This window comes from Ottowia beijingensis, from assembly GCF_013423955.1.
Classification (GTDB): Bacteria; Pseudomonadota; Gammaproteobacteria; order Burkholderiales; family Burkholderiaceae_C; genus Ottowia; species Ottowia beijingensis.
Genome location: NZ_JACCKX010000001.1, coordinates 1,420,070 through 1,872,518 on the forward strand (window position 1 = coordinate 1,420,070; position 452,449 = coordinate 1,872,518).

Here is a 452,449-nt window from a genome sequence, read left to right on the forward strand (position 1 = left end):
CGCAGCTGATCGGCCAGTTCGGCGTGGGCTTCTACTCCGGCTTCATCGTTGCCGACCGCATCACCGTCGAATCGCGCCGCGCTGGCCTGCCTGCCGAGCAGGGCGTGCGCTGGGTCAGCCAGGGCGCGGGCGACTTCGAGGTGGAGACCATCACCCGCCCCGAGCGCGGCACCAGCGTGATCCTGCACCTGCGTGACGACGCGCTGGAGTTTGCCGACGGCTGGAAGCTGAAGGAGCTGATCGGCAAGTACAGCGACCACATCGCGCTGCCCATCAAGATGGAAGGCGAGACCTGGGAAGACGGCAAGGAGGAAGGCCAGCCCGGCCAGATGGTGAAGACCGGCGCGTGGGACACCGTCAACCAGGCCACCGCGCTGTGGACGCGGCCCAAGAAGGACATCACCGACGAGCAGTACCAGGGCTTCTACGAGCAGATCGCGCACGACTGGCAGCCGCCGCTGGCCTGGAGCCACAACCGCGTGGAAGGCTCGACCGAGTACACGCAACTGCTGTACGTGCCCAGCCACGCGCCGTTCGACCTGTGGGACCGCGACCGCAAGGCGGGCATCAAGCTGTACGTGCGGCGCGTGTTCATCATGGACGACGCCGAGCAGCTGCTGCCGCGCTACCTGCGCTTCATCAAGGGCGTGGTCGATTCGGCCGACCTGCCGCTGAACGTGAGCCGCGAGCTGCTGCAGGAAAGCCGCGACGTGCGCGCCATCCGCGAAGGCAACACGCGTCGCGTGCTGGGCCTGCTGGAAGACATGGTCAAGGCCGAAACCGCCCCCGGCGCCAATGCCGCCGCAGCCGACGCCGCGCCGGCCGATGGCAAGGTGGACATCGGCAGCGGCGACAGCACGCCCGCACCCGAGCCGACCGAGCTGCCCGACGGCGGCGTGACCGATGTGGTCGACAAGAACGAGGCGCCCACCGCCGCCGACACCGCGGCGAAGTTTGCCGAGGAGCAGGCCAGGGACGCCGGCAAGTACGCCACCTTCTGGCGCGAGTTCGGCGCCGTGCTGAAGGAAGGCCTGGGCGAAGACCACGCCAACCGCGAGCGCATCGCCAAGCTGCTGCGCTATGCCTCCACCACCAGCGATGCCGCGACCGTGTCGCTGGCCGACTACAAGGCGCGCATGAAGGAAGGCCAGAAGGCCATCTACTACATCACCGCCGACACGCTGGCGGCAGCGAAGAACAGCCCGCAGCTCGAAGTCTTCAAGAAGAAAGGCATCGAGGTGCTGCTGATGACCGACCGCGTGGACGAGTGGTCGCTTTCGTACCTGCGCGAGTTCGATGGCACGCCACTGCAATCGGTGGCCAAGGGCGCCGTGGACCTGGGCGACCTGCAGGACGAAGCCGAGAAGAAGGCTGCCGAAGAAGCTGCCGAAAGCGTGAAGCCCCTGCTCGACAAGCTGAAAGAGGCGCTGAAGGAGCAGGTGGAAGACGTGCGCGTCACCACGCGCCTGGTCGATTCGCCCGCCTGCCTGGTGGTGAAGGACGCCGGCATGAGCATGCAGCTGGCCCGCATGCTGAAGCAGGCCGGCCAGCGCGTGCCCGACAGCAAGCCGGTGCTGGAGATCAACGCCGAGCACCCGCTGGTCAAAAAGCTCGACGGCCATGCGCACTTCGACGACCTGGCGCACATCCTGTTCGACCAGGCCCTGCTGGCCGAAGGCGGCCTGCCGGACGACCCGGCCGCCTACGTGCGGCGCGTGAACGCGCTGCTGGTGAGCCGGGCGGCGTAGGATGGCGGGCATGAAGCGTTCTGCTGCACCACAACCGTCGTCGCCCGGCCAGCGCGCCGTGCTGCTGCCGTTGCTGGCGGCGGCGGCCGTGCTGGGCGGCTGTGCTTCGGCCGGCATCGGCATCGGCGTGCCGATCCTGCCCGGCGTGTCGCTGGGCGTCGGGGTCGGCTCGGGCGGCAACGTCCAGGTCGGGGTCGGCGCGGGTGCCGGGCCGGTGGGCGTCGGCGTGGGCGTGAACCAGCACGGCCAGGTCAGCGCCGGCGCCGGCGTGGGCGCCAGTGCACCGGTGGGCGGCGGTGCGCGGGTCGGCGTGGGCGTGGGCACGGGCACGGTGATCCACGACCCGCGCCGCAGCGCGCCGGCTGCCGCGCCGGCGGCCCTCGCCCGGCCGCGGGCGAGCAGTCCTGACGCGGTGCGGCGGCCACGCCACCATCGCCCGCGCTGAAAAGGCGCTGAAGAGCGTCAAATCAAGCGATAACGATTTGGCGCTGTATTGCAGTTCAATAACAGAAGCTGCTCGCGCCCGGCAAATGGGCGCTGGAATGTCATTTGACCACCTAAAAATTTGGGAAGTCCCCCTTGCTTTCAACCTGCGCCCCCGTGCCGTTGGGCACACCAGACCGTGGTGGCCGATGGCGGATACTGCTTCGCGCTCCCAAAGACAGTTGCTCGCGCGCGATGCGATGACGAAATGACCTCGCTGCGCTTCGATGACGGCGGCTGCGCCGCCATGACGCCAGCCAAGTGCCAGGCACTCCGCGCATCACTGGTGTCATTTCGTCATCACGCCGCGCAGCGGCGCAGTCATGGCGTCATCCATCAAACACCAACGCTCATTGACGTTTTCCAACAGCATGCTTGACTATCAAGAAGTCTCAGACCGTGTTGTGGGAGCGGGCTTGCCCGCGATGAGGCGCCTCGTCGCCACGAACGCTTGATCGCGGGCAAGCCCGCTCCCACAGCGGATGAGGTCCTTGAGTCATCTGAGACTTCTTGATAGTCAGAAAAGCATGACAGCGCATGCTGCGCCAAAGAAAGCGCCCTCTCCCTCTGGGAGAGGGCTGGGGTGAGGGCCGGCAGCGTGTCATGTATGACGGAGTTGTCAATAGAAACGGTACGCCGCAAGGACTTGGCCTCCGCGCGGCATGACGACACGACCTCGGTGATGCGGGCCAGCGCCATTCCAGCGCACCCGCTGCCATCGCGGCGCCTGGAATGCATTCCGCCGCCGTCATCCCTGTTGTTCAACGCCCGGCAGCGTGTCCTGTCACCCGCGTCGGCTAGCATGGGCCGCCATCGTCTTCCGCCCCGCCCGCCGCGCCCATGCCCCCGAACCCGACCGCAGCCCCTGGGCTGTGTTTCTGATCTTTCTGCGCCTTGGCCTGACCTCGTTCGGCGGCCCCGTCGCCCACCTGGGCTACTTCCGCCACGAGTTCGTCGCCCGCCGCCGCTGGCTGAGCGAGCGCAGCTACGCCGACCTCGTCGCGCTGTGCCAGTTTCTGCCCGGCCCGGCCAGCAGCCAGGTGGGTATGGCGCTGGGCCTGTCGCGCGCCGGCTATGGTGGCGCGCTGGCCGCCTGGGCCGGCTTCACGCTGCCGTCGGCCGCGCTGCTGATCCTGTTCGCGCTGGGCCTGAGCAGCCAGGGCCAGCTGCTGCCCGCCGGCGCGCTGCACGGCCTCAAGGTGGTTGCCGTGGCCGTGGTGGCGCAGGCGCTGTGGGGCATGGGCCGCAGCCTGTGCCCCGACGTGCCGCGCATCACCTTCATGGCCGCCGCCGCCTGCGCCGCGCTGCTGCTGCCCGGCGCCTGGGTGCAGGTCGGCATCATCGGCGTGGCCGCGCTGGCCGGCATGGCGCTGCTGCGGCCCGCGCCCGCCGCGCCCGAGCAAGCCATGCCCACCGCCATCACGCGCCGCGCCGGCAGCGCCTGGCTGGCGCTGTTCTTCGCCCTGCTGATCGGCCTGCCGCTGCTGGCCGCCGCCGTGCCCAGCCAGCCGCTGGCCTTGCTGGACGCCTTCTACCGCGCCGGCGCCCTGGTGTTCGGCGGCGGCCACGTCGTGCTGCCCCTGCTGCAGGCCGAGGTGGTGCCGCCCGGCTGGGTCGGCCACGACAGCTTTCTGGCCGGCTACGGCGCCGCGCAGGCCGTGCCCGGCCCGCTGTTCACCTTCGCCGCCTTCCTGGGTGCCGCCATGACCACCGCGCCCAACGGCTGGGCCGGCGGCCTGCTGTGCCTGGCGGCCATCTTCCTGCCCTCGTTCCTGCTGGTGGCGGGCGCGCTACCGTTCTGGGAGCGCCTGCGGCAACACGCGCCTGCCCAGGCCGCCCTGGCCGGCGTCAACGCCGCGGTCGTCGGCCTGCTGCTCGCCGCGCTGTACGACCCGGTGTGGACCGCCGCCATCCACACCCCGAAAGACTTTGCCCTTGCCCTCACCGCCCTGGTCGCCCTGATGGCCTGGAAGCTGCCGCCCTGGGGGTGGTGCTGGCCACTGGCGTGGCGGGCTGGCTGCTGGGTTGAACCTGGAAACGGCTGGCGCCGACCCGCGAGCACGCGAAACCGTGCGCTGCGCCCTTGTCGGCGGGGGCGCCCCTTTCAGCTCAGCATGCCGCCATCGACGCGGAACTGCGAGCCCGTCACGAAGCTGGACTTCTCGCTGGCCAGGAACAGCACCATGTTGGCGATGTCCTCGCTCTCGGCATACCGGCCCAGGGGGATGGCGCTGGCGATGGCCTCCTGTGACGCCCCGGCGCCCTGCTCCAGCGAACGCATCATCTGCGTATTGACCGGCGACGGGTGCACCGAGTTGACCCGCACCTGATACGCCGCCGCTTCGTTGGCCACCACGCGGGTCATGCCGTGAATGGCGAACTTCGACGTGACGTAGGGCGACACCGGCATCGGCCCCGCCACCAAGCCGCCGATCGACGACGTATTGATCACGCTGCCGGACTTCTTCGCATACATCAGCGGCAGCACATGCTTCAGGCCCAGCCAGCAGCCCCGCACGTTGATGGCCATCACGCGGTCGAAGTCCTCGGTCTTCTGATCGACGATGGGCGCCACCTTGCCTTCGATGCCCGCATTGTTGAAGAACACATCGACGGTGCCGAAGGCCGCGACCGTTTCAGCCACGTAACGCTGGACATCTTCCTCCTTGGACACATCGGCGGTGACCGTGATCAAGCGGTCCGCCCCGGCGCCCAGCTCGGCCGCCGTCTGCGCCAGCGTCTCGCCCGAGATATCCACGATCGCCACCTTGCAGCCCTCGGCCAGAAACGCCTTCGCCGCCGCCGCACCCAGGCCGCGCGCCCCCGGTAATCAGAACCACCTTCTGTGCCAGATCGGGATAAGTCATGAAGCATCTCCTTGAGTTGAAACCTGTGGGGAACAAGTCTAGACGACGGTCATGACGGGCAACCGCAAGCTGGACAAGTCGCGTGCGACCGGACGAATCGACGGCATGCAAGCCCTTGCGATGGCGATAGGTGTTGCCGTCGCCGCTGGGGAAGAACAAGGCCATGCAGCGAGTGAATTTTGTTTTGTGTGAGCCGCCGCGTCTGGCACCGCTCGCACCGGGAAGGGCCGGCGCGTCTGCCATCAGCCCTTCCCACCTATTCCCTTGCCGGGAGGGGCCGCAAGGCAATGCCCCGGATGCGGATCAGACGGCCAGTACCGCACAGCCAGCAACCCCGTCAGCCGGTGGCGTGGCCTTTGTGTCTGCGGACACATCGTCCTTTCTCCCACGCGCGACCGGCACCTATTCATGAGGATGAACCATGCCGACACTTGAACAAGCCAAAGCCCATCTTCGCGTCGAGCACACCGATGAAGATGCGCTGATCCAATCCATGATTCAAGCTGCTACGTATTCCGTAGCGGATTACCTGGACATGGCGCACGAGGATATGGAACTGCTGGCGCCACCGGCACCAGTGGAAGCGGCCATTCTGTTGCGCGTGGCCGATCTGTACGAGAACCGCGAAGCCGTCACGGATCGCAGTCTGTACGACAACCCGACTTTCGCCCGCCTGCTGGCGCCGTACCGGAGCCTGTCGGTATGAGAGCCGGCACGCTCGATCAACGGGTGACGCTGGAACAGCGTGTGGAGGGCCAGGACGAGGCTGGCCAGCCCTTCGAGGATTGGATGCCGGTGTTTGATGCCTGGGCGGCTGTAGAGCCGCTACGGGGCCGGGAAGTGATTCGCGCTGACGCTGTGGCGAACATCACGGACGTGCTGGTGAAGCTGCGGTATCGACCGGGCGTGCTGGCATCCATGCGGATTAAGCACGGCAGCGACACCTACAGCATTGCCACCGTCATCAACACCAAGAGCGCCAACCGGGAAGTTGAGCTGCTGTGCAAGCGGGTGGCGTGATCCCCGCGCGCGCGTGGGAGGCCCGCCCAGACGCGAGAGGGCCATACCCAACAGCTGGGACAAGTTGTCCCACCTGTTGGTGCAGTAGGTGCGGGTAAAAATTACCCCACCGACCGGGTAATCCACCTTTTCCCGTGTTTCTTACCCCTTCAAGGGGCCGGCTGTCGCTGGCCGTGTGGGGACGGGTATGGACGAAAAAAAGCCCTAAGTGCTTGATTCACCTAGGGCTTAGTGTTTAAGATAGACGCTACTGGACTACCCAAAACAGTGTGATGGTGGTGTATTTTAACAGCAAATGGAACCGGGTATCTCCACGCATGCCGATACGTCCCCATAGAAGTGGGCATCAGCAGGCTGGATCGGGGACATATGCGTGAACCGCTGATGTTCGCATTGCGCTGAAACTGCATGTAAGGCCCGCCGAGGCCTTGGCTTCATGGCCGACGTCACGCCTGAATGCGTTGCCTTCAACCACTGACGGAGTCAACCATGCAGAAGATGATGATGAACGAAACCGAGCTGGCCGCGCGCTGGAACCTCAGTCCCAAGACCCTTCAACGCTGGCGCAGCGAAGGACGTGGCCCCAGATACATGAAGATGTCCAAGCGTGTCGTGTATCCCATCGACGAAGTCTTCGATTTCGAGTCCCGAGCTCTCCACTCGGCAACTTGGGCAAGAGCGACCGACGTCGTCTTTCCGGATGGATCGAAGCTGATGGATGCACGCGAGATTTCTTATGTGACGGCGTTGCCTCTGTACGTCTTCACGCAAAAACAGGTGCGTGAGGCGTTGGGCATCCCGCATCGTCGGGTTGAGAAACTCATCCGCTTCGACTACGAAGAAGTCATAGCATGGGCCAAACGCTGGTCGCAAGACGCGGAGGATCAGGGTATCCACGCAAAAATTGATCCGGGCGAGCAGCGCAGATCGTTGCAGCAGGCCTTGGCATCGCTGCCCGTCTGACCGCCGCATCCGCGCCACCGGCCTACTGGCCTGCCAGCTCGTAGCCGGTGCTGCGCCCGCCGCCGGGTGACTTCTTCAGCACGCCAAGTTCCAGCAGTTGCGTGATGTCGCGCAGCGCGGTGTCCGGCGAACACTTGGCGATGGTCGCCCACTTGCTGCTGGTGAGCTTGCCCTCGAAGCCGTCGAGCAGGCGGTTCAGCAGTTTCACCTGCCGTTCGTTCAGCGGCGTGCCTGCCCAGCGTTGCCAGAAGCGCGCCTTGACCAGCACGCCGTCCAGCGTGCCTTGCGCGCTCGTGACGGCGCGCCCGAGGGTGCCGAGGAACCACGACAACCAGCCCGTCACATCGAGTGTGCCTTTCTGCGTGCGCTCCAGCACGTCGTAATAGTCCTTGCGCTCGCGCTGGATTTGCGCCGACAGGCTGTAGAAGCGTTGCGGACTGCCATCGGCGCGGGCGAGAAACAGATCACCCACGGCGCGGGCGATGCGCCCGTTGCCGTCGTCGAACGGGTGCAGCGTCACGAACCACAAATGTGCGAGGCCTGCTTTCACGAGCGCAGGCTCGCCGGATTCTTCGTTCGCCCATGCGAGGAACTTCGCCGTCTCGGCGGGCAGCGCCTCGGCGGGCGGGGCCTGGAAGTGAACCTTGCGTCGCCCCACCGGGCCGGACACCACCTGCATCGGCCCGTCGGCATCATCACGCCACTGGCCGATGGCGATTCTGTTCATGCCGGAGTAGCCGGTCGGGAACAAAGCCGCGTGCCAACCAAACAGCCGTTCGGCGGTCAACGGGACAGCGGCATGGGAAGTGGCATCGAGCACCATCTCGACCACGCCTTCGACGTGCCGATCCACCGGCGCGACCGCGCCGATGTCCACACCCAGACGGCGGGCGATGGACGAGCGCACGGATTCGACGCTGAGCACTTCGCCTTCGATCTCACTGGTCTTGACTACGTCCTCGGTCAGTGCGGCGAGACTGGCCTGATCGCGCAGCGCCAACCCCACGTCGGCCAGACGGCCCAGCAGCAGGCCTTGGGCGCGACTGACCTCGGTCAACGACAGCGTCAGCGCGGACAGGTCGTAGCGCCAGCTCGGCCAGTCGTCGGCCTGCCAGATGTAGCGCCTTTCTCCGTAGTTCATGCGGAGATTAAACACCCAATTCTCCGCATCCGCAAGTCATTCACCGCGTCTAATGCGGTGAATGACGCCGCCAATCTCCGCATCGGGTGACCCAAAGAACGGCGGCGGCCTCGGCCTGAAACGCAAATGGCATAGAAGCCGGTCGACCTGTGCAACCACCCGGTGGCACGTGTCGAAGGCAGGCAATTCTCCAACCACCGGCTGGAGATTCGCCACTCGCCGAGTGACCGGTGAAAATTGTGTCGGCGCTGGCGACACAATTTCGAAGCAATCGGGTCAGCGACGACTTGATGTTCCATTTTATCTCCCAAATGTTATATTGAAAGAATGAACGGAACATCTGCCGATCATGCCCGCCGACACCCACACCCAGCGCGTCCTCGATCTGGCACGCCAGCAAGGGTTGCTGCGCGCCGTCGATCTGGACGCCATCGGTGCTCCACGGGTTGTCCTGACGCGCCTCACCGCCGCCGGTCTGCTGGATCGGGTTGGACGCGGCCTCTACCGCCCACCCAACCATCCAGTCTCGGAGCACGAAGGCCTCGCGGTGGTGGCAGCCAAGGTGCCGCAAGCCGTGTTCTGCCTGCTGACGGCACTGCAATTCCACGGGCTGACCACGCAACTGCCGCACCAGACCTGGATCGCCATGCCGCGCGGCAGCCACGCGCCCCGCATGGACTGGCCGCCGATCCGGATGGTGCAGATGACGGGCGACGCGCACACGGCGGGCATCGAGGAACACTCGTGCGACGGCGCGACGCTGCGGGTCTACAGCGCGGCCAAGACGGTCGTTGACTGCTTCAAGCACCGCAACAAGATCGGTCTGGATGTGGCGATGGAGGCGCTGAAGGATGTTTGGCGCGCGCGCAAGGCCTCGGCGGACGACCTGTGGCGCTACGCCCAGGTTTGCCGGGTCGCCAACGTGATGCGCCCCTATATGGAAGTGGTCGCCCACGAGTGATCGCGCAAATAGAAACGCCTCCACACGGGAGGCGTCGGGCCGAGGCTGCTCACCTCGGCGGGGCAAAGGAAAACGCCTCCGTGAAAAGAGGCGTTGGGCCGGAGATGCGATCTCCGGTGGGGCCATTGCGCGAATCCTACCCACACCCTGCATCTACGGCAAGGCGACGATCCACTTGATCGAGTGTGAGTAATCGCCCGGCTGCGATGATTCGGTCGCGGCTTCCATGCGGATTTTGCATGGAGATCCCGACGATGTCCCGACGCTGCGCCTGCTGTGGCAAGCCTTTGTCACCCCGCCCGCAAGTTCCCGACCAAGCCTACTGCTCCGCGCCCGACTGCCAGCGCGCCCGCAAGCGCCAGTGGCAGCGGGCCAAGCTCCAGTCCGATCCCGACTACCGGGATAACCAGCGCGCCGCGCAGCAGACGTGGTCGCAGCGCAACCCAGACTACTGGCGCAGCTACCGCGACGCCCAGCCCGACTACGCACAGCGCAACCGTGAGCAGCAGCGGTCGCGCGATCAGGCCCGAAACGACGATCTTGCAACGATGGACGTGTGCGACCTGCCGCCGGGCCTCTACCGCATCACACGCCACCCGGCGTTTCCGAGGAAAGCGGCGCTTCGTGGGTCGTCGAGATCACGCCGGTGGCCGTGACGTGTCCGCGCAAGATGGACGTGTCAAGAGAGGACGTGATCGACGCCTCGGCGATCTCCCCGTAACTTCGCCTCCAAACGGGTTCTCGAACATCCTGCATGGCAACGATTCCAACCGTCTGCGCGACCGTTCTCGTGATCTTCACGGAGCGGCAACGCAGCCAATGAGGAGCGGCAGACCCGCAACGTCAACCATCGAAGTGACTGGGTCTATGCAAGCGAACGAACCTTCTCCAAGCCCGACAGGCTCTGGCCCCACGTACCGCGCTGCGCAGTACGTGCGCATGTCCACCGAGCACCAGCAATACTCGACGGAGAACCAGGGCGACAAAATCCGCGAGTACGCCGCCCGGCGCAACATCGAGATCGTTCGCACCTACGCCGACGAGGGCAAGAGCGGACTGCGCATCGACGGCAGGCAGGCGCTCCAGCAACTGATCGCCGACGTGCAGGCGGGCAAAGCTGACTTCCAGATCATCCTCGTCTATGACGTCAGCCGCTGGGGCCGGTTTCAGGACGCGGATGAAAGTGCGTACTACGAATACATCTGTCGCCGCGCCGGGATTCAGGTCGCCTACTGCGCCGAGCAGTTCGAGAACGACGGCTCGCCCGTGTCCACCATCGTCAAGGGCGTCAAGCGCGCGATGGCGGGCGAATACAGCCGCGAGCTGTCGGCGAAGGTGTTTGCGGGCCAGTGCCGCCTGATCGAGTTGGGATTCCGCCAAGGCGGGCCAGCGGGCTACGGCCTGCGTCGCGTGCTGATCGACCAGTCCGGTTCGGTGAAAGGCGAGCTTTCGCGCGGCGAGCACAAGAGCCTGCAAACCGACCGCGTGATCTTGCAGCCAGGCCCGGATGCCGAGGTCGCCGTCGTGAACCAGATCTATCGCTGGTTCGTCGAGGACGCGCTGTTCGAGTCGGAGATCGCCGAACGGCTCAACGCCAAGGGCATCCAGACCGACCTCGGGCGCGACTGGACGCGGGCCACGGTGCGGGAAGTCCTCTCCAACGAAAAGTACATCGGCAACAACGTCTACAACCGGCGCTCCTTCAAGCTCAAGAAGGTGCGGGTCGTGAACCAGCCGGAGATGTGGATCAAGAAAGAAGGCGCGTTCGAGGGCATCGTGCCGCCCGACCTGTTTTACACCGCGCAGGGCATCCTGCGCGCACGGGCATATCGCTTCAGCAACGAGGAATTGATCGAGAAGCTGCGGCGGCTGTTCCAGCAGCACGGTTACCTCTCCGGCCTGATCATCGACGAAGCGGAAGGCATGCCGTCTTCGGCGGCCTACGCGCATCGCTTCGGAAGTCTCATTCGTGCTTACCAGACGGTCGGGTTCACGCCGGATCGGGACTACCAGTATCTGGAGGTCAACCAGTTTCTGCGCCGCCTGCACCCGGAGATCGTCGGCGAGACCGAGCGGATGATCGCCGAGGTCGGCGGCGCGGTCGTGCCCGATCCGGCGAGCGACCTGCTCACTGTCAACCGCGAATTCACCGTTTCGCTCGTGCTCTCGCGCTGCCAGTTGCAAGACAACGGACGCAGGCGGTGGAAAGTGCGCTTCGACACCAGCCTGACGCCGGACATCACCGTCGCCGTCCGGCTCGACGAAACGAACCAGGCACCGCTGGACTACTACCTGCTGCCGCATCTGGACTTCGGCCAGTCGGGCATCCATCTGGCCGATCACAACGGACTTGAATTCGAGAGCTACCGCTTCGACAGCCTGGACTATCTCTACAGCATGGCCGAGCGCAGCCGCTTGAGGAGAGTCGCATGACGAAGAAGCACCACGCCACTGACCTGCAAATGATCCCGGTCGATCAGATCGCCGTGCTCAACCCACGCGACCGCAATGGCCGTGTGTTTGAGGAGATCGTCGGCAACATCAAAAGCCTTGGCCTGAAAAAGCCCGTCACGGTCACGCAGCGTGACGATCTGGAGGACGGGAAACGCTTCCTGCTGATCTGCGGCGAAGGCAGGCTCAAGGCGTTCAAGTCGCTTGGCGAGAAGGAAATCCCGGCGCTGGTCCTTGCGGTCAACGATGAGGACGCCTTCATGATGAGCCTGACCGAAAACATCGCCCGCAGGAAATACAGCGCGCTGGAACTGCTGATGAGCATCCAGCAGTTGAGCGAACAGGGCTACGACAAGCGCGTCATCGCCCAGAAGACCGGCCTGAGCCTCGACTACATCAAGGGCATCCTGCTTCTTTTGAGGAAGGTGAGGAACGGCTGCTGGCTGCCGTGGAGTCCGGAAGGGTTCCGCTCAACGTCGCCATCACCATCGCGGGCGCAAGCGACGAAGAATCCGTCCAGACCGCCTTGCAGGATGCCTACGAAAGCGGCCAGTTGCGCGGTGGGCAGTTGATGCAGGTGCGGCGCGTGCTTCAGCGGCGCAGCACTCTCGGAAAGACGCTGAAACACCGGCCCGCACGCAAGGGAGCGGCCGTCACTACCTCCAGTCTGGTGCGCAACTACCAGAACGAGGTCGAGCGACAGAAACTGACCATCAAAAGGCTGAGTTTACGCAGCAGCGCATGTTGTTCGTGATCGAAGCGCTGCGCCAGTTGCTGGCCGACGAGCATTTTTCCAACCTGCTGCGTGCCGAAGGGCTGGACACCTTGCCCAAGCAGCTGGCGGAACGCGTCTGGGGCGGAGGCCACGCGGCATGAGCAAACCACCGCTGGGGTTCATTCCGGAGCCGATCACACTGGCGCTGGATCGGATTCTGCCGTCCCGAAAACCGCCGGAAGGTCTCCAGGCATCGCGGAAGTTCAAGCAGATCGTGGCCTCGATGGAAGCTGTCGGGCTGATCGAACCCTGAGCGTGGGCAAGGCCGACAAGAAAACCGGTCAGCACGTCCTGCTTGATGGCCACATGCGTTTGCTGGCGTTGCAGCAGCTCGGCTACACCGACGCGCCGTGCCTGATTGCCACTGACGATGAAAGCTACACCTATAACAACCGGATCAACCGCATCTCGTCCATTCAGGAGCACCACATGCTCCGGCGCGCGGTCGAGCGTGGCGTGACGCAAGATCGGCTGGCGAAGGCGCTGAACGTGGACATCAGCCAGATCCACAAGAAGGTCGGCCTGCTTGAAGGCATCTGCCCGGAGGCGGTCGAGATGCTCAAGGATCAGCATTTTTCGGCCAACCTCGGCTCGGTGCTTCGCAAGATGAAGCCCACACGGCAGGTCGAGTGCGTGGAACTGATGCTGACCGCAAACAACATGACCGTCGCCTATGCCGAAGCCTTGCTGGCGGCAACGCCGCCACATCTGCTGGTTAGCGAAAAGCGACCCCGGAAGCTCTCCGGCGTCACGGCGGAACAGATGGTAAAGATGGAGCGCGAAATGGGAAACATCCAAAACCAATTGAAGCTGGTCGAGAAGTCCTACGGTCAGGACGTGCTGCTCCTGACGCTGGCGCGTGGCTACCTTGGCAAGCTGATCGGCAACAAAGCCGTGTTCCGCTTCCTGTCACAACGCCAACCGGACGTGTTGGCCGAGTTCGAGAATATCGTCCAGACCGTGGCGCTGGACGGCAAATGACGAATGCGCCGGATCGTCGATGTCACCCCGGCATCTCATGCCACGTCACCGCTTGACGCCACCGATGACGACGACGGCGCAGCCGTGGCCGCTCACCGCAATGCCCCGGACGCTGATTCGACCTGCCTCTACGGCCTGATCGGCGATGTCGCCCGCGCGGGCAGCGACGGAACCGAGACCAATGCCGTCGCCATCGCCACCAACTTCATGGCCTACCTGTCCTGCGCGGTCGGGCGCGGTGTGTACCTGCCCATCGGCAATACCCGACACCACACGCGGCTGTTCTGCCTGCACATCGGGCGTTAGGGCCGTGGCCGCAAGGGCGACGCGGTGTCGCTGGTGCTGCGCATCGATCAGGCGCTGCGGGCGATGGATGACGCCTTCGCGCCGCAGATTCACCGTGGCGGCCTGTCCACACGCGAAGGGCTGGCGGCGCTGATCCACGACGGCTACCGGCAAGGTCGGCAGGACGTGCCCGCCATCGAGGACAAGCGCCTGTGGGTGGTCGAATCGGAGTTCGCCAACGTGCTGCATCAGGGGCGGCGCGATGGCAACACGCTGTCGGCGGCGCTGCGAGACTGTTGGGATGGCGTCGATCTCAAGCCCGCCACCAAGTCGAACCGGCTCTACGCCAGCGATCCGCACGTCTGCCTGAGCGGGGCGATCTCGCCGGGCGAGCTGACCAGCCTGATGAGCGCCCGCGAACTGACCAATGGCTTCGCCAACCGCTTCCTGATGATCTGGGCCGAACGCACGAGGATGCTGCCGTTCCCGAAGGAAACGCCGCAGGCCGTGGTCGAGCAGTTGGCGCGCAAGACGCTGGAGGTGCTAGCCTTCGTCGGCGCCGACCAGCACGACGAGCGCGACCACCTGCGGATGGAACTGTCGCCGCAGGCGCAGTGGCGCTACGCCCAGCTCTATCGGGGTGAGCTGAACGACGACCTCGGTGATGGCGTCATCGGCGCGCTGCTGGAACGCCGCGCCCCAATGCTGCTGCGGTTGGCCATGCTGATGGCGTTGACCGACCTGCAAACCCGCATCGACGCCCAGCACATCGACGCGGCGATGGCGTGGGTTCGGCACGCCACGGCGTCTGTGCGCTTCGTGTTCGTCAGCGCCGCCGAGGAAGCCAAGCTCGCGCAGGTGCTGGAACTGTCGAACCGCGTGCTGGCCTTCCTGCGCGAACGCGGGCAGGCGACGCGCAGCCAGATCAGCGCCGAGTGTTCCCGGGGCAAGGTACCCAAGGCGCGGCTCGACGCCAGTCTGCGGCACCTGCTGGCGGCCACGCCGCCGAAGATCACGGTGCAGTGGGGTGAGCGTGCCGATGGTGCGCCGGGCGCACCGCTGCGGGTGTACCGGCTGGCGACGGGGTAGTGCGGGGATTTTTCGCTGATTTCGCCGGGGCGGATCGGTCGCAAGTGCTTGTCACGGCACTAATTTCTCTGATTTCTCTAATTTCGCCGGAACCGTATGCAATTCATTCAGACCGGTGACACCGTCTTCGTATCGATCAGCGCCTGCAAGTGGTCGTGCAGCAACTTCGGGATTTGCCCACCCGTGAGAAGCACGCCCGCCTCCATGTTCTGCTCCATCGCATGGCCGGTCAGATTGGCGCTGGTGATGAAGCACACGCTGCCATCGGCGACTGCGACTTTGGCGTGAACCCGCCCGTCGGCGAACTGCGCCGCCCGTTCGCGCCAAGCGTAGAGCTTCGCCGTGGGAACCAGCGTCCGCATCCTGCCGATCACATCGAACGACATGCTGCCACCATGATCCTGCGAGGATTCGAGCAGCATCGAGATGCTCACGCCGCGCGTGCTCGCGTCGTTCAGCGCCTTCACGATGGTCGAGACGTCGTAGGCCACGAAGCTGGTGACGAACAAGGTCTGCTTGGCTGCGCCGATGACTTGCAGCAGCGCCTGCTCGGTACGGCGCGCGGAAACGAAGGGCGTCGTCGGCCCCGTCCACACGAGTTCGGTGGACTGGTGCTTCGACACGTTCTCGAACGCATGGCTGGCGGCGAGCAGCATCGACGCCAACTCGCCGGAACCGACCGAAGTAGCATGCCACGCATCGACGAGCCGTTCGACGACGGCTTTGGCCGTGGCCGTGCCGACGACATCAGACAGAGCGACGTTCGCCTTCGCGTCCTCGATCTTCCGAACCGCTCCTGCGAGCGCCCGAACCTTCTCCGGCGAAACGAGACAGACCACGGCTGTGACGGCTTCCAGCAGTCTTTCCATGTCATAGCCCCGCGAAGAACGCGGCATCCCCTCGATCGAGGGTCTGCACCAGCAACGAGCGATCGAGATAACGGTTACCCCGTTCACACGAAGTCTCGGCGACCAGGCTGCACGCATGGCAGGCCGCCGCGTGCAACGAGCGGTCTTTGCCCGGATCGTGCTCCGAGCACAGTGGGTCGGACGAACAGATCTTCGACCGGTTCAGCGCCTGCCGCAGCAGCCGACCGAGATTTTCCGGTTTGCCGAGATCGACGAGGCCACCCAGCGTCCCATCGGAGTCGGCAGCCGCCGTGTAGATGAGGATGCCCGCTTGCGGGTTCGCGCTCGACACGTCGGCGTAGATGCGTTCGCGGATGCTCGCCGCGTTGTAGCCGCATTCCAGCGCCAGCTCGCGGATGAGCAGGTGCGAGAGCGTGTGGAGCATAGCGTAGCGAATGCCAGGGTAGCCATCGTTCGGATCGAGGTGACGCGAATTGCGCCATCCTCCATGACCAGCCCTGAGCATCCCGTCCACGCGCTGGACGCCAGCCTGCGCCTCCCACGCCTGCAGTGCCGCTTCATCGAACTGGATGAAGATGCCCTCACCGTGAACCTGATTTGCGGGCACCCAATCCGGTTTGCGTCGCGAGAGGCCCGCCATCTGCGGGCGCTCGTTCGGATCGCTCGATTCTTCGGGCGCTTCCACGCGAGTGAAGCCCAACAAGGCGTTGACCTCGCGCAGCCTCTCCAGCAACAGCACCCTGGCGATCCGGCTCTCGAAGCCGGGCGGCGTGGCGACCTTCTTGCTCATGAAATGCGGATAGTCGGTGGGCGGATTTGCCGCGGTCAGCACTTCCCACTCCGGCCCCTTGATGTCAGCTTCGCCAACCGTCTCCTGGACGCCGCTGTTGCGATGCGCTTCGATGGCTGCCCAGATGTCCGATGCCGGGTACTTGTCGATGCCTGGCAAGGCTCCGGTCTTTTTAAGCGCCTTCACCGTCACCGCGACGGCGACCTCGGAATCCAGATCGTCGAAGAACTCCCATCCGTCCTGAATCAGTTGGCCGAGCGGGTCTTTGGCCTGCGGGATGGCGAGCGCCGAAAGGGTGATCGGGAACCAGCTGTTCGTCGAACCCAGCAGGACTGCCCGCGCCTCCTCATCACACTCCTCGTCGAAATGATCGAGGTGGGGATGTCTGCCTCGGCAGCTCGGCAGGTTTTCCTTTCCGGCTTTGCCGAAGGCGTGCGCCATGCTGCGCGATGCGCCGCAGGCATCGCACTTTACCCACAGGTTCTCGGTCTGCAACGAAGCCCCGCTCTCGAAGAAGCGCAGCGTGCCCTTGCACGAGCTGTTGCCACCGTGGACGAAGTAATGCCAAGGGAAATCATCGAGGTGGCCGTCGCGGCAAGCCAAGAGGAAACGCGCCGGAACGGCATCGGCATCCTTCGCAGGCTGATCGCCCTTGGAGCCACGACATCCCTTGTGGACGAAGCGGGTTCTCTCCGGACGGAAGCGGTTCTCCTTAATCTCGAACAGCCCCGCGTCAAAGGGAGACAGCAGGCCGCACTTCACGCAGCGCATCCAACGCGGAAACGGACGCACGGGCACCCCGATGTTCGCTTCCGCCGACCACGGATCGACGAGTTCGCTCTTCTGGAACGGCGGCACGCGCAGGTTCTCCACCTGCGCGCCGAGCACCTTGCGCACAGCGGCGAGCAGGCGCGGCTCGGCGATGGGCTGGCAGCGATCCTTCTCCCACTGGTCGATGCCCAGCGTCACCACCGACAGGCTCGGCAGGTCGATCAGCGCACCCGGCCCGTATGTCCAGAGCAATTGACTGGGGCGGACTTCCCCGACGGGTGTTTTATTGGTGGTCATGGTCAGTCCTCGTCCTTCGGCACTGGACGCGGCTTCCACCCGTGGTCGTCCGAGATGTGTCCCGTGTTCATGATCAGGCGCACGCCCGGCTCCACCTCACGCATCGACATCGGCACCGTCCAGTTGTCCCACGCATGGATGCCCGGCGACTTGACCAGCCCGACCATCGTCGCCGCCTGCGCGCCGCGCTTCTCGTAGGCCAGCGTGCGACCGGGCACGCTCACTTGCTTCGCCCACTCGTCCGCGCGCTCTTTCAGTTCACGCTCAGCCAGGCTCTTGATGGCGGTCGTCTCGCTGACGTTCCAAGCCCGCCGCACCAGCACGTCGATGGCATCGGTGATCTCGGGCTTGTCGGACTTGTCCAGCTCGCCCGCGCCCACGTTTGGGCTGAAGGTGTCGTTCTCCAAGCGCATCAGGGAGAGCAACGCACCGGTCAGGCCGCGATCCATCGCACGCGGCGAGAAAGGCGTCACCGACTGCGCCTCCACATGCTTGTAGAAGGTCGCGTGGTAGTGCTCGAAGGTCTCGTAGTGCGAGAGGTCGCGCGGACGCGCCCACGTGAGCACCGTGCAGACCAAGCCGGGGAAGGAACGCCCCACGCGACTGGTGGCCTGGATGTATTCCGCCGTGCCCTTGGGTTGGCCGTTCACCGCCATCAAGCCCAAGCGATTCACGTCAACGCCCACCGACAACATGTTGGTGGCCAGCACCACGTCGATCGCCCGAGTGTCGCCCTCGTTCCATTTCGTCACGAACTTCCCTGCAGCTGGATCGAACGCGGCCTTGAACTTGACCTCCAAATCGTCGAGGTACTTCGGGATGTCCTGACTGGAGACGCGCGAGGTCAGCTCGCGGATGTTGTTGACGCTGCGCTGCGCGAGCGCGGGCCGTTCGACCATGCTCATCTGCACGCGGTAGGAACGTGTCTGCACGTCGTCCTCGGCCAAGCGCCGCATCCCGCCCAGTTCGCGCAGCGAGTTGAAGTAGCCGACCGTCGTCATGTACGGGTCGGCGGGTTCGCCGAAGCGGTCGAACAGGGCTTGGGCGGCGGTGAGGAAGGCTGTGTAGACGCGAATCAGCATCGCAGGCCGCGAGCTGCCAGGCGAGCACACGCCGAGATAGCGCCGCCCGGGCCGCTCCTCGATCGGACGCTGCACGGAGAAGTAGTTATCCTCCACGTCCAAGCCGTGCGGCGGGAACACCGACACGCGCCGCATGAACACGTTGTTCACCTGTTCCTTGGCTTTGCGCACCGTTGCCGTGGACGCGACGATCTTCGGCTTGACCGTCTTGCCGTCGAGCGTCCAACCGGAAAGTTCATCGACGGCAGATTCGTACAAGCCGACCATCGTGCCGAGCGGGCCGCTGATGAGGTGAAACTCATCTTGGATGATCAAATCGGGCGGGCGGATCGGTGCGACATTCTTGACTTTGACCGCAGGCAGACCTTTCCCAGCGGTGTGATTCCCTGTGCAATCGCAGTCGGGCCACAACAGACCGTGGCGTTCGCACTCCTGATGCACACGACCGAACAGCGTGCGCACCTGACCGCACCACGCCATCATGGCGAACTTGTCCACGGTGGCGATCATCATCGTCGGCGGGCGGTGGTAGATCTCCTCGTCCACCGTCAGCACCGGGATGCCGGGATACGGTGAGCTACTCGATCTGCCGCGAGAAAACGTACAACTGCTCTTCTTGTCACCGCAGTAAACGATTGTTCTACCGCGCTCCTTATCGACCACGACGTCTTTCCCGGGGTCGATGCCGGAGCCGCACCAAGGGCAACTGGTGAGCTGGAGCGGAGAAGTACGTCCTGCCTTGTTTTTCCCCGAATCACGCAAGGCTTGAATGGCGTAATGGCTTTCCTCGGTCGTGCCTGGCGTCACCTTGTTGCCGACCCACAGACCGATGGTGAAAGGCTCCTTTCCGAGCGACTCGTCGCCTTGGACGATCGCATCGCGCCGAAGCTTCTCCATCGCGCAGATCAGCGCGGTGGCGCGCTGGAACTGCTGCAAGGTCAGCAAGCGCAGCGTGTAGCGCATGATCACGGCCAGGCCGCGCGAGCCATCGTAGCCGCCGAGCTTGCCTTGCAAACGGCGGATTGCCATCGTGAAAGCAGCCACGCCCAGATAGGCTTCGGTCTTGCCGCCGCCGGTGGGGAACCACAGCAGGTCTGCGTGGGCTTCCATCGGCTGCACGCGGTCGGGATGCGTCGGGTCGGCCAGTGATGGGATCGACAGCAGCAGGAACGCCAACTGGAACGGACGCCAACTCCGGTTCTTTTGTTGGTCGAACTGATCGACCGTCACGTCTCGTCCGCGCCGCACTTCCAGCGCGTACTGGCTGCGCACGCGCTGGATCGCCATCGCTTTGTTGGCGAAGCGGAAAGCGGCCAACGCCTTTTCGTCGTTCTTCAGCGTGTCGATGCCTTGCTGCAAGCGCGTCTGGATTTTCTGACACCGATCCAGCGCCTGCGTGGCCTGCGCGTCGTAGCCGACCACGTCCTCGCCGATGCGCTCGCGCTGCTCCTCGATCCACGCCGCGTAGTCCTTCGTCAGTACGTTCAGGGCATCGACCAACTCGGTGACACCAAGCGTAGCGAGCCGCTGCATGTCGAGCAGGCCACTCGCCAGCATCTCCTTCATAGCCGGACGGTCGGCGGGATAGAGGCCCGGCGTCTCCGTGACCTGCACTTCGTACTGCGGCAAGACGGTGGTGCGCACCTCGGTGGCCAACGTCACGTCGTCCGCCGTCTCGGCGTGGACGGCAACGCCATGTCCGACCGCGAACTCCACGCGGTTGCGGTAGATCATCTCCAGCGATTCACGCTCCGGGTCGTTCCCATCGGCGTCCAACACGGGGCGGCGACGGAAGATGGCGCGCTTGGATGCCTCGGCCTCCGCGCGCACGATCAGCTCCGGCTGGAACAGCCATGCCGTGTCGCGGTTGGTGTCGGGTTCTTCCTGTGCGTTGATCAGGAACAGCGTCACCAAGCGGTCGCCGTTGGCGTTCTTGGCGCGGATGGAGCCTTGAATCCGCACTGCCGGACGGCTCGCATCCGGTGCCTGATGGGGAATCACGCCTTCGGAGAGCGGCAGCACCAGCTTCCCGCCGCAGGGGATGCGCTGCCAGACCTTGGCTTTCTGGCCATTGGGTCGGGTCAGTTCGTGTTCGTCGTTTGGTACGCGCTCGTAGCTGCCCCAACGCGCTTCGACCTCGATGTGCTCGGCGTCGCCATCGACGCAGAAAGTCATGCCGAAGCTGCTAGGCACCAGCGATTGATTGCTGGCAGCGTCGATCTCGTCCGATCCATCCGATTCGGGTTCCACCCGCCCGGTCGCCGTCCCAAACTCGGCACCAGGTTCGTGCTGACCGGGCACGATGGGGTCGGTGGGTTCCTCGACATCCTCCTCGGCCAGCGGGCCTTCAAGCCCTTCGATACCGTCTCGAGCATTCTCGCGCGGTGCCAACTTGCCAACCAGATAGCGGTCGCGCACGCTCATGTCCACGATGTGCTCGTTCGGGCCACCCGCCGGGCCGAGCAGGTCGTCCACCACGGCCAGTTGCAGCAGTTCGCGGATGTAGGCCCGGTCCTCGATCGGCGGCACGCCGCCCACGGTCTGATGCAAAGCCGTGGATATCTGGCCAACAACGTGGTGTTCATCCAGATCTCCACCGACGTGAGCAGCGCGCTGAAGATTTTCGAGACCATCAACGAGCGCGGCGTGGGCCTGAAACCTTTGTGCCCTGGACGCTGGTGAAGCGGGGGCTGAAGAAGCAGGTCATCACGCCCTTGGACGCGCCGCAGGAATTTCTGTCCGAGGCCACCCGGGAGCGGGAAGCCCGGTCGGCCGCGCAGGACACCGCGTTGATGCGGGCGCTCGGACTGGCACACCACTGGCAACGCCTCTTGGACGAGCAGCGGGCGGCATCGGTGACCGAGATCGCCGAGGCCGAAGGCATGGACGTGACGCAGGGGCGCCGGGTCATGCGGCTGACGCTCCTGGCCCCAGAGGTTGTGGAACGGTTGGCGGGTTCGCCCGACGCTGTACTGGAGAAGGTGATGCGCCGTCCCTGGCCCAACGCCTGGGTCGACCAGATACGCGTGCTCGCGCCACCCGGGTGAGCGCGTCGCACCCAGCGCCAGCAACCGCCTACGGGCGGTTTTTGCGTCCGCGTCGTGCTCGGTCTCTACCACTACAGGAGTTGCCAACTACAACCGACCGCCTCTAAACCCGCGCCAACAAAGGAAGCGGCCTCGAGAACGCTCGCGAGACCACCAGAGAAAACGGAGAACAGAGAGGCGTATGCAGAGGCGAAAACGCCGACTTCGCGGGGTGGCGCTCGCCAGGCCATGCCCGGAACCGGCGCCAACACTGGGAAACGGGCGAAAAAACCAACCGAGAACGGTTGGTTTTTGAATTTTGGTGGTGGAGTGTAACAGAAAACCAAACCCACATATCAGCAGTCTCTCAGCCCCGGTCGGAAGCCTTGAGACCCTCGCGCGATTCCGGGGAAGGATTTCGCGCAACCGCACATGCCCATGATTGTAAGTTCGGAGAGGCCGATTGGCACTCGCAGTTGCCGCAACTGCCAGGGAATCTGGGGGCTGCAACTTGGCTTTCCTCTCGTTTGTCGCCGTAATGCCCGGCACGAACGACGAAAGGAAATGCCATGCAAACCGAACCCGCCTTCACCGAAACGGAGCTCGCACGTCGGTGGAACGTCAGCATCAAGACCCTGCAACGCTGGCGCAGCGAAGAACGCGGCCCGCCGTACATCAAGCTCTCAAAGGCCGTCCGCTATCCAGTCGATGAGATCGTCACCTATGAGCAGGCAATCCGCCAGGGCATGTCCAACGAAGCGCCGTTGCCATCCTTGTGCGACTCGCAGCCCGTTGTCGAATCTCCCGCGCCCGCCGCCCCCGAACCAAAGCGGTATTACTTGAGCGAGGCCTTCGCACTCATCGCGCAGTATGGCAGTCTTGAAGCGGCCGAGGCCGCGCTGACGGAGGCGCGCGATGAAGCCCAAGGTTGATGCCGATAGACAGGGTGTTGTGGCCAGCCCGGAAGAGCCAGTCATCACGTATCCGGTCCTCGATGAAAACCAGTTGTCCTTGAGGTGGAATCTCTCACCCAAGACGCTGCAAAAGTGGCGCTCGGAAGGAATCGGCCCGCCCGCCTGGCACCTCAACAGATCTGTCCGTTACCTTCTGATGGAGGTTGAAGCCTTCGAGCGCAAGGCTCGGGTCACTTGAAATCCCTACCGGACGCCCGTTGTCCGAATCCTCGCCCACGGCACGTGAAGACGCCATTGAGCAGATGATGCGGAAACGACCTGAACGCCGTGATCGGGTTTTCTACTCCGCCAAAGAGGTGGTCGACATCACTGGCTTGCCCGGTTACTGGATTCACCAGAATCAGGAACGCCTGCGGCTCGGCATTCCGTTCTACCGGATCGCAAACGGTGACGTCATTCGCTTCAGCATCGAGGAACTCTTCCTCTGGGAGATGCATCACCTGCGTCCATGCCGGTACCCGGTCGCCAGGGACACTGATGTCAAAGAACAAAGGGCGTACTCACCGACCATCTAAATGGAAGGCAGCGGGTTGGCCGCCACGCTGGCAGATCGAGGATTCAAGCTGCATGTTCCTATATTTCGTCCAATTATTGCATTGAACGAAAATATGGAACATACTCCACCCATGCTCTCCAGTACCCACAATCAACGCGTCCTCGATCTGGCCAGCCAGAAGGGGCTACTGCGCGCCAGCGACCTGGACGCCATCAGTGCGCCTCGGGTCGTTCTGACGCGCCTGACCGCTGCGGGTCTACTAGAGAAGGTGGGGCGTGGCCTGTACCGTCTGCCGGATGCACAGGTTTCGGAATTCGAGAGCCTTGGCACCATCGCCACCAAGGTACCTCAAGCGGTGTTCTGCCTGCTTACGGCGCTGCAGTTTCATGAGCTGACCACGCAGCTGCCGCGTCAGATCTGGATCGCCATGCCTCGGGGCAGCCACCCGCCCCGTGTCGACTACCCGCCCGTCAAGATGGTGCAGTTCACGGGTGATGCCTACTCGGCAGGGATTGAGGAAGTCGAACGCGACGGTGTCAGGCTCGAGTGTACGGCGTGGCCAAGACCGTGGCGGACTGCTTCAAGCACCGCAACAAGATCGGGCTGGATGTGGCGCTGGAGGCGCTGAAGGACGCTCGGGCGCGCAGCAAGGCCTCCGTCGACGACATCTGGCGTTTCGCCAAGATATGCCGCGTGGCCAATGTGATGCGACCCTACCTGGAGAGTGTCGGATGAGTGCGGCCACCCCAAATGTCGCGGCATCCGTCCGTGCGCGTCTGCTCAATGTCGCCAAGGCGCAAGGCGTCGATTTCAACCAGGTGCTGGTGCGCTTCGCCTTGGAGCGCATCCTCTATCGGCTGACCCAGTCGCCGCACGCGGACCGTTTTCTGCTCAAGGTGCGCTGCTATTCACGCTCTGGTACGACATGCCACACCGGGCCACACGCGACGCCGATCTGTTGGGTTTCGGTGCCAGTGATCTGGAGTCAGTGGCCCAAGTATTCCGGGACATCGCAGCTGTACCGGTCGACGACGGTATCGTGTTCGACCCAGCCTCGGTCACAGTCGAGGAGATCCGCAAGGAAGCTGGCTACGGCGGCGTTCGCGTGATGATTGCAGGCGATCTGGCCAGAGCACGTTGCAAGACCCAAATCGATGTCGGCTTCGGCGACGCCGTCACCCCGGCGCCTGTTGATTCGGTCTACCCAGTACTGCTGGAGGAAATGCCCGCGCCACGGCTGCGGGCCTACCCAACGTACACCGTCATCGCGGAAAAGCTCCACGCCATCGCATTGCTGGGTATGACCAACAGCCGCCTGAAGGACTACTTCGATCTGTCGGTGCTGTTGGAACGAGAAACTCTGGACACTGATCTGCTGGCCCAAGCGATCAAGGCCACATTCGAAAGACGCGGCATGGCGGTTCCTCACGCGCTGCCAGTCGGCCTGACGGACGAGTTTGCGCACGACGCTTCGCGCCAGGCGCTGTGGCTGGCATTTCTCAAGAAGAACGAACTTCCGCCAGAACCCTTGCCCGCCATCGTTGGCCGCTTGAGCGTGGCATTGGCACCCGCGTTGAACACCGTCGCTCGTTGAATATCCCTTCATAGGGCAGCAGCTTCGCGCACCTCGCCACGGTCAGTGGCGGTCTCCATACGGACTTTGCATGGAGACCACGATGACTACTCGACTTTGCGCGCACTGCGGCCACCCCTTCGAACCCCGCCCACAGGTTCCCGACCAAGCGTTCTGCTCCGACCCTGAATGCCAGCGGGCTCGCAAGCGCGACTGGCAGCGGGCAAAACTCCAATCCGATCCTGACTACCGCATCAACCAGCAGGCGGCCCAGCGCGCGTGGTCACAGCGCAATCACGACTATTGGCGCAATCACCGAGAAGCACAACAGGCCAGCGGCGATCAAGGGGATCAACCTACCGCCGCCCATCGGCAGCCAGTCATCGATCCGGTAAAGATGGACGTGTCAGCGCTGCCTTCCGGCATCTACCGGATCACAAGACGTCCGGAGTTTCCCAATGGAACACCGGGCTCTTGGGTGGTTGAAATCACGCTGCTGTGCGAAACCTGCGAATGCAAGATGGATGCGTCAAGAGATGACTAGATCGACACCCAGGAATCCAGCCTTAACTTCAAGCCCAAATGGGCTCTCGATCATCCTGGATGGCAACAATTTCAACCATGTGCATTCCGGCCGCGCAGTGCAGGTCACGGTTATGCCAATGAGGTGAAAGGCAGGCCCGAGCAAGTTCACACAACATAAAGTGATCGGGTCTATGCAGGCAGAAGAGTTCTCCATTCCGGGGCGGATCAGCCACCGACATTTCGGGCCGCCGAGTACGTGCGGATGTCGACCGAGCACCAGCAGTATTCGACGGAAAACCAAGCCGACAAGATCCGCGAGTACGCGGCTCGGCGCAACATCGAAATCGTTCGCACCTATGCCGACGAGGGTAAGAGCGGCTTGCGCATCGATGGGCGGCGGGCGCTGCAGCAGCTGATCAAGGACGTCGAGGCAGGCATCGCGGATTTCCAGATCATTCTGGTCTATGACGTCAGCCGCTGGGGCCGGTTTCAGGATGCCGATGAGAGCGCCTATTACGAATACATCTGCCGCCGCGCCGGAATCCAGGTCGCGTACTGCGCCGAGCAGTTCGAAAACGACGGCTCGCCTGTGTCGACCATCGTCAAGGGCGTCAAGCGTGCGATGGCAGGCGAATACAGCCGCGAGTTGTCGGCCAAGGTATTCGCCGGGCAGTGCCGCCTGATTGAGTTGGGTTTCCGCCAGGGTGGCCCGGCTGGCTACGGGCTGCGACGCGTTCTGATCGATCAGTCCGGCACGCTCAAAGGTGAATTGGCTCGCGGCGAGCACAAGAGCCTGCAAACCGACCGCGTCATTCTTCAGCCGGGACCGGATGATGAGGTCGCCGTGGTCAACCAGATCTACCGCTGGTTTGTCACCGACAACCTGACGGAGCTGGACATCGCCGAACGGCTGAACGCACAAGGAACGCGTACTGACCTTGGGCGGGATTGGACACGAGCGACCGTCCGCGAGGTGCTGTCCAACGAAAAATACATCGGCAACAACATCTACAACCGTCGGTCTTTCAAACTCAAGAAGCTCCGGGTGGTTAACAGCCCCGACATGTGGATCAAAAAGAAGGTGCGTTCGAGGGCATCGTGCCACCGGAGCTTTTCTACACGGCGCAGGGCATCTTGCGGGCAAGGGCACATCGCTACAGCGACGAGGAGTTGATCGAGAAGCTGCGCAATCTGTACCAGCGCCACGGTTACCTCTCCGGCCTGATCATCGATGAGGCAGATGGCATGCCGTCTGCGGCGGCCTATGCACATCGATTCGGCAGTTTGGTTCGCGCCTACCAAGCGGTGGGCTTCACCCCGGATCGCGACTATCAGTATCTGGAGGTGAATCAGTTTCTGCGCAGACTGCATCCAGAGATCGTCAGCCAGACCGAACGCATGATTGCCGAGGTCGGCGGCAGCGTCGAACGTGATCCGGCCACCGACCTTCTCACCGTGAATCGCGAATTCACTGTTTCGCTGGTGCTGGCGCGGTGCCAATTGCTCGACAACGGGCGACGGCGCTGGAAGGTGCGCTTCGACACCAGCCTCGCGCCCGACATCACGGTGGCAGTGCGGCTGGACGACAGCAACCAGGCTGCCTTGGATTACTACCTGCTTCCGCGACTGGACTTCGGTCAGGCACGCATCCATTTGGCCGACCACAACGGCATCGAGTTTGAGTGCTATCGCTTCGACAGTCTGGACTACCTCTACGGCATGGCGCGGCGCATCCGCATACGGAGGGCCGCATGAGTCAAGACAAAGAGCATCGGCATTCGGAGTTGCGGATGATTCCGCTCAACCGGATTGAGGTTCTCAACCCCGAGAGCGCAACAGCCGGGTCTTCGAGCAGATCGTCGGCAACATCCAGAACATTGGCCTGAAAAAGCCAATCATCGTGACGCCGCGTCCAGGGAGCAATGGCGAGCACTATCTCCTCATCTGCGGCGAGGGGCGGTTCAAAGCCTTCAAGACGCTCGGGCATCAAGAGATCCCGGCAATGGTGATTAACGTCGATGACGAATCGGCCTTCATCATGAGCCTCACCGAGAACATCGCCCGACGAAAATTCAGCCCGTTGGAATTGCTGTCCGGCATCGAGCAGCTGCGGGATCAGGGCTACGACAAGAAGTCCATTGCCCAAAAGACAGGCCTGAGTCCGGAGTACGTGCAGGGCATCCTGCAGTTGCTGCAGAACGGTGAACAGCGACTGCTGATGGCCGTCGGCAGCGGGCGCATCCCTCTCAACGCGGCGATCACCATCGCTGGCGCGGGCAGCGACGAGAAAGCCATTCAAGCCGCGTTGCAAGATGCCTACGAAACCGGAAAGCTGCGTGGCAGCCAGTTGATCCAAGCCCGTCGTGTGATCGAACGTCGCCGCACCCAAGGCAAATCCATCGGCGGCAGGATGACCTCGCGCAAGACCAATGAGGATGTCACCACGTCCAGCCTGGTGAGGAACTACCAGCGGGAAGTCGAGCGACAGAAGCTGCTGGTCAGGAAAGCAGAGACCGCTCAACGCAACTTACTGTTCATTGTCGGGGCCCTGCGCCAACTGCTGGCCGACGAGAATTTCACCACCCTGCTGCGCGCGGAGGGGCTGGACACACTGCCCCAGTATCTGGCGGAGCGGGTCTGGGCTCGAGGGAGTGGCGCATGAGCAAACCGCCCTTGGGCTTCGTGCCGGAGCCATTGGTTCTGCCCCTCTCGTCCATCCTGCCTTCGCGCAAGACGCCAGAAGGCTTGCTTGCCTCACGGAAATTCAAGCAGATCACCGCATCTATCGAGGCGGTCGGGCTGATCGAACCCCTGTCGGTGGGAAAGCCCAACCGCGAGGGGCAGCACATCTTGCTGGACGGGCACACACGACTGGTCGCGCTGAAACAACTGGGCTTCGACAAGGCTCCTGCCTGGTGGCCACGGATGACGAAAGCTACACCTACAACAACCGGATCAATCGCCTCTCCAGCATTCAGGAGCACCTCATGATCCGTCGCGCTGTCGAACGGGGTGTCACCCCAGAAAAGCTGGCGAAGGCCTTGGACGTGGACATCAGCCACATCATCAAGAAGCTAAACCTGCTGGAAGGAATCTGCCCGGAGGCCGCCGAGTTACTGCGCGACCAGACGTTTTCGGCAAATCTTGGTGCGGTCCTGCGCAAGCTCAAGCCGACGCGTCAGGTTGAGTGCGTCGAACTGATGGTCAGTGCCAACAACATCACGGTCGCCTATGCCCAGGCCTTGGTTGCTGCCACACCCAGCAACCTGCTCGTCGGTGAGACCAAGCCCAAGAAGATGACCGGCGTCAGCGCCGACCAGATGGCCAAGATGGAGAGGGAGATGGGCAACCTCCACGAGCAGTTCAAGCTCGCCGAGCAAACCTACGGGCAGGACATCCTCAACTTGGTGCTGGCCAAGGGCTATCTTGCCAAGTTGATGGCGAACGAAGCCATTTTGCGTCACCTGACCAGGAACCACCCCGACGTGCTGAACGAGTTCGACAGCATCGTTCGTATGGTGGCGCTGGACAAATAAGCGGCACGCAATCGGCGTAGTGAGCGAAATCCTTCCCACCGGAAGGTCGTGATGGCGTCCACGCAGGCGGCACACGGTTCTTTAACAATCTGGAAGCATCTGGGTCATCGCCCCCAAAACGGAGTTTCTGCTTCACTCCGTGATCAAGGGCGGTGACCGACAGGCTTGCCGCTGGCCTGCCCACGCGCATCGGGGCCTGCGCCTGGGCGAACAGCGGCACCTTTTTCAGTTTTTGGCGACCCAGTCTTCGTGGCGGAGCAATAGACCTAAACAGTGCTCGCTTGCTGAAGCAAATGAACCGTCTTGTCCCAGAAACAAGGCTTCGACGATTTTTGCTTACTATCGATCAAAACCCTGGGTACTTCCGCCAGATCCGCTGGTTCAGCTCTGCGTTGTCGCTGTACTCGCCGATTGCCCAATCCTTGAAGGCGTAGAGGTCTTCCGCCAATTCGGTGATGACGTCGCGCAGCTCCAGCGGCTCCAGCCACTCGGCAGGGATCGCCTTCACGCCGTGCATCGCGCCCAGCAGGTTGCCGACGATTGCTCCGGTCGAGTCGGAATCGCCATCGTGGTTCACCGCCAGGATCACGCCATGTTTGAAATTGCGGGCGACCAGCGCGCAATAGATGGAGATCGCCAGGGCCTCCTCGGCGATCCAGCCCTGGCCCAGCCGGGCTATTGCTTCTTCATGTGGCAAACCGGAATCGGCCAACTCCTCAGCCATTTCGATTGCCCGCAGCGTCTCCTCAAAGCCGGGCTCGGCTCGAAGCAGGAGTTTGGCGGCGGCCAATGCCTCGCGCAGCGACGCGCCATCGGTCAGTGCCAGGATCAGCACCGCCAGCACACCACCGGTCAGGGCTCCGGTCGGGTGGCCATGGGTCAGCGCAGCCAACTCGGTACCTAGCCGGAAGGCGTCTTGAGGGGATTCGTACTGACGCATACGCCAGGCGAACAGACCGACCGGCGCAACCCGCATGACGCCCCCGCAGCCCTTGCTGTCGTTGCGGGCCGGCTCCCCGAGGGAGTTCATCGCCCGCAGGGCCGATAGGCAGGTGTTGCCCGGTGCGCGACGGCTGTGCAGCTGACGCTGCTGAAACAGCCAGCCAGGCTCATCGGTGCCGAAGTCGATGTCGCATGTCGGGCGTTCGCCTTGGGTTTGCAGCCAGCGCAAATAGGCGTGCGCCGTTACCCCGGAATAGGTCGTGATGCCTTTGAAACAGCCGCGCACCCAGCCTCGGATTAACCCCTCGGCGGTGAACAAGGTCATCTGCGTGTCGTCGGTGATCGTCCCAATGCCACCATAAGCCGGTGCGTACTGGGTGATTCCCTTCGGGCCGAAGCGACGCAGAATCTCGGTCCGCTTCATGAACTCAACCGGTGCGCCCAGCGCATCGCCGACTGCACCACCTAGTAGGCAGCCCAGAAACCGCCCCTGGACCGTGCGCTTTTGCTGGCGCTTGCTGCGCCAGGCCGGAGGTGCCGGTGTCTCGAATTCTTCCGCCGCGCCCGCATCGGCAACAGGCTCCTCGTCCTCATTGCCGGACAGGGTGTAGTAGACGCCCAACTCTGCGACTACGCGGGTGGCGGGCCGGGCGACGAGGTCCAGCTGCTTACGCCACTCGGGCACATTGGGCCATCCCAACTGATGCCCAGGCCTTTCTCCCAGTAGGACAGATAGGCCTCGCCCCGGTCGGCGGCGTAGTAGTTGCCGTTGCCGGCGGAGCAGTCGAGCGCGTACTCCCAGTTGTTCTCGCGCATGCAGACTCCGTGCTCAGGGTGAGGCACTTGCCCCAGCCCGATCAGGTATTCCGCGCTCTTGGCGTCCAACGGGTGAAACACGGCCACCCGCAAGCGTCCGTCGTCCCGGGCGGTGATGGCAGCGATCAGAGCATCGCCACGTTGGATGGTGACCAGTTGGCCGCCGAGGTCCACGGGCCCGACCTCGAGCCACCAGTGGTCCCCGGCCGCTGAAATGACATCGCGGGCATCGTCGGGCGCCAACAGCTCGGCAAGCCGATCCATTGCGGGTTCGAGCTGCTGCCATTCGGCCTCCCCATCCCGGCTACGCTGTTGCAGGCCGAGCAGCATCGCGGCCAGCGGAAGATCCCCGTTGTCGAGCAAGGCCGACTTCAGATCGGCCGCTGGGATGGGGTACGGGATGTCCGGCAATCCGTACCGCGCCAGCGTCTCTGGCTTGAGGTGAAGCTCTGCGAAATTCTGCATGGCGCCCGTACCGATCCTTTTATCGCTGCGCCGCTTGTGGTTATCACAATACGACGCACACACAAATCAAAATAGAGTCATGGACAGATTCTAGGGCAGACAATATACTTTCCGCAATAACCCGCACAAGCATTCGCTAACCCGAACGAGCCAGCCAGGATGTCGAACGAACAGCTTGCAGATCTAACCCAGCCACAACGCGACCGGCTCGCGTTCGTGGAGTTGCGCGTGCGCTTCATCGGGGAGATACGTCGTCAGGACTTGGTCACGCGGTTTGGCATCCAGTCCGCCGCCGCATCCAGGGATCTGGCGCTGTACAAGGAGTTGGCCCCGGGCAACATCGACTACGACCCCAAGGGCAAGTCCTACGTCTTGGGGCCGGACTTCCGGCCCGTATTCGACTTTCCCCCAGAGCGGGTGCTGTCGTGGCTGACCCAGGGCTTTGGCGATGGTGAGCCGATGCGGCTCAAGGCGTGGGTAGCCAGCGAGAGCCCGTCACGGCTCACGCATCCGGATCTGGATGTGCTGGCGAGCGTGACCCGGGCGATCCACCAAGAGTGTCCGCTCGGCATCGAGTACCACTCCATCTCCAGTGGCCGCACCGAGCGGAGATCGTCCCGTTCGCGCTGATCGACAACGGCCTCCGTTGGCACGTTCGCGCCTTCGACCGCAAATCCCAAGAGTTCCGGGATTTCGTCATCACCCGGATCAAGCGCCCGGTGGTGCTCAAGGGGCAGCCAGTTGCAGCCCATGAGATGAGCGATCAAGACATCCAGTGGACGCGGATCGTCGAACTGGAGTTGGTGCCGCACCCGGATCAGCCCCGGCCGGAGATCACCGAAATGGATTACGGCATGCGCGACGGCGTGCTGCGGATGAAGCTGCGCGCTGCCACGGCTGGATACATCCTGCGCAAATGGAGTGTGGACTGCTCCCCGGATCACAGCTTGCGCGGATACGAATTTCGGCTCTGGTTGAGGGACCACCTAGCGCTTTACGGCGTCAAGAACGCAGTGTTAGCGCCGGGCTATGCAGCACCGGGGCGAGAGTTGGATGGAGGTCAGGGTTGATCTCCGCCTACCACGCCAAGTACTACGCCCACGAGCTGACGCGACGACACACCGCCGATGGGGTAGATCGTCTCTCCCAATCGCTGTTCGATGCCAGCGTAGATCTGAACCCGCATCAGATCGAGGCGGCGCTGTTCGCCCTTCGGAACCCATTGCAGGAAGGCGTACTGCTGGCTGACGAGGTGGGGCTGGGCAAGACCATCGAAGCCGCGCTGGTGGTTTGCCAATACTGGGCTGAGCGCCGCCGTCGGCTCTTGGTCATCTGCCCGGCTAGCCTGCGCAAGCAATGGGCGCAGGAGCTGCACGACAAGTTCGCCGTGCCCACCACCGTGGTGGATGCCGTTTCTCTGCGCAAGCAGTCCGCTGGCGACATGCTCGCCACCCTGCAACGGCAAGTCGGCAAGGCGGTCGTGATCATGTCCTACCAGTTCGCCGCCAAACTGGAGGCCGAGCTGCGCGCCGTGCCTTGGGATGTGGTGGTCATCGACGAAGCGCACAAGCTGCGCAACGCACACCGTGCCAGCAACCGTACCGGGCAGGCGCTCAAGCGCGCACTGCAAGGCCGCAAGAAGCTGCTGCTCACCGCCACGCCGCTGCAGAACTCGCTGATGGAGCTGTACGGCCTGTCGACGCTGATCGACGAGCACCTGTTCGGCGACGAAACTGTCTTCCGCAAGCAGTTCATGAACAGCGGGACGGGTCTTGACGAACTGCGTGAGCGTCTTGCCAGCTTCGCCAAACGCACACTGCGCCGTGACGTGCTGGAGTACATCAAGTACACCGAGCGCAAGGCGCTCACCCAGCCGTTCAACCCCACCGACGACGAGCAGGCGCTGTACGAGCGCATCTCGGCCTTTCTGCAAAAGGAAGACTCCTACGCCCTGCCCAAGCAGCAACGCCATCTCACAGCACTGATCTTGCGCAAGCTGCTGGCCTCCAGTTCGCACGCCGTCGCTGCCACGTTGGTCACCATCCGCGAGCGCCTGCGGGGCTTGCTCACAGCAGACAAAGCGGAAGACGATGGCAGCCAGCTGGTCGAACAGCTCATTGCCGAGGACGACCTGGAGCAGGACTACCTGGAAGAGGAAGCCAGCGAGGCAGAAGAGAACGACGAAGTCCCGACGCCTGAGCCAGCCGAAGAAGGTAAGCCGGGCGCCGCAAAAGATGCCCATGCCGTCCGCGCCGCCATCACCGCAGAGATCGCGGAGCTGACTGCGTTCGTCGATGCCGCCCAAGCCCTGAAAACCGACACCAAGGCACAGGCGTTACTCAAGGCGCTCAGCCTGGGCTTCGGCAAGATGGCCGAGCTACGTGCGCCACGCAAGGCCATCATCTTCACAGAGTCCAAGCGCACGCAGGAGTACCTGCACCGCTTCCTCTCAGCCAACGGCCACGCGGGCAAGTTGGTGTTGTTCAGTGGCACCAACACCCACGAGGAATCGACCGCCATCTACCAGCGCTGGCTGGAAGAGTACAAAGGCACGGATCGCGTCACCGGCTCGCCGCAGGTAGATCGCCGCACCGCCCTGATCGACCACTTCCGCAAGGAAGACGGCACCGGTGCGGAAATCATGATCGCCACCGAAGCGGCTGCCGAAGGCGTCAACCTGCAGTTCTGCGCGCTGATCATCAACTACGACCTGCCGTGGAACCCGCAGCGCGTCGAGCAGCGCATTGGCCGCTGCCACCGCTACGGTCAGCGTTTCGATGTGGTGGTCATCAACTTCCTCAACACCCGCAACCAGGCCGACCAGCGCGTTCTGGAACTGCTCACAGAGAAATTCAACCTGTTCTCTGGCGTGTTCGGGGCAAGCGATGAAGTGCTGGGTCGCATCGAGGGCGGCCTCGATTTCGAGAAACGCGTCCTCCAGATCTACGACACTTGTCGCCAGCCCGAGCAGATCGAAGCCGCCTTCAATGCCCTGCAGGCGGAGCTAGAAGAATCCATAGCCGACCGCATCAAAGACACCCAGTCCCAGCTGCTGGAGCATTTTGACGAAGACGTTCACGACCGGCTCAAGCTGCGATTGGACGAGGCCGAAGCACGCCTGGACAAGCTGGGGCGCTGGTTCTGGGGTGTCACCTGCTTTGCATTGGACGGCCGCGCGCGCTTCGACGAGCAGTCCTACGCGTTTTCTCTGAGCACGCCGCCAACTGGAATCGCCACAGGTCGCTATCAGCTCATTCGCGGTGCGGCGCAGCCGGACATGCTGGCGCACGCCTACCGCCTCAGCCACCCGCTGGGGGAATGGAGCATTGAAACGAGTCTTAATGCGGCCACGCCCGTCGCCACATTGAAGCTCGACTACGACAAACACGGCGCGCGCGTCTCCGTGATCGAAAAACTGCGCGGCAAGTCCGGCTGGCTGACGCTGGTCCGGCTGGAAATCACTGCCTTCGAGACCACCGAGGCGCTGCTGTTCTCCGGCCTCACTGACGATGGTCAGGTACTGGATCAGGAAACCTGCGAAAAGCTGATGGCCATTCCAGCAGCGGGCAAACCCACTCCTTTGAACACCGCCGTCCCCGAGGCCCTGCTGGCAACAGCCAGCGTGCGGTCGCCGCCACGATTGCCCAGGTACTGGAAGCCAACCAGCGCCTCTTCAATGAAGAACGCGACAAGCTGGAACGCTGGGCTGATGACAAGCTGCTGGCCGCAGAGGAAGCCCTGAAGAACACCAAGGCGCGCATCGCCCAATTGAAGCGCGACGCCCGCAAGGCCGCCACCTTGCAGGAGCAAGACGGCATTCAGCGCGAACTGTCTGAGCTGGAGCGCAAGCAGCGCCGCCTACGGCAGGAAATCTTTGCTGTGGAGGACGAAATCATCGCCAAGCGCGACGAATTGATTGCCTCGCTCCAGCAGCGCCTGCAAGAAAAACCAGCCACGAGACCCTGTTCAGCATCCGCTGGCAGGTCACCTGAAACGCAAATCCTTCAATGAATCAGAAATCCCGAGATCAGGGCAAACCATGACCAACAAACAGAATCCCAAATTCCAGGAGCTCGTCGCCAAGCTGCGCGAGATCTTCCAGATCGACCGCCCGGAACTGGACTTCGGCATCTACCGCATCCTCAACGCCCGCGCGGGCGAGATCAACGACTACCTGCAAAACCGGCTGGCCGAGAAGGTGCAAGCCGCACTTAGCCAAGGTGGCGCTGCACAGCAAGAGCAGGTGGCGCGCGAGCTAAAGGACAAGGAAGCGCAATACCAGGCAGACGGCATCGATCCGGCCACCGTCCCGAAAGTGCAAGAGCTGCGCCAAAAGCTGGCGCAGTACAGCACCGGTGCCAGCGAACACGAAAATGCCGTGTTCTCGCACCTGCTGACCTTTTTCTCGCGCTATTACCAAAATGGCGACTTCATCAGCCAGCGCCGCTACAAGGGCGACACCTACGCCATCCCCTACGCGGGCGAAGAGGTGATGCTGCACTGGGCCAACAAGGATCAGTACTACACCAAGAGCGGCGAGAACTTCAGCAATTACAGCTTCAAGCTCGAAGATGGCCGCACGGTGCATTTCCGCCTTGCCGCCGCCGACACCGCCAAAGACAACCGCAAGGACAACGACAAGGAGCGCCGCTTTGCCCTGGTGGCGGCCAAGACCGTGACCCGCGTGGATGAAAACGGCGACGAGTACGAGGAAGAGCTCGTGCCCGTGGAGGAAGTTGCGGGCAGTGACGGCAAACAGGAACTGATCATCCGCTTCGAGTATGCCGTCCAGCCCAAAGGCACCAAGCAGGAGGCGCTGGTCACCAAGGCTGTAGAGGCAGTGCTGGCGGACGCCGCCGTGAAGGCCCGCTGGCTGGCCCTGGGAAACCGCGCGCCAACGGAAAAGAACCCGCAGCGCACTCTGCTGGAAAAGCACCTCTCCGACTACACCACCAAAAACACGGCGGACTACTTCATCCACAAGGATCTGGGTGGTTTCCTCCGGCGCGAGCTGGACTTCTACATCAAGAACGAAGTCATGCACCTGGACGATGTGCAGAACGCGGGCGCGTTCGCGGACATCGAAAAGAACCTGCGAATGATCCAGTGCCTGCGCAGCATAGCGTTGGAGCTGATCTCTTTCTTGGCCCAGTTGGAAGATTTTCAGAAGAAGCTGTGGCTGAAAAAGAAGTTCGTTGTCTCCAGTCACTACTGCATCACGCTGGATCGGGTACCGGAAGCGCTGTGGCCGGAAGTGGTAGCGAACCCGCAGCAATGGGCGCGGTGGAAACAGCTGGGCGTTTGGGATGGCGACGCGCCGGGGACGCTGGAGGATTTGAAGGCTGCGCTGTATCGGATGGTAGATACGAGCCTGTATTGCGAGGATTTTAAGTTCAAGCTACTGCAATCAGTAGATGTGGATTCGGCAACTAACGGCGTCCTTGTACACAGCGATAATTTTCAGGGGCTAAGGTCCATCAGGAATCGCTACAAGGAGCAGATTAAGTGCATCTACATTGATCCACCATACAACACATCTGAGGCCACATTTTTCTACAAAAATCAGTACAAGCATTCATCATGGCTTGCCATGATGAATTCTCGGATCGAAAGCTCCCTAAGCTTGATGGCCGAGGATGCAATCCTTCAGATTACCATCGATGACGAGGAACTCTACAGGCTGAAGGGGCAAGTCGACTCTCTGCTTGGAGAGGAACGATACATTGGGACGGTAGTCATTCAGAGCAATCCAAGGGGGCGAGGTATTAATAGCTTCTTTGCCACCAGCCACGAATATGCACTCGCGTATGCAAATAACCCTGCTAAAGCAGAGATATGTGATGAGCTACTCAGCGAAGAGCATGAGGAGGATACAAGTTCTCGGACGAGAAATCGGAGTACCGCCTTTTGCCTTTCCGGAGAAGTGGCGGACTCTCCACCCCTGTTGATCGCCCCAATTCAGAATTTAGCCTCCTGTTAAACCCCAACACTCTAGCGATTATCGGGGTTGGTGGCGCGCGCACTAAGGACTACCCGTCTACTTATTGCACGAATTTGGCCCTATGGCTAAACGATGCAGGAGATGTCGTCGAGGAGGATTACTCAAACTATTTGAAGCGAACTGGCTGCGTTGAATTCCTGCCGTTGGATTCTGATGGTGAGCGAAGAGTATGGAGGTGGTCAGACAGAAAGAAGATTCTCGAACACGCGAGAGATGGTGAATTTGTCGTTAAAAGGAAAGGCAATGGCGAAATCACTGTCCAACTTAAAGATCGCATCAAGGAGGGTCGAAAGCCGAAGACGGTTTGGGTCGATTCAAAGTACGATGCGTCAAGTCACGGGACGAATCTTCTGGCCGACTTTTTGGCGGGCAGAAGCTTTTGGATACCCCAAATCAATTCATGCGACCGTAGCGTCTGTTTCTTCGGTTGTCAGGAAGTCACCAGACTCTATTGTTCTGGACTATTTCGCTGGTTCGGGAACAACCGGCCATGCAGTGGTCACGCTTAACCGGGCAGATGGCGGCTCTCGCAAATACGTATTGATCGAGCAAGGCGAGTATTTTGACCTGGTAACTAAGCCGAGGATGCAGAAGGTCGTGTACTCCGCTGAGTGGAAAGGCGGAAAGCCAACCGCTCCAGCAACAGGAATCTCACACTGCTTCAAGGTTATCAAACTCGAAAGCTACGAAGACACCCTGAACAACCTGCAACTGCGCCGCACCCCGGCGCAGGGTGATCTGCTGAACTCCCTGCCGCAACAGGCCCGCGACGACTACCTGCTCCACTACATGCTGGACGTGGAAAGCCGCGGTTCGCTGCTGTCGGTGGAAGACTTCAAGAAGCCGTTCGACTATCAGCTCAACATCGCCGTGGATTCGGCAGGTGCGTTCGAGCCGCGCAAGATCGATCTGGTCGAAACCTTCAACTACCTGATCGGCCTGCGCGTCAAGCACATTGATGCGCAGCCGCAACGCGGCTTCGTCACCGTCACCGGCACGCTGCCCAGCGGTGAAAGCTGCCTCGTGCTGTGGCGCGATTGCGATGTGCTGGACTACGAAGGCATCAGCAAGCTCTGCGACAAGCTGGCCATCAACCCGGCGGACAACGAGTTTGACGTGGTCTACATCAACGGCGACCACAACATTCCCACCGTGCTGACGCAGACGGCCGAGGAAGGCGGTGCCACCCGCGTGCTCAAGCTGCGCCAGATCGAGCCGGAATTTCTGGCGCGCATGTTTGATGTGGAGGATGTGTGATGGCTAATTTTGGAACCCCTAGCATTCAGCAACGAGAGCCAGAACCGGCACGCATCAAGTCCGTCACCATTGAGGGTTTCCGCAGCCTGCGCAGTATCCAGAATCTGGAGCTGCCGCAGCTCACGGTGCTGATTGGGGCCAACGGCGCAGGCAAGTCCACCCTGATCCGATTCTTCGAGATGCTGAGCTGGATGCTCAAGGCGAAGAACCTGCAGGAGTTCGTGCTGCGCCACGGCGGCGGCGATGACCAGTTTTTCATGGGTGCCCGGAAGACCTCGCGCATCCATGCCGAGTTGTGCCTTGAAACCGCATCGGGCTACAACGACTATCGGTTTGATCTGGCCCACATCTCGGCCGGCGATTCCGTGATGGTGATGAACGAAGCCTATCGGTATTCGGCGCATGACATCCCGACCAAGGCGAAGTGGACCGAGATTGAAGGGGTGGGAAAAGAGTCCAGCCTGTTGGAGAAGAAGAGCAAGACGGCCCAGACCATCGTCAACCTTTTGCGTCAGTGCTCCACCTATCAGTTTCACGACACATCCATCAACGCCGCCATTCACAACCGCTGGGATGTCACCGAGTCGTTCCGCCTACGCTCGGACGGCGGCAACCTCGCGGCTGTGCTGCTCGACTTGCGCAATGGCGACCGCAAACGCTACGAGCTGATCGTCAAGCAGATTGGCCGGGTGTTGCCGGCGTTCAAGGATTTTGTACTGGAAGAAGAAGCCGGCAAGGTGTTGCTGCGCTGGGTGGGGCGGCAAAGCGACAAGGTGTTCGGCTCTCATCTCACCTCGGACGGGTCGCTGCGCCTGTTCTGTCTGCTGACTTTGCTGAACCTGCCGCCCGAGCGCTTGCCGGACGTGCTGTTCTTCGATGAGCCCGAACTGGGGCTGCATCCGCACGCCATTACCCTGGTGGCCGAGATGTTCAAACGCTTGTCGAAGAAGCGGCAGATCTTCATCGCCACGCAGTCGCCCTACCTGGTGGATTGCTTCGAGCTGGAAAACATCATCGTGGCCAGCGCCAGCAATGGCGAGACCGTGTTGCGCAATCTGCCGCGCGAGCACTATCAGCGCTGGCTGGACGAGGAATACCAGCTGTCCGACATCTGGTTGCAGCAGGCCGCAGGTGGCGTGGCCTGGCTGGGTGAGCACCAGCCCGTCAAGCGGGAAGGTTCTCAGGATGCGGGGCAGGCCGAATGATCCGGCTCTGCATCATCTGCGAAGGCCCCACCGAGGTGGAGTTCGTCAACCGCTGCCTGGAGCCCTACCTGAGGCCCAGTGGCGTCAGCGCCTACGGCACCGTGTTGAGCGCCAGATCAGGGCGGCATCGGGGTGGGCGTGTCACCGTGGATCGGCTGGCCAAAAGATTTCACTGCACTACAGCGAGGCCGATCGCGTCTCCACGCTGGTTGATTTCTACGGTTTTCAGGACCGCGCAGCCCGCACCCGCGCCCAACTGGAGGCCGACATTGCCGCAGCTGCGCGGGACATCACCACGGGCTATGACCCGCGCTACGTGCTGCCCTATGTGCAGATGCACGAATTCGAGGGCCTGTTGTTCACCAACCCCACGCACTTTGAATGGGCAGAAGACGGCTGGAGCGAAGACGTGAAAGCGAAGTTGATGGCGGTGGCACAGGCGTTCCCGAATCCGGAAGACATCAACGACAGTCCCGAGACCGCACCATCCAAGCGGATTCTGAGCATCTTTCCCGAGGGCACGTATTCAAAGCCCGAGCATGGCCCGTTGATCGCTGAGGCCATCGGGATTGACGCGATGCGCCAGAAGTGTGCGCAGTTCGATGCCTGGGTTGCTCATCTACAGGCATGGGGTAATTGAAATGGCACGGCAAACCAAAAATCAGAAGAAACGCAGCTTCCATCAGGAGCTGGTGCTCAATCGCTGGGTGCTGGGCTTCTTTCTGGGCGGCACGCTGGCGGCGCTGAAGATGCGCTTGGGCGATGACCGCTTCGAGGGCATCGACGAGGATGGCCAGACCAAGTTCTTCCACGAACTGATCCGAGGCTTGTTCGATCCCAACAAGGTGCCCGAGGCCGATCTGCGGCGCTACGACTTGAACGTCGTCGCCCACTGGCAGGCCATCACCGCCCAGCGCAACAAACTGGAGGGCCATGAACTGCAGATGAAGTACTTCCAGTACCTCTCGCTGCTGTTCACCGAGCTGTATCTGGACTGGTACTTCAACCACCGTCAGGACTTGCTCGATGGCCTGAACGAGGAAATGACGCGCTACCGCGCCGAGACGGGCGCGGAACCGTTCCGCGATTTCGAAGCGGACGACCTGAACAAGATCGCCTTCTGGAATGCCACCGGCAGCGGCAAGACCCTGCTGCTGCACGTCAACATCCGCCAGTACCTGCACTACTTCCAGGCGGGGCGCAGCGATCACTTTCCCGACAAGATCATCCTGCTCACGCCTAACGAGGGGCTGTCACGCCAGCACTTGGAGGAGTTGCACCTGTCGGGCTTCGGTTTCTCGCAGTTCTTTAATAAGGCTCAGTCACCCGCGCGCGGCACCATCGAGATCATCGACATCAACAAGCTGGGCGATGAGATGGGCGACAAGACCGTCGCTGTGGATGCCTTCGAGGGCAACAACCTCGTGCTGGTGGACGAAGGCCACCGTGGTACGGGCACGGCGGCGGGCGCGTGGATGGCGCGGCGCGATGCGCTGGTGCGCGGTGGTTTTGCCTTCGAGTACTCGGCCACCTTCGGGCAGGCAGTGGCTAAGGGCATGACCGTGGCGGCGGCGGAAGAAGACATCCAGAAGAAGCGCGCCAAGATGCTGTTCAACACCACCAGTCTGCGCAGCCTGGACGACGGGCAGAAGGCACAACTTGCGCTGACCGCCGAGGACAAGCGCCGCGCGCGCATCACTGCGACGCGCGAGATTTACGCCAAGTGCATCCTGTTCGATTACTCATACAAGTTCTTCTATGAGGACGGCTACGGTAAAGAGTCGCTGATCCTCAACATGAGCGGCGAGGCCTACGAGCAGGCGGATAACGCGCGCAAGTATTTCACCGCCTGCCTGCTGGCCTACTACCAGCAGCTCTGGCTGTGGAGCACTCACCGCTCGGCGCTTGCCGACTTCAACATCGAAAAGCCGCTGTGGGTGTTCGTGGGCAACACGGTGTCAGGCGAGGAGTCGGACATCCTGGAAGTGGTGAACTTCCTCGCCGACTTCCTGAACAGCGAAGCGCAGATCAAGAGCTGGCTGACCGACCTGATTGCGGACAAGGCGCAGATTTTGGATGCCAAGGGCAACAACATCTTCAGCGGGCGCTTCACGCCCCTGATGGGCTTCGGCGGTCGCGTGGATGATCTGTACGCCGACATCCTGCTGCGCGTGTTCAATGCCTCGGCCCGCCAGAGATTGAAACTGGTCAACATCAAGAGCAGCAAGGGTGAGCTGGCGTTGCGCGTGGGCGATGCAGAGCCCTTCGGCCTCATCAACATCGGCGACGATGCGGGCTTCTTCGGGATGGCGGAGGACGTGGAGGCCTTCGATAGCGAACGCGACGACTTCGGCGGCGCGCTGTTCGGCACGCTGAACAACAAGGACAGCCGCCTCAACGTGCTGATCGGCTCGCGCAAATTCACGGAAGGCTGGAGCAGTTGGCGCGTGTCCACGATGGGCCTGCTGAACATGGGCCAGGGTGAAGGCTCGCAGATCATCCAGTTGTTCGGGCGCGGCGTGCGCCTCAAGGGCAAGGGTTTCTCGCTCAAGCGCACCTTGCCGCAAGACAGGCCCAAGGGCGTGCATCTGGACAAGCTGGAGGCGCTGAACATCTTCGGGGTGCGCGCCAGCTACATGGCGGCGTTCAAGGACTACCTGCGTGAAGAAGGCATCACGCCCAGCGATGAAGTGCTGGAGCTGGACTTCCCGACCCGTGCCAACCTGCCCAAGGGCAAGCTCAAGACCCTGACGCTGAAGGATGGCTACAAGGACAACCAGAAACTCGGGTTCAAGCGCACGCACTTCCCGTGGCTGTACGAAATTCCAGCTCAGTTCCAGGGCAAGATCAAGCCACCCCATGTGGTGCTCGACCTGTACCCGCGCGTCGAGGCGCTGTCCAGCAAGGACAAGGGCACAGCCTCCACGACGGAAGCCCGCAACAAGGGCAAGCTGAACCAGACACTGTTCCCGGCTTTCAACTGGGATCGGGTCTATCTGGCCTTGCAGGATTACAAGCTGCAGCGCAGCTGGAGCAACCTGCGGTTGGAACAGCAGAAGCTGATCGACTTCTGCGCGGGCGCGCAGGACTGGTACACGCTGTTCATTCCGGCGGCGGAACTGAATGTGACGACCTTCGCCGACATCCGCAAGCAGGAAGACATCCTGCTGCGACTGCTGACGGACTACACCGACCGCTTCTACAAGGCCCTGAAGTCCGGCTACGAAGGCCAGTTCTACGACATCACCCACATCGATGAAGACCACGGGTCGATGCTCAAGCTGTACCAGTTCGAGATCGAGAACAGCGACGACGGTCTGGAGTATCAGGCGAAGCTGGAAGTGCTGAAGAAGCTGGTGGCGGACGGCAAAATCGGCGAGGCTAGCAAATGGAATGCGCCACACATGGTGGCCATCAGCTTCGACCGGCACCTGTACTACCCGCTACTGGCGTTGGAGGACAAGGGTGCAGTGCCGCTGAAACTGCGTCCGCTGGCCTTTGACGCGCCCAGCGAATGGGAGTTTGTCCGCGATCTGGAGGCGTTCTACAACTCCAGCGAAGGCAAGGAAGCGATTGGCCCGCGCAGTCTGTACCTGTTGCGCAATGCGGATCGGGAAGAGAAAGGTCTGGGCTTCGCGTTGGCGGGCAACTTCTATCCTGACTTCCTGCTGTGGCTGGTGGACGATGCCAGCGGCAAGCAGTGGCTGACCTTTGTCGATCCAAAGGGGCTGCGCAATCTCGACCTGTCGCACCCCAAGCTGGGGCTGTACAAGGAAGTGAAGACTCTGGAAACGACGCTGGCGGGGCAGGCCAAGGCGAGCGAAGCGCCGCTGGTCTTGAATGCCTTTGTCCTCTCGCCAACGAAGTTCGCCGACCTGCTCAACGTGGGCGACTCGACAAAGAAAGCCGATCTGGAAAGCCGCAACGTGCTGTTCATGGAGGATGGTGCCAGCGCCTACTTGAAGAAGTTGTTCCGGGTGCTGGTCTGAGAGATCGCTAGTTCCCAGCTTTGTGCATTGAAAGATTTAGAGAAGACGAAAAATGGCCCGCATCGAAAATCACAAATACAGCATCGAGGAAGCCTTCAGGGAATGCTTCTACATCGTCCCGGACTACCAGCGCGAGTACGTCTGGACGGACAAGGAAGTGCATCAGCTGTTGGAGGACATCGGCGAACAGATCGATGTGGGCACCACGCGCGAATACTTCATTGGTACCGTGCTGGTGTCGCCGACCGACCAGAAGAACCATTACGAGGTGATCGACGGCCAGCAGCGCCTGACCACCTTCTTCCTGCTGCTGTGCGCGCTGAAGCATCTGTTTCAGGGCGAGCCGCAGCGGCAGATGATTTCCGGGCTGATCTCAACCAGCTATGTGGACAGTGACGGCGAGGTGCGCACCAACCTGAAGCTGGAGCCGCGCTACGAAAGCGCGGGCGAAGTGATGGCCAAGCTGGTAGAGCTGGACGCCGACCCGCAGGCCGTGCGCGCAGGCATTCAGGCAGCTGGGATCGCCAGCTTCGGCTCCCTGGAAAATCTGGTCAACGCCTACAGCACGCTATATCGCTACCTGAAGGACAACTACGACGATGCGCCCAAACTGAAGAAGTATTGGGGCTATCTGGCCAATAACGTGGTGTTCATCCAGATATCCACCGACGTCAGCAGCGCGCTGAAGATTTTCGAGACCATCAACGAGCGCGGCGTGGGCCTGAACCCGATGGACTTGCTCAAGAACCTGCTGTTCACGCAGGTCAAGCAAGCGCAGTTCACCCAGCTCAAGGACGAGTGGAAGAAGATCACCAAGCCGCTGGAGAAGGAGAAGGAAAAGCCGCTGCGCTTCCTGCGCTACTTCCTGATGGCCAACTACGTCATCAAGAACGAGCGCGGCGACTCAGTCGTGCGCGAGGACGAAATCTACGACTGGTTCGTCGCCAAGGACAACGCGGCGCTGTGCGATTACGCAGGCAAGCCCTTCGAGTTCGTGCGCAAAGTGATCCGCAACGTCGAGCACTACCTGGCCTTTGCCAACGGGCTTGGCAACGATGGCAAGCCGAGTCTGGCAATGGACAGCCTCAAGCGGCTGGCAGGCGGCGCGTTCAGTTTGCACTTCGTCCTGCTGCTGGCAGCGGCGAATTTCCCAAGCCGCTGTTCGACCATTTCGTGGCGCAGCTGGAGAGCTTCCTTTTCTATTACATCTTCACCAAGACACCGACCAAGGATCTGGAACGCAGCTTCTCTCAGTGGGCCGACGAGCTGCGCGTGATTGCCGAGACCAGCGATCCGGTGAAACAAAGGTGCAGCTCAACGCGTTCATTGCCGAGCGCTTTGAGAAGAACATGGCGGGCAAATCACAGGAGCTGGCCGACGCCCTCAAGCGCTTCACGCTGTACTCGATGCAGCAGTACCGCACGCGCTACCTGCTGGCGCGACTGACGCAGCACGTCGACATGGCCTTCAGCGGGCTGAAGGTGCCGGGCAGCCTAGAGCCGTTCACCAATCTGGAAATCGAGCACATCCTGCCCGACAACCCGAAGGCGGAGCTGCGTGCCACGTGGGCAGCAGAGAACCCGAATGCGGTCTACGACGACTACAAGAACCGGCTGGGCAACCTGACCTTGCTGGAGAAGCCCATCAACATCGTCGCGGGCAATGACTTCTACACGGCCAAGCAAGTCGAGTACGGCAAGAGCGGCAACTACTTGACGCGCAGTCTGGTGGCGCTGACCGAGGTCGGACAGAACACATCGATTTCCCGGATCAACGCCAAGCTGGAGGCTTTTCCTGCGTGGAATGCCGCGTCCATCGAGAAGCGCCACGCGCTGCTCATCGCGCTGGCGCAGGAAGTCTGGAAGACGACGCCAATTGACGTCTGATGATGGGGTCTATCGATATGAGTAATGCATCAGCACCTGCGCCGATGTGCGATGACTGCAAGGCCTTGATTGGCGCGTCGAGAAGCACGAAGCCTCATGCAAATCTCGAGTACAAGGACGGCAGAAAGGTCTCGTCGATGATGGGCGCTGCCGATGAGGCGTACTACCGCTGCAAAGTGTGCGGCCACGAATGGCTGCACGAGACCGGATCTTGCGGCATGGGTTGGGTTGCATAGCTGTGGCGGCTCGCATGGCGAGATCAACCCACAATGACGTCCCGTGAAGATTATGGACAGAATCGATATTGGCACCTGGGCAAACATCAGCGCTGAAGATTGGAGTTCCTCCTTCTGGGCAACGGCGCCAGTATCGCCATCCACAAGGAGTTCGCATACCCAACACTCCATGGCATCGCTGATGCAAAAGGACTGCTCGCCACCACTGCCCCAATATTCGCCAAGCTCGGGACAACCGATTTCGAGCATGTTCTGCTCGCGTGCTGGTATGCCGAGCACGTCAACGGGGCATTGGGGACGCCGTCGGCCGCCATCTCCGCAGCCTATGAGGAGGTCCGTACAGCACTGATCGAAGCTGTGCACAGTGTGCATCCGGTGCATGCCGATGTTGCCGCCGACCTGCAACTGGTCGGTGCGTTTGCGAGCGCGTTTCCCACTGTCGTCAGCCTGAACTACGACCTCACCTTGTACTGGGCCATGCTGCTGTTCAACGCGGCGAACGGGAGTTGGTTCAAGGACGCATTCCACGACGGGGAGTTCCAGACGGATTGGGAATATCTGCGGCGACCCTATGGGCACGCTGCAGGAGCAACATTGGTTTTCTACCCTCACGGCAGTCTTGCGGTTGCTCGTGACTACCTTGGTGATGAGACAAAGCTTTCTGTAGGCGCGGGAGGCGCAGGTGACTTGCTTGGCACCATAACCCGGATGTGGGCATCCGGGCACTATGTGCCCGTGTTTGTTAGCGAGGGAACCAGTCATCAGAAGGTCGCTGCGATTCGCCGAAGTCACTACCTGACGAACGTATATGAAGAGGTGCTGCCCGCCCTTGGAGAGAGCCTGGTCGTATATGGCTGGAGCTTTGACGAGCGAGACCAACACGTGCTCGACGCCATCGCATCGAGTCCGCCAAAGCGAATGGCCGTCTCGGTTTTCACTGGTCAGCCAGATGGAGATCAGCAGGCGTTCTGCCACCAAGTGCTTAAGGCTGCTGGCCGGTCCTTGCCTGACACAGAAGTGATGTTCTTCGATTCGCGAAGCCCTGGATGCTGGAACAATCCATGATGCGGTGCTGAACCCTACTGCTCGCTGGCAACCTTCATCTCCCTGACCCACGTTTGCAACGCCCTTAGCTGCTCGGCGTTCTCGTGGCAGGTCTGGTAGTTGGCGGCACCGGTTCCGGCGACGGCAGAGAGCGCAAGGCCTGCGGCGGCCGCATCAGCATCTCGGGCGGGCTCGGGCAGTTCACCGGCGGCGGCAGCGTCGTGCAGGCGCACAAAGCCACGGTTGATAGTGCAAGCAGCATCGGCTTGAACGGGCACATAGACGGGAACCTCCTTGATGATGGTGTCGCCCTTCTCGCGGACGACGCGGACGCGGTCGACGTACTGGGTGACGACCTTGACGGTGGCTTGCGCCTGCCGCTCGCGGATGGCTGCGGTCTGTAGGGCTTGTTGCTGGACGGCGGCATCCCATTGCGCTTGAACGTGGCTTGCGCCCTTGATCCAGCCGAAGCCGACCAGGGCGACGCCGAGCACCGCGAGGGCCAGCAGCCGGTACGGCCATGGAATCACACTCACGATGCCTCCCCGATGCACTGCCGGTACTCGGCCTCGCGCCGTGTGGCCAACCCGCCGCACAGGCGCGCATTGGCGGGCAGCGCGCAGTCCTTACCCTGGAAGAAGCGCCAGCGCAGCAGCTCGGCACAGGCCCCGGCGTAGTCCCCGGTGTTGAGTTTTCTGACCAGTGTGGATTGGCAGAACGCGCGGCTGCCGACGTTGTAGGAAAAGCTCACCAGCGCGTCGTACTCGTGCTGGGCCAGGGGCACAGTCACGCATTGCTTGAGCGCCCCTCGAATTGCTGTACGTCGGTAAGTGCCCGAGCCAGCGCCTTTGGCGGCGTGGTGGTGTCGCCCAGCTTCACCCCGGTGGTGGTGCCGAAACCAATGGTCGGCACATCGCCCTTGACCGGGATCACTGCGCGATCGGTGTAGCCCTCGTGCAGCACGATGCCGACCAGGGCGGCGGCGGACAGCGTCAGTCCGGCCACCGTCCTGCGCATCACGGGTGATGGTGTCCGGGTCATCGGTGCATCTCCGGCTGCGCCACGATGCGAGCAACGGTTGCGCCGATGCTGGCGGCAAAGGCCAGCAGCACAAACGCACCGCGCGGCAGTACATCCCCGAACAGCGGCACCACCACCTCCGCCGCTGTGAAGGCAGCGGCCAGCAGCGAGAAGCGGATACTCCAGGCACGTCGCAACACGCGCCGCCAGTCGTCCAAAAGGCAGATCTTCGGCTTGGCGGTCATTGCACGCCTCCCATCAGCTTCAACTTTATGGCGGCCCCCACCAGCAGCGCGGCCAGGATGCCGGTGGTCACGACCTTGATGGTGGTCTGCCACGCCGTGCGGCGGGCATCGCGCCACGCTTCCAGCAGATCGCGCAGTTCGCGGATGTCCTTCGCCGCACTGCCGTTCTCCAGCCCGAGATGGGCAAGGCAACGCTCGGCTCCGCGTTCGGCGGCACGGTCGAGCAGTTCGTCGAAGTCCTCGCGGCGCAACAGGAGCATGTTTTCCACGAGGGCGGCGGGTTGGTGTTCGGGTTCGGTCATTGCAGGTCTCCAGAAATGCGAAACCCGCCTGATGCACGTGGCACCAAGGCGGGTTCAGGGGTGATCAGGAAGATAGGTTTCAGATTTCGATGATTTCCAGCGTCAAGCTGGGTGCGCCGCCTTCGATGACGTCATCACGCACGAACACCTTCTGGCCGATGGCAGCGCTGCCGCGTGCGTGGATCAAGCCGCCGCCGGGCAAGGCGACGGTCACGACGCCGGAGCCGACGCCCACCACCGTGCCCGCCTGCAATGGCGGATCAGGGATAAGTTGGCGGAACTGCTCGTAGAGGTTATGCATGGCTCTGCACCCCAAGGTCTGCCAGACCTCCGGCATTCCTGCCTCGACTTGCGTCGAGCGCACGATGCCCAGCCTCGTCACGCTGCCGTCCTGGTACTCGACGAACGCACCCGGCTCGATGATTCCCGTCTCGGCCAGCACCGGCAGGCGCAGGGTCACCTCGATCTGTTGCCCGGTATCAGCTAGAACCGAGATGCCCCGCTGGCGCGCCGCAGCGGCTTCGGTGATCAGCGCATCGACCACCATCGGGGCCAGCACATCCCCGGCAGTCCCAGCCCGACTCACCTGCCCAAGCACACCGACATCCTGGCCGGACACGAACACGCGGTTGTAGGCGGGCCTCTCCGCCCAGCGCAGCGATTCGCGGGCCACCGCATCGACGGGCAGCACGAAATCTGGCGTGACGGTGTTCCACTCCCACGGCGCGACCGGATACCGGTGTCGCACACGGATGCTCTGGTTGGACGCGTGCGGGATCAGGTAACCTCCGGCCGCGCTGGCAATGGCAACCAGGGCTTCCATCCACGTGCCCTGCTGGGTGAACACCCCGGCAGGGACGTTCCAGTCGGTCAGGCCCCAATCGATGCTCCAGCCCAACGGGATGCCGTTGAGCGTGAGTACGTCGTCCATCAACTGCCGCGCCGTGCGCGCCTGCGGTTGCTGGAAGTTCATCACCGGCGCATAGGGCACGGCCAGTACGGCGTTGCGTCCTCTTCCGGAGATGCGGATGCTCGCGTCGCCGAACACACGCTCGCGGCTGATGCTCTCGGCCAACACGCGAAACGGCTTGCCGTTGACGCTGGCTACCAGTTCGACCGGGCCGCCGTTGCTTCCGGGGGCGACAAGAGCTTCTGCGGCGGCGGGCAGCAGCGCATCGAAGCCCCACGTCCAGGAGGCGGCATCGAGCGCCAGTGAAAGGCTGAACACCGGCACCGGCAGACCATCTGGCAGCCGATGCAAGGTCACGTTGTTGATCACGAAATACACCCTCCGAACGGGAACGACCACCGGCTCCCCATCGGGAGGTGGCGGGTCGATGTGGTTTTCACAAACGAACAGCAAGTGGCTGTCCGCAGGGGCCAATGCCGCGAACACCAGGTGGGCGCTCGGCGTGTAGCAAGGTTGTGGCGCGGGCGGCTCTGGGATCACCCAGATGCTGATCCCCGGCGGTGGCGGAGCGGCTTGCCTGTACCGGCCACGCCAACCCCTCGCTGATGGACTCGCGCTCTGAAAATCACTCCCTTGGCGCTGGGCGAGCTGCCGCGCGGTTTGCCAAGGGCTCACCCGTCCCGCGCGCTTGGTGCGGTCGCCGTCTTGATGACGAAACCCCGTCACATCGCGCAGGCGGGACGCGTTCTGAAACAAGCTCAGTCGAGCCAATTCGAGATACGTGCCATCCTGATGCGCGAACCACGTCAAGTCGTGGAAGCGCCGAGCCTGTTGCTGGCCGGTGCGATGCTGCGCAGGCAGCGAGGCCAAGACCGGGGGTAACTGATGGTCGACGCCTTGAGGCACGGCAATCATGCGCCGCCAGAACGTCTTCCAGCCTGCGGGCGTTGCAGCCGCATCCTGCTGGCCCTGCTTCGCGCCGTCCTCCGTCTGCTTAGCCACCTGCCAGAGGTGCGAAGTCCGACCCACCGTGGGACGCTGCGTGTGCGACGCGTACCTGACCTCTCCGGTGAACACCACGCCGGGCAGGCTTGCGCCAGCGCCAGCCCCCACGTTCAAGGGCACGCTCGGGCGCAAGACCAGTGACTGCACCGTCAGGCCCGGCAGTTGGGCCAACAACTCTGCCCGGGCCGGTGGGATGAACTTGATCGTGACGACCGGCAGCGGCAGCGTGGCCCGCACCGTCACATCGTCGCGCGGGGCGATGTAGTTGGCTCCGAACACCAAATTGGCGTCGGTGGCAGCGGGTTGATCGAAGAGCAGATCTACCAAGGGCGGACCGACCACCACGGTGACGGCGGGCGCGGGCAACGTGGCGACCAAGGTCACCTCGTTGGTCACGGCAGGCACGGCTTACCCCAGGATGGCCGACACCATCCGGGCGTCACCGCCCAGATAGAGTTGGGTAGCGGCCAGTTTCACATCGCCATCGCCGTCGGTACCGCTGCAATCCAGATCCAAAGCCGTGACTTCGTTGCCGTTGACCAGCCGCGCCCACGTGGCGACGCCGGTGCTGGTGATCAAGCCGTCCTCCTGTTGCGTCAGGGTGAGGAGTCCCCCGCAATCGTGCCTGCGGGCTTGGTGAGCCTGATCTCGACCAGCATCGCGCTCGCGGGCGTCGTCGCCGGGGTGGCGGGACGCGTACCGCCGTAAATGCGCAGGCGCGCCGGGTTGTTGCCTGCGTCGAGGAAGGCCAAGGTGCCTGCCAGCCGCGCCTCGTTGTGTTCGACAGTGATGGCAACGGTCACGGCATCATCTCCGGGCGTAGGTTGTCCGCGATCACGGCGCGGTACATCTGCTTGTGGTCGTAGCTCACCACGGTGTATCGCTGCGCCGGGTCCAGCAGTTCGAATCGGTAGTTACCTCCGATGCCTGACCAGGTCTCGGCGACCAGGACGCGGGTGTTCTCGCTGATGAGCTGCACCCTCCGCACCAGCGGTTGGTCGGGTTGTCCCTTCTCCTTGACCGTTCCGACGATGAATCCGTGGCCGCTGAAGTGGATGTTCTTGCGACCGTTCGGAATTGGATGGAACTGCCAGTCGTAGCCACCACCTCGGTTCCACAGATTGCTCGACGGGCTGTTGAGACGCGACAAGTCGACCTGGGCATTGACGCCGATGTTGGCGGCGGGATTGGGCGGCACCGAGGTCGAGCCCCGGCCAGGGGCAGGAGATCGTCGTCGGCGTTCACGCCCACCGTCGTCGGAAAAGCGGGCAAGCCAGACGGGGTGTCGCCTGCGATAGCGTGGACCCGTGCCGTGGCTCCGTACAAGAAGACGCCAGGAATCAGCTTGCCCCGGTAGGCGGCATCGCCAACCTGGAACATCAGCACGCCATCCGCTTTGAACTGGATCAACCGCGCCCAGGGCACGCCGTTGGCATCAAGGCACCGACGATGACCTCGCAGCGCAGGGTCAACCGCTGGCCGACGTTGAAGGTCGGAGCCACGTCGGCCAACCCAGCGATAGGCCTCGCCCCATCATTGACCCCGCCCGTCACCGCAGCCCCGTCACCGAAACCACTGTTCCAGCGGGAAACACTCCACCCCCGTCGAGGTGTGCGAACCGGTAGCCCTCGGAACCATTGCCGGTCGTCATCCACAGCCCGATGTGCTTGCGGGCGCTTGGGTCGGTCAGCAACTCGACGTCGGCCTCGAACCAGAAATCGCCGTGGGCGGTTTCATTGAAGCGCAGGATGGACTGGCTGTTGGGAGCCGAAATGTCGATGGATTGCTGCGCACTGTTGTGCGTCGCGGACATTCCGCCCAGGACTGCGGTGTAGCCGGTGGCAGGCGCAGTGGCGAAGGACTCGCTCAGCGGGTAGCTCATCGCTTACCTCCAAGGCCCGGTGATGTCGAATGCGATCTGCGCGCCTTCGGTTTCCGAGCTGTATTGCGTCCTGACCAACAGGAACCTTCTGCCTTCCTGACCGACGACGTTGTCGACGATGGTCTGGTCGCTGTACGGACGATCCTGGGGCATCCACAGCATTCCAGGCAGGATGCCGCGCATGTGGCCATCCTCCTGCCGCACGTAGGTGGGCAGCAGCCACAAGCTGTAGTCGGCTCCATTCGGGAACGGTGTCGGGCCCCGGCCGCAGATCTGCTGGCCGTTGTTCGTGTTCAGGGACGTGAGCCCAAACCGCACCGGGTTGCCGAGTTGGGTGTGGTTGCGCAGCAGCACCTTGCCCGTGAAGTCCAGGGACGAGACCAACCCGTAGCCGCTGAACTGGCCGGGATAGCTCCAGTAGTTGCTCATCCCCGAGTAGTTGTCATCGGCAGCCAGCACCGTGGCGTAGTTGTCACCCGGCTTGAAGCTGATGAGGTCCCCGAAGCAGTAGCTGTTGCGGCCATACCAGCCGTAGCCCGCCGCGTTGGTGCAGAAGAGGAAGAACAGGCGGTCGTCACCGATCAGCACCCAGTTGCGCCCACCGCCGCCGCTGTCGCCATTGCTCTCGTACTGGGGGCCGCGCGCGTGGAACCACTTGTACCAACCCCACTGGCTGGCGGTGACCTGCTTCCAGTTCTGCGTCGGGTTGTTCGGGTCATAGGGGCCTGCGCGCCGACGATGGTGTCGATGTCCGACAGGTCTTCGACGATGCCGACGTTGGCCCACTTGGCCCAACTCGTCGTGTAGTTGGGCGTCTTGAGGCTGTTGTCGATCAGCAGCAGGTTCTGCGGTGACTGCGGGTTCTTGCTGCGGTAGGCAGCCTTGTGAGTAGCCGAGAACGGCTTGTCCCACCCCAGCGGGGCGACCTTGGCCGAGAGACTCGTCACCGTCGTGGCAGGCGAGACGGGCGTGCCGGTCACCGCGTAGGTGAACGTGGTCATCGTCGCCGTCAGCACGCGGAACTGTCCGTTGTACTCGGGCTGCTCAGCGCCAGCGATCTCGACCACCTGAAATGGCCGATAGGCGTGGCCCGAGGAAATGGTCGCCGTGGCGATGCCGTCGGCAAAGGTCAACGTATCGATGGCCTTCAAGGCGAAGCCATTGATCAGGCACGCATCGAGCATCGTCACCAGATCGCCCCAGTTGTTGGCGATCTGGGGCGCGCCGGTCATGCCGCTGCTGAAGTATTTGACGGTCAGGTCGGTCATAGGAATTCCTGCGAGAAGGGTTCAAAGATCAGGGGCACCCACACCATCAGGGCGTGTCGACGTCCCCGCGAATCAGCAACGTGAAGTGGTCGTCGGGCACGGACTCCGGTCCCTGCTGGACGGTGCGCACCACCCAGACCGGGAACTGGCTGCCGATGGTGTTGAAGCGCAGCACGTTGCCGGTGGCCCAGCCGTTGCCCCAGCCGAGCGCGGGCAGACGGAAGTACGGCACGCCGGTCGCCGGGTTGTTGGGGGCGCAGTCGGCACTGGTATTGCCGGTGGCGATCACACCTACGTTCTCGCCGATGACCTCGAACGAGGTGCTGTTGGTCATCCGAACCACCCAGCGCTCGGTGAGCGCCCCGCGATTGGTGACCGTGATTGGGTACTGGGTGTGGTTGAAGGTGGCGGTGGCAGCGCTGCCGATCAGTTCATCCGACCAGCTGCCGTTCCAGGTGCTCTGGTCGAACACGAGGTTCACGCGGGCGAACAGGTCACCGGCCACCAGCGCACTGGAGACGAAACTGCCAGAGACCGGATCGCCGGCACTGGCCAGCGGATAGGCGTGCGTCAGCGGGCGCGTGAAGCTGATCTCGCCGTTGATCTGCACGTCGCGCACCACGGCCATGTCCTCGATGCGGTGCTCGATGGTCACTGGCTGGCTGTAGCCGGTCACGTCGGTGAACGTGACGGTGCCTGCTTCGAGATCGGTAACGTAGCCTGTGTGGATCACCACGCCGTTGTGGCCGACCACGCGCACGCGCGAAAGACGCACCCGCGCGCAGTCGATGGTCTGGCCGTTGCTGACCGAGGCAGTGATGCGACCGGTGTGGCCGACGACGGCGAAGCCTCCTGGACGGAAGATCGGCACCCGCCCATCGCTGGGCAGGCGCACCGGGTCGATGCCCAGCAGCGCCGCATCGAGGGTAGATAGCTGTAGGCCACGGCGCTGTAGCGCAGGCTGGAAGCCGCGACCGGCTCTGGCCGGAAGATCTTGCCGTCTGGCCGCACGTTCTCGGCGTCGAACCACGGCTCGCTCTCGTTGCCCGCCGCCGTGACCACGGTGCCAAACCGCACTCGCACAAGGCCAGTGTCGTAATCGACGCTGCCGATGACGCCAGACGCGGTGATCGTGCCGTCGATGCCTGCCGTCACGGTCTGGGTTCCACCCACGGCGCGGGCGAACTGAATGGAGAGCGATCCTGGGCGAAGTGGCGCAGCACCGGTGCGGAACACGTACTCACTGGAGATGTTCTCGCCCACAGTGGTCACGCAACTGGCGCGCGTGATGCTGTTGGTCGCGCCCGCCGACCACGAGGTGAGCGTCACCGCACCAGAGAGGTAGTTGATGCTGCCGCGCGTGACCCAGCCGCTGGGTGTGAATTCGCGCAGCGTGCCCTGACCGTTGTCACCCCAGGGCTGGCTGCCCGCGATGGACAGCAACACCGTGCCCGTCACCACCTGCGCGTTGACGCCGGGCACCAGCCGAAACGATGGGCTGAACGCGAACGTCTCGCTGTGGTTGCTGGTCGAGCCCGCGCTGTTGTAGCGCAGCTTGACGTAGCCGGACTCGTCGTTCGGGTACAGCGACGGCGCATCCACGTAGTTGATGCCGCCGTAGTTGAGGCGGAACATCTGGCCCACGCCCGACGCCCAGCCAAGGCGCTGCGCCCCGTAGACGGGACTTGGAATCTTGACCGTGACGTCGGGCTGGAACTGCACCGCCCCGGTGGCATAGTTGACGCTACCGATGACTTGGCCTGCGCGCAGCACATTGCCCGCACCATCGTCGCGGGCGTATTGCGTCGGATCGACCCCGTTCCACAGGCCTAGCCCCATCGCCTGAATCTGCTGCAGCGTGTAGACCCCGAGTACGGCGGTGTCCGTCAGGGTGTTCCACTCGATCTCCAATGAACCCGGCTCGATGGAGCCCAGGGTTGCAGTCACCGGCACCTTGCCCTGGCCATCGCGCGAGGGGTGCGCGAAGCTGTCCTCCTGCTTGGGGCCCGCAACGTAGTCCACGGTCAGCAGTGCGCCGACTGGCGGCAGGACATTCGGCGCGAAGCTCAAGAGGTTCTGCGCGACGTTCAGACTACCGGTGGCAGCACCACTGAGCTCGCCAGACGTGGTGGCGGACGCCGTGCGCGTGCCCGTGCCGCTCTCGTGTGGCCAGGTGATGGTGAGCGTGCCTGGCTGAACGCTTTTGCCTTCGGGCGGGGCAAGCTGCAAGGCCTGCGATGCCTTCAGAGCGGCGGTTGGCTGCTGCGTTTCCTGGGTCGGCACGTTCCACGTCAGGATCAGCGAGGAGCCCACGTCGGGCAGTGCCCCCAAGGTCACGACGAAGGCCCCAGTGTTCTTGTTGAAAGTACCCGCGCCGTAGCTGGCATCCAGCCCTTTGAGAGAGCCATTGCCGCCATCCGAAAGCACGTACCAACGGCCCTGCGCCATGTAGCTGATGGCAAGCGTGCCGGGTTGTGGCACCGGGTTCACGGTGCCGACGTAGGACTGGCTGCGCGATTCCGGCGTGACCGCGATCTCCGCGCTTTGCGGCGCGCGCTGCAGTTGTGCAGCAGGTGTGTAGGTGATGGCCTTGCTGTTGGACATCGAGCCGGAGTTCAGGCTCAGGATGCCGTTGGCGTAGTCGATGGTGCCCAGCGTGCCGCTGGCGGTCTTGAGTAGGCCCGCATCGTCGAAGATCGTGATGCCATCGGTGACGATGGACAGCGACCCCGGCAGGCAGCCACCCGGCAGGTTGAATTTGATGCTGGTGTTCCAGGCGTGGCTGGCCGTGTAGCTCACGGGTGCCGCGCCCGGCACCGGCAAGCCTGCTGCAGCGTAGGGTGGCACGAAGGAGATCGGCGTCTCGGTCTGGGCGCTGGGCACGAGCTGCGTGTAGATGGACGCGCCCTTGATGGTGAAGTCGCCCACATTGGCAGCCTGCGTCAGCGGCACGACGCCGACGTAGGTGCCCGCGTCGGCCACCACCGTGTCGCGCGTTTTCGTGCTGTTGGTCGCCCGCGTGAAGGTTCGGCTGGCGGGCGAGCCCGTGAAGTCGAAGCGCAGCGCGTCGCTGATGGCGACGGTGACGACCGCCGCCTTGTAGTCCTGGTCGGTGTTGTAGGTGAAGCTGCGCTCGACCACCGACACGGCGGTGGCGCGGATGTACTGCTCCTTCTGCGTGGGCAGTCCCTCGTTCTCGATCAGGACGAGGGTCTGGCCGACGTTGGGCACGGCATCGCTGAGGCGCTGGAAGAGCTGGATCACCCGCTGGCCCGCGATGTGGTTCTCGAACAGGTAGCCCGCCCACTCCGGCCCTTTGTTGAGGTAGGCCTCGATGCGGGTCTGCGCCTGCTCACGGGTGTCGAAGGTCTTGCGGGTGGAAAACAGCGTGACGCTGACGCGCACGTCCTGCGGCGGCTCAGCCACGATGACGTTGGCCCCGAAGTAGGTGTCGGTATCGTCCGTGGCCACCTGCACGAAGCTCTTGCGCAGGTTGACACGGCCTCCGGCGCGATCCAGCTCGGAGATGTCGGGGAAGATGGCGTTCGATACGCCATCGGCAATCACGAGGCCCGTGGGCGCGCCGCCGCCTTCGGGCACGTCCGCCATCACGGCGGACTTGAGCAGCTTCACGTCGCCAGATTGAATTGGCATCAGGCAATCTCCAGAAATCGAAGGGTCAGGCGGTAGAAGTCGTTGCCGGATCGCGCCGGGATGCCCAGCACGGGTTCGGCCTCGATGGCGACCTCCTGGTGACGGAAAGCGACCGTGAAGACCCGGCCATCGGCGAAAGTAAGTTCGAAGCGGCCTGTGCTGCCGCCCACCGGAATCGCCGCCCATGCGCGTAACTGCTCGACGGCGGCACGCGTCACCCAGGCCATATCGGGTGCTCCCACCAGGGTGATCGGCCGACCTGCCTGCCGGGCGGCCGACTGGATCAGCAAGGCCCCGGTGATCAGGTAGGACGCATTGGCGACCGCTGGCGACCACGCGTGCTCGTCGCTCCAGAGCAAGTCGTCCGGCAATGGCAGAGCCACCCCGCTGTCGAGGTTCTTCAGTTGCATCGGGAAACCCTCAGGCAGAGAAACAGGAGCGCACGGTCAAGCCGTGCGGGCGCGGGCGGCGTCCAGCAGTTGCAGCAGTCGCGCTTCGTCGCGCGCATCGACGGTGGCGTTGACCTTCTGTTGTCCCGAGGACAGTTCCACGCGCACGGTGCGGGTGGGCGTACCTTCGGGCAACGAGGGACGTGGCAGGCTGCGGCTTGCGGGCTGCACCAGACCACCCGAGGCAAAGCCCTGAATGCCCGCCAGCGCACGCCCGGCCAGTGCCTGCGCCGGAGCGCTCAGGTTGTTGATGGCTTCGAAGAAGCCAGCGCCGTAGCGGGCGACGGCCTGCCGGTTCACGACGAACTCGCCCGGGGTGAGCATCGCCGGGACGGTGTCGGATTTCGCCAAGCCACCGCGCCGGTAAAACTCGCCCTGGTTTTGCTCCATGTAGTCGATCAGCTCGCGCTCCAGGTCTTTACCCCAGAGCAGCGGCTGGGCCATCGCCTGCCGCCACGTCTGCTTGATGCGTTCGAGGTTCTGGCGCTCGTTGCCGGTCAGCGTCTTGCGGCCGATGAAGTCTTCCAGCGTGCGGCGATCCTGCTGCGCCTGCTTGCCGTAGTTGTCCATCGTCTTGCTGCGCATATCCAGACTGACCGATGCGCCGTAGTTCCACTGCAGCCAGCTCGTGTACTCGTTCATTCCCTGCAGGCCGAGGTCGATCATCTTGAGCGCCTCGAACGCTTCGCGGTTCTTCTTGGGCCTGCTCGGCTTGTCGTGGGGATCGGGCCTGTGGAGCCGGTACCGCCCAACGAGGCAACGCGCCCACCGACCGCGAAGTGGGCGACGCCATTGGCCAATCGCGAGAGCGCGCCACTGCCGTACTTCTGCACCGCCCCCTTGCGGATCACGAAGGCCCCGGCATCCAGGGTGCGCGGCACGGTGTCGTGGTGGCCGGAGCCGGGCACCGAGCCACCGCTCATCCGGGGAAAGGCCGGAGCCACCGCGCCGCCGTCGGCAAACCGTCGCACACCGCCAACCAGACCGCCTGTGGCATTGGTTTCCACTTTGGTCACGTAGATGGTGTGGGTGCTGGATGTGTTACGCCCATTGAGGCTGTCGATCTCCCCGCGAACCGCGCCGACGTTGCTGGCCACCTGATGCTGAGATTCGGTCTGGATGCGATCCAGCGCCTTGATCATCCCCTCAACGTTGGTGATCGCCGCCTGCGCCTTCTCGGTCGCCACCTTCAGCTCGAACTGCGCGTTCTGATCGGCGTAGGTCTTGAGCTTGTCCAGTGCTTCCTTGGCCTTGGAAACATCGGCATCGACCGGCAGCGTCTTGCCCTCCTTGAGCAACTGCTCGTATTCCTTGAGCTTTTTCTCCGCTTCCTGCAGGTCGGCCTGGATCTTGAGAAGGTACTCCTTCTCGGCGAGCGCCTTGTCCAGATCGGCGATGGCCTGGTCGAATCGCGTGGTGTCGGCGTCGAGCGTGACCTTCAGGCCGTCCTTGAGCTTGGCGGTGACCTGGTCGATCTGGGTTTGCGTCTGCTCCAGCGTCTGGCGAATCTGGTCACGCGCGCTGAGCGCTTCGCGTGCAGCGGTCTGGTGCGCCTTGGCCTCGGCATCCAGCGCCTGGTTGAGGATTTCCTCAGACTGGCGGATGCGGTCGATGGCGTCACGCACCCCTTGTTTTCCTTGCGCGGCCTGCACGTCGGCATCCTTGGCCTTCTGCGCCAGTTCCGCGCGCAACTGATCGGCTTGCCGCATCAAATCGGTGGCCTGCTGGTACTCCTGCCTGCGGTAGGCCTCGCGCGACTGCGCTTCGAGCTGCGTGACCTGCGACACCGCCTGCTCGGACTGCTTGCGCGCTTCCTCGCCGCGCTTGGCCTCGTTGGTCTGGCTGGTGGCCACCTGCGCGGCCATGTCCATCGCCTTCTGCGCGAGCTGGCGAGCAAGCTCCAACTCGCCGTTGGCCAGCGCGCGACGCGCCTGTTCCTGCATCTCGGCGATCTGGCGCTTGCGATCCTCGGTGGCCTCGTACTCCGTCATGCCCTGGCGGCGGATGTCGCGGATGCGCTCCTCCGTGGACATCGACAACTGGCGCTTGGCTTCCTCGATGCGCTGCACTTCCGCCAGATGCCGGTTGGCTTCGGCGTTGAGGGCGTCGATGTGTTGGCGGTACTCGGAGAGCGCCTGCGACAGGGTCTGACGCTTGGTGGCGAGGATGTCGTTCTCGACACGCTGCACGTTGGCCCGGCGCTCCTCCTCGGTCTGACCTTGCCGGGCGGCAGCGTCCTTGCGCGCCTGTGTTTCCTGATCGATCAGGCCGAGCGTCTCGGTCGTGGCCTGACGGCGCAGCGTGGTCTGCTGCGTCAGCGCCTCGGTGAGGAGCTGCGTGGACTTGGTGATCTTGGCGGTTTCGGACTGCTGGGTACGCTCCAGTTCCGCCTTCTCCTGGTCGTAGCGGTTCTTCACCGCTTGTACCTGCTGCGCGAGGCTCGCCTCGACGATGGCGGTCAGCCCCTTGTAGGCTTCGGCCATCTTGGCGGTGGCGTCGCCCACCACACCTTGGGCCTTGCCGACCGCCTGTTCGACCTCGCCCAGCCGGGACTTGAGCTTCTCCAGGGCGGCGTGCACGGCCTCGATGCCACGCCCGACCGCTTCCTGCGTGCCCTGGCGCACGGCTTCGAGTCGCTTGGCGATTTCCTCGGCAGCGGTCGCAGCGGTGTTCATCGCGCCTTTGGCTGCGTTCGCACCTTCGGTGGCGTCGGCGTACATCTCGGCGAAGATACGATTCATCTCCGCGAGCCGCTGTTCGTGGCGCTTGGTGGCTTCAGCGATGGTGTCGGACGTGAAGATGGCGGCGAACACCTCCCACTGGAAGCGCAGGTGCTCGATGCCCTTCATCAGCACCTCGACCATGAAAATGCCCGCCTTGCGGACGATCTCGAACTTTTCCGACAGCCACGTCCCGATCTCCCAGCCGATGATGGCCGCGCCCAGCACCCCGAACGCCACGCGAAGCTTGCCCACCGTAGCGATGGCATTGGACAACGATAGGTTGGCCGTTGCCCACGCGGCCGCCGTGGTGCTGGCCGCTGTCACCGCCGCCGCACCTGCCGTCTGCCACGCGATGATCAGCGCCGGAATTAGGCGGTAGACCAGCACCGCGAGGCCGACCTCGGCAATGCGGCCCAGCCACTTCATCACCGTGTCCAGGTTCTCCGACAACCACGTCAGGGCCTCGGCGAGCTTCTTGGTGAAGCCGGTCGATTCATCGAGCTTGCTGACCCACTGCCCGAAGGCGTTCGACAGACGCGTGAAGGCCTGGCCAACGGTCATCGGCAGTTGCGCATACTCGGCGGCCAGCTTGTCCTTCTGGCTCATCAGCGCGTTGACCACCACGTCGGCGGTGAGCCGCCCTTCTTCGGCGAGCTTCCTCAGCCGTCCGATGGGCACGTTCAGACCATCGGCGAGCGCCTTGGCCAGACGAGGGCTGTTCTCGACGACGGAGTTGAATTCCTCGCCGCGCAGCACGCCCGAGGCCAGCGCCTGCCCGAACTGCAGCAGGGAGGACTGCGCCTCGGTGGCCGATGCGCCCGAGATGCGCAGCGCCTGCGAGATGCTTTCGGTGAGCGAGAGTGCATCCTGCTGCTCGCCACCCAGCATCCGCACGGCCTGCTGGAGCTTGCCGTAGAGCGTGGCGGTTTCCTGGATCGGCACGCCGATGCGCTGCGCGATGGCGAACAACTCCTTCTGCGCGACCGTGTATTCGCGCTGGCCTGCGGTGGCGAGCTTCAGGCGCGCGGACATCATGTTCCAGGCGTCGGCGATCTGGACGATCTCCTGCACCTTGCCCGCCGCCCAGTTGAGGGTGAGGAAGGCCAGCAACTGCGTCTTGGCCTTGGCGACCTGATCGCCGAAGGCGTTCATCCCGGCCTTGACCTCGGCCATCCCAGCGGCGGCCTTGTCGCCAGCGGTCTTGGCGTTCGAGCCAAGCTCGCCGAGGCTGCGCTCGGCAGAGGTGATGGCGCGTTTGAGCCCCTCATCGGCCCCTTCGAGCGCAACGAGGATGGAAATTCGGTTCGCCATCTTCAGTCCACCAGCCACAATTGCTTCTCGATGCGGGCGGAGAGGCGCGGAATGCGCCCTGCGACGATGCGTTCGACGTTCAGACGCTTCTTGAGCTGCACGCGCGGCACCAGCACGGCAATGGGCACGTCCGCGCCGCGCTTGAGGCGCTTGACGCCCTCGGCCTTGCGGTAGCGGCGCTTGAAGCCCGACAGTGGCCGGTCGTGTTCCTTGATGTTCTCGGCCATCAGCACGATGTTCCCCTTGGCGTTCTTGATGAAATAGGCATTGCCACCGCGCATCAGCTCAGCGATCTGCGCCTTGAAGCGTTTGCGGCCCACGCGCCCGTGCAGCGGGATCAGCATCCGGCCACCAATGACGCCGCCACGCTCGTGGATGCCCGACCACGGGATGCGCGAGCCGACGTAGAGCGCGGGCAGCCGACTCCGATCCTTGTCGAGCACCTTGGCGGTGAAACCCTTGACGAAGGATTTCTTGACCACCGCCATCTGGCCTGCAACGTGGCTGCGCACGTCCTCTTTGAGTTCGGCGGCCTCACTGGCGATGCCGCGCGCGACCGCCTTCTGCACCTTCTCGCGGAACTCGCCGCCCCAGCGGCGCAACTGCGCCTGCGCGGCCTTGCTATCGATGCGAACCGAGATGCGCATGGTCTTGGAGCCTGTCGAGGGTCTGGTCGATGTGGCGGGCGTCACCGCGTGCGCCGATGGCGATCAGCGAGAGCAGCCGCGCATCGCGCGCCGCATCCTCCCGCGCGGTGGCGGCGGCGAAGCCGCGCACCTGCGCCAGGGTGTAGTCGAGGATGTCCGGCAGCCGGTGGCCGTGGGCGATCAGGAGTTGGACGGCGTCGAACCAGCCGTGGTCACTGCCACCGCCGCGCTCGTCTGCGCGATCAGCCCGTCGAGCCGAGGCATGACCGTCCGGGTAAAAAAATCGGCGTTGACCTCGATCACCTTGGCCGCCAGCAAGATGGCCTGGTCGGCATCGAGCGCGTCGACCCACGCGCGCGGTTTGCTGACGGCGATGGACACAGCCGTCAGCAGGTCGTCGCCGCGCTCGCCGAACAGTGCCAGCCAGTCGATGCCATCCCCGCCGATCTGCTGCATCACCGGCGTGATCGCGCGCAGGAAGGCGGGCATCTGGCCGACCTTGAGTGGCTTGATAGCCAACGGCTCCCCGTCGATGACCAGCTCCACCGCTTGCGGGATGAGGGTTTCCAGATCGCTCATGGCAGTCCCCATCACAGTTGCACGATGCGGCCGAACTGGCCAAGCACCGTGTCATAAGGCTTGGTGGTGTCGGCCAGGAGCGAGCCTTCCAGCTCGAACTTGTTGTACTCGTCCGAGATGAAGGAGATTTCCTTCAAGGGATCGAAGGCCACGCGGTACAGCTCGACCAGCACCTTGGCGTTGCCCTGCGCGGTGTTGATGCCTTCCAGGCGCAGGTAGCGCTCGGGCAGCGCCTGCGTGAAGATGCCGATCTCGGTGGCGACGCCGTAGCTGTAGGCGGCCTTGAACGGTGCGGTGAAGCCGGTGATATCCAGAAACTGGAGGGCACCGAAGTCGGTGTCGGCGGTGTAGTGCGTGCCTGCGGCCAGCGTCGCGGGCGTGCCCGCCGAGTCGGTCACCACCAGCGCCGACACCTTGGGATGGGCGAAGAAGTAGCGGTCGCCGACCACCGGAGCAGCGCCGCCGATGGTTTCGGCGGTCACAGTGCCTGTGCTGCCGGTGACGTGGTTGCCGTACAGCGCCAGCGCGAGGTTTTCCTTGGTGAACTCCTCGATGGTGAGATTCACGGTGGCCGACTTTTGCTTGACCATCCGGTGGTCGAGCGAGCGCTGGCCGGTCTGGCTCTCGTAATGCTCCAGCACGTCGGTCTTGAGCGAGAGCTTGAGCTCGGCGACGTTGCCGGGCGAGCGCACTTCGATGGGCAGGCCGGACTCGTCGCGCTTGCCGAGGAAGACGCGGCCCTGAAAACTGGCGTAGGTGCTCATGATTTGGATTCCTTACGTTGGGTGGTGATGGGTCTGATGGGCTCAATGGGTGTGCCGTCGCCTTGCGGCTGGGGCTCGGGTACGCGCTGGCGGTCGTGGCGGGCGATGCCGTTGGCGATGAGCCAGTCGGCAGTGCTGCCATCCACATCGAGCCGTTCGCCCGCCTTGTGGGCTTGGCCCGCGTGGGTGTGCGGTTGGGTCAGAACGATGGAAGTCATGGGGGTCATCCTTTGGCTGAAAGATCGGTGTCGAGCGTCCGGTAAGTGATCGCGTAGCGCGCCGGAATCGTGGCGGCCACCGCATCGGCGTCCTCAACGTCCCACTCGCATTCCTGCTCGCGGATGCCCAAGGCAAGGCCACCCAGATTCCGGTCGGCCAGCAGCGCGGCGTGGGCGGCGGTGAGCAGCCGGTCGGCTTCGGTTTCCGGAATGGCGGGAGGTACCGCGCGGGCCAGCGCGACGAGGCGCACCGTGAGCTCGCGTGTGACGCGGTCGTTGGCGCGCTCGGTGATCGATTCGGACTCGGGAAACACCACCAGCGCCGGGCATTGCTCCCGGCTGATGGCCACCGTGGGCGAGCGGTGTAGCGTGGCACCGAGCGATTCCACCGGCGTGCGGACAGCCGCCATCACCGCGAGCAGAATCTGTTCGCGGATCGAGTTGCCGGACACGGCACTACACCCGGGTGAGCTGTGCGCGCATCTCCGAGCCGTCGCCCACGGCCCGGGTGCTACGTACCTGATAGATCACGCCATCGATCTCGACCGCCTCGCGCGGAACCAGCCCCAGGAACACCGAGGCCGGATACGACATCTGATAGTCGGTGGTCGAGGCCAGGCCGTCGAACACGGTGTCGTCCGGAGCGGCGAAGCCAACCGGGTGGCGCTGCGCTGTCGTGCCGTCCGAAGGACGCCAGAGGCAGTCCTTCAAGAGCCCGGCATTGGCGGCCGATTCGTAGATCTGCTCGACGAGACTCATCACGCCACCGTCAACTTCACCAGCACACCCGGACGATGGCACATCGGCAGCGGGTTGGACTGCGTGTGCAGATCGGTGCCCCGGTCGAACTTGCGCGGCTCCTGCTTGGCGTACAGCGGCTGGCCGACCGTGTTGACGGTTTCGTTGAAATCCGCCGGTGCGAAGTAGGTGCCGAAGGTGTCGATGGTGCCCAGCGGGAAGGCATGAGCCTCGCCAGCGGCGATGAAACGGCGTACGGTTCCGCTGGCATCGGTGGCCTGACCCCGGTACTCCTCGAAGGTGATACCGCCGTAGGTAAAGCCGCGACGCACGTCGTTGATGAGGATTGCCCCGTTCTGCCAGTTCTCGAAGGCCTTCTCGACCTTGGCGTGGCCGGTGAGCGCGGCGAAGAACTCCGGCGAGCACAGGCAATGGACACCATTCATGAACTCGCCTTTGAGGTTCTCCTCGATGGTTGCCAGCACCGTGGTGCACTTGGCTTTCACATTGGTGCCCGCCGTGCCCAGCTCGAAGGCCACCGCCTGCTGGGTGATATCGAAGGCATCGAACAGGTCGTAGAGAACCGAGCCGTCCGCGTCGAGGATCACGCCCTTGAGCGCACCCATGCGCAGGTGCTCCAGCGTGATCGCATGCTTGTTGCGCATCGTCTCCAGATGGCGCGCGATCACGCCTGCCACCGTCTCGGTTTCGGTTTCCGAGCCGAAGGCACGGATGCCTTGGACTTCCTCCGGCAGCACCACGTCGTCGTGCGGGATGTGCGGCACCACGAAAGAGCGCAGCTTGCGTTTTCCACGCACGCCAACCGTGCCGGGTGAACCCGGTGGCAGCGTAGGCAGCAAGTTGAGCACGCCGTTCATTTCCTCGACGACGATCTGGCGCTGCCGTACCGGCTTGGACGGCATCAGGTTCAGTTCTTCCAGACGCCCGTAGCGGTTGGGCAGGATGTTGATGGCGGCGGTCAGCGCCGTCATCGAGAAGGCGGGATTGCTGAAGGGGTTGTTCATGGTCAGGCTCCTTGGCGAACGAGCACGCCCAGCGCCTTAAGCTGCGCAATGGCGGTGAGTTTTTCGGCGGTGGTGATGGCGTCGGGCCACGCGAGCGCATGGTGGGCGACGATGGCGTGACGCGCGACGACGAGACCGTCGTCACGGTCGATCAAGGTGGCGTCGCAGGCCTGCAGCAGCACGCCAGCGGCGACCTGCGTGCCGTCTTCTGCGGACGGATCGAGCTGTTTGAACTTGGCCGTTGCGGTGACGATGCCGACCACCGTGCCCAGCGGCAGGTTCTGGCCCGAAGCGACCGTGACGCGGTCGCGCGAGTAAAGGTTGGGGGCTTCGTACTTGAGCAGGTCGCCCAGGTTCAGAGGTTCGGCGAGAGCGGGCATCTCAGATCTCCTTCTTGGTGGATTGCGCTGCGATCTGCTTGGCGGCGTCGATCAGCGGATTGCTGGCCACAGGGCGCGCGGCATCGGGGGCGATGCGGCTGGTGATTTCGGGACTGGCTTCGGCCTGCGCCGCAAGCAGTTGGCTGCGCACCTTGGCGGGCGAGGACTGGGCTTCGAGGAAGCCCGCAATCAGGTCGGTTCGCCCGGCCAACGTGCAGGTCTGGGCGATTTCGACGGCGTCGGCCACGCTCAGCGCGGTGGCGGTGGAGGCGGCGGACGGTTGAGGAGGACTGCCAGCAGGATCAGCAAGAGGCCGATCAGGAGCAGCGGGGTCGGTTCGATCATTCATGGAAGACTCCATCTGGTGGTTGCGAAGAAAGCCCGCTTGGCTGGCCGGAGCCACCTGAGTCGGGAGTGGGGAAAGCGATTGCGTGAGTTGCGTGAGCGCGTCGTCGAGGCTGCCGACGGCATCGGCAAGACCGGTGGCAACGGCGTCCGGTCCGAAGAACAGGCCCGCTTCGGTGGCGCGCACGGCGTCCGCATCGAGGCCGCGATGTCGAGCGACCGTCTCGACGAACAGCTCGTAGATGCGATCCACCTCGGCCTTGAGAACCGCGTGCGCGGCGTCGGAGAGCGGCTCGTGCGGGTTGAGGTCGTTCTTGCGCTCGCCCGCGAACACGGCGGTGTAACGAACACCGTCCTTGGCGTCCTTGACGGATTGATCGATGTGCATGGCGATGACGCCAATCGAGCCGATACCGCCGGTGCGCGCGACGAACACGCGGGTGGCGGCGGACGCCAGCGCATAGGCCGCCGAGAACGCCATGTCGTTGGCCACGGCCCAGACGGGCTTCACTTGCGACGCCACGCGGATACGGTCGGCCAGATCGAACACGCCACCCGACTCGCCACCCGGCGAGTCGATGTCGAGCAGGATCGCAGCGACCTCGGGGCTGGTGAGCGCGGCGTCCAGTTGCGCGGCGATACCGGTGTAGCTGGCGAGACCCGATTCGGCCTCGAGGCCCGAGGTTCGGCGCACCAGCGTGCCGTGGATCGGGATGACGGCAACCTTGCCGATCGGAGGCCCAGGCGCGCGGGCCGCAGGCGTGTAACCCACGGGCGCGGCGAGGTCGGCGAGGCCGATGCGCGCACCGAGCACGGAGAGGATGATGTCGAGTTTCGGCCGATGAATCGCCAGCGGCACGCCGAACAGGCGCGCAGCCAGATGAGGTAGCAAAGTCATGGGAATCCTTCGGGAAAGCGGTCAGGCAGCGAATCAGGGAAGCGATTGGCTACCGGTGATGTCCGGCGCGTTGGCGCTGCGGTTGGGTTCCGAGCCGCCGCCTTCCTTCGACGTGTAGCGAGGATCTGAGTCGAAGATCAGGCCGAGGTCGTCGGCGCGCTGGTTGTCGGCGGCGATCTCACGGTCGACGTCTTCGGCGTCGTAGCCGTTGGCCGAGATGGCTTCCGAGCGGCTCATCAGGCCGGCGCGGATAGCCAGCAACATCGCTTTGAATTCCTTCTCCGGGTCAACCCACTGCCAGCCCTGGGGAATCCACTTCACCGCGAGGTACTGGCGGCGACGGGCTGGCCCACCACGCGCAAAGCCCGGGGCATCCAGGGCCCCGGCGAGCACCGCCTGCTTCATCCAGGCCGCCCAGACCGGGCGGCACATCTGATGCACCAGCACGCCGTGCTGCACCATCTCGCAGCGACGCCGGAACTCCAGCATCCCGGCGCGGATGGACGAGTAGTTCACGCCGGTCAGATCGCCGGTCAACTGCTCGTAGGTGATGCCAATGGCGGCGGCAACCGCGCGGAACTGGGTGCGCAGGAATTCGGAGTACGAACCGCCAACGTCGGCCGGATCGGAGAACTTGATGTCCTCTCCGGGCTCCAGAATCTGCAGCGTTCCCGGCTCCAGCCCGGCGAGCGCAATCCCGTCGGCGTCCGATGCGCCTTCGCCCATCAGGTTGTCCTCGGGGCTGGCGCGCGTGACGAAACCCGCGAACATCGCGGCGGTTTTCTTGCGCACCAGCTCGGCGTCGTCGTACTGGTCGAGCTCGTTGAGCTTGACCAGGGCCCGCGACAGCCACGGCTCACCCCTGATCTGGCCCGGGCGCAGCACGCGGAACAGATGGATGATCTCCTTGGCATCGATGCGCACCGTGTCCATCCCGCCCTGGCCCGACATCGGGGCCAGTCGGCCATCCTCCGGGTGTGATCGGTACAGGTGGTAGGCCACGCGCCGCCCCAGGCTGTCGAACTCGATGCCAGAGCGCACGACGTTGCCGGACGGCAGATCGGTGTTCAGGTTGATGGGCAGGTGTTCGGGCTCCAGCAACTGGAGCTGCAGAGGCACCGACAGGCCATCCTCCGGACGGCGTGGCCGCAGTCGGATCAGGCATTCGCCACCTTCGAGCATCGCCCGACACGCCAGGGCCTGCAGGCCATAGAAGTCGGTCTGTCCGGCCGCGTCGGCTTCCTCGACCCAATCGCGCCACAGTGCCTGCACCTCGGCCTTGAACCGTTCGTCGCCAGACAGGCTTTGCGGCTTGATGCCAGTGCCGACCGCATTGGCTACGAAGGCTTCGATACCGGCCTGCGCCCAGGCATTGCGCCGAACGAGGTCCCGGCTCTTACCGCGCAGTTCGGCGTTAGTCGCCAGCATCGCGGCGACCGCACCCGGATTGCCGGGCATCCAAGCCAGCGAGCGACGACCACGACCTGCGGCTTCGTGTACCGGCGAGGCACCGAACAACCGGCGCACCGTTTGGGAGAACCACGCCATCTCAGAACCCCTTGCGCGTGGTAATGCGGATCTGGCGGGGCGCACCGGGCAACAGCCCGGTCTCAGCCGCCTGCTGAAGCAGTCCCCGCCTGACTTCGCGGATGGCGGCCATCAATTCGTCGACAGAGCGGTACTCGACCGTCTTGTCGGCAAAGGTCACGCGCCGTTCGCCCTTGGCGAGCGCGGATTCCAAGGCCTGGAGCTGGGTTTCTGTATAGGCCATCAGCGGTACACCACGAGATTGATTTCGGAGGAGTCATCGAACGACGTTGCTGTCGTCGCGCAGGAGATGTCGACGTACTGAGCGGTCTTCAGGTCAGAGCTGGCGCGTAAAACGGCTACACGCTGCTGGCCGCTGTTGCTGCTGCTGCGCGCGAGCGCCGTCCAGCAGTAGTTGGCGTCCGGCATCGCCACGGCGAAATGCACGCGGTATCGGCCCGCCGCCGTGCGCACGACGCTGGCCACATTGCGCGCGCTGGCGATCACGACCTGGCCATTGACGTAGCCGAAGCTGACCCACACCCGGGCAAGGCCGGGATGTGTGGCGTCGATCTTGGACTTGACCTCGAAGCCGATGCGCGCCGCCAAGGCGGCGATGCTGGAGGCGAGGCTCATCAGGCCAGCACCCCGTCGAAGATCGCGACGAAGTCGGTGTCGGTGTTGCCGACATCGCTGGCCGCGACCGCACCGATGTTGGTGCAGGCCTGCAGTTGCTCGGCGACCGTCAGGGTCTGCGCCGCGTCGAAGCGCACACGCAGATTGACGGCGGCCAGGAGCGCGTCCAGACCCGTGCTGCCGTTCTGCAGGAGCTGCTGGATCTCGACCAAAGTGTCGTAAGCGGCGTCCGCGCCACCGAGGATGTCGGCCTTGAGCGCGTCGAGTAGCGACACGATCTTGTTCGACGAGTAGGTGGTGGAGGTGGCGATCTGGTTGTCGTCGATGGCGGTGGCGGCAAGCACCGCCGCCTTCAGCTCGTTGATCGCCGCGACCAGACTTGACTTGTCGGTGGTGGACAGGCTGGCGAGATTGCCTGCGGTCGCCCGGACGTCGTTGAACTCTTGGGCGACGCGGATGACCAGGCTCTCGATGCGGGTGGCAAGACTCATGTGTTCTCCTTGGTTTGAAGCCGCCGCCGTCAGCGAAGCCAACGGCTTCGGATGACTCGTCGACCGGAATTGCGGGTGCCAGAAGCAGCGAGGCCACCGCGTTGGGTGGCCTCGTTCAATTCGATGTCGTGGATGGGCGGTGGCTCATCCGGTGGGGGTGCTACCCCCAATTGCCGCTCCAGTTCGCGCCAGTGGCGTTCCTCGAAGCGATCAAGTCCCGCGCTGGATGCGGCCGCGCGGGCGTAGACATAGCAGTCCAGGGCCTCGTTGCGCTCGCGCATCTTTTGCCACTCGCGCACCGGGAAGCCGTTGCGGTCGCGGCGGGTGATCAATTGCTCCGCGCAGAGCTGCTGGATGAGCTCGGCGTCGATCTTCGGCAGATGGACGAACCCGGCAGGAAACACCGGGGTCAAGCCGTCCTCGCCGACGTCCGCGCTCTTGCGCAGGTTGTTGTAGAACTCCAGCTTGGCGATGCCGCCCGCCACCGTGAACACCTTGATGCCCCGGCGCAGCTTCTTGCCGCCCTGCGAGACATCGATGGCCGTGGGCGTGCCGATCAGGGCCGCGCCGCGCGGCACACCCTTGACCGCCATCACGCGCGCATCGTGGCAGGCACGCACGAAGGCGTAGGCTTCCTGCGTGGCAAAGCCGGTGTCCAGCGCGAAGCGCGCCAGTGGCATCGTCACGCCCGAGGCGTGTGTCCAGTTTTCGGCCAACATCCCGGCGAGGGCTTTCCACACCGCATCTCGGGCGGTATCGCCCATCAAGACCCGGTGCTCGATGAGCCAGGACTCCTTGCCGCGCCCGAAGGCCCAGATCGAGGCCTCGATGCGGTCCTTCTGGACGTCGGCCGCGCCCACCAGCAGCAGGCCGCCCAGCGGCACGCTGCCAATGCGGTAATCCTCGCGGCGCTCGACCAGCCGTTGCCAATCGGGCGCTTCGCCTTCCTCAACCCAGGTCTCGCCCAGCTCGGTGTTCTTGAAAGTCTTGATCGCGGCGGCCGATCCCGACTCCTTGTTGACGGCGGCTTCCCACGCGGCAGCGATGTCACGCCAGGAGCGCCAGCCCACCGGGCTGTACAGCGACGACAGGTGAAAGCCTGCCGTCTTGCCCTGTGCCATCGAACGCCATTCGCCACGCTCCAGCATCCACGTCTTGTGATGCTCGGAAATCGCGGTGTCGCACGATTCGCAGACGTAGGCGACGGTTTCCGGTTGCCCCTTGTCCCAGCGCAGTTGCTCGAAGCGCAACCATTGCGGGTGGTTGCAGTGCGGGCATGGCACGAAGTAGCGGCGCTGGTCGCTGGCCTCGTACTCGCGCTCGATTGCCGAGGCGCCAGAAATCGTCGGCGTCGACACGATGAAGATCTTGCGCCGGGCAAAGGTGCGTGTGCGCGCCTCGGCCAGCGAGATCGCATCGCCTTCACCCTCGACGTCCAGCGGATACCCGTCAACCTCGTCGAGGAACAGGTAGCGCACCGGCATAGAGCGCAAGCCTACCGCGCTGTTCGCCCCGGTCATCACCAGCACGCCGCCCCGGAACTCCTTGGCCAGAATGGTGTTGCCCGAGTCGCGCGAGCGCGCCGGGGCGATCAGTTCGGCCAAGGCGGACGATTCCTCGATCAGCGGGTCGATCCGCTGCTTGGAGTTGCGCTTGGCCATCTCCACCGTTGGCCAGACGGCCATCATCGGCCCCGGCGCATGGTGAATGACGTAGCCGATCCAGTTCGACCCCATTTCGGTCGCACCGAGCTGCGCTGCCTTCATGAACACCACACGCTCGACCGGCGAGGTCGGCGACAGGCAATCCATGATGGCCTTGAGGTACGGCGTGCGGCTGGTACGCCAGCGCCCCGGCTCCGCAGACGCCTTGCTGGAGAGCATCCGGTGGCGATCTGACCATTCCGATACCGTGAGCAGCGGGTCGGGAGTAAGCCCGTCGCGCCACGCCCGTTCGATCTCCTGCGCGCCTTCGTAGTCCATCGTCATCAATCCACGCGCGGGCGCAGCTCGCCCAGCTCAATCAGGTGCTCGCGCACGGCAGCCTCCAGGGCCACGTGCATCTGGTGCGCATCGACACCGAGCGTGGACGCCATCTGCCCCGAGATACGCGCGGGCCAGTTCAACCACGCGTCGCGCTCGATGCGCGCAAGTTTGAACACGTGGGCCACGGCCTGCGCCCGATCCACCAGCTCCTTCTTGCGGTGCGCCAGCTCCACCTTATTGAGCTGGGCTTTGAGCACTTCGTTGACGGTGCGTGCCTGTAGCAGCGATGTCCCGCCCGTCGACAACGGTGGGGTGCCGGGTTCGGGCACCTCACGCTCAGGCAGTACGCGCGCCTTCGCGGGGCTGACCTTCTCCGGCGCTGCCGCCTTGCGGGGTTGCAATGTGTTTTGTGCCCACTGCGCGTCGGCGGTATCCGGATCAATCGTGCCGTCTGGCCGCGGTGTGATCCGCCCGGTGTCGATGGCCTTCTTCACGGCCACGTGCGACACGCCACGGTGGCGCGCGTAGGCGCGAATGGAAAGTCCCATCGTCACCTTCAATCATTTGTTCGTCATGTCCGCAGATTGAGCTTGGCTTCCATCGGGAACAGCGCGTTCATCACGTCACGCCAACCAACCCCGAAAGGAAAACGCCATGAGCCAGATCGACACCATCCTCACCCTCATCGCCCAGAAGCATCTCGGCATCGAAACCCTGCAGACCCGCAACGCCGACAGCCTCGACTTCCACGACACGGCGGTGTGGTGCCTCAAGGACGCGTTGGAAGCGGCCTTCAAGGCGGGCGTCGAATTTGCCGCATCGAGCCCGAAGGCCGCGGAAGCGGAAATCGCCAAGGACTGACGGGAAAGCCGCCAAGCCAAGCAGAAAGCGCTTGGCTTCAGTCCCGGACAGCGCGTTCATCACATCGTCATCCACCACCCCCGAAGGAGCAGCCCATGACCACCACCAACCTGACCACGGCCCAGCACGCCATCCTGGCCAAGGCCATCAACACCAGCAGCGGCAAGATCGACTGGTTCCCCGACAACATCAAAGGCGGCGCGCGCAAGAAGGTGCTCGACGGGATGTTCAACCGTGCCCTGATCACCAACGACGGCACCGACTGGTTCGTCGCCGCCGAGGGCTACGACGCACTGGGCATGAAACGCCCGGACGTCACCCCGCCGATACCGGAAGTCGATGCCGAACTGGAGCACGCTGTGGCCACCGCCGAAGCGACGTGGACGCAAGCACCGGCGCAGGCCAAGCCGCGCACCCGCGACAACAGCAAGCAAGCCGAAGTGATCCGGATGCTGCAACGCCCCGAAGGCGCAACCATCGGCCAGATCTGCACCGCCACCGGCTGGCAGGCGCACACGGTGCGCGGCACCTTCGCCGGGGCTTTCAAGAAGAAGCTGGGCCTGACCATCGTGTCGGACAAACCGCAGGGCGGCGAGCGGGTGTACCGCATCGCCTGATCAGAAAGATCGAGAAAGAGGCCAAGCGGCGCTTGGCTTCTCAATCGAACAGCGCGTTACTACGGGTGTCGCAACGATCAACCCGAAGGAGCCAGAGATGAACACCACCACGCAGATCCCCGCCACCCAGAACGAAGCCTGGGGCTTTTGGGGCACGATGAACGAACACGCCAGCGCCGCATGGCCCTTGGCGATGACCGCCATCTCGGACGCCACCAGCCAGCCGCTCGAATCGGTTCGGGCCTTCCTCGACAGCCGCCACGGACGCCACTTTGCCGACGACGTCCAGAACGGGCGTTACGAGGGCAAGGCCCTGGCGGACGCGATCAACGCAGCCACCCAACGCTGGATGGGCTGGACGATTGGCCGCCAGACCAGCAAGCAATACGGCATCCCGCGCGGCCTGCCTTACCTGACGGGCTTCGTGATTCACTGCGAGATCGTCGACGAGTCGCTCGCCGCCTGATCAAGCAACGCGCCATCCGCCTCGCGAGTGGCCTGCTTCCCGGTGAGCTCTTCCCACCGACGCACGATCACATCCACGTACTTCGGATCGAGTTCGATCAGCCGCGCGACACGGCCTGACTTTTCCGCTGCGATCAGCGTCGTGCCAGAGCCACCGAAGGGATCGAGCACCACGTTGCCAGGGCGGCTCGAATTGCGGATCGCGCGCTCGACCAACTCCACCGGCTTCATCGTCGGGTGCAAGTCGTTCTTCTGCGGCTTCTTGATGTTCCAGACATCCCCCTGGTCGCGGTCACCACACCAGTGGCGTGTCGCCCCCTCGGGCCATCCGTAGAGGATCGGCTCGTATTGGCGCTGGTAGTCGGCGCGCCCCAGGGTGAAGGTGTTCTTGGCCCAGATGATGAAGGTCGACCACTTGCCACCGGCGGCGCGAAAGGCGGCCTGCAGCACATCCAGTTCGCTGGAGGACATCGCCACGTAGATACCGCCCCGGCAATGGGCCACGGCGGGCGTCAGTGCCGCCAACAGGAAATCGTAGAAGCCGTCACCCAGGTTGTCGTTCAGGATCGCGCGATCCTTGCCGCGCATCTTGTCCTTGGCGCTGTTGGCGTAGTTCACGTTGTACGGCGGGTCGGTGAAGACCATGTCCGCCACCGCGCCTTGCATCAGGTGGTCGTAGCTCTCGGCCACGGTCGAGTCGCCGCACAGCAGCCGGTGCTGGCCCATGATCCAGACATCGCCCGGACGCGAGATGGGTGTCTCGCTGACCTCGGGCACCGCATCCTCGTCCGTCTGACCCTCGTTGTCCGGCTCGTCGCCCGCGATCAGTTCAGCCAGCGCGTCGGCGTCGAAGCCGGTGATGTCTAGATCGAAGCCTTCGAGTTGTAATGCTTCCAGTTCGATCCTTAGCATCGCATCGTCCCAGCCTGCGTTCTCTGCGATGCGGTTGTCGGCAATGACCAGGGCCCGGCGCTGGGTCGGCGTCAGGTGATCGAGCACGACCACCGGTACCCGTTCCAGACCCAGCTTCTGGGCGGCAGCGAGACGACCGTGGCCAGCGACGATGATGCCGTCGCTGCCCGCCAGGATCGGATTGGTGAATCCGAACTCCGCGATGCTGGCGGCGATCTGCGCCACCTGCTCCTCGGAATGGGTGCGCGCGTTGCGGGCGTAGGGCAGCAACTTGGCGGTCGGCCACTGTTCGATCTTGTCGGCCAGCCAGTTCATGCCACCACCTCGGCATCCGGGGTGGTGGCGCGCTCAACGGCGACCTGCTCGAAGGACTGACCGGTGGCGATCAAGGTGACCGGTATGCCGGGGTGGTTCTGCTGGAACCGCTTGATGGCCACGTCCACGTACTGCGGGGCGATCTCCACGCTGCAGCAGATCCGACCGGTGCGCTCGGCGGCCAGCATCGTCGTGCCGCTGCCGCCGAAGGGCTCAAACACGATGTCGCCCGCGTCCGTGTAAGCCTCGATCACGAATTCCGGCAGCGCCACCGGGAACACGGCCGGGTGGTCAATGTCCTGGCCGATCTTGCCCTTGTGGCGCATCACGCGGATCACCGAGTCGGGGATACGGGTGTCTTGCGTCGGCAGCCCCTTGTGCGTCCAGCCGCCCACCTCGCCATCCTTGCCGCGCATCGCGGTGGACGACCCGTCGGCGCGCAGGTGGGATTCCTGGCCTGCGTGCTTGCAGGGGACGATCTTGTTCGGCTTACGGCTCTCCCGGTTGAAGTGAAAGACGAACTCGAAGCTCGGCGCGAAGCGGCCTGCCCAGTCGCCGGGCATCCCCGGCCCCTGATCCCAGACGTACCACGCAAAGCGCCGCCAGCCCTGCTGGCGCATCCAACCCAGCCAAGCGTCCCAGTACGGGATCACTTCGTTATCGCGGTGGATGAGGCCCAGGTTGACCAGCACCTGACCGTCGCCTGCCATCGGCAGGTGCGCGAACACGCCGCGCATCAGGCCGTCCCAGTCGGCGATGCCGCCAGAGGTGTAGTCGCGCTGGTTGCCGTAGGGCGGCGATGTGAAGCACAGCCGCGCGGCATCGCCTTGCATCAGCGCAGCGACCACGTCCCGGTCGGTGGCGTCACCACAGATCAGGCGGTGCGGGCCAATCGCCCAGACATCGCCGGGGCGGGATACCGCCATGACGGGTACTTCCGGCACGTCGTCGGCCGCGTCAGACTCGTCGGCTTCAGACTCTGATTCATCATCCGCGACGGCCACCGCGCCGGTGAGCAGTGCCTCGATCTCGGCTTCCTCGAAGCCGGTCAGAGCGAGGTCGTATCCCGCGTCGGACAACTCGGCCAGCTCCAAGGCCAGCATCTCTTCGTCCCAGCCTGCATCCAGTGCCAGTCGGTTGTCGGCAATCACCAGTGCCCGCTTTTGCGCGACGGTCAGGTGGGCCAGTTCGATCACCGGCACCTGATCCAGGCCGAGCTTGCGCGCAGCGGCCAAACGCCCGTGCCCGGCGATGATGCCGTTGTCGCCGTCGACCAGGATCGGATTCGTCCAGCCGTACTCGACGATGCTGGCCGCGATCTTGGCGATCTGGCTTTCGGCGTGCGTGCGCGGATTGCGGGCGTAAGGAATCAGCGCCTCGACCTTGCGGTACTCGACGTTGAGCGTGTTCAAAGTGGGAATCCCAAAGCAAAACCCGCTGAGCGTTGCCGCCGGGCGGGTTGGTTGAATGAAGATTCTGGTGGGGTGGTAACTGCGCCTGGGGGTGGTAACCGGAGCCGGTAACCTGGCCGACTGGTAACCTTGCCCGCGCCCTGACGCTAAAAAGCGTCGCGCTCGCGCCCCCGCATTGCGATTTCGGCAGGAAGGACCCCTTTTGCCTCGGGCCGCTCGCCGCGCCGTCGCCGCTGTCCAGAAGATAGCTGAAATACTACCCCGACCGGGCTGATTTGTTGCGGGGTCAAAAACCGCTCAATGCCGCCGATGCCCGCGCATTGCCGACCACCTGCGCCAAATCACGCCAAATCCCTACGCAGTGACGACGCCATTGAGCTGGTCGGTGACCGTCTGCAAGGCGCGCTGCCAGCGCCGCCATGCCGTCGTGCGGTCGCAGGCGAAGCGGATCGTGATGTCGCGCCAGCCGTAGCGCTTGGCCCGCATCCACACGAGGTGGCGCTGCTCGACCTCCAGCCACTGCACCCACTTCATCGTCTCCAGCATCCGCTCGATGGCGTCCGGGCTGGGCGGGTACGGTCGATAGACCGTCTCGTCGGCCGCGAAGGCTTCCCACTCCTTGCGCACGATGATCGGCCAGGTGTTGAAGTAGCCCTGCACGCGCACGGGCGGCAGGCGTCGTCCGGTGCTGGCCGCTTCCTCGAAGCGCGCGGCGACGTCTTCGATTGTCCAAGCAGCGCGACGATCAGCCATGACGTGCGCCTCCTGTCCGTAGAGGCGTTCGCCGATGCGCCGCACGAACTCGCGCTCGATGAAGTCGAGGCGTTCGTCGGCGGCGTTGACGACAAGGATGTGCTGGTCGCGCCAGCCGCGTTGCTTCATCGCCTCGAGGTCGGTGATCTCGGGTTGCACGCGGCCCAACGGGCAGCGATAGGTGGGCGTGGGAATCTTCATCTCAATCCTCCCGTTCCAGATCGTGCTGTGCGATGGCCCAGTGCAGCAGCGCCAGTGCGTCGGCTTCGTTGTCATCGCCGGGCGCGTGGCCGCGCGCGGTGACGGAGGCAGTCACCTCGTCTTTGCCCGCGTTGCCTTTGCCGGTGGCGTGCTTCTTGATCGTGCCGACCGGCACGCCCTGATACGGAATCTGGTGGTGCTCGCACCACGCGGTGAGCGTGGCGAGGAAGCCGCCGTAGGCGTGCGCCGCGTCGGTCGAAACGTGGCGGCGCACCTCCTCGAAGTGCAGCGTGTCGATGCCGTCGGCCACGGCCTTCAGTTCCGTGAGCCAACGCTTGAAGCGCAGGAAGCGCATGCCGCCGCCTTCGAAGCGTTGCGGACGGAAGCTCTCGCTGCCGCTGGTGATGCTGCCGTCGCTGCCGCGCAGCGCCAGCCCGTGATGGTGCCCAAGTCGAGGGCGAGGATGGTCGTGGTCATGTTTGCAGTCCTTGTTCGGTGCGGACTGACGGATCGGACGGATCACATCGAAACTCCCGTGAGGTGCGTGTGCGCGCACGCGCGCGTAGGAGTTACGACGTAGTCCGTCAAATCCGTCAGTCGGGTGTGTCGGCATGGCGGTCAGTTGTCGGCGTAAGGGGTGTAAGCGGCCGTGGGCGGATGTTTGAGGCCCACGCCACGGAAGCCGCGCAGGCCCGCTGTGTTGCGCCACTTCTCGACGCCACGGGTGATGAGCAGATCGGAGAACCGCTTCTGCGAGCCGATGAGCTCGCCAGCGGAATCGGCCCACTGCTTCCAGTCGTTGAACAGCTCGGCGGTCAGCGACTTCGCGTTGGCTTCGCGCACGCAGCGTTCGTCGAGCCAGCGGCCCAGCGCGTCCTCGGCCTCGAAATACTCCTCGGTCGCTTCGAGCACCTGCTGTGGCGGATCGAGCCGACCCAGACGCTGCCAGTCGAGACAGCCCTGAACCGCCCACGCCAAGATGCCGTCGCGCTCGGCCAAGAGCTTCTGCTGGAGATGCTTGTCGCGGCGCTCAGGCGGGACGGTGATCGTGAACGGGATCAGATGCAGCCGCCGCTTCATCGCTTCGTCGATGTTGCGGATGGCGGGCTTGTGGTTGCCCGCCACGACCAGCTTGAACTGCGGGAAGAACTCGAAGAAGTCCTGCCGCATGAAGCGCGCGGAGATCTTGTCGCCGCCGGTGAGGTTCTTGACCTTCGATTCCGCCCAGCGCCGCCCTTGTTCCGTCTCGATGGCGGACACGAAGCGCGCGCCGCGCAGGCCCGCCATGTCGGTCGGATGCCGGTCGGTGCGTGTCTCCATGAAGGTGTCCATCGGCGCGTTGGTCGCGTAGTCGCCGAGGATCGTGGCCAGCGTGTTGACGAACACCGACTTGCCGTTCGCGCCCGTGCCGTACAGGAAGAACAGCGCGTGCTCCTGCGTCGAGCCGGTGAGCGTGTAGCCCGCCATCCGTTGCATGTAGGCTTGCAGCTCGGCGTCGCCGCCGGTGATCTCCACCAGGAACTGCCGCCAGATTGGGCAGTCGCCACCCGGCGTGGCCGTAGTGATCTTGGTCATCCGGTCGGCGCGGTCGTGCGGACGCTGCCTGCCGGTCTTGAGATCAACCACGCCGCCGGGCGTGTTGAGCATCCACGGATCGGCATCCCATTCGGCGGTAGTTGCCGCGTGTCTGCGATCCGCGCGCGCCAGCCGTTCGACGCCGCCGACCGTGCCCGAGCTCGCCAGCTTGGCGGCGATCTTGGGGTTGTCGGCGTGGACGGCGGCATGACGGCAGACGCTGCGGATCAGGTCGGTGGCCGCCAGCGTGTCCTCGGTGCGCCAGCGGTGCCCGTCCCACACCAGCCAGCGGCCCCACGCGGCGACGTAGCGCCAGTCGCGGTGGTAGCGCCGCGTGAAGGCCAACGCCAGCGCATCCTCCGTGCCCCACACCGATTCGTCGCTGCTGACCACCGGCTCGGCGTCGTCGGCGACGTCGTGCATCTGGAGACGCGGGCCGTGGGTGAGGAAGGCCGCGACGTCGAAGCCCTCCATCACGGCGTCTGCCGCGTCCCAGCCGTCCGCCGCTTCCTCGGGCGGGTACAAGATGTGGCAGGTCTTCGCGCCCGCCGACAGGATGGCCTGAGCCGCTTGCGTCGCGTACTCCCAGCCCGGTTTGTCGCGGTCGGGCCAGACCAGCACGGCCTTGCCCGCCAGTGGCGACCAGTCGGTTTTCTCGACCGGGGCGTTCGCCCCGTGCATCGCCGTCGTCGCAACGACACCCGCCTCGATCAGCGCCTGCGCGCATTTCTCGCCTTCGACCAAGACCACCTGCGTGGCGCTGGTCATGCCCGGCTGGTTGTAGAGCGGGCGCGGATCGGGCGGAGCCATCTTGCGGCGGCGCGCGTCCCACGGGCGGAACTCCTTCTTGCGGCCGGGCGGGTCGTAGCGGTAGACGACCGCGATCAGCTTGCCGGAGGCATCGAGGTAGTCCCACTTCGCGGTGGCCGGGCCGAGGTCGTCGACGGGCGCGTCCTTCTTGCTCTTGCGTGCCGGTGCTGCCGGAGCGCGCCCGAGCAGTTCGGTCGCGGCATCGAGCACGCGCGGGAAATTGGCGTGGGCGTCGATGCCGAGGTGCGTGGCGATCAGCGTGAAGATGTCGCCGCCGTCGCCCGTGGCGCGATCCGTCCACAAGCCCGCCTTGTCGCCGGTGAGCACGATCTCCAGGCTGTCGCCCGGACTACCGAGGACGTCGCCGACGAGGAACTTGCCACCGCGCTTCTTGCCTGCCGGGAACAGCGCGGCCAGCACCGACTCCAGACGCGCGCGCAGTTCGGCGCGGATGGCTTCGCGTTCGGCATCGAGATCACGAGGAACGGGCGTCTGCGTGTCGTTGAAATCAAGCATCCGCAGCCTCCTCGCCGGGCAGCTGCTGCGCGACGATCCACGCTTCCAGTTCATTGGGCTTGAAGCGAACGAGCTTGCCGACGCGGTAGTGCGGGATGCGGCGTGCCTTGCGTTCCTTGGCTTGGGAGAGCCAGTACGACGGCAGGTTGAACATCAGCGCGGCCTGGCGCACGTCGATCAGTTGCTCGCCGAGCACCTGATTCAAGGGTGTGTTGTTCATGTCGGCGTCCTCCAGCAGCGGTCTTGCCACGCGCACATGCGGCATTCGAAATGGGTGGGATCGTTGAAACCGCGGGGCAGCAGTTCGCCGGCCTCGGTCGCGGTGATGACCTTGACCGCGCGGTCGGTCATGCGCTGTGCGAGCGCGGCGTCGAAGGGCACCAACTCGACGTAGATCTCCATCGAGTCGGCGTTGATCGCGGTGAACAGCGCCGGGTGTTCATGCAGTTGCAGGTGCGCCTGATACAGCGCGACCTGCGCCGCGTACACCGGCTTGGCGACCGCGAGGCCTTTCGCCTCCAGCTCGCGCCACGACTTCGCGCTTAAGGCTTTGTTCTCCCACAGCGCGGGGTAGCGGAAGCCCTCCGGCCCGCCGACGATCACGCCATCGACGTGTCCGCGCAGCCGACCGTGCGCGTCGGAGAAGCCGAACTGCCCACCGTCGGGCTTGCGCGTGCGCAGGTCGAAGCCCGCGTCGCGCAGCCACGCCACCATGCAGTCCTCCATGACGTGGCCACGCTCGAAGATGCGCAGCATCCGGCCTTCGGTGTCGCGCCCATGATCGACCGGAGCCTTGGCGTACTCGAACTGCAAGGCGCGCTCGCACGCCGCGCCCAGACGCGACGCGCCGAGGTAGTCGCGCGCGGGCTGCTGCGCGCGGACGCGTTGCATGCCGAGATCGACCAGTGCCGTGATCTGGCCGGACAGGCTGGACGAGGAATTGAAATCCATCATGGCTTCCTCCCTTTCGGCTCTTCCCAGGGAAGGTCGTCCTCCAGATCGGCCAAGGGATTGGCCATCGGGTCGCGCGTCGGAACCATGCCGCGCACGGGCGGGAACTTGGTTGCCTCGTGGTGCTCGACCATCGCTTCCGTGTAGCAGGTGACGATGGCGTCGATGACGCGCATCGCCTCGGCTTCCGCGTAGTCGCCCAGGGGCTTGCCGAAGCCGATCTCGTCCGCCGCCTCGCCGAAGGCCTTGAGGCATTTGCGCATCGCGGCCAGTTCGACATCAGAGGGATCGATCATGGAGACCTCCCCGATGCCGACGCGGCCTTCCTTCGCGCGCGTCCAGTTGCCGTAGAGCATGTGAAAGGCGTCCTGGCAGCGGCGCGAGCAGAACACCCAGTCGATCACGTAGCGGCGCGGATCGGCGGTCTTGAACCGGCCATCGGTGTGGCCGTAGCCGCGCGCCTGTCGTTTGCAGACCCAGCATTTCATCCACCCCCTCACTGCGCCCAAGCGGGCTTGCCGGTCACCGGCGCGCGCTGAGGCGCGGGCGTGGTAGCTGCATGGGGAGGCGTGGCTTGCGCCGGAGCGCCCGAGGTGCCGCCGCCGGTCTTGGCCTTGGGCGGCACGCCCATGAGCTTGGCGTACTCGGGGTGGTCGGGTTCGACCGCGAGCTTGACGACGTTGCGATCCAGACCCTTGGTGTCCTTCTCGACGTCCACGCGGGCGAGGAACTCGATGCCGTCCAGTTCGTGGAAGCCCTGGATGCGGCGCGCGGCGGCGGCTTGCGGGCTGTTGTCCTGCGGATGGACGTTGCGCGCGCTGTTGAGGACGGCGCGGATGAAGCTGCGCCCCATCTGGCCCCAGGTCGGGCCCTTCTTCGAGTGCAGGCCGATGTTCGACCACATCTTGCGTTTGGCATGCTCACCGCCAGTGACGACGAACTCGGCGGCGAGATAGATCGCGCCGGTCTCGAAGGATTCGGTGGCGTAGCCGCCGCCCCAGCCTTGTGCCGGATCGTCGTGACCACCGGGCTTGATGGTCATGCGCACCGGCACCAGCGTGCCCTTGGGGATGAGGTCGAAGCCCTGTTGCTGTTCGGCGTCGTTGAAGTCGTTCCAGTTGCTGGTCATGGCGATTACTCCTGAGATTCGTGGGGTGCGGGAATGGCGGAATGGGCTGCGGAACTGGCGGACATGGCTGCGCCCGCGCACTTGGCGATCAGCGCGCTCAGGTCCGGCGGTTCGAGCAGTTCGAGACGACCGCTGCGGTCTTTGCCGGGTAGCCGTAGGGATTGACGGTGTGGGTGACGAAGGCGCGGTAGGCGCTGCCGTCCTCGGCCTTGATCTCGGCCAGCGTCACGACCTCGTCGACGATGCCGGGCAGTTCGAGGCTGGTCTTGCTGCCCTCGATCTGCGGCACGAACACCTTGCGGTTGTAGTCGTCGAGCCGTTCGTCGAGGATGGCGACGAACACCACGTTCTTGCCGCGCGCGTGTTGCAGGTGGGTCAAGGCGCTGACCATCTCCTGACCGAGCAGGCCGTAAGCGCCGCGCATGTCGGGCTTGCCGGTTCGGTCGCTGACCGCCCCCGGTTGCGTCTTGCACCACGCGAAGCACTGGCGCGAGAGCTGCGTGATCGAGTCGAGGAAGAAGGTCTGGTAGCGGTCGAGCTGCGCCGGATCGCCGAACTTCTCGACGACGTGGTCGTAGTGCGCCTGCGAGAACGCGGCCTCCGGCGGCAGGGCCTTGTCCGGCCCGGCGAGGAACACGAAGAAGTCGCGCGACTCGGGCCACGAGGCCGGACGGATGGTGTCACCGGGCCAGTCGGCCACGGCCAGGTCGCCCGCCTCGATGTCGAGGAACAGCGTGGTCGCCGGGTCGAGGTCTTTGAGCCGGGTGGTCTTGCCGATGCCGGACTTGCCGAGCATCAGGAGCTTGACGCCCTTGCGCTCGGCCATGCGCTGCTGCGCGGAGATGATCGGGAGGCTCATCACGCCACCTCCTTCAACTGCTCGGCGACGGCGGGATTCCAGAGAATCTGGTAGCCGCTGTGGCCGTTGCGCGAGTACGGCATGGCCTCGGCCCATGCTTCACCGACCTCGGTCAGTTCCCATTCGTCGCGGTCGTTGCGGAACTGGAAGCCGTGTGATGCCAGCAACTGGTTCGTGGCCTTGGCCGAGCGGTTGAGCAGCTTGCCGAGCTGGGTGGCGTTGAGCGAGCAGATCGGCTCGTTGGCGGCAGCGCTCTTGGCTGGAAGGGCGCGGCGCAGCACCTCTGTGGTGAGGCCAGTGTTCTCCTGAATGCAGGTCAACGTCGCCGCCATCGCAATGCCGGTCTTCACGCCCGGCACCTTGGCGACCGCCTCTCCGATCAGCAGGATCGCGCTCACGCGGTCGTGGGTCGGCGCGGGCAAGGAAGCCAGCGCGCCGGGGGCGGAATACGCGCCGGTCTTGCGGATCGCGGGCAGCACCTCACTGGTCACCCAACGCTTGAAGCGTTTCGCGGCGTCCTTCGTGCTGCCGAGGATCAGGGCGTAGAGGCCTGATTCGTTGACGTGGTTGGCGCGCTGCGTGCGGCCGAGGTTGTCGATGACCTCCAATTTCTGGAGGTCATCGGCATCGACGTGCGACTTGATCGCCTGAGACGGGTTGCCCATCTCCAATGCGTCGCAGACGTCGCTGGCGTTGAACCACGGCAGGCCAGCATCGTCGACCTGCACGCGCACGGCGTGCGCCTCGAACTGGAAGGGAATGATCGCGCTCATGATCAGTCCTCCCACGCGACGTCGACGATGCGGTCGGCCCCGCGCGCGGCGCGCTTGCGCGCCTCGGTGTGGAGTTCCTCCAGTGCGGTGCGGCGGCGGCCGAGCGCCAGGGCTTCGGCGTTGGCGGTCTGGATGGCGAAGGCCAGTTCGTCCACCGTGGCCGCGTCGAGCGCCACGACGACGTCGTGGCCGTCGGCACCGCGATAGCGGATGTCATCGGGAAGGTGTTCGCCGTAGATGGACGGCAGCTGCTTGCGCAGCGAAGCGATGAGGTTGGTGCTCATGATCAGTGCTCCGAATCGAGGGAAAGGGTGAAAGACGGCTTGCCCGGCTCGACCGTGCGAGCAGCGGCGAACTCCTGCTGGAGCGTCGGCGGCCAGTTGGTGAAGCGCGATTCGGAAACCGCCAGCTTCACATCGATGAAGTGCTCGACCTTGTCGCCGGCGGCGACGATGTGGGCGGCGATGTCGCCGAGCTTCTTCTGATCCCAATTGACCTTCTTGGGCAGCTCGAACTTGATGTGCAGCGGGCCGTCGTCGAGGTGCACGGTGCCGAAGTCGCGGCCCGAATCGCGCAGTGCCGTGCGGGCCTGCTCGCCGTAGGCGGCATCGAGCGCCGCGTCGAACTTGGTGCGCGCCTTCTTGAGCCAGTCGAGGGCCTCGTCGAGGTTCTTGTCGATCTCGGCCTTCTGCGCGGCGGGCAGCGCCGCCAACTGGCTGACGGACATCGCGGCGATGTCGGCGGGAAAGAGGGTGATGTCGTTCATGGCATCGCTCCTCAGACCGCCGCGCGCTCGGACGTCGAGTCGTGCAGCGCCTGGCGCTCGAACTCGATGACCGCGTCCACGGGATAGCCGACGCGCTTGGACAACTTCAGGTAGCGCGGGCCGCGACCTTCGCTGCGCCAGCGTTGCAGGGTCTTGGGGCTGACGCCCCAGCGTTGCGCGAGCTCGTTTTCGTTGAGCACCCGGCGGTCGCCGGGCGAGAGGCTGTTGATCGCCTGATGCGGCGACCGGGGATGGTGCTTGCTGCTGTCTGCATGGAACGCTCCTGTTGCGTTGTTGAGGAACAGGTGTCATTCCAGACTTCGGGTGGCGAACCTTTAAGGGACGCAATGGCGAACCACGCGGGAACTTCGGGTTCGCCAAAGTTCTCGCCGATACGAAAACGGCGGGCACAAGGCCCGCCGTCATGGTCGAGGATCAGTCAAGGACGGCTGTGCGTCACTCCGCCTGCAAGGCGGCGATCAAGGGCAGCGCACCCGGCCGCGAATGGCATTGCAGCGCTGCACGAGCTCGGACAGCGCCGCTTCGATGCGCTGCAGGTCAGCCAGTCGTTCGCGAACGTCAACGAGTTTGCGCTGAGCCTGCGCACGCGCCTCGGCGCAGTGCGATCCGTCCTCGAGCTTGAGCAGTTCGGACACCTCGTCGAGACTGAAGCCCAGCCGCTGTGCCGACTTGATGAAGCGGACGCGGCCAAGCTCGTCGGCGCCGTAACGGCGGATACTTCCCTGCGGCCGATCTGGTTCGGGCAACAGCCCCTTGCGCTGGTAGAAGCGGATGGTTTCGACATTGACGCCAGCCGCGCGCGCCAGCGCGCCGATCGTCATCGCCTCGATCTCGGGCGTGCTGTTCATGGTCTTGACTCCGTACTTAAGTACGGAAGTAAGCTTACTCCATGAAACCAGACACCCCAACTGCGCAAGGCAGTACCGGAGGCGGCCGTGCGGCGCTCGCGGCCGGATTCGTCTCGGCCATCCTCGCATCGACCTGCTGCCTCGGGCCATTGGTGCTGATCACGCTGGGCTTCTCAGGGGCATGGATCAGCAACCTGACGGCCCTCGAACCCTACCGCCCGATCTTCATCGGCGCGGCCCTCGTCGCGTTGTTCCTCGCCGGGCGACGCCTCTGGACGAAAGCCCCGGCGTGCGAACCCGGACAGGCCTGCGCGGTGCCGTCGGTTCGGCGCGGCTACGAGCTGCTGTTCGGGATCGTGGTCGCCCTGGTGATCGTGGCGCTCGGCTTCCGCTGGTCGCGCCCTGGTTTTACTGAACGGAGGTTTTATGAAGAGATTGCTTGGTTTTCCGATGCTGACGCTCGCCCTGATCGTGAGCGTGCCAGTCATCGCCGCGACAAAGACCGTCACCCTGTCAGTGCCGGGCATGAACTGCGCCGCCTGCCCGATTACGGTCAAGAAGGCGCTCGGCAAGGTGCCGGGCGTGGCCAAGACGGACGTGAACCTCGACAAACGACAGGCGACCGTGACGTTCGACGACGCGCGGGCGAATGTAGAGGCGCTGACGCGGGCGACCCAGGATGCCGGCTACCCCTCGACGGTGGTCGGGAGCGTGAAGTGACTGCCGTCGTTCTGGAATCGACGTTGACTTGTCCGGAGTGCGGTCACACCAAGACCGAGACCATGCCTACCGATGCCTGCCAGTGGTTCTATGAGTGCGAGGCCTGCCACGCCATACTCAAGCCCAAGCCCGGGGACTGCTGCGTCTATTGCTCCTACGGCACTGTGCCGTGCCCACCAATCCAGGAGCGTGGCAGAGGTAGTTGTTGCGCCAGCTGAGCGCCAGTCTCAAGCTGAAGGAAAGCCCAGCAGCCGACGCTGCTCGCCCCAGTCGCGAGGCAGCAGGTCTTGGCGGCCACGCAGCGTGTGCAGATTCAGATGCCGGGGCTGGCGGCCCTCGAAAATCGCCTCGACGATGTCCGGTGCCAGCATGGTCATGCGCAGCACCTCGGCCGCCCAGCCTGGCTCCAGTTTCAGCGCGCGCGCCAGGTCGGCGGTCGTCGGATAGACGCCTTCGTCGATCAGCCGCTTCCAGTAGAACGCCTTGCCGAGCGTCTTGATCATCGGCACGTCGAAGCCACCCGTCACAGTGGCGGCATCGGGCGCGGGCGGGATCAGCAGCTTGCGGTTCTGGCGGCGCTTGATCGTCAGCGGTACCAGCGTGACGCGCTGGCCGTCGCTGACGTAGCTGCGGGCGTCGGCTCCGACCTCGATGCGGACGGTGCGCTTGCGCGGATTGGTCTCGGTGCTCATGCCAGTGCCTCGGCCTGTTCGCTGGATTCCTCGACCAACGGATGCGCGCCGATGTCGGCACCGAATCCGATCCAGCCGTCCTCGCGCCAGACGATGTCCAGCCCGTGCCCGTGCAGTTGCACCCGCTCGATCAGCAGCCGCGTGATGCGTTGCTGCTCGGCGGGGAACAGCTGCGCCCACACGTCGCCGATGCGCTGCATCGCCACCACCACCTGCGCTTCGTCGAGCGTGCTACCTGCGGGATGTTGCTGGCAGGCGCGCCAGACCGCGATCAGCATCTGCGGAGCCGACAGTGCCGCGTGGATTTGCGCCAGCACCGCGTTCTCAATTTCGGCGGCGGGCAGATGACCCACGTCGGACGCACCGGGCGACAGGCTCGCACCCGCATTGCGCCGCTTGTGCAGGTAGGGAACGTAGTAGCGGTACTGCCGCCCGTTCTTCTTTTGACGAAGGAGTGCAGCATGCGCTGCCCGTCGGGCGCGAACAGCAGGCCCGCCAGCAGCGCCGGATGCTTGGCGGCGTGCTCGCGCGGCGCTTGCTTGCGCCGTTCGATGAAGGCATGCGCCGCGTCCCACAAACCCTGTGGCACGATCGCTTCGTGCTGGGCGGGATACCAGGTGCCGTGGTTGCGGATTTCCCCCAGGTAGATGCGGTTGCGCAGCATCGAGAAGATGTACTGCTGGTCGATGGTGCGGCCCGAGCGTTCGCGCCCGGTCTGCGTCACCCAGGCCTTGGTTGTATGGCCTTCGATGTCCAGTTCGCGCACCAGCCGCGCCGCCGATCCATGCTCGGCGTAGCGCCGGAAGATGTCGCGCACCAGAGCCGCCTCGCGTTCGTTGACGACGAGCTTGCGCTCGACCACGTCGTAGCCCAAGGGCGGGATGCCACCCATCCACATGCCCTTGGCCTTGCTGGCGGCGATCTTGTCGCGGATGCGCTCGCCGGTCACTTCGCGCTCGAACTGCGCGAAGGACAGCAGGATGTTGAGCGTCAGCCGCCCCATCGAGGTCGTGGTGTTGAACTGCTGGGTGACCGAGACGAAGGACACGCCGTTGCGGTCGAACACCTCGACCAACTTGGCAAAGTCCGGCAGGCTGCGCGTGAGGCGGTCGATCTTGTAGACGACCACGGTGTCGATCTTCCCGGCCTCGATGTCGACCATCAGGCGGCGCAAGGCGGGACGATCCATGTTGCCGCCGGAGTAGCCGCCGTCGTCGTAGCCGTCGCCGACGGCGATCCAGCCTTCGTGCCGCTGACTGGCGATGAAGGCGAGGCCTGCGTCGCGCTGCGCTTCGAGACTGTTGTATTCCTGATCCAGTCCTTCGTCGGTGGATTTGCGGGTGTAGACGGCGCAACGCTTCTTCGGCGTGACCGTCGGCATCGGATTGGCGCGCGGCGAACTCATGCCGTCACCTTCTTCGAGGCGGGCGATTTGAGGCCGAAGAACACCGGGCCAGACCAGTGGCTGCCGGTGATGTGGCCCGCAATCGCGGACAGGCTCTTGAAGCGTTGCCCTTGGTATTCGAAGTCGTTCGAGCCGCGCACCAGGACGCGATGCTCGACGTCGTCGTAGATGCGCGTGAGGATGGTTCCGGGCAGCAGGCGCTGGCTGTCGCCGCGCAGTTGCTTGGGCAGGATGCCGGTTTGGCCGACGTCCTCGAGCTTCTTGCGCAGCGAGGGTTTCAAGCCGCCGAAGGCGCGCTCCTGAATCCGGTAGGCCAGTCGGCTCTCCAGCCAGCCGCGATGATGGTGGCCGGGCCGCTCGTCGAAATGCTCGTCCCACAGTGCCCAGAGATCGCCCATCGACAGATGGGGATTCCGGCGACCTGGGCGGCGACCGTGGTGGCGGGTGGTGGTGCGTGTGCCGTCATGGGCGAACTCCGTAGTGGTGATCGGGGTTCGCATTCACGCGCTGTTGGCCGGAGAAGCCAAGGCGAACGCGCTCGCTGTTTTCGAGGGTGTGGCTGGCCGGACGCACGCGCAGGCGCAGCAGTGCTGCGGCCAGCAGGTCGGCGATTTCCTGCTGCGGGTGCCGGGGATGGTCAGACGGCGGGGAAATGGAGATGGGTTCGAGTTCGGACATGGCAGGCGTTCCGATGGAAAACGCTGCTCATGCTAGAAACCGAGGGCACTTCGCGTAACGTGTTTTGGCGGACTTGCGCGGTCTCGCGCGAATGATGCGCTGATTGAAGCCACACCTGTGGAACGGGAGTTGGACGCAGCTGATGTCTGGAATCGTCAGAATAACAGCCTGGCTATGTCGCTGGCTGCATTCAGCCCACCTCGCCAATCACTACCACTCTTGGGCAACGTGTAGGTGTATCGGTCGTCGCCCTGGAAGACGAGCTTGAAGTGCTTGCCGTCTTCGGAGATGGAGAATCCCATGTCCTCCAGCTCGCGTCGCATTTTTCCGTCGATGGTGCTCATTCCCCGGAGCAGTTTCTTCAGCTGCTCTCGACGACCTTCGAGGGGTTGTCGTCCAGTTTGTTCGTTTCGAGGATCGACGTCAGCACATGTTGGCGACGACTGTCCTGAGGAACCCGGGTGACAGCATCTTCGATCACCTCGAGGAGTATGCCGAGAACTTCGTTCGCATAGACATCTCGCTCCCGGCCAAGCCTAAGAAGACCACCACTTGCAGATCCTGCCCGAGCCTCGTACTTCCTGAGTTCGTTGTGCAGCCGTTGAATCTCCCTTTCGGCATCTTCGAGGCGCTGGTTCTTGGCTTCGATCTCTTGGTCGAACGTCTTGACGTAATCGTCGATCGCCTTGGACCCGGAGGCCTTGAGCGACTGTATGGCTTGTCGAGACGCAGTTTCACGAACGTACGCCCAAGTACATCGGGTGATCGGACGCCGATTCAGTAATGCAGCTCGGATCTCATCTTTGATGGCGCCCGCCAGATGGCCAGGGGTCGGGTACTCTCCCCCAAGAAGAAGGCTCGACGTCCGCCACCTTCAGGCCAGTAGATGCCGATAGTGCCGCCGTAGACATTCTCGGAATCCACTTCGAGTTGCAGACGAACCGAAAACGGTCTGTTGGGCTCGACGACAACATGCGCCATCCCAGACAGGTCCGCTGCCAGACGATTGACGTCAAGGATGTGTCCGCCTTGAAACTGTGCACTGACGTAGACGATGGGCAGTCGGCAGCCGGCATCGCCGCGAATCAGCTTAGCGGCGAGGTCGATGTCAGCATTGGCGAGGACGTGTGCCCTATCGCGAATCGGTAGAGGACCATCTGCTGCTCCACCGAGGGATTCCAGCACAGTCCTCACCACGACTGGCTTCTTTGCCGGCGGTAGACGAGCCGCGGCGTGTTGAGATTCGCATTCGACTCGGACGCCTACCCAGGCGTCGGACGCCGTTCTTGAAAACACGACGGTGGTCAGCCATTCCAGATCGTCATCGTGTCTGCTGTAACGAATGCCCGCGAGATCGACGTCGGCCGAGCTGCTGACGAGCGACTGAACTCTCTCGTTGCCGTCCTGGAGGAAAGCTTCATCCTTCTGCAGCAGTTCCCGGAGCCTTTCAGCGGACAAGCTGGTGTGCGGAGATCCGGATATCCACGTCACCATCGCATTGAGGAAGTCCGCCGTGGTTCGGTCCGCGCTAACGGAAAACTCGGTAGCAAACAAGAGCATGGGAATCCCTCCAGAACGATTGCTAGGTGGCGGACTGTTGCCAATTGAGTGCGTCGAGGTTGTCGCCGTCCTGCCACGACCGATCCCATGATCGCGGCTCGGCGCTCTCAAGCAGGAGGAGCGTGAGGATGCGATCACGCGCGCCGTAGCTGTGCTTGAACTCGCGCAGCTTCATGTGCTGCGCCTCCTCCGGACACCAGATCGCGGCGGACATCTCCGTGCCATCCCATTCCTGCTCGACGCTGGCGTCGGCTGCCAGCGTACCCGGCAGCGGTTCCTGTGGATCGGCGTTGCGCCGGATGCGCGCCCGCGTCTTGACGGCGCTGCTGCTGCGCCATTCGTACTTCACGTAGCCGTTGTCCCAATAGACGAGGATCGCGCGCTGCGTAGTGAACTTGATGAAGCGAATACACAGCGCCTCGAACGAAACCTGAAACCGCTTGGCGATGGCGCTGAGGACGTGCAGGTCGATGCGCTGGTTCGAAATCCAGTCGCGCAGCAGATCGCCGGGCATCAGCAGGTTGCTGGCGAAGTCGTCAGCTTCACGCTCGATGGCGCGGATGGTGTCGACGCCGGAGTAGACGCTTTCCTTGTCGCAGTTGAAGCTTTGCTGCTGGCCGCGATGGAGGATGAAGTGGCCCAGCTCATGGGCGATGGTGAAGCGTCGGCGTTCAGAGCTGGCCTTGCCGTTGTAGAAGATGCCCCACTCGGCGGTGTCCTTCGGGTTGCGCACCAGCATGCCTTCGCAGCTGTCGATGTCGAGCACCATCGGCGCTTTGATCTCCCGAACGCCCGTGCCGTAGGGCGTGCTCGGCAGCATCTGCCGGACGATCTCCAAATCCATGGCGTCGGGCATGCCCGTGCTGTACCACGCCCGCAACCACTTCTGGACGGTATTGGCGGCAATGGAGCCAGTGAGGGTCTGCGCTGCGCTCAATCCTTAGTCCCCGCCGTGGCCCTTGTCGGGGAACATGATCTTGAGTGCCTGGCGGTAGCGATCCTTTTCCTCGTCCGTCATCCCGGCGTACTCACGGAAGAAAGCTACGTCCTCGGGACTGGCTTCGGGTGCCTGCTGCATGGGCGTACCCATCACATCCTCCATCGTCACGCCGAGCACCTGAGCGATCTTCTGAATCCGCTCGGCGGTGGGGCGCTGCCCCTCCTTCATTTCCAGTTCCCAGATGTAGGCCTTGGTGCAGCCGACCGCGTCGGCGACCTGTTGCAGGGTCAACTTCTTCGCCTCGCGCAAGCGCCGCAGGCGCGCTCCAAACGCCGAAGCCATGGCGATGCTCCTGTAGTGGCTAAACAGCCAGTGAATGAATTCAAGGCTGTCAGTATAGCCGCGAGATACATAAAAGGTCTAGATGTGCCCCATTGATTGACAAGCGGAAATCTGCGGTTCAGAATCGCGCTTGTATCTCGTTACTTTACTTACGCGAGATACGTGTTCAGTAACCCTGTCGCTGGCCCGTGCAGCCCGTACATCGGTCGCAGACCTCCGACGCCGATCCAGAAAGGACGAACAAGATGAAGAAGACCTTTGTCGACGTGATGCTCGAGCTGCCGGTGGACGCCACGCTGCGCGACTTCCTGACCTCGCATGGCCTGCCGGTGCCGGACGGGTTCGCGTGGGACGACACGCCGGAGACCAGCCAGTTCTTGGTCGAGGCGGTCAAGGTGTGGCCCGACACCGCCGCCCGCGACCAGATGATCGCCAACCTCATGGCCGCCGTCCAACTGGGCGACGCGGCGGGCAAGCAGGCGATGTTCGAGGCCGGAGTGGCGGACGGTGCCGCACTGGCGGGCCTGACCCTGTGCCGCAGCGACGTCCACCGTTCGTTCTGGCTTTACGTCAACCATCCTTCGCTGTTCGAGCGCGCCTACGACTTCAGCTTCTGGGAGCACCACGGGCCGCAGACCCAGCAATACGATCTGGGCCTGAAGCGCCAGCCGAACGGTTCGGACACGAACCTGACCGCACTGCGCCACGCCATATCGGCGTTCTACAAGCGCGAGATGCAGTGCGGCGACAGCAGCGTGGCGCACTTGGTCGAGCGTAGCCCCGGCGTGTTCCTGCTGACCGTCCACGTCAAGGACATGGCCATGCTGCGGCTGGAGTTCGAGGGTTCGACCCTCAAGCGCCGCGTCGGCAACCCCAATATCCACATGGTGCTGGAGTACGCCAAGTCCACCGGCGTGGTGCGCACGCTGGTGCGCGGCGGCCAGAAATACCAGCAGATGCTGGTCGAGGCCTTCGCCGAGCATGTGCTGGGCGTCAAGGCGAGCGCACACCGGCTCAAGTCGCCGACGCTGAATTTGTCGATGCTACGCACCGGCTTCGACGTGCCGGAGGCGTTCGAGGACGGCTTCTCGATGGTGCAACTGAAGGCGCTCACGCTCCTCAGCCCGGACGCCGCGCTGAAGATCGAATGCACCGCGATGCAGTCCAGCCAGCAACGCTCCGTGCATGAGCTGCTGAAGGAGAAACTGCCCGGCCCGCTGGAAGGCCAATGGGCGGTGACGGCGGCGCAGGTCAATCTCTACTATCCACCCGAGCCGGGCCGCACGCGTGCCAAGGTGGTCACCATCGAAGTGACTAGCAAGGGGCGTCTGAACCTGCACAAGTTCGACGCCAAGATGCAGGCGCAGCTGGAAGGGTATCTGGTCTCGGTGGGCATCTTGCAGAAGGGCCAGACCCTGAGCGCGCAGGAGCTTCCGCCGGAAGCGGACGCGATCAGTTCCTCGTCGGCGTTCGAGGACTGATCGATGCCGGCGCACGATGCCTGGGCCTTGGTCTGCCGCCTGTTCGCGGGCGGCACGCCCGTGCTGCGAACCACGCTGCCGTCCCGCGAGCTGGCTGCGCTGTCGGTCCTCGGCAAGGCCGTCAAGCCGACGGTCGTCGATCAGTCGTTCATCCTCTGTCCTCATTGTCAGCAGCATCGGGCGCAGGTCTGGGGCGATGGTCGCGGGGACGTATGTGCCGTTGCCCGGAGTGCGGGCCAGTCGCCGTCGAAGCGAACGATGGTGCGGCCGTGGCCTTGGACGAGGAATGGTTACGCCAGAAGCTGCGCCTCGCGCTCGACATCGAAAGCCGGGACGGCATCGATGATCTGGGCGACGGCGTGTGGCGGCTCGGCGATGCTCGACGCTCGCCCGTGCTGCTCGCCCGCGATCTGGCGCGGGTGCAGCAAGAACCCGCGCTGTTGGATCGAGTGCGAGTGGCGGGCGGCGACATCCGGGTGATTGCGCCGAGGCCACGCACGACGCGCGGATCGCCTTTCGGCGCGGGTGTGGAATGGCTGGCGCTGGAGGAACGCTTCACGTTCTACGGCGGCGGGATCGCGCTCGTCGGCACACCGTCACCGTCCGCGCAACCGATGGTCGCCGATCCGGCCATGCCGGTGAACGGGCCGTTCTCGGCGGACTTCAAGTGGGCGACACTGCCGGACGGCAACGGCACACCGATCCGGTTCACTGACGGTCAGGCCAAGGTGTTCGAGGCGCTGTGGTCGTTCAAGGGCGAGGCCACGACGGCGGAACGGATCATGCGGCGCGCAGGCTTGGACAGCGCGAAACCAAGCGATCTGTTCAAGATCAAGTCGAAGGACAAGGGCAAGCCGGAACCTGCGGCGCAGCACGCCGCCTACGTTGCCCTCGTGGTCACGCAGCAACGCGCAGGGTTGTACTCGATGCCCTGCGCGGCGGGCGCGTTGGCGTGATGGATTCCTGCTCCAAGTTCGCTGGACAACCGATGGCAATGGCACGCGCGCAAGTTGCGGGCACACAAGGCCGCGTGCGTGTGCCACGACGAAGAAGTTGGCGCAGGTTTCGAGAGAAGATAGGGCGGAACAGAGGCGAACCGATCGCGTCATGGCCCCTTGTCCGACGACTGGCGGCACACGCAGAATGGCCCGGAACCCCGCGTCGTCTGCGGACCCCGGAAATGGAAACGCCCAACCGAGAACGGTTGGGCGCTGAATAGTGGTGGCCTGGGGCGGAATCGAACCACCGACACGCGGATTTTCAATCCGCTGCTCTACCAACTGAGCTACCGGGCCGGAAGCCTTTTATTCTAGCACTGTTTGCGCCGCATCTCACGCCGTCGCTGTCGAGCCGCGGCGCCCGCGAGACAGATCGACACCGAGTTGCTTGAGCTTGCGGTACAGGTGGGTGCGCTCCAACCCGGTTTTTCAGCCACCCGGGTCATCGATCCACCTTCCTTCGCCAGGTGGAATTCGAAGTACGCCTTTTCAAACGCATCGCGCGCATCACGCAGGGGCTTGTCCAGATCGAACGTCTGCTGGCCATGCGGGCTGAGGTCGACAACCGCGGGCAATGTCTGGCCGCCCATCATGGCAGCCTCCACCGTGAGTTCGGCGGCGGGTATCGCGGCCACGCTGATTTCGACTGCGGCGTCTGTGGTCTTGCGCGCGGGCAGGTCGCGTGACAGGGCCTGGTCGACGGCCTTGAGCAGTTTCTGCAGCGTGATCGGCTTTTCAAGGAACGACTGTGCGCCGATACGCGTGGCCTCGACCGCCGTGTCGATGGTGGCGTGGCCACTCATCATGATCACCGGCATGGTCAGCAGGCCCGTGCCACGCCATTCCTTCAGCAGGGTCACGCCATCGGTGTCGGGCATCCAGATGTCGAGCAGGACCAGATCGGGACGATTGGCCTGGCGCGCCGTGCGCGCCTGCGCAGCGTTCTCTGCCAGTTCGACGGTGTGCCCCTCGTCATTGAGGATCTCCGAAAGAAGATCCCGGATGCCGAGTTCGTCGTCAACCACCAGGATGTTGGCCATATGCAGTGTTTGTTCTCTGTGTCGTTCTAGGCGGAAGCATCGGCCTCGCGCGAAGCCGGCTCGAATGATAACGATACTTGCGCCCCGAGGATTCGGCCATCGCTGATGCGATTGGATACATCGAGGCGCGCGCCGTGTTCCTCGGCGATCTTCTTGACCACTGCCAGGCCCAGGCCCGTGCCCTTGGCCTTGGTGGTCACGTAGGGTTCGAAGGCGCGCTTGAGGATAGCATCTGAAAAACCGTGGCCACTGTCGATCACGCTCAGGCGAACGCGCTGCGTGGCCTCGAGCCATTGTGTACGTACCACGACCTGGGCATCGCTCTCCTCGGCCTCGCCGTCCGATGGTTCACCGGATGCATCGATCGCGTTCTGCACCAGGTTGTGAATCACCTGCCGCAATTGCTGCGCATCGCCCAGGATCGGCGGGCAGGACTCATCGCACTCGAAGCGCAGGGGCACCCGCCATTCCTGGCCTGAATCGGCCGCACCGCCGTAAAGCTGCAGCACCTGGCCGACCAGGGCATTCAGGTCCACCGGCTTGAGTTCGGCACTGGGCAGCCGGGCGTAGTCGCGGAATTCGTTGACCAGGCGCTTCATCGCGTCGACCTGATCGACGATGGTGCGCACGGCCTTGGTGAGCAGGGCATGTTCAGGTTCGGCCAGCTTGTCGGCCAGCTTGCGCTCCAGCCGCTCGGCAGACAGCTGGATGGGCGTGAGCGGGTTCTTGATCTCGTGCGCCAGGCGGCGCGCCACCTCGCCCCAGGCCTGCGCGCGCTGGGCCGAGACGATCTCGGAGATGTCGTCGAACACCAACAGACGCAGCCCGCCCGGCAGCGCCGCGCCGCGGGCGATCAGGGTGACGGCGTCGGCGGCCACACCACCACCGGCATGGCCGTACAGCTCGAACGACTTCTGCCAGTTCTCCAGCCCGTGCTCCAGTCGTTGGCCTTCGAAGTCGGCAAACTGGGCATCGACGTCAGCGCCGAAGTCCTCGAGGCCAGGCAGGCTGCCCAGCGGGCGGCCGGTGCTGGCCGCCAGGGGGCACGCAGCACCCGCGTGGCACCGGGGTTGGCCGACTGGATGAAGCCCTGGCGGTCGAGCACGATGACGCCCGCCGTCAGGTTGTCGAGGATGGTCTGCAGGTGCGCGCGCGCGGCATCGACCTCACGCATGCTGGCGTCGACGGCGGCGCGGGCATCCGCCAGCTGTTGCGTCATGTCGGCGAACGAACGCGTCAGGCCGACCAGTTCGTCGCGACCTCGCAGGATGACCTTGGGCGTCAGGTCGCCGGCCGCCACCTGCCGCACGCCGTCCGCCAGCATCAGCAGCGGCGTGGCCAGTTGCTTGCCCAGCACCACCGCCAGCAGCACCGCCCCGAACACCGACAGGAACAGGCTGAGCGTGAGCGTGCCGATGTACATGCGGCGCAGGCCTTCGCGGCCCAGCGCCCGCTCCTGGTATTCGCGGTTGGCCTCCTGCACTGCCAGCGCATGGGTGACCAGCGCCGTGGGCAGCGGCTGCACGGCCTGCAGCAGGCGCTGCTCGCCCACCAGCCCTATCGAACGTCCGCTGACCAGCACCAGGGCGCGAATGCGTGCCGCAGGGGCGGCCTCGCCGGTCGTGACATCGTCCAGGCCTTCGATCTGCGTGGCCATGCCCTGCGCGCGCAGGTTGCGCAGCATCTGCGCGCTGGGGCGCTCCGGGGTCAGCTGAAACCGCGACTGCCCGGCGCTGGCGATCAGGCGCCCGGCCCCGCTCCACAGCGTCACGTCGCTGGCGCCCAGCTGCGTGCGCAGGTTCTCCAGCGGCAAGGCGGCCAGGGCTTCAGGCGTTTCTGCCACGGCGGCGGATGCGGCGCGCAACTGGTTGCCGAAATCCCGCGCCTGGGTGTCCAGCGAGGTGCGCGCCAGCGTCAGGCCGGATTCGAGCGCTCCCTCCACCTTGATGTCGAACCACGACTCGATGGAGCGCGACACGAACTGGTAGGACACGACGTAGATCAGCAGCCCCGGCAGCACGCCCACCAGGCCGAAGATGGCCGCCAGCTTGATCAGCAGCCGGCTTCCGAACTTGCCGCGGCGCAAGCGCATCACCAGGCGGTAGATGCCCCAGCCGATGACCAGCAGCAGCACGCCGGCCACTGCCACGTTGATGGCGAACAGGCGCGTGTAGTAGCGCTCGTACAGCAGGCGGTTGTTGGTGGCCTGGGCCAGCAGGAAGATCAGCAGCAGGCCGATGCCCACCAGCAGCGCGATGGCCACCGCCAGCGCCCAGCGCCCCAGCCGCTTGCGGCGCGAATCCTCGATACCCGGCACGACCAGCGGCGCCTCGGTCACCGGCCCAGCTCCTGCGTCAGGTCGATGCGCCGCTCGACCGACACCACCCAGTCCGGCTGCCCGACCGAGCCCAGTTGCAGCGTGCGCGGCAACTGGCTGCCATCGAGCCGGAAGCGGAAGCGCAGCATGTGGCGGCCACTGCCGCCCAGTTCACCCGGCTCGGCGATCTTCCAGCGGCCGATGCGCTGCACGGCGGCGATGACCTCCTCCAGCGAGTCGTAGTTCTGGGCCAGGCTGACGCCCAGGCCGGCGTTGACCAGCGGTTCGGACGAGGTGTTCAGGCGCCAGCGCCGCGTCAGCGGCTGGTAGGTCACGCGCATGTAGCGGTGTGCGGACGCCGCCTTCTGGTCGTACCAGTACCAGCGCTCGCGCATCACCTCGGCCTCGGCCACGAAATGCACCGCGATGCCCTTGTGCAAGGCGTCCTCGACCACGGGGACAGCCGGAAATCGACACGCGCGGTCAGGAACAGGCCATCGTCGGCCCGTTCGACCCGCAGGGCCGCCAGCTCGGCGTTCTCGGCACGCGCCACGCCGACCAGGCCCAGGCAGCAGGTCAGCAGCCAAACCAGCAGCCGGCGGCTAGGCAGGGCGCTTGTGCAGCAGCGCGTAATAAAAGCCATCGTCACGGGCCCCATTGTCGCCAAGCGCGCCCGCCCCTTCGGGCGCCCCAGGCAATAAATGGCCTGGGGAGGGCAGCAATCGGGCATCGCTGTGGTGCGCAAGGAACGCCTCGACCCGGTCACGCCCCTCCTGCACGAACACCGAGCAGGTGCAGTACAGCAGACGCCCGCCGGGCTGCAGCAGCGGCCACAGCGCCTGCAGCAGGCGGTCCTGCTGCGCCGCCAGCTGGGCGATGTCGGACTCGCGGCGCAGCCAGCGCACATCGGGGTGGCGACTGACGATGCCCGAGGCGCTGCAGGGCGCGTCGAGCAGGATGGCGTCGTAGCGCTCGCCACGCCACCAGCCGGGCAAGTCGGCCGCATCGGCCACGCGCACATCGGCCTGCAGGCCCAGGCGCTGCAGGTTGTCGCGGATGCGGGCGCTGCGCACGGCGTCGATCTCCAGCGCCGTGACCCGTGCATCGGCGCAGAGTTCGAGCAGGTGCGCGGTCTTGCCGCCGGGGGCGGCGCAGGCGTCCAGCACGGCAGGCGCAGCGCCCTGCCAGCCGTCCAGCAGCAAGGGCGCCGCGCGCTGTGCCGCGGCGGATTGCACCGAGGCGTGGCCTTCGGCGAAACCCGGAATGGCCTGCACCGGCAGCGGCTTGTGCAGGCGCACCGCAGCGCCGCCCAGCACATCGGCCTGCAGGCCGTGGCGCGCCAGATCGGCGCTGAACGCCTCGACGCTGGTGCGCTGCAGATTCACGCGCAAGTCCATCGGCGCCGGCTGCTGCGCCGCCGCCAGAATCGCCTGCCAGTGGCCCGGGTGATCGCGCTTCAGGCGCTCGACCCACCAGCGCGGGTGGTTCCAGCGCGCCACCGGGTCCTGCAGGGCCGTGGCCATCAGCGCCGCGCGTTCGCGCAGAAAGCGGCGCAGGCAGGCGTTGATGAAGGCGGATTGCACACGCAGTGCCGGCTGCCGGCGCGCGGCTTCGACCGTCTGGTTGACCAGGGTGAACGGCTCGTACAGCGCATCGGGCTCGGGCTGCGCCAGCGCCAGCGCGGTGCACAGCAGCGCATCGACGGCCGGCGGCGGTGCGCGCCGGGCCAGCGCGCGGCGCAGCACCTCGGCCGTGCCCAGCCAGCGCAGGGCATGGAACGACAGCGCCTGCACGCCGGGGCGCAACGCCGGCTCCACCTGCTCGAGCTGGGCCGACAGCGAGCGCCCTTCACGCACGCCCTGCACGGCTTGCGCCACCAGCTGCAGCTGTCGCCACAGCGGCGGCGCGGATTCGGCCCGGGGTTCATACGCTCAACGCCCCTCGGCCAGCCGCGTGACGGTGCCGGCGGGCCTGAAGCCGAACAGACGCGCCACCACGGCGGCGGGAAACTGCGCGATGGCCTGGTTGTAGGCCTGGGCCGCGTCGTTGAAGGCCGTGCGCAGCGGCAGCGACTGGTGCAGCAGCCGCATCCAGCGCGACTGCAGCCGTTCGGCCGAGGGCACGGCGTCGGGCGGCACGGCGTCGGCCAGCGCGCTGGCCCAGGCGGTGCGCAAGGCCTCGTGCGCCATCACCAGACTGGCCATGCCGGGCACGTCGATGGGTTGCGCCCGCGCCTGCGCCAGGGCGACGGCGAACTGCTCGCTGGCCGCGTGCAGCCGCGCCCAGGCCGCGGTGACCTCGTCCTGCAGCTCGCCCGGCGCCGTGACGGCGCCGCCGCGCATGGCCTCGGGCAGGCAGCCCTGCACCCAGACCAGCTGCCGCACCAGTTGCTCGTCGAGCACGGCGAACGCCTTGACCACCGCCGACCGCAGACGCACCAGGCGGTTGTAGGCGCCGATGGCCCAGAAGAACAGCAGCGCCAGCAGGGCCCAGAACCAGAGCGAGAAGCTGAACATGATGCCTCAAAATAATAGCTGCTTGCGCCTGCTATGCCTTGATTTCATATACAAATCATTATGAAATCGTTATATGAAGGGCGCAAGCAGCTACCAAAATAAAGCGCCCTGCCGCCTGCGGGTGCAAACGGCAGGGCGCTCCTGCGGCAGGGCCGGGCCGATCAATCCGCGGCGGCGTCCTCGCCGGTGGCGGTGACTTCGCCGGCCTCGCCTGCTTCCGTGGCCTCGGCCAGTTCGGCGGCTTCGGCTTCGGCGATGGCGCGGCGCTCGGCCTCGTCCATCTGGTCCTTCACCTTGCGCGCCTGGTGGTAGGCCAGGCCGGTGCCCGCCGGGATCAGGCGGCCGACGATGACGTTCTCCTTCAGGCCACGCAACTCGTCGCGCTTGCCCATGATGGCGGCTTCGGTCAGCACACGGGTCGTCTCCTGGAACGACGCGGCGCTGATGAAGCTGTCGGTGGACAGCGAGGCCTTGGTGATGCCCAGCAGCACGTTGGAGTAGGTGGCGGGAATCTTGCCCTCGGCCTGCAGCGCCTCGTTGGTGTTGAGGATCTCCGAGCGCTCGACCTGCTCGCCAGCGATGTAGGACGACTCGCCAGGGTTCTCGACCACGACGCGGCGCAGCATCTGGCGCACGATCACCTCGATGTGCTTGTCGTTGATCTTCACGCCTTGCAGGCGGTAGACGTCCTGCACCTCGTCGACGATGTAGCGCGCCAGCTCTTCCATGCCCAGCAGGCGCAGGATGTCCTGCGGGTCGGCCGGGCCGTCGACGATGTGCTCGCCCTTGTTCACCACCTGGCCTTCGTGCACCAGGATGTTCTTCTCCTTGGGGATCAGCTCTTCCCACACCTTGCCATCCGGGTCGGTGATCTGCAGGCGGATCTTGCCCTTGGTCTCCTTGCCGAACGACACGGTGCCGGTCTGCTCGGCCAGCGTGCCCTTGTCCTTGGGCGTGCGGGCCTCGAACAGCTCGGCCACGCGCGGCAGACCGCCCGTGATATCGCGCGTCTTCTGGCCTTCCACCGGAATGCGCGCCAGCACCTCGCCGGGGCCGACTTCCTGGCCGTCGCGCACCTGGATCAGCGCGCCCACCTGGAAGCCGATGGTCACCGAGTGGTCGGTGCCGGGAATCTTGACTTCCTTGCCTTCCAGGTCGATCAGCTTGACCTGCGGACGCACGATCTTGGCCGAGCCGCGGCGCTTCGGATCGATCACCACCAGCGTCGACAGGCCGGTGACCTCGTCCACCTGCTTGGCCACCGTCAGGCCCTCTTCGACGTTCTCGAACTTCACGGTACCCGCGTACTCGGTAATGATCGGGCGCGTCAGCGGGTCCCAGTTGGCCAGGATGGTGCCGGCCTTGATGGCCTGGTCGGCCTTCACCGTCAGCGTGGCGCCGTAGGGCACCTTGTGGCGCTCGCGCTCGCGGCCGTGTTCGTCGTGGATGGTGATCTCGCCGGAACGCGAAATCACCACCAGCTCGCCGCGGCTGTTGGTCACGTAGCGCATGGTCGGGTTGAAGCCGATCGAGCCGTTGGACTTGGCCTCGACACTGCTGGCCACCGCCGCGCGCGACGCCGCACCGCCGATGTGGAAGGTGCGCATGGTCAGCTGCGTGCCGGGTTCGCCGATCGACTGCGCGGCGATCACGCCCACGGCCTCGCCCATGTTCACCAGGCCGCCGCGGCCCAGATCGCGGCCGTAGCACTTGGCGCAGATGCCGAAGCGCGTGGCGCAGGTCAGCGCGGTGCGCACGCGCACCTCGTCGATGCCAGCGTTCTCCAGCTCGTCGATGGCGTCCTCGTCCAGCATCTGGCCGGCCTGCACCACCACTTCCTGGTTCTCGGGGTTGACCAGGTCCTCGGCCGCGGTGCGGCCCAGGATGCGCTCGCGCAGCGATTCGATGATCTCGCCACCCTCGACAATGGCGCGCATCACCGAGCCGTCGCTGGTGCCGCAATCGTCCTCGGTCACCACCAGGTCCTGCGTCACGTCGACCAGGCGGCGCGTCAGGTAGCCCGAGTTGGCGGTCTTCAGCGCCGTGTCGGCCAGGCCCTTGCGTGCGCCGTGCGTCGAGATGAAGTACTGCAGCACGTTCAGGCCTTCACGGAAGTTGGCCGTGATGGGCGTCTCGATGATCGAGCCGTCGGGCTTGGCCATCAGGCCGCGCATGCCGGCCAGCTGGCGAATCTGCGCCGCGGAACCGCGCGCGCCCGAGTCGGCCATCATGTAGATGGAGTTGAACGACTCCTGCTCGACTTCCTTGCCGTGGCGGTCGGTGGTCTTCTGCTTGGCCAGCTGGGCCATCATGACCTTCGACACCTCGTCGCCGGCCTTGCCCCAGATGTCCACCACCTTGTTGTAGCGCTCGCCGGCGGTGACCAGGCCCGAGACGTACTGCTGCTCGATCTCCTTCACTTCCTTCTCGGCGCGCTCGATGATGTGCGTCTTCTCCTGCGGCACCAGCATGTCCTCGATGGCGATCGAGATGCCGGCGCGCGTGGCCAGGCGGAAGCCGTTCTGCAGCAGCTTGTCGGCAAACACCACGGTTTCCTTCAGGCCGCACTTGCGGAAGGATGCGTTGATCAGGCGCGAGATTTCCTTCTTCTTCAGCGCCTTGTTCATCAGCGAGAACGGCAGGCCCTTGGGCAGGATTTCGCTCAGCAGCGCGCGGCCCACGGTCGTCTCGACCAGGCTGGTGGAGGGCACCAGTTCGCCGCTGGTCTTGTCCTTGGACCACTCGGTCATGCGCACGCTGATCTTGGCGGTGAGTTCGGCCACGCCCGCGTCCAGCGCGCGCTGCACCTCGCCCACGTCGGAGAACACCAGGCCCTCGCCCTTGCCGTTGATGCGGTCGCGCGTGGTGTAGTACAGACCCAGCACCACGTCCTGAGAAGGCACGATGGAGGGCTCGCCCGAGGCCGGGAACAGCACGTTGTTGGAGGCCAGCATCAGCGTGCGGGCTTCCATCTGCGCCTCGACCGACAGCGGCACGTGCACGGCCATCTGGTCGCCGTCGAAGTCGGCGTTGAAGGCCGCGCACACCAGCGGGTGCAGCTGGATCGCCTTGCCCTCGATCAGGATCGGCTCGAACGCCTGGATGCCCAGGCGGTGCAGCGTGGGCGCACGGTTCAGCAGCACCGGGTGCTCGGTGATGACTTCTTCCAGGATGTCCCACACCACCGGCGTGCCGGCTTCCACCTCCTTCTTGGCCGCCTTGATGGTGGTGGCGATGCCCATGGCCTCGAGGCGGGCGAAGATGAAGGGCTTGAACAGCTCCAGCGCCATCAGCTTGGGCAGGCCGCACTGGTGCAGCTTGAGCGTGGGGCCCACGGTGATGACCGAACGGCCCGAGTAGTCGACGCGCTTGCCCAGCAGGTTCTGGCGGAAGCGGCCGCTCTTGCCCTTGATCATGTCGGCCAGCGACTTCAGCGCGCGCTTGTTGGCGCCCGTCATGGCCTTGCCGCGGCGGCCGTTGTCCAGCAGGCTGTCCACGGCTTCCTGCAGCATGCGCTTTTCGTTGCGCGCGATGATCTCGGGCGCCTTCAGCTCCAGCAGGCGGCGCAGGCGGCTGTTGCGGTTGATGACGCGGCGGTACAGGTCGTTCAGGTCGCTCGTGGCGAAGCGGCCGCCGTCCAGCGGCACCAGCGGGCGCAGGTCGGGCGGCAGCACGGGCAGCACGTCCAGCACCATCCACTCGGGCTTGATGCCGGACTTCTTGAACGCCTCCAGCACCTTCAGGCGCTTGGCGTTCTTCTTGATCTTGACTTCGGAGCCCGTGAGGTCGCCGCGCAGCTTCTCGATCTCGATGTCGAGGTCGATGCCTTCCAGCAGCTCCTTGATGCCCTCGGCGCCCATGCGCGCGACGAACTCGTCGCCGTATTCCTTGCGCTTGGCGTCGTAGTCGTCCTCGCTCATGATGCTGAACTTCTTCAGCGGCGTCATGCCGGGGTCGGTGACGACGTAGGCCTCGAAGTACAGCACGCGCTCGATGTCGCGCAGCGTCATGTCGAGCACCATGCCCAGACGCGACGGCAGCGACTTCAGGAACCAGATGTGGGCGCAGGGCGCGGCCAGGTCGATGTGGCCCATGCGCTCGCGGCGCACCTTGGTCTGGGTGACTTCGACGCCGCACTTCTCGCAGATCACGCCGCGGTGCTTCAGGCGCTTGTACTTGCCGCACAGGCACTCGTAGTCCTTGATCGGGCCGAAGATCTTGGCGCAGAACAGGCCGTCGCGCTCGGGCTTGAAGGTGCGGTAGTTGATGGTTTCCGGCTTCTTGACTTCACCGAAGGACCACGAACGGATCTTCTCGGGCGAGGCGAGGCCGATGCGGATGGCGTCGAAGTGCTCATCCGGCGTGAATTGCTTGAACAGGTCGAGTAGCGATTTCATGTGACTCTTGCCCTTTTCATCTCAAAATTTGATAGCTGTTTGCGCTTTATATACAAGGATTTCAGATAGAAAACCATCTGAAATCCTTTACAGACGGGCGCAAACAGCTCACTTTTTCATTGCAGCCGTGGCGCCTCAGGAACGCTCGAGCTCGATGTCGAGGCCCAGCGAGCGGATTTCCTTGACCAGCACGTTGAACGACTCGGGCATGCCGGCGTCGATCGAGTGTTCGCCCTTGACGATGCTCTCGTACACCTTGGTGCGGCCCTGCACGTCGTCGGACTTCACGGTCAGCATCTCCTGCAGCGTGTACGAGGCGCCATAGGCCTCCAGCGCCCACACTTCCATCTCGCCGAAACGCTGGCCGCCGAACTGCGCCTTGCCGCCCAGCGGCTGCTGCGTGACCAGCGAGTACGGGCCGGTGGAACGCGCGTGCATCTTGTCGTCGACCAGGTGGTGCAGCTTAAGGAAGTGCATGTAGCCGATGGTCGTCGGGCGCTCGAAGGCGTCGCCGGTGCGGCCGTCGTACAGGTAGGCCTGCGTGCGCGTGGCCGTGAGGCCCTTGGCCTGGGCCACCTCTTCAGGGTAGGCCAGCCTGAGCATGTCGAGGATTTCCTGCTCGTCGGCACCGTCGAACACCGGCGTGGCGAACGGCATGCCGCCGGTCAGGTTGCCCGCCATTTCCAGCAGCTGCTCGTCGCTCAGCTTCGACAGCTCTTCGGTGCGGCCTGTGCTGTTGTAGAGCTCCTCCAGGTACTTGCGCACCTTGGCCACGCGCTGCTCGCCCTGCAGCATCTCGTTGATGCGCTGGCCGATGCCCTTGCCGGCCCAGCCCAGGTGCACCTCGAGCACCTGGCCCACGTTCATGCGCGAGGGCACGCCCAGCGGGTTGAGCACGATGTCGGCGGGCGTGCCGTCGGCCATGTAGGGCATGTCCTCGACCGGAACGATCTTGGACACCACGCCCTTGTTGCCGTGGCGGCCGGCCATCTTGTCGCCGGGCTGCAAGCGGCGCTTGACGGCCAGGTACACCTTGACCATCTTCAGCACGCCGGCGGGCAGCTCGTCGCCTTGCGTGAGCTTCTTGCGCTTTTCCTCGAAGGCCAGATCGAAGCTGTGGCGCTGCTGCTCGATGGAGGCCTTGATGCTCTCCAGCTGGGCGGCGACGTCGTCCTCGGCCGGGCGGATGTCGAACCAGTGGTATTTGTCGACCGAGGCCATGTAGGCCTTGTCGATCTTGGTGCCCTTGGCGATGCGGTTGGGGCCGCCGTTGGCGGCCTTGCCCACCAGCAGCTTCTCGATGCGGTCGAAGGCGTCGGCCTCGACGATGCGCAGCTGGTCGTTCAGGTCCAGGCGGTAGCGCTTCAGCTCGTCGTCGATGATCTGCTGCGCGCGCTTGTCGCGCTGGATGCCTTCGCGGGTGAACACCTGCACGTCGATCACCGTGCCCTGGGAGCCCTGGTCGACGCGCAGCGAGGTGTCCTTCACGTCGCTGGCCTTTTCGCCGAAGATGGCGCGCAGCAGCTTCTCCTCGGGCGTCAGCGTGGTCTCGCCCTTGGGCGTGACCTTGCCCACCAGCGTGTCGCCGGGCATCACCTCGGCACCCACGTAGATGATGCCGGACTCGTCCAGGCGGTTCAGCTGCTGCTCGCTCAGGTTCGGGATGTCGCGCGTGATCTCCTCGGCGCCCAGCTTGGTGTCGCGCGCCATCACCACCAGTTCCTCGATGTGGATGCTGGTGTAGCGGTCGTCGGCCACCACGCGTTCGCTGATCAGGATCGAGTCCTCGAAGTTGTAGCCGTTCCAGGGCATGAAGGCGATCAGCATGTTCTGGCCGATGGCGATCTCACCCAGGTCGGTCGAGGCGCCGTCGGCGATCACGTCGCCCTTGGCCAGCTTGTCGCCCTTCTTGACGATGGGGCGCTGGTGGATGTTGGTGTTCTGGTTGGAACGCTGGTACTTGATGAGGTTGTAGATGTCCACGCCCACTTCACCGGCCACGGCCTCGTCGTCGTTGACGCGGATCACGATGCGGGTGGCGTCGACGTAGTCGACCACGCCGCCACGGCGCGCCGTGACCACGGTGCCCGAGTCGATGGCGGCCACGCGCTCGATGCCGGTGCCGACCAGCGGCTTCTCGGGCCGCAGCACGGGCACGGCCTGGCGCGACATGTTGGCGCCCATCAGTGCGCGGTTGGCGTCGTCGTGCTCCAGGAAGGGCACCAGCGATGCCGCCACCGACACGATCTGCGCCGGCGACACGTCCATGTACTGGATGCGCTCGGCACCGACCAGGATGGATTCGCCGGCTTCACGCGCGGAGACCAGCTCACCCGTCAGGCGGCCTTCCTTGTCGAGCACGGCGTTGGCCTGCGCGATGACGTACTTGCCTTCCTCGATGGCCGACAGGTAGTCGATCTGGTCGGTCACCTTGCCATCCACCACGCGGCGGTACGGCGTCTCGATGAAGCCGTATTCGTTCAGGCGCGCGTACAGCGCCAGCGAGTTGATCAGGCCGATGTTCGGGCCTTCCGGCGTCTCGATCGGGCAGACGCGTCCGTAGTGCGTCACGTGCACGTCGCGCACCTCGAAGCCGGCACGCTCGCGCGTCAGGCCGCCCGGGCCCAGGGCCGAAACGCGGCGCTTGTGCGTAATCTCGGCCAGCGGGTTGGTCTGGTCCATGAACTGCGACAGCTGCGACGCGCCGAAGAACTCCTTGAGCGCCGCGGAAATCGGCTTGAGTTGATCAGGTCGTGCGGCATCAGCGGGTCCTGCTCGGCCTGGCCCAAGCGCTCCTTCACGGCCTTCTCGATGCGCGCCAGGCCGGTGCGGTACTGGTTCTCGGCCAGTTCGCCCACACAGCGCACGCGGCGGTTGCCCAAATGGTCGATGTCGTCCACCTCGCCACGGCCGTTGCGCAGCTCGACCAGGATCTTGACCACGGCGAGGATGTCCTCGTTGGTCAGCACCATCGGGCCGGTGGATTCATCGCGACCCACCTTGGCGTTGAACTTCATGCGGCCGACGCGCGACAGGTCGTAGGTGTCGGGGTTGTAGAACAGGCGCTGGAAGAGGGCCTGCACGGCGTCCTCGGTCGGCGGCTCGCCGGGGCGCATCATGCGGTAGATGGCCACGCGGGCGGCGAACTCGTCGGCGGTCTCGTCGGCGCGCAGCGTCTGCGAGATGTAGGCGCCCTGGTCGAGCTCGTTGGTGTAGATGGCCTGCAGCTCCTGCACGCCGGCCTCGCGCAGCTTCTTCAGCAGCGCGTCGGTCAGCTCGTCGTTGGCCTTGGCGATGATCTCGCCGGTGTCGGGATCGACCACGTTCTTGGCCACCACGCGGCCGACGAGGAAGTCCTCGGGCACGCTGATATGGGTGGTGCCCGACTGCTCCATCTCGCGCGTGTGACGCGCGGTGATGCGCTTGTCCTTGGCCACCACCACCTTGCCAGACTTGTCGGTGATGTCGAAACGCGCCACCTCGCCCTTCAGGCGATCGGCCACGAACTCCATCTGCGCGCCGCTGTCCATCAGGCGGAAGTTGTCGTTGACGAAGAAGTTCGCCAGGATCTGCTCGGGGTTCAGGCCGATGGCCTTGAGCAGGATGGTGACCGGCATCTTGCGGCGACGGTCGACGCGGAAGAACAGGATGTCCTTCGGGTCGAATTCGAAGTCCAGCCACGAGCCGCGGTAGGGAATGATGCGCGCCGAGAACAGCAGCTTGCCCGAGCTGTGGGTCTTGCCCTTGTCGTGCTCGAAGAACACGCCGGGCGAGCGGTGCAGCTGCGACACGATCACGCGCTCGGTGCCGTTGACGATGAACGAGCCCTTGTCGGTCATCAGGGGCACCTCGCCCATGTAGACCTCCTGCTCCTTCACTTCCTTGACCACCTTGGATTGCGGCGTGGAGGATTCGCGGTCGTAGATGATGAGCTGCACGCGCGCGCGCACGGCCGACGAGAAGGTCAGGCCGCGCGTCTGGCATTCGCGCACGTCGAACGCGGGCTTGGCCAGGTTGTACTCGACGAACTTCATCTCGACGAAGCCGTTGTGCGAGACGATGGGGAAGGCCGATTCGAACGCGGCCTGAAGGCCTTCATGCGTGCGTTTCTTGGGTGGCGTGTCAGCCTGCAGGAAGGCCGTGTAGGCATCTTTCTGCATCTGCAGCAGATAAGGCACCTGAAGCACGCTCTCGCGGGTGCCAAAGCTCTTGCGGATGCGCTTGCGTTCGGTAAAGGTATAGGCCATGAAATCTCCGGGCGTTGACTGAGGAAGTCCTGGACATCTGGCGACTAAGACATCAGGGCGCGGCGCGGCCTGATCAATGCTTGGTGACTGGCCACTACCAGCCGATGGCGGACGACCGCGCATTGCACGCGGCCCGAACCAAGTGGTCTTCTGCAGTCGGGATCAGAAGACACTTGAAAACCCCACTTTGGCGCGGGATTTTCAGGTGCGCTCTGAAAGCGCAAAAGGCTGGTTGACCAACCAGCCTGCAAATCGGTGGAACCTGCCGCGCGGAGCGAGGGAAAACGCGCCGCGCGGAGTGCTCCAGGCCGATTTACTTGAGCTCGGCCTTGGCGCCAGCTTCCACCAGCTTCTTCTGAGCGGCTTCGGCGTCGGCCTTGGGCATGGCTTCCTTGACGGTCTTCGGTGCGCCGTCCACCAGGTCCTTGGCTTCCTTCAGGCCCAGGCCGGTGATCTCGCGCACGGCCTTGATGACGCCCACCTTCTGGGCGCCGGCGTCCGTCAGCACCAGGTCGAATTCGGTCTTCTCTTCGGCTGCGGCCGCTGCGCCACCGCCGGCACCACCGGCTGCCGGGGCAGCCATGGCTGCGGCGCTCACGCCGAACTTCTCTTCGATGGCTTTCACCAGGTCGTTGAGCTCCATGACCGTCATGCTGTCCAGCGCGGTCAGAAATGCGTCTTTATCAAATGCCATGATCAATTCCTAGAAAACAGTATGGGTTACCAATCAGCCGCGCCCTGTTCAGGCAGCGGCCGCTTCGCCTTCGCCCTTCTTGGCCGCCAGCGCGCCCAGCACCACGGCGGTGCGGGAAACGGGCGACATGAGCAAGCCGCACAGCTGCGCCAGCAGCACTTCCTTGAGGGAATGCTGGCCAGCTGCTTCACGCCGTTCGCATCCAGGGCCTTGCCACCGTAGACGCCACCGCGGATGACCAGCTTGTCGTTGGTCTTCGCGAAATCGGCCACCACCTTGGCAGCGGCCACTGCGTCTTCGGAGAAGCCGTAGATCAGCGGACCGGTCATCTGGTCAGCTGCCACTTCAAACCCGCTGCCGGCGACAGCACGACGGGCCAGGGTGTTCTTCAACACACTCAGGGCCACGCCGTTGCTGCGCGCTTCGCTGCGCAGTTTGGTCATGTCAGCCACCGTGACGCCGCGGTACTCCGCCATCACGAGCGTTTGAGCTTTAGCGGCGAGGCCGGTCACTTCTTTGATGACCGCTTCTTTCTCACTGCGATTCAGACTCAAGGTCTACTCCTTCAAAATGCGCCGTTCGACTGAAGGCCGTATGGCCGTTCGCCTGGCGGCGCGCCTTCTTGCAGCGACCTACTGCTTTCAAGGAAAAATCCTTTGCAGCGGGTACGCCATCTGCGCTGGTAGCTCCGAAAATCAGAGCACATTAAACAGGGTTTGCACCCTGCACCAGCGGTCTTGGATGACCCGGATCGGCTTGCAGCCAGTCCGGCCCACCACGTCGGAAGCTGACCTTTCGGACAGCCTCCGAATTCTTTGCCTCAAGCGTTGATGCTCTGCGTGTCGACGCGAACGCCCACACCCATCGTGCTCGACACCGCCACCTTGCGCAGGTACACACCCTTGCTGGTGGCGGGCTTGGCCTTGTTCAGGGCCTCGATCAATGCGGCCAGGTTGCCCTGCAGCTTCTCGGTGTCGAACGAACGACGGCCGATGGTGCCGTGGATGATGCCGGCCTTGTCGACGCGGAACTGCACCTGACCGGCCTTGGCATTCTTCACCGCCGTGGCGACGTCGGGCGTCACGGTGCCGACCTTGGGGTTCGGCATCAGGCCGCGCGGCCCGAGGATCTGGCCCAGCGTACCGACCACGCGCATGGCGTCGGGGGCTGCGATCACCACGTCGAAGGGCATGTTGCCAGCCTTCACCTGCTCGGCCAGGTCGTCCATGCCGACCACGTCGGCACCGGCGGCCTTGGCTTCCTCGGCCTTCGGCCCTTGAGCGAACACGGCCACGCGCTTGGTCTTGCCGGTGCCGTTGGGCATCACGACAGCGCCACGCACGACCTGGTCGGATTTCTTGGCGTCGACGCCCAGTTGCACGGCCACGTCGATGGATTCATCGAACTTGGCAGTGGCATGCTCCTTCACCAGCGCCAGCGCATCGGCCAGCGGGTACAGCTTGGTCGAGTCGACCTTGCCTTCCTGGGCTTTCTGTTTCTTGGTCAGCTTGGCCATTTACACGCCCTCCACGGTGACGCCCATCGAACGGGCCGAGCCGGCGATCGTGCGCACGGCGGCGTCCAGATCGGCGGCGGTCATGTCCTTCATCTTGGTCTTGGCAATTTCCTCGAGCTGGGCCCGGGTGATCTTGCCGACCTTGTCGGTGTTCGGCTTGGCCGAACCCTTGTCGAGCTTGATGGCCTTCTTGATCAGCACGTTCGCCGGCGGCGTCTTGATGATGAAGGTGAAGCTCTTGTCCGCGAAGGCGGTGATCACCACCGGCAGCGGCAGACCGGGCTCGACGCCCTGGGTCTGGGCGTTGAACGCCTTGCAGAACTCCATGATGTTCAGACCGCGCTGGCCCAGGGCAGGGCCAATGGGCGGCGACGGGTTGGCTTTACCAGCCGGCACTTGCAGCTTGATGAAGCCGACGATCTTCTTCGCCATGCTTTACTCCTTGCGGGTACATGCGCCTGGGTTTCAATCCCAAGCTCCCCGGGGTTGTCGACTCTGGGTCAAAAAGGCCGCCAGCGCAGAGTCGGAGAGCGCCAACAGCTATAAAAACAATATCAGGCCTTCTCGATCTGGGCGAATTCCAGCTCGACCGGCGTGGCACGACCAAAGATCGTGACCGACACGCGCACCTTGCTCTTCTCGTAGTTGACTTCCTCGACGGTGCCGTTGAAGTCGGTGAACGGGCCTTCCTTGACGCGGACGTATTCGCCCACCTCGAACTCGACCTTGTGGCGCGGCTTCTCGGTGCCTTCCTGCATCTGGTTGACGATCTTCATGACCTCGTCTTCCGAGATGGGGGCCGGGCGGTTCTTGGCGCCACCGACGAAGCCGGTCACCTTGTTGGTGTGCTTCACCAGGTGCCAGGTGTCGTCGTCCATCACCATCTCGACCAGCACATAGCCGGGGAAGAACTTGCGCTCGGTGGTGCGCTTGACGCCGCTCTTGATCTCGACCACCTCTTCCGTCGGCACCATGATGCGGCCGAACTTGACTGCATGCCGGCGCGGTTGATGCGCTCGACGATATTGCGCTCCACCGCCTTCTCCATGCCCGAATAGGCATGGACGACGTACCACTTCAGGTCGGGGTTGCGCGCCTCGCCCGCCGCCATCTCATTTGCCGCGATGTCGCTCATCAACCCTCCAACCCAGAACCAGGTCGTACAGCACCCACTCGAGCGTCTTGTCGGTGAGCCACAGGAACAACGCCATCACGACCGCAAAGGCGAACACGAAAGCGGTGGTCTGCAGCGTTTCCTTGCGCGACGGCCAGACGACCTTCTTGACCTCGCGCCAGGCATCACGACCAAAGGCGACCAGGCGCTTGCCGTACTCGGAGGTGAAGAAAACCACCGCGGCCAGCACGAGACCGGCAATCAAACCACCCCACTGGACCAGCGGACCCTGGGCACCCAGCAGATAGAACGCCACCAGCGCCCCGATGACCAGCAGACCGACGATCGCCAGTCGCGCCTTGTCGGCACCGGAGCTCACGGTTTCAACTTGAGTGCTTGCCATGCTTGGGCAGTATTTCCAGAGATGGCGTGCAAAGACAGAACTTCAAACACGCATCGATTCAACACACAAGCCCGCCAAGGGTTTGGCGGGCTTCAAAGGCCACTGCAGAGCAGTGGCAGGGGCAGAGGGAATCGAACCCCCAACCTTCGGTTTTGGAGACCGACGCTCTGCCAGTTGAGCTATACCCCTAGACCTCGATTACTCGATGATCTTGGCCACCACGCCCGCGCCCACGGTGCGGCCGCCTTCACGAATGGCAAAGCGCAGGCCTTCTTCCATGGCGATCGGAGCGATCAGCTTGACGGTGATGCTCACGTTGTCGCCAGGCATGACCATTTCCTTGCCTTCGGGCAGTTCGATGGAGCCGGTCACGTCGGTGGTGCGGAAGTAGAACTGCGGACGGTAGTTGTTGAAGAACGGGGTGTGGCGGCCACCTTCGTCCTTGCTCAGCACGTAGACCTCACCGGTGAAGTGGGTGTGCGGCTTGATGGAGCCGGGCTTGCACAGCACCTGGCCGCGCTCGACTTCCTCGCGCTTGGTGCCGCGCAGCAGGATGCCGACGTTGTCGCCGGCCTGGCCCTGGTCGAGCAGCTTGCGGAACATTTCGACGCCGGTGCAGGTGGTTTTCTGCGTGGCCTTGATGCCGACGATTTCGATTTCCTCGCCGACCTTGATGATGCCGCGCTCGATGCGGCCGGTGACGACGGTGCCGCGGCCGGAGATGGAGAACACGTCTTCGACGGGCATGAGGAAGGCGCCGTCGATGGCGCGCTCGGGCGTGGGGATGTAGGTGTCGAGGGCTTCGGCCAGCTTCATGATGGCCTGCTCGCCCAGCTCGCCGGTGTCGCCTTCGAGGGCCAGCTTGGCCGAGCCCTTGATGATGGGGGTGTCGTCGCCGGGGAATTCGTACTTGGAGAGCAGCTCGCGCACTTCCATTTCGACGAGTTCGAGCAGTTCGGCGTCGTCGACCATGTCGGCCTTGTTCAGGAAGACGATGATGTAGGGCACGCCGACCTGGCGGCTCAGCAGGATGTGCTCGCGGGTCTGGGGCATGGGGCCGTCGGCGGCGGAGCACACCAGGATGGCGCCGTCCATCTGGGCAGCACCGGTGATCATGTTCTTGACGTAGTCGGCGTGGCCGGGGCAGTCGACGTGGGCGTAGTGGCGGTTGGCGGTTTCGTACTCGACGTGCGAGGTGTTGATGGTGATGCCGCGCGCTTTTTCTTCGGGGGCGTTGTCGATCTGGTCGTAGCTCTTGACTTCACCACCGAACTTCTTGCCCAGCACGGTGGCAATGGCCGCCGTCAGCGTGGTCTTGCCATGGTCAACGTGGCCAATCGTGCCCACGTTCACGTGCGGCTTGCTTCGCTCGAATTTCTCTTTTGCCATTTCTTCGACTCCGAAAAATTAACTCAACATCAACAAACGACAGCCAGGACGCGTGCGCCACAGCCTCTGGAATGGTGCCCTTGGTGGGAATCGGACCCACGACCTCTCCCTTACCAAGGGAGTGCTCTACCACTGAGCCACAAGGGCGAAAACCTGAACTCAAGCCCGACACACAAACCGACCGACTGGAGCGGGAGACGGGAATCGAACCCGCGTCATTAGCTTGGAAGGCTAAGGTTCTACCATTGAACTACTCCCGCAAAGACACGCCTCAAGGCGCGTTCATCTTGCGTGAGCCCATGCACCCAGCCCTCGCCGAGCAACCGCCCATCCTAACGCTCATCGTGTCAGCCGCGTGTGACAGCCTAGCCTGCTGGTGGAGAGGGCTGGATTCGAACCAGCGTAGGTGTAAACCGGCAGATTTACAGTCTGCTGCCATTAACCACTCGGCCACCTCTCCGGCAGGGAACCATGAATTATGCCACCAATTGACCGGCCCCGGCAAGTGGTGTAGGCCGGTCACGACGCTGCGCCGAGCCAGTCGATCGGCGGCTCGCCCCGTTGCAGCAGGAAGGCGTCCGCCTGACCGAAATGCCCGCAGCCGATGAAAGGCACCGGCGGACGCGACGCGGACAGCGGCGAAGGATGGTTGGCCGACAGCCACAGATGGCGCTCGGCTTCGTTGCCAGCAGGCCGCATGGCCTGCGCGTGGGCGCCCCACAGCATGAAAACAAGCGGCCGCTCACTTTCGACCAGGGCACGAAAGATGCTGGAGGTCAGCGCCTGCCAGCCCAGCCGGCTGTGGCTGCCGGCCTGGCCCGCGAGCACGGTCAGGCTGGCGTTCAGCAACAACACTCCCTGGCGCGCCCAGCGGTCGAGCAGACCCTCGGGCTGGGGGCGCGGCCGTATTCGCGCTGCAGTTGCTTGTAGATGTTGCGCAGACTGGGCGGCAGCCGCACGCCGGGCGCCACAGCGAAAGCCAGCCCGTTGGCCTGGCCCGGGCCGTGGTACGGGTCTTGCCCCAGGATGACCACGCGCACCGCCTCGGGCGGCGTCAGTCCCAGCGCACGCAGGGGCTGTGGCGGGAAGATGCTGGCGCCCTGGCCCAGCTGCGCCTTCAACTCCGCGCCCAGCCGACGCCCCTGTTGGCTATGCAGAAACTGGTGCACCAAGGGGCGCCACCCTGCGGCCACCTGATCAAGGTCGGGTGGCCAGCGTTGCAGCGTGGACTCAGGATCAGGCATCAAATCAGGCTTCAGCGCCCGTCCATCAAGCGCAAACAGCTATCTTTAATATAGCAATCAGACAAACAACTGCGCCAGCGCCTCGCCCGGCTCGTCGGCGCGCATGAAGGCCTCGCCGACCAGGAAGGCGTTCACGCCCGCATCGCGCATGCGGCGCACGTCGTCGCGCGTGTGGATGCCACTTTCGGTGACCAGCAGGCGGTCGGCCGGCACGTCCTTCAGCAGGCCCAGCGTGGTGTTCAGGCTGACCTCGAAGTTGCGCAGGTTGCGGTTGTTGATGCCGACCAGCGGTGTCTTCAGCTTCAGCGCGCGTTCCAGCTCGGCGCCGTCGTGCACCTCCACTAGCACGGCCATGTCCAGGCTGTGGGCGACTGCTTCCAGCTCCTGCATCTGGCCGTCACCCAGGCACGCAGCGATCAGCAGGATGCAGTCGGCGCCGATGGCGCGCGCCTCGTACACCTGGTACGGGTCGATCATGAAATCCTTGCGCAGCACCGGCAGCTCGCAGCTGGCGCGGGCCTGCTTGAGGTAGTCGACGCTGCCCTGGAAGAACTGCTTGTCAGTCAGCACCGACAGGCAGGCCGCGCTCACCTTGCCGCCGCTGTCCGTGTCGCCCACCGCGTAGCTCTGCGCGATGTCGGCCGGCACGAAGTCGGGGCGGATCACGCCCTTGCTGGGGCTGGCCTTCTTGATCTCGGCGATCACCGCCGACTGCCCCGCGTCGATCTTGCGGCGCAACGCGCCAATGAAATCGCGCGTCAGCACGCGGCTTTCGGCGTCCTCGCGCATGGCGGCCAGCGAGACCTTCTTCAGCCCCGCCGCCACTTCCTCGCGCTTGACGGCGACGATCTTGTCCAGGATATCACTCATCTTTTGATAGCTCCTCGCGCTGCTCCGGCGCCGGTTGCTTCAGAATTTTGACGAAAACCCGGTGCATGACAACCGCCGCCACCAGCGTGATCAGCGTCACGCCCAGGGCGATCCACACACCCTCGTCCTGCCACATCATGCCGCCTTGGCCAGCGATTGGGTGAACGCCAGCACCTGATCCAGCTTGGCCTGCGCGGCGCCGGTTTCGATGGCCTCGCGCGCGCGGTCGATGCCGGCCTTGATGGTGCTGGCCACGCCCGCCGCGTACAGCGTCACGCCGGCGTTCAGGATGACGATGTTCTTGGCCGGCCCGTCCTGGTTGGCCAGCACGCCCTTCAGCATGGTCAGCGACTGCTCGGGTGTCTCCACCTTGATGGCGCGGTTGCTCTGCATCGGCAGGCCAAAGTCCTCGGGGTGGATCTCGTACTCGCTGATCTCGCCGTTCTTCAGCTCGCCCACCATGGTGGCGGCACCCATGCTGCACTCGTCCATGCCGTCGCGGCCGTAGACGACCACCGCGTGGTCGGCGCCCAGCCGCTGCAGCGCACGCACCTGGATGCCCACCAGGTCGGGGTGGAACACGCCCATCACGATGTTGGGCGCGCCGGCCGGGTTGGTCAGCGGGCCCAGGATGTTGAAGAAGGTCTTGACACCCATCTCCTTGCGCACCGGCGCCACGTTCTTCATCGCCGGGTGGTGGTTGGGCGCGAACATGAAACCCACGCCCGTCTCGGCGATGCTGCGCGCGATCTGCTCCGGCGTCAGGTCGAGCGCGATGCCCAGCGCCTCGATCACGTCCGCGCTGCCGGATTTGGACGACACGCTGCGCCCGCCGTGCTTGGCCACGCGCGCGCCGGCCGCCGCGGCCACGAACATGCTGCAGGTGCTGATGTTGAAGGTGTGCGAGCCGTCGCCGCCCGTGCCCACCACGTCCACCAGGTGCTTGGTGTCGGCCACCTGCACCTTGGTCGACAGCTCGCGCATCACCTGCGCGGCGGCGGTGATCTCGCCAATGGTCTCCTTCTTCACGCGCAGCCCGGTGGTGATGGCCGCCACCATCAGCGGCGAGATTTCGCCCTGCATGATCATGCGCATCAGGTGCAGCATTTCGTCGTGGAAGATTTCGCGATGTTCGATGGTGCGCTGCAGCGCTTCTTGTGCGGTGATGGTCATGGTTGGAATCTTGAAAGTTGAGAAAGAAAGTCAGCGCGCGGTCGGCGCATCGGTCAGCGCCAGCCTGATGCCGAAGCCGATGAACAGCGTGCCGGCCAGACCGTCCAGCCAGCGCGTGGCCCGCTGCAACGCCCCGGCGCGCCGCGCCAGCCAGGCCGCCGCCAGCGCCCAGCCGATGCACACCAGCAGACTGTTGAAGGTGAACAGCAGCCCCAGCGCCAGAAACACCCCGCCCGTGTGCGCCGTGCCCGGCGCGATGAACTGCGGCACGAAAGCCAGGAAGAACAGCGCCACCTTGGGGTTGAGCACGTTGGTCAGAAAGCCACGGCGGAACACGATGGCCAGCGCGGATTCAGTATCAAATCGGCCTTCAGCGCCCGCCATATAAGCGCCAACAGCTATTTTTACAGGAGCATCCTGACCCATCGCCGAGCGCAGCATCTGCACGCCCACCCACACCAGATACACCGCGCCCAGCCACTTCAGCACGCCGAACGCCGTGCTGCTGGCCGCCAGCAGCGCCGACACGCCGAGCGCCGCGGCGGCCACGTGCACCAGGCAGCCCGCCGAAATACCCAGCGCCGCCGCCACGCCCGCCCGCGCCCCGGCGCGCACGGCGTTGGCGACGATGAACATCACGTCAGGACCCGGAGTCAGGTTGAGCAGCAGGCCGGCGGCGATGAAGACGAGCAGGTGCGAAGCGTCGGGCATGGGATTCAACCCCGCCGCTGGGGCTGGGTGCGGTGCAAAAGACGGTCAGTGAATCGCGCGGCGGCTGGATGCCATGGGTCGCCAGAATGCGACCCGCGGCACCACGGTGATAAGCACCGTGCGCGATCAGATGGTGCAGCATCTCGCCGCGCGAAATGCGCCCGGCCTCGCCATCCGTGAAACGGAATGAGAGCACTTCAGCCAACGCCGCTGGCGCCAAACCATCCACGTAGTGCACGTACCAATCGTCACTGACACGCGCCTTGGTTTTCAGCGCAAGCAAGTCGGGCGTCTCGTCGGTGTTGGTGGCCGCATAACCGTGCGGCTCGCCGACCAAATGACCCGCAAAGATGCGGTCCACCACGAACGTGTGGTTGAGGATACGGATGAAAAGCTGAAGGTCAGTAGCAGTCAAAGTGGACTGCGCCATCTCACCCAATGTCATCAGTTCATCGTTGGCCCAACGCTTGTACTCGAACAGCGATTTCAGCATGGCATGCTCTCCACGGCGGCGTTCAGCGCAGGAAATTCGCCAACATCGCATGCCCATGCTCCGTCAGGATGCTCTCCGGATGGAACTGCACGCCTTCGATGCGCACGTCGTGGGCGTAGCCGGTGTGGCGCACACCCTGGATTTCGCCGTCGTCGTCGCTGGTGGCGGTGATTTCCAGCTCTTTCGGGCAGGTGGCACGGTCGATGACGAGCGAGTGGTAGCGGTTGACGGTGAACTGCGCCGGCAGCCCGGCGAAGACGCCCTGCTGCGTGGTGCTGATGGTGCTGGTCTTGCCGTGCATCTGCACCTTGGCGCGCACGATGTCGCCGCCGAAGGCCGCACCAATGGCCTGGTGGCCCAGGCACACGCCGAGGATGGGCAGCTTGCCGGCGAAGTGCTGGATGGCCACTACCGACACGCCCGCCTCGGTGGGCGAGCACGGACCGGGGCTGATGCACAGGCGGTCGAATTCCCCGCGCTGGAACATCGCATTGAGCTGCTCCAGCGTCACCTCGTCGTTGCGCAGCACGGTGACCTGCGCGCCCAGTTCGCCGAAGTACTGCACGATGTTGAAAGTGAAGCTGTCGTAGTTGTCGATCATCAGGACTTTCATCATCATAACTCCTTGTTTTTATTGATGTTTTTCATTACACACCACCTCCATTACACACATCATTACACACATCGACGGTCGATTGCGATGGACGAAGCGCAGGTAGAGGTCGGCACTGGGTCACAATGAATTTTGAGAGAGGCCGTAGGGTGCGCCGACACGGTGTACTGAGGAAGCGCCTCCGCTCGCGTGGCTGGCTTGAGGGCCAAGACAAAACGGCCAAGCTTACGGCCCGCGGCGACGCGGCGCGCGGGGCCTGAGCTCGAAGATGGGGCTGGGGTGCTAAGGGCATCGGGCAATCTCCTCAAATCTTGGAGCCGCCGTGCCGGAGTAGCCTTCTTTGAAACCTTGCCTGCCGGTACGGCGGCAAGGTGCGGTCAAGACCGCAACGACATGCCGCTTCCTATTGGAAGCGCCACCACAGAGCGATGTTGGTCGAAGCGGTACGAGTCATGGACAGACCAAAGTGTTGAATTAAAACGCTGGAAACCAATCCGGTGACTTCCGAACGCACTTCCTGTATCAGCCGTTCTCATTTTACCACGGGCATGCTAGCCAAAGTCCACTCTTAGAGAACAGACAACTCATCCTTCGGTATGCAGAGAACTGCGAGCTATTCGCCCTCTGATGTGATCTCAACCGCAACAAGGGCAAGCTACTGAGCCAAAGTGGCTACTCAGCATCCCCGCTCCACGTTGCGGCCTCCAACCGCACCAGCAGCAACATGAAGCAACGGCTTGGTGAGCGTCAAATCTGCGGTTCGCTGTCACCACAAACTGCTCGTGCGTAATGCTATCTCGATATATCAGCATCCTAATCAGATATCGCCCCACTGGATTCTCCCTGCAAATCCAAGGTTCCAAGCAGCAGTTGACGCTGCTTGCGGCTTCTGAAACCACTGGGCTATCAGGCCATACCCAAACGGTTTTGCGTAGATCGCTGCAACCCATGACGCTGCCAGTGTGAGGCCACTGTTGAGCCATACCTGCCAAGGCCCAGTCATCTGGATAGCTCACATATTTTTGCACATCGAGCGCGCGACGGCTACCTGCAAGAGCTGGTGAGAAGGCTCAAACCCCACGACGAAGCGGGTCCCTGACCCCCGCTTCATGCACAGACAACAGGCCGACCATGCGGTTGGCACCAAAGGAGTCGGCCATGTAACTCTCCTGGAAGGGGATGGGAGCATGAACAACAATGCACCAAAATCAAAGGTGTTCTATCGCCCGATCGAAGCGTCCATCCGCTGGGCCGGGCTACTGCGATACAAACAGGTGATCCTGGCGTCGATCTCGTCGGCGCGGAACCTGCCACATTCGATGGACTGCCCGCGCTGGGGCGAACTGCGGCTGTACACCGAACGCATCTATGACGGCATCCTCAATGGGGAACTTCCCTTCGGACGGGACGGCATCACGACGCACGATACCGAACTGATCGACTCTCCCGATCTCACCGTCCGCCATGTCGATCTGAAGCGCTGGATGCGCCAGCACTATCCCGAACACCGACCAGGCTTTCTCTTTTCCCGTAGCGAGCGCATCGCCCATCCTTCCATTTCACTGGAAACCGGGCAAGCCATGCTGGTTGAGCAGTTCGCCCTGAAATCCGCCTTGGAGCAGTCCAAGCGCCAACTTCGCGAGCTGCAGGACACGCACGACGCGCTGCTCAAGCAGTCCTCGGTGATCCCCGCATGCGCGCAATGCTCGATCAGCGATCGGGCCGAGACCACCTACCTGAACATCATCGGGGGCATGCTGGAGTTGATACTCGGCCAGTCGCCCTCGGGCACGCCGTACTCCAGCTTCAAGACGCAGGAGGCCGTGGTCAGCGCATTGGTCGCCCATCACCACGGCGTCATGGGGATCGCGGAGCGGACATTGAACGGCAAGTTCGCCACAGCCAGGCGCCGGCTACATAGCGCCATCCTCTAAGGTTTTCCAGCTTGTTTAGGCAGCCGCGGAGATTGCATTGGCAATGTCTTTCCGCAGCCGCGTCTATTGAATAGAGGTCACGCCAACAAACGCCACTGAGCGTTCAGGAGTGACCGCCATGTCGCCAACACCTGCACTGCCGCCCAACGAGCGCCGCATCCTGCGCCTGGAAGAAGTCGAAGCGAAGTCCGGCTTCAAGCGTGCCCACCTCTACAACTTGATGCGCGCCGGCAAGTTCCCCAAGGCGCTGCGCCTGGGCGTGCGCGCCGTCGGCTGGGATTCCATCGAAATCGACCAGTGGATCGCCGAGCGCGTCAACAACCGGGCCTGACCCGTTCTCCCACGGACTTCCCATCCTCACCCGGAGAACGCCATGCAGGTTGTATCCATTGTCTCGACCAAAGGGGGCGTCGGTAAAACGACCACGGCCGCCAACCTGGGCGGGCTAGCCGCCGATGCGGGACTGCGCGTGCTGCTGCTCGATCTCGACGTGCAGCCCACCTTGTCCTCTTACTACGAGCTGGCCCACCGCGCGCCCGGCGGCATCTATGAATTGCTGGCCTTCAACGAGCGCGACCTCGGCCAGCTCGTGTCCCGCACGATCATCACAGGCCTGGACCTGGTGCTGTCCAACGACCATCGGGGCGAGCTGAACACCTTGCTGCTGCACGCGCCGGATGGGCGCCTGCGGTTGCGGCACCTGCTGCCGATGCTGGCTCCCCTTTATGACCTGGTGCTGATCGACACCCAGGCGCGCGCAGCGTGACCTTGGAGATGGCAGTACTGGCCTCCGACTTGGCGCTGTCGCCTGTCACCCCGGAAATCCTCGCCGCCCGCGAGCTGCGGCGCGGCACCATGCAGTTGCTGGAAGACATCGCGCCGTACCGGCACCTGGGCATCGAGCCGCCGCCGCTGCATCTGCTCATCAACCGGGTCCACCCGGTGTCGGCGAACGCCCGGCTGATCCAGCAAGCCCTGCGTGACCTGTTCCAGGACCACACCGGCATCCGCGTGCTGGCCGCCGACGTGCCGGCCATCGAAGCCTATCCACGCGCCGCGACGCGCGGCCTGCCCGTGCATCGCGTCGAGTACCGCCAGCCACCGGGCAGAGTCGCCCCCGCCGCGCTCGACACCATGCGCGGCCTCGCCGGCGAACTGTTCCCGCAATGGCAGCACCGACTGGCTCGCGTGTCCGGCCGCCCGCCATTTCCTCTTGATACCGGGAGGCCCCATGGCGAACGCACATGAACTGGCCCGAGGCCACAAGCGGCTGCGCGCCCTGATCGAGTTCGCCGTCGGCGAGGGCTGGCACGTCAAGCGCACGCCAGGCGGCCACCTCAAATTCACGAAGGCAGGCTGCGCCGCGATCTACACCAGTTCGACGGCCAGCGACCACCGGGCCGCCCTCAACGCCCGCGCGCAGATCCGCCGCGCCGAGCGCGAGGCCCGGTCCGAAGCGCAGGGAGGCCGCCATGGCTGAAATGACCTCCCAGCAGATGGCCGGCAAGCTGCTCGCGGCCGGGTTCGAGCGCAGCGGCCCGTCCACCTCGGCCTTGAGCGACCCGATCGCCGACACGCCCATGGTCGTGACCCTGGACCAGTTGCGCCCCTACGACCACGATCCCAGGAAGAAGCGCAACCCAGCCTACGAGGACATCAAGGCGTCCATCCGTGAGCGCGGCCTGGACGCAGCGCCGGCGATCACCCGGCGCCCGGGCGAGGACCACTACATCATCCGCAACGGCGGCAACACGCGCCTGGCGATCCTGCGCGAACTGTGGTCGGAGACCAAGGACGAGCGGTTCTTCCGCATATCGTGCCTGTTCCGCCCGTGGCCCAGCCGCGGCGAAGTCGTGATGCTGACCGGCCACCTGGCCGAGAACGAATTGCGCGGGGGCCTGACGTTCATCGAGCGCGCCCTCGGCGTCGAGAAAGTCCGCGAGTTCTACGAGCAGGAAAGCGGCGCCGCCCTCAGCCAGTCGGAGCTGGCGCGCCGGCTCGCTGCCGACGGCTTCCCAGTCCAGCAGTCGCACATCAGCCGCATGAACGACGCGGTGCGCTACCTCCTGCCGGCGATCCCGACCGTGCTCTATGGCGGGCTCGGCCGCCACCAAGTCGAACGCCTGTCGGTCACGCGCAAGGCCTGCATGCTCGCGTGGGAGCGCTACGCCAAGGGCCGCACGCTGGTGCAGGACTTCGACGACTTCTTTCAGGAGGTGCTGTCGCAGTTCGACACGCAGGCCGACGAGTTCGCCCCCAGCGCGTGCAGGACGAGTTGATCGGCCAGATGTCCGAACTGCTCGGCATCGACTACGACGTACTGGCGCTCGACCTCACCGAATCCGAAAGCCGCCATCGCGCCCTGATCAGCGACCCGACCCCACCATCGGCACCGCCCGCGCTGCCTGAGCCCGGCACCGTGGCACGCCCGCCCGCCGCGCCGGCCCCATCGGCCCCGACGCCGGCGACCACACCTGGGTCGCGCGAGCGCGAGGGCGGCTCGGGGACGGACGGCTCGCCCGCAGGAAGCCCCGTGGCGGCTCCTGGTGATCTGCTGCAGGGGCACATCGTTTCGCCTGCACCGACGACGGAGCGGCTGCAATCCATTCAGCGGATGGTCGCCGACGAGCTGGGGGATGCGCTGCCCGATTTTTCGGCCAACGTCTTGCAGTCCATTCCCGTCCAGGCGGGCGGTCTCTACCCGATTTCCGACGTCTGGCACATCGACGCGGGCCTGGACACGCCCGATCGCCTGCGCATCCACATCGCGCAGTTCGCACGCGAGATCGCGGGCGAGGCAGGCCTCGATCAGTGCATCGAGGACCGCGCGGACGGTGTGGGCTTCGCATGCCATCCCAACGCACAGCCCCCATCACCGCAGGGCCGCGTCGTGCTGGCATTGCTGGCGAGCCTGGCAGGCCAGAGCTTCACCGATGCCGATCTGGACGGCGGGCAGCTTGCCGCCGAACTGCCGGCGCTGCTGCACGGCCAAGGCGATGCGACCCGCCGCTTGAGCGACACCGCGCTGGTCAAGCTGTTCCGATTGCTGCGCCTGGCCCGGCGCCTGCTGGACCTGGAGTCCGGTGCCGCAGGCCCTGGGGCATGAAGGAAGGAGACCCGCATGGCCGCCCCGCACCCGCTCAATCAGGCCGTCATCGCCCAGGCGCTCTACGACCTGCGCAACGGCCAACTGCGCCGCTGCAAGGCGATGGGCTTCAGCGAGGCCGAGCTGGATGCGCTCAAGCATCCCGCCATGGTGAGCGTGCTGGCCAACGCCAATGTCTCGTGGTGTTCCGTGTCCGTGAACCGCGAGGTGCTCCGGCGTCTGCTCTCGCAGGCGCAGGACGTGGAGAAGGAAATCGCGACCGTCGATCGCATGTTGCGCCTGGGGGCCAGCACGGAGATGGTCAGCCGCTTCTATGGCCTGACCCATCAGGAAGTCGCCCTGCGCCGTGAGGTGCTGGGCCTGCCCAAGCGCAAGGGGCGTCACCCTGTCCTAGACGAGAAGCAGGACACGGAACTGTGGCGACAGTGGAAGGCAGTGACCAGCAGCAGGAACGTCGATCTCGAAGACGAAACCTCCATCCTCGATGCCGCCATGGACTTGGCCGAAGGCATGTTGCTGCCTCTGTCGGTGGTCTGGGCCTCAATCAAGAGCTGGGTCGATCAGGGGTTGGGTTGACCATGGCCGTGGACGACACCGCACCACGTCGTGGCCCCATCGCACTCGCAGACCTGTTCGACGCTGCGCTGAAAGACCTTGCGCCCAAGCCCAACGCCGACGCCCCCGTCCACACCCACGCCTGTCGCGATGCCCACGACCCCGACGTCTGGCGATGCCTTCCTGTTCAGCGGCAATCGGCACGAGACCGTACCGCGGCGCCTTTTCCTCGACCGTCGCCTGACGCCGTTGGAGCGCAACGCCTGGCAGGTCTTCCGGCTGATGCTCAACGACGATGGCGTGACGGCGTTCCCGACGTATGAACAGCTTCGGCCCTGGCTAGCGTCGATGCCCTGTGCCGGGCAAGCCTCGCACGAAACCGTGGCGCGTGCCCTGACGTTGTTGCGCCTCACCCGATGGTTGAGCCTGGTGCGGCGCCGCCGCGAGCCCAAGACCGGCCGCATCCTCGGCAACCTCTATGTCCTGCACGACGAGCCGCTGACCCCCTTTGAAGCGATGCAGCTCGACCCAGACTACCTGCAACTCGTCAGCCAGGCGCTCGGCCATTCGGCCAAAGCCGTGCAGATCGTGGGCCTGAACACACTCAAGGAAATCGCGGAAGACCCGCTGCTGTCCGGCCGCACACTGCCGTCACGGCTGCAGGTCCTGGCCGAACGTCTCGCCAGCCAAGGCATCACGGCGACCGAAAGTTATCCACAAGAGGATGCCACTCACGATTCCGAAGAAGGGGTTGCGAGCCCTCTTCGGAATCCTGATGACCCCACTTCGGACTCCGAAGCAGGGCCGAAACCCGCGCCAGACGCCTCTCTTCGGAATCCGAAGCAGGCCCGTACAGTACGTAGTCGTCGTATTAATGAAGTACGTACTACCGCGCAGGCGCGCGTGCTGGGCGACCTGCAATGGCCCAAACGCTTCGCGGAACTGAAGGCAGAGCAGCAGACAGGTGCGCGGGTGGCGTTGCAGCAGGTCGATGCCTCGCTGAGGCAGGCCGTGCTGGACGAATGGGCCACGCGATGCAGCAGCCACGGCATCCGCAATCCTGCGGGGTATCTGTTCGGCATCATCCAACGGGCCATCCATGGCGAGTTCAACGCCTGGGCCAAGAAAGACGCGCCATCTGCATACGCTCCGCCGAATGAGCGGCCACCACCAGCACCGCCACCATCCCAGCCGCAGGGCAAGCCGGTGCCGCCAGAAGTCGCCAAACAGCACATCGAGCGGCTGCGCAACCTGCTCGCCAGCAAGTGAGCGGGCCTGCAAGGCGGTGAAGTGGATGCCAGTGGCTTCCAGCAGAGCTATCCCCAGGGGGTAGTTCTACTGACGGCTACACGTCGAACCGCTGCACGTCAGGCCCCGATCGCCTGCGGCGGGATCGGCCTTGTCCGGGCTGAGCCGGGCGCGCAGCGTTCCTTGGCTCTCCATGGAACTATCCCCTGGGGATAGTTCCACTGACGGCTACGACGTCGAACCGCTGCACGCCAAGCCCCGATCGCTTGCCGCGAGATCGTCCTTGTCCGCGCTGATCCGGGCGTGCAGCGTTCCTTGGCGCTCCATGGAGCTATCCCCTGGGGATAGCTCGCGTCTCATGCACCCGCCGCGGCCTGAACCGGGGACGGGCGGGTTTCGGTTTGTTGACTGACTGCCTTCCGCTTCCTGCCGAAGCTGGCCGCTCTTTTCCAACAACGAGCGGACACCATGGCAACGACCAACGAACCTCTGCAACTGAATCTCGGCTCCTTGCGCAGCGCGATGTCGCTGACGCTGCACACTCACCACGCCTCGCGCATCTGGCACGGTCGCGCCGCCGGCGAGGGGCGACCCGGCATCGTCGGCCTGAACGGCTACATCGCCCAGATGAACAAGATGCGGCGCGGCTCGGAGCAGGACGACCCGTACAGCGACTTCTGGATGCTGCGCATCGAGGACAAGCTCGACCAGACGAAGGCCACGCTGCAATCGCTGCGCGAGCAGGTGGACCAGGCCCTGGCGAGCGTGCCGCCGGCACTCACCCTGGGCGAGAACCTCAACGTGCAGCCCGTCAAGCTGCCGCTGTTCGTCAATGCGCAGTTGGGCTTTGCCGCGGTGTATCTGCTGGCCGACTACGACGACATCGCCCGCAAGCTGATCCTCGCGCACCACACCGCGCTGATCGATCGCTCGACGCTCGAACGCTGGCTCAACGAAGGCGCCCATGCACTGCGCAGCCTGTTCTCGCTGGCCCAGCAGTACCGCTACTCGGGCTGCACCCGCGACGACTTCGCCGCGAAGAACGCCGCAGCCCGGGCGGCGCTGGAGAAGTTCGGCGAGTTGCCGCAGGACGTGCTGGAAGGCACGCGCCGCTCGAAGTTTGCGCCGCCCATCGTGCGCCGTGGCCTGCAGCAGCGCGGTGACGGTCCTGCCGCAGCCGCATCGCCCACCGACGAGGTTGCCACCACCGAGGCACCCGAGGCCGCCGCCGACGAGGACGCGCAGCCATGAGCGACCCGAACCGCGACACCCGCTACTTCCGCCCGCTGCAACAGACCGCCTTCATGCGGCTGGAACACGCAGGCTCTCTAAAAGGCCTTTTAAAGCCCTTTAAAGGTAAAGGGGACTTGGAGGCCTGGGCCAGCCAGTGCTTCGCCATGCGCGACGAGTTGATTGGCTTGGCGCAGCGACAGGTGCTGCCACAGGCCGTCGGGCATCCCTTCCACCTGCTCTCAATCGAGCTGGCCCAGCAGACCACTGGCGCAGGCACGGCGTTTCTTCGCTGGCGCAAGCACGACCGCTCGGCCATGGGCGTCGCCTTGTGGCAGGAGCTGATGGCGAGCACCAGCACGCCGGTCAACCTCCTGGCCGACCTGCACGCGATCGAGCTTCAGCGCATCACGCTGAACATGCAGATCAGCCTGTTGCACACCTTGGGCAGGCAGGCCCAGGAGTGCGCCAGCAAGGCCGCCGACGCGGAAGACGCCTACCTGCGCCGGCTCAAGTCCATGCCATCCGCCATGCGTGATCGGTGATCGCGCCAGGCACCCCAGCACGCGCCCGCCGCCGACCAGGTGCGGGTATTTCAACCACCACGGAGATTGCAACATGAGCACGCATTTTTCTGGCGAAGGCAACATCGGTTCGCCCCCGAGTACCGGGAGTTTCCCAACGGCAACGACGAACCGCGGCGCTTGCTGCGGCTGAACGTGTATTTCGACAACCCCGTCCCCACCAAGGGCGGCGACTTCGAGGATCGCGGCGGCTTCTGGGCGCCGGTGGAAATCTGGCACCGCGACGCCGCGCACTGGAAGGACCTGTACCAGAAAGGCATGCGCGTGCTGGTCGTCGGCCGCATGGAGCGCGAACCCTGGACGGACAACGAGGATCAGCCGCGCGAGACCTGGCAGATCAACGCGCGCAGCGTCGGCATCCTGCCGTTCCGCATCGAGTCGGTGACCCTCAGCCCCAGGCAGCAGGAGACCGCGCAGGACACGCAGCCGAATTCCCAGGCCGCCCAGGAACCGACCGCGCCGAAGGAGCCGAAGCGCAGGAAGTGATGCAGCATGGGGCGGCGGCAGTCGTCCGTCGCCCCACGCCCTCGCGAGCTATCCCCAGGGGATAGCTCCATCAACGTCCACCGGCGTCCGCGCGCTCCAAAAATCGTGGCTCCCGGCCCGCACACCCCCGGCCGCACGCCACTTCCGTCCCGGCCATTCCATCCCATGAAAGTGGTCGCCACCGCATGCGGCTTGTTTGCTGCTGCCCCTGGTGATGCTCGGCATCCTCGATTCCAGCAACTCAATGAACCACGGAATTCGGATGGACGGACATGCGGCTGTTCTTGTGCGAGAAGCCATCGCAAGGCAAAGACATTGGTCGAATCCTCGGCGCGACGCAGCGCGGTGAAGGCTGTCTCAGCGGCTCCGGCGTCACCGTCACCTGGTGCATCGGCCATCTCGTAGAAGCGGCAGCTCCCGAGGTCTATGACGCGGCGCTCAAGCGCTGGTCGCTGGAGCAGTTGCCCATCATTCCCCAGCAGTGGCGGGTCGAGGTCAAACCGAAGACCGCCACGCAATTCAAGGTCGTCAAAGCGCTTCTGGCGAAGGCGACTCATCTGGTCATCGCCACCGATGCCGACCGCGAGGGCGAGCTGATCGCCCGCGAGATCATCGACCTGTGCGGCTACCGCGGCCCCATCGAGCGGCTATGGCTGTCGGCGCTCAACGATGCGTCGATCCGCACCGCGCTCGGCAAGTTGCGGCCCTCATCCGACACGCTGCCGATGTACTACTCGGCGCTTGCGCGCTCACGCGCAGACTGGCTCGTGGGCATGAACCTCAGCCGGTTGTTCACGGTGCTCGGGCGTCAGGCCGGCTACGACGGCGTGCTGTCCGTCGGTCGCGTCCAGACGCCGACCTTGAAGCTCGTCGTGGACCGCGACCGCGAGATCGCGGCCTTCAAGTCGGTGCCGTTCTGGGCCATCGACGTGTCCCTGTCCGCAGGTGGACAGGCTTTCAGCGCGCAGTGGGTTCCGCCCGATGGCTGCACCGACGACGCCGGTCGCTGCCTGCAGCAGCCGATCGCCCAGCAGGCCGCGCAGCAGATCCGCGCTGCGGGCAGCGCCCAGGTCCTATTAGTCGAGACCGAGCGCGTGCGCGAAGGTCCGCCGCTGCTGTTCGACCTGGGAACGCTTCAGGAGGTTTGTTCCAAGCAGCTTGGGCTGGATGTTCAAGAGACCCTCGAAATCGCGCAGGCCTTGTACGAGACACACAAGGCCACAACGTACCCGCGTTCGGATTCCGGCTACCTGCCCGAAAGCATGTTCGCGGAAGTGCCGACTGTCCTTGACAGCCTGCTCAAGACCGATCCCTCGCTGCGCCCGATCATGGGCCAACTCGACCGCTACCAGCGCTCGCGCGCCTGGAACGACGGCAAAGTGACAGCCCACCACGGCATCATCCCGACGCTCGAACCCGCGAACCTCTCTGCGATGAGCGAGAAGGAGCTGGCCGTGTACCGGCTCATCCGGGCGCACTACCTGGCGCAGTTCCTCCCTCACCACGAGTTCGACCGCACTGTCGCCGAGCTGTCCTGCGGCCAACAGAAGTTGGCGGCCACCGGAAAGCAGATGGTCGCCCAGGGTTGGCGCCTGGTGCTGGCCGAACCGCAAGCGGATGAGGACGGTGAAGCCACGGCGCGCAGCCAGGTACTCCCCGCTGCGCGAGGGCATGGCGTGCCAGGTGGCCGAGGCCGAGATCAAGGCGCTCAAGACGATGCCGCCCAAGCCGTACACGCAGGGCGAACTGGTCAAGTCCATGAAGGGGGTCGCCAAGCTGGTGACGGACCCGCGCCTGAAGCAGAAGCTCAAGGATACGGTCGGCATCGGCACCGAGGCGACACGGGCCAACATCATCAGCGGGCTGATCACCCGCGGCTACATCGTGAAGAAGGGGCGCTCCATTCGCGCATCGGATGCGGCGTTCACCTTGATCGATGCCGTACCCGCGGCGATTGCCGACCCCGGAACCACCGCCGTGTGGGAGCAGGCGCTCGACATGATCGAGGCCGGACAACTCACACTGGATGTGTTCATCGGCAAGCAGGCCGCATGGATTTCGCAACTGATCGTGCAGTACGGCAGCACCTCGCTGTCCATCGAGGTTCCCCAGGGGCCTGCTTGTCCGCAGTGCGGCGCACCGACGCGCCAGCGCACCGGCAAGACCGGCCCCTTCTGGTCGTGCAGTCGCTACCCCGACTGCAAAGGCACGCTGCCGGTCGATCCCGGCACGTCCAAGCGCGGTGCCTCGCGCCCGCGCAGTAGCGGCCGCAAGGGCTCCTGACCGACCCCGCTCCCCGAGAGCCGTGCCCGCCATCGGCGGCGTGGCCCATGTCCCGCACGCCCTGCGGGACGCCCAGCGCGCAACGCCTTCTCTTGTCCGTGTGCGCGTCCCGCCCAGCCGTCCCCCAGCCGCGGGACCTGAAGGTATCTTCTCCACGAACCATGTCCGGGGTTTCCCGGCGCGTTCTGCTGATCAGCATTTTCCGCCTCTGCGAAGGGTCCCCGGTGGCTTGCCGGCCTGCGAGCCACCCGGAGACCCTTCGTGGTCAGCGGTATTCGATGCCGTGCCCAACGGCGAAAAACTGGGCTCCTTTTGTGCGCGGATGTGCGCCAGAAGATGCCGGCGCCAACCACGACATGCGCCGGGTGCGATTGCTGACAGCAGACGGTTCTAGCGACGACCGGGCCTGCAACAGCCCACGGGTGGTTCCGTCCTCCCGAGCCGAAGGCCACACGGCCTTCGGCGCCTTTCTCCTGCCGATCAACGTCCCGGCCCGGCCACACGGTCCAGGGCCACACGAACAGGAGACCCGACATGAACCCGCAACCTCGCACCTCACGCGGTGCGCCCCAGGCCGCGCCACTGCTGTACGGCAGCGTGTGCAGCGGCATCGAGGCCGCGAGCTCGCCTGGCAACCCCTCGGCCTCGAAGCCGTGTGGTTCGCCGAAATCGAGCCGTTCCCGAGCGCCGTGCTCGCCCACCGTTACCCCCACGTGCCCAACCTGGGCGACATGACCGCGATCGCCCGCCAGGTGCGCGCCGGCACCGTGCCGGCGCCCGACATCCTGGTCGGCGGCACGCCGTGCCAGTCGTTCAGCGTTGCAGGTAGCCGGCGCGGGCTGGATGACCCGCGCGGAGCCCTTTCCCTTGCCTATGTGGAGCTTGCCAATGCCATCGACCAAACCCGCCAACAAGACCGCCGCCCGGCGGCCACGCTCGTCTGGGAAAACGTCCCCGGCGTCCTCAACGACCGCAGCAATGCCTTCGGGCATTTCCTGGGGGCACTGGTCGGGGAAAGCCGTGCGCTCCAGCCGCCAGGGGATCGGTGGGCGCACGCTGGTTGTGTGTCTGGACCCCGCCGCCGCATCGCGTGGCGCGTGCTCGACGCTCAATATTTCGGTGTCGCCCAACGCCGCAAGCGCGTGTTTCTTGTGGCAAGTGGTGGAGATGACCTCGATCCCGCAGAAGTACTTTTTGAGCGCGCAGGCCTGCTCGGGGATTCTTGTGCGGGCCGCGCGCCGTGGCAAGAAGCTGCCCACGATGCTGGACCGGGTGCTGAAGCAGCAGGCGCATGCGCAGGACTTGCAGGATTCGCAGGGCTGAAGCAGCCCTACGGCAAGGTCACGACGACGTTCGGATTCAGCGGCGGCATTGGCCCCGTCGATGTGGCGGCGTGCCTGATGGCCGCTGGCCCCAAGCACGACATTCGCACCGAGACGTTCATGGTGCAGTCGGTCGTCGGCAGCATCGCCCACACCCTCGACACCGCCAACAACGGCAGGGGCAGCAGCGAGGATGGCACCGGCAAGGGTGTTCCGATCATCGCCTTTACTGCCCAGGGCAGCGGCGCCGATGCCACGTTCGACCTGACGCCGACGCTGCGCGCTGGCGGCCATCGCAACAGCCATGCGAACGCCGGTGTCGTGCCCGCCATCGCTTTCGCGCAGAACAACCGCGGTGAAGTGCGCTACGAATCCGGCCATGGACAGGTGGCTTGCACCGTGCTGTCCAACGGCAAGCCGGGCTACGGCGTGCCGATGGTAGCCTGCGTATCTCTGCGTGGCCGCGAGAACGGCCTTGCCGCCGAGTTGGGCGGCACCGTAGCGGGCGCACTTCGCACCAGCGGCGGCGGCGCGGACAAGCCCCATGTGCTGGCTCCCGACTTCGAGGCGCATTTCCGCTACGACTGGAACGGCCCTGGCCCCGGCGACTGGTCGCACTGGCGGGTGCGGCGGCTGATGCCCGTGGAGTGCGAGCGGCTGCAAGGCATGCCCGACGACTACACGCTGATCACCTACCGCGGCAAGCCCGCCGCCGACGCTCCACGCTACAAGGCGATCGGCAACTCCATGGCTGTACCGTGCATGGCATGGCTGGGCCAGCGCCTGGTGCAGTACCTGCACAAGACGGGCTCGACCGCTTCGGATTGATCGGCGACGCAGCCTGCGGGCCGCGCCATTCTCCCTCCTGCATTGCCGATGTATTGGCAGCAGCCCGCAGCCAGGGTGTCAAGGCTGCCGCGGGTTCCACCCGCGCCACCCGCCAGTTCGCCTCGGCATCTCACCGGCGAACGCTGCCCACCGGGGCACCGATGCCTCTTTCTCCAACCCACGGGATGGCCGCCACGTCCCGTCAGGGGCATGTCGCCACCCGGTCGATTTCAGGACTTCCCATGGACAACATCACCAAGCAAAACCGCATCACGCTGAAGAGCCTCAAGGTGGCAGATTTCGCCAGCGAAGAAACGATGTGCTTCAGCGCCACCGTCGTGTTCGACGGCACTCCCATCGCCGAGGCCCGCAACGACGGCCACGGCGGCTCGACGTTCCTGCGCGCGCTCAGCGGCAAGGCGGCGTTGCTGGCTCAGGCCGAAGCCTTCGCCAAGGGCCTGCCGCCTGCGCCGCTCAACCTCGGCCAGGAGGGCGAAGACCCTCACTACATCGACATGACGCTCGACTTCCTGGTCGATGAACTTGCCGACGCCATGCACGCGGAACGCAAGGTGCGAGCCGCGTTCAACCGCGACATCGGCAACAAGGTGCTGTTCATCAAGGACGGCAAATTGCTGTTCATCAAGGGCATCAAGCTCAAGGCCATTGCTGACCGCAAGGCGTACTTCGCTTCGCTGCGCGCTCGGCAGGCCCAGCCCATCGTCATCCTCGCCGAGCTTGCGCCCGAGCAGGCATTCGACCTGTGGAAGCAGCATGTCCTGGGCGACAAGCCCGACTGACCCAGCACCGACGCACTCTCCTGGCAGCCCCGCACTCGATGCGGGGTTTCTTTCTCTGCGCGCATCAATCGGGGGTGGGCCGGATGCCGTTTTCCAACTGACGCGACGCGGCCCGCGCACGAAGCTGCCCGCATGTTCGCTGATTCGTCAGCACATGCCAGCAGCCAGGGTTTCAAGCTGCCGCGGGTCTCTCCCGCGTTGCCCACCAGTCCGCATCGCATCAAGTCTGCGGACGCGCGTCCCCATGACGCTGATGCATTTTTCAACCGCGTGCGGAGCTGCCATCCCGTGAGGGACGAGGCCCCGCTTTTCCAAGGAGCCCGTCCATGTCCCAGCAAGCCTCTTTCGGCCAATTGGCCTCGACCTACTGCGGCAAGTTCCTGCCGCTCGAAGTCCTGCAAAGCGCCGCCGGTCACTACATCGGCACGCGCGATACCGAAGGGCCCGTTTCGCGGGAATCCCGCGAGTACTTCCGCAGCCATGCCGCGGCTCAACGTGCCCTCGAAAGAGGCGGCTGGTCCCAGCTCGCCATTCCCTGATCCAACTGGAGGAATCACGTCATGAACCAGCTACTGCCACGGGAAGTCGTCGATCAGATCATGCGGGAAGAACAGCATTTCGCGGCCGCGCCCCAAGCCTTCTTCGAGGCCTGGAAGCGCGGTGTCGAGATCGCTGGCCCCGAATGGTTCGGTGACGGCACCCGTGAAGGTCTGAACCAGGCCAAGAGCAAGTGGGATCTGCGTCCCAACATGCTGCGGCTCAACGATGCCCTCGGCGTCCTGAGCAGCGGCGAACGCATGTTCCTGTCCGCCATGGTCAGCTTCTACAACGCGCGCGAGGGCGGTGCCATGCTCAAGCGCTGCCACTTCAACGGACTGTCGGACTTCGACGGTCTCGACCTGCAACGCCGTAAGGTCCTCGCCGACCTGCTCGTGAACTACAACGGCTGGTGAGCCGGTCTCCGGCACACCACCACGTCTTCGTTCACTCCCCACGAGGGGCACGCGCCCACGAGGCCGTGCCCCTCATTTTGTTTCCCGTAGTCCAGCGCAGTGCTGACAACGCCATGGTCGGCGCTGCCTGACGCTTTTTCCATTTTTCAACCCACCGGGTCCAATTCCCGGTGGCGGGGATTGGCTCCATTATTCAATCTGGAGAGATCCCATGTCCCAGAATCCTAATCCCTTCCTTCGCGGCTACTGGAATCTGAAAATCGTCCGCACGCTGTGCATCAGCTACGACGATGGAAGCCCGCATGTCTGGCGCAACATCCACGCGAGCCAGCAATTCCTTTCCGACGAAGAACTGGTTTCATCGTCCTGCATCGTCACCAACGATTTCGCCGTGGTCAGCAACGGCCCTGAACCCTTGAGCGACGACGTGCTGGCCGAATGCGACGCCGGTGAAGGCGTCAGCGGCGAAGGCGTGATTGGTGCCGTGGTCTATGCCATCCATGGCGAGGACTTCGACGGTCGCCCAGTCCACGTCGGCGATGCCTATTCGGCCGAGGCTGCGCGGGAAGTGGTGCAGCGCCTGACTTTCGAGACCGGCTACTACAGCCGGTGCTGGGAGATCAGCCGCGAGCACATCACGGTCGATACCTGGCACTACCTCGCCGACCTGGCGGACATCGCCACGCCGGAGGCCATGCTGTTCATCGCCTTCCGTGTGCCGTACAGCCCGGCGATCGGCGTCAAGCTGATCTCCACGCCCTGGACGGACCAGAACCTGGAGCACGCCGAGGGCATCACCGCCGAGCAGCTTCGGCAGGAGCACCGGAACAAGGGCATGCCGGAGGACCTGGCAAACATCCTTGAACTGGCCGGCCAGGCCGATGTGCGCATTCTGATCCTCGACGCCGACGCACCCGCGCTGCTGGGCCTGCCGCTGGCCGAGTCCTAGCAGCCGCGCGACACGCCGGCCTTCCTCATTGTCCCCCATGCCAGCCCGTTTCCCCAGGAGCCGGGCTGGTCCATTTTCATAGGCGCAACCTCATGTTCCCCGACCTCATCTCGCCCGCAGCCGACTTCGAGCATCAGCTTGGAGCCTGCGTCAACGCCATGAGCCAGGACGACGCCATCGGCCAGATCCTGGTATTCGAGCGCACGCACGGCGCGCTGCACATGCGCCATATCGTCAGCGCCGACCTGATGGACACCGACATTGATGACTACGAAATGGTCGTCTTCGACGGTGGCAACACCAGCGGCGACACATGGAAGCATGTCTTCTTCCCTCGTCAGCGCGAGCACTACTTCGTGTACGAAGCCTGACCTGCCAGCCCCTCATCCGAGGGGCTGCTTGTTTTCAGGCTTTCGCCGCGAACTGCACGGCCACCATCTCGCCTGTGACGCACACCTCGCCGCCGGCGCTGAGTGTCAAATCGATGATGGCCTTGCGCCCCTCCAGCGAACGTAACGTGCCCTCGATGAGCAATTCGACGCCCAGCGGCGTGGGCCGCCGGTAGTCCACTTTCAGCGAGCCGGTGACAAAGCGGATCGGCGGGCCACCATCCCCCATGACGCGACCTTGCACCCGGTATGCGAAGGCCGCCGCGCTGGCGGTGCCGTGGCAGTCCAGCAGCGAGGCCAGCATGCCGCCATAGACGTTGCCCGGATAGCCGCCGCTGTACATCGTCGCCGGCGAGAAGCGCGCATGGGTGCGCTCGCCCTCGATGAAGCTCTTGAGATGGAGCCCCTGGGGTTGGCTGGCCCGCAGCCGTAGCAGTGCGCGAATTCGGCCGGGTAATGATCTTGGATGGCTTGCATGTCGATCCTTGATTGCACAACGGCGAGGCTCAAGCCTCCACGGCCAGCCCGGCCGCCTTCCACTCCGGGAAGCCGTCTTCGAGCCGTCGCACCTTGAAGCCCTTGGCGCGCAGCGCCGCCACGGCCTCGAAGGACATCACGCAGTACGGCCCACGGCAGTAGGCAATGATTTCGTGGCCCTTGGGCAAGTCCGCCAGGCGACGCTCCAGCTCGTCGGCCGGGATGTTGATGGCACCCGCCACGTGGCCCAGCGCGTATTCCGCTTCCGGGCGCACGTCCAGCACCGTCACCTGGCCGGCATTCAGGCGCTCGGCCAGTTCTTCGCGCGAAACGGCTTCCAGCGCGTCACGGTCATGGAAGAAGTCGCGCATCACGCCGCGTACCTCTGCGATGTTGCGCTCGCCCACGCGGCCCAGCGCCTTGAGCAGCGCCACCACCTCCACATCGCCCGCCAGGCGATAGAAGACCCGCTTGCCCTGGCGTTCGGCCTCCACCAGCCGCGCGCGCCGCAGCAGTTGCAGGTGGCGTGAGGCGTTGGCCATCGACAGGCCGACCAGTCCGGCCAGGTCTTCGACGCTGCGCGGCCCCTGCGCCATGCCTTCGAGCAGTTCGAGCCGATGCGCATGGCCCAGCGCTTGCGCCACGGCGGCCAGGTTCTCGAACACCACGTGCTTGGGGCTTTCGGATGAGGTTGACAACATGGATTTCACAATTACACAATCAACACATTGATTGAATGATGGCATGATTGCTGCCCAGCATCAAGCCATCCGGGACAAAAGCCATTTTCTCCGCTGGAGACTCCATGAAAACCCTCCTGATCATCAACGACCCGCCCTACGGCACCGAGCGCATGTACAACGCCTTGCGCTTGGCTTCCGCGCTGCTCAAGGACGCCGCCAACCACGTCAGCGTGTTCCTGATGGCCGATGCCGTCTCCGGCTGCAAGGCCGGTCAGAAGACCCCGACGGCTACTACAACGTTGAACGCATGCTGCGCCGCGTGACGAACAATGCCCAGGGCGAGGTGCTCCTGTGCGGCACCTGCCTGGATGCGCGCGGCATCAAGGACGAGGAAGTGATGCCCGGCGCACGCCGCAGCACGATGGATGAACTGGCCGCCGCCACCGTGGCCGCCGACAAGGTGCTGGTGTTCTGATGGCCGGCATCTACCTCGACTACAACGCCAGCACGCCCATCGCGCCGGAAGTGCAGGCGGCCATGCTGCCGCTGCTGGAGACGGCCTACGGGAACCCATCCAGCGGCCATTGGGCCAGTACCCCAGCCAAGGCGGCCCTGGAACATGCCCGCGCCCAGGTGGCGGGGCTGCTGGGCGCGTCGCCGGATGAGATCGTCTTCACCAGCGGCGGCAGCGAGGCCAACAACCTCGCGCTCAAGGGCAGCTTCTTCGCGCTGCGCGAGTGCGGCGAGCACATCATCACCGAGGCCACGGAGCATCCGGCGGTGTTGCAGCCACTGGCCTTTCTGGAGCGACTGGGGGCGAGCGTCACGCGGCTGCCGGTGGATGGCACGGGCCGGGTCGATCCCGAGGCGGTGCGCCGCGCCATCACACCGCGCACTGTGCTCGTCAGCGTCATGCACGCGAACAACGAGACGGGCACGCTGCAACCCATCAAGGTCATCGGCACCATCGCTCGCGAACACGGCATCCGCTTCCACACCGATGCGGCGCAGTCCGTCGGCAAGCTGCCGACGAAGGTGGACGACCTCGGCGTGGACCTGCTGAGCATCGCCGGGCACAAGCTCTACGCGCCTAAGGGTATAGGCGCGCTGTACGTGCGGCGCGGCACGGCGCTGGAGCCGCTGATCCACGGCGCCGGCCACGAGGCGGGCCGCCGCGCCGGCACCGAGAGCGTGCTGATGGCTGCGGCGCTGGGCGCGGCCTGCGAACTGGCGAGAACGAATCTCGATGTTGGTGAGCCGGAGCGCTTGCGCGCCTTGCGCGATCACTTCTGGCAAGCGCTGCAAGCGATCTTCGGTGAGCGCGTGGTGCTCAACGGCCACGCCGAGCACCGGCTGCCCAACACGCTGAACGTGAATTTCGCCGGCCGCATCGGCGCCGAGGTACTGGCCGATCTGGACGGCGTGGCCGCCTCCACCGGCTCGGCCTGCCATGCGGGCCGCGTGGAACTCTCGCCCGTGCTGGCCGCCATGGGCGTGCCCGAGCAGGTCGGCATGGGCGCAGTGCGCTTCAGCCTGGGGCGCGGCACCACGCAAGCAGAGATCGACGCCGTGGCCGAGCGCTTGCGCGCCATCGCGAGTCGATGAATAGAACAACAACGCGAAGAAACTCATGCTCAAGAACCCCATGCACCGCCAGGTGCTGATCCTGGCCTGCGCGCAGGCCCTGTTCCAGATCGTGTCGGTGATGGTGATGACCGTTGGCGGCCTGGCCGGCGGGCAGATCGCCGCATCGCCGCGCTGGGCCACGCTGCCCATCGCCACCATGTTCCTCGGCACGGCCACGATGATGTTTCCGGCCTCGATGTGGATGGCCCGCGCCGGCCGCCGGGCCGGGTTCCTGATCGGCACGACGCTGGGCGTGGCGGGGGCCTGGTGGGTGCCTGGGGCATCCATCAGGCTTCGCTGCCGCTGCTGTCCTTCGGCACCTTCCTGGTGGGCTGCTACCAGGCGTTCGCGCAGTTCTACCGTTTCGCGGCCAGCGAAGTGGCGGACGCGGCTTTCCGCCCACGCGCGATCTCGCTGGTGATGGCCGGCGGCGTGGTCGCAGCGCTGGCCGGGCCGTTGCTGGCAAGGCTGGGCGGGCCGCTGCTCTCGCCCGAGTACCTGGGTTCCTTCCTGATCCTGGCCGTGGTGTCGATGGTGGCGGCGGGCGTGCTGCTGAACCTGCACATCCCTGCGCCTGCCGCGTCTACCGGCCCGGTGGACAAGGGCCGATCCTGGCAGCAGATCGTCGCGCAGCCCGCCTATCTCGTGGCGCTGTTCGGCGCTGCCACGGGCTACGGCATCATGATCCTGGCGATGACGGCGACGCCCATCGCCATGCGGCTGCATCACCACGAACTGGGTGCGGCGGCCACGGTGATCCAGTTGCACGTGCTGGGCATGTTCCTGCCGTCGTTCTTCACCGGCTCGCTGATCGCGCGCTTCGGCGTGCTGCGCATCATGCTCACGGGCGTGGTGCTGTTCATCGCGCACATCCTGACGACGCTCACCGGCACGGGCTTCGGCTCCTTCGCCAGCGCGCTCGTGCTGCTGGGTGTGGGCTGGAACTTCATGTACATCGGCGGCACCACGCTGTTGACCGACACCTATACCACCGCCGAGAAGGGGCGTGCGCAGGCGATCAACGACATGACGATCTTCGCCGTGGGACTGACCTGCTCTTTCAGCGCGGGCGGGCTGCTGCAAGCCCTGGGCTGGCAGACCATGAACCTGGCGCTGATCCCGTGGCTGGCGCTGGCGGCGCTGTCGCTGCTGTGGCTGGGGATGCGTCAGCGGTCTAAAGCCGCGAAGGTGGGCGCATGAACCGGGAAACGACCGATGAAACCGCATACCGCTGCCTGTTCGAGCGCTTCGCATCTTTGGGCATCGGCGCGAAGGTGGTGCCATATCCCGAACACGCGACCGTCGAGGAAGGCAAGGCGCTGCGCGGCGCCATGGCCGGGACATTCACCAAGAACCTGCTGCTCAAGGACAAGAAGGGCCGGCACTTCCTGCTGGCGATCCATGAGGACCGGACGCTGGATCTGAAGGCGGCTTCCGCGCTGGTGGGCGGCAAGGGGCACCTGAGTTTCGTGGCCGGCGAGCGCATGCAGGCGCTGCTGGGCGTGCAGCCGGGCGCGCTGACGCCGCTGGGCCTGATGCAGGACGAGGAAGGCGTGGTGACGGTGGTGATCGATGCCTCGCTGATGGGCGATGCGCAATTGAACTTCCATCCGCTGCGGCAGACCGAGAGCGTCGGGCTGGCGCCGCAGGAACTGGTGGCCTTCATGCGCTCGTGCGGGCGCGAGCCGCTGGTGGTGGACTTCGACACTTCGCCACCGGCCGCGTAGCGCCTGCGGCGCGGGAGAACAGGAAATGCCATCCAGAGAGCATTGGGATCACGTCTATCGGACCAAGGAGCCGACCGGCGTGAGCTGGTTCCAGCCGCACGCCAGCCACTCACTGGTGCTGATCCGGGAAACCGGCGTGCCGCTCGATGTGCCGATCATCGACGTGGGCGGCGGTGCCTCGACGCTGGTGGACGACCTGCTGGACAAGGGCCATACCAGCCTCACCGTGCTGGATCTGTCGGGTGCCGCGCTGGCGGCATCCCAGGCGCGGCTGGGCGAGCGCGCCCAGGCGGTGGCCTGGATGGTCGGGGACATTACAAAGGTCGAGTTGCCCGCGCTGGCCTACGACCTGTGGCACGACCGGGCGGTATTCCACTTCCTGACGGCGCCGCAGGAGCGCCAAGCCTATGTGCGGACGATGCTGCATGCCCTGCGGCCGGGCGGCTTCGCCATCATCGCCACCTTCGCGGACGACGGGCCGCAGCAGTGCAGCGGCTTGCCGGTGACGCGCTACAGCCCGGACGAGCTGCATGCGCAGTTCGGCGATGCCTTCACGATGCTGCGGCAGGAGCGCCAGGCGCATCACACGCCCTTCGGGACAGTGCAGCAGTTCGTTTTCTGCCTGTTCCAGAAGACAGCATCATGAAATCCTGAGGAAGCAAATGGCATAGACCATAGGAAGAAACCGGGTGCGGTGTGGTGCCGTTTCATGCAGGCCGGCCGAGCACTCTAGGGCCATCCTTACCCCATGTTCGTCGGTGTTGCCGACACATGCCCAGGCAGCCGAGACCTTCGAGGCTGCAAGCACGGGAAGCCGTGCTGGTCGTTTCTTCCTACGGACGCACCGCGTCCATCTACCCACAAGGGACCTCTCCCTTGCGGGCGGGGAATCCCTTGTTCTTCCTCAAGGAGATTCCCATGGACCGTTCCCTCATCAAAACCATGATGCCTTCGCTTGTCGCAGGCCATGTGCCCCGCAACGTGCGGTCGATCAAGTACCGCTTTTTCGATGATCAGCCGCAATCCTCGACGCTGGGCTTTGCCATCGATCCCAAGCCCTTCGACGGCAAGGTGGTCGCGGCCAACGACGACGCCATCGTCGTCAAGCTCAAGCCCAGCGAGTTCGCGGTGCTCGATCCCAACCTGGTGACTACCGTTCCCAGCGAAGGCGCCAAGGTGCATGTCCAACCGTATGCCCGCCGCCGCTTCGACGGCCTGCGCGCGGACACCCCGGAAGTGATCACCGAGAAGACCGCGGACGGTGTTCCCTACACCATCACCAGGCACATCCTCGGCTCCGCGCCTGCCAAGCTGCCCATCCCCGAGCCGCAGTGCATGGAACTGGGGCAGCTCATCCAGCAGTTGGAGGAAATGCCGGCTCCCGACGGGTTCCGGCGCATCACCCACATGCTGGTCGATGCGGGCGCCCGCGACTTCACCTGGGTCGATCCGAAGCCGTCCAAGATCATCGAGACGCCCCCGGCAATCAGCTTCACGGTTTCGACCGCGAAGTTCGAGGGCCAGGTGACGATCCTCTACGACCGCGGCGGCGACACCTACGTGGTGGAGATGCGCCGCGACGGTGAACTGGTCGATCGGCACGACGAGGTGTATTTCGACATGCTCGGTGAAGTGTTGGAGCGGCTTATCGACGACGGACGCTGGCGTCTGATCGACGTGAGCGTCATCGACGCCAAGGCAACCAAGCGGCGCTACGGCTGATCGCAGCCTACCGGCGACTTGCCCCCATGGGCCTTCCATCTATTCGGGTGGAGGGCCTTTTTCTTCAGGAGATCAACCATGTCACTGCGATTCAAAGGCTCCGACCTGCGCCCCGTGCTGGCCGAGGCCGTTGCCAACCAATGCCGCGTCGTCCTCGCCAAGGACCAGGGCGTGTACTTCCTCGCCGAGCAGGAGAGCGCCGTCCCGATGGCCGCGTGAAGCTGCTGGCCTATGCCGTCGGCTGCAACCCGGATACCGACCCGTTTGACGACTGGTGGGAACTGGCGCGCGCCGAGCTGGGTGGCGACGACTTCGGCGAGTTCTTCGACCCGAAGGAAGACGTCTTCGCACGCATCCTGCACGGCACGGACGATCTGATGCTGTCTGCCACCACGACGCACCTGTCGCTGGAGGTGGTGCCATCGGTGTAGCGCAACGACTACCACCATCCTCACGGCCCCCTTCTTGGGGGCTTCCTTTCCGCACTGCGGCCTTCGCCGCGTGCGTGCTCGTCTCCGGCCGCCATGGCCCGCCGCGTCGGCTCGCCCGCCGACCTACCCACGGAGACGACCGCATGCACGACCCGTTCAAGATCACCCAACCGACCTGCATCAGCTTCTCGGGCGGGCGCACCAGCGCCTACATGCTCTGGCGCGTATTGCAGGCCAATGGCGGCCTGCCTGCCGACACCGTGGTCTGCTTCGCCAACACCGGCAAGGAGGTGGAAGCGACCCTGCGCTTTGTGCGCGACTGCGCCGGGCACTGGCAGGTGCCGATACGCTGGCTGGAATACCTGCCCAGGGAGCCAGGCTTCACGCTGGTGGACTTCGATCGGGCCAGCCGTCAGGGCGAGCCGTTCGAGGCGCTGATCCGCAAGCGTCAGTACCTGCCCAATCCCGTCGCGCGCGGCTGCACGACCAGCCTGAAGATTCGACCGATGCACCGCTACCTGCGGCATCTGGGCTGGACGGACTGGGACCAGATGATCGGCATCCGCGCCGACGAGCAGCGTCGCGTCGCCAAGATTCGCGCGCGCGGCCATTCCACCGAATCGACCCACGAGACCATGTGCATGCCCCTGGCGGACGCAGGCGTCACCGTGCGCGACGTGGGCGCGTTCTGGCAGGCGCAAGCGTTCGACCTCGACCTGCTGACGGTGAACGGGCGCACGCTCGAAGGCAACTGCGACCTGTGTTTCCTGAAGCCGCGCGGGCAGCGCCTGGCCCTCATCAAGGCTCGACCCGAGGCCGCGGTGTGGTGGATTCGCATGGAATCGCTGAACCTGGCGAGCAAGCCCAGCGGCGCCCGGTTTCGCGCCGATGGCCCGAGCTACGCCGACCTGGCACGCTTCGCCGCCGACCAGGGCGACCTGTTCGACGACGCCGAGGAACCGATCGCCTGCTTCTGCGGTGATTGACGGCCATGGCCGGGCCATCGACCTCGCCATCGCTGCGACTGCTGCCGGTATCCCTGCGCTGTGCCAATGCCTTCGTGCAGAAGCACCACCGCCACCACCGTCCGGTTCAGGGAGCGAAGTTCGCCCTGGCGGTCACGCTGTCCGCCACCGATGGCATCTGCGGCGTGGCCATCGTCGGCCGCCCGGTCGCCCGCCACCTGGATGACGGCTGGACGTTCGAAGTCACCCGGCTCTGCACCGATGGCGCACCGAACGCCTGCAGCAAGCTCTACGGCGCGGCCTGGAAGGCGGCCAAGGCCTTGGGCTACACGCGGCTGATCACCTACACCTTGCTCGATGAAGGTGGTGCCAGCCTGCGCGCCGCCGGCTGGCATTTGCTCGGAACGCGCGGCGGCGGTGCCTGGAGTCGCCCCAGCCGTCCTCGCGCTGACACCCCCGACCACCTGCGCGGCCCTAAGTGCTTGTGGCAAGCACCGGGCGGTGCGGACAAAGGGAAACGCCCGGATGCAGATTGATTGCTGCCGCGCGCGCGAGGCCCGGACATGCTGCCCCCATGCCTGCTGACGTTGTCAGCGACATGCCAGGCAACCATCGGTCTTCGAGGTTGCGACGCAGTTCCCACTGCGTGACCGAGCCAGCTCGCACCGCATCCGTCCGCGAGCGGCCACCAGTCTCTGGTGGCGGATGCTTTCGCCTTATCAACCCACCGCGGGGTTACGCACCTTTCCCCGCATGCGTGGGGCCGGTGTGTCTCCGCTTCATCCCAATGGAGATTCACCATGAGCACCACGTCCAACGAGAAATCGTATTTCGACCTCCACACCTCGGGCATCGGCTACATCCAGCGAGCCCGCGAGGTTCCCGTCCGGGGCGGCCGCCGCGCGCAGCCCTTTCTGGCATGCACCATCGCCGCACTGGTCGGTTCCGCCAAGGACCCCAGCTACCGCTACTTCGACGTCAAGGTCTCGGGTGCCGAGGCCAAGAAACTGGTCGAGCGCTACATCGGCGTTGACGATCCCAAGCAGCGGCCGCTGGTGCGCTTCCGCCTCGGCGACCTCTGGGGCGATGCGTACATCCGCGACAAGGGTGAGCACAAGGGCCAGGCCGCCGCGTCTCTGAAGGCGCGACTGCTGAAGGCCGAGCCACTTGACCGGGCCGAACTGGCTTCGATCAAGCAGCACGAGCTGATCACCCGCGGCATCGGCTACCTCAGCCGTCCGAAGGACGTCTCCCCAAGGATGGCGATCCGTTCCTGTCGTGCTGCGTCGCGGCACTGGCCGGGCCTGTCGGTGAACCGGAATATCGGTACTTCGACACCATCGTCGCCACCCCCGAAGCCGAGCACCTGGTTCGCCGGTGCGTGCAGGCCATCGAAGGGGACCGCAAGGTGCTGATCGCCTTCCGTCTGAACGACATGAAGATCGATCCGTACATCCGCACCAAGGGCGAGCGCGCCGGGGAACCGGGAGCGAGCCTGGAATCGACGCTGGTCCACATCGGTCTCATCAAGATCGACGGCACCCAGGTCTATCCGACGAGCCAGGCGCAAGCCGAGGCGCCGCAAGCCGAGGACGCACCCGCGCCCGAAGCCGAGGTTGCCGCCGACACCGCTGCCGACCAGCCTGTCGAGCCCGCCGAGCGCGAGCCCGCAGGTGAAGTCGAGGAGCAGGAGCCAGCATTGGCTGCTTCGTTCTGATCCGGCATGGCCCCTCACGGGGCCTTGCCTTTCCTATTCCCCAAGGAGAACCATCATGGCAGTCACATCGGCATCCGCAAGGTCAGTCCCGCCCATCGTCGTATCGGGTCAGCTTTCGATTCGCACAATCCACGGCCGCAATGGTCCGTTCTGCGTCGGCTACCTCGTCACTCCTATCGGAAACTTCGCGGTGAAGGACGCGGAGCTGGAGCAATACCCCGAAGGCAAGTACGACGGGGAGTTCGTGATCCGCTACATCTTTCCGAATCCGATCCCCATGCGGGGCGGTATCAAGTTCGAGATTCGTTGCAACTTGATGGAATGACGCTCTTCGGCGTTGACAAACTGAGCCGCGACGATATTCGCAGCTTTTCCACCCAGGACATCGATCCGCTCGATGAAGAACTGGGGGCGCAGCCTGCGGCAACGCCGGCCAAGCCCGCCAAGGCATCCAGACCCGCCAAGCCCGCATCCGTGCAGGCGTCCGCGGACCCGATGGTCGATACCACGCCTTTCGGCGTGGATGCGCCGACGCCCGCTGCGGCCGCTGCCCCCGGCAGCACCGAAGATGGCGACGCCGCACTGTTCGGGCTGCTCTGGCCGCTGGGTGAGTCCGTGAAACTGGATTCGACCATCGACCGCCGCACCTTGCGCGCGCAGATCGCCCGCCTGGGCAAACTGGGCTACACGCTGGACTTCAAGACGCAGGAGTGGAGCCGCCAGGCCGAACTGCAACCTGCGTGATCGCAGACGCCGCACCTGCGGTGTTCTTCATCCACCCGCCGGGGTTCCTTCCCCATGCGGGGAGGCTCCGGCTTTCTTCTGGAGGTCTCCATCATGTCCACCATCGCTTGCGATGCACCTCATTCCACGCTGGACGAAACCGCCTGGCGCGCTGTCTGCAAGACGGCCGCCGAGCGCGCCCAGCGTGGTTGCGGCCTGTCCTGGGATCATTGGGTCACGCTTTTCAGTTCGGAAATCGACGCGCAAGCCAGTCGATTGCCGCAGGACCAGCGCACTCAAGCGCTGGAAATCGCAGCCCGGGAATGGGACTACGCAACGCCTGCCGAAAGGCAGGAAACCCAGGACTGAAATGCGGAGCATGGCTATTGCTCTCACGGGATCGAGTTCGGCTACTGCCCGGCCGGTTGTGATCGCGACGATGACGACTGGGACTAAGGGCAAAGCATAGGTTCCTTCGCCGCACGCGCGGCATTCCATCACCCGCTGGGGGTTCTCCCCACGGGGAGGCCTCCGGCTCCATTCTTCAGGAGGCCTCTCATGGGCTGGTATTTTTCCCCCAATCGCGATCTGAACTGATCGCGGAACTGATCGCACCGCAAGAGACCGAGCGCGCCAGCGTCAAGGTCATTGCCCACGCGCTGCGCGGCAACGTCCTCTGGTCCGTCACGGAAGTGACGGCCAAGGTCGAAGGCGTGCATCGTCATCTGGCGCCGGGCCAATCCCTGCGCTACATCCGCTGCGATCTTCTCGAACGCAGCGGCGGTCAGTGGGGCTACAAGCCGCTGGACGAGTCCATGCACCCGTACCACTACTCGTGCCCGCTGTCCTATCTGGACCTCGCACCAGAACAGTCCGCCGACTGGCGTGCAGGCGTTCGCGCCTACCACGCGCGGCGGCGCACACCCATGGCACCTGCGGCACCCACCGCAGCGCTGATGGCCTGAGCCAGGAGGAACCGACATGGACCCGATCCTGGCTGCGCTCCCGCCCTTGCTGCTGAAGCTCGTTGAAGGGAGTTTGTCCAACGACGAAGTTTCTTCCGACGAGGAAATGCTGGAGTACTTCATCAGCAACGGCCTCACCGACGAACAGGCGCGGCAGGCACTGACCTACCGCGACCCGTACCTCAACAACATCTACCTGGAGGGCTTCACGCCAATCACTTCGGTAGATGAGGCGCTTCACTTCAACCCGCACACCCGGCAGTTCGAGCCGGACTGAGCGGTTTTCTTCCACCCCTGGGGCAGTACTTGCCCCAGCGGGCGGTGCTGTTCCCGTTCATCCGAGGACACCACCATGCCCGCAAACACTTCTTCCACGCTGTACCGCATCGACGAATGCCCGGACGTGATGGCCGACGCCTGCGTCGGCGATGACCAGGGCAACCTGATCTTCCTGTCCATCTGGGCGCGGGACACCGCCGTCCAGCAGTTCCTCGCTCGCCTGACCCTCGGGCGCGACGAGCAGGGACTGGACCAGTTCCACGTCATCACCGACCAGGGCGGCAGCGTCCCGGTATTCATCGGCAACGTCGATCGCCTGGAAAAGCGCATCACGCGCGCGTACCGGCGGACGCTGTTCGGCTCGCTGTCCAACGTGTGGCTGTTCGACCGGCGCTGCGTCAAGCCCGACAAGGCCAACGCCAGCGCATTGGCACTGCTGCCACGCGACAGCGCCCACAGGCTTGACCGCCTGTGGATGCTGGTGCGGGACACCTGCCCGTTGCCGCTGCTCGACCACTGGCGCGAAACCGTGCTGGAGCTGTTACAGACCCGCGAGATGCTGGCCCGCCTTCCGTTCGCCCTCGGGCCGCTGGAAGGCCATCGGCTCGCCATCGACGTGCCGGCGCTGACCCTGGCGCTGGGCTCCTTGATCCGCAGTGACGTGCTCACCGCCTATCCGTATCCGGCCAAGATTTGGACGCCGGAAGCGGTAGCGGCTTGACCCACCCGCGAGAGCACGCCAAGGCGTGCTTTCGCCCTTCATCCCCGCCAACCAGGAGACTTCCATGGCCCTCATGTTCCCGCGGCTCGCCCGCAATTTCGCCAAGAACGGTTACTACCCGACCGACGAACCCACGCTCGAAAGAGCCCTCAACGCACTGATGCCCAGCGACGGGCCGATGTGCATCCTCGATCCCTGCGCCGGCGAAGGCGTAGCGATCGCCGAAGCCGCCCACGCCCTCGGGCGCGAGCAGGCCAAGGCGTTCGCCGTTGAGTTCGACGCGGAGCGGGCACGCCATGCCCGTGGCCTGGTCGATCACTGCCTGCACGCGGACCTGATGGACACGATGGTCTCCAAGCAGTCGTTCGGACTGCTCTGGCTCAACCCGCCGTATGGCGACCTGTCCAAGGACGTCAACGGCAACATCGGCTATCAGGGCCAGGGTCGTGCCCGCCTCGAAAAACTGTTCTATCAGCGCAGCCTGTCGCTGTTGCAGTACGGCGGCGTGCTGGTCTTCATCGTCCCCGGCTACGTGCTCGACGCGGAGCTGGTCGGCTGGCTGACGCGCCACTACACCGACCTGCGGATCTACCGAGCGGTGGAAACGCAGTTCAAGCAGGTGGTGATCTTCGGTCGCAGGGTGCGTCAGCGCGAGCAGGCACCCGATGGCGTCAAGGCCGTGCGCAATCTGCTGCTGCAGGTTGGGCTTGGCGAAGTCGAAGCCGAGGAACTGCCGAGCGATTGGCCGTTCCTGCCGTACATCGTCCCCGCCAGTCCGGCCGAGCCGGAGCATTTCTTCCGCGTGACGATGGAGCCGGAGCAGTTCGCCGATGAGGTCGGTCGGCTGCAAGGCCTCTGGCCGTCGCTGGACACGCACCTGGGGGCCGCGCAGCAATCGCTGCGTCCACCGGCGCGTGCCTTGTCCCACTGGCATCTCGCCCTGGCTCTGGCCGCGGGCGCGATCTCGGGGTTGTGCGCTCCAAGACCGGGCGCGTGCTCGTCGTCAAAGGTGACACCCACAAGGACAAGACGCTCCAGCGGGAATTCACCGAACGCGAAGACGGCTCGATCGCCGAGACCCGCATCCTCACCGACAAGTTCGTACCCGTCATCCGCGCGTGGGACATGACGCCTGGCTCCGCGACACGGGGCGAGGTCCTGACCATCCGTTAGTCCACCGGACGCGCTGCCGTCCTGCTGTACCACCTCGAAGGAGAAACACCCATGTTCTCAAGCCTGTTCAAGCGGCCCGCGCCGCAGAAGCAACCGTTGTTCGCACCAGGTACGTTGCAGTTGAGCGAAAAGGTGCATTGGCTGGCCCGCAAAGGCCTGATCGACCCCTTGGCTCTTGTCCAGCGCCATGTGCGCGGTGACTGGGGCGAGACCGATGAGGCCACCCGTCAAGCCAACGATGTCGCAATCCGTGGGGACGATCCGATGATCTCCCACTTCAGGATCACGCCCGAACTGGTGTTGATCGTCAAAACCAGCGAGGACCACCAGACCACGGTGATCCAGCTTCCCGAAGAACGGGACATGATCTGACAGCACCATTGTCGTCTTCATCCACCTGCCGGAGCCACTTCACTCCGCCAGGGTGTCGTGGCTCAATGACTCATCAAGGAGGAGCCCATGGCATCACATCGCATTGAAACCTACTGCCACAGGCTGGCGTTTCCAATCGGTGCGCTCATCTTCAGCAGGGGCATCGATCGCCTGGTCCGAACGGGTCGCCTCGACCCGATCCCGTACTTCAGGCGCCACACCCGTGGCGACTGGGGCGACGTCAACATCCAGCAATGGCAGGCCAACAGCACTGCACTGCAATCCGGTGCATCGCTGGAATCCCGCTACGTGATCCATCCGGGGCTGGCCATCCGCATCGTCACCGATGCGCAGCGCAGCGCCACCGTCATCGTGCTGCCGTCCGAAGACTGAGCACGATTCACCAGCAGGCCGCCACGGCCGGCAACTTCGACCACCTCGGCCAAGCGCCGATTTCCTTCCCACTGCGGGGCATGCCATTGCCCCGCTGGGGTGGTGCATGCCCCATTTTTCATTGGAGCATCACCATGTCCCTCGATCTCGAAACCACTGCCGTTGAAGCCGCGCCCGTACAGGGCGAACTGCTCGATGCGGAATCTTCCCCTCTGACCCTGAGCCTTCAGGATTTCGTCGGCGAGTTCGGCGACGAACTGCTCGACGCCCTCAACAGCGCGAACCCGCCGGTCTATAACGGCCAGCCGCAGGCGCACCGGCAACTCGTCGTCGCCAGCCTCAAGCGCAAGCTGTTCCCGGCCCAGGCCGAAGTCGTCCACGCCGCCGCCGAGCTGCTGATCGACCGTGGCGAACGCGCCGCGATCGTCAATGGCGAAATGGGCTGCGGCAAGACGACCGTCGGCATCGCCACGGCCGCTGTGCTCAACGCCGAAGGCTACCGCCGCACCCTGGTTCTTTCGCCGCCGCACCTTGTTTACAAGTGGCGGCGCGAGATCCAGGAGACGGTGGCAGGCGCCAAGGTGTGGGTGCTCAACGGGCCGGACACGCTCGTCAAGCTCATCAAGCTGCGCGAGCAGTTGAATGTCCAGCCCACGGGCCAGGAGTTCTTTGTCTTGGGCCGGGTCAGGATGCGGATGGGGTTCCACTGGAAGCCCGTCTTCACCCAGCGGCGTACCCGTCACGGCAACGTGGCGGCGTGCCCGGACTGCGGCACGGTCATCACCGACCTCGACGGCGAGCCGGTCAACCCGGTCGCGCTCCAAGCCGAGGAATACCGCAGGAAGTGCAGCCATTGCGCCGCCCCCTGTGGACACTGATCCGCCCGCGCAGCCTGTCCGGCAGCGACCAGTCCTCGGCCGTGCTGAAAGCCTTGAAGCGCATCCCGACGATCGGGGAAGTCACTGCGCAGAAGCTGATGCAGAAGTTCGGCGACGGGTTCTTGGCGTCGATGCTGGGCGACAACATCCACGAGTTCATCAACTTGATGGATGGCAACGGCGAACTGGTCTTCTCTGACCGCCAGGCGCATCGCATGGAAAGAGCGATGGCGAACATGGAGTTCGGCTTTGGCGAAGGCGGCTACCAGCCGTCCGAGTTCATCAAGCGCTATCTGCCGCAAGGCACGTTCGACTTGTGCATCGCGGACGAGGCGCACGAGTACAAGAACGGTGGCAGTGCCCAGGGTCAGGCTATGGGCGTGCTGGCGGCGAAGGCTCGCAAGACCTTGCTGCTGACAGGCACGCTGATGGGCGGCTACGGGGACGACCTGTTCTACCTGCTGTTCCGAGCCCTGCCTGGGCGGATGATCGAAGACGGCTACCGCCCGACCACGAGCGGCAGCATGACCTCGGCGGCCATGGCGTTCATGAGGGACCACGGGGTCCTCAAGGACATCTACTCCGAAAGCACCGGCACGGCGCACAAGACGGCCAGGGGCACCAAGGTATCGGTGCGCACGGTCAAGGCTCCCGGCTTCGGGCCAAAGGGGTCTTGCGGTGCATCCTGCCGTTCACGATCTTCCTCAAGCTCAAGGACATCGGCGGCAACGTCCTGCCGCCGTATGACGAGGAGTTCCGCGAAGTCGCAATGGACACGGCGCAAGCCGCGGCCTACCGCGACCTGGCGGGTCGGCTGACCGCAGAGCTGAAACAGGCTCTGGCGCGACGCGATACGACGCTGCTGGGTGTGGTGCTCAACGTGCTGCTGGCCTGGCCGGACTGCTGCTTCCGGTCGGAAACCGTAGTGCATCCGCGCACGCGCAACACCTTGGCGTTCGTCCCGGCTCAGTTCAACGAGTTCGAGGTGACGCCGAAAGAGCGCGAGCTGATCGACATCTGCAAGGAAGAGAAGGCGCAGGGCCGCAAGGTTCTGGCCTACACGGTCTATACCGGCACGCGCGACACCACGTCGCGCTTGAAGGTATTGCTGGAGCAAGAAGGCTTTCGGGTGGCGGTGCTGCGCGCAAGCGTGGACGCCAGCCGCCGCGAGGACTGGATCGCCGAGCAACTGGACCGTGGCATCGACGTGCTCATCACCAACCCCGAGCTGGTCAAGACGGGCTTGGATCTGTTGGACTTCCCGACGATCGTTTTCATGCAGTCGGGCTACAACGTGTACTCGCTCCAGCAGGCGGCACGCCGCTCCTGGCGCATCGGACAGAAACAGCCGGTGCGCGTGATCTACCTGGGCTACGCCGGTTCCTCGCAGATGACCTGCCTGGAGCTGATGGCCAAGAAGATCATGGTCTCGCAGTCCACCTCGGGCGACGTGCCCGAATCGGGCCTCGATGTGCTCAACCAAGACGGTGATTCCGTCGAGGTCGCACTGGCCCGGCAACTTGTCGCCGCCTGATCCCCACGCCAACGCCGGCCTCGCGCCGCCGGCTTTCCATTGTTCCACCTTGCAGCCACGCCCACGGTCTCCGTGGACGTGGCTGCATCTTCACTGGCCCCTTCGGGGGCCTTTTTCTTTGGAGGAGGCTGCCGGGAAATCGGGCGCTGCCTGGTTCGCATTGTTTGCTGCCGCTCGTGGCCCGAGCGGCGATGGTGAGGGCTCGATGTTTCAGGACGACGCGCCATGTGCCCCTCTCCCCCTGGTTTCACCATCCCGAACGCCGCCTGCTGGCGGGTTTTCTCGGCCTGCTTTGGTCGGTGCTGGCTGGCGGCTGCGCCACGACGAGCGCGCCGGTCGCGCCCGACACCATCGAGGAAATCTCGGCCGCGCCCGTACCCGAGGCGCCCGATTACATCCCCGTCGTGCGCTACGGCCGCTACACCCTCGTGGAACTGGCACCGACGGCAGCGCAGCGCGACCTGCTGTTGCAGACCATCGACGTGTCGATGCCCGAGGATGCCCGCGCCACGGTCGGCGACGGGCTACGGCATGTGCTCAAGCGCAGCGGCTACGGCCTGTGCCAGACGGCGCACGCCGTGATCGAGCTGTACGCACTGCCACTGCCGGCGGTGCACCTGCACCTCGGTCCCATGACCCTGCGCGATGCGCTGCTCACCCTGGCTGGTCCGGCCTGGGAACTGCACGCGGATGACCGCGCGCGGCAAGTCTGCTTCGAGCGGCCCGGCGACAGCATGACCGCCGACAACGTACCCGCGCCGCCCGCCGCCGAGGTGGTGCAGACGTTCCCGCTGGCGCCCGCGGCATCGGGAGGCCAGCCATGAACGCCCCGCAGCCCGCCCATCGTTCAACGGCCGCCGTGGTGGTGCAGAGCCTGATGTGGCTCTGGCTGATCGGCCTGAGTGTCCTCGTCGCCCTCGGCTACCAGGCGATGAACGACCAGACCGACCAGGAGCGCCTCGATTCCCGCCTGCAACGCCTCGAAGCGCAGGCGACAGGCCTGGCCGAGAACATCGAGGCCATCCAGCAGCGTCCGGCTGTCGCCACGGCGGCAGACCTCAAAGACACCCACCAAATCCTGGAAGCACGCGCGGCCCAGGTCGAGAAATCGCTGAGCGCCTATGCCGCTGCCGACGATCTTCAGGCACTGCGCGCCGAAGTCGAGCAGGTCAAGGCGCGCCAGACCGCCGCACGCGCCGCAGTACCCGCCCAGCCGCGCGCACCGAGCAAGTCAGCCGCCAAGTCTGAACCCCCGCCGCTCCCGTTCCGCATCGTCGGTGCCGAACTGCGCGCCGGCGAGCGCAGCGTGTCCGTCGCGCCGAGCAGTGGCGACTTCACGCCCGACCAGCTTCAGGTGCTGCTACCCGGCGATGCCGTCGGCCCGTGGCGCTTGCAGGTCATCGAAGGCAACACCGCGGTGTTCCAGGCCGGCGACCAGACCCGCCGCGTGGCGATTCCTGACCGGAGCAGATCGCATGAAGCCATCGATCATCCTTTCCGCGCTCCTGCTGGCGTCCACCCAGGGGCCCGCGTGGGGGCAGCAGCCCGCCACGGCTCCCGCCCGCAATGCGCAGAGCCAGGAGCGCCCGCTGGCCGCTCGCGTTCTGGACGACCGGGTGGCGAGCGACTGGGGCCTGCAACCGCAGGAGTGGACGCGCTACCGCGAACTGATGGACGGGCCGCTGGGAATTTACTCGCCCAACCTGGACCCGTTGTCGGCCCTGGGCATCGAGGCGCGCACCGATGAAGAACGGCGCCGCTACGCCGAGCTGCAGGTGCAGGTCGAAGCGCGCCGCGTGGAGAAGCTGCTCGCCTACCAGAGGGCTTACGACGAGGCCTGGCAGCGTCTGAACCCCGGCATGCAGCGGGTGAACATGCCCGACGACAAGCCGGTCGCGGGAGCCACGCGCGGCTCCGGCCGCACGGCGGTGTTCGTCAAGGACGGCTGCGAAGCCTGCGGGCAGCTCGTACAGCGCCTGCAATCCTCGGGGACCGAGTTCGACCTGTACATGGTCGGCAGCCGCCAGGACGATGCGCGCATCCGCGACTGGGCCAAACGCGCGAACGTCGATCCGGCGCGCGTGCGCAGCGGCACCATCACGCTCAACCACGACGGCGGCCGCTGGCTGTCGCTGGGCCTGCCCGGCGACTTGCCCGCGGTCGTGCGCGAGGTGAACGGCCAATGGCAGCGCCAGCCATAGCCGCACTCCTGCGCGCACTGATGCTCGCCGCTGGCCTGTGCGCCTGCGTCGCCCAGGCCCAGGAGGTTCCGCCACCGGCCTACCAGCTCGCCGCACAGCGCGCAGGCATCCCCTCGACGGTGCTCTACGCCGTCGCCTTGCAGGAGAGCGGCATCCGGCGCAACGGGCGCATCGTACCGTGGCCGTGGTCGCTCAATGTCGCCGGCCAGTCGCGCCGCTATGCAACCCGCGCCGATGCCTGCGCGGGCTTGCAGCAGGTGATGCGCTCCACGCCGCACACGCGCATCGACGCCGGCCTGGGCCAGATCAACCTCGGCTACCACCAGCAGCGCTACGCCAGCGCGTGCGACCTGCTGGACCCGTACCGCAACCTCGCCATCGCTGCCGAGATCCTGCGCGAGCAGCACACCCCCGGCGAGGACTGGTTGCTGGCGATCGGCCGCTACCACCGTCCTGCGGGCGGCGAGCCTGCCGCCCGCTACCGGCGCAGCGTGTCGCGCCACCTCGCCCGGGTGCAGGGCGCACGCCCAACCGCCGCGGTTCTCGCCGCACGCCAGGAGACATCCCCATGACGACATCCCATCTGGCCTTGCGGGGCCTGCTCGTACTGCTGGCGGGCCTGCCGCTGGCCTCGCTTGCCGGCGAGCCGCTGATCGTGGTCGAAGACCGTGGCGGCGCGTCGGCGCTGCCGTACTACGAAGCCCTGAACCTCCAGCCGCGCGCCAACGCGCCGGCCCGGCCGCCGATCCCGACACCCCAGGTTCTCGCCACGCCGGCGGACGAGGCCGCGATGCTACCCGTGCGCAGCGCCAAGCTCACGCCCGGCACCGTCGCGCGGCGGGTCATCGAGGCACCGGGCCTGCGGCCTTTCGTGGTCGTCGGCGACGACGAGGCATCCCGGCCTGGCTGCGCAGCCAGGCGGCAGCGCTGCGCGAGCGCGGCGCGGTCGGCCTGGTGGTCAACGTCGAGACCGTGCAGGGCCTGGCGCTGCTGCGCGCCCTGGTGCCCGGTGTGCCGCTCGCGCCTGTGTCCGGCGACGACCTGGCCGAGCGTCTGGGCCTGCGGCACTACCCGGCGCTGATCACGGCCACCGGCATCGAGCAATGAAGCCATGTCGGGGAAACAGCCGGTCGAGGTACTGCTACGCCCAGCGGTGGAGCTATACACCGTTGCCGCATGCGCGGGCGCCGCGTTTCTGTCCCTGGTGGCCCCATGGTCGCTCGCGCTGAGCCCGTCCATGGGCGTCGGCAGCGCGCTGGCGTTCGGCGCCTACGGTGCCATCCGCTACCGCGATGCCCGCGTCATCCTGCGCTACCGGCGCAACATCCGCCGCCTGCCTCGATACGTGATGACCAGCAAGGACGTGCCGGTCAGCCAGCAGCGGCTGTTCGTCGGGCGCGGTTTCCTGTGGGAGCAGAAGCACACCCATAGGCTGATGCAGACGTACCGGCCGGAGTTCCGCCGCTACGTCGAGCCGACGCCCGCGTACCGGCTGGCGCGGCGTCTGGAAGAACGGCTGGAGTTCGCGCCGTTCCCGCTGTCCCGGCTGCCAGCGCTCACCGGCTGGGACGTGCCTTTCAACCCGGTGCGGCCGCTGCCGCCTGTGGGCGGTCTGCCGCGCCTGCACGGCATCGAGCCCGAGGAGGTGGATGTCAGCCTGCCGTTGGGCGAGCGCGTCGGGCATTCGCTAGTGCTGGGCACCACGCGCGTCGGCAAGACCCGGCTGGCCGAACTGTTCGTGACCCAGGACATCCGGCGCGTGAACGCTGCGGGCGAGCACGAGGTGGTGATCGTGATCGACCCCAAGGGCGATGCCGATCTCCTGAAGCGGATGTACGTAGAGGCCAAGCGCGCGGGCCGCGAAGGCGAGTTTACGTCTTTCATTTGGGCTGGCCGGACATTTCCGCGCGCTACAACGCCGTGGGCCGCTTTGGGCGCATCAGCGAGGTGGCCACCCGCGTCGCGGGGCAGCTTTCCGGCGAAGGCAACAGCGCGGCGTTCCGCGAGTTCGCCTGGCGCTTCGTCAACATCATTGCGCGCGCGTTGGTGGAGCTGGGGCAGCGCCCGGACTACATGCTGATCCAGCGGCACGTCATCAACATCGACGCGCTGTTCATCGAGTACGCCCAGCATTACTTCGCCAAGACCGAGCCCAAGGCCTGGGAGGTGATCGTCCAGATCGAGGCCAAGATCAACGAGAAGAACATCCCGCGCAACATGATCGGGCGCGAGAAGCGCGTGGTGGCGCTGGAGCAGTACCTCTCGCAGGCGCGCAACTACGACCCGGTGCTGGATGGCCTGCGCACGGCGGTTCGCTACGACAAGACGTACTTCGACAAGATCGTCGCATCGCTGCTGCCGCTGCTGGAGAAGCTCACCAGCGGCAAGATCGCCCAGCTCCTGGCTCCGAACTACTCCGACCTGGCCGACCCGCGCCCGATCTTCGACTGGATGCAGATCATCCGTAAGAGGGCCATCGTCTATGTGGGCCTGGATGCGCTCTCCGACGCCGAGGTCGCCGCAGCGGTCGGCAACTCGATTTTCAGCGATCTCGTGTCGGTCGCCGGGCATATCTACAAGCATGGGATCGACGATGGCCTGCCAAACACTTCGATGTCGGCATCGGCCAGTGCGCGCGTGCCGATCAATGTCCACGCCGACGAGTTCAACGAGTTGATGGGAGACGAGTTCATCCCGCTGATCAACAAGGGCGGCGGTGCCGGCCTGCAAGTCACTGCGTACACGCAGACCCTCTCGGACATCGAGGCCCGCATCGGCAACCGCGCCAAGGCCGGTCAGGTGATCGGAAATTTCAACAACCTGTTCATGCTGCGCGTGCGCGAGACCGCGACCGCCGAACTGCTGACCCGGCAATTGCCGAAGGTCGAGGTCTATACGACCACCATCGTCAGCGGCGCGACCGACAGCTCGGACATTCGCGGGGCGACGGATTTCACGTCGAACACTCAGGACCGCATCAGCATGTCCAGCGTGCCGATGATCGAGCCGTCTCACGTCGTCGGCCTGCCGAAAGGCCAGTGCTTCGCGTTGCTGCAGGGCGGCCAGCTTTGGAAAGTGCGCATGCCGCTGCCGGCGCCGGACCCGGACGAAGTGATGCCGGCAGACTTGCAGCAACTGGCCGGGTACATGCGCCAGAGCTACAGCGAAGCGACGCAGTGGTGGGAGTTCACCAGTTCCCCGCCTTGCAGGACACGGGCCTGCCCGACGACCTGCTGGATGACGCCGCTGCGGCCGAACCTCCCGCGGTGGCCATTGCCACCGACGAGGACACCGGCAACAAGGCCTCGCCATGAAGGACGCCGCCTCGACTGCACAACGGGAGCAGAACCAGCGCCAGGGCCTGATCGTCGGCACCATCACCTTGCCGTTCCGGCTGCTCGGGGTGCTGATCGGCTCGCTGCTGTTCTCGATCGTCGTGGAGTGCGTAGGCATGCACCTGTTCTGGAAGGACCAGGGCTGGCGGCACTCGCAGCAGATGTTGCAGTACGAACTGGGGCACCTGTCCAGCCACTTCACGCGTAGCGTCGTCGTGCAGGAGCCGGGGCGCACCGCGCACGAACTGGTGGATACCGGCTACGAATGGGTATTCGTTCGCTCCGGGCTGCTGGAGCGCATGAGCCAGACCGCCGAGCGCGCCCGCGCACCCAGCCACGGGCAGACGCGCAACTTCCGCTACTACATCAGCCAGGTCTATGTCTGGGCCGAGAACTACCTGATTGCCGCGGCCTTCACCACGCTCACGTTCCTGGTGCGCCTGCTGGCTCTGGTGCTCACGTTGCCGCTGATCTTCACCGCGGCGTTCGTCGGCCTGATCGACGGTCTTGTGCGCCGGGACGTGCGCCGGTTCGGCGCAGGCCGGGAATCCGGCTTCATCTACCACCGCGCGAAGGCGAGCCTGATGCCGCTGGCCGTGCTGCCGTGGGTCACGTACCTGGCCTTGCCGATCTCGGTGCATCCACTGCTGATCCTGCTGCCCAGCGCCGCCTTGCTGGGACTGGCCGTGAGCCTGACCGCAGGCAGCTTCAAGAAGTACCTCTAGGCCATCAATCCGGGCATGCGCGAGTTCCTATTGTTTGCGGCCTAAAGCCCCTCGCTGCCCACGATCAAGCCATTGCTGATCACACAGGAATGGCGCGATGTTGGCTCCGATCTGGCAGCGCGCCGCGCATCGCGGCGTGCCCATTTTTCTCGTGACGGCCCTGCTGCTGGGTCAGTCCCCGATGGCGTTGGCCGAGTCCCCGCACAGCGCCAGGAGCTGGTCGCCGCGCTGCGCCAGCTCGACGCCTTGGAGCGCACCGTCGCCGACAGCGCCGCGCATGCCCCCGTCCAGCCGGGCGAGCGCTACCACTTCGATTACCCGCGGCTGCTGGCTGACCTGGCGCGCGTGCGCGCCGGCATCCAAGCCCATCTCACACCGTCGCGTGCCCAGCCGCGCGATCCTCCGAACTGGCCGGCGACTACCGCACCGAGCGGTCCGCTCCGCCATCGCCGACGACGGCTGCGGAGGGCAAGCAATGAACGGTGCCCAGGTCTCGGCATTTCAAGCCAACAGCGGCATCGCGCCGTCGGCGATGGCGACCGTCCTGGTCGGCGCCGTGTTCGCGGTCCTGCTCGTCTGGGGCGTCTGGGCCATCCGAACGGCCTACGTGGGGTGGTCCGAGAGCCGCCTCAACCAGCGCCAGTTCCTCGGCGTCTGCATCCGCTTCGTCGCGATGTACCTCGTCCTGAGCTTCTTCCTCCTCTCCTGACCTGAAAGGCATGACCATGCAAAACCGCATCCTCCATTCCCGTCTTGCCCAGCGCGCCGCTGTGGCACTGGGCGCCGCCGCGCTGCCCGCGCTGTCGTTCGCGCAAGGCTTGCCGCAGTTGGAGAACCCAACCCGCGGCACCGGCAACGGCATCATGGAAACGATCAGGAACTACGGCTACGACATCATCATGCTCGTGGCCCTCCTGGTCGTGGCGTCGATGTTCATCGGCGTCTGCTACCACGCCTACGGGACCTACGCGGAAATCCACACCGGCCGCAAGACCTGGGGCCAGTTCGGCCTCACCGTCGCGATCGGTGCCGTGCTGCTGGTGATCGGCATCTGGCTGCTCACCGAAGCCACCGGCATCCTGTAAGGCGAGGCCGGTATGTCCGACCAGCAGCACATCCGTGCGGACGGGACGGTCACGTTCCTTCCGCATCGGCTCAACCGCCACCCCGTGGTCGTGCGCGGCCTCACCGCCGACGAACTGTGGATCTGCTGCGGCCTGTCCGGCGCCGCCGGCCTGCTGGTCGGTGCGCCGCTGTCCTGGGTGTTCCGCACGATCGCCATCGCGCCGACGTTCGTCGTCCTGGGCGTGGCCCTGGGCGTCTTCATCGGCGGCGGCATCCTGCGCCGGCTCAAGCGCGGGCGTCCCGACACCTGGCTGTACCGGCAACTGCAATGGCGCATCGCCACGCGCCATCCGCTGATGGCGGGCTGGGTAGGCGGGCACGTGCTGATCTCGCGCTCCGGCTTCTGGTCCACCCGAAGGTCCGTTGCAAGGGGGCACGATGAGCCGCTTCAAGAACGAGATCATCCACCTGCAGGCGCACATCAAGACGCTTCGCCTGGGCGCTGGCGCGCTGGTCATCGTCGCCCTGGTCATGGGCGGTGGCTGGTGGAGCGCGCCGCGCGACCTGACCATCCACGTCCCGCCCGACCTGCGCTCCGGCAGTACCCGGAAGTGGTGGGAAGTGCCGCCCGAATCGGTCTATGCGTTCACGTTCTACGTGTTCCAGACCCTCAACCGCTGGCCGACGAACGGCGAAGAGGACTACGCGCGCAACCTCCACACGCTCTCGCCGTACCTCACCCCGTCCTGCCAAGCCTTCCTGCGCGCGGACTACGACTACCGCCGCAGCACGGGCGAACTGCGCCAGCGCGTGCGCGGGATTTATGAAATCCCCGGCCGCGGCTACGGCGACGACCCCACGGCGCGCGTGCGCGTGGTTTCCGACCGCGACTGGGTGGTGACGCTCGACATCACCGCCGACGAGTACTACGGCGCCGAGCAGGTCAAGCGCGCGCTCGTGCGCTACCCGGTGAAAGTCACGCGGGTGGACGTCGATCCCGCCCGCAATCCGTTCGGCCTGGCGCTGGACTGCTACGACGGTGCGCCCCAGCGCATCAGCGCCCCGGAGCCGACGCGCCCGGCGCCTGACGGCCTGTCTCCGCAAGCGCCCCAAGGAGGAAACACCCCATGAAGCATCCTGTACTCGTGCTGCTGGGGCTGCTGGCCGCGGCCGCGGCACCCGTCTCCCATGCTGTGGAGATTCTGCGCTGGGAGCGCATGCCGCTGGCGGTGCCGCTGAAGGTCGGCCAGGAGCGCATCGTGTTCATCGATCGGAACGTCCGCGTGGGCGTGCCTGCGGGCGTGGGCGAACGCCTGCGCGTGCAGAGCGCGGGTGGTGCGGTGTACCTGCGCGCCAGCGAGCCGATCGAGCCCACGCGGCTGCAATTGCAGGACGCCGACACGGGCGCGCTGATCCTGCTCGACATCGCGGCCGAGCCGCCCAAGGACGGCGAAGCCGAGCTGGAGCCGGTGCGCATCGTCGAGGGCAGCAGCACCCCGGCACGCTATGGTGATCAGGCAGGCGGTGCCAATGAGGCCCCAGCACGCGCCCAGGATGAGACAGGTACGCGGGCAGCGCGGCGCGAGACGCCGGTTTCGGTCGTCCTGACGCGCTTCGCCGCGCAGAACCTCTACGCGCCCCTGCGCACCGTGGAGCCGCTGCCCGGCGTCATGCGGGTGAACCTGCGCCGCGACCTCGACCTGGGCACGCTGATGCCGACGCTGCCCGTGCGCGCGGTCGCGCTTGCGTCATGGCGTCTGGAAGACCAGTGGGTCACCGCCGTGCGCCTGACCAACAGCAGCAGCGGCTGGGTCACGCTCGACCCGCGCGTGCTGCAAGGCGATTTCCTCACCGCCACCTTCCAGCACGAAGCGCTCGGCCCCCGCGGGACGCCCGAGGACACGACCGTCCTGTACCTGGTGACGCGCGGACGCGGCCTCGCGCAATCGCTGCTGCCGGCGATCCACCGCTTCGACCCGGCCGTGCATCTGCCGCAGCCGGAAGCGGAAGCCGACGACGGCAAGGAGGCCCGCCATGCGCAGTAACGGCTTGCTCAAGTGGCTGATGATCCCGGTCGCCTTGCTGGTGCTGTTCGTTGCCATCCGGCTGTTCTCCGGCGGAAGCACGTCGGCACCGCCCGCCGCGGATGCCGGCTCCAAGCTTACGCCCGAGGAAATGAAGGCGTTGGGCATCGAAGGCGATACCCCGCGCGACACCGTTGCAACCCTGGTGGCCCAGGTGAAGCAGTTGCGCACCGAGCTTCAGACCGCGCTGACCGACAACAAGTCGCAGCGCGAGGAAAACCAGCGGCTGCGCCAGCGCGAAAACTCCATCGACCAGCGCATCAATTCGGCCCTCGAATCCGAGCGCTCCAACCTGCGCCGCGACCAGGAACAGGCGGCCAGCGCGCGCCAGCAGACCGAGGGGCTGCTCGCCGACCTGCAGCGGCGCCTGGACAGCATCGGCGGGCGCGGCGGCGGCCATGCTGATCTGCCGGTGGGCCTGGGGCTGCGTGATGGCGACGAGGCCGGCATGGAAGGCGGCATGCGATGGGTCGAACCGGACGACGCGAAGAAGGCCGAGGGCCGCAATGGCAGTCGTGGCACGGGCAACGGCATGAGCTTCCCGACGAGCTTCGGCCCCGCGCAAAGCACGCTGGAAACCACCGCGGAAACCGTGGCGAACGCCGGCGCACGTGCGGCAGGCGTCAAGAGGGCCAAGCCGGTCTATACCGTGCCGACCAACTCGACGCTGATGGGGTCGGTCGCGATGACGGCGCTGATCGGTCGTGTGCCGATCGACGGGACGGTGAACGATCCGTACCCCTTCAAAGTGTTGGTCGGGCCGGACAACCTCACGGCCAACGGGATTGATATTCCCGACGTGGCCGGTGCGGTGTTCAGCGGAACCGCATCGGGTGACTGGACGCTCTCGTGCGTGCGCGGCCAAGTGCGCAGCATCACCTTCGTCTTCAACGACGGCACGATCCGCACCATCCCCGAAGACCGTGAAGGCAACCAGCAGAACAACCAGCAACGCGACGGCCTGGGCTGGATCATCGATCCGCACGGCATCCCCTGCGTCAGCGGCGAGCGGCGCAGCAACGCCCAGCAATACCTCGGCTCGCAGGCCCTGATCACGGCGGCCGGTGCCGGCGTCGCCTCGCTCATCGAGAGCGACAGCGGCCGCATGTCCTACGTCGGCTCGGACGGCGCCATCGGCACCGTGGGGATCAGCGGCCAGGAAGCGGTCGGCCAGATCCTCGCGGGCGGCGTGCGGGACATGTCGGCCTGGGTCAACAAGCTCTACGGCCAGGCCTTCGCCGCCGTCTATGTGCAGCCCGGCGCCAAGGTCGCCGTCCACCTCGAAAAGCCGCTCGCCATCGATCACGACCCCGAAGGCCGGCGCGTCGATCACCGTGCAGGAGAAAGCCATGCGCTCGAACTCGATTAAAGGCCTCGCGCTGGCAGCGGCCGTCGCCGTGCTCGGCGGCTGCGCCACCAGCAAGGAAGAGCTGCTGACCCATAGCGACCGCACCATGATGGACATCTGGCAGCAGGAAACGGGCGGCGGCGGCAGTGGCACCGGCCAGGTCGCCCGCCGGCAGTTGCTCGACGCGCGCCAGCGCCTGCGCCGGCCGCTGACCGACGCCGATGTGCAGGCCGCACCGGCCGAGCAGATGCGCTACACGCGCACCGCGCGCAACGAGGTCTATCGCCAGTTCCAGCGCCTGCCCAACCCCGATCTCGTCATGTACGTGTACCCGCACCTGGCGGGCACGGACCCCGTGCCGGTTCCGGGCTACACGACGGTCTTCCCGCTGTACCAGCGCGTGCAGTACGCCATGCCCGGTGAACGGCTGGAGGACTATTGATGCGCTGGAAACTTCCCTGGCCGAAGCTGGCCGCATCCGGCACCGGCGACGAAGAGAAGCCGGACGGCTGTCAGCGCCACGTCGAGGCCTTGCGCCAGGCCGGCGTCCCTGAACCCGGCGCAGCGGTCCAGGACCGCAGGCCGGCGACGGTAGCCGACGAGCAGGCGCTGTACGACGTCGCGCCGTCGTTCGCGGAACTGCTGCCTTGGGTGGAGTTCTTGCCGCAGTCGAAGTCCATGCTGCTCGAAGACGGGCAATCCGTGGCGGCCTTCTACGAGTTGGTGCCGCTAGGCACCGAGGGGCGGGAACCCGGCTGGCTGGCACATGCCCGCGATGCGCTCGAAAACGCGCTGCAAGACAGTTTCGATGAACTGGACGAGAACCCTGGGTGCTCCAGCTCTACGCCCAGGACGAACCCAGCTTCGACCAGTACATGGAGAACCTGCGCAACTACGTGCAGCCGCGCGCCCGCGGCACCGCATTCACGGAGTTCTACCTTCGATTCTTCAGCCACCACCTGCGCGCGGTCGCCAAGCCGGGCGGCCTGTTCGAGGACACGGTGGTCACGCGGCTGCGCTGGCGCGGCCAGACGCGGCGGGTGCGCATGGTGATCTATCGCCGTGCCACCGGGCAGGCAAGCCGCCGCGGCCAGACGCCCGAGCAGATGCTGAACATCGTCTGCGACCGCCTGTGCGGCGGGCTGGCGAACGCAGGCATCCAGGCACGGCGCATGGTCGCAGCCGACGTCCACGACTGGCTGCTGCGCTGGTTCAATCCGCGCCCCGCGATGCTCGGGCCGAGTGCAGAGGACCGGGAGCGCTTCTACGCGCTGGCGCGCTACCCCGACGAGACCGAGGACGGCGAGATCGAACTGGCGAGCGGTCGGGATTTCAGCCAGCGGTTGTTCTTCGGCCAGCCACGCTCCGACGTGGAGCGTGGCACCTGGTACTTCGATGGCATGCCGCACCGCGTGCTGATCACCGACCGGCTGCGCATGCCGCCCGGCACCGGACACCTGACCGGCGAGACCCGCAAAGGGGATGCCATCAACACGCTGTTCGACCAGATGCCGGAAGACACCTTGCTTTGTCTCACGATGGTCGCCACGCCGCAGGATGTCCTGGAAGCGGACTTGAACCACCTGGCGAAGAAGGCCGTGGGCGAGACGCTGGCGTCAGAGCAGACGCTCAAGGACGTGCAGGAAGCCCGCTCCTGATCGGCAGCGCACACAAGCTCTACCGGGGACGCTGGCGTTCTACCTGCGCGGGCGCGACGAAGCGGAGCTGGACCGGCGCGGCCTGGACCTGGCGAACGTCATGCTCAACGCCGGCTTGCAGCCGGTGCGCGAGGACGACGAGGTGGCACCGCTCAACAGCTACCTGCGCTGGCTGCCGTGCTGCTACAACCCCGGTCAGGACCGGCGTAGGTGGTACACCCAACTGATGTTCGCGCAGCACATCGCGAACGTGTCGCCGGTGTGGGGCCGCGCCCAAGGCACGGGGCACCCCGGCATCACGATGTTCAATCGCGGTGGCGGCCCGATTACGTTTGACCCCTTGAACAGGTTGGATCGGCAGATGAATGCCCACCTGTTTCTGTTCGGCCCTACGGGCTCGGGAAAGTCCGCGACGCTCAACAACCTCTTGAATCAGGTCACGGCCATCTATCGGCCGCGGCTGTTCATCGTGGAGGCCGGCAACAGTTTCGGCCTGTTCAGCGATTTCGCCAAGCGGCTGGGCCTGACCGTGAACCGGGTCAAACTGGCCCCTGGCTCGGGCATCAGCCTGGCACCGTTCGCCGATGCGCGCCGGCTGATCGAAACGCCGAGCGACGTGCAGACGCTCGATGCCGACGCGCTGGACGAGGACCTTCCCCGGATGCCTCGGCCATGGAGGCGGACGAGCAGCGCGACGTGCTGGGCGAATTGGAGATCACGGCGCGGCTGATGATCACCGGCGGCGAGGACAAGGAAGAAGCTCGGATGACGCGGGCCGACCGCTCGCTGGTCCGCCAGTGCATCCTCGACGCCGCCGAGCACTGCGTGGCCGAGAAACGCACGGTGCTCACGCGCGATGTGCGCAACGCGCTGCGCACCCGCGGCCAGGACCCGACGCTGCCCGAGATGCGGCGTGTGCGGCTGCTGGAGATGGCGGACGCGATGGACATGTTCTGCCAAGGCACGGACGGCGAGATGTTCGACCGTGACGGCACGCCGTGGCCCGAGGCGGACATCACCCTGGTGGACCTCGCAACCTACGCCCGCGAGGGCTACAACGCCCAGCTCTCCATCGCCTACATCAGCCTGATCAGCACGGTGAACAACATCGCCGAGCGCGATCAGTACCTGGGACGCCCGATCATCAACGTCACCGACGAAGGGCACATCATCACGAAGAACCCGCTGCTCGCGCCCTATGTCGTGAAAATTACAAAAATGTGGAGAAAGTTGGGGGCCTGGTTCTGGCTCGCAACGCAGAATATCGACGACTTGCCACGCGCTGCAGAGCCCATGCTCAACATGATCGAGTGGTGGATCTGTCTCAGCATGCCGCCCGATGAAGTCGAGAAGATCGCGCGGTTCCGCGAACTCTCGCCCGCGCAGAAGGCGCTGATGCTTTCGGCCCGCAAAGAGGCGGGGAAATTCACCGAAGGCGTCATCCTCTCCAAGAGCATGGAAGTGCTGTTCCGCGCCGTGCCACCGAGCCTGTACCTCGCGCTCGCGCAGACAGAACCAGAGGAGAAGGCCGAGCGCTACCAACTCATGCAGCAGTACGGCTGCACCGAACTGGAAGCGGCTTTCAAGGTGGCCGAGAAGATCGACCAGGCGCGCGGCATCGAGTCGCCGGCCCTGGAACTGTCGTAAGCCGGAGAACGCCATGGAACCGAAACGTCCTTCCATCCCGATGCAGGTCCAGGCGTTCCGCGGCCGCACTCGGCGGCCTCGCTGGCCCTGGGTCTTGGCTGCTGCGCTGGTCGCGCTGCTGCTGATCTGGCTGGTGTTCCGGTCGCCCGGCGAATCCCCGCCGCAGCCGCCCGCGTCGGCCAGCATGACGCAGCCTTCCGGGCCGCCCTGGCAGATGGGCAACCCGGAGGGCCGCTTCACGCTGACGCTCTATGCCGACCTGGAGTGCCCGTTCTGCCGGGAGTACTTCCCGCAGCTCAAGCGCTGGGTCGGCAACAACACCGACGTCGCACTGCAATGGCACCACCAGCCGCTGGCTGCGCACGAGCCGGCCGCGTCGGCCGAGGCACGTCTGGCCGAGTGCGCCGCTGAAGCTGGCGGGCATGCTGCGTTCTGGCAAGCCGTCGAATGGGTCTATGCCCATACGCGCAGCGACGGCCAAGGATTGCCCGACGGGCTTCAGTACCCCGAATCCACGCCAGCCATCGAGCAGTGCATGGCAAGCGAACGTCCCGGCGCCGCCATTCGCGTCCAGTCCTCAGAAGCCACCAAGAGCGGCGTGACCGCCACACCGTCGCTGCGGCTGCTCGATCGCCAGACGGGCCAGGCCATCCTGCTGCAGGGGCCTATCGAGGGCGATGCCTTGCTGTCGGCCATGGACATGCTGGCGGCTGGGGACATGGCCAGCGACGCGGCGGCTTCACCCGCCACCGCCACATCCGAAATGCCTGCCGACGTTGTCGGCGACATGCCCAGGTAGCCCTCGGTCTTGGAGGCTACGGCACGGCTTGCCGCGCTGACCGCTACCCGTTCGCTTTCGCATCCTGGCCGCGAACAATCACCGCCGCGCGGTGATGGATGCACCTTGTTCCGCTGTTTCCATCCCCAGGAGGGCTTGCCCTCCCAGGGGGCGCCCTCCGCTCACTTTCTGGAGGTCCGCCATGTCTCTCGTCGCCAACGACTCCTGCGTGGAGCCACGTTTTTCCCCGCGTCCCAATCCGATGACTGGATCATCCGGCAAGCCATCGCGTTGCTGGAGCAGCGGGTCTTCAAGAAGGGGCCATCCCTGGAGAGGCCTGCGGCCGTCAAGGACTACCTGCGCCTGAAACTGGCCGCCGAGCCCAACGAAATCTTCGCCATCGTTTTTCTCAACAGCATGCACGAGGTGCTGGCCTACGAGCCGATGTTCAAGGGCACGGTCCATTCGACCACGGTGCATGCGCGCCCAATCGTGCAGCGCGCCCTGGAACTTAACGCCGCTGCGGTCATTTTTTCGCACCAGCACCCTTCGGGCTGCACGGAGCCGTCAAGCGCGGACCGCGCGATGACCCAGACGCTGAAGACCGCGCTGGCGCTGATCGATGTGAGGGTGCTGGATCACCTCATCGTCGGCCAGGGCACGCCGTACTCGTTCGCGGAATCCGGCCTGCTGTAGCGATGGCATCGGCTTGCTAATCCACGCGGAGGCTTCGGCCTCCGCTTTTTCATGGGCGCGAGACAAGCAGGTATGCGGGCAGTGCGCGATGCGCATTGTTTGTTGGGGCCGCGTCGGCTTCGCGATTGACTACTGCTCTGATCAACTTCAAGGGCACGCGACATGCCAGCATCTATTTCCAGGTTCGCGCCGGGCTGGCGAACCCTCGGCCTGGCCGTGGCGCTGCCGGCAGCCCTGGCCGTTTTCAGCCCGGCCACCTTCGCCGCCGACGTGGTGGTCGTCACCGACAGCCGCCACCCGGTCAAGACCATGGGCGGCGAGCGGCTGATCGAGCTGGACGAAGCTCACAGGATTGAAGCGGAGCTTTCAGCGGAACTGCCCACCGATCCCGAACAAGCGACGGCCATCGTCAAGCGCCGGCTCTCAAGCGGCGGCGCCGACCTCCAGCGCCGCATCGCCTCCGCATATCAGGGCGTCACCGACGCATGGAGCCTGGGCGTCACCAGCCTCCCAGCAGTCGTGGTGGACCAGCGTTACGTGGCCTATGGCGAGCCGGACGTGGCTCGCGCCATTGCGCGCATCGAGCAGCACCGGAGGACCCAGCCGTGACCCGAGCATTCGACCTGATGCGCCGCCTGCACGCTAGCGTGGCGTCCGTGCTGCTGCTCAGTGCCACCGGCAGCTACGCCCTCAACACCGCCACCATCGTCGGCTCGGTGGCTTCGCCCGATTGCCTCGAATACCGCGTCGTCGGCATCTGCTACTGGCTCTACTGCACCTGGACGGGCTGCACGGTGCGCACGTCCACCAAGGTTCGCCACTACGTTCCCGATGCAGTCGTCTCCAGCTACAGCAACACCGGCGAGAACCCCTGGGTCGAAGTCCGGGCAATGAGCACGCCCAACCCGTCCGCCCAGGCAGGCGGCGATGGAACCACGAACGAGGATCACGAAAACAACCTCGCGAAGTTCAAGAACGCCGACGTGATCGGCCACCCTGGCGTCGAGGTTTTCAACCAATTCATCTCGTCCTCGGGCTATTTCTGCGAGGGCGCGGGCACGGCATTCATGCCGTACTTGCTCAGCACCTTGGACACGCTGGCCTGGCGCTACAACGTGCCCGAGATGGCCTATCCGGAAGCGCTGATTCCGGGCCGGCGCGAGGTCGGTGCGCGCGCCACGATGAACCTCTGGGGCAACGTGTATCCCCGCGGCGGTTTCTTGCACCAGAGCGACGACCTTAAGGCTGGCGCAGTAGTCGCACAACGCGCTGGCGATGTCGTCACGCGCCGCGGGCAGATCCACGTCTATCAGCCGCTGCTCGCCAGCTCCCGCGACGGCTACTGGCCTGCCGGCGCGCTGATGGAGGGCGACGCCTCGACCGGCAAGTGGCAGGAACTCACGCCCGTCCTGTCCTCGTCCTGCACGGTTTTCCCTCGCAGCGGCTTCCTGACCCAGGCCCAACAGGGCGACTACGCCTGGGCGCTGTGGCGGCCCTATGCGTGCTGCGAACGCAGGGGCCAGGTGTTCCTCGGCAGCGTCGATTTCTATTGAGGGTACGGCGATGAAGCGTCCTGAACTGACGAACCTCTCCACCAAGACGGGTCGCCTTCTGCGTCCGGCGATCCTGGCCGGCGCGCTCGCGCTGGGCTGCGGCCTGGCGTGGGCACAGACGGGATTCCAGACCAGCGGCCCGGTGATCGGCGATGAGGTCATGTACTCCATCGGTGGCGGCAGCGCGGTGTCCATGGGCCGTGCGGCCGGCATGCGCTCGATCGGGGTCGGCGTGGGCTGGAACAGCAACCTCATTTGCGGTGACATGAGCATCCAGACCACGCTGCGCAACCAGCTCAACGGCATCACGAACGGCTTTCAGCAGATCATGAGCAACGTGATCCAGAGCGCCACGAGTGCCGTGGCGTCCCTGCCTGCGCTGATCATCCAGCGCGCTGATCCTGGCCTGTACAACCTGCTCACCAACGGCGTGCTGCAGGCGCGGCTGGATTTCGACCGTTCCAAGCTGACGTGCCGCGCGATGGCGGAAAAGATGGCCGAGACGGCGGGGGCCAGCTTGGCTGGAGCCAGATGGCGGAAGGCATGGCGCTGCGTGACGCGATGGGGAGCAACGACGCCGTGTCGGCCGTCGAGCAGGCCGAGACGCGCCGGGGCAACGACGGCGTGCCCTGGGTAGGCGGCAACAATGCCGGCGGCGCAGGCCAGACCGCCATCCGCGTGGTCGGCGACGTCACCCGGGCGGGCTACAACCTGGTCAATGGCCGCGGCGTGACCGACACGTCCTCCATTGCGCCCGTCAGTTGCGCCAGCCTGTCCTGCCAGACCTGGACCTCGCCACAGCAAGCAACCGAATGGGCCACGCGGGTCCTCGGGGAACAGGTGCAGCGCACGTGCGATTCCTGCACCAAGACCGAGACCGTACCCGGCGTTGGGCTGACGCCGCTGATCCAAGAGGAATACGAGGCGAAGCTGGAAGCCTTGCAGGAACTGGTCTCGGGGGCGCGCAACACGACGTTCGAGAACCTGCGCGCTGCCGGCAGCACCTCGCTGCCGATCACGCGCGGCGTCATCGAGGCACTGCGTGACGAGCCGGACCAGGACCTGCTGGCGCGGCGCCTTGCCTCCGAAGTTGCGCTGTCGTCCGTGTTGGAGAAGGCATTGCTGCTTCAGCGGACTTTGTTGACCGGCAAGAAGGAGCCCAACGTGGCGGCGAACCAGTTGGCGGTCGAGACCGTGAACCACGAGAGCGACACGCTCGACCAGGACATCCGCAACCTCAAGACCGAATTGGAACTGCGCCGCGAACTGGCGAACAACTCGCCCATGGCCATCATCCAGCGCCACAGCACGCGGGCGGCTGGCTCGCGCGGCATCTACGAAGGCGATCCGGTGCCCGACCGCCTCGATCGGTTGCAGAAGGGCAATCCCGGGGCAGGCCATGAACACGACCTGGCTGCACCCGCGCTGGCTGTTCAGCCGGCGCGCGGCAAAGGCGCTGCTGTGGGCGGTGGCGCTCGTCGCCGCTGCCGTGGGCGCAAACATCGTGGGCATCTACCTGCTGGGCAGCGTTGCCGGCTGGGAGCAGTGGCTGGCGGCAGCTTCAGGCTACTTCCTGGTGTGGCGGCTGTGCCTGTATGGGGCAACGGCCTATGGATGGGTGTGGATGCGCCGCCGGCTGCTGGCGCGCGAAGACGACGAGCAGGCGCGGCGGCGCCTGATGCGCAGCGAGATCGCTGGCGTCGTTGCCATCGTGGCGCTGGAAGCCAGCCTGTTGATGCGGGGCTGAGGGGAGATTCAGGCCATGACTCTTTTCACGACCGACTACCTGGAGTACTACCTGACCCTCGTGTCCTGGATCATCAACAACGGCATCTGGGCGGTGCTGGTGTCCAGCGGGGTGTCCGCGCTGCCCTTCGTGGCGATCATCGTGCAGGAGTGGCTGAAGGCCCGTGCGGAAGGCGCCGACGAAGGCAACAAGGGCGTGCTCTCGGCTGCGCGCATCGAGAACCGGGTGTTCGTCGCCATCGTCGTCGTGATGTTCGCCGGCATCCCGTTCATCGACGTGGACCTCAACACCATCCAGTACGACAGCTCGCGCTCCGCCCAGTGCCAGGTCAGCGTGCCTCAACCCACGGATACAGGCTGGTCGCAGTCTTTCAGCACGCTCAACAACCAGAGCGCCAAGGTGCCGGTCTGGTGGGGTTTCATGCACGCGCTATCACGTGCCGTCACGGGCGCCTCGGTGGCGGCCATCCCGTGCGGAACAGACCTTCGGCAGATGAGGATGGAGATCGATGCCACGCGCATCGACGATCCGGTACTGGCTCAGGAGGTGGCGGATTTCACGCACAACTGCTACGGGCCGGCGCGCGCCAAACTTTTCATGCAGCGCCCGGATCTCGATGAGGCGCAGATGCACGATGTCACCTGGATCGGCTCGCGCTTCTTCACGGACACCGCTGGCTACTACGACAGCTATCGGTCCGCCACACCGCGCGACAACTGGCCCTACGACAGTACCCGCGACGCCGGGCTGGCGCAGGTCGCCAGTGGCGGCGGCTATCCGACCTGCAGGCAATGGTGGGCCGATGGCAGCAACGGCCTGCGGGCGCGGTTGCTGGGCCAGGTGGACCCGAGCCTGCTCACGCGGCTGGCGGGCTGGGCGGGTTTTTGAGCCGTGCCCAAGTGGACGATTCGGTGATCCGCGCGATCGCGTCACCGCGGCAGCAGAAGCTGAACCAGGGCAGCGTCTATACGGACTACGGCGGCCAGATCGACAAGACCTTGCCGAACATCATCACGCGCGCTGCCGGCGACGTGGGGATGGCCGTCGGGGGTATCGCGGCGTTCCCGGCAATGGACGTGGTGCGCCAAGCGCTGCCGATGGTGCTTGCGCTCCTCAAGATGGCGCTCGTGATCTGCATCCCATTGGTGCTAGCCCGGATATTTCACGCATGTAGCCAACGGCGTGCGCAGCGGGGCATCGCGGCGCGGATTTGAGCGAGCAAGGCCACGATGTTGGCCGCAGCCATGGGTGTGATGGTCGGCATGCGCAATGCCGTCGCACTGACCCCCACCCCGGCTTGGGTTGCGGGCCGTTTTTGTGTCATCGCGCCGGCCAGGCGCTGCTGGTGTGTTCAGGGTGAGCGCAGCTGGCTCATGGCGTGCGCGAAGGTCTGCGCACTGGGCCAGTTGGAGGCCAGGTACAGGCGGATGCGCCGCGTGTTGCGCGTCACCACTGCCGCCACCTTGAGCAGCTTGATGCGCAGCGTGTCGATCTGCGCCGTGGCCAGCTCTGTGCCCTGCAACGCCAACGCGCGCAGCCTCTCTACCAGCACGTAGCCCAGCGCGGCCAGCAGCATGCGCAGTTGGTTGGAGCGCAGCACATGGCAGCTCGTGCGCGTGGCGAACAGCCCTACCTGCGCTTCCTTGATCCGGTTCTCCGCCTCGCCGCGCTGGCAGTACACGCCGTCGTACAGCGCCTGGGGATCACCGGCAAGGTTTGTCACGATGAAGCGCGGGTTGCAGCCTTGCGCGCCCCATTCAAGCCGCGTGATCACGCGCCGCTCGTGCGGCCAGCTCTGTGCGGCGTAGTCGAATTCATCGACCATGCGCTGTTTGGCCCCGCTGCGCTCGTATTCGTCTTTCATTGAGAGTTCGGCAAACGCCACGCGCGCCTGCAGCCGTGCATTGCGCGCCAGACCCACGATGTAGTGCACGCCGGCGCGCTCGCACCAGTTCAGGATGCGTTGGCGGCAGAACCCGGAGTCGGCCCGAAACACGATGCGCACCTGCGGCCAACTCTGGCGCAGTCTGCGCACCAGCAGCTTGAGGATGGCCCCAGCGTGCTGCGCCGCATCGATGTTGCTGGGCCTCAAGTAGGCGCACAGCAGTTGCTGGCCGCAGAACACGTACAGGGGCAGGTAGCAGTAGCTGTCGTAGTAACCATGGAAGAAGCGTGCCTCCTGCTGGCCGTGCAACGGGTTGTCGGTGGCATCAAAGTCCAGCACCAACTCTTCGGGCGCGCTCTCGAAGCTGGCGATGAACTGATTGACCAACACCTCGTGCAGCCGCCACGCCGTGGCACGGTCGGCCCATTTCTCCAGTCGGCAAAGCGTGGGCGCGCTGGCAATCTCGTGGTCCACGCCAACAGCCGTCTGCACAGCCACGTCACAGCGCAGAGCACCGTGGTCGTTGAGGTCTTCCCAGCCCAGCGCCAGGCCGTACACCCGCTGGCGCAACATGTCGCGCACGTCGTGCGTGATCAGTAGCGGATTGCGCGGATCGGCGATGCAGCGCGCCGCCGCATCCATCAAGCCCAGCTTGCGATCGACCTGGCCAAGCAGCATCACGCCACCATCGCTGGTCATGCTGCCGCCGTCAAAACACCCCTGCACCACGCGCCGGCCCAACCGGCCAAAGTCCATGCTCCCAACGTCAATTTCTTCGGTACAGTTTGGCTTCGGCATTGCCCGCTCGTTGATCAAGATTCGACACCTGGATTTTCGGGCACACAAGGGCAATGCCGTACTCGTTTGTGGCTCTACTACGGTGAAATATCCGGGCTAGTCGTAGGCACCTATGACCTGAAGACGGTCGTCACCGTGAGCGTCGTGCAGTTCGCGCTGTTCTTCGTGGATTTCTGGTTCCAGTTGGCCCGCTGGATCGACAGCACCATCCTCGATGCGCTCTATGGATGGGGCTGGGGCTGGAACCGGCCGCACAGCAATTTCGATCCACTGGTGGGGCTGAACAATGCCTTTGGCGACATGCTGCTGAACTTCGTCATGGGGACGATGTTCATCGTGCTACCCACGTTCTGGATCATGGCGCTGGCTTGGGCAGGTATCCGCGCCGGCAACGTCCTGCAAGGCCTCGCCGGCGCGACGGGAGATGCCAAGGCTGCTGGCGGGAGGGGTGGCGGCATCGCGATCAATGCCGTGTCGAAGAAGTAGGCGCAGCTAGGCGTCCTCGACGTGCGGATCAATGCGAAAACCGTCGTAGGTGTACAGGCCGAATCCTGCAGGTCCATTGCGCCATTCTGGCTCGGGCAAGTCTTCGTCCAGCCCAGCATTGCGCGCCACCCAGGCGGCCACCATCGCAAACACCAGCAGCAGCGCCAGCCAAGCCGTGCTGTACAGCAGCACACCGAGCACGACCAACTTGATCGCCCACAGCAGCGCAGCGGCACCGGCCAGCGGCACTCCCTTGGAGGCCAGCCAGTTCGACGCCCGCCGTTCGCCGCGCGCATAGGCACGCCATCCACGGCCAAAGGCGCGGCCGAGGCGTTCTGCGGTGCTGGTGCGGGTCGTCGTGTTCATGGTCGTCTCCTGCTGTTGAGGAATGCCTATTCCAGTTTGCTCCAATTCATTCGGTTTGAGGCTTCAATGCGCTTTCTTGCTGCTTCAGGACGCTTCGTCCTCCGGCTCCACCGGGCCGGGATCGGGTTCCACGCCGATGCGGTAGGTGGCAACGAACTGCGGCCAGTCCACATGGTCAACCAGCTCGATGTCCTCGACAACGCTGACCTTGGCTCCCGCACGCTCGAACAGGGCAATGCTCTTGGCGGGATAGTTGTTGCGCGACGGGTAGAGCACCCCGTCGAACAGGGGCTGGCCGTCGTTTCCGCGCATCGCATGCACCTGGGCGGACACCTGCTGCGTGTGCGTGTAGTCGCGGCTGGCCAACTGCTCCAGGTTCAGACCGAAGTAGCCCGCCATGACGCCCGGCGCCGTGAGGTCGGCCAGGAGCACATCGTCCAGCACGCCTACTGCGCGCACCATCCGGACCTGGACTTCCTTCAGGGCGATGGAGCGCTTCGTGTCTTCAAGCCACTGGTGCTTGTGAAACACCGACTCCATCAGCGCCGTGGGCAGGTCGCGCCCCAGGTAGAGCACGCCATAGGCCCCCGCCGGGTCATCGTAGCGATTCGTGCTGCTGCGGCCAAAGTACAGCGGACTGCCCCGATAGACGACGCGGCTCACATGCTGGAGCAGTTCACCGGCATCGATCAGGAACGAAGGCAGCTCGTGGCTCATGGCGATCTCGCTTCAATGCACCTGGACGCCCAGCACGTTGAACACGGCCTCGGCCACGTCATCGATCGTGCCATGCGTCACCGCATCCACCGGCGAGCGACCGCCCAAGCCTTCGAGTGGTTCGGACAGCGCGCGGTAGATCGTCCAGTGGTCGATGCCCTCGACCTCCTGAAGCACGGCTTGGGTCAACTGCTGCTTCACCGGGTCGAGCTGCCAGTCGGGCAGCTTCTGGCCGCGCGGCCCCACGTTCAGCGCCAGCAGACGACGGGCCAGGATGTCCTTGTAGATTTGCTGCCGCGACTTGTCCGCCAGCTTGGCGAACTCGGCAGGCGGCAGGTTGTCCGGCTGGTTGAAGGCTTCCAGCAGCACGGCGCGGCCTCTCTGGACGTCGGTTTCAGTCGGTGCCCAGCGCGTGTCGGCGCGCAGCGCGGCCGCCTTGCGCTGCAAGGCCTGCGCCACCGTTTCACCTTCCAGGTTGGCGGGCAGCTTCACCGCCTCCACGCGCTCGTGGATGAACGCCTGCAACTCGGCCGCGAACGCCGGGGCATCCCGGATTTCGACGGTATCCGCGAATCGGCGCACATCCTCCACCGTGACGCGCGGCAGACGATCGGCAATGAATTCGATGGCAGTGGGCATGGTCATTTCCCAGGTAGGTTTGAGACAGGATTCACTCTAGTCGCCTTTGTCTCTCTTGTCAACTTTGTCGCCTTATTGGAAGCCTACCTGGCGGGGCAGCGTCTTGGGAGCATGGGCCCGGGCCAGCGCCAGGTCGCCGTCCAATCCATTCGTGCGGGTTCCACATTGACGCTGGAGCCGTAGCCCAGGCCCCGCTATACCGAAACGGTTAAAGGCCAAAGGGTCGAAACGGCAAGGGAATGGGGTGCAAGGGGAAAGGCCCTACCTCGAAAAGGCCAAAAGGCCTCCCGCCCGGCCCGCCATCAGGACACCGACATGCTCTCCCTGTTCCAGCGAAAACGACCCCCGGTCGCTGCCGCGCCGTCGCCAGTACCCGACACCGACCTCCCGAAAGGGTGGGTGCGACCGGAGTCGGCCGCATCGCTGCTGGCCACCCCGCGCCGGCAGAAGCTGCTGGAACACATCTGGCAGCGCACGTCGCTCTCGCGCCGGCAGTTCGCCACCCTCTACCGCGCCCCGCTGGAGCGCTACGCCGAGCTGGTCCAGGCTTTCCCGGCCTCCGAAGCGCACCACCACGCCTACCCGGGCGGCATGCTCGACCATGGCCTCGAAATCGTCGCCTACAGCCTGAAACTGCGGCAGTCCCATCTGCTGCCCATCGGCGCCAGCCCCGAAGACCAGGCGGCGCAGGCCGAAGCCTGGACTGCGGCCGTCGCCTATGCCGCGCTGCTCCATGACATCGGCAAGGTGGCGGTCGATCTGCACGTCGAACTGGCCGACGGCAGCACCTGGCACCCGTGGCACGGGCCGCTGCGTCAGCCGTACCGCTTCCGCTACAACCCCGACCGCGAGTACCGGCTCCATAGCGCCGCGACAGGCTTGCTCTACCGGCAACTGCTCGACCGCGATCTGCTGGACTGGCTCAGCGGCTATCCGTCCCTGTGGGCGCCGCTGCTCTACGTCCTGGCCGGGCAGTACGAGCACGCCGGGGTGCTGGGCGAGCTGGTCGTGCAGGCCGACCGCGCCTCCGTCGCCCAGGAGCTGGGCGGCGACCCCGCGCGCGCCATGGCCGCGCCCAAGCACTCGCTCCAACGCAAGCTGGTCAACGGGCTGCGCTACCTGCTCAAGGAAGAGCTGAAACTGAACCAGCCCGAAGCCTCCGATGGCTGGCTCACCGAGGACGCGCTGTGGCTGGTGAGCAAGACGGTATCGGACAAGCTGCGCGCGCACCTGCTGTCCCAGGGGGTCGATGGCATCCCCGCGAACAACACCGCGGTGTTCAACGTGCTCCAGGACCACGGCATGTTGCAGCCGACGTCCGATGGCAAGGCGATCTGGCGCGCGACCGTGACCAGTTCGACCGGCTGGTCCCACTCGTTCACCCTGTTGCGGCTGGCACCTGCGCTGATTTGGGAGCCTGGCGAGCGGCCGACGCCGTTCGCCGGGACGGTGGCGATCGACACGACACCAGCAGACAAAGATGCCGATGCTTCAGTGCCAGCACCAGCGATCGCGGCGGTGCCGCCCGCCGAAGATCAGCAGCCCGCTCCCTGGGAGGAAGCCAGCGGCGCCGCTGCCGTGGCTCATCCGCCTGCCGCCCAAGCCGTGCCCGACGTCATGGAAGACATGCTGGCGATGGTGGGAATGGGTGATTTGCCCGCCGCCCGGCAGGATGCAGAAGCCGTCTCGGTCGAAGCGCCTGCCGTAGGCCCCGAAACGCCTGCGCCGCCCCTGGCGAACCCCTGCTTCCGTCACCAGCGCCCGCGTCCACTGCCGCGCAGCCATCCGGTGAGCACTTCATGGCATGGCTGCAACAAGGTGTCGCTTCGCGGCGGCTCATCATCAACGACGCCAAGGCGCTCGTACACACCGTGGGCGACACCGCCTACCTCGTCAGCCCCGGCGTCTTCCAGCGATATGCGCAGGAGCACCCGCAAGTGGGCACGCTGGCGAAACAGGAAAGCCAGCAGGATTGGCAGTGGGTGCAAAAGCGCTTCGAACGGCTGCAATACCACCGCAAGCATCCCAACGGCCTGAACATCTGGAGCTGCGAGGTCACTGGTCCCAGGAAGTCTCGCGGCCTCCACGGTTACCTGCTGGGCAATGCCCGGTTGCTGTTTGCCGAGACGCCGCCAAACAATCCCTATTTGCTACTGGCGCAAGAGAAGTAACAAGGCTTCAAGCACCTATTCAGGTTTGACGTTGGCCGCCTTAACCATTTCGCCGACGAAGGCCGTGTCCTGCTTGATCACCGCGGCGAATTCCCGCGGAGACCCCGCCATCACAGTCATACCCTTGGAATTCACCTGCTGCTCGGCAAAGGCCGAACTGCGTAAGATCGACGCGATTTCAGCGTTCAGCTTGTTGACAATCTCCGGTGGCGTCCCCTTTGGCGCGAACAAGCCGTACCAGATGAACGACTTCAGGTACGGGAAGCCTTGCTCCGCCGTCGTCTTTACGTTCGGGAACTGAGGCAGTCGTTTGTCCCCGGCCACCGCCAGCGGACGCACGCGACCACTTTTGATCATCTCACCGGCAACGCCTGGACTCGCGACACTCAAGTCGACCTCCCGAGAGGCCACACCCATCATGACCGGAGCGATACCCTTGTAGGGCACATGCAACAGGTCAACACCTTCACGCTTGTTGAGGTAGCCAAACACCAACTGTGGCTGCGTGCCGTTCCCGTATGAGCCGAAGGAGAAATGCTGCCGCCCCTTCTTCGCCGCAGCCACCATCTCCTGGAGATCCGTGAAGGGTACGTTCGGATGCGCGAAGACGAGGTTGTCGCCCTTGACCATCTGGATCACTGGTTCAAATCCGCCATCCGGGTCATAGGGAAGCGCCTTGAACAGGTGCCGGTTCGACGTGAATGTCGGATCTGTCGTTGCCAGCAACGTATATCCGTCCGCCGGCGAGCGGGCAGCGAGCTCTGCGCCGATGAAGGTCGAGGCGCCCGGCTTGTTCTCGACGACAAAGGGTTGCCCCCATTTCTGGGAGAGCTCGTTACCGAGCGCCCGTACCAGCACGTCAATGCCGCCTCCGGCGAAAGGCACGATGACGCGCACGGGCTTGCTCGGGTAGGGAACCGCCTGCGCACCAGCCACACCCATGGCGACCAGTGCCACCACGCCGAGCATGATCTTGAGAGGGGAGGACATCTTGTTCACATTTGTCTCCTTGCTGCTTCTCAGTACGGACGCGGCGCGACCTCGTCCGCCTCGACAACCGACAACGTCATCTCACCCACCTGCTCGATCGCGATCGTCACCTTGTCGCCAGCAACGATCGGACCCACACCAGTTCTTCGATGGCGTCGCAGTGGGTAGACAGGTGCAGCAAGCGCCGCTTGTGCAGTGCACGTATCGCTTGGCGGATGTACAGCGTGTGAGGCGATTGATGCCACGGTGGGGCCGCACGCACGGTGCCCAGGTACAGGCCGTGGGCGGTTGAGACGCTGGCGTAGCGGGCGTCGTCTTCATCCTCAATGTGGAGCCAGAGGTTCTTGCCGATGAGGTCGGTGCGCAGGCACAGCCATTCGGCCGAATACCGGGCGTTGGCAAAGTTGAAATGGGGGCGCCGTCCGGTCGCAACACCGCCGAGCAGGGTGCACAACTTGCGAACGCCCACCATTCTGCGGACTGCACCGGGGTCGGCCAGGCGCAGGGGTGTCGCTCCTTTGCGGTCAACCATTCCAGCTGGTCGAGTGGACTGCGGTGCCCAGGCCGCTGTGGGGTGTCGCGTTGTAGTTGGCGATGATGGTGTCGAGCAACTCAGCGGCGTATTCGAGTTGGAACTGAGTTGCTTTGGCTGCCGCATCCGGGTCGGCGCGCCGGACATCTTTGGGTGAGCCACCCGTGGTTGGCGACAGCCGGTGGAATCCACCGTCGGCCAGTCGCCGAAAAAATGACTCGATAGACGGGCGGTCGTCCAGGCTGCGCCGGCTGGCGAACGCTGTGGTGTCTTGTGGTTTCAGAACCCGGGCGCCGACCACATCGTGCATGGTGCGTATTCCACGCGATGGCGGACACGATTCCATGCTGATGGCGGACAGTGTTCCAGCGTGATGGCGGACAGTGTTCCACGCTGAAGGCGGACAGCATTCCAAACTGATGGCGGACACCTGCGGGGTGTTCTGAGTGACCCGAACGCGGCATACGCTGCCCGGTTTTTTGACCGGAACCAGCGATGCCCACACCCAGGGTCACCATGAGCAAACTACGACACACACTGCAACTGCTGCACCGCGGGGCCTTGAGCACCCGTCAAATCGGTGCCGCCCTCGGCATCTCCAAATCCACTGTCAGCGAGATAGCCAGCTACGCGCGCGTGGCCGGCGTGGACTGGGCACTGGCCCAGAGCCTGAACGACGACGAACTCCAGGCCCGGCTCTACAAGCCACCCGTGGCGCGCGAGTCCCGGCACCTTGAACCCGACCACGCCCACATCCACCGCGAACTGCGCCGACCTGGCGTGACGCTGCAGTTGCTTTGGGAGGAATACCAGCAACAGCACAGCGGGCAGGCGTACAAGTACAGCGCCTTCTGCGAGAAGTACAAGGCCTGGGCCCGGCGCCTGCAGCGCTCCATGCGCCAGACCCACACGGGCGGTGACAAGCTCTTTGTGGACTACGCCGGCCAGACCGTTCCCGTGGTGGATGCCGACACTGGCGAGATACGCCAGGCCCAGGTCTTCGTGGCCGTGCTGGGCGCATCGAACTACACCTACGCCTGCGCCACCGCCAGCCAGAAGGCCACCGACTGGGTGGCCAGCATCATTAGCGCGCTGGAGTTCATCGGCGGCGTGCCCCGCCTGCTGGTGCCTGACCAGCCGCGCGCCCTCATGGCCCGACCCGACCGTTACGAGCCCACCGCGCACCGCCTGCTCGAAGAGCTCTGTGCGCACTACAGCCTGGCCGTGATGCCCGCGCGCCCGGCCAAGCCACGCGACAAACCCAAGGTGGAGGTCGCTGTGCAGGTGGTCGAGCGCTGGATTCTGGCCAGGCTGCGCCACCAGACCTTCTTCAGCCTGGCCGAGCTCAACCGGGCGATTGCCGCCTTGCTGGTGGACTTGAACCAGCGCGCGTTCAAGAAGCTGCCGGGCAACCGCACCAGCGCCTTCGCCGAACTCGACCGGCCAGCCCTGCGCCCCCTGCCGCCGGTGCGCATGCCCATCGCGCGCTTCAAACCCGCCCGCGTCAACATCGATTACCACGTTGAGCTCGATGGCCACTACTACTCGGTGCCCCACGCCCTGGTGGGTGAGCCGGTGGAGTTGCGCATCACGGCCGGCACGCTCGAAGTCCTGCACGGCAGCAAACGCGTGGCCGCCCACGCCCTCAATCCCCGACGGGGTGCACACACCACCACGCCCGAGCACATGCCGGCCTCGCACCGGGCGCACCTGCAGTGGACGCCGGCCAAGCTCATCGCCTGGGGTGAGCGCGTGGGCGCGGCCACCGCCGCCGTGGTGCGCTGGCAGATGGAGCACCGCCAGCATCCCGAGCAGGGTTACCGCTCCTGTCTGGGCCTCATGCGCCTGGGCCGTGAGTACGGGGCTGACCGGCTGGAGGCCGCCTGTGCGCGGGCGCAGTCGATTCGCTCACCGTCCTACAAGAGCATCGCCTCCATCCTGGGCTGCGGCCTGGACCAGCGGCCGCTGGATGCGCCGATGGCCGCACAGGCGAGCCTGCCGCTGCACGAGAACGTGCGCGGGCCGGGCTACTACCACTGAACTCCAACGTGCAAGCAAACCTAACAAGGAAGAACCATGCTCAACGAACAGACCTTGAACCAACTGCGCGCCCTGCGCCTGGACGGCATGGTGGCCGCCCTCAGCGACGCGGCCACCCACATCACGGCCAGCGAGCTGCCCTTTGAACAACGCCTGGCGCTGCTGGTGCAGCGCGAGGTGGACTGGCGTGACAGCAAGCGCCTGGAGCGCCTGTTGAAGGCGGCCCGCCTGAAGGTCTCCAGTGCCTGCCTGGAGGACATCGACTGGCGCGCCAGCCGGGGCCTGAGCCGAGAGGTCATCACCAGCCTGGCCGGCGGGGACTGGCTGCGCCATGGCCACAACGTGCTGCTCACCGGCGCCACCGGGTGCGGCAAGACGTGGCTCGCCTGCGCACTGGGGCAGCAGGCCGCGCGCCTGGGCTTCTCGGTGCTCTACACCCGCGCGCCACGGCTGCTGCAGGAGCTGCACGTGGCCCACGGCGATGGCAGCCTGGGCAAACGGCTGGCGCAACTGGCGCGGCTGGACCTGCTCATCCTGGACGACTTCGGCATCGCGCCGATTGCCGCGCACGAGCGAAACGACCTGCTGGAATTGCTGGACGACCGGGTGGGCACGCGCTCGACGCTCATCACCAGCCAGTTGCCGGTGACGGCCTGGCACGCCTGGCTGGACGAGCCCACGCTGGCCGACGCCATCCTGGACCGCATCGTGCACGGCTCGCACAAGATAGCCCTCAAGGGCGAGTCGATGCGCAAGCTCACCAAGGCCGTCTGAGCCGGCCGCGCCGACCGCCATTCCACGCTGATGGCGGACACTTCGGCTACGATTTGAGCGTCACTCAGGACACCCGCGCAACGTGTCCGCCATCGCCTGGAACGCTGTCCGCGATGGGAATGGAATCACTGTCCGCCATCAGTGGAATGCGCAGCCAGGGATATCAACGAGGTGCTGAGCATGGATTTCGTCTCGGACAGCCTGTCCAGTGGACGGCGCATCAAGTGTCTGACGGTGGTGGATGACTTCAGCAAGGAGTCCGTGGACATCACGGTGGACTACGGCATCTCGGGCCAGTACGTCACGCGCGTGCTCGACCAAGTGGCCAGGTTCCGTGGCTATCCGGCAGCCGTGCGAACGGACAATGGCCCGGAGTTCACCAGTCGGGCGTTCCTGGCCTGGACGCACAAGAATGGGATTCGGCACATCCTGATTGAGCCGGGCAAGCCCATGCAGAACGGCTATATCGAGAGCTTCAACGGCAAGTTCAGAGATGAATGCCTCAACGAGCAGTGGTTTGAATCGTTGTCACAGGCCCGGGAGTGCATTGCGCATTGGCGGCGGGATTACAACGAGGTCAGGCCGCACAGCAGTTTGGGGCGCATCCCTCCGGCACGATTCGCACAGCAGCACCGCCAGCGCGCGGGCGGTGCTGCTGACAGTGAGCAGAAACAAAACTTCGATTAACCTTCACCCCGGACTTCTCCAATCCGTTGGTACGGTCAATGGGGGCAGGTCAAACGGATAGTCTATTTCCGGTGCGGCTTCAGCCTGCCTCGGCATCAGCATGAAGATTGCGTTCCATCGCAGCCATCAACTCGGTGCCGCTCATTTTGAGCGCAACGGCAACCTTCAGTATGACGGTCAGCGAGGGCAAATGCTTCCCTCGCTCGATCTTGCTCATGTGCGAACGCTCGATTCCGGCCTGCGCGGCCAGTTCCTCTTGAGCAACACCCTGATCCATACGAAAGGCGCGCACAGCCTTGCCGAAAGCCAGGGCTGGCTCGGCTTCATATCTGGTTGTGCCCGGGGGCGGCCTCGTTGAACACTACGCTTCTGCATCAGCAGAAGCGTCGAGCAGTCACGATAATTTAACCACGTTAAATTTAACTCACGAGTATCATATTGGATTGCCTTGTTTATCAATTCTCTTCTTGGGGGCTGTTATGCACGAGGCCACCAGTCGGTCCACCCTTAAACTTGCCGTAGCACCGGGCGTACCGTCATCACACCTTTCGGCGCTTCTCGCGCGACAACGCGCGGAAGAACCAGATGTCGCGCTCGCGTTTTTCGAGGTTACAGGCGACGTTCTGCTTCAGGGACTTCTTGAGGGCCGCTTCGACATTGGGGTGTCACTTCAGGATGCCAGCGACCCAGCCCTCAAATCGCAACCCCTATGGATTGAGGACATGGCCGTGGCCATAGCACCACGGTTCCACTTACTCGACCAGGCGAAGCTCACCATCGCAGATCTCCAGGATCACACGATCTATCGGTGGCAGGCGGAAGCTTGTCCCCTGCTAGATGAGAGCTTGATTTCGCTCATGCCTGTGGACCGGGAGAACGTCCAGCGGGTGCCTTCGTTCGAGATGATGGCGCTATGGGTTGCTGCCGGCTACGGCGTTGGGCTATCCGCGCAATCGCGCATAGACCATGCTCATGGCTGGGGTTCACTATGCGGCCGCTCGCAGACGGCCCCTTTAAGGTCGTGACATACCTGCAACGGCCTTACGCACAAGTTGACTCGGTTATCGAGCGATTCGAGCAGAGAGCACTGCAAGTTGCCGGGACAGGCTCCGCGTGGTGAATCCCTCTATGGCCGGAGTCACTTGGCGACACCCGGTCGCGCTGAGTAGTAGAGGTCACTCGCGCTCGATGACCCGGAGCAGTGCGGTTCTACGCTTCGACATGGGACCAAATGCCTTCGTGACATCTTCAACACTCTTCCCAGCCTGCAAAGCATCGAGGATGTCAGCCCAGTCCTGCATGATCACCTTGCGCGATTCCACGAACTTCGTGTGGTCGTAGGGGGCACGCGAGGAATCCTTGTTCTTCTTGGAATGTGCAAGTTGGAGATCAACTCGCTTTTCAGGATAGCCCAGCAGCCCAAGAATCGTCGTAGCAGTGGAACGAAATCCATGGGACGAAAAACGTCCTCCATAACCCATGCGCTTGAGTGCTTGATTGAGCGTCGTCGCCGACATCACCTGCCCCGGCTTCCTGTAGCTCGGGAACAATACCTTTCCGCCACCGGTGAGCGCATAGAGTTCCTAAGCGCAGCCACTGCCTGCCGCGATAACGGAACCAGATGAGGGCGCCGCATCTTCATGCGCTCGGCGGGAATTGACCAAATGGCATTGTTCAGATCGAACTCTTCCCACGACGCTTTGCGAAGTTCGACCGTGCGCACATAGGTCAATGCCATCAATTTGAGGGCAAGCACCGTCGTTCGATACCCTCCTTCGTTGTCCACCCGATTCAGAAAGTCCGGGATCTCTGCCCATGTCAGCGGAGGGTTATGACGGACTTGAGGACGCTTGACCAGCCCCTTGAGCAAGGAGGCGGGATCGAATTCGCAGACACCTTGGGCAGCCGCATAGCTGAAGATCTGACCACACCACTGGCGGATGAGAATCGCCACAGTCTTCGCTCCCCGAGCAGCCACATCCTTGATGATAGGTCGCAGATGGGGAGCCCTGATGGAGCTGATCGGCAACTTCCCGATCCGTGGGAAGACGTCCTTTTCAAGGTAGCTGGTGACCTGGTTGGTGTAGTACTCGCTCCAGTGGGCGTTGGCTGCGATCCATTCCCGAGCAACAACTTCGAACGTGCGTTCGTATGTGTCGGCCTGGAGGGCCATGGCCGCCTTTTTCTCCACGATGGGATCAAGCCCCTTCCTGACCAGCGTCTTCGCTCGATCACGTTCAGCACGAGCCGCCTCCAACGTGATCTTTGGGTACACCCCGATTGAGTACACCTGCTCAGCACCACCCAGCCGGTAGCGGTACCACCAGAGCTTGGAGCCATTAGGTTGAACGCGCAAAAAGAGGCTGCCGCCGTCCCGTAGTTGGTACACCCTCGGCCTCGGCTGCGCCGTTTCCACTTTGCGCGCCGAGAGAAGATTGAGTGCTGTGAGTGCCATGTGTATAACGCCTCCAAATTGGCCCGTTACACACTCCATTACACACATGAGCACTGGATTTGTCCAGCTTTCAGAATCGCTCGATGGACGATCAACCCTTTAAAAACAAGGACTTAGAGTTTCTCCGTGGAGGTTGATGGAAGCCAGTGGACCTCAATCGTAGTTATCGATCATCAGCACGTTCATGCCTGGCTCCTCAATACCGGACTTCCATACGCAGAGGACGCAAAGGTTTCGCAGAGGACGCAAAAGAAATGCCAAAGAAATTTCATAGCTTGTTCACCAGGCGTTGAATGCCCTTGACGACCGGAAAGGCATGGAAATTGATGAGGAGGCCGAGCTTGAGGCCCGACAGACGCAGATAGGTCAGCAGTTGGGCGCGGTGCGCTTCCATCAAGCTGTCCAGTGCCTTCAGTTCCACAATCACCGCTTCTTCGACGATGAAATCCGCCCGGTAGGCCAGCCCGACATCCAACCCCTTGTAGCGCGCGGCAACGGGCACCTCGCGTTGAAAACGCAAACCACGCTGCGCCAGTTCGATCGACAACGCCCCCGCATAGGCGCTTTCCAGCAACCCCACACCCAGCACACGCTGCACCTCTACCGCGGCGCCGATCACCTCATGCGAAAAATCATTCTCGATTCTTGGCTGTTCCTTCTGCGTCCTCTGCGAAACCTCTGCGTCCTCTGCGTATGGCTGTTGGCTGTTCGGCAAGGGCATCATCACTCCAGCCCCTCCTCCACCAGCTCGCTCGCCCGCAGCAGCGCGCGCGCCTTGTGCTCCGTCTCTTTCCATTCCATCTCGGGCACGCTGTCGGCCACCACGCCGGCCGCCGCCTGCACGTGCAGGGTCTGATCCTTGACGATGGCGGTGCGGATGGCGATGGCCAGGTCCATGTCGCCGGCGTAGCTGATGTAGCCGCAGGCGCCGCCGTAGATGCCGCGCTTGACGGGCTCGAGCTGGTCGATCAGCTCCATGGCGTGCACCTTGGGCGCGCCGCTCAGCGTGCCGGCAGGGAAGGTGGCCTTCAGCACGTCCATGTTGGTCATGCCTTCGTTCAGGATGCCCTCGACGTTGCTGACGATGTGCATCACGTGGCTGTAGCGCTCCACCGCGAAGGCTTCGGTGACCTTCACGCTGCCGGTTTTGGCGATGCGGCCGATGTCGTTGCGCGCCAGGTCGATCAGCATCACGTGCTCGGCACGCTCCTTGGGGTCGGCCACCAGTTCTTCCTCGGTGGCCTTGTCCAACTCGGGCGTGGCGCCACGCGGGCGGGTGCCGGCCAGCGGGCGGATGGTGACCTTCTTGCCCTCGGCGGTGTGCTCCTGCCGCACCAGGATCTCGGGGCTGGCGCTGACCACGTGGAAGTCGCCGAAGTCGTAATAGATCATGTACGGCGACGGATTCAGCGAGCGCACCGCCCGGTACAGGCTGAGCGGCGACTCGGTGTAGCGCTTGCTGATGCGCTGGCCCACCTGCACCTGCATGAAGTCGCCGGCGGCGATCAGTTCCTTGGCGCGCTCCACCGCGGCCAGGTAGTCGGCCTTGGCGAAGCTGCGCTCTGCGGGATAGTTGGTGCTCGGCTTCACCTGTGGCGCGGCCACCGAATAGCGCAGCTGCTCGCGCAGCACTTTCAGACGCTTCTTGGCGTTGCTGTACGACTCGGGCTGGGCCGGGTCGGCGTAGACGATCAGATACAGCTTGCCCGACAGGTTGTCGATGACGGCCAGCTCCTCGCAGTGCATCAGCAGGATGTCGGGCGTGCCCAGGGTGTCGGGCGGGCAACTGGCTGACAGCTTCTTCTCGATGTGGCGCACCACGTCGTAGCCGAAGTAGCCCGCGAGCCCGCCGCAAAAGCGCGGCAGGCCGGGGCGCAGCGCGACCTTGAAGCGCTTTTGGTAGGCATCGACGAAGTCCAGCGGGTTGCCTGGCGCCGTCTCGACGACCTGGCCGTCGGTCACCACCTCGGTGCGCGCAGCCGCGCCGAAGCCGCTGGCCCTTAGAAAAGTGCGCGCCGGCAGGCCGATGAAGCTGTAGCGGCCGAAGCGCTCGCCGCCGATGACCGATTCGAGCAGAAAACTATAGCGCCCACCGCCCGCCCCGCCTGCGCCGGCGGCCAGTTTCATGTAAAGCGACAGCGGCGTTTCGAGATCCGCGAAGGCCTCGCTCATCAGCGGGATGCGGTTGTAGCCCTGGCTGGCCAGGCTCTTGAATTCAAGTTCGGTGATCACAGGGTCGAGCCTCCATGCTCGCTGGCGGGGCATGGGGCCCGGCCGTTTCGTCTTCCTTCATTGCGGCACCGGAAGGTGTGGCGCCGCGCCCAGCGCCCATTGCGGGCGCGAATCACAAAGTCAGCGTGCAGGCTTGCGCCAGGGCCACGCCCCTGGACGGCGGCGCCCAGTGGTGATATGACGTTGCGGGAAGAGAACATGCGGCCTAGTGTAGCAAACAGGTTTTGCGCATGTCAGCCTGAACGCCGACCAGGCCGGTGGGCATTGTCTTGCTTACAACAGGCCCGCCGCCGTGCCCAATGGGCCATCGGGCGCGCCCGTGCGCCACCCGCTCCCCTCCCTGCTTCAACCCCGCCGGCCGCCAGGCCGGGCAACAGAGACTGCCATGCTGATCCGGATTGGTTACGACATCGAACTGGCCTTGAGCGCCCCCACCACCGTGCTCGCGGCGCTGCACGTGCACCCTTCGCGCGCCGGCGACCTGCAGGCCCCCGAGCAATTCGCCGTCGAGCCGGCGCTGCCGCTCCTCAACTACCAGGACGGCTTCGACAACACCATCACGCGCGTCGACGTGCCCGCTGGCGTGGGCAGCGTGCGCTTCACCAACCACGCCGTGGTGGCCGACAGCGGCCTGCCCGACCCGGTGCATGCCGACGCGCGCCAGCACCCGCTGCACGAGCTGCCGCTGGAGGTGTTCCGCTTTCTGCTGCCCAGCCGCTACTGCGAGGTCGACAGCGAACTGATGCCCTTCGCCTGGAACCGGTTCGGCCAGTTGCCCGAAGGCTGGGCGCGCGTGCAGGCCATCTGCGACTTCGCGCACCGGCACATCCGCTTCGACTACATGCAGGCACGCGCCAACCGCACCGCGCTGCAGGCCTGGCAGGAGGGCGTGGGCGTGTGCCGCGACTATGCGCACCTGTCGGTCACGCTGTGCCGCTGCCTGAACATTCCGGCGCGTTACGTCACGGGCTACCTGGGCGACATCGGCATGCCGCCGCCCTATGCGGCGATGGATTTCGCCGCCTGGATGGAGGTCTACCTTGGCGGCCAGTGGCACACCTTCGACGCGCGCAACAACACGCCGCGCATCGGCCGCGTGCTGATGGCGCGCGGGCGCGACGCCGCCGACGTGCCGATCACCATGGTGTTCGGCTGGAGCCAGCTGAACCGCTTCGAGGTGATCACCGACGAAGTGGCGCCGGCTGCACCCCAGCCGGCGCCCTGACCGCCGCCGCCGGGCACGGGTATTCACCGATGGCATGCCGGTAACAAAATGTCATCATGAAACGAACGGTCGTTCTTTTCAAAGGTGATGGCGATGCACATGCAGCAAGCGGGTGTCCGGTTTCTTCCCCACCTGGTCATGGCCTGGATGCTGGCGGGCGCCCTGCTCGCCGCCGTGCCGCGCGGCGCGCAGGCGGCCGAGGTGGAAGGGGTCAAGCTGGCCGAGCAGATCAGCGTGGCGGGCCAGCCGCTGGTGCTGAACGGGGCGGGCACGCGCTACCGCGCCGTGTTCAAGGTCTATGTCGCCGGGCTGTACCTGCCGCGCAAGACGCATTCGGTGGACGAGATCCTGAAGGTCGGCGCCGAGCCACGCCGCCTGCAGCTGACGATGCTGCGCGACATCGACGCCGCCGAGTTCGGCAAGATGTTCTACCGCGGCATGGAAGACAACATGGACAGGAACGCGTTCGCCAAGCTGGTGCCGGGCGTGATGCGCATGAGCCAGGTGTTCACCGACTTCAAGCGCAACAAGGCGGGCGACGTGATCGACATCGACTGGGTGCCGGGCACGGGCATGACGATCCATGTCAACGGCAAGTCGGCCGGCGAGCCGTTCAAGGAGCCCGAGTTCTTCGCCGCGCTGATGCGCATCTGGCTGGGCACCAAGCCGCCCGACTGGAAGCTGAAGGACGCGCTGCTGGGCAAGGCCGAGGGCGCCGCGTCCTGAGCCGCGGGCGTCAGCCCGCGTCCGGCTCGGCCAGGTAGAACAGCTCCTGCCCCACCTCGGCCTCGGGGTGCGGAAACAGCACGCAGCCGTCGTAGGGCGCGGCCACGGGTGTGCCGTCGGCGCGGTGGGCGATGACGTCGCCGGCCTGCACGGCGTCGAAGCTGTGCCAGTCCTGCGCCAGGCGGTCGGCGGGTGATTCGCGCAGCACCACGTCCTTGAGCCGCGCGGCCGGGCCGGCAAAGCGCGGTGGCGCGGGCACGTGCGCCAGCTCCAGGTGCGCCAGCGCGCCGTGGATGGCGCGCGTGGCCACGTCGATGGCCTCCGGGTCTTCGTGCTGACCGCATTCGATGGTGACGGCGTAGCCGCCCTGGCTGCGCATGTATTCGTTGGTGCCGATGCCTTCGTCGTCGGGCAGTTCGCCGCGCAGCCCGGCGGCGCGGTCGTACACCTCCAGCCAGCCTTCGACCACCTGCTGCGCGCCCAGGGCACGGGCCAGCGCCATCTCTTCGGCGGCGCGGGCAAAGGGCTCGCGCGCGCCGCTGTTGTTGCGCGGGCCGACCATGGCGAAGGGGTCGCCCGGCGTGTGGAAGGAATGCAGATCCAGCAGCACCTCGTGCTGCGCCAGCAGCGGCGCCAGCTGGCGGGTGATGCGGTCTTCGTAGTCCTGCGGCTCGGGCTGCGGCAGAAAGCGGCGGTTCAGGTTGCGCTCGCCCTCGCGCGTGGCCTGCGCGAAGGCCAGCGGGTTGGCCACCGGCACCAGGGTGAGGCGGCCGCGCAGCAGGCGCAGGCGGCCATGCGTCAGGTCGTCGATGGCGCGCACGATGGCGTGGGCACCGCACACCTCGTTGCCGTGCACCGCACCCAGCACCACCAGCGATGGCCCCGGCGCCAGCGCCGCCCAGGTGTGCCAGTGCAGCACCTCGGGGTCGGCCACGGCGCGCCGCAGCAGTTCGTGATCCACACTCACCCGCCTCATCCTTCCTTTCGGGGCTGATTCTGCCGCTGCGCCGTCAGCCCTGCGGCGACCGCGGTCATGGTGTCGGCAAAGCCGTCGGCGTCGACGCCGCGCACCGGCTCGCCGTGGTTGTAGCCGTAGGTCATCAGCACCACGGGGCAGCCGGCGGCGCGCGCGGCCTGCGCGTCGTTCTGCGAATCACCCACCATCAGCGTGTGCGCCGGCGCGGTGCCCAGCGCCTTGCAGGCTTCGAGCAGCGGCAGCGGGTCGGGCTTCTTGCGGGCAAAGCTGTCGCCGCCGAAGACGTGGACGAAGAAGCCGTCCAGCCCTTTGGCGGCCAGCAGCGGTTTGGCGAACGACAAGGGCTTGTTGGTCAGGCACACCAGCGGCAGGCCCAGCTCGCGCAGCGCTTGCAGGCCCGCCACCACGCCGGGGTAGACGCTGCTGAACTGGCCGTTAATGGCCAGGTAGTGCTGCTGGTAGCTGCGCCAGGCCTGTTCGTAGCGCGCCTCGGGTTGCGTGGCCGGGCAGCTGGCGCCGATGGCGCCGCCGCTCAGGTCGGCCAGGCGCATCTGCTCGGCCAGCACGCTGCGGATCAGGTGCTCGGAGCCCTTGCCGACCGCGCGCTCGATGAAGTCGCGCGCCACCGGCGGCAGTTGCAGCTCGGCCAGCATGCGGCCCAACGCGACTTCGAAATCGCCCAGGGTGTCGACCTGGGTGCCGTCGAGGTCGATGATGCAGGCATCGATGACTTGTGTTAGCTTGCGAACCGTCATTAATAAGAGGAGACTGATGTGTTTGATCGCTTGAAGACCTTGCGCGCCAGCGCACTGCGCGGTGTGCTGATCCTGGGCCTGGCCTGTGCGACCACCGTCGCCTGGGCGCAGGACAAGGTGGTGTACCACATCAACAACGCCGAGGCGCAGGCCACGGCCGGGCTGCGCAACATCCGCAACCACCTCGATGTGGCGCCCAAGACGCAGATCGTGGTGGTGACGCACGCCGAAGGCATCGATTTTCTGCGCGAGGGCGCCAAGGACAAGAAAAACGCCGACATCGACTACAACGCGCTGGTGAACGCGCTGAAGTCGCGCGGCGTGCGGTTCGAGATCTGCGAGATCACGATTACCGGTGCAGGGCTGAAGAAGGACCAGTTCACCATGGATGCCGACTTCGTGCCCTCGGGCGTGGCGCGCATCACCGAGCTGCAGACGCGCGAAGGGTTTGCCTACATCAAGCCCTGAGGGGCGGCGACGGGCCCCGCCTGGAGGAGGGGGACCTTACAGATTTTTCAGAGCATCAAAAGGCCTTCAGCGCCCGTCCGCCGGGCGCCAGCAGCTTCTTTTTTGAACTACCAGATGGCGCCAAATGGCTATCGCCTGATTCGGGCGCCTCAGCCCGCCAGCGCGCGCCGCATGTCGGCAATGACGGCCGCGTAGTCGGGCTGGCCAAAGATGGCGCTGCCGGCGACGAAGGTGTCGGCCCCGGCGTCGGCCACCTGGCGGATGTTGGCGGCCTTGATGCCGCCGTCCACTTCCAGCCGGATGTCGCGGCCTGAGGCGTCGATGCGCTGGCGCGCCGCTTCCACCTTGCGCAGCGCGCTGTCGATGAACGACTGCCCGCCGAAGCCGGGGTTCACGCTCATGATCAGGATCAGGTCGATGTCGTCGATCAGCCAGTCCAGCACATCCAGCGGCGCGGCGGGGTTGAACACCAGCCCGGCCTGGCAGCCGGCGGCCTTGATGGCCTGCACGCTGCGGTGCGGGTGCGGCGTGGCGTCGGGGTGAAAGCTGATCAGGTCGGCCCCTGCCTGCGCGAAGGCCTGCGCCAGCGCGTCCACCGGCTGCACCATCATGTGCACGTCCATCGGCACCGGCGTGCCATCGGCGCGCACGGCGTGCGGCTTGATGGCCTGGCAGATCATGGGGCCAAAGGTGAGGTTGGGCACGTAATGGTTGTCCATCACGTCGAAGTGGATCCAGTCGGCGCCGGCGGCGATGACGTTTTCACTTCCTCGCCCAGCCGCGCGAAGTCGGCCGAGAGGATGGACGGGGCGATGCGGTAGGTGGTGCTCATGGGCGGCGATTTTCACCCACGGACGCCGGCGTTTCGCGCCGTTACCATCGTCGCATGCCGAAATACCAGTTCAGGGTCGAGGTCGAGCCCCAGTTTCTGCCGCACGAATCGGAGCCGGCGCGCGAGCTGTATGGCTTTGCCTACACCATCACCGTGCACAACACGGGCGAGGTGCCGGCGCAGCTGATCTCGCGCCACTGGGTCATCAACGACGCGCGCGGCCACACCGAGGAGGTCAAGGGCCTGGGCGTGGTGGGCCAGCAGCCGCTGCTGGCACCGGGCGAATCCTTCCAGTACACCAGCGGCTGCCGCCTGCGCACGCCCAGCGGCACCATGCACGGCAGCTACTTCTGCGTGGCGGCCGATGGCGAGCGCTTCGAGGTCGAGATCCCGATGTTCGTGCTGGATGCCGGCGACGGCGGCGTGGGCAGCACCCGCGTGCTGCACTGAACACCCCCGCCCGGCATGGGAACCACTCAGCTCGACCTGATCGGCCTGCTGCGCGCGCTCGACCCGGAGGCGCCGCTGGCCGAACGGCACCTGTGGCTGATCCGGCTGCTCGGCTGGATTCGCGGCGACACCGACAACCCCGACGTGGCGGTGGCGCGCGTGCGCATGCTGATCGACGCCGCCGAGTTGCGCCCCGACTTCCTCAAGCTGTGGCACCACTGGTGGGAGGAGTTCCTGACCGACATGGACGCCACGCCGCTGCTGGCCCACCTGGGGTTTGCGCCGCAGGGCTCCTTCTCCAGCGAGCTGGGGCACCGGCTGCGCCGCAAGCTGCTGCCGATGTCGCCCGACACCACCGACCTGAGCGAGCTGTTCGGCCTGCTGTTTCCGAGCGAGCTGGACGCCCGTTGGCTGCGCGCACTGGACGAACGCACGCTGCGGCGCCTGCGCACCACGCTGTTTCGCGCCGACGCGCGCCTGGGCGCGGGCGACCAGCGGCCCAGCGTCGGCGATTACGCGCTGCGCACGCTGCTGGACGCGCTGGCCTCGGCCATCAGCCAGATCAGCGCCGTCGGGCAGTCTGCCGACGTGCGCGCGCGCCTGTCGCCCGAGGTGAAGGCCCGGCGCCCGTTTCTCGACCTGCCCATCGTCTTCGAGACGCTGCGCGAGGCGGTGGTGGCGCACGGCCGCCAGAGCGCGCCGGCGCTGGTGGCCGTGGGCCAGCTGCGCGAGCAGCTCGACGCCTGCCGCGCCGGCGCCGCCACGGTGTACACGCACCTGCAGGAGCACGGCATCTCGGTGCACATCGAGTTCCAGTTGCGACAGATGCGCCAGCGCATCATCCGCGTGAAGGCGCTGCTGCTGTGCCTGGAGACCGACGCGCCGGCGCAGGCCACGGCGCAGCTGCTGTCGCACCTGGTGCGCGTGAACCACGACAGCCGCAGCCTGCGCGCGCTGCTGAGCACCAGCACCGAGCTGCTGGCCGCCAAGGTGACCGAGCGCAACGCCGAAACCGGCGAGCACTACATCACCCGCAGCGCCGGCGACTATTGGCGCCTGCTGGGCGCGGCGGCCGGCGGCGGCACGCTGCTGGCGTTCACCACCTGGATCAAGCTGGCCATCGGCGCCATCGGCCTGTCGGCGTTCTGGGGCGGCTGGTGGTCGGGCATCAACTACGCGGTGTCCTTCGTCATCATCATGCTGATGGGCTGGACGGTGGCCACCAAGCAGCCGGCCATGACGGCGCCGGCCATGGCCGCGCGGCTGAAGGACATGAAGGCGCCCGACGCGGTGGAGAACTTCGTCGACGAGGTGGTGTACCTGCTGCGCTCGCAGGCCGTGGCCATCCTGGGCAACGTGGGCCTGGTGATGCCGGTGGTGTTCGCGCTGGCGATGGCGCTGGCCTGGCTGGGCTGGGGCCAGGCCATGGACCCGTACCACGCCCAGTACATCCTGGCGCAGCACCACGCGCTGGGCCCCACGGTGCTGTACGCGGCGGCCACCGGCGGGCTGCTGTTCCTGTCCAGCCTGATCGCCGGCTGGGCCGAGAACTGGTTCGTGTTCCACCGGCTCGACTCGGTCATCGCCTTCCACCCGCGCGTCACCGAACGGCTGGGCGCCGAGCGGGCGCGCCGCTGGGGCCTGTACTGGCGCAACCACGTGTCGAGCTGGACGGCCAACATCTCGCTCGGCCTGATGCTGGGGCTGGTGCCGCCCATCGTCAGCTTCTTCGGCATTCCGATGGAGGTGCGCCACGTCACCCTGGTGGCGGGCCAGATCGCCGCCGCCATCCACGAGCTGGGCGCCGGCGTGCTGCGGCAGCCGGCCCTGTGGTGGGCCGTGGGCGGCATCGCCGTCACCGGCCTCACCAACCTGGCGGCCAGCTTCACCCTGGCCTTCAGGCTGGCGCTGACGGCGCAGAACGTGCCGGCCGTGGACCGCCGCCGCGTCTACGCCGCCATGGGCCGGCGCCTGCTGCGCCAGCCGCATTCGTTCCTGCTGCCGGTGCGGGTGCGCCACACCGCGCCGCCCGCGCCCGCCGCCGAGCCGCCCGCCGATGCGGGTTAGCATGGCGAACCGCGACCTGACCGGAGAACCTGCCGCTTGACCGACTCCTGGATCGCCCCTGGGCCGACCGACTGCCCTTCACCCCCGGCTCGCTGGCGCTCGAATGGGCGCTGCTGCTGGCGCTTGCAGCGCTGGTGGGCCACCTGGTGCAGCGCTACACGCACCTGCCCAAGATCATCGGCTACGCCGTCATCGGCGCCCTGGCCGGCGGTCTGGGCTTTGCCGGCGCGGCCTGGCCGCTGTCGGGCGTGGGCATGTTCCTGCTCGAGCTGGGCATTGCCGTGATGCTGTTCGAGGCCGGCGCGCGCCTGCCGCTGCGCTGGTTCCGCCACAACCCGATGGTGCTGGTGCAGAGCCTGGCCGAATCGCTGCTGACCTATGCCGCCGCCTACATGGCGCTGCGCGCGCTGGGGCTGGAGGTACCCGTGGTGCGCGCGCTGGCGGTGATCGCCATGGCCGCCTCGCCGGCGGTGCTGATGCGCGTGGTCAGCGACCTGCGCGGCAACGGCCCCGTGACCGACCGCGCCATCGCGCTGGCCACGCTGAACACGCTGTACGCGCTGACGCTGGGCACCGCCATGCTGCGCACCATCGACCGCGGCGACGGCACGCTGGTCGCCTCCATGGTGTCGTCGGTGGCGGTGCTGGGCGTGTCGCTGCTGTTCGGCGCCGTGCTGGCGGCGCTGCTGTTCGCGGCCTTCCGCCTGCTGCACCCGACCAGCCAGGACACGGCCATCGTCATGCTGGCGCTGATCGCCGCCTGCGCCGTCATCGCGCCGTCGTTCGGCGGCTCGGCACCGCTTGCGGTGCTGCTGGGCGGCATCCTGCTCAAGCAGTTCCACCCGCGGCCCTGGGTGTGGCCGCGCCAGCTGGGCACGGCGGCGTCGATGCTCACCATCCTGATGTTCGTGCTGGTGTCCAGCATGGCGGTGCAGGCCGACTGGAGCGCGGGCATCACCTGGGCGGCGCTGGTGCTGATCGGCGTGCGCCTGCTGGCCAAGGTGGGCAGCCTGCTGCTGACCAGCGCCGGCAGCGGCATGGCGCTGAAGCAGGCGTTCTGGGTCGGCATCGCCATGGTGCCCATGTCGTCGGTGGCGCTGCTGCTGACCTCGCAGTTCGTGGCCGCCTCGCACAGCGTGGGCGCGCAGGTGGCGGCCATCGCGCTGCCGACCATCCTGATCACCGAACTGCTGGGCGCGGCGCTGGTCAGCATCGCCCTGGCGCGCACCGGCGAATCGGTGCGCCCGTGGCGCCAGAGCGGCTCGCGCACCGCCGCCGACGCGGAGGTGCGCCCATGACGCTGGAAGCCTTCGGCCAGTCCGACCCGCTGACCATCGGCGTGGAGCTGGAGCTGCAACTGGTCAACACCAACAACTACGACCTGACGCACTACGCCGACGACATGCTGCGCCTGATGGCGCAGCGCCAGCTGCCCGGCAGCGTGGTGCCGGAGATGACGGCCGGCATGATCGAGATATCGACCGGCGTGTGCCGCACCTCCGGCGAGGCGCTGGCGCAGCTGGGCCAGATCCGCGACGCGCTGGTGCAGTGCGCCGACAAGCTGAACATCGCCGTGGTGGGCGGTGGCACGCACCCGTTCCAGCAGTGGCACCAGCAGCGCATCTACGACAAGCCGCGCTTTCACGAGCTGTCGACCCTGTACGGCTACCTCACCAAGCAGTTCACCATCTTCGGCCAGCACGTGCACGTGGGTTGCCCGGACGCCGACACCGCGCTCTACACGCTGCACTGCATGAGCCGCTACATCCCGCACTTCATCGCGCTGGCGGCCAGCAGCCCCTACGTGCAGGGGCAGGACACGGCGTTCGACTCGGCGCGACTCAATTCGGTGTTCGCCTTTCCGCTGTCGGGCCGCGCGCCCTGCGTGCTGACCTGGGACGAGTTCGGCCACTACTTCGACAAGATGACGCGCACCGGCGTGGTCAAGTCGATGAAGGACTTCTACTGGGACATCCGCCCCAAGCCCGAATACGGCACCATCGAGGTGCGCGTGTTCGACACCCCGCTGACGGTGGAGCGCGCCGCCGCGCTGGCCGGCTACGTGCAGTGCCTGGCCGCGTGGTTCCAGCACGAGCGGCCCTTCACCCCGTGCGAGGACGACTACCTCGTCTACAGCTACAACCGCTTCCAGGCCTGCCGCTTCGGGCTGGATGCCGTGTATGTCGACCCGGCCAGCGGCGAGCATCTGCCGCTGCGCGAGCACCTGCTGGCCACCATGCAGCGGCTGGCGCCGTTTGCCGAACAGTGCCAGGCCGGCGATGCCCTGGCGCTGCTGCGCCAGGAAGTGCAGGACAACCGCAACGACGCCCGCTGGCTGCGCGAGCGCCAGGCCAGGGAGCAGTTGCTGGGCGAGGTCATCAGGCAGGCCGCGCTCAGGTTTCGTGGTGAATGACAAAATGATCTTGCTGCTGCGCCGCTTTGATGACTGCGGCTGCGCCGCCATGACCGAGCCCCTGACCGGCATGCGGCGAACCGCGTTCTGCATTGGCGTTGCACAGCAGCGCAGTCATTTCGTCATTTCGTCATTGCATCCATGACCCTCCGCATCGGCATCTCCGCCCGCCTGTTGCACAACCCGCCCGCCGGCCTGGGCCTGCCCACCAAGCGGCTGCAGTTCCTCGAAAGCGGCATGGCCCAATGGATCATGTCGCACGGCGTGCTGGCGCTGATGATCCCGTTCATCGACCAGCGCATGCCCGGCATGCGCAAGCGCCCGCCGATCCACGACCTGGTGGACAACCTGGACGGCCTGGTGCTGCAGGGCGGCATCGACATCAGCCCCGCCACCTACGGCGAAAAGCCCTGGCAGGACAAGGCCGAATACGACCCGATCCGCGACGAGTACGAGCTGGAGCTGCTGCGCGGCTTCATCACCGCCGACAAGCCGGTGCTCGGCATCTGCCGCGGCTGCCAGTTGCTCAACGTGTACTTCGGCGGCACGCTGATCCAGGACATCCCGAGCCAGTGGCCCGGCGCCATCCTGCACAACGACACCGAGCGCTACGACCGGCTGATCCACGAAGTGCACTTCATGCCCGGCTCGCGCCTGTCCGACATCTACGGCTACGAGCCGCGCCGCATCACCAGCATCCACCACCAGTGCGTCGACAAGCTGGGCACCGGCCTGGTGCTGGAGGCGCGCAGCCCCATCGACCTGGTGCCCGAGGGCATCCGCCACCCCGGCCACCGCTTCGTCATGGGCGTGCAGTGGCACCCCGAGTTCCACATGAGCGGCGGCTTCGAGGCCGGCGACGGCGTGCTCGACAGCGGCCCGCTGATGATGGACTTTCTGAAGGCCGCCATGCGCCGCGCCGGCCGCGTGCGCAGCCTGGCCGACGGCATGGCCCGCGTGCGCGAGCGCGCCAGCGCGCGCATCGGCCTCTGAGGCCCCGCCACACGGGGCATCCGGCCATGGGCGAGTTCGAACTGATCGAACGTTTTTCAAGCGAAATCAGGCTGCAACGCCCGCCCCCACTGCGCCAGAAGCTCCTAATTCAATAGCGCTTGGCATCGGTGACGACTGCGCCCTGCTGCAGCCCGCGCCCGGCATGCAGCTCGCCGTCAGCACCGACCTGCTGGTCGAAGGCCGCCACTTCTTCGCCGACGTCGACCCGGCCGCGCTCGGCCACAAGGCGCTGGCCGTCAACCTGAGCGACCTGGCCGCCATGGGCGCCGAGCCGCTGGCCTTCACCCTGGCCCTGGCGCTGCCGCCGAGCGCGCGCAGGACGAAGCCTGGCTGGCCGCGCTGGCGCAAGGCCTGTTCGCGCTGGCCGACGCCCACGGCTGCGCGCTGGTCGGCGGCGACACCACGGCCGGGCCGTTGACCTTGTGCATCACCGTCTTCGGCCAGGTGCCCGCCGGGCACGCGCTGCGGCGCGACCGCGCGCGCGGGCGACGACCTGTGGGTCAGCGGCACGCTGGGCGATGCGCGCCTGGCGCTGGCCGCGCTGCGCGGCGAGATCGACCTGCCCGCCGAAGCGCTGGCCCAGGCCTGCCAGCGGCTGGAGCGCCCCACGCCCCGCCTGGCGCTCGGCACCGCGCTGCGCGGCATCGCCCACAGCGCCATCGACGTCAGCGACGGGCTGGCCGGCGACTTGGGCCACATCCTGAAAGCCAGCCAGGTGGGCGCGGCCATCGAAGCCGTGGACGCTTCTAAATTAATAGCTTCTCGCGCCCTGCTGGCGGGCGCTGAAGGCCCATTTGGCTTGAAATCCCTGCTGTCCTTCATCCTCACCGGCGGCGACGACTACGAACTGGCCTTCACCGCCCCGCCCGCCGCCCGCGCCGCCGTGCAGGCCGCCGCCCAGCGCGCCGCTACCCCGGTCACCCGCATCGGCCGCATCGAGGCCGAACCCGGCCTGCGCCTCATCGACGCCCATGGCCGCGCCACGCCGCTGGCCGCCCGCGCCTTCGACCATTTCGCCTGATCTGCGCGCCGCCATGCCCAGCCGTGCCGCCCGCCTGCTGCAGTTGCTCGAACGCCTGCGCGCGCACCGCCAGCCCGTGCCCGGCGCCGCGCTCGCGGCCGAACTGGGCATCAGCCTGCGCACCCTGTACCGCGATGTATCCACGCTGCGCGAACAGGGCGCGCGCATCGACGGCGACCCGGGCGTCGGCTACCTGCTGCGCCCCGGCTTCACGCTGCCGCCGCTGATGTTCAGCGAGGACGAGCTCGAAGCCCTGATCCTCGGCACGCGCTGGGTGGCCAACCACGCCGCCGACCCCGAGCTGGCGCAGGCCGCCCACGGCGTGATGAACCGCATCGGCAACGTGCTGCCACCCGCGCTGCGCCTGGCGGTGGAAACCAGCGGCCTGTTCGTGCCGCCACCGCACGACTGCTACCGGCCCGCCCCCGCGCCGTGGCTGCCAACACTGCGCCGCGCCATCCGCGACGAGCACGTGCTGCAGCTCGACTACCGCGACGAGGCAGGCCACGTGACGCAGCGCCGCATCTGGCCCTTCGCCATGGCGTTTTTCGACCAGGCGCGCCTGATCGCCGCCTGGTGCGAACTGCGGCAGGCGGTTCTGGCCACGAGTTTTAAGTAGTCGCAGCACATTCAACAACCTCAGAGAGGAAACATGGATTCGAGGACCTACACCGTTCACCAGATTTACCAGGACCGCCGCCAGTATCGCGTTCCGTTTTATCAGCGGGCATATGTTTGGAACCGCGAGGAGCAGTGGGAGCCATTATGGGTAGACATTCAGGAGAAGGCAGAAATTCGCTTGCAAGGCGGCAAGCCCGTGCCGCATTTCATGGGTGCCGTTGTGCTGGAGCCCCAAAAGAAGGCAGGATTGCTGGGAGTTGAACGGCATCACATCATCGACGGACAGCAACGCCTGACGACATTGCAGTACGTATTCAAAGCGCTTTGTCTCGTCTTGCGTGAACTGGATCAGAAAGCACTTTTGCCCTTAGTCGAGAACTGCCTCGTGAACGCCAACCCGGAAACCATGGAAGACAAGGAGGTGGAGCGATTCAAGCTCTGGCCGACCTTCCGAGACCGCGAGCAGTACATCAAGGCCATGACGGCCGGAGATATCGACAAGCTCAAAGAGCGGTTTCCGGACAGCTTTACCCGTGGCGGGACACTTAAGAAGATCGGCGCGGATCATCCGCCCGCCCTCGAAGCCATCTGCTATTTCCGTGAAGTCATGCTGGAATGGGCGAGAGAGCCTGATGCGGAACCTTTGCCCGAGCGGACATCGGCCCTTGTTTCAGCGGTACTGACCGATCTGGCCATCGTTTGCATCTCGCTGGGAGAAGAGGACGACGCACAGGTGATCTTCGAGACACTGAACGGACGCGGAGCGGAGTTGCACGCCACTGACCTGATCCGCAACTTCATCTTTATGCGCGCAGGGACAGATGCCGACGATTTGTACGCAACGCTATGGAGCCAGTTCGAGGCGCCGCTGTGGGCCGAGCAACAGAAGCGAGGCCGTTTGAATCGCCCTCGGCTGGAGTGGTTTGTGCAGACCGCAGTACAGGCGCAGACGGGCGAGGAAATTGACATAGGGCGTCTCTATGCTGGGTATCGACGATGCGTCGAGGGTGACGCGGCACTTTCCTCTGCCGGTGACCAGTTGAAATTCTTGAACCGCTATGCCGAGCACTACAGAGCCTTGGTGACGGGCACAGGTAGTTCGCCCATCGCGGAGTTTGGTCGCCACATGTCGGCTTGGGATGCTTCTCCCACACATCCGTTGGCTCTGAGGGTGGCCGCAGGTGCATTGCCTGCGGACGAGCAGGCCGCTGTTTTCGAGGCCATCGAGTCGTATCTGGTTCGTCGGGCTGTATGCGGCCTCTCACGAAAGAACTACAACAAAGTTTTCGCGCAGCAGTTGAAGAAGCTGACCGATTCTGGTGGAGACGCGAAATCTTTCAGGCGTGCTCTGGCAGAGCTTTCGGGAAGCATCCCGCTGGCCTACCGATGACGAGTTTAAGAAACAGTGGCTCAGTGGTGCCGTTTTCCCTGGCCGGTTAGATGCCGCAAAGCTTCGCTTTATGTTTCATCGGCTTGAGGTGGCGATGCGATCGGCCAAGTCGGAGGAGCGGGTGGTGCTGTCGCTTGATGATCTCGACATCGATCACATTCTTCCGCAGACATGGAGCACTCATTGGTCACTGGCTGATGGCAGCATGGTGTCAGCCCAGGAAGTCGGCGATGCGAGGTTGTTATCCCTCACTGCCACCGAGTTGACCGATAAGGCCAAGGCGATCGCGCAGCGCGAAGCATCAGTGCCGACAATTGGCAATCTCACGATGGTTCACTACGGCGTGAACCGGTCTGTGCAAAACAAAGAGTTCGCGGTCAAGCGCCAGGCATTGTTCGAGCATTCGAATTTACAGCTCAACAGAACATTGACCGCAACATCACTTTGGAATGAAGCAGAGATCCAAAAGCGGGCGGAAATGTTGTTTGAACATGCGCTGAGGCTCTGGCCGCGATCTTCGGCATGAACGCCCCTTCTCCCTCCGTGTCTTCGTAGCCGACGGTGACCCCGACGGCCTGCGCATCGTCGACAAATCCAACTGGATCGGCACGGCGCTGGTGTTCCCGCGTGCGCTGCTGCTGCAGGTCAAGGCCCGGGCCGATTAATGCCAATTCATCCAACACTTACGACATGGGAAACGCGCCCATACTGGCCGTTTTTGGTCAACTCATCTTGCGTCTTTGGTAGGGCACCGTGCGTTGGCGCTTGGCGCTGTCGCGGCCGAGTGTGCTGCTGACAGAAACCGTCATCGACGCGTGCCACGATGACGCTCCCCAACCAAGAGCTCGCCATGACCGCACAGCGCTCGGCTCTGTCGCACGTTTCGCTTGGCACCAACCGTTTCGAATAAACCACGACGTTCCACGACGCCGTGCGGGGCGCGCTCGACATTGTCCGTGTGCAAGACATATCCACGCCTGCACTACCAAGGAGAAACTCATGACCACCCCACTCACCTTCTACACCCACCCCATGTCGCGCGGCCGCGTGGCGCGCTGGATGCTGGAAGAAACCGGCCTGCCCTACGACACCGTGCTGCTCGAGTACGGCACCACCATGAAAGCGCCCGACTACCGCGCCATCAACCCGATGGGCAAGGTGCCGGCCATCCAGCACGGCGACACCGTGGTGACGGAGAACGCCGCCATCCTGCTGTACCTGGCCGATCTGGTGCCCGAGAAAAAGCTGGCGCCGCCCGTGGGCACGCCGGCGCGCGGCCCCTACTACCGCTGGATCGCCTTCATGGCGCCGCTGGAAGCGATGCTCACCGCCAAGAGCGCCGGCGCGCTGGCCAAGCCCGAACAGGCCGGCTACGGCTCCGAAGCCGACGTGCTCGCCACGCTCGAAGGTGCGCTGAAAGGGCGTGACCATCTGGCGGGCGACCACTTCACCGCCGCCGATTTGTTCGTCGCCGCGTCGATCGGCTTTTACTTGCAGTTCAAGATGCTGGAGCCACGGCCTGAATTCGTGCGCTTTGCCGAGTTGCACGCCAGGCGCCCGGCAGCCCAGCGCGCCAACGCCATCGACGACGAAGCCGCGGCCAAGCTGCAGCCGGCCGGCTGATGCCTTTCGCGCCGAGCGAGCGCCAAGCGCTGCTGGCCGTCAAGGGCGTCGGCCCCACCGTGATCGCGCGGCTGGAGCAGATGGGCATCGAGTCGCTGGCGCACCTGGCGCGCGCCAACGCTGCCGACGTTCTGGCGCGCGGCGCGGCATTGGCGGGCTCGAGCTGCTGGAACAACAGCCCGCAGGCGCGGACGGCAATCCACGGCGCCATCGCTGCGGCGCAGGAAGCCACGCGGCAGCCGCGCTCATCCGGCACCCAATCACTCCCGAATTCATAGCTGCTTGCGCTTGATGGACAAGCGCCAGGCGCCTGTTTGATTCAAAAACACGAAGCCACCCACCGCGCTGCTAGCATGCAGGCCATGCACCTCAAGTCTCTCGCTCATTCAGGGCCGCGCTGGCGCCTGCTGTTGCCGATGCTGGCCCTGTGCGCGCTGTCGCCCGCGCAGGCGCAATCGACCGAGACGCGAGCCGACGCCTCGCGCGTGGTCCGCGTCAAGGTCTACCCCGGCAGCGCCACCGTGGAGCGCACGCTGCGCCTGGCGCCCGGCGCGCGGCAAGCCATCTTTGCCTGCCTGCCGGCGGGGCTGGACGCCGCCAGTCTGCAGGTGAGCAGCGATGCCACGGTGCGCGTGGGCGAGCTGGCGGTGCGCCAGCAGGCGCGCGAGTTGCTGGGCAACGCCTGCGCCAGCCCGCTGGATGAGCGCATCCGCGGCCTGGAAGACCAGATCGCCGCACTGCAGGCCGAAAGCGCCGGCATCGGCTACGCGGCGGGTTACCTCAAGAGCTTCGAGAACGCCGGCAACGGCGAAGGCCGCGCCACGCCGCCGGCGCAGATCGGTGCCACCGTGACGGCGCTGCGCCAGTCGGCCCGCGAGGCGCTGACGCGCCAGCACCAGATCAAGCGCCAGCAGGAGGCGCTGGAGCGCGACCTGAAGCCGCTGCTGGCCGAGCGCGACCGCGCCGGCGCGCAGGGCGCCCGCGTGAGCACCGTGCAGGTGACGCTGGCCGCGCCGCAGGGTGGCGAGCTGCGCCTGTCGTACCAGGTGCGCGGCCCCAGCTGGCAGCCCAGCTACCGCGCCACGCTGGACAGCGCCACGAAACAGGTGCGGCTGGAACGCCAGGCGCTGGTGGCGCAGGCCACGGGTGAGGACTGGGACGGCGTGCAGCTCACCCTGTCCACCGGCCAGCCCGGCGCGGCCACGCAGGGGCCGTTGCCACGGCCGTGGCGGGTAGGCATCGAGCCGCCGGTGCAGCCCATGCCCGCCCCGGCGATGGCGCCTGCGCCTGCGCTGGCGGCCGCGCCCATGTCGCGCGCGCGCGTGGCCGCCACCGACGCGGCGGAAGCCATGCCCAGCTTCGACGTCAGCGTGTTCGACGGCAGCTTCGCCACCGAATTCGCCGTGCCGCAGCGCATCAGCGTGCCTTCGAGCGGCCAGCGCGTCACGCTGTCGCTGGGCGAGCACCTGGCCGACACCACGCTGAAGGTGCGCACCACGCCCGCGCTGGATGCCACGGCCTACCTGATCGCCGAGATCGCCCCGCCGCCCGGCGTGTGGCCGGCCGGCCCAGTCAACCTGTACCGCGACGGCGCCTACGTGGGCAACGGCCGCTTCGACACCGCGCAACTCGGCCGCCAGGGCCTGGCCTTCGGGCGCGACGAGCTGGTGAGCGTGCGCATGGAGCAACCCCAGCGCACCGACGGCACGGGCGGCTTCATCGGCAGCCGCAACGAGCGCCGCGTGAGCCGCCTGTACACAGTGGAGAACCGCCACCGCGACGGCATCACGCTGCAGGTGCTGGACGCCGCGCCGGTGCCCGAGCACGAGGACGTGCGCGTCGAATCGCGCTACCAGCCCGAGCCGCAAAGCCAGCGCTGGAACGACCAGCCCGGCACCGTGCTGTGGGCGCAGCCGCTGCCCGCCGGTGCCACGCAGCGCTTCAGCGCCGAGCACGTCATCACCTGGCCGAAGGACGCGCGGCTGCGCGAGCGCCCATGAGCTGGCCAACGCCCCGCGCGACGACGTGAGCGACGTGCGCGCGCGGCCGCTGGAGCCGGCTGCGCCGGAAGCCGGCCGCCGCGGCCCGGCGCCTCCCATCGACCTGGAAGCCACCGCGCCCCCGGCGACGGCCCACCACCCGCCGGCGCCGTGCGGCCCACCGCCCGCTTCATGCGCGCGCACCCGGCGCACTGGATCGCGCTGGGCTTCGGCGCCGGCCTGTCGCCCGTGGCGCCCGGCACAGCGGGCACGCTGTGGGCCTGGCTGGCGTGGGTGGTGCTGGGCTGGTGGCTGACGCCCGCGCAGCTGGGCTGGCTGCTGGCCGCATCGCTGCCGCTGGCGGTGTGGAGCAGCACCGTGACCGCGCGCCACCTGCGCAGCGCCGACCCCAGCGCCATCGTGATCGACGAAATCGTCTCGTTCTGGCTCGTGCTGTGGCTGCTGCTGCCGGCCGGGCTGTGGGCGCAGTTCGTGGCCTTCGCGCTGTTCCGCCTCTTCGACGCCGCCAAGCCCGGCCCCGTGGGCTGGGCCGACCGCCTGCTGCACAGCGCGCGCGGCTGGAAAGGCGGCTTCGGCATCCTGCTGGACGACCTGGTGGCCGCCTTCTGCACGCTGGTGGTGATCGCGCTGTGGCGCGCATGGTGACGCCGGATGCTACAAAACAATGAGCTGTCTGCGCTTTCTGGGCGGTCGCTGGAAGCCGAAATCGTTCAAGACCTGGCCACCCTGCTGCGCCGGCGCGGCTGGCTGTTGGCCACCGCCGAAAGCTGCACCGGCGGCCTGATCGCCGCCGCCTGCACCGATCTGGCCGGCAGCAGCGACTGGTTCGAGCGCGGCTTCGTGACCTACAGCAACGCCGCCAAGACCGAGCTGCTGGGCGTGCCCGCCGCGCTGATACAAGCGCACGGCGCCGTCAGCGAGCCGGTGGTGCGCGCCATGGCCGAAGGCGCCCTGGCGCACTCGCGCGCCCAGCTCAGCGTGGCCGTCACCGGCGTCGCCGGGCCCAGCGGCGGCAGTGCCGGCAAGCCAGTGGGCACGGTGTGGTTCGGCTGGTGCGTGGATGGGCAGACGTTCGCCGAACGCCAGCACTTCGACGGCGACCGCGCCGCCGTGCGTGCGCAGACGGTGGCGCATGCGCTGGCGCGGCTGGTGCAGCGCTTGCAGGGGCCGGCCGAGGCCTGATTCCATTTCCAGATCAGAGCTGCAATAGCTCGTCATTCCGGCGCAAGCCGGAATCCAGACGGCGTGTGCGGAGCAACATGGATCCCGGCCTTCGCCGGCACGGCGGCGATTGATACTGCTTCGCGTTCAAAAAGATGGTTGCTGGCACGTGATGCGATGACGAAATGACCTCGCTGCGCTTCCATGACGGCGGCTGCGCCGCCATGACGCCAGCCAAGTGCAAGGCAGTCCACGCATCAGCGGTGTCATTTCGTCATCACGCCGCGCAGCGAATTCATTGCGTCATCCGTCAAGAGCTAACGTTTGGAACCCGAAACGGTATGAACTGGAAATGGAATCACAGGCGATAGCGTTTTGACGCCGTTTGAACCGTCAAAAAAGTAGCTTCTTGCGCCCGGCTTATGGGCGCTGAAGGCCTTTTTCTTGCCTTGAATAATTTTCAAGCCCCCCTTTTGCGGGGCGTCCTCCGCGTGGCCCGCGCGCCCATGCAAAAGGGCTGCCCGCGGGCAGCCCTTGGCGGCACGGGCTGTGCGCGCTTACTTCACGGTGATCAACCGCCAATCCAGCCGGTTGTCGGCGCGGTGCGTCACGTCGACGTTGCTCTTCATCGCCCAGGGGATGACCTGGTTGTGCAGCGGCAGGTGCGACACGTCCTGGTGCTCCAGGATCAGTGCCTGCTCGATCAGCTCCAGCCGGCGCTTCTGGTCGACCTCGACCTTGATGCGCTCGATCAGCGCGTCCATCTGCGGGTTGCTGTAGCGGCCGACGTTGTAGTTGCCGTCGCCGCCGGCGCCCACGCTGCGCACCAGCGACTGCAGGCTGTACAGCGCGTCGAAGGTGGGCACGCCCCAGCCGAGCATGTAGATGCTGGCCTCGTAGCGCTGGATCATGGGGAAGTAGGTGACCAGCGGCAGCGTGCGCAGCTTGGCCCTGACGCCGATCTTCGACCACATGGCGGCCACGGCCTGGCAGATGCGCTCGTCGGCGATGTAGCGGTTGTTGGGGCAGGCGAAGTCGACCTCGAAGCCGTCCTTGTAGCCGGCATCGGCCAGCAGTTTCTGCGCCGCGGCCAGGTTGAAGGGGTAGCGCTGGTCGGCGCGCTTGGTCCAGCCGGCCACCTGCGGCGCGATCAGCGTGCCGGTGTTCTGGCTCTGGCCGCGCATCACCACCTTGTGGATGGCGTCAATGTCGATGGCCTGGTAGAGCGCTTGGCGCACGCGCTGGTCCTTCAGCGGGTTCTTGCCCTTGATGTTGGAGCCGGGCAGTTCGTCGCGGTGCTGGTCCATGCCGAAGAAGATGGTGCGGTTCTCGGGCCCGGTGACCACCTTCAGCGCCTTGTTGGCCTGCACGCGCTGCAGGTCCTGCGGGGTGGGGTCGAGCACCAGGTCGACCTGGCCCGACAGCAGCGCCGCCATGCGCGTGGCCTCGGACTTGATGGGGCTGTAGACGATCTCGGTGACGTTGCCCGGCTTGGCCTTGGCGGCGTGGCCCCACCAGTTCGGGTTGTCGACCAGCACCAGGCGCTGGTCGGGCTGCCACTCCTTCACCATGAAGGGGCCGCTGCCCATGGCGTTGCGGTGGGCAAAGCTTTCTTCCTTGGTCTTGATGTCCTTGGGCTGGGTGGAGTTGTTCTTCTCGGCCCAGGCCTTGCTCATGATGCGCAGCTCGGTCAGCTGGTTCAGCAGCACCGGGTTGGGCGACTTGGTGTGGATGTCGATGCTGCCGGCGCCGGCCTCGACGCGGTCGATGCCCTGGGTGAAGACGTGGTAGTTCGAGGTCTTGGCCATGGCGCGTTCGATGGAGAACTTGACGTCCTCGGCCGTCAGCGCGCTGCCGTCGCTGAACTTCACGCCCTCGCGCAGCGTGAACTGCATGTGCGTGGGGCTGACCTGCTTCCAGGCGGTGGCCAGCATGGGCTCGATCTTGAAGCTCTTGCTGTTGTAGTACACCAGCGATTCGTAGATGGCGGCGTGCACGCCGTTGCCCAGCGCGTTGTTCTGCGAATGGATGTCGAGCGTGGGGATGTCGCTGGCGCTGCTCCACCGGAAGGTCTTGGCGTGCAGCGGCAGCGCGCAGCACACGGCCAGCGCGGCCAGAGAGAGGGTGCGGATGTTCATGTTGTTGGCCCTTCCTGTGCGGTTGCAAAACGCGTCAGTATGCAAGCTGCAGGGCCGCCGACACAGAGGGAAGTCCCTGACGCAGCGGGGCGGCCACATCAAAAAGATAGCTGCTTGCGCACGCAGAAACTTGATTTCAAGGCATTTCATCCTGAAATCATTTCAAACAGGGCGCAGGCCGCTATTGTTTTTGCGTGATGGGCAACCAGTATCAGACCACGTTGTGGGAGCGGGCTTGCCCGCGATGAGGCGCCTCGTCGCCACCAACGCTTGATCGCGGGCAAACCCGCTCCCACACAGCGGATGCGGTCCGCCCGTCATTGGCGACTTGTTGATGATCAAGTGTTTTTGATGCCAACCGCCCACCGCAACCCGCGGGTGTTAGGCTGTGCCCCACCCTTGGCCGGCCGCACCCTGGCGGTGCAGCGCGGCCTGCCGATGTTCGGCGCGGCCTGCCGGCGCCGCGCCCGCCCTTGCGGAGTCACTGCCGATGCCCCCACCCTGACCTTCACCAACACCGTGCGCTACAGCACGCTGGCGCTGTGCGTGCTGGTGTTCGTGCTCAGCCTGTTTGCCCTCATCGCCTTCGGCCGCGGCCTGCCGTGGTTCGTGCTGTCGGGCGCGCTGGTGGCGCTGGGCATTCACGACCTGAACCAGACGCGCCATGCCATCCTGCGCAACTACCCCATCGTGGGCTGGCTGCGCTTCGGGCTGGAGTTCATCCGCCCCGAGATCCGCCAGTATTTCATCGAGAGCGACACCGAGGCGCAGCCGTTCTCGCGCGCGCAGCGCTCGGTGGTGTACCAGCGCGCCAAGGGCGAGCCGGACAACCGGCCCTTCGGCACGCAACTCGACGTGGGTGTCGAAGGTTATGAATGGATCAACCACTCGCTGCACACCACGCATATCGAATCGCAGGACTTCCGCCTCTGGATCGGCGGCCGCCCCGGCGCGCCGCTGCCCGGCGTGGCGCCGTGCACGCAGCCCTACAGCGCCAGCGTGTTCAACATCTCGGCCATGAGCTTCGGCGCGCTGTCGGCCAACGCCATCCTGGCGCTGAACCAGGGCGCGAAGATCGGCGGCTTCGCGCACGACACGGGTGAGGGTTCCATCTCGCAATACCACCGCGTGCACGGGGGCGATCTGATCTGGGAGATCGGCTCCGGCTACTTCGGCTGCCGCACCACCGACGGCCACTTCAGCCCCGAGCGCTTTGCCGAGCAGGCGCGCGACGCGCAGATCAGGATGATCGAGCTGAAGCTGAGCCAGGGCGCCAAGCCCGGCCACGGCGGCATGCTGCCGGCGGCCAAGGTCACACCCGAGATCGCCGCCGCGCGCGGCGTGCCGGTGGGCATGGACTGCATCTCGCCCTCGGCGCACAGCGCCTTTGCCACGCCAATCGAGCTGATGCAGTTCATCGCGCAACTGCGCCAGCTGTCGGGCGGCAAGCCCACGGGCTTCAAGCTGTGCATCGGCCACCCGTGGGAATGGTTCGCCATCGTCAAGGCCATGCTGGCCACCGACATCACGCCGGACTTCATCGTCGTCGACGGCGCCGAGGGCGGCACCGGCGCGGCGCCGGTCGAGTTCACCGACCACGTCGGCACGCCCTTGCAGGAGGGCCTGCGCCTGGTGCATAACACGCTGGTCGGCGTGGGCCTGCGCGAGCGCATCAGCCTGGGCTGCGCCGGCAAGGTGACCAACGCCTTCAACATCGCGCGCATGGTCGCGCTGGGCGCCGACTGGGCCAATGCCGGGCGCGGCTTCATGATGGCGCTGGGCTGCATCCAGGCGCAGACCTGCCACACCGGCCGCTGCCCCACCGGCGTGACCACGCAAGACCCGGCGCGCCAGCGCGCGCTGGTGGTGGCCGACAAGGCGCCGCGCGTGGCGCAGTTCCATGCCAACACCATGCACGCGCTGAAGGAGTTGCTGCAGGCGGCCGGGCTGACGCACCCGAGCCAGATCACCGCACACCACATCGTGCGCCGCATCGACGATGCCGAGGTGCGGCTGCTGTCGTCGCTGATGCCGCAGATGGCGCCCGGCGCCATCCTCAACGACCTGGGCCATCTGCCCAACGTGTACCGGCTGTACTGGCCGCTGGCCAGCGCCGACAGCTTCGATCCGCGCGAGCCGGCGCCCGGCGAGGCGCCGCCCGACTTGCGCGTGCGCAGCGGCGTGCGGCCCTCCGGCGCGCCGCCCTCGGCCTACGAGGTGGCACGCCAGATGCGCCCGGCGCAGGCGCCCGGGCCGGCGGCGCGCAGCACCATCGAGCCCACGCAAGCCTCGCCCGATGCGGCCACGCCGGCATCGGCCACCGAAGTGCCCGATGCATGGCGCGGCTCCGATGCACGTTGAACAGGGCTTGCAGTGTTGCAGCGGGCGCTGTCGGCGCATTCGGGTTTTCCTCGTCAACACACCCTGCACGGCAGGCGTTTTGAAGGCCTGTGCAAGTCCTTTTTAAATAAGCGTTCACGCATGTTCATGGCGGGTAAAAACCCTAGCTGAATGCTGCAGTGCGTCACGCATAATCCGCCCGTTTTTCACAGTCTTCAAGGCACCGCGAGCCGCATGAGTTCGGACAACATTTTGGAAACGCGTGGACTCGTCAAGGAGTTCAAGGGCTTCGTAGCCGTCAACGACGTCAACCTCCAGGTGCGTCGCGGCACGATCCATGCGCTGATCGGCCCCAACGGCGCCGGCAAGACCACCTGCTTCAACCTGCTGACCAAGTTCCTGGACCCGACCCGCGGCCAGATCCTGTTCGACGGGCATGACATCACGCGTGAGAAGCCGGCCGACATCGCACGCCGCGGCGTCGTGCGCTCGTTCCAGATTTCCTCCACCTTCCCCAACATGACGGTGCTGGAGAACGTGCGCGTGGCGCTGCAGCAGCAGCTGGGCACGGCGTTCAACTTCTGGAGTTCGGAGCGCACGCTCGATCGCCTCAACGACCGCTGCATGGAGTTGCTGGGCTTCGTCGGCCTGGCCGACTTCGCGCAGCACAAGGCGATGGAGCTGCCTTACGGCCGCAAGCGCGCGCTGGAGATCGCCACCACCCTGGCCATGGAGCCGAAGCTGATGCTGCTGGACGAACCGACGCAGGGCATGGGCTCCGAGGACGTGGACATGGTCACCCAACTCATCAAGAAGGTGGCGGCCAACCGCACCGTGCTGATGGTCGAGCACAACATGGGCGTGGTCGGCAAGATCGCCGACATGATCACCGTGCTGCAGTTCGGCCAGGTGATTGCCGAGGGGCAATACGAGCAGGTATCGAAGGACCCGCAGGTGCTGGAAGCCTACATGGGCAGCGCCGACGAAGTCTTGCAGGGGGCACACTGAGATGAGCAACACCACCCCCGCCATCCGCATCCAGGATCTGCACACCTGGTACGGCGAATCGCACATCCTGCACGGCATCAACATCGAGGTGATGCCCGGTGAGGTGGTCTCGCTGCTGGGCCGCAACGGCGCCGGCCGCACCACCACGCTGCGCGCCATCATGGGCCTGACAGGCAAGCGCACCGGCTCGATCCAGGTCAATGGTGTCGAGACCATCAAGATGGCACCGCACCAGATCGCCCGGCTGGGCCTGGGTTATTGCCCGGAAGAGCGCGCCATCATGGCCTCGCTCTCCTGCCAGGAAAACCTCATGCTGCCGCCCAAGGTGGCCGAGGGCGGCATGAGCGTGGACGAGATCTACGAGATGTTCCCCAACCTGAAGGCGCGCAAGAACAGCCCCGGCGGGCGCCTCTCGGGCGGCGAGCAGCAGATGCTGGCCGTGGGCCGCATCCTGCGCACGGGCGCCAAGACCCTGCTGCTGGATGAAATCTCCGAAGGCCTGGCACCCGTGATCGTGCAGGCGCTGGCCCGCATGATCAAGGAACTGCGCCAGCGCGGCTTCACCGTGCTGATGGTGGAGCAGAACTTCCGCTTCGCCGCGCCGCTGGCCGACCGCTTCTACATCATGGAGCGCGGCCTGATCGTGCGCGAGTTCACCGCCACCGAGTTGCAGGACAACATGGAAATGTTGCAAGAGTACCTCGGGGTCTGAGTCCCTGATTGTTTTTCCCTGTCCCTTTTTCCCCTGTCCTTTTTCTTTGGCAGTCCATCCATTAAGGAGATGTATCGATGAAACGCAAACTGCTCAGCGCCCTGATCGCCGGTATCGGCCTGGCTAGCGCCGGCCTAGCGCAAGCCCAGATTTCGGGCAACCTCGTCAAGATCGGCGTCCTGAACGACATGTCGGGCGTGTATGCCGACATCGGCGGCCCCGGCTCCGTGCTGGCTGCCAAGATGGCCGTGGAGGACTACATCAAGGCCACCAAGTCCAACCTGAAGGTCGAGGTGGTTTCCGCCGACCACCAGAACAAGCCCGACGTCGGCTCCAGCATCGCCCGCAAGTGGTACGACTCCGACGGCGTCGACATGATCATCGACGTGCCCACCTCGTCGGTCGGCCTGGCCATCAACCAGGTCACCAAGGAGAAGGGCAAGGCCTATATCAACACCGGCTCCGCCACGTCCGACCTGACCGGCAAGGACTGCTCGCCCAACACCGTGCACTGGCTGTACGACACCTGGATGCTGGCGCACGGCACCGGCAGCGCGGTGGTGAAGAACGGTGGCGACACCTGGTACTTCCTGACCGCCGACTACGCCTTCGGCCACGCGCTGGAGCGTGACACCTCCGAGGTCGTCAAGGCGTCCGGCGGCAAGGTGCTGGGCAGCGTGAAGGTGCCGCTGGCCACGCAGGACTTCTCGTCCTTCCTGCTGCAGGCGCAATCGTCCAAGGCCAAGATCATCGGCTTAACGCCGGCGGCGACACCATCAACTCGATCAAGCAGGCAGCCGAGTTCGGCATCGTCAAGGGCGGCCAGAAGCTGGCCGGCCTGTTGGTGTTCCTGCCCGACGTGCACGGCCTGGGCCTGGCCACGGCGCAAGGCCTGAACGTGACCGAGTCCTGGTACTGGGACCTGAACGACGCCAGCCGCGCTTGGACCAAGCGTTTCGTGGCGGCCAACGGCGGCAAGTACCCGTCGTCCGACCACGCTGGCGTGTACGCCGGCGTGCTGCACTACCTGAAGGCCGTCGATGCCGCCAAGACCGACGACGGCACCAAGGTGGTGGACAAGATGAAGGAACTGCCAACCGACGATCCGCTGTTCGGCAAGGGCAGCATCCGCGCCGACGGCCGCAAGATCCACCCGGTGTACCTGTTCGAGGTCAAGAAGCCGTCCGAGTCGAAGGGCCCCTACGACTACTACAAGTTGCAGCAGACCATCGCCGCCGACAAGGCGTTCCGCCCGATCGGCGAAGGCGCCTGCCCGCTGGTCGCCAAGAAGTAATCACAGCCTGAACCCAAGCGACCGCACGGCGGCGAACGATCTATGGAACTCTTCGGCATCCCGATCCAGGCCATGATGGGCCAGTTGCTCATTGGCCTGATCAATGGCTCGTTCTACGCCCTGCTGTCGCTCGGGCTGGCGGTGATCTTCGGCCTGCTCAACATCATCAACTTCGCCCACGGCGCCCAGTACATGCTGGGTGCCTTCGGCGCCTACCTGCTGCTCAACAAACTGGGCCTCGGCTACTGGTGGTCGCTGCTGCTGGTGCCGATCCTGGTGGGCGCCACCGGCGTGCTCGTCGAGCGCACCATGCTGTCGCGCCTATACAAGCTCGATCACCTGTATGGCCTGCTGCTGACCTTCGGCCTGGCGCTCATCATCCAGGGCATCTTCCGCAACGAATACGGCTCCACCGGCCTGCCTTATTCCATGCCCTCGCAGTTGCAGGGCGGTCAGAACCTGGGCTTCATGTTCCTGCCCAATTATCGTGCCTGGGTCATCGTGGCCTCGCTGGTGGTGTGCTTGGCCACCTGGTACATCATTGAGCGCACCAAACTGGGCGGCTACCTGCGTGCTGCCACCGAGAATCCCCAGATCGTGCAGTCGTTCGGCATCAACGTGCCGCGCATGATCACGCTGACCTACGGCTTCGGCGTGGCGCTAGCGGCACTGGCCGGTGTGATGGCCGCCCCGATCTACCAGGTCAGCCCCCAGATGGGCGCTGATCTGATCATCGTCGTGTTTGCGGTGGTGGTGATCGGTGGCATGGGCTCCATCATGGGTGCCATCGTCACCGGCTTCGGCCTGGGCCTGATCGAGGGCCTGACTAAGGTGTTCTACCCCGAAGCCTCGACCACCGTCATCTTCATCATCATGACGATCGTGCTGCTCATCCGTCCGGCCGGTCTGTTCGGCACGCAGAAGTAAGAACCGACATGTCTGCCACCGCTACCACCGTTTCCTCCCCGCCGCTGCACGCGCCGCCGCTCCGGCCGACAACGCCCGCCTGCACCGCATCCTGTTCTTCATCATGGCCGCGGTGCTGGTCGCAGCGCCCTTCGTGGGCCTGTACCCGGTATTCATGATGAAGGTGATGTGCTTTGCGCTGTTCGCCTGCGCCTTCAACCTGTTGCTGGGTTTTGGGGGCCTGCTGTCCTTCGGACACGCCATGTTCTTTGGCAGTGCAGGCTACGTTACCGCCCACGCTGCCAAGGTGTGGGGCCTGACGCCTGAACTGGCCATCCTGCTGGGCGTGGCCGCTGCCACCGTGCTGGGTTGGATAGCGGGCAAGCTGGCCATTCGCCGCGAGGGCATCTACCTGACGATGATCACGCTGGCGCTGGCGCAGATGGTGTACTTCTTCGCGCTGCAGGCTCCGTTCACCGGTGGCGAGGACGGCATCCAGGCCGTGCCGCGCGGGCGCCTGCTGGGGCTGATCGACTTGTCGCAGCCGTTGGCCATGTATTTCTTCGTGCTGGCCATCTTCCTGGGCGGGTTCCTGCTGATCTACCGCATCATCCACTCGCCCTACGGCCAGGTGCTGAAGGCGATCCGCGAGAACGAGCCGCGCACCACCTCGCTGGGTTACGACACCGCCAAATTCAAGCACCGCGCCTTCGTGCTGTCGGCAGCCATCGCCGGCTTGGCAGGTGGTACCAAGGCGCTGGTGTTCCAGTTGGCCTCGCTGACCGACGTGCACTGGAGCATGTCAGGGGAGGTGGTGCTGATGACGCTGGTGGGCGGCCTGGGCACCATCTTCGGCCCGGTGATCGGCGCTGCGATCATGGTCGGTATGCAGAACTACCTGGCGCAGCTGGGCGCCTGGGTCACCATCGTGCAGGGCATCATCTTCGTGGTCGTGGTCCTGCTGTTCCGCCGCGGCATCGTGGGCGAAATCGGGGCAGCGATCAAAAAGTCGCTCTGATCACCCCATGGTCAGAAAAAGCGGCGCCTCAAAGGCGCCGTTTTCCGTTCGCTTCACGCTGGCTTGTCTGCCTTGGCCGGCGACACCACCGGCCACCGGCGCAGCACGTGCACGCCCAGTGGCGCCAGGCGACGCGCCAGGCCCGTGACGCGGGCGTCCTTGCTGAGCAGCAGCGCGCGGCGGGCCACCGCCAGGTCGATGAAGCCCTGGTCGTCCGGGTCACGGCAGCGCACAGAAGCCGGCACCGGCACGTCGACCGGCACCACCCATTCGTCGAAGGCCGCCAGCACCGCATCGCGGGTCGGACCTGGCCGGCCCAGTCGGGTTGCGATGCGCGGGTAGGCCAGCACGCGGGCCAGTTCTTCGCGCATGGGCGGCGTGGCGATCCAGCGCAGCCGACCGGTCGTCAGGGCAGCACGCAGCGCGTCGACGGCCGGGTCATGAAACACCCACAGGTCCAGCACGCAGTTGGTGTCGATGACGATCTCGCCGTACATGGCCGGAGTGCGACCAGAAAGCATTTCATAACTATCATATTGATAGCTATTCGCGCCTGTCATTCCTGGCCTGAAGGCTGATTTGGCTTGAAATTCACCTGCCGTGCCGTCAGGTCGAAGCGGAACAGCCGGCATTCGATCGGCCCGTTCCACAGCGGCACGCGGCGCGATTCCTTCAGGCGCAGGCGGCCCGGCAGCTTGAGGTCGGGCGTGAGCAGCCACGCCGTCCAGCCGGCGTAGTGGCCCTTCCAGTGCGCGGCCAGGCGGGTAAAGAATTCATCACCGGCGTTGACCTCCAGCGCGGGCGCGACATCATCGCTGCGCTGGCGCGCCAGGGTGCCACTCTGGAACGCTTCGCGCCCGCCCGCCCGGCGCCCCGCCACACCGGCGGCGGCAATGCGCTCGCCGTAGGGTGGGTTCATCAGCAGCACACCGGGCTGTTCGGTGGGCGGCATGCGTTGCAGGGCATCGCCGCCGCGCAACTGCACGGCATGGGCCACGCCCGCGCGCTCGGCATTGCGCTGCGCGAAGTCGACCATGCGGTGCGCCACGTCGCTGCCGAAGACATGCACCGTGGGTTTCAAGCCATTTTGGCCTTCAGCGCCCGCGGGTACTGCGCCAGCAGATTCTTTCTTGATAGCATTCCATTGTTGTGCATCGAAGGGCTTGAGCCGCTCGAAAGCAAAGCGCCGCTGCCCGCCTGGCGGCAGGCCCAGCGCCAGTTGCGCCGCCTCGATGACGATGGTGCCGCTGCCGCAGCAGGGGTCGTACAGTGGCACCGGCAACACCTGCCGCATAGCGGGCTGCCACCAGCCGCTGGCGGCCAGCATGGCGGCGGCCAGCGTTTCCTTCAGCGGCGCGTCGCCCTTGTCCTGCCGCCAGCCGCGCTTGAACAGCGGCTCGCCGCTGGTGTCGATGTACAGCGTGGCGTGGCTGGCGCTGAGGTGTGCAGTCACGCGCGCATCGGGGCGCTGCGTGTCGATGCTCGGGCGCACGCCGCCCGCGCGCTCGCGAAAACGGTCGGCCACGGCGTCCTTCACGCGCAGCGTGGCGAAGTTCAGGCTGCGCAGCGGACTGCCCTGCGCGGTGATGTCGACGCGAAAGCTCTGGCGCGGTGTAAACCACTCCTCCCACGCCACGCCGGCAGCCAGGTGGTACAGGTCGTGCTCGTCGGCATACGGCGCGTGCGCCAGCTCGACCAGAACGCGCTGCGCCAGCCGGCTGTGCAGGTTCAGGCGCAGGGCCAGCGCCCAGTCGCCACGCACACGCACCCCACCACGCACGGTGAGCAGGTCTTCGCCCACCAGACCGGTCAGGCCGTGCACTTCGTCGGCCAGGAAGTCCTCGACGCCGCCGGCACAGGGCAGGAACAGGGTGAGCGTCTTCATGCGGCACCCGCCGTGGCCTTGCGCAGGCTGGCGATGGGAATGCGCAGGCCCTCGCGGTACTTGGCGACGGTGCGGCGCGCGCAGTCGATGCCCTGTTCTTTCAGCATGTCGGCGATCTGGTTGTCGGACAGTGGTTTGGCCGTGTCCTCGGCGGCGATGAACTGCTTGATGAGCGCGCGCACCGCGGTGCTGCTGGCGTTGCCACCGGCCTCGGTGCCCAGGGCCGAGCCGAAGAAATACTTCAACTCGAAGGTGCCACGCGGCGTGGCCATGTACTTGGCGGTGGTCACGCGGCTGATGGTGGACTCGTGCACGCCCAGTTCATCAGCCAGCTCGCGCTGCACCATGGGGCGCATGGCCAGCTCGCCATGGATGAAGAAATTGCGCTGCCGCTCGACGATGGCGGTGGAGACGCGCAGGATGGTGTCGAAGCGCTGCTGGATGTTCTTGATGAACCAGCGCGCCTCCTGCAGGCGCTGGGCCAGCGCCTGGTGGTTCTCGCCGCCCTTGCCGCCGCGCAGTGCGTTGGCGTAGATGTCGTGCACGCGCAGCTTAGGCATCACGTCGGGGTTGAGCTGCACGCGAAAGCGCTGCGCCGCACCGCTGCCCACGCTGCTGACGATGACGTCGGGCACCACGGTGTTGCGTTCGACGTCGGCGAACTGGCGGCCCGGCTTGGGGTCGAGCCGGCCGATCAACTGCATGGCGGCACGCACAGCGTCTTCACCGTCGCCCGTGAGCTGGGCCAGGCGCTTGGCATCGCGCCGCGCCAGCAGATCGACGGCGCCATGCTGGGCGCAGATGCGCAGCGCGGCGGCGATGCACGCCTGCTCGACCGCGTCCACGTCGCGCTCGGCCTGGCGACTCTTGAGCTGCAGCGTCAGGCACTCGGCCAGGTTGCGCGCACCCACGCCGGCCGGCTCCAGCGACTGCAGCAGCTTCAGCCCCAGGGTGAAGCGGTGCACCAGTTCTTCCAGATGCTCCAGGTCGTCCCCTTCGTCGGTCAGCGTGGCGGCCAGCTGGGCGAGCGAATCTTCCAGGTAACCATCGTCGTTGAGCGATTCAATCAGAAAGCGCAGTGCCGCCGTGTCCTCGGGCGACAGGCGCAGCGCCAGCGCCTGGCGGTGCAGGTGCTCGGCCAGGGACTCTTGCGGGCGGGCGCGCTCGCCCGGGTCCAGCTCGTCGTCGCCGTCGAGGTTGTTGGCGCGCGCCGGGGCATCACCGCCCCATTCGCCGTCGTCGGGCGACACTTCGACACTGCCATCGCCGTCCCAGCTGTCCGGCAGCGGGGATTCAGTGCCAAATTCGGCTTCTGCGCCTGACCCATCTGCGCCAGCAGCTATCGATTCAGAAGCGACTTCCTGGATCCGATCGCCCTCGCTGACGCGCGCATCGGCCCGGGTCAGGCCGAACTCCTCGCGCGGCGCGGCCTCGTCATCGCGCTCCAGGAAAGGGTTGTCGTCGAGCATCTGCTCGACCTCGCTGGCCAGCTCCAGCGTCGACAGCTGCAGCAGGCGGATTGATTGCTGCAGCTGCGGCGTGAGCGCCAGATGCTGCGAGACGCGAAGGGAAAGCCCGGGTTTCACTGCCTACTGCCCAGCCTCCGCGGTCACAGGCGGAAGTGCTCGCCCAGGTAGACGCGTCGCACCTCGGGATTGGCCACGATGTCGGCCGGCGTGCCTGTGGCCAGCACGCGCCCCTCGCTGATGATGACGGCGTGGTCACAGATGCCCAGCGTTTCGCGCACGTTGTGGTCGGTGATCAGCACGCCGATGCCCCGGCTCTTGAGGAAGGCGATGATGCGCTGGATCTCGATCACGGCGATCGGATCGATACCCGCAAAGGGTTCGTCCAGCAGGATGAAGCGGGGCTGCGTGGCCAGAGCGCGGGCGATCTCGACACGGCGCCGCTCACCGCCCGACAGCGCAGGCGCGGGCGAGTCGCGCAGCTGGTTCACGTGCAACTGCTCCAGCAGCTCGGTCAGGCGGCGTTCGATCTCGGCGCGCGGCAGGGCACGGCCATCGGGACCAACCTGCAGCTCCAGCACGGCGCGCACGTTCTCGGCCACCGTGAGCTTGCGGAAGATCGACGCCTCCTGCGGCAGGTACGACAGGCCCAGGCGCGAGCGCTGGTGGATCGGCATGTCGTGGATCGGCTGCCCATCGATGGCGATGGTGCCGGCGTCGGCCCGCACCAGGCCGACGATCATGTAGAAGGACGTGGTCTTGCCAGCGCCATTGGGGCCCAGCAGGCCCACCACCTCGCCGTTCACCACGTCGAGCGACACATCGTGTACCACGCGGCGCGCGCCGTAGTTCTTGCGCAGCCCGCGCACCTCCAGGCGGCTCTGACCCGGGGCGGCCGCCAGCGCGCCCGGCGCGGTGGCACTGAAGCTGGAGGCCAGGTCGTCGATGGCCACTGCGCTCACTGGCCGGCCCCTGGCGGCAGCGTGGTCGACGGCCGCAGCGGCACCGGTGCGGGCGCAGGGGCCGCACCACCATGGCTGCGCGGCGCCAGCGTGGCGCGCACGCGCCCACCCGGCGCGGCCGATGGCGTGCCGTCGGCGCGCGCCGTGCCGTCGACGGTGTAGACCTCGGTGGTGTTGTTGTAGACGATCAGGCTGCCCATGACCGCGTCCATCACGGTGGCGCCGGCCAGGCGCCGCATCTCGGCACGGCGCACGAAGCGCACGGTGTCGGCCTTGCCGTTGTATTCGATGGTTTCGCCCTCGCCCTCGATGTATTCGTCAACGCCCTCGCGCTTCTGGCGGAAGAACGCGCGCTTGCCCGACTCGGCGAACATGGTGCCCGACTGGTTGCCTGCAGCGTCCTGCCGCACCTCCAGGCGCGCGCCGCGCATGACGATGCTGCCCTTGGTCACCACCACGTTGCCGCTGAAGGTGGACAGCTGCTTCTGATCCTCATAGCGCAGCGCATCGGCCTCGATGTTCATCGGCTTGTCGCGGTCGGCGCGTTCGGCCCACGCGGGCGCCGTCAACAGGATGCACAGGGCGGCGGCCGCGCCGGTACGGGTGAAAACGGAAGGCTTCATGGAAGGCACGTTTTTGCTTTATGGCTCGTTTCATTGTACGCGCGGGCCACGGCGCGCGCGGGTGCACAGGCGTGAAAAAGCCCGCCGAAGCGGGCTTGGAGACGCCTTGTGGCAACCGCTGCATCAGCCGCGCTTGCGCTCCTGGGCGATCAGGTTGTTGGCGAGCTGGATCATGCGCTCGAAGCCGCCGGCCATCGAGCCGTCGGTGTAGTAGCGGCCGGCCACGCCCAGCGCGGGCGTACCCTCGACCTTGTACGCGTCCTGCAACTGCACCGCGCGGCGCACCTTGGTGGCCACGCCAAAGGACTTGTAGGCCGCCTCGAACTTGGCGCGATCCAGGCCCTGCTCGGCGATCCAGGGGAACAGCACCTCCGGCTTGTCGATGCGCTTGCGCTGCGTCTGCAGCGCCTCGAACACCTTGGCGTGCACCTTGTCGACCTCGCCCATGGACTCCAGCGCGTAATAGATGCGCTGCAGCGGCTCGAAGCTGCTCTGGAAGCCCACGTGCTCGCGGCGCACCACCACATCGGCCGGCGCGGCTTTCTTCCAGGCCGTGAAGATGGGCTCGAAGTTCTTGCAGTGCGAGCAGCCATACGAAAAAATTCGACCACCTCGACCTTGCCTGCGGGCGCCTCGACGGGGGCACGGTCCTTCAGCGTGGTGTAGCCGACGCCCGACTGGGCATGGGCGGGCAGAGCCAGCAGGCCCGGCAGTGCCAGGGCCGAAGCACCGAAGGCAAATTCGCGACGATTCATGTGTTGTTCTCCAAATTCGGGAATGCGGCTGATGGAGCCGGCCCGCCGGCGCGAAGTTCCTCAGCAGCTTCGCGACTCGACCAGCTTTGTGAAACTTTACCGCTGCACGCGCACCAGCGCGGAGTCGAAACCATTGCCGTCCAGGCGGTCTTTCACGCGGTCGGCGGCGTCCTTGTTCTGGAACGGGCCCACCCGCACGCGGTACACGGTGCGACCGGCCTGCTCGCGCTCGGTCACGCGGGCTTCCACGCCCATCAGCGACAGGCGGGCGCGCTGCGCCTCGGCATCGTCGGGCGTGCGGAAGGCACCGGCCTGCACGAAGTAGGTGAACGGATCGACCGTGGCGGCAGGCGGCGTGGTGCCGGCGCGTGCCGCGGCGAGATCGCCCAGCGGGTCGTTGGATTGGGCGCGCGGCGGCACCGGGGCGGGTGCGGGCTTGCGCTCGGCCACGGCGGGCGGCGTGGGTTCGGCCGGCGGCTTTTCCGCCGCGCGCGCGGGCGGTTTGGCCTCGGCGGTGCGGGGTTCGGCGGGCTTCACCTCGGCCGGCGTGGGCGCACTCCGCGGCGCGGGGCGCGCCACTTCGGCCGGCGCGGGAATGGGCGCCGGCTCGGGCGCCGGGGCCACGGTGCCGCTGGCCACGCCACCGTTGGGCGCGCTGGGCCGCGCGCCATTGCGGTTGCGCAGCGTGGCGTTGGGGTCCCAGTTGCGGTTGCGTTCGGCCTCGGCGGCGTCCTGGCCGCTGGTGCGCGAGGTGTTCTTGTTGACGAAGGGCACCGGCACCTTGGCCACGTAGATGGCCACGCCCAGCGCCGCCGCCAGGCCGAAGACGATGCCCAGAATGATGCCGAGGAAGGTGCCGCCGCCCTGATGGCCCGCGGCGCGCCTTGGCACGGCCCGATCGTTGAAGTGAAAAATCATGGTGGGATAACGCGTTACATCCGGGTGGGGGCCGACACGCCCAGCACCAACAGGCCATTGTGCAATACCTGCGCCGTGGCGGCGACCAGGGCGAGGCGGGCTTTTTCACCGTTTCGTCGTCCACCAGGATGCGCTCGGCGTCGTAGTAGCTGTGGTAGCTGGCGGCCAGCTCGCGCAGGTAGAAGGTGACGTCGTGCGGCGCGAAGTCCTGCGCGGCGGCGGTGAGCATGTCGGGGTACTTGGCCAGTTGCAGCATCAGGGCCTGCGCGGCGGGCGTATCGAGTGGCGCCAGATCGGCATCGGCCAGCGTGGCCGCGTCGCCGCCCCAGGCCTCCAGCACCGAGCAGATGCGCGCATGGGCGTACTGCACGTAGTACACGGGGTTGTCGTTGTTCTTCTGCACCGCCAGGTCGACGTCGAAGGTGTATTCGGTGTCGGGCTTGCGGCTGAGCAGGAAGAAGCGCACGGCATCGGCGCTGGTCCACTCGATCAAATCGCGCAGCGTGACGTAGCTGCCGGCGCGCTTACTGATCTTGACCTCCTCGCCACCCTTCATCACGCGCACCATGGTGTGCAGCACGTAGTCGGGATAGCCGGCCGGGATGCCCACGCCCGCCGCCTGCAGACCGGCGCGCACGCGGGCGATGGTGCCGTGGTGGTCGGTGCCCTGGATGTTGACGACCTTGGGGTAGCCACGCTCCCACTTGGTGATGTGGTAGGCCACGTCGGGCACGAAGTAGGTGTAGCCGCCCTCGGACTTGCGCATCACGCGGTCCTTGTCGTCGCCGTAGTCGGTGGTGCGCAGCCACAGCGCGCCGTCCTGCTCGTAGGTCTTGCCGGCGTCGATGAGCTTCTGCACCGTGGCCTCGACACGGCCCGAGGTGTAGAGACTCGACTCGAGGTAGTACTCGTCGAATTTCAGACGGAAGGCCTGCAGGTCCTTGTCCTGCTCGTGGCGCAGGTAGGCAACGGCGAACTGGCGGATGCCATCGAGGTCATTCACGTCGCCGCTGGCGGTGAAGCTGCGGTCGTCGGCCTGCACCGTCTTCTTTGCCAGGAAGTCGTTCGCGATGTCCTGGATGTAGTCGCCGTTGTAGGCGGCTTCGGGCCAGCCCGCGTCGCCCGGCTTCAGGCCCTGGGCGCGCAGTTGCACCGAGGTGGTGAGCGTTTCGATCTGTACGCCCGCGTCGTTGTAATAAACTCGCGGTGCACCTGCCAGCCCTGGGTGGCGAACAGGTTGCAGATGGCATCGCCCAGCGCCGCCTGGCGGCCGTGGCCGACGTGCAGCGGGCCGGTCGGGTTGGCGCTGACGAACTCGACCAGCACACGCTCGTTGCGTGGCGGCTGCTGCCCATAGCGCGCTTTTTCAGAGAGCACATCACGCACCACCTGCTGCTTGGCAGCGGGCTTGAGGCGGATGTTCAGAAAGCCCGGTCCGGCCAACTCGATGGCGTCGGCCCAGCGCTGGAATGCCGGCGTGGCCTCCAGCGCGGCCTTCAGCTGCTCACCCAACGCGCGCGGGTTGCTCTTGAGCGGCTTGGCCAGCTGCATGGCGGCGGTGCAGGCCAGGTCGCCGTGCGCGGCCTGCTTGGGCGATTCGAAGGCGGCCTTCTCGCCTGCGCCGGGCGAGAGTTGGTCCAGCTCGGCCGCCAGCGCGGCGAGCAGTTCGTTCTTCACGGATTGCATCGGCGGATTTTAGGCGGCCGGCACCGCCGCCCCTGGATTACAAGCCAAATCGGCCTTCAGCGCTTATCCGGCAAGCGCAATCAGCTATCTATACGATAGCTATCGACGCTTCAGGCGCCCCAGCCCCGCACCAGGAACACCGCCGCCAGCGGGATCACCGCCACCACGTGCGTGGCCAGCATCACCAGCCGGCGCGCACCCCGGATTTCGGTGTCGGACGGCAGCGCGCCGCCAGCGGCCAGCCGGTCGCGCCAGCGGCGGTACTGCCGCGCGGGGCCAATCTGCATGATGGCGGCGACGATGAACAGCGTCAGCTTCAGATGCAGCAGCCAGTTGCTCCAGTACCAGGCGCTGCCCTTGGCGCCCCAGTAGATGCGCGCCAGGCCCGACAGCAGCACGGCGGCGGTGGCAATCCACAGGATGACGTCCAGCCGCACCAGCCGCGGCACCACGGCGGCGTTGAGCCATTCGGTGCGGCACAGCGCGGCCTGCGCCGAGGCGAACACGATCCAGCCCAGGAAGGCGCTGATGTGAAAGAAGGCGAGCCAGGGTTCGAGCATGGCGCGATGCTAACCGCCGCCTCAGCCCGCGCGGCGCCAGAAGGCGGCATCGCCGTAGCGCTCGCGCAGGAAATCCACCCACAGCCGCACCCGCAGCGGCGCGTGGCGCGTGGGGTGCGGCAGGATGGCGTAGATGCCGTTGGGCGGCGCGGCAAAGTCGGCCAGCACCTCCACCAGCAGGCCGGCGGCGATCTCGTGCTCCACCTCCCAGGTGCTGCGCCAGGCGATGCCGTGGCCGGCCAGGCACCAGTCGTGCAGCACCTGGCCGTCGCTGCAGTCCAGCGGGCCGCCGGGGCGCAGGTACGTCACTTGCCCGTCCTCATCCGCGAATGCCCAGCCGCGCGTCTGCGAGGCGTCGGACGACAGCACCAGGCAATCGTGCTGCGCCAGATCGCGCGGGTGCTGCGGCGTGCCGCGGAGCGCCAGATAGTCGGGCGCGGCCACGGCCATGCGGCGGTTGTCGGCCAGGCGGATGCTGACCAGCGACGAATCGGGCAGGTCGCCCACGCGCACGGCGCAGTCGTAGCCTTCGCCGGCCAGGTCGATCACGCGGTCGGACAGGTTGAGCGAGATGCGCAGCCGCGGGTGCGCGGCGTGAAAATCCGGCAGCAACGGCGCCACGTGCCGTCGCCCAAAGCCCGCCGGCGCGGTGATGCGCAAATGCCCGCTGGCCTGCACGCCGCCGGCCGACACGCTGGCCTCGGCCCCCGCCACCTCGGCCAGAATGCGCTGGCAGTCGTCCAGAAAGGCCGTGCCCTCATGGGTGAGGGCGATGCGGCGCGTGGTGCGCACCAGCAGCTTGACGCCCAGGTGCTCTTCCAGCGCGTCGAGCCGGCGGCTGATGACGGCCGGTGCCACCCCTTCGGCGCGGGCGGCGGCGCTGAGCGAGCCGCGCGCAGCCACCGAGGCGAAAGTCTCGAAGGCCTTGAGCTTGTCCATGGGCGGGAATTATCCGCAGCGGCCGCGCACAGGTGCGGCGCGGGCGCCACACGGCCTTTGGTGGTGCTGGCGGGGTGTGCGATCATGGCGCGCGCCTGTCGCGCCTTGTTACACCATGTCCGCCGCACCGTCCTCGTCCTCCGCCAAATCCAGCGTCGATGTCCGCACGCTGAGCTGGTGCAGCTGCAGAAGCTGGCTGAGCGCGGCAGCCGGCGCGCCAAGGCCGAGTTGGAAGGCCGCATGCGCGCAGCCACCGGCAGCAGCCCGGCCGCGATGCCCAGCGCCACGCCGCCCAGGCCCACGTCGGCCCCGCGCCCGCCGGCTGGCCCGATCCCGACCCTGACCGAGCGCGCCGTCGCAGCCCCTGCGCGGCGCGGTCGACCCGCCCCTGGCGCCGCCGGCCCCTGCCGACGACCCGGCCCCCGCGCCGCACGACGCACTGGTGCAGCAACTGGAGTTGATCGCGCGCCAGGACGAGGCGCGCTCGCGCGCCGACGGCCCGCCACGCCTGGTGGGCCTGGTGCTGATCGCCTGGGGCGTGATGCTGATGTTCGGCGGGCTGGTGATGTTGTCGCGCGGCGGCGGGCTGTACTACCTGCTGTGCGGCGTCGGCTCGGCCGCCGTAGGCTGGCTGCTGCTGCAGTGCAGCCGCTGGGCCATGGTGCTGCATGGCGTGCTGCTGCTGGTGGCGCTGGCCTGGGCCTGGCAGATCGCCAAGGGCAGCTTCGGCCTGGCGCTGGTGCAGGCGGCGCCGGTGTGGATCGCCGCGCTGTGGATGGCGGTGCGCTCGGTGCGCGAGCCGCTGGAGTGATTTCAAGCCAAATCAGCCTCCAGCGCCCGTCCAGAAAGCGCAAACAGCTATCAATTCATTAGCAATCAGTCGCCTGCCGCGAACTTCAGGCGCGACTTGACGAAGCCCGTGGTGCCGTAGCGCGTGACGCGCTTGTACAGCTCGGCCGTCAACCCGTGCACCATGTCGGCATAGGCGTCGACCAGCTCGGGCACGATGCCGAAGTGGTCGTAGTTGACCACCACGTCCACCCGCTCGCCGAAAGGCTGCAGCAGCGCGCGCACGGCCGAGTCGATGGCGACGATGGTGGCCGACGAGTTGACCTGCAGCCCCGAGAAGTCGATGTGCAGCACGCGCGCCGCCGGGTCGAGGTGCAGGCGCTCGCCCAGCGGGCGCTCCAGCAGATCGCTGCGCAGGCCCATCAGCTCGGGCACGAACAAGCGCGCGTCCATGGTCTTCAGATCGGCCGCGATGTGCGGCTTGAACGACATGTGGGCCAGCACGTCGCGCTCCAGGTCGATGCCGGGCGCGATCTCGAACAGCTCCAGCGCACCGCCGTCACCGTCCTCGGCCGGCACCAGGCGGAACACGGCGCGCTCGGTCACGTACAGCACGCGCTGGCCGCGCCGCACCGCTTCGGCGCCGCTGAAGGTGCGGTGCTCGACGGCGCGCACGAACTTGCGCGCGCCGCCCTCGCGCACGATGGCGAGTTGCCCATCCTGAAGCCGCACCTCCAGTTGCCCGGTGGTGAAGGTGCCGACGAACACCACCGTGCGCGCGTTCTGGCTGATGTTGATGAAGCCGCCCGCCCCCGCCAGCCGCGGGCCAAACTTGCTGACGTTCAGGTTGCCCTGGCTGTCGGCCTGCGCCAGGCCCAGCACCGCCAGGTCGAGCCCGCCGCCGTCGTAGAAGTCGAACTGGTAGGGCTGGTCGATGATGGCCTGCGGGTTCACCGCGGCGCCGAAGTTCAGCCCGCCGGCCGGGATGCCGCCCACCACGCCGGGCTCGGCGGTGAGTGTCAGCAGGTCGATGATCTTCTCTTCCGCCGCCACGTTGGCCACGCCCTCGGGCATGCCGATGCCGAGGTTGACCACCTGGTGCGGGCGCAGCTCCAGCGCCGCGCGGCGGGCGATGATCTTGCGCTCCGACAGGCCCATGGGCGCCAGCCGGTCCACCGGCACGCGGATCTCGGCGGCGAAGGCTGGGTTGTAGGGCTCGGCAAAGGTCTGCTGGTGGTGCGCCGGGTCGTGCGCCACCACCACCGCATCCACCAGCACGCCCGGCACCTTGACCTGGCGCGGGTGCAGCGTGCCGCGCTCGGCCAGGCGCTCGACCTGGGCGATCACCACGCCGCCCGAGTTGCGCGCCGCCATGGCGATGGCCAGCGCCTCCAGCGTCAGCGCCTCGCGCTCCATGGTCAGGTTGCCGTCCGGGTCGGCTGTGGTGGCGCGGATGATGCCGACGTGGATGGGGAAGGCCTTGTAGAGCAGGCAGTCCTCGTCGCCCACGCGCAGCAGCTGCACCAGGTCTTCGGTGGTGCGCGCGTTCAGCTTGCCGCCGCCGTGGCGCGGGTCGACGAAGGTGTCGAGCCCCACGCGCGTCAGCGTGCCCGGCTTGCCGGCGGCGATGTCGCGGAACAGGTGCGTGATCACGCCCTGCGGCAGGTTCCAGGCCTCGATCTGGTTGTCCACAGCCAGCTTCTGCACCTTGGGCACCAGGCCCCAGTGCCCGCCGATCACGCGCTTGAGCAGCCCCGCGTGGCCGAAGTGGTTGAGCCCGCGCGTCTTGCCGTCGCCCTGGCCGCCGGCGTAGACCAGCGTCAGGTCGCGCGGGTGCTGCGAGGCGAGGAAGCGCTCTTCCAGCGCCACCGCCACGCCTTCGGCAAAGCCGATGCCGACGAAGCCGCCGGTGGCCACGGTGTCGCCGTCGTGCACCAGTTGCACGGCCTCGGCGGCGGTGACGATCTTGTTCTTGTACGGGCTGTGGTGGATCTGGTGCGGATCGAAGCCGGGCATGCGCGTCTCCTCGTTCTATGTGTGGAGCGCAGCATACGCCTGCAGTCGAGATCGAAGGCACGACTAATCATTGCGAAAAAGTCAAAGGTTTTTCAATCTGCCTGCCATTTATTGCCCAAAACAATTCGAATACAGTGTCTGCAGCGGGTGCATGGGGCGCCCGATTCCTGTTTTTTGCACCAGAGGCCCGCCATGACCGCACGCACCACCGTCCGCGACCTGAAGATCGCCAACGAGCTGTACCACTTCGTCAACCAGGAGGTGCTGCCCGACCTGGGCGTGGCGCCGGCCACCTTCTGGCAGGGCTTCTCCAGCCTCGTGACCGACCTGGCGCCCAAGAACGCCGCCCTGCTGGCCGAGCGCGACCGCCTGCAGAAAGAGCTGGACACCTGGCACGGCGCCAACCCCGGCCCCATCAAGGACATGCGCGCCTACCGCGCCTTTCTGGAAGGCATCGGCTACCTGGTGCCCAACCCCGCCAGCGTGCAGGTGACCACCGCCAACGTCGATGACGAGCTGGCCGTGCAGGCCGGCCCGCAGCTGGTGGTGCCCATCCTCAACGCCCGCTACGCACTCAACGCCGCCAACGCGCGCTGGGGCAGTCTGTACGACGCGCTGTACGGCACCGACGTGATTGCCGAAACCAAGGGCCTGGAAAAAGGCAGCAAGTACAACGCCAAGCGCGGCGCCAAGGTGATCGAGTGGGCACGCCACGTGCTCGACCGCTGCGCGCCGCTCAAGAAGGGCTCGCACGTCAACTCCACCGGCTACGTGGTCAAGGACGGCGAGCTGGTGGTCAAGCTCAAGGGCGGCAAGAGCAGCAAGCTGGCGGACAACCGCCAGTTCGTGGGTTACCAGGGCGATGCCAAGGCGCCCACCTCGATCCTGCTGGTGCACAACGGCCTGCACCTCGACATCCGCATCAACCCCAAGTCGCCCATCGGCAAGAACGACCCGGCCGGCGTGGCCGACCTGGTGGTCGAGGCCGCCGTCTCCACCATCCTCGACCTGGAGGATTCGGTGGCCGCCGTCGACGCCGAGGACAAGGTGCTGGGCTACCGCAACTGGCTCGGCATCCTGCGCGGCACGCTGACCGAGTCGTTCGAGAAGGACGGCAAGATGATGACGCGCGGCCTGAACCCCGACCGCGTCTACACCGCCGCCAACGGCAAGCGCGAGGTGTCGCTGCACGGACGCTCGCTCATGTTCGTGCGCAACGTCGGCCACCTGATGACCAACCCTGCCGTGCTGTGGAAAGGCAGCGACGGCAAATGGAAGGAAATCCCCGAAGGCATCCTGGACGCCGCCATCACCACCACCATCGGCATGTACGACCTGCGCGGCATGGGCGCGAACGGCCTGCGCAACTCGCGCACCGGCAGCCTGTACATCGTCAAGCCCAAGATGCACGGCCCGGCCGAAGTGGCCTTCGCCAACGAGCTGTTCGGCCGCGTCGAACAGCTGCTGGGGCTGGCCGACAGCACCGTCAAGCTGGGCATCATGGACGAGGAGCGCCGCACCTCCGTCAACCTCAAGGCCTGCATCGACGCCGCCAAATCGCGCGTGGCCTTCATCAACACGGGCTTTCTGGACCGCACCGGCGACGAGATGCACAGCTGCATGCAGGCCGGTCCGGTGTACCGCAAGGGCGACATGAAGACCAGCGCCTGGATCCAGGCCTATGAGCGCAACAACGTGCTGGTGGGCCTGGCCTGCGGCCTGAGTGGCAAGGCGCAGATCGGCAAGGGCATGTGGGCCGCGCCCGACCTGATGGCCGAGATGATGAAGCAGAAGATCGGCCACCCCAAGGCCGGCGCCAACACCGCCTGGGTGCCCAACCCCACCGGCGCCACGCTGCACGCCATGCACTACCACCAGGTGCTGGTCAGCGACGTGCAGAAGCAGTTGCTGGCCGAGCTGGCCAAGGCCGACGTCAACGTCCTGCGCGACGAGCTGCTGACCGGCCTGCTCACCATCCCCGTGGTGCCCGAGGCCAAGTGGACCGACCACGAGAAGCAGCAGGAGCTGGACAACAATGCCCAAGGCATCTTGGGCTACGTGGTGCGCTGGGTGGACCAGGGCGTGGGCTGCTCCAAGGTACCCGACATCAACCACATCGGCCTGATGGAAGACCGTGCCACGCTGCGCATCAGCAGCCAGCACATGGCCAACTGGCTGCTGCATGGCGTGGTCAGCAAGGGCCAGGTGCAGGCCACGATGGAGCGCATGGCCGCGCTGGTCGACCAGCAGAACGGCGGCGACCCGCTGTACCGCCGCATGCACGGCAACTTCGCCAAGTCGGCCGCCTTCCAGGCCGCGTGCGATCTGGTGTTCAAGGGTGTCGAACAGCCCAGCGGCTACACCGAGCCGCTGCTGCACGCCTGGCGGCAGAAGGTGAAGGCGGGGGCCTGAGCATTCGGAGGGAAGCATATACTCCCCATATGTCATCCGCCAGCGCTTGCTGCACAAGCGCTGGCGATGCATACCCATATCCAGACCAACAAAAGGGCGCCGCCGGCGCCCTTTTGCTGCATGGCCGCGCTGCCGCGTTCAGCCGCGGATGCCCTGCTTCTGCTCCCAGGCCGACTTGCAGGCCACGCAGTGCTGGGTCATCGGCTCGATCTTCAGGCGCTCGAACGGGATGTTGCAGCCGCACTCGTCGCACAGGCCGTAGTCGCCCGCTTCCATGGCCTCCAGCGCACGGTCGATGCGCGCCAGTTCCTGCGCGTCCAGCGTGGTCAGCACCGAATCGACCTCGCGCGTCTGGTTCTTCAGGCGCGCGCTTTCGTCCTGCGACACGCTGCTGGTGCGCTCGGCCGGCGCCAGGTTGGCCAGGTTCTGCTCCATCTCGTCCTGCAGCTCCTTGCGGCGGGCCAGCAGCAGATCCTTCAGCTCCTTCAGCTGGGCCGGGGTCAGGGCATCGCTCATCTCTTCTCTCCTGCAATCATCAAAAAGCACAAACTCGACTGCGCCGCCTGCGGCAGGCGCCTGTCCCGCAGAATACCACCCGCATGCACCCCCAGACCGTGACCGATCCCACGCGCTGCCCCTTGTGCGGCCAGTCCAACGCCTGCGCCATGGAGACCGAGCGCGCCAGCGGCCAGCCGCAGCCGCCTTGCTGGTGCACGCAGGTGGATTTCTCGCCCGCGCTGCTGGATCGGCTGCCGCCCGAAGCGCGCCGGCAGGCCTGCATCTGCCGCACCTGCGCCGAACGCGCCGCGCCGGCGCCCGGCTGATCAGTTCACCGGCTTGGCCGGCAGCGGCTGCACCAGCCAGTCGGCCAGCGCGCGCGCCGTCTCGTCGCTGACCTGGCGGTGGCCGACGATGGTGCGCCAGCCGCTGGTGGTGGCGCGCATTTCCTCCACCCAGTGGGCGGCGATGCCGCTGCGGTCGCCCTCGCGGCTGGCGGCGCGTTCGCGCATGGCCTTGAAGGCGGGCGCGTCGCCGCGCGGCGGCGTGCCATGGCAGTTCAGGCAGCCCATGTCGGCCGCCAGCGCCGAGCCGACGGGCATGCCCGACCGCGGCTGCGCCGCCGCTGCGTCCTGCGCCTGCGCGGGTTGGAGCGCCGCCAGGGCCAGCACGGCGGCAGAGAAGGTGGCCAAGGCCCAGGGAGCGGTTTTCATGCGGCCATGATAGCGCTGCGGCGCCGTTATGCTCAGTCCCTTTTGGCCCGCGCCCACCCCATGTCCAGCCCCTCTAGCCCAGCGCCCGTGCCCGGTTCGGGCGAGGCGCTGCGCGCCCGCTACGGCCCGCGCTACCGCTGGCTGCTGCTGGCCACGGTGATGGTGGGGGTGATGGCCTCGATCATGTCGTCCACCGTGGTCAACGTGGCGATTCCGGGGCTGTCGCACCAGTTCGCGCTGGGGCAGGAGCGCGCGCAGTGGGTCACCAGCGGCTTCATGGTGGCCAGCACGGTGTCGATGCTGGTCACGCCCTGGCTGCTGGCGCGCTTCGGCTACCGCGCCACCTTCAACGGCTGCATGGTGCTGCTGCTGGCCGGCGGGCTGCTGGGCGGCTTTGCGCAAAACTACCCGCTGGTGCTGGTGGCGCGCGTGGCCGAGGGGCTGGCCGCGGGCGTGGTGCAGCCGATCCCGGCCATCATCATCATGCGCGCCTTCGAGCCGCACGAGCAGGGCCGCGCCAGCGGGCTGTTCGGCATGGGCGTGGTACTGGCGCCAGCGCTGGGGCCGTCGGTGGGCGGCCTGCTGGTCGATGCCTTCGGCTGGCGATCGATCTTCTTCATGGTGGCGCCGTTCTGTGCGCTGTGCCTGTGGATGGCGCGGCGCTACGTGCCCACCACGGGGCCGGGCGGCGCAGCGGCCAGCCGGGCCGAGTCGCTCGACTGGATCGGCCTGACGGTGGGCACCATGGGCACGCTGAGCCTGCTCAACGGCCTGGTGGCGCTGCGCAGCGGCCCGCCGATGGAGGCCGCGCTGCTGCTGACGCTGGCGGCCGTGTGCCTGGTGGCCTTCATTGCCTGGCAGCGGCGGCGCGCGCGGCGGGGCAGGCGCCGCTGATGAACCTGGCGCTGTTTGCCTGGCGGCCGTTTGCCATGGGCGCGCTGGTGGCGCTGATCTACGGCACCGCCCTGTTCGGCTCCACCTACCTGCTGCCGGTGTACATGCAGATGGGGCTGGGGCTGTCGGCCTCGCTGGTGGGCAGCATTCTGCTGCCCTCGGGCCTGGTGCTGGCGCTGGCGATTCCGCTGGCGGCGCGCGCGGCCGACCGGCAACCCGCCAGCGGGCTGGTGAGCATGGGCCTGTCGCTGCTGGCGCTATCGTTTGCCGCCATGGTGGTGATCGGGCTGCAATCCAGCCTGTGGCTGCTGATGGCGATCACCGTCATCGGCCGCATCGGCCTCGGCTTCATCCTGCCCTCGCTCAACCTGGGCGCCATGCGCGGGTTGGATAAGGCGCTGATTCCGCAGGGCTCCAGCACCATCAACTTCGTGCGCATGCTGGGTGGCGCGGCGGGCGTCAGCCTGTGCGGCATCCTGCTCGAATGGCGGCTGGTGGCGCGCGGGGCCTCGCTGACCGACGGCCCGCCCAGCGCCGCGCGGCTGGCGGCGTTCGACGACGTATTCCTCATCCTGGCCGCGCTGTGCGGGCTGGCCATGCTGGCCGCGCGGCACCTGAACCAACCCGTGCAGCCGCCGGAGCGGATCGCATAATCGCCCCATGTGCCAGCTGCTGGGGATGAACTGCAACACGCCGACGGACGTGACGTTCAGCTTCGCCGGTTTCGCGCAGCGCGGCGGCCGCACCGACCACCATGCCGATGGCTGGGGCATTGCCTTCTTCGAGGGCGCGGCGCGCGCCTGTTCGTCGACCCGGGTGCCGCGGCCGAATCGCCCGTGGCCGAGCTGATCCGCCGCTACCCCATCAAGAGCCGCAACGTCATCTCGCACATCCGCAAGGCCACGGTGGGCGCGGTGACGCTGGAGAACTGCCACCCCTTCGTGCGCGAGCTGTGGGGCCGCTACTGGGTGTTCGCCCACAACGGCGATTTGAAGGACTACGCGCCGCGCCTGCACGGCCACTTCCGCCCCGTGGGCAGCACCGACAGTGAGCAGGCCTTCTGCTGGCTGATGCAGGAGCTGGCCAAGGCCCACGCCAGTGTGCCGCCGGTGGATGAGCTGACGCGCACGCTGCGCGAGCTGGTGCCGCAGGTGGCGCGCCACGGCACCTTCAACATGCTGCTCTCCAACGGCGAGGCGCTGTGGGCGCACGGCTCGACCAAGCTGTGCTACATCGTGCGCCAGCACCCGTTTGCCAGCGCGCAGTTGGCGGACGAGGACCTGTCGGTCAACTTTGCCGAGCACACCACGCCCAGCGACCGCGTGGCTGTGGTGGCCACCACGCCGCTGACGCGCGACGAGCAGTGGACGCCGTTCGCGCCCGGCGAGCTGAAGGTGTTCGTGGATGGGGCGCCGCTGGAAGCCTGAAGGCAGCGTCGCAGCACCAGCGTCAAACAGGAGTATATTGCTCTTGTGCCCGATAGTCGGGCGCAAGCAGTCACCTATGCAGGAGTATGCACAAATACCCTGCCTACACCCGCAGCCCCATGCTCAAGCCCCCGCACCGTCGTCTCGCGCACCGCGCGCCGCACCACGGGCGGTTCATCGCCCAGGTGGTAAGCCAGCTTGCGCTCGCGCAGCGCCACGTCGGCGGCGCTGACGCGCTCGAAGCGGCGCAGGTGGTCGGTCCATGACGCGTCCTCGATCACCTCGACAAAGCGCCCCGGCTCGTTGATGTCGTGCAGCAGCTCCCAACCCACCGCACCCTGGCGCAGGCGCGAGCGGCGGCTTTCCTCCATCAGCGCGCGGAAGGCCGGCGCGTCGATGGGGTCGATGCGGTATTCGATGGTCACCAGCACGTGACCGCTCTCTGGTGGCGCGGTGACGTTGGGGCGCGGCAGGGGCCGGCGGGCGTGGGGTCTTCCATCACGCCGCGGTCGGGCCATCGCCAGCTGGCCAGCGCCATGGCGGCGATGCCGCTGGCCGCGCCCAGGCCCAGCGCCACGGGCACGCTGCTCCAGGTGGCCACCTGGCCCCACACCGCCGCGCCCGAGGCCGACGCGCCCATGATGGCCATCTGGTACATCGACATACCGCGCGCGCGCACCCAGTCGGGCAGGCTGATCTGCGCCGACACGCTGAGCGTGTTGGCCGTGGTCAGCCACGCCGCGCCGCCCAGCGCCATGGCCAGCACGCCGAGCCAGATGTTGGTGTTGACGGCCATGATGGCCATGGTGGCCGCCTGCACGCCGGCGCCCAGCAGCACCACCTTGTCGCGCGAGAACGTCTGCCGCAGCCGCGGCAGCGCGAAGGTGGAGGCGATGGCACCTGCCCCCATGGCCGCCAGCAGCACGGTGAAGGTGCCGGCATCGCCACCCTTGATGTGGCGCGCCACCAGCGGCAGCAGCGCCATCAGCGCGGTGGAGTGGAAGAAGAAGATGCCGATGCGCAGCAGCACGCCCTTGAGGTGGTAGGACTGCGCCACGTACTGCAGCCCCACGCGCATGGCGCCGCGCAGGCTTTCGCGCCCCAGCGGGTCAGGCTTGTGCTCGCGCCGCCAGCGCGTGATGACCACCGCCGCGCCCACCGACAGCAGCGCGTTCAGCAGGAACACCCAGGCACTGCCCAGGCTGGCGATGACGGCACCGGCGATCAGCGGCCCCATGATGCGCGAGGCGTTCATCGACACGCCGTTCAGCGCCAGCGCCGCCGGCAGCTTGGCACGCGGCACCAGCTCGGGCACGATGGCCGAGAACACCGGCCAGCGCAGCGCCAGCCCCACGCCGTTGAGGAACAACAGCACCAGCAGCAGCGGCGGCGTCACCACGTCCAGAAAAATCGCCAGCGCCAGCAGCCCGCCCACCACCGCCACCCACACCTGGGTGAAGAACAAAAAGCGCTTGCGGTCCAGGATGTCGGCCAGCGCGCCCGAGGGCAGGCCGAGCAGAAACACGGGCAGCGTGGCCGCCGTCTGCACCAGCGCCACCCAGATCGGCGTGGAAGTCAGCGTGGTCATCAGCCAGGCCGCCGCCACGTCGTTCATCCACATGCACAGGTTGGCGATCAGCCAGGTGCTCCACAGCATGGTGAACACACCGTGCTGGAACGGCGCCAGCGGGCCAAGGTCGGCGGATGAGGGGCGGCCGCGGCCGCCGGGCGATCGGAATCGGGCATGGGAAGCCGCCGATGATAGGCCAATGCGCCACGGGGCGCAGCGCCTGACACTATTCAATCAATAGCTGTCTGCGCTTGATTGACAGGCGCCGGAGGCCGATTTGACTTGTAAAGAATCAGAGCTTCGGGATGCGGATGCGGCTGATCATCAGCGAGCCCGACAGCGCGTACAGCAGCACCAGCGGGTGCAGCGTGTAGCCGGCGATCTTCAGCGAGCCACCCCACAGGGCCGGCCCGATGGCGCCCACGGCCGCGGCCACGCACAGCAGCGCCACCAGCAGGATCGAAGTGGGGATCGGCGTGCCCTCGAAATACTTCACCTTGTCGCCGCCGGCCGACATGGCCTCGGCCGTGACATTGAAGCGCGCCAGCCGCGACACCCCGCAGGCGACGAAGAAGCACAGGATGATGCGGTCCCACAGCCCCTGCATGCCGACGCCGTAGGCGATCAGCGCCGGCGCCACGCCGAACGAGATCACATCGGCCAGCGAATCCAGCTCGCGCCCCAGCAGCGACGACTTCTGCCGCCAGCGCGCCACGCGGCCGTCGAAGATGTCGAACACCAGCGCCGCCAGCACCAGCGCGCAGGCGTAGTACACGTGGTGCACCTCGCCGGTCTGGATGAACGTGATGATGGCGAACATCGCCCCCACCCCGCACACCGCGTTGGCCAGCGTGAACCAGTCCGCGAGGTGGAACTCGCGGATCATCGAGAAGGGCTTTTTCTTCGGCGCTGCTGTTTCGCTCATCAAGCCAGTCTGCCTGAGCGCGGCGGCTGGCGATGTCAGCGAAGGGCGCGAATGGGGGATCGGTTTTGCCGCCGTGCCGCCTGCCTCGCTCCGTGCCACCGTCGTCGGATCACTATGTGGAACGCGTGCGATTCGATCTGGCACAGGCTATGAAGCGTGCCCGTGCCGGCGCACCATATACTCCCATACATTCAGGCTGTTAGCGCTTATCAGATAAACTTAAACACCCTATACCTCCTCGATTTTCAACCACAGAGAACCCTCACCCGCTGTTGCGCAAGCCTGACGCGATGCCGTTGATGGTGATGTGGATGCCAGTGGCCAGGCGCGGGCTGGTGTCGCCCTCGCGGTAGCGCTTGAGCAACTCCACCTGCAGGTGGTTGAGCGGGTCCATGTAGGGCGAACGCAGTTGCAGCGACTGGCTGAGCTGGCGGTTGTCGGCCAGCAGTTCATCCTGCTCCAGGATGGCCAGCAGGTGGCGGCGTGTGAGTGCCCACTCAGCGCAGATGCGCTCGAAGATTTTGGCGCGCAGTTCGGCATCCGTCACCAGATCGGCGTAGCGCGAGGCGATGGCCATGTCGGTCTTGGCCAGCACCATGTCCATGTTCGACAGCAGGCTGGCGAAGAACGACCACGACGCGCGCATGCAGCGCAGGCTGACCAGACCATCCGGGTTCGCCTGCAGATAGCCTTCCACCGCCGAGCCGAAGCCGTACCAGCCCGGCAGCATGAGGCGGCACTGCGACCAGCTGAACACCCAGGGATGGCCCGCAGGTCCTCGATGCGCTGCGACGACTTGCGCGCCGCGGGGCGGCTGCCGATGTTGAGCGCCGCGATCTCGGACACCACGGTGGACTGCTGGAAGTAGGTGGCGAACCCCGGTGTTTCGTAGACCAGCGCGCGGTAGGCCTGGAAGGCGCGTTGTGAGAGATCGTCCATGACGGCCTGGAACTGATCGACCGCCGCGGCCTCGCCCTCCTGCCGGGCCAGGCTGGCCTCCAGCGTGGCGGCCAGCAGCACCTCCAGGTTGCGGCGGCCCGTTTCGGGCGTGCCGTACTTGGCGGATATCACCTCGCCCTGCTCGGTCAGCCGGATCTGGCCCGACACCGCACCCGGTGGCTGCGCCAGGATGGCGTGGTACGACGGCCCGCCACCGCGCCCGACCGAGCCGCCCCGGCCATGGAACAGGCGCAGCCGCACGCCGTGCGCGCGGCAGACCTCGACCAGCGCGATCTCGGCCTTGTACAGCTCCCAGCCCGAGGTCAGGAAGCCGCCGTCCTTGTTGCTGTCGGAATAGCCAAGCATCACCTCCTGCTCGTCGCCACGCGCCGCCACCAGGCTGCGGTAGCCGGGCAGGCGGAACAGCGCGTCCATGGTCTGCGCGCTGCGCTGCAGGTCTTCGATGGTCTCGAAGAGCGGCACCAGGTTCACGTCGGCCTGAGGCTTCGGGCCGGGGCGCAGCAGGCCGCTTTCCTTCAGCAGCAGCGCCAGCTCCAGCATGTCCGACACGCCATCCGTCTTGGAGATGATGCAGTTGACGATGGCGGCCGCGCCATGGCGCGCGCGGAGTTCGCGGGCCGCGTCGAAGATGGCGAGTTCGGAGCGTGTCTCTTCGGAATAGTCCAGGTACGGCGAGCGCAGCGGCCGCGTCGATGCCAGCTCTTCCGTCAGCAGGGCCACGCGCGCTGCTTCCGGCAGCGCCGCGTAATCGGCGCAACGCCCCGCCAGCGCCAGCAGTTCGGCCACGGTGCGCACGTGCACGTCGGAGTTCTGGCGCAGGTCGATCGGTGCCAGGTGAAAGCCGAACACCTGCACCGCACGCTGCAGCCGGGCCAGCCGGCCAGCCGCGAGGGCGCCGCTGCCGTGGCTGCGCAACGAGGCCGACAGCACGGCGAGATCGGCGCCCAGTGCGTCGGCATCGGCATACGGCTCGGCCACCGCCACGCCATGCCGCGGCGGCGTGTCGGGGTTCAGCCCCGCTGCGTGGCGACCAGGCGCGCGTAGATGCCGATCAGCGCGCGGCGGTAAGGCTCGTCGGCGCGCTGGGGCGACGCATCGCCCGCGCGCTCGGCCAGCGCCCGCAAGGCGGCGGTGGGCTGCAGGAACAGTTCGGACAGCGCCAACTCGCTGCCCAGCGCGTGCACCTCGGCCTCGTAGTGCGCAAAGGCCATCGACGCCTGCAGGCGCATGGCCTGCTGCAGCGTCTCGGCGGTGACGAAAGGGTTGCCGTCGCGGTCGCCGCCGATCCAGCTGCCGACGCGAAACAACGGCGGCAGCTGCCACGTCCGTTCGGGATAGCGCTGGCGCAGCTGCTGCTCGGCCTGCAGGTACAGCCGGGGCAACTCGGTGAAGAAAGTTTCTTCGAAGTAGCTGATGCCGTTGCGTACCTCGTCGATCACGTTCAGCCGCACCGGCCGCAGCATGCGCGTCTGCCACATGCGCAGCACGGCATCGGTCAGCTGCACGTCGTTGTCGGCGGCCTCGTCGGGGGTGAGCTGCAGGCGTTCGCGCTGGTCCAGCAGGTCCGCAATCAGCCGGTGGTTGTGGATCAGGCTTTGGCGCTGCACCTCGGTGGGGTGCGCGGTGAGCACGGGGGCCACCAGCGCGCGGCCCAGCAGCTCGGCCAGCGTATCGGCGGCCACGCCATCGGCCGCCAGGCGGTCGAGTGCAAAGGGCAGGCTGCCCTCGCGCGGCGGCGACTGCGCCAGGTCGTGCGCACGCCGGCGGCGCACGTGGTGCTCGTCCTCGGCGATGTTGGCCAGTTGCAGGAAGTAGCTGAAGGCGCGCACCACCACCTGCGCCTGGTCCTGCGGCAGGGGTCGAGCAGCGCCGCCATCTCGGCGCGCGCTTCGGGGTGGTTGTGGCGGGCAAAGCGGATGGCCGTGCGCCGCACCTGCTCGACCAGTTCGTACAGCGCCTGCCCCTCCTGCTCGCGCAGCGTGTCGCCCAGGATGCGCCCCAGCAGGCGGATGTCGTCGCGCAGCGGCGTGTCCTTGTCGGGCGTGGCCGGGTCGTCGGTGGCGGTGTCTGATCGGCTCATGAGGCGGACTCAGCGTGCCACGGCCCGCTCGACCGCATCGACGAACAGCGCGGGCACGTCACAACCCGTCTGGTCGAGGATTTCGCGGAAGCCCGTGGGGCTGGTGACGTTGATCTCGGTCACCTTGGTGCCGATGATGTCGAGCCCGATCAGCAGCAGGCCGCGCGGCGCCAGCACCTGGCCGATGGCCAGCGCGGTGGCGCGGTCGGTGTCGGTGAGGGGCTGGGCCACGCCCTTGCCGCCCGCGGCCAGGTTGCCGCGCACTTCGCTGCCCTGCGGAATGCGCGCCAGCACGTAGGGCGCGGGCTGGCCGTCGATGAGGATGATGCGCTTGTCGCCTGCCACGATCTCGGGCAGAAACTTCTGCACCATGAAGGTGGTGGCACCGTGGTGGTTCAGCGTCTCGGTGATTGACCCCAAGTTCAGCCCGTCGGGCCCGACGCGGAAGATGCCCATGCCGCCCATGCCGTCCAGGGGTTTCAGCACGATCTCGCCGTGCTCGGCGTGGAAGCGCTTCACGTCCTCGGGCGAGCGCGTGACCAGGGTCGGGCCAAGGTACTGCTGGAACTCCATCACCGCCAGCTTCTCCGGGTGGTTGCGCAGCGCCTGCGGGCTGTTGATGACGCGCGCGCCTTCGCGCTCGGCCTGCTCCAGCAGGTGCGTGGCGTAGATGAATTCGGCGTCGAAGGGCGGGTCCTTGCGCATCAGCACGGCGTCGAATTCGCTCAGCGCAAGATCGCGCGTGCCGACCTCGGTGAACCAGTCATCCTCATTGCCCGTCAGGCGGATGTCGCGCACCTGCGCCATCACCTGGCCACCGCTTTGCCAGCGCAGGTGGCGCGGCTCGCACACGGCAATGGCGTGGCCGCGGCGCTGCGCCTCGCGCATCATGGTGTAGGTGGTGTCCTTGTAGGCCTTGAAGGATTCGATGGGGTCGGCGACGAAGAGCAGTTTCATGGTGCGGTGGGTTGGTTTCGGCCGTACTGTTGCACAAACAGCGCCACGCTGCCGGCCACCACGCCCCAGAAGGCCGAACCGATGCCCGCGATGACGACACCGCTGAGCGTGACGAGAAAGGTGATGAGCGCCGCCTCGCGCGTGCCCTCTTCCTGCAGCGCCTGCGTCAGCCCGCTGCCGATGCTGCCCAGCAGCGCCAGCCCGGCGATGACCAGCACCAGCGCATTCGGAAAGGCCGCCAGCAGCGCCGCGATCACCGCGCCGAACACGCCCAGCGCCATGTACAGCAGCCCGCACACCGTGGCCGCGGTGTAGCGCCGCGCCTTGTCGGGGTGGGCCTCGTCGCCCATGCAGATGGCGGCGGTGATGGCGCTGAAGTTGAGCGCGAAGGCACCGAACGGCGCCAGCAGCAGCGTAACGATGCCCGCCAGCGTGATCAGGCGCGACACCGGCAGCGCATAGCCGGTGGCGCGCATCACCGCCACGCCGGGCAGGTTCTGCGAGGCCATCGTCACCACGAACAGCGGCAGCGCCAGGCTGACCACCGCCTGCCAGGTGAACACGGGCGCCATGAACACCGGCCGCGCCAGCGCATCGCCCACGCTGGCGATGCCGGGCGAGCTGATCTGCCCCACCAGCCCGGCTACCGCGATGCCGGCCAGCAGCGTGGCCATCACGGCGTAGCGCGGCGCCAGGCGGCGACCGAGCAGGTACACGCCCAGCATCGTCAGCACCAGCGGCAGCGCTGCGGGCGCCGCCTCGAACGCCTGCAGCCCGAAGCGCGCCAGCACGCCGGCCAGCAGCGCTGCGGCAATCGCCATGGGGATGCGGTTCATCACGCGCTCGAACCAGCCGGTGGCGCCGGCCACGACGATGAGCAGCGCGCACACCATGAAAGCGCCCACGGCCTCACCCATGCCGAAGCCGCCCGCCACCCCGGCCGTCGCCAGCACGGCCGCGCCGGGCGTGGACCAGGCCACCATCACCGGTTGGCGCAGCACCAGCGAGGGCAGCGCGGTGCACAGCCCCATGCCCAGGCCCAGCGCCCACATCCACGAGGCGACCTGCTCCGGCGTGGCACCGAACGCGCGCGCCGCCTGAAACACGATGGCCACCGAGCTGCTGTAGGCCACCAGCACCGCCACCACGCCGGCGGTGGCGGCCGAAGGGCTCAGGTCCTTGAAAAAGCGCATGGCTGAAGAAGGGCTTGGCGCAAGGCCACAATGCTTTGTTATTGATAGCTGCCCGCGCTTTCAGGACGGGCGCTGGAGGCCGATTTGACCATGAATCAGCTGCCACACTGCAGCAGCACCACCTGCACGTGACCGCGCGCGCGGCGCACCGTAGGATAGAAGACTTCACAACCTGCGGCCGCCCGCGCTGCCGCCCACCCACGGAGAAGACGAACATGAATGCCCCCGCCCCCATGGCCCTGGCCGGCGTGCGCGTGGTCGAGATGGGCCAGCTCATCGCCGGCCCGTTCGCCGGCAAGACGCTGGGCGAGTTCGGCGCCGATGTGGTCAAGATCGAACCGCCCGGCGCGGGCGATCCGCTGCGCAACTGGCGCCTCATCAAGAACGGCACCTCGGTGTGGTGGCAGGTGCAGTCGCGCAACAAGCGCTCGGTGGCCATCGACCTGCGCCAGCCGGAGGGGCAGCAGCTCGCACGTCAGTTGATCGCCGAGGCCGACGTGCTGGTGGAGAACTTCCGCCCCGGCACGCTGGAAGGCTGGGGCATGTCGCCAGACGAACTGCATGCGCTGAACCCGGGCCTGGTCATCCTGCGCATCTCGGGCTACGGCCAGACCGGGCCGTACCGCGACCTGCCGGGCTTCGGCGTGATCGGCGAAGCCATGGGCGGCCTGCGCGCCCTCACGGCCGAGCCGGGCCGCGTGCCGGTGCGCGTGGGCGTGTCGATCGGCGACACGCTGGCGGCGCTGCATGGCGTCATCGGCGTGATGATGGCGCTGTACCACCGCAAGGTGAACGGCGGCGCCGGCCAGGTGATCGACGTGGCGCTGCACGAGGCGGTGTTCAACGTGATGGAAAGCCTGATCCCCGAATACAGCGCCTTCGGCGCCGTACGCGAGGCCGCCGGCAGCGCCCTGCCCGGCATCGCGCCCAGCAACGCCTACGCCTGCACCGATGGCTGGGTGCTGGTGGCCGGCAACGGCGACAGCATCTTCAAGCGCCTCATGGCCACCATCGGCCGCGACGACCTGGGCGCGGCGCCCGACCTGGCCGACAACGCCGGCCGCGTGGCGCGCGTGGCCGAGATCGACGCCGCGATTGGCGACTGGACCAAGCCGCGCACCGTGCAGCAGGTGCTGGACGCCCTGGCTACCGCGCGCGTGCCCGCCGGCAAGGTCTACACCGCCAAGGACATCGCCGAAGACCCGCACTACCGCGCCCGCGACATGATCCTGCAGCAGCCCACGCGCGACGGCTACACCGTCGAAGTGCCCGGCATCGTGCCCAAGCTCTCGGCCACGCCCGGCACCGTGCGCAGCAACGCGCCGCATGTGGGCGACGACACCGATGCCGTGCTGCGCGAGATGGGCCTGAGCGCCGAGCAGATCGCGACGCTGCGCGACAAGGCCATCATCCAGTGAGCAGGCCGTGGCAAGGTGCCGGCGGCCGGGCCTGAATTGCGTTCCGCCCGCCTGCAGGCGGGGCATGACAATTGAACCCTTGACTGAAGTTGAACAGGAGACCCTTGATGACCACCCCCACCCTGCGGCGCCGCCACCTGGCCGTGCTGATGCTCGCCAGTGTCACGGCCTTCGGTGCCACGGCGCAGGAGCGCTTTCCATCGAAGCCCATCACCATCGTCGTGCCGCAGGCCGCCGGTGGTGCCAACGACGCCATCGCGCGCGTCATCGGTCAGAAGCTGTCGCAGCAGATCGGCCAGTCGGTCGTCATCGACAACCGCCCGGGCGCGGGTGGCAACGTGGGTACGGCCTGGGTGGCCAAGACCAAGCCTGACGGCTACACGCTGCTGGTGCAGGCCGACAGCGCGCAGGTCATCAACCCCTGGCTGTACAAGAGCACCGGCTTCGATCCGGTGAAGGATTTCGAACCCGTGGCGCCGCTGGCCCACGCGGGCTATGTGCTGACGGCGCACCCGAGCTTTCCGGCCAACAACGTGAAGGAGCTGATCGCGCTGGCCAAGGCCAACCCGGGCAAGTACCACATCGCCTCGGCCGGCAACGGCACGCTGAACCACCTGATCGGCGAGATGCTGGGCAAGGCCGCCGGCATCGAACTGACGCACGTGCCCTACAAGGGCTCGGCTGCCGCCGCCACCGACGTGGTGGGCGGGCAGGTGCCGCTGTCGGTGCAGTCGCTGCCGTCGTCGATTGCCTTCATCAAGAGCGGCAAGCTGAAGGTGCTGGGCGTGGTGAACGAGAAGCGCGTGGCCGCGCTGCCCGATGCGCCCACCATCGGCGAGACGATCAAGGGCTTCGGCAAGACGCCGTGGTACGGCATGTTCGCGCCGGCGGGCACGCCCAAGGCCATCGTCGACCAGCTCAATGCCGAGGTGATGAAGGCGCTGGACGACAAGGACGTGATCGACAAGCTGGCCGGCGTGGGCGCCGAGCCGTTCAAGGGCACGCCGGCGCAGCTGGGCGCCCTGGTCAAATCCGACCTCGCGCAGTGGAAGCAGGTGGTGGCCGACACCGGCGCCAAGGTGGACTGACCTGAAAAACAAGCTAAATCAGCCTTCAGCGCCCGCCCATCCAGCGCGAGCAGCTATTTAATTCATAGTCAACAGGAGACAAGACCATGCAACTCACCCGCAAGCATTTCATCGCCCTGACCGCCGCGCTGGTGGCCGGCAGCGCGTTCGCGCAGGGCTACCCGAGCAAGCCGATCACGCTGGTCGTACCCGCCGCGGCGGGCGGCACCACCGACCTGGCCGGCCGCATGCTGGCGCAGGGCCTGAGCACGGTGGTGGGCCAGCAGGTGGTGGTCGACAACAAGAGCGGCGGCAACGGTGCCATCGCAGCGGGCATCGTCAAGCGCGCGCCGGCCGATGGCTACACGCTGCTGATGCAGTACTCGGGCTACCACGTCATCTCGCCGCACCTGATGAAGCAGCGCCAGTGGGAGCTGGCCGACTTCCAGCCGATTGCCAACATCCTGTCGGCGCCGCAGATCATCGTGGTGCGCGACGACGTGCCGGCCAAGACGCTGGCCGAGCTGGTGGCCTACGCCAAGGCCAACCCGGGCAAGCTGAACTACGCCTCGTCCGGCAACGGCTCGCTGCAGCACGTGACGGGAGCCATGCTCGAGCAGCAGGCCGGCATCAAGATGGTGCACGTGCCGTACAAGGGCACCGGCCCGGCGCTGCAGGATCTGCTGGCCGGCCAGGTGCAGCTGACCTTCGGCACCGCGCCGCCCTTCATGCAGCACATCCAGGGTGGCAAGCTGCGCGTGCTGGCCGTGACGGGCGCCGAGCGCCTGCAAAGCCTGCCCGATGTGCCGACCACCGCGCAGGCGGGTTACCCCAAGCTCACACCCACGTCGTGGTTCGCCCTGTTCGCGCCCGCCGCCATGCCCAAGGACATCGCCACCAAGCTGGCCGCCGATGTGCAGAAGGTGATGGCCGACCCGGCCTTCAAGCAGAAGGCGCTGGAGCAAGGCGCCACGGCCGACTACCAGACGCCCGCGCAGCTGGGCGACAAGGTGAAGGCCGACTACGCCGAATGGGCGAACGTCATCAAGGCGTCGCAGATCGAGGCGGACTGAGGGCTGGCCCAATGACGAATGACGAATGACGAACGACCGCCGGCTGGCGCCGGCATGACGAATGAGCCGGGGCCGGTGGGGCGCAACGCCACCATCCCGCATGGATTGATCGGGAGTATAAGATGTTAGCGCCCTGTTTCAGGGCGCCAGCGGCCATATGCATTGGGAGTATATGGCAGCCCATCAGATCTCCACCTTGCTGCCCAGTTCCACCACCGCGTTGCTGGGCAGGTTCAGGAACTCGGCCGCGCCGGTGGCGCTGTGGTGCATCTGCGCGAACAGCTTTTCGCGCCACAGTGCCATGCCCTGCCCCAGCGTGGGCGTGACGATGTCGCGCGAGAGGAAGTAGCTGGTGCTCATCGGGTTCAGGTCGATGCCGCGCCCGGTTAGCAGCGCCAGCGCCTTGGGCAGGTTGATGTCGTTCTTGAAACCGTAGTTCAGCGTCACCTGCCAGCAGTCGTGGCCCAGCGGCTCCACGCTCAGGCGCTTGTCCATGCCGATCCACGGCACTTCGTGGCTGCGCACGGTGACGAACAGGTTCTGCTGGTGCAGCACCTTGTTGTGCTTCAGGTTGTGCATCAGCGCGTTGGGCACGATGTCGGGCTGCGCCGTGAGGAACACCGCCGTGCCATCCACCCGCGCCGGCGGGCTGACGAACACCGATTCGAGGAAGGACGCGAGGTCGATGGACGTGTCGCGCAGCGACTGGTTGAGCTGCTCGCGCCCGTCCTTCCAGGTGGTCATCAGCATGAAGATGGCGCCGCCGATGAGGATGGGGAACCAGCCGCCCTGGAACAGTTTGAGCAGGTTGGAGCTGAAGAAGGCAATGTCGATGGCGAAGAAGAAGCCCGTGGCCGCGATGCACAGCGCCAGCGGATAGCCCCAGCCGTAGCGGATGACAAAGAAGGTGAGCACGGTGGTGATCGTCATGTCCAGCGTCACCGCGATGCCGTAGGCCGCCGCCAGGTTGCTGGACGAGCGGAACAGCACCACCGCCAGCACGATCATCGCGAACAGGCCCCAGTTGACGAAGGGCATGTAGATCTGCCCCGTGTCCTTGGTGCTGGTGTGGCGGATCTGCAGGCGCGGCAGGTAGCCGAGTTGGATGACCTGCTTGGTGACGCTGAAGGCACCGCTGATGAGCGCCTGCGACGCAATCACGGCCGCCATGGTGGCCAGGCCCACCAGCGGCAGCGTCAGCCACTCGGGCGCCATGTGGAAGAAGGGTTTTCCACCGCCTCGGGCTCGGCCAGCAGCAGCGCGCCCTGGCCGAAGTAGTTGAGCGTGAGGCAGGGCATGACGATGGAAAACCAGGCCACGCGGATCGGCTTCTTGCCGAAGTGCCCCATGTCGGCGTACAGCGCCTCGCCGCCGGTCACGCACAGCACCACCGCGCCGAGGATGATGAAGGTGATGCCCGGATGCGCGAAGATGAAGCGCAGCGCGTGGTGCGGGCTGAGTGCCCACAGGATTTCGGGGTGGTCAATGATGTGCCACACGCCCATCGCCGCGATGACGAGGAACCACAGCACCATCACGGGCCCGAAGAAGCGGCCGATGCCCGCCGTGCCGCGCTTCTGCACCCAGAACAACACGAACAGAATCGCCAGCGTGACCGGTATCACCGCTTTGCGGAACGCGGGCGAGACCACGTCCAGCCCCTCCACCGCCGACAGCACCGTGATGGCCGGGGTGATGACGCCGTCGCCATAGAACAGGCAGGTGCCGAAGATGCCGATCAGCAGCATCCACTTGCGCAGCGCGGGCGCCTTGTCCTTCACGCTTTGCGAGGCCAGCGCCAGCATGGCGACCAGCCCGCCCTCGCCATGGTTGTCGGCGCGCAGCACCAGGGTGACGTATTTCAGCGAGACGATGATGGTCAGCGTCCAGAACACGATGGACAGCACGCCGTACACGTTGCCATGCGTGAACGGTACGTGGCCCGAGCCGAACACCTCCTTGATGGTGTACAGCACGCTGGTGCCGATGTCGCCGTAGACGACACCGATGGCGCCCAGAGTGAGGGCGCCGAGAGAGGATTTGGAGGCGGACACAGAAAGTCGCCGGCCCTGGCCTGAAACAGCGGGGTGGGGCGCGGCGCCAAGAATGCGTTGGCGCGATTGTGCGCCGGTGCGGCGCGGCTGTGGCGGTCTTTTTGGCGAGCCGGTGCGGTGGTTGTCGTGCGCCGGCAACTGGGTGCATGTCACCGGCGACCTGCGCGGGCCAGGTGCGGTGGCACGGGGCATCAAGGCCGGGGGACTTACCGAATTATTCGGATATCGAAAACAGCCTCTCGCGCTTGAAAATCAGGCGCAAGCAGCTCCCATATTGATGGCAACACATGGCTTCAAATCGCTATCACTTGTTTTGCACCCTGCACAGGGTCGGCGACACGTTCGTGGCGACTCACTCCAGCTCTGCAGCTCCGGGTCGGTCGCTTCCAGCTCGTAGCTGGCCGCCACCATGGCCAGACGCGCGATGACGCCGTACATGTAGAAGCGGTTGGGCGCGCTGGCGCCCGCCTTGGCGCCCGGCTTGGGCAGTTGCGCCGCGCTGGAGAAGGCCAGCGGCACGAAGTGCGCGCCGGGCGCATTCAGGTTCTCGTCCTCGCCGCGCTCGGCGTGCACGCGGTAGAAGCCGCCCACCACGTAGCGGTCGATCATGTACACCACCGGCTCGGCCACCGCGTCGTGAATGCGCTCGTGCGTCAGCACCCCTTCCTGGATGATCACCTCGCCCCGGGGCACGATCTGCGCCGCCTTGGCGCGCGGCTTCTGCAGCAGCGGCTCCAGATCCTTCACGTCGCGCACCGTCAGCAGGCCCGCACCGTGCGTGCCCTGGTCGGCCTTGACGACGACGAAGGGCTTCTCGTTGATGCCGTACTCCTTGTACTTGCGGCGCACCTTGGTCAGCAGCGCATCGACGTTGGTGCGCAGGCATTCGCCGCCGCTGGCCTCGCGGATGTCGACCTCGCCGCAGCTGGCGAACATGGGGTTGATCAGCCACGGGTCGATGCCCAGCAGCTTGCCGAAGCGCTTGCTCACTTCTTCATAGCACTGGAAGTGGCGGCTCTTGCGCCGCACGCTCCAGCCGGCCTGCAGCGGCGGCAGCAGATACTGCTCGTGCAGGTCTTCCAGAATGCCGGGCGCGCCGGCCGACAGGTCGTTGTTCAGCAGGATGGTGCAGGGGTCGAAGTGCTTCAGCCCCAGCCGGTAGCGCGTGCGCTGCGCCGGCTCCAGCGTCAGCGTCTCGCCGTCGGGCAGCGCGATGGTGCTGCTGCGCTTGATGGCCGGGTCGATGGAGCCGAAGCGCACGTTCAGCCCCGCCATGCGGAAGATCTCCTGCAGCCGCGCCAGGCTGGCCAGGTAGAAGCTGCCGGGCTTGCCGTTCTCGGGCACGATCATCAGGTTGCGCGCCTCGGGGCAGATCTTCTCGATGGCCGCCTGCGCCGCCTGCACCGCCAGTGGCAGCACGTCGGCCGACAGGTTGTGCCAGCCGTCGGGGTACAGGTTGGTGTCCACCGGCGCCAGCTTGAAGCCGGCGTTGCGGATGTCGACCGAGCAGTACAGCGGCGGCGTGTGCTCCATCCACTCCAGGCGGAACCAGCGCTCGATCACCGGCGTGGCGTCGAGGATGCGCTGCTCCAGCTCGTTGATGGGGCCGGACAGGGCAGTGACGAGGTGAGGAACCATGGGCGGCGGGCGTGAGGCGACAGTGCCCGCCAGTGTAGTGGGCTGCCGCGGCGCGCCGCGCCACGTTCAACGGGCGGTGTAGATCTGGTCGAAGTGCCCGCCGTCGGCAAAGTGCGCCTGGCTGGCCTGCGCCCAGCCGCCGAAGGCCTGGTCGATGCTGAAGAGCTGAAGCCTGGGGAACTGCTTCGCATACCGGGCCGCGGCCTTGTCGGAGGTGGGCCGGTAGAAGTGCTGGCCGGCCAAGTCCTGGCCCTCGTCGCTGTACAGGTAGTCCAGGTACGCCTGCGCCACGGCGCGGGTGCCGCGCCGGTCGACGTTGCGGTCGACCACGGTCACCGCCGGCTCGGCCAGGATCGACAGGCTGGGGTAGACGATCTCGAAGCGGCCGCCGAACTCCTTGTTCAGCAGGTGCGCCTCGTTCTCCCAGGCGATCAGCACGTCGCCCTGGCCGCGCTGGGCAAAGCTGACGGACGAGCCGCGCGCGCCGGTGTCGAGCACGGGCACGTTGGCGTACAGCCGGGCGACGAAGTCCTTGGCCTTGGCGTCGCCGCCCAGCTTGCGCCGGGCGTATTCCCACGCCGCCAGGTAGTTCCAGCGCGCGCCGCCGCTGGTCTTGGGGTTGGGGGTGATGACCTTCACGCCGGGCTTGGCCAGGTCTTCCCAGTCCTTGATGCCCCTGGGGTTGCCCTAGCGCACCACCAGCACGATGGTGGAGGTGTAGGGCGCGCTGTTGTGCGGCAGGCGCTTCTGCCAGTCTTTCGGGATCCAGCCGCCGTGCGCGTGCAGCGCGTCGGTGTCGCCGGCCAGCGCCAGCGTGGCCACGTCGGCGGCCAGCCCGTCGATGATGGCGCGCGCCTGCTTGCCCGAGCCGCCGTGCGACTGCTTGATAGTGACGACCTGGCCGGTCTTGCCCTTCCAGTGCGCGGCAAAGGCCTGGTTGAAGGCGACGTAGAACTCGCGCGTGGGGTCGTAGCTGACGTTGAGCAGCGTCACGGGCGCGGGCTGCGCGAACGCCGGCGCGCCGGTGGCGGCCAGGGTGGCGGCGGCCAGCGCGCGCAGGGCGGTGCGGCGGCGAAGGGACATGGCGAAACTCCTGCAGACCAATCGTGTTGAGAAGGCCGCGATGCTGCCGGCGGACGCCGCGCGCGGGAACGATTCTTTCTTGTTTGCTTATGCCGGGCGCCGCCGGCTTACCCAAGGCATTGAATGAAATGCCGCCGCAGCGCTTGACCACACGGCGCCTGAAGCTATTGAAAAATAGCGTCCATCGTGGCATCATCACCCCATGCCGCAACGCCCCGATGCCCTGAAGTACCTCGCCTTCAACTGGTTTGCCGTCGTCATGACGCTGGCGGGGCTGTCGCTGGCCTGGGGGCGGGCCACGCCGATCCTGGGCGACATGGCCGGCGCCGGCGCGCTGGTGCTGGGCGCCGCGGCGGCGCTGGCGCTGCTGGGCCTGCTGGTGCTGTCGTGGATGCGCTGGCAGCACTACCCCGAGGCGGTGGCGGGCGACATGAAGCACCCGGTGCGCCACGGCTTCATCGCCACGCTGCCGGTGTCGCTGATCCTGGTGGCCACGGTGGCGGCCTCGCTGTTCGGCGCCGAATGGTGGGTGGTGGGGCTGTGGTGGCTGGGCTCGCTGGCGCAGTTCGGCGTCACGCTGTGGGTGCTGGCGCGCTGGCTGAGCGCCGACAAGACCCAGGCCTTCAGCTGGCCGGCGCTGACGCCGGTGCTGATCGTGCCGGTGGTGGGCAACGTGCTGGCGCCGCTGGCCGGCACGAGCCTGGGCGCGGGCGCCTGGGCGGCGGCGCAGTTCGGCATCGGCCTGCTGCTGTGGCCGGTGCTGCTGGCGCTGCTGTTCGCGCGCATCGCCACGCACGGCATGTGGCCCGAGCGGTTGCTGCCCACCACCTTCATCAGCATCGCGCCGCCGGCGGTCATCGGCACCGCGGCGCTGCAGCTGGGCGGCCCCGTGGTACTGGGCTGGATGTGCTGGGGCGTGGCGCTGTTCTTTCTGCTGTGGAGCGCGCAGATCGGCCGCCGCATGCTGGCGCAGCCGTTCTCGATCGCCTTCTGGTCGATGGGCTTTCCGCTGGCGGCGTTCGCCTCGCTGAGCCTGCGGCTGGCGGTGCAGCACCCGGGCGCGCAGGCGCCGGCCATGATGGCGCTGGCGCTGGCCTCACTGGTGACCGTGGTGCTGGGTATCGCCACCTGGAAGGGCTGGCGCGAAGGCAGCCTGCTGCAGCCCGAGCCGGTCGCCATCGTCGCCGTGCCGGGCAGCCCCACGGCGCCGGGGCCGCAATGAGCGGGCCGCAGCGCCGCCGGCGGCTGGAAGGGGGGACTTGTCAGATTTTCTTGACCATGAAAACGCCGCTTGCGCCCGAACAGTGGGCGCCAGCAGCTCTTTTTCATGAATCGGTAAAGCCCGCCAAATGGCTATCGCCTGCTTCATCGTCAGCCACCGGCCGCCTGCCCCGCCCGCCGCCGCCTGATCGCCCCATGCCCGCCGCCGCCCGCCCTGCCCCACGCCTGCCGGGTGACGTGTTCATCTGGTACGTCATCCTGCTGGAGGGCGCCACCTTCTGCGTGCTGTTCGGCGCCTTCGCGTTCACGCGGGTGCGGCACCTGGAGCTGTTCAACGCCGCGCAGCAGCAGCTGGACCTGAGCGCCGGCGCCATCAACACCGCGCTGCTGCTGACGGCCAGCTGGTGCGTGGCGCGCGCCGTGCTGGCGGTGCGCGGCGGCACGCGCGGCACCGCGCTGGGCTGGCTGGCCGCGGGCATGGCCGGCGGCGCGGGCTTCGTGGGGCTGAAGCTGAAGGAATACGGCGACAAGTTCGACCAGGGCATCGGCCTGGGGCAGGACAACCTGTTCTTCGACTTCTATTTCATCCTCACCGGCTTCCACCTGCTGCACGTGCTGGCCGGCCTGCTGGCGCTGGGGCTGGTGGGCGTGGGGCTGATGCGCCAGCGCCGCGACGCGCTGAACGGCCACGCGCTGGAGACGGCCGCCGCCTTCTGGCACCTGGTCGATCTGCTGTGGCTGGTGCTGTTTCCCTCGTCTACGTCATGCGGTGACTGCGATGAAACCGAAGCTGCTTGACCTCATCTGGCTGCTGCTGCTGGCGGCCACCGCCTTCACCTGGTGGCTGGGCCACACCGGTGCGCTGGCCGTGCCGCGGCTGTCCATCGTGGCGCTGGTGTTCGGGCTGGCCTGGCTGAAGGGCGTGGGCGTGATCCTGGAGTTCATGGAACTGCGCCACGCGCCGGCCGCCTGGCGTTGGGCGCTGATCGGCGGGCTGAGCTTCATCACGCTGCTCATCGTGCTGGCGTACGCGCTGGCGCAGCGCTAGGGGCGATCGGCGTCAGCCAGCGACCGGGCAGCGCGGTGGCCAGCAGATCGTGCAGCGCCGCGGCGGCCGGCGGCAGCGGCCGGTCCACCGGCGTGACGAGGCCCAGCACGCGCTCGACCACCGGCTCCACCAGCCGCACCGCCGCCAGCGTGGCATGGCGCGCCGGCACGCCCAGCCGCGGCAGCGCGGCCAGGCCCAGCCCGGCCTCGACCAGCGCCAGCGCGCCGGCCACGTGCTCGGCCTCGTGGAAGACTTCCGGGCGCGCCGGCAGCTCGGCCAGCGCCTGGTCGATCAGCACGCGGTTGCCGCTGCGGCGCGACACCGCCACCATGCGCTCGTCCGCCAGTTCGGCCCAGCGCACCTGGCGCCGCCGCGCCCAGGCGTGCGTGCGCGGCAGCACCAGCACGTAGGGCTCGCGCCCGAGCTGCGCAAACCGCACCTCGGGCGCCTGCGCACCGACGAAGTCGATGCCGAAATCGGCCTCGCCGCCGGTGACCGCCGCCAGCACGGCGCTGGCGCTGCCGTCGAGCAGCTGCACGCGCACGCCCGGAAAGCGCGCCGCGAACGGCCGCAGCACCGCCGGCAGCACCTGCGTGGCCAGCGTGGGCACGCAGGCCACGCGCACCTGGCCGCGCCGCAGCGCCTTGTCGCCGGCCAGGCGCAGCACCGCGTCCTGCAGGCTGCCCAGCGCCAGCCGCGCCGGCGCCAGAAAGTCGCGCCCCGTGGCGGTGAGCGCCACGCGCCGCGTGGTGCGCGCCAGCAGCGCCGTGCCCAGCGCCGCCTCCAGCTTGTCGATGCGGCGGCTGAGCGCCGGCTGCGACAGGTGCAGCGCCTCGGCCGCGGCGCGAAAGCTCTGCCGCTCGGCCACGGCGACGAACGCCTGCAGTTCGGCCAGATCGAAATTCATGCGTTTCATGCATCAATTTTGAAGAAAGATGCAATTCACATCGCAGGCGACAAACCCTAGCATCGCGCCCGGCTTCCGCATGAACCACGCCAGCACCACCAGGAGACACCCCATGCACCCCACCCCACCCCGCCAACCCGCGCGCGCCGCAGCCACCTTGACGCGCCGCGCCTTCGTCGCCGTCAGCGTGGCGCTGCTGGGCGCCTGCAGCAGCACCGGCAGCCTGCAGGCGCCGGCTGCCGCGCCCGTCAACGAGGTGCGCGTGGTCAGCTCGGGCGGCTTCACCGCGGCTTACAAGGTGCTGGCGCCGCTGTACGAGCAGGCCAGCGGCGTGAAGATCGTCAGCAGCTACGGCGCCTCGATGGGCACGGCGCCGGACTCGATTCCGAGCCGGCTGGCGCGCGGCGAGAAGTTCGACATCATCATCCTGGCCGATTCGGCGCTGGACGGCTTCATCGCCAAGGGCCAGGCCGTGCCGGGCAGCCGCGTGGACCTGGGCCGCTCGCTGATCGGGGCCTCAGTGAAGAAGGGCACACCCAAGCCCGACATCAGCAGCGTGCCGGCGCTGAAGGCCGCGCTGCTGAACGCCAAGTCGGTCGCCTATTCGGCCAGCGCCAGCGGCACCTATTTGTCGGAAGAGCTGTTCCCCAAGCTCGGCGTGGCCGACCGCATGAAGGTGACGGCGAAGAAGATCATGAGCGAGCGCGTCGGCGCCGTGGTGGCGCGCGGCGACGCAGAGCTGGGCTTTCAGCAGGCCAGCGAGCTGCTGCCCTTCACCGAGCTGGACTACCTGGGCCCGCTGCCCGACGAGGTGCAGCAGAAGGTGTTCTTCTCGGCCGGCGTGCTGAAGGACGCGCCCAACCCCGAGGGCGCGCGCCGCTTCATCCGCTACCTGGCCTCGCCGGCCGCGGCGGGCGTGATCGAATCGACCGGGCTGAGCCCGGTGGCGCGCAAGCCATGAAGCATCGGCGCCGCGTCGTGCCCGGCAACGGACGCGCAGGCAGGTGCGCCTTCAGCACAGCGGGTTGATGGGAGAGCTGTCGACTGGAAGATGCGCTGAATTCTTGAACGCAGAGGACGCCAAGACTTCGCAAAAGGCGCAGAACGAGATGGTGAAAACCTTGCGCGGCTTCAGGTTTCACAAGTGAGGGTGGCGATCTTCCTTGCTTCATGATCAAGAAGCGTCAGATGACGCTCGGGCCGCATCCGCCGTGTGGGAGCGGGCTTGCCCGCGATCAAGCGTTGGTGGCGACGAGGCGCCTGATCGCGGGCAAGCCCGCTCCCACAACAGGGTCGGAGACTGCTTGACAGTCAAGCTTCCTTGATGAGCGTCAGACGATGCTTCTGCGTCTTCTGCGCTGCCTTGGCGACTTCTGCGTTCAAGGGTTTTTCAAGTGGCTTTCTTTCGAAGCCATGAGCGCACGGCGCAGGCGGGCGGCGACAATGCCCGCCTGGCCCACTTCCCGACGCGCCTCCGGCGCGTGCCTGCATGCCCCGCACCACCCATCGCGAATCCCACAAGCTGCACAACGCCGGCTGGCTGCGCGCCGCCGTGCTGGGCGCCAACGATGGCTTGATCTCGACCGCCGGTCTCGTCGTCGGCATGGCGGCGGCGGGCACCGAGCTGAAGACGCTGCTGCTCACGGCCGCCGCCGGGCTGACGGCGGGCGCGTTCTCGATGGCGGCGGGCGAGTACGTGTCGGTCAGCTCGCAGGCCGACGTGGAGCAGGCCGACCGCGCCACCGAAGCGCGTGAACTGGCCGAGCGCCCCGAGTGGGAGCTGAACGAACTCAAGCAGATTTACGTGCAGCGCGGCCTGTCGCCCGAGCTAGCCGACCAGGTGGCGCGCCAGCTGACCGAGAAGGACGCGCTGGGCGCGCACCTGCGCGACGAGCTGGGCATCACCGCGCACAGCGCCGCGCGGCCGCTGCAGGCGGCGCTGGCCTCGGCCGCGTCGTTCGTGGTCGGCGCGCTGCTGCCGATTCTGGTGGTGCTGCTGTACCACGGCCCGGGCCTGACCACGCTGCTGGTGGGCGCCACGCTGGTGCTGCTGGCGGTGCTGGGCGCGGTGGCCGCCAAGCTGGGCGGCGCCCCCATGGGCAAGGGCGCGGCGCGCGTGCTGTTCTGGGGCGCGCTGGCCATGGGCGCCTCGGCACTGATCGGCAAGCTGTTCGGCACGGGCATGGTGGGCTGAGGCATGCGGACCATATACTCCCTGGTTGATGGCCGCCAGCGCCCGTGCGATGGTCGTCGCATCCATATACTCCCCTGTTTTCAGCCTTTCCGCCGAAAGCGTGGAGCGGCGCGCGCGGTATCAGGCCAGCGTGACCGCCGACGCGATCACGCCGCCACCCAGGCAGCGCTCGCCGTCGTACAGCACGGCGCTCTGGCCGGGCGTGACGGCCCATTGGGCCTCAGGGAAATGCAGGCGCAACGTGCCCGGCGCATCGCCGGCGGCCAGAGTGCAGGCCGCATCCTGCTGCCGGTAGCGCGTCTTGGCCGCATAGGCGCCGGGCGCCGGGGCTTCGCCGGCTGTCCACGCCGCGTCGTCGAACACCAGCCCGTGCGACAGCAGCCACGGGTGGTCGTGGCCCTGCACGGCGTAGAGCGTGTTGGTCGCCATGTCCTTGCGCGCCACGAACCACGGCGCGTGGTCGCCTCCGCCCCTTTGCGCACCTTTCTCCTTCACGCCGCCGATGCCCAAGCCCTGCCGCTGGCCGAGCGTGTAGAAGCTCAGCCCCACGTGCTCGCCGATCTTGCGCCCGCGCTCGTCCTTGATCGGGCCGGGTTTCGTCTGCAGATAGCGGTTGAGGAACTCGCGGAACGGCCGCTCGCCGATGAAGCAGATGCCGGTCGAATCCTTCTTCTTCGCGTTGGGCAGGCCGATCTCGGCGGCGATGCGGCGCACCTCGGTCTTGTGCAGTTCGCCCACGGGGAACAGCGTCTTGCCGAGCTGCGCCTGCGTCAGGCGGTGCAGGAAGTAGCTCTGGTCCTTGGCCGGGTCCAGACCCTTGAGCAGCTCGTGCCGCTGCAGCGCCTCGTTGAACCGCACTCTTGCGTAATGACCCGTCGCGATCTTCTCGGCGCCCAGCCGCATGGCGTGGTCGAGGAAGGCCTTGAACTTGATCTCGGCGTTGCACAGCACGTCGGGGTTCGGCGTGCGGCCGGCTGAATACTCACGCAGGAACTCGGCGAACACGCGGTCCTTGTAGTCGGCCGCGAAGTTGACGTGCTCGATCTCGATGCCGATCACGTCGGCCACAGCAGCGGCATCGACGAAATCGACGTTGGACGAACAGTATTCGCTGTCGTCGTCGTCTTCCCAGTTCTTCATGAAGATGCCCACCACCTCGTGACCGGCTTGCTTGAGCAGGTAAGCGGTGACGGCGGAATCGACACCGCCGGACAGGCCGACGACGACGCGGTGTTTGGCATGCATGGTGCGGGGATTATCGAGTGTGGCCACCGCGGCCCTGCGCGCGCGCCGTCCAAGCCCACACGGCCGGTGGCAACGGCCTGGGGGTATTTACCCATAGATAAAAAGTGCACATTTTTTAACAATCACCCCTCATTCAAGGGGTGCAGCCTGCCCCGTCCACCTTGCACGCCCCCGGATGAAGCCGATGAACACCCTGCCCTACGCTGCCGCTTTTCGACCGCGTTCCTTCGCTGTGCGGCCTGCCTGGCGCCGCGCAGCGGCCGCGCTGCTGTTGGCCGTGGGCGGGGTGGCCGCGCAGGCCCAGATCCTGATCGGCCAGACCACGGCCGTCACCGGCCCGGTGGCCGCCAGCGTGGGTGAGACGCTGGTGGGCGTGCGCCTGTACCTTGACCACGTGAACGCCCGCGGCGGCGTGCATGGCGAACAGATCAGGCTGATCACGCTGGACGACAAGTTCGAACCCAAGCTGGCGGGCGAGAACGCGCGCCAGCTGATCGAGGAGCACAAGGTGGCGGCGCTGTTCATGAGCCGCGCCACGCCGCACACCCAGGCCATCCTGCCGCACCTGGCCAAGCACCAGATCGCCCTCATCGCGCCCTCCACCGGCGCCATGGTGCTGCACCAGCCGGTCAACCCGCTGGTGTTCAACGTGCGCTCCAGCTACCAGGCCGAGACGGAAAAGGCCGTCGAGCACCTGCACACGCTGACGCTGCAGCGCATTGCCGTGGTGCACGTGGACGACTCGTTCGGCGAAGACTGCCTGGCCGGCGCCATGAAGGGTTTCGACCGGTTGAAGTTCCAGCCCGTCACCGTGATCAAGGCCGACCGCGCCAAGCCCGATTACGCCGCCATCGTGCCGGAGCTGGTGGCCGCCAAGGCGCAGGCGGTGATCTGGATCGGCTCCAGCGTGGCGGTGAGCGGCGGCGTGAAAGCGCTGCGGGCGGCGGGCTCGGCGGCGCAGGTGGTCACGGTGTCCAACAACGCCTCGGGCGGCTTCATCAAGCAGCTGGGCGACGCGGCGCACGGGGTGATCGTGACGCAGGTGTTTCCCAACGTGCGCGCCATGGGCTACGGCATCAACCGCGAGGCCGACGCGCTGGCCAAGGCCAAGGGCGACGTGGCCCTGTCGCCGCAGATGATGGAAGGCTTTGCCGGTGCCAAGGTGCTGGTGGAGGCGCTGCGCCGCGCCGGCCCAAAGCCCACGCGCGAGCGCATCGTGGCGGCGCTGGGCAACATGAGCCACTACGACCTGGGCGGGCTGGAACTGGGCTTCGGGCCGGGCGACCGCACCGGCCTGAACTTCGTCGAACTGTCGATCATCGGCAGCGACGGCCGCTTCAGGCGCTGAGGCGCCGCCGCCTCAGCCGCTGCGCGCAAAAACAGCGCGCTCATCACCAGCCCAGTCACGATGACGATGGCGCGCACCACGCGCACCGGCAGGCGCTTGGCCAGGCCGGCGCCGGCAAAGCCGCCCAGCGTGGCGAACACGGCCATCAGCAGCGCGGGCTTCCAGACAATGGCGCCGCCGATGGCGAAGGCGATGACGGAGACCACCGAGAGCACGAAGGAGTTGAGGTTCTTCAGCGCGTTGACGGTGTTCAGCCGCTGCTCGCCCACCAGCAGGTACAGCGCCATCAGCAGGATGCCCAGGCCACCGTTGAAGTAGCCGCCGTACACCGCCACGGCCAGCAAGCCCACGCTGCGCCAGCCGGCCAGGCCGCCGCCGTGCCCGCCACCCGCCCAGCGCGCCAGCCGCGGGCCGAGCGCGAACAGCGCGGTGGCGAACAGCAGCAGCCACGGCACCACGCCGGCGAACACCCTGGCGGGCGTGACCAGCAGCAGCAGCGCCCCGGCCACGCCGCCGAGGGCGCTCAGCACCACCTCGCGCACCAGCAGCGCGCGCGGCAGCGCCGCCAGCTCGGCCCGGAAGCCCAGCGCGCTGCCCAGGTAGCCGGGGCACACGGCCAGCGCGCTGGTGGCGTTGGCGGCAATCGGCGGCACGCCCGCCCACACCAGCGCCGGAAAGGTGAGAGGTGCCGCCGCCGGCGATGGCGTTCAGCACGCCGGCCGCGAAGGCCGCGGCGGCGAGCAGGGCGAAGTTGAGGATCGGATCCATGCGAGGCGAGGTGAATGCCAGGGTGGCGGGCGCAGCCAGTGTAGACAGCGCGCTGCAGCCGGGCCGTTGGCGCGGTTCAGCGGCTGCTCAGAGGCGATGCTGTCGGAGCGGGCTTGCCCGCGATGCGGCGGCGCCTCCGTCCAACCCTGCATCGCGGGCAAGCCCGCTCCCACAAGGCAAGATGCGCTCTGCTGCGCCACATACTCCCCATACACCCATCCGACAGCGCTTGATATTCGGGCGCTAAAACCGTATACCCCCACATCAATGCACTGCCCTCTAGCAGAACCCGCGGTCCTTCAGCCCGGTGCGCCGGCCGACGGGTCCATGTGCACCGCGTCCAGCGCAAAACGGCGGCCGGCCAGATGGTCCTGCACGCAGCGCCACACCAGCGGGCTGCGGTGGCGCGCCTGGCTGGCCTCGATCTCGGCCGGGGTCAGCCACAGCGTGCGCACGATGCCGTCGTCCAGCGGGCGCGCCGGGTCGGCCTCGCCGGCGCGGCCGCAGTAGGCAAAGCGCAGCCAGGTCGTCGGCTCGCCGCGCGCGTCGTGCGAGGCGGCCATGTACACGCCCAGCAAGGCCTCGGGCGTGAACACGCGGCCGGTTTCCTCCAGCGCCTCGCGCACCGCGCCGTCCTGCGGCGACTCGCCGGGCTCCAGGTGCCCGGCGGGCGTGTTCAGGCGCAGGCCGTCGCGGGTCTGTTCCTCGACCAGCAGGTAGCGGCCCTCGTGCGCGATCACCGCGGCCACGGTGACGCTGGGTTTCCATCGGCTCGAATTCATGGCGGGCGATTATGTGGCCCGCCAGCCGGCGCGCCGCTTGCGGCCCGCCCGGGGTGTCGCGCAAGGCGCTGGGGCGGCACCAAAATAAAGCATAATCGGTTCGAGGGAGTTTGCTTTGATAAGCTCTCACTTATACAAACCCAGTACAGCGTGCCAGGCATGGCCGGCCCGCTGCCCCCACGAGGAGACGTTTCATGCTGATTGGCGTACCTGCCGAAACGGCGGCTGGCGAGACCCGCGTTGCCGTGACCCCGGAAACGGCCAAGAAGCTGGTCGGCCAGGGCCACACGGTGCGTGTGCAGTCCGGCGCCGGCCTGCGCGCCAGCGCGACGGACGAGGCCTATCAGGCCGCCGGCGCCGAAATCACCGATGCCGCGGGCGCCTTCGGCGCCGAGATGGTGCTGAAGGTGCGCAACCCTCGCCCGCCGAAATCGCCGCCATGAAGCCGGGCACGGTGCTGGTGGGCATGCTGGAGCCGTTCAACGCCGAGGGCCTGCAACGCCTGGCCGCGGCCAACCTGACCGCCTTTGCGCTCGAAGCCGCGCCGCGCACCACGCGCGCGCAGAGCATGGACGTGCTTTCAAGCCAGGCCAACATCGCCGGCTACAAGGCCGTGATCATGGCGGCCGACAAGTACCAGAAGTTCTTCCCCATGCTGATGACCGCCGCCGGCACCGTGAAGGCGGCGCGCGTGGTCATCCTGGGCGTGGGCGTGGCCGGCCTGCAGGCCATTGCCACGGCCAAGCGCCTGGGCGCGGTGATCGAGGCGAGCGACGTGCGCCCGAGCGTGAAGGAGCAGATCGAATCGCTGGGCGGCAAGTTCATCGACGTGCCGTATGAAACAGCCGAGGAGAAGGAAGCCGCCGAAGGCGTGGGCGGCTATGCCCGCCCCATGCCGCCCAGCTGGCTGGAGCGCCAGAAGGTCGAGGTGGCCAAGCGCGTGGCGCAGGCCGACGTGGTGATCTCCACCGCGCTGATCCCCGGCCGCGCCGCGCCGGTGCTGATCACCGAGGACATGGTGAAGAGCATGAAGCCCGGCTCCGTCATCATCGACATGGCCGCCGGCAAGGGCGCGCCCAACCCCGACGGCAGCGTGGGCGGCAACTGCCCGCTGACCGAGGCCGACAGGACGGTGCAGAAGCACGGTGTGACCATCGTGGGCGAGACCAACCTGGCGACCCTGGTGGGCGCCGACGCCTCGGCGCTGTACGCGCGCAACGTGCTCGACTTCCTCAAGCTGTTGCTGCCGCCCGCCGCCAAGGGCGAGCCGCCGGCCAGCTTCCGCATCGACATGGAGGACGACATCGTCGCCGCCTGCCTGATGGCGCACGAAGGCGCGGTGACGCGCAAGTAAGAGAACAGGCTGTACCTCATGACCGTTCACACCCCGACATTCACCCGCGGCGCGCTGGCGCTGGCCACCCTGGCCGGCGCCGCCCTGCTGGCTGGCTGTGCCTCGCCGGGCACATGGTCGGCCAAGTGGCCCGACCGCGGCAGCCCGGCGGCCGTGGCCGGCAGCGCCGCCGCGCCGCTGATCCAGGTGCCGCCCACCAGCGTCGGCACCTGGTTCGACCTCGGCCATGTGCTGGCGCCCTGGATGGCCGGCGATGCGCCCGTGCCCGTCAGCGGTCCGGCCGCACCCACGCGCGTGGCCGGCCTGCGCCGCGAGGACGGCCGCTGGCTCGCCATCGTGCTGACGCAGACCGCGCCCGCCGGCGGCGCGCCGTGCCCGCTGCCGACCAGCCTGCACGTGGTCGACACCGGCACCACCGCCGACGGCTGCCTGCGCCTGCGCCGCGACGCCGACTTCGACCGCTGGCTGCAACAGCAGCATTCGGTGCTCTACCACTGGCTGGACGGCCGCGGCTGGACCTCGCAGCCACGTGCCTGGGTGGGCTACCGCGTGCCGGCCGACGGGGTCGCGCCATCGAGACACACGCGCTGATCGACCCGTCGCTGATTGAGCCGACCACGCGCAACAACACCGACTTCCTGGCCGGCGGCCAGCCCGGCCTGCAATGGGCACGCGAACTGGCGGCCGCCACGCGCGCGGCCAGCGGCAGCGGCGTGCTGAACGTGCCGCCGTTCCCGTTTGCGCCGCAGGTGGCGCCACCGGCCCCGCCGGCCGTCGTGGCACCGCCGCCGCCCGCCCGCGCCACGCAGGTGCCGCCACGCCCGCCCGTGCAGGCGCCGCGCCGCGACCGCGAATAACGCTTTTCAACCATTCCCCACACGAGCCCGAGACCCACGGAGACCCGCATGGAAGCCATTTCGCCCATCGTTTTCAACCTCATCATCTTCGTGCTGGCGATCTACGTCGGCTACCACGTGGTCTGGAACGTGACCCCGGCGCTGCACACGCCGCTGATGGCCGTGACCAACGCCATCTCGGCCATCGTCATCGTCGGCGCCATGCTGGCGGCGGCGCTGACCGAAGGCGGCTTCGCCAAGACGATGGGCGTGCTGGCCGTGGCGCTGGCGGCGGTCAACGTGTTCGGCGGTTTTCTGGTGACCCGGCGCATGCTTGAAATGTTCAAGAAAAAGAGCGTCCTGCCAAGGCTGAGAAAGCCTGAGCAGCTACGAAATAAGGAGCATTCCACATGAGCATGAACCTCGTCGCCCTGCTGTACCTGGTGGCCAGCGTCTGTTTCATCCAGGCACTGAAGGGGCTGTCGCACCCCACCACCTCGATCCGCGGCAACCTGTTCGGCATGGTCGGCATGGCCATCGCCATCTTCACCACCGCCGGTCTCATCATCTCGCTGGCCGGCTCGGCCCTGGGCCTGGGTTGGGTGCTGCTGGGCCTGCTGGTGGGCGGCACGGCCGGCGCCATCATGGCCAAGCGGGTCGAGATGACCAAGATGCCGGAGCTGGTGGCCTTCATGCACAGCATGATCGGCCTGGCGGCGGTGTTCATCGCCATCGCCGCGGTGGCCGAGCCCTGGGCCTTCGGCATCTCGGCCCACGGCCAGCCGATCCCGGCCGGCAACCGGCTGGAGCTGTTCCTCGGCGCGGCCATCGGTGCCATCACCTTCAGCGGCTCGGTCATCGCCTTCGGCAAGCTGTCGGGCAAGTACAAGTTCCGCCTGTTCCAGGGCGCGCCGGTGGTGTTCAGCGGCCAGCACATGCTGAACCTGATCCTGGGCATCGCCACGGTGGCCTGCGGCCTGTGGTTCATGGCCACTCAGAGCTGGACCGCCTTCTACCTGATGCTGGCGCTGAGCTTCATCCTGGGCGTGCTGATCATCATCCCCATCGGCGGTGCCGACATGCCGGTGGTGGTGTCGATGCTGAACAGCTACTCGGGCTGGGCGGCGGCGGGCATCGGCTTCTCGCTCAACAACAGCATGCTGATCATCGCCGGCTCGCTGGTGGGCTCGTCGGGCGCGATCCTGAGCTACATCATGTGCAAGGCCATGAACCGCTCGTTCTTCAACGTGATCCTGGGCGGCTTCGGCGGCGAGGCGGGCGCGGGTCCGGCCGGCGCGCAGGAGCAGCGCCCGGTCAAGAGCGGCAGCGCCGACGACGCCGCCTTCATGCTGGGCAACGCCGACAGCGTGATCATCGTGCCCGGCTACGGCCTGGCGGTGGCGCGCGCGCAGCACGCCGTGAAGGAACTGGTCGACAAGCTGGTCGACAAGGGCATCGACGTCAAGTACGCCATCCACCCCGTGGCCGGCCGCATGCCGGGCCACATGAACGTGCTGCTGGCCGAGGCCGAGGTGCCCTACGACCAGGTGCACGAGATGGAAGACGTGAACGGCGAGTTCGGCCAGGCCGACGTGGCCATCATCCTGGGCGCCAACGACGTGGTGAACCCGGCCGCGCTGCAAAAGGGCAGCCCGATCTACGGCATGCCGATCCTGGAGGCCTACAAGGCCAAGACGGTGATCGTCAACAAGCGCTCCATGGCCGCCGGCTATGCGGGCCTGGACAACGAGCTGTTCTACATGGACAAGACCATGATGGTGTTCGGCGACGCCAAGAAGGTGGTCGAGGACATCGGCAAGGCCATCGAATAACCCCACGCCGGCCGGGTCGCTGGCCGGCACACGATGCTGAATCGCACGATCGTGCGAAAAGTATCATTGCGCGCTACTTTTTGTCGCGCGACGCTGGATTCTGGTAAACGCCAGTACCGCAGCGCAGCATGACGTTACACAATGGTGCACAGGGGTGGCCATTCGCGGCCCACCCGTGCATCATTTCTTCTACCCGCCACGCCCCGTGGCGCAGCCTCCAGGAGTTGTCACGACATGACTGAGCGCATCTGGCTCGCCGATTACCCCGCAGGTGTCCCGGCCGACATCGACCCGTCGCAATACCCTTCGCTGGAGGCGCTGCTCGAGAACAGCTTCAAGCAGTACGCCGACCGCACGGCCTACAGCTTCATGGGCAAGGACATCAGCTACGCCGAGACCGACGCGCAAAGCCGCGCCCTGGCGGCCTACCTGCAGAGCCTGGGGCTGGCGCGCGGCGACCGCGTGGCCATCATGATGCCCAACGTGCCGCAGTACCCGGCCACGGTGGCCGCCATCCTGCGCGCCGGCTACGTGATCGTCAACGTCAACCCGCTGTACACCGCGCGCGAACTCGAGCACCAGATGAAGGACTCCGGCGCCAAGGCCATCGTCATCATCGAGAATTTCGCCGCCACGCTGCAGAAGTGCATCGCCAACACGCAGATCAAGCACGTGGTGCTGGCCAGCATGGGCGACCGCCTGGGCGGCCTGAAGGGGATGATCGTCAACTTCGTGGTGCGCAAGGTCAAGAAGCTGGTGCCCGCCTTCAGCCTGCCGGGCGCCGTGCGCTACAACGACGCCATCGCCAAGGGCCAGGGCGCGCCTTTCAGTGCACCGCAGATCGGCCCCGACGACGTGGCTGTGCTGCAGTACACCGGCGGCACCACCGGCGTGGCCAAGGGCGCCGTGCTGCTGCACCGCAACCTGATCGCCAACGTGCTGCAGTCCGAGGCCTGAACGAGCCGGTGATGAAGCAGATCCCGGCCGGCGAGCAGTCCACCAGCGTGTGCGCGCTGCCGCTCTACCATATCTTCGCCTTCACGGTGAACATGATGCTGAGCCTGCGCAACGGTGGCAAGGTGATCCTGATCCCCAACCCGCGCGACCTGCCGGCGGTGCTGAAGGAGCTGAGCAAGCACACCTTCCACAGCTTCCCGGCCGTCAACACGCTGTTCAACGGCCTGGCCAACCATCCCGACTTCAACACCGTCAACTGGAGCAACCTGAAGGTCTCCATCGGCGGCGGCATGGCGGTGCAGAGCGCCGTGGCCAAGCTGTGGCTCGAGAAGACCGGCTGCCCGATCTGCGAAGGCTACGGCCTGTCGGAGACCAGCCCCTCGGCCACCTGCAACCCGGTGACGTCGAAGGAATTCAGCGGCACCATCGGCCTGCCGCTGCCCAGCACCTACATCAAGATCCTGGACGACAACGGCCACGAGGTGCCGCTGGGCCAGGCGGGCGAGATCGCCATCAAGGGCCCGCAGGTGATGGCCGGCTACTGGCAGCGCCCGGACGAGACCGCCAAGGTCATGACCGCCGACGGCTACTTCAAGAGCGGCGACATCGGCATCATGGACGAGCGCGGCTACACCAAGATCGTCGACCGCAAGAAGGACATGATCCTGGTGAGCGGCTTCAACGTCTACCCCAACGAGATCGAGGACGTGGTGGCCGGCATGCCCGGCGTGCTGGAAGTGGCCGCCGTGGGCGTGCCCGACGAGAAGATGGGCGAGGCCGTGAAGCTGGTCATCGTCAAGAAGGACCCTGGCCTGACCGAGGACGCGGTGCGCAAGTTCTGCCACGACAACCTGACGGGCTACAAGCGCCCGCGCGTCATCGAGTTCCGCGACGAACTGCCCAAGACGCCCGTCGGCAAGGTGCTGCGCCGCGAGCTGCGCGACAAGCCGGCACCCGTGAAGGCCGCGGGCGTATCCGTCAACTGAGCGCCCGGCACCATCGACGTTTGCTATTGATAAAATAGCTATCAGCGCTTGCCAGACAAGCGCCGAAGGTCGATTTGACATGAAAACCCACGGTCGCACCGGCATTGTCGCGGCGATGCAGCAGGAGCTGTCGGCCGTGCTGGCGCGCCTGCCCGACGAGCAGCGCCAGCGCGTGGCCGGCCGCGACTTCTGGGTCGGCCACTGGCACGGGCACGAGGTGGTGGCGGTGCTGTCGCGCGTCGGCAAGGTGGCCGCGGCCACCACGGCGGCGGCGCTGATCGAGCGTTTCGGTGTCGACCGCATCGTCTTCACCGGCACGGCGGGCGGACTGGCGGAAGGCGTGCGCGTGGGCGACCTGGTGGTGGCCGACGCGTTCATGCAGCACGACATGGATGCCTCGCCGCTGTTCCCACGCTTCGAGGTGCCGCTGTATGGCCAGTCGCGCTTCGCGGTGGACGCCGGTTTGTCCCAGGCGCTGGCGCAGGCCGCACGCAGCGCGGTGGCTGCGCCGATGGTCACCCTGGGTGCCGATGCGGTGGCCGAGTTCGGCCTGGGCGCGCCGCGCGTTCACCAAGGCCTGATCGTCAGCGGCGACCGCTTCGTCGCCACCAGCGCCGAAAGCGCGGCCTTGCGCGCCGCCCTGCCCGATGCGTTGGCCGTCGAAATGGAAGGCGCCGCCGTCGCCCAAGTGTGCCACGACTACGGCCTGCCCTTCGCCGCCGTGCGCACCGTCAGCGACCGTGCCGACGACGCCGCGCATGTCGATTTCATGCGCTTCATCGACCAGGTCGCCAGCCGCTACAGCGCCGCGATCCTGGAGCATTACTTCGAAACGCTATGATTTAGGTAGCTTCTAGCGCTTGCCGGTTCTGGGCCACGACCGCTTTTTATTGAAACCAGCCCTCACCCCAACCCTCTCCCGCCAGCGGGAGAGGGAGTAAAGCGCTGCGCAGCAAGCGCGATCGGAAGGCCGCGGAGCAGGCCACGCGCGAACGCCGCGGCCGGGCTTGCACCGGCCGCAGGCGTTGTCCCCAGTGGGGAAGCCGCGCAGCGGCACAGGGGGCGTCATTTCAACCAGCCCTTGCGCCGGAAGTACCACATCGGCAGCAGCGCGCTGACCGCCATCAGCCCCAGCGCCCAGGCGTAGCCGTACTGCCATTCCAGTTCGGGCATCAGCTTGAAGTTCATGCCGTACAGGCTGGCCACCAGCGTGGGCGGCAGCAGCGCCACGCTGGCCACCGAGAACAGCTTGATGATCTTGTTCTGGTTGATGTTGATGAAACCGACCGTGGCGTCCATCAAGAAGTTGATCTTGTCGAACAGGAAGGTGGTGTGGCTGTCCAGCGAGTCGATGTCGCGCATGATCTGGCGCGCTTCCTCGAACTGCTCGGCATCCAGCATCTTGCTGCGCATCAGAAAGCTCACCGCGCGACGCGTGTCCATCACGTTGCGGCGCACGCGGCCGTTCATGTCTTCCTGCCGGGCGATGGTGGCCAGCACCTCGCCGGCCACCTCGTCACCCACGTTGCCGTCCAGCACCTTCTTGCCCGCCGCCTCCAGCGCGTCGTAGACGCCCTCCAGCGTGTCGGCGCAGTATTCGGCGTCGCCATCCAGCAGCGCCAGCAGCACGTCCTTGGCGTCGTCCAGCAGGCCGGGCATGCGGCGCGCGCGCATGCGCAGCAGGCGAAAGGCCGGCACCGTCTCCTCGTGGATCGAGAACAGCACGCCATGGCTGCGCAGCTGCTGGTTGACGTTGTTCAGGATGAAGGCCACGCGCGCCTGGCGCGACTCGTCGAAGTCGGCCACCAGAAAGTCGCTGCGGATGTGCAGCTCGCCGTTGTCCTCTTCGTAGAAGCGGGCCGATTCCTCGATGTCGTCGTCGGTCGCGTCCTCGGGAATCGACAGCCCGTAGTATTGCTTGACCCAGCGCTTTTCCTCCGGCGTCGGGTCCTCCAGGTCGACCCAGATCGGGAGGAACTTGGACAGTTCCTCCAGCGATTCGATCTCTTCCTGGAACAGCCGTCCGTTGGACAGCGTGAAGACGTTGAGCATGGCAAGACTCCTGGGCGGTGAAGGCGGGTGTGGCGCGGCGGGCGGTGGGTGGCTTTCGGCCCCCGCGCGCCAGCGGTTCCCAGGGAGGCGAAAGCTATCGACTCGGGACGGGTTCCAAGGCGGGCTTTCGTTGAACGATCAGGACGGGGCGGATTATGGCACTGCGCCATGATCCGCGAAGCGCACGGCGCCGCCGCTGTCAACCTTGCCACGGCCGAACCGTGTGCCTGAAAGGGATTTGCCGGGCGGGATTGCTTTCGCCCCCGAACCGGCGCATAGTGGCTTGGCGTGACAGTGCCATGACGCCCCCGTCAGGTGCTGTGTTCCTGGCCACCGGGCGCTCCGGTCCGGGGCCGTCATCCCAGAAGGAGACTCCTTTATGAACTTGACGATCAGCGGACACCATCTCGAAGTCACTCCTGCGCTGCGCAGCTACGTGACGAGCAAGCTGGACCGGGTGACCCGGCACTTCGACCAGGTGGTGGACGTGAAGGTGTTGCTCTCGGTCGAGAACAAGCAGGAAAAGGACAAGCGCCAGCGGGCCGAGTGCCGCATCGGGGTCAAGGGCAACGACCTGTTTGCCGAAAGTGCCCACGAGGATCTGTACGCCGCCGTCGATGAGCTGGTCGACAAGCTCGACCGTCAGGTGGCCAAGCACAAGGAGAAGCTGCAATCCCACGACAGGGCGGCCGCCAAGCATTTGATGTAGTATCGTGTAACAACAACGAGCGAAGACTGTAGACTCCAGTTTGCAAGCCGCCCCGGCATCCTGCCGGGCGGCTTTCTTTCAGTCCGAGATGTGCACGTACCCGGTGAAGTGCCCGAACTCGCCCCCTGGGCGATGCCTGCCTGCACGCGGTGGCGGCGCCGCCATGAAATGCCGCGCGCCACAGGCGCATAATTGCAGGGTCAATGCCCATGAACCGTCTAGCCTCCATCCTTCCTGAATCGCAGGTGCTGGTGGGTGTCGAAGCCACCAGCAAGAAGCGCGCTTTTGAAGAAGCGGGCCTGCTGTTCGAGAACCTGCACGGCCTGTCGCGCGCGCTCATCACCGACAGCCTGTTCGCGCGCGAGCGCCTGGGCTCCACCGGCCTGGGCCACGGCGTGGCCATTCCGCACGGCCGCATCAAGGGCCTGAAGGCGCCCATGGCCGCGGTGCTGCAACTGGCGCAGCCGATCGGCTTCGACGCGCCCGACGAGCAGCCCGTGGGCCTGCTGATCTTCCTGCTGGTGCCCGAGGCGGCGACGCAGAAGCACCTCGAGATCCTGTCCGAGATCGCCGAGCTGCTGAGCGACTCGGGCCTGCGCGAGCGCATCAAGGCGGCGGGCTCGGTGCCCGAGCTGCACGGCCTGATCGCGCAGTGGCAGTCGGCCCAGGTTGCCCCGTGACCGCGGGCCCTGCCCGCGCCGCTGACGCGACGCAGCGCCGGCCATGAAGCCCACCGTCATCAGTGCCGACGTCCTGTTCGAGGACCACCGCGCCACGCTGCGCTGGCACTGGATCGCCGGGCTCGAGGCCTCCGAGCGCCGCTTCGACGATGCCGCCATCAGCCAGGCGCGCTCCAGTGCCGACCTGGTCGGCTACCTGAACTACATCCACCCCTACCGCGTGCAGATCCTGGGCGAGCGCGAGGTCGCCTACCTGACCAACGGCTCGCCCGAGGACTGCGCGCGCCGTGTGGCGCGCATCGTCACGCTGGAGCCGCCGGTGCTGGTGCTGTGCGACGGCCAGACCGCGCCGGACGCGCTGCTGTCGATGTGCGAGCGGGCGCAGATCCCGATGTTCGCCACGCACGAATCGGCGGCCTTCGTCATCGACGTGCTGCGCGCCTACCTGTCCAAGCACTTCGCCAACCGCACCACCATGCACGGCGTGTTCATGGACATCCTGGGCCTGGGCGTGCTGATCACCGGCGAATCGGGCCTGGGCAAGAGCGAGCTGGGGCTGGAGCTGATCTCGCGCGGCCACGGCCTGGTGGCCGACGACGCGGTGGACCTGTTCCGCATCAACCAGGCCACCATCGAGGGCCGCTGCCCCGAGCTGCTGCAGAACCTGCTGGAAGTGCGCGGCATCGGCCTGCTCGACATCCGCGCCATCTTCGGCGAGACCGCCGTGCGCCGCCACATGCGGCTGCGCCTGATCGTGCACCTGGTGCGGCGCGAAACCATGGAGCGCGACTACGAGCGGCTGCCCTACGAGCCGCTGACGCAGGAGGTGCTGGGCGTGCCGATCCAGAAGGCGGTGATCCAGGTGGTGGCCGGCCGCAACATCGCCGTGCTGGTGGAGGCGGCGGTGCGCAACCACATCCTGCAGCTGCGCGGCATCGACACCTACCAGGAGTTCGTCGACCGCCACCGCCGCGCGATGGAAAAAGGCGGCGACGCCTGACGCTTCCGTCTTGATAGCTGCTTACGCCCTACCGGCGGGCGCTGGAGGCCTTTTTGACCTGAAACCTCAGCGCCGCACCGGCGGCGTGCCGCTGTCGCGGTAGGGGCACTTGGCCTTGGTGCAGTGGGCGTACAGGCTGAGCGCGTGGTCGGCAATGGTGAAGCCGCGCGCCTTGGCCACCGCGGTCTGGCGCTTCTCGATCTCGGGGTCGTGGAATTCCTCGACATGGCCGCAGTCCAGGCACACCAGGTGGTCGTGGTGCTCGTCCTCGCGCAGCTCGTACACCGCCTTGCCGGCCTCGAAGTGGTGGCGACTCAGCAGGCCGGCCTGCTCGAACTGCATCAGCACGCGGTACACGGTGGCCAGGCCGATCTCGGACTGCTCGGCCAGCAGCACGCGGTAGACGTCCTCGGCCGTCATGTGGCGCTGCTCGGCCTTCTGGAAGATCTCCAGAATCTTCAGCCGGGGCAGGGTGGCTTTGAGGCCGGTGCTCTTGAGTTCGTCGATCATGTCCATGCCGGATCGTCTCGTCACAGCGCGCCGTGGCGCCGCCGCTACAATGACCGGCCGTATTGTGCATGAGCCGCGACGCATGTCTGTCATTCACCGAACCCATGCCCGCATGACCGCGCGGGTCATGCTGGCCGTGCTGGCCGCGGCCCTGGGCGCCTGCAGCAGCTTCGACCAGGGCACCCGCAGCCTGGCCGATGCCATCACCCTCTACAAACCCGAGGTGGTGCAGGGCAACTTCGTCTCCAAGGAGCAGGTGGCCGCGCTGCAGCCGGGCATGACGCGGCTGCAGGTGCGCGACATCCTGGGCACGCCGCTGGTCACCAGCCTGTTCCACGGCGACCGCTGGGACTACGTGTTCACCATGCGGCGCCAGCGCGTCGAGCCGCAGAACTTCCGGCTCACGCTGTTCTTCCAGGGCGACGTGCTGGAGCGCTTCGAGGGCGACGACATGCCCAGCGAGACCGAGTTCGTGCAGCGCATCAGCCGCGAGCGCAAGGTCAAGGTGCCGCGGCTCGAGGCCACCGAGGAGCAGCTGGCCAAGTTCCCCGCCGCTGCCGGCCCGGCCGGTGCCGCTTCGGCCGCGCCCGCGTCCGCGCAGCCGGCGGGCAGCTACCCGCCGCTGGAGCCGGCGCGCTGAGCGCACGCCCCGCGCCGGCCCGCGGGCCGGTTGTCTGACTGGACTTCATCTGCCAATGACCACCACCACTTCACCGCTGCGCGTTGCCGTTGCCGGCGCCACCGGCCGCATGGGCCAGATGCTGATCGAGGCCGTGCGCACCGCCGGCGACTGCGCCCTGGCCGGCGCGCTGGACCGCGAAGGCAGCCCCGCGCTGGGCCAGGATGCCGGCGGCTTTGCCGGCTGGGCCAGCGGCGTGGCCGTCACGGCCGACCTGGACGCCGGCCTGCAGGGCGCGCAGGTGCTGATCGACTTCACCCGCCCCGAGGCGACGATGGTGCACCTGGCCGCCTGCCGCCGCCATGGCGTGGCGCTGGTGATCGGCACCACCGGTTTCAGCGAGGCGCAGAAGGCCGAGATCGCCGCTGCCGCGCAGGACATCGCCATCGTCATGGCGCCCAACATGAGCGTGGGCGTCAACGTCACCCTCAAGCTGCTGGAGATGGCGGCCAGGGCGCTGTCCACCGGCTACGACATCGAGGTGATCGAGGCGCACCACCGCCACAAGGTGGACGCGCCCAGCGGCACCGCGCTGCAGATGGGCGAGGTGATCGCCGCCGCGCTGGGGCGCGAGCTGAAGGATTGCGCCGTGTACGAGCGCTACGGCCACACCGGCGAGCGCGACCCGTCGACCATCGGCTTCGCCACCATCCGCGGCGGCGACATCGTGGGCGACCACACGGTGCTGTTCGCCGGCACCGGCGAGCGCATCGAGATCAGCCACAAGAGCAGCAACCGCCAGGGCTACGCGCAGGGCAGCCTGCGCGCCGTGCGCTTTCTGGCCGGCAAGCGCAGCGGCCTGTTCGACATGGCCGATGTGCTGGGCCTGAAGTGACCGGCCTTCATTATTTTGATAGCTGCCAGCGCTTGATATATAACGATTTCAGCATGAAAACAACCTGAAATCGAGATATAACAAGCGCAAGCAGCTATGATTTTCATATCACGTTGACCTCCATCCCATGAACCTGCAACAAGTCTTCATGCAGAGCGACGCCATCGGCAAGGCCGTGGCGATTTTGCTGCTGCTCATGTCCATCGCCAGCTGGGTGGTGATTCTGTGGAAGGCGTGGATGCTGCGCCGCGCCGGTGGCGACGTGGCGCGCAGCGTGGCGGCGTTCTGGCAGGCGCCCTCGCTGGCCGATGCGGCCGGCCGCGTCGGCGGCTTCGACCGCGGCCAGCTGGTGCTGCCGCTGATCCAGTCCACCCAGGCGCCCGCCGGCGGCACGCTGGCGGCGGCGGGCGACCGTGCGCAGCAGCTCACGCGCGCGCTGCGCGATGCGCTGCACGCCGTCATGGGGCGGCTGCAGTTCGGCCAGGTGCTGCTGGCCACCATCGGCTCCACGGCGCCCTTCGTCGGCCTGCTGGGCACGGTGTGGGGCATCTACCATGCGCTGATCGGCATCGCCGGCTCGGGGCAGATCAGCATCGAGCGCGTGGCCGGCCCGGTGGGCGAGGCGCTGATCATGACCGCCGCCGGCCTGGCGGTGGCCATCCCGGCCGTGCTGGCCTACAACTGGTTCGGCCGCGTCATCGGCAACATCGAGGCCGAGCTGGAAGGCTTTGCGCGCGACTTGCGCGAACTGCTGGCAAAACATTGATGCACCCGAACATGTTCATCAACCTATCCAACACCCACCGGACGCCGCCGGGCCGCCCAAGGCGGCCGCGGCCCCTCGGGGGCAGCGCAGCACGCGCAGCGGCGAAGCGTGGGGGCATGTGACTCATGGCATTCGGACGACTCGAACGCACCAAGGGCAGCGAGCCCATGAGCGACATCAACGTCACGCCGCTGGTCGACGTGATGCTGGTGCTGGTGGTGATCTTCATCATCACCGCGCCGCTGCTGGCCAGCTCGATCCGGCTTGACCTGCCCAAGACCGACGCCGCCAAGCCGGGCGATCCGCCCAAGTTCGTCACCGTCGCAGTCGACAAGGCCGGCCAGGCCTTCTTCGACGACAGGCCGGTGACGCAGGCCGAGCTGGGCGCCGCCCTGCAGGACGCCGCCCGCGCCAACCCCGAGACCGAGGTGCAGCTGCGCGCCGACCAGGGCGTGCCCTACGGCCGCGTGGTCGAGGTGATGGGCGAGGCGCAGAAGGCCGGGCTGAACCGCATCGGCTTCGTGGCCGAGGCGCCGGCCGGCGCCGCGCCACCGACGCCGGCAGCCTCCAACTGATTCAGAGCCTTTTCGGGCGTTTGCGCAGACACGGCAAGCGCCGGCAGCTATCAACCAGATAGCATCAACGAGAGGCGCCGGCGCCGCAACCCCGCCACGCGCCCGCCTACAATTTGCCCATGCAAGAGAAATACAGCCACACCGACGTGGAACGGGCGGCGCACGCCCATTGGCAGGCGCGCGATGCCTATCGCGTGACCGAGGACGCGCGCAACGCCCAGGGCGCGCCCAAGCCCAAGTACTACGCCTGCTCCATGCTGCCCTACCCCAGCGGCAAGCTGCACATGGGCCACGTGCGCAACTACACCATCAACGACATGCTGGCGCGCCAGTTGCGCATGAAGGGCTTCAACGTGCTCATGCCCATGGGCTGGGACGCCTTCGGCCTGCCGGCCGAAAACGCCGCGCTGAAGAACGGCGTGCCGCCCGCGAAGTGGACCTACGACAACATCGCCCACATGAAGGGCCAGATGCAGGCCATGGGCCTGGCCATCGACTGGAGCCGTGAAGTCGCCACCTGCGACGCCAGCTACTACAAGTGGAACCAGTGGCTGTTCCTGAAGATGCTGGAAAAGGGCATCGCCTACCGCAAGACCCAGGTCGTCAACTGGGACCCGGTGGACCAGACCGTGCTGGCCAACGAGCAGGTCATCGACGGCAAGGGCTGGCGCACCGGCGCCGTGGTGGAAAAGCGCGAGATCCCCGGCTACTACCTGAAGATCACCGACTACGCGCAGGAGCTGCTCGACCACGTGCAGATCGGCAACCCCAAGGCCACGCTCGACGGCTGGCCCGAGCGCGTGCGCCTGATGCAGGAGCACTGGATCGGCAAGAGCGAAGGCGTGCGCTTTGCCTTCCCGCACGACATCCGGGGCGACGACGGCGCGCTGATCCAGGACGGGCGCATGTACGTGTTCACCACGCGCGCCGACACCATCATGGGCGTGACCTTCTGCGCCGTGGCGCCCGAGCACCCGCTGGCCGCGCAGGCCGCCAAGGGCAACCCCGAGCTGGCCGCCTTCATCGAGAAGTGCAAGCAAGGCGGCACCACCGAGGCCGAGCTGGCGCTGAAAGAAAAAGAGGGCATGCCCACCGGCCTGACGGTGACGCACCCGCTGACCGGCGAGGCCGTGCCGCTGTGGGTGGGCAACTACGTGCTGATGAGCTACGGCGACGGCGCCGTGATGGGCGTGCCCGCCCACGACGAGCGCGACTTCGCCTTCGCGCTGAAGTACGGCCTGCCCATCGTGCAGGTGGTGCATGTCGACGGGCAGGAATACAGCTACACCCAGTGGCAGGACTGGTACGCCGACAAGCAGAACGGCGTCACCATCAACTCCGAAAATTTCAGCGGCTTGGCGTACCCGGAGGCGGTGAACGCCGTCGCCAAGGCACTGGCCGATCAGGGCCTGGGCGAGAAGAAGACCACCTGGCGCCTGCGCGACTGGGGCATCAGCCGCCAGCGCTACTGGGGCACGCCGATCCCGATGATCCACTGCGAGGCCTGCGGCACCGTGCCGGTGCCCGAGCAGGACCTGCCCGTGGTGCTGCCGCAGGACCTGGTGCCCGACGGCAGCGGCAACCCGCTGAACAAATGCGAGGCCTTCCTGGCGTGCACCTGCCCGCAATGCGGCAAGCCGGCGCGGCGCGAAACCGACACCATGGATACCTTCGTGGACTCGTCGTGGTACTTCATGCGCTACTGCGACCCGGCCAACGACCAGGCCATGGTGGCGGGCGGCACGCAGTACTGGATGCCGATGGACCAGTACATCGGCGGCATCGAGCACGCCATCCTGCACCTGCTGTACGCACGCTTCTGGACCAAGGTGATGCGCGACCTGGGGCTGGTGCAGATCGACGAGCCCTTCACCAGGCTGCTCACGCAGGGCATGGTGCTGAACCACATCTATTCGCGCCGCAACGAGAAGGGCGGCATCGAATACTTCTGGCCGGCCGACGTCGACCCCGTGATCGACGCCGACGGCAAGCAGGTGGCCGCGCGCCTGAACAAGGACGTGGGCAACCTGCCCGCCGGCACGCTGATCGACTACGAGGGCGTGGGCACCATGTCCAAGTCGAAGAACAACGGCGTCGATCCGCAGGCGCTGATCGACCAGTACGGCGCCGACACCGCGCGCCTGTACACCATGTTCACCTCGCCGCCCGAGCTGACGCTGGAGTGGAACGACGCCGCCGTCGAAGGCAGCTACCGCTTCCTGCGCCGCGTGTGGAACTTCGGCCTCAAGCTGAATACTATTGAAAATGTAGCTGCCAGCGCCCTATTGGCGGGCGCTGCAGCCCAGAATGGCATTCAATTCAGCAAGACCGCCAAGACCTTGCGCCACGAGATCCACAGCGTGCTCGGCCAGGTCGACTACGACTACCAGCGCCTGCAGTACAACACCGTGGTGTCGGGCGCGATGAAGATGCTGAACGCGCTGGAAGCCTTCAAGGGCGACGGCTCGCCCGGCGACAACGCGGCGCTGGCCGAGGGCTTCAGCAAGCTGCTGCGGGTGCTGTACCCGGTCACGCCGCACATCACGCACACGCTGTGGCAGCAACTGGGTTTTGCCGCCGTGCAGGGCGAGCTGCTCGACGCGCCCTGGCCGCAGATCGACCCCGAGGCGCTGAAGCAGGACGAGATCGAACTGATGCTGCAGATCAACGGCAAGCTGCGCGGCGCCATCCTGGTGCCGGCCAGCGCCAGCAAGGACGACATCGAGCAGACCGCACTCGCCAGCGAAGCCTTCCTGAGGCACAGCAGCGGCGGCGCGATCAAGAAGGTGGTGGTGGTGCCCGGCCGCCTGGTCAACGTGGTGGTGGGCTGATGGCCATGCCGCCGCGCCGCGCCCTGCTGCTGGCCGCTGCCACGGCGCCGCTGCTCAGCGCCTGCGGCTTCCAGCTGCGGCGCGCGCCCGAGTTCGCATTCCGCCGCATCGCCCTGGCCCTGCCCGCCGCGTCGTCACTGGCGGTCGAGCTGCGCCGCCAGCTCGAGGGCACGGGCCGGCTGGAGATCGTGGCCGACCAGAGCAAGGCCGAGGTGGTGCTGGAAAGCCCCGGCGAGCAGCGCGAGCGCACGGTGGTCAGCGTCACCGCCACCGGCGAAGTGCGCGAATTCCAGCTGCGCATCCGCTTCCGCTTCAGGCTGCGCACGCCCGAGGGGCGCGAGTTGCTGCCCATGTCCGAGATCCTGCGCCAGATCGACCAGAGCTACAGCGAATCCGCCGCGCTGTCGAAGGAGCAGGAGGCGCTGATGCTGTACCAGAACATGCAGAGCGACATCGTGCAGCAGGTGATGCGGCGGCTGGCGACAGTAAAAATATGACCCCCTGAGTCGCCTGCGGCGCCTTCCCCAGGATTCGAACATCCCCTGAGCGGCTTGCGCCGCTTCCCTTCTCTCTGCGGGAAGGGGGACAACGCCAGTGGCCGGCGCAGGTCCGGCCACGGCGTTCTCGCATGGCCTGCTCCGCGGCCTTGGGTTCGGGCTTGCTGCGCAGCCCGTGTGCTCCCGCTCCCGCGTGCGGGAGAGGGTTGGGGTGAGGGCACGCGTCCATCGCCCGCGCGCCTTCTGGCAAAGAGCGCCTGATGCAACTCGCCGCCGCGCAACTCGCGAACCATCTGCAGAAGGGCGTGCGCCCGCTGTACACGCTGCACGGTGACGAGCCGCTGCTGCAGCAGGAGGCGGCCGACGCCATCCGCGCCGCGGCGCGTGCGCAAGGCTACACCGAGCGCACGGTGCACACCGTCGCCGGCGCGCACTTCGACTGGAGCGCGGTGCTGGCAGCCGGCAGCAGTCTGAGCCTGTTCGCCGACAAGCAGATCGTCGAGGTGCGCATCCCGTCCGGCAAGCCGGGCAAGGACGGCAGCGCCGCGCTGCAGCAACTGGCCGACAGCGCCGCCGGCAACGACAGCACGCTGACGCTGGTGCTGCTGCCGCGGCTGGACAAGCAGACGAAATCCGGCGCCTGGTTCACCGCGCTCGACGGCGCCGGCGCCACGGTGCAGATCGACAGCATCGAACGCGCCGCGCTGCCGCAATGGATCGCCCAGCGCCTGGCCGCGCAGGGGCAGCGGGTGATGCCGGGCGAGGAAGGGCAGCGCGCGCTCGCTTTCTTTGCCGACCGCGTGGAAGGCAACCTGCTGGCCGCGCACCAGGAGATCAGCAAGCTGGCGCTGCTGTACCCCGCGGGCGAGTTGAGCGTCGAGCAGATCGAGGCGGCGGTGCTGAACGTGGCGCGCTACGACGTCTTCAAGCTGTCCGAAGCCGTGCTGGGCGGCCAGCGCGCGCGCGTGCAGCGCATGCTCGACGGCCTGCAGGCCGAGGGCGAGGCCGAGGTGCTGGTGCACTACGCGCTGGCCGAGGACATCCGCGCCCTCAAGCGCGTGAAGGACGCCGTGGGCGAAGGCCGGCCGCTGCCGATGGCGCTGCGCGAGCAGCGCGTGTGGGGCTTGCGCGAGCGCTTGTTCGAGCGCGTCCTGCCGCGCCTGACCGACATGCAGCTGGCCAACCTGCTGCATGCGGCGCACCAGGTGGATGGCATCGTCAAGGGCCTGAAGCACCCTGGCTGGCCGCAGGAGCCCTGGCCCGCACTGCACCGGCTGGCGCAAAGCCTGTGTGGCGCCTGCGGCGGCGCGGCCCGATAACCGGCCGCGCGGCGGTAGCGCGGTACGATTTCACGCCTGTCTGCGCTGCGTTGGCCGCCAGGCCCTGTGGATGCAGCTCTGAATGACATGCTCGTTAGAATGCAAGTTCAATCCAACGCGTATGCGCAACCTCGAACAGAAAACCGCCCGGCTGACCGTGCTCATCGACCCTTCCAAGAAGAAGGCGTTCGAGGCGCTGTGCGCGTCGCAGGACGTGACGCCGTCGCAGGTGGTGCGCCGCCTGATCCGCGACCATCTGCGCCAGCACGGCGTGCAGTGGGCGCCCGGCGAGATCGACGACCAGCAGCCGTCGTCGATGGCATCGCAGGACTGACACCCTCTGCTTCCCACTTGAAAACCCGAACCGCATGAAGCGTTGACGCGTCGCGCCCGCGGCTGCGCCATCGGCTCTCCGATGGGCCACGAAAAAGCCCCGGCATGCCGGGGCTTCGTTCATTCGATGTGGCGCCAGGGCCAGATCAGAAGTTCATTTCCTTGTCCACGTCCTGCACCTTGCGGCGGGCCATGGCCAGGTTGGCGCGCTGCTTGTCCAGCACGAAGTAGACGAACACGCCGTCCTTGCGCGCCGACGGGCGCAGGATGTGGTACTGCTTGCCCAGGGTGATCAGGATGTCCTCGATCACGTCGTTCAGGCCCAGCGAACGCATGGTCTTCATCTTGGAGCGGATCACTTCGGTGTTGCCGGCGGCAGCCACTTCCAGATCGACGCCGGAGCCGACCGAGCCCAGCATCATGCCGCTGGCAGAGTCGACCACGGCCGCGCACATGGCGCCATCCAGGGTCATCAGTTCGTCGAGGGTTTGCTTGATGGTCGCCATGTTCGTTTCCTTCTTGGCCAATGGATTGAGGGGTTCGCTTGCTTCGCAGCACATTGCAATGCGTTACATGCTGATGGCATGGTAATTCGCGGATCATGGGCGTCGCAATGCACCGCCGCGCCTTTGCGGCCGCTTCTCGTGATGGATTCGATGTTTAGCGCAGCAACCGGCCGCCACTGTCTTACGATGGCCGCATGCCAACCCGCAACTAGTTCACAACCATGGTCTATCGACGCTTTCTTGCAGCTTCATCCTTGATCTTGCTGTCTGTGCTTTCGGCTTGTGCGGCGCACGCACCGGCATCGTCGCCCGCAGGCGATGTGGTGAAGGTGTTCAAGAGCCGCGGCGCCGTGCAGTGCGAAGGCCGCGGCACCGCGCCCGAAGCCATGCGTGCCGAACTCGAGCGCGCCGGCGTGCGCGTGCAGGCCAGCGCCTGCGGCTCGGATGGCCGCATGCGCCCGGCGGTGTGCGGCGCCGGCACGGACGAGATCAACCTGTTCGACATCGCCGCCGCCGACCTGCCGCGCGCCCAGGCGCTGGGCTTTGCGCCGCTGTCGCAACTGAAAGGTGAAGCGCAGGCGGCGCCCTGCCGCTGAAGCGGCTTTTTGGACAATCGGGGCATGAACGCCCCGAACGTCGCCGACACCATGCACACCCTGGGCCTGCAGGCCCGCCAGGCCTCGCGCGCCATGGCCCGCGCCGGCACCGCCGCGCGCAACGCCGCGCTGCGCACGCTGGCGCGCCTGCTGCGCGAGAACGTGCCCGCGCTGCAAGCGCCCAACGAGCGCGACCTGGCCCGCGCCCGCGAGGCCGGCCTGGCCGAGCCGATGGTGGACCGCCTCAAGCTCACGCCGAAAATCATCGAGACCTGCGCCGAAGGCTGCGAGCAGCTGGCGGCCATGCCCGATGTGATCGGCGACATCGTGGGCATGAAGCAGCAGCCCAGCGGCATCCGCGTGGGCCAGATGCGCGTGCCCATCGGCGTGTTCGGCATGATCTACGAGAGCCGGCCCAACGTGACCATCGAGGCCGCTTCATTGAGCATCAAGAGCGGCAACGCCTGCATCCTGCGCGGCGGCAGCGAGGCCATCGACTCCAACAAGGCGCTGGCCGCGCTGGTGCAGCAGGCGCTTGAAAGCGCCGGCCTGCCGCGCGAGGCGGTGCAGCTGGTGCCCACCACCGACCGCGCCGCCGTGGGCCAGCTCATCGCCATGCCCGAGTTCGTCGACGTCATCATCCGCGCGGCGGCAAGGGCCTGATCGAGCGCATCAGCGCCGAGGCCAAGGTGCCCGTGATCAAGCACCTGGACGGCAACTGCCACACCTATGTGGACGACCCGTGCGACCTCGACCTGGCCGTGAAGGTGACCGACAACGCCAAGACGCAGAAATACAGCCCCTGCAACGCCACCGAGAGCCTGCTGGTGGCGCGCGGCGTGGCGACGCAGTTCCTGCCGCGCATCGGCGCCCTCTTCGCGGCCAAGGGCGTGGAGATGCGCTGCGATGCCGAGGCCACCGACATTCTCAAGCAAAATCAGCCTCCAGCGCCCGCCAGTCAAGCGCAGACAGCTATTGATATTGAAGCATTGGTGAAGCCTGCGCAGGACGCCGACTGGTCGGAGGAATACCTGGCGCCCATCATCAGCATCAAGGTGGTGGCCGGCGTCGATGAGGCCATCGCGCACATCAACCGCTATTCCAGCCACCACACCGACGCCATCCTGACCACCGACCACGTCCACGCCCAGCGCTTTCTGCGCGAAGTCGATTCGGCCAGCGTGATGGTCAACGCCAGCACGCGCTTTGCCGATGGCTTCGAGTATGGCCTGGGCGCCGAAATCGGCATCAGCACCGACAAGTTCCACGCCCGCGGGCCGGTGGGCATCGAGGGGCTGACTTCGCTGAAGTGGATCGTGCTGGGCGAAGGGGAAGTGCGGGGCTGAGGACAGCACCGCGCCGGCCCGGCCGGCTTGCCCACGCCCAAGCCCCGTTCGATGCGGGGCTTTTTCATTCCCTATTGGATATAAAGAAACAATAAAAAAGTAGTTTGAGCTTTAAGGCGTGGCACACAGACTACCGCTTGCGGCCGGCACTTCGCCGGCCTTGCTGTTTCACAAGCCTCGCCATGAAAACCTCGTTCCGCCTTCTTGTTTCCACCCTCGCGCTGGCCGCGGCCGGCAGCTTCAGCGCTGCCGCCAGCGCCCAGACCGCGCTGCTCAACGTCTCCTACGACGTGGCACGCGAGTTCTACAGGGACTTCAACACCGCCTTCGTCGCCCATTACAAGAAGACCACGGGCAAGGACATCAAGGTCGACCAGTCGCACGCCGGCTCCAGCGCGCAGGCGCGTGCCGTGGCCGACGGGCTGGCGGCCGATGTGGTGACCATGAACACCACCACAGACGTCGACTTCCTGGCCGAGCGCGGCGTGGTCGCCAAGGACTGGCGCAGCAAGTTCCCCATGGCGCCTCGCCCACCACCTCGACCATGCTGTTCCTGGTGCGCCACGGCAACCCGAAGAACATCAAGGACTGGGACGACCTGATCCGCCCCGACGTGAAGGTGGTGGTGGTCAACCCCAAAACCGGCGGCAACGGCCGCATGGCCTATCTGGCGGCCTGGGGCCAGGTGCGCGCCAAGGGCGGCAGCGATGCGCAGGCGGCCGAGTTCGTGGGCAAGCTGTACAAGAACGTGCCGGCGCTGGCACGCGGCGGGCGCGATGCCACGGGCATGTTCCTGCAGCGCAACCTGGGCGACGTGCTGGTGACCTTCGAATCCGAAGTGGTGTCGGTCGAGAACGAGTTCGGCAAGGGCAAGGTGGATGCCATCCACCCCAGCGCGAGCCTGGTCACCGAGAACCCGGTCGCCATCGTCGAGCGCACGGTGGCCAAGAAGGGCACGGCCGCCGAGGCCAGGGCCTACCTCGACTTCCTGTACTCCGACGAAGGCCAGCAGATCGCCGCCAAGCACAACATCCGTCCGCGCAACGAAGCCATCCTGAAGTCCCACGCCAACGTGTTCAAGCCGATCAAGCTGTTCACGGTGGACCAGTACTTCGGCTCGCTGGCCGAGGCTCAGAAAGTGCACTTCAACGACGGCGGACAGTTCGACAAGCTGTACCAGCCGGGCAAGTGAGGTTTCTCACTCCCTCTCTCGCTGGCGGGAGAGGACCGGGGTGAGGGTGACTTCACTCCCTCCCCGCTGGGGAGGGTTGGGGTGGGGCTGACGGCGTCTGAGCGACAAGAAGCGCCGCAGCCCTCACCCCAGCCCTCTCCCCAGAGGGGCGAGGGAGTAAACAGCCGCCACCGCCCGCTGAACCTGCGCCAGCCGCTATTCATTTGATATGACCGCCGCCGCCCTCACCGCGCCCCCACTGCCGGCCACGCCCCGCCGCCGCGCGCGCCGCGTGCTGCCCGGTTTCAACCTCACGCTGGGCTACACGCTGCTGTACCTCAGCCTCGTCGTGCTGATCCCGCTGTCGGCGCTGGTCATCCACACCTTGTCGATGAGCTGGGCCGACTTCTGGGCCGCCGTCAGCGCGCCGCGCGTGCTGGCCTCGTTCCGGCTCACCTTCGGCGCGTCTCTGATCGCCGCTTGCGTCAACGTGGTGGCCGGGCTGCTGGTGGCCTGGGTGCTGGTGCGCTACCAGTTCCCCGGCAAGAAGATCGCCGACGCGCTGGTCGACCTGCCCTTCGCGCTGCCCACGGCCGTGGCGGGCATCGCGCTCACCGCCATCCTGGCCGGCAACGGCTGGATCGGGCAATATCTGGAGCCGCTGGGCATCCAGCTCGCCTTCCAGCCCGCGGGCATCGTCATCGCGCTGATCTTCATCGGCCTGCCCTTCGTGGTGCGCACCGTGCAGCCGGTGCTGGAAGACACCGAGAAGGAGCTGGAAGAGGCAGCGGCCTGCCTGGGTGCCACGCGCTGGCAGACCTTCTGGCGCGTGATCTTCCCGGCCATCGCGCCGGCGCTGCTCACCGGCTTTGCCATGGCGTTCGCCCGCGCGGTGGGCGAATACGGCTCGGTCATCTTCATCGCCGGCAACATGCCCATGGTGTCGGAGATCACGCCGCTGGTCATCATCGGCAAGCTGGAGCAGTACGACTACGCCGGCGCCACCGCCGTGGCCTGCGTGATGCTGCTGATCTCCTTCATCCTGCTGCTCATCATCAACGGCCTGCAGGCCTGGGGCCGTCGCCGCTACGGGGGTGCGGGATGAGCGCCGCCGGCATCGCGCGGCGCGTGCGCACCACCGAGTCGCCCGCCATCCGCTGGCTGCTGACGGCGCTGGCGCTGGGCTTCATGGGGCTGTTCCTGGTGCTGCCGCTGGCGGCCGTGTTCGTCGAGGCGCTCAAGGCCGGCTGGACCGCGTACTGGGCCGCGCTGAAGGAGCCCGACGCGCTGTCCGCCATCCGCCTGACGCTGCTCACCGCCGCCATCGCCGTGCCGCTGAACCTCGTCTTCGGCGTGGCGGCGGCGTGGTGCATCGCCAAGTTCGAGTTCCGCGGCAAGGCCTTTCTGACGACACTGATCGACCTGCCGTTCTCGGTCTCGCCCGTGGTCGCCGGCCTGGTCTACGTGCTGGTGTTCGGCGCGCAGGGCTGGCTGGGCCCGTGGCTGGCCGAGCACGACATCAAGATCATCTTTGCCGTGCCGGGCATCGTGCTGGCCACGGTGTTCGTCACCTTTCCGTTCATCGCGCGCGAGCTGATTCCGCTCATGCAGGCGCAGGGCAGCGACGAGGAGCAGGCCGCCCAGGTGCTGGCGCCAGCGGCTGGCAGACCTTCTGGCACGTGACGCTGCCCAACATCAAGTGGGGGCTGATCTACGGCGTGATTCTGTGCAACGCGCGGGCGATGGGCGAATTCGGTGCCGTCTCGGTCGTCAGCGGCCACATCCGCGGCCAGACCAACACCATGCCGCTGCACGTGGAAGTGCTCTACAACGAATACCAGGGCCAGGCCGCATTCGCGGTGGCCTCGCTGCTGGCGCTGCTGGCCATCGTCACGCTCATCGTCAAGACGGTGGTGGAGTGGCGGCACGAGCGCGAGATGAAAGCCATCGCCGAGCTGCCGCCGGAGCGGCCGGCATGAAGACCGAACAACCCAACAGCCGGACGCAGAGGACGCAGAGGTTTCGCAGAAGGCGCAGAAAAACAGCCAAGACTTTCTTTCGGCTGATGGCGTTGACGCCCAAAGGAAAACCAGTTTTGGCTGTTTCTTTTGCGTCCTCTGCGAAACCTCTGCGTCCTCTGCGTCCGGTATTCGGTATCAAGAAAGCCACCCCTCATGAGCATCGAAATCCGCCACGTCACCAAGCACTTCGGCGCCTTCCGTGCGCTGAACGACGTCAGCCTCGACATTGCCTCGGGCGAGCTGGTCGCGCTGCTCGGCCCCTCGGGCTGCGGCAAGACGACGCTGCTGCGCATCATCGCGGGCTTGGAATCGGCCGACGCGGGCAGCATCCTGTTCAGCGGCGCCGACACCACCGATGTGCACGTGCGCGAGCGGCAGGTAGGCTTCGTGTTTCAGCACTACGCGCTGTTCCGCCACATGACGGTGGCCGAGAACGTCGCCTTCGGCCTGCGCGTCAAGCCGCGCCGCGAGCGCCTGAGCGATGCGCAGATCAAGGCCAAGGTGCACGAGCTGCTCGGCCTGGTGCAGCTCGACTGGCTGGCCGACCGATACCCGTCGCAACTGTCGGGCGGGCAGCGCCAGCGCATTGCCTTGGCGCGCGCGCTGGCGGTGGAGCCCAAGGTGCTGCTGCTCGACGAGCCCTTTGGCGCGCTCGACGCCAAGGTGCGCAAAGAGTTGCGCCGCTGGCTGCGCCGCCTGCACGACGAGCTGCACGTCACCAGCATCTTCGTCACGCACGATCAGGAAGAAGCGCTCGAAGTGGCCGACCGCGTGGTGGTGATGAACAAGGGCCGCATCGAGCAAGTGGGCACCCCGCAAGAGGTGTGGGAACACCCCGCCAGCCCCTTCGTCTATGGCTTTCTGGGCGATGTGAACCTGTTCCGTGGCCGCGCCACGGGCGGGCAGGTGCAGGTGGGCGACTGGCAAATTGCCGCGCCCGAGCACGCCCACGCGCTGGACGCCGAAGCCATGGCCTTCGTGCGCCCCAGCGATCTGACCGTGGCCCCTACGCCGCCGGCGCCACCAGCGGCCTGGCCGCCCGGCTCGACCGCGCCCTGCTCATCGGCCCCCTGGCGCGGCTGGAGTTGACGCCGCACGACAACCCCAGCCACATTCTGGAAGCGCACCTGCCGGCCAACGAATTCCGCCAACTGGGCGTGCAAGAAGGCGACAGCGTGCGGGTGTCACCACGCAAGGCGCGCGTGTTTCTGGAAACGGTAGACGACCCGGCGGCGATGATTTGAGCGCCCAGCGCACAGGCCGAGCGCTCAATGCACAAAGCGCCCCTGCGGGTTGACCAGCGACAGATCCACCAACTGCATGCCCAAGTGCTGGCCGGGTCGGTAGCTGTTGCGCAAGCCGGAAAGCTCCAGCTGCCCCGCCTTTTCAATGCCGGTCACCAGGCTCTCGCGCGTGGGCTGCGGGCCGGCCAGCCGCAGCGCCGCCACCAGCGCCTTGGCCGTGATGTAGCCTTCCAGGCTGCCGTAGGAAAACGCTTTGCCGGGATGGCGTTGCTTGAAGTCGTCCTGGTACTCGCGGGCGATGGCCGTCTTGCGCTCCCACGGGCTGGGCACCACTTGCGCCACCACCATGCCCTGCGCCAGCGGGCCCAGGTTGGCCGCCAGTTGGGTGGCGCCTGAGTTCACGGCGCTGAACTGCACCTTCACGCCCTGCTGGCGCGCCTGGCGGATCAGCTTTTCATACACGCCAATGCCGCCGTGGTTGAACACCAGCTGCGTGTTGGAGCTGCCAAGGCGCTGGGCCAGCGCGGCGATCTGCGCATCGCTCTCATCCGATTTGAACGGCAGATCAGCCGTCAACTGCAAGCCCAGCTGCTGGCACAGGGCCTGCACGTTCTTCAGGTGCTGCTGACCCGTATCGGAATCGGCGCGCATGAAACCCACGCGCTGAATGCCGGTCATCTTGGCGTATTCCAGCAGCACGCGGAATTCCTCCTTGTGCTCGGCCCGCACCGGGAACACCATGGGTTGGTGCGGCACGCGCAAGCTGGGTGAGCCGGCCATGGGTCCGATAAAAGGCACCTTGTGCGACACCGCCACACGCATCACGGCGGTGGAGGGGCCGCCCTCAACAGAGCCGAACAGCACGAACACCCGGTCTTTTTCCACCAGCTGGCGCGCATTCGCCTCGGCTTTGGCGGCCTGGCTGTCATCGTCCAACGTGCCCAGCGCCACCTGGCGGCCATGCACGCCGCCTTGCGCGTTGATCTTGTCCAGGTAGGTGCGCACACCGTCCATCACGGCCGCGCCGTAGGCGTTCTTGCCTCCTTGCAGCGTGATGCTCTGGCCCACCAGCACCTGCTGGGCCGTCACGCCCTCGGCGGCGTGCAACCAGCCAGCCCAGGCCAGCAGCGCGCAGGCGGCAGCAGCCCGCAGTGTGTCTTTTCTTGACGGCATGTAGTCCCTCCCTTGATAAGTTGCTTCAAATTCTAGGATGCGCCTGGTGCTTTCCGCCGTGCTTTCGACACGGTTTGGCCCTCCTGGCCATGCCGCGCTGTGCTGCCGGGCCGGACGCCTGCGGCATCCAGCTCATCACCTGCCCATATTTCGAAAAGAAAGGATCGCACGCCATGACCATCCTCGTTGCCTACGTTGCCCGCCCCGAAGGCCAGGCCGCGCTCGACAAAGGCATTGAAATCGCCACCCGCCGCAACGAACCGCTGGTGGTGGTCAACGCCGGCCCGGGCGGCAAGGACGACACCGGCGTGGTCGACGGCTACGAGGGCGAGCGTCTGGCCGAGCGCCTGGCCAAGCTGCCGGTGCCCGCCGAGTTCAAGCACTTCGTGCGCGGCAAGAGCACGGTCGACGAGATCGAGGCGTTGGTCAACCACCTGGACGTGTCGGTGCTGGTGATCGGCCTGCGCCGCCGTACCGCCGTGGGCAAGCTGCTGCTGGGCAGCACGGCGCAGGAGATTCTGATGACGGTGTCGTGCCCCGTGCTGTGCGTGAAAGCGGCCTAGGCCCTATCCGCGAATACTCTGTTTTTGATAGCTGCTGGCGCTTGATACACAAGCGCCAGGGGCCGATTTGGCTTGAAAATCAATCGCGGGGCGGCCGCACCGGCTCGCTGCCGCCGATGAGTGGGATGGCCGCATCGGTGCGGTCGGCGCGAAACGGCACGCGCGCATCGCCTTGCGTCACCTTGCCGATCAGCTCGCGCCCGGCGATGCGGCCGTCGAACTCGCGCAGCTGGCCCTCGGCATCGGTCAGCGCGAAGCGCACGCGGTCGCCGGCCAGCAGCGGCTGGCGCAGGCTGGCGGTGAAATCGCGGAACACGGCGGCGCCGCCGACCTGCTGAAAGCGCTGATCGACCTCCAGCAAACCGCGCGCCTCGCTGCCATCGGCGAGCGGAAAGCGCAGCGCCCATTCACCGCCAAAGTTCGCCGGCACCAGCCACAAAAAGGCCGTCGCCCCGCCCGCGTTGGTGACTTCGTCGGGCCGCCAGTCGCCCATGTCGAACGAGTGCGACACCACGCGCGTGCCCGGCGTGAGCGCCAGCAGGCGATGGCGCAGGCGCAGGTTCAGGCGCGGCAGCAGGTACAGCGTGACGATGCTGGCGCGCGAGAAGTCGGATTCAAAGATGTCGGCCTTTTCGAAGCGCGCGTGCTCGGCCACGCCGGCCGCCTGCGCGCGCTGCCGCGCCAATGTCACCAGCTCGGGGTTGTATTCAATGCCCAGCCCGCGCGCGCCAGCCTTGGCGGCGGCGATGACGATCTTGCCGTCGCCCGCCCCCAGGTCGATCACGAAGTCGCGCGGCCTGAGACCCGCCAGCCGCAGCATGCGATCGACCATGGCATCGGGTGTGGGCGCCCAGATGACGTCCTTGCCGGGCTGGCCGAAGATGGGGGCTGGCGCCGTGTCCTGCGCTCGCGCCACGAGTGGGGCGAATGCGGCGGCCCCCAGCAAGTGCCGGCGGGAGACGGTGTGGGTCATATCAAAATGATAGCTGTTCGCGCTTGATAGACAAGCGCTGGAGGCCTGTTTCATAAAAACATGACCGCCCACTTCATCCCAGGCTGCGCAGCAAGCCGCTCAGAAGGCCGCGGAGCAGGCCATGCCGGAACGCCGTGGCCGGGGTCCCCCGGCCGCCAGCGTTGTCCCCCACAGGGGAAGGCGCGTCAGCGCCTCAGGGGGAGCATCAGAACGGGATGTCGTCATCCATGTCGTCAAAACCCGAGCCGGGCTTTGACGCGGCAGGCGCCGGTGCGCGCGGTGCAGGGGCAGCGCGCGGGGCGGCGCCGCGCGGCGTGGGGCGTCGTAGCCACCGCCATCACCACCACCGCCGTAGCCGCCACCGCCATCGTCCGACGGGCCGCCCATGCCCTGGCGGCTGCCCAGCATCTGCATCTGGTCGACGCGGATCTCGGTGCTGTAGCGGTCCTGGCCGGTGGCCTGGTCCTGCCACTTGCGGGTGCGGATGCTGCCTTCGACGTAAATCTGGCTGCCCTTGCGCAGGTACTGGCCGGCGATCTCGGCCAGGCGGCCGTTGAACACCAGGCGGTGCCATTCGGTGTGTTCGCGCGGCTCGCCGCTTTGCTTGTCGCGCCACTTGTCGGTGGTGGCCAGCGTCACGTTGGCCACCTGGTCGCCGCTGGGAAAGGTGCGCATCTCGGGGTCGCGCCCCAGGTTGCCGACGAGGATGACTTTGTTGACGGAGGCCATGGCTTGTTCCTGTGAAAGTGAAAAGGGAAACAGCGGTTGAACTGAACGAAACTGGCAATTGTGCCGCAACGCCCATGCCAGAATGCCCCGCATGAAGGACGATCCGGATTTCCTGGACCAGGTACGCAGCGAGGTGACCGACCCGCGCATCTGGATCGACCGCTTCGTCGTCGGCCTGTTCGCGCTGCTGGCCGGCTTGTCGGTGGTGCTGTTCACGCTGCTGGCCGACGCGGCCGAGCAGGCCTTCAAGTCGATGCAGGCCAGCGGGCGCTGGTGGCCGCTGCTGTGGACACCGGCACTGACGGCGCTGATCGTGTGGGCCACCACGCGCTTTGCGCCCGGCGCGGGCGGCTCGGGGCCGCCGCAGGCACTGGCGGCGCTCGATCCGCGGCTGGACGCGTCCTCGCGCTCGGCGCTGGTGTCGCTAAAGATTTCCTTGGCCAAGGCGCTGGCGGTGGTGGGCGGGCTGCTGGCAGGGCTGTCGATCGGGCGCCAGGGGCCGTCGGTGCAGATCGCCGCGGGCGTGATGTACGCCGCGCGGCGCTTTCTGTCGCCGCGCTCGGGCATCAGCGCGCGCGAGCTGCTGGTGGCGGCGCCGCGGCGGGCATCGCGGCGGCCTTCAACACGCCGCTGGGCGGCATCGTGTTCGCCATCGAGGAGCTGTCGCGCCGGCTGGAGACGCGCTCGTCCGGCCTGATGCTGGGCGCCATCGTGATGGCCGGCCTGGTGGCCGTGGCGGCGTTCGGCAACCTGTCGTATTTCGGGCGCATCCGCATCGAGCGCGTGGAATGGGGCGTGCTGCTGCCGGGGCTGACGCTGGCGCTGGTTTGCGGGCTGGTGGGCGGGCTGTTCGCGCGGCTGCTCATCGTGTCGCTGTTCGGCGGCACCGACCGCTTCAGCGCCTATCGTCGCCAACATCCGATCCGCTTTGCCGCCGCCTGCGGGCTGGCGGTGGCGGTGATCGGCCTGGTGACGCAGGCCACGGCCGTGGGTGGCGGGCATGCGCACACGCGCACGCTGCTGGCGGGCGAATCGCCCGACGCGCCGCTGCTGTGGACGCTGCTGAAGTTCGTCGCCACCTGGCTGTCGGCCTGGTCGGGCGTGCCGGGCGGGCTGTTCACGCCCAGCCTGTCGATCGGCGCCAGCCTGGGGCACGACGTGGCGCAGCTGCTGGCGCCCGAATACACCACGGTGCTGATCGCGCTGGGCATGGCCGGCTTTCTGGGCGCCATGACGCAGACCCCCATCACCGCCATGATCATCGTGATGGAGATGGTGGACGGCTACGCCATGGTGCTGGGGCTGATGGCCTGCGCGCTGCTGGCCAGCCTGGTGTCGCGCATGGTCAGCCGGCCGCTGTACGCAACGATCGCCGACCAACTGGTGGCGCGCCTGGCGCCCGACGCCACCGCTAGAACGCCCGAGCAGCAGATGGCGCAGCCGATGCCTTCGACGCCGGCATCACCTGCCCCCAGCCCAGCAGCAGCCACAGCAGCGCCAACACCGACGTTGCCACCAGCACCGCCTGCGGCCCCGGCCTTGACCAGCCAGCCGCCCAGCGCGCCGCCGGCAAACAGGCCCAGCGACTGCAGCGTGTTGTAGACGCCCAGTGCCGCGCCGCGCGCATGCGCTGGCGCCAGGCGCGAGATCAGGCTCGGCTGCGTGGCCTCCAGCAGGTTGAAGGCGATGAAGAAGAACAACAGCAGCGCGCCCAGCGTCCACAGCCCCGGCGCACGCGGCGCCAGCAGCAGCAGCGCCAGTTGCACGGCAAACAGCAGCGCGATGCCGGTGCGCAGCACCGCGCAGCGCACCGCGCCGCTCGGCCGCGAACAGCCCGCCCAGCATGAGGAACGAGGCCAGCACCGCCGGCAGGTACACGTGCCAGTGCTGCGCCTTGGGCAGCCCGGCCTGCACCAGCAGCGCGGGCACCACCACCCACATCGCCATCTGCACCGTGTGCAGCACGAACACGCCCAGGTCCAGCCGCCACAGGTGCGGGTGCAGCCACACGTCGGCCAGGCGGCCGCGCGGCACGTCGGCGTGCTTGGCCGGCTCGGCCGGCGTCCACCACAGCACCACGGCGATGCCGGCCAGCGACAGCGCGCAGGTCAGCCAGAACAGCCCGCCCAGGCCGATCACCGCGGCCAGCGGCGGCGCCGCCACCAGCGACAGCGCGAACATCGCCGCGATGCTGATGCCCACCAGCGCCATGCCCTTGGTGCGCACCTCGTCGCGCGTCTGGTCGGCCAGCAGCGCCGTCACCGCTGCCGACACCGCACCCGCGCCCTGGATGGCGCGGCCGATGATGAGCATCTGCACGCTGCCCGCCAGCGCCGCGACGGCGCTGCCCAGGGCGAACACCAGCAGCCCGACCACGATGACCTTCTTGCGCCCCACGCGGTCGGACGCCAGCCCCAGCGGCACCTGCATGACGGCCTGCGTCAGCCCGTAGATGCCCATCGCCAGCCCCACCAGCGCCGGGTCGTCGCCGCCGGGGTAACGCGCCGCCTCCAGCGCGAACACCGGCAGCACCAGGAACAGCCCCAGCATGCGCAGCGCGAAGATGCCCGCCAGCGACAGGCTGGCGCGCCGCTCGTCCGGCGTCATGCGGTGGGAAACGGGGAGGAGGAGGAAGCAGCGGTCACGCGAATTGAACAACGAAGCCGGGCAGAACGCGGCCCCGCGGGCCGCGCCCGGTATTGTCGATCATCGGCGCGTAGCTGCCGGACAAGGCATCGAATCGGGCTTCAGGCGCCGTCCAGAAAGCGCTGGAAGCTATCCAAAAAGAGCGATAGAGGACTGCTGGGGTGACACCAGCAGGCACGGGCGTTGCTCACAAGGCAGGCAGCGTGTGCCGCAGAAATACTCCCGATTCAATAGCTTCCTGCGCAGTACTGGTAACGCCTGAAGGCCATTTTCATGCCGAATCTTCGGTACTGCGCAGCAGATCGAGCAGCGCGCGCAAACCCGCCGGCTGCAGGCGCCGGCTGGGGTGGTACAGGTACAGCTGCTCGGCCGGCGGCAGCCAGTCTTGCAGCACCCGCACCAGCCGCCCGGCGGCCACGGCGGGCGCGGCCTGCCCTTCGTAGACGTAGGCCAGCCCCAGGCCGGCCTCGGCCGCCAGCAGCATGGCCGTCTGGTCGTTGGCGGTGAAAGCGCCCGCCACCTGCACCTCGAACCCGCGCCCGTCCGGTGCGACGAACTCCCAGCCATACAGCCGCCCACTGGGAAAGCGCAGCCGGATGCAGGCGTGCGCCATCAGCTCGGCCGGCGTGCGCGGCGTGCCGTGGCGCGCCAGGTAAGCGGGCGCGGCGACGACGGCAAAGCGCTGCGGCGCGCCCACCGGCAGCGCCACCATGTCGCCCTGCAGACTCTCGCCAAAGCGCAGGCCGGCGTCGAAGCCGGCGGCCACGATGTCGACCAGCGCCTCGTCGCAGCTCAGCTCCACCGCCATGCCGGGGTGCGCGGCCAGAAAGCGCGCCAGCCGCGGCATCAGCACCAGGTGGGCGGCGGTGCGCGGGGCGGTCAGGCGCAGGGTGCCCCGCGGGTGTCGGCGGCCTCGCGCGCCTCGCCCACCGCGCGGCGGATGTCGGCCAGCGCCGGCGCCAGCGTGGCCAGCAGGCGCGCGCCGGCTTCGGTGGGCGCCACGCTGCGGGTGGTGCGGTGCAGCAGGCGCAGGCCCAGGCGCGCTTCCAGCGTGCGCAGGCTGTGGCTGACGGCCGAGGGCGTCACGCCCAAGCGCGTGGCAGCGGCGCGAAAGCTGCCCGCCTCGGCCACGGCGGCAAAGGCTTGCAGCTCGTTCAGCGGGGCGTCCGGCAAGGTCATTGGTGAAAGTGGCTCAGCAATTCGATGAATGGCGGGGCGATTATCAAACGCAGCCGGCCGGCGTAAGCTGAACCCTCATTGAAGAAAAGGACCCGCCATGACCGCCACCCATCGCCCCCTCGGTTCCACGCTGCCGCCCGTCTTCCCCATCGGGCTGGGCTGCATGGGCATGAGCGAGTTCTACGGCGCCAGCGACGACGCCGAATCGCTGGCCACGCTGGCGCGCGCCGTCGAGCTGGGCGTGATGCTGTTCGACACGGCCGACACCTACGGCCTGGGCGCCAATGAAGAACTGCTGGGCCGCTTCATCGCCGAAGGCGCGCCGCGCGGCGCGCGCGCATGGTGATCGCCACCAAGTTCGGCATCGTGCGGCAGGCCGGCACGTATGAGCGCCGCATCGACAACTCGCCCGCCTACATCCGCGCCGCGTGCGAGGCATCGCTTCAGCGCCTGGGCGTGGAGCAGATCGACCTTTACTACTGCCACCGGCGCGATGCGGCGGTGCCGATCGAGGAGGTGGTGGGCGCCATGGCCGAGCTGGTGCGCGCGGGCAAGGTGAAGGCCATCGGCCTGTCCGAAGTCAGCGCCGACACGCTGCGCCGCGCCCACGCCGTGCACCCCATCGCCGCGCTGCAGAGCGAGTACTCGCTGTTCACGCGCGAGCCCGAGACCGACGTGCTGCCGGCCTGCCGCGAACTGGGCACCGCCTTCGTCGCCTACAGCCCGCTGGGCCGCGCCATGCTGACCGGCGCGCTCGATACGGCCAAGCTGGAAGCGGGCGACTTCCGCGCCAACAACCCGCGCTTTCAGGGCGAAGCGGCTGCGGCCAACGCAGCGCTGGTCGAGCAACTGGGCGCACTGGCGCGCGAGTGGGGACTGACGCCGGCACAACTCGCACTGGCCTGGATGCTGGCCCGGCAGCCGCACGCCATCCCCATCCCTGGCACGCGCCGGATCGCCCGGCTGGAGGAGAACCTGGCCGCCGCGCGGTGGCGCTGACGCCGGCGCAGACCGCGCGCATCGAAGCCGTGTTCGCGCCCGGCGCGGCGCAGGGCGGGCGCTATCCCGACGCCGGTTGGGCGGGCGTTGAAACGCGGCGCTGAGCGCGCCCGAACACGCCGCGTTCTTGATGTTTGCTAAGGATCGGAAGCTTCGCAGGAACGCGCGCTGAATCCCGCCCTCCGACGTTCCATGCAGGCGATGTCCGCCTGACGTCAAGGAGATGAGGATGAAAGCCCTGAAATGGACGCTCGCGGCCACCGCCGTGGTCACGCTGATGACGCTGGGCGCGCCGATCCACGCCCAGGCCCAAACCGCCGCCCACGACCACGGCAGCGCGCCGCAGTCGCTGACGCTCAACCAGGGCCAGAAATGGGCCACCGACGCGCCGTTGCGCAAGGGCATGGATGGCATCCGGGGCCTGGTTGCACCGCAGCTGAAGGCCGCGCACGCCGGCAAGCTCAGCGCCGCCCAATACAAGCAACTGGCCGGCAAGATCGAACGCGAAGTCGCCGGCATCGTGGAGAACTGCAAGCTGGAGCCCGCCGCCGACGCCCAGCTGCACGGCCTGATCGCCGAGATCGGCGCCGGCGTCGACGCCTTGAACGGCAAGTCCGCCGACACCCGGCCGGTCGATGGACTGCTGAAGGTGACGCACGCCGTCAACCAATACCCCCACTACTTCGACCACCCGGGCTTTCGTGCCCTCCCGATCGCGCACTGAGCGCTTCATGGCCCGTCTGACCACCACCTGAGGAGACCATCATGACCTTCACCACTTTCCTTCGCACGCTGGCATCGTCGATCACCAGCCTCGTCATCCGCCCCGCCTCGGCGCACTGCGACACGGCTGACGGCCCCGCCGTCGTCGATGGCCGCCGCGCGCTGAGCCAGGGCAACGTCAACATCGCCCTGAAATGGGTCATGCCCGAGGGCGAGGACGAACTGCGTGCCGCCTTCGACCGCGCCCAGCGCGTGCGCGCCGTGGGCGGTGAAGCGGCCGCGCTGGCCGAGCAGTGGTTCCTGGAGAACATGGTGCGCATCCACCGGGCCGGCGAAGGCGCGGGCTACGACGGCATCAAGCCGGCTGGCCCCATGTCCCGGCCCAGGTGCGTGCCGCCGACGAGGCGCTGGAGAAGGGCAGCATCGAGCCGCTGCGCGGCCTGATCGACGCCGAGCGCTGGCCCGAGCTGGAAAAGCGCTTCGACAAGGCCATCGCGCTGAAGCACTTCGACGACGACGACCTGCCCGCCGCGCGCACCTACATGGACGCCTACGTGTCCTTCTTCAAATACGCCGAAGGGCACGACCACGAGCATGGGCACGGCCACCACGGTCATGGCGGCGACCACCACTGATCGGAAAGGGATCACCGGCATGTTGTGGCTCACCCGCGTGCAATCGCACTCCATGGCCCCGACGCTGCCCGGCGGCGCGCTGGCGCTGACGCGCCGGCTGTGGCGCCGCACCCCGGTGCGCCGCGGTGACGTGGTGGTGGTCGATTCGCGCGAGCTGGGCCGGCACGTGGTCAAGCGCGTCATCGGCCTGCCGGGCGAGACCGTCGCCATCGAGGCAGGACGGGTGTCGATCAACGGCCAGCCGCTGGCCGAACCCTACGCCAGCCGTTCCGTCTTTACCGACACCTTTCACGTCCCCGCTGGCCACTACCTGCTGCTGGGCGACCATCGCGACGCCTCCAGCGACAGCCGCAGCTGGCGCCAGCCCTACATCGCCCGCGCGGCGCTCATCGGGCGCCTCATTGGCCGCGGCTGGTCGTGGCCGCAGCGTGGTTTGCCATTCGCGGTAGAGAGACCAGCATGAACACGCCCGCTTACTACGACACCGTGCCGCCCATCACGATGACCGACCCGCTGGCCGAAACGCTCGGCTCGGCCGAGGGCGGCACGCTCGAATACCGCTACCTCGACGCCGTCAAGTTGACCGGCCACTCCTGCCCCACCGTGGCCGGCGCGTGGCGCTTGACACGCGACGCGCTGGCCCGCCTGTACCCGCAGGGCACGCCACGGCGCGGCGAGATCAGGGTGGAGTTGCGGGAGTCGCTCGATGACGGGGTGGTCGGCGTGATCGCCAGCGTCGTCTCGCTGGTGACGGGCGCCGCCAATGCCGGCGGCTTCAAGGGCTTTGCCGGCCGCCATGGCCGCAAGGACCTGCTGGCCTTTGGCGTGCCGATGCGCGGCGACATCCGCTTCACCAGACTGGACGACGGCCGTTCGGTCGAGTTCACGCGCCAGGGCTTTGCCGTGCCGCGTTCGGCCGAACTGACGCAACTCCTGCGCGCCGCCGTGGCGCCCGAGGCCACCGAAGCTGCCCGGCGCGCCTTCGCCCAGCGCTGGAGCGGCTGGGTAGAGCAGATGACCGACCCGGCCTGCCCGCCGGAGTGGGTCGAGACGGCCGCCTGACGCCCCCGTTCGCGTTCGCGGTACGCTGTCGGGCATGGCCCGGCGCGAAGTCCCCCTGAAACCCTGCTGGCGCGCCTGCCCTTGTTTAGCGCGCTGGACAAGGCCACGCTGGCGCGGCTGGCGGCTGTCGCCACGCGGCATGAATTCAAGCGCGGCGAACAGGTGTTCCGCCATGGCGAGCCGCTGGGCGGCATGTATGTCGTCGTCTACGGCCAGATTCGCCTGCTGGGCGCCGGGCCACCAGGCGCGCAGCGGCTGACCGGCATCGCGGGGCCCGGCCACAGCATTGCCGAACCGCTCGCGTTTCTCGACCACACCGCCGTGGTGACCGCCGAAGTCGCCAGCGATGCGCTGCTGCTGCAAATCCCCAAGCAGGCGCTGTTCGACGAGCTGGAGCGCAACCCTCTGCTGGCGCGGGGCATCATCGTCGGCCTGTCGCGGCGCGTCGAGAGCCTGGTGCAGGAGCTAGCGCTGCAGGCCCTCAGCAATGGCACCGAGCGCTTCATCGCCTGGCTGCTGCGCCGCTGCGACGACACCGGAGCGCCCTTCGTCGTCACCCTGCCCTCCACCAAGCGCGCCATCGCCTCGCACCTGAACCTGACGCCGGAACATTTCTCGCGCATCCTGCAGGAATTGCAGCAGGCAGAGCTGCTGCAGGTCAGCGGCCGAACCATCACGGTGCCGCACCCGGCGCGGCTGATGGCAGGCTGGCGCGCCTGCAATCTTTTGCCTGAAAACCGATAATGGTCGGTTGCCCTGCGCCAGGGCACCGCTGTCATGACCGATCTTTCCAAGCCCCCGATTTCCGCCGAGCCCGAGGCCGGCACGCCGCTGGCCGCCGCCCTGCGCGCGCAGCGCCTGGCCATCCGCGGCGCCCGCACGCACAACCTGAAGAACATCGACCTCGACATTCCCAAGCACCAGCTGGTGGTGATCACCGGGCTGTCGGGCTCGGGCAAGTCGTCGCTGGCCTTCGACACGCTATACGCCGAAGGCCAGCGCCGCTACGTCGAAAGCCTGAGCGCCTACGCGCGCCAGTTCCTGCAGCTGATGGACAAGCCCGACGTGGACCTGATCGAGGGCCTGTCGCCCGCCATCGCCATCGAGCAGAAGGCGACCAGCCACAACCCGCGCTCCACCGTCGGCACGGTGACCGAGATCCACGACTACCTGCGCCTGCTGTTCGCGCGCGCCGGCACGCCGTACTGCCCCGAGCACGACCTGCCGCTCACCGTGCAGACGGTAAGCCAGATGGTCGACGCGGTGCTGGCGCTGCCCGAGGACACGAAGATCATGATCCTCGCGCCGGTGGCGCGCGAGAAGAAGGGCGAGTTCACCGAGCTGTTCGAGCAGATGCAGGCGCAGGGCTACGTGCGCTTCCGCGTCGGTGGCCAGGTGCTGGCGGTGGAAGACCTGCCCGCGTTGAAGAAGGCCGAGAAGCACGACATCGACGTGGTCATCGACCGCCTCAAGGTGCGCCCCGATATCGCCTCGCGGCTGGCCGACAGCTTCGAGGCCGCGCTGCGGCTGGCCGACGGGCGCGCCATCGCGCTGGAGATGGACAGCGGCCAGGAGCACCTGTTCAACAGCAGGTTCGCCTGCCCGGTGTGCGGTTATTCGATTGCCGAACTGGAGCCGCGCCTGTTCTCCTTCAACGCCCCGGCCGGCGCCTGCCCCAGCTGCGACGGCCTGGGCACCACGGAGGTGTTCGACGCCGAACGCGTGGTGGCCTTCCCTTCGCTCAGCCTGGCCAGCGGCGCCATCAAGGGCTGGGATCGGCGCAACGGCTATTACTTCGCGCTGATCGAATCGCTGGCCAAGCATTACAAGTTCAGCGTCGACACGCCATTCGAGCAACTGCCCGAGGCGGTGCGCCACGCCATCCTGCACGGCTCGGGCGACGAGGAGATCAAGTTCAGCTACACCTTCGAGAGCGGCGCCTCGGCCGGCCGCAAGGTGAACAAGAAGCACCCGTTCGAGGGCATCCTGCCCAACATGGCGCGGCGCTACCGCGAGACCGATTCGCCCATCGTGCGCGAGGAGCTGGCGCGCTACCGCGGTACGCAGCCCTGCACCGCCTGCGGCGGCACGCGTCTGCGCAAGGAGGCGCGCCACGTGTTCGTGGGCGAGGCCGGGCAGCGCCGCGCCATCTACGAGATCAGCCACGTCACGCTGGGCGAAGCCAAAGCGTATTTCGACGCGCTGCAGCTCGCCGGCGCCAAGGCCGAGATCGCCGACAAGGTGGTGCGCGAGATCGGCAACCGCCTCAAGTTCTTGAACGACGTCGGCCTGAACTACCTGAGCCTGGAACGCAGCGCCGAGACGCTGAGCGGCGGCGAGGCGCAGCGCATCCGCCTGGCCAGCCAGATCGGCAGCGGCCTGACGGGCGTGATGTACGTGCTGGACGAGCCCAGCATCGGCCTGCACCAGCGCGACAACGACCGCCTGATCGGCACGCTGCAGCACCTGCGCGACCTGGGCAACAGCGTGCTGGTGGTGGAACACGACGAGGACATGATGCGTGCCGCCGACCACATCATCGACATGGGGCCGGGCGCGGGCGTGCACGGCGGCCGGGTGATGGCGCAGGGCCGCTTCGACGACGTGGCGGCGGCCCGGGATTCGGTGACCGGGCAGTTCCTGCGTGGCGAGCGGCGCATCGAGATACCGAAGCGACGTCGACTAAGCTACAAGGTTGATAGCTTCTCACGCCCGTCAGACGGAGCTTCAGCACCTAAAACGCCTGAAATCGACGGTCGCATCCGCATCGTCGGCGCCAGCGGCCACAGCCTGAAGAACGTGACGGTGGACTTCCCCGTGGGCCTGTTCACCTGCGTGACCGGCGTGTCGGGCTCGGGCAAATCCACGCTGGTCAACGACACGCTGTACGCCGCCGCCGCGCGCGACATCCACCGCGCCCACACCGAGCCGGCGCCGCACCAGGCCATCCTGGGCCTGTCGCAGTTCGACAAGGTGATCGCGGTCGACCAGTCGCCCATCGGCCGCACGCCGCGCAGCAACCCGGCCACCTACACCGGCCTGTTCACGCCGATCCGCGAGCTGATGGCCGAGACCGCCACGGCGCGCGAGCGCGGCTACGGGCCGGGGCGCTTCTCGTTCAACGTGCCGCAGTCCAGCGGCGGTGGCCGCTGCGAAGCCTGCCAGGGCGACGGCGTGGTGAAGGTGGAGATGCACTTCCTGCCCGACGTCTACGTGCCCTGCGACGTGTGCCACGGCCAGCGCTACAACCGCGAGACGCTGGAGGTGCAGTGGAAGGGCCGGCACATCGCGCAGATCCTGGAGATGACGGTGGAAGAGGCCCACGCCTTCTTCAAGGACCAGCCCAGTCTGGCGCGCAAGCTGCAGACGCTGCTCGACGTGGGCCTTTCCTACATCCAGCTCGGCCAGAGCGCCACCACGCTTTCCGGCGGCGAGGCGCAGCGCGTGAAGCTGGCGCTGGAACTGTCCAAGCGCGACACCGGCCGCACGCTCTACATCCTGGACGAGCCCACCACCGGCCTGCACTTCGCCGACATCGAACTGCTGCTGAAGGTGCTGCACCAGCTGCGCGACGCGGGCAACACCATCGTCGTGATCGAGCACAACCTCGACGTCATCAAGACCGCCGACTGGCTGATCGACATGGGGCCGGAAGGCGGCGATGGCGGCGGCACCGTGGTGGCGCAGGGCACGCCCGAGGATGTGGCGGCCCACCCGGCCAGCCACACCGGGCGCTATCTGAAAAGAATGCTGGAAGGCTGACGGGCTTCAGCCGCCGTCGGCCGGATACTGGTATCCGCGCCCGTTGCGCGGTGCTGAGCGCTGCCAGTCACGGTCGTCGAAGCGCCAGTCGCGACGGCCGTCACCCAGCTCGCCGCTGTTGCGCGGCGCGTTGTAGCGCCGGCGCCCATCGCCCAGTTCACCGCTGTTGCGGCCCTGGCCGTAGGAGTAACCGTCGTTGCGCCACCGCCGCGGCCGGTCGTCATCGCGCCAGCGGCGGTCCTGCCAACGGCGCGAGTCGGGCAGGTCGCGGTCGCGCACGTACTGCACCGAGCCATCGGGCATTCGGTAGTAGCGCCCATCGGCTGCGGCGGCCGGCGCCGACAGGCCGAACACGCCCGCACCCAGCAGCGCGGCCAGTGCCGCAGCCACACCGCGGCGGGCGATACGGGAGTTGGAAGGGGTCTGTGTCATGTCGCTCTCCTTCGATGCAGGGCACCGATCCACGGTCGGCGTCCGCTGGCCTGTTCAACGCGTGGCACCCCGCCAAGGTTGAGGGGCCAGCGCCGGATCCCGGTGAAGCGCGGGTAAAGCTCGTCAGCATTTCCAACGCCAACACCCCGGCGAGGCGCCTCGACACAGCGTAAGGCCGCGCCCCGGCACTGATCGTCGGGCCGGGCGCACCGCGGCTGTCGGACAGCGGCTCACGCGCCGCGCACGGCAGGTTTCTGCGCCCGCGGCATAAGCATGTGACGAAACTGTATTTGGCCGCCAGCCCCGACTGGCGAAAATATCAGGCTTTGCTTATTTGCCTTGCTGGTTTGGTTGCATGCGAACCCTGATCTCGTTTTTCATCACCTGGCTGGCCGGCGCGCTGCTGGCGGCCTCGGCCTGGGCCGCGCCGCCGCTGCTGACACCGGCCGAGCTGCAGGCGCTGCGCCTGACGGGCTCGGTGCGCATCGTCGACACGCGCGAAGGCCCAGCGTACGCGCTGCAGCACCTGCCCGGGTCCGTGTCGGCGCCCTACGGCCGCTGGCGCGGCCCGGCCACCAACCCCGGCCAGCTGCCGCCGATGAAGCAGCTGACGGCCTTGGTGCAGGAGCTCGGCCTGACGCCCGAGACGCACGCCGTCATCGTCTACACCGGCGTCGATTCGACCGACTTCGGCTCGGCCGCGCGGGTGTACTGGACGCTCAAGAGCCTGGGCATGCGCGAGCTGTCGATCCTCAACGGCGGGCTGAACGCCTGGAAGGCCGCCGGCCTGCCGGTGACGGCGCAGCCGGCCAGCGTGCCCGCCAGCAGCTGGCAGCCCCGCTTCAGCCACCAGTGGCTGGCCACGCAGGACGACGTGAAAGGCGACCTGCACGGCCAGGGCGCGGTGCTGGTCGATTCGCGGCCGGCGCCGTTCTTTCAGGGCCGCAAGTCGCACGGCGCGGCCAAGGCCGCCGGCACGCTGCCGGGCGCCATCAACCTCGACAGCGACCTGTTCTTCGAGCCCGGCAGCGCCGCGCTGATGGACAAGGCGCAGCTGGCCAGCGAGGCCGCGGCCCTGCACGCGCGGCCCGGCCAGGCCACCGTGGCCTTCTGCAACACCGGCCACTGGGCCGCCACCGACTGGTTCGTGCTGTCCGAGGTGCTGGGCCAGCCCGACGTGAAGCTCTACCCCGGCTCGATGGTCGAGTGGAGCCAGGCCGCCACGCCACTGCCCATGGCCAACGAGCCCGGCCGGCTGGCACAACTGCGCTACCAGCTGCTGGGCTGGTCGCACCGCAACCTGGGAACCAAGGCACCATGAGCACGCTTGTCACTTCACCCGGCGCGACCGTCGCCGCTGGCGCCACGCGCGCGCCCAGCCTGTGGGCGCAGCGCCTGCCCATCGCCATCGTCGTGCTGGCGCTGTTCGGCTGGCTGCTGTGGTCGGTCTCGTCGCGCCAGGCGCTGCTGCTGCTGGTGGGCGTGGGCCTGGGCTGGGGGCTGGCGGCGGCGCGCTTCGGCTTCACCACCGGCTGGCGCATTCTGGTGGAGCAGCGCGACCCATCCGGCGTGTACGGCCAGATCATCCTGCTGGCGCTGCTGGCGGCCGTCAGCATGCCGATGCTGGCGCACTTCCCCGAGACGCACGCCGCGCTGGGGCCGCCCTCCATCAGCCTGGTGGTCGGCGCCTTCGTGTTCGGGCTGTGCATGCAGATCGCCGACGGCTGCGGCTCGGGCACGCTGTACAAGGCGGGCCTGGGCGTGCCGCTGAACATGGGCATCCTGCCGCTGTTCGCGCTGGGCAGCTTTCTGGGCTCGGTGCACCTCAACGGCTGGCTGGCGCTGGGCGCCACCGAGCCGGTGGGGCTGGTGCAATCGTTCGGCGCCACCGGCGCGCTGCTGGCCACGCTGGCGGCGCTGGCCGTGGTGGCCGTGGGGGTGGGGCTGTGGAGCGGCCAGCGCTTCAGCCTCAGGCGCATGCCGCGCCGCTGGGTGTGGGGCGCGGTGGTGCTGGCGCTGTTCGCCGCGCTCAACCTGCTGATCGCCGGCCAGCCCTGGGGCGTGGTGTACGGCTTCGGCCTGTGGGCAGCCAAGGGCGCCACGGCGCTGGGCCTGTTCGACCCGGCGCAGAACGCCTTCTGGAGCGACCCGGGCCACGCCCAGCGCCTTTCGCAGACGCTGCTGCTGGACGTGACCAGCATCACCAACATCGGCATCCTGGCCGGCGCGCTGTGGGTGGCGCCCAGGCGCCCGCAGGACGCCAAGCCGCTGACCGGCCAGCAATGGCTGATCGGCCTGGCGGCGGGCTTCATCATGGGCTACAGCTCGCGCCTGGCGTTTGGCTGCAACGTGGGCGCCATGGTCAGCGGCATCAGCACCGGCAGCCTGCACGGCTGGATCTGGGTGCCGATGGCCTTCCTGGGCACGCTGATCGGCATCCGCGTGCGGCGCCGCTTCGGCTTCTGATCGGAAGGCAGCACACACCATGACCGCCACCAACGTCCGCCGCCTGCTGTTCTGGGGCCTGCTCGTGGGCTTCATCGCCTGGGACTTCGCGCAGTCCGATCCCGTCAACCTGCGGCTGGAGCCGCCCATGATCACCGCCGGCTCGGGCCAGGCCGTGTCGGGCGGGCACTGCGCCATGCCCAAGTGAGCCGGCACACCGCAGAATACTCCTTTGTTGATAGCTGTCAGCGCCCACCCAGCAAGCGCTGAAGGCCAATCTGGCTTGAAACCAGCGGGCGCCTGCACGCAGGGCGGCGTCCGACATCCGCCACGCCGCGCGGCAGGCAAAATGCCGTCAACCCGATCCTGCGCCGGCGGTGTCGGCGCACATCCCTGACGAAGGAGTGACCCGTGAAATACCGTGCCCACCTGAGCGCCGTCCTCGCCGCCGCCCTGCTGGCCGCCGGCTGCGCCAGCACCACCACCGGCAGCGTCGCCTCGGGCGGCTCGGCGCGCTCGCAGCTGCTGCTGGTATCGCCCGAGCAGGTGATGCAGCAGTCGCTGCAGTACTACGATCAGCAGAACACCAAGGCGCGCGCGCAGGGCAAGCTGGTCACCAGCGGCGCCGAGTGGAACCGCGTCAACACCGTCATGCAGCGCCTGGTGCCGCATGTGGCCACCTTCCGCCCCGACGCCGCGCGCTGGCCGTGGCAGCTGGTGCTGATCGACGAGGACACCGTCAACGCCCACGTGATGGCGGGCGGCAAGATCACCTTCTACACCGGCATCATCCGCAAGCTGCGCCTGACCGATGACGAGATCGCCGCCATCATGGGCCACGAGATGGCCCACGCGCTGCGCGAGCACACGCGCGAGAAGATCTCGCAAAGCGCCGCCGGCGACATGGCGATCGCCATCGGCGGCGCGCTGCTGGGCGTGGGCGAAGGCGCGCAGCAGCTGGCCGGCCTGGGCAAGCAGCTGGCGCTGGACATGCCCTTCTCGCGCCACATGGAGAGCGAGGCCGACCTGTACGGCCTGGAGCTGGCCGCCCGCGGCGGCTACGACCCGCGCGCGGCCATCACGCTGTGGCAGAAGATGGCGCAGCAGGGCGGTGGCGGCGGACCGAGCTTCCTGTCCACCCACCCCAACTCGGGCGACCGCATGGCCGCGCTGCAGAACGCCATGCCGCGCGTGCTGCCGCTCTACGAGCAGGCGCGCGCCCGGCGCTGAGGACGCGCCAGCGCGTCAGTTGGCGTGAATGTTCCGGCTCTTGACGATGCCGGACCACTTGGCGTCTTCCTTCTTCATGAACTCGGTGAGTTCGGCGCGCGTGGTCGGCTGCGGCGTCAGGCCGTGACCTTCCAGCGCCTTCTTCACTTCGGCGTCGTTCAGCACCTTGACGATCTCGGTGTTCCAGCGGTCCAGGATCGGTGCCGGCGTCTTGCCCGGCGCCACGAAGGCGTACCAGTTCAGCGCCTCGAAGCCCGGGTAGCCCGATTCGGCCACGGTGGGAATGTTGGGCAGGTAGGCGGGCCGCTTCAGCCCGGTGGTGGCCAGCGGAATCAGCTTGCCGGCCTCGACGTGCGGCATGGCCGTGGGCGGCGCGGCAAAGTAGGAGCTGATGCGCTCGCCCAGCAGATCCTGCAGCGCCGGTGCGCCGCCCTTGTAGGGCACGTGCACCATGTCGACCTTCGCCGCCTGGTTGAACATCTCCCCGCCAGGTGCGAGGCCGAGCCGGCGCCGGTGGAGGCGAACTCCACCCTGGCACCCGGTTTCTTGGCCAGCGCGACGAACTCGGCCAACGTCTTCGCGCCCACGCCCTTGTGCACCACCAGCACGTTGGGGAAGTTGACGCCACCGGACACCGGCGCCAAGTCCTTGAACGGGTCGTAGCCCACCTTCATCAGGTGCGGCGCGATGGTCAGCGGGCCGATGGAGCCGAACAGCAGCAGCGAGCCATCGGCGGGCCCCTTGGCGGTGAACTGGTGCGCGATGTTGCCGCCGGCGCCGGCCTTGTTGTCGACCACCACGGTCTGGCCGACGTTTTCGCCCAGCTTCTTGGCGATCAGGCGCGCCGCGGCGTCGGCCGCGCCGCCGGCGGCAAAGCCCACCACCAGGGTCACCGGCTTCTTGGGCGGAAAGTCCTGTGCCTGGGCCAGGCCGCCGGCCAGGGCCGCGCAGACCAGCGCGGTGGCACCGCGCATCAGTTGACGCTTGTTCATCGCTTGTCTCCTTGAGTGAGTCGGATCAGTCGGCGCCGAGGCCGATCGGGTTAGGTTGGCGCTTTTCCACCGCATAACGCAGCAGGGCCGCGCTGCGGAAGACACCGTGGGCGAACTTGCCGTAGGGCAGCGTGGCGAACAGCGCCATCACCGCGCCCAGGTGCAGGCACAGCAGCAGGGCCATGGCGTGGCTGCCGCGTGCCCACCACAGCAGCAGGCCGCTGAGACTGACGAGGAACAGCAACGCGATGAAGCCCAGGTCCATCGGCTTCTGCGCCGCATCGCCATGCAGCGGGTGGCGCGCGCGGTTCAGCCGCCACAGGCCGACGGTGCCGATCACCAGGCTGACGCCACCGACCGCGCCCAGCAGCTTGGGCAGCGAAGGCAGGTCGTACGGGGCCGGCCAGCCGAACAGGTAGTGGTAGAGCGTGCCCACGCTGGTGGCGGCAAAGCACAGCAGAAAGCCGTAGAACGTGAAGTGGTGCATGCGCCGGCGGCTCAGCGTGTATTCGTCGTCTGTGTTGTGGCAGCCGTCGCCGTGGCCGCCGTCGAGATACTTCAGGCGCAGCACGTCGTGCGTGGCCTCGGCCGCCGCGGCGCCGCTGGCCGCCGCGCCGCTGGTGGCGGGCTTCACCTGGCGCAGGAAGCCGCGCACCCCCATGCCCAGCGCCAGCACCGCGAACCCGAACACCGGCGCGAACAGGCCGACGAGCAGGTTGTGCGGAAAGATGGCGTAGAAGTCGCCACCCAGCCCCGCGCCCCAGATCGGCCCCCGGGTCATCACCGCCAGCACCAGGAACAGCGCCAGGCCCAGCGCCAGCGCCACCGACAGCATCAGCCCGTTGGTCTTGTACAGGCGGCCCAGCGCCGGTGGCCAGGCGTAGTCGGCATAGGTCTGGCCGCGCACCGTGGCCATGGCCTGCGGCACGTTGACCATGAACTCGTGCGGCGGCGCGTACTGGCAGGCGTGCAGGCAGGCACCGCAGTTGTGGCACAGGTTGGCCAGGTAGTGCACGTCGGCCTTGGCGAACTCCAGCCGGCGCGTCATGGCCGGAAACACGGCGCAGAAGCCTTCGCAGTAGCGGCAGGCGTTGCAGATGGTGAGCTGGCGCGCGACCTCGGTCTCGGCGGCCGTCATCGGCACCACCTCGCCGTTGGCCAGGGCGCGCGCGTTGCGTGCGAGGGCTTCAAGCGAGGCCATGCAATGCTCCTTGATTCATGGCTGCCCGCGCCGCATTGGCGCCGGCGATGCGGCCAAACGCCGTGCCGATAGACATGCCGACACCGGCCGTGTAGCCCTTGCCCAGCACATTGCCGGCCATCATCTCGCCGGCCACGAACAGGTTGGCGCTGGGCTGGTCGCCAAAGCGCACGGCGGCCGTGTCGTCGGTGTGCAGGCCGAGGTAGGTGAAGGTCACGCCCGGGCGCACGGCGTAGGCGTAGAACGGCGCGGTGTCGATGGGGCGCGCCCAGTGGGTCTTGGCGGGCGTCAGCCCTTGCGTGTGGCAATCATCGAGTGCGGTGTGGTCGAACGTGCCGGGCACGCAGGCGGCGTTGTAGGCGTTCAGCGTGCGCATGAAGGTGGCCTCATCCAGCCCCAGCTTGCGCGCCAGCGCGGGCAGGCTGTCGGCCACCACGCCGGGGAACACCGGCGGCATGAAGCGGCCGATGGCCTTGGCGTCGATGATCGACCAGGCGATCTGCCCCGGCTGCTGCGCCACCAGGCGGCCCCAGATGGCGTAGCGCTTGGGCCAGAAGTCCTCGCCCTCGTCGTAGAAGCGCTCGGCCTCGCGATTCACCACCACGCCCAGGCTGACGCAGTCGATGCGCGTGCAGATGCCGCCGTCGTACAGCGGCGCGCGCGCGTCGATGGCCACCATGTGCGCCTGCGTCGGGTCGCCGATGCGGTCGGCGCCGTGGTCATCCAGCAGGTGCTTGAGCAGCACACCCTGGTTGAAGCGCGTGCCGCGGATCAGGAAGTTGTCGGCCGGCCATTCGCCGCGCTCGTTGCGACCCCAGGCTTCGCGCAGCCAGTCGCGGTTGGACTCGAAGCCGCCGGCGGCCAGCACGCAGGTCCTGGCTTCGATGCGCTCGCCCTTCACGTATGCGGCGACGAAGCGGCCGTTCTCGATCTCGATGCGGTCGACCGGCGCCTCGTAGCGAATCTGCACGCCCAGCTTCTCGGCGCTGCGGTAGTAGGCATTGACCAGCGCCTTGCCGCCGCCCATGAAGAAGGCGTTGGTGCGCGCCACGTGCAGCGCGCCCGACAGCGGCGGCTGGAAGTGCACGCCGTGCGCGCGCATCCAATCGCGGCAGGTGGCGGAATGGCGGATCACCAGGCGCGCCAGGTGCTCGTTGGTCTGGCCGCCGGTCACCTTCAGCAGGTCCTGCCAGTACTCGTCTTCGGGGTAGGCGTCGACCAGCACGTCCTGCGGCGCGTCGTGCATGCAGCGCAGGTTGCGCGTGTGGCCTGAGTTGCCGCCACGCCATGCGCGCGGCGCCGCCTCCAGCAGCAACACGCTGGCGCCGGCCTCGCGCGCCATCAGCGCGGCGCACAGCGCGGCGTTGCCGCCGCCGATGACAAGCACATCGACCAAGAGTGTCTCCTCAGGTTTGCAGGGGCGAACTGTAGGCACCGCTGCGCGCACGCACAAGACGGCGCGCGGCAACGGGTCTTCAGTTCTTGTGAAGGGTGGCACCGGCCCAGCGCCCGGCGCGCACCAGCGCCCGCGCCACGTCGGCCAGCACCACGCGCGCGGCCAGCGCGGCGGGCGACAGCTCGTCGTCCGACAGGCTGGCCAGCAGGTTGCGGCGCCCCGTCAGCGCATCGGCCAGCAGCACGCTGCGCACCGCGCCCTCGGGCAGCCGCGCCGTGGCGGCGCCGGGCTGGATGGTGGCGCCCAGCCCCGCGCGCACCGCGTCCATCAGCAGCGACAGGCCATCCACCTCGGCCTGCACGCGCGGCGTGATGCGCTGGCGCGCGAAGGCGGCGTCGGTCAGCGCGCGCAGGCCGTGGCTGGGCGACGGCAGGATGAGCGGCAGCGCGCGCAGGTCCTTCAGCCGCACGCGCGGTCCGGCGGGCATGCCGGGCAGATCGGGCGCGCCGATGACGAACAGTTTCTCTTCCAGCAACGGCGTCACGCTCCAGCGCCGCGCGGCGTCGTCGCGGAACAGGATCGCCAAGTCGAGCTGGCGCGCGTTCAGCATCGTCGTGAGGTGCCCCGACAGCGCCTCGACCAGGTGCACGCGCACCGCCGGGTAGCGCTCGGCCATGGCCTGCATCAGCGGCACGCCCAGCACCGAGGCGGTGGTCGACGCCAGGCCGATGCTGACGTGGCCCGACAGGCGCGCCGTCTGCGCCGCATGCACCGCGTCGTCGGCGTGGCGCAGCGTCAGCTGGGCCTGCTGCAGAAACGCCAGGCCCGCATCCGTGGGCACCACGCCGGTGGCCTGGCGCTGCAGCAGGCGCGTGGCCAGCTCGCCCTCCAGCCGGCTGATCTGCTGGCTCAGCGCCGAGGTGGCCAGCCCCAGGTCGAGCGCGGCCTTGCCCATGCTGCCGGCTTCGCAGACCTTGACGAAGTAACGCAGTTGGCGCAGTTCCATGGCTGTTACTTGCGAAAATGGCCTGTAACGCTTATTTGGCGGGCGCCGGAAGCTATCAAATCAAAAGCATCACGCCGGGCGGGCGGCGTTCAGCGCGTCGCGCGTGGCCAGCGCCGCGGCGCGCGCGGCATCGGCGAAGTCGCTGCCTTTGCCGGCGTACAGGATGGCGCGCGAGCTGTTGACGACGATGGGGCCGTCGGGGCGCCAGCCGGCCTGCACCGTGGCCGCCGCATCGCCGCCCTGCGCGCCCACGCCGGGGATCAGCAGCGGCAGCGTCGGCGCCAGCGCGCGCACGCGCTCGATCTCCTGCGGGTAGGTCGCGCCCACCACCAGGCCCAGCTGGCCATTCAGGTTCCATGGCCCCTGCGCCAGCCTGGCCACGTGCTCGTACAGCAAGGGCTGGCCTTCGACCGACGCGAGGCGCTGGTTCTGCAGATCGTCGCCGCCCGGGTTCGACGTGCGGCACAGCAGAAAGGCGCCCTTGCCCTGGTATTTCAGGTACGGCTCGACCGAATCGAAGCCCATGAAGGGCGACAGCGTCACCGCGTCGGCGCCGAAGCGCTCGAAGGCCTCCTTGGCGTACTGCTCGGCCGTGCTGCCGATGTCGCCGCGCTTGGCATCCAGGATGACGGGCACCTTCGGCGCGATCTCGCGCATGCGGGCGATCAGGCGCTCCAGCTGCGGCTCGGCGCGGTGCGCGGCGAAGTAGGCGATCTGCGGCTTGAAGGCGATCGCCAGATCGGCCGTGGCCTCGACGATCTTCAAGCAGAAGTCATGGATGCCCTCGGCATCGCGCGTGATGCCGGTGGGAAAGCGGCTGGGCTCCGGGTCCAGCCCCACGCACAGCATCGACTGGTTCAGGGTTTCGGCTTCGCGCAGCTGGTCGAGGAAGGTCATGGGGCGGATTCTAGAATCCATGGCTTCGCGCTCCCGTGCGCGGCCACTCTGTTCAGCCATCATGCAAAAGCCCGCCGCTCGTCCCCGCAGCCCCCACTTTTCCTCCGGCCCCTGCGCCAAGCGGCCGGGATACGACGTGTCGCAACTCGATCTGCGCGCGCTCGGCCGCTCGCACCGCTCGGCGCTGGGCAAGGAGCTGCTGGGCAAAGCGTGCAGCGAAACCGCGCGCATCCTCGGCCTGCCGGCGGACTACCGCGTGGGCATCGTGCCGGCGTCGGACACCGGCGCGGTGGAGATGGCGCTGTGGAGCCTGCTGGGCGCGCGCGGCGTCGACGTGCTGGCGTGGGAAACCTTCGGCCTGACCTGGGTGAACGACATCGTCAACCAGCTCAGGCTGCCCGACGTACGCGTGTTCAAGGCGCCGTATGGCGAGCTGCCCGATCTGTCGCAAGTGGATGCGGCGCGCGACATCGTGTTCACCTGGAACGGCACCACCAGCGGCGTGCGCGTGCCGCATGCCGACTGGATCGCCGACGACCGCCAGGGCCTGACCATCTGCGACGCCACCAGCGCCGCCTTCAGCATGGACTTGCCCTGGCACAAGCTGGACGTGGCCACCTTCAGCTGGCAGAAGGCGCTGGGCGGCGAAGGCGCGCACGGCATGCTGGTGCTGAGCCCGCGCGCGGTGCAACGGCTCGAAAGCTACGCCCCGCCCTGGCCGCTGCCCAAGATCTTCCGCATGACTTCGGCCGGCAAGCTGATGGAGGGCATCTTCGTCGGCGACACGATCAACACGCCCAGCATGCTGTGCGTGGCCGACTACCTGGACGCGCTGGCCTGGGCCGACGCCCAGGGCGGCGTGCCGGGGCTGAAGGCGCGCAGCGAGGCGAGCCTGAAGGTGATCGAGGACTTCGTCGCCGCGCACCCGTGGCTGCATTTCCTCGCGCGGCGCGAGGACACGCGCTCGTGCACCAGCGTGTGCCTGACGCTCGACCTGCCGCCCGAGCAGGTCAAGCGCATCGCGCAGCTGCTGGAGACCGAAGGCGTGGCCTACGACATCGGCGCCTACAAGGACGCGCCGCCCGGCCTGCGCATCTGGTGCGGTGCCACGGTGGAGCCGGATGACGTGCGCGCGCTGATGCCCTGGATCGAGTGGGCGCATGCGCAGGTGCAGACGGCCTGATTTTTAACCAAAACAGCCTGAAACCATTGCCACAAAAGCGCCGGCAGCTTCTTGTTTGGTAGCAAGCCTAGGGCGCCGTGCAGTCCGCAGGCGCCCTGGCCCGCTCACAGCGCGCGGCACTGGTCCGTCTTCAGCGCCGCCGTGTTGCCGCCGCCGGTGGGCGCGGGCTGGTTGGCCTGGCATTCCAGGTTGCCGTCGACGCGGTTGCCGTTGACGCTGACGCCGCCCAGGTTCTGCTTGATCTGCACGTTCTGGCCGACCTGGTTGCGCTCCACGCTCAGCGCGCCGCGGTTGTCGGTCAGCTGGATGTCGCCGTCGATGCGCGCGCCGGTCAGCGAGGCCGACTGGCCCTGCTCGATCTGCACCGAGCCGCCGATCCAGCTGCTGCCGACCAGCGTGACGTGCGCCGCGCCCTGCGCCTGGATGTTGCCGTTCATGCGCACGTCCTGCGCGTCCAGCAGCGCGCCCTGGTTGACCTTGGCCGTGCCGATGAGCTGCGTGCCGCGCAGCGCGCACTGAAAGCCCGCGGGCACTTCCAGGTTGTCGATGCGCACCGCCAGCAGCGTGGCGTTGCGGCACTGGTAGGTACCGCCGGTGGGCGCCGGGTCGACCGGCAGCTGGGTGGTGGGCGGCGGGGTGGTGGTGCCGCCGGTGCCGCCAGTGGGCGGCGGCGTGGTCGTGCCGCCGGTGCCGCCGGTGTCTCCGGTGCCGGCCCCCGGCGGGGTGGCGGGCGCGCTGGGGTTGTCATCGTCACCGCCGCCGCAGGCCACCAGCAGGGCGCAGCTCAATGCAATCAGTCCGTGTTCGATCCTCATGGCGATCTCCTTGTAATGCGTGAAGGAAGCGCGGAGCCATCCATCACCTCCGCATTCCGACAACGGGCCGGCAAACGGCTTATTCCGTCATCGGGCACGAGGATGTAACAAGGAGTTTGGCCGGTGCGGACCGCATCGCACGGGCGCTGTTTTTCAAGCCAGATCGACCTTCAGCGCCCATCCACAGGGCGCCGACAGCTATCATATCAGTAGCAAACTAGCACTTGCCTTCGAACCGCGGTTGCCCCCAGCCGAAGATCGGGTCGTGCCCTGGCGCCCCCAGGTCCAGCACGGGGCCGGCGCGGCCCTGCAGCAGTTCGTCGCGGCCGATGCTGCGCTGCGCCAGCGACTGCGACACGAAGGCCACCATGAACGGCACGGCGTACGAGGTGCCGCTGCGCCGCCGGCCCTGGCCGTCCAGCCCGGCCGTCCACACCTCCACGCCGGGCAGCGCGAAGTCGATGTGGGCGCCACGCTGGGCACGGCGGTAGACCTGGCGCTTGGCGTCGATGGCGGTGACGCCCAGCACGCGCTCGAACGCCGCCGGATAGGCCGGCGCCGCGTTCGGCCCGCCGTTGCCGGCGGCCGCGGCCAGCCAGTCCAGGCTTTTGACCAGCGCGCTGGCGTCGGCGATGGGCTCGCCCTGGGCCGGCTGGTGAAACGGCGCCGCCGTGAACAGCCGCGCGCGCGGCAGCAGGCCGGCAAAGGCGTCGTCGGCCCGGCCCACCAGCAGCGCGGCCACGGCGGTGCCGTGGTCGGCCGGCGCGGCGGTGCGGTCGGCGTCGTGAAAGCCTTCGGCGCGCAATTCGGCCCCGGCCAGCGCCGGGTGGCTGGCCTGCACCGGCGTGTCGACCATGCCCACCACCTGGCCGCGCCCGCACTGGCGCGCATCGGCCGGCCAGTCGATCAGCCCCGCCAGGCGGCCGGGCATGGTGCAGGCCGGGCCCTCGCAGCGGTCGGCCGCCGGGGTGGCGGCCTTGGCCTGCTGCAGGGTGTAGCGGTGGTGGCGCTCGAACACGCCGGGATCGGTGGTCACCAGCTGGGCCAGCGCGTTCTGCACGCTCAGCCGCGCCGGCAGGCGCAGGCGCACCACGCGCAGCCCCAGCGCGCCGGCGGCCACGGTTTCCACCTCGGTGGCGCCGAGGGCGGTGGCGCGGCCCAGCGCGGCGGGGGTGGGGTTCAGCGCCAGCAGCTCGTTGGGCACCACGTCGGCGGGCGGCGGGGGCGGCTTGGGGCACGCTGGGTGCGGCGCGGCGGCGGGCGCGTGGGCCGGGCCGCGGGGCGGCTGGGCTCGCGCCACGGGAAGGTGAAGCCGCCCTCGCCATCGGCACCGCCGCCGCCATCACCGCCATCGCCATCGTCGGCCCAGGCGGCGGCGCCGTGCCGCCACTGCCCATCCCAGCCGCGCCATTCCAGCATCGGCAGCGCCAGCATCAGGGCCAGCGCCAGAGACAGGCGCAAGAGGCTTCGGACGAAAGTGAGGACTCGCGTTGGCATGAATCGGAGGGTGCTGAATCGGCGTCAAGGGGGCACGCCGGGGCTTGCGTTAGCATGCCCACGCCGCACGATAACGCAAGGCGCGGGGGTTCATTCCCTTCGCGCCACCGGATCGGCGGAATAAACCCAGCCCCACCACGTTGTCTCCCCAAGCACGAGAGCGCATGTCGCCCGCCACCGATCCGCGTGCCGAACTGGTCAGTCTGCTGCCCCGGCAGCGGCGCTTTGCGCACGGCCTGACCGGCGACGGCCACGCGGCCGACGACTTGTGCAGGCGGCGCGCCTGAAGGCCATCGAGCGCTGGCACCAGTGGCAGCCGGGCACCAGCCTGGCCAGCTGGGTGTTCCGCATCATCCAGACCACCTGGCTGGACGAGCACCGCACCCGCCAGCGCCGGCAGACCGATACCGACACCGAGGCGCTGGCCGACGTGGTGGGCGAGGACGGCCGGCAGGTGCTGGAGGCCCGCAGCGATGCGCGCGCCGTGCGACGGTTGATTGCGACCCTGCCCGAGGAGCAGAAAGTGGTGCTGATGATGGTGACGGTGGACGGCCTGTCGTACAAGGACGCGGCGGCGGCCCTGGGCGTGCCTGTGGGCACCGTGATGAGCCGGCTGGCGCGCGCCCGCGGCAAGCTGGCCGACGGGCTGGGCCGCAGCGCCGGAGACGCGCCATGAACCCCGCGCTGATCGACGACGACACCCTGCTGGCCTACCTGGACGCGCAGTTCGATGACGAGGCGCGCTACGTCGCCGTCGAGGACGCGCTGGCCGCCCAGCCCGCCCTGCGCGCGCGCCTGCAGGCGCTGGTGGACAGCGGCGAGCAGGCGCGCCGCGCCTTCGACGCCGTGCTGGAGGCGCCGGTGCCGCCGGCGCTGATCGCCGCCGTCCTGAACGCGCCGCTGCCCACCGCGCTGCAGGCCACCCTCGCGCCGGCACCCGAACCCGCGCCGACCGGTGCGCGCCGCCCGCCACCCGTCGCGCCCAGCCTGGGTGAACGCCTGAGCGGCTGGCTGGGCCTGAACGGTGGCCTGAACTGGGGCGCCGCGGCCTTCGCCTCGGTCGCGTTGCTGGCTGTGGGCGGCTTTCTGGGCCACGCCTGGCAAGGCCCTGGCACCGCCGGCCCTGTGCTGGCCGAGGCCGGCCAGATCGTGCGCGAGCCCGCGCTGGCGCTGGCGCTGGAGGCCGCGCCCAGCGGCCGCCACCTGGCCACGGGCGATGGGCAAGTGGAACTGGTGGCCAGCTTTGCCCGCGCCGACGGCCAGGTGTGCCGCGAATTTGCCGCCACGCGCCCGGCCCCGGTGGCGCGCGACGAGGTGGGCGTGGCCTGCCGCGAGGCCGACGGCCAGTGGCGCCTGGCCTTTCTGCGGCACGCGCCGCACGCGGCCACGCCCGGTGGCGGCTACCAGACCGCCGGCACGGCGCTGCACGAAGCGGTGGATGCCTTCATCGCCCGCGAGCTGCCCGCCGGCGCGCTGAGCGCCGAGCAGGAGCAGGCGCGGCTGCTGCGGGGCTGGTGAGCCGGGCGCGCCCCACAGGGCGCCGCGCACGCTGGACGTGTGGACAGCGTGCGGCTGCGCAAGCGGCCAGCGTCACATACTCCCCATATAGACAGACCGCAGCGCCCACCAAACAAGCGCAACAAGCATATACCCCCACGATTCCACTTTGAGATCGGAGCGACCTTGCTTCCGTCATTCCGGCGAAAGCCGGAATCCAGACGACGCGCGTGGTGAGGGCATGGATCCCGGCTTTCGCCGGGATGACGATGGTCAACGCTTTGAAGCAGCAACGGCATTACCCGCCTCACCGCCCCACGAAGCCGGGCCGCGGATCGGCGCGTGGCGCGTCTCGGCCTCAGCCCAGCAGGCGCTGCAGCGCCTCGCGGTACTTGGCCGCCGTGCCGTCGATCACGGCCTGCGGCAGCGCCGGCGCCGGGGGCGACTTGGCCCAGGGCTGGCCGTCGACCTGCGCCGTCTCCAGCCAGTCGCGCAGGAACTGCTTGTCGAAGCTGGGCGGGTTGCTGCCCTCCTGGTAGCTGTCGGCCGGCCAGTAGCGCGACGAGTCGGGCGTCAGCACCTCGTCCATCAGCACCAGTTGGCCGGCGTCGTCCAGCCCGAACTCGAACTTGGTGTCGGCAATGATGATGCCCTTGGCCAGCGCGATGGCGGCGGCGCGCTCGTACAGGCGGATGCTCACGTCGCGGATCTTTGCCGCCAGCTCGGGGCCGATCATCTGCTCGGTGCGCTCGAAGGTGATGTTCTCGTCGTGCTCGCCCACCGCGGCCTTGGCGGCGGGCGTGTAGATGGGTGCGGGCAGCTTGCTGGCGTTCTGCAGCCCTTCGGGCAACGGCACGCCGCACACGCTGCGGCTGTCCTGGTACTCCTTCCAGCCGCTGCCGGCGAGATACCCGCGCACCACGGCCTCGACCGGGATGGGCTGCAGGCGCTTCACCAGCATGCTGCGCCCTTGCACCTGCGCCACCTCACCCGGCACCACCACGCTTTCGGGCGCGTCGCCGGTCAGGTGGTTGGGCACGATGTCCTTCAACTGCTCGAACCACCACAGCGCCATCTGCGTCAGCAGCGCGCCCTTGCCCGGAATCGGCTCGCCCATGATGACGTCGAAGGCGCTGATGCGGTCGCTGGCGACCATCAGGATGCGGTCGTCGCCCACGGCGTAGTTGTCGCGCACCTTGCCGCGCGCGAGCAGGGGCAGGCTGGTGAGTTGGCTGGTGTGCAGGGCGGGGGTGTTCATGGGACGTGCGGATTGGTGGCGAGGAAATCCGGCATTGTCGCGCGGGACAGCTTCTCAGATCTGCGGCGCGGCACACTGGGCCTTCAGGGCTTCGCGGTCGGGTGCGTGCGTCAGCGCCGCCAGGGCTTGCTCGCAGGCGGTTTCGGCCTGGCGCCGCGCGGCGCGGGCCACGGCACCGCTGCGCGACCCCATGGCCAGCATGCCGAGCAGCTTCTGCATGCGGATGCCGACCTCGATCAGTCCGGCGCCATCGCGCGACAGCGGCTCGAAGGCGTCGTACACCAGGGCCGCCTCGTCCAGGGGAACCAGGGTGACGCGGTCGTGCTGCGGCGCTTCGGCGGCGGATGACGTGGCCGCCGCATCGTCGTCGTCGGCGCGCTGCGCGTCGATCAGCACGCGCACCAGGCGGTTCATCACGTCGATGGCGGTGCCGGGGTCGTTCACGGCGGCGGACAGCGCGCGCTGGCCAATCTCGCCCAGCACGATGAGGCCGAAGCGCGGGTCCTGGTCGAAGCTGCGCGCGTCGCCCACCGTCAGCGCGTCGCGCACGCGCTCGGCCAGCGCCTCGCCGGACAGGCGTTCGCTGTCCTCGGGCGGGCGCTCCGCGGCGGGCGTGCCGATGCGCGCGATCACCGCGCCGGGCCACACCATGGCGCCGGGCCGAACGCGCACATGCAGGCTGCAACCCGCCTGGCGCGCACAGGCCTGCAGTTCCGGCATGTCGATGTGCTGCAGGTAGCCGGTGCGGGTGGCGTAGACGGGCGGGCCCAGCGCCTCGCCCTGGTGCTCGGGCGCGCCGGGGCGGCGCCCAGGAACGGGCGGCGCCAGTAGTCGGCCAGGGTGTCGAAAGCCACGTCCTCCACCTTGCGCAAGGTGTTGGTCATGGAGCCCAGCGACGACAAGGTGCGCACCCAGCGCACCAGCGTGACCAGCAGCCAGGCCAGCACGGCCAGCGTGCCCAGGAACAGGATGAAGCGGCCATTGGTGCCGTAGTAGCCGATGCCGAGCGCGATCTTGGCCACCACCGCGTAGATGAAGGCCGACAGGAAGGCGGCGATGGCGGTGCGCGTGCCATCGTCGGCCATCAGCAGGGGTGGCCCGCGGCGTCGCGCTGCCGGCGGCGGCACCGAAGGCGCCGACCATGATCGACAGCGAGAAGGTGGTGACCGCCAGCATGCTGGAGGCGATCACCGTCAGCAGGTCGTCGAGGGTTTCGCGCTCGATGTCGGGGAAGGTGCCTTCGGCCACGAAGTAGGCACCCCACGACGCCGCCAGTGCCAGCAGCACCGCGGCGATGCTGGATACCACCTGCGTCGCCCACAAGCGGTTGTGGCGCGCGAACAGGTTGCGCCACCAGCGCTTGAGGCGGCTCAGCATCGACCGCCCGCTGCGGCCATCAGGTCACCACTTGCGCCAGCTCGCCCCTGGCATACTTCTCGGCCATCACCGACAGCGGCATGCCCTTGATCTTGCCGCCCTGGCCTTCGCAGCCGAACTCCAGGTAGCGCTGCTTGCAGATGGCCTTGGCGGCCTCGCGCGCGGGCTTCATCCACTCGCGCATGTCGAACTTGTCGGGGTTCTCGGCCTGGAACTTGCGCACCGCGCCAGTCATGCCCAGGCGGATGTCGGTGTCGATGTTGATCTTGCGCACGCCGTGCTTGATGGCTTCCTGGATTTCCTTCACCGGCACGCCATACGTCTCTTTCATCTTGCCGCCGTACTGGTTGATCAGCGCCAGCAGCTCCTGCGGCACGCTGCTGGAGCCGTGCATGACGAGGTGCGTGTTGGGGATGCGGGCGTGGATTTCCTTCACGCGGCTGATGGCCAGCACGTCGCCCGTGGGCGGGCGGGTGAACTTGTAGGCGCCGTGGCTGGTGCCGATGGCAATCGCCAGCGCGTCGAGCTGCGTGGCCTTGACGAACTGCGCGGCTTCCTCGGGGTCGGTCAGCAGCTGGTCGTGCGTCAGCTTGCCGGCGGCGCCCACGCCGTCTTCCTCGCCCGCCTCACCGGTTTCCAGGCTGCCCAGACAGCCCAGCTCGCCCTCCACGGTGGCGCCGATCCTGTGCGCCATGTCGACCACTTCCTTGGTCACGCGCACGTTGTAGTCGAAGTCGGCGGGGTCTTGCCGTCTTCCTTCAGGCTGCCGTCCATCATCACCGAGCCAAAGCCCAGATCCAGCGCGCCCTTGCAGATGGCCGGGCTGGTGCCGTGGTCCTGGTGCATCACCATGGGGATGTGCGGATAGGCCTCGGAGGCGGCCTGGATCAGGTACTTGATGAAGTGCTCGCCCGCGTACTTGCGCGCGCCGGCGCTGGCCTGCAGGATGACCGGGGCGCCCACCTCGTCGGCGGCGGCCATCACGGCCTGCACCTGCTCCAGGTTGTTGACGTTGAAGGCGGGGATGCCGTAGTTGTTGGCCGCTGCGTGGTCGAGCAGCTCGCGCATGGAAACGAGTGGCATGGTGCAAATCCTCCGGGAGTCAAAGAGAAGCGGCGCGGCGGGCGGCAAGCGCCCGTTGATCCGGCAAGTTTACCCGGCCACCCCTGGCCACCGGCCCTGGCTTAAGCCACCGTTCAGGCCGGCGCCTTACCGTGTCGCTCCCGCGTGGCCCATCCGGCGCGCGGCCCGCCCATGCCGAAGCCCCCACGCTCACCTTCACCCGTTTCCTGGCCTGCACGGCCACCGCCCTGGCGCTGGCGCTGGCCTGGGACGCCAGCGCGCTCGACCTGCCGCTGGCGCGCTGGTTCGGCACCGCGCAGGGCTTTGCGCTGACGCACGACTGGTGGCTGCAGAACGTGCTGCACACCGGCGCGCGCCAGGCCGCCTGGGCGCTGCTGCTGGCGCTGGTGGTGATGGTCTGGCGCCCGCTGGGGCCGCTGCGCGCGCTGCCGAAGGCCGACCGCGCCGGTCTGGTGTTCGGCATCCTGCTGGCGGCGCTGGTGGTGCAGGTGCTCAAGCGCAGCAGCCTGACCAGTTGCCCGTGGGATCTGCAGGACTTCGGCGGCACGGCGCGCTACGTGTCGCACTGGCGCTGGGGCGTGGCCGACGGCGGCGGCGGGCACTGCTTTCCGGCCGGGCACGCGTCGACGGCGTTCGCGTTCCTGGCCGCCTTCTTCTGGCTGCGCCCCTGGGCGCCGCGGGCCGCCCGCTGGTGGCTGGGGCTGACGCTGCTGGCGGGCCTGGGCTTCGGCGCGGTGCAGATGGCGCGCGGCGCGCATTACCTGAGCCACGTGCTGTGGGCCGGCTGGTTCTGCTGGCTGGCGGGCGGCCTGTTCTGGTTCGCGGTGCAGGCGTGGCGCGCGCGGCGGGCCGACGCCACGGTGACAAGCGCACAGGTGCGGGCATGAACGGCCTCGATCAAACCGTCTTCCTGTGGCTCAACCTGGGCGCAACGGCGCCGCCCAAGCTGGTGGAAGTGGCCCGGCTGGCCAGCCTGCAACTGCCGCACTGGATGATCGCCGCCACGCTGGCCGTGGCCCTGGCCGGGCGCCCGGCGTGGCGGCCGCAGGCCTGGCGCGTGCTGCTGAGCATGGCGCTGGCGGCGGTGGCGGCGGCGTTGCTCAAGCATGGCTTTCAGCATGCGCGGCCCTTCGCGCTGGGGCTGGGCACGCAGTGCCTGCCGCATGGCAAGTCGGCGGGCTTTCCCAGTTCGCACGCCACCGCGGCGATGGCCTTTGCAGTGTCGGCGGCGCTGGCGCCGGTGCGCTGGCCGGCGCGCCTGCTGGTGGGCGCCGCGGCACTGGCGCTGAGCTGGAGCCGCATCGCCCTGGGCCTGCACTTTCCGTCCGACGTGCTGGCGGCCTGGGCGCTGGGCGCGCTGTGCGCGCTGGCGGTGCAACGGCTGCCAGCACCGAACAGGTGGCGCCCGCTGCTCCTGCATTTCGGGCGGCGGGGCTGATCCAGCCGTGGCGGGGCGCTAGCGCGCGGGTCCGGTCTGCAGCTGCTGCAGGGTGCTGCGCAACGGCCCTTCGCCGACCGCGATGGCGCCGACGAAGGGGCGGTCGATCACGTAGACGGCGTGCACCTGCACGGCAATCAGCAACGCCAGCAAGGTGCCGATCCAGCGCGCGGCGCGCGGCTGGCGGGCATGAATCAGCGCCGAGAACGCCAGCACGATGACGGCGCTCATGAGCAGCGCGTACCAGATCACGCCGGGAATGTGATCGGCAGCCACCCGCAGGCGCGCCTGGCGGGCCTCGGCCAGCGCCTGCACGCCCTGGCGCAGCGCGGCGCGCAACTCGGGCGATTCGGCCGCGAAGCGGGTCAGCGATTCGGTGCGCAGGCGGTCGAGCTGCTGGCTGGTACCGTCATCGCCGCCCTGCGCCATGCGCGGCCATTCGTGCGCCAGCACGCGCTGGGCATAGTCGGCCAGCTGTGCGTTCCAGCCGGCGGCAGCGGCGGGCGCGGCGGTGCTGCCCAGCACGCCCAGGGCGTGCAGCGCGGCGGCTTCGGCGTGCACGGCGCGCTCGGCGTCGTCGATGTCGCGCACCTCGGTGTTGGCCAGCAAGGCCATCCAGACCAGGAAGCCCGCCGTCATCGCGGCGCCGACCGGCGGCACCAGGCCGCCCACCACGGTCTCGCGCGCCGGCTGGCGCCGCACCCAGCGGCCAACCACGAACACCAGTCCCAGCGCCACGGCCAGAAACAGCGCATACACCAGCAGGGCGGACGCCCACAAAGGCCAGTGCAGCAGAAAGCTCATGACCGCGCGACCGCGCCGTCAGCTGACGCGGCAGATCTTCAGCATGTTGGTGCCGCCCGGCGCGCCCATGGGCTCGCCGCAGGTGATGGCGTACACATCGCCGGCGTTCACCACGCCCTGGCGCTTGAGGTAGGCCTCGGCCTGTGCCAGCGCCTCGTCGCGGTGGGCGCTGGTGTCCATCAGCATCGGGCGCACGTTGCGGTACAGCGCCATCTTGCGCTGCGTGGTCACCTTGGGCGTGAGCGCGTAGATGGGGATGCGCACGCGGTGGCGACTCATCCACAGCGCGGTCGAGCCCGAATCGGTGAGCGCCACGATGGCCTTGGCGCCCAGGTGGAAGGCGGTGAACAGCGCGCCCATGGCGATGGACTGGTCGATGCGGTGGAAGGTGGCGCCGGTGAAGTCGGCGTCCAGCTCCACCGGGTCGTGCTCCTCGGCGGCCTGGCAGATGGCGGCCATCTCGCGCACCGTCTCCAGCGGGTACTTGCCGGCGGCGGTCTCGGCGCTCAGCATCACGGCGTCGGTGCCGTCGAGCACGGCGTTGGCCACGTCGCTCACCTCGGCACGCGTGGGCACCGGGTTGGTGATCATGCTTTCCATCATCTGCGTGGCGGTGATCACCAGCTTGTCGGCATCGCGCGCCATGCGGATCATCTTCTTCTGCAGCGCCGGCACGGCGGCGTTGCCCACCTCCACCGCCAGGTCGCCGCGCGCCACCATGATGCCGTCGCTGGCGGCCAGGATCTCGGTCAGGCGCGGAATGGCCTCGGCGCGCTCTATTTTTGCGATCAGGTACGGTCGGTGCCCATGCTCGGCGCCGGCCACGTTGCACAGCTGGCGCGCCATCTCCATGTCGGTGGCGCTTTTCGGAAAGCTCACCGCGACGTAGTCGGCCTGGAAGCCCATGGCGGTCTTGATGTCCTCCATGTCCTTGCCGGTCAGCGCCGGCGCGGTCAGGCCGCCGCCCTGCTTGTTGATGCCCTTGTTGTTGCTCAGCTCGCCGCCGATCTTGACGGTGGTGTGCACCGCCTCGCCGCGCACCTCGGTCACGGTGAGCACGATCAGGCCGTCGTTCAGCAGCAGCGTGTCGCCGGGCTTCACGTCGCGCGGCAGCTCCTTGTAGTCGAGGCCGACGCCGGCCACGTCGCCCGGCGCCTTGCGCGCCGCATCCAGCACGAAGGGCGCGCCCGGCAGCAGCTGCACCTTGCCTTCGGCGAACTTGCCGACGCGGATCTTGGGGCCCTGCAGGTCGGCCATGATGGCCACCTCGCGCCCCGCGCGCTCGGCCACCTCGCGCACCAGGCGGGCGCGGTCGATGTGGTCCTGCGCCGTGCCGTGGCTGAAGTTCAGCCGCACCACGTTCACGCCGGCGCGGATCATGTCCTCCAGCAGCGCGGGCTCGCTGGACGCGGGGCCGAGGGTGGCAACGATCTTGGTGGCGCGGTGGGTCATGGTGAGCGGTCTCGACAAAGGTGTGCGTCGATTCTGGCACGGGCGTGTGACCGCGCCGCCCCGCAGCGCGCCGCGCGGCGAAAGCCCGCCGCAGTCAGCCGGCGCGGGCCAGTCTTATTCCATACTATTAGGGAGTATCTATTGCTGGCGCCCATGCAACGGGCGCTGTCGGCCTTCCATATGGGGAGTATATGAAGGCCAACGGATTCACCACGCCCGCGCACACCATCGGGCAGCCACACCGCCCCATCACCGGCGCGTGGCCACGCCGCGCGCGCTCACAGCTGCGACTCGATCGGCAGCCAGCTCAGCAGCCACACCAGCGCGCGCAGGCCGCGGCTGGCTTCGGGCTCGTGCGTCCACACGCGCTCATCGGCACCGTGCCAGCGCAGGGCGCCGCCGTCCAGCGTCACGCGCCAGGCGGCCTCGGGGCGGGTGCCGTGGTCGAACAGGCGCTTGACCTCGGCCGCCAGCGCGGGGTGGTCGAACACCACACCCATCTCGGTGTTGAGCTGGGCCGAGCGCGGGTCGAAGTTGAACGAGCCGACGAAGCCGCGCGCGCCGTCGACCACGAAGGCCTTGGTGTGCAGGCTGGCGCCGCTGGAGCCGATCAGCTCGCGCGCCGGGCCTTGCGCACCGGGCTTCAGCTCGTACAGCTGCACGCCGTGCGCCAGCAGCGGCGCGCGGTAGTCGCGGTAGCCGGCGTGCACCAGCGGCACGTCGTTGGCCACCAGCGAATTGGTGAGCACGCGCACGGTGACGCCGCGGCGCGCCTGCCCGGCCATCAGCAGCGTGCCGCCCTCGCCCGGTACGAAGTAGGGCGAGATGAGCCAGCTGTCGCGCTCGGCCGAATACAGCAGCGCCATCAGGTCGTACAGCAGCCAGGCCGGGCGGTCGCGCTGGCTGGCCAGGGGGCGGCTTTCTCGGGCGGGTCGGACAGCACGCGGATGCTGGGCGACCAGTGCAGAGTCAGGCCGCCGCGCGCCAGCTTGTCGTCCAGGTCGTCGCGGCCAGCCATCGCGCGCACCCAGGCCGATTCGGCGGCCTCGGCCTGCCACTGGCGGCGGCGCTGGGCGAAGTCGTCGTCGGTCCAGCGCGAGCCCTGGGCGTGCAGCGCGCGCAGCGGCACCACGGCGGCGGAGTTCAGAAGGCATCGAAGATGACGCTGGTCTGCGCCACGGCGGGGCCCAGCAGCAGCAGGTCGGCGTCCTGGAAGTTCATGGCGTCGGAGGCGTCGAAGTACTCGTCGCCCACGTTGCGCCCGCCGACGATGGCCACGCGGTTGTCGGCCACCCAGGCCTTGTTGTGCATGCGCCGGTTGAAGCCGACGAAGCGCAGGCCCATTTCGATGGCGCGCCGGAAGCCGCCAGCGCGGTTGCGCGCGGGGTTGAACAGGCGCACCTCCAGGTTGGGGTGCGCGTCCATGGCCAGCAGCGCGTCGTCGCGGCCGGGCGAGCCCATGTCGTCGATCAGCAGGCGCACGCGCACGCCGCGCTCGGCGGCGGCCATCAGCTCGTGCTCGAGCAGGCGGCCGGTTAGGTCGTGGCGCCAGATGTAGTACTGCACGTCCAGGCTGCGCTCGGCCGCGCGCGCGGTGCGGGCGCGCGCCACGAAGGCCTGCACCGCGTCGTCCAGCAGGGCGGCGCCGCTGGCCTCGGGCGGGTGCACATCGAGCAGCGGCTGGACCAGCCGGTCAAGCCGCGTGTCGGCGGCCGCCACCGGCAGCGCCTGCGTGGCATCGCCCTGCGCACCGGCGGCAAAGCGGCCCCACGACCACAGCGCCAGCGCCGACAGCAGGGCGAGGACGATGAACGCGATGAGCGACCAGCGAACGGCGCGTCTCAAAGGCATGCGCGATGACCTCGCTGCGCTCGATGATCGGGCCGCCGCGCGGCCTGGATGACGGCGGCTGCGCCACCATGGCCCAGCCATGCGGGCTGGCGATTGCCATCACCCCGGCCGGTCATGGGTCATGAATGCCGCACGGCGGCGAAGTCATCGCACGCAGCGCGGGTCATGGAGCGAAGCGAGGTCATCCGGCCGCGCGCTTCATCAGGATCTCGAACGCCGGCAGCGTCTTGCCTTCCAGCACTTCCAGGAACGCGCCGCCGCCGGTGGAGATGTAGCCCACGTCCTTCTCGATGCCGTACTTGGCGATGGCGGCCAGCGTGTCGCCGCCGCCGGCGATGCTGAACGCCGGCGATTCGGCGATGGCCTGCGCGATGGCCTTGGTGCCGCCCTCGAAGGGCGCCATCTCGAACACGCCGACCGGGCCGTTCCAGACGATGGTGCCGGCTTTTCGAAGCTGATCGGCCAATTTGGCAGCCGTTTGCGGGCCGATGTCGAGAATCATGTCGTCCGCGGCCACGTCGGCGGCGGCCTTCACCTCGGCCTGGGCATCGGCGTTGAACTCCTTGGCCGTCACCACGTCGGTCGGGATCGGCACCTCGGCGCCGCGCGCCTTCATCGCCTCCATCACCGCCTTGGCGTCGCCCACCAGATCGGGCTCGGCCAGGCTCCTGCCGATCGGCAGGCCGGCGGCCAGCATGAAGGTATTGGCGATGCCGCCGCCGACGATGAGTTGATCGACTTTGGACGCCAAAGACTGCAGGATGGTGAGTTTTGTGCTCACTTTGCTGCCGGCCACGATGGCGACCAAGGGGCGCTTCGGATTCGCCAGCGCCTGGTTCAGCGCGTCGATCTCGGCCGCCAGCAGCGGGCCGGCGCAGGCGATGGGGGCGAACTGGGCGATGCCGTAGGTCGTGCCCTCGGCGCGGTGCGCGGTGCCGAAGGCATCGTTGACGTAAATGTCGCAAAGTGCCGCCATCTTGCGTGAAAGCGCTTCATCGTTCTTCTTCTCGCCCTTGTTGACGCGGCAGTTCTCGAGCAGCACGACCTGGCCGGGCGCCACCTGCACGCCGTCGACCCAGTTGGCCACCAGCGGCACCTCGCGGCCCAGCAGCTCGCCCAGGCGCTGGGCGACCGGCGCCAGCGAATCGGCGGGCTTCATCTCGCCCTCGGTCGGGCGGCCCAGGTGCGAGGTGACCATGACGGCGGCGCCTGCATCCAGCGCCTGCTGGATGCAGGGCACGCTGGCGCGGATGCGGGTGTCTTCGGTGATGGCGCCGCTGTCGTCCTGCGGCACGTTCAGGTCGGCCCGGATGAAGACGCGTTGGCCCTTGGCTTTGCCTTGGGCGCACAGATCGGAGAAGCGCAGAACGTTCATGGTGGTGCTCGAAGAGTGGGAAGTGGAAAAACAGCGCAGCGCCACGCGAGTGTGACGACGCTGTCATTCTACGGCGCGCCACCGGGGCGGCACGCAGGCATGTCTCTGGATGAAATCGGTCTGCAGCGCTTGCCACACAAGCGCCAGCAGCTACCAATTCAATAGTATGCGCAACGGCAGGTAGACCGCCATGCCGACGGCGATGGCGCCCACCAGCGCAAAGCTCCAGTGCCGGCGCCAAAGTAGAACGCCGCCGCGGCCAGCCCGCCCCAGGTGCGTGCGTCGGTCAGCAGGTTGCCGATCACGCCGTCGGTCAGCACCAGGTCGGGCGCGATCACCGCCGCCAGCGCGGCGATGGGCGCGTACTGCAGGCCGCGCTGCGCCCAGCCGGGCAGGCGCCATTCGCGCTCGCTGATGAAGAAGAAGCAGCGCGTGACGACGGTGATGACCGTCATCCCGACGATCACCAACAGGGTCCAGCCGTCGGTTTCACGCATGGCCGCCTCCGTGCGGTTTGCGCAGGCGCGGCTCGATGGCTAGGCTGAGCGCCACCGCCACCACGATGGCGGCGACGATGTTCAGCCGGTAGGGCAGCCCGAACAGCGCCACGGCCGCGGCGGCGGCGATCAGCGCCGACAGCGCGCGCATCTGCGTGGTGGCCAGCGAGCAGGTGACGGCCAGCAGCGCCAGCGTGCCGGCAAACTCCAGCCCCCAGCGCTCGGGCAGCGCCGCGCCCAGAAAGATGCCGGCAAAGCCGAAGGTCTGCCAGAACACCCAGTTGCAGACGTTGCCGCCCCACAGGTACGACATCTGCGCGCGGCGCTGGCGCTCGGTCTCGGCCGGCTTGGGAAAGCGCCGGGTGTACAGCACATAAGTTACGTCGCCCGTGAAGTAACCGAGCCAAAGCCGGCGACTTCGCGGCAGAAACATGAAGTAGTCGCGCAGATGCAGGCTGAAGACGACGAATCGCAGGTTGACGCAGAAGGCTGTGGCCAGGATGACCCACAGCGGCGCCCCGGCCGCGATGAGCGGAATGGCCGCCAGCTGCGCACTGCCGGCGAACACCAGCAACGACATCAGCACCGCCTCGGTCAGACTCATGCCGCTCTTGACCATGGCCACACCGGTCATGAACGACCAGGCCGTGAGGCCGACGGAAATGCCCGACATCTCTCGCGCGCCGACCCAGAACAGCGGGTGGCGCGCGGTGTGCGCGAAGGATTCGATGCGGCCCGCCACCCAGTTGCCGAGCCGGCCATGGGGCGTGAGTTCGTCCCGCGGCTCGGGTGGCAGCGGCATGTTCATGGGGCGGGGCTTTCGTCAGCTTCGACGCCGAAGCGCTGGTCGGGCTGCAGCGCGTGGCCGCGCAGGAACTCGCGCACCGGCAGGCGCTTGCCGCCGGGGCGTTGCAGCTCGGTCAGGCGCAGCGTGCCTTCGCCGCAGGCCACGTCGATGCCTTCGTCGTTGACCTGCAAAATCTGGCCTGGGCGCCCGTCCGACGGGCGCGGGCAGCTCTCGATTTCAGAGCGCCAGATCTTGATGATGTCCGCGCCCAGCGCGCTGCTGGCACCCGGAAACGGGTCGAACGCGCGGATGCGCCGCTCGATCACCGCTGCGGGCTGGCGCCAGTCGATGGCGGCCTCGTGCTTCTCGATCTTGTGTGCGTAGGTGATGCCCTCGGCCGGCTGCGACGTGCGCGCCAGGCCGCCGCAGGCCGCCAGTTCCAGCGCCTCGACGATCATCCGGCCCCCAGCGCGGCCAGTTCGTCGTGCAGCGTGGCGGTGGTGGCGCGCGGGCCGATGGGCAGGCGTTCGATCAGCAGCATGTCGCCGGTGTCCAGGCCGGCGTCCATCTGCATGATGGTGACGCCGGTCTCGGCGTCGCCGGCCTCGATGGCGCGGTGGATCGGCGCCGCGCCGCGCCAGCGCGGCAGCAGGCTGGCGTGGATGTTCAGGCAACCCAGGCGCGGCCAATCGAGCACCCAGGGCGGCAAGATCAGCCCGTAGGCGGCCACCACCAGCACGTCGGGCGCCGCGGCCTGCAGCGCAGCGCGCGCCACTTCAGCCTCGTCCGGGTACTTGCCGTCCAGCCGCAGGCTGCGCGGCTGCGCCACGGCGATGCCCTGCGCCTGCGCGAACTGCTTGACGGGCGAGGCCTGCAGCTTCATGCCGCGGCCGGCGGGGCGGTCGGGCTGGGTCAGCACCAGCGGGATGGTGAAACCGGCCGCGTGCAGCCGCTCCAGCGCCACGCGTGCGAATTCGGGCGTGCCGGCGAAGGCGACTCTGATACTCATGATTTGATAGCTGCTCGCGCTTGCCAGACAAGCGCTGGAGGCCGATTTGGCTTGAATTCTTAACGCGGATCGGGTGGATCGGGCAGGTCCTCGTCGCCGTTCGACCAGCCGCGCACCACGCCAGCGCGGTCGATGTCGATGTACAGCAGGCGCCAGATCGGACCGTCCAGGTAGCGCCACACCCAGACATCGCCCTGGAAGTTGTGCACGCCCATGGTGCGCGCAGGCGGGCCGTATTCGCGCAGCACGTCAGCGCGCGTCCACACATTCGGCTGGATGCGCTGGCCGAACAGGGCCTCGCTCAGCGCCTGCTCGACACGCGCCACGCGGCCCTGGGCGTCCAGGTCGACGTTGTAGACGCGCTGGCCGGCGGGCTGGTAGGTGTATTGCAGGCGCTCGCCGGCGTTGGCGCTGGCCGGGTATTGGGCCGTGGGGCGGCCCAGTTGCTGCACCACGGCGGCGGCCGGCGTGCCGGGCGCCACGCTGTCGGGGTTGGTGAAGAGCGCGCAGCCACCGAGCAACACCAGCGCCAGCGCGGCGCCGATGAAGCCGGCGCGCCGCAGGGCGCTCATGCGGGCTCCTTGGCCCTGTCCGCCTTCTCCTGCCGCTCGGCCTTGAGCAGCTTGGTCTTGATGCGGCCCTGCTTGAGCGGCGACAGGTATTCGACGAACACCTTGCCCATCAGGTGGTCCATCTCGTGCTGGATGCACACGGCCAGCAGGCCGTCGGCCTCGATCTCGCGCGCCTGGCCTTGCTCGTCCAGCGCGCGCACCTTCACCCGCTCGGCGCGCTCCACGCCGTCGTAGATGCCGGGCACCGACAGGCAGCCCTCGTCGCCCTTCACGCGCTCGTCGCTGGTCCACACCAACTCGGGGTTGATCAGCACCAGGCGCTGGTCGCGCTCTTCCGAGACGTCGATGACGATCAGGCGCTGGTGCACGTCGACCTGCGTGGCCGCCAAGCCGATGCCCTTGGCGTCGTACATGGTGTCGAACATGTCGTCGATGAGCGCGCGCAGGCGGTCGTCCACGGCGGCGACGGGCGTGGCCACCTTGTGCAGGCGCGGATCGGGGTAGCGGAGAATGGAGAGCAGGGCCATGGGAGCGAAGACAGCAGATGTGGCTATTTTCGCTACTTTTCGTGTTTCGCGCTGTCGGCTGGGGGCGATTCCGTTGCCGGATCAAGGGCTTGAATGCAGAATGTCCAGTGCTTTGTCAAGTCAGCAGCCGCTCACAGCAAAACAATGAAACATTCTTTTCCTGGCGCCACGCGCGCCCTGGTCGCGCCGCTGAGCCTGCTGGCGGCGGCCCTGTTGGCCGCGCAGCCGGTGGCCGCGCAATCCGCCGCCAACCGCCCCGTGACGCCCACGCAACGCGCCACCGCGCAGCAGGTGGCCGCGCAGGGCGTGCCGCTGTCGGCGCTGGCGCCCAACGCCCCTGAGGAATACACCGTGCGCCGCGGCGACACGCTGTGGCGCATCTCCGGCATGTTCCTGAAGTCGCCCTGGCGCTGGCCCGAGCTGTGGGGCATGAACCTGAAGGACATCCGCAACCCGCACCTGATCTACCCCGGCCAGCAGCTGTACCTGGAGCGCGTGGGCGACCGCGCCTTCCTGCGCGCGCGCCGCGGGGTCGACGGCCAGCCGGGCGCCACCATCCGGGTGTCGCCGCGCAACCGCATCGAGGCGCTGGACGCCAACCCGCTGCCCACGCTGCAGCCGCACCTGATCGAGCCCTTCCTGACCGAGCCGCTGGTGGTGGATGACGACACCTTCCAGCGCGCGCCGCGCATCGTGGCGCTGGCCGAGCAGAGCCGCGTGCTGGTGGCCAAGGGTGATCGCGCCTACGTGCGCGGCCCGGTGGATGCGCCGCTGCTGAAGGCGCCGGGCCTGCCGACCGACTTCCGCGTGTTCCGCACCGCCACGCCGCTGAAGGACCCGGTGACGGGCGAGATCTTGGGCTACGAAGGCCAGTACGTCGGCCAGGCCTGGCTGGCGCGCGGCGAGAGCGAGACCGAGGAAGAACTCACCAAGACCCCAAGCCGCCACGCGCCCGTCGCGCAGCCGGCCAGCGGCGATGCCGAGATCGAGCCGCCCAAGGCCGACGCCAGCGTGCCCCGGCTGATGCCAGTGCCGGCAACCATCGACGTGGTCAGCAGCAAGGAAGAAATGAAGGCCGGCGACCGCCTGCTGCCCGAGCCGCCACGCGAATACCGCAGCTACGTGCCGCACGCGCCCGATCTGCCGGTGGAAGCGCGCGTGGTGCTGGTGCACGGCAATTCGGTGCGCTACGCCGGCCAGAACCAGATCGTGGTCATCAACAAGGGCCTGCGCGATGGCATCGAGCACGGCCACGTGCTGTCGGTGCTGACCACCGGCCCGCGCCTGGTCGACAAGACCGACAAGGCGCGCTCGGTGATCCAGCTGCCGGACGAGCACAACGGCGTGGCCATGGTGTTCCGCATGTTCGAGCGCGTGTCGTACGCGCTGGTCATGGAAAGCGCCACGCCCATCCAGGTGGGCGACAAGCTGGTCAACCCGAACTGAGGCCGCGGCCCCGCCGGCCGTGGCAGCGCAGCGCATGGACCGCGCCGAACTCGAAGCCTGGCTGCGCCTGACTTTGAGCCCGGGCGTCGGCAACGACGCCGCGCGGCGCCTGCTGGCGGCCTTCGGCCTGCCGCAGGCCATCTTCGAGCAACCCGCCACCGCCCTGCGCCAGTTGCTCACACCGGCGCAGGCCAGCGCGCTGCAGCAGGTGCCCGAGGCGCTGGCCGCGCAACTGCAGGCCACACTGGACTGGCTGGGCGCCGCCGAGGACGGCATCGGGCGCCGCGTCGTCACGCTGGGCGATGCGGCCTACCCCGCCAGCCTGCTGGCCACCGAAGACCCGCCGTGCGTGCTGTACGTGCTGGGGGACCTGGGTGAAAAAATGATGGATTGAATCAGCCTTCAGCGCCCAACCCACGGGCGCAAGCAGCTATTGATAGTGAAGCAACCAACTGGCCCCGGCGTGTTATCGCCATGGTCGGCAGCCGCAACCCCACGCCACAGGGCGCGCAGAACGCGCGGCAGTTCGCGCGCGCCTTCGCGGGCGGGGGCATCACCGTGGTGTCGGGGCTGGCCCTGGGCGTGGATGGCGCGGCCCACGAAGGCGCGCTGGAGGGCGCGCCCGCGGGCGGCATCGCCACCATCGCCGTCATCGGCACCGGCATCGACCGCGTCTATCCGCGCCAGCACCGCGAGCTGGCGCACCGCATCGCCCGCCAGGGCCTGATCGTCAGCGAATACCCGCTGGGCACGCCGCCGCTGGCCGGCAACTTCCCCAAGCGCAACCGGCTGATCGCCGGGCTGTCGCAGGGCACGCTGGTGGTCGAGGCAGCGCTGCAATCCGGCTCGCTCATCACCGCGCGGCTGGCCGTGGAGCAGGGCAAGGAGGTGTTCGCCATTCCCGGCTCCATCCACAGCCCGCAGTCACGCGGCTGCCACGCCCTGATCCGCCAGGGCGCCAAGCTGGTGGAGACCGCGCAGGACGTGCTGGAGGAACTGCGCTGGCCCGGTGCCGTCGCGCTCGCCGCGCCGCCGTCGGCCGCGCCCGCGGCGCCCGCCCCCGACCCCGACGGCCTGCTGGCCGCCCTGGGCGCCGACCCGGTGAGCCTGGACGCCCTGCAGGCCCGCACCGGCCTCGACACGCCCACCCTGCAGGCGCGCCTGCTGGAGCTGGAACTCGACGGCCTGGTGGGGCGCCTGCCCGGCGGCCTGTTCCAGCGCCTGGGGCAGGCCTGAGCGAGGCCCCAGCGCCGGGCGCGCAACCACTTCCGATGGCAGCGCGCGGCGCCGCAGCCATGCGCTATATTGGCCGCATGTATGAAGTGCTCGTGTACGTGTACGAGAACTACGGCGGCGGTGGCCTGGACACCGACCGCGAGCAGTTGGGCCGCCGCCTGAGCAGCGCCGGCTTCGGGCGCGATGACATCGTGCAGGCGCTGCACTGGCTCGACGGGCTCGACTGCGCGGCCGACAGCATCTGCTTGCCGCCGCAGGACGAATCAGCCTCTGCCGTGCCCGCCCTGCCCAGCTGGCCCGCCTCGGCCGGCAGCCTGCGCGTGTACACGCCGCAGGAAATGGACCAACTGGGCCCGCACGGCATCGCCTGCCTGCGCTTTCTGGAAGACGCTGGCGCGCTGTCGGCCGAACTGCGCGAGGTGGTGATCGACCGCGCGCTCGCGGCGTCCGAATCACCCCTGGGCCTGGACGACCTGAAGATCATCGTCATGATGGTCTACTGGCGCGTGAACATGACGCCCGACATGCTGGTGATCGACGAGTTGTGCGACGACACGCGGCACCGGCTGCCGCATTGAGCAAGCGCGCCCCGGCCGGTCAGTGCAGCAGGCGATCCGGCTCGACGTTGAGCTTGGTGAGGGCCTCGCGCGTGGCACGGATGGTCAGGGCCTCGTCCTCCACCGGCACCAGCAGGCCCGCCTGCAGGTAGGACGCCAGGCGGCGCGTCTGCACCAGGTAGTGGCGGTTGGCCCCGGCCGAGAACAGGTGCAGCTGCCCACGCCGGCTGCGCCACACGTACTGCACCTGCACCACGTCGCCCAGGTAATCGAGCGCGAACCACACGCCCAGCTCCAGTTCGTGCGCCCAATGCAGCATGCCCTCGCTGGGCTGCGAGCCGCCGGTGGCGATCACCTCCAGCGCGTCGCCCTCGACGCCGAACAGCAGCTCGATCATGCCGGGATCGAGCAGCACATCGCCCTCGGGGTCGTCGGTGACCACATCCTCCAGCCCGGCCAGGCTGTGCGACAGCTCGGCCAGCTTGAGGGCGACATGCCCTCGCCGCGCGACACGAAGGCCTGCATCACCGCGTCGTTGACCAGCTTGATGTGCCCGTCCTGCTCGTCCGCGTCCATGGCCAGGGTGCCCATGCCGTCGCGCAGCGTGTGCAGCAGGCTGGCAAGCTGCTGCACCACCCGGCTGCGCTCGGTGCGGTCCATTTTCGGGCTGACGGACCACAGCAGATCGGCCGCGGCCTGCTTGTAGCGCAGCGTTTCTTCGGCCTGCGGGCCGCGCCGCACGGCGGCCATGGCCAGCACCTCGGACCAGATGCGGAACAGGAACTCGCGCACGTCGTCCGGCACCGGTACCGACGCCAGCATGCGCCGCAGCTCGATGGTGTACTGGATCGCCAGGGCTTCCTTCTGCTCGACCTGCTGCGCCAGCGTGGCCGCCTGCTGAGCGCTGCCGCCCTCGGTGAGCGAGCGGCCGAGGAACTTCTTGAATTCGTCCAGCACCAGCTGATAGACGCGCCGGCCGGTTTCAGGGTACTGCTCGACCACCTGCACGATGCGCTTGATCTCGCGCTCCAGCCGGCTGCCGGTGATGGTGGTGGCATCGAAACCGAGCGCGCACGCGCCCATGCGGTCGATGAGCTGCCGCGCCGGATGCTGCACCGAGGCAAAGAAGTCCGGCTCGGCCAGTGCCAACCGCAGCACCGGAATCTGCAGGCGGGCGAACCACACGCGGATGGCCGCCGGAATCCGCTCTTCGGCCAGGATGGCCTGGAACATCAGCGCCACGATCTCGATGATCGCCTTCTCGCTGGGTTTATCGGCTTTTTCCTTCAGCTCGGCCGCACGCTGGCGCAGGCGGGTGGCCACCACCTCGACGTTGGCCATGGGCAGCGTCCGGGTGACGGCGCCGCCGCGCGAATCCATCAGCTCGGTGACGGCGAACGGCGTGGCCGGCTCAGCCAGCGCCTGGGCCAGTTGTGGCGACGGCGGGCCCGCCGGCACGCCCGACTCGAAATCCGCCACGCGATCCGTCAGCAGGCGCCGCAGCTGCCCCAGCACGCCCTGCGCGCGCTGGCGCACCCGCGTCATGGGCGTGGCGGCGGTCAGCATGCGGGTTTCCTGCTCGGCCCGGGCCAGTGCCGAGGGCCGCACATCGGGCACGCCCGAATAACCCGTGCCCCCATTGGCGCCGTCATCGGCGCGGTCATTGGCGCGTCGAGGCGCGTGGCGGGCGCAGCGCGGGTGCCACCGCCCTGCCAGCCTGTGCCGGGGCCACGTGCCGATGGTTGCGGTGATCCGCCCCAGGCCGATGGCCGCTGCCCGGCTCCGCCGGAGGCCCCCGCGCCCGCGCCACTGCCCCCGCCTCGCCGTCGGCACGCCGCACCAGAGACTTGAGGTCGATCTCGGCCATCACGCCCTGCTGCACCAGCCACTCGTTGGCCTGGCGGAAGGCTTCGGGCAGTCGGCGCGCCAGCCCCGCCTGCACCGCCGGATGCACCAGCGCCCACATGGGCCGGGTCAGCCCACAGTCGGTCCAGGCCTTGACCATGATCTGCGCCAGCGTTTCGGGCTTGAGCACGTCGTCGGCCGGCAGGTCCGAGCGGCGCTCCAGAAACTGCATCCGCAGGCGCAGGTTGTTGAATTCGGCGCCCGCCGCTTCCGCCACGGCCGCAGCCAGGCGCGAGGCCGCGATCTTGCGTTCCACCAGTTCATCGTCGACCAGGCTCAATCCGGCCATGTCGGTATTGCCGGTCTTGCTGCCCATGCGGATGAGCGCCTCGCGCCACTCCCTGCGCACCGTTGCCACCCAGTGCTGCCGTTCGGCCCGGAAGAGCGCGGCCGCCTCCATCGCCAGCTGAATCTCGGCCACCGAGCGGCCAGCCCCACCGCCCTGCGCCAGCTGGCTCAGGTGATTCTGCATCAGCCCCATCAGTTCGATGATCGACGCATCCAGCGTGTTCACGAACTGCTCGCGCACCTGGCGGGCAATTCGGTACTGGAGGACAGCCTGGGAGGATGTGGCCATGGCGCGGAGCGTAACGGAATGCGCCGGCAGTATCGCATGGCGAACTGCCGGCGCTCGGGTCGCGCGTGACTTACACCACGGCGCCCGAATTCGGATCGTTCGCGTCGCCTTCCTTGCGGCTGCTCTTGATCAGATCTTCGCGCTTGATGCCCAGCCACATGGCGATGGCGCAGGCCACGAACACCGAGGAGTAGATCCCGAAAAGGATGCCGATGGTCAGCGCGACCGAGAAGTAGTGCAGCGTCTCGCCGCCGAACAGCAGCATCGACAGCACCATGATCTGCGTCGAGCCGTGGGTGATGATGGTGCGGCTGATGTTGGCGGTGATGGAGTTGTTGATGATCTCCACCGTGCTCATCTTGCGGTAGCGGCGGAAGTTCTCGCGGATGCGGTCGAAGATGACCACCGACTCGTTCACCGAATAGCCCAGCACCGCCAGGATGGCCGCCAGCACCGAGAGCGAGAACTCCCACTGGAACAGGGCGAAGAAGCCCAGGATGATGATCACATCGTGCAGGTTGGCGATGATGCCGGCCACCGCGTACTTCCACTCGAAGCGCATCGACAGGTAGATCATGATGCCGATGACCACGAAGGCCAGCGCCTTCAGGCCGTCGGCTGCCAGCTCCCGGCCCACCTGGGGCCCGACGAACTCGGTGCGCCGCAACTCGACGTCGGGCGAGGCCGCCTTCAGCGCCTGCAGCACCTGTTCGCTCTGCTGCGCCGAAGTCTTGCCCTGCTGCACCGGCAGGCGGATCAGCACGTCGCGCGAGGTACCGAAGTTCTGCACCTGGGCTTCGCCGAAGCCGAGCGAACCGACGGTGTTGCGCACCTTGGCCAGGTCGGCGGTTTGGCTGTAGCTGACCTCCATCACCGTGCCGCCCGTGAACTCGACCGACAGGTGCAGGCCGCGCGTGATCAGGAAGAACACCGCCAGCACGAAGGTGGCGATCGATATGACGTTGAAGATCAACGCATACCGCATGAACGGGATGTCCCGTCCGATCTTGAAAACTCCATCTGACTTTCCTAGGCTTCTGTTGGAGTTTTCAGTGCAGGCCCACATGTGCGCGAAGCGCATGTGATGCCGGAACCAAGAATTCCATGGTCTTGCTTTCCCAGCGCTCAGCCGGCCGCGCCGCTGCCGTCGGCCAGTTTCTTGTCGTGTTCGGGCCGCCACACGGTGCCGATCGACACCGTCTTCAGCTTCTTCTGGCGGCCATACCACCAGTTGACCAGCCCGCGCGAGAAGAACACCGCCGAGAACATCGAGGTCAGGATGCCGATGCAGTGCACCACGGCGAAGCCGCGCACCGGGCCGGAGCCGAAGGCCAGCAGCGCCAAGCCCGCGATCAGCGAGGTGACGTTGGAGTCCAGGATCGTCGCCCAGGCGCGGTCGTAGCCCGAGTGGATGGCCGCCTGCGGCGAGGCGCCGCCGCGCAGTTCCTCGCGGATGCGTTCGTTGATCAGCACGTTGGCGTCGATGGCCATGCCCAGCGTCAGCGCCACGGCGGCGATGCCTGGCAGCGTCAGCGTGGCCTGCAGCATCGACAGGATGGCCACCAGCAGCAACAGGTTGAAGGTCAGCGCGATCGACGAGAAGACGCCGAACAGGTGGTAGTAGACGATCATGAACACCACGATCGCCGCGAAGCCCCACATCACGCTGTGGAAGCCCTTGGAGATGTTGTCGGCGCCCAGGCTGGGGCCGATGGTGCGCTCCTCGATGATCTCCATCGGCGCCGCCAGCGAGCCGGCGCGCAGCAGCAGCGCCAGGTCGTTGGCCTCCACCGTGGTCATCGAGCCGGAGATCTGGAAGCGCGTGCCCAGCTCGGCCTGGATCACCGGCGCCGTCAACGCCTCGCCCTTGCCCTTCTCGAACAGGATGATGGCCATGCGCTTGCGCAGGTTCTCGCGGCTGACGTCGCGCATGATGCGGCCGCCCTTGGCGTCCACCGTCAGGTCGACCTTGGGCTGCTGCGTCTGCGAGTCGAAGCCGGGCTGCGCATCGGTCAGGCTGTCGCCCGTCAGGATGACCTGGCGCTTGACGATGACCGACGATCCGTCGCGCAGCAGGAACTTCTCCGAACCGAAGGGCACGGGGCCGTTGCTGAGTTCGGCGGCACGGCCTTCGGTGCTTTCGTCCACCAGGCGCATTTCCAGCGTGGCCGTGCGGCCCAGGATGTCCTTGGCCTTGGCCGTGTCCTGCACGCCGGGCAGCTGCACCACCACGCGGTCGGCGCCCTGCTGCTGGATCACCGGCTCGGCCACGCCCAGTTCGTTGACGCGGTTGTGCAGCGTGGTGATGTTCTGCTTGACCGCGTCGTTCTGCACCGCCTGCAGCGCCTGCGGCTTGAAGGTGGCGACCAGGCGCGGCTCGCCGCCGGAGCTTTCGGCCAGTTGCAGGTCGGGCTGGCTGTCGGTGATGGCGCGGCGCGCGGCCTCCAGCGTGGCGGCGTCGCGGGCGCGGATCTCGATGGAGTTGCCCTCGCGGCTGACGCCGCCATGGCGCACGTCCTTCTCGCGCAGGGTCAGGCGGATGTCGCTGGCCAGCGTGTCCAGCCGCTTGGTGATGGCCGCGCGCATGTCGACCTGCAGCATGAAGTGCACGCCGCCGCGCAGGTCGAGGCCCAGGTACATGGGCTTGGCGTTCAGCGCCGCCAGCCAGGCGGGCGAGCGCGGCACCAGGTTCAGCGCCACGATGTGCGAGGGGTCGGCGGGGTCGGGGTTCAGGGCGCGCTCGATGGCGTCCTTGGCCTTGAGCTGGTTGTCGGTGGTGTCGAAACGCGCCCACACCGAGTTGCCCTCCAGCGTCAGCCGGGTGGGCGCCAGGCTGGCGGTCTTCAGCGCCGCCTCGACCCGCGACAGGGTGCCGTCATCGACGCGCACCGTCACCTTGCCGGCCGACACCTGCACCGCCGGCGCCTCGCCGAAGAAGTTGGGCAGCGTGTAGATCACCCCCACCAGCAGCGTGATGAGGATGATGATGTATTTCCAGAAGGGGTATCGGTTCATGAAGAGGGGTCGGTAGCGGGCCGGCGAGAGCGGCCCTGGGCTGGCTGCCGCGCGCTGGCGGGCCGCGGCGGTGCGATTCGCCGCTTACTTGATGGTTCCCTTGGGCAGCACCTGCACCACGGCGCTGCGCTGCATCTGCACCTCGACGCCGTTGGCGATCTGCAGGCCGATGTGGCTGTCGGTGAGCGTGCTCACCTTGCCCAGCAGGCCGCCGGCGGTGACCACTTCGTCGCCCTTGGCCAGGGCGTCGATCATGGCGCGGTGCTCCTTCTGCTTCTTCATCTGCGGGCGGATCATGATGAAGTACAGCACCACGAACATCAGCACCAGGGGCAGCATGCTCATGAGCGAGGAGCCCATGTCGCCGCCGGATGCGGCGGCCGGGGCGGTCTGGGCGAAGGCGTTTGAGATGAACACAGGCAGACTCCGATGGCGGAAAAGGGGATGAAAGGACAGAGGGCACGGGCCGCGCGGCGGCGCTGCAGGCGCGCGGTGGCGGCCCGACTGGCAACCCGCCATTTTAAGCGGCACCCGTGTGCGCCACGGCCCGTCAGGCGATGGCGAAGGGTATTCTCTATTTTGATAGCTGCTTGCGCTTGATGTACAAGGATTTCAGCATCATTTAATGCTGAAATCCTTTACTGGCGGGCACAAGCAGCTACTATTTTTGGGCTTGCTGCCCCGGCGCCCGCTTCAGGCCACCTGCCGCGCCCCTTGCGGATCGCGGTACTGCGCCATCAGCTCGGCCCAGCGCGTGCGGGCGGCCTTCAGGTTGCGCTCCTTCACGTGGCCGTAGCCCTTGATCTGCTCGGGAATGCGGGCAATCTCCACCGCCGTGGCGTGGTTCTCGCTGTTCAGGCCCTGCAGCACCTCCTCGATGCTGGCGCGGTACTGCTGGATCAGCGCGCGCTCGGTCTGGCGCTCTTCGGTCTTGCCGAAGATGTCCAGCGCGCCGCCGCGCAGGCCTTTCAGTTTGGCCAGCAATTTGAAGTTGCGCAGCATCGACGGGCCGTACTTCTTCTTCAGCAGCTCGCCCTTGTCGTTGCGGTCGGCCGTCATGGGCGGGGCCAGGTGGTAATTGACTTTGTAATCGCCCTCGAACATGTCGGCAATGCGCTGCTGGAACGCCGGGTCGCTGTGCAGGCGCGCCACTTCGTACTCGTCCTTGTACGCCATCAGCTTGAACAGGTAGCGCGCCACGGCCTCGGAAAGCAGGGTCTTGCCGCCCAGCTTGCTTTCGGCCTGCTGCACCTGCGCCACGAAGTCGCGGTACTGGTCGGCGTAGGCCGCGTCCTGGTAGCCGGTGAGGAACTCCACCCGTCGCGCGATGATGGATTCGAGTGTTTCGCGCTTCTTGAACTCGATCACCTGCGCGCCGCCGGCGCCCGTCAGCAGCTTCTGCACGCGCGCGAAGTCGTGCGCCGCCTGGCGGCCCCACTCGAAGGCGGCCTTGTTGTTCTCGACCTGCACGTTGTTCAGCTCCATGGCGCGCAGCAGCGATTCGCGGCGCAGCGGCACCCAGCCCTTCTGCCAGGCGTAGCCCAGGATCATCGGGTTGACGTAGAGGGTGTCGCCCAGCAGCTGGCTGGCCACGGCATCGGCGTCGAAGCGCGACAGGCCGGTGGGGCCCACGGCGCGGGCGATGTCGGCGGCACAGCGCTCCGACGGGTTCTGCCACGCGCCATCCTTCACGAACGCCGCCGTCGGCGTGCCGTGCGAGTTCAGCGCCACGTGCGTGCGGCCCTCGCGCATGCGCAGCATGGTCTCCTTGTTGGCGGCCACGATCGGGTCGCACCCCAGGATCAAGTCGGCCGCCGCCATGCCCACGCGCGTGGTGCGGATGTCGTCCTGCGACTCGCCGATCAGCACGTGGCTCCAGGTGGCGCCGCCCTTCTGCGCCAGGCCGGCCGCGTCCTGCGTGACGATGCCCTTGCCCTCCATGTGCGCCGCCATGCCCAGCAACTGGCCGATGGTGATGACCCCGGTGCCGCCCACGCCCGCCACCACGATGCCCCAGGCGCCGCCCGGTGCGGGCTGCTGCTGCACCGGCTCGGGCAGCGCGCCCAGCTCGGCGGGCGACACGCTGGCCTTGGCCTTGGCTTTCTTCTTCAGCTGGCCGCCCTCGACGGTGATGAAGCTGGGGCAGAAGCCCTTCAGGCAGCTGGTGTCCTTGTTGCAGGTGCTCTGGTTGATGGTGCGCTTGCGGCCGAACTCGGTCTCCAGCGGCTCCAAGCTCAGGCAGTTGCTCTGCACGCTGCAGTCGCCGCAGCCTTCGCACACGGCCTCGTTGATGATCACGCGCACCGCCGGGTCGACCATGGTGCCGCGCTTGCGGCGGCGGCGCTTCTCGGTGGCGCAGGTCTGGTCGTAGATGATGACCGTGGTGCCCGGGATCTCGCGGAACTCGCGCTGCACGGCATCCAGCTTGTCGCGGTGCTGGATCTCGATGCCCAAGGGCAGTCCGTGCTGCGTGGCGTTGGCGTATTTCTCGGGCTCGTCGGTGACGATGGTGATCTTGGCGGCGCCTTCGGCGCGCATGTTCTGCGCGATCTGGATCACCGACAGCCCCTCGGGCCGCTCGCCGATCTGCTGGCCGCCGGTCATGGCCACGGCGTCGTTGTAGAGGATCTTGTAGGTGATGTTGACGCCCGCCGTCACCGCCTGGCGCACCGCCAGCGAGCCGCTGTGGTAGTAGGTGCCGTCGCCCAGGTTGGCGAACACGTGCTGCTCCTTGCTGAACGGCTGCTGGCCCACCCACGGCACGCCCTCGCCGCCCATCTGCGTGAAGCCCACCGTGGCGCGGTCCATCCAGATGCTCATGAAATGGCAGCCGATGCCGGCCATGGCGCGCGAGCCCTCGGGCACGCGGGTGCTGGTGTTGTGCGGGCAGCCGGAGCAGAACCAGGGCATGCGGTCGGCGCCGCTGCCGCCGATCTCCAGCGCCTGCATGCCGCGCTCGGCGGCGTCCAGCACGGCCAGCTGGCGGTCGATGCGCGCCGTCATGTCGGCGTCCAGGCCCAGCTTCTTCAGGCGCTCGGCGATGGCGCGGGCGATGAGGGCCGGCGTCAGGTCGGCGGTGGCGCGCAGCAGCGTGTTGGCCGTGGGGTTGCCGCGCGACCATTCGCCGCCCGACAGGCTGCCGTCCGGGCCTTCGTGGTACTTGCCCAGCACGTTGGGGCGCACGTCGGCGCGCCAGTTGTACAGCTCTTCCTTGATCTGGTATTCGATCACCTGGCGCTTCTCTTCCACCACCAGGATTTCCTTCAGCCCGGTGGCGAAGTCGCGCGTGATCTGCGCCTCCAGCGGCCACACCACGTTCACCTTGTGCAGGCGGATGCCCAGCTGGCGGCAGGTGGCGTCGTCCAGGCCCAGGTCGATCAGGGCCTGGCGCGTGTCGTTGTAGGCCTTGCCGCTGGCGATGATGCCGAAGCGGTCGTGCGGCGTGGCGATGACGTTGTAGTTCAGCCGGTTGGCGCGCACGTAGGCCAGCGCGGCGTACCACTTCCAGTTGAACAGGCGCTCTTCCTGCGGCAGCGCGGCATCGGGCCAGCGGATGTGCACGCCGCCGGGCGGCATCTCGAAATCGGTCGGCAGCGCGATCTGCACGCGCTCAGGGTCGATCATCGCCGTGGCGCTGGATTCGACGATCTCCTGGATCGTCTTCATGCTCGTCCACACGCCGGCATAGCGGCTCATGGCGAAGGCGTGCACGCCCAGGTCCAGGATTTCCTGCACCGTGGAAGGGAAGAACACCGGCAGGCCGCAGGCCTTGAAGATGTGGTCGCTCTGGTGCGCGGCCGTCGAACTCTTGGCCACGTGGTCGTCGCCGGCCACGGCAATCACGCCGCCCCAGGGCGTGGTGCCCGCCATGTTGGCGTGCTTGAACACGTCGGAGCAGCGGTCCACGCCCGGCCCCTTGCCGTACCAGATACCGAACACACCGTCGAACTTGTTGGTGCCCGCGGGCGCAAAGCCCAGTTGCTGCGTGCCCCAAATGGCGGTGGCCGCCAGCTCCTCGTTCACGCCGGGCTGGAACACGATGTGCTGCGACTCGAGGTGCTTGCGCGCGCCCCACAGCGCCTGGTCGTAGCCGCCCAGCGGCGAGCCACGGTAGCCGCTGATGAAGCCGGCCGTGTTCTTGCCCACCAGCGCATCGCGCTGGCGCTGCAGCATGGGCAGCTTGACCAGCGCCTGGATGCCGCTCATGAAGGCGCGGCCGTAATCCAGGCTGTACTTGTCGTCCAGGGTCACCGTTTCCAGTGCCTTGCGGATGTGATCGGGCAGGGGGCGTTCATGTGCTTGTCTCCTTGGTGGGCCGCCGCTTCGTGGGCAGCGGGGTGTGGCGCGCCGTGTGGGCAGGCCTGTCCGTCATTTGAAAGCAAAGTGTATGCCGCCTGTGACGATAAGTGTTTTCTTTGCGCTCCTTTTCAAGCACAGAAAAGAAAGATTCTTTCTAGAATTGGCCCACTATGGAAACGTTGGATGCCTACGACCTCGCCATCCTGCAACATCTGCAAGAAGACGGCCGCCTGACCAACACCGAGCTGGCGCAGCGCGTGGGCCTGTCGGCCGCGCCGTGCTGGCGCCGCGTGCGTGCGCTGGAGCAGGCCGGCTTCATCCGCGGCTATCGCGCCGAGATCGACCGCCACAAGATCGGCCTGGGCGTGCTGGCCTTCGTGCGACTGGATGCGGCGCAGATCGGCGCCGCATCCATGCGCGGGCTGGAGCAGGCGATCCGCGAGCGGCCCGAAATCATCAGCTGCCACTACATCAGCGGCACCGGCACCTTCGAGCTGCAGGTGGTGGCGGCCGACCTGGAGCAGTTCAGCCGCTTCGCGCGCGAGGTGCTGCTGCACCTGCCGAACGTGAAGGACATGCACACCAGCTTCTCGCTGGGCGAGGTGAAGGCCGGGGCGCGCTGCCCCTGGCGCAGCTGAAGCCGCCGCGGCGCGCCTGCTGACCGCCGTCACGGCAGTGTCACGACATTGCCACATTGGGACTGCACGATCCGGCCTTCCGCAAGGTTCGCCTCTCTCCACGAAAGTCCCACCTGTCATGAACACGACCCCTTCCGTTTCCGAGTACGACGACAACGAGATCGTCAACCATTCGTCCAACCCCCACATGGACACCATCCTGGCCGCGCGCCTGAGCCGCCGCGGCGCGCTCAAGGGCGGCATTGGCGCCACCACGGCCGCGCTGCTGGGTGGCGTGGGCCTGTCGGCCTGCGGCGGCAGCGACGACGACACCCCGGCACCGGCGCCCGCGCCAACGCCCAAGTCGCTGAACTTCGCCGCTGTGGCCAAGACCAACGCCGACACCGTGAGCGTGCCGGCCGGCTACCAGGTCAGCATCCTGCACGCGCTGGGCGACCCGATGATGTTCGGCGACACCAGCTGGAGCGACGCCGGCACCGAGACCGCCGAGTCGTATGACCGCCGCATCGGCGACGGCCACGACGGCATGTACTACTTCGGCCTGAGCGACGACGGCAAGTTCGACGCCAACCGCTCCGACCGCGGCCTGCTGTGCGTGAACCACGAATACGTGGTGGCCCCCTACGGCCTGCACCCCGCTGGCTCCACCAAGGTGGGCGACCAGCGCCCCGCCGACGAGGTGGAAAAGGAAATCCGCGCCCACGGCGTCAGCGTGGTCGAGGTCAAGCGCAAGTCCGGCAGCAACGACATGGAGATGGTGCGCGGCTCCAAGTACAACCGCCGCGTGACCAGCGCCACCGAGATGGACTTCGGCGGCCCGGCCGCCGGCAACGCCAAGCTGGTCAACAAGCTCTCGCCCGACGGCAAGCTGGCCTTCGGCATGAACAACAACTGCGCCAACGGCTACACGCCCTGGGGCACCTACCTGACCTGCGAGGAGAACTACCTCAACGTCATCGGCCGCGCCGCCGGCGACGACGAGCAGCGCAGCGCCAGCGAGATCGTGGCGCTCAAGCGCTACGGCCTGCCGGCCGGCCGCAAGAACCCCTACGGCTGGGACACGCCCGATGGCGAGCAGTACCAGCGCTGGAACAGCAAGGTCAGCGGCGCCAGCGCGGCCGAAGACCACCGCAACAGCTTCAACACCTTCGGCTGGGTGGTCGAGATCGACCCCTTCCGCCCCGAGAGCAAGCCCGTCAAGCGCAGCGCGCTGGGCCGCTTCAACCACGAAGGCGCCTGGCCAGCCCCGGCCAAGGCGGGCGAGCCCATCGTCATCTACTCCGGCGACGACGCGCGCAACGAGTACGTGTTCAAGTTCGTGTCCGACGCCAAGTGGGACCCGAAGGACATCAACGGCGGCACCGCCATGGGCGCCAAGTACCTGGACAAGGGCAAGCTGTACGCCGCCAAGTTCAACGACGACGGCACCGGCCAGTGGCTGGAGCTGACGCACGGCAAGAACGGCATCGACGACAAGAACACGCTGTACCCGTTCGCCGACCAGGGCGACGTGGTGATGCACTGCCGCCTGGCCGCCGACTTCATGGGCGCCACCAAGATGGACCGCCCCGAGTGGGGTGGCGTGAACCCGTTGAACAACGAGGTTTACATGACCATGACCAACAACTCGCAGCGCGACGGCGAGAAGATGCCGCTGAACGCCGCCAACCCGCGCAAGGGCAACACCAACGGCCACATCATCCGCTGGAAGGAAAAAGGCGGCCAGGCCGGCACCAGCTTCGAGTGGGACGTGTACCTGTTCGGCGCGCGCGAGGACGGCAAGCAGAGCGAGAACCTGTCGGGCCTGACGGCGGTGAACGACTTCTCCAGCCCCGACGGCCTGTACTTCGACCAGCGCAACGGCCAGACCGACGGCCTGCTGTGGATCCAGACCGACGACGGCGCCTACACCGACGTGACCAACTGCATGATGCTGGCGGCCCTGCCCGGCCACGTGGGCGACGGCGGCAAGATCAAGACGCGGGAAGGTCAGGAGACCATCATGGGCGCCAAGCCCACCGATGCCAACGTGCGCCGCTTCCTGGTCGGCCCGTTCGACTGCGAGATCACCGGCGTGGTGGTCACGCCCGACGGCAAGACGCTGTTCTTCAACGTGCAGCACCCGGGCGAGGACAAGGGCGACTTCACGACCAACACCTTCACCAGCCACTGGCCCGGCAACCAGGCGCCCGCCAGCGATGCGCTGCACCACGGCCACAAGCGCCCGCGCTCGGCCACCGTGGTGGTGACGCGCACCGACGGCGGCACCATCGGCATCTGACGATGGCGCACGGCGCTGCGTGATGTGCACAGCGCCCATGCGCACCCAAGGTCCGCCGCGTGCGGGCCTTTTCCTTGGCCGCGCCAGCGTCGTCCGGAGCTATAAAAACAGAAGCTGCATACGCTGATGCAGCAAGCGCTTCAGGCCTTTTCGCTTGATCCACCTGCACTGTAGGAGCGGCGGAAGCCGCGAACGGCTGGATGCACGATGGGACGCATTCGCGGCTTCCGCCGCTCCTACCGCACGCGCTGCCTGGTGCGGTGCGTTGTCACCGGCCTGCACGCCAAAAGCAGGTCATGAGGGCATAGACTCGCCAAGCACCATGGGAGTATCTGCCTCCATCGCTTGGCAGACAGGCTCTAGCGGATAGATATGCAGGAGTATCTGCCGAGAGGGGCATCCCTGGCAGAGCACTCCCCATTCACCCAGACAACGCGCCGCTCAACCCGGCCCGTTGTCGCCATCGCCCACGCGGATGTTGGTCTGCACCGGCGCGTTGGGGTCGAACGGCGGCGCGGGGCGCGGGCCGGGGCGGGCGTGGGCGCGCACCGGGGTGGCGTCGTCGGGCGTGGCCGCGCGCTCGCAGTACACCGGCTCGGGGATGTTGGTGTAGTCCAACCGCGCCAGCCGGCCCTGCACGCCCAGGCCGAACTGCGCGCGCACCGCGGGGTCGGCGTAGCGCAGCGCGCCGTCGCCCTCGCCATCGTGGTGGTCCGCCACGCGCTCCAGTACGGCATGGCCGCGCAGGCCTTCGAGCAAGGCCATGTCCTGGTACAGGCGCGCCTCGAAGCGCAGGTCGTTGGGGCACAGGTAGCTCAGGCGCGGGGCGTCCTGCAGCGCGGCGCAGGCGGACAGCAGAGCTGGCAGCGACAGGGCGAGCAAGCAGTTTTTGCTATCGAATAAGAAGCTGATGGCGCTTGCTGGACGGGCGCCAACAGCCATTTCGGCTTGAATTGGAGCAGTGCGCCCACGCGCGGCGCCGGAGACCGACGAACGGGCGCGGCCCTCACCCCGCCCTCTCCCAGAGGGAGAGGGGCAAGACCGCGGCGCGCCGCAGCGGCGCGATCCGGTGGCCGGGGCGCCCATGGCCGGGGTTCCCCTGGCCATCGGGCGCGCCCCGGCGCGGGGGTGGCGAAACAATGCGAAGCATGTGGAGCCTGGGGAGAGCTCATCTAGGCCACAGCACCCACAGGCGCAGCGGCTGCTTCATGCGGCCGGCGAACTCACCCGCCTCGGCCCCCAGCCGGCAAAGTAGTCGGCCCGCACCGCGCCGACGATGGCGCTGCCGGTGTCCTGCGCCAGCACCAGCCGCTGCAGGTTGGCCACCGGCCCCTGCGAGGCCAGCCACACCGGCGTGCCGTACGGGATGCTCTGCGGGTCGACGGCGATCGAGCGGCCCGGCGTCAGCGCCACGCCCTGCGCGCCGCGCGGGCCGAACTGCGCGTCCAGCGGGCTCAAGGCCTCTTCGCGGAAGAACACCATGCGCGGGTTGCTCCACAGAAAGCCCTGCAGCACCTGCGGGTTGGCCGCCAGCGTGTTGCGGATGCCGGGCCAGGTGACATCGCCGCGCAGCAGGCCCTGGTCGATCAGCCACTTGCCGGGGCTGCGGTAGGGCTGCTCGTTGGTGGCGGCAAAGGCCAGGCGCACCAGGCGCTGGCTGCCGTCGGCCTCGGTCACGCGCACGCGGCCCGAGCCCTGGATCTGGAGAATCAGCGCCTCCACCGGGTCGGCCAGCCAGGCGATCTCGCTGCCGGCCAGCTGGGCGCGCGCCTCGGGCAGGGTTTCCATCTCCTGCCGCGTGTACCAGGGCTTGCGCTGCGCCAGCGTGGCGGGCGGGCGGTACAGCGGCGCGCCGAAGCCGGGGCGCGCGCTGCGCGAGGCCTCGTAGAACGGCTCGAAATAGCTGGTCAGCAGCCCCTCGGCGCCGGGCGCGGCCATGCCGCCCAGCGGCTCTACGCGGTAGGGCTGCAGGCGCGTCTTCATCCAGTTGCGCTGGTCCTCGGTGCTGGCCAGCGACAGGCGCCGCACCTCGCTGCACAGGCGGCCGAAGGTGGGGCCGGGGCGCTCGCAGCTCTTGATCCAGGCGTTCCAGGCGTCTGTGGTGTTGTCCTGATCGAAGCCGGGCAGATCGGACCAGCGCACCGGCACCCAGCGGCTGCGCGCGCGCTCGATGGCCGGGCCGATGGGCGCGCTGTCGGCCACCGGGCCGGGCGGCGGCAGGGCTGGCTCGGTGCTGGGCGGTGGGGCGGGGGCTTGGGCGGCGGCTTGACCGCGCAACTGGCCAGCATTCCTACAATGACCGCTGCCCCAAGAAACCGTAATGCTTGCTTCATGCTCGTGATTCTGCTGGAAGCGCTGGCGGCGCTTGTCATCCTGCTGCTGATCGTCTGGTGGACCATGTTCGCCGGCCGCAAGAAGGGCGAGCTGCCCGGCCAGCACGACACACCCTCCGCGGACGACCGCGACACGCCGCCACGCGACGCTCATGATTGAGTGGTTTCAGGCCTGCGGCGCAGCATGGATCGGCGCCGCAAGCTATTAATTATGCAGCGCCGGCGGGGCCGCCGGGCGCTGCCGCAGCCACCCTCGAAGGCCGCCGAGAGCAAGCCAAATCAGCCCCCAGCGCCCGCCCCGCCTGCGCTTAAAGCTCCAGTTTTTGTAGCTTCTGCGCCAGTTCCACGGCCGATTTCACTTCCATCTTCTCGAACACGCGCGCGCGGTGCACCTCCACCGTGCGCACGCTGATGCCCAGTTCATCGGCGATCAGCTTGTTCGGCCGCCCCTCGGCCACCAGCCGCAGCACGTCGCGCTCGCGCTCGGTCAGCTCGTCCAGCCGGGCCTGCAGGGCGCGCTGCAGGATCAGTTGCGCCAGCCGCTCTTCGGACAGCGCCAGCGCGCGCTCCACGCGGTCGACCAGGGCGTTGTCGGAGAACGGCTTCTCGCAGAAATCGAAGGCGCCGCGCTTCACCGACTCCACCGCCGTGGCCACGCTGGCGTGCCCGGTGAGGAAGATCACCGGCCAGGCCTGCGCCACGCCGCGCTCCAGCAACCGGTCGAACAGCGCCAGCCCGCTGGCGCCGGGCATGCGCACATCCAGCAGGATGCAGGCGGGCGTGGTGGGCACGGCATCGCCCAGCGCCTGCTCGAAGGCCTCGGCGCTGTCGAACGCCTCGGACAGCAGGCGGCGCGAGCGCAGCAGCCACGCCAACGCCTCGCGCACGCTGGCGTCGTCGTCGACGATGTAGACCATGGCGTCGGTTGCGGCCATGCAGGGATTCTAGAAGTACCCTCGCCACGGCAGCACCCCGCAGCACTTGGCCGCCGCCCATGCCCGCCATGCCCGAAAATCGGGTTGTCGCGGCCGAAGGGCCGCCTTCCATTGCTTCACTTCGCCCAGCCATGTTCACTTCCGCCGCGCCGCGCCTCTCGCTCATCCCGTTGCTGCTGGCCGCCGCCCTGTCCGCCTGTGGCGGCGGCGGCGACGCACCGGCCGCCACGCCGGCCGATCTGCCGCCCGATCCGCCCGTGGTGCAGCAAGGCCCCGGCGCGCTGCTATCGGGCGCATTCGTCAAGACCCTCAGCGCCGCCGACATCACGCAGGCCCTGCGCTCGCCCGACAGCAAGGTGGAAGAAGGCGTCGTGCCGCGCTACGACGTGTCCTCGTACCGCATCACCTACACCACCACCGACAAGCACGGCGTCGAGGTCATGGCCTCGGGCCTGGTCAGCGTGCCGCTCAAGCCCGCGGGCCAGCCCAGCCCGGTGCTGGGCTACCAGCACGCCACCACCTTCCACGACGCCGAGGCGCCGGCCAACAAGGTCGAGGCGTTCGAGCCGCCGCTGGTGCTGGCCTCGCTGGGCTACATCGTGGTGTCGCCGGATTACGTGGGCTTCGGCGCCTCGAAAGGCGTCGAGCACCCGTACCTGACGGCCGAGCCCACGGCGCGCGCCGTCATCGACATGCAGGTGGCCGCCCTGCACTGGCGGCGCCAGCACGGCGTGGCCGACAACCGCCAGCTGTTCCTGGCCGGTTATTCGGAAGGCGGCTACGCCACCATGGCCGCGCACCGCGCGCTGCATCAGTCGGGCCACGCGCTGAAGGCGCACCTGCAGGCTGCCGTGCCGGGCGCCGGGCCGTATGACGTGCTGGAAACGCTGGACGAACAGCTTGACCGCGTGCGCAAGCTGGTGCCGGTGCTGGGCGCGGCCATCAACCCCGGTTTTCTGCGCCACCTGGGCAGCACGGTGCGCGACGAGGTGCGGCGCCTGCTGCTGCGCCAGATGGTGCCGGAAGACGGCGACGTGAGCTACCAGACGCTGTTCCTGGACCGCTACCTCGCCGACGACCGCGACGCCATCACCGCCGAGCACAGCGTGCACCTGGGCTGGGCGCCCGCCGTGCCGGTGTACCTGTTCCACGGCCGGGGCGACCTGACGGTGCCGTACTCGGCCGCCGAATCGGCGCGCGATGCACTGCGCGAAGCCGGCGCGACGGAGGTCAGCCTGACCGACTGCACCACGCCCAAGTTCGGCCATCTGGACTGCGTGCCGGAGTACTTCCGCTTCGCCGTCGACCGCATGGGGCGGCTGGCGCGCGATCTGTGAGGGCGGCTGGCGCGCGCCCTGGATTTCAAGCCAAATCGGGCTCCAGCGCTTTATCTGTCTGCGCCAGTAGCTATTAATAACAGAGCAATCAGATACCCGTCTGCACCCCGGCCACCCAGCGCAGTCCGTTGCCGCGGTTCAGGTAATAGTCGCCCTGCGGGCTGATCACCACCGAGCGGTCGGTGGCCGGGTCGGAAAAGTAGCGCCAGCCATGGGCGCGGTCGCGGGCCGTGGCGGGGTTGGACACGGGCACCATGCCGTGGTCATAGCCGCTGATGACGTGGACGGGCTCGGCATCACGATCGCCGACCATGAACGGCGTGCAGGCGGTGGCGCCCAGCAAGGCGATGGCGGCCAGAAGCGTGGTCGATTTCATGAGGGATCTCCTGTGTGTGGCCACAGTCGCTTTTCGACTGTGTGCCTGCAGTGTGCGCCAGAACCATGAAGCCCCGCTGAACGCACCCTGCGCCGCCGGCCAGAAAAAGTGCCGTCGGTGGACGGCACTGTGCCACGAAAGGCGCTGCCGCTCAGCGGCTGCTGGGGAAGCTGAACACTGCCCCCTCGCGCACGCCGGCCGAAGGCCAGCGCTGCGTGATGGTCTTGCGCTTGGTGTAGAAGCGCACCGCGTCCGGCCCGTAGGCGTGCAGGTCGCCGAACAGGCTGCGCTTCCAGCCGCCGAAGCTGTGGTACGCCACCGGCACCGGCAGCGGCACGTTCACGCCCACCATGCCGACCTGGATGTGGTCGGTGAAGTAGCGCGCCGCCTCGCCGTCGCGCGTGAAGATGCAGGTGCCGTTGCCGTATTCGTGGTCGTTGATGAGCTGCATCGCCTCTTCAAGCGTCTTCACGCGCACCATGCCCAGCACCGGGCCAAAGATCTCTTCCTGGTAAATCACCATGCCCGGCTTGACGTGGTCGAACAGGCAAGGGCCGAGGAAGTAGCCGTCCTCGTGGCCGGGCACCTTCAGCCCGCGCCCATCGACCAACAGCGTCGCGCCTTCCTTCACGCCCTGGTCGACGTAGCCAGTCACCTTCTCGAAATGCGGCTTGGTCACCAGCGGCCCCATGTCGTTGGCGTTGTCGGTGCCGGGGCCGACCTTCATCTTCGCGATCTCGGTCTTCAGCCCGGCGATCATCTTCTCCGCCACCTCGTCGCCCACGGCCACGATCAGCGGCACCGCCATGCAGCGCTCGCCGCACGAGCCGTAGGCCGCGCCCATCATGGCGTTCACCGCGTTGGCGATGTCGGCGTCGGGCATCACCACGGCGTGGTTCTTGGCGCCGCCCAGCGCCTGCACGCGCTTGCCATGCTTGGTGCCCTCGCTGTAGATGTATTCGGCAATCGGCGTCGAGCCGACGAAGCTGACGGCCTTCACGGCGGGAGAGTGCAGCAGCGTATCGACGGCTTCCTTGTCGCCGTTCACCACGTTCAGCACGCCCGGCGGCAGGCCGGCCTCCAGCGCGAGCTGCGCGATGAACAGCGCGCTGCTCGGATCGCGCTCCGAAGGCTTCAGCACGAAGGTGTTGCCGCAGGCCACCGCCATCGGCCACATCCACAGCGGCACCATGGCCGGAAAGTTGAACGGCGTGATGCCGGCCGTGACGCCCAGCGCCTGATGCTCGGCCCACGAGTCGATGCCGGGGCCGACGTTGCGCGAATGCTCGCCCTTGAGCAACTCGGGCGCGTAGCTCGCGTATTCGACGTTCTCGATGCCGCGCTGCAACTCACCATGCGCATCGTTCAGCACCTTGCCGTGCTCGGCGGTGATCATGGCGGCGATCTTGTCGGCATTCTGCTCCAGCAGCACCTTGAGTTTGCTCATCACCCGCGCGCGCTTGAGCGGCGGTGTGTTGCGCCATTCCGGAAACGCCTTCTCGGCCGAGGCAATGGCCTGCTCGACGGTGGCCTTGCTCGCCAGCGCCACATGGCCGCTGACTTGGCCCGTGGCGGGGTTGAACACGGCTTGAGTGCGCGCCGTGTCGTTGACGATCTGGCCGTCGATGAGGTGGCCGATGGTTTGGGTGACGGGTTTGTCGTGGTTCATAAACAGTCTCAAGAAAAACAATGCAGGAAAGCTCAACGCAAAACCACTGCTGATCTGGCTCACTGCCTAACCATAAATAGCCGTGGGAATCCAGCGAATGGACGTAGACCTTAGTGCCGAGCAATCTTTGCAAAGCGGCGACATCGCCATCCGGCAAGTCCTTCAGCAGCCAATCTGGAAGCGATTTCAGGCGCACGCGAGAGCCTGGCGCGAGTGAATGAGCAGCCATAGCGGGTATGCTCTCAAAGCGTCGCACTAGAACTCATGACTGAACAGGCGTCGCCGAAAGCCTGACGCCAAGCGCGTTCAACAGCTTGAGCACCGTGTCATAGCGCGGCTTGGCTCCCGGCGTCAGCGCCTTGTAAAGGCTTTCCCGCCCCAACCCCGCATCCTTGGCCAATTGCGCCATGCCGCGCGCGCGCGCCACGTCGCGCACCGCCGTCAGAAACACATCGGGGTTCGGGTCTTCCAATGCGGCGGTCAGGTATTCGGCGATGGTGTGCTCATCGTCCAGATAGTCTGCAGCGTCGAAGGGTGCGATGTGCGTCGCCATGTTCACTCCTTGTCCAGTTCGCGCGCCATCTCGATGGCCCGCTTGATGTCGCGCTTCTGGGTCGACTTGTCGCCGCCCAGCAGAAGCAGGTAGATCACCTGGCCCCGGCGCGTGTAGTAAACGCGGTAACCGGGGCCGACATGCACGCGCATCTCGAAAACGCCATCGCCTACTGGCTCGCAATCGCCAAAATTGCCGTGCTCGGCGGAGCGGATGCGGTGGGTAATGCGGGCCCGTCCTATCTTGTCCTTCAGCGCGGAGAGCCAAACGTCAAAGACCTCCGTCCGAAGAAAGGTGTTCATGCGCGCATCGTATCCGATTGGATACTTTTACGCCACTGCGTCCAACGCCTCCGCCAGCGCGCCCACGAGCCGATCGATCTCCGCCGGCGTGCTGATGAAGGGCGGCGCGAGCTGGATGGTGTCGCCGCCGTAGCGCACGTAGAAGCCCTGCTTCCAGCAGTGCATGGCGATCTCGTAGGGGCGTTTGGCAGGCTCGCCGGGCAATGCCTCGATGGTGAAGCCGGCGGCCAGGCCGTAGTTGCGGATGTCAAGCACGTGCTTGGCGCCCTTGAGGCTGTGCACGGCGGCTTCGAAGTGCGGCGCCAGAGCCTTGACGCGACCCACGCCGTCCTCGCGCTCCAGCAGGTCGAGCGCGGCGATGCCGGCGGCGCAGGCCACCGGATGCGCGCTGTAGGTGTAGCCGTGCGCGAACTCCAGCATGTAGTCCGGCCCGCCGGCGGCCATGAAGGTGTCGTAGATCTCCGTCTTGGCGATCACGCCGCCCAGCGGCTGCACGCCGTTGGTGACCTGCTTGGCGAAGGTCATGATGTCGGGCACCACGCCGAAGGCGTCGGCGCCGGTCATGGTGCCGCAGCGGCCGAAGCCGGTGATGACTTCGTCGAAGATCAGCAGGATGTCGTGCTGGGTGCAGATTTCGCGCAGGCGCTGCAGGTAGCCCACGGGCGGAATCACCACGCCGGCCGAGCCACTGAAGGGCTCGACGATGACGGCGGCGATGTTGCTGGCGTCGTGCAGCGCGATCAGATCCAGCAGGCGGTCGGCCAGCGCCTTGCCGCCCTCGGCCGGCTGGCCCTTGGCGAAGGTGCCGGCGGGCGGCTGGGTGTGGGGCAGGTGATCGGCCTCGATGCCCTGGCCGTAGACCTTGCGGTTGGCGACCATGCCGCCGACCGAGATGCCGCCGAAGTTGACGCCGTGGTAGCCCTTCTCGCGGCCGACCAGGCGCGTCTTGCCGCCCTGGCCCTTCAGGCGCCAGTAGGCGCGCGCCATCTTGAGCGCCGTGTCGGCGGCCTCGGAGCCGCTGGCGGTGAAGAACACGTGATCGAGCCCCGCGGGCGTCAGGCTTTTCAGCTTGTTGGCCAGCTCGAACGACAGTGGGTGGCCGAACTGGAACGCGGGCGAATAGTCGAGCTGCGCGGCCTGCTTGCCCACGGCCTCGGCGATCTCGCGCCGGCCATGGCCGAGGCCCGTGCACCACAGGCCCGAGAGGCCGTCGAACACCTGGCGGCCATCGGCGTCGGTGAAGTAGGCGCCCTGCGCGGCCACGATCATGCGCGGGTCGCGCTTGAACTGGCGGTTGGCGGTGAAGGGCATCCAGTGCGCGTCGAGCCAAGCGGCGTCTTGGCGGGTGGACGGGTGGGCGGCGGTCTGGGGGTGGCGGTGGTCACGCTCATGGCTTGTCTCCTTCCGGTCGGTGCAAGGCGGCCGAGGGCCGGCAAGAGGGCATTGTCGGCCGCGCCGTTAATATGTTAAATAGGCCAACATTCAAGTTTGGTTGCCGATTTATGCAAGCAATGACGATCCGAACTCCCTCCCCGCTGGGGAGGGCTGGGGTGGGGCCAGCCACGCCGTCCATCGGCCGTCGGCCCCCATCCCGGCCTTCCCCAGCGGGGAAGGAGGGAAAGCCTGCCATGAGCGCACCCGCCAAACGCGCCCGCGCCGTGCTCGGCCAGGTGAGCGACATGGACCTGCGCCTGTTGCAAGTGTTCAAGGCGGTGGTCGAATGCGGCGGGCTGTCGGCGGCGGAGCTGGAGCTGAACATCGGCACCAGCACCGTCAGCCGTCACGTGAAGGACCTGGAAACGCGCCTGGGCCTGACGCTGTGCCGGCGCGGGCGCGCGGGCTTTGCGCTGACGGCCGAGGGGCAGCGCGTGTACGACGAGACGCTGCGCCTGCTGGCCGCCGTCGATGGCTTTCGCGCCAGCGTCGACGACATCCACGACCGCATGGGCGGCGCGCTGCACGTGGCGCTGTTCGACAAGACGGCCAGCAACCCGGCCGCGCGCATCCATGCGGCCATCGCCGATTTCGCCGGCCACGCACCCGATGTGCGGCTGCACCTGCACGTGGGCAGCATCCAGGACATCGAGCGCGGCGTGATGGACGGCAGCTTCGCCATCGGCGTGATCCCTGAGCACCGCGCCTCGGCCAGCCTGCGCTACGACCGCCTGTTCGGCGAGACCATGTACCTGTATTGCGGCACGACCCATGCGCTATTCAACGAGGAGCACGCCGCGCTCGACTGGCCCGCGCTGCGGGCCCGAAAAGACTTCGCCGGGCTGGGCTACCACTCGCCCAACATGGAGCTGGCGCACGGCGAGCAGCTCAAGCGCCGCGCCACCGCCTACGAGCAGGAGGCCATCGCCACGCTGATCCTGTCGGGCCGCTTCGTCGGCTTTCTGCCCGACCACTATGCCGAGCCCTTCGTGCAGCGCGGCCAGATGCGGGCCGTGGCGCCGCGCGTGCTGACCTACGCCTGCGACTTCGTCAGCGTGCTGCGCCGCTCGCCCCAGCCTTCGCGCGCGGCACTGGCATTTCACCAGGCATTGCTGGCGGCGCATGGGGCATGAGCACCATGCAGTCGCTTGATTTTTCTTGATGATCAAGGATTCCCCAATGACTTGCGGAACTCATCCGCTGTGTGGGAGCGGGCTTGCCCGCGATGAGGCGCCGCGTCGCAACGAACGCTTGATCGCGGGCAAGCCCGCTCCCACCACACTGTCTGAGACTGGTTGCGAATCAAGCATTTTTGATAGCTGCTTGCGCCCTGTACAAGACGAATTCAGATTGAAAAGCATCTGAAATTGGCCAATGACAAGCGCAAACAGCTATCATTATTGAATTACCCCGCCACCGGCAGCGTGAACCGGAACACCGTGCCGCGCGGCGTCTGCGGCTGGTGCTGCAGCGCGCTGCCGTGCTGCTCCACCACCGTGCGGCACAGCGACAGGCCCAGGCCCATGCCCTCGTCCTTGGTGGTGAAGAAGGGCGTGAACAGCTGCGCCGCCACGTCGTCGCTGATGCCCTCGCCGCTGTCGGCCACCACGAACTCGACCGCCGTGTGCGCCGGCCCCAGCCGCGCCTGCAGCCGCAACAGCCGAGGCGCGGGCGCCTCGGCCATGGCCTGCAGGCCGTTGCGCGCCAGGTTCAACAGCACCTGCTCGATCATCGTGGCCTCGCACCACACGGCGGGCAGATCGGCCGGCACGTCGACGTGCACGGTGGCGCCCAGCTTGCGCGCCTGCAGTTGCACCAGCGGCAGCACGGCGTCGAACAGCACGCGCGGCGCCACCGCCTGGCGCGAGGTGCTGCGCTGGCGCACCAGATCGCGCACGCTGTGGATCACCTTGCCGGCACGGCCGGCCTGCTCGGCGATGCGCGACAGCGCGGTGCGCACGTCGTGCAGCGTGGCGGCATCGCCCGCCGGTTGCTGCAGCAGGTTGAGCGAGCCGGTAGCGTAGCTGGAGATGACGGCCAGCGGCTGGTTCAGCTCGTGGCTCATCAGCGAGGCCATCTCGCCCACCGTGGCCAGGCGCGCGCTGGCCTGCAGACGCTCCTGGCTGGCGCGCGACAGCTCCTCGGCGCGGCGCTGCGCCGTCATGTCGAGCACGGCACTCATCCAGCCGGTGTGCTTGCCCACGGTGGTGATCAGCGGCGCCTCGTAGATCAGTACCGGAAAGCGCGTGCCGTCCTTGCGCATGAAGACCGATTCCACGCCTTCGCGCACCGGCGACAGGCCCGACAGGCGCTGCACCTGGCGCGCCGCATAGTCCTGCGCCATCTCGGGCGGCCAGTAGGGCACGGGGTTGGACTGGCCGATCAGCTCGTCGGCGGCAAAGCCAACCATGTCGCAGAACGCCGGGTTGACGTAGGTGATGCGGCCTTCCAGATCGCGCGCGCGCAGGCCGGTGACCAGCGAATCCTCCATCGCCTTGCGGAAGGCCAGCGCCTGCGCCAGTTCCGATTCGGCCTGCTGGCGGGCGCGGAAGTCGCGCGCCAGCAGCACCAGCACGGTGATGAGCGCGATCGACAGGCCGGTGACCAGCGCCGTGAGCACGTTGGGGAACACGTCGGGCAGCTGGCGCGAGCCCTCCAGCCGCAGCACGATGGGGGCGCCGGGCAGGTCGATGACCTGCTGCGCGACGAACACCCGCGCGCCGCGCCGCGGCACGCCCTGCATGGCCAGGCGCGTGCCGTCCAGTTCGGTGAAGCCCACGCTCTGCCCACGCGTCAGGCTGCTGGGCAGCAGCGCCAGCATGCCATCCAGCGTGTGCGTGGCCACCACGTAGCCCTGCAGCTGCGCGCCCTGCCGCACGGGCAGGCACAGCTCCAGCACCTCCTCGCCCAGGCCGCCGGCGCGCGGCACGAAGCGGCTGGGCGCATAGGCCGCCGCGCCCAGCTTGCTGGCCTGGCCGCACAGGTTGGCGATGTCGGAGGGATGGTGCGTGCTGCCGTCGGGCGGCGGCGGTGCCAGCGCGGGGTAGAACGGGCTGTCGGCCACGGCGCGCAGGTTCAGTGCCGCGTCGTGCCACTGCAGGCGCATCCATTCGCGGTGCTCGTGCAGCAGTTGCGTGGCGCCCGTCCACCAGCTGATCGGGTCGGCATGCGTGGCCGCCAGGCCGTGCAAATCCTGCAGGTTGCGCGCGAGCCGCTGGCGCAGCACCTGCGCGGCGTCGGCGTTGTCGCGATCCAGATCGCGCTGCGTCTGCTCGATCTCGTGCCCACGCGCCAGCCACACCAGCGTGGCCAGCAGCCCCACCACCACCAGCACCAGCGCGAACCACAAGGCCCAGCGGCGCCACGCGCCGCGCAGCCGCGCCAGTGCGCCGGCGGGTGCATCGGGCGAGGTCATGCAAGTGCCCCGGGAGGGCTCGGCACGGCCGCCCTGAAAATTCAAGCGGAAAGTGCCTGTATCGCCCGTAGCTCAGGCGCAAGCAGCTATTATTTTTGAACCGAGTTGCCCTCACCCCAACCCTCTCCCGCCAGTGGGAGAGGGGGCAAGAAGGCACGCCGCGCGAAGCAGCGGCGCTGACCAACCAAAGGCCGAGCGCAGCGATGGCCCGAGTGGACTTCACCTCCCCTCTGGCCGTGCCGAGAAGCGCAGGGCGTGGGGCGGGCATGGGCTGCGCAGCAAGCCCATGCTTCGTACTCTGACTCGCTGCGGTTGTCTGAGCGGAGCGCGCAAGCGCGAAGCGAGTTCCGCAGCGCCGCCCCGCGCCCGAGCATCGCAGGTTGCCCGCAGCGAAGCGAAGGGACACGGCCAGTGGGGTCGCCTTTTGCCTACTTTTCTTTGGCGAGACAAAGAAAAGTAGGTCGCCCGCCGGGGCGAACTCCCGGCCAGCAGCGCATCCAACGCCCCAAGGCCCATCACAGCCTGCGATGCGACAGCGCCGGCAGCTGCGCCCGCCGCCCCGCCAGCGCATCCGCGTCCAGATCAGCCACCACCACCCCCGCCCCTCGGCCCGCAAGCCCAGCACCTGCCCCCACGCATCCACCACCATGCTGTGCCCCCAGGTGCGCCGCCCGTTCTCGTGCGTGCCCCCTGCGCCGCCGCGATCACGCCCGCCAGGTTCTCGATCGCCCGCGCCCGCAGCAGCACCTCCCAGTGCGCCTGCCCCGTCACGTAGGTGAACGCGCTCGGCACCAGCAGCACGTCGGCCCCCTGCGCCGCATAGGCGCGGTACAGCTCGGGAAAGCGCAGGTCGTAGCACACGCTCATGCCGATGCGCCACGTGTGCCCGTCGCGCGACGGCAGCTCGAACAGCGTCGGCACGCTGCCGCGCGCCAGCACCGCCGCCTCGTCGTAGATGCGCGTGCCGTCGTCGAACTGGAACAGGTGAATCTTGTCGTAGCACGCCACCCGCTCGCCCTGCGGGTTGAAGGCCAGCGAGGCATTGCGCACCCGCGCCTCGTCGCGCGGCTCGCTCGACAGCGGCAGCGTGCCGCCGACGATCCACAGCCCCAGCTCGCGCGCCGTGGCGGCCAGCCAGTCCTGGATCGGCCCCTTGCCCAGCAATTCCTGCAACGCCAGCTTGTCGGTGTCGCGCTGGCCCATGACGCAGAAGTATTCGGGCAGCACCGCCAGCTCGGCGCCCGCCTGCGCGGCCTGCAGCAGCAGCGCGTGCGCGTCGCGCAGGTTGTCGTCGATGCGGGTGCCCGACACCATCTGGATGGCGGCAACTTTCACGATGTCTCCTCGTTGATGGGCGCAGCAGCCGGCTCGGCGGCAGAAGCGGCCGCGGCCGGCGCGCTGGCGGCGCTGGCGGCGCCGGCCGCGCCAGCGTCGCTGCGCGCCTTGACTTGCGTGACCTGCGGATCGGCCCAGCTGCCGCCGACGTGGAATTCTCGCGTGGCCGCCTTGATCAGCGGCCGCTTCAGCACCAGCTGCGCGATGAAGGTGCCGATGCCGATGGCCGGGTTGATGGCGGTGGCCACCAGCGCGGCGGTGCCGGCGTCGATCTCGGGCACCACCAGCACGCGCAGGTCCTGCGTCTCCTTGTCGATGTCGGCGCTGCCGTCCATCAGCACGGCGGCGCTGGCGCCCTTCATCTGCAGGTTGTTGGTGCTGGCGATGCCGCGCGCCACGTTCACGTCGCCGCGGATGAAGTCGAACGCGAAGCCGGCGCTGAAGATGTCGCGGAAATCCAGCGTGAGCCGCCGCGGCAGCGCCTGCAGGCTGAGCACGCCCAGCAGCTTGGCCACGCCCGGATCGGCCTTGAGGAACTGGCCTGCACCGACATCGGCATGCAGCTGGCCCGCCATGCTGGCGCAGTGCGGCGAGAACGGCGCTCCGCGCCAGCTCAGGTTGCCCTCGATCTGGCCGCGGCCGCGCACCAGCACGTCCGGCATGTCGAAGCGCGCCAGCAGGTTGCCGGCGTCGCGGATGTCGAGCTTGAAGTCGAGCGCCGTGCGCCGCGGATCGCCCGGTGTGCGCGGCGCCCGCGGATTGAGCGGCAGGGCCGGGCCGCGCGCAATAGTGGCCCAGCGGCCGCTGGCGCTGAAGGTGGCCTCGGGCGCGCGCACCACCAGGCGCGTCAGTTCCCACTCCTGCAGGCCGCCGCCCTGCCGCGTCGGCGCGACGTCGCGGTTGATGGCCTCGATCTCCATCCGGCCCAGCTTCTTGCCACGCAGCTCGAACTGCTCGGCCACCACATCCAGCGCCGGGATGTTGGCGGGCGGCTGGGCCAGCAGCGTCTGGTCGTCACCCGCGCTGCTGGCGGGAATGCTGAGGCGCGCCAGGCGCGCATGCACCTTGCCGGCGCGGCCGCCGGCGCCCTCGCTGTATTCGACGCGCCCGGCCAACTCGCGCGCCTGCACGTCGGCGCGCCACACGCGGCCATCGCGCGTGCCGCTGGCCACCACGTCGTACAGCGTGCGGTCGTCGGCCAGCAACTGCCCGGTGCGCACCGACCAGACGGTGGGCACGAATCCGTGGTCGGGCGCTGCTGCGGGCGCGGCGGCGCTGGCCGCGTCGTCGCCGAACAGGCTGGTCAGCGCCTCGTCCCAGGCCTCGGCATCCAGCCGGGGCGTGTGCAGGCGCGCCACCACGCCGCTGTCCGGCAAGGCCAGCTGCGGCATGGCCTGCGGCCCCACGCCGATGACGCCGCGCGCCACGCGGCCGGAGGCGGCATCGCGCTCATACGCCACCACCAGCTGGTCGGCCACGTCGACGCGAAAGCGCGAGCGGCCGCTGCCGTTCAGCTGCGCGCTTTCGTAGCGCAGCGGCCAGGCGGCGTCGGCCGGCTTGCCAGCGGCGCGGGCAGATCGACGGCCATGCCGCGCAGGTCGCTGGTCACCAGCACATCGGGCTGGCCGGCGCGAAAGCCGATCACGGCCTGGTAGGCCGCGCTGCCGCTGGCGCGCCGCGCGATGGCGGGGAGCGGCGCCCAGTCGGCGGTGTCGCGCAAGCCTTCGGCGGTGGCGGTGCCGCTGGCGCGCAGCTGCACCGCGGGCGCGCCGCCGGCACTGGACTGGCTGCCGCCGGCCAGGCGCGCCTCGCCACCCAGCAGGTGCACGCGCGCATCGTGAATGGTGAAACCGGTTTCGCTGAAGCTGACCGCGCCCTGCGCCTGCCCCAGCAGCGGCGTGTCGGGCGTGATGCGCAGGTCGTTGCCGGCCAGGCTGACACGGCCTTCCACCCTGGAATCCTCGATGCGGTTCACCGGCAAATCGAGCTTGAGGTGCAGGCCCGCGTTGCCGTTGGCCTGGGCGCGGTCCAGCACCTGCTGCGTGAAGCCGGACACCGGCGACTGCCGCACGATGCCCAGCGCCGCCGCCAGCGGGCCGGTGCCTTCGGCATCCACCAGCACGCGCGTGTGGCCCAGGTCGGCAATGCCCGCCTGCACGCGCGTGAACTGCCAGCCGGGGTGCCCGCGCACCTGCGACTTCGCGTTCTTCACCTGCATGCTGTTGTGGTCGAAGATCAGCTCGCCCGACAGGTTCTCCAGCGCCGGCCAGGGCACCTGCCCGGCGGGCTGCAGGCTGGGCGGCACGTAGGCCAGCGTGACGCCGTGCACCTGCCCGGCAAAGCGGAATTCGCTGCCCGGCGGTGCCTTCGAACTGGCGATGTGGCGCAGATCGCCCTTCACGCGCACCGCCACGTCGCGCGCCTCGCCCTTGACCACCGCCTCGCGCACGTAGCGGCGCGCCGATTCGGGAATGCCCAGCGGCAGGTAACGGTGCACGCGCGCGCCGTTGGCGCGGCTGAAGCTGCCCGACAGGTCCAGCACGCCCGGAAAGCGCGCCGCCCCTTGCTGGCCGGCCACGGTCTGCCATTTCGCCTTGAAGGTGCCCGTGGCATCGGCGTTGCGCAGCTTCAGCTCGTCCACGTCCAGCTCGACCTGCCCGCCCTGCACGCGCCAGCGGGCGCGGGTGGCCAGCTCGGCCAGCGGGATGCGCGGCTCGTCGAACACGCCCGGAAAGCTGAGGGCGCCGTCGCGGATGGCCAGCGTCGCGTGGCCGCCGGCCGGCGTGGCCTCGAGCTCCAGCGTAGCCCCTTCGACGCCCGGAATGCCTTCCACCGGCTGGCCATCGGGCCGGGGCGGCGCGGGGCGCGCACCCACGGTCATGGCGCTGGCCCGAGCCTGCACGCGCCAGTCGCGCGGCGCCTCCAGCGGGCCGCTCCAGCGCGCCTGGATGCGCTCGACCAGGCCCTGCACCGGGTGCGCCTGCAGGCGCTCGTGCACGGCGGGCGGCAGCGGCAGGCGCTGCGCGATCTTGGCCAGCGCCGCCAGGTCCAGGCGGTCGCCCTGCAGCTCGCCGCCGTCGTCGTCGCGGTAGCTCAGCTGCACGTTGCCGCCGGGCCAGGCCAGGCCGTCGGCATCGACGAAGTGCAGGTTGCGCGTGTCCACCTCCATGCCCTGGCCCACGTTGCGCCAGCCCAGCCGGCCGGTCAGCGCAGCGAAGGCCAGCGGCTCCAGCTTCGGGCCAAAGGTGGCCGACACGCCGCCCAGGGCCACGTCGGCCGTGGCGGCCGTCAGCGCGCCCTTCTTCATGTCGGCCCAAAGGCGCAGCGCGCCATGGCCCCCTGAAGATCAACGCCCCAGTCGGTTTTCAGGTCGGCGTACTGCCGCAGTTGAGACACGTCGACGCGCCTGAAATCGGCGAAGGCATGGCCCTCCCAGTCGCGCCAGAAGCCCGGATGGCGCGAGAACACCGGCTGGCGGAACTGCCCGATCAGCGTGAAGCGCTCGCCCCAGGCGGTGTCGGGCGTGGCGTCCAGTCGCAGCTGGTGGCGGCCGTAGCCGTTGCGCACCACGAACTGCACGTCGTTCAGCGCCACCGGCGGCGCGCTGCGGCGCTCGTCCACCCAGCGCACGCGGCCGCCGCGCACCAGGAACTCGGATTGCGAGAAGAACCAGTCGGCCGCGCCGGTGTCGCCCTCGGCATCGCCCGACAGGTCGATGCCCCCAACCAGCAGGCGACCGTCGGTGGTGCGGCGCAGCTCCAGGTCGGGCTGGTCGATGACCAGCTGCTCCAGCGCGCCGCGGCCCAGCGATAGCACAGAAAATGCCGCCAGCACGCGCGGCACATGCAAGCCGGCCCGGCCCGTGGGGTCATGCACGCGCACGTCGCGCAGCGACACCGCCGGCACGAGACCATTGGACTCGGCCTCGATGGCACCGATGGTGACCGGGGCCGAGATCGCGCGCGAGGCGAGCTGCTCCAGCCGGGGGCGGAACTGGTCGATTCGCGGCACAATGATCCAGTGGAGCACGGCCCCGGCCAGCAGCATCAGCAACAGCAGCGCACCGACACCGCGCACCGTCCAGCGCATGACGATGGCGGCGATCTTGAGAGACGACTGGAGCAACGGCTTGAAGGGGCTTGGAGCGGACGGGCAGGCCAGGCCGATCAACGGCCACGCACCTGCCCCGGAGGACTGAAGAAATTATGACCCGTGGCGCTGCGCAAGGTTCTTGCGCCAACCGTGAATCTTTGTTAACCCCGTTCCCCGGCCTGCCGGGCAGCGCCAGCCATTCGCGCCTGGTGCAGCGCCTGCGCAGGCGCTACGAGGACGAACTGCCCCTGCTGCCGCCCGGCGCGCCCACCCAGGACAGCATGGCGGCCTGCCTGGCCGCGCTGGCCGAACGCGGCCACGACGAACTGGGCGCGCGCCTGCGCATCCTGCGCCAGCTGGTGATGGAACGGCTGGTGGTGCTGGACTGCGAGCAGGCCGCGCCGCTCGCAGTGGTGACCCGCGCCGTCACCGAGCTTGCCGAACTGGCGCTCGACGCCGCCTGCGCCCACGCCTTCGCCCAGCTCGACGAGCGCCACGGCGCGCCGCTGACCGAGGCGGGCCAGCGCGCCCAGCTGTGGGTGATCGGCATGGGCAAGTTCGGCGCGCGTGAGCTGAACGTGTCGAGCGACATCGACCTGATCTACGTCTACGACGACGATGGCGAAACCACCGGCCGCGACGACGGGCGGGGGCAGATCACGGTGCACGAATACTTCACCCGCGCCGTCAAGCTGATCCAGGGCCTGATCGGCGACACCACCGAGCACGGTTTCGTGTTCCGCGTCGACCTGGCGCTGCGGCCCAACGGCAACTCCGGCCCCACGGTGTGCTCGCTCGACGCGCTGGAGGAATACATGCTGGTGCAGGGGCGCGAGTGGGAGCGCTTTGCCTGGCTCAAGAGCCGCGTGGTGGCGCCGCGCGCGGCCATCGCCGGCGGCTCGGCCGAGGGGCTGCGCGGCGTGGTGCTGCCCTTCGTGTTCCGCAAGTACCTCGACTACAACGTGTTCGAGTCGCTGCGCACGCTGCACGACCAGATCCGCAGCCACGCCAGCCGGCGCAGCGCCGGCCGGCCCGAGCGCGCCAACGACGTCAAGCTGTCGCGCGGCGGCATCCGCGAGATCGAGTTCACGGTGCAGCTGCTGCAGGTGGTGCGCGGCGGCCAGTTCCCGAGCTGCGCACGCGCCCGACGCTGGAGGCGCTGCAGCGCGTGGCCCGTGCCGAGCTGATGCCGCCCGAAGCCGCCGACGCGCTGGCACGCGCCTACGTGTTCCTGCGCCGGGTCGAGCACCGCATCCAGTACCTGGACGACCAGCAGACCCACATCCTGCCCACGCAGGACGCCGACCTGGACTGGATCGCGCGCACCCTGGGCTACGACGGCGTCTGCCCCTTCCTGGCCGAGCTGGACACACACCGCGAGTTCGTGGCGCAGGAGTTCGACCGCCTGCTGGGCGGCGACGCGCCCTGCAAGAGCTGCCAGAAAGGCGCGGGCGGCGAGGCGCGCGCCGCGCCGTCCGACATCGACGCCGTGCTGCCCGCCTTCCCCGAGCGCGTGCGCGAGCGCCTGGCCGAGTGGCCCGAGCACCCGCGCGTGCTGGCGCTGCGCGACGAAGCGCGCGGCCGCCTGACGCGCCTGCTGCAGCGCACCGCGCAATGGCTGGAGGAAGGCCGCGTGAACGAGGACGGCGTGCTGCGCCTGGCCGACTGGGTGGAGCCGCTGCTGCGCCGCGAGAGCTACATCGCCCTGCTGCTGGAGCGCCCCGCCGTGCACGAGCGCCTGCTGCGCGTGCTGGGCGCGGCGCGCTGGCCGGCGCGCTACGCCATGCAGCACCCCGGCGTCATCGACGAATTGGCCAGCCCCAGCCTGCTGAACGAACGCTTCGACGCCGCCGCGTTCGAGCAGGAGCTGGAGCTGCGCCGCGAAGCCCTGGCGCGCGGCGGCGAGGACGACGAGGAAAGCCTGCTGAACCTGCTGCGCCGCGCGCACCATGCCGAGACCTTCCGCACCCTGGCGCGCGACGTGGAAGGCCGCATCACGGTGGAGCAGGTGGCCGACGACCTGTCGGCGCTGGCCGACGCCATCCTGCGCCTGACCATGCGCTGGTGCTGGCCGCGCCTGCGGCAGAAGCACCGCGCTGAGCCGCGCTTCGGCGTCATCGGCTACGGCAAGCTGGGCGGCAAGGAGCTGGGCTACGGCAGCGACCTGGACATCGTGTTCGTGTTCGACGACGAGCACGAGGACGCGCAGGAAATCTACGCCGCCTTCGTGCGCAAGCTGATCACCTGGCTGACGGTGAAGACCGGCGAGGGCGACCTGTTCGAGATCGACACCGCGCTGCGGCCCAACGGCAACTCGGGCCTGCTGGTGACCGACATCGACGCCTACGCCGACTACCAGGAGAACCGCGGCAGCAACACCGCGTGGACCTGGGAGCACCAGGCGATGACCAGAGCCAGGATGGTGCCGCCGTCGGCGCCCACGGCCGGCGCTTCCTCGCCATCCGACCCGCTCACCGCCCGCTTCGACGCCGTGCGCCACGCCGTCATCACCGCGCCGCGCGACCACGCCGCCCTGCGCGGCGAGATCATCGCCATGCGCGAGAAGATGCGCAACGCCCACCCGATCCGGGACGGGCTGTTCGACGTCAAGCACAGCCCCGGCGGCATGGTGGATGCCGAGTTCGTCACCCAGTACCTGGTGCTGGCGCACACCGCGCAGCACCCCGAGCTGGCGCCGAACCTGGGCAACATCGCCCTGCTGCGCCGCGCCGAGGACGCCGGCCTGCTGCCCGCCGGCGTGGGCCAGGCCGCGGCCGATGCCTACCGCGCGCTGCGGCGCGTGCAGCACCGCGCGCGGCTGGACGAGCAGCCGACCCAGGTGGCGCCCGACACCCTGGCTGCCGAGCGCCTCGCCATCCAGCAGCTGTGGCACACGGTTTTGGATGAAAATGGCGTCTGGCGCCCGTCCGATCTGCGCAAGGCGCTATTAATTTCAAACTGACCTCCAGCCATCCGCCGTTCGCTGCGCGTCGCCGCGGCGGCACGCCCTACCCTGATTGATGCACCACCGCGCCTGGCCCCTTACCTGCGCGCTGCTGATCGCGGCCAGCGTGGCGCTGTGGCTGGCCGGCATCAGCGGCCACGTGGTGCCGCAGCACTGGCTGTGGCATGCCGATTTCTGGCCCCGCCAGCCGTGGACACTGTGGACCGGCCCGCTGCTGCACTTTCTGGGCGCGCACCTGGCCGGCAACGCGCTGGCGCTGGCGGCGCTGGCGGTGCTGGGCGCGGCGCTGCACGCGCCCCGCGCCGACGCGCTGGCCCTGCTGCTGGCCTGGCCGCTGGGCACGCTGGCGCTGCTGGCCTGGCCAGCGGTGGGCGGCTATTACGGCCTGTCGGGCCCGGTGCACGCGGCGGCGGCCATCCTGGCGCTGCGCGCACTGCAGGCGCCCGCCACACGCTGGCTGGGGCTGCTGCTGGCGGGCGGGCTGCTGATCAAGCTGGCGCTGGAGCGCGGCTGGGCCGTGCCGGTGGGTTTCGACAGCGGCTGGGGCTTCAACGTGGTGTTCGCCGCGCACCTGAGCAGCGCGGCCGTGGGTGCGGCGCTGGCGTTGGCGCTGCAGGTGGTGGGGCTGCTGGCCAGCCCGCGGCGACATGCGCCGCCGGCGTCGAGGCGTTTCTGAGCGGCTGCGGCGATCAAAGCGCCGCGCAGACGATTGATGCAAGGCAGGGCGAAAGCATACTCCCCTATAGCAAGCCGTCAGCGCTTACTGGACGGGCGCTAGAACCTCATACTCCCTATCAAAATTCTTCCACGGCGTACCCGCCGGCAAGGCCAGCGGGTGGCGCTACCCGTTGCGGTGCCTGGCCCACTTGCCACGGATCGCCTCAGCCACCGACAGCCGCCGCGGCCCGGGCATGAGCCGCAGCGCGCTGCCCGCGCGCAGGTCGCCGGGAACCTCCACCGCCAGATAGAAACCGCTGCGCGCCTCGCGCACCATGCGCTGCGCAGCGTCGGCCAGGCCCATCACGGCGGTGAACTTGCCGCAGGGCTCGCGCGGCATGGTCACGCGCAGCACGCAGCCCGAGCCGTCGACGTGCAGCGTGTCGCCGATCCACACGTCGGATTCCAGCAGCCCGCAGATCGTCAGGTTCTCGCCCATGAAGCCGGCGGGCAGCGCCTCGTCGAACAGGCTGGCGCCGCCCGCGCGCCGCGCCGCCTGCCAGTACGGCAGGTGCTCGCTCGGGTAGGCGTACACCGCCTTCTGCAGCCCGCCGTGCACGTTCAGGTCGGCCTGCTCATCGCCCGCCAGCCCCAGCGCGCCCACGGCCACCGGCCCGTCGACCGGCGACTTGCGGATGCCGCTGAGCACCGTGCGGCCGCCCACGCGCAGCAGGCGCGCGGCGCCGACGTTGACGCTGAGCAGACGCGGAACAGGGCAAGGGGCAGGTTCAGGCATGGCGCCCGGATTGTGCATGCGCGGCCGCCGTCAGTTGGGGCAAGATGCGCGCCGTCATGCTGAGCTTCCTGCCCCCGTCCTGCGCGGTGTCATCGCGGCCCTGTTGCTGGCGCTGAACACCCTGTTCTGGTGCACGCCGCTGTTCGCGCTGGCGCTGCTCAAGCTGGTGCTGCCGTTTCGCGGCGTGCGGCTGGCGCTCGATCCGGCCATCCACGGCATCGCCACCCGCTGGATCGCCGGCAACAGCGCCTGGATGCGCCTGACCCAGCCCACGCGCTGGGACGTGGCCGGCATCGACGGCCTGCCCTACGCCGGCTGGTACCTGGTGCAGGCCAACCACCAGTCCTGGGTCGACATCTTCGCGCTGCAGTACACGCTGAACCGGCGCATCCCGTTCCTCAAGTTCTTCCTGAAGCAGCAGCTGATCTGGGTGCCGGTGATGGGGCTGGCGTGGTGGGCGCTCGAGTTTCCGTTCATGAAGCGGCACTCGCCCGCCGCCCTGCGCGCCAACCCGGCGCTGCGCGACGAGGACCGCGAAACCACGCGCCGCGCCTGCGCCAAGTTCTCGCTGGTGCCCACCAGCGTGATGAATTTCCCCGAGGGCACGCGCTTCACTCTGCCTAAGCACGCGGCGCAGGCCTCGCCCTACCGGCACCTGCTCAAACCCAAGGCCGGCGCGCTCGCGCTGTCGCTGCACGCCATGGGCGAGAAGTTCGATTCGCTGATCGACGTGACCATCGTCTACCCGCACGGCCGACCGACGTTCTGGCAGTTCATGTGCGGGCGCGTGCCCGAGATCGTGATGCGCGTGCACCGCCGCCCCATTCCGCCCGCCTTCTGCCACGGCGACTACAGCGCCGACGCCGCCTTCCGCGCGCAGATCCACGGCTGGCTCGCCGACCTGTGGGCCGAGAAGGACGCCGAGATCGAGCGCCTGCTGGCCGAGCGCCGCGACCCGGCGTGATCAGCCGCGCATCAGCGCTTCGATCACACCCGGGGCAGTGGACTCATGGCCGGATCGGCGGGTACGCGGCCATGGCTGGCTGGTCGGACCGCTCCTGAGGTGCTGCCCCTGTCACTGGAATCGACGACGCCAGCCCGCCACGCCTGCCAGCAGCAAGCCCAGCAGGCCCAGCGCCCAGGTGCCGAGCGTCGGCACAGCCTGCACGGCCCCGGCACCCGCCGCGGCGCGCACCGCCAGCGTTTGCGCCACCGGGGCCACACCCGCAGCGGTGGTGGTCACGGTGTAGTCGTCAGCCGGCAGTGTTCCGGCCGGCACCGGGCCGTAGGCGCCGGCGCCATCGGTGGTGGCCGTCAGCGTCCGGGTAAAGCCGTTCGGCCCCGTGATGGTGATGGTGACGGTGGTGCCTGCGGGCACGTTGGTGAGCGTGCCGGAGAGGTCCACGTTGTCGCTCGGGCCGACGGTGGCCGGCAGCGGCGCGGGCTCAGCACCGGCACGGCCGGGGCGACCACCGAGAAAGTCTGCTGCTGCGGCGTGACGCCGGTGGCCGAGGTGGTGGCGGTGTAGCTGCCGGGCGCCAGCGGGCCGGCGGGCACCGGACCGTAATTGCCAGCGGCATCGGTCGTTTGGGTGGTGAAGGTCTGCACGCTGCCGCCCGGGCCGGCCAGCTCGATCGTCACCGGCGTGCCGACCGGAACGTTGGTCAGCGTGCCCGACAGGTTGACGGTTTCGCTCGGGCCGATGGTGGCCGGCAGAGGCGCTGGCGCAAGCACGGGTGCGAGCACCGTGCCCTGCGTGGTCGCCGGCAGGCCGGACGGCGTGGTGGCCGTCACATCGTAGCTGCCGGCCGGCAGCGTGCCGGCCGGCACGTTGACGCTCCAAGCGCCGCCCGTGACGGTGGCCGGATAGTTGTGCGGCACGCCGTCCGTGCCAACCACCGTGACCGTGATCTGGGTGCCGTCTGCCAGCCCGCTGGTGGTGCCCGACAGGGCGAAGGGCTGCGCCAGCGTGACAGTGGGCGCCGGGGCGATGGTGATGGCGACCGGGCCGCTGGGGCATTGGGCGGACGAACTGGCAACCCTCAAGCGCACGGCCGCGCCGCCTGAGTCGTACACCAACAATGTGACCTCGTTGGCGCCCGCCTTCCACTGCTGCGCCGTGGTGCTGCCGCCGCCCAGCGTGGCGGTGGAGCCGGCAGTGTTGGCATAGGTGGTCGGCAACGCGGGCGTGGCGTTGCCGGTCCAGCGCACGCCGTTCATGTAGATGGCCGTGACAGTGTCATCGGCCCAGATGCCATTCAGGGTCAGCAGATAGGTCGCCGGATCGACCGTGGGATCAAGCTGGAAGCGATAGCGGAAGTACATCGTCGCCGGCGCCACGAAACCCGTTGGATAGGGGTAGAAACCGACCTGCGCCAACGAATTGGGGGCGGACAGTCCGCCGACATAGTTGGCGATCTCGGTACCGCTCAGGTAGCCGAACGTCAGGTTGCTCGGCACGGTGCTTGGCAACGGGTTGGGAAAGCCGGACGCACCAATGGCCGCCTCCCAGCGCGGCTGGTTGCCGCGATCCGCTTCGCTGACAGCCGTCGTGTTGAGCACCGTGCCCACGTCGTTGACGGTGCCAGCGGGCGCCGGGCTGACGGTGGGGCAGACGAACACCGGCGGGGCCGGCTGGGCCTTGACGGCCGCGGCTGCCAGCAGCAGCGTCAGCGCGGGCGGCACACGGCGGGCGAGCGAGGACGAAACAGAGCCGGTGAAATAGCGCATGGCGAACGATGGGCTTGAACAGGGATCGGGACGCGTTCGGTGACCGACGCTCCCGCGGCCAAACCGCCATTTTCGTTGGCGCAAGGAAAAAGTCCGCACGATCGCCGCACTTGCGCGCGAGAACGGTCAGACTGAGCACGGCCGTATCGCAAACGCAACAAGCGCCGCGCTGGCGGCGCTCAGCGCATCAGCGCCTCGATGGCGTCCGGCTCCACCGGCACGTCGCGCGTGATCAGCTCGCAGCCGGTCTCGGTCACGACCGCATCGTCCTCGATGCGGATGCCGATGTTCCAGAACTCCTTGGGGATTTTGTCGCTGGGGCGCACGTACAGGCCGGGTTCGATGGTCAGCACCATGCCGGGGCGCAATATGCGGCTGGGGCGGTCCTTGATCAGCTCGCCCGACAGCGGATCGGTGCGCTCGCTCACTTGGCCGATCTCGCTGGGCTCCACGTAGCTGCCGACGTCGTGCACGTCCATGCCCAGCCAGTGGCCGGTGCGGTGCATGTAGTGGGCGAAGTAGTGGCGGTTGGCGATCGCGTCTTCCAGCGTGCCGTGCTGGTGCTTGTCGAGCAGGCCGAGGTCGAGCATGCCCTGCGTCAGCACCTTCACCGTGGCCTCGTGCGGGTCGGTGAAGCGTGCGCCGGGTTTCGTGGCGTCGATGGCGGCTTGCTGGCTGGCCAGCACCAGCTCGTACAGCGCGCGCTGCGGACCGGTGAAGCGGCCGTTGGCGGGGAAGGTGCGGGTGATGTCCGACGCATAGCCGTCCAGCTCGCAGCCGGCGTCGATCAGCACCAGCTCGCCGTCGCGGATGGGGGCGTTGTCGGCCCGGTAGTGCAGCACGCAGGCGTTGGCGCCGGCGGCGACGATGCTGCCGTAGGCCGGGTATTGCGAGCCGTGCTGGCGGAATTCGTGCAGCAGCTCGGCGTCGAGGTGGTATTCGCGCACGTCCTGGCCGGCGCGCAGCATGGCGGCTGAGCGCTGCATGGCGCGCACGTGGGCGCCGGCGCTGATGCGGGCCGCGCGGCGCATGATGTCCAGCTCGTGCGCGTCCTTCACCAGCCGCATCTCGTCCAGGATGGCGCACAGGTCGCGCTGGCCCTCGGGCGCCAGCGCGCCGTAGCGCACGCGGGCGCGCACGCTCGTGAGCCAGCCGTCGATGCGGCCTTCCAGCCCCGTGTGGGTGGCGAACGGCCACCACACGGTGGTGCGGTTCTCCAGCAGCTGGGGCAGGCGCTGGTGCAGCTCCTCGACCGAGAACGCCTCATCCACGCCCAGCGCGGCCGGCGCGGCCTCCGGGCCCAGGCGGATGCCGTCCCAGATCTCGCGCTCCAGGTCCTTGGGCTGGCAGAACAGCAGGCTGCGGCCATCGGCCGTCAGCACCAGCCAGGCGTTGGGCTCGGAAAACCCGGTCAGGTAATAGAAGTAGCTGTCGTGCCGGTACAGGTAATCGCTGTCGCGGTTGCGCGCGCGCTCGGGGCGGTCGGCACGATGGCGATGCCGCCTTCGCCAAGCTGCGCCGCCACGCGGGCGCGGCGGCTGGAATAGGGCTCGTGGTTCATGGAGCCGCAGCTTAGTCGATTGCGTTGCACGCGCCGCGCCCGCTTATGCAGGCGCTTTCCTATGGTTCGCCCCCCACATGCAACCCCCATCGCGGGACGCAGGCACACATAAGTGTGGACTTAAATAAACAGTTCGATTAGATTCACGCTGGTTTTGTTAAGGGTCTTAGGAAGCAAACGCTATCAAAGCGGATTGTTTCTGAGCAAGGATAGCAATGCTTGGTAGAGGTTCTGATTTCGATGATTGAAGCGAAACTCGGTCTCCTTCAAGTGCAGATAGAACGTCTTGCGCGGCACGCCATTGAACTGCGCCAGTCGCCGCTTGGCGAAGCTCCAGAAGCTCTCGATGCCATTGACATGCACCGAGCCACGTGCGAACTCATTGGCCCCGTGGCTGACCCGAAAGTGCTTGTCAAAGCCCACGTCTACCAGCCCGTCGTAGCCTCTCCAGCCATCAGTGTGAATGATGCTGGCAATGTCGGCCTTGCCCCGGATGATGGCCTGCAAGGTGCGTTTGGAGGCATCGGGCACGATCTCGGTGTAGACACAGTCGCCTCGCTTGAACAAACCAAAGACCACCGTCTTGCGGCCCGCGCCGCGGCCGCGCAAGCCGCGTACGCGCCGGGGACCGAAGTAGGACTCATCGGCTTCGAGCTCTCCGACAAAGGGCGAGCGCGCTTCACAGTGCTCGGCCATGCGAGCACGCATGCGCAGATAGATGCTGTTGACCGAACGCAGCGACAGCCCGCACAGTTGGGCGCAGTCGGTGGCCGTCAAATCCATGGCGAAGTAGCGCACGAGCTGGCGAAACTTCGCTTCACTGATCTTGGAACGCCTGAAGTACCTGTTTTCTGAATCACGATAGGAAGTTAGCTCACTTGGTAGAGAGGTTTGCTTCCTAAGACCCTTGTTAAATATTTTTACATCTTGCCCGCACTGGAGAAACGCGTGAAGCACCCCTCTCGACCATGGTTCGACAAGCCGCCCGCCTGGCGCTCACGCTGGCTGCGCTCGCCTGGGGTGTTGCTGCGACGGCGCAGCCGACAGCGCCCTTGCTGTTCGCGGTCAGCGAAGGCACGTCGGGTGGCGGCTCGGCCGTCACCGACGAGCAGATGGCCACCAAGTACCGGCCCGTGGTGGAGGTGATGGAGCGCGTGCTGGGCCAGAAGATCACCGTGCGCTACGTGCGCGACTTCCGCATGCTGGAAGACGGCATGAAGAACGCGCGCTTCGACCTCGTCATCGCTCGCCCCAGCGACTACCCCGCCCGCGGCCTGCGCGACTACGGCTACAACGTGGTCACCACCACCCAGCCGGATGGCCACTGCCTGCTGGTGGTGAAGGAAGACAGCCCCTTCAAGACGCTGGACGAGATGAAGGGCAAGCGCTTCATCCTGCCCGAGCAGATCGCCTACATGACCAAGTTCTGCCTGGCCGAGCTGCGCGACCAAGGCCTGCCGCTGACGCCGGGCGAGGTGACCTTCGTGCGCGAGCAGGGCGCGATCCCGTTCGCGCTCAAGAACAACCTGTCGCACATCGGCGGCATCGCCTCGTATTCGGGCGTGGCCGGCCGGCTGCAGAAGGAAGGCCTGCGCGTGCTGCACAAGAGCCGCCCGCAGCCGTACCTGCCGCTCATCGCCGGTGCCAGGATTCCGGCCGACAAGGTGCGTGAACTGGGCGCGGAGCTGGTGGCGCTGTCGAAGACCGAGCAGGGCGCCAAGGCGCTGGCGGCCATCGGCCTCAAGGGTTTCGACACCAACTCGCAGCAGCGCCTGCTCGAGCTGCTGGAGTGGCTGGGCGACAAGAAGGCCAACTGAGCGCCGTCACGCCCCGCCGTTGAGCGCCGCCAGGCGCTCGGGCGTGCCGACGTCCGTCCACGCGCCCTCGTACAACTCGGCACTGACCCGCCCCGCCGCGATGGCTTGGCGCAGCAGGGGCGCCAGCGGCGCGGCCGTGCCTTGCGGATTGCCGGGCAGGATGTCGCACCAGGGCGGCTCGAACAGCGCGCGGCGGTACAGCGCGATGGTGCTGAAGGTGTGGCGCACGCCACCCGGCGCGGCCTCGTTCAGCGCCAGGCCACCGTCGCCGATGGCGAAGTCGCCCTCCGGCTTGTGCGCCGGGTTGGGCACCAGCCACAGGTGCGCCAGCCGGCTGCTGGCGGCAAAGCGCTCGACCGCCGCGGGCGCGCAAACAAATTCGGGCGCGAAGATGTCGCCCGCCACCACCCAGAAGATGTCGTCGGCCCGCGCCGCCAGCAGCGGCAGCGCGCGGGCGATGCCACCCGCCGTCTCCAGCGCATAGCCGAAGTCGCGGCCTTCGCACGAGAAGCGAAGCGGGCTGGCAGCCGGCGAATACTCCTGATTCAATAGCTGCTCGCGCCCATCTGGCGGGCGCTGAAGGCCAAAATGGCTCTCAATCTGCTCGCCCAGCCAGGCGGTGTTGACGACGATCTGCTCCACGCCGCCGGCGCGCAGCGTCTCCACCCAGCGCTGCAGCAGCGGCTTGCCGCGCACCACCAGCAGCGGCTTGGGCGTGTGGTCGGTCAGCGGCCGCATGCGCTCGCCCCGGCCGGCGGCCAGGATCAGCGCGCGCGGGTGCACGGGCACAGCCGGGGCGGCGGGCAGCCTCATGCTTTGGGTGCCGCGCGCGCCGCGGTGTCGTCACAGGCTGGGGCGATCAGCGGATCAGGCATTCGCCGCACTTTAGCGGATGCGGGTGCAACCGCTGGCGTTGCGACCGGCCGGGTCCGGCCGCGCTGGTGCGGCCGATAGAATCGGGGTTCCCCAGCTGCCCTGCCCCCGCGCGCCCATGAACACCTCTCTCCTGGCCAACGCCATCCGTGCCCTCGCCATGGACGCCGTCCAGCAAGCCAACTCAGGCCACCCCGGCGCACCCATGGGCATGGCCGACATGGCCGTCGCACTGTGGGGCCGGCACCTCAAGCACAACCCGGCCAACCCGCTGTGGGCCGACCGCGACCGCTTCGTGCTGTCGAACGGCCACGCGTCGATGCTGATCTATGCGCTGCTGCACCTGACGGGTTACGACCTGCCGCTGCAGGAGCTGAAAGACTTCCGCCAGCTGCACAGCAAGACGCCCGGCCACCCCGAGCACGGCCTGACGCCCGGCGTGGAAACCACCACCGGCCCGCTCGGCCAGGGCATTGCCAACGCCGTGGGCATGGCGCTGGCCGAGAAGCTGCTGGCGGCCGAGTTCAACCGGCCCCGCCACGCCATCGTCGATCACCACACCTACGCCTTCATCGGCGACGGCTGCCTGATGGAAGGCATCAGCCACGAAGCCTGCGCGCTGGCCGGCGCGTGGAAGCTGAACAAATTGATCGCCCTGTACGACGACAACGGCATCAGCATCGACGGCAAGGTGGCGCCCTGGTTCGTCGACAACACGGCCGAGCGCTTCGAGGCCTACCAGTGGAACGTGATCGGCCCGATCGACGGCCACGACGTGGACGCCGTGGACCGCGCCATCGGCGAGGCCAGGCAAAGCGCCGACCGCCCCACGCTCATCATCTGCCGCACACACATCGGCAAGGGCAGCCCCAACCGGCAGGACACCGCCAAGGCGCACGGCGAGCCGCTGGGCGCCACCGAGATCGCGCTGACGCGCCAGACCATCGGCTGGGAGCACGGCCCATTCGAGATCCCCGCCAAGGTCTACGCCGCGTGGGATGCCAAGGACGCCGGTGCCCGTGCCGAGCAGAAGTGGGACGAGCGCTTTGCCGCCTACGCCGCCGCCCACCCGCGCCTGGCGGCCGATTTCAAACGCCGCATGGCGGGCGAACTGCCGAAGAACTTCGCCCAGGTCGCCGTCGACGCCGCGGTCGAGGCGCACAAGAAGGCCGAAAACGTGGCCAGCCGCAAGGCCAGCCAGATCGCGCTGGAAGCCTTCACCGCCGCGCTGCCCGAGCTGATCGGCGGCAGCGCCGACCTGACCGGCTCGAACCTGACCAACACCTCGTTCACCACGCCGCTGCGCTTCCATGACGATGGCAGCGTGGTGCTGCCCGAGGCCAAGCCGGAACGCGAGACGCAACTGGAACGCGCCAACAACGGCGTCGGCAAGGAAGATGAGGCCACCACCAGCGCGCCCGCCCCGCTGCCCGAAGTGGACCTGAAGGCCGCTGCGCCGGCCATCGGCGCGCGCTTCCACATCAACTACGGCGTGCGCGAATTCGGCATGGCCGCCGTCATGAACGGCATCGCACTGCACGGCGGCTACATCCCCTACGGCGGCACCTTCCTCACCTTCAGCGACTACAGCCGCAACGCCATCCGCATGGCAGCGCTGATGAAGCAGCGCGTGGTGCACGTGTTCACGCACGACTCGATCGGCCTGGGCGAAGACGGCCCCACGCACCAGTCTATCGAGCACGCCGCCAGCCTGCGCCTGATCCCGGGCCTGGACGTCTGGCGCCCCGCCGACACGGCCGAAACGGCCATCGCCTGGGCCGTGGCGCTGGAGAACAAGGACCGGCCCACCGCCCTGCTGCTGAGCCGCCAGAACCTGCCCTATGCACCGAAGCGCGATTTGGGCGAGATCAGCCGCGGCGCCTATGTGCTGAGCGAACCCGCCGACCTCCGTCTGCACGGCAAGACGCGCGCCGTCATCATCGCCTCCGGTTCCGAGGTGCAGCTGGCGCTGAAGGCGCAGGCGCTGCTGGCCGCGCAAAAGATCGCCGTGCGTGTGGTCTCCATGCCCAGCACCAGCGCCTTCGACCGCCAGAGCGTCCAATACAAGCAATCGGTGCTGCCGGCTGGCCTGCCGCGCATCGCGGTCGAGATGGGCGTGACCGACGGCTGGTGGAAATACGGTTGCGCCGCCGTGGTCGGCATCGACCGCTACGGCGAATCAGCGCCGGCGGGCAAGCTGTTCGAGTTCTTCGGCTTCACGCCGGAGAACGTGGCCGACACTGTGCGCGCGGTGCTGGGCCGCTAGGGCCGTCATGCGCGGCACCCGCACTCAGTCGGAATATCCGGGCGGCAGTTCGTCGCCGGGCATGGGCGGAACGTGGGGGCTGGCGGCGAGCCAGTCGGCGAGCGCATCGCCCGGATATTCGCTGGCCCGCGCGGCACGCTCACGAAAGAAGGCCTCGGTCTTGAGGGCCGAGACTTTCTCCGCGATGGCCGTGACGAAGAACTGGTTCATCGACACGCCTTCTTCCTGCGCCACCTGGCGGGCGTATTCCATCAATGATTCAGGTACACGAAGCGCATAGTTAGCCATGCTGATTCTCCTGTCGGTCAAGTATGTGCAAGAACTCCAGGGGGTGCAGATCCGCAACCGAAAGCGCATCGCCGCAGCTTGAAGTCGCGCACGTTGAAAGTGACCAGCGCGTGAGCGGCGCCATTGAGCGCGGTTTCCAGCACCATCTCATCGGCGGGGTCCTGCAATTGGGGGCGCCACCGCGTATGTCGCTCCACGGGCGCGGCCAGTTGACACAGGCGGTTCACCAGCGCATCGATCTGCGCCGGGGGCGCGCACCCAGATGCTCCGGTCGTTTCAACACCGCCTCATACTCCAACGCCAGCGGAACCGACAGCAGCAGACGATAGCGCTGCTTCCAAAGGGCCTGCACCACGGCAGCGGCCGATCCGTCGGCGCTGCGCGCTGCGGCCACCCAAACATTGGTGTCCAGCACCACACGCCACAGCGCCCCCGAATTCATATCGCCTATCATATCAATTAACTTCAGGAGAAAGCAATGACCATCAAGATCGGCATCAACGGCTTCGGCCGCATCGGGCGCATGGTGTTCCGCGCGGCGGTGCAGAACTATTCGGACATCGAGGTCGTGGGCATCAACGACCTGCTGGAGCCCGACTACCTGGCCTACATGCTGACCTACGACAGCGTGCACGGTCGCTTCAAGGGCGACGTGAAGGTGGACGGCAACACGCTGGTGGTCAACGGCAAGAAGATCCGCCTGACGGCCGAGAAGGACCCGGCCAACCTGAAGTGGGGCGAGGTCGGCGCCGAGGTGGTGATCGAATCCACCGGCCTGTTCCTGACCAAGGAAACCGCGCAGAAGCACATCGACGCCGGCGCCAAGAAGGTCATCATGTCGGCCCCGTCGAAGGACGACACGCCCATGTTCGTGCACGGCGTGAACTGCGCCAAGTACGCGGGCGAGCCGATCATCAGCAACGCCAGCTGCACCACCAACTGCCTGGCGCCGCTGGCCAAGGTGCTGCACGACAAATGGGGCATCAAGCGCGGGCTGATGACCACCGTGCACGCCGCGACCGCCACGCAGAAAACCGTGGACGGCCCCAGCAATAAGGACTGGCGCGGCGGCCGCGGCATTCTGGAGAACATCATCCCCTCGTCCACCGGCGCTGCCAAGGCCGTCGGCGTGGTGCTGCCCGATCTGAAGGGCAAGCTGACGGGCATGTCTTTCCGCGTGCCGACGTCCGACGTGTCGGTGGTCGACCTGACGGTCGAACTCGAAAAGCCCGCCACCTACGCTGAAATCTGCGCCGAGATGAAGGCGCAGAGCGAGGGCAAGATGAAGGGCATCCTGGGCTACACCGAGGACAAGGTGGTGGCCACCGACTTCCGCGGCGATGCGCGCAGCTCGATCTTCGACGTCGATGCCGGCATCGCGCTCGACAGCACTTTCGTCAAGCTGGTGAGCTGGTACGACAACGAGTGGGGCTACTCCAACCGCTGCCTCGACATGGTGCGCGTGGTCACCAAGAAGTAAAGCCCGGCGCTTTTCGCTCCGGCCGGATTTACCGGCCGCACGGCTCATGCTAGAAAGCTGGCATGAGCCGTTTTCATTGCACCTCTGTCCTGTGGCTGTCGGCCGCGCTGCTGGCCACGGCTGCCCATGCCGCGCCGGGCGATGCCCCGGTGGCACGCGGCCTGATCGTCACGCTGAAGGCCCCCGCCGACGGCAGCCGCGAAACGCCGCAGGCGGCGCGTGAGCGCCTGAAGACGGTGGCCACCGACGCCGGCCTGCCGGGCGCGCAGGCACCCATGCCGGTGGGTTCGCGCGCGCACCTGCTGCACTTTGCGCAACCGCTGACCGGCGCCGCGCTGCAGGCCGCCGAGCGCCGCGTGCGCCTGAACCCGCTGGTGGCCAGCGTCGAGCCCGACGTGCGCCTGAAGCGCCAGGCCGAGCCCAACGACCCCTACTACGCCAACGGCACGCAATGGCATCTGCGCCGCCCGGCCGATGGCGGTGCGGGCGCCCTCAACCTGCCGCCCGCCTGGGACCGCAGCACCGGCAGCCCCAGCCAGGTGGTGGCGGTGGTCGACACCGGCACGGTTCCCGGCCACCCCGACCTGCAGGGCAAGCTGCTGCCCGGCTACGACCTGATCAGCGATCTGGACACCAGCAACGACGGCGACGGCCGCGACGCCGATGCCTCGGACCCGGGCGACTGGATCAGCGACACCGAAGCCAATTCCGCGCGCTACCCCGGCTGCCCGGCCGAAGACAGCAGCTGGCACGGCACCTTCATCGCCGGCCAGATCGCCGCGCTGACCAACAACGGCGTCGGCGTGGCCGGCGTCAGCTGGGGCGCGAAGATTCTGCCGGTGCGCGTGTCGGGCAAGTGCGGCGCCTGGCTGTCCGACGTGGTGGACGGCATCCGCTGGGCCGCCGGCCTGCCGGTGAGCGGCGTGCCCACCAACCCGAACCCGGCCAAGGTGATCAACGTCAGCTTCGGCGGCAGCACGGCCTGCACGCCGGCGTACCAGTACGCCATCGACGACGCCGGCGCCGTGGGCAGCCTGGTGGTGGTGGCCGCGGGCAACGAGAACGGCCCGCTCACCCGCCCGGCCGACTGCGCCGGCGTGCTGGCCGTGGGCGCGGTGCGGCAGGACGGGCTGAAGACCTACTACTCCAACTACGGCCGCAACGTCGGCATCATGGCGCCCGGCGGCCCGGGCGGGCGCGACGTGGGGCCCAGGCTGTATTCCACCGCCAACACCGGCACGCGCGGCCCGGCCGAACACAGCTACGACAGCAAGGACGGCACCAGCTTCGCGTCGCCACTGGCGGCGGGCGTGGCCTCGCTGATGCTGTCGGTGAACCCGGCGCTGACGCCGTCCGAACTGGTGTCGCGCATCCAGGCTGGCGCGCGCGCGTTCCCCAGCAGCCCCGGCTACCCCACCTGCAACGTCAGCGCCCCCACCAACAGCGCCTGCAACTGCACGCGCGAAACCTGCGGCCCCGGCCTGCTGGACGCCGAAGGCGCGCTGCAGCTGGCCTACAGCCCGGCCGTGGTCATCGCGCCGGTGGGTACTGTGGCGCCGGGCAGCAGCCTCACGCTGGACGGGCGCGGCAGCGCGGCCGTGGGCGGCGCCAGCATCACCGCGTACCAGTGGAGCCAGGTCTCCGGCCCGCCGGCCACGCTGGGCGCCACCAACGGGCCGACGCTGGCCGTCACCCTGCCGGCCGGCGCGCGCGACGACTGGGTGTTTCGCCTGCTGGTCACCGACTCGGCCGGCCGCTCGGCCGACAACTACGTCACCGTCACCACGCGCAGCGGTGGCGGCGACTGGCATGACGACGACGATGGCGGCGGCAGCACCGGCCTGCTGTGGGGCCTGGGTCTGTGGGCGCTGGCACTGGGCGCCTGGGCGCGGCGCCGGCGCGCCGGGGCGGCCTGAGGGCCGGGCGCCCTCGGGCGCCAGCGCGCGCCATCGGCATGAATGCTCTGGTCGAATGCAGCCCGGTGCGCTGCACCCCATATACTCCCCACCATGCCGACCGCCAGCGCCCGCCGGACGGGCGACAAAGTTACATACTCCCCGCCAAAGACTGACCTCCACGCCACTGGGTGGTGAATGCGCCAGCCGGGGCGAACCGCCGCCGGGTGCAGCGCGCGACTGGCCACAGCGCGCCATCAAGGCGCCAGGCCGCGCCCGTCGCCGCCAGGCAGAGCGGGCGCCTTCCTACAGTCGGCCGGCGCGGCGCGGCCCACACTGCAGGCCATGTTGCCACCCTTGCAGTCACCGACCATGACCGTCACCCGCCGCTTTCTCATCGCCGGCCTGGGCGCCAGCGCCTTCACCGCCCTGCCCGCCTGGGCCCGCCAGGGCGCCGCGCAGGCGGCCGCCGACACGCTCGACTTCGACGCCTTCAACGCCGCCACCGACACGCCCGCGCTCAGGATGGGCAGCCGCGGCGCCGCCGTGACCCGCGCGCAGGTCCTGCTCGACCGCGCCTGGTTCTCGCCCGGCGAGATCGACGGCGCCTTCGGCCGCAACATGCAGCGCATGGTCCGCGCCTACCAGCGGTCGAACAGCCTGAAGGAGACCGGCAGCGTCGACGCCGCCACCTGGCAGTCGCTGCGCGAGGCCAGCGCCGAGCCGCTGCTGACGCGCTACACCATCACCGAGAAAGACGCCGCCGGCCCATTCGAGAAAACGCCCGCCGACATGGCCGAGCGCGCCAAGCTCAAGGCGCTGGTGTACGAGTCGCTGGACGAGGCCATTGCCGAGCGCTTTCACGTCAACCCCGCCTATCTGAAGCGCCTGAACGGCGGCAAGGCGCTGGCCGCCGGCACCGAGATCGTGGTGCCCAACGTGCTGGACAGCAAGGCGCCCACGCGCGCGTCGCAGAGCATCGAGATCGACAAGGGCGAACGCGTGCTGTTCGTGCTGGACAGCGACGGCAAGCCCGCGGCGGGCTTTCCCATCAGCATCGGCAACGAGATGAACGACCCGCTGCCGATCGGCCAGATGGCGATCAAGAACGCGGTCGACATGCCCAGCTTCACCTACAACCCGGCGATCCTGAAGAATGCACCGAAGGATGCCGCCAAGGTCGAGATCGCCGGCGGCCCCAACAACCCCGTGGGCACCATCTGGCTGGGCCTGACCAAGCCGCACTGGGGCATTCACGGCACGCCCGAGCCGGCCAAGGTGGGCCATTCCGAAACCAACGGCTGCATCCACCTGACCAACTGGGACGCCGAGCGCCTGGCCAAGGTCGTCAAGGTGGGCGCCAAGGTCGACGTGCGGCCCTGAGCGCGGCGGCCATCACGCGGAGCCCACCCGCTTGCCACCGAACACACGCCGTCGCCCGCCGGGCTGGCGCCAGGCCCTGGGCTGGTTCGCCGTGCTGGCCGCGCTGCTGCTGGGCGCCAGCTGGGCGCTGCGGCAGGCTGATCGGCCACTGATCCGCGCTGCCGACCCCGCGCCGACAGCCAGCCGCATCCAGGCGCCGGCGCCATCGGTTCGTCCGCCCGAAGCCAGCGCACCTACACCGCCCGCCGTGCCTGTGCCCGCGAGCCGCGTCCAGCCCGCGCCGACAGCCGCCGCGCCCATCATCCTGGCCGCCAGCGATGGCGCCAAGGCCCGCGCCGACACCGCCGCCGAAGCCGCGGCGCAGGCCGCGCAGCAGGCGGCGCGCGCCGGCGATCCGTCACCCCAGGACACGGCCCGGCTGGCAGCGCGGCGCCTGACGCTGCCGGTGCAGGGCATCGCCGCCCACCAGCTCACCGACACCTACACCGACGCCCGCGCCAACGGTGCGCGCAGCCACGACGCCATCGACATCATGGCGCCCATCGGCACGCCGGTGCTGGCGGTGGAAGACGGTCGCATCGCCCGCCTGTTCTTCAGCCAGGGCGGCGGCGGCATCACCATCTACCAGTTCGACCCGGGCGAGGAATTCGCCTACTACTACGCCCACCTCGACCGCTACGCCGACGGCCTGCAGGAAGGCCAGGCGGTGAAGCGCGGCCAGCTGATCGGCTACGTGGGCAGCAGCGGCAACGCCAGCCCGCAGGCACCGCACCTGCACTTCGCCATCTTCAAGCTGGGGCCGAAGAAGGAATGGTGGAAGGGCGAGGCGCTGAACCCCTATCCTGTGCTGCGCTGGCCTTGAAGCCGTTTCGCGCCCCAAACCTCAGCTTTTGACGGGGTGACGCCATGACTTCGCCGCTGCGCGGCGTGATGACGAAATGACGTCAGTGATGCGCGGAATGCCTCGCCCTTGGCTGGCGTGTTGGCGGCGCAGCCGCCGTCATCGAAGCGCAGCAAGGTCATTTCGTCGTCGCATCGCGCGCCAGCAGCCATCTTTTTGAACGCGAAACAAACAGTATGAGGCTGAGGCGCGGCGCCGTTGTGCGTCGCGCAGCGGCCCGGACGGCGCTGGCGTCATGCCATTGCTGCCTCGACACGTGAACATTCGTCATCCCGGCGCAAGCCGGGATCCATGTCCCCGTGCGCACGCCGCCTGGATTGCAGGCTTGCGCCGGAATGACGACATGGATGTCGGTTCGCTCTGGACATGGCACAGCGGCACGGCGCCACCCCAGCGCGCGCAACCCGCCGCTTGCTGTCCCCTGTGCGCCGTCGCCCCAGTGACGGCGCGGCCCGCCGGCGCCGCCGGCCTGCAGGAACCTTGCAGTTCCGCACACCCCGCTCGCCCACGGCCTGGAGGGCCGCGGGTCCCTTTCCACCCTTGCACCTGCCCCCGCCATGAACACCCTTGCCGCCTTCCGCTCCCTGCTTCCCCGCCGCCGCGTGCTGGCCGCCGCTGGCCTGATGGTTCTGGCCGGCCTGCCAGGCCTGGCCCAGGCGCAGGCCGACAAATGGCCGCAGCGCACGGTGCGGCTGGTCGTGCCCTTCCCGGCCGGTGGCGCCACCGACATCACCGCCCGCGTGCTGGGCGAACAGCTGTCCAAGCGCCTGGGCCAGCCCTTCGTGGTCGACAACCGCGGCGGCGCCGGCGGCATCACCGGCACCGACGCCGTGGCCAAGGCCGCGCCCGACGGGCACACGCTGCTGGTCTCGCTCAGCACCTCGATGCTGATCAACCAGTACCTCTACACCAAGATGCCCTACAACCCGATGACCGACCTGGCGCTGATCAGCCAGCTGGCCAAGGCGCCGGTGGTGCTGGCCGTGCACCCCAGCGTGCCGGCCAAGACCGGGCCCGAGCTGCTGGCCTGGGTGAAGGCCAACAAGGGCAAGGTGGCCTACGGCTCGTGGGGCGTGGGCTCGTACGCGCACCTGGGCGGCGCCGCCATGAGCCTGGCGCAGGACGCCGACATGTCGCACGTGGCCTACCGCGGCGAGGCGCTGATGCTGCAGGACCTGATCGGCGGGCAGATTCAGATGGCCTTCACCAGCGCGCTGTCGGCCAAGCCGCACGCCGACGCCGGCAAGCTGCGCCTGGTGGGCGCCACCGGCGACACGCGCATGGGCGTGCTGCCCAACCTGCCCACGCTGGCCGAGCAGGGCCTGAAGGACGACGCCTACCGCATCGTCGGCTTCGTCGGCCTGGGCGGCCCGGCCAAGCTGCCGCCGGCGCTGATCGAGCGCATCAGCACCGAGGTGCAGGCCGTGATGGCCCTGCCCGAGGTGCGCGAGCGCATCGTCAGCATGGGCTTCACCCCGTGGGCGGCACGCCGGCGCAGTTTGCCGCTGTCTACAAGCGCGATGCGCCGATCTGGGAAAAGCTGGTCAGGCAGTCGGGCGCCAAGGCGGACTGAGCCTGCCGCCGCTGCCCACGCCGCCTGCGCCACCCGCCGGGCGGCGTTTTTGCCCGGCAGGCGTGCGCGGTCAGCGGTGTTGTGGGAGCGGGCTTGCCCGCGATGGGGCGTCTCGTCGCAACCAACGCTTGATCGCGGGCAAGCCCGCTCCCACACACACCTTTGGCGTCCACCCCGCGCGCTGGCGCGCCCCGGCGCCCGGCCGCCGTGACAGACCGATGCTGCAGGGGGGACTTGTCAAATTTTTCTGATGGCAAAATTGGCTTAAGCGCCCATCCATCGGGCGCCAGAAGCTACTAATTCAGGACTGCCACCCCGCACTAAATCGCTATCGCCTTATTCAGCCCAATTCCCGATCAAAACAGCCAGAAATCCGTCATTCCGGCGAAAGCCGGAATCCAGGCGGCGTGTGCCAGAACACCCGGCTCGCGGCTTTCGCCGGGATGACGGTTGTTCACGTTCTGAAGTGGAAGCGGATTCAGCCCTCACAACCCCGCCGCGCCCACCCAGGCCGCCGCGCAGCCCGGCTGGGCGTCGCAGGCGGCGTCCAGCGCCTCGATCGGCTCGTCGGCGAACAGCACCTGCACGGGCTTGTCGCCGTGCGGCTGCCACGCGGTCTGCGTCATCAGCCACTTCTGCACGAACTCGGCCACGGTGGCGCGCGCGGCCTCGCGCTGGCGCGCCAGCACGGGCGCGGTGGCGGCCTTGCGCGCCAGCGAGGCGGTGATCGACCGCTCCAGCGCCGCCAGCTGCTCCGGCCCGGTGAACAGCGACCACAGGCCGCGCGATTCCTTCTCGATGCGCGCGGTGTCGATGGCCACCGGCAGCGTGGGCTGCAGGCGCGGCGCGATCACGCGCACGCTGCCGTCGGGGCGCACGCTCACGCGCCATTCGGGCGCCAGATCGACATGGCTGCGGTAATGCGCCGGCACGCGGATGCGCGAAAACGTGCTGCCCACGGGCACGCCCAGCACGTCGTGGTCGCGCGAGACCTCGAAGGTCTCCACCTGCTTCAGCTCGGCCACCTCCAGCCGCCCGCCGGGCGTGCGCAGCACCACCGCCTCGCCCACGGCCTGCGCCAGCGGGGCGGCGCCGGCGGCTGCGCACGCCACAGCCACCAGCCCAGCAGCGCGTTGGCCAGCAGGCTGAGCACCAGCCAGTGGCGGCGACGGCGGGGCGCGGGCGAGGGCTGGGCGGGGGCGTTTCAGGGCTCAAAACGGTTCACATCCTTGCTGGATTATCAAAAGGTCTCCGATGCCGCGCGGACCGCATCCGCGAGTGTGGGAGCGGGCTTGCCCGCGATCAAGCGCTTGTGGCGACGAGGCGCCGCATCGCGGGCAAGCCCGCTCCCACAACGCTGTGTTGCGGATCAAGCATCCTGGTGGGTTTGGCGGCCAGAAAGAGTTGGTGCCGCGCGGCGCGCAATGGTTCAGGCGCGGTGGCGCCTATCATGCCCCGGTCATGCGCGATGCCATCCACATCACCGACCTCGAAGCCGCCATCAACCACTGGCGCGCCCGCCAGCCCGCCACCGGCGCCGCGCTGGCGCCCGAGGTGGCGGCGCTGGCCGAGGTGTATGCGCGCATGGTGTTCCACCGCCAGCACCAGGCCGACGCCGCCCACCTGCCCGCCGCCGCGCGCGCCGCCTGGCTGGCCTGGTACGCCACCACGCCCGACGCGCCCTGCATCGCCATCTGCTCCACCGCGCAGGGCGACGCCGTGTGCAAGGGCTGCGGCCGCACCGAAGGCGAAGTGCAGCACTGGCCCGCGCTGAGCCCCTTCGCCAAGCGCGCCGTGTGGCGCCGCATCACGGCCGAGGGCACGGCCTGGCGCTTCAACCGCTACGCCGACCGCGCCCGCGAGGCGCCGGCGCCCGGCCCGTCGCACGACGGCAGCACCGGCCGGTCCGCCGGCTGATCCTTTTGATAGCTGCCAGCGCTTGTCCAGCAAGCGTCGCAGCCCAATTTGACTTGAAACAAGACGCCTGGGCGACTTGCCGCGCCGCGCGGACGGTGGTTTAATCGCGCGTTCCGAAGGGGAGTAGCTCTCCCGCCGCCCACCCCGGGCGGCCCTCGTCCGGTCGTCAATACGAAGCCCTTCTGCCCTGGCAGACCGCGGCTTCCGGCCCGTCGGGCAGGCGCAGTCCGCTGCATCGCCTGCCGAGCAAGACCTTCGATCAACCCCGTCTGGCGAGGCTGGTCGAAAGCGTCCGGGTCTGCCCGCTGTCTGCCCCCGTGGCTGCAGCGCGTGTGTCCCCTGAGTGTGCGCTGGCGCCCGGCCACGGCCATGGCGGGTTTTCATCGACCCGTGCCCTGCCCGGCACGCACTTCGGAGCCTTGTTTCTCATGGAACTGTTCTCAACCGCCTGGTGGTCCGCGCTGATGGCCATCATCCTGATCGACCTGGTGCTGGCCGGCGACAACGCCATCGTCATCGCCCTGGCCGCGCGCAACCTGCCCAAGCACCTGCAGAAGAAAGCCATCATCTGGGGCACCGTGGGCGCCATCGGCGTGCGCACGGCGATGACGCTGATCGTGGTGTGGCTGCTCAAGATACCCGGCCTGATGCTGCTGGGCGGCGTTGGCCTGCTGTGGATCGCCTACAAACTGATCGCCGACCAGGGCGGCGAGGACGAAGGCCACGGCCCGGGCGCCACCACCTTCTGGGGCGCCATGAAGACCATCATCATCGCCGACGCGCTGATGGGCATCGACAACGTGCTGGGCGTGGCCGGCGCGGCGCAGGGCGCGATGGACCTGGTGGTGCTGGGCCTGCTGATCAGCGTGCCGATCGTGGTGTTCGGCTCCACCATGGTGCTGAAGCTGGTGGAGCGCTTCCCGATCATCATCCAGCTGGGCGCGGCGGTGCTGGCCTTCACGGCGGCCAAGATGATCGTGAACGAGCAGCTGCTGTCGGGCATCTTCGGCCCGCGCGAGGCGCCCGAGCAGCTGCTGCGCTGGGGCCTGACGGTGCTGTGCATCGTGGGCGTGCTGGGCACCGCCTGGCTGGCCACGCGCCGCAAGCCGGCACTGGCCGACGACTCGGCGCAGGCCTGACGCCGCGCGACGCGGGCGCCGCAGCGTCGCCCGCGCCATGCCGCTGCGCTATGCTGGCGGCATGAAACTGATCCTGAAATGGCTGCTCTCGGCCGCCGCGCTGCTGGCGGTGGCCTACATCTACAGCAGCGGCGTGAGCGTGGCGAGCTTTGGCGCGGCGATGGTCGCAGCGCTGGTGATCGGCCTGCTGAACATGCTGGTGCGGCCCGTGCTGGTGGTGCTGACGATCCCGGTCACCATCCTCACGCTGGGGCTGTTCCTGTTCGTCATCAACGCGCTGATGTTCTGGGCCGCCTCGGGCGTGCTGAGCGGCTTTCACGTCAACGGCTTCTGGGCCGCGCTGATCGGCTCGCTGATCTATTCGGCGCTGGGCGTGGTGATCGACGCGGTGGTGAAGTGAGGGCGGGCGGCTCGCTCGCCCACCAAACGCTCTCGAATATATAGCGGCTTGCGCCTGTTGCAAGCCAGTTTCAGGCCGATACGTCTTGAAATCGGCTCATATACTGCGGCAATCACTATCAAATGATGAGCAGGCTCGATTGAGTCAAGGAACCCAGCGGCACAGCGCATCGCCAGGTTTCGCTGCGCTCTGCCTGCGGCGCCTGCGGGAGCGGGCTTGCCCGCGATCAGGCCGCCGTTGTGGCGCATCGCCCCATCGCGGGCAAGCCTGCTCCCTCAGTGCCCCCGCCTCGGCCTCGGCCTCAGCGCCGCTTCATCTCGTCCAGCTGCTGCTGCTTCAGCGCGGCCTGCGCCGCGCGCAGCCGCGTGTCGACGATGCTGGCCTCGATCAGGTCGGCGTTGTCGCCCGGCTGCCGGCGCGAGAAGTCCTGCGCGGCGCGCCAGCGGTCCACGGCGCCGGCGTAGTCCATGTGCGCCATCGGCACTTCGCCCTCGGCGCGCAGCGCGCGCAGTGTGCGGCCCGCCGCGCCGTGGGCCTGCGCCAGCGCCTGCCACGCGCCAGCATCGCGCGGGTGGTCGCTCACCCAGGTCTGCAGCGCGCCCGCCGCCTCGGTCGCCTGGCCGGTGCCGACCAGCGCCTGCGCGCGCAGCAGCAGCGCGGCGCGGCCGGCCTGGCCCTGCACGTCGGCGCTGGCCGGGCGCGGGGCGCCGCTCAGCAGCTTCAGCACCTGCGCCGGCTCGCCGGCCTGCAGGGCCAGCTCGGCCTGCAGCAGACGGGCCTGTTGCGCCGCCGGGCCATCGCCCGCCACGGCCAGCGCCAGCTGCGTGGCCAGCGCCTGCGCCTTGGGCAGATCGCGCAGCTGCGCCTGCGCCAGCGCGGCGGCGTACAGCGCGCCCGCACGCTGCGCCAGCGGGCGGCTGGCAAAGCCGGGTTGCGCCGGCTCGCCCGCCCAGGCGCGCAGCACGTCCACGCCGGGGCGGCTGAGGGCGCGCGCGCGGCCGGCCACCAGTGCCGCCTCCAGGTCCACCGGCGGCGCCTGGCGCGCCAGACTTTGCTGGCGCTGCTGCATGTCGGCGATGCGCTGCGTGGTCAGCGGGTGGCTGCGCAGGTAGGGCCAGTCGCTGTTGTCGTTGATGCGCGAGGCGGCCTGCAGCTTCTCGAACATGCTGACGAAGCCCTGCCCCGCAAAGCCCGCCTGCGTCATCACGCCGTAGCCGATGCGGTCGGCCTCGCGCTCCATGTCGCGCGAGAAGTTCAGCTGCTGCTGGATCACCGCCGCCTGCCCGCCCACCGCCAGCGCCGCGCCGGCCTGCGGGTTCTTGCTGGCGGCAATGGCCCCCAGCACCATGGCCGCCAGCAGCAGCGGAGCCTGGCGGTCCTGCGCGCTCAGCAGGCGCGGAATGTGGCGCTGCGTTATGTGCACCAGCTCGTGCGCCAGCACCGAGGCCAGCTCGTCGCGCGAGGCCACCGCGCCCACCAGCCCCAGGTGCAGCCCGAAGTAGCCGCCCGGCAGCGCAAAGGCGTTGATGCTGCGGTCGCGCCCCAGCAGCACTGCCCAGGCGTAGCGCTCGTCCAGCTCGGGCGGCAGCTCGCCGCGCGCGCGCGCGCCGGCCAGCAGCGCGCGCCACAGGCCGTCCACGTATTCGCCGATCACCGGGTCGTCGATGTAGTCCGGGTCGCGGTACAGCTCGCGGATGATGGCGTCGCCCAGCTTGCGCTCTTCCAGCGTCGTCATCGCGCCCGCATCGCCCAGCGAGGGCAGGCCACTGCGTCCCACAGGCGCCGCGACATCGCCCTGCGCCCGCGCCTGCGACGCCAACAGCGCCAGGGCCAGCCAGCCGGTGGCGTGACGGCGGTTGAGACAGAGACAGCTACAGGTCAGGCGGTGCATGGGCAGGCAGTCAGGCAGGAGGCTGCTGCGTATGATGCCCGCACCCGCACGACGTTCCCCGCCGTTACCCATGAACACCCCTCCCAGCCCCTCACCCACTTCGACGCCCACGGCCAGGCCCACATGGTGGACGTGGGCGCCAAGCCTGCCACCCACCGCGTGGCCGTGGCCAGCGGCCGCATCGAGATGCTGCCGGCCACGCTGGCGCTGATCGAATCCGGCACGGCGAAGAAGGGCGATGTGCTGGGCATCGCGCGCATCGCCGGCATCATGGCGGCCAAGAAGACGAGCGATCTGATTCCGCTGTGCCACCCGCTGGCGCTGAGCCGAGTCGCTATTGATTTCGAAGCTGTCCGCGCCGATGCGGCGGGCGCCGATGCCGTCGTCTGCACCGCGACCGTGGAGACCACCGGCCCCACCGGCGTGGAGATGGAAGCCCTGACGGCCGTACAGATCGCCCTGCTCACCATCTACGACATGTGCAAGGCCGCGGATCGCGGCATGACCATCACCGGCGTGCGGCTGCTGGAAAAGCACGGGGGCAAGTCGGGAAGCTATGTCGCGACAGGCACTTAGCCGTCAAAGCCTCCATCTCCACGCCGGTGGGGCCAGTGGTTCTCACCCGTCACCAGAGCGCCAAAAAGGATTTTGTCCAACGCTTGTCCAAGTGAGAAGCGCATGGCATCGATCAGGCAGCGTGCCGGCAAGTGGCAGGCACGCATCATTCGAAAGGGCTACCCTGAAGAAACGAAGACCTTCGACACGCGCACCCAAGCGCTGCGATGGGCGCGCGAAGTGGAAAGCGGCATGGACCGCCGGGTCCACCAGAGACACGGTGAGGTCGACGACTGGCTACTGCGGGAGCTGATGGCTCGCTACCTGAGGGAAGTCACTCCCACCAAGCGCGGCAGCAAGGATGAGGCTATTCGCATCCGCGCATTGCAGCGCTCGCGCCTCGCATCCTTCTCTCTGCATGCGTTGACCCCTTCCGATATCGCAGATTTTCGTGACCACCGCCTGACGAAGGTCGGCGCAGGCACCGTCATTCGTGATCTGGCCTTGCTGTCGGCCGTGGTCAACCACGCGAGGCGGGAATGGGGTGCGGCTGGGGCCAATCCCTTTGCTCTGGTGCGACGTCCGAGGGCGCCCGCAGGGCGCACCCGACTGCTCTCGGTGGATGAGCGCAACAGGCTGCTCGATGAGCTCAAACCCGTAGGACGACGCAACCCCTGATGTACCCGCTGGTGATTCTGGCGTTGGAAACCGCTATGCGACGTGGCGAGCTGCTCGCACTTCGCTGGCGGCAGATCGACCTCGATCGCCAGGTCGCTTTTGTGGAAATCTCCAAGAATGGTGACTCTCGTGCTGTGCCACTGTCACGGCGTGCAGTCGAAGTACTGATGACTCTGGATCGACAGCCAGGCCAAGAACTGGTGTTTCCGATTGGAGCGCACGCACTTCATGCAGCTTTCAAGCGTGCCTGTTTGCGTGCCAAGCTGGAGGACTTCCATTTCCATGACCTTCGACACTGCGCCGCGACACACTTGTCGACGAAACTGAACAACGTGCTGGAGCTTTCAGCAGTCACTGGCCACAGAACACTTCAGATGCTGAAGCGCTACTACCATCCAGACCCTTCTGCATTGGCAGCCAAGCTTGATTGACGGCTTCTTTCATGCATGCTCCTAGTGTCGGAATGAACCGCCCTGGACTTAGAGGAGTCTCCATTCTTTGAGAGGATGGTGCCATGAGAAGGTCAGTGAAGTATTCGCCCGAGGTACGCGAGCGCACCGCGTCCGGTCATTTATGGGACTCACTCTAGGCATGACTTCGACGACATCGGCTTCGTAAGCAAGTTCAGCGCCTTGCTGTCCGCTATCTCGGCGATAGCGGCTTGCAGTCAAAGACTGTACTTCAGATGCCAGCTTGCGACTTGATATGGTCGTCGTACACACAATACCGAGGTCTGTATTCAGCCTGAACGACATCTACAGAGTCTCTAGCCGCTCCACGAAAACCTGCGTCGGCAACTCATGCCCCTGAATGTCGAGTCTGAACTCCGCCAAAGTTTCGCCAAGGGTCGGCACGGGGGCGCGCATGTCGAAAGACGCCAACATGGTATGCCGATGATGGTTCGCCATGGACCAATACGACCAGCCTTGATCGAGCCATACCACGAGCTGCCCACCGCCCTGCAGATGTACGCTTAGTCGGCGTCCATGGATCAGATTTCGCCGATCTGTTGACTTGACCGAAGCCTCAATTCCACAGTATTTAAACGCCGCTTCAAGCGCCTGATCCCTCTGTTTGGTCAGACCCCAATCCGACCACCACGCACCTCTATTGCGCTGAGTTTTGCCCTCGTCTATCAGCATGGTGGCCACTTTGACTCGAACATCGGGCCATTCTCCTGTAGCTTGGAAATATGACTTAATTGCCGAAACTGCTTCGACCAGTAGAGCGCAGGCAATTGGTGTCGCCAGATAGCGATCTTCGTACTCGATCGCGGTCGGAACGGCGCCGCTTGGAAACAGCGTCGATATGTCCCCTCGACCAATGTACTTCCAGAAGCGCTCGCCGAAGCCAAGCCCTTTCCCATTCAGCTCGCTGCTGATTTCGAACGACTGGACGCCCGCGGCATCTGTGGCTGGCAGTGTGATGTCCTCACCCGAAAGGTGTGGGCCAACTGTGGGCGCTGAGACGACGATGCCGTCTACCAACTGTCCCCAGTGGCGATCACTACTAGCACACTGCCGCTCGGTAGTAGCCCAAGTCGAATAGGTACGGTCGGAGCGCTCTATTGTTGCGATGCAGTAGCCATCCTTGGACAACGCCGGCGCAGTACCGGCAATCACTCTCACGGAACCTAGCGTCTCAAGGCTTCGAAGAACAGCTGCGTTCTCACGCGACAATTGCGTTAGATCACCTTTGGAGGCAACCAGGAACAGTTCTGTGTCATCCCTGACGGATAGTCTGTGCATCAATCGCCTCAAGGGCGACGCCGGCAAATCCCAATCGGCTGGACTTCCGTTCAAGTAAACAACCAGACGCTGAGCATCCCCACGATTCAACTCTCGCGAAATCGCTTCATCGATCGGCTGGAACTCCGGCTTGAAGCTGCGCCAAACAGTTGGCACCTGTCATCCAACGCCAGCGACGCGAGCCAATCATCGGACAAGAAGTTCAGTGCGGCTTGCCGGTCCAGTTCGTCAGCACGATACCTCGTATCAAAGGTCAGGAGACACATCTGACAAGCGCCTTCGCAGCCTGCTTCGCACTGAAGCTTGCTCCTAGCTATGCGCATGAGCCTGGGGAGTTCAGAAGCAACAAGGCTTGAGTAACCTGCCGAACGAACATCAAAGACTTGAATGACGCGCGCCTTGCGATAGAAGTCGTCACGCAGCATCTTGGTGTCGCATCCCAGTTCAGTTTCCTCAACCCCAAGACTCTCAGCCACTGCTCTTCGCAAGGCTACCGCCAAGGTGTAGGCAACCGCCGAGTCCACCAAAGGCTGACCCTCTACATCGTTGAGCACAATCTCCAGAACGTCAGTCTTGTACTCACGACCAAACCGTATGCCGGCCTTGATCTTGAAAGGGTTGTCACTGCCGCCACACATCCAACTGCCTGCAGTCTTGCCCCTCTCAAACGAGCATGCGGACGTTGGAAGACCTTGGGTATCCCATCGGGGTCTTCTTCGTTCCCCATGGGCGATGCGCGTCCACACTCTAAGCACAGGGCGTAACCTGATCGGTGTTTGCCGGATGAGTGATGAAACACCGAACCCTGCGGCGTGGCGCGAAAGCGCCCTAGTTCAGGTTTGGGCAGTGGAACCCAGCTTCCGGTTGCAGTGATCCATGGCATCTCGACAGGAACGTACTCTTGCAATGTGATGTCGTTATGGGTCTCCGCGAAAATGTCCACGCTAAAGCCCGCTGGCTCTAGGTACTGGAGGTTGTACTGGACGCCATCTTCCAGCTCATGCGCGCACTCCGGACAAGTCTCGAGCTTTTTGCCAGCACGAAGGTGCCGCTAGCTCCGCACCGACCACATCGCCAAGCTTGTCGCAGGTTCTGCAACTCGCGTGCCTGATCCAGTGTTGCTGGCGCATGCCAGTTCAGCGTGATGCCTGCTGACTGATACACAAGGCCATCGATGACGACGCTTGCTCCTGGCGCGTACTCCCGCAGCGCCGTCACCGTGTCTCGACTGGGTAGCTCCCGCCGCTGGAACCTATTGTCCTCCCGGCCAGTCTCAGAATGTTCCCGCTGCCGCTGGATCTCGCGCGAATCTTTGTTGAGGGTCTCGAAAGTAGTGATATCTGTTGGGAAGCCGTAACCGGGCAACACACCACTCGTGGCCAGCTCACGGAGAAGGTATTCGCCCTTAAGGCGCTTGAACTGAACCTCAAGGGCACGCATGGGCACCTTGTCTTCAGCGTCCCTGGCGCGGAGCTCGGACATCTGCGCTTCGATAGCGTTCGTCTCTTCAATCCACCTCATCGCATGCCGCGCCACAGTAAGTCCAGCCTCTGCGACCAAAGCGGTTACGCTGCGACCTTCAAAGACCGTTCGTGCCGTCAGGGACCGCACGCCAGTGCACAACTCGGAGTGCTTCGAGTGATCGAAGCACTCGCACCATGCGACGAAGCGCTCCTGGCGACTCTCGCCGCGAGGCAACATCCACCACTCCAAAGTCAGCTTGTTGAGTTTTCCTCCCTGCTTTGCATGCGCAAGAAGTTTGCGAGCAGCATTGAGTTGATGTGGCGCTGCACGATCAAGGGGCTGGACAAGGAAATGCCGGGTGTTCTCAATCGCGTGGTGAAGGGCCACGCGGTGTTATGAAACACGTGCTGGTCGTGCGGGTTGTTTTTGCAGACGGTCAGTGCGATAGAGCGCGTTTCCGCCCTGCGGCCCGCTCGTCCAGCGCGCTGCAGATAGTTCGCCGGATGGGGAGGAACGTTATTCATCGCGACTATGTTGATGCCGCCGATATCCACGCCCATTTCCATGGTGGTCGAACAGCTCATCAAGTTAATCAGACCCTTCTTGAACAAAGCTTCATACTGTTCAAGGCGACTTCCGCTTTGCTGGGCAGAGTGCTCCACGGCCCGGAAGAACCCAGCACCTTCGATGATGCGCTCGTTCAGATCGGACCATGTTCCTTCGATCCGCGCCTCTTGCAACGCGGGGTGTTTTGCCAGCCATTCACGCGCGGCTTCAACGCGCTCATCGTCGCTCGCGAAATCTCGCACGATCACGTCGCAAACGGGGACTGTTATTGGGCGGCACTCCGTCAAGCCCTCGGTAGCAATATTCTGGGGCAGATAAGGAGTGACGCCGCGCAACGTGACATCCAGAACCCTGCGTGTGACGGGACAAAACCACGCTTTAGTGATGTTCTGATAGGCAACATCAGACAAATCAAGATACCTACCCTGGTCGCCCCCGATCTGAAGCAAACCGGATGTCAAGGTCAAGTCCTCCCAGGCAGCCAGCAGCAGGGCATTGATACGATCACCTCCCGTAACTGACTGAGGATCAAGCTTCAATACATGGGCAAGAATTCTGACTAGGCGACTATTTCTCTTGCCCTTGGAAACTTTTGGCCATTTGATCAGCTTGTGCGTTTGCTTTTCAACGGAGGTCGGCGCCAGGATCTGCCTCGGGAACACTCGTTCTGCCCCCAACGTTGCCAGCTGGATGGAAGCTGTATTGCCCAATGCTGTCGAACGAAAAAGTCCAACGCAATTTTGAGAAAGGAGCGCCACTCGTCCAGGCTGAAGCCGGCTTGCTCGACAGCCACTCGCCTCGTCGTCACCTGGCCCAGCTTTGGGTACTGCACTGAAACTAAGCCAAGCGTTTCCAAACTGTTCTGACGTTTCGGGCGTCGACCGAACTCACGGCACAAGAGAATTCTCGCCAGTAGCTCAGAGCCCTTGCTACTCTTGAACGCCTGATCCGCATCCGCGTAGGCAGTGCGAATCCAGTGACTGATGTCAGCAGACTGCGACGACAGCCAAGCCACCATCTCTTCGTGCCCAACGGGCTTGCCTGCAGAGAGCTGAGCTAATTTTGATTCCTTTTCCTCGATCTGCGTCAGCAGCAAGGTCCGCAGCTGACCGTCTTCCTGAGGAACGAGTCGCCGGACCTGCTCAATCTCCGCTCTGAGGTTTTGCCTCTCACCGAGGGACGATGCCGTGTCTGACACAAGCTTTCGATATACCGCACCACGCAGTGCATTTCGCTCAGCGTCTTGCTGCAGCTTTGCTGCGATACGAGCCGTGCCCTGCCGGCTGTCTGTAAAGGTGATCATCCGCCTGCCTCTACGAGGCATGTCCAGCGGCGTGTCCCCATCCGGGCAATACTCCAGCAGTGTTGGAATCACGGTGCCTAGATAGAAGGGTGCACCGAGTCTTGGTTTGCGAAACTGACGGGCTGGCATGTCATGGCCGCTACACTCCGGGCATCTCAGAACCAAGCTCTGATCTTCGTCGGCCGAGACATCCTGGATGCAGACGGCAATGGCTTCTTCAGATGCTTCTGAAACGACCTCCATCGAGTCACGCTTGAGCAGCACGGAAGGCCTGGGCGTCAGACCGTTGCAGATCAGCACGTGTGTTCGATTCGAGGGTCCGTCCAAGATCCCTGTTTCCGAGCCCTCCTCCACCTCGTCGCTCGGCTCATCTGGATCTCGATCCAACATGAACTCGTCCGAATCTTCTTCAATCGGTACTGCCAGCCGCTGGCTCAAACCCGTCTGCACCAGATCGGCACTGAGAAACGTCTGATTGCAGTCATTGCACGAAACCAGCGGAAAGACTGGCACACCGCATGCGCAGTGTCTTCGTTCTTCCGTGTATACGGCGCCATAAGCCCAGTCGGGGTGGTCCAGTTCGGTGCTTCGCTTGGCATCGCACTGTGGATCTGGACACGCCCACATTCCATTCAATGTGTTGTGAAACACATGCATTCGGAGCGGAAGGAATGGCTGGGCGGTTCGTCCTTCGCCCGCTACTGCACTCGTGAGGAGATCAAGCCACTTGAGTGGATCACGATAGTGCGCATCCGCTCCAGCGGACCCGAGCGCCGTCGCGACTTCCGACAGCAGCTGGAAATCACGGCCACCTTGTGTCGGTACAAACAACGACCTCAGGCGCCTGCCTATTGGATGAGCGGAGAGCCGCTTGTACAGGTCGTCGGAGCCCTGACTGGAATCCCGCAACGCATCGATTGTTTGGGCTACCCCTGTGTCCCCTGTGGTCTCAATTATTGGAATTTCCCTTTCACCATAAACCACGGTCACCCGGTCTGAGCCGACTCCCGCCAAGCTTGCGAGGAACTCCTGCAGTTGCCGGCGGGCCGGTTCGTCGCTGGCCCCGATAGTGGCAGACGTAGCGACAAAGTGCACCTGGTCCGCAGATGTGCCAAAGGCGTGGAGTACGCGTCGGAGCAGTAAGGCCAGTTCGGCAGCCTGCGATCCAATGTAGTTATGAGCCTCGTCCAGAACGATCCAGCCCAACTTGCCCTTGGACTTCTCCAGAATCGGTGCATCCTGCGCTCGGACCAGCATGTACTCCAACATCGTTGGGTTCGTGACCAGGATCTCCGGTGGGCTGTCCCTCAAGGTCGCTCGGTCATGCACTTCATTCGGAGCGTCGCGATACCGATCAGCCTTCGCTTCCTCTGGCGTCATGCCGTTGTATAGGCAGAAGCGAAGATCGCCTCCAAAAGGTCCCGTCCATGCCCGCAGGCGCTCACGTTGCGACTGAATCAAGGCGTTGAGTGGATACAAGAAGATCGCCTGGACGCCAGCTCCCTTAGCTCCATCTGCTTTTCTCTGGGCAATGCTGCTCAGCACCGGAACCATGAAGCACTCGGTCTTGCCCGAGCCGGTGCCGCTGGTGACCATCACTGATTGGCATCCAGGCCCAAGGAGAGCGCACCAGGCCGCCAGTTGATGCGAGTAGGGCTTTGCATCTGCCGGGAACCGATAGTCCTTAGCTGACTCTCCCCAAGGCTTGTCCATGGCCTTCACGACATCGGGGTGCAACAGCTTGCCGGACAGCTGAGACATCGTTTCATCCGTCGTCTTCCAACCGAACGTCGCCTCGAATACAGGGTCAGCCAGAAAGCAGCCGGGCGCGCCATATCCCCGAGAAAACAATGACAACAGATGCCGACGCAAGGGCTCATTCGAGAAGCCGAGGATGCCCACGGTGGCTCGTGAGGCACGCGTGCTTAGCTCAGGAAGAAGTGACGAGAAGAACTCGGATTTCATGAGGTAGTGCGCAACTTGAAGTGGGCCGAGAAGAAACAGCCCTTGAGGTTGACCTAGACAGCGCGGCGAAGTCCTGTCTGAACCGCCCCGGTTTTCGTGGAGTCTCCTTGGCTTGAGTCAGACCGGTATGGTCTGCTGCTCAAGATCACGATAGTAGTTGGCCTCGAACTCCGCCGGTGGCAGGTAGTCGAGTGCGGCCATCAGCCGATGGTGGTTGAACCAGGCCACCCATTCAAGCGTGGCCATCTCCACCGCCTCTGTCGTCTTCCAGGGTCCTTTGCGGTGGATGACCTCGGCCTTGTACAAGCCGTTGATGGTCTCGGCCAGCGCGTTGTCGTAGCTGTCGCCCCTGCTGCCCACCGAGGGTTCGATCCCCGCTTCGGCCAAGCGCTCGCTGTAGCGAATGCTGACGTACTGCGCACCCCTGTCGGAGTGATGAATGAGTTGCCCCCGCGCTCGCCTTGGCGGGCGTACAAGGCCTGCTCCAGCGCATCGAGCACGAAGTCGGTGGTCATCGAACTGCTGACACGCCAGCCCACGATGCGCCGGGCGAACACGTCAATGACGAAGGCCACGTACAGCCAACCCTGCCAGGTCGAGACGTACGTGAAGTCGGAAACCCACAGTTGGTTGGGCCGCTCGGCCTGGAACTGGCGGTTGACCCGATCCAGTGGGCACGGCGCCTTCGGATCACTGATCGTCGTACGCAACGCCTTGCCGCGCATGACCCCGCGCAGGCCCAGGCGTCCCATCAGGCGTTCGACGGTGCAGCGCGCCACCGTGATGCCCTCGCGCAGCATCTGGCGCCAGACCTTGCGCGCCCCATAAACGCCGTGATTGGCCTGCCAGATGCGTTGGATGTGGGGCATCAGGTGATCATCGCGCCTGGCGCGCTGACTTCGTCTACTTGGCTCTCGCTGACGCTGAACATGCCGCCAGTAACCTGAAGGGGCAATCTGCAGCACCCGGCAGATCGACTCGACCCCATGGGCATGGCGGTGCTCATCGACGAGTGCGTACATCACTTCAGTCGGCGGTCGAGTTCCGCCTGGGCGAAAAAGCACTGGCCAGCTTCAGGATCTCGTTGGCCTTGCGCAGTTCCCGATTCTCTCGCTCCAGGTCCTTGATGCGCTGTGCTTCGGCCGTGGTGACTCCTTCGCGCTGGCCTGTGTCGCGTTCATGCCGGCGTACCCAACTGCGCAGCGTCTCAGCGGTGCAGCCGATCTTCACTGCTATCGATTCAATGGCAGCCCACTGCGAGGCGTATTCCGATTGATGCTCCATCACCATCCGCACAGCACGCTCGCGTACCTCGGGCGAATACTTCACTGACTTTCTCATGACTCCATCCTCTCAGAGAATGGAGACTCCTCTAAACCCGGGGCGGTTCAGTCTGCTGATGGGAAGCCTTCATTGCCAGGATTGCTCCAGTTCGAAGGCCCAGTTCGAACCAGGTCGGATCAAACGCTTTTATCTGACGAAGCGCGGCAAGATGGTCGCGTGACTGAAGCCATCTATTTGCATCGCACGCCTGAACTAGAAAGCCGGTAAGCAGCGGAGCATTTGCCACATCCAGTTTCGGGTTGTTTGTGGGACCACCGGAAGAATCCTGGGGAGCCCACAGGAGTTGACGGCCCAGTGCTTTGATGAGCTGCAATGGTGCTCCCTCGCATCGCTCCGAGATTTCCTTGAGCAATCCCTCGCAAAGCTTGAACGACGGCCAACTAGCTGCATCGGCGTGATTGCGCAGCAGCACCCGTTGCACATGGCTGTCCTCACCTTGCCAAAGCTGTTGCAGCATGGCGTCGGGTGCACGCTGGAACTCAGAGATCAACCGTTCGAAACGCTCGCTTCGGGCCCCAGTCTTCTCGAACAAGATTCGGTCGATCTGGATGGCCATCGACTCGTCCATGAGGCCCATCTTTTGGAATGCATCAGTCACGATCGGGTCTATCAAAGCCTGCGTGACGCCGGGGCCCAATTGCGTCAGCAATGAGGCCGAGAAGGCCCCGTAGCTCTTAGCAAACTCGACCTCGACGTGAACTCCCACATCACGCCAAGTTCGTCCCTCATGTGTGCCATCAACTCGTACGTGTCAGCGGGAAACTTCAATAGTGCTGCCAGACAAGCATCTTGACTTCGCCCGATCACCCTCCAGTAGTCCAGCGTGTTCAGCGGGAGGTGCTTGAGATGCGCGTAGTGATGAGATATGAGCCTCCACGACGGGTGATCGAACTGATCGGTCATGGCAGCGACCACCTTCACGAGCTCTCGATCACGAACATCTGTTATCGGTGAACTCATGGCCCTGGCCAATGGGCACGCTTTGTCGCCAAGAGTCAGGAGAGTTCCCAAGCAGTCAAAAGCGGACGAGGCCCAAAGGGTTGGCCTCGCCATGAGGGTCGACGCTTCGCCAGAGTAGACGAGCCAAGGGCTGTGACTCGCCGGAAGCTCCGCCACGCTCCAACTTCTTCCAGCCTGCTCGTCCGCCGGCAGCTCAGGCAACTGACGTGGCTCCTGATCCCGGTCGAGGAGTGGGATGGCGCGAAAGTCAACTGATCGCAGTTGGTCCGGCGACGTCGCCGCCAGCTGCAGGGAAGATAAGGTGAACTTCTGATGCTCGCGTTCTAGCTCCACGTCGTAGCGATTCACACGCAAGGTTCTGATCGTTACTGACCCAGCTAGAAGGTTCACCTCCAAACATGCATCCAGATGGTCGCTTTGGCTGAAGAGCCCGTTCAAGGTTGATTCAATCTCGAACAACCTGAGATCTCCGACGCCATGAACGTCCAGCGGCACCTCAATCTCTGCGCGACGTAACCGGCTGCCTTGGCTCTCACCTTGCAAGTGCAGTTCAAGTCGATATCTTCTGGGCGTGCTTGGATTCTGGTCAAAGACCTGAACATGCACGTCGTGCGCTCGCTTGAGCGTCAGTGATGCGCCGTTTGGCAGGACACCGCCATTCGATCTCGTGAATCGTCCTCCGGAGGCTGGAAACGGCAAATCTACGCGCAAGACAGGAAGCGCCGGCGACCATTCGACGGTCAAACTGACGTTCGCTGGCGGATGCTCCTTCGCGTCTAGGTGCAAGCTGCAGGAGTCCCCTATCTCAGTGCGTGTAGGAGTCAGCTCGGCACTAGCATGCAAGGCCATCACGTTCCAACCACGGAACTCGATTGTTCCCTCACACTCGCTTCCCCAGACTTGAATGCGATGCGCGCATCTGGCGCCACGAGTACCATTCGAAACTTGCGTCGGCGCTGACCATCGACCAACCACCAAGCATCAACCGGACCACGATGCGCCTTGACGTTCGGTAGCCGCTCTCCCTTTCGAACGGCCCGCGTCCACTCAAGTTCTCTGTCAGGGATCGGAAAAGGTTCACCTTCTTCGTTCAGGCGGTATAGCTTTGGAACGCCCTGGTACACCGGAAACGGCGACGAATGAAACCATAGGCGACTTCCTTCCACAACAGTCGCTCATCCGCTTCGCTCTGCGCATCTGTTTGTACGAAATAAAGTTCATCGTCAGCGCTGATCGCTACTGGTCCTTGCACCTTGTACATCCATCTAGGCTCAGACAGATCCTCCACTAGCCCGACCAAATCCACCGATCCACCGCCCTCGGGGAGCAGGCTGAAGTGATCTGGAACCAAAACATACGCGGCACTGCTGGCGACCTTGCTGGAGCCAACGCCTACCAGCGTCAACGTCTCCTCCACCATTGAGAACGTCCACGGCTGCCCATCCTCCAAAGCCTCGCCCCCAGGAACGGATACAGGCGGCGCAAGATCCGCACCAACACTGCGCAAAGTGAGCAACACCTCCTGGCATGCTTCGGCGCCGATAAATCGTTTAGATCGCCCGGTAAGCAAAACAGTGCTCGACTGCGCGCCCAGTAGCTGTCGACCCTGCCCCAAGGGCAACCGATGATCACCGGCCATTTCGAGAACGAATGAAGGGGAACTTCGGACGAGGACATTTGCATGGCTGAAGCAAATGCATCGACTGAGATCGTGCTGACCACACTCACCGACATTGACAGTGCATAGTTACCTGAATCTGCTAACTGAACGAGGGTGCGCACCACGGAGACGGGATACGCAGTGCTTGTCTTCGTCTGACGCGACACCTCCCGCACCAGACCAGCCAACAAGGACTCGACGGATTGGTCATCCACGGCGATCGGAAAGCGCTCCCGCCACTTGGGCTCCCTTTGGTCAAGTACCGCGACGGGATTGCCCACACCGGAAAGCTTGTGCTCGCCGCGCAGCGACATAACGGTCAAGACCATCTCGGACAACAGCCGGTAAATTTCGGGGGCGCGCAGATGCTGCACCAAGTCGTCACGCTGACTTTCGAAGTAAGCGAGCAACTGCGGCTCGCCCCAAGTCAACACTTGGGCCCTACGCGTCGCGCTCAGCAGGAGACGAGAAATCACTCCGTCTCCGCGCGCAATGAGTTTCAGCGGCAATCCACCGTGGGCGACAATGGCTCCGAGATACTTCTTCCCATCCTCACTGGGGCGGTGTCTCCAGGCACTTAAACCGCGCTCAACAATGACAGAGCGGTCCAACGGATCCACTCGGTACGGCCCCAGCGTTAGCGATTCGAAGATGCTCGTCCAACGCCATGCGCCTCCAGCGTACTCGCGCCGCCACCACTCGGAGGCATATAAAACGAACAGGGCCGCTTCGGCGTCGGACTGAACTCGCCAAGGCGAGCCAGCCATGTTCTTAAGCCGGTCAGAAAGAAGGTCCTTTAGCTCTTGGTACTCCGAATGAGAGACACGGTAACGGAAAAGCATTTGGCCGTTTGCTTTGTCCATGCCTCGTGACTTCAAGAATGCATGGAGCCATTCATCGACTGCCGGCAATTCTTCCCCTCTATCGCTCAGGAACCAACGAATTCACTGACCATAACAGAATGCAAGCAAATGCTCAGTGAGCCTCGCGAGCTGAATTCAGCCAGAGCTCGTCGGTACGCTTCGCTGGCATATTGCGAGCCCATGCCGCGTGGCAGATCAACTCGAGGTTCGGGCGGCGCGGCTGCACACTGCCGCGTTGAGCGCAGCCAGCACCAGAGTTGTGTGTCGACCTGGCGGGAGATCCCATGACCCACTCCTTTGCGGCTGCAAGCATCCAGCAGCACCGCCAAATAGCTTCCTCGAGCTGACATGGACCGCGCTGCCAGCGTAAAAGTCTCGATTCGCCCCGTGGTCCAGTCGGTAGGGTCCGCGCTATTCCCCGACCTGTCGATTCAACAACGCGCTTCAGCGGGATTGCTGGCGCAGATTGTGCTTAGGCAAAAGACCGAACTCAGCCTTGCGCGGACGCTTGCGGAGCCTCTGCAAGAGCTCCGTGTTCCACCGTAACCGCGCCGTTCTGGAATGCCAAAACGTCTCAGTAAGCTACAAATCCATGGTGTCTTAGCGCTTGTCGAATCAACTGCACGATCTTCCTCTGGCGCTCTTTAGGCATGCGTGCCTCGATCGTGGCAACGCTGATGCCCGCTACCACATCGCCGGCGCTGTTAAAGACTGGCAGGCCTACGGCGAGGACCCCGCGTGGCGTGGTTTCCTACCACCGACCAACCACGTTCTCGCGTGGCGTCTACCAACGCACGCAAGCGCGCCTGGGTCATGCCTCCGTACAGCATCAAGCTCGGCGCATTGACCTCAATCACGGCTTCCATCTCGCGATCTTCGAGAGCTGACAGCAGCGCCAAGCCAGCCGCGCCTACGCCCAATGGCTGTCGAGTTCCCACCTGGATAACGAGCACCTGCACCGGGTAGCTGCCCACGTGCCTTGCGATGCAATGCGACAGCCCCCTCGCGCACCACTGCAAAAGCCGCGTCACCACACCCCGCGCTCACGCTAGCCAACACAGGTGACAGCGTTTCGGCCAGGTCTTCGCGCTGCTTGGACGAGCGCCCCAGAGCCCCCAACGCTCGCCTGGACCGTAATGAAAACGAGATACCACGCTGACATACCTTGCCGCCTGCAACGCGTGCAATAGCCGATACACAGTGCCCCGCTCCAAGCCGGTTTGGCGACACAACGCGATGACGCGCAGCCCTTCTGGGGGACCAGCAAGGATTGCATCCATCACCTTCAGCCCACGGCTCAAGGTTTGAGCCTCCTCGGGGGTGAGGGTTTCCCGAGGTATTTTTGTCCGCATGTCGGACGTTCTTGGTCATTCGTTTATCGGTTCCATTGAAACAATGCCCATCAACCCGTGGAGATTTATCACGTGGTGAGCACAGACGCAGACCACGAATTTACTGTCAAGGAGACGAAAAATGAAGCCCCACATCAAGCGCAGAACGATTTGTTTGAGCCTGCTGGCCGCCGTGAACGCGACGTTCTCAGCACCAGCTTTTGCCGACAAGCTGAACTGGCCAACCAAGCCGATCAAGCTCGTCGTCGGCTACGCAGCTGGGGGTGCCACTGACGTGCTGGCGCGCCTAGTGGTCACCCGCATGGCGACCGAGTTGGGGCAGCCGATGGTCGTGGATAACCGCACCGGCGCCAACAGCAACGTCGGCGCCGAAATCGTGGCGCGCTCGGCTGCCGATGGTCACACGCTGTATGTTTTTACGATTGCCAACACGATCAATGCCTCGTTGTACAACAAGCTAGGCTACGACCCAGTCAAGGATTTCGAGCCGATCGGCCTGATCGCCAAGATTCCGAACCTGCTGGTGGTCAATCCTGCATTGCCTGTGCAATCGGTGCAGGAGTACATCAAATACGCCAAGGATGCGAAAGACGGCATCACGTTTGCGTCCTCTGGCAGCGGCTCGTCCATCCATCTCTCGGGTGAAATGTTCAAGATGAAAACCGGATTGAACATGCTGCACGTTCCGTACCGTGGCAGCGCCCCGCTGTGTCTGATCTGCTGGGTGGTCAAGTGCAGTCGATGTTCGACAACTCTCCTTCAGCCATGCCACATGTGAAGGCTGGCAAGTTGCGTGCATTGGCAATAACCAGCAAGGAACGGTCTCCTTGCTGCCCGACGTGCCCACAATAGCCGAGTCGGGTTTCCCAGGATTTGAGGTGCAATCGTGGTTTGGCATGGCAGCCCCTTCCGGCACTCCTGAGCCCGTGATCAAACGTTTGAATACAGCGCTCAACACTGCTCTGAACGACCCGGCCTTTAAACGGCGACTAGAGGAACTCGTGGCCACGACCTCACCTGGAACGCCAGATGACATGCGTAAGTTTGTCGCCAGTGAGCTGAAGAACTGGGGCGAAGTGGTTAAGGCATCCGGCGCTAAAGCATACTGACTGCTCTGTAACCATGCATCCCATTGACTTCTTCTGGCGCGCTGCGCAGCGCTGGCCCGACCGAACAGCCATCGATGCGCCAACCGAACGCATCACATACAGCGCGCTAGCGCAGCGGGTGCGCGCGGTGGCTGCTGGACTGATCCACCTTGATCCCACTCCGCAGTCGCGAGTGGGCATCTGCGCGACAAATACCGCAGAGCACATCGTCGCCCTGCTGGCTGTGCTTGCCTGCGGCAAGATATGGGTTCCCTTGAACCCCAAGAGCACGCCGTCCGAGATCCGCCGCATAACCGACTCTATCGATGCGAGCATTCTGATCATTGAGTCAGGCTATGAGGCACTTGTGACCGACGAAAGTGCCTACCGCATCCTCATCGGCGCGGCCAACGGTGGGCAAAGGACTCTGGACGTTCTGGCGCGAGCTCACGCCGACGCAATCCTGCCAGTGCTGGATTTGGATGGAGACGCAACGCAAGCCATCAAGTTCACGGGCGGAACCACCGGTGCTCCTAAAGGCGTGATGCAGCCTTATCGGGCCTGGATGACCAACATCGTCAACCAAATCCATGCTTGGTCATTCGACGAGAACGATCGCTATGTGATGGCTGCTCCCATCACTCACGGGACCTCCACCTATGTACTGCCAGTTCTGGCTCAGGGTGGATGCCACGTCATCATGAATGGCACAGGTGCAACTGCTGTACGTGACGCGTTCAAGCTCCGAGGCGGCACCGTGTGCTTCATGCCGCCCACTTTGGTGTACATGCTGATGGGGCTCGAAGATGTTACCCGCGCCGACTTTCCGCAGCTTAAGCGTTTGATCTACGGGGAGCTCCCATGCCACCCGAGAAGATACGCGAAGTGCGAGCGTTCTTCGGTCCCGTGCTGGGCACGACATATGGACAGACGGAGGCGCCACAGATCCTGACCGTGATGCGCCCTGAGGATTTCGACGACGAAGCTAACTGGGCCGCCGTAGGACGCTGCACTTGGTACAGCGACGTGGCCATCATGTCCCCGGACGGCAGGTTGTTACCCCCAGGTGAGGTGGGCGAAGTCGTCGCTCGTGGGCCGCTAGTGATGACGGGTTACTGGAAGTTGCCCGAGAAGACTGCCGAAACCTTGGTGGACGGCTGGCTCCATACGGGTGACCGGGGGCTGCTCGATGCGAGAGGCTATCTGTACTTAAAGGATCGCCTCAAGGACATGGTCATCACCGGCGGTTTCAATGTATACCCCATCGAGGTGGAAGACGCGCTTTCTCAGCACCCCGCCGTGCATGAGTCGACCGTATTTGGTGTTCCCGATGACAAGTGGGGAGAGAGCGTCAACGCCGCCGTGCAACTACGTCCCGGGCACCACGCCAGCGAGATCGAACTGGCCGCCTTTGTGCGCGAGCGCCTGGGCCCTGTGCAAACACCGAAGCGCATCCACTTTGTCAACGATCTTCCTCGCTCACCTGTGGGCAAAGTATTGAAGAACGCCGTGCGCGATATGGCTCTGAGCGGGCAACTATGAACTCTTTCTTCGTATGAGCACCATCAAAAAGACTCCTACTACCAGCTTGTGCACCCACACCCTTAGCAGCCTCACCTATCGCAACGCCAACTTGGTTGACGACTTGATGGGCAAGGCTACTTTCACCGAGGTGATGCTGATGCAGGTTCTGGGACGCAAACCGCGCCCGGTTGACCTGCGGATCACCGATGTGGTGCTCATCGTGCTGATGGAGCACGGTCTCACGCCCAGCGCCATTGCCACGCGACTGATTTATATGAGCGCCCCGAGAACCTGCAAGGCGCAGTCTCAGCCGGGTTGCTGGCCGTGGGAAGCTCCTTTGTTGGCACTATGGAGAACTGCTCGGGATTGCTCGATCGCATCATCGCAGCCCCCGATTCGCAAGCTGAAGCCATGGAAATTGCACTCCACTACAAGGCACTCAAGCTACCCGTGCCCGGCTTTGGCCACCACCTGCACAAACCGGTTGATCCGCGCGCTTACAAGCTGCTGGAGATTGGTCGTGATGAGCCCGACCTGAAGGGCGACCGCATTCGTGCTTTGGAGGCGCTCTCGAAAGCCGTAGACGAGGTGGCCGGGCGCCCAATCACCATCAACGCCACCGGTGCTGTCGCCGCGCTGCTAGGCGAAATCGAAGTGCCCACAGCAATCATGCGCGGCTTTGCGGTCGTCTCGCGTGCAGCAGGGCTGGTGGCGCACATTGTCGAAGAACAGCACGATCCATCTGGACGATTCATCTGGGACACGGTGGAAAAAGCGATCCCCTTCGTTAGCCCCAGCGAAGCCGACAAGCCCTGAAATGGTTACCCGCATTCTGGTGACTGGAGGCAGTCGCGGAATCGGTCGCGCAGTGGTAGATCGTCTGAGCGAGGATGGTCATCAGGTTGTCAATTTCGACCTGCAGCCGCCTGAGCAAATGGCCTGTGACGAACAGTACCTGTGCGTCGATGTCAGCGACGAGGCTGCACTACGCCACGCGCTCGACGACGCACTGAAGAGCGGACCAATCACCCGTCTGGTCAACAACGCCGGCATTGTGCGGCCTCAGTCTCTCAACAGAGTCAGCACCGACGATCTGCGCGCCGTGATGGACGTGAACCTTGCCGCATCGGTGGTGTGCGCGCAGGCACTTCTCCCGGGGATGATGGCGGCAGGCGATGGACGAATCGTCAATATTTCCAGCCGCGCTGCGCTGGGCAAGACAGAACGCATCGCCTACGCGTCGAGCAAGGCGGCCCTGCATGGCTTTACCAAGGCATTGGCGCTTGAAGTGGGCGCCCATGGCATCACTGTGAATGCTGTAGGTCCGGGCCCAATCGCCACCGAGCTTTTCACCAAAGTCAACCCGCCAAGGTCGCCTGCGACAGAGCGGATTATGCAGGCGATCCCGCTGCGTCGGATGGGCTTGCCTTCAGAAGTCGCTCACATGGTGGCCTCCTTGTTAGATACACGTGCAGGCTTCGTCACGGGCCAGGTGATCTATGTTTGCGGAGGCATGACCGTGGGATTGGCATCATGAGTGACCTAGTGAGGTCTACACCACGTGGGCCGTGGGATCTCGCCGGAAAGACGGTGGCGGTGGCCGGTGGGGGATCGGTCGCTCCCGGTTGGAGCATTGGGCGTGCCGCCTGCGTGACCTATGCTCGCTTGGGTGCCACCGTGCTTGTGCTCGATCGCGACCTGTCCTCCGCGCAGGAAACAGCTCGATTCATCACCGAGGAGGGCGGCGAAGCGTATGCCTATGAGGCCGACATGGCGCGAGAGCAAGACATCGTGGACACTTTTCGTTCCTTGGCTATGCGCCATGCACCACTCGACGTGCTTCATCACAACGTCGGCATCGGCAAGACCGGCGGACCCATGGAAACCAGTGCTGAAGACTTGGATCGCATCCACTCCGTCAACGTCAAAAGCTTGATGTTGAGCTGCCAAGCCGTGCTTCCCAGCATGGTGGAGCGCCGCACTGGAGTCATTATCTCGATTGCATCAGTCGCGGGGCTTCGTTACCTTGGTTATCCTCATCTCGCGTATTGCACAACCAAGGCGGCCGTCATCCAGATGACGCGCATGATTGCGCAGCAGTACGCCCCTTACGGCATTCGCGCCAATACGGTGATACCAGGGCTGATCGACACCCCACGGGTGACGGCCAACGTGGCGCACATGTTTGCAGATAATCTGGACGAGGCTAAGGCTGAACGTGCTCGGCAGGTTCCGATGCAACGCATGGGCACTGCCTGGGAGGTAGCCAACGCTTGCGCGTTTCTGGCCTCGGACTCGGCCAGTTACATCACAGGTACGGAGCTGCTGGTTGACGGCGGCTTGGTAGGCAAGTTCGTTTGATCCAACCGACGAGAATGCCCATGCGCCAAGAATCAGGAGGTTAACCTGGAAGGTGGACTATATTGGGCTATCTTGGTTCTGACGCCCTTTTTCTGGCGCCACAGGAATTATTGGCATAGATTGGCTTTGCAACTGCTGCAGTCCGTTGCTTCCTTGGTGTGAACTCACGCTGATCAGCATCAAGCGGTCGCTGACCTAAATTTCGCTAGACGAAGCCAGTAGCCGCCCGTTAGGCCAACTCGCCGGCATCATCAGCGTCGTCCACCTCTTCAGAGTCGGACGGCAGTACGATGAGGTGCTCCTCTTCGCCTTCGGCTTGCTCAGCCTGAGCCTTCGCCTCGCGCTCCGCTTCAATCGCTGCAAGCATCTGAGTCACCAGCGGCTCTAACGCTGCAACGCCGTCCTTGTACTCCTCAGTCCTTAGTAGCTGCCGCTTGCGCACGAAGGGGATGACCTTACATCCCTCGGGCGGAGTCCAACCCTGCGGGACCGATTCATTGGCCACGAACACTTGATGCGACGGTGCGTGCGTGTAGATAGTGTCGAGCAGCTTGGCGGTGTTCGCGTCGTCCAAACCCTGCTGTCGAGGAGTGTCGACCATGAACGGGAAGGCGGGCCCATTGCCGTAGCGCCGGTTCAAGGCTAGCAGCGCCATGTGCATAGCCAAGTAGATGCGAGGGCTGGAGCTGCCCGAAGCCTTCGCCCCCGGGCGCGCGCCAATCTTCACGGGGCCAATCTCAGCTTTGGAGATGCCAAGTCGGTCGGCGTAGGCGTTCAACTCGTCTTTGAACTCATTGCGGACTTGCTTCTCGCGCCCCTTCTCTGTGAGCCCCGCAAGCTCTGCTTGGAGCGCGTCTCGCTCTACCTTGAACTCGTCAATCTGTGCGGACAGATCCCGCTTAGTGCGGTCGTAGGCTTGCTCGAGCGTGGTTCGGCTCTTCGCAGCAATGATGTCACCAACTGTCGTACCTTCCTCTCACGCGCCATCAACACGCGCAGCTCATTCAGGCTCGAGGAGACAGCCTGGAGCTTGGCGCGCAGATCCTGCTCTCGGTTTTGAACAGATGCAAGCTGACTGCGCACAGAGATGACCAACTGGTGAGCATCTTCCGCGTCGGTCGCGAGCTCCACTTTGGCTCGAAAAGAACTGTCGTGCACCTGCCCGCAGGTGGGGCAGGTAAGCTGACCTTCGTCGGGGATCTTCGACAGGTACGCCAGGTCTCCCACCAAGTCTTCCTCGGCGCGCATCACCATCTGCAGCTCGGCGACCTTGATTTGTCGGTCCTCGACCGCTTCGACCAGTGCAGAACGGATTTCGTCTTCTTCCTTAGACAGGGCGGCAGCGCGGTCTGCGAGCTCCCTCAGCTCGTTGGCGAAAACATGTTCGTCGAGCGTCGCCCTGGACTCGGGCAGCATTGCGCTGACCTGCTCGAAAGCCTTGGATTGCAGGCGCGCCTGTATCTTGGCTTCGCGAAGCTTGTAGTCGATTTCGTCTCGACGCAGCTGGGCGAGGAAGTAGCGTTGCGGGCGCAGCCCGGTAAACGCTTCGAAGACAATGGGCTCCCAGCGGAGAAACTTCCCAAGGCCAGAGAACGCGGCCCACCTCCGGCTCCAGCCACCCTCTTGGTCGATGTAAAAGGGCAGTATGGCGTACTCGGGCCCTGCAAGTCCGAACAGGCCTTTGCTGGCGCTGTAGCTTCAGAGGGAAGTCGAAAAGTTCGACAAAAACTTCGTCCAGACCTTGGCGCTCTCGGTTCCAATGACGAGCTTGCCGTCGGCGTCGAATGCCGCGCGTTGGTGCCGCCCCGAGCGCAGGAAGATGTACTTCTTGCTCCCGATAGACAGCTCAGTAGCTGCTGTAATGTTCGAGTCCCATGAGCCGGCGTTGCGCGCGGCGGGCTCACATCCAAGCGTCCAGACCATATGCTTGAGGACGCGCGACTTCCCAGTCTCGTTAATCCCCGCTAGCAGGTTCTTGGTCGGGCTGAAGGTCTCCTTCGAGCGCTCGCGTCCCTTTCGGACACGAGCCAGAGCGCGTGAAAGGTGACGATCGCTCTCATTTCGCGTTCTCAGGTTGCGAATCAGCCGGAACAGGTGGTAGATGTTTGGTTGGGTTTGCATCTTCGTAAATCATCGCCATGAGGCAGTAGAGGTATTCGCGCTTGAATAATCCAAAGTCAGGGGGCGACAGTTTCTCCAGGTCGCGGTACCAGGTTTCGAACATATCCGTGAGACGGACGACGTCTGCGTACTCGCCCTTGGCCGTGTAGACATCCTTCAGCCGGGAGGCAAGCATGGGCGTTGAGGTCGTGCGATCCGATATCTGAACGCAGGCTCGTGCCATCTCCCGGCGCATCTGGCGAACGACCGCTGGAGGTGCCAGCTCAGCATTGAACCGGTTGATAACCGACTGCACATGGTCGGACGTGGGGATTGCCTTGTCGTTCGCCGCGGCGAGGTACTCCGTGACGTCAGCCCGTGTGACGGCTCTCGCGAGCAGCTCGGGGAAGTTTTTCGCGTGACGCGTGCTCGCGGCGCGCAGGTTGACATATGATGCGACGATCAACACCGCCAGGAGCGTGGCCTTCCCGCTGAGCTCAAGCCCCGTCGCCAGCTGCATTTCAGCGCATTCGCCTGCCACGAATTTGTGCGGGTCAACTACAGGGCAGTCAGTAACAAGGAGTTCGAAGTCGTCGAGGTCGATTGCCTCTTCGGCCGGAACATCTAGCTGCGCGCGGAGCTTTGCTTCGATATCTTTCTTGGCAGCGTCCGGCAGCGCGCTCAGGGCCACGCTGCTGACCATCACCGTTCCGCCTGCGGCCCTAGGGATTTCGAAGGATGCGTCAGACGCAAAGACGAGTTCCACCTTTGTCAAGTCCGAGAACCGGCGGCGATGGACGTACAGCTTCGCAAGAATCGACGGTTTCGCCTGTTTTGGCTTGGATTTCTTGCCCGCTTTGCCCTTGCCTGCGGCGAGCGCGGCGGCTGCGTCAGTTTGGCCGCCAGCGCTAGGGTCGTTCGCAGCCTCGTCTTCTGGCTTCTCTACCGCCAGCAAGCTCCGTAGCGTCCACCTGAAGGACGATTCGTTCTTCTTAAGCTGGACGAACCGCACCGTCGTCGGATCGGTAGAGGAGTTCAGAAGAGCAATGTCCTGCTGCCACTCAAGGACGACGGCGTAGTCGCCCGGCTTCCGGTGCGCGCGCATTGCCTCCAGGACCGCGAGCCATACCTGAAAGCTGAAGCCCTTGATGGCATGCCGGCCGCCGGTCTCGTCACCCTCGAAGTCATGGAAAAGATCCGTTAGAACCTTCTGCAGCGGTGGTTCCGGCAACGTATTTGCAGTCATCGAGTGTCTGGTGCGTGCCCAAAGCAACGGAAAGGCATTTGTCTCGAGAAGTCCGTACTGCATACGGTCATGGAGCCATGAAGGACCAACACATCCAAAAAGCTCGGCGTTTGGCCTCAATAGTGACGATTATTGCGCCAATTTTTTGCCCATGGGCTACGGGGCAGGCTGGCCACTGCGGACTGTGTCATCGCACATTGGCGAGCAACCGCTGAGTGCGATAGCTACCACTGGTTGGCCCATGGTTGAACGGCCGCAATCAGCCTGATGCTGACATGTAGGCTGCCGTAGCAAGAACCACCCAGTGGCCTCTCTCCACTTGGAGCGTCGAGAAATCCTACCGTCCCTCCCCCACGCACCCACCGCCTGATCCGCCGCCCCCGCAACCCCTCATACAGCCCCGCCGGCCCCAGCAGAATACCTTTCATCCCGGCCCGCACCCGCTCCGACTCCAGCGCCTGCCGGCTCATGATCTGATGCGCCTCGAAGGCCTCGATGATGGCGTTCATCAGCTCGGCATCGAAGTTCGGTGACGCCGCAAACTGCGCCTTGGTGTTGTTCCTGGCTTGCTCGGCCAGCACTTCGGATTCCATCAGCTTGCCGCGGATCACGTTGTTGACGTAGACCAGCTTGTCCTCGTCGCTGAGCTCGCCCTCGAAGAGGTCGTTCACCCGCTCCAGGATTTCCGAGAGCAGGCGCTTTTCCTTGTCCTGCAACTGCCCACCGCCGGTCTCGGTCATGGGTTGCAGGCGGTATTCGCCTTCCGTTTCATTCAGCGCCAGATCGCGCCGGCCCTGGTCCTTCAGCTTGTGGTGGGTCAGCACCACCTTGGACAGATCGATCCCCTCGCGCTCGCGGCCAAAGTCCAGCAGCGGCAACAGGCGCTTGAAGAACAGGGCGCGCTTCTCTACGGCGGTGTTGCCGTAGTCAAACAGCTGGCTCAGGAAGGCATAGACCCGCACATAGGTGCCCAGATCGCGCCGGAACAGCAAGAGCGCATCCAGCTCGTCCCGGGCCGCCTGGGCTTCGGGGCCCTCCGGCTTGGCCGATTGCAGCTTGTCCTGTGCGGCCCGGTAGCGCCTGAGCAGACGATCGGCCACCGGCTCGATGGCCGCCACCAGCATGGCCTGGGTGGCCCTGGGGTTCAGCTCGGCGGCCACCACGCGCTCGACCTCGTGTTCGTCGTAATGCCCGCTGGCATCCAGCTTGGCCTTCAAATCCAGGATCAGATTCGGGTCGGTCACCCCGGCCAGTTCGGCGGTTTCGTAATAGGTCTTGAAGGCGGCCAGCACCTCGTCCGGGTCGTTGACGAAGTCCAGCACATAGGTGGTGTCCTTCTGGCCGTGCGGGCCGTTGTAGGCGCGGTTCAGCCGGCTCAGGGTCTGCACCGCCTGGATGCCGGCCAAGCGCTTGTCCACGTACATGCCGCACAAAAGCGGTTGATCGAAGCCAGTCTGGAATTTGTTGGCCACCAGCAGAATCTGGAAGGCGGCGGTGTTGAAGGCCTCGCGAATGCCCTTGCCGTCCAGCCCAGGGTTCAGCTCGGCCGAGCGCTCGGACACCGGCTCGCCGGTGCTTTCATCGAGCACTTCGCCCGAAAAGGCCACCAGGGTGCCGATGGCGTAGCGGTGCTCCTGGATGTACTGGTCCATGGCGCGCTTCCAGCGCACCGCCTCCAACCGGCTGGCGGTGACCACCATGGCCTTGGCCTGGCCACCCAGCAGGGGCTGCACGTTGTCGATGAAGTGCTCGACGACGATAGCCACCTTCTGGCTGATGTTGTACGGGTGCAGGCGCACCCAGCGCATCAGGCCCTTGACGGCTGCGCTTTGCTCGACTTCCGTGTCGGTCCAGTCCTTGCCGTCGTGGGTCAGCTTGAAGGCCAGCCGGTACGGCGTGTAGTTCTTCAGCACATCGAGGATGAAGCCCTCCTCGATGGCCTGGCGCATGGAATAGACGTGGAAGGCTTGCGGCAGGTTGGTGGGGCCGGCCGGCTGGCCGGGGTCGGGGCGCCTGCCGAACAGCTCCAACGTCTTGGCCTTGGGCGTGGCGGTGAAGGCGATGTAGGTGATGCCGGCATCCGCTCCGGCGCGGGCGCTCATCTGTGCGGCCAGGATGTCTTCGTGGCTGACCTCGCCGCCGTCGGCCAGGTCCTTTGCTCCTCGGCGCTCAGCAGCTCCTTCAGCTTGGCGGCGGCCTCGCCGGTCTGGCTGGAATGGGCCTCGTCGGCAATCACCGCAAAGCGCTTGCCCTCGGTGGCGGCCAACTCGCGCACCTTCTCCAGGGCAAAGGGAAGGTCTGGATGGTGCAGACGATGATCTTCTTGCCGCCCGACAGCGCCTGGGCCAGTTGCTGGCTCTTGCTGGCATCGTCGCCGGTGATGGTCTCGACCACGCCGGTGGTGCGCTGGAAGTCGAAGATGGCGTCCTGCAGCTGGACATCGAGCACATTGCGGTCGCTCACCACCAACACGCTGGAGAACAGCTTGTGGTGCCCGGCGTCGTGCAGGTCGGACAGAAAGTGCGCCGTCCAGGCAATCGAGTTGGTCTTGCCCGAGCCCGCGCTGTGCTGGATCAGGTACTTGCCGCCCGGGCCGTCGGCCAGCACTGCCTGCACCAGGCGGCGGGTGGCGTCGAGCTGGTGGTAGCGCGGAAAGATGATGGCGCGGATGCGCTTCTTCTCATCGCGCAGGGTGACCAGGTAGCGCTCGATGATCTCCAGCCAGGAGTCGCGTTGCCAGACCTGCTCCCACAGGTAGTGGGTGCGGTGGCCGTCCGCATGCGGCGGATTGCCGGCGCCGCCACGGTCTCCCAGGTTGAAGGGCAGGAACTGGGTGGCCGGCCCCAGCAGGCGGGTGGCCATGTGCACGTCGCGGTTGCTGAGCGCAAAGTGCACCAGCGCGCCGCGCGGAAAGTCGAGCAGGGGCTCGGCGCTGGCCCTGCCCTTGGGGCGCGGCAGGCGGTCGAAGCGGTACTGGTCGATGGCCCGGTTCACGTCCTGGGTGAAGTCGGTCTTGATTTCGGCCGTGGCCACCGGGATGCCGTTCAGGCACAGCACCAGGTCGATGATGTCGTCATGGCTGGTGCGCACCTGGCGCAGCACGCGCAGGCGGTTGGCGGCGTAGCGCGCCTGCAGCTCGGGGTTCATGCCCAGCGCGGGGCGAAACTGCGCCATGCGCAGGGCGCGCGCAGGCCGAGCATGTCGAAGCCGTGGCGCAGCACATCCAGCGTGCCCTGGGTGTCGAGGGCCTTGCGCAGGCGGTCGAGCAGGATGGCTTCGGCTGCCGCGCCGTGGTTCTTGACCAGGGTTTCCCAGGCCTGGGGCTGGGTGGCTTGCAGCCAGGCGATGAGATCGGCGGGGTACAAGGCGCGCGGGGTGTCGTAGCTGCGCGCGTCGCCTTCGGTGCCGGGCTCGGAATACAGCCAGCCGTGGGCGGCGAGGTGAGTGCAGATGTCGGTTTCGAACGCAATTTCGTTGTGTACGGCCATCGATCCTCCGTCCGGGGTTTAGTGCTCAGGCTTGTTTGCCGACTGATCAACCTCGATCAGATGCCAGGCACGGTTCGCAATCGTCAGACGACCGTCGAACACCGAAACATGTACCGATGCCCCGGCATAACGTTGGGGCAAGTGATCCAGATGAATCGCCGGAATCGCGAAACTCGCAGGCCACGGCGCACCGATTCCAGGCATGGCGATCACTTCAGAGCAGGCCTCGACCCGAAAAACCGCTCCATCAAAGGAGAAGATGGCGGGATCTGTCTCAGCAGCGGTCGCAGCCAATGGGCGCAATGCTTTGGCGGCCAGCTTGAACCAATCCTTTTCCACACAGCACTGAGGCCGCCTTTCGTATGCCTGCTGCCTGCGCACCCAGGGCAAGTGATCTTGCAGCAGCCGCCCTTCAAGCAACCACCTCGGCGCTTCGCTGTCTGGAACGCAGGTGCCCACGCCATGGGCCAGCCACGCCAAGCCCTGCTCGAACGATTCAACGTCAACGGGCATCTCAAATTGAATCCGGGCTAGCGATCTCGCACTCTGCGCATGGCCATGAACCAAGAAACACGGTTCGAACCACTTGTTCATGACGCGGGCAGCGCTCAGCTCAAAGCCTTTAGCAGCGTAACGGTACGCAGGCTGCTCGTCCGTCATGGCTCCCCACTGCTCCTCAAACCCCAAGGGGAGCCACAAGCTCCTGACGTTGAAGCTCATGGGCCTTCTCGAGCAAGCACATGCCCGCGCACGTCGATCTGGCCGGTGACGGCGGCGGAGATCAAGGCGGAACGACGCTCTTGGAGAAGGAGAACAGCTTCACCTGCCATGTCTGCCAAGCGCTCGATTCGATCAACCTCCGTCCGAAGGTATTGCGCGATTGCTTGCTGCTCAGCCAGCGGAGGCACTAGCGCTTTGAACTCGACTGCGTGGCTGATATTGAACTGCTCCTGAGCAGCGCCGTACTGAACCACCTCAACCTGATATCTCACTACTTTGCTGTTCATCAGATAGCAAAGCCAGTCCGAGTCGAAGTGGCCTTTTCTTATCAGCATGACGGAGGCGCAGTTGCCGCCTTCGCATTCAGGCGGCACGACCGCAGTCACGCCGGGTGCCCCCACTCACTGTCAGCAAGTCCCCAGCTCGCAGATACGTCTTGGACTGCCGCGCGCTGTCGTCAACGGTGATGCGTCGAGCGTTCTCGTAATCAATGGTGCCCTCGCGGATGTCTCCACCGTAGATGAACGGTAGGCCTTCTTGAGAAACATAGTCCGACGGATTGATCACGATCCCAACCGTCATACTTGGCGTTAGGCGCTTGAGGGCGAGCACTCCCCAATGCGCCGGCACCTGCCCCAACCACTCCACCCCGAATCCTTCATCGGCACCGACGGATCAAGCCCCTTGGTGACGGCGTGCGAGATGAGGGCCTGGCGCTTTTCCTTCAGCAGCGCGATCAGCTTTTCCTGCTCGGCCACCAGCGCGTCGATCTTGGCGGTTTCGCGGTCGAGGAAGGTGGCGATGGCCGACTGCTCCTCAGCTGCTGGCAGGGGTATTCGCAGGTTCCCAATAATCTCTACAGCCAGCCCCGGCTGGGCTGCGGCAACGGAGTACTGGCCAAGGTTCATCGCGCGAAGCAGCTCCCCAAGCCAGCGCACTTGGACAAATACATGCGGTGTCACAACGACAGCATGCTCAGATGCCCAAAACCTACCTTCCGCATAATTGATGTTGCCGCAGAGCGCTCCTTGCCGCCCGATCAGCGCAAAGAGACCATCGTGTGTGAACGCATTGGTAAATCCGCGCAGGCCGTTCCCTCCATACACGGGGTAGTTGCCAATTTCGTCTATCGAATCTGCAGTGATGGCATCACCGCTTCGCATGCTCACCAGTCGTTTCAGCGCGACGACATCCCAATGCGCCGGCACCTCCCCAGCCACTCCACCCCACTGTCCTTGTAGGCTGGGTACTTGGGAAGCTCATGCCGACAGCCCCTTGATCATCTCCAGGATGCGGTCGGTGGTTGCTTTCAGGTCGTCATCGATCTCGGCCAGCGGCCGGGGCGGCTTGAAGACGTAGAAGTGCCGGTTGAACGGAATCTCGTAACCCACTCGGGTCTTGTCCGGGTCGATCCAGGCATCGGGCGCGTGCGGCAGCACCTCGCGCTCGAAGTATTCGGCCACGTCCTCCTTGTACGGCACGTTCTCGGTGTCGCGCAGCTTGCTGTCAGGCTGGGGCTTGCCTTTTTGCCTGCCACGCGTGCCCAGCACGATATTTCCGGCTTCGTCGCGCAGCGGCCGCTCCACGGTGATGCTGTGGTAGCCGAAGTCCTCGTTGTCGAAGATGCGGCTGATGGGCGTGCCGTCTTCGTCCCTGGCTTCCTGGAAGCTGCCAAAGAGCCGGGTGATGCGCTCGATGTGGGCGTCGGACAGCTCCTTGCGCTTGGAGCCCAGGCTCTTGCGCATCTTCTGCCACATGCCGCTGGCGTCGATCAATTGCACCTTGCCGCGCCGCTCGGCGGGTTTCTTGTTGGACAGAATCCAGACGTAGGTGGCGATGCCGGTGTTGTAGAACATGTCGGTGGGCAGGCCGACGATGGCTTCCAGCAGGTCGTTTTCCAGCACGTAGCGGCGAATCTCGCTCTCGCCCGAGCCGGCGCCGCCGGTGAACAGCGGCGAGCCGTTGAGCACGATGCCAAAGCGGCTGCCGCCTTCCTTGAGCGGGCGCATCTTGCTGATCAGGTGCAGCAGAAACAGCATGGAGCCGTCGGAGATGCGCGGCAGGCCGGGACCGAAGCGGCCGGCAAAGCCCTGGGTTTCGTGCTCGCGGCGGACTTCCTTCTCGACTTTCTTCCATTCCACGCCGAAGGGCGGGTTGGAGAGCATGTAGTCGAAGTGCTCGCCGTGGTGGCCGTCGTCGCTCAAGGTGTTGCCGAAGACGATGTTCTCCACCTTCTGGCCCTTGATCAGCATGTCGGCCTTGCAGATGGCGTAGGACTCGGGGTTGAGCTCCTGGCCGTAGACGTTCAGGCTGGCGCGGGGGTTCAGCTCGGCCAGGTATTCGCCGGCCACGCTGAGCATGCCACCCGTTCCCGCCGTCGGGTCGTACAGGGTGCGCACCACGCCGGGTTTGGACAGTGCATCGCTGTCTTCGACGAACAGCAGGTTCACCATCAGGCGGATGACCTCGCGCGGGGTGAAGTGCTCGCCGGCGGTTTCGTTGGAGAGTTCGGCGAACTTGCGGATCAGCTCCTCGAACACGGTGCCCATGTCGGCGTTGCTGACCCGGCTGGGGTGCAGGTCGATCTGGCAGAACTTCTCGGTGACCTGGTAGAGCAGGCCGGCCTTGGACAGGCGTTCGACCTGGGTCTGGAACTCGAAGCGCTCGAAGATGTCGCGCACTTCCGAAGAGAAGCCCTGGATGTAGGTAAGCAGGTTTTGCTCGACGTTGCTCGGGTCGCCCAGCAGCTTCTTGAGATCGAGCGGGGATTGGTTGAAGAACGGCAGGCCGGTCTTGCGCTGCAGGAACGGGCCGGGGTTGACGCCCAGCTTTTGCTTGGCGGCCAGCTCGGCCAGCACGGCGTCCTTGGTGGGTTCGAGCACGCAGTCGAGACGGCGCAGCACGGTGAACGGCAGGATGACCTTGCCGTAGTCGGACTGCTTGTAATCGCCGCGAAGCAGGTCGGCAACCGACCAGATGAAGGAGGACAGGGCTGCTTGGGTGGCCATGTGACGGAGTGTATCGGCGCAGCCCGCTGGCAAAGCCTGGCCGACAGCCCCATCTCGGCTGCCGTCTCAGTCTAGATTTTTCAGTCACATATTACTGAGGTGAGCCTCCAAAGCTCACCACACCCTGACGACCTCAGCAGCCCGGCCATCCCCAGCGGATCGCCGGGCTGTCTGCCGTCAGGGTTTTCCATCTGACTGAAGGAATCTTGCATGCACACCTGTCCCAACTGCCAATCCACCCGCGTTGTCGAACGCCACCTCGGGCGCGACACCGGCGGCGCCATCGGCTCCGTGGCCGGCGCTGCCAGCGGCATCGCTGCAGCCCTGCGCGGCGCCAGCGTGGGCGCCGAAGCCGGCACCACCGTCGGCTTCATCGCCGGCCCCGCCGGTGCCTCCGTGGGCGCCATCGCCGGCGCCTGCATCGGCGGCCTCATCGGCGGCGCCATCGGCCACGAATTCGGCCGCGAAGTCGGCAACACCATCGACACCCACTGGCTCGACAGCCACGCCTGCGTGGTCTGTGGCCACCACTTCAGTCCGCGGCTGGCTGTCTGAGCTGTCGATCCAGCTGTCCCTTTCTCTTTGATCTTGTTTTGCGTGGGCCCCTCGGGGCCTTTTTTCATGTCTGTTTGAAGGAGCATTCCCATGTCTGTTGCATTGGCGACCATCACCCCTGCCGAAACCCCTGGCAAACCCTGGGCAGCAACCTGCCCCCGAAGCAACCCATCGAGGCCTGGGCACGGGCTGCCGGCATGGACTGGCAGATCCGTGAAACCCCGGTGCGCTTTCTCAGCGAGCAGGCCGGCGCGCTCGGTGCCATCCAGACCTTCGACGAACAGAAGGTGCTCTACCGCAGCGACACCCAGCTGCCCCTGTCCGTGGTGAGCGCGCGCTACCAGGTGGTGCAACCCCGTGAAGTGCTGGAGTTCTACCGCGACCTGGTGGCCGTCTCCGGCTACGAGCTGGAAACCGCCGGCGTGCTCAAGGCCGGGCGCAGGTTCTGGGCCCTGGCCCGCACCGGGCAGGAGACCGTGCTGAAGGGGCGCGACCTGGTCCGCGGCTACCTGCTGCTGGCCAGCTCCTGCGATGGCAGCCTGGCCACTACCGCCACCCCGACCACCGTGCGCGTGGTGTGCCAGAACACCCTCGGCATCGCCCTGAACGGCGCCACCGGGGCCGTCAAGGTGCCGCACTCGACCCGCTTCGACGCCCAGGCCGTCAAGCAACAGCTGGGTGTGGCCGTCTCCCAGTGGGACAGCTTCATGTACCGCATGAAGACCCTGGCCGAGCGCAAGGTCAAGCGCCACGAGGCGATGAACTACTTCCTCAAGGTGCTGTGCCATGCCGATGGCCCGGGCGATGGTCGCATGAAGCTCAGCAACGAGCGGGCCCTGAAGAAGGTGCAGGCCCTGTACGACGGCCGCGGGCGCGGTGCCGAAGTCGGCGCGTCCCAGGACACCGCCTGGGGCCTGCTGTGCGCCATCACCGAGTTCGTCGACCACGAACGGCGTGCCCGCAGCCCCGAGTACCGGCTCGACAGCGCCTGGTTCGGCCCCGGTGCCCAGCTCAAGCAGCGGGCGCTGGATCAGGCCCTGGCCATGGTGGCCTGAGCCCATTGTTTCAACCTTGTCACAGGCCCCGGCATCGCAAGGCGCCGGGGCTTTCTTCCATCTGAAGGTGTGAATCATGAATCCCTTGATCGAATCGACGCCGGCCTCCAGTCCGGCGCCCAAACCCCGACCGGCCCTGCGCCTGGTCAAGACCCAGCAACTCAGCCGTGAGGACTGGCTGCAGGTGCGCCAGCAGGGCATCGGCAGCTCGGACGCCGCCGCGGCCGTGGGCCTGAGCCCGTACAAGTCGCCCCTGCAGCTGTGGGCCGAGAAGACCGGGCAGGCGCGGTTTCCCGAGCCGGATCCCAAGGACGACCGCCACCCCATGTACTGGGGCACCTTGCTGGAACCCATCGTGGCCGCGCACTACACCCGGCGCACCGGTCGGCGCGTGCGCCGCATCAACGCGGTGCTGCAACACCCCGCCACCCCTGGATGCTGGCCAACGTGGACCGCGAGGTCATGGGGTCACCGGAGGTGCAGCTTCTGGAGTGCAAGACCGCCGGCATCCATGGCGCCCGACTGTGGAAGGACGGGGTACCGGAGTACGTGCAGTTGCAGGTCATGCACCAGCTGGCCGTCACGGGCAAGGCGGCCTGTGACGTGGCGGTGCTGATCGGCGGGCAGGAGCTGCGCATTCACCGCATCGAGCGCGATGAGGCGGTGATCGAGCGGCTGATCGCGCTGGAGGCGGCGTTCTGGCAGCGGGTAGAGAGCCGGCAGGCGCCACCGGCGGACGGTTCGGACTCGGCCGAGGCCGCCTTGCGGGCGCTGTACCCGCAGGACGACGGGCAGACGCTGGACTTCACGCAGGACACGGAGATGGGCAGCACCTTCTCCGACCTGCAGGCCATCCGCCAGCGCATCCAGGCCTGCGCGCTGGAGGAAGCGCGGCTGCGCCAGCGCATCGAGGAACGCATGGGCGAGGCGTCCAAGGCGGTGTTCGAGACCGGCGAGGTGAGCTGGCGCCGGGCCAGGGACAGCGTGGTGCTGGACACCAGGCAGCTGCTGGCCGAGCAGCCGCAGCTGATGGAGAGCTATGGCAAGCGCAGGCCGGGCAGCCGGCGGTTTCTGATGACAGCTGCCGAATCAACCGAATCAACCGAACCAACTGAATGAAGGAGAAACAGCCATGTTGAAAGGATTGGCCATGACCCCGCCCGTGATCGGGCGGATTTCGATTGGGCGCGTGGTGGAGCGAAACGGCAAGCGCCTGCCGGAGAAGGACGATGAGTTCACCCTGACCAGCCAGGTGCAGGGTCTCGACGGTTGGGTGCGGCATCCGCTGGATGCGGCGCTGCGCCAGGACGGGGCCAAGCTGCGCAGCATTCCGGTGCGGCTGGTGTTCGGCGCGCCGGAGCTGAACCTGCGGGCGAGCTTCACCTTGTTCGACCGGAGCACCGGCCGGCCCTGGTGCGTGGGCGATGGGGAGCGCTGCAAGCGGGTGACCGAGCAAGGCATCGAGAGTTTGCCGTGTCCGACGCCGGCGGCCTGCCCCTGGGGCAGGAGGGGCGCTGCAAGCCGTATGGGCGGCTGCATGTGCGGGTCATGGCGCCGGAAGTAGAAGCAGGTGCAGGAGCGGGCGCAGGAGAGGACGACGGGCTGGGAACCTTTGTGTTCCGAACCACGGGCTTCAACAGCATCCGCACGCTGGCAGCGCGCCTGGCCTACTTCAAGGCGGTGTCGGGCGGGATGCTGGCGTCCTTGCCGCTGACGCTGCGCCTGAGGGGCAAGTCGACGACGATGTCGCACCGCACGCCGATCTACTACGTGGATCTGACGACACCTGCGGGCATGAGCCTGGAGCAGGCGATCGTGCAGGCCGGCGAGGAGGATGAACGGCGCAAGCAGCTGGGGTTTGACCAGTGGGCGCTGGATGAGGCCGCTCGTGAAGGCTATGCGGCCGGGGCGTTCGAGGAGTCGGAAGAAGAAGGGGCGGCCGTGGTGGAGGAGTTCTACCCGGACGCCGATGGGCAGGAGACCCAGGCCGATGAAGCCTCGAGGGCCACGTTGGAAGCCAAGCTGGAGCGCAGGCTGCGGCGGCAGGGGAGCGGGTCACAGGAGATCCATGAGGTGCGTGCAAGGCCCTCAGAGTCTGCTGCCAGGTCTCGGTTCTAGGCTTGAAGGACTCCCGAGGGCTTTGGCGTTCTCGGGGTTCTTTTTTGGTGTTTTGTGTGGGTGCGACGGAGGAGCGCATCGTGTCCGATGAGCTACCAGCCATGTGCTTCTACATCCGCGGCAAGAACGCCGATAGCCGGCACGTGTGCTTCATATGCTTCCACTGGCGGTGCAGGACTAGCGGAAATGAAGTCCCGAGATTCAACGGCGTTGATGGCCGAGCTTCGACCGAAACTGTGCGACCAGAACAAAGCCGGCCTTCCCGGTTGATCGGCATCTGCCCAGAACAGCAAGGGGCGAGTTCGGCTCTGGGCTTGGGAGCACTCTAGTGCAGAGCAACTACGCCGTCGTCTACCAAGGGCAGATAGTCCGACAGCTGAATGGTCCGGCTACCCCATCGGAACCGCACCTCTGTGATGGAGCCCGGCTTCGCCCCCAGCTGCTTCAAGAGAGCTCCAAGCGAGTCAAGACATCCCGCTCCCAGGGATCGCGCACCTTCGATACCAGCATGGGCGCAGTCATTGCTTTCCCTCGGTTTGTTTTTGCCTGCTTTCCTCTGAGGCGTCGGCGACAACTCCTTGCCCTGAGCAGCCTGCTGTGGTGCCGGCTGATGCGGCTCCTCCTCTATTTCGGGCTGCGCGCTGTGGCGAATGCAACCCACGTAGGAAAGCCGCTGCGTTGTGCAGTCCGGCCTTACGGCCATAAAGCATTCGCGGCCAAAGCCGCTCTTGGCTACAGCAATGTGATCAATCGCCGCAGTCGCGTCGTGAAGTGGATGGTGCTTGAGCAGGCTTTGTAGCTCCTGCCTGTCGACGTCGCTCACCGTCTCGCCCACCTTGTATCTGTGAAGCATTTCAGAAAAGTGCAGACGGGCTTTGTTCTGACTGGTGAAGGTCTTGTGGTCAAGTACCACTGGAATGGCAGCTGGCATGTCAAACTCCTTTTAAATATAACAATATGGAACCGAAAGGCAAAGACCTCTCATATGTATATAAAAGTATATTTTGAAATCAGTCTGCATTCCTGCCAATCAATACGAAGAAGATATATTCAATGAAATAATTATTCATAACCAAATGCTATGGGAAATGGATTCATCGATAAGAGCTCAGATTCTTGTTCTACAGAGAGTAGAAATGGATGCGCACTTACCGTTTCTCATCAATCCCCACTCAAAGTCCCTTAAAGAGGCCTTATTCATTTGGAGTACACGAATGGCGACATTTCACATGAGCATCAAGAGCGGAAAGCGGGGACAGGCCCTGCCACATTCAGACTACATTGCACGCATAGGAAGGTTTGGAAGAAAGCCGGGAGCCGATCACCTGGTGGCCCAGGAATCAGGGAATCTTCCCTTTTGGGCGCACGGCTCACCAAGAACATTCTGGCGCACTGCAGACCGCTATGAGCGTCTCAACGGAGCAGCATATCGAGAAATAGAGCTTGCTCTACCCAGGGAGCTAAGCAACGAACAAAATATAGAGCTGGTAAAGAATTTGGTTCAGAGCGTCATCGGCGAAAAACCTACCAATGGGCTATTCATTCCCCATCAGCGGCCTTGGAGGGTGGACCGCAGCCTCATGTTCATTTGATGTTTTCTGACAGGGTAACCGACGGCATCGATAGGTTGCCAGAGGCTCACTTCAGGCGATACAACGCGCGCGACCCAGGATTGGGCGGATGCAGAAAAACAAGTGGCGGCAAGGATCGTAACGCTCTCACCAAAGAGGTCAGTGCGTTGCGTGCAGAGTGTGCACGACTGATAAATTGTCACTTAGAGCAAAATGGTCACGAAAGTCGTGTAGATCACAGGTCTCACATTCAGCGCGGGATAGCTGATGCTCCAGAAGTACACCTCGGGCCCCGGCGTGTTCGTCTTCTAATCAAATAACGTCAAGACATCCCGCTACATCTGCTACGCGTAGCAGATGTAGCCGGGTCGCTTATGACGTCATAGATTTCTTTGAAACACTACGGCAGGGCTCTTCCTAGAGCAATGTAACTGCTCAGAATCGTAATGCCCGAAAAACAACGAGGAGACAGCAGTGCATGCGCACTGGAAGGGTGCACTACAGGAGGTCATATTTGGAGCTATCCATGAGGCCGAAAGCTCCTGTGTGCGCTTTAGCCTGAGGTTTCCTTCTGTTGATATTTGCTTCTCTATCGCTTATTTCCTTTACCACCTGCGGATCCAACCGAATAAAATCCCAATCACGCCTTAGGTAGCAGAGTTCCACGCCATTCGACAGAGAGTGAAAGCTTATGATGTTATTCTCCCGGAGATTTTCCAGCGCGCGCTCCAGCCTCCCGTTGGATTTTGCGCGCATAAACACGGGACCATATTGCCTCAACTCACGAACAGTCCACGTTGCCCTAGCCGGATAATTATCTCTCTTTTTCCTCAGCCACTTGGAAAGAGTATTTGCATCTTCATAATCCTCCACAAAAACCCCAAATGATCCAAACAGCCGAAGATGCTCGCCCTTGAAATCTTCAACCCATGCTATCGCCTTTTGAGGATATCCTCTCCAATCTCGTCGCCGCTTGATTCAAGAAGATGAAACAAGCCAGCCAAACGAGTCACATGCTCACCCGATTTGGAAACCCAGTCCCTGATAGCCCCGTACTTTGCATCCACAAGAGATCCGCTTTCGCTCTTGTTCACATAGGAATCCAGCTCGTCTTGGGCAGATTCAGAAAAAACAACTTTCTCCGACTTCTTTCCCTTTGATTGTCGCGCGAGACTCTTCTGCCAATTCACGCAGTCTCGCTAGAAAGTTATCTAGACCATCCCTGTTACCCAATGCCACTCCGGAAGTGCGCGTACCTTGAGTGGATTCTGGATTGATGACTAGGCAGCGTGACAAGAAACCCGAACTACGGGCCATCTCATCCTTGGATTGACAGAACTGCTTGAAAGCTTTGGATTGAACCATGACAGAAATCGTCAAGGATGTATCAATCGTCTCTATCAACGTCGTTCGACTTCTTTCCACACGCGCCATCTCCCCGCCCCACAGGAGACAGAGGGTTTCGAGATCCCTCATTGTTTGACCCGTCAGATGCCTAGCCCCTTCTGGAGAAAACACTCCCCAGCGGGCCATTGCTGCATACCTTCCAGCAATGCACGCGGACTGATGTCGTCATAGAACAGTCGGGGCTGCGCCGGCTTCACGGGCCGGCCTGCCAACACCCGCTCCAGCTGTCGCTGTAGCTCCTGGATAGATTCCGGCCTCCTCACCGCAGCCCGCCGAATCTCTGCTTTTAGGCCTTTGACTTGCTCGTTCCAAGCAATGACCTGAGCTGCATTCTGATGCTGAGCACCGTCGTGCTCTGCCATCCAACGGGCCTCCAACTCTTGGAGATCTCTCCTGAAAATTGCATCGACCGTCGACTTGCGCTCGCCGGACTCAGCGACCACAAAATGAAGAGTCCCAGCGGTGTTCCAGGCAGGCCTGGACGCTGAACCCGAGCGATTGATTGCCCAGCGACAGCCAGTGCGCCCAGTGCAGCACACTCTACAAGGGGCCGCGGTGCACCAGTCGCCTTCACAACATCGTCTACGGCCCTTCCAAGGGTATCTGGATACCGATCAGGCTTCACTTGGTATCTGAATGATGGTTGCATGTTCCTGTTCATTTAGGTGGCTCGGACCTTGGAAGCACTCAGCCGGTTCAAGGAGGTCGATGCTCGATGGCATCATGAATTAGCTCGGTCGCAGCCATGGAGCCAAGGAGCCGCTGGATCACTATCCGTGGCGGGCCAAGTCGAAGAATGCCTCTTCGCCAGTGAACTATGTGCTGCGCCAGCCGAGAAAGGGCGCTTGACCGCTACCGAGGTCATCCTGCAGCGGCGCAACGTACAATTGTCGGACAAGGCTTCCTTGTCCAATTTTTGTCCAACCCGCGTTGGGTCGATCCTTGAATTTTGGCTGTTTGAAATGGCGGCTTCCCTCTGGTGCAGGTCGCCCTGCTCACCATCTACGACATGTGCAAGGCGGCGGACCGTGGCATGGTGATGACCGGCGTGCGCTTGCTGGAGAAGCACGGCGGCAAGTCGGGCAGCTACGTGGCTGGGTGACGCATTCGACCTCTGCGGGAGGCGATGCGCCCCATCGCGGGCAAGCCCGCTCCCACAGAACGTTGCGCACCACAGGAAGCCTATACTCCCCATGATGGCAGCCTGCAGCGCCCGTCCGTAGGGCGCTAGCACCGCATACTCCCCCAATAAATGCTTGACCTGTAGGGTCGGCCTTGGCCGCGATGCAGTGCCCGCCCTGCGCAAGTCCTGCTTGCGCCGACACTGGCTTACGGCGCACTCGCCCCTGCAACTGCTCTCGCGCGCCTTGCAGCACCTTGGCGTTGTCCTGCACCCACTGCGCGTGCTCCTTCGGGAACGCGGCGCGAAAGCGCGCCAGGTGCGCCAGCGCAATATCGTCGCGCCCCAGCAGCGTGGCGCTTTCGATGACCTTGATGGCGACGCGCGGCTCGGGCGAGAAGTGCAGCGTGCGCAGCGCGGCAGGCAGCATCCACGCGGCGTTGTCGCGCACCGCCGGGCGCGTGGTCACCTCGGCAAAGCGCACCGCGTCGGCGTACAGCCAGGACTTTTGCGCGTGGCCCATGGCATCGTCGCGGTACATCGCGGCGCGCTGCTCCAGCGGCAGGTAGATCTGGCTGATGCGGTGGTAATCCCAGCCCGCGTAGGCCACCGCCGCCAGCATCGCCGCGGCCACGGGGTAGCGCAGCGCGCGCAGCCCCGGCGCCGCATCGCGCGCGCCATCGCGCGTGGCCCACAGCAGCCACGCGCAGACCACCGCCGCCATCTGGAACGGCCCGTACCACAACGGGTATTCCACCAGGCTGTGAATGCCGATCACCGCCAGCACGCCCCAGGCCAGCTGGCGCGTGGGTGCTGCTCGGCCCACGGGCGTCCGCGCCAGACCAGCCAGGCCACCAGCCCGCACACCGCCAGCGCCACCGGCACGCCCAATTCCACCGCCAGGTGCAGCGGCAGGTTGTGCGCGTTGTCCAGGATGTGGCAAAAGCGCGCGCCCTCGTACAGCGTGATGTAGTGCGCGTAATCCAGCTCGCCCCAGCCCCAGCCCGTCCACGGCTTCAGGCCAATCAGGTGCAGCACGTTGCGCCACAGGATCAGGCGGCTGCCGCAGGTCGATTCGCCCGTGCGCAGGCGCTCCAGCATGTCGCGCCCTGCCACGCCATCGGCCCACTGCGCCAGTTGCGGCAAGGCCAGCGCCGCCAGCACATACAGCGCCACCGCGCCCCCACCGCCAGCACCGCGCGCTGCCCGCGGCCGGCCCGCAGCGCCCAGCACGCCACCAGCATGCCGCACGACAACAGCGCCACCAGCCCCACGCGCGACGCCGTGGCCGCCAGCGCCGCCATCAGCAGCGCGCCCAGCGCCAGCGCCGCGCCCACCGGCACGCGCCCGGCCTGCACCCACCAGCGCAGCGCCAGCGCGCCGATCACCAGCAACGACGCCAGCTGGTTGGGCTGCCGCAGGTTGCCGAAGGCCTGCCCCGGCTGGGCGATGTTGACCCAGGGAACAGCGGCGCCTCCAGATCGAAATACTGCAGCAGCGCGATCAGCGCGCTGAGCACCGCCGCCGCCAGCCAGCCCGTGGCCGCCACCGTCGCGCCGCGCTCGGCATCGCGCGGCCACAGCACCAGCAGCACCGCCGCCACGCCCGCCGCCACCAGATACGGCAGCGTGGTCGCCATGGGGCCGGCGGTGAACGGCCACAGCCAGGGCAGCGCCAGCAGCACGGCGCACAGGGGAATGATCGGCATGGGGGCGGATTGTGCCCAACGCGGGGGCTGGGGCAGCGCTGCATTGAGGTTCGTCTTCAGCGCGGCAGGCCGGGCGCGGGCAGCCGCCGCGGCCTTGGGCAATCCGCCGTCGGCACCTACACTGTCAGGCCGCACCCTTTCCACCTGCCACAGCCATGAACGCCGTCACCCACCCCTTCGAGCGCATCAGCGTCGACGACTATCTGCTCGGCGAGCAGCAGACCGACATCAAGCACGAGTACCTGGACGGCCAGGTCGTCGCCATGGGTGGTGCGAGCGACCGGCACGGGCTGCTGACGGTGTCACTTGCCAGCTTGCTGCTGCCCCACGCACGCCGCAAGGGCTGCCAGCTCTTCGTGGCCGACATGAAGCTGCGCCTGGACCACGACGGTGCCAGCTACTTCTACTACCCCGACCTGCTGCTGAGCTGCGACCCCGCCGACCGCGAATCACCCCTGTACCGGCGCACCCCTGCCTGCTCGTCGAAGTGCTGTCGCCCTCCACCGAACGCATCGACACGCGCGAAAAACTGCTCGCCTACCGCCTGCTGCCCAGCCTGCGCGAATACCTGCTGCTGCGCCAGGACACCCTGCACGCCGAGCTGTACCAGCGCGGCGGCGATGGCGGCTGGACGCACCAGCGGCTGACACAGCCGGACGACGCCTTCAGCCTGCTCTGTCTGCAGGCCAGCGTCAGCCTGCGGGACATCTACGCCGATATCCCGGAGCTCATGGGTTGAAATCGCGACCGAGCCTCGAGGCGTTCCAGTTTTTATATTTCGATGATCGTGTCGCTGTACCGCGCCACCATCGCCTCGTGCGTCAGCAAACGCAGCGGCTCCGTCAGGGCTTGCGCCACCAGCAGGCGGTCGAAAGGGTCTTGATGATGGGGCGGCAGGTCCGCCGCCGCTGCGGCGTGCTCCGGCAAGACTGCCAGCAGCCGATAGCCCGACTCCTGAAAGTAGCCCAGCGCCTCCTGCCCCGACACCGGCATGTCGCCACGCCCCAGGCCATGCTTGATGGCGATCTCCCACACCGTTGCCGCACTCACCCACACCGTGGCCGCCGGCGACTCGATCAGCGCGCGCGCACGATCACTCAGGCGCGGGCTGTCGGCAAGGGCCCACAACGCCACATGCGTGTCCAGCAGCAGGTTCATCGCGCCGCACCGCCCATCAGCAGACGCGCCACCTCGGCGTTGTGCACGTCAATGTCGTCCGGCACCACGAACCGACCGCGCGCCACGCCAATTCGCCGTCCCACCGGTGCGTCGGCCAAAGGCACCAGCCGCGCCACCGGCCGCCCATTGCGGGCGATCACGACCTCGGGCACATGCCCCTGTTCCACGGCCTCCACCAGCCGCGACAGGGACGACTTGGCTTCCAGCATGTTGACGGGTTGCATAGCAGAACTCCTCATGAAGGAAGACTAGCTTAGTCTGGCTAATATCCGGCGTCAACCATCGTCGTGCGGCTGTTGTGAAACCTGCTTGCCGCCCATGCCGAGCCGCGCCTGGCCCCGTGCTCACCCCCGAAGCCTTTGTGGCAGCTGCGCTGCGCGGCGCCTGAGAGGCAAGTTTTTTTAGCGAAAAGCCTCAGACAGCGCAGCACGAGCGGGCTCGCCCGCGATAAGACGACGCTTCGCCACGAACGCTTGATCGCGGGCAAGTCCGCGCCCATATGACGAATGAAGTCTGAAATCGTGATCTGACCCCATTTTCCCGTGCATTTGGCTGGCCAAGGCCGCACGCGATCTGACCCCAATTTTCCCCCAGACCCACGCGCGAGGCCGTGGCCGCCAGTCCCGTCAGCAGCAGCGTGGCCATGCCCGCCGCAAGCCGGTTGCTCAGGCCCCTGCGCAACCACCAGCGCAAGCTCAACAGCCCGATCACCAGGAGAGAAGCCAATTGATTGGGCTGGCGCAGATTACCGAACGCCTGCCCCGGCTCGGCTATGTTGACCCAGGGGAAAAGCGGACCCTCGAGATCGAAATACTGCAGCAGCGCGATCCCACTGCTGACCAGCGCCGCCCCCAGCCAGCCCGCGGCCACTGCGCGCAGGGGCGCATCTCGCCCCGAAGCCCGCGCCGGCCACGCCAGCAGCAGCACAGCCGCCACCGTCACGCCCGCCAGATACGGCAGCGTAGCCGCCACGGGGCCAGAGGTAAAGGGCCAGAGCCAGGGCAGCGCCACCAGCAGTGCGCACAGAGGAACAAAGGACATGGGCTGGATTGTGCCCATGCCCTCGGCCCTGCCCGGCGTGGGCAAAACACCCGCCGCCGCCTACACTGACGGCCTAGCCCTCGAAGGACTGCCCATGAACGCCGCCATCCACCCGCTCGAACGCCTTGGCGTGGACGACTATCTCAAGCTGAGCAGCGCGCCGAGGTCAAGCACGAATACCTCGACGGCCAGATCGTCGCCATGGGCGGCGCAAGTCGCGCGCACGGCTTGCTGGCCCTCTCGCTCAGCGCCCTGCTGCTGCCCCACGCCCGCCGCAAGGGATGCCAGCTGTTCACAGCCGACATGAAGGTGCGTATCGACCACGACAGCGGCAGCTGGTTCTATTACCCCGACTTGGTGCTCGCCTGCGACCCCACCGACCGCGAACCGATGTACGTGCGCCGCCCTTGCCTGCTGGTGGAAGTGCTTTCGCCCAGCACCGAACACATCGACACGCGCGAAAAGCTGCTGGCCTACCGCCTGCTGCCGAGCCTGCGCGAATACCTGCTGCTGCGCCAGGACAGCCTGCAAGCCGACCTGTATCAGCGTGCCGCTGACGGCCGCTGGCAGCACCAACGCTTGACCGCGCCGGGCGACGTGCTCACGCTGGAATGCCTGGGTGCTCATGTCACGCTGGGCGAGATTTATGTCGACCTAGCGGATTTGAGCGTCGCGTGACCCCGGGTGGGCGGACCAAAAATCGTGATCTGACCCCATTTTTACCCCATTTTTACTCCAGCGCGGCGACGATGGCGGCTGGACGCACCAGCGGCTGGCACAGCCGGACGACGCCTTCAACCGGCTCTGCCTGCGGGCCAGCGTCGGCCTTCGGGTTATCTACGCCGATTTGCCGGAGCTGGTGGGTTGAAATCGTGATCTGACCCCGAATAACCAAGCGCCATGCTTCTGCTGGATTTCGGCGCTCACAGCACCACCAGATGCTCCTCTGATGCGCCCGGCACCGCGCTCAAGGGCATGCGCCGGTCAAACGTGACCAGTCGCCCGCCGTGCCGCATCGCCAGCGCCAGCAGGTACAAGTCGGTCAACTGGCGCGGACTGTGAATATGGCCGTGCTCAAAGCGCGCGGCATCCAGCAGGCTGACATCGTCCGGCCAGAACTCGTGGAACGGTGCCGCTGTCGAGCGCGCCAGCATCGCCACCAACGTGCGCAGTGGTTGCGGCTGCTGGTAACCCGGCTGCGCCATGATGCGCAGGCAGCCGTTCTGCGTCAGCGGGCAACTGGCCCAACCCTGCCCGGCATGCGCCTGAAACCAGCGCGAAGCCAAGCCATGATGCACGTGATCGCTGTCATGCAGCGCGATCAGCACATTGACATCGAGCAGCGCCCGCACCTCACACACCCTCTTCGTCGCGCAGGCGGTCGATCAGCGCGTTGCTGATGATGGCTCCCCGCGCCGGCAGCGGATGAATGCCATAAGCCGCCAGCGGCTCTGCCGTGCGCGACACCACCACCGGCGGCGCCTCTGGCGCGGCAAACGCCTGGCGCGCCAACTCGCTGATTACCTCGCCCAGGGGCTTTTTCTGCCGCCGGGCCAACTCCTTCGCCGCCAACAAGACGTCATCCGCAATGTCCAGGGTAGTTCGCATGACTGTGTCCTGCATGTTGATGTGATGCTTGATGCTAACACATCACGCATATCGACCCTGGCGGACGCAGCTGGTGCGGCCCCGGAGGGCGACTTGATGCTTCCGCCAAGCAGCCTGCACGAATACCTGCAGCTGCACCACAGGACACCCTGCACGCCGAGCTGTACAACAAGCGATATCGAGCGCGCCAAAGCCATGGCGCTGGAGTTGCAAGATGAGCAACGCACCATCCGGATCAAGACCCGGCCGTTTGATATGGCCAACTACCTCGGCAGCGAGGCGGAAATCACCGAGTACCTGCGTCAGGCCCTCGAAGACGGCGACCCGGCCGAACTGGCCGCCGCCCTGGGCGACATTGCCCGCGCCCGCGGCATGACCCAACTGGCCCGCGACACGGGCCTGTCGCGCGAAAGCCTGTACGAAAGCCTGTCGGGCGAACGCGCGCCCAGCAGCGAAACGCTGTTCAAAGTCATCCGCGCCATGGGGTACAAGCTGTCCTTGCAGGCCCGGCCTTGAGGCGGGTGTTCAGGCGGGGGCCAGCCCGCCTGCCCAACGCTTGCGGTGATGAGCAGTCCACCGTGGCAGCGAGCGTGTCACGCAAGGTCACGGCCTGAAATCGTGATCTGACCCCAATTTTCCCAGCAGGTTCATCGCGCCGCACCGCCCATCAGCAGACGCGCCACCTCGGCGTTGTGCACGTCAATGTCGTCCGGCACCACGAACCGACCGCGCGCCACGCCAATTCGCCGTCCCACCGGTGCGTCGGCCAAAGGCACCAGCCGCGCCACCGGCCGCCCATTGCGGGCGATCACGACCTCGGGCACCTGCCCCTGTTCCACGGCCTCCACCAGCCGCGACAGGGACGACTTGGCTTCCAGCATGTTGACGGGTTGCATAGCAGAACTCCTTATGAAGGAAGACTAGCTTAGTCTGGCTAAGATCCGGCGTCAACCATCGTCGTGCGGCTGTTGTGAAACCTGCTTGCCGCCCATGCCGAGCTGCGCCTGGCCCCGTGCTCACCCCCGAAGCCTTTGTGGCCGCTGCGCTGCGCGGCGCCTGAGAGGCAAGTTTTTAGCGAAAAGCCTCAGACAGCGCAGCACGAGCGGGCTCGCCCGCGATAAGACGACGCTTCGCCACGAACGCTTGATCGCGGGCAAGTCCGCGCCCATATGACGAATGAAGTCTGAAATCGTGATCTGACCCCATTTTCCCGCCAGCCCAACGCGCGAGGCCGTGGCCGCCAGCGCCGACACCAGCAGCGCGCCCAGCGCCAGCGCCGCGCCCATCGGCACGCGCCCCGCCTGCACCCACCAGCGCAGCGCCAGCAGCCCCATCACCAGCAGCGACGCCAGCTGGTTAGGCTGCCGCAGGTTGCCGAACGCCTGCCCCGGCTGCGCGATGTTGACCCAGGGAACAGCGCCGCCTCCAGATCGAAGTACTGCAGCAGCGCGACCCCGCTGCTGAGCAGCGCCGCCGCCAGCCAGCCGCCCGCCACCGCAGCCACCGCCCCCGCGCGATCGCGCGCCGGCCACAACGCCAGCGCCAGCGCCGCCAGCACGGCCGAAGCCAGGTAGGGCAGCGTCGCCGCCACCGGGCCGTAAGTGAACGGCCACAGCCAGGGCAGCGCCAGCAGGCACGCCAGCAGCGTGCGTCGAACCAAGGGTTGCATGGGGGCGGATTGTGCCGAAGCGGCGTCGCGGGCTCGGCACCCGCGCAGCGCCCCAGCTAGACTGCCCATACCCTGGAGGACGGTGCCATGTCATCACCGCCCGCCACCCGTCTTGTGCCCATCAGCGTGGACGACTAGATGACGCGCACGCCACCGCTCTTGCAGCGATTTCCCGGCGCCCACGCAGCTTGCACACGCCGCCCATGCCTTCCATGGCATATCGGCTGCCCAGCCTGTTCGATCGGCATTTGCCCTTGATGCAACAGCGTCGATAAAGCGAGAAGTTTGTCATCGACATCTCAGCGACAAACACCAAGCGTTGATAAACGAGCGCGTCAGTGCTGGCATCATGCAGGATGCATGTGCCATGGGCACTGGCATTCACACGTCCCGCCCCAGATCCGCCCCATGTCAACTCTTCACGTCCTACGAAACCGCATTGCCCAGAAATCCGCCGTCGTCGGCATCTATGGCCTGGGTTACGTCGGTTTGCCACTGGCACTCAGATTCAGTGAGGTCGGGCTCAAAGTCGTCGGCTTTGACATCGACACAAGCAAGGCAGCGCTGCTGAATTCAGGTCAAAGCTACATCGAGCGCATCACCCCGGACCGCATACAGCACGCTCTCGACCAGGGTTTCGAGGCCACAACCGACTTTGCCCGAACCTCTGAAGTTAACGCCCTCATCATTTGCGTTCCCACACCACTGAACCGCCACCGCGAGCCGGACCTGAGCTTCATTGTCAATACCGTCGAAGCAGCGCTGCCCCACACACACCCAGGACAGCTCGTCAGCCTGGAGAGCACGACCTGGCCAGGCACCACGGACGAAGTGCTGGCGCCGCGTCTGCGCGCGCACGGGCTGGAGCCCGGCGTCAACTGCGCCCTGGTCTTTTCGCCCGAGCGCGAAGACCCAGGCAACCCCACTACGGAACCAAGGACATCCCCAAGATCATCGGCGGCACCACTGCGCGCTGCCTGGAGTTGGGAACAGCGCTCTATCAGCACGCCATTCAAACCATGGTGCCCGTCAGCAGCACCCGCGCTGCCGAAATGACCAAGCTGCTGGAAAACATCCACCGCAGCGTCAACATCGGTCTGGTCAATGAGATGAAGATCGTCGCCGACAAGATGGGCATCAACATCCACGAGGTCATCGACGCCGCCGCCACCAAACCCTTCGGCTTCGTGCCCTACAAGCCCGGCCCCGGCCTGGGCGGCCACTGCATCCCCATCGACCCCTACTACCTGACCTGGAAAGCACGCGAGTACGGCGTCAACACCCGCTTCATCGAGCTGGCCGGCGAGATCAACCACCACATGCCGCACTGGGTGGTCGGCAAGGTGGCCGACGCGCTGAACGAGCGTGGCAAGGCCGTCAAGGGCAGCCGCATCCTGGTGCTGGGGCTGGCCTACAAAAGAACATCGACGACACGCGCGAATCGCCTGCGGTGGAAATCATGGACCTGCTGCAAGCCAGGGGCGCGCACATCGGCTACAGCGACCCGCACGTGCCGGTGTTCCCGCGCAAGCGGGACTATCACTTCGATCTGGAGTCGGTGCCATTGAGCGCCCAAACCCTGGCCAGCTACGACTGCGTGATACTCGCCACCGATCACGATGGATTTGACTACGCGCTGCTGAAAAGCCATGCGCAGCTGATCGTGGACACGCGGGGACGCTGGACGTCCGCACCCAACATCGTCAGCGCGTAGGCTGATCTGCCTGCCTTGCCTGCCCCCATGATCGCTCCACTCCTGAAGCAACCCGAAGGCAAGATGCTGGAGTTCAAACGCGACCTGTCATCGCCGCGCAACGTGCTCAAAACGCTCGTGGCCTTCGCCAATGCGACGGGCGGCTGGTGATCGGGGTGGACGACACACGGCAGGTGCTTGGCGTGACGCGTGCCGCCGCTGTCAATCTGCATTGCACATGAATAGGCAACCCGCCATCTGGTTTCCCACAGTACGCACGGGCACCGGCACCGACGTCTTCACCGAGCGCCTCGCAACCGATTTGCAGGCGCGCGGCCTGCGCGCAGCAATCACCTGGCTGCCATTGCGTGCCGAATATGCCCCCTGGACAGTGGCCATACCGCAGCCACCGGCGTGGGCCAACATCGCGCATGTCAACACCTGGCTGCACCCGCGCTTTCTGCCCCCGAAACTGCCCATCCTCGCCACCCTCCACCATTCCGTGCATCACCCGGCCGCCAGCGCCTACAAAGGCGTGCTGCGCTCTGCCTATCACCGCCTGTGGATTGCACCCAACGAGCGCCGTGTTCTGCGCCGCGCCAACGGCATATCCGCAGTGAGCCAGTTCGTCGCAGATACCGCTCGGCAAACCCTGCTGGATGCCCCCATGCACGTCATTTACAACGGCGTGGATACCGCCCTGTTCGTGCCAGGTGTGCGCCAGCGAGGTACGGGCGAACCTTTTCGGCTGCTGTACGTGGGCAGTTGGATGGCGCGCAAAGGCGTGGACTTGCTCGCGCCCATCCTGCGCGAACTGGGTGAGGGTTTTGAGTTGCACTACACCGACGGGCCTGCCTCTGCACAAGACAAACAGAACCTGCCAGCCCATATGCACGACATTGGCCGCCTGCAAGGCGACGCTGCCGTCGTGGCCGCCATGCAGACCGCAGACGCCCTGCTGTTTCCATCGCGCAGCGAAGGCTTTGGGCTGGTGGCGGCAGAGGCCATGGCCTGCGGCCTTCCGGTGATCGCGACACGCGGCTCATCCCTCACTGAAGTCGTCCAGGACGGCGTGACCGGTCTGCTGTGCCCGCAAGACGACGTGCAGGCGTTTGCCACGGCTGCGCGCATGTTGGCGGCGGACCCCGCGCTTTGCGCCAACATGGCAGCCGCGGCACGCCGGCGCATTGAATCAACCTTTTCGGTGGAAGCCATGGTGGACGCTTACGCCCATCTCTACAGCACCGCCTTGGAACAAGGGGCCGCCCTCAAAGGCGCTCGGGCTTGCCACCCAGCATGAGCCGCAGGCTTTCCAGCATGGCAACCACCCTGATCAGAACCGCCACGAACAGAACGCGCAACCTGTCGAAGAAGCCAATGTCTTGATTCGACAGGATCCAGCCGACCGCCTGCCATGCTGACCGCTGTTTGGCCAGAGCGGCGGTACCGGCATGGGCCAAGCCAAGCTGGCGCAAGGATCTTCTACCCGCCACCACCCGTCGCGCCTGCTTCATGGCACTGCGCAGGCTGGATCGGGCCGGGGTCATCACGACGGCCTCCGGCGTGTAACACACGGCAAAGCCCTGTTTCGTCGCGCGCCAGCACCACTCCCGGTCGCCGCCAGAGAGCAATCGCTCCTCGAAAGGGCCTGTCGCGTCGAACTGCGCACGCGTGCAGAAAAGATTGGCCGTGGCGGTAAAGCCCTTTTCCTTCACGTTGCTGTCCTGCCCGAACCCCATCAGTTGCTGGTACATCGCCACGGCCGTCGGCTTGCTTTCGGGCGTGAACAAAACCTCGCCGCCCACGATGCGGCCACCGTTGCCCGCCAGCAGCGCGGCATGGCCCGCGCGGAGCCAATCGGGCGCCGGCAAGCAGTCCGCATCGGTAAACGCCAGGCCATCCGCGCTCGATGCACGGACACCGGCATTGCGCGCCGCGTAGGAACCCGGCGTTTCATGGCGTACCAGCTTGACCGGGAATGGCAGCGCCGCAGCCACCTCGATCGGCGGTGTGGAACCGTTGTCAACCACGATCACCTCGAAGGCAGACGTATCCGGTTGCTGATCAGCCAGCCGTTGCAGGCAACGCGTCAAACCTTTCAAGTCGTTGAAGACCGGAATGATCACGCTGATCTGGGGAACGTGTTCGGAGAGATTCATCGGGAAGTCTTGCGGGCGTGCATGAAGATGAGGAACGTCGCCATCAAGCCGATGAACTCGGCCGCAAGCTTGGCCTCGGCTGCGCCTGTCACGCCATTGGCAGGCACCAGCACCAGGGCGGCAACGACGAACACCCCCGTCGTGAGAATGTCGGAAAAGGAACGGCGCCAGGCCCGGTCGCTGGTGGTGAGCAGGCTGCCCACCAGTTGCCGAAAGCCATTGAGCGGTACCCAGAACGCCAATATCGCCACAAGCGCACCGCCGGCCTCGAACCCCGGCCCCAGCCAGCGGACGAGGTAAGGCGCCGCCAGCAGGCTGACAAGCACGCAGATCACCCCATAACCCGCGAATGCCATGGCATAGCGACGCAAGAACTGCATGTGGCCTGGCCCGATGGCCGTTCCCAGTGCGAACAAATGGTGGCTGCGGGACTGGATTAACGCACCGAACGGGATGGCAAAGGCCGCCATGATGCGCGTCGTGGCCGAATAGATGCCCGTCTGGTCGGCGGAAGTCAGACGGTACACGGCCAACTTGTCCGCCTCGCCTGCAAGGCTGTTCACCAGGTTCGATCCGGCGTAGGCCACGCTGTAATCCGGCGTCAGCACCGCCCGCAAGCGCGGGCAGGCGGGCCATGGCAGCCATGCACAGGCCAGCAAGATCGCCAGGACGCAAGCTGCGGCCATTGCCAGCAATACCCAAAGGGCAAATGCGCCGACATCGGGAGCGGCACCCCGCCACAAAAGCACAGCCGCCACCAGGAACCGCGCCACCGCTGGCAGGCTCTGGATCAGGGCGCCCATGCGATAACGCGCATGCGCAATGAAGGCATAACCCACGGCAGAGATAAGCGGCACCAGCAACAGCTCGGCAATGCCGATTGGAACCAAGGCATCGGCGAACAGCGGGCCGGACAGCCATTGACCCGCAAAAAGCGCGTAGGCGCACAAGATCAGCAGCCCGCTGGCCACATGCCGCGCCAGGCATGCACCCCAAGCCTGGGGAACACCGCCGCGTCCCGCGATGCAAGCCGCACCAGGCCAATCCCGCTGCCCAAGCCCACCAGCGTGGCCCCAATGGCCGCCAGTGCCACTGCGGTGGCCAGCGCGCCATACCCACCCGGCCCCAGCAGCCGCGTGCCGGCGAACAGATACAGCGTCAACAAACCCACCCGCATCAACTGGGAGGCCACCACGAACAACTGCGGGCCATCCAGTGCGCGGCGAAGAAACTGCCGTAGCGCTTCCGCGCCCATGCGGTGCGTCATGCGGACTGCGCAGCGAATGCAAACACCGCCGCATAGTGGCGATCCTCGAACTCGGCGACCGGCTCCAACTGGTAGTGTTTGCTGCGCCCGGCGCGGGTGAGCAAGCGGTGCAGCGAGCCCAGCCCGATGCGGGATGCGCGAATGGCCTGAAATCCCGATACCCGGCATCTTCCAGGAAGGCGCGGACCAGTTGACCTTCGGCAGGATGGCGAACCTCGAAGCAGATCACCGGGTGATCGCGCTGCAAACAGGCCGCCAAACCTTGCAAGGCCGGCAGCTCCGCCCCTTCGACATCGATCTTGATCAACGTGACGCGCTCGCCGGGCTCAAGCACCCTGTCCAGCACATCGTCGCCACGCATCAACTGCACGGCCACCCGGCCAGGCGCATCCATCGCCGAGGCGCCATCTGCCGCCAGCTCAAGCGTGCCGCTGTTATCGGGCCGCTGCTGTTGCAGGACGCCATCCCCCACGTGCGCGCTCAATGCCATCTCCATCACCTGCAAGTTGCTGCAGCCGTTCAGCAGGGCATTGGCGCGCAAGGCCGCTGCCATGACCGGGTGGGGTTCAAAGGCAACAACGCGCGAGAAGCTGCGAGCCATGCTGACGGCATGGTTGCCGATATTGGCGCCAATATCGAGCGCGACACCCGCGCTGCGCCCAGCACCTGCCGCGACGGCATCGATGGCCGCCAGCACCTCCGGCTCATAGGCACCCTGGGTACGTATCCGGCGGCCGATGACGTCGTTGTCCAGCGTGAACAGGCGGATGCGGCGCTGGCCTGCACCCAACTCCAGCTTGCGCGAAACCCACATCCGAAGACGGCCTGCGAAGAATCTGAGATAGGGAATGGACAGTACAGGCTGTCCGGTTGAAAGTGCGTTCATGGTTGGCGGTTTTCCTTCTCGATCATCGCGAGCAGGCCAAGGTAGTCGGCCTCCATCCGCCCAAGGCTTTGCGCTGCCGCGCGCGCCGTCGTCACCCGTTGCCAAGCCTCGGGAGTGGCCTGGACAAGTGCGGAATGTAGGGCTTCACAGAGACCAGAAGCGTCGAACCCGGTTGCCACAGCACCGCCCGGCCCGATGGTGTCGGCCAAGCCACCGCTCGGGCAGCCCACGACGGGGATGCCGCAGGCCATCGCCTCGATGGCCACGCGCCCAAACGCTTCTTGCGATTTGTCCAGTCCAATCTGCGACGGCATCAGCAGGACGTCCGCCCGAACCATGGCGTCAGGCATTTGCCCATACGGAAGGAGGGATGGCCCTTCCACCACCGCTTCAAGCCCCAGTTCGGCGACGAGGCGCTCAAGCACAGGCTTCTGCGGCCCGTCGCCCACCAGACAAAGCCGGGCGTCGTATTCAGGGTGGCGCTCGCGAAAAAGCGCCAATGCCGACAGCGCCACGTCGGCGCCTTTGGTTGGCACCAATCGACCGACGAACAACAGCCTCAGTGGGCGCGGCCATTCGCGTCCACGCATGGGCGAGCAGAACCTGCCCGTATCCACACCCATCGTCACGCGGTGGACGTTCATCGATGTGTGGGCGGCGATGCGCCTGGCCATGAAATCGCTGTGCACGATGGCATGGCCAGACCCTAGCATGACGCGCAACGACCACCAGCCGTACCGATGCGGCAGGGCGGTGGCATCGTGACCGTGAAAGTTGACCAACAAGCGCCGCTTCCAGCCGGGGCAGGCCAGCAGCGCCACGATGCCGTTGTTGGCGAAATGGGCATGCACGGCATCCCAGTCACCAGCCGCAGCAGGCGTGTCCATCAGGCGCGCCGCGTGCCAGGCGCAGCGAAGCAGCAGGAGGCTGAGGGCGCAACGGGGGTTTGCCAGCATGACCCCGGCAAGATTCCTGAAAGCGCGCAGCGACCACCGTGGCGCCTCGTGTAGCTGAATCCGATCGTTGGGCAACTGCAGGCGCTCGGCTGCCGCCGTGTCCACCTTTCGCGCGATCAGCGTCACGTGCACGCCGTGCCTGGCAAGGCCCAGCACATGATCGAGAATGAAAGTCTGGGAAGGCACGGGAAAGGCGTCGACGAGCACCAGCACGCATGGGTTTTTTCGATCCGCTCGCCATTCGACATCGTTCTGCGGCTCCGGGGGCAAGAAAGCCGACTGGTCGCTCATGGGGTCATACCGCCGTCACGAGGCAAGGCGCTCTGCAGCAAACCTGCGTAACGCGCAGCCACCTGATCCCAGCCTAGGTGGCTCACAAGACGCCCACGCGCCTCCTGGGCCTGGTTCATCGATGCGGTGGGATCAGCCAGCATCTGCACGATGCGTGCGGCCAACGCCCGTGTGTCGCGCACATCGATGCGCCAGCTCTCGGCAAGCACATCGCTGACAGCGGGCACGTCACCGGCCAGCACCGGGCAGCCGCAACCGATGGCCTCCACCAGCACCAGGCCCAGCCCTTCCTGGTCGCCGGATTCCGCCCTCACAAAGGGCGCGACAAACAGCGCCGCGCGCCGGTACAGCGCGGGCAAATCCTTTGCGCCACCGCGCCCAGAAAGCGCACCGCATCCTGCAAGCCCAGTTCGTGCACCTGCGCCTTCAGCCGCTCTTCGTCCGGCCCGAAGCCGGCAATGCTCAGCGTCACGTCGGGCCGTTCGCGCAACACGGCGGGCAAGGCGTCCAGCAGATAGCGCAGCCCCTTCTTCTCGACCAGACGGCCCACAAACAGCAGCTCGCTGCGCGAGCGCTGCACCGCAGCGTCGGGCACAAAGCGCCCGGCCATGTCTACGCCCATCGGCACCACAGACACCTTTGAAACATCTGCGCCCAGCGCTGCCACGGCATCGCGCATGGCGCGGCTCACCACCGTCGCCGCCTGCGCCTGGCGCAGCACCAGGCGTTTAAGCGCCTGCATGGGCCCGCTGCGCAGCGCGTACAGGTCGGCGCCATGCGAAGTCACCAGAAACGGCCGACCCAGCCCGGCGGCGATCAGCCCCTGCGGAACCAGCCAATGCGCATGGACCACGTCCACCTTCTCGCGCCGGCACAAGCGCCACGCGCACCAGGCCTGCATCAGAACAAAGCCAGGCACCAGCAGCAGCTTCCAGCGCTGCAGCTTCAGGTTGGTGACGATCCCGCCATCGTTGACCAGCGTTTCCCAACGCTCGGGCGCATAGCGGTAGCGCACCACTTCCACGCCTTCCAGCATCTCGCGCGGCTTGGCGTCGGGTGCGTGGGGGCCCAGCACGATCACCCGGAAGTCATCGGCGAGGCGTTTGGACAGTTCGTGAACGAAACCGGGCTCGGGGTCGCCCGTCCATCGGGGATAGGTGGACGCAAGAACCAGCAAAACGGGGCGCCGAGCCGCTGCACCAGTCATGGCTTGTCCTGGTATGGCGCGTCCTGCCAACCCAGCACACGCACGCCGCTGCGCTCGTAGCTGTCGCTGCCGCCATGCACCAGCCAGGGCTGCAGAGCCTCGTCACCGGCAAAGCGCGTGGCCTTGCGGGCGGCCTGCAGGTAGTCGGGCGTCACCGTTTGCCCGGACTTGATCTCCACCGTTTGCAGCCGGGTACCCACCTCGAAGACCAGGTCGGCCTCCAGCCCGTTGTTGTCCCGCCAGAAATACAGCTGAGGCGGCTGCCCGGCATGCAGGCGCGCCTTCATGAACTCGCCCACCACCAGGGTTTCGAACAGCGCGCCTCGCAGCGGGTGCAAGGCCAGCAGATCGGCACTGCCGATGCCCAGCAGCCAGCTGGCCAGACCGACGTCCACGAAGTACAGCTTGGGCATCTTGACCAGGCGCTTGCCGAAGTTGCGGTGGTACGGCGGCAGCAGGTGCACGATGTCGCTGGCTTCCAGCACCGACAGCCAGGCCCGCGCCGTGGTGTGCGCAATGCCGGTTTCTCCCGCCAATGCGCTCAGATTGAGCAATTGCCCCGTGCGTGCCGCGCACAGGCGCAGAAAGCGCTGGAAGGTGGCCAGGTCTTGCACGCGCAGCACCTGGCGCACGTCCCGCTCCACGTAAGTGGCCACGTAGCTGGCAAACCAGTCCTGCGGCAGCACGTTGTGCACATGCAGCTCCGGGTAAAAGCCGCGCAGCATCAGGGCATCCAGGCCAGGCTGCCGCACTTGCGCCAGCGGCAGTTCGGAACCCAGCGCCAAGGGCAGCAAGCGGGTCATCCCGACCCGCCCGGCCAAGGTCTGGCTGATGCCGGACAGCAGGCCGAACTGCTGCGAGCCGGTCAGCACGAAGCGCCCGGGGGCGCGGTCGGCATCCACCATGCCTTGCAGCCAGGAGAAAAGATCCGGCCAGCGCTGCGCCTCATCGAAGATGGCCCCCGCCGAGGAGAAGCGAGCCAGAAAGCCCTTCGGGTCCTCGGCCGCGAAGGCGCGCTCGGACGGGTCTTCCAGGCTCACATAGGGCCTGTCCGGGAACAGTTGGCGCACCAGCGTGGTCTTGCCAGACTGGCGCGCGCCGGTTACCGCCACCACGGGAAAGGTGGTGGCCAGGCGTTTCAGCGTATCGGCGAGTTGGCGCGAAAACATTTTTATACAATTCGATGATTCAATCGTCAGATTGTATGGGCTGTAGGTGCTTGTCGCACGATCCAGGGACAGGCGCACTCACGCCGAATCCTTGTACATCAGCGCCGTGATCTGTTCCGAGATCAGGCCCATCAGAAACACCATCACGCTGCCCGTGTAGAGCAGCGTGCTCATGTTGGTGAATCTCCCTGATGCCACCACGTCCAGCCGTACCAGCCGGTCGCCAGCAGGAACATGCCCAGCGCCACCGGCGCAAAAATCTTCACTGGCGAAAACAAGGTGCCGATCTTGAAGATGATGAGAAAAACCGCGCGCCGTCGCGCAGCAGGCGAATGTGGCTCGTGCCGATCCGCCTGGCTGCGTGAATGGGCACGTAGGCCACCGAATAACCGGCGCGGAAGAACGCCATGGTGCTGGTGGTGGGGTACGAAAACCCGTTGGGCAGCAGGTAGAGAAATTCGCGAAACCTGTCCGCCCGCACGGCACGAAAGCCCGAAGTCAAGTCTTCCACCTTGTGCCCGGTCATCCAACTGGCCAGGCGGTTGTACAGGCCGTTGGCAAATCCCCGGCCCACACTGGCCTGCGAGCGCTTTCTGGCGGGCGCCCACCACCATGTCGTGGCCCTGGGCCATTTTTTCCAACAAGCGTGCAATATCCGCCGGGTCATGCTGGCCGTCGGCGTCCATGAACACGATCACCTCGCCCGTGGCGGCGCGCGCGCCGGTCTTGACGGCAGCGCCGTTGCCCTTGGAATACGGGTGCGAGACCACGCGGGCGCCGGCAGCAGTGGCCACGGCGGCGGTGTCGTCGCTGGAGCCGTCGTTGACGACGATCACCTCCACTTCTTCCATCAAAGCCTTGAGGGCTTTGACCACGCCACCAATGGCGCCCGCCTCATTCTTCGCGGGCATGACCACGCTAACGCTCACCATGCGGTGTTCCTTCCTGGGTTTTCAGGGCCTGCTGCAACTCCTCTGGCGCGTTGGACTTCCATTTCGTAAGCACCTCTGCTGCGCACCAGTTGGACGTCTGGTTGCCGGTCCAGCACCTGCTGCGCTTCGTCCAGCAGCAGCAGCGCATGCGAAACATAACCGCTGTTGGCCATGTTGGCGACCGTGGACAAGGCATTGTCGATGTCGTTGAAGCGCTGCATGGACACCTTCAGGTGTGGCATGGCCGCGTCTGGCTCACCTTCTGCCATCAACAGCAGCCCCTGAGGTACGGCTCCACGCGATTGAACAAATGGGCAGCCCGGAACCTCGGGATCGCCCGCATCTCGTCCAGCAGGCCCAGCGTGTGCCGGCGGCTGGCCGCGAAATCGGGCGATTCGAGCTGCACCGCCACGATGGTCCGGACGCCCAAAAGAGTTTGCGCATCGAAACGCTGCTGCGGCAGCAGCCGGCGCACGCGCTCGAAATCGGCCTCGGTGGCCTGCTGCTGCCCCACGCCCGCCGCAAGGGCTGCCAGCTGTTCACAGCCGACATGAAGGTGCGTATCGACCACGACAGCGGCAGCTGGTTCTATTACCCCGACTTGGTGCTCGCCTGCGACCCCACCGACCGCGAACCGCTTTACGTGCGCCGCCCTTGCCTGCTTGTCGAAGTGCTTTCGCCCAGCACCGAACACATCGACACGCGCGAAAAGCTGCTGGCCTACCGCCTGCTGCCCAGCATGCGCGAATACCTGCTGCTGCGCCAGGACAGCCTGCAAGCCGACCTGTATCAGCGTGCCGCTGATGGCCGCTGGCAGCACCAACGCTTGACCGCGCCGGGCGACGTGCTCACGCTGGAATGCCTGGGTGCTCATGTCACGCTGGGCGAGATTTATGTCGACCTAGCGGATTTGAGCGTCGCGTGACCCCGGGTGGGCGGACCAAAAATCGTGATCTGACCCCATTTTTACCCCATTTTTACTCCAGCGCGGCGACGATGGCGGCTGGACGCACCAGCGGCTGGCACAGCCGGACGACGCCTTCAACCGGCTCTGCCTGCGGGCCAGCGTCGGCCTTCGGGTTATCTACGCCGATTTGCCGGAGCTGGTGGGTTGAAATCGTGATCTGACCCCGAATAACCAGAGCTGGTGGGTTGAAATCGTGATCTGACCCCGAATAACCGATATGGCTTTTGCCCAAGCGTTTGGCAGCATGAATTGGCACATACGCCACCGAATATCCGGCACGAAAAAGCCATGGTGCTGGTCGTTGGGTATGAGAATCCATTTGGCAGCAAATAGAGAAACTCGCGGAATTTATCTGCGCGCACAGCGCGAAAACCCGAGGTCAGATCCTCTACCTTATGCCCGGTCATCCAACTCGCCAGGCGGTTGTACAGGCCATTGGCAAGCCCCCGCCCCATGCTGGCCTGCGAGCCTTTTTGCCGTGCGCCGACCACCATGTCGTGGCTTTGCGCTAACGACGCAAGTAGACGGGGAATATCGGCCGGGTCGTGCTGGCCATCCGCATCCATGAACACGATGACTTCGCCCGCAGCCGCGCGGGCGCCAGTCTTGATGGCCGCGCCGTTGCCTTTGCTGTAGGGATGGCTGACCACGCGGGCGCCTGCAATGCCGGCAACTTCGACGGTGTCGTCGGTAGAACCGTCGTTGACCACGATCACCTCAGCATCGGGCAGCACCTGTCGAATGCCACGGATGGTCAAGCCAAGCGCTGCGGATTCATTCTTTGCGGGGAGGACGACACTGACGCTCACGCTGCGCACTCCTGACTCAACCAAACACAAATCCTATGATCAGAACGGATCCACATTGACCCACGCCACGGGCATACCCGTCTGCATGTCGATCAAAGCTGTCCAGAACACGGTGCCGGCCTGCACCGGCAGCCAGCGCAGCGCTTGTTCTGCCTTTCCGGATTTCGCCACAGCAGCATCGATGGCCGCAGCCTGCGCGGCATGGCGCTCGCGCAGCACGGCCACCGGCTGCGCCGCGTGCAACACATCGCCAAGGTGCTCGGCCACCGGCCGGTAGTTTTCAACGATGTGCTGCACATCACGCCCACCGCCCAGCGCGCTCATGATCAGATCAAAAGAGGCATCCGGATCGGTCGGGCGCAGCGCGTACACCGTTTGGTAGCCGGCCAGCAAACTGGATTTCTGCCACTCCGGGCGCACGGCTTTCTCCCGTTCGCTCGCCGGCAGTTCCCCGGCGCTGACCACCGTGTAGCGATCCACCGCGAACACCAGGAACGCCGGCCGCGCCTGCGCCACGGTATTCAGGCCATAGGCCAAGGCCGCGAGCTGAACCGCCACCACCACAGCGTAGTCCGTCAGAAGCTCCTTGCGTTTTTTTGGGGTTGTAGATCACCAGCGACATCAGCGGCCCCAGCGCCAGGTCGCAGGCCACCACCAGCACGAACAGCTTCATGCCACCCATCATTTCTGCAAAGGGGGCCGGGTACCACAGAGCGAATACCAGCCATGCGGCCAGCACCGCCACCAGTGCGGTGACCACGAAATGAAGGAAAACGCCTTTATCTTTGCCAACCACATAGACCAACCGAATCCTTTGTGCCGATGAACGATGCTCGCCGCGCTCAAGGCTTGCCCAGCACATCCAGCTTGTGTTGCCATTGCTGCCGCGCGTAGGCGCTTCCAGTGGGCTGGATGGCTCTGGCTTCCTGCAAAAACGCGTCCGCTGCTGCGTGGCCCTGTGTTGACATGATCAAACCGTACAGCGCCTGAATGGTATCCATGTCTGGCTGCACCTTGAGCGCCTGGCGCAACTCGGCCATTGCACCCGAAACGTCGCCTGTTGACAGCAGCACATTGGCGCGGATGGCGCTCAGGCCCTGGCGATCATCCACCCCACGGAATACGGGGTTGCCTTGCATCAGGCCGGCCAGCGCCAGAACGTCTGCCGGCGCCAGTCCCACACAACGCCCCTGCATCTGCAACTGCGCCACGGCGCTCAGTGAACTCACCGTCAGATGGCTGTGCACCCCCGTGGGCAGCGATTGCCGCGCATGCCCCAGCCACCGGCGCGTGGCCTGGCCTTCGTCGTTCAAGTAGCAACTGGCCCGCAGGCCCTGCATGGCCACGCTGGTCAGGCGCGGGTTGCGGCGTATGGCGCCTTCATACATCGTGTCGACGTCTTTGACCTTGCCCGCTTGCATGTAGGCCCCGGCCAGCATCTGCAAGGCGCGCGGCGAATCCGGATGCGCCCTTGCCCAGACGAGCTGCTGGCGGCTACCCCACATGCTGGTGGTCTGCCACAGCATGAAGGCCAGAAACACACCGTATACCCCGGCCATCAGCCCGCGTATGCGGCCTGGCACTGCCGACCATTGGGCAAACCAGGCCGCCAGCGCCAGCACCGGGCCGATGAGCGGCACGTAGTTACGGTGCTCGAAATACAGGAAAAGCGCAAAAACGCTGGACTCAAGCAGATGCCCCGCCAAATACCAAAGCACCGCAAACAGCAGCAGGGGCTGGCCCCGCCGCCACAGCACGGCCGCCGCCACCAGCACCGCTGCCCAGGCGGCCAGCGCCAGTTGCACGACACCGTCGGAAAAATGGCGAACGGGATAGTCGTCGTGAAAGGGGCTGAGGTCGGCCAGGCGCGGCAAAAACGCCACGCGCAGGTATTCCCACAGAATCACGGCCTCACTGGCCAAGCGCTCTGACAAGGTGAATGGGCGCAGCCAGTAAGTGCCGGCCATGGTAGGCAGACGGCTGGCCACGTAGCCCAGCACCGCCAGGCTGGGCAGCCAGAGGGCGAGCCCCAGCACCCACCCCAGGCGCCGATTCCCGTCGGCAGGCAGCGCGCCGCCTGCCGCTCCGCGCGTGGGGGCGCGAAGCAGCACGCTGTGCAGCACCAGCAGCAGCAGCGGCAGCAGCACGCCGTTTTCCTTGCTCAGGGCGGACAGCAGCGTGCACAGCCCCAGGCAGACCAGCGCCGCCAGCATGCCGGGCCAGCGCCCCCAGGCCGCGTTGTCGCGCGCCCATAGGTAAGCGTGCATGCCCAGTAGCGCAAACAATGCGCTGAGCGTGGTCATGCGCTGCACGATCATCAGCGAGGCCGAAGCCAGGATTGGCAGCACACCCCAGAAAAACGCCACGGCCGGCGCCAGCCATTCGCTGCGGCCCAGGTGCTGTGGCCATTGCCGCTGCAACCGAAACACCAGCCACCCAAGCAGCGCCACGTTGAGTAGGTGGATGCCGATGTTTACCCACAAGAAGGCGTCGGCATTGCCCGCCGCGTAGGCGCCGCGCTGCAACAAGAAGGTGGCCAGCGCCACCGGCCGGCCCAGGGGCCCAGCATCGCCGGAGAAGATGTAGGCCAGCGCGCCCATGCGGTCTTGCACGGCCAGCATGCCGTCCATGGACGGCGCGTCGTCAAAGAAAAAATACCGCCGCTGCCGAAGGCGTACAGCGCCACCAGCACGGCCAGCAGCGCCACCAGGGGCTTGAACGTTTCGGCACGCATCAGGGCAAATCCAGCTTCAGTGGCGAACAAAAGAAGAAAAAGCAAAGAGCATAGCCCTTGCGGGCTATGCTCTTTCAGGCCGTCAGGCTTGACGGATTACTGACCGCGGCAGGAACCGGGCAGGTACTTGGCAGGCATGCCACCGGTCGAGGCAGGGCCGCAAACCCATTTGAACACCGTTGCGCCCAGGTCGGTGGCTGCAATGGCAGTTGTGTTGTTGGCATAGGGCGTCAGCGTGATAACGCCACCTGCTGCGCCTTTCAGATCGGGAGCGTTGGCTGCGCTCGCCGCCGTCACGGTAATGACGCCCACACCATCGGTCGCCACGCGGGCCACATACTTGGTCGGTGCGCTAGCTTCACAGCCCCACGCATTGGCTGCCGGAAACGCCGTACGCGAGGACTGAATCGTTTCGGTCACGCTGGTACGGCACTGCGAAGCAGCCAGGACGATCTCAGACACCTTCGCACGGATGGCGTAGTCCTGGTACGCAGGCAGCGCCACGGCAGCCAGAATACCGATGATCGCCACGACGATCATCAATTCGATCAGGGTAAAGCCTTTTGCAGAGTCTTGTTCATGGTTCAGTCCTTTGGAAGAAATTGATTGCTAACCGGGAAACACTTCGCTTGTCAGTGCGTCACCGCGCACCCTTTCTTTGCAGGTTCCGTGCCAACCCGCGTGGGGGCGGTGATTCGTGCGGCAGTTCACGGTCAGCGCCAGGCGGGGCGTGCCAGGTGACAATTTGCGACGCCCAAGGCGCCCAGAGGATTGACAAATCTGGTCGGTCGGCGCCCCAGCCGGGCGGCGTGACACGATTTGTCACTACCCCGGCGCGGGCGATACAGGCGCTGCGCTGCGTGCCCTGCAGCGCGCATGGCCAGGCCGCATCAAAGCAGCAGAAGCCCAGGTTGATGGGGGTATACGTTTCCAGCGCTTGAATTACAGGCGCTGGATGCCGTCTGGCATGGGAGTATCTAGCGATAACCCCGACAGGGAAGCCTGCGCACCGGCCTTCGATGGCCGCAACCCCAAGCTCAAGGCCACGTCCAGGGCCTCTTGCCCCGAGTACACGGCCGGCCTCATTCCTGCGGCAAGCTCAGCAGGAACTGGATGGCGGCTTGTAGGGCAGGCAGATCGTGCGCAACCACCCGGGCGACGGTCTGGGGATCAATGGCGCCCAGGTAGTTGTGAGCGAGGATGTTGCGAAACCCGGAGATTTCGCGCCACGGAATGTGCGAGGCTCACAAATCCACCGCCTCGCGCAGCACGTGTTCGCGCATGTGCTGGTTGAGCTCGTGCTCGGGGATGAGTTCGATGCGGCGGCCCAGCTGCTGCTCAAGCTGCTGGGCCAGTGGCAGGCGCTGGCCGAACATGTCGTAGCCGGGCGGCAGATCGACCAGCAGGTCGATGTCGCTGCCGGCGGTTTCTTGCCGCCGCGCCACCGAGCCGAAGACCCGGATGCGCCGCGCACCATAGCGCCGGCCGAGCGCCGCGATGGCGTCTCTCTGGGCGTTCAGTTCATCGAGCAGCATGGGGGCGATGGTACGGCGAACGCTATGCCACTGCGCGCAGCACCTGGGGCGCGGTCATCGCCACGCGGATGAGGGTTTGCGCGGCGCCGGAGGGCTGGCTGCGGCCTTGCTCCCAGTTCTGCAGCGTGCGCACCGACACACCCAGCAAGGTGGCGAACTGCGACTGCGACAGGCCGACCCGCGCACGGGCGTCGGCGGCGTTCGGCACCTCGACCTGCGTGGTGCGCGCCGCGCGGCCGACCTTCATGTCGCGCACGGCCTCCAGCAGTTCGGCCTGGAAGGCTTGCATGTCAGGGTCCATCGTCTTGGGCATCGTCCATCTCCTTGCGCAAGTTCACTAAAAATTCGGTGGGTAGCTTGTCGAACCTGGCCTTGGTGTACCCGATCAACAGCCACACTTGCCCGCCCTCGGCGCGCGCATAGGTGATGACCCGCACACCGCCGCGCTTGCCCTGACCCGGACGCGACCAGCGCAATTTGCGCAAACCGCCCGAGCCGACGATCACATCGCCAGCGGTCGGATTGGCGGCAATCCAGTTGATGAATTCAGCGCGCTCGCCTTCGCCCCAGATGTTCTCCATCGAGCGAACGAATGCGCGGGTTTCGCTGACGGTGAACATGGGCGGACTATACGCTAAAAACGTATATTTTGGAGTCTATGCCCGAGGACGAAGATGAAGTCGACGCGGTGCAACTCAATTTTCGATAGCTGTCAGCGCTTGTCTGGAGGGCACTGAAGGCAGATTTGGCATGCAATCCAGCACCACGCCCCTACAACTCGAACACATGCCCCGCGCTCGGCCACCGGATGTCGTGCGCGGCTTCGCGGCGCGGCGGGCGCACCTGGTCGAACTGGGCGATCTCGCGCATGATGGTTTCGGTTTCGGCCGGCTTGGTGTGGGTGATGTAGATGGGGTAGCGGCGTGCGGGGTCGATCTGGTCCAGCTGGTCGGCCAGCGCGGCGGGCGAGAGGTGGCGGGCCAGCTGGGCCAGTGCGCGCTCGCCATTGGAGAAGGCGGTTTCGATGACCAGGCTGTGGACGTGGAGCTGGTTGACGCGCTGCCAGAAGGCCGGGCTGCCCACGGTGTCGCCGCTGAAGACCCACCAGGGCGCATCGGCCTGCGGGCCGCGCACGGCAAAGCCGACGGCGGGCACCGAGTGCTCGGCCGGCAGGGCCTCGATGGCGCGGCCCTGGACGTGGCGCACGGCGCCGACGTCGAGCGGGTGGAAGGTGACCAGGGCGCCGCGGCCGAGGGCAGGCGCGTGAAGTCGGGCCAGATGAGGTCGTTGAAGACGTGCTGGCGCAGGGCGGCCAGGGTGTGCGGCAGGGCGTGCACGCGCAGTGGCTGGCCGGCGCGCGCACCGGCGATGGTGTCGACCATCAGCGGCAGGCAGGCGATGTGGTCGAGGTGGGCGTGGGTGAGGAAGACGTCCTCGATGCGCAGCATTTCCTCGCGCGTGAGGTCGCCCACGCCGGTGCCGGCGTCGATGAGCACGTCCTGATCGACCAGGAACGACGTTGTCTTGCAATCGCGAGCGATGGCGCCGGAGCAGCCGAGCACACGCACCCTCATGTTCAGCTCCCCGCGCTGTTATTTGGCGTCGAAGTCCGTGGTGCCGTCCCAGCCGGGGCCGGGCGGTGTTTGAAGCTGTGAGGCTACGCGTGCGGCATACAGCCGGTAAAGGAAAAAGTTGGCATTCGCTTGCTGAAGCTCGTTAACTTTTGTTCGAAACTCTTCGAAGCTGCCGGCGCGCCACAGGGGCAGCGCGGCCTGCCACAGGGCCAGTTCGGCCTGCAGCGCGGCGCTGGCCTGGCCGGGTGCGGCGCGCACGGTGTGGATGGTGGTGGCCTGGTGCTTGCCCTTGACGCGGACGCGATCCAGCTCTTGCCACAGGTGCTGGCCGGCGGCGGCGTGGTCGACGGTGGCCTGGCTGGCGACGATGTCGACCTGGTACACGCGCGAAAGGCTTTCGAGCCGAGCCGCCAGGTTGACCGCATCGCCGATGACGGTGTAGGCGCGCCGCAGATCGGAGCCCATGTTGCCGACCGACATGACGCCGGTGTTCAGGCCGAT

General features: G+C 66.4%; 397 protein-coding genes, 5 tRNA genes, 94 pseudogenes and 1 other annotated feature (2 of these 497 cut by a window edge). Of the genes and pseudogenes, 238 read left to right on the forward strand and 258 right to left on the reverse strand.

The window, feature by feature from the left end; genetic code table 11:
• The 4 genes and pseudogenes from htpG to chrA all read left to right on the forward strand — a co-directional run.
• Window positions 1-1,748 carry the 3' portion of a molecular chaperone HtpG gene (gene htpG, locus H0I39_RS07125; protein WP_180550048.1) on the forward strand. Its footprint begins 346 nt before the window's first position, so 1,748 of the gene's 2,094 nt are visible here — the last part of the coding sequence; the start codon falls outside the window, past its left edge; the stop codon is at window positions 1,746-1,748.
• Window positions 1,749-1,758: 10 nt separating this feature from the next.
• Window positions 1,759-2,193 (forward strand): hypothetical protein, encoded by a 435-nt coding sequence (locus tag H0I39_RS07130; protein WP_180550049.1) that lies wholly within the window; start codon window positions 1,759-1,761, stop codon window positions 2,191-2,193.
• Between the two features lie 246 nt (window positions 2,194-2,439).
• Window positions 2,440-2,610: a hypothetical protein gene (locus tag H0I39_RS07135; protein ID WP_180550050.1), complete on the forward strand. Its 171-nt coding sequence runs from the start codon at window positions 2,440-2,442 to the stop codon at window positions 2,608-2,610.
• A 433-nt stretch (window positions 2,611-3,043) separates the two neighbouring features.
• Window positions 3,044-4,260 (forward strand): annotated as a pseudogene (gene chrA / locus H0I39_RS07140) (chromate efflux transporter).
• Window positions 4,261-4,335: 75 nt separating this feature from the next.
• Here the strand turns inward: chrA and H0I39_RS07145 are convergent.
• Window positions 4,336-5,043, reverse strand: a complete 708-nt coding sequence (locus H0I39_RS07145) for an SDR family NAD(P)-dependent oxidoreductase (RefSeq protein WP_257646036.1) — start codon at window positions 5,041-5,043, stop codon at window positions 4,336-4,338.
• Between the two features lie 106 nt (window positions 5,044-5,149).
• Between H0I39_RS07145 and H0I39_RS07150 the strand changes: the two genes are divergently transcribed.
• The 4 genes from H0I39_RS07150 to H0I39_RS07165 all read left to right on the forward strand — a co-directional run bounded on the left by H0I39_RS07150 (window position 5,150) and on the right by H0I39_RS07165 (window position 7,081).
• Window positions 5,150-5,290, forward strand: coding sequence for a hypothetical protein (locus H0I39_RS07150; RefSeq protein ID WP_180549129.1), 141 nt, complete (start codon window positions 5,150-5,152; stop codon window positions 5,288-5,290).
• A gap of 229 nt (window positions 5,291-5,519) precedes the next feature.
• Window positions 5,520-5,804 carry a head-tail connector protein gene (locus H0I39_RS07155; RefSeq protein ID WP_180550051.1) on the forward strand — a complete coding sequence of 95 codons (285 nt, stop codon included), beginning with the start codon at window positions 5,520-5,522 and terminating at the stop codon, window positions 5,802-5,804.
• A complete protein-coding gene (locus tag H0I39_RS07160) occupies window positions 5,801-6,118 on the forward strand; it encodes a phage head closure protein (protein WP_180550052.1) in 318 nt (105 codons plus the stop codon). Before H0I39_RS07155 ends, H0I39_RS07160 begins: the two co-directional genes overlap by 4 nt.
• Before the next feature lie 489 nt (window positions 6,119-6,607).
• On the forward strand, window positions 6,608-7,081 hold the full coding sequence (locus H0I39_RS07165; RefSeq protein ID WP_180550053.1) for a helix-turn-helix transcriptional regulator: 474 nt from the start codon (window positions 6,608-6,610) through the stop codon (window positions 7,079-7,081).
• Between the two features lie 22 nt (window positions 7,082-7,103).
• Here the strand turns inward: H0I39_RS07165 and H0I39_RS07170 are convergent, their stop codons facing one another.
• On the reverse strand, window positions 7,104-8,222 hold the full coding sequence (locus tag H0I39_RS07170) for a Fic family protein (RefSeq protein WP_180550054.1): 1,119 nt from the start codon (window positions 8,220-8,222) through the stop codon (window positions 7,104-7,106).
• 349 nt (window positions 8,223-8,571) lie between these two features.
• Between H0I39_RS07170 and H0I39_RS07175 the strand changes: the two genes are divergently transcribed.
• From H0I39_RS07175 to H0I39_RS07200, 7 genes and pseudogenes are all read left to right on the forward strand, one after another.
• Entirely contained in the window at window positions 8,572-9,183 is a 612-nt protein-coding gene (locus tag H0I39_RS07175) for a type IV toxin-antitoxin system AbiEi family antitoxin domain-containing protein (protein WP_180550055.1), read from the forward strand.
• A gap of 254 nt (window positions 9,184-9,437) precedes the next feature.
• A complete protein-coding gene (locus H0I39_RS07180) occupies window positions 9,438-9,839 on the forward strand; it encodes a hypothetical protein (RefSeq protein WP_257645664.1) in 402 nt (133 codons plus the stop codon).
• A 211-nt stretch (window positions 9,840-10,050) separates the two neighbouring features.
• On the forward strand, window positions 10,051-11,616 hold the full coding sequence (locus H0I39_RS07185) for a recombinase family protein (protein WP_180550056.1): 1,566 nt from the start codon (window positions 10,051-10,053) through the stop codon (window positions 11,614-11,616).
• Window positions 11,613-12,510 (forward strand): annotated as a pseudogene (locus H0I39_RS07190) (plasmid partitioning protein RepB C-terminal domain-containing protein). The gene H0I39_RS07185 and the pseudogene H0I39_RS07190 overlap by 4 nt, the downstream one beginning before the upstream one ends.
• Window positions 12,507-13,390: pseudogene (locus tag H0I39_RS07195) on the forward strand (plasmid partitioning protein RepB C-terminal domain-containing protein). Before H0I39_RS07190 ends, H0I39_RS07195 begins: the two co-directional pseudogenes overlap by 4 nt.
• Before the next feature lie 3 nt (window positions 13,391-13,393).
• The gene (locus H0I39_RS21820) at window positions 13,394-13,696 is read left to right on the forward strand and encodes a hypothetical protein (protein ID WP_257645665.1); all 303 of its coding nucleotides are present in this window, start codon (window positions 13,394-13,396) and stop codon (window positions 13,694-13,696) included.
• 24 nt (window positions 13,697-13,720) lie between these two features.
• Window positions 13,721-14,764 carry a YfjI family protein gene (locus tag H0I39_RS07200; RefSeq protein WP_257645666.1) on the forward strand — a complete coding sequence of 348 codons (1,044 nt, stop codon included), beginning with the start codon at window positions 13,721-13,723 and terminating at the stop codon, window positions 14,762-14,764.
• 107 nt (window positions 14,765-14,871) lie between these two features.
• Here the strand turns inward: H0I39_RS07200 and drmC are convergent, their stop codons facing one another.
• The 3 genes from drmC to drmA are packed head-to-tail and all read right to left on the reverse strand — an operon-like array spanning window position 14,872 to window position 21,111.
• Window positions 14,872-15,660 (reverse strand): DISARM system phospholipase D-like protein DrmC, encoded by a 789-nt coding sequence (gene drmC / locus H0I39_RS07205; RefSeq protein ID WP_257645667.1) that lies wholly within the window; start codon window positions 15,658-15,660, stop codon window positions 14,872-14,874.
• On the reverse strand, window positions 15,635-17,491 hold the full coding sequence (gene drmB, locus H0I39_RS07210) for an MrfA Zn-binding domain-containing protein (protein WP_180550057.1): 1,857 nt from the start codon (window positions 17,489-17,491) through the stop codon (window positions 15,635-15,637). Before drmB ends, drmC begins: the two co-directional genes overlap by 26 nt.
• Before the next feature lie 2 nt (window positions 17,492-17,493).
• Window positions 17,494-21,111, reverse strand: coding sequence for a DISARM system helicase DrmA (drmA, locus tag H0I39_RS07215; RefSeq protein ID WP_308645796.1), 3,618 nt, complete (start codon window positions 21,109-21,111; stop codon window positions 17,494-17,496).
• Window positions 21,112-21,117: 6 nt separating this feature from the next.
• Here drmA and H0I39_RS07220 point away from each other — a divergent pair, with 6 nt between their 5' ends.
• The 11 genes and pseudogenes from H0I39_RS07220 (at window position 21,118) to H0I39_RS07270 (ending at window position 28,703) form a co-directional block, all read left to right on the forward strand.
• Window positions 21,118-21,255 (forward strand): hypothetical protein, encoded by a 138-nt coding sequence (locus H0I39_RS07220; RefSeq protein WP_180550058.1) that lies wholly within the window; start codon window positions 21,118-21,120, stop codon window positions 21,253-21,255.
• Window positions 21,237-21,620, forward strand: coding sequence for a hypothetical protein (locus H0I39_RS07225; protein ID WP_180550059.1), 384 nt, complete (start codon window positions 21,237-21,239; stop codon window positions 21,618-21,620). The genes H0I39_RS07220 and H0I39_RS07225 overlap by 19 nt, the downstream gene beginning before the upstream one ends.
• Window positions 21,621-22,168: 548 nt before the next feature.
• Window positions 22,169-22,531, forward strand: coding sequence for a helix-turn-helix transcriptional regulator (locus H0I39_RS07230; RefSeq protein ID WP_045785178.1), 363 nt, complete (start codon window positions 22,169-22,171; stop codon window positions 22,529-22,531).
• Window positions 22,515-22,751, forward strand: a complete 237-nt coding sequence (locus H0I39_RS07235; RefSeq protein ID WP_257645668.1) for a helix-turn-helix domain-containing protein — start codon at window positions 22,515-22,517, stop codon at window positions 22,749-22,751. The genes H0I39_RS07230 and H0I39_RS07235 overlap by 17 nt, the downstream gene beginning before the upstream one ends.
• Window positions 22,752-22,770: 19 nt before the next feature.
• Complete coding sequence (locus H0I39_RS07240; protein ID WP_180550060.1) at window positions 22,771-23,088, forward strand: hypothetical protein; 318 nt, start codon at window positions 22,771-22,773, stop codon at window positions 23,086-23,088.
• Window positions 23,089-23,199: 111 nt separating this feature from the next.
• Window positions 23,200-23,804: pseudogene (locus H0I39_RS07245) on the forward strand (type IV toxin-antitoxin system AbiEi family antitoxin domain-containing protein).
• Window positions 23,801-24,663: pseudogene (locus tag H0I39_RS07250) on the forward strand (nucleotidyl transferase AbiEii/AbiGii toxin family protein). The pseudogenes H0I39_RS07245 and H0I39_RS07250 overlap by 4 nt, the downstream one beginning before the upstream one ends.
• Before the next feature lie 70 nt (window positions 24,664-24,733).
• Window positions 24,734-25,186: a hypothetical protein gene (locus H0I39_RS07255; RefSeq protein WP_257645670.1), complete on the forward strand. Its 453-nt coding sequence runs from the start codon at window positions 24,734-24,736 to the stop codon at window positions 25,184-25,186.
• Window positions 25,187-25,429: 243 nt separating this feature from the next.
• A pseudogene (locus tag H0I39_RS07260) lies at window positions 25,430-26,922 on the forward strand (recombinase family protein).
• A pseudogene (locus H0I39_RS07265) lies at window positions 26,919-27,829 on the forward strand (ParB/RepB/Spo0J family partition protein). Before H0I39_RS07260 ends, H0I39_RS07265 begins: the two co-directional pseudogenes overlap by 4 nt.
• Window positions 27,826-28,703: pseudogene (locus H0I39_RS07270) on the forward strand (plasmid partitioning protein RepB C-terminal domain-containing protein). The pseudogenes H0I39_RS07265 and H0I39_RS07270 overlap by 4 nt, the downstream one beginning before the upstream one ends.
• A gap of 346 nt (window positions 28,704-29,049) precedes the next feature.
• On the opposite strand, the gene H0I39_RS07275 reads toward H0I39_RS07270, so the two are convergent.
• Window positions 29,050-30,267, reverse strand: a complete 1,218-nt coding sequence (locus H0I39_RS07275) for an ADP-ribosylglycohydrolase family protein (protein WP_257645671.1) — start codon at window positions 30,265-30,267, stop codon at window positions 29,050-29,052.
• An 8-nt stretch (window positions 30,268-30,275) separates the two neighbouring features.
• Window positions 30,276-30,926, reverse strand: a complete 651-nt coding sequence (locus H0I39_RS07280; protein WP_180550061.1) for a hypothetical protein — start codon at window positions 30,924-30,926, stop codon at window positions 30,276-30,278.
• A gap of 159 nt (window positions 30,927-31,085) precedes the next feature.
• On the opposite strand from H0I39_RS07280, the pseudogene H0I39_RS07285 reads away from it, so the two are divergent.
• The 11 genes and pseudogenes from H0I39_RS07285 (at window position 31,086) to H0I39_RS07325 (ending at window position 46,565) form a co-directional block, all read left to right on the forward strand.
• Window positions 31,086-31,996 (forward strand): annotated as a pseudogene (locus H0I39_RS07285) (helix-turn-helix transcriptional regulator).
• A complete protein-coding gene (locus H0I39_RS07290; RefSeq protein ID WP_257645672.1) occupies window positions 31,993-34,668 on the forward strand; it encodes an SNF2-related protein in 2,676 nt (891 codons plus the stop codon). The pseudogene H0I39_RS07285 and the gene H0I39_RS07290 overlap by 4 nt, the downstream one beginning before the upstream one ends.
• A gap of 26 nt (window positions 34,669-34,694) precedes the next feature.
• Complete coding sequence (locus tag H0I39_RS21825; RefSeq protein WP_257645673.1) at window positions 34,695-34,937, forward strand: hypothetical protein; 243 nt, start codon at window positions 34,695-34,697, stop codon at window positions 34,935-34,937.
• 28 nt (window positions 34,938-34,965) lie between these two features.
• Window positions 34,966-36,906, forward strand: a complete 1,941-nt coding sequence (locus H0I39_RS07295; protein ID WP_257645674.1) for a DNA methyltransferase — start codon at window positions 34,966-34,968, stop codon at window positions 36,904-36,906.
• A 264-nt stretch (window positions 36,907-37,170) separates the two neighbouring features.
• Window positions 37,171-38,184, forward strand: coding sequence for a DNA methyltransferase (locus H0I39_RS24005; protein WP_373368268.1), 1,014 nt, complete (start codon window positions 37,171-37,173; stop codon window positions 38,182-38,184).
• On the forward strand, window positions 38,184-39,389 hold the full coding sequence (locus H0I39_RS07305) for an AAA family ATPase (protein WP_180550062.1): 1,206 nt from the start codon (window positions 38,184-38,186) through the stop codon (window positions 39,387-39,389). The genes H0I39_RS24005 and H0I39_RS07305 overlap by 1 nt, the downstream gene beginning before the upstream one ends.
• Window positions 39,370-40,029: a DUF4276 family protein gene (locus H0I39_RS07310; RefSeq protein ID WP_180550063.1), complete on the forward strand. Its 660-nt coding sequence runs from the start codon at window positions 39,370-39,372 to the stop codon at window positions 40,027-40,029. Before H0I39_RS07305 ends, H0I39_RS07310 begins: the two co-directional genes overlap by 20 nt.
• A 52-nt stretch (window positions 40,030-40,081) precedes the next feature.
• The gene (locus H0I39_RS07315; RefSeq protein ID WP_308645797.1) at window positions 40,082-43,378 is read left to right on the forward strand and encodes a DEAD/DEAH box helicase family protein; all 3,297 of its coding nucleotides are present in this window, start codon (window positions 40,082-40,084) and stop codon (window positions 43,376-43,378) included.
• A gap of 52 nt (window positions 43,379-43,430) precedes the next feature.
• Window positions 43,431-44,654, forward strand: coding sequence for a DUF262 domain-containing protein (locus tag H0I39_RS07320; protein WP_257645675.1), 1,224 nt, complete (start codon window positions 43,431-43,433; stop codon window positions 44,652-44,654).
• Between the two features lie 31 nt (window positions 44,655-44,685).
• Entirely contained in the window at window positions 44,686-45,264 is a 579-nt protein-coding gene (locus H0I39_RS21835) for an HNH endonuclease family protein (RefSeq protein WP_308645798.1), read from the forward strand.
• Window positions 45,265-45,599: 335 nt separating this feature from the next.
• The gene (locus tag H0I39_RS07325; protein WP_180550065.1) at window positions 45,600-46,565 is read left to right on the forward strand and encodes a DUF4917 family protein; all 966 of its coding nucleotides are present in this window, start codon (window positions 45,600-45,602) and stop codon (window positions 46,563-46,565) included.
• 14 nt (window positions 46,566-46,579) lie between these two features.
• On the opposite strand, the gene H0I39_RS07330 is transcribed toward H0I39_RS07325, so the two are convergent.
• The 32 genes and pseudogenes from H0I39_RS07330 to H0I39_RS07465 form a co-directional block, all read right to left on the reverse strand.
• On the reverse strand, window positions 46,580-47,080 hold the full coding sequence (locus H0I39_RS07330; RefSeq protein WP_180550066.1) for a lysis system spanin subunit: 501 nt from the start codon (window positions 47,078-47,080) through the stop codon (window positions 46,580-46,582).
• Window positions 47,077-47,334 (reverse strand): lysozyme, encoded by a 258-nt coding sequence (locus H0I39_RS24010; RefSeq protein WP_373368269.1) that lies wholly within the window; start codon window positions 47,332-47,334, stop codon window positions 47,077-47,079. Before H0I39_RS24010 ends, H0I39_RS07330 begins: the two co-directional genes overlap by 4 nt.
• The gene (locus tag H0I39_RS24015) at window positions 47,331-47,585 is read right to left on the reverse strand and encodes a glycoside hydrolase family protein (protein ID WP_373368270.1); all 255 of its coding nucleotides are present in this window, start codon (window positions 47,583-47,585) and stop codon (window positions 47,331-47,333) included. Before H0I39_RS24015 ends, H0I39_RS24010 begins: the two co-directional genes overlap by 4 nt.
• On the reverse strand, window positions 47,582-47,809 hold the full coding sequence (locus H0I39_RS07340; RefSeq protein ID WP_045667467.1) for a DUF7940 domain-containing protein: 228 nt from the start codon (window positions 47,807-47,809) through the stop codon (window positions 47,582-47,584). Before H0I39_RS07340 ends, H0I39_RS24015 begins: the two co-directional genes overlap by 4 nt.
• Window positions 47,806-48,111 carry a DUF6127 family protein gene (locus H0I39_RS07345; protein ID WP_115075718.1) on the reverse strand — a complete coding sequence of 102 codons (306 nt, stop codon included), beginning with the start codon at window positions 48,109-48,111 and terminating at the stop codon, window positions 47,806-47,808. The genes H0I39_RS07340 and H0I39_RS07345 overlap by 4 nt, the downstream gene beginning before the upstream one ends.
• A gap of 79 nt (window positions 48,112-48,190) precedes the next feature.
• A complete protein-coding gene (locus H0I39_RS07355) occupies window positions 48,191-50,422 on the reverse strand; it encodes a hypothetical protein (protein WP_308645799.1) in 2,232 nt (743 codons plus the stop codon).
• Between the two features lie 12 nt (window positions 50,423-50,434).
• Window positions 50,435-50,605, reverse strand: coding sequence for a hypothetical protein (locus H0I39_RS21840; protein WP_257645676.1), 171 nt, complete (start codon window positions 50,603-50,605; stop codon window positions 50,435-50,437).
• A gap of 17 nt (window positions 50,606-50,622) precedes the next feature.
• Entirely contained in the window at window positions 50,623-50,829 is a 207-nt protein-coding gene (locus tag H0I39_RS21845) for a hypothetical protein (RefSeq protein ID WP_257645677.1), read from the reverse strand.
• Window positions 50,826-51,224: a hypothetical protein gene (locus tag H0I39_RS21850; RefSeq protein WP_257645678.1), complete on the reverse strand. Its 399-nt coding sequence runs from the start codon at window positions 51,222-51,224 to the stop codon at window positions 50,826-50,828. Before H0I39_RS21850 ends, H0I39_RS21845 begins: the two co-directional genes overlap by 4 nt.
• A 351-nt stretch (window positions 51,225-51,575) precedes the next feature.
• Entirely contained in the window at window positions 51,576-51,908 is a 333-nt protein-coding gene (locus H0I39_RS21855) for a hypothetical protein (protein WP_257645679.1), read from the reverse strand.
• Between the two features lie 3 nt (window positions 51,909-51,911).
• A complete protein-coding gene (locus tag H0I39_RS21860) occupies window positions 51,912-52,496 on the reverse strand; it encodes a hypothetical protein (RefSeq protein ID WP_257645680.1) in 585 nt (194 codons plus the stop codon).
• Window positions 52,490-53,176: a hypothetical protein gene (locus H0I39_RS21865; protein ID WP_257645681.1), complete on the reverse strand. Its 687-nt coding sequence runs from the start codon at window positions 53,174-53,176 to the stop codon at window positions 52,490-52,492. Before H0I39_RS21865 ends, H0I39_RS21860 begins: the two co-directional genes overlap by 7 nt.
• A gap of 46 nt (window positions 53,177-53,222) precedes the next feature.
• Window positions 53,223-53,951 (reverse strand): hypothetical protein, encoded by a 729-nt coding sequence (locus H0I39_RS21870; protein WP_257645682.1) that lies wholly within the window; start codon window positions 53,949-53,951, stop codon window positions 53,223-53,225.
• On the reverse strand, window positions 53,906-56,830 hold the full coding sequence (locus H0I39_RS07375) for a hypothetical protein (protein WP_257645683.1): 2,925 nt from the start codon (window positions 56,828-56,830) through the stop codon (window positions 53,906-53,908). The genes H0I39_RS21870 and H0I39_RS07375 overlap by 46 nt, the downstream gene beginning before the upstream one ends.
• Window positions 56,830-57,240 (reverse strand): hypothetical protein, encoded by a 411-nt coding sequence (locus H0I39_RS07380; RefSeq protein ID WP_180550067.1) that lies wholly within the window; start codon window positions 57,238-57,240, stop codon window positions 56,830-56,832. The genes H0I39_RS07375 and H0I39_RS07380 overlap by 1 nt, the downstream gene beginning before the upstream one ends.
• 36 nt (window positions 57,241-57,276) lie before the next feature.
• Window positions 57,277-61,313, reverse strand: a pseudogene (locus H0I39_RS07385) (tape measure protein).
• 2 nt (window positions 61,314-61,315) lie between these two features.
• A complete protein-coding gene (locus tag H0I39_RS07390) occupies window positions 61,316-61,960 on the reverse strand; it encodes a DUF6441 family protein (RefSeq protein ID WP_180550068.1) in 645 nt (214 codons plus the stop codon).
• A complete protein-coding gene (locus H0I39_RS07395; RefSeq protein WP_257646271.1) occupies window positions 61,935-62,090 on the reverse strand; it encodes a hypothetical protein in 156 nt (51 codons plus the stop codon). The genes H0I39_RS07390 and H0I39_RS07395 overlap by 26 nt, the downstream gene beginning before the upstream one ends.
• A gap of 50 nt (window positions 62,091-62,140) precedes the next feature.
• Window positions 62,141-62,539 carry a DUF6631 family protein gene (locus H0I39_RS07400; RefSeq protein WP_180550069.1) on the reverse strand — a complete coding sequence of 133 codons (399 nt, stop codon included), beginning with the start codon at window positions 62,537-62,539 and terminating at the stop codon, window positions 62,141-62,143.
• An 11-nt stretch (window positions 62,540-62,550) separates the two neighbouring features.
• Window positions 62,551-63,303: a phage tail tube protein gene (locus H0I39_RS07405; protein ID WP_180550070.1), complete on the reverse strand. Its 753-nt coding sequence runs from the start codon at window positions 63,301-63,303 to the stop codon at window positions 62,551-62,553.
• Window positions 63,300-63,521 carry a DUF7210 family protein gene (locus H0I39_RS07410; RefSeq protein WP_180550071.1) on the reverse strand — a complete coding sequence of 74 codons (222 nt, stop codon included), beginning with the start codon at window positions 63,519-63,521 and terminating at the stop codon, window positions 63,300-63,302. The genes H0I39_RS07405 and H0I39_RS07410 overlap by 4 nt, the downstream gene beginning before the upstream one ends.
• A gap of 5 nt (window positions 63,522-63,526) precedes the next feature.
• Window positions 63,527-63,973, reverse strand: a complete 447-nt coding sequence (locus H0I39_RS07415; protein WP_054286364.1) for a hypothetical protein — start codon at window positions 63,971-63,973, stop codon at window positions 63,527-63,529.
• Between the two features lie 4 nt (window positions 63,974-63,977).
• The gene (locus H0I39_RS07420) at window positions 63,978-64,280 is read right to left on the reverse strand and encodes a hypothetical protein (protein WP_069376976.1); all 303 of its coding nucleotides are present in this window, start codon (window positions 64,278-64,280) and stop codon (window positions 63,978-63,980) included.
• The gene (locus tag H0I39_RS07425) at window positions 64,280-65,284 is read right to left on the reverse strand and encodes a major capsid protein (RefSeq protein ID WP_180550072.1); all 1,005 of its coding nucleotides are present in this window, start codon (window positions 65,282-65,284) and stop codon (window positions 64,280-64,282) included. The genes H0I39_RS07420 and H0I39_RS07425 overlap by 1 nt, the downstream gene beginning before the upstream one ends.
• 2 nt (window positions 65,285-65,286) lie before the next feature.
• The gene (locus tag H0I39_RS07430) at window positions 65,287-65,664 is read right to left on the reverse strand and encodes a head decoration protein (RefSeq protein WP_004629291.1); all 378 of its coding nucleotides are present in this window, start codon (window positions 65,662-65,664) and stop codon (window positions 65,287-65,289) included.
• A gap of 1 nt (window position 65,665) precedes the next feature.
• Window positions 65,666-66,907, reverse strand: a complete 1,242-nt coding sequence (locus H0I39_RS07435) for a S49 family peptidase (protein WP_180550073.1) — start codon at window positions 66,905-66,907, stop codon at window positions 65,666-65,668.
• A 33-nt stretch (window positions 66,908-66,940) separates the two neighbouring features.
• Window positions 66,941-68,455: a phage portal protein gene (locus H0I39_RS07440; protein ID WP_180550074.1), complete on the reverse strand. Its 1,515-nt coding sequence runs from the start codon at window positions 68,453-68,455 to the stop codon at window positions 66,941-66,943.
• A 1-nt stretch (window position 68,456) separates the two neighbouring features.
• Window positions 68,457-68,678 (reverse strand): phage head-tail joining protein, encoded by a 222-nt coding sequence (locus tag H0I39_RS07445; RefSeq protein ID WP_180550075.1) that lies wholly within the window; start codon window positions 68,676-68,678, stop codon window positions 68,457-68,459.
• Window positions 68,678-69,070, reverse strand: coding sequence for a hypothetical protein (locus H0I39_RS07450; protein ID WP_180550076.1), 393 nt, complete (start codon window positions 69,068-69,070; stop codon window positions 68,678-68,680). The genes H0I39_RS07445 and H0I39_RS07450 overlap by 1 nt, the downstream gene beginning before the upstream one ends.
• Window positions 69,070-69,561, reverse strand: a complete 492-nt coding sequence (locus tag H0I39_RS07455; RefSeq protein WP_180550077.1) for a hypothetical protein — start codon at window positions 69,559-69,561, stop codon at window positions 69,070-69,072. Before H0I39_RS07455 ends, H0I39_RS07450 begins: the two co-directional genes overlap by 1 nt.
• A 29-nt stretch (window positions 69,562-69,590) precedes the next feature.
• Window positions 69,591-71,549 carry a phage terminase large subunit family protein gene (locus tag H0I39_RS07460; RefSeq protein ID WP_180550078.1) on the reverse strand — a complete coding sequence of 653 codons (1,959 nt, stop codon included), beginning with the start codon at window positions 71,547-71,549 and terminating at the stop codon, window positions 69,591-69,593.
• The gene (locus H0I39_RS07465) at window positions 71,549-72,094 is read right to left on the reverse strand and encodes an elements of external origin (protein ID WP_180550079.1); all 546 of its coding nucleotides are present in this window, start codon (window positions 72,092-72,094) and stop codon (window positions 71,549-71,551) included. The genes H0I39_RS07460 and H0I39_RS07465 overlap by 1 nt, the downstream gene beginning before the upstream one ends.
• A 106-nt stretch (window positions 72,095-72,200) precedes the next feature.
• On the opposite strand from H0I39_RS07465, the gene H0I39_RS07470 reads away from it, so the two are divergent.
• From H0I39_RS07470 to H0I39_RS07480, 3 genes are all read left to right on the forward strand, one after another.
• Entirely contained in the window at window positions 72,201-72,407 is a 207-nt protein-coding gene (locus H0I39_RS07470) for a DUF6900 domain-containing protein (protein WP_169433214.1), read from the forward strand.
• A gap of 95 nt (window positions 72,408-72,502) precedes the next feature.
• Window positions 72,503-73,024, forward strand: coding sequence for a DUF3489 domain-containing protein (locus H0I39_RS07475; protein ID WP_180550080.1), 522 nt, complete (start codon window positions 72,503-72,505; stop codon window positions 73,022-73,024).
• Window positions 73,025-73,121: 97 nt separating this feature from the next.
• The gene (locus H0I39_RS07480; RefSeq protein ID WP_180550081.1) at window positions 73,122-73,490 is read left to right on the forward strand and encodes a hypothetical protein; all 369 of its coding nucleotides are present in this window, start codon (window positions 73,122-73,124) and stop codon (window positions 73,488-73,490) included.
• Here the strand turns inward: H0I39_RS07480 and H0I39_RS07485 are convergent.
• The 15 genes and pseudogenes from H0I39_RS07485 to merR all read right to left on the reverse strand — a co-directional run bounded on the left by H0I39_RS07485 (window position 73,454) and on the right by merR (window position 85,330).
• Complete coding sequence (locus H0I39_RS07485) at window positions 73,454-74,716, reverse strand: site-specific DNA-methyltransferase (protein WP_180550082.1); 1,263 nt, start codon at window positions 74,714-74,716, stop codon at window positions 73,454-73,456. The genes H0I39_RS07480 and H0I39_RS07485 overlap by 37 nt on opposite strands.
• A complete protein-coding gene (locus H0I39_RS07490) occupies window positions 74,713-76,128 on the reverse strand; it encodes a site-specific DNA-methyltransferase (protein ID WP_009238691.1) in 1,416 nt (471 codons plus the stop codon). The genes H0I39_RS07485 and H0I39_RS07490 overlap by 4 nt, the downstream gene beginning before the upstream one ends.
• A 354-nt stretch (window positions 76,129-76,482) precedes the next feature.
• Window positions 76,483-76,881, reverse strand: a complete 399-nt coding sequence (locus tag H0I39_RS07495; RefSeq protein ID WP_042427227.1) for a DUF6362 family protein — start codon at window positions 76,879-76,881, stop codon at window positions 76,483-76,485.
• 202 nt (window positions 76,882-77,083) lie between these two features.
• A pseudogene (locus H0I39_RS07505) lies at window positions 77,084-77,559 on the reverse strand (crossover junction endodeoxyribonuclease RuvC).
• A gap of 141 nt (window positions 77,560-77,700) precedes the next feature.
• Window positions 77,701-79,983 (reverse strand): phage/plasmid primase, P4 family, encoded by a 2,283-nt coding sequence (locus tag H0I39_RS07510; RefSeq protein WP_180550083.1) that lies wholly within the window; start codon window positions 79,981-79,983, stop codon window positions 77,701-77,703.
• Window positions 79,976-80,203 (reverse strand): helix-turn-helix domain-containing protein, encoded by a 228-nt coding sequence (locus H0I39_RS07515; protein WP_145864790.1) that lies wholly within the window; start codon window positions 80,201-80,203, stop codon window positions 79,976-79,978. The genes H0I39_RS07510 and H0I39_RS07515 overlap by 8 nt, the downstream gene beginning before the upstream one ends.
• Window positions 80,200-80,937 carry a PD-(D/E)XK nuclease family protein gene (locus H0I39_RS07520; protein ID WP_180550084.1) on the reverse strand — a complete coding sequence of 246 codons (738 nt, stop codon included), beginning with the start codon at window positions 80,935-80,937 and terminating at the stop codon, window positions 80,200-80,202. The genes H0I39_RS07515 and H0I39_RS07520 overlap by 4 nt, the downstream gene beginning before the upstream one ends.
• Entirely contained in the window at window positions 80,934-81,422 is a 489-nt protein-coding gene (locus H0I39_RS07525; protein ID WP_042427210.1) for a DUF6511 domain-containing protein, read from the reverse strand. The genes H0I39_RS07520 and H0I39_RS07525 overlap by 4 nt, the downstream gene beginning before the upstream one ends.
• A gap of 8 nt (window positions 81,423-81,430) precedes the next feature.
• On the reverse strand, window positions 81,431-82,063 hold the full coding sequence (locus H0I39_RS07530) for a hypothetical protein (protein ID WP_180550086.1): 633 nt from the start codon (window positions 82,061-82,063) through the stop codon (window positions 81,431-81,433).
• 5 nt (window positions 82,064-82,068) lie between these two features.
• A pseudogene (locus H0I39_RS07535) lies at window positions 82,069-82,922 on the reverse strand (ATP-binding protein).
• Window positions 82,922-83,695, reverse strand: coding sequence for a BRO-N domain-containing protein (locus tag H0I39_RS07540; protein WP_180550087.1), 774 nt, complete (start codon window positions 83,693-83,695; stop codon window positions 82,922-82,924). Before H0I39_RS07540 ends, H0I39_RS07535 begins: the two are co-directional and overlap by 1 nt.
• Window positions 83,696-83,697: 2 nt before the next feature.
• Complete coding sequence (locus tag H0I39_RS07545) at window positions 83,698-83,979, reverse strand: hypothetical protein (RefSeq protein WP_180550089.1); 282 nt, start codon at window positions 83,977-83,979, stop codon at window positions 83,698-83,700.
• A gap of 2 nt (window positions 83,980-83,981) precedes the next feature.
• A complete protein-coding gene (locus H0I39_RS07550; protein ID WP_180550091.1) occupies window positions 83,982-84,461 on the reverse strand; it encodes a hypothetical protein in 480 nt (159 codons plus the stop codon).
• Window positions 84,462-84,472: 11 nt separating this feature from the next.
• A complete protein-coding gene (locus H0I39_RS07555) occupies window positions 84,473-84,661 on the reverse strand; it encodes a helix-turn-helix transcriptional regulator (protein WP_257646272.1) in 189 nt (62 codons plus the stop codon).
• A 279-nt stretch (window positions 84,662-84,940) separates the two neighbouring features.
• A complete protein-coding gene (gene merR, locus H0I39_RS07560) occupies window positions 84,941-85,330 on the reverse strand; it encodes a mercury resistance transcriptional regulator MerR (RefSeq protein WP_180550092.1) in 390 nt (129 codons plus the stop codon).
• A gap of 41 nt (window positions 85,331-85,371) precedes the next feature.
• Here merR and merT point away from each other — a divergent pair.
• The 3 genes and pseudogenes from merT to H0I39_RS21880 all read left to right on the forward strand — a co-directional run.
• Window positions 85,372-85,740: pseudogene (gene merT / locus H0I39_RS07565) on the forward strand (mercuric ion transporter MerT); the annotation flags it as partial.
• Between the two features lie 16 nt (window positions 85,741-85,756).
• Complete coding sequence (gene merP, locus H0I39_RS07570) at window positions 85,757-86,050, forward strand: mercury resistance system periplasmic binding protein MerP (protein WP_053822775.1); 294 nt, start codon at window positions 85,757-85,759, stop codon at window positions 86,048-86,050.
• The gene (locus H0I39_RS21880) at window positions 86,047-86,268 is read left to right on the forward strand and encodes a GDCCVxC domain-containing (seleno)protein (protein ID WP_082371571.1); all 222 of its coding nucleotides are present in this window, start codon (window positions 86,047-86,049) and stop codon (window positions 86,266-86,268) included. The genes merP and H0I39_RS21880 overlap by 4 nt, the downstream gene beginning before the upstream one ends.
• Before the next feature lie 9 nt (window positions 86,269-86,277).
• Here H0I39_RS21880 and H0I39_RS07575 read toward each other — a convergent pair whose 3' ends face one another.
• The 8 genes and pseudogenes from H0I39_RS07575 to H0I39_RS07610 all read right to left on the reverse strand — a co-directional run bounded on the left by H0I39_RS07575 (window position 86,278) and on the right by H0I39_RS07610 (window position 91,667).
• Window positions 86,278-86,742 (reverse strand): hypothetical protein, encoded by a 465-nt coding sequence (locus tag H0I39_RS07575; protein ID WP_180550094.1) that lies wholly within the window; start codon window positions 86,740-86,742, stop codon window positions 86,278-86,280.
• Window positions 86,739-88,147, reverse strand: a pseudogene (locus H0I39_RS07580) (recombinase family protein). Before H0I39_RS07580 ends, H0I39_RS07575 begins: the two are co-directional and overlap by 4 nt.
• Window positions 88,144-88,647 (reverse strand): DUF2924 domain-containing protein, encoded by a 504-nt coding sequence (locus H0I39_RS07585; RefSeq protein ID WP_257645686.1) that lies wholly within the window; start codon window positions 88,645-88,647, stop codon window positions 88,144-88,146. The pseudogene H0I39_RS07580 and the gene H0I39_RS07585 overlap by 4 nt, the downstream one beginning before the upstream one ends.
• Window positions 88,610-88,825, reverse strand: a complete 216-nt coding sequence (locus H0I39_RS07590; protein ID WP_180550096.1) for a hypothetical protein — start codon at window positions 88,823-88,825, stop codon at window positions 88,610-88,612. Before H0I39_RS07590 ends, H0I39_RS07585 begins: the two co-directional genes overlap by 38 nt.
• A 155-nt stretch (window positions 88,826-88,980) precedes the next feature.
• A complete protein-coding gene (locus tag H0I39_RS07595) occupies window positions 88,981-89,169 on the reverse strand; it encodes a hypothetical protein (protein ID WP_180550097.1) in 189 nt (62 codons plus the stop codon).
• 433 nt (window positions 89,170-89,602) lie between these two features.
• A complete protein-coding gene (locus H0I39_RS07600) occupies window positions 89,603-90,385 on the reverse strand; it encodes a hypothetical protein (protein ID WP_180550099.1) in 783 nt (260 codons plus the stop codon).
• 22 nt (window positions 90,386-90,407) lie between these two features.
• Window positions 90,408-91,229: an ImmA/IrrE family metallo-endopeptidase gene (locus H0I39_RS07605; RefSeq protein WP_257645687.1), complete on the reverse strand. Its 822-nt coding sequence runs from the start codon at window positions 91,227-91,229 to the stop codon at window positions 90,408-90,410.
• A 96-nt stretch (window positions 91,230-91,325) separates the two neighbouring features.
• On the reverse strand, window positions 91,326-91,667 hold the full coding sequence (locus H0I39_RS07610; protein ID WP_180550100.1) for a helix-turn-helix domain-containing protein: 342 nt from the start codon (window positions 91,665-91,667) through the stop codon (window positions 91,326-91,328).
• 245 nt (window positions 91,668-91,912) lie between these two features.
• Here H0I39_RS07610 and H0I39_RS07615 point away from each other — a divergent pair, with 245 nt between their 5' ends.
• Together H0I39_RS07615 and H0I39_RS07620 are read left to right on the forward strand one after the other, a co-directional pair.
• Window positions 91,913-93,148 carry a hypothetical protein gene (locus H0I39_RS07615; RefSeq protein WP_180550102.1) on the forward strand — a complete coding sequence of 412 codons (1,236 nt, stop codon included), beginning with the start codon at window positions 91,913-91,915 and terminating at the stop codon, window positions 93,146-93,148.
• Window positions 93,149-93,151: 3 nt separating this feature from the next.
• Window positions 93,152-94,104: pseudogene (locus H0I39_RS07620) on the forward strand (hypothetical protein).
• Window positions 94,105-94,367: 263 nt separating this feature from the next.
• Here H0I39_RS07620 and H0I39_RS07625 read toward each other — a convergent pair.
• The 27 genes and pseudogenes from H0I39_RS07625 to H0I39_RS07750 form a co-directional block, all read right to left on the reverse strand.
• A tRNA-Phe gene (locus tag H0I39_RS07625) sits at window positions 94,368-94,443 on the reverse strand.
• A gap of 36 nt (window positions 94,444-94,479) precedes the next feature.
• Window positions 94,480-94,688 (reverse strand): annotated as a pseudogene (locus H0I39_RS24020) (helix-turn-helix domain-containing protein); the annotation flags it as partial.
• Window positions 94,689-94,846: 158 nt separating this feature from the next.
• Window positions 94,847-95,186, reverse strand: a pseudogene (locus tag H0I39_RS24025) (response regulator); the annotation flags it as partial.
• 26 nt (window positions 95,187-95,212) lie between these two features.
• Window positions 95,213-97,524: pseudogene (locus H0I39_RS07635) on the reverse strand (sensor histidine kinase).
• Window positions 97,521-97,958, reverse strand: coding sequence for a DUF4390 domain-containing protein (locus H0I39_RS07640; protein WP_308645800.1), 438 nt, complete (start codon window positions 97,956-97,958; stop codon window positions 97,521-97,523). Before H0I39_RS07640 ends, H0I39_RS07635 begins: the two are co-directional and overlap by 4 nt.
• 147 nt (window positions 97,959-98,105) lie before the next feature.
• Entirely contained in the window at window positions 98,106-99,401 is a 1,296-nt protein-coding gene (gene rsmB, locus H0I39_RS07645; protein ID WP_180551731.1) for a 16S rRNA (cytosine(967)-C(5))-methyltransferase RsmB, read from the reverse strand.
• A gap of 33 nt (window positions 99,402-99,434) precedes the next feature.
• Window positions 99,435-100,019: a LemA family protein gene (locus H0I39_RS07650; protein ID WP_180550104.1), complete on the reverse strand. Its 585-nt coding sequence runs from the start codon at window positions 100,017-100,019 to the stop codon at window positions 99,435-99,437.
• 161 nt (window positions 100,020-100,180) lie between these two features.
• Window positions 100,181-104,416, reverse strand: coding sequence for a DNA-directed RNA polymerase subunit beta' (rpoC, locus tag H0I39_RS07655; protein WP_180550105.1), 4,236 nt, complete (start codon window positions 104,414-104,416; stop codon window positions 100,181-100,183).
• 135 nt (window positions 104,417-104,551) lie between these two features.
• A pseudogene (gene rpoB / locus H0I39_RS07660) lies at window positions 104,552-108,663 on the reverse strand (DNA-directed RNA polymerase subunit beta).
• 313 nt (window positions 108,664-108,976) lie between these two features.
• Window positions 108,977-109,357 (reverse strand): 50S ribosomal protein L7/L12, encoded by a 381-nt coding sequence (gene rplL / locus H0I39_RS07665; protein ID WP_180550107.1) that lies wholly within the window; start codon window positions 109,355-109,357, stop codon window positions 108,977-108,979.
• A 48-nt stretch (window positions 109,358-109,405) separates the two neighbouring features.
• Window positions 109,406-109,911 (reverse strand): annotated as a pseudogene (rplJ, locus tag H0I39_RS07670) (50S ribosomal protein L10).
• A 266-nt stretch (window positions 109,912-110,177) separates the two neighbouring features.
• Window positions 110,178-110,873, reverse strand: coding sequence for a 50S ribosomal protein L1 (rplA, locus tag H0I39_RS07675; RefSeq protein ID WP_180550108.1), 696 nt, complete (start codon window positions 110,871-110,873; stop codon window positions 110,178-110,180).
• Window positions 110,874-111,305, reverse strand: a complete 432-nt coding sequence (gene rplK / locus H0I39_RS07680; RefSeq protein WP_180550110.1) for a 50S ribosomal protein L11 — start codon at window positions 111,303-111,305, stop codon at window positions 110,874-110,876.
• Window positions 111,306-111,427: 122 nt separating this feature from the next.
• A pseudogene (gene nusG / locus H0I39_RS07685) lies at window positions 111,428-112,008 on the reverse strand (transcription termination/antitermination protein NusG).
• Window positions 111,986-112,390: a preprotein translocase subunit SecE gene (gene secE / locus H0I39_RS07690; RefSeq protein WP_180550111.1), complete on the reverse strand. Its 405-nt coding sequence runs from the start codon at window positions 112,388-112,390 to the stop codon at window positions 111,986-111,988. The pseudogene nusG and the gene secE overlap by 23 nt, the downstream one beginning before the upstream one ends.
• A gap of 113 nt (window positions 112,391-112,503) precedes the next feature.
• Window positions 112,504-112,579 (reverse strand) — tRNA-Trp (locus H0I39_RS07695).
• Window positions 112,580-112,588: 9 nt separating this feature from the next.
• Window positions 112,589-113,779, reverse strand: coding sequence for an elongation factor Tu (gene tuf / locus H0I39_RS07700; protein ID WP_180550113.1), 1,191 nt, complete (start codon window positions 113,777-113,779; stop codon window positions 112,589-112,591).
• 72 nt (window positions 113,780-113,851) lie between these two features.
• A tRNA-Thr gene (locus tag H0I39_RS07705) sits at window positions 113,852-113,926 on the reverse strand.
• Window positions 113,927-113,965: 39 nt separating this feature from the next.
• A tRNA-Gly gene (locus H0I39_RS07710) sits at window positions 113,966-114,039 on the reverse strand.
• A 114-nt stretch (window positions 114,040-114,153) separates the two neighbouring features.
• Window positions 114,154-114,239, reverse strand: a tRNA-Tyr gene (locus H0I39_RS07715).
• A gap of 59 nt (window positions 114,240-114,298) precedes the next feature.
• Window positions 114,299-115,023: pseudogene (locus H0I39_RS07720) on the reverse strand (uracil-DNA glycosylase).
• A gap of 57 nt (window positions 115,024-115,080) precedes the next feature.
• A complete protein-coding gene (trpC, locus tag H0I39_RS07725; RefSeq protein ID WP_180550114.1) occupies window positions 115,081-115,893 on the reverse strand; it encodes an indole-3-glycerol phosphate synthase TrpC in 813 nt (270 codons plus the stop codon).
• Window positions 115,886-116,032: a hypothetical protein gene (locus H0I39_RS07730; RefSeq protein WP_180549130.1), complete on the reverse strand. Its 147-nt coding sequence runs from the start codon at window positions 116,030-116,032 to the stop codon at window positions 115,886-115,888. Before H0I39_RS07730 ends, trpC begins: the two co-directional genes overlap by 8 nt.
• Complete coding sequence (gene trpD / locus H0I39_RS07735) at window positions 116,029-117,066, reverse strand: anthranilate phosphoribosyltransferase (RefSeq protein WP_180550115.1); 1,038 nt, start codon at window positions 117,064-117,066, stop codon at window positions 116,029-116,031. The genes H0I39_RS07730 and trpD overlap by 4 nt, the downstream gene beginning before the upstream one ends.
• 30 nt (window positions 117,067-117,096) lie before the next feature.
• Entirely contained in the window at window positions 117,097-117,777 is a 681-nt protein-coding gene (locus tag H0I39_RS07740) for a LysE family translocator (RefSeq protein ID WP_180550116.1), read from the reverse strand.
• Window positions 117,707-118,270, reverse strand: a complete 564-nt coding sequence (locus tag H0I39_RS07745; protein ID WP_257645688.1) for a DinB family protein — start codon at window positions 118,268-118,270, stop codon at window positions 117,707-117,709. The genes H0I39_RS07740 and H0I39_RS07745 overlap by 71 nt, the downstream gene beginning before the upstream one ends.
• Before the next feature lie 22 nt (window positions 118,271-118,292).
• Entirely contained in the window at window positions 118,293-118,883 is a 591-nt protein-coding gene (locus H0I39_RS07750) for an anthranilate synthase component II (protein WP_180550117.1), read from the reverse strand.
• A 1,187-nt stretch (window positions 118,884-120,070) separates the two neighbouring features.
• On the opposite strand from H0I39_RS07750, the gene H0I39_RS07755 reads away from it, so the two are divergent.
• The 17 genes and pseudogenes from H0I39_RS07755 to H0I39_RS07835 all read left to right on the forward strand — a co-directional run bounded on the left by H0I39_RS07755 (window position 120,071) and on the right by H0I39_RS07835 (window position 135,532).
• Window positions 120,071-120,817, forward strand: coding sequence for a hypothetical protein (locus H0I39_RS07755; protein WP_180550118.1), 747 nt, complete (start codon window positions 120,071-120,073; stop codon window positions 120,815-120,817).
• A gap of 118 nt (window positions 120,818-120,935) precedes the next feature.
• Complete coding sequence (locus H0I39_RS07760; RefSeq protein WP_033448903.1) at window positions 120,936-121,148, forward strand: AlpA family transcriptional regulator; 213 nt, start codon at window positions 120,936-120,938, stop codon at window positions 121,146-121,148.
• A 42-nt stretch (window positions 121,149-121,190) separates the two neighbouring features.
• Window positions 121,191-122,065 (forward strand): annotated as a pseudogene (locus H0I39_RS07765) (ParA family protein).
• Window positions 122,049-122,297, forward strand: coding sequence for a hypothetical protein (locus H0I39_RS07770; protein ID WP_024002065.1), 249 nt, complete (start codon window positions 122,049-122,051; stop codon window positions 122,295-122,297). Before H0I39_RS07765 ends, H0I39_RS07770 begins: the two are co-directional and overlap by 17 nt.
• Window positions 122,290-123,923, forward strand: a pseudogene (locus H0I39_RS07775) (ParB family protein). Before H0I39_RS07770 ends, H0I39_RS07775 begins: the two are co-directional and overlap by 8 nt.
• 15 nt (window positions 123,924-123,938) lie before the next feature.
• A complete protein-coding gene (locus tag H0I39_RS07780) occupies window positions 123,939-124,499 on the forward strand; it encodes a DUF2857 domain-containing protein (RefSeq protein WP_180550119.1) in 561 nt (186 codons plus the stop codon).
• 2 nt (window positions 124,500-124,501) lie between these two features.
• A pseudogene (locus H0I39_RS07785) lies at window positions 124,502-125,747 on the forward strand (STY4528 family pathogenicity island replication protein).
• Between the two features lie 447 nt (window positions 125,748-126,194).
• Window positions 126,195-126,977, forward strand: coding sequence for a PFL_4669 family integrating conjugative element protein (locus tag H0I39_RS07790; RefSeq protein ID WP_033448885.1), 783 nt, complete (start codon window positions 126,195-126,197; stop codon window positions 126,975-126,977).
• On the forward strand, window positions 126,974-127,501 hold the full coding sequence (locus H0I39_RS07795; protein WP_033448882.1) for a DUF3158 family protein: 528 nt from the start codon (window positions 126,974-126,976) through the stop codon (window positions 127,499-127,501). The genes H0I39_RS07790 and H0I39_RS07795 overlap by 4 nt, the downstream gene beginning before the upstream one ends.
• Before the next feature lie 73 nt (window positions 127,502-127,574).
• Window positions 127,575-128,026 (forward strand): annotated as a pseudogene (locus H0I39_RS07800) (single-stranded DNA-binding protein).
• Window positions 128,027-128,298: 272 nt separating this feature from the next.
• Window positions 128,299-130,309, forward strand: a pseudogene (locus tag H0I39_RS07805) (DNA topoisomerase III).
• A 534-nt stretch (window positions 130,310-130,843) separates the two neighbouring features.
• Window positions 130,844-132,459: pseudogene (locus H0I39_RS07810) on the forward strand (DNA cytosine methyltransferase).
• Between the two features lie 242 nt (window positions 132,460-132,701).
• A complete protein-coding gene (locus H0I39_RS07815) occupies window positions 132,702-133,259 on the forward strand; it encodes a hypothetical protein (protein WP_033472281.1) in 558 nt (185 codons plus the stop codon).
• Between the two features lie 326 nt (window positions 133,260-133,585).
• Complete coding sequence (locus tag H0I39_RS07820; RefSeq protein WP_033448869.1) at window positions 133,586-133,798, forward strand: hypothetical protein; 213 nt, start codon at window positions 133,586-133,588, stop codon at window positions 133,796-133,798.
• Between the two features lie 21 nt (window positions 133,799-133,819).
• Complete coding sequence (locus H0I39_RS07825; protein WP_033448867.1) at window positions 133,820-134,212, forward strand: hypothetical protein; 393 nt, start codon at window positions 133,820-133,822, stop codon at window positions 134,210-134,212.
• A gap of 211 nt (window positions 134,213-134,423) precedes the next feature.
• Complete coding sequence (locus tag H0I39_RS07830; protein ID WP_033448864.1) at window positions 134,424-135,161, forward strand: DUF5983 family protein; 738 nt, start codon at window positions 134,424-134,426, stop codon at window positions 135,159-135,161.
• A 92-nt stretch (window positions 135,162-135,253) separates the two neighbouring features.
• Window positions 135,254-135,532 (forward strand): hypothetical protein, encoded by a 279-nt coding sequence (locus H0I39_RS07835; protein ID WP_033448862.1) that lies wholly within the window; start codon window positions 135,254-135,256, stop codon window positions 135,530-135,532.
• A 34-nt stretch (window positions 135,533-135,566) separates the two neighbouring features.
• On the opposite strand, the gene H0I39_RS07840 is transcribed toward H0I39_RS07835, so the two are convergent.
• Complete coding sequence (locus H0I39_RS07840; protein WP_307776787.1) at window positions 135,567-135,893, reverse strand: PaaI family thioesterase; 327 nt, start codon at window positions 135,891-135,893, stop codon at window positions 135,567-135,569.
• 163 nt (window positions 135,894-136,056) lie between these two features.
• Window positions 136,057-136,728 (reverse strand): ArsR/SmtB family transcription factor, encoded by a 672-nt coding sequence (locus tag H0I39_RS07845; protein WP_033448856.1) that lies wholly within the window; start codon window positions 136,726-136,728, stop codon window positions 136,057-136,059.
• A 152-nt stretch (window positions 136,729-136,880) separates the two neighbouring features.
• Between H0I39_RS07845 and H0I39_RS07850 the strand changes: the two are divergent.
• The 21 genes and pseudogenes from H0I39_RS07850 (at window position 136,881) to pilL2 (ending at window position 152,760) form a co-directional block, all read left to right on the forward strand.
• Window positions 136,881-137,185, forward strand: a pseudogene (locus tag H0I39_RS07850) (DsrE/DsrF/TusD sulfur relay family protein).
• Complete coding sequence (locus H0I39_RS07855; protein ID WP_033472276.1) at window positions 137,185-138,315, forward strand: cysteine desulfurase family protein; 1,131 nt, start codon at window positions 137,185-137,187, stop codon at window positions 138,313-138,315. Before H0I39_RS07850 ends, H0I39_RS07855 begins: the two are co-directional and overlap by 1 nt.
• Window positions 138,316-138,340: 25 nt before the next feature.
• Window positions 138,341-138,757 (forward strand): hypothetical protein, encoded by a 417-nt coding sequence (locus tag H0I39_RS21885; protein WP_257645689.1) that lies wholly within the window; start codon window positions 138,341-138,343, stop codon window positions 138,755-138,757.
• Window positions 138,664-139,536, forward strand: coding sequence for an MFS transporter (locus tag H0I39_RS21890; RefSeq protein WP_308645801.1), 873 nt, complete (start codon window positions 138,664-138,666; stop codon window positions 139,534-139,536). The genes H0I39_RS21885 and H0I39_RS21890 overlap by 94 nt, the downstream gene beginning before the upstream one ends.
• The gene (locus tag H0I39_RS07865; protein WP_050485351.1) at window positions 139,533-140,063 is read left to right on the forward strand and encodes a prolyl-tRNA synthetase associated domain-containing protein; all 531 of its coding nucleotides are present in this window, start codon (window positions 139,533-139,535) and stop codon (window positions 140,061-140,063) included. Before H0I39_RS21890 ends, H0I39_RS07865 begins: the two co-directional genes overlap by 4 nt.
• A 79-nt stretch (window positions 140,064-140,142) precedes the next feature.
• Complete coding sequence (locus H0I39_RS07870) at window positions 140,143-140,709, forward strand: class I SAM-dependent methyltransferase (RefSeq protein ID WP_211260862.1); 567 nt, start codon at window positions 140,143-140,145, stop codon at window positions 140,707-140,709.
• Between the two features lie 272 nt (window positions 140,710-140,981).
• Complete coding sequence (locus tag H0I39_RS07875; RefSeq protein WP_033449053.1) at window positions 140,982-141,785, forward strand: hypothetical protein; 804 nt, start codon at window positions 140,982-140,984, stop codon at window positions 141,783-141,785.
• Window positions 141,786-141,863: 78 nt separating this feature from the next.
• Window positions 141,864-142,216, forward strand: a pseudogene (locus H0I39_RS07880) (DUF3085 domain-containing protein).
• A 143-nt stretch (window positions 142,217-142,359) separates the two neighbouring features.
• Complete coding sequence (locus H0I39_RS07885; protein WP_180550120.1) at window positions 142,360-143,202, forward strand: phosphoadenosine phosphosulfate reductase domain-containing protein; 843 nt, start codon at window positions 142,360-142,362, stop codon at window positions 143,200-143,202.
• A 5-nt stretch (window positions 143,203-143,207) separates the two neighbouring features.
• Window positions 143,208-143,717 carry an XF1762 family protein gene (locus tag H0I39_RS07890; RefSeq protein ID WP_033472270.1) on the forward strand — a complete coding sequence of 170 codons (510 nt, stop codon included), beginning with the start codon at window positions 143,208-143,210 and terminating at the stop codon, window positions 143,715-143,717.
• A gap of 264 nt (window positions 143,718-143,981) precedes the next feature.
• A pseudogene (locus H0I39_RS07895) lies at window positions 143,982-144,898 on the forward strand (DUF3577 domain-containing protein).
• Between the two features lie 55 nt (window positions 144,899-144,953).
• Window positions 144,954-145,642: pseudogene (locus H0I39_RS07900) on the forward strand (DUF3275 family protein).
• Window positions 145,643-145,735: 93 nt separating this feature from the next.
• Window positions 145,736-146,077, forward strand: a pseudogene (locus tag H0I39_RS07905) (hypothetical protein).
• Between the two features lie 257 nt (window positions 146,078-146,334).
• Window positions 146,335-146,586, forward strand: coding sequence for a hypothetical protein (locus H0I39_RS24600; RefSeq protein ID WP_444547267.1), 252 nt, complete (start codon window positions 146,335-146,337; stop codon window positions 146,584-146,586).
• A gap of 16 nt (window positions 146,587-146,602) precedes the next feature.
• Window positions 146,603-146,863, forward strand: coding sequence for a hypothetical protein (locus H0I39_RS07915; RefSeq protein WP_033472268.1), 261 nt, complete (start codon window positions 146,603-146,605; stop codon window positions 146,861-146,863).
• A gap of 75 nt (window positions 146,864-146,938) precedes the next feature.
• Entirely contained in the window at window positions 146,939-147,586 is a 648-nt protein-coding gene (locus H0I39_RS07920) for a hypothetical protein (protein WP_180550121.1), read from the forward strand.
• A gap of 64 nt (window positions 147,587-147,650) precedes the next feature.
• A pseudogene (locus H0I39_RS07925) lies at window positions 147,651-148,759 on the forward strand (DUF6094 domain-containing protein).
• Window positions 148,760-148,810: 51 nt separating this feature from the next.
• Entirely contained in the window at window positions 148,811-149,131 is a 321-nt protein-coding gene (locus H0I39_RS07930; protein WP_033448821.1) for a hypothetical protein, read from the forward strand.
• An 87-nt stretch (window positions 149,132-149,218) separates the two neighbouring features.
• Window positions 149,219-149,524, forward strand: a complete 306-nt coding sequence (locus H0I39_RS07935) for a hypothetical protein (RefSeq protein ID WP_033448819.1) — start codon at window positions 149,219-149,221, stop codon at window positions 149,522-149,524.
• 134 nt (window positions 149,525-149,658) lie between these two features.
• A pseudogene (locus H0I39_RS07940) lies at window positions 149,659-151,936 on the forward strand (helicase-related protein).
• Between the two features lie 225 nt (window positions 151,937-152,161).
• A pseudogene (pilL2, locus tag H0I39_RS07945) lies at window positions 152,162-152,760 on the forward strand (PFGI-1 class ICE element type IV pilus protein PilL2).
• A 23-nt stretch (window positions 152,761-152,783) separates the two neighbouring features.
• Here the strand turns inward: pilL2 and H0I39_RS24605 are convergent.
• Window positions 152,784-153,008, reverse strand: a complete 225-nt coding sequence (locus H0I39_RS24605; RefSeq protein ID WP_444547268.1) for a hypothetical protein — start codon at window positions 153,006-153,008, stop codon at window positions 152,784-152,786.
• A gap of 403 nt (window positions 153,009-153,411) precedes the next feature.
• Here H0I39_RS24605 and H0I39_RS07955 point away from each other — a divergent pair, with 403 nt between their 5' ends.
• From H0I39_RS07955 to H0I39_RS08055, 21 genes and pseudogenes are all read left to right on the forward strand, one after another.
• Complete coding sequence (locus H0I39_RS07955; protein ID WP_180550122.1) at window positions 153,412-154,137, forward strand: TIGR03759 family integrating conjugative element protein; 726 nt, start codon at window positions 153,412-153,414, stop codon at window positions 154,135-154,137.
• Window positions 154,119-154,709: a transglycosylase SLT domain-containing protein gene (locus H0I39_RS07960; RefSeq protein WP_033448807.1), complete on the forward strand. Its 591-nt coding sequence runs from the start codon at window positions 154,119-154,121 to the stop codon at window positions 154,707-154,709. The genes H0I39_RS07955 and H0I39_RS07960 overlap by 19 nt, the downstream gene beginning before the upstream one ends.
• A pseudogene (locus H0I39_RS07965) lies at window positions 154,706-155,244 on the forward strand (integrating conjugative element protein). The gene H0I39_RS07960 and the pseudogene H0I39_RS07965 overlap by 4 nt, the downstream one beginning before the upstream one ends.
• Window positions 155,245-155,248: 4 nt before the next feature.
• Window positions 155,249-157,451, forward strand: a pseudogene (traD, locus tag H0I39_RS07970) (type IV conjugative transfer system coupling protein TraD).
• On the forward strand, window positions 157,448-158,197 hold the full coding sequence (locus H0I39_RS07975; protein ID WP_180550123.1) for a TIGR03747 family integrating conjugative element membrane protein: 750 nt from the start codon (window positions 157,448-157,450) through the stop codon (window positions 158,195-158,197). The pseudogene traD and the gene H0I39_RS07975 overlap by 4 nt, the downstream one beginning before the upstream one ends.
• A gap of 97 nt (window positions 158,198-158,294) precedes the next feature.
• Window positions 158,295-158,676: pseudogene (locus H0I39_RS07980) on the forward strand (integrative conjugative element protein, RAQPRD family).
• Window positions 158,673-158,906 carry a TIGR03758 family integrating conjugative element protein gene (locus H0I39_RS07985; RefSeq protein ID WP_003821106.1) on the forward strand — a complete coding sequence of 78 codons (234 nt, stop codon included), beginning with the start codon at window positions 158,673-158,675 and terminating at the stop codon, window positions 158,904-158,906. Before H0I39_RS07980 ends, H0I39_RS07985 begins: the two are co-directional and overlap by 4 nt.
• A gap of 16 nt (window positions 158,907-158,922) precedes the next feature.
• Window positions 158,923-159,282 (forward strand): TIGR03745 family integrating conjugative element membrane protein, encoded by a 360-nt coding sequence (locus H0I39_RS07990; protein WP_023095489.1) that lies wholly within the window; start codon window positions 158,923-158,925, stop codon window positions 159,280-159,282.
• Window positions 159,283-159,294: 12 nt separating this feature from the next.
• A pseudogene (locus H0I39_RS07995) lies at window positions 159,295-159,696 on the forward strand (TIGR03750 family conjugal transfer protein); the annotation flags it as partial.
• A gap of 4 nt (window positions 159,697-159,700) precedes the next feature.
• Window positions 159,701-160,393 (forward strand): PFL_4703 family integrating conjugative element protein, encoded by a 693-nt coding sequence (locus H0I39_RS08000; protein WP_180550124.1) that lies wholly within the window; start codon window positions 159,701-159,703, stop codon window positions 160,391-160,393.
• Window positions 160,390-161,307, forward strand: a complete 918-nt coding sequence (locus H0I39_RS08005) for a TIGR03749 family integrating conjugative element protein (protein WP_180550125.1) — start codon at window positions 160,390-160,392, stop codon at window positions 161,305-161,307. Before H0I39_RS08000 ends, H0I39_RS08005 begins: the two co-directional genes overlap by 4 nt.
• Window positions 161,297-162,715 carry a TIGR03752 family integrating conjugative element protein gene (locus tag H0I39_RS08010; protein WP_180550126.1) on the forward strand — a complete coding sequence of 473 codons (1,419 nt, stop codon included), beginning with the start codon at window positions 161,297-161,299 and terminating at the stop codon, window positions 162,713-162,715. The genes H0I39_RS08005 and H0I39_RS08010 overlap by 11 nt, the downstream gene beginning before the upstream one ends.
• A complete protein-coding gene (locus H0I39_RS08015) occupies window positions 162,696-163,136 on the forward strand; it encodes a TIGR03751 family conjugal transfer lipoprotein (protein WP_180550127.1) in 441 nt (146 codons plus the stop codon). Before H0I39_RS08010 ends, H0I39_RS08015 begins: the two co-directional genes overlap by 20 nt.
• A pseudogene (locus H0I39_RS08020) lies at window positions 163,136-165,999 on the forward strand (conjugative transfer ATPase). Before H0I39_RS08015 ends, H0I39_RS08020 begins: the two are co-directional and overlap by 1 nt.
• Before the next feature lie 13 nt (window positions 166,000-166,012).
• A complete protein-coding gene (locus H0I39_RS08025) occupies window positions 166,013-166,798 on the forward strand; it encodes a DsbA family protein (protein WP_180550128.1) in 786 nt (261 codons plus the stop codon).
• A gap of 181 nt (window positions 166,799-166,979) precedes the next feature.
• A pseudogene (locus tag H0I39_RS08030) lies at window positions 166,980-167,473 on the forward strand (JAB domain-containing protein).
• 162 nt (window positions 167,474-167,635) lie between these two features.
• The gene (locus H0I39_RS08035; RefSeq protein ID WP_180550129.1) at window positions 167,636-168,082 is read left to right on the forward strand and encodes a TIGR03757 family integrating conjugative element protein; all 447 of its coding nucleotides are present in this window, start codon (window positions 167,636-167,638) and stop codon (window positions 168,080-168,082) included.
• Entirely contained in the window at window positions 168,079-169,026 is a 948-nt protein-coding gene (locus H0I39_RS08040; RefSeq protein WP_180550130.1) for a TIGR03756 family integrating conjugative element protein, read from the forward strand. Before H0I39_RS08035 ends, H0I39_RS08040 begins: the two co-directional genes overlap by 4 nt.
• 10 nt (window positions 169,027-169,036) lie before the next feature.
• Window positions 169,037-170,418, forward strand: a pseudogene (locus H0I39_RS08045) (integrating conjugative element protein); the annotation flags it as partial.
• Between the two features lie 7 nt (window positions 170,419-170,425).
• Entirely contained in the window at window positions 170,426-170,773 is a 348-nt protein-coding gene (locus H0I39_RS08050) for a hypothetical protein (protein WP_180550131.1), read from the forward strand.
• 15 nt (window positions 170,774-170,788) lie between these two features.
• Window positions 170,789-171,924, forward strand: a pseudogene (locus tag H0I39_RS08055) (conjugal transfer protein TraG N-terminal domain-containing protein); the annotation flags it as partial.
• Window positions 171,925-172,124: 200 nt separating this feature from the next.
• Here H0I39_RS08055 and H0I39_RS08060 read toward each other — a convergent pair.
• Window positions 172,125-173,456, reverse strand: a complete 1,332-nt coding sequence (locus H0I39_RS08060) for an IS1380 family transposase (RefSeq protein WP_180550132.1) — start codon at window positions 173,454-173,456, stop codon at window positions 172,125-172,127.
• A gap of 96 nt (window positions 173,457-173,552) precedes the next feature.
• Here H0I39_RS08060 and H0I39_RS08065 point away from each other — a divergent pair.
• Window positions 173,553-173,942, forward strand: a pseudogene (locus tag H0I39_RS08065) (conjugal transfer protein TraG N-terminal domain-containing protein); the annotation flags it as partial.
• A 6-nt stretch (window positions 173,943-173,948) separates the two neighbouring features.
• On the opposite strand, the gene H0I39_RS08070 reads toward H0I39_RS08065, so the two are convergent.
• From H0I39_RS08070 to H0I39_RS08080, 3 genes are all read right to left on the reverse strand, one after another.
• Window positions 173,949-174,308: a DUF3742 family protein gene (locus tag H0I39_RS08070; protein WP_180550133.1), complete on the reverse strand. Its 360-nt coding sequence runs from the start codon at window positions 174,306-174,308 to the stop codon at window positions 173,949-173,951.
• Window positions 174,309-174,392: 84 nt separating this feature from the next.
• A complete protein-coding gene (locus tag H0I39_RS08075; RefSeq protein WP_180550134.1) occupies window positions 174,393-175,025 on the reverse strand; it encodes an RES family NAD+ phosphorylase in 633 nt (210 codons plus the stop codon).
• A gap of 12 nt (window positions 175,026-175,037) precedes the next feature.
• Complete coding sequence (locus H0I39_RS08080; protein WP_180550135.1) at window positions 175,038-175,664, reverse strand: integrase; 627 nt, start codon at window positions 175,662-175,664, stop codon at window positions 175,038-175,040.
• Between the two features lie 315 nt (window positions 175,665-175,979).
• On the opposite strand from H0I39_RS08080, the pseudogene mobH reads away from it, so the two are divergent.
• Window positions 175,980-177,835 (forward strand): annotated as a pseudogene (gene mobH / locus H0I39_RS08085) (MobH family relaxase).
• A 15-nt stretch (window positions 177,836-177,850) separates the two neighbouring features.
• Here mobH and H0I39_RS08090 read toward each other — a convergent pair.
• The 3 genes from H0I39_RS08090 to H0I39_RS08100 all read right to left on the reverse strand — a co-directional run bounded on the left by H0I39_RS08090 (window position 177,851) and on the right by H0I39_RS08100 (window position 179,667).
• Window positions 177,851-178,825: a Bug family tripartite tricarboxylate transporter substrate binding protein gene (locus H0I39_RS08090; RefSeq protein WP_257646047.1), complete on the reverse strand. Its 975-nt coding sequence runs from the start codon at window positions 178,823-178,825 to the stop codon at window positions 177,851-177,853.
• A 106-nt stretch (window positions 178,826-178,931) separates the two neighbouring features.
• Window positions 178,932-179,279, reverse strand: a complete 348-nt coding sequence (locus H0I39_RS08095; protein WP_180550137.1) for a hypothetical protein — start codon at window positions 179,277-179,279, stop codon at window positions 178,932-178,934.
• Window positions 179,280-179,349: 70 nt separating this feature from the next.
• Complete coding sequence (locus H0I39_RS08100) at window positions 179,350-179,667, reverse strand: hypothetical protein (RefSeq protein WP_180550138.1); 318 nt, start codon at window positions 179,665-179,667, stop codon at window positions 179,350-179,352.
• 185 nt (window positions 179,668-179,852) lie between these two features.
• On the opposite strand from H0I39_RS08100, the gene istA reads away from it, so the two are divergent.
• The 3 genes and pseudogenes from istA to H0I39_RS08115 all read left to right on the forward strand — a co-directional run.
• Window positions 179,853-181,397 carry an IS21 family transposase gene (gene istA / locus H0I39_RS08105; protein WP_086250723.1) on the forward strand — a complete coding sequence of 515 codons (1,545 nt, stop codon included), beginning with the start codon at window positions 179,853-179,855 and terminating at the stop codon, window positions 181,395-181,397.
• 36 nt (window positions 181,398-181,433) lie between these two features.
• Window positions 181,434-182,171, forward strand: a complete 738-nt coding sequence (gene istB, locus H0I39_RS08110) for an IS21-like element helper ATPase IstB (protein WP_011805003.1) — start codon at window positions 181,434-181,436, stop codon at window positions 182,169-182,171.
• Window positions 182,172-182,336: 165 nt separating this feature from the next.
• Window positions 182,337-182,858 (forward strand): annotated as a pseudogene (locus tag H0I39_RS08115) (integrase core domain-containing protein); the annotation flags it as partial.
• Window positions 182,859-182,937: 79 nt separating this feature from the next.
• Here H0I39_RS08115 and H0I39_RS08120 read toward each other — a convergent pair.
• A pseudogene (locus H0I39_RS08120) lies at window positions 182,938-183,233 on the reverse strand (helix-turn-helix domain-containing protein).
• 104 nt (window positions 183,234-183,337) lie between these two features.
• On the opposite strand from H0I39_RS08120, the gene H0I39_RS08125 reads away from it, so the two are divergent.
• Entirely contained in the window at window positions 183,338-183,883 is a 546-nt protein-coding gene (locus H0I39_RS08125; protein ID WP_444547269.1) for a substrate-binding domain-containing protein, read from the forward strand.
• 150 nt (window positions 183,884-184,033) lie between these two features.
• Here H0I39_RS08125 and H0I39_RS24610 read toward each other — a convergent pair whose 3' ends face one another.
• The 4 genes from H0I39_RS24610 to trpE all read right to left on the reverse strand — a co-directional run bounded on the left by H0I39_RS24610 (window position 184,034) and on the right by trpE (window position 187,545).
• Entirely contained in the window at window positions 184,034-184,375 is a 342-nt protein-coding gene (locus tag H0I39_RS24610; protein ID WP_257645690.1) for a tyrosine-type recombinase/integrase, read from the reverse strand.
• The gene (locus H0I39_RS08130; RefSeq protein ID WP_257645691.1) at window positions 184,375-185,313 is read right to left on the reverse strand and encodes a tyrosine-type recombinase/integrase; all 939 of its coding nucleotides are present in this window, start codon (window positions 185,311-185,313) and stop codon (window positions 184,375-184,377) included. The genes H0I39_RS24610 and H0I39_RS08130 overlap by 1 nt, the downstream gene beginning before the upstream one ends.
• A 268-nt stretch (window positions 185,314-185,581) precedes the next feature.
• On the reverse strand, window positions 185,582-186,037 hold the full coding sequence (locus H0I39_RS08135; RefSeq protein ID WP_257646048.1) for a GxxExxY protein: 456 nt from the start codon (window positions 186,035-186,037) through the stop codon (window positions 185,582-185,584).
• A complete protein-coding gene (gene trpE, locus H0I39_RS08140) occupies window positions 186,037-187,545 on the reverse strand; it encodes an anthranilate synthase component I (protein WP_180550139.1) in 1,509 nt (502 codons plus the stop codon). Before trpE ends, H0I39_RS08135 begins: the two co-directional genes overlap by 1 nt.
• Window positions 187,546-187,930: 385 nt before the next feature.
• On the opposite strand from trpE, the gene H0I39_RS08145 reads away from it, so the two are divergent.
• Window positions 187,931-188,770 carry a transglutaminase-like domain-containing protein gene (locus H0I39_RS08145; RefSeq protein WP_180550140.1) on the forward strand — a complete coding sequence of 280 codons (840 nt, stop codon included), beginning with the start codon at window positions 187,931-187,933 and terminating at the stop codon, window positions 188,768-188,770.
• A 93-nt stretch (window positions 188,771-188,863) separates the two neighbouring features.
• Window positions 188,864-189,496, forward strand: coding sequence for a chalcone isomerase family protein (locus H0I39_RS08150; RefSeq protein WP_257645693.1), 633 nt, complete (start codon window positions 188,864-188,866; stop codon window positions 189,494-189,496).
• A 10-nt stretch (window positions 189,497-189,506) separates the two neighbouring features.
• Here H0I39_RS08150 and H0I39_RS08155 read toward each other — a convergent pair whose 3' ends face one another.
• Together H0I39_RS08155 and gph are read right to left on the reverse strand one after the other, a co-directional pair.
• Window positions 189,507-190,457, reverse strand: coding sequence for a succinylglutamate desuccinylase/aspartoacylase family protein (locus H0I39_RS08155; RefSeq protein WP_373368336.1), 951 nt, complete (start codon window positions 190,455-190,457; stop codon window positions 189,507-189,509).
• An 11-nt stretch (window positions 190,458-190,468) separates the two neighbouring features.
• Window positions 190,469-191,227, reverse strand: a complete 759-nt coding sequence (gene gph / locus H0I39_RS08160; protein WP_180550142.1) for a phosphoglycolate phosphatase — start codon at window positions 191,225-191,227, stop codon at window positions 190,469-190,471.
• Between the two features lie 18 nt (window positions 191,228-191,245).
• On the opposite strand from gph, the gene H0I39_RS08165 reads away from it, so the two are divergent.
• Entirely contained in the window at window positions 191,246-191,695 is a 450-nt protein-coding gene (locus tag H0I39_RS08165) for a DsrE family protein (protein WP_308645803.1), read from the forward strand.
• Window positions 191,696-191,844: 149 nt separating this feature from the next.
• Here the strand turns inward: H0I39_RS08165 and rpe are convergent.
• Window positions 191,845-192,527: pseudogene (gene rpe, locus H0I39_RS08170) on the reverse strand (ribulose-phosphate 3-epimerase).
• Between the two features lie 54 nt (window positions 192,528-192,581).
• On the opposite strand from rpe, the gene apaG reads away from it, so the two are divergent.
• The 4 genes from apaG to H0I39_RS08190 are packed head-to-tail and all read left to right on the forward strand — an operon-like array spanning window position 192,582 to window position 197,457.
• Window positions 192,582-192,977: a Co2+/Mg2+ efflux facilitator ApaG/CorD gene (apaG, locus tag H0I39_RS08175; protein WP_180550143.1), complete on the forward strand. Its 396-nt coding sequence runs from the start codon at window positions 192,582-192,584 to the stop codon at window positions 192,975-192,977.
• A 15-nt stretch (window positions 192,978-192,992) separates the two neighbouring features.
• Entirely contained in the window at window positions 192,993-195,044 is a 2,052-nt protein-coding gene (gene tlpB, locus H0I39_RS08180) for a transporter-like protein TlpB (RefSeq protein ID WP_180550144.1), read from the forward strand.
• 47 nt (window positions 195,045-195,091) lie between these two features.
• Window positions 195,092-196,342 carry a cation:proton antiporter gene (locus tag H0I39_RS08185; protein WP_180551737.1) on the forward strand — a complete coding sequence of 417 codons (1,251 nt, stop codon included), beginning with the start codon at window positions 195,092-195,094 and terminating at the stop codon, window positions 196,340-196,342.
• A complete protein-coding gene (locus H0I39_RS08190; protein WP_180550145.1) occupies window positions 196,339-197,457 on the forward strand; it encodes a YbdK family carboxylate-amine ligase in 1,119 nt (372 codons plus the stop codon). Before H0I39_RS08185 ends, H0I39_RS08190 begins: the two co-directional genes overlap by 4 nt.
• Here H0I39_RS08190 and H0I39_RS08195 read toward each other — a convergent pair.
• A complete protein-coding gene (locus H0I39_RS08195; protein ID WP_180550146.1) occupies window positions 197,438-197,575 on the reverse strand; it encodes a hypothetical protein in 138 nt (45 codons plus the stop codon). The genes H0I39_RS08190 and H0I39_RS08195 overlap by 20 nt on opposite strands.
• Window positions 197,576-197,598: 23 nt before the next feature.
• On the opposite strand from H0I39_RS08195, the gene H0I39_RS08200 reads away from it, so the two are divergent.
• The 10 genes and pseudogenes from H0I39_RS08200 to H0I39_RS08240 all read left to right on the forward strand — a co-directional run bounded on the left by H0I39_RS08200 (window position 197,599) and on the right by H0I39_RS08240 (window position 206,308).
• Entirely contained in the window at window positions 197,599-198,450 is an 852-nt protein-coding gene (locus H0I39_RS08200) for a gamma-glutamyl-gamma-aminobutyrate hydrolase family protein (RefSeq protein WP_257645694.1), read from the forward strand.
• Between the two features lie 26 nt (window positions 198,451-198,476).
• Window positions 198,477-199,492: pseudogene (thiL, locus tag H0I39_RS08205) on the forward strand (thiamine-phosphate kinase).
• Window positions 199,493-199,505: 13 nt separating this feature from the next.
• On the forward strand, window positions 199,506-200,111 hold the full coding sequence (locus H0I39_RS08210; RefSeq protein WP_180550147.1) for a helix-turn-helix transcriptional regulator: 606 nt from the start codon (window positions 199,506-199,508) through the stop codon (window positions 200,109-200,111).
• A 33-nt stretch (window positions 200,112-200,144) separates the two neighbouring features.
• The gene (locus H0I39_RS08215; RefSeq protein WP_257645695.1) at window positions 200,145-201,503 is read left to right on the forward strand and encodes a DUF262 domain-containing protein; all 1,359 of its coding nucleotides are present in this window, start codon (window positions 200,145-200,147) and stop codon (window positions 201,501-201,503) included.
• The gene (locus H0I39_RS21900; protein ID WP_308645804.1) at window positions 201,457-202,029 is read left to right on the forward strand and encodes an HNH endonuclease family protein; all 573 of its coding nucleotides are present in this window, start codon (window positions 201,457-201,459) and stop codon (window positions 202,027-202,029) included. The genes H0I39_RS08215 and H0I39_RS21900 overlap by 47 nt, the downstream gene beginning before the upstream one ends.
• Before the next feature lie 473 nt (window positions 202,030-202,502).
• Complete coding sequence (locus tag H0I39_RS08220) at window positions 202,503-203,126, forward strand: glutathione S-transferase family protein (protein ID WP_180550148.1); 624 nt, start codon at window positions 202,503-202,505, stop codon at window positions 203,124-203,126.
• Window positions 203,126-203,404, forward strand: coding sequence for a helix-hairpin-helix domain-containing protein (locus H0I39_RS08225; protein ID WP_180550149.1), 279 nt, complete (start codon window positions 203,126-203,128; stop codon window positions 203,402-203,404). The genes H0I39_RS08220 and H0I39_RS08225 overlap by 1 nt, the downstream gene beginning before the upstream one ends.
• A gap of 138 nt (window positions 203,405-203,542) precedes the next feature.
• Complete coding sequence (locus H0I39_RS08230; protein ID WP_180550150.1) at window positions 203,543-205,126, forward strand: DUF4139 domain-containing protein; 1,584 nt, start codon at window positions 203,543-203,545, stop codon at window positions 205,124-205,126.
• Between the two features lie 171 nt (window positions 205,127-205,297).
• On the forward strand, window positions 205,298-205,771 hold the full coding sequence (locus tag H0I39_RS08235) for a phosphatidylglycerophosphatase A family protein (protein WP_180551739.1): 474 nt from the start codon (window positions 205,298-205,300) through the stop codon (window positions 205,769-205,771).
• Between the two features lie 6 nt (window positions 205,772-205,777).
• Complete coding sequence (locus tag H0I39_RS08240) at window positions 205,778-206,308, forward strand: CinA family protein (RefSeq protein ID WP_180550151.1); 531 nt, start codon at window positions 205,778-205,780, stop codon at window positions 206,306-206,308.
• A 32-nt stretch (window positions 206,309-206,340) separates the two neighbouring features.
• Here H0I39_RS08240 and H0I39_RS08245 read toward each other — a convergent pair whose 3' ends face one another.
• Both H0I39_RS08245 and H0I39_RS08250 read right to left on the reverse strand, forming a co-directional pair.
• Window positions 206,341-206,541 carry a hypothetical protein gene (locus tag H0I39_RS08245; protein WP_180550152.1) on the reverse strand — a complete coding sequence of 67 codons (201 nt, stop codon included), beginning with the start codon at window positions 206,539-206,541 and terminating at the stop codon, window positions 206,341-206,343.
• Between the two features lie 303 nt (window positions 206,542-206,844).
• Window positions 206,845-208,425 (reverse strand): ABC transporter substrate-binding protein, encoded by a 1,581-nt coding sequence (locus H0I39_RS08250; RefSeq protein ID WP_180550153.1) that lies wholly within the window; start codon window positions 208,423-208,425, stop codon window positions 206,845-206,847.
• Window positions 208,426-208,863: 438 nt separating this feature from the next.
• Between H0I39_RS08250 and H0I39_RS08255 the strand changes: the two are divergent.
• The 6 genes and pseudogenes from H0I39_RS08255 to H0I39_RS08280 form a co-directional block, all read left to right on the forward strand.
• Window positions 208,864-210,567, forward strand: a pseudogene (locus tag H0I39_RS08255) (FMN-binding glutamate synthase family protein); the annotation flags it as partial.
• A gap of 432 nt (window positions 210,568-210,999) precedes the next feature.
• A complete protein-coding gene (locus H0I39_RS08260; protein WP_180550154.1) occupies window positions 211,000-211,773 on the forward strand; it encodes an ABC transporter ATP-binding protein in 774 nt (257 codons plus the stop codon).
• Between the two features lies 1 nt (window position 211,774).
• On the forward strand, window positions 211,775-212,485 hold the full coding sequence (locus H0I39_RS08265) for an ABC transporter ATP-binding protein (RefSeq protein WP_180550155.1): 711 nt from the start codon (window positions 211,775-211,777) through the stop codon (window positions 212,483-212,485).
• A 77-nt stretch (window positions 212,486-212,562) separates the two neighbouring features.
• Window positions 212,563-213,779: pseudogene (locus H0I39_RS08270) on the forward strand (ABC transporter substrate-binding protein).
• 42 nt (window positions 213,780-213,821) lie between these two features.
• Entirely contained in the window at window positions 213,822-214,706 is an 885-nt protein-coding gene (locus tag H0I39_RS08275; RefSeq protein WP_180550156.1) for a branched-chain amino acid ABC transporter permease, read from the forward strand.
• Window positions 214,707-214,809: 103 nt separating this feature from the next.
• Window positions 214,810-215,703, forward strand: coding sequence for a branched-chain amino acid ABC transporter permease (locus H0I39_RS08280; protein ID WP_180550157.1), 894 nt, complete (start codon window positions 214,810-214,812; stop codon window positions 215,701-215,703).
• 53 nt (window positions 215,704-215,756) lie between these two features.
• Here H0I39_RS08280 and H0I39_RS08285 read toward each other — a convergent pair whose 3' ends face one another.
• From H0I39_RS08285 to H0I39_RS08330, 10 genes and pseudogenes are all read right to left on the reverse strand, one after another.
• Window positions 215,757-216,200, reverse strand: coding sequence for a putative toxin-antitoxin system toxin component, PIN family (locus H0I39_RS08285; RefSeq protein ID WP_180550158.1), 444 nt, complete (start codon window positions 216,198-216,200; stop codon window positions 215,757-215,759).
• A 59-nt stretch (window positions 216,201-216,259) separates the two neighbouring features.
• Window positions 216,260-217,588, reverse strand: a complete 1,329-nt coding sequence (locus H0I39_RS08290; RefSeq protein ID WP_180550159.1) for a THUMP domain-containing class I SAM-dependent RNA methyltransferase — start codon at window positions 217,586-217,588, stop codon at window positions 216,260-216,262.
• A complete protein-coding gene (gene rpoN / locus H0I39_RS08295) occupies window positions 217,585-219,174 on the reverse strand; it encodes an RNA polymerase factor sigma-54 (RefSeq protein ID WP_180550160.1) in 1,590 nt (529 codons plus the stop codon). The genes H0I39_RS08290 and rpoN overlap by 4 nt, the downstream gene beginning before the upstream one ends.
• A gap of 23 nt (window positions 219,175-219,197) precedes the next feature.
• Window positions 219,198-219,992 carry an LPS export ABC transporter ATP-binding protein gene (gene lptB / locus H0I39_RS08300; RefSeq protein WP_180551741.1) on the reverse strand — a complete coding sequence of 265 codons (795 nt, stop codon included), beginning with the start codon at window positions 219,990-219,992 and terminating at the stop codon, window positions 219,198-219,200.
• 20 nt (window positions 219,993-220,012) lie between these two features.
• Window positions 220,013-220,639 carry a lipopolysaccharide transport periplasmic protein LptA gene (gene lptA, locus H0I39_RS08305; protein WP_180550161.1) on the reverse strand — a complete coding sequence of 209 codons (627 nt, stop codon included), beginning with the start codon at window positions 220,637-220,639 and terminating at the stop codon, window positions 220,013-220,015.
• 123 nt (window positions 220,640-220,762) lie between these two features.
• Window positions 220,763-221,164: a thiol:disulfide interchange protein DsbA/DsbL gene (locus H0I39_RS24030; RefSeq protein ID WP_373368271.1), complete on the reverse strand. Its 402-nt coding sequence runs from the start codon at window positions 221,162-221,164 to the stop codon at window positions 220,763-220,765.
• Window positions 221,165-221,490: 326 nt separating this feature from the next.
• A complete protein-coding gene (locus tag H0I39_RS08315; protein ID WP_308645805.1) occupies window positions 221,491-222,285 on the reverse strand; it encodes an SPOR domain-containing protein in 795 nt (264 codons plus the stop codon).
• A gap of 41 nt (window positions 222,286-222,326) precedes the next feature.
• A pseudogene (argS, locus tag H0I39_RS08320) lies at window positions 222,327-223,998 on the reverse strand (arginine--tRNA ligase).
• Window positions 223,999-224,108: 110 nt separating this feature from the next.
• Window positions 224,109-224,558: a DUF2214 family protein gene (locus tag H0I39_RS08325; protein ID WP_180550163.1), complete on the reverse strand. Its 450-nt coding sequence runs from the start codon at window positions 224,556-224,558 to the stop codon at window positions 224,109-224,111.
• Window positions 224,559-224,579: 21 nt separating this feature from the next.
• Window positions 224,580-225,497, reverse strand: a complete 918-nt coding sequence (locus H0I39_RS08330; RefSeq protein ID WP_180550164.1) for a LysR family transcriptional regulator — start codon at window positions 225,495-225,497, stop codon at window positions 224,580-224,582.
• A 442-nt stretch (window positions 225,498-225,939) separates the two neighbouring features.
• On the opposite strand from H0I39_RS08330, the gene H0I39_RS08335 reads away from it, so the two are divergent.
• Entirely contained in the window at window positions 225,940-226,308 is a 369-nt protein-coding gene (locus H0I39_RS08335; RefSeq protein WP_180550165.1) for a hypothetical protein, read from the forward strand.
• A gap of 65 nt (window positions 226,309-226,373) precedes the next feature.
• Here H0I39_RS08335 and H0I39_RS08340 read toward each other — a convergent pair whose 3' ends face one another.
• Complete coding sequence (locus H0I39_RS08340) at window positions 226,374-228,302, reverse strand: acyl CoA:acetate/3-ketoacid CoA transferase (RefSeq protein ID WP_180550166.1); 1,929 nt, start codon at window positions 228,300-228,302, stop codon at window positions 226,374-226,376.
• A gap of 192 nt (window positions 228,303-228,494) precedes the next feature.
• On the opposite strand from H0I39_RS08340, the gene H0I39_RS08345 reads away from it, so the two are divergent.
• The gene (locus tag H0I39_RS08345; RefSeq protein WP_180550167.1) at window positions 228,495-230,714 is read left to right on the forward strand and encodes a malate synthase G; all 2,220 of its coding nucleotides are present in this window, start codon (window positions 228,495-228,497) and stop codon (window positions 230,712-230,714) included.
• Window positions 230,715-230,852: 138 nt separating this feature from the next.
• Here the strand turns inward: H0I39_RS08345 and H0I39_RS08350 are convergent, their stop codons facing one another.
• Entirely contained in the window at window positions 230,853-231,230 is a 378-nt protein-coding gene (locus tag H0I39_RS08350; protein WP_180550168.1) for a TraR/DksA family transcriptional regulator, read from the reverse strand.
• Window positions 231,231-231,313: 83 nt separating this feature from the next.
• Here H0I39_RS08350 and H0I39_RS08355 point away from each other — a divergent pair, with 83 nt between their 5' ends.
• Window positions 231,314-231,538, forward strand: coding sequence for a cysteine-rich CWC family protein (locus H0I39_RS08355; RefSeq protein WP_180550169.1), 225 nt, complete (start codon window positions 231,314-231,316; stop codon window positions 231,536-231,538).
• On the opposite strand, the gene H0I39_RS08360 is transcribed toward H0I39_RS08355, so the two are convergent.
• Window positions 231,539-231,925 (reverse strand): c-type cytochrome, encoded by a 387-nt coding sequence (locus tag H0I39_RS08360; protein ID WP_180550170.1) that lies wholly within the window; start codon window positions 231,923-231,925, stop codon window positions 231,539-231,541.
• A gap of 60 nt (window positions 231,926-231,985) precedes the next feature.
• Here H0I39_RS08360 and H0I39_RS08365 point away from each other — a divergent pair.
• A pseudogene (locus H0I39_RS08365) lies at window positions 231,986-233,472 on the forward strand (MFS transporter).
• A gap of 7 nt (window positions 233,473-233,479) precedes the next feature.
• Window positions 233,480-234,246: pseudogene (locus tag H0I39_RS08370) on the forward strand (class II glutamine amidotransferase).
• 74 nt (window positions 234,247-234,320) lie between these two features.
• Here H0I39_RS08370 and H0I39_RS08375 read toward each other — a convergent pair.
• The 5 genes and pseudogenes from H0I39_RS08375 to H0I39_RS08395 form a co-directional block, all read right to left on the reverse strand.
• Window positions 234,321-235,903, reverse strand: a pseudogene (locus tag H0I39_RS08375) (MFS transporter).
• 205 nt (window positions 235,904-236,108) lie between these two features.
• Complete coding sequence (gene pssA / locus H0I39_RS08380; RefSeq protein WP_180550171.1) at window positions 236,109-236,741, reverse strand: CDP-diacylglycerol--serine O-phosphatidyltransferase; 633 nt, start codon at window positions 236,739-236,741, stop codon at window positions 236,109-236,111.
• Window positions 236,742-237,003: 262 nt separating this feature from the next.
• Window positions 237,004-239,781 (reverse strand): annotated as a pseudogene (gene ppc / locus H0I39_RS24035) (phosphoenolpyruvate carboxylase).
• Between the two features lie 9 nt (window positions 239,782-239,790).
• On the reverse strand, window positions 239,791-240,738 hold the full coding sequence (gene gshB / locus H0I39_RS08390; RefSeq protein WP_180550172.1) for a glutathione synthase: 948 nt from the start codon (window positions 240,736-240,738) through the stop codon (window positions 239,791-239,793).
• Window positions 240,735-241,931: a benzoate/H(+) symporter BenE family transporter gene (locus H0I39_RS08395; RefSeq protein ID WP_180550173.1), complete on the reverse strand. Its 1,197-nt coding sequence runs from the start codon at window positions 241,929-241,931 to the stop codon at window positions 240,735-240,737. Before H0I39_RS08395 ends, gshB begins: the two co-directional genes overlap by 4 nt.
• A gap of 215 nt (window positions 241,932-242,146) precedes the next feature.
• Between H0I39_RS08395 and H0I39_RS08400 the strand changes: the two genes are divergently transcribed.
• The 3 genes from H0I39_RS08400 (at window position 242,147) to H0I39_RS08410 (ending at window position 245,489) form a co-directional block, all read left to right on the forward strand.
• Window positions 242,147-243,349 carry a CaiB/BaiF CoA transferase family protein gene (locus H0I39_RS08400; RefSeq protein ID WP_180550174.1) on the forward strand — a complete coding sequence of 401 codons (1,203 nt, stop codon included), beginning with the start codon at window positions 242,147-242,149 and terminating at the stop codon, window positions 243,347-243,349.
• Between the two features lie 107 nt (window positions 243,350-243,456).
• Window positions 243,457-244,437: a Bug family tripartite tricarboxylate transporter substrate binding protein gene (locus H0I39_RS08405; RefSeq protein ID WP_180550175.1), complete on the forward strand. Its 981-nt coding sequence runs from the start codon at window positions 243,457-243,459 to the stop codon at window positions 244,435-244,437.
• A gap of 86 nt (window positions 244,438-244,523) precedes the next feature.
• The gene (locus tag H0I39_RS08410; RefSeq protein ID WP_180550176.1) at window positions 244,524-245,489 is read left to right on the forward strand and encodes a Bug family tripartite tricarboxylate transporter substrate binding protein; all 966 of its coding nucleotides are present in this window, start codon (window positions 244,524-244,526) and stop codon (window positions 245,487-245,489) included.
• 183 nt (window positions 245,490-245,672) lie between these two features.
• Here the strand turns inward: H0I39_RS08410 and H0I39_RS08415 are convergent.
• The 3 pseudogenes from H0I39_RS08415 to H0I39_RS08425 all read right to left on the reverse strand — a co-directional run bounded on the left by H0I39_RS08415 (window position 245,673) and on the right by H0I39_RS08425 (window position 250,264).
• Window positions 245,673-247,543, reverse strand: a pseudogene (locus H0I39_RS08415) (potassium transporter Kup).
• Window positions 247,544-247,906: 363 nt separating this feature from the next.
• Window positions 247,907-249,181, reverse strand: a pseudogene (gene gshA / locus H0I39_RS08420) (glutamate--cysteine ligase); the annotation flags it as partial.
• A gap of 66 nt (window positions 249,182-249,247) precedes the next feature.
• Window positions 249,248-250,264 (reverse strand): annotated as a pseudogene (locus H0I39_RS08425) (sulfate ABC transporter substrate-binding protein).
• Between H0I39_RS08425 and H0I39_RS21905 the strand changes: the two are divergent.
• The 4 genes from H0I39_RS21905 to H0I39_RS08440 all read left to right on the forward strand — a co-directional run bounded on the left by H0I39_RS21905 (window position 250,263) and on the right by H0I39_RS08440 (window position 252,533).
• Window positions 250,263-250,391 (forward strand): hypothetical protein, encoded by a 129-nt coding sequence (locus H0I39_RS21905; RefSeq protein WP_257645697.1) that lies wholly within the window; start codon window positions 250,263-250,265, stop codon window positions 250,389-250,391. The pseudogene H0I39_RS08425 and the gene H0I39_RS21905 sit on opposite strands and share 2 nt — an antisense overlap.
• 75 nt (window positions 250,392-250,466) lie before the next feature.
• Entirely contained in the window at window positions 250,467-251,486 is a 1,020-nt protein-coding gene (locus tag H0I39_RS08430; RefSeq protein WP_180550178.1) for an SLAC1 family transporter, read from the forward strand.
• 194 nt (window positions 251,487-251,680) lie between these two features.
• Window positions 251,681-252,283, forward strand: a complete 603-nt coding sequence (locus H0I39_RS08435) for a cytochrome c oxidase subunit 3 (RefSeq protein ID WP_257645698.1) — start codon at window positions 251,681-251,683, stop codon at window positions 252,281-252,283.
• Window positions 252,264-252,533 (forward strand): cytochrome C oxidase subunit IV family protein, encoded by a 270-nt coding sequence (locus H0I39_RS08440; RefSeq protein WP_180550179.1) that lies wholly within the window; start codon window positions 252,264-252,266, stop codon window positions 252,531-252,533. Before H0I39_RS08435 ends, H0I39_RS08440 begins: the two co-directional genes overlap by 20 nt.
• Here the strand turns inward: H0I39_RS08440 and H0I39_RS08445 are convergent.
• Complete coding sequence (locus tag H0I39_RS08445; RefSeq protein ID WP_307776789.1) at window positions 252,499-253,440, reverse strand: LysR family transcriptional regulator; 942 nt, start codon at window positions 253,438-253,440, stop codon at window positions 252,499-252,501. The two genes, H0I39_RS08440 and H0I39_RS08445, sit on opposite strands and share 35 nt — an antisense overlap.
• A gap of 112 nt (window positions 253,441-253,552) precedes the next feature.
• On the opposite strand from H0I39_RS08445, the gene H0I39_RS08450 reads away from it, so the two are divergent.
• A complete protein-coding gene (locus H0I39_RS08450) occupies window positions 253,553-254,401 on the forward strand; it encodes a substrate-binding domain-containing protein (RefSeq protein WP_180550181.1) in 849 nt (282 codons plus the stop codon).
• Window positions 254,402-254,929: 528 nt separating this feature from the next.
• Window positions 254,930-255,634 carry a VIT1/CCC1 transporter family protein gene (locus H0I39_RS08455; RefSeq protein ID WP_180550182.1) on the forward strand — a complete coding sequence of 235 codons (705 nt, stop codon included), beginning with the start codon at window positions 254,930-254,932 and terminating at the stop codon, window positions 255,632-255,634.
• A 120-nt stretch (window positions 255,635-255,754) separates the two neighbouring features.
• On the opposite strand, the gene mnmA is transcribed toward H0I39_RS08455, so the two are convergent.
• On the reverse strand, window positions 255,755-256,879 hold the full coding sequence (mnmA, locus tag H0I39_RS08460; RefSeq protein ID WP_180550183.1) for a tRNA 2-thiouridine(34) synthase MnmA: 1,125 nt from the start codon (window positions 256,877-256,879) through the stop codon (window positions 255,755-255,757).
• Window positions 256,880-257,063: 184 nt separating this feature from the next.
• On the opposite strand from mnmA, the gene H0I39_RS08465 reads away from it, so the two are divergent.
• The gene (locus H0I39_RS08465; protein ID WP_180550184.1) at window positions 257,064-258,227 is read left to right on the forward strand and encodes an ABC transporter substrate-binding protein; all 1,164 of its coding nucleotides are present in this window, start codon (window positions 257,064-257,066) and stop codon (window positions 258,225-258,227) included.
• On the opposite strand, the gene H0I39_RS08470 is transcribed toward H0I39_RS08465, so the two are convergent.
• Both H0I39_RS08470 and H0I39_RS08475 read right to left on the reverse strand, forming a co-directional pair.
• Complete coding sequence (locus H0I39_RS08470) at window positions 258,122-258,880, reverse strand: sulfite exporter TauE/SafE family protein (RefSeq protein WP_308645807.1); 759 nt, start codon at window positions 258,878-258,880, stop codon at window positions 258,122-258,124. The genes H0I39_RS08465 and H0I39_RS08470 overlap by 106 nt on opposite strands.
• 414 nt (window positions 258,881-259,294) lie before the next feature.
• A complete protein-coding gene (locus H0I39_RS08475) occupies window positions 259,295-259,777 on the reverse strand; it encodes an NUDIX hydrolase (protein ID WP_180550185.1) in 483 nt (160 codons plus the stop codon).
• A 194-nt stretch (window positions 259,778-259,971) separates the two neighbouring features.
• Here H0I39_RS08475 and H0I39_RS08480 point away from each other — a divergent pair.
• From H0I39_RS08480 to H0I39_RS08510, 7 genes and pseudogenes are all read left to right on the forward strand, one after another.
• A pseudogene (locus tag H0I39_RS08480) lies at window positions 259,972-261,131 on the forward strand (Re/Si-specific NAD(P)(+) transhydrogenase subunit alpha).
• Between the two features lie 18 nt (window positions 261,132-261,149).
• Entirely contained in the window at window positions 261,150-261,722 is a 573-nt protein-coding gene (locus H0I39_RS08485) for a hypothetical protein (protein WP_180550186.1), read from the forward strand.
• A 122-nt stretch (window positions 261,723-261,844) separates the two neighbouring features.
• On the forward strand, window positions 261,845-261,988 hold the full coding sequence (locus tag H0I39_RS08490; RefSeq protein WP_180550187.1) for a hypothetical protein: 144 nt from the start codon (window positions 261,845-261,847) through the stop codon (window positions 261,986-261,988).
• Window positions 261,989-262,036: 48 nt separating this feature from the next.
• Window positions 262,037-262,381 (forward strand): NAD(P) transhydrogenase subunit alpha part 2, encoded by a 345-nt coding sequence (locus tag H0I39_RS08495; protein WP_180550188.1) that lies wholly within the window; start codon window positions 262,037-262,039, stop codon window positions 262,379-262,381.
• Window positions 262,378-263,799 (forward strand): NAD(P)(+) transhydrogenase (Re/Si-specific) subunit beta, encoded by a 1,422-nt coding sequence (locus H0I39_RS08500; RefSeq protein WP_180550189.1) that lies wholly within the window; start codon window positions 262,378-262,380, stop codon window positions 263,797-263,799. Before H0I39_RS08495 ends, H0I39_RS08500 begins: the two co-directional genes overlap by 4 nt.
• 234 nt (window positions 263,800-264,033) lie before the next feature.
• Window positions 264,034-265,742: pseudogene (locus H0I39_RS08505) on the forward strand (long-chain-fatty-acid--CoA ligase).
• 79 nt (window positions 265,743-265,821) lie between these two features.
• Window positions 265,822-266,583, forward strand: coding sequence for a 5'-methylthioadenosine/adenosylhomocysteine nucleosidase (locus tag H0I39_RS08510; RefSeq protein ID WP_180550190.1), 762 nt, complete (start codon window positions 265,822-265,824; stop codon window positions 266,581-266,583).
• A gap of 224 nt (window positions 266,584-266,807) precedes the next feature.
• Here H0I39_RS08510 and corA read toward each other — a convergent pair whose 3' ends face one another.
• On the reverse strand, window positions 266,808-267,794 hold the full coding sequence (gene corA / locus H0I39_RS08515; protein ID WP_180550191.1) for a magnesium/cobalt transporter CorA: 987 nt from the start codon (window positions 267,792-267,794) through the stop codon (window positions 266,808-266,810).
• 379 nt (window positions 267,795-268,173) lie between these two features.
• On the opposite strand from corA, the gene hpf reads away from it, so the two are divergent.
• The 3 genes from hpf to hprK all read left to right on the forward strand — a co-directional run bounded on the left by hpf (window position 268,174) and on the right by hprK (window position 270,183).
• The gene (hpf, locus tag H0I39_RS08520) at window positions 268,174-268,503 is read left to right on the forward strand and encodes a ribosome hibernation-promoting factor, HPF/YfiA family (RefSeq protein WP_180550192.1); all 330 of its coding nucleotides are present in this window, start codon (window positions 268,174-268,176) and stop codon (window positions 268,501-268,503) included.
• Window positions 268,504-268,712: 209 nt separating this feature from the next.
• Window positions 268,713-269,183 carry a PTS sugar transporter subunit IIA gene (locus H0I39_RS08525; RefSeq protein ID WP_180550193.1) on the forward strand — a complete coding sequence of 157 codons (471 nt, stop codon included), beginning with the start codon at window positions 268,713-268,715 and terminating at the stop codon, window positions 269,181-269,183.
• A 43-nt stretch (window positions 269,184-269,226) separates the two neighbouring features.
• Window positions 269,227-270,183, forward strand: a complete 957-nt coding sequence (hprK, locus tag H0I39_RS08530) for an HPr(Ser) kinase/phosphatase (protein ID WP_180550194.1) — start codon at window positions 269,227-269,229, stop codon at window positions 270,181-270,183.
• A 66-nt stretch (window positions 270,184-270,249) separates the two neighbouring features.
• Here hprK and fur read toward each other — a convergent pair whose 3' ends face one another.
• Window positions 270,250-270,699, reverse strand: a complete 450-nt coding sequence (gene fur, locus H0I39_RS08535; protein ID WP_180550195.1) for a ferric iron uptake transcriptional regulator — start codon at window positions 270,697-270,699, stop codon at window positions 270,250-270,252.
• 106 nt (window positions 270,700-270,805) lie between these two features.
• Between fur and H0I39_RS08540 the strand changes: the two genes are divergently transcribed.
• The 8 genes from H0I39_RS08540 (at window position 270,806) to H0I39_RS08575 (ending at window position 278,529) form a co-directional block, all read left to right on the forward strand.
• On the forward strand, window positions 270,806-271,333 hold the full coding sequence (locus tag H0I39_RS08540) for an outer membrane protein assembly factor BamE (RefSeq protein WP_257645699.1): 528 nt from the start codon (window positions 270,806-270,808) through the stop codon (window positions 271,331-271,333).
• A gap of 55 nt (window positions 271,334-271,388) precedes the next feature.
• A complete protein-coding gene (gene dapB / locus H0I39_RS08545; RefSeq protein ID WP_180550197.1) occupies window positions 271,389-272,207 on the forward strand; it encodes a 4-hydroxy-tetrahydrodipicolinate reductase in 819 nt (272 codons plus the stop codon).
• Window positions 272,208-272,334: 127 nt separating this feature from the next.
• Window positions 272,335-272,973, forward strand: coding sequence for a MotA/TolQ/ExbB proton channel family protein (locus H0I39_RS08550; protein WP_180550198.1), 639 nt, complete (start codon window positions 272,335-272,337; stop codon window positions 272,971-272,973).
• A gap of 125 nt (window positions 272,974-273,098) precedes the next feature.
• Window positions 273,099-273,548, forward strand: a complete 450-nt coding sequence (locus H0I39_RS08555) for an ExbD/TolR family protein (RefSeq protein ID WP_180550199.1) — start codon at window positions 273,099-273,101, stop codon at window positions 273,546-273,548.
• Window positions 273,549-273,667: 119 nt separating this feature from the next.
• Window positions 273,668-276,379, forward strand: coding sequence for a leucine--tRNA ligase (gene leuS / locus H0I39_RS08560; RefSeq protein ID WP_180550200.1), 2,712 nt, complete (start codon window positions 273,668-273,670; stop codon window positions 276,377-276,379).
• The gene (locus tag H0I39_RS08565; protein ID WP_307776790.1) at window positions 276,379-276,876 is read left to right on the forward strand and encodes an LPS-assembly lipoprotein LptE; all 498 of its coding nucleotides are present in this window, start codon (window positions 276,379-276,381) and stop codon (window positions 276,874-276,876) included. The genes leuS and H0I39_RS08565 overlap by 1 nt, the downstream gene beginning before the upstream one ends.
• Before the next feature lie 260 nt (window positions 276,877-277,136).
• Entirely contained in the window at window positions 277,137-278,195 is a 1,059-nt protein-coding gene (holA, locus tag H0I39_RS08570) for a DNA polymerase III subunit delta (protein WP_180550201.1), read from the forward strand.
• Between the two features lie 121 nt (window positions 278,196-278,316).
• Window positions 278,317-278,529: a ribbon-helix-helix protein gene (locus tag H0I39_RS08575; protein ID WP_180550202.1), complete on the forward strand. Its 213-nt coding sequence runs from the start codon at window positions 278,317-278,319 to the stop codon at window positions 278,527-278,529.
• Window positions 278,530-278,674: 145 nt separating this feature from the next.
• On the opposite strand, the gene H0I39_RS08580 is transcribed toward H0I39_RS08575, so the two are convergent.
• Window positions 278,675-279,034, reverse strand: coding sequence for a hypothetical protein (locus H0I39_RS08580; protein WP_180550203.1), 360 nt, complete (start codon window positions 279,032-279,034; stop codon window positions 278,675-278,677).
• A 254-nt stretch (window positions 279,035-279,288) separates the two neighbouring features.
• Between H0I39_RS08580 and H0I39_RS08585 the strand changes: the two genes are divergently transcribed.
• From H0I39_RS08585 to H0I39_RS08610, 6 genes and pseudogenes are all read left to right on the forward strand, one after another.
• On the forward strand, window positions 279,289-279,630 hold the full coding sequence (locus tag H0I39_RS08585; protein ID WP_180550204.1) for a hypothetical protein: 342 nt from the start codon (window positions 279,289-279,291) through the stop codon (window positions 279,628-279,630).
• A 24-nt stretch (window positions 279,631-279,654) separates the two neighbouring features.
• Window positions 279,655-280,976 (forward strand): annotated as a pseudogene (locus H0I39_RS08590) (glutamate-5-semialdehyde dehydrogenase).
• Window positions 280,977-281,158: 182 nt separating this feature from the next.
• A pseudogene (locus H0I39_RS08595) lies at window positions 281,159-282,168 on the forward strand (sulfate ABC transporter substrate-binding protein).
• A 208-nt stretch (window positions 282,169-282,376) separates the two neighbouring features.
• A complete protein-coding gene (gene cysT / locus H0I39_RS08600; RefSeq protein ID WP_180550205.1) occupies window positions 282,377-283,252 on the forward strand; it encodes a sulfate ABC transporter permease subunit CysT in 876 nt (291 codons plus the stop codon).
• Window positions 283,249-284,126, forward strand: a pseudogene (cysW, locus tag H0I39_RS08605) (sulfate ABC transporter permease subunit CysW). Before cysT ends, cysW begins: the two are co-directional and overlap by 4 nt.
• Window positions 284,127-284,321: 195 nt before the next feature.
• Window positions 284,322-285,412 (forward strand): annotated as a pseudogene (locus tag H0I39_RS08610) (sulfate/molybdate ABC transporter ATP-binding protein).
• Between the two features lie 24 nt (window positions 285,413-285,436).
• On the opposite strand, the gene H0I39_RS08615 reads toward H0I39_RS08610, so the two are convergent.
• Window positions 285,437-286,585 carry an ABC transporter substrate-binding protein gene (locus H0I39_RS08615; protein ID WP_180550206.1) on the reverse strand — a complete coding sequence of 383 codons (1,149 nt, stop codon included), beginning with the start codon at window positions 286,583-286,585 and terminating at the stop codon, window positions 285,437-285,439.
• 173 nt (window positions 286,586-286,758) lie between these two features.
• Here H0I39_RS08615 and H0I39_RS08620 point away from each other — a divergent pair, with 173 nt between their 5' ends.
• Window positions 286,759-287,148: a universal stress protein gene (locus H0I39_RS08620; RefSeq protein ID WP_180550207.1), complete on the forward strand. Its 390-nt coding sequence runs from the start codon at window positions 286,759-286,761 to the stop codon at window positions 287,146-287,148.
• A 79-nt stretch (window positions 287,149-287,227) separates the two neighbouring features.
• Here H0I39_RS08620 and H0I39_RS08625 read toward each other — a convergent pair whose 3' ends face one another.
• Both H0I39_RS08625 and ssb read right to left on the reverse strand, forming a co-directional pair.
• Window positions 287,228-288,064: an SAM-dependent methyltransferase gene (locus H0I39_RS08625; protein ID WP_308645808.1), complete on the reverse strand. Its 837-nt coding sequence runs from the start codon at window positions 288,062-288,064 to the stop codon at window positions 287,228-287,230.
• Window positions 288,065-288,326: 262 nt separating this feature from the next.
• Window positions 288,327-288,850: pseudogene (ssb, locus tag H0I39_RS08630) on the reverse strand (single-stranded DNA-binding protein).
• A gap of 253 nt (window positions 288,851-289,103) precedes the next feature.
• Here ssb and H0I39_RS08635 point away from each other — a divergent pair.
• Window positions 289,104-290,131, forward strand: a pseudogene (locus H0I39_RS08635) (chloride channel protein); the annotation flags it as partial.
• A 180-nt stretch (window positions 290,132-290,311) separates the two neighbouring features.
• Here the strand turns inward: H0I39_RS08635 and H0I39_RS08640 are convergent.
• The 3 genes from H0I39_RS08640 to H0I39_RS23205 form a co-directional block, all read right to left on the reverse strand.
• A complete protein-coding gene (locus H0I39_RS08640; RefSeq protein ID WP_373368272.1) occupies window positions 290,312-291,457 on the reverse strand; it encodes an MFS transporter in 1,146 nt (381 codons plus the stop codon).
• 310 nt (window positions 291,458-291,767) lie between these two features.
• A complete protein-coding gene (locus H0I39_RS23200; protein ID WP_307776884.1) occupies window positions 291,768-292,343 on the reverse strand; it encodes a LysR substrate-binding domain-containing protein in 576 nt (191 codons plus the stop codon).
• 32 nt (window positions 292,344-292,375) lie between these two features.
• Window positions 292,376-292,675 carry a LysR family transcriptional regulator gene (locus tag H0I39_RS23205; RefSeq protein ID WP_307776792.1) on the reverse strand — a complete coding sequence of 100 codons (300 nt, stop codon included), beginning with the start codon at window positions 292,673-292,675 and terminating at the stop codon, window positions 292,376-292,378.
• A gap of 97 nt (window positions 292,676-292,772) precedes the next feature.
• Here H0I39_RS23205 and H0I39_RS08650 point away from each other — a divergent pair.
• The 8 genes and pseudogenes from H0I39_RS08650 (at window position 292,773) to uvrA (ending at window position 299,856) form a co-directional block, all read left to right on the forward strand.
• A pseudogene (locus H0I39_RS08650) lies at window positions 292,773-293,778 on the forward strand (aldo/keto reductase).
• Between the two features lie 125 nt (window positions 293,779-293,903).
• Window positions 293,904-294,398: a hypothetical protein gene (locus H0I39_RS08655; RefSeq protein ID WP_180550209.1), complete on the forward strand. Its 495-nt coding sequence runs from the start codon at window positions 293,904-293,906 to the stop codon at window positions 294,396-294,398.
• Between the two features lie 41 nt (window positions 294,399-294,439).
• Window positions 294,440-294,841 carry a DUF6448 family protein gene (locus H0I39_RS08660; protein WP_180550210.1) on the forward strand — a complete coding sequence of 134 codons (402 nt, stop codon included), beginning with the start codon at window positions 294,440-294,442 and terminating at the stop codon, window positions 294,839-294,841.
• On the forward strand, window positions 294,784-295,032 hold the full coding sequence (locus tag H0I39_RS24690) for a DUF6448 family protein (protein ID WP_180550211.1): 249 nt from the start codon (window positions 294,784-294,786) through the stop codon (window positions 295,030-295,032). Before H0I39_RS08660 ends, H0I39_RS24690 begins: the two co-directional genes overlap by 58 nt.
• A gap of 19 nt (window positions 295,033-295,051) precedes the next feature.
• Window positions 295,052-295,495 carry a signal peptidase I gene (gene lepB, locus H0I39_RS08670; RefSeq protein ID WP_180550212.1) on the forward strand — a complete coding sequence of 148 codons (444 nt, stop codon included), beginning with the start codon at window positions 295,052-295,054 and terminating at the stop codon, window positions 295,493-295,495.
• On the forward strand, window positions 295,492-296,094 hold the full coding sequence (locus tag H0I39_RS08675; RefSeq protein ID WP_180550213.1) for a hypothetical protein: 603 nt from the start codon (window positions 295,492-295,494) through the stop codon (window positions 296,092-296,094). The genes lepB and H0I39_RS08675 overlap by 4 nt, the downstream gene beginning before the upstream one ends.
• Window positions 296,095-296,175: 81 nt before the next feature.
• A complete protein-coding gene (locus H0I39_RS08680; RefSeq protein ID WP_180550214.1) occupies window positions 296,176-296,838 on the forward strand; it encodes a Crp/Fnr family transcriptional regulator in 663 nt (220 codons plus the stop codon).
• Between the two features lie 33 nt (window positions 296,839-296,871).
• On the forward strand, window positions 296,872-299,856 hold the full coding sequence (gene uvrA, locus H0I39_RS08685) for an excinuclease ABC subunit UvrA (RefSeq protein ID WP_180550215.1): 2,985 nt from the start codon (window positions 296,872-296,874) through the stop codon (window positions 299,854-299,856).
• A 6-nt stretch (window positions 299,857-299,862) separates the two neighbouring features.
• Here the strand turns inward: uvrA and H0I39_RS08690 are convergent, their stop codons facing one another.
• Entirely contained in the window at window positions 299,863-300,288 is a 426-nt protein-coding gene (locus tag H0I39_RS08690) for a hypothetical protein (RefSeq protein WP_180550216.1), read from the reverse strand.
• Window positions 300,289-300,643: 355 nt separating this feature from the next.
• On the opposite strand from H0I39_RS08690, the gene H0I39_RS08695 reads away from it, so the two are divergent.
• The 4 genes from H0I39_RS08695 (at window position 300,644) to H0I39_RS08710 (ending at window position 303,963) form a co-directional block, all read left to right on the forward strand.
• Window positions 300,644-301,609, forward strand: a complete 966-nt coding sequence (locus H0I39_RS08695; RefSeq protein WP_180550217.1) for a sulfurtransferase — start codon at window positions 300,644-300,646, stop codon at window positions 301,607-301,609.
• The gene (locus H0I39_RS08700; protein ID WP_180550218.1) at window positions 301,606-302,754 is read left to right on the forward strand and encodes a YeeE/YedE thiosulfate transporter family protein; all 1,149 of its coding nucleotides are present in this window, start codon (window positions 301,606-301,608) and stop codon (window positions 302,752-302,754) included. Before H0I39_RS08695 ends, H0I39_RS08700 begins: the two co-directional genes overlap by 4 nt.
• Before the next feature lie 19 nt (window positions 302,755-302,773).
• Window positions 302,774-302,941 carry a hypothetical protein gene (locus H0I39_RS08705; RefSeq protein WP_180550219.1) on the forward strand — a complete coding sequence of 56 codons (168 nt, stop codon included), beginning with the start codon at window positions 302,774-302,776 and terminating at the stop codon, window positions 302,939-302,941.
• A gap of 203 nt (window positions 302,942-303,144) precedes the next feature.
• Window positions 303,145-303,963: a M48 family metallopeptidase gene (locus tag H0I39_RS08710; protein ID WP_180550220.1), complete on the forward strand. Its 819-nt coding sequence runs from the start codon at window positions 303,145-303,147 to the stop codon at window positions 303,961-303,963.
• A gap of 15 nt (window positions 303,964-303,978) precedes the next feature.
• On the opposite strand, the pseudogene H0I39_RS08715 reads toward H0I39_RS08710, so the two are convergent.
• The 5 genes and pseudogenes from H0I39_RS08715 to pyrF all read right to left on the reverse strand — a co-directional run bounded on the left by H0I39_RS08715 (window position 303,979) and on the right by pyrF (window position 309,455).
• Window positions 303,979-304,955 (reverse strand): annotated as a pseudogene (locus tag H0I39_RS08715) (Bug family tripartite tricarboxylate transporter substrate binding protein).
• Window positions 304,956-304,980: 25 nt separating this feature from the next.
• A complete protein-coding gene (tcuB, locus tag H0I39_RS08720; protein WP_180550221.1) occupies window positions 304,981-306,156 on the reverse strand; it encodes a tricarballylate utilization 4Fe-4S protein TcuB in 1,176 nt (391 codons plus the stop codon).
• Window positions 306,143-307,552: an FAD-dependent tricarballylate dehydrogenase TcuA gene (gene tcuA / locus H0I39_RS08725; RefSeq protein ID WP_180550222.1), complete on the reverse strand. Its 1,410-nt coding sequence runs from the start codon at window positions 307,550-307,552 to the stop codon at window positions 306,143-306,145. Before tcuA ends, tcuB begins: the two co-directional genes overlap by 14 nt.
• A 79-nt stretch (window positions 307,553-307,631) precedes the next feature.
• Window positions 307,632-308,558, reverse strand: a complete 927-nt coding sequence (locus tag H0I39_RS08730; protein WP_180550223.1) for a LysR family transcriptional regulator — start codon at window positions 308,556-308,558, stop codon at window positions 307,632-307,634.
• Between the two features lie 69 nt (window positions 308,559-308,627).
• Window positions 308,628-309,455, reverse strand: coding sequence for an orotidine-5'-phosphate decarboxylase (gene pyrF, locus H0I39_RS08735; RefSeq protein ID WP_180550224.1), 828 nt, complete (start codon window positions 309,453-309,455; stop codon window positions 308,628-308,630).
• 61 nt (window positions 309,456-309,516) lie between these two features.
• Here pyrF and H0I39_RS08740 point away from each other — a divergent pair, with 61 nt between their 5' ends.
• On the forward strand, window positions 309,517-310,638 hold the full coding sequence (locus H0I39_RS08740; RefSeq protein ID WP_180550225.1) for a phosphoserine transaminase: 1,122 nt from the start codon (window positions 309,517-309,519) through the stop codon (window positions 310,636-310,638).
• Window positions 310,639-310,742: 104 nt separating this feature from the next.
• On the opposite strand, the gene H0I39_RS08745 is transcribed toward H0I39_RS08740, so the two are convergent.
• The 3 genes from H0I39_RS08745 to H0I39_RS08755 form a co-directional block, all read right to left on the reverse strand.
• Window positions 310,743-311,453 carry a hypothetical protein gene (locus H0I39_RS08745; RefSeq protein WP_180550226.1) on the reverse strand — a complete coding sequence of 237 codons (711 nt, stop codon included), beginning with the start codon at window positions 311,451-311,453 and terminating at the stop codon, window positions 310,743-310,745.
• Between the two features lie 217 nt (window positions 311,454-311,670).
• Window positions 311,671-312,657 carry a S8/S53 family peptidase gene (locus H0I39_RS21910; protein WP_180550227.1) on the reverse strand — a complete coding sequence of 329 codons (987 nt, stop codon included), beginning with the start codon at window positions 312,655-312,657 and terminating at the stop codon, window positions 311,671-311,673.
• Window positions 312,633-312,914, reverse strand: coding sequence for a hypothetical protein (locus H0I39_RS08755; protein ID WP_180550228.1), 282 nt, complete (start codon window positions 312,912-312,914; stop codon window positions 312,633-312,635). The genes H0I39_RS21910 and H0I39_RS08755 overlap by 25 nt, the downstream gene beginning before the upstream one ends.
• Before the next feature lie 200 nt (window positions 312,915-313,114).
• Between H0I39_RS08755 and H0I39_RS21915 the strand changes: the two genes are divergently transcribed.
• From H0I39_RS21915 to H0I39_RS08765, 3 genes are read left to right on the forward strand one after another with little or no spacing between them, the layout of a single operon-like run.
• Window positions 313,115-313,237, forward strand: coding sequence for a hypothetical protein (locus H0I39_RS21915; RefSeq protein WP_257645700.1), 123 nt, complete (start codon window positions 313,115-313,117; stop codon window positions 313,235-313,237).
• Window positions 313,219-313,626: an RNA polymerase sigma factor gene (locus H0I39_RS08760; RefSeq protein ID WP_180550229.1), complete on the forward strand. Its 408-nt coding sequence runs from the start codon at window positions 313,219-313,221 to the stop codon at window positions 313,624-313,626. The genes H0I39_RS21915 and H0I39_RS08760 overlap by 19 nt, the downstream gene beginning before the upstream one ends.
• On the forward strand, window positions 313,623-314,468 hold the full coding sequence (locus H0I39_RS08765) for an RT0821/Lpp0805 family surface protein (RefSeq protein WP_180550230.1): 846 nt from the start codon (window positions 313,623-313,625) through the stop codon (window positions 314,466-314,468). Before H0I39_RS08760 ends, H0I39_RS08765 begins: the two co-directional genes overlap by 4 nt.
• Before the next feature lie 337 nt (window positions 314,469-314,805).
• Here H0I39_RS08765 and H0I39_RS08770 read toward each other — a convergent pair whose 3' ends face one another.
• From H0I39_RS08770 to fba, 4 genes and pseudogenes are all read right to left on the reverse strand, one after another.
• On the reverse strand, window positions 314,806-315,705 hold the full coding sequence (locus H0I39_RS08770; RefSeq protein ID WP_180550231.1) for a phosphoribosylaminoimidazolesuccinocarboxamide synthase: 900 nt from the start codon (window positions 315,703-315,705) through the stop codon (window positions 314,806-314,808).
• Between the two features lie 54 nt (window positions 315,706-315,759).
• A complete protein-coding gene (locus H0I39_RS24695) occupies window positions 315,760-316,440 on the reverse strand; it encodes a DUF2254 family protein (RefSeq protein ID WP_257646061.1) in 681 nt (226 codons plus the stop codon).
• Window positions 316,335-317,082 (reverse strand): annotated as a pseudogene (locus H0I39_RS24700) (DUF2254 family protein). The gene H0I39_RS24695 and the pseudogene H0I39_RS24700 overlap by 106 nt, the downstream one beginning before the upstream one ends.
• A 19-nt stretch (window positions 317,083-317,101) precedes the next feature.
• A pseudogene (fba, locus tag H0I39_RS08780) lies at window positions 317,102-318,165 on the reverse strand (class II fructose-bisphosphate aldolase).
• Between the two features lie 131 nt (window positions 318,166-318,296).
• Here fba and H0I39_RS08785 point away from each other — a divergent pair.
• Both H0I39_RS08785 and H0I39_RS08790 read left to right on the forward strand, forming a co-directional pair.
• Window positions 318,297-319,052, forward strand: a complete 756-nt coding sequence (locus H0I39_RS08785) for a phosphatase PAP2 family protein (protein WP_180550233.1) — start codon at window positions 318,297-318,299, stop codon at window positions 319,050-319,052.
• On the forward strand, window positions 319,049-319,603 hold the full coding sequence (locus H0I39_RS08790) for a phosphatase PAP2 family protein (RefSeq protein WP_180550234.1): 555 nt from the start codon (window positions 319,049-319,051) through the stop codon (window positions 319,601-319,603). The genes H0I39_RS08785 and H0I39_RS08790 overlap by 4 nt, the downstream gene beginning before the upstream one ends.
• Window positions 319,604-319,621: 18 nt before the next feature.
• Here the strand turns inward: H0I39_RS08790 and H0I39_RS08795 are convergent, their stop codons facing one another.
• The 11 genes and pseudogenes from H0I39_RS08795 to def form a co-directional block, all read right to left on the reverse strand.
• Window positions 319,622-320,407 carry a bestrophin-like domain gene (locus H0I39_RS08795; protein WP_180550235.1) on the reverse strand — a complete coding sequence of 262 codons (786 nt, stop codon included), beginning with the start codon at window positions 320,405-320,407 and terminating at the stop codon, window positions 319,622-319,624.
• An 18-nt stretch (window positions 320,408-320,425) separates the two neighbouring features.
• Window positions 320,426-321,859 carry a pyruvate kinase gene (pyk, locus tag H0I39_RS08800; RefSeq protein WP_180550236.1) on the reverse strand — a complete coding sequence of 478 codons (1,434 nt, stop codon included), beginning with the start codon at window positions 321,857-321,859 and terminating at the stop codon, window positions 320,426-320,428.
• A 278-nt stretch (window positions 321,860-322,137) separates the two neighbouring features.
• Window positions 322,138-322,725: a phospholipase D-like domain-containing protein gene (locus tag H0I39_RS08805; RefSeq protein WP_180550237.1), complete on the reverse strand. Its 588-nt coding sequence runs from the start codon at window positions 322,723-322,725 to the stop codon at window positions 322,138-322,140.
• Window positions 322,725-322,991: a hypothetical protein gene (locus H0I39_RS08810; RefSeq protein ID WP_180550238.1), complete on the reverse strand. Its 267-nt coding sequence runs from the start codon at window positions 322,989-322,991 to the stop codon at window positions 322,725-322,727. The genes H0I39_RS08805 and H0I39_RS08810 overlap by 1 nt, the downstream gene beginning before the upstream one ends.
• 11 nt (window positions 322,992-323,002) lie before the next feature.
• Entirely contained in the window at window positions 323,003-323,710 is a 708-nt protein-coding gene (locus H0I39_RS08815; RefSeq protein ID WP_180550239.1) for a phospholipase D-like domain-containing protein, read from the reverse strand.
• A 181-nt stretch (window positions 323,711-323,891) separates the two neighbouring features.
• Window positions 323,892-325,085 (reverse strand): phosphoglycerate kinase, encoded by a 1,194-nt coding sequence (locus H0I39_RS08820; RefSeq protein WP_180550240.1) that lies wholly within the window; start codon window positions 325,083-325,085, stop codon window positions 323,892-323,894.
• Window positions 325,086-325,243: 158 nt separating this feature from the next.
• On the reverse strand, window positions 325,244-325,582 hold the full coding sequence (locus tag H0I39_RS08825) for an AzlD domain-containing protein (RefSeq protein WP_307776793.1): 339 nt from the start codon (window positions 325,580-325,582) through the stop codon (window positions 325,244-325,246).
• The gene (locus tag H0I39_RS08830) at window positions 325,575-326,255 is read right to left on the reverse strand and encodes an AzlC family ABC transporter permease (protein WP_257646063.1); all 681 of its coding nucleotides are present in this window, start codon (window positions 326,253-326,255) and stop codon (window positions 325,575-325,577) included. The genes H0I39_RS08825 and H0I39_RS08830 overlap by 8 nt, the downstream gene beginning before the upstream one ends.
• A gap of 131 nt (window positions 326,256-326,386) precedes the next feature.
• A pseudogene (fmt, locus tag H0I39_RS08835) lies at window positions 326,387-327,372 on the reverse strand (methionyl-tRNA formyltransferase).
• A 65-nt stretch (window positions 327,373-327,437) separates the two neighbouring features.
• Complete coding sequence (locus tag H0I39_RS08840) at window positions 327,438-327,950, reverse strand: hypothetical protein (protein ID WP_180550241.1); 513 nt, start codon at window positions 327,948-327,950, stop codon at window positions 327,438-327,440.
• Window positions 327,947-328,477 (reverse strand): peptide deformylase, encoded by a 531-nt coding sequence (def, locus tag H0I39_RS08845; RefSeq protein WP_180550242.1) that lies wholly within the window; start codon window positions 328,475-328,477, stop codon window positions 327,947-327,949. Before def ends, H0I39_RS08840 begins: the two co-directional genes overlap by 4 nt.
• Before the next feature lie 144 nt (window positions 328,478-328,621).
• Between def and H0I39_RS08850 the strand changes: the two genes are divergently transcribed.
• The 3 genes and pseudogenes from H0I39_RS08850 to H0I39_RS08860 all read left to right on the forward strand — a co-directional run bounded on the left by H0I39_RS08850 (window position 328,622) and on the right by H0I39_RS08860 (window position 331,737).
• On the forward strand, window positions 328,622-329,923 hold the full coding sequence (locus H0I39_RS08850) for a LysM peptidoglycan-binding domain-containing protein (RefSeq protein WP_180550243.1): 1,302 nt from the start codon (window positions 328,622-328,624) through the stop codon (window positions 329,921-329,923).
• A gap of 34 nt (window positions 329,924-329,957) precedes the next feature.
• Window positions 329,958-331,159: pseudogene (gene dprA / locus H0I39_RS08855) on the forward strand (DNA-processing protein DprA).
• Between the two features lie 59 nt (window positions 331,160-331,218).
• On the forward strand, window positions 331,219-331,737 hold the full coding sequence (locus H0I39_RS08860; protein WP_257645701.1) for a Smg family protein: 519 nt from the start codon (window positions 331,219-331,221) through the stop codon (window positions 331,735-331,737).
• A gap of 19 nt (window positions 331,738-331,756) precedes the next feature.
• On the opposite strand, the gene H0I39_RS08865 is transcribed toward H0I39_RS08860, so the two are convergent.
• From H0I39_RS08865 to H0I39_RS08895, 7 genes are all read right to left on the reverse strand, one after another.
• The gene (locus H0I39_RS08865) at window positions 331,757-332,158 is read right to left on the reverse strand and encodes a DUF1631 family protein (RefSeq protein WP_180550244.1); all 402 of its coding nucleotides are present in this window, start codon (window positions 332,156-332,158) and stop codon (window positions 331,757-331,759) included.
• Window positions 332,110-333,282, reverse strand: a complete 1,173-nt coding sequence (locus tag H0I39_RS08870; RefSeq protein ID WP_180549131.1) for a DUF1631 family protein — start codon at window positions 333,280-333,282, stop codon at window positions 332,110-332,112. The genes H0I39_RS08865 and H0I39_RS08870 overlap by 49 nt, the downstream gene beginning before the upstream one ends.
• A gap of 94 nt (window positions 333,283-333,376) precedes the next feature.
• Complete coding sequence (locus tag H0I39_RS08875) at window positions 333,377-334,198, reverse strand: DUF1631 family protein (protein WP_180550245.1); 822 nt, start codon at window positions 334,196-334,198, stop codon at window positions 333,377-333,379.
• Window positions 334,199-334,268: 70 nt separating this feature from the next.
• A complete protein-coding gene (gene secF, locus H0I39_RS08880; RefSeq protein WP_180551745.1) occupies window positions 334,269-335,264 on the reverse strand; it encodes a protein translocase subunit SecF in 996 nt (331 codons plus the stop codon).
• A 59-nt stretch (window positions 335,265-335,323) separates the two neighbouring features.
• Window positions 335,324-337,213, reverse strand: a complete 1,890-nt coding sequence (gene secD, locus H0I39_RS08885) for a protein translocase subunit SecD (protein ID WP_180550246.1) — start codon at window positions 337,211-337,213, stop codon at window positions 335,324-335,326.
• Window positions 337,214-337,297: 84 nt separating this feature from the next.
• Window positions 337,298-337,630 (reverse strand): preprotein translocase subunit YajC, encoded by a 333-nt coding sequence (gene yajC, locus H0I39_RS08890; protein ID WP_180550247.1) that lies wholly within the window; start codon window positions 337,628-337,630, stop codon window positions 337,298-337,300.
• A gap of 276 nt (window positions 337,631-337,906) precedes the next feature.
• Window positions 337,907-341,464, reverse strand: a complete 3,558-nt coding sequence (locus H0I39_RS08895; RefSeq protein ID WP_308645809.1) for an indolepyruvate ferredoxin oxidoreductase family protein — start codon at window positions 341,462-341,464, stop codon at window positions 337,907-337,909.
• Window positions 341,465-341,682: 218 nt separating this feature from the next.
• Here H0I39_RS08895 and H0I39_RS08900 point away from each other — a divergent pair, with 218 nt between their 5' ends.
• A complete protein-coding gene (locus tag H0I39_RS08900) occupies window positions 341,683-342,150 on the forward strand; it encodes an Lrp/AsnC family transcriptional regulator (protein WP_180550248.1) in 468 nt (155 codons plus the stop codon).
• A gap of 118 nt (window positions 342,151-342,268) precedes the next feature.
• Complete coding sequence (locus tag H0I39_RS08905) at window positions 342,269-344,431, forward strand: PhoX family protein (RefSeq protein ID WP_180550249.1); 2,163 nt, start codon at window positions 342,269-342,271, stop codon at window positions 344,429-344,431.
• Between the two features lie 441 nt (window positions 344,432-344,872).
• Here the strand turns inward: H0I39_RS08905 and H0I39_RS08910 are convergent, their stop codons facing one another.
• Both H0I39_RS08910 and mltA read right to left on the reverse strand, forming a co-directional pair.
• Window positions 344,873-345,313 (reverse strand): hypothetical protein, encoded by a 441-nt coding sequence (locus H0I39_RS08910; protein ID WP_180550250.1) that lies wholly within the window; start codon window positions 345,311-345,313, stop codon window positions 344,873-344,875.
• A gap of 324 nt (window positions 345,314-345,637) precedes the next feature.
• Complete coding sequence (gene mltA / locus H0I39_RS08915) at window positions 345,638-346,708, reverse strand: murein transglycosylase A (protein ID WP_373368273.1); 1,071 nt, start codon at window positions 346,706-346,708, stop codon at window positions 345,638-345,640.
• Between the two features lie 54 nt (window positions 346,709-346,762).
• On the opposite strand from mltA, the gene H0I39_RS08920 reads away from it, so the two are divergent.
• A complete protein-coding gene (locus H0I39_RS08920; protein WP_180550251.1) occupies window positions 346,763-346,924 on the forward strand; it encodes a hypothetical protein in 162 nt (53 codons plus the stop codon).
• 148 nt (window positions 346,925-347,072) lie between these two features.
• Here the strand turns inward: H0I39_RS08920 and H0I39_RS08925 are convergent, their stop codons facing one another.
• Entirely contained in the window at window positions 347,073-347,699 is a 627-nt protein-coding gene (locus tag H0I39_RS08925) for a response regulator transcription factor (RefSeq protein ID WP_257645702.1), read from the reverse strand.
• Window positions 347,700-347,830: 131 nt separating this feature from the next.
• Between H0I39_RS08925 and H0I39_RS08930 the strand changes: the two genes are divergently transcribed.
• A complete protein-coding gene (locus tag H0I39_RS08930) occupies window positions 347,831-349,036 on the forward strand; it encodes an alpha/beta hydrolase family protein (RefSeq protein ID WP_180550252.1) in 1,206 nt (401 codons plus the stop codon).
• Window positions 349,037-349,124: 88 nt separating this feature from the next.
• On the opposite strand, the gene H0I39_RS08935 is transcribed toward H0I39_RS08930, so the two are convergent.
• The 5 genes and pseudogenes from H0I39_RS08935 to aptA all read right to left on the reverse strand — a co-directional run.
• Window positions 349,125-349,412 (reverse strand): hypothetical protein, encoded by a 288-nt coding sequence (locus H0I39_RS08935; RefSeq protein ID WP_180550253.1) that lies wholly within the window; start codon window positions 349,410-349,412, stop codon window positions 349,125-349,127.
• 151 nt (window positions 349,413-349,563) lie between these two features.
• Window positions 349,564-351,081 (reverse strand): CoA-acylating methylmalonate-semialdehyde dehydrogenase, encoded by a 1,518-nt coding sequence (locus H0I39_RS08940; protein WP_180550254.1) that lies wholly within the window; start codon window positions 351,079-351,081, stop codon window positions 349,564-349,566.
• A gap of 262 nt (window positions 351,082-351,343) precedes the next feature.
• The gene (locus H0I39_RS08945; protein ID WP_180550255.1) at window positions 351,344-351,634 is read right to left on the reverse strand and encodes an addiction module antidote protein; all 291 of its coding nucleotides are present in this window, start codon (window positions 351,632-351,634) and stop codon (window positions 351,344-351,346) included.
• Between the two features lie 2 nt (window positions 351,635-351,636).
• Entirely contained in the window at window positions 351,637-351,936 is a 300-nt protein-coding gene (locus H0I39_RS08950; RefSeq protein WP_180550256.1) for a type II toxin-antitoxin system RelE/ParE family toxin, read from the reverse strand.
• A 27-nt stretch (window positions 351,937-351,963) separates the two neighbouring features.
• A pseudogene (gene aptA / locus H0I39_RS08955) lies at window positions 351,964-353,280 on the reverse strand (omega-aminotransferase AptA); the annotation flags it as partial.
• Window positions 353,281-353,564: 284 nt separating this feature from the next.
• On the opposite strand from aptA, the gene H0I39_RS08960 reads away from it, so the two are divergent.
• On the forward strand, window positions 353,565-354,503 hold the full coding sequence (locus H0I39_RS08960) for a LysR family transcriptional regulator (protein WP_180550258.1): 939 nt from the start codon (window positions 353,565-353,567) through the stop codon (window positions 354,501-354,503).
• A 272-nt stretch (window positions 354,504-354,775) separates the two neighbouring features.
• On the opposite strand, the gene H0I39_RS08965 is transcribed toward H0I39_RS08960, so the two are convergent.
• The 4 genes and pseudogenes from H0I39_RS08965 to H0I39_RS21940 form a co-directional block, all read right to left on the reverse strand.
• Window positions 354,776-356,785, reverse strand: coding sequence for a sensor histidine kinase (locus H0I39_RS08965; protein WP_180550259.1), 2,010 nt, complete (start codon window positions 356,783-356,785; stop codon window positions 354,776-354,778).
• 515 nt (window positions 356,786-357,300) lie between these two features.
• Window positions 357,301-358,120: pseudogene (locus H0I39_RS08970) on the reverse strand (carbon-nitrogen hydrolase family protein).
• Window positions 358,117-361,427: pseudogene (locus tag H0I39_RS24615) on the reverse strand (YhdP family protein). The pseudogenes H0I39_RS08970 and H0I39_RS24615 overlap by 4 nt, the downstream one beginning before the upstream one ends.
• A complete protein-coding gene (locus tag H0I39_RS21940) occupies window positions 361,424-362,245 on the reverse strand; it encodes a YhdP family protein (protein WP_257645704.1) in 822 nt (273 codons plus the stop codon). The pseudogene H0I39_RS24615 and the gene H0I39_RS21940 overlap by 4 nt, the downstream one beginning before the upstream one ends.
• 80 nt (window positions 362,246-362,325) lie before the next feature.
• Between H0I39_RS21940 and glnE the strand changes: the two are divergent.
• Together glnE and H0I39_RS08985 are read left to right on the forward strand one after the other, a co-directional pair.
• Window positions 362,326-365,174, forward strand: a pseudogene (glnE, locus tag H0I39_RS08980) (bifunctional [glutamate--ammonia ligase]-adenylyl-L-tyrosine phosphorylase/[glutamate--ammonia-ligase] adenylyltransferase).
• Between the two features lie 58 nt (window positions 365,175-365,232).
• Window positions 365,233-365,853: a rhomboid family intramembrane serine protease gene (locus H0I39_RS08985; RefSeq protein WP_180550260.1), complete on the forward strand. Its 621-nt coding sequence runs from the start codon at window positions 365,233-365,235 to the stop codon at window positions 365,851-365,853.
• Window positions 365,854-366,018: 165 nt separating this feature from the next.
• Here the strand turns inward: H0I39_RS08985 and H0I39_RS08990 are convergent, their stop codons facing one another.
• A complete protein-coding gene (locus H0I39_RS08990; RefSeq protein WP_180550261.1) occupies window positions 366,019-366,630 on the reverse strand; it encodes an MOSC domain-containing protein in 612 nt (203 codons plus the stop codon).
• Window positions 366,631-366,646: 16 nt separating this feature from the next.
• Between H0I39_RS08990 and yihG the strand changes: the two genes are divergently transcribed.
• Window positions 366,647-367,594 (forward strand): 1-acylglycerol-3-phosphate O-acyltransferase, YihG family, encoded by a 948-nt coding sequence (yihG, locus tag H0I39_RS08995; protein ID WP_180550262.1) that lies wholly within the window; start codon window positions 366,647-366,649, stop codon window positions 367,592-367,594.
• A 111-nt stretch (window positions 367,595-367,705) separates the two neighbouring features.
• On the opposite strand, the gene H0I39_RS09000 is transcribed toward yihG, so the two are convergent.
• From H0I39_RS09000 to H0I39_RS09015, 4 genes and pseudogenes are all read right to left on the reverse strand, one after another.
• On the reverse strand, window positions 367,706-368,008 hold the full coding sequence (locus H0I39_RS09000; protein WP_180550263.1) for an IPTL-CTERM sorting domain-containing protein: 303 nt from the start codon (window positions 368,006-368,008) through the stop codon (window positions 367,706-367,708).
• Window positions 367,945-369,360 carry a hypothetical protein gene (locus tag H0I39_RS09005; RefSeq protein WP_180550264.1) on the reverse strand — a complete coding sequence of 472 codons (1,416 nt, stop codon included), beginning with the start codon at window positions 369,358-369,360 and terminating at the stop codon, window positions 367,945-367,947. The genes H0I39_RS09000 and H0I39_RS09005 overlap by 64 nt, the downstream gene beginning before the upstream one ends.
• Before the next feature lie 179 nt (window positions 369,361-369,539).
• A pseudogene (locus H0I39_RS09010) lies at window positions 369,540-370,921 on the reverse strand (aminopeptidase P N-terminal domain-containing protein).
• Between the two features lie 183 nt (window positions 370,922-371,104).
• Window positions 371,105-371,746 carry an IS1595 family transposase gene (locus tag H0I39_RS09015; protein WP_180551748.1) on the reverse strand — a complete coding sequence of 214 codons (642 nt, stop codon included), beginning with the start codon at window positions 371,744-371,746 and terminating at the stop codon, window positions 371,105-371,107.
• 143 nt (window positions 371,747-371,889) lie between these two features.
• Between H0I39_RS09015 and H0I39_RS09020 the strand changes: the two genes are divergently transcribed.
• On the forward strand, window positions 371,890-372,738 hold the full coding sequence (locus H0I39_RS09020; RefSeq protein ID WP_180550265.1) for a phosphate/phosphite/phosphonate ABC transporter substrate-binding protein: 849 nt from the start codon (window positions 371,890-371,892) through the stop codon (window positions 372,736-372,738).
• 6 nt (window positions 372,739-372,744) lie between these two features.
• Here the strand turns inward: H0I39_RS09020 and H0I39_RS09025 are convergent, their stop codons facing one another.
• Window positions 372,745-373,551 (reverse strand): nucleotidyltransferase family protein, encoded by an 807-nt coding sequence (locus H0I39_RS09025; protein WP_180550266.1) that lies wholly within the window; start codon window positions 373,549-373,551, stop codon window positions 372,745-372,747.
• A gap of 178 nt (window positions 373,552-373,729) precedes the next feature.
• On the opposite strand from H0I39_RS09025, the gene H0I39_RS09030 reads away from it, so the two are divergent.
• A complete protein-coding gene (locus H0I39_RS09030) occupies window positions 373,730-375,877 on the forward strand; it encodes a transketolase family protein (RefSeq protein WP_180550267.1) in 2,148 nt (715 codons plus the stop codon).
• A 24-nt stretch (window positions 375,878-375,901) separates the two neighbouring features.
• Here the strand turns inward: H0I39_RS09030 and H0I39_RS09035 are convergent, their stop codons facing one another.
• The 3 genes from H0I39_RS09035 to H0I39_RS21945 are packed head-to-tail and all read right to left on the reverse strand — an operon-like array spanning window position 375,902 to window position 376,580.
• Window positions 375,902-376,129 (reverse strand): pilus assembly protein HicB, encoded by a 228-nt coding sequence (locus H0I39_RS09035; RefSeq protein ID WP_257645705.1) that lies wholly within the window; start codon window positions 376,127-376,129, stop codon window positions 375,902-375,904.
• A 53-nt stretch (window positions 376,130-376,182) separates the two neighbouring features.
• A complete protein-coding gene (locus tag H0I39_RS24045; protein ID WP_373368274.1) occupies window positions 376,183-376,392 on the reverse strand; it encodes a PIN domain-containing protein in 210 nt (69 codons plus the stop codon).
• Complete coding sequence (locus H0I39_RS21945) at window positions 376,389-376,580, reverse strand: PIN domain-containing protein (protein WP_308645811.1); 192 nt, start codon at window positions 376,578-376,580, stop codon at window positions 376,389-376,391. The genes H0I39_RS24045 and H0I39_RS21945 overlap by 4 nt, the downstream gene beginning before the upstream one ends.
• A gap of 63 nt (window positions 376,581-376,643) precedes the next feature.
• Between H0I39_RS21945 and gap the strand changes: the two genes are divergently transcribed.
• The 5 genes and pseudogenes from gap to H0I39_RS09065 all read left to right on the forward strand — a co-directional run bounded on the left by gap (window position 376,644) and on the right by H0I39_RS09065 (window position 383,397).
• Window positions 376,644-377,645 (forward strand): type I glyceraldehyde-3-phosphate dehydrogenase, encoded by a 1,002-nt coding sequence (gene gap / locus H0I39_RS09045; protein WP_180550268.1) that lies wholly within the window; start codon window positions 376,644-376,646, stop codon window positions 377,643-377,645.
• 62 nt (window positions 377,646-377,707) lie between these two features.
• Window positions 377,708-379,561, forward strand: coding sequence for a S8 family peptidase (locus H0I39_RS09050; RefSeq protein ID WP_180550269.1), 1,854 nt, complete (start codon window positions 377,708-377,710; stop codon window positions 379,559-379,561).
• A 351-nt stretch (window positions 379,562-379,912) separates the two neighbouring features.
• Complete coding sequence (locus tag H0I39_RS09055; RefSeq protein WP_180550270.1) at window positions 379,913-380,923, forward strand: L,D-transpeptidase family protein; 1,011 nt, start codon at window positions 379,913-379,915, stop codon at window positions 380,921-380,923.
• A gap of 31 nt (window positions 380,924-380,954) precedes the next feature.
• Window positions 380,955-381,785, forward strand: coding sequence for a M23 family metallopeptidase (locus H0I39_RS09060; RefSeq protein ID WP_257645706.1), 831 nt, complete (start codon window positions 380,955-380,957; stop codon window positions 381,783-381,785).
• Window positions 381,786-382,381: 596 nt separating this feature from the next.
• Window positions 382,382-383,397 (forward strand): annotated as a pseudogene (locus H0I39_RS09065) (Bug family tripartite tricarboxylate transporter substrate binding protein).
• A 485-nt stretch (window positions 383,398-383,882) separates the two neighbouring features.
• Here the strand turns inward: H0I39_RS09065 and H0I39_RS09070 are convergent.
• On the reverse strand, window positions 383,883-384,515 hold the full coding sequence (locus tag H0I39_RS09070) for a hypothetical protein (protein WP_180550271.1): 633 nt from the start codon (window positions 384,513-384,515) through the stop codon (window positions 383,883-383,885).
• A 343-nt stretch (window positions 384,516-384,858) separates the two neighbouring features.
• Between H0I39_RS09070 and H0I39_RS09075 the strand changes: the two genes are divergently transcribed.
• The 3 genes from H0I39_RS09075 (at window position 384,859) to H0I39_RS09085 (ending at window position 386,853) form a co-directional block, all read left to right on the forward strand.
• On the forward strand, window positions 384,859-385,314 hold the full coding sequence (locus H0I39_RS09075; protein WP_180550272.1) for a DUF3717 domain-containing protein: 456 nt from the start codon (window positions 384,859-384,861) through the stop codon (window positions 385,312-385,314).
• Window positions 385,315-385,742: 428 nt separating this feature from the next.
• Entirely contained in the window at window positions 385,743-386,453 is a 711-nt protein-coding gene (locus H0I39_RS09080) for a TerC family protein (protein ID WP_180550273.1), read from the forward strand.
• Between the two features lie 61 nt (window positions 386,454-386,514).
• Entirely contained in the window at window positions 386,515-386,853 is a 339-nt protein-coding gene (locus tag H0I39_RS09085) for a phage holin family protein (protein ID WP_180550274.1), read from the forward strand.
• Window positions 386,854-387,154: 301 nt separating this feature from the next.
• On the opposite strand, the gene H0I39_RS09090 is transcribed toward H0I39_RS09085, so the two are convergent.
• The gene (locus tag H0I39_RS09090; protein WP_180550275.1) at window positions 387,155-388,744 is read right to left on the reverse strand and encodes a M48 family metalloprotease; all 1,590 of its coding nucleotides are present in this window, start codon (window positions 388,742-388,744) and stop codon (window positions 387,155-387,157) included.
• On the opposite strand from H0I39_RS09090, the gene moaC reads away from it, so the two are divergent.
• The 3 genes from moaC (at window position 388,739) to H0I39_RS21955 (ending at window position 390,408) form a co-directional block, all read left to right on the forward strand.
• The gene (gene moaC, locus H0I39_RS09095; RefSeq protein ID WP_308645812.1) at window positions 388,739-389,320 is read left to right on the forward strand and encodes a cyclic pyranopterin monophosphate synthase MoaC; all 582 of its coding nucleotides are present in this window, start codon (window positions 388,739-388,741) and stop codon (window positions 389,318-389,320) included. The genes H0I39_RS09090 and moaC overlap by 6 nt on opposite strands.
• Window positions 389,321-389,422: 102 nt before the next feature.
• Window positions 389,423-389,977 carry a site-specific integrase gene (locus H0I39_RS21950; RefSeq protein ID WP_257645707.1) on the forward strand — a complete coding sequence of 185 codons (555 nt, stop codon included), beginning with the start codon at window positions 389,423-389,425 and terminating at the stop codon, window positions 389,975-389,977.
• Entirely contained in the window at window positions 389,977-390,408 is a 432-nt protein-coding gene (locus H0I39_RS21955) for a site-specific integrase (protein WP_257645708.1), read from the forward strand. Before H0I39_RS21950 ends, H0I39_RS21955 begins: the two co-directional genes overlap by 1 nt.
• A 324-nt stretch (window positions 390,409-390,732) precedes the next feature.
• On the opposite strand, the gene H0I39_RS09105 is transcribed toward H0I39_RS21955, so the two are convergent.
• The 13 genes and pseudogenes from H0I39_RS09105 to H0I39_RS23220 all read right to left on the reverse strand — a co-directional run bounded on the left by H0I39_RS09105 (window position 390,733) and on the right by H0I39_RS23220 (window position 403,203).
• On the reverse strand, window positions 390,733-391,605 hold the full coding sequence (locus H0I39_RS09105) for a hypothetical protein (RefSeq protein WP_180550276.1): 873 nt from the start codon (window positions 391,603-391,605) through the stop codon (window positions 390,733-390,735).
• Between the two features lie 206 nt (window positions 391,606-391,811).
• Window positions 391,812-392,363, reverse strand: coding sequence for a Zn-binding domain-containing protein (locus H0I39_RS09110; RefSeq protein WP_180550277.1), 552 nt, complete (start codon window positions 392,361-392,363; stop codon window positions 391,812-391,814).
• A 322-nt stretch (window positions 392,364-392,685) separates the two neighbouring features.
• The gene (locus H0I39_RS21960; RefSeq protein WP_257645709.1) at window positions 392,686-393,165 is read right to left on the reverse strand and encodes a hypothetical protein; all 480 of its coding nucleotides are present in this window, start codon (window positions 393,163-393,165) and stop codon (window positions 392,686-392,688) included.
• A 275-nt stretch (window positions 393,166-393,440) separates the two neighbouring features.
• Window positions 393,441-394,466 carry a helicase-related protein gene (locus H0I39_RS09115; RefSeq protein WP_257645710.1) on the reverse strand — a complete coding sequence of 342 codons (1,026 nt, stop codon included), beginning with the start codon at window positions 394,464-394,466 and terminating at the stop codon, window positions 393,441-393,443.
• Complete coding sequence (locus tag H0I39_RS09120) at window positions 394,361-397,024, reverse strand: DEAD/DEAH box helicase (RefSeq protein WP_180550279.1); 2,664 nt, start codon at window positions 397,022-397,024, stop codon at window positions 394,361-394,363. The genes H0I39_RS09115 and H0I39_RS09120 overlap by 106 nt, the downstream gene beginning before the upstream one ends.
• A 117-nt stretch (window positions 397,025-397,141) precedes the next feature.
• A pseudogene (locus H0I39_RS09125) lies at window positions 397,142-398,365 on the reverse strand (IS3 family transposase).
• Window positions 397,972-398,087 (reverse strand) — a sequence feature (AL1L pseudoknot). Its footprint overlaps the pseudogene before it by 116 nt.
• A 31-nt stretch (window positions 398,366-398,396) precedes the next feature.
• A complete protein-coding gene (locus tag H0I39_RS09130; RefSeq protein WP_180550280.1) occupies window positions 398,397-399,074 on the reverse strand; it encodes a hypothetical protein in 678 nt (225 codons plus the stop codon).
• Complete coding sequence (locus tag H0I39_RS24050) at window positions 399,011-400,177, reverse strand: STY4851/ECs_5259 family protein (RefSeq protein ID WP_373368275.1); 1,167 nt, start codon at window positions 400,175-400,177, stop codon at window positions 399,011-399,013. Before H0I39_RS24050 ends, H0I39_RS09130 begins: the two co-directional genes overlap by 64 nt.
• Before the next feature lie 241 nt (window positions 400,178-400,418).
• The gene (locus tag H0I39_RS09135) at window positions 400,419-400,748 is read right to left on the reverse strand and encodes a hypothetical protein (protein WP_180550281.1); all 330 of its coding nucleotides are present in this window, start codon (window positions 400,746-400,748) and stop codon (window positions 400,419-400,421) included.
• Window positions 400,730-401,899, reverse strand: a complete 1,170-nt coding sequence (locus H0I39_RS09140) for an STY4851/ECs_5259 family protein (RefSeq protein ID WP_257645711.1) — start codon at window positions 401,897-401,899, stop codon at window positions 400,730-400,732. The genes H0I39_RS09135 and H0I39_RS09140 overlap by 19 nt, the downstream gene beginning before the upstream one ends.
• Window positions 401,900-402,425: 526 nt before the next feature.
• Window positions 402,426-402,542, reverse strand: coding sequence for a hypothetical protein (locus H0I39_RS24705; RefSeq protein WP_308645813.1), 117 nt, complete (start codon window positions 402,540-402,542; stop codon window positions 402,426-402,428).
• Between the two features lie 13 nt (window positions 402,543-402,555).
• Complete coding sequence (locus H0I39_RS23215) at window positions 402,556-402,885, reverse strand: IclR family transcriptional regulator domain-containing protein (RefSeq protein WP_308645814.1); 330 nt, start codon at window positions 402,883-402,885, stop codon at window positions 402,556-402,558.
• Between the two features lie 9 nt (window positions 402,886-402,894).
• A complete protein-coding gene (locus H0I39_RS23220) occupies window positions 402,895-403,203 on the reverse strand; it encodes a helix-turn-helix domain-containing protein (protein WP_307776794.1) in 309 nt (102 codons plus the stop codon).
• Window positions 403,204-403,324: 121 nt separating this feature from the next.
• Between H0I39_RS23220 and H0I39_RS09150 the strand changes: the two genes are divergently transcribed.
• The 6 genes and pseudogenes from H0I39_RS09150 (at window position 403,325) to H0I39_RS09170 (ending at window position 408,176) form a co-directional block, all read left to right on the forward strand.
• Window positions 403,325-403,981 carry a Bug family tripartite tricarboxylate transporter substrate binding protein gene (locus H0I39_RS09150; protein WP_257645712.1) on the forward strand — a complete coding sequence of 219 codons (657 nt, stop codon included), beginning with the start codon at window positions 403,325-403,327 and terminating at the stop codon, window positions 403,979-403,981.
• Window positions 403,945-404,312 (forward strand): annotated as a pseudogene (locus tag H0I39_RS21965) (Bug family tripartite tricarboxylate transporter substrate binding protein). Before H0I39_RS09150 ends, H0I39_RS21965 begins: the two are co-directional and overlap by 37 nt.
• 13 nt (window positions 404,313-404,325) lie before the next feature.
• Window positions 404,326-405,833: pseudogene (locus tag H0I39_RS09155) on the forward strand (class I adenylate-forming enzyme family protein).
• A 13-nt stretch (window positions 405,834-405,846) separates the two neighbouring features.
• Window positions 405,847-406,631 (forward strand): annotated as a pseudogene (locus H0I39_RS09160) (citryl-CoA lyase).
• Window position 406,632: 1 nt separating this feature from the next.
• Window positions 406,633-407,352, forward strand: coding sequence for an SDR family oxidoreductase (locus H0I39_RS09165; protein WP_180550283.1), 720 nt, complete (start codon window positions 406,633-406,635; stop codon window positions 407,350-407,352).
• Complete coding sequence (locus tag H0I39_RS09170) at window positions 407,349-408,176, forward strand: SDR family NAD(P)-dependent oxidoreductase (RefSeq protein ID WP_180550284.1); 828 nt, start codon at window positions 407,349-407,351, stop codon at window positions 408,174-408,176. Before H0I39_RS09165 ends, H0I39_RS09170 begins: the two co-directional genes overlap by 4 nt.
• Window positions 408,177-408,405: 229 nt before the next feature.
• Here H0I39_RS09170 and H0I39_RS09175 read toward each other — a convergent pair whose 3' ends face one another.
• The 9 genes and pseudogenes from H0I39_RS09175 to H0I39_RS09215 form a co-directional block, all read right to left on the reverse strand.
• Window positions 408,406-408,954 (reverse strand): hypothetical protein, encoded by a 549-nt coding sequence (locus H0I39_RS09175; RefSeq protein WP_180550285.1) that lies wholly within the window; start codon window positions 408,952-408,954, stop codon window positions 408,406-408,408.
• An 83-nt stretch (window positions 408,955-409,037) separates the two neighbouring features.
• Window positions 409,038-409,592: a hypothetical protein gene (locus H0I39_RS09180; RefSeq protein ID WP_180550286.1), complete on the reverse strand. Its 555-nt coding sequence runs from the start codon at window positions 409,590-409,592 to the stop codon at window positions 409,038-409,040.
• A 282-nt stretch (window positions 409,593-409,874) separates the two neighbouring features.
• On the reverse strand, window positions 409,875-410,297 hold the full coding sequence (locus tag H0I39_RS09185; RefSeq protein WP_180550287.1) for a hypothetical protein: 423 nt from the start codon (window positions 410,295-410,297) through the stop codon (window positions 409,875-409,877).
• Entirely contained in the window at window positions 410,233-411,522 is a 1,290-nt protein-coding gene (locus tag H0I39_RS09190) for a dsDNA nuclease domain-containing protein (protein ID WP_180550288.1), read from the reverse strand. Before H0I39_RS09190 ends, H0I39_RS09185 begins: the two co-directional genes overlap by 65 nt.
• 374 nt (window positions 411,523-411,896) lie before the next feature.
• Window positions 411,897-415,010 (reverse strand): annotated as a pseudogene (locus tag H0I39_RS09195) (type I restriction endonuclease subunit R); the annotation flags it as partial.
• 18 nt (window positions 415,011-415,028) lie between these two features.
• Window positions 415,029-415,730 (reverse strand): hypothetical protein, encoded by a 702-nt coding sequence (locus H0I39_RS09200; RefSeq protein ID WP_180550289.1) that lies wholly within the window; start codon window positions 415,728-415,730, stop codon window positions 415,029-415,031.
• Complete coding sequence (locus H0I39_RS09205) at window positions 415,727-416,116, reverse strand: restriction endonuclease subunit S (RefSeq protein WP_180550290.1); 390 nt, start codon at window positions 416,114-416,116, stop codon at window positions 415,727-415,729. Before H0I39_RS09205 ends, H0I39_RS09200 begins: the two co-directional genes overlap by 4 nt.
• Window positions 416,117-416,320: 204 nt before the next feature.
• Window positions 416,321-416,938, reverse strand: coding sequence for a restriction endonuclease subunit S (locus tag H0I39_RS09210; RefSeq protein ID WP_308645815.1), 618 nt, complete (start codon window positions 416,936-416,938; stop codon window positions 416,321-416,323).
• A gap of 51 nt (window positions 416,939-416,989) precedes the next feature.
• Window positions 416,990-418,738 (reverse strand): type I restriction-modification system subunit M, encoded by a 1,749-nt coding sequence (locus tag H0I39_RS09215; protein ID WP_180550291.1) that lies wholly within the window; start codon window positions 418,736-418,738, stop codon window positions 416,990-416,992.
• A 210-nt stretch (window positions 418,739-418,948) separates the two neighbouring features.
• On the opposite strand from H0I39_RS09215, the gene H0I39_RS09220 reads away from it, so the two are divergent.
• The 4 genes and pseudogenes from H0I39_RS09220 (at window position 418,949) to H0I39_RS09235 (ending at window position 422,466) form a co-directional block, all read left to right on the forward strand.
• A complete protein-coding gene (locus H0I39_RS09220; RefSeq protein ID WP_180550292.1) occupies window positions 418,949-419,293 on the forward strand; it encodes a glycine zipper domain-containing protein in 345 nt (114 codons plus the stop codon).
• Window positions 419,294-419,394: 101 nt separating this feature from the next.
• Entirely contained in the window at window positions 419,395-420,348 is a 954-nt protein-coding gene (locus tag H0I39_RS09225; protein WP_180551752.1) for a DUF932 domain-containing protein, read from the forward strand.
• Between the two features lie 76 nt (window positions 420,349-420,424).
• Window positions 420,425-421,467 (forward strand): annotated as a pseudogene (locus H0I39_RS09230) (YqaJ viral recombinase family nuclease).
• Between the two features lie 13 nt (window positions 421,468-421,480).
• Window positions 421,481-422,466, forward strand: a pseudogene (locus H0I39_RS09235) (recombination directionality factor).
• 325 nt (window positions 422,467-422,791) lie between these two features.
• Here the strand turns inward: H0I39_RS09235 and H0I39_RS09240 are convergent.
• On the reverse strand, window positions 422,792-423,397 hold the full coding sequence (locus tag H0I39_RS09240) for a DUF3223 domain-containing protein (protein ID WP_180550293.1): 606 nt from the start codon (window positions 423,395-423,397) through the stop codon (window positions 422,792-422,794).
• A 298-nt stretch (window positions 423,398-423,695) separates the two neighbouring features.
• Between H0I39_RS09240 and H0I39_RS21970 the strand changes: the two genes are divergently transcribed.
• Together H0I39_RS21970 and H0I39_RS21975 are read left to right on the forward strand one after the other, a co-directional pair.
• A complete protein-coding gene (locus H0I39_RS21970; RefSeq protein ID WP_257645714.1) occupies window positions 423,696-424,058 on the forward strand; it encodes a MobA/MobL family protein in 363 nt (120 codons plus the stop codon).
• Window positions 424,055-424,357 (forward strand): MobA/MobL family protein, encoded by a 303-nt coding sequence (locus tag H0I39_RS21975; protein WP_506329676.1) that lies wholly within the window; start codon window positions 424,055-424,057, stop codon window positions 424,355-424,357. Before H0I39_RS21970 ends, H0I39_RS21975 begins: the two co-directional genes overlap by 4 nt.
• A gap of 178 nt (window positions 424,358-424,535) precedes the next feature.
• On the opposite strand, the gene H0I39_RS24710 is transcribed toward H0I39_RS21975, so the two are convergent.
• From H0I39_RS24710 to H0I39_RS09260, 4 genes are read right to left on the reverse strand one after another with little or no spacing between them, the layout of a single operon-like run.
• Window positions 424,536-424,910, reverse strand: coding sequence for a hypothetical protein (locus tag H0I39_RS24710; RefSeq protein ID WP_506329677.1), 375 nt, complete (start codon window positions 424,908-424,910; stop codon window positions 424,536-424,538).
• 59 nt (window positions 424,911-424,969) lie between these two features.
• Window positions 424,970-425,227: a DUF3987 domain-containing protein gene (locus H0I39_RS09250; RefSeq protein WP_180550294.1), complete on the reverse strand. Its 258-nt coding sequence runs from the start codon at window positions 425,225-425,227 to the stop codon at window positions 424,970-424,972.
• Window positions 425,160-425,570: a DUF3987 domain-containing protein gene (locus H0I39_RS24055; RefSeq protein WP_180550295.1), complete on the reverse strand. Its 411-nt coding sequence runs from the start codon at window positions 425,568-425,570 to the stop codon at window positions 425,160-425,162. Before H0I39_RS24055 ends, H0I39_RS09250 begins: the two co-directional genes overlap by 68 nt.
• The gene (locus H0I39_RS09260) at window positions 425,525-425,983 is read right to left on the reverse strand and encodes a DUF3987 domain-containing protein (protein ID WP_308645816.1); all 459 of its coding nucleotides are present in this window, start codon (window positions 425,981-425,983) and stop codon (window positions 425,525-425,527) included. Before H0I39_RS09260 ends, H0I39_RS24055 begins: the two co-directional genes overlap by 46 nt.
• Window positions 425,984-426,423: 440 nt before the next feature.
• On the opposite strand from H0I39_RS09260, the pseudogene H0I39_RS09265 reads away from it, so the two are divergent.
• Window positions 426,424-426,546: pseudogene (locus H0I39_RS09265) on the forward strand (cyclic pyranopterin monophosphate synthase MoaC); the annotation flags it as partial.
• Window positions 426,547-426,880: 334 nt separating this feature from the next.
• Here the strand turns inward: H0I39_RS09265 and H0I39_RS21980 are convergent.
• From H0I39_RS21980 to H0I39_RS09280, 4 genes and pseudogenes are all read right to left on the reverse strand, one after another.
• Window positions 426,881-427,429, reverse strand: a pseudogene (locus H0I39_RS21980) (Wzy polymerase domain-containing protein); the annotation flags it as partial.
• On the reverse strand, window positions 427,339-427,665 hold the full coding sequence (locus H0I39_RS24715; RefSeq protein WP_180549132.1) for an O-antigen ligase family protein: 327 nt from the start codon (window positions 427,663-427,665) through the stop codon (window positions 427,339-427,341). The pseudogene H0I39_RS21980 and the gene H0I39_RS24715, both read right to left, overlap by 91 nt.
• Window positions 427,617-428,015: a pilin glycosylation ligase domain-containing protein gene (locus H0I39_RS24720; RefSeq protein ID WP_506329698.1), complete on the reverse strand. Its 399-nt coding sequence runs from the start codon at window positions 428,013-428,015 to the stop codon at window positions 427,617-427,619. The genes H0I39_RS24715 and H0I39_RS24720 overlap by 49 nt, the downstream gene beginning before the upstream one ends.
• On the reverse strand, window positions 427,949-428,272 hold the full coding sequence (locus tag H0I39_RS09280; RefSeq protein WP_180549134.1) for a hypothetical protein: 324 nt from the start codon (window positions 428,270-428,272) through the stop codon (window positions 427,949-427,951). Before H0I39_RS09280 ends, H0I39_RS24720 begins: the two co-directional genes overlap by 67 nt.
• A 155-nt stretch (window positions 428,273-428,427) precedes the next feature.
• Between H0I39_RS09280 and H0I39_RS09285 the strand changes: the two are divergent.
• Window positions 428,428-429,011: pseudogene (locus H0I39_RS09285) on the forward strand (Uma2 family endonuclease).
• Window positions 429,012-429,043: 32 nt separating this feature from the next.
• Here the strand turns inward: H0I39_RS09285 and H0I39_RS09290 are convergent.
• The 3 genes from H0I39_RS09290 to H0I39_RS09300 form a co-directional block, all read right to left on the reverse strand.
• A complete protein-coding gene (locus H0I39_RS09290) occupies window positions 429,044-429,430 on the reverse strand; it encodes a type II toxin-antitoxin system VapC family toxin (RefSeq protein ID WP_180550297.1) in 387 nt (128 codons plus the stop codon).
• On the reverse strand, window positions 429,427-429,675 hold the full coding sequence (locus H0I39_RS09295; protein ID WP_180550298.1) for a type II toxin-antitoxin system Phd/YefM family antitoxin: 249 nt from the start codon (window positions 429,673-429,675) through the stop codon (window positions 429,427-429,429). Before H0I39_RS09295 ends, H0I39_RS09290 begins: the two co-directional genes overlap by 4 nt.
• Window positions 429,676-429,865: 190 nt before the next feature.
• Entirely contained in the window at window positions 429,866-430,510 is a 645-nt protein-coding gene (locus tag H0I39_RS09300; RefSeq protein WP_180550299.1) for a pilin glycosylation ligase domain-containing protein, read from the reverse strand.
• A 183-nt stretch (window positions 430,511-430,693) separates the two neighbouring features.
• Here H0I39_RS09300 and H0I39_RS09305 point away from each other — a divergent pair, with 183 nt between their 5' ends.
• Complete coding sequence (locus H0I39_RS09305; protein ID WP_257645717.1) at window positions 430,694-431,170, forward strand: Uma2 family endonuclease; 477 nt, start codon at window positions 430,694-430,696, stop codon at window positions 431,168-431,170.
• A gap of 245 nt (window positions 431,171-431,415) precedes the next feature.
• Here the strand turns inward: H0I39_RS09305 and H0I39_RS09310 are convergent, their stop codons facing one another.
• Together H0I39_RS09310 and H0I39_RS09315 are read right to left on the reverse strand one after the other, a co-directional pair.
• Window positions 431,416-431,844, reverse strand: coding sequence for a TA system VapC family ribonuclease toxin (locus H0I39_RS09310; RefSeq protein WP_180550300.1), 429 nt, complete (start codon window positions 431,842-431,844; stop codon window positions 431,416-431,418).
• Window position 431,845: 1 nt separating this feature from the next.
• Window positions 431,846-432,115 carry a CopG family transcriptional regulator gene (locus H0I39_RS09315; protein WP_257645718.1) on the reverse strand — a complete coding sequence of 90 codons (270 nt, stop codon included), beginning with the start codon at window positions 432,113-432,115 and terminating at the stop codon, window positions 431,846-431,848.
• Window positions 432,116-432,196: 81 nt separating this feature from the next.
• Here H0I39_RS09315 and H0I39_RS09320 point away from each other — a divergent pair, with 81 nt between their 5' ends.
• On the forward strand, window positions 432,197-432,616 hold the full coding sequence (locus H0I39_RS09320; protein WP_373368276.1) for an addiction module antidote protein: 420 nt from the start codon (window positions 432,197-432,199) through the stop codon (window positions 432,614-432,616).
• 131 nt (window positions 432,617-432,747) lie between these two features.
• Here the strand turns inward: H0I39_RS09320 and H0I39_RS09325 are convergent, their stop codons facing one another.
• The 3 genes from H0I39_RS09325 to H0I39_RS21990 all read right to left on the reverse strand — a co-directional run bounded on the left by H0I39_RS09325 (window position 432,748) and on the right by H0I39_RS21990 (window position 433,769).
• Complete coding sequence (locus H0I39_RS09325; protein WP_180550301.1) at window positions 432,748-432,996, reverse strand: type II toxin-antitoxin system Phd/YefM family antitoxin; 249 nt, start codon at window positions 432,994-432,996, stop codon at window positions 432,748-432,750.
• A gap of 120 nt (window positions 432,997-433,116) precedes the next feature.
• Window positions 433,117-433,500, reverse strand: coding sequence for a pilin glycosylation ligase domain-containing protein (locus H0I39_RS21985; RefSeq protein WP_373368337.1), 384 nt, complete (start codon window positions 433,498-433,500; stop codon window positions 433,117-433,119).
• Window positions 433,434-433,769, reverse strand: a complete 336-nt coding sequence (locus H0I39_RS21990; RefSeq protein WP_257645720.1) for a hypothetical protein — start codon at window positions 433,767-433,769, stop codon at window positions 433,434-433,436. Before H0I39_RS21990 ends, H0I39_RS21985 begins: the two co-directional genes overlap by 67 nt.
• Before the next feature lie 408 nt (window positions 433,770-434,177).
• Here H0I39_RS21990 and H0I39_RS23225 point away from each other — a divergent pair, with 408 nt between their 5' ends.
• The 5 genes from H0I39_RS23225 to H0I39_RS09345 all read left to right on the forward strand — a co-directional run bounded on the left by H0I39_RS23225 (window position 434,178) and on the right by H0I39_RS09345 (window position 436,762).
• The gene (locus H0I39_RS23225; protein ID WP_307776795.1) at window positions 434,178-434,825 is read left to right on the forward strand and encodes an NAD(P)-binding domain-containing protein; all 648 of its coding nucleotides are present in this window, start codon (window positions 434,178-434,180) and stop codon (window positions 434,823-434,825) included.
• The gene (locus tag H0I39_RS23230; RefSeq protein WP_307776796.1) at window positions 434,822-435,337 is read left to right on the forward strand and encodes a nucleotide sugar dehydrogenase; all 516 of its coding nucleotides are present in this window, start codon (window positions 434,822-434,824) and stop codon (window positions 435,335-435,337) included. Before H0I39_RS23225 ends, H0I39_RS23230 begins: the two co-directional genes overlap by 4 nt.
• The gene (locus H0I39_RS23235) at window positions 435,229-435,483 is read left to right on the forward strand and encodes a UDP binding domain-containing protein (RefSeq protein ID WP_307776797.1); all 255 of its coding nucleotides are present in this window, start codon (window positions 435,229-435,231) and stop codon (window positions 435,481-435,483) included. Before H0I39_RS23230 ends, H0I39_RS23235 begins: the two co-directional genes overlap by 109 nt.
• A 27-nt stretch (window positions 435,484-435,510) precedes the next feature.
• Window positions 435,511-435,633 carry an AlbA family DNA-binding domain-containing protein gene (locus H0I39_RS09340; RefSeq protein ID WP_257645721.1) on the forward strand — a complete coding sequence of 41 codons (123 nt, stop codon included), beginning with the start codon at window positions 435,511-435,513 and terminating at the stop codon, window positions 435,631-435,633.
• 67 nt (window positions 435,634-435,700) lie between these two features.
• Entirely contained in the window at window positions 435,701-436,762 is a 1,062-nt protein-coding gene (locus tag H0I39_RS09345) for a glycosyltransferase family 4 protein (RefSeq protein WP_180550303.1), read from the forward strand.
• Here the strand turns inward: H0I39_RS09345 and H0I39_RS09350 are convergent.
• The 10 genes and pseudogenes from H0I39_RS09350 to H0I39_RS09380 all read right to left on the reverse strand — a co-directional run bounded on the left by H0I39_RS09350 (window position 436,731) and on the right by H0I39_RS09380 (window position 444,550).
• On the reverse strand, window positions 436,731-437,621 hold the full coding sequence (locus H0I39_RS09350) for a glycosyltransferase family 2 protein (protein ID WP_180550304.1): 891 nt from the start codon (window positions 437,619-437,621) through the stop codon (window positions 436,731-436,733). The genes H0I39_RS09345 and H0I39_RS09350 overlap by 32 nt on opposite strands.
• Complete coding sequence (locus H0I39_RS21995) at window positions 437,618-438,592, reverse strand: lipopolysaccharide biosynthesis protein (RefSeq protein ID WP_257645722.1); 975 nt, start codon at window positions 438,590-438,592, stop codon at window positions 437,618-437,620. The genes H0I39_RS09350 and H0I39_RS21995 overlap by 4 nt, the downstream gene beginning before the upstream one ends.
• The gene (locus H0I39_RS22000) at window positions 438,574-438,888 is read right to left on the reverse strand and encodes a hypothetical protein (RefSeq protein ID WP_257645723.1); all 315 of its coding nucleotides are present in this window, start codon (window positions 438,886-438,888) and stop codon (window positions 438,574-438,576) included. Before H0I39_RS22000 ends, H0I39_RS21995 begins: the two co-directional genes overlap by 19 nt.
• Before the next feature lie 214 nt (window positions 438,889-439,102).
• Window positions 439,103-439,774 (reverse strand): annotated as a pseudogene (locus H0I39_RS24060) (FkbM family methyltransferase); the annotation flags it as partial.
• Complete coding sequence (locus H0I39_RS09360) at window positions 439,771-441,021, reverse strand: glycosyltransferase (protein WP_180550306.1); 1,251 nt, start codon at window positions 441,019-441,021, stop codon at window positions 439,771-439,773. The pseudogene H0I39_RS24060 and the gene H0I39_RS09360, both read right to left, overlap by 4 nt.
• 85 nt (window positions 441,022-441,106) lie before the next feature.
• Window positions 441,107-442,228 (reverse strand): annotated as a pseudogene (locus H0I39_RS09365) (glycosyltransferase family 4 protein); the annotation flags it as partial.
• Window positions 442,225-443,397 carry an ATP-binding protein gene (locus H0I39_RS09370; protein ID WP_180550307.1) on the reverse strand — a complete coding sequence of 391 codons (1,173 nt, stop codon included), beginning with the start codon at window positions 443,395-443,397 and terminating at the stop codon, window positions 442,225-442,227. The pseudogene H0I39_RS09365 and the gene H0I39_RS09370, both read right to left, overlap by 4 nt.
• A gap of 78 nt (window positions 443,398-443,475) precedes the next feature.
• On the reverse strand, window positions 443,476-443,571 hold the full coding sequence (locus H0I39_RS24725; RefSeq protein ID WP_506329678.1) for a hypothetical protein: 96 nt from the start codon (window positions 443,569-443,571) through the stop codon (window positions 443,476-443,478).
• A complete protein-coding gene (locus H0I39_RS09375; RefSeq protein WP_257645725.1) occupies window positions 443,568-444,329 on the reverse strand; it encodes a glycosyltransferase family 2 protein in 762 nt (253 codons plus the stop codon). Before H0I39_RS09375 ends, H0I39_RS24725 begins: the two co-directional genes overlap by 4 nt.
• Window positions 444,323-444,550 (reverse strand): hypothetical protein, encoded by a 228-nt coding sequence (locus H0I39_RS09380; RefSeq protein WP_180550308.1) that lies wholly within the window; start codon window positions 444,548-444,550, stop codon window positions 444,323-444,325. The genes H0I39_RS09375 and H0I39_RS09380 overlap by 7 nt, the downstream gene beginning before the upstream one ends.
• An 89-nt stretch (window positions 444,551-444,639) precedes the next feature.
• On the opposite strand from H0I39_RS09380, the gene H0I39_RS09385 reads away from it, so the two are divergent.
• The gene (locus tag H0I39_RS09385; protein WP_180550309.1) at window positions 444,640-445,254 is read left to right on the forward strand and encodes a Uma2 family endonuclease; all 615 of its coding nucleotides are present in this window, start codon (window positions 444,640-444,642) and stop codon (window positions 445,252-445,254) included.
• A 155-nt stretch (window positions 445,255-445,409) separates the two neighbouring features.
• On the opposite strand, the gene H0I39_RS09390 is transcribed toward H0I39_RS09385, so the two are convergent.
• From H0I39_RS09390 to H0I39_RS22010, 11 genes and pseudogenes are all read right to left on the reverse strand, one after another.
• The gene (locus H0I39_RS09390; protein WP_308645818.1) at window positions 445,410-446,105 is read right to left on the reverse strand and encodes a glycosyltransferase family 2 protein; all 696 of its coding nucleotides are present in this window, start codon (window positions 446,103-446,105) and stop codon (window positions 445,410-445,412) included.
• Between the two features lie 39 nt (window positions 446,106-446,144).
• The gene (locus H0I39_RS09395) at window positions 446,145-446,663 is read right to left on the reverse strand and encodes a hypothetical protein (RefSeq protein WP_180550310.1); all 519 of its coding nucleotides are present in this window, start codon (window positions 446,661-446,663) and stop codon (window positions 446,145-446,147) included.
• Between the two features lie 130 nt (window positions 446,664-446,793).
• Window positions 446,794-446,967, reverse strand: a pseudogene (locus H0I39_RS24730) (hypothetical protein); the annotation flags it as partial.
• On the reverse strand, window positions 446,948-448,735 hold the full coding sequence (locus H0I39_RS09400) for a tetratricopeptide repeat protein (RefSeq protein WP_180550311.1): 1,788 nt from the start codon (window positions 448,733-448,735) through the stop codon (window positions 446,948-446,950). The pseudogene H0I39_RS24730 and the gene H0I39_RS09400, both read right to left, overlap by 20 nt.
• 200 nt (window positions 448,736-448,935) lie before the next feature.
• Window positions 448,936-449,427, reverse strand: a complete 492-nt coding sequence (locus H0I39_RS09405) for a pilin (RefSeq protein ID WP_257646076.1) — start codon at window positions 449,425-449,427, stop codon at window positions 448,936-448,938.
• Window positions 449,428-449,921: 494 nt separating this feature from the next.
• Complete coding sequence (locus H0I39_RS09410; protein WP_180551756.1) at window positions 449,922-450,074, reverse strand: HepT-like ribonuclease domain-containing protein; 153 nt, start codon at window positions 450,072-450,074, stop codon at window positions 449,922-449,924.
• 9 nt (window positions 450,075-450,083) lie between these two features.
• Window positions 450,084-450,374, reverse strand: a complete 291-nt coding sequence (locus H0I39_RS09415) for a nucleotidyltransferase family protein (RefSeq protein WP_180550313.1) — start codon at window positions 450,372-450,374, stop codon at window positions 450,084-450,086.
• A gap of 22 nt (window positions 450,375-450,396) precedes the next feature.
• Entirely contained in the window at window positions 450,397-450,663 is a 267-nt protein-coding gene (locus H0I39_RS09420; RefSeq protein ID WP_257645726.1) for a helix-turn-helix domain-containing protein, read from the reverse strand.
• Window position 450,664: 1 nt separating this feature from the next.
• The gene (locus H0I39_RS09425; protein WP_180550314.1) at window positions 450,665-450,994 is read right to left on the reverse strand and encodes a type II toxin-antitoxin system RelE/ParE family toxin; all 330 of its coding nucleotides are present in this window, start codon (window positions 450,992-450,994) and stop codon (window positions 450,665-450,667) included.
• 151 nt (window positions 450,995-451,145) lie between these two features.
• A pseudogene (locus H0I39_RS09430) lies at window positions 451,146-451,948 on the reverse strand (3',5'-cyclic-nucleotide phosphodiesterase).
• 18 nt (window positions 451,949-451,966) lie between these two features.
• A protein-coding gene (locus tag H0I39_RS22010; RefSeq protein ID WP_307776891.1) for an adenylate/guanylate cyclase domain-containing protein crosses the window boundary here: on the reverse strand, window positions 451,967-452,449 show its 3' portion. The gene runs 681 nt beyond the window's last position; the window shows 483 of its 1,164 coding nt (coding positions 682-1,164); the start codon falls outside the window, past its right edge — the gene reads right to left on this strand; the stop codon is at window positions 451,967-451,969.

Coding starts and splice junctions, on each gene's coding strand:
- H0I39_RS08745 (WP_180550226.1), bottom strand. CDS start 311,453: ATGAGGATCGAACACGGACTGATTGCATTGAGCTGCGCCCTGCTGGTG.
- H0I39_RS08860 (WP_257645701.1), top strand. CDS start 331,219: ATGCGCTATATTGGCCGCATGTATGAAGTGCTCGTGTACGTGTACGAG.
- hprK (WP_180550194.1), top strand. CDS start 269,227: ATGAAGCCCACCGTCATCAGTGCCGACGTCCTGTTCGAGGACCACCGC.
- H0I39_RS07420 (WP_069376976.1), bottom strand. CDS start 64,280: ATGAGTCTCGTCGAGCAGATCTACGAATCGGCCGCCAATGCCGGGCTC.
- H0I39_RS07790 (WP_033448885.1), top strand. CDS start 126,195: ATGGCAACGACCAACGAACCTCTGCAACTGAATCTCGGCTCCTTGCGC.
- H0I39_RS08325 (WP_180550163.1), bottom strand. CDS start 224,558: ATGCTCGAACCCTGGCTCGCCTTCTTTCACATCAGCGCCTTCCTGGGC.
- H0I39_RS07920 (WP_180550121.1), top strand. CDS start 146,939: ATGCCCGCAAACACTTCTTCCACGCTGTACCGCATCGACGAATGCCCG.
- H0I39_RS23235 (WP_307776797.1), top strand. CDS start 435,229: ATGGACCTGCTGCAAGCCAGGGGCGCGCACATCGGCTACAGCGACCCG.
- H0I39_RS07530 (WP_180550086.1), bottom strand. CDS start 82,063: ATGACCAGCAACTGGAACGACTTCAACGACGCCGAACAGCAACAGGGC.
- H0I39_RS08730 (WP_180550223.1), bottom strand. CDS start 308,558: ATGGAACTGCGCCAACTGCGTTACTTCGTCAAGGTCTGCGAAGCCGGC.
- H0I39_RS22000 (WP_257645723.1), bottom strand. CDS start 438,888: ATGACGCACCGCATGGGCGCGGAAGCGCTACGGCAGTTTCTTCGCCGC.
- H0I39_RS08510 (WP_180550190.1), top strand. CDS start 265,822: ATGAAAACCCACGGTCGCACCGGCATTGTCGCGGCGATGCAGCAGGAG.
- H0I39_RS07180 (WP_257645664.1), top strand. CDS start 9,438: ATGTCCCGACGCTGCGCCTGCTGTGGCAAGCCTTTGTCACCCCGCCCG.
- H0I39_RS07400 (WP_180550069.1), bottom strand. CDS start 62,539: ATGAGCGATCTGGAAACCCTCATCCCGCAAGCGGTGGAGCTGGTCATC.
- H0I39_RS08950 (WP_180550256.1), bottom strand. CDS start 351,936: ATGAACACCTTTCTTCGGACGGAGGTCTTTGACGTTTGGCTCTCCGCG.
- H0I39_RS09120 (WP_180550279.1), bottom strand. CDS start 397,024: ATGAAATCCGAGTTCTTCTCGTCACTTCTTCCTGAGCTAAGCACGCGT.
- istB (WP_011805003.1), top strand. CDS start 181,434: ATGCTCAACGAACAGACCTTGAACCAACTGCGCGCCCTGCGCCTGGAC.
- H0I39_RS08500 (WP_180550189.1), top strand. CDS start 262,378: ATGAGCATGAACCTCGTCGCCCTGCTGTACCTGGTGGCCAGCGTCTGT.
- uvrA (WP_180550215.1), top strand. CDS start 296,872: ATGACCGATCTTTCCAAGCCCCCGATTTCCGCCGAGCCCGAGGCCGGC.
- cysT (WP_180550205.1), top strand. CDS start 282,377: ATGACCGCCGCCGCCCTCACCGCGCCCCCACTGCCGGCCACGCCCCGC.
- H0I39_RS07595 (WP_180550097.1), bottom strand. CDS start 89,169: ATGAGCACCATCGACGGAAAAATGCGACGCGAGCTGGAGGACATGGGA.
- H0I39_RS09295 (WP_180550298.1), bottom strand. CDS start 429,675: ATGCAACCCGTCAACATGCTGGAAGCCAAGTCGTCCCTGTCGCGGCTG.
- H0I39_RS09135 (WP_180550281.1), bottom strand. CDS start 400,748: ATGGTGGAGGAGACGTTGACGCTGGTAGGCGTTGGCTCCAGCAAGGTC.
- H0I39_RS08345 (WP_180550167.1), top strand. CDS start 228,495: ATGACCGCACGCACCACCGTCCGCGACCTGAAGATCGCCAACGAGCTG.
- H0I39_RS09005 (WP_180550264.1), bottom strand. CDS start 369,360: ATGCGCTATTTCACCGGCTCTGTTTCGTCCTCGCTCGCCCGCCGTGTG.
- H0I39_RS24055 (WP_180550295.1), bottom strand. CDS start 425,570: ATGGCCCGCTGGGGAGTGTTTTCTCCAGAAGGGGCTAGGCATCTGACG.
- H0I39_RS07380 (WP_180550067.1), bottom strand. CDS start 57,240: ATGCAACTGAAGAACCTCGACAGCGGGGTGGCTCTGCCATTGCCGGAC.
- corA (WP_180550191.1), bottom strand. CDS start 267,794: ATGCTCAACGTCTTCACGCTGTCCAACGGACGGCTGTTCCAGGAAGAG.
- H0I39_RS09020 (WP_180550265.1), top strand. CDS start 371,890: ATGGTTCGACAAGCCGCCCGCCTGGCGCTCACGCTGGCTGCGCTCGCC.
- H0I39_RS09415 (WP_180550313.1), bottom strand. CDS start 450,374: ATGCTGCTCGATGAACTGAACGCCCAGAGAGACGCCATCGCGGCGCTC.
- H0I39_RS07975 (WP_180550123.1), top strand. CDS start 157,448: ATGAAGGACGCCGCCTCGACTGCACAACGGGAGCAGAACCAGCGCCAG.
- H0I39_RS07650 (WP_180550104.1), bottom strand. CDS start 100,019: ATGTTCAGCTTCTCGCTCTGGTTCTGGGCCCTGCTGGCGCTGCTGTTC.
- H0I39_RS08285 (WP_180550158.1), bottom strand. CDS start 216,200: ATGTACGGCGAGATCGTCATCGACACCAACTGCGTGCTGGACCTGTGG.
- fur (WP_180550195.1), bottom strand. CDS start 270,699: ATGGACATGATCGACGAACTCAAGAGCACCGGCCTCAAAGCCACCCTG.
- tuf (WP_180550113.1), bottom strand. CDS start 113,779: ATGGCAAAAGAGAAATTCGAGCGAAGCAAGCCGCACGTGAACGTGGGC.
- mnmA (WP_180550183.1), bottom strand. CDS start 256,879: ATGCATGCCAAACACCGCGTCGTCGTCGGCCTGTCCGGCGGTGTCGAT.
- pyk (WP_180550236.1), bottom strand. CDS start 321,859: ATGACCCACCGCGCCACCAAGATCGTTGCCACCCTCGGCCCCGCGTCC.
- H0I39_RS08405 (WP_180550175.1), top strand. CDS start 243,457: ATGACCACCCCCACCCTGCGGCGCCGCCACCTGGCCGTGCTGATGCTC.
- H0I39_RS08620 (WP_180550207.1), top strand. CDS start 286,759: ATGACCATCCTCGTTGCCTACGTTGCCCGCCCCGAAGGCCAGGCCGCG.
- tcuB (WP_180550221.1), bottom strand. CDS start 306,156: ATGGCCTCGCTTGAAGCCCTCGCACGCAACGCGCGCGCCCTGGCCAAC.
- H0I39_RS08395 (WP_180550173.1), bottom strand. CDS start 241,931: ATGCGCTTTTTCAAGGACCTGAGCCCTTCGGCCGCCACCGCCGGCGTG.
- H0I39_RS08330 (WP_180550164.1), bottom strand. CDS start 225,497: ATGGACAAGCTCAAGGCCTTCGAGACTTTCGCCTCGGTGGCTGCGCGC.
- H0I39_RS08640 (WP_373368272.1), bottom strand. CDS start 291,457: ATGACGCCGGACGAGCGGCGCGCCAGCCTGTCGCTGGCGGGCATCTTC.
- hpf (WP_180550192.1), top strand. CDS start 268,174: ATGAACTTGACGATCAGCGGACACCATCTCGAAGTCACTCCTGCGCTG.
- H0I39_RS08820 (WP_180550240.1), bottom strand. CDS start 325,085: ATGAACGTTCTGCGCTTCTCCGATCTGTGCGCCCAAGGCAAAGCCAAG.
- H0I39_RS08010 (WP_180550126.1), top strand. CDS start 161,297: ATGCGCAGTAACGGCTTGCTCAAGTGGCTGATGATCCCGGTCGCCTTG.
- H0I39_RS07890 (WP_033472270.1), top strand. CDS start 143,208: ATGGCCGGGCCATCGACCTCGCCATCGCTGCGACTGCTGCCGGTATCC.
- H0I39_RS09180 (WP_180550286.1), bottom strand. CDS start 409,592: ATGCTGCCCGAGTCCAGGGCGACGCTCGACGAACATGTTTTCGCCAAC.
- H0I39_RS08340 (WP_180550166.1), bottom strand. CDS start 228,302: ATGCCCGGCTTCGATCCGCACCAGATCCACCACAGCCCGTACAAGAAC.
- H0I39_RS08015 (WP_180550127.1), top strand. CDS start 162,696: ATGCGCTCGAACTCGATTAAAGGCCTCGCGCTGGCAGCGGCCGTCGCC.
- H0I39_RS08225 (WP_180550149.1), top strand. CDS start 203,126: ATGCCTTTCGCGCCGAGCGAGCGCCAAGCGCTGCTGGCCGTCAAGGGC.
- H0I39_RS07585 (WP_257645686.1), bottom strand. CDS start 88,647: ATGCGAACCCCGATCACCACTACGGAGTTCGCCCATGACGGCACACGC.
- H0I39_RS08025 (WP_180550128.1), top strand. CDS start 166,013: ATGGAACCGAAACGTCCTTCCATCCCGATGCAGGTCCAGGCGTTCCGC.
- H0I39_RS07770 (WP_024002065.1), top strand. CDS start 122,049: ATGGCGAACGCACATGAACTGGCCCGAGGCCACAAGCGGCTGCGCGCC.
- H0I39_RS09340 (WP_257645721.1), top strand. CDS start 435,511: ATGATCGCTCCACTCCTGAAGCAACCCGAAGGCAAGATGCTGGAGTTC.
- H0I39_RS09185 (WP_180550287.1), bottom strand. CDS start 410,297: ATGCAAACCCAACCAAACATCTACCACCTGTTCCGGCTGATTCGCAAC.
- H0I39_RS07390 (WP_180550068.1), bottom strand. CDS start 61,960: ATGCGCATCTCGGTTCGCATCGATAGCAAGGCCGCGCAGGCGCAGTTG.
- H0I39_RS07280 (WP_180550061.1), bottom strand. CDS start 30,926: ATGCAGAATTTCGCAGAGCTTCACCTCAAGCCAGAGACGCTGGCGCGG.
- H0I39_RS07475 (WP_180550080.1), top strand. CDS start 72,503: ATGACCACCACCAACCTGACCACGGCCCAGCACGCCATCCTGGCCAAG.
- H0I39_RS07425 (WP_180550072.1), bottom strand. CDS start 65,284: ATGAACAACCCCTTCAGCAATCCCGCCTTCTCGATGACGGCGCTGACC.
- H0I39_RS07495 (WP_042427227.1), bottom strand. CDS start 76,881: ATGGCTGATCGTCGCGCTGCTTGGACAATCGAAGACGTCGCCGCGCGC.
- H0I39_RS07985 (WP_003821106.1), top strand. CDS start 158,673: ATGAACGGTGCCCAGGTCTCGGCATTTCAAGCCAACAGCGGCATCGCG.
- H0I39_RS08525 (WP_180550193.1), top strand. CDS start 268,713: ATGAACCGTCTAGCCTCCATCCTTCCTGAATCGCAGGTGCTGGTGGGT.
- H0I39_RS07830 (WP_033448864.1), top strand. CDS start 134,424: ATGTCCCAGAATCCTAATCCCTTCCTTCGCGGCTACTGGAATCTGAAA.
- H0I39_RS07160 (WP_180550052.1), top strand. CDS start 5,801: ATGAGAGCCGGCACGCTCGATCAACGGGTGACGCTGGAACAGCGTGTG.
- H0I39_RS08675 (WP_180550213.1), top strand. CDS start 295,492: ATGAACACGCCCGCTTACTACGACACCGTGCCGCCCATCACGATGACC.
- H0I39_RS08275 (WP_180550156.1), top strand. CDS start 213,822: ATGGAACTCTTCGGCATCCCGATCCAGGCCATGATGGGCCAGTTGCTC.
- H0I39_RS08850 (WP_180550243.1), top strand. CDS start 328,622: ATGAAACATTCTTTTCCTGGCGCCACGCGCGCCCTGGTCGCGCCGCTG.
- H0I39_RS07150 (WP_180549129.1), top strand. CDS start 5,150: ATGACGGGCAACCGCAAGCTGGACAAGTCGCGTGCGACCGGACGAATC.
- H0I39_RS07130 (WP_180550049.1), top strand. CDS start 1,759: ATGAAGCGTTCTGCTGCACCACAACCGTCGTCGCCCGGCCAGCGCGCC.
- H0I39_RS08445 (WP_307776789.1), bottom strand. CDS start 253,440: ATGAATTTCGATCTGGCCGAACTGCAGGCGTTCGTCGCCGTGGCCGAG.
- rpoC (WP_180550105.1), bottom strand. CDS start 104,416: ATGAAATCGCTACTCGACCTGTTCAAGCAATTCACGCCGGATGAGCAC.
- H0I39_RS08265 (WP_180550155.1), top strand. CDS start 211,775: ATGAGCAACACCACCCCCGCCATCCGCATCCAGGATCTGCACACCTGG.
- H0I39_RS09345 (WP_180550303.1), top strand. CDS start 435,701: ATGAATAGGCAACCCGCCATCTGGTTTCCCACAGTACGCACGGGCACC.
- H0I39_RS08210 (WP_180550147.1), top strand. CDS start 199,506: ATGCCCAGCCGTGCCGCCCGCCTGCTGCAGTTGCTCGAACGCCTGCGC.
- H0I39_RS07510 (WP_180550083.1), bottom strand. CDS start 79,983: ATGCTTGATTTCAACGACACGCAGACGCCCGTTCCTCGTGATCTCGAT.
- H0I39_RS09055 (WP_180550270.1), top strand. CDS start 379,913: ATGACCGTCACCCGCCGCTTTCTCATCGCCGGCCTGGGCGCCAGCGCC.
- H0I39_RS08070 (WP_180550133.1), bottom strand. CDS start 174,308: ATGAACACGACGACCCGCACCAGCACCGCAGAACGCCTCGGCCGCGCC.
- H0I39_RS09085 (WP_180550274.1), top strand. CDS start 386,515: ATGAAACTGATCCTGAAATGGCTGCTCTCGGCCGCCGCGCTGCTGGCG.
- rplA (WP_180550108.1), bottom strand. CDS start 110,873: ATGGCCAAGCTGACCAAGAAACAGAAAGCCCAGGAAGGCAAGGTCGAC.
- H0I39_RS08765 (WP_180550230.1), top strand. CDS start 313,623: ATGAACCCCGCGCTGATCGACGACGACACCCTGCTGGCCTACCTGGAC.
- H0I39_RS08050 (WP_180550131.1), top strand. CDS start 170,426: ATGAACACGACCTGGCTGCACCCGCGCTGGCTGTTCAGCCGGCGCGCG.
- H0I39_RS07855 (WP_033472276.1), top strand. CDS start 137,185: ATGGCCGGCATCTACCTCGACTACAACGCCAGCACGCCCATCGCGCCG.
- H0I39_RS07405 (WP_180550070.1), bottom strand. CDS start 63,303: ATGAGCACCTACGCCAGTTTTCAGGGCCGCGTCTTCCTCGGCAAGCGC.
- H0I39_RS23220 (WP_307776794.1), bottom strand. CDS start 403,203: ATGCGGACAAAAATACCTCGGGAAACCCTCACCCCCGAGGAGGCTCAA.
- H0I39_RS08090 (WP_257646047.1), bottom strand. CDS start 178,825: ATGTCCTCCCCTCTCAAGATCATGCTCGGCGTGGTGGCACTGGTCGCC.
- H0I39_RS07615 (WP_180550102.1), top strand. CDS start 91,913: ATGAAGAAGACCTTTGTCGACGTGATGCTCGAGCTGCCGGTGGACGCC.
- H0I39_RS07445 (WP_180550075.1), bottom strand. CDS start 68,678: ATGGCCTATACAGAAACCCAGCTCCAGGCCTTGGAATCCGCGCTCGCC.
- H0I39_RS24015 (WP_373368270.1), bottom strand. CDS start 47,585: ATGACCCGGACACCATCACCCGTGATGCGCAGGACGGTGGCCGGACTG.
- H0I39_RS08005 (WP_180550125.1), top strand. CDS start 160,390: ATGAAGCATCCTGTACTCGTGCTGCTGGGGCTGCTGGCCGCGGCCGCG.
- H0I39_RS09350 (WP_180550304.1), bottom strand. CDS start 437,621: ATGAATCTCTCCGAACACGTTCCCCAGATCAGCGTGATCATTCCGGTC.
- H0I39_RS09420 (WP_257645726.1), bottom strand. CDS start 450,663: ATGCAAGCCTTCCAGGCCGAACTGCTGGAGGCCGTGCGCGACATGAAG.
- H0I39_RS08430 (WP_180550178.1), top strand. CDS start 250,467: ATGCCGCAACGCCCCGATGCCCTGAAGTACCTCGCCTTCAACTGGTTT.
- H0I39_RS23230 (WP_307776796.1), top strand. CDS start 434,822: ATGACCAAGCTGCTGGAAAACATCCACCGCAGCGTCAACATCGGTCTG.
- istA (WP_086250723.1), top strand. CDS start 179,853: ATGCCCACACCCAGGGTCACCATGAGCAAACTACGACACACACTGCAA.
- H0I39_RS07865 (WP_050485351.1), top strand. CDS start 139,533: ATGAACCGGGAAACGACCGATGAAACCGCATACCGCTGCCTGTTCGAG.
- H0I39_RS07230 (WP_045785178.1), top strand. CDS start 22,169: ATGCAAACCGAACCCGCCTTCACCGAAACGGAGCTCGCACGTCGGTGG.
- H0I39_RS09425 (WP_180550314.1), bottom strand. CDS start 450,994: ATGTTCACCGTCAGCGAAACCCGCGCATTCGTTCGCTCGATGGAGAAC.
- H0I39_RS09075 (WP_180550272.1), top strand. CDS start 384,859: ATGCGCGATGCCATCCACATCACCGACCTCGAAGCCGCCATCAACCAC.
- gph (WP_180550142.1), bottom strand. CDS start 191,227: ATGACGGTTCGCAAGCTAACACAAGTCATCGATGCCTGCATCATCGAC.
- dapB (WP_180550197.1), top strand. CDS start 271,389: ATGACCACCACCACTTCACCGCTGCGCGTTGCCGTTGCCGGCGCCACC.
- H0I39_RS07165 (WP_180550053.1), top strand. CDS start 6,608: ATGCAGAAGATGATGATGAACGAAACCGAGCTGGCCGCGCGCTGGAAC.
- secE (WP_180550111.1), bottom strand. CDS start 112,390: ATGGCAAGCACTCAAGTTGAAACCGTGAGCTCCGGTGCCGACAAGGCG.
- H0I39_RS08235 (WP_180551739.1), top strand. CDS start 205,298: ATGCGCGCGCACCCGGCGCACTGGATCGCGCTGGGCTTCGGCGCCGGC.
- H0I39_RS08960 (WP_180550258.1), top strand. CDS start 353,565: ATGAGCGCACCCGCCAAACGCGCCCGCGCCGTGCTCGGCCAGGTGAGC.
- H0I39_RS08280 (WP_180550157.1), top strand. CDS start 214,810: ATGGCCGCGGTGCTGGTCGCAGCGCCCTTCGTGGGCCTGTACCCGGTA.
- H0I39_RS07795 (WP_033448882.1), top strand. CDS start 126,974: ATGAGCGACCCGAACCGCGACACCCGCTACTTCCGCCCGCTGCAACAG.
- H0I39_RS07470 (WP_169433214.1), top strand. CDS start 72,201: ATGAGCCAGATCGACACCATCCTCACCCTCATCGCCCAGAAGCATCTC.
- H0I39_RS08795 (WP_180550235.1), bottom strand. CDS start 320,407: ATGAGCTTTCTGCTGCACTGGCCTTTGTGGGCGTCCGCCCTGCTGGTG.
- H0I39_RS21905 (WP_257645697.1), top strand. CDS start 250,263: ATGGCGAAACTCCTGCAGACCAATCGTGTTGAGAAGGCCGCGATGCTG.
- H0I39_RS07935 (WP_033448819.1), top strand. CDS start 149,219: ATGGCATCACATCGCATTGAAACCTACTGCCACAGGCTGGCGTTTCCA.
- H0I39_RS07450 (WP_180550076.1), bottom strand. CDS start 69,070: ATGAGCCTCGCCTCCAGCATCGCCGCCTTGGCGGCGCGCATCGGCTTC.
- H0I39_RS08870 (WP_180549131.1), bottom strand. CDS start 333,282: ATGCTGACCGCCGCCACGCCCATGACGCGGGTGCGCCAGCGCGCGCAG.
- apaG (WP_180550143.1), top strand. CDS start 192,582: ATGCCGAAATACCAGTTCAGGGTCGAGGTCGAGCCCCAGTTTCTGCCG.
- H0I39_RS09300 (WP_180550299.1), bottom strand. CDS start 430,510: ATGGGCACAATCCAGCCCATGTCCTTTGTTCCTCTGTGCGCACTGCTG.
- H0I39_RS07955 (WP_180550122.1), top strand. CDS start 153,412: ATGAAGCCATCGATCATCCTTTCCGCGCTCCTGCTGGCGTCCACCCAG.
- H0I39_RS07545 (WP_180550089.1), bottom strand. CDS start 83,979: ATGAGCACCAACCTCATCGCTTCGCTGCGCAAGCAGCTGCCGTCCATC.
- H0I39_RS07825 (WP_033448867.1), top strand. CDS start 133,820: ATGAACCAGCTACTGCCACGGGAAGTCGTCGATCAGATCATGCGGGAA.
- H0I39_RS07875 (WP_033449053.1), top strand. CDS start 140,982: ATGGACCGTTCCCTCATCAAAACCATGATGCCTTCGCTTGTCGCAGGC.
- H0I39_RS07575 (WP_180550094.1), bottom strand. CDS start 86,742: ATGAGCACCGAGACCAATCCGCGCAAGCGCACCGTCCGCATCGAGGTC.
- H0I39_RS07820 (WP_033448869.1), top strand. CDS start 133,586: ATGTCCCAGCAAGCCTCTTTCGGCCAATTGGCCTCGACCTACTGCGGC.
- H0I39_RS07310 (WP_180550063.1), top strand. CDS start 39,370: ATGCGGGGCAGGCCGAATGATCCGGCTCTGCATCATCTGCGAAGGCCC.
- H0I39_RS07600 (WP_180550099.1), bottom strand. CDS start 90,385: ATGCTCTTGTTTGCTACCGAGTTTTCCGTTAGCGCGGACCGAACCACG.
- H0I39_RS08940 (WP_180550254.1), bottom strand. CDS start 351,081: ATGAACCACGACAAACCCGTCACCCAAACCATCGGCCACCTCATCGAC.
- H0I39_RS07915 (WP_033472268.1), top strand. CDS start 146,603: ATGGACCCGATCCTGGCTGCGCTCCCGCCCTTGCTGCTGAAGCTCGTT.
- H0I39_RS08130 (WP_257645691.1), bottom strand. CDS start 185,313: ATGGCACTCACAGCACTCAATCTTCTCTCGGCGCGCAAAGTGGAAACG.
- H0I39_RS09375 (WP_257645725.1), bottom strand. CDS start 444,329: ATGGTGAGCGTTAGCGTGGTCATGCCCGCGAAGAATGAGGCGGGCGCC.
- H0I39_RS07760 (WP_033448903.1), top strand. CDS start 120,936: ATGTCGCCAACACCTGCACTGCCGCCCAACGAGCGCCGCATCCTGCGC.
- H0I39_RS08075 (WP_180550134.1), bottom strand. CDS start 175,025: ATGAGCCACGAGCTGCCTTCGTTCCTGATCGATGCCGGTGAACTGCTC.
- merP (WP_053822775.1), top strand. CDS start 85,757: ATGAAGAGATTGCTTGGTTTTCCGATGCTGACGCTCGCCCTGATCGTG.
- H0I39_RS09370 (WP_180550307.1), bottom strand. CDS start 443,397: ATGTTTTCGCGCCAACTCGCCGATACGCTGAAACGCCTGGCCACCACC.
- drmC (WP_257645667.1), bottom strand. CDS start 15,660: ATGCCGCGTTCTTCGCGGGGCTATGACATGGAAAGACTGCTGGAAGCC.
- yihG (WP_180550262.1), top strand. CDS start 366,647: ATGCGCGGCCGCCGTCAGTTGGGGCAAGATGCGCGCCGTCATGCTGAG.
- H0I39_RS07235 (WP_257645668.1), top strand. CDS start 22,515: ATGAAGCCCAAGGTTGATGCCGATAGACAGGGTGTTGTGGCCAGCCCG.
- H0I39_RS08465 (WP_180550184.1), top strand. CDS start 257,064: ATGAACACCCTGCCCTACGCTGCCGCTTTTCGACCGCGTTCCTTCGCT.
- H0I39_RS09150 (WP_257645712.1), top strand. CDS start 403,325: ATGAAGCCCCACATCAAGCGCAGAACGATTTGTTTGAGCCTGCTGGCC.
- H0I39_RS24725 (WP_506329678.1), bottom strand. CDS start 443,571: ATGAGCACGCTGCTCTACACGGGCAGCGTGATGGTGTTTCTGATGGGC.
- pyrF (WP_180550224.1), bottom strand. CDS start 309,455: ATGACCTTCCTCGACCAGCTGCGCGAAGCCGAAACCCTGAACCAGTCG.
- rplL (WP_180550107.1), bottom strand. CDS start 109,357: ATGGCATTTGATAAAGACGCATTTCTGACCGCGCTGGACAGCATGACG.
- H0I39_RS07515 (WP_145864790.1), bottom strand. CDS start 80,203: ATGAACAACACACCCTTGAATCAGGTGCTCGGCGAGCAACTGATCGAC.
- H0I39_RS07135 (WP_180550050.1), top strand. CDS start 2,440: ATGACCTCGCTGCGCTTCGATGACGGCGGCTGCGCCGCCATGACGCCA.
- H0I39_RS09110 (WP_180550277.1), bottom strand. CDS start 392,363: ATGTGTGGCGGCAGTGACAACCCTTTCAAGATCAAGGCCGGCATACGG.
- H0I39_RS08035 (WP_180550129.1), top strand. CDS start 167,636: ATGCCAGCATCTATTTCCAGGTTCGCGCCGGGCTGGCGAACCCTCGGC.
- H0I39_RS09030 (WP_180550267.1), top strand. CDS start 373,730: ATGAACACCTCTCTCCTGGCCAACGCCATCCGTGCCCTCGCCATGGAC.
- H0I39_RS08400 (WP_180550174.1), top strand. CDS start 242,147: ATGAATGCCCCCGCCCCCATGGCCCTGGCCGGCGTGCGCGTGGTCGAG.
- H0I39_RS08615 (WP_180550206.1), bottom strand. CDS start 286,585: ATGCCGTCAAGAAAAGACACACTGCGGGCTGCTGCCGCCTGCGCGCTG.
- H0I39_RS07410 (WP_180550071.1), bottom strand. CDS start 63,521: ATGACTTCCATCGTTCTGACCCAACCGCACACCCACGCGGGCCAAGCC.
- H0I39_RS08410 (WP_180550176.1), top strand. CDS start 244,524: ATGCAACTCACCCGCAAGCATTTCATCGCCCTGACCGCCGCGCTGGTG.
- H0I39_RS08770 (WP_180550231.1), bottom strand. CDS start 315,705: ATGAACACCCCCGCCCTGCACACCAGCCAACTCACCAGCCTGCCCCTG.
- H0I39_RS08260 (WP_180550154.1), top strand. CDS start 211,000: ATGAGTTCGGACAACATTTTGGAAACGCGTGGACTCGTCAAGGAGTTC.
- H0I39_RS07435 (WP_180550073.1), bottom strand. CDS start 66,907: ATGACTTTGCTACCTCATCTGGCTGCGCGCCTGTTCGGCGTGCCGCTG.
- H0I39_RS24005 (WP_373368268.1), top strand. CDS start 37,171: ATGGCGAAATCACTGTCCAACTTAAAGATCGCATCAAGGAGGGTCGAA.
- rplK (WP_180550110.1), bottom strand. CDS start 111,305: ATGGCGAAGAAGATCGTCGGCTTCATCAAGCTGCAAGTGCCGGCTGGT.
- H0I39_RS08455 (WP_180550182.1), top strand. CDS start 254,930: ATGCCCCGCACCACCCATCGCGAATCCCACAAGCTGCACAACGCCGGC.
- H0I39_RS09315 (WP_257645718.1), bottom strand. CDS start 432,115: ATGCAGGACACAGTCATGCGAACTACCCTGGACATTGCGGATGACGTC.
- lptA (WP_180550161.1), bottom strand. CDS start 220,639: ATGAAGCCTTCCGTTTTCACCCGTACCGGCGCGGCCGCCGCCCTGTGC.
- H0I39_RS08705 (WP_180550219.1), top strand. CDS start 302,774: ATGACCGCCACCAACGTCCGCCGCCTGCTGTTCTGGGGCCTGCTCGTG.
- gap (WP_180550268.1), top strand. CDS start 376,644: ATGACCATCAAGATCGGCATCAACGGCTTCGGCCGCATCGGGCGCATG.
- H0I39_RS21885 (WP_257645689.1), top strand. CDS start 138,341: ATGCTCAAGAACCCCATGCACCGCCAGGTGCTGATCCTGGCCTGCGCG.
- H0I39_RS21820 (WP_257645665.1), top strand. CDS start 13,394: ATGCGCCGGATCGTCGATGTCACCCCGGCATCTCATGCCACGTCACCG.
- H0I39_RS23225 (WP_307776795.1), top strand. CDS start 434,178: ATGTCAACTCTTCACGTCCTACGAAACCGCATTGCCCAGAAATCCGCC.
- H0I39_RS08790 (WP_180550234.1), top strand. CDS start 319,049: ATGAACGGCCTCGATCAAACCGTCTTCCTGTGGCTCAACCTGGGCGCA.
- H0I39_RS21855 (WP_257645679.1), bottom strand. CDS start 51,908: ATGAGCTACCCGCTGAGCGAGTCCTTCGCCACTGCGCCTGCCACCGGC.
- H0I39_RS09290 (WP_180550297.1), bottom strand. CDS start 429,430: ATGAACCTGCTGCTGGACACGCATGTGGCGTTGTGGGCCCTTGCCGAC.
- H0I39_RS07460 (WP_180550078.1), bottom strand. CDS start 71,549: ATGACGATGGACTACGAAGGCGCGCAGGAGATCGAACGGGCGTGGCGC.
- H0I39_RS09320 (WP_373368276.1), top strand. CDS start 432,197: ATGCTTCCGCCAAGCAGCCTGCACGAATACCTGCAGCTGCACCACAGG.
- H0I39_RS08740 (WP_180550225.1), top strand. CDS start 309,517: ATGCAAAAGCCCGCCGCTCGTCCCCGCAGCCCCCACTTTTCCTCCGGC.
- H0I39_RS08990 (WP_180550261.1), bottom strand. CDS start 366,630: ATGCCTGAACCTGCCCCTTGCCCTGTTCCGCGTCTGCTCAGCGTCAAC.
- H0I39_RS08830 (WP_257646063.1), bottom strand. CDS start 326,255: ATGTCGGGCATTTCCGTCGGCCTCACGGCCTGGTCGTTCATGACCGGT.
- H0I39_RS07305 (WP_180550062.1), top strand. CDS start 38,184: ATGGCTAATTTTGGAACCCCTAGCATTCAGCAACGAGAGCCAGAACCG.
- H0I39_RS08350 (WP_180550168.1), bottom strand. CDS start 231,230: ATGAGCGATGCCCTGACCCCGGCCCAGCTGAAGGAGCTGAAGGATCTG.
- H0I39_RS21865 (WP_257645681.1), bottom strand. CDS start 53,176: ATGACCGACCTGACCGTCAAATACTTCAGCAGCGGCATGACCGGCGCG.
- H0I39_RS21990 (WP_257645720.1), bottom strand. CDS start 433,769: ATGCAACCCTTGGTTCGACGCACGCTGCTGGCGTGCCTGCTGGCGCTG.
- H0I39_RS07430 (WP_004629291.1), bottom strand. CDS start 65,664: ATGCCCGCTCTCGCCGAACCTCTGAACCTGGGCGACCTGCTCAAGTAC.
- H0I39_RS08495 (WP_180550188.1), top strand. CDS start 262,037: ATGGAAGCCATTTCGCCCATCGTTTTCAACCTCATCATCTTCGTGCTG.
- H0I39_RS09090 (WP_180550275.1), bottom strand. CDS start 388,744: ATGCACCGCCTGACCTGTAGCTGTCTCTGTCTCAACCGCCGTCACGCC.
- H0I39_RS07745 (WP_257645688.1), bottom strand. CDS start 118,270: ATGCTGAAATCGCTGTTCGAGTACAAGCGTTGGGCCAACGATGAACTG.
- H0I39_RS08905 (WP_180550249.1), top strand. CDS start 342,269: ATGAACACGACCCCTTCCGTTTCCGAGTACGACGACAACGAGATCGTC.
- H0I39_RS21970 (WP_257645714.1), top strand. CDS start 423,696: ATGAGCATCAAGAGCGGAAAGCGGGGACAGGCCCTGCCACATTCAGAC.
- H0I39_RS23205 (WP_307776792.1), bottom strand. CDS start 292,675: ATGACCTTGCCGGACGCCCCGCTGAACGAGCTGCAAGCCTTTGCCGCC.
- H0I39_RS08450 (WP_180550181.1), top strand. CDS start 253,553: ATGCACCCCACCCCACCCCGCCAACCCGCGCGCGCCGCAGCCACCTTG.
- H0I39_RS07930 (WP_033448821.1), top strand. CDS start 148,811: ATGTTCTCAAGCCTGTTCAAGCGGCCCGCGCCGCAGAAGCAACCGTTG.
- H0I39_RS08150 (WP_257645693.1), top strand. CDS start 188,864: ATGCACATGCAGCAAGCGGGTGTCCGGTTTCTTCCCCACCTGGTCATG.
- H0I39_RS08220 (WP_180550148.1), top strand. CDS start 202,503: ATGACCACCCCACTCACCTTCTACACCCACCCCATGTCGCGCGGCCGC.
- trpC (WP_180550114.1), bottom strand. CDS start 115,893: ATGAGTGATATCCTGGACAAGATCGTCGCCGTCAAGCGCGAGGAAGTG.
- H0I39_RS07740 (WP_180550116.1), bottom strand. CDS start 117,777: ATGCCCGACGCTTCGCACCTGCTCGTCTTCATCGCCGCCGGCCTGCTG.
- H0I39_RS08700 (WP_180550218.1), top strand. CDS start 301,606: ATGAGCACGCTTGTCACTTCACCCGGCGCGACCGTCGCCGCTGGCGCC.
- H0I39_RS07780 (WP_180550119.1), top strand. CDS start 123,939: ATGGCCGCCCCGCACCCGCTCAATCAGGCCGTCATCGCCCAGGCGCTC.
- H0I39_RS07170 (WP_180550054.1), bottom strand. CDS start 8,222: ATGAACTACGGAGAAAGGCGCTACATCTGGCAGGCCGACGACTGGCCG.
- H0I39_RS09380 (WP_180550308.1), bottom strand. CDS start 444,550: ATGCAGCGCTTCAACGACATCGACAATGCCTTGTCCACGGTCGCCAAC.
- H0I39_RS08355 (WP_180550169.1), top strand. CDS start 231,314: ATGCACCCCCAGACCGTGACCGATCCCACGCGCTGCCCCTTGTGCGGC.
- H0I39_RS07885 (WP_180550120.1), top strand. CDS start 142,360: ATGCACGACCCGTTCAAGATCACCCAACCGACCTGCATCAGCTTCTCG.
- H0I39_RS21915 (WP_257645700.1), top strand. CDS start 313,115: ATGTCGCCCGCCACCGATCCGCGTGCCGAACTGGTCAGTCTGCTGCCC.
- H0I39_RS08690 (WP_180550216.1), bottom strand. CDS start 300,288: ATGACACAGACCCCTTCCAACTCCCGTATCGCCCGCCGCGGTGTGGCT.
- H0I39_RS08230 (WP_180550150.1), top strand. CDS start 203,543: ATGCTGGCCCTGTGCGCGCTGTCGCCCGCGCAGGCGCAATCGACCGAG.
- H0I39_RS08125 (WP_444547269.1), top strand. CDS start 183,338: ATGCACGAGGCCACCAGTCGGTCCACCCTTAAACTTGCCGTAGCACCG.
- H0I39_RS09280 (WP_180549134.1), bottom strand. CDS start 428,272: ATGCCGATCATTCCCCTGTGCGCCGTGCTGCTGGCGCTGCCCTGGCTG.
- H0I39_RS08100 (WP_180550138.1), bottom strand. CDS start 179,667: ATGCACGATGTGGTCGGCGCCCGGGTTCTGAAACCACAAGACACCACA.
- H0I39_RS07605 (WP_257645687.1), bottom strand. CDS start 91,229: ATGGATTTGGAGATCGTCCGGCAGATGCTGCCGAGCACGCCCTACGGC.
- H0I39_RS09080 (WP_180550273.1), top strand. CDS start 385,743: ATGGAACTGTTCTCAACCGCCTGGTGGTCCGCGCTGATGGCCATCATC.
- H0I39_RS09240 (WP_180550293.1), bottom strand. CDS start 423,397: ATGCCAGCTGCCATTCCAGTGGTACTTGACCACAAGACCTTCACCAGT.
- H0I39_RS08145 (WP_180550140.1), top strand. CDS start 187,931: ATGCTGATCCGGATTGGTTACGACATCGAACTGGCCTTGAGCGCCCCC.
- H0I39_RS08190 (WP_180550145.1), top strand. CDS start 196,339: ATGACGCTGGAAGCCTTCGGCCAGTCCGACCCGCTGACCATCGGCGTG.
- H0I39_RS07440 (WP_180550074.1), bottom strand. CDS start 68,455: ATGGCGTGGTTCTCCCAAACGGTGCGCCGGTTGTTCGGTGCCTCGCCG.
- H0I39_RS07455 (WP_180550077.1), bottom strand. CDS start 69,561: ATGAGTCTTGCCACCCGCATCGAGAGCCTGGTCATCCGCGTCGCCCAA.
- H0I39_RS07990 (WP_023095489.1), top strand. CDS start 158,923: ATGCAAAACCGCATCCTCCATTCCCGTCTTGCCCAGCGCGCCGCTGTG.
- H0I39_RS09325 (WP_180550301.1), bottom strand. CDS start 432,996: ATGCAACCCGTCAACATGCTGGAAGCCAAGTCGTCCCTGTCGCGGCTG.
- H0I39_RS08805 (WP_180550237.1), bottom strand. CDS start 322,725: ATGGCGCTGCTGTATTCGGCCGAGCGCGACAGCTGGCTCATCTCGCCC.
- H0I39_RS08000 (WP_180550124.1), top strand. CDS start 159,701: ATGAGCCGCTTCAAGAACGAGATCATCCACCTGCAGGCGCACATCAAG.
- H0I39_RS07755 (WP_180550118.1), top strand. CDS start 120,071: ATGAACAACAATGCACCAAAATCAAAGGTGTTCTATCGCCCGATCGAA.
- H0I39_RS08985 (WP_180550260.1), top strand. CDS start 365,233: ATGCACCACCGCGCCTGGCCCCTTACCTGCGCGCTGCTGATCGCGGCC.
- H0I39_RS23200 (WP_307776884.1), bottom strand. CDS start 292,343: ATGCCGCGGCTGGCGCGCTTTCTGGCCGCGCACCCCGGCATGGCGGTG.
- trpD (WP_180550115.1), bottom strand. CDS start 117,066: ATGACCATCACCGCACAAGAAGCGCTGCAGCGCACCATCGAACATCGC.
- H0I39_RS07520 (WP_180550084.1), bottom strand. CDS start 80,937: ATGATGGATTTCAATTCCTCGTCCAGCCTGTCCGGCCAGATCACGGCA.
- H0I39_RS07340 (WP_045667467.1), bottom strand. CDS start 47,809: ATGACCGCCAAGCCGAAGATCTGCCTTTTGGACGACTGGCGGCGCGTG.
- H0I39_RS07155 (WP_180550051.1), top strand. CDS start 5,520: ATGCCGACACTTGAACAAGCCAAAGCCCATCTTCGCGTCGAGCACACC.
- H0I39_RS08435 (WP_257645698.1), top strand. CDS start 251,681: ATGCCCGCCGCCGCCCGCCCTGCCCCACGCCTGCCGGGTGACGTGTTC.
- H0I39_RS08655 (WP_180550209.1), top strand. CDS start 293,904: ATGAAAGCCCTGAAATGGACGCTCGCGGCCACCGCCGTGGTCACGCTG.
- H0I39_RS07175 (WP_180550055.1), top strand. CDS start 8,572: ATGCCCGCCGACACCCACACCCAGCGCGTCCTCGATCTGGCACGCCAG.
- drmB (WP_180550057.1), bottom strand. CDS start 17,491: ATGACCACCAATAAAACACCCGTCGGGGAAGTCCGCCCCAGTCAATTG.
- H0I39_RS08840 (WP_180550241.1), bottom strand. CDS start 327,950: ATGAGCGCCCTGCGGCGCGCCGGCTTCATCGGCGCCGCGCTGGCGCTG.
- H0I39_RS09360 (WP_180550306.1), bottom strand. CDS start 441,021: ATGAGCGACCAGTCGGCTTTCTTGCCCCCGGAGCCGCAGAACGATGTC.
- H0I39_RS08550 (WP_180550198.1), top strand. CDS start 272,335: ATGAACCTGCAACAAGTCTTCATGCAGAGCGACGCCATCGGCAAGGCC.
- H0I39_RS08935 (WP_180550253.1), bottom strand. CDS start 349,412: ATGAAATCGACCACGCTTCTGGCCGCCATCGCCTTGCTGGGCGCCACC.
- H0I39_RS08825 (WP_307776793.1), bottom strand. CDS start 325,582: ATGCGTGAAACCGACGGCTGGACCCTGTTGGTGATCGTCGGGATGACG.
- H0I39_RS09170 (WP_180550284.1), top strand. CDS start 407,349: ATGAGTGACCTAGTGAGGTCTACACCACGTGGGCCGTGGGATCTCGCC.
- H0I39_RS08195 (WP_180550146.1), bottom strand. CDS start 197,575: ATGACTGCGCTGCTGTGCAACGCCAATGCAGAACGCGGTTCGCCGCAT.
- H0I39_RS07220 (WP_180550058.1), top strand. CDS start 21,118: ATGCAAAGCCGTGGATATCTGGCCAACAACGTGGTGTTCATCCAGATC.
- H0I39_RS08580 (WP_180550203.1), bottom strand. CDS start 279,034: ATGGCGACCATCAAGCAAACCCTCGACGAACTGATGACCCTGGATGGC.
- H0I39_RS08290 (WP_180550159.1), bottom strand. CDS start 217,588: ATGAAGACGCTCACCCTGTTCCTGCCCTGTGCCGGCGGCGTCGAGGAC.
- merR (WP_180550092.1), bottom strand. CDS start 85,330: ATGAACAGCACGCCCGAGATCGAGGCGATGACGATCGGCGCGCTGGCG.
- H0I39_RS08200 (WP_257645694.1), top strand. CDS start 197,599: ATGACCCTCCGCATCGGCATCTCCGCCCGCCTGTTGCACAACCCGCCC.
- H0I39_RS08475 (WP_180550185.1), bottom strand. CDS start 259,777: ATGAATTCGAGCCGATGGAAACCCAGCGTCACCGTGGCCGCGGTGATC.
- H0I39_RS08250 (WP_180550153.1), bottom strand. CDS start 208,425: ATGAACATCCGCACCCTCTCTCTGGCCGCGCTGGCCGTGTGCTGCGCG.
- H0I39_RS07540 (WP_180550087.1), bottom strand. CDS start 83,695: ATGAGCGCGATCATTCCCTTCCAGTTCGAGGCGCACGCCGTGCGCGTG.
- H0I39_RS08695 (WP_180550217.1), top strand. CDS start 300,644: ATGCGAACCCTGATCTCGTTTTTCATCACCTGGCTGGCCGGCGCGCTG.
- H0I39_RS09200 (WP_180550289.1), bottom strand. CDS start 415,730: ATGAGCTTCAACGTCAGGAGCTTGTGGCTCCCCTTGGGGTTTGAGGAG.
- H0I39_RS09035 (WP_257645705.1), bottom strand. CDS start 376,129: ATGGAATACGCCCGCCAGGTGGCGCAGGAAGAAGGCGTGTCGATGAAC.
- H0I39_RS07730 (WP_180549130.1), bottom strand. CDS start 116,032: ATGATGTGGCAGGACGAGGGTGTGTGGATCGCCCTGGGCGTGACGCTG.
- secF (WP_180551745.1), bottom strand. CDS start 335,264: ATGTGGGCCTGCACTGAAAACTCCAACAGAAGCCTAGGAAAGTCAGAT.
- H0I39_RS21955 (WP_257645708.1), top strand. CDS start 389,977: ATGTACCCGCTGGTGATTCTGGCGTTGGAAACCGCTATGCGACGTGGC.
- H0I39_RS07550 (WP_180550091.1), bottom strand. CDS start 84,461: ATGAACGACATCACCCTCTTTCCCGCCGACATCGCCGCGATGTCCGTC.
- H0I39_RS07845 (WP_033448856.1), bottom strand. CDS start 136,728: ATGTTGTCAACCTCATCCGAAAGCCCCAAGCACGTGGTGTTCGAGAAC.
- H0I39_RS08565 (WP_307776790.1), top strand. CDS start 276,379: ATGGCCATGCCGCCGCGCCGCGCCCTGCTGCTGGCCGCTGCCACGGCG.
- H0I39_RS24715 (WP_180549132.1), bottom strand. CDS start 427,665: ATGCTGGAGCGCCTGCGCACGGGCGAATCGACCTGCGGCAGCCGCCTG.
- leuS (WP_180550200.1), top strand. CDS start 273,668: ATGCAAGAGAAATACAGCCACACCGACGTGGAACGGGCGGCGCACGCC.
- H0I39_RS09385 (WP_180550309.1), top strand. CDS start 444,640: ATGGGCAGCCCGGAACCTCGGGATCGCCCGCATCTCGTCCAGCAGGCC.
- pssA (WP_180550171.1), bottom strand. CDS start 236,741: ATGAGCGAAACAGCAGCGCCGAAGAAAAAGCCCTTCTCGATGATCCGC.
- H0I39_RS08945 (WP_180550255.1), bottom strand. CDS start 351,634: ATGGCGACGCACATCGCACCCTTCGACGCTGCAGACTATCTGGACGAT.
- H0I39_RS07750 (WP_180550117.1), bottom strand. CDS start 118,883: ATGAAAGTCCTGATGATCGACAACTACGACAGCTTCACTTTCAACATC.
- H0I39_RS24050 (WP_373368275.1), bottom strand. CDS start 400,177: ATGGCCTTGCATGCTAGTGCCGAGCTGACTCCTACACGCACTGAGATA.
- H0I39_RS07375 (WP_257645683.1), bottom strand. CDS start 56,830: ATGCCAATTCAATCTGGCGACGTGAAGCTGCTCAAGTCCGCCGTGATG.
- H0I39_RS08485 (WP_180550186.1), top strand. CDS start 261,150: ATGACCGTTCACACCCCGACATTCACCCGCGGCGCGCTGGCGCTGGCC.
- H0I39_RS08240 (WP_180550151.1), top strand. CDS start 205,778: ATGCTACAAAACAATGAGCTGTCTGCGCTTTCTGGGCGGTCGCTGGAA.
- H0I39_RS24610 (WP_257645690.1), bottom strand. CDS start 184,375: ATGTCGGCGACGACGCTCAATCAAGCACTCAAGCGCATGGGTTATGGA.
- def (WP_180550242.1), bottom strand. CDS start 328,477: ATGGCCCTGCTCTCCATTCTCCGCTACCCCGATCCGCGCCTGCACAAG.
- H0I39_RS07485 (WP_180550082.1), bottom strand. CDS start 74,716: ATGAACTGGCTGGCCGACAAGATCGAACAGTGGCCGACCGCCAAGTTG.
- H0I39_RS07835 (WP_033448862.1), top strand. CDS start 135,254: ATGTTCCCCGACCTCATCTCGCCCGCAGCCGACTTCGAGCATCAGCTT.
- tlpB (WP_180550144.1), top strand. CDS start 192,993: ATGGGAACCACTCAGCTCGACCTGATCGGCCTGCTGCGCGCGCTCGAC.
- H0I39_RS07465 (WP_180550079.1), bottom strand. CDS start 72,094: ATGGGACTTTCCATTCGCGCCTACGCGCGCCACCGTGGCGTGTCGCAC.
- H0I39_RS08555 (WP_180550199.1), top strand. CDS start 273,099: ATGGCATTCGGACGACTCGAACGCACCAAGGGCAGCGAGCCCATGAGC.
- gshB (WP_180550172.1), bottom strand. CDS start 240,738: ATGAAACTGCTCTTCGTCGCCGACCCCATCGAATCCTTCAAGGCCTAC.
- H0I39_RS09025 (WP_180550266.1), bottom strand. CDS start 373,551: ATGAGGCTGCCCGCCGCCCCGGCTGTGCCCGTGCACCCGCGCGCGCTG.
- H0I39_RS07840 (WP_307776787.1), bottom strand. CDS start 135,893: ATGTACAGCGGCGGCTATCCGGGCAACGTCTATGGCGGCATGCTGGCC.
- H0I39_RS09165 (WP_180550283.1), top strand. CDS start 406,633: ATGGTTACCCGCATTCTGGTGACTGGAGGCAGTCGCGGAATCGGTCGC.
- H0I39_RS07295 (WP_257645674.1), top strand. CDS start 34,966: ATGACCAACAAACAGAATCCCAAATTCCAGGAGCTCGTCGCCAAGCTG.
- H0I39_RS07525 (WP_042427210.1), bottom strand. CDS start 81,422: ATGAAATGCTGGGTCTGCAAACGACAGGCGCGCGGCTACGGCCACACC.
- H0I39_RS21950 (WP_257645707.1), top strand. CDS start 389,423: ATGGCATCGATCAGGCAGCGTGCCGGCAAGTGGCAGGCACGCATCATT.
- H0I39_RS07185 (WP_180550056.1), top strand. CDS start 10,051: ATGCAAGCGAACGAACCTTCTCCAAGCCCGACAGGCTCTGGCCCCACG.
- lepB (WP_180550212.1), top strand. CDS start 295,052: ATGTTGTGGCTCACCCGCGTGCAATCGCACTCCATGGCCCCGACGCTG.
- H0I39_RS07255 (WP_257645670.1), top strand. CDS start 24,734: ATGGAGACCACGATGACTACTCGACTTTGCGCGCACTGCGGCCACCCC.
- H0I39_RS08080 (WP_180550135.1), bottom strand. CDS start 175,664: ATGCCCACTGCCATCGAATTCATTGCCGATCGTCTGCCGCGCGTCACG.
- H0I39_RS07815 (WP_033472281.1), top strand. CDS start 132,702: ATGGACAACATCACCAAGCAAAACCGCATCACGCTGAAGAGCCTCAAG.
- H0I39_RS08875 (WP_180550245.1), bottom strand. CDS start 334,198: ATGGCCACATCCTCCCAGGCTGTCCTCCAGTACCGAATTGCCCGCCAG.
- H0I39_RS09215 (WP_180550291.1), bottom strand. CDS start 418,738: ATGGCCACCCAAGCAGCCCTGTCCTCCTTCATCTGGTCGGTTGCCGAC.
- H0I39_RS08900 (WP_180550248.1), top strand. CDS start 341,683: ATGGAAACGTTGGATGCCTACGACCTCGCCATCCTGCAACATCTGCAA.
- H0I39_RS09220 (WP_180550292.1), top strand. CDS start 418,949: ATGCACACCTGTCCCAACTGCCAATCCACCCGCGTTGTCGAACGCCAC.
- H0I39_RS07320 (WP_257645675.1), top strand. CDS start 43,431: ATGGCCCGCATCGAAAATCACAAATACAGCATCGAGGAAGCCTTCAGG.
- H0I39_RS08925 (WP_257645702.1), bottom strand. CDS start 347,699: ATGGCCGCAACCGACGCCATGGTCTACATCGTCGACGACGACGCCAGC.
- H0I39_RS07610 (WP_180550100.1), bottom strand. CDS start 91,667: ATGGCTTCGGCGTTTGGAGCGCGCCTGCGGCGCTTGCGCGAGGCGAAG.
- H0I39_RS08540 (WP_257645699.1), top strand. CDS start 270,806: ATGACCGCGCGGGTCATGCTGGCCGTGCTGGCCGCGGCCCTGGGCGCC.
- H0I39_RS08815 (WP_180550239.1), bottom strand. CDS start 323,710: ATGCCTTTGAGACGCGCCGTTCGCTGGTCGCTCATCGCGTTCATCGTC.
- H0I39_RS09190 (WP_180550288.1), bottom strand. CDS start 411,522: ATGACTGCAAATACGTTGCCGGAACCACCGCTGCAGAAGGTTCTAACG.
- H0I39_RS08060 (WP_180550132.1), bottom strand. CDS start 173,456: ATGCCGAAGCCAAACTGTACCGAAGAAATTGACGTTGGGAGCATGGAC.
- holA (WP_180550201.1), top strand. CDS start 277,137: ATGCAACTCGCCGCCGCGCAACTCGCGAACCATCTGCAGAAGGGCGTG.
- H0I39_RS07960 (WP_033448807.1), top strand. CDS start 154,119: ATGGCAGCGCCAGCCATAGCCGCACTCCTGCGCGCACTGATGCTCGCC.
- H0I39_RS07480 (WP_180550081.1), top strand. CDS start 73,122: ATGAACACCACCACGCAGATCCCCGCCACCCAGAACGAAGCCTGGGGC.
- H0I39_RS09305 (WP_257645717.1), top strand. CDS start 430,694: ATGGGCGGCGCAAGTCGCGCGCACGGCTTGCTGGCCCTCTCGCTCAGC.
- H0I39_RS07590 (WP_180550096.1), bottom strand. CDS start 88,825: ATGTCCGAACTCGAACCCATCTCCATTTCCCCGCCGTCTGACCATCCC.
- H0I39_RS08930 (WP_180550252.1), top strand. CDS start 347,831: ATGTTCACTTCCGCCGCGCCGCGCCTCTCGCTCATCCCGTTGCTGCTG.
- H0I39_RS08965 (WP_180550259.1), bottom strand. CDS start 356,785: ATGACCTCGCCCGATGCACCCGCCGGCGCACTGGCGCGGCTGCGCGGC.
- secD (WP_180550246.1), bottom strand. CDS start 337,213: ATGAACCGATACCCCTTCTGGAAATACATCATCATCCTCATCACGCTG.
- H0I39_RS08660 (WP_180550210.1), top strand. CDS start 294,440: ATGACCTTCACCACTTTCCTTCGCACGCTGGCATCGTCGATCACCAGC.
- H0I39_RS09400 (WP_180550311.1), bottom strand. CDS start 448,735: ATGGACGGCATGCTGGCCGTGCAAGACCGCATGGGCGCGCTGGCCTAC.
- H0I39_RS08920 (WP_180550251.1), top strand. CDS start 346,763: ATGCTCGTGATTCTGCTGGAAGCGCTGGCGGCGCTTGTCATCCTGCTG.
- H0I39_RS08360 (WP_180550170.1), bottom strand. CDS start 231,925: ATGAAAACCGCTCCCTGGGCCTTGGCCACCTTCTCTGCCGCCGTGCTG.
- H0I39_RS21960 (WP_257645709.1), bottom strand. CDS start 393,165: ATGCGTGCCCTTGAGGTTCAGTTCAAGCGCCTTAAGGGCGAATACCTT.
- H0I39_RS09050 (WP_180550269.1), top strand. CDS start 377,708: ATGAGCCGTTTTCATTGCACCTCTGTCCTGTGGCTGTCGGCCGCGCTG.
- H0I39_RS08215 (WP_257645695.1), top strand. CDS start 200,145: ATGGATTCGAGGACCTACACCGTTCACCAGATTTACCAGGACCGCCGC.
- H0I39_RS07345 (WP_115075718.1), bottom strand. CDS start 48,111: ATGACCGAACCCGAACACCAACCCGCCGCCCTCGTGGAAAACATGCTC.
- H0I39_RS08135 (WP_257646048.1), bottom strand. CDS start 186,037: ATGATGCCCTTGCCGAACAGCCAACAGCCATACGCAGAGGACGCAGAG.
- H0I39_RS08440 (WP_180550179.1), top strand. CDS start 252,264: ATGAAACCGAAGCTGCTTGACCTCATCTGGCTGCTGCTGCTGGCGGCC.
- H0I39_RS08575 (WP_180550202.1), top strand. CDS start 278,317: ATGCGCAACCTCGAACAGAAAACCGCCCGGCTGACCGTGCTCATCGAC.